A 461,373-nucleotide genomic window follows, 5' to 3' on the forward strand; every position below is an offset into this window, starting at 1 on the left:
GTCCCCGTCCGGCGATCCCGCCAGGCCGGTGCGGCCCCGAACGAGCATAACGGCGAAGGCCTCCGCCGGAACATGCGCCTCAGGGGCTTTTTCACCGTTCGTGGATGAATGTCAGGTATCGACATCCTCCCGTTCCCGCTCCGCTTCGGCCAGGGTCGGCGACTCCCGTCTCGAAGGACGTGGACCCGCCCCGAAGGCGTCCGCGCACAGTTGGAGCGTCCAGCGCACACCCGGAAGCGAGATGGTCCAGCCGACCATCGCCCACCCCAGGTGCAGATGCTCCATCGCCCTGGCCAAGGCCGCCAGACCGCTCCAACGGTCGCCGGCGGCGTTCTCGTACGTGAGCCGGTACAGCACCTCGGGATGTTCGGCGGCCGGGCGCAACCGCAACGCCGTGGGACGGCGCGAGGCCACCATGCTCCCCACTCCCCGGCACATACCGCAGTCCATCGCGACGTACAGAACGCCCTCGGCCCGCCCCTCCCACGGCCGTAGGCGCGGGATCCAGGAACGCACCCCGGACCGATAGACCTCCCAGTCGGAGCCGAAGCGCTCGCGCATACGTCCGCCCTCGTCCCAGGAGGCGAACCCCGCCCCATAGACCAGGGAGGCGGCCGTCCCCACGAACAGGACCGGATGCAGGAACACGCCCGCCACCAGGTAGAGCAGGGCCATGGAGAGCTGCATCGGGTTGCGCACGTAGGCGTAGGGGCCACTGGTGACCAGCCGCGCGGGCGGATCGTAGGGCAACGGGGTACCGCCGCCCACCACCGCGAACTCACGGGCCGCGACCACCCCGGGAAGACAGGCCAGGGCGAGGAGCTGGACGAGGACCGAGAGGGCGCCGGGGTACTCCGGCGAGGAGAGGCCGTCGGGCCCGGGAAGAAGCGCCATGATCCCCGGCGGCGCCGTGGCCAGCAGATACACCGGCAGAACCACCATGAGGACGAGGAACAACAGGGCCTGGACACCGCCCCTGACCCCGGTCAGGAGCCCTCGACGGGTCCAGAACGCCAGCGTCAGCGCGGGGATCAGGCACACCGCCACGCCCACGACCTCACCGAGCACCCACCACGCGCCCAGGACCACCACGGGTTCGGCGAGCGGCATCAGGACCATGTCCACCCAGACCAGGAGCACGGTGACGAGGGGGATCGGCAGCAGCCGGAGCGCCAGAGCGGGCAGCGCGCCCCACAACAGCGCCCAGGCCCCCAGCAGGTCCACGGGGATCCCCTGCCAGGAGGCGCCCTCGACGTGGAAGGACCACCAGCCCACGCGCACCGCGTACAGGTTCAACGGGACGAGTGTGCACAGTGCCCATCCGGAGGCCACGATCATCGACGCGATCTCACGCCGCCCCGGAGCCCGCCACAGGCACAGCGCCGCCACCGCGGCCACCGGCAGGAACAGCCCCAGACCCCGGACGATCAGGGCGGGGACCTCGGGTGACGGGACGGCGATCACGGCCGACCCACCCCCTCGGCGCCGGTGGATCGTTCCGCCTCGGTGGCGAAGGTCTCGGCGAGGTAGGCGGCGGCCAGGTCGGTCGTGTACCCCTGCACCGGGCCGAAGTACCAGGACGGGTCGTAGGTGCGGACGTAGTCGAACTCCCAGGCGAGCCGGGTCCGGTCGCCCTCGCGCGTCCAGGTCGCGGTGGCCCGGCGCAGGTCCATCCATCGGGCGAGGACGGTGTCGTCGACGACGTCGAAGACCACACGACCACCGTCGGTCGCCACCTCGCTCTCCACGATCTCCAGTTCCAGGGAGCGCGGGGTCGGTTCGGCCCCGATGGCCAGGGAGCGGCGCGGGGTGAAGTGGACGAGGCGGGTGTCCCCCACGGACAGTCCCTCTCCGACCGCCTCGACCGGCTCCGGGAAGGGGACGACCCGCAGGAACGCGGCCTCGGGCCGCTCGTACTCGGGCGGAGCGGCCAGCGCGGCGGCGACCCGCTCCGGCGCCGCCTCGACCAGGACCTCCCCCGCCCCGACGTTCTCCCGGGGCAGCAGGGAGAGACCTCCGACCCCTTCCAGGGTGAGCGCGAACAGGACCGGCACGGCGATGAAGGAGTGCGGGCCGTACGGGTCCCGACCGGACAGGGAGACGCACATCCAGGTCACCAGCGCGACCACCCCGTAGATCAGCGGCGCCGAGATGACCAGGCAGACCAGGCCTTCGCCGAGGAGCGGACCGGAGAGCAGGAGGAGGACGGTGGTGACGGCCACCGCCACCCCGACGGCGCTCTTGGGGCGGGCGAGCAGCACCACGGACAGCGCGATGACGACGGGCAGCCCGACGTAGAACAGCGCGGTCTGGTCCAGCCCTCCGTATCCGGCGATCCGCAGGAACAGCAGGGCGGGGAAGGCGACCAGGACCAACAGTCCGCACAGGGTCCAACGGGCCTTCGAGGCTCCACGGCCCGTCCCGGGATCGGGGGCGGGGTGCTCGGGAAGGGGGTCGGGAACGTGCGCCATGAGGGCTCCTCACACTTGACCGACTGATTGAATCAACCGATTTAATCACTTGATTAAACCGTATGATGAAGGTCTAGTGAAGGGGAGGGTCATGGCCAGAGGTGGCGGTGGCGGACGCAAGAACAGCGAGGAGACCAGGGAACGCCTGCTCACGGCGGCGGGCGAGGTCCTGAGAGAAGAGGGGTACGCCGGAGCCTCGGCACGGGCCATCGCCACCCGGGCGGAGGCCAACTCGGCGCTGGTCTTCTATCACTTCGGCGGGGTCGACCAGCTGCTCCTGGCCGCCCTGGACCGCTCCAGCGCCGAACGGATGACGATGTACCGGGAGAAGGCCTCCCGAGCGCGCACCCTCGAAGAACTCGTGGAGGTCGCCACCCGCATCTACCGGACCGACCTGGAACGCGGATACATCACCGAGTTCTCCGAGCTCGTGGCCGCCGCCGTCACCAAGCCCGAACTCCGCGAGGAGATCCGACGGCGATCGGAACCCTGGATCGACTTCATCGCCGCCGAGTGGGAGCGTGTGGTGGGCGGATCCCCCCTCGGCGGCCTCCTGCCGGCCCGAGAGGTCGCCTACGGCGCGCTCACCTTCTACCTGGGGGTCAACCTGTTCTCCGTCCTCGACGAGGACGCCTCCCGGACCGAGGCCGTCTTCGACCTGGCCGGAAGACTGGCGCCCCGAGCCCGCCTGTTGACGATGCGCCTGCCCCGACGCGGCGGCAGGACCAAGGAGAAGGAGACCGAATGAACGTGCACGTCGCCGAGGGGATCGAGTTCCCCTCCACCGACGACGGCGAACGCCGGGTGGTCGCCGCCGTGATCATCGACGGGCGAGGGCAGGCCTTCGCCCAACGCCGCTCGGGGACCCGCAAGATCTTCCCCCACTGCTGGGACATCGTCGGCGGCCACGTCGAAGAGGGGGAGAGCATGCTCGAAGCCCTCACCCGGGAGATCACCGAGGAGACCGGCTGGCACCTGACCGAGGTGCTCCAGGAGCTGTACCGGATCGACTGGGACCCGGGCGACGGCGTCACCCGACGCGAGGTCGACTACCTGGTCCGGGTCGAGGGGGACCTGGAACGACCGACCCTGGAGGCGGGCAAGCACACCGAGTTCATGTGGGTCGACGACTCCCGTGTCCCCCTCCTGCGCGAGGCCCGCGAGCCCGACGACTACTTCATCACCGACATCGTCCAACGCGGTCTGGACGCCGCCGCGAGGCTCGGGCTCTAGGGAGCGATCCGGACGACGGCGTTCACCCCCGTCGCGAACGCCGTCCGGCGGCACGCACCTCCCGGAGCGCGAGGGGGATCCCCTCCAACAGATCCGAAGCACTGATCGGCCCACCGTCGTGCGCCAGCGTCGCCGCGCGTCCGTGCACGTAGGCCGCGCACAGGGCCGCCTCGCGGGCCGACAGTCCGGAGGCCAGGAGCGCCCCCGCCGCACCCGAGAGCACGTCGCCCGAACCGGCCGTCGCCAACAACGGCGTCCCCGTCGGGGAGACGAACGACGGGGCGCCCGGGTGGGCGATCACCGTCGTCGACCCCTTCAGCAGCACGGTCGCCCGGTACAGGGAGGCCGCCTCGACCGCGTGCTCCAGACGGCGCGCCTCGATCGCGGAACGATCGACGTCCGACAACAGCCGGGACAGCTCTCCCGCGTGCGGGGTGAGCAGCGTATCCGCCTCGCGCTCCCGCACCAGTGCGGTGAGACGCCCGTCGTTCGCCAACAGGTTGAGCGCGTCCGCGTCGAGCAGCACCGGACGGTCGCTCTCCAAAAGGGCCCGGAGCTCGTCGGCGTCGGAGGGACGCGTCCCCCTCCCCGGCCCGACCACGACCGCCGCCACCCGCCCCGGCCCCAGATCCGTGTGGTCCAGCGGGTCCAGGGGCAGGCCGACCGTCTCGGGCCAACGGGCGATCACTCGGGCCAGCACGTTCTCCCCCGCCCCGAAGCGGACCATCCCCACCCCGGTGCGCAGGGCGCCGCCCACGCACAGGACCGCCGCACCCGGATAGCGGTCGGAGCCGGCACGGACGGCGAGCACGCCTCGGCGGTACTTATCGTCCTCGACCGATGGGGACGGCAGCATTCGGGCGATGTCCACAGCCTGTGGACGGAGCAGAGCCGCCTCGGGAAGCTCCGGAGCGAGCCCGATATCGACGAAGTGGACGCGTCCCGCCCGCTCGGCCCCCGGGTCGACGAACAGGCCGGGCTTGTACGTGCCGAAGGTGACGGTGGCGTCCGCCCGGACGGCGGCGCCCTCCACCTCTCCCGTATCGGCGTCCACCCCGCTGGGCAGGTCGACCGCGATCACGAACGCCGGCGAGGCCTCCGCCAGGTCCGCGAGAGAGGCATGGGGTTCACGCAGGCCACCGTGGCCTCCGATACCGACCAGCCCGTCGACGATCAGGTCGGCGCCCGAGAGGGCCGAACACACCTCCTCCGACGAGGCCGCGTTCTCCTTCAGAATCCGACCGCCCGCGGCCAGCAGGGCGTCACGACCACCCCCGTGGATCCGAGAACCCGCGGACACCACCCGCACACAGGCGCCCCTGGCCGCCAGGTCCGCCCCCGCGTACAGGGCGTCCCCGCCGTTGTCCCCGCTCCCCACCAGCAGAGTGATCCGAGAGCCGTACACACGGGGAAGCGCGCGAGAGCAGTGGAACGCGAGTCCCGTGGCGGCGCGGCGCATGAGCGCGCCTTCGGGCAGACGGGCCATGAGGGTCCGTTCGGCTTCCCGGACGACGTCGACGTGATGGGCTGAGAGCACGGTCTCCTCCGAGGGGCGGGGTCTGACGTTCCATCGTCGCCCATCCGATTCGCGACGCGCCCGCATCGCCACACCGATGGTGCCGCCGGAGCCGGGAGTCCGGTCGCACCGTTCATCCGAATAGGACCTTCGACCCATAACCAAGAAACGACCTTAAAGACATATCGCCCATTGTTATGGAATCACTACGTAGAGAAGGCGCGGTTGGGAACAATGGAGGTATGCCTCGACCGAAGAAATACGTGTCCAGGTCCGATCTGGGGTGGGGTTCCTCCCCGGCCTCCCGAGCCAACCCCCGCTCCGGTCTCGTCATCCACTACGACAGCACCGACCAGGGACTGGCCGGTAAGGACCACTCCGCCTGCCTGACCTACTGGCGCAACACCCGCAACTTCCACACCGGCCCCTCCCGCGGCTGGGCCGACATCGGCTACTGCGTCGATGAGAGCACCGAGATCCTCACCGAGGACGGGTGGAAGACCTTCCACGACATCCGCGAGGGAGACCTCGTCCTCACCCTCGACCATGAGACGGGCATGTCCCGATGGCAGCCGCTCCAGGCGGTGAACGTCTTCCCCGCCATGCCACGGGAACTGATCCGAATGGAGGGCAGGGATCACTCCTCCCTGACCACCGCCCAACACCGCTGGCCCGTCGAACGCCACGCGGAGGGGGCCGGGGCCGAGCGGGCCTGGGCCACCAGTGGCACCTTGAACGGGAGGGATCGTCTCCTCCTCGCCTCTCCCTGTTCCGCACTGCCCACCGAGCCCAAGTGGGACGACGACCTCGTCGAATCGGTCGCTCGTTCCTGCTCCGGGCTTCCCGAGGCCCCGGAACACCGAACGGAGGAGCGGTGGGAGTTCTCCGAACAGGCCCCAGGAGGGGTCCCCACCTTCGCCTTCGTCTCCTCCCTCACCGCATCACAACACGCCCTGTTTCTGCGGACCGCGTGTGACGTCTCCCCCGACGGCCCCGGCACGGCGACCCTGCCCTCCCTGGCGTCCGCGGAGGCCTTCCGGCTGTCAGCGGTACTGATCGGCCGTGCGAGCGTGGTGCGCCGGACCTCTTCCGGCTACCGTCTGACCCTGACCGATCCCGACCACACGGCCCTCGCACCCGACGCCCTCACCATCGGCAGGGAGACCTATGAGGGGCGGATCTGGTGTCCGACCACCCCGGACGGGACCTGGCTGGCCCGACGCGAGGGGACGGTCTACTTCACCGGGAACTCGTTCATGGCGTGTCCGCACGGGTACGTGATCGAGGGGCGCGGGCTGTACCGCACTCAGGCCGCCCAGCCCGGCGGGAACTCCAGTCACTACTCCTGCACGCTGGCCACCGGACCGAGCGACCCCATCACCCCCGAGCAGATCAACGCGGTCCGTGTGCTGCGCGAGTGGCTGATGGAGCCCGACACCTCCATCGCGGGCACCGTGCTGGGGCACCGCGACTTCATCTCCACCTCCTGCCCCGGCGACAAGGCCTACCGGATGGTCCAGGACGGCACCTTCGCCAAAGCCCCCGACGACTCCGAAGGAGACGACGACATGCCGCAGCACCGCCGCTTCGAGAAGAGCGGGTCCCAGACCCTGGAGCCGGGCAAGTGGGCGAGCCTGGCCTTCGACAGCCGGCACGACGGCGAGACCGGCGAGTTCTACGCCGTGGTGGGCGTCGAGGAGAAGGAGGGCGCCTACTACGACGTGTCCGTCGGGGTGGTCCTCGAAGGGGTCACCCCCGGGGCCGAGGTGCAGATCCGCGCGACCGAGTACGAGCCCGACGGTGACGGCGGCTGGAAGATCGCCCGCAACCGTCCGCAGAACAGCCCCGTCCACCAGGGCGGCATGGCCCACTTCACCTACTCCTGGAAGGGGAACCTGGCCAAGGGACGGCGCGTGCGCTTCCGGATCGCCCAGTTCGGCGAATCGGACGCCCAGGTCACCTCGGCCACCACCGACGTCTTCTACTGGCCCCGTTGAACCGAACGTCGAGGCCCCGGACGATCCACCCCTTCGCCCGGGGCCTTCCCCATGTCCGGGACCGGCCATAGCGGGCATGAAGCACACAAAACCCTCAGGTCACCGGATACGCTCTGTCATCGGTCGTGTGAGTCGGTTCCTCGGCCTCCCCCTCCCCCCGCTACCGAGAGACGGACAGCACCATGGCCCACCCCGGCGACCCCCAGGGCCCACACGGCCACGAACCCCCCTACGGTGGACAGCCGCCCCACGGTTCTCAGCCGCCCTATGGCCAGGGGCCCGACCCCTATGGTCAGGGGCCGTACGGCGCCCCTCCGCCCTACGGGCAGCAGCCTCCTCCCCCGAAGGCCGGCATGTCCACCGGGGCGAAGGTCGGCATCGGTTGCGCCGCCGCGGTCGTTCTGCTGGTCCTCTTGCTGATCGGAGGCCTCGTGGCCACTCTGGTGGCCGAGGACTCTTCCTCGCCACGGCCCGAGACGTCCTCGGCCGCCCCGGAGCCCGAAGAGCCCGAGGAGACCGACCCCGTGGCCGAGGAGACGGAGGCGGCCTCCGAGGAGGACGACATCGTCATGACCGCCTCGCTCGCGGGCAACGTCGAGAACTCCATCGACGACGCGGTGTTCACCGTCGTCGACGTCACCGTGGAGAACAACGGCGACGAGAGCATCGACATCAACCCGATCTACTTCCAGGCGATCCTCGCCGACGGCACCTCCGCGAACGATTGGGGCGAGGCCCTCTTCGCCGACATCGACCACTTCAGTGTCGGTTCCCTGCCTCCGGGCGGGAGCGTCGAGGGGCAGATCTCGGTGAGCGGCGCCGACGTCGACATCGTCGAGGTGGAGTTGGGCGGGTTCTTCGGGACCCGTGAGCCCGTCAGGGTCGAGGTCGATTGATCCTTCCCCCGGGCCCCGGCGAGCGCGTGCCGCCGGGGCCCTTTCGTGTCCAGGAGTGGCCATGAGGCCGGTAAACCGCCCTTCCGGCCCTCCGCCACGGGCTACGCTCTGCGCACAGCCGCTCGACCCGCTCATCAGTCGGCATCCCCCCGCGGCACCCGCTCCGCCGCCCCCTGAGAACGAGAGACGGAGCAACACCATGCAGAGACTCGCCCTTCCCAGCGCCGCCCTCCTGGCTCTCCTCGCCGCGTCCGCGTGCGGTACCGGTGGGACTCCGGCCGAGGACCGTACCGCGAACATCGCCGAGGCCGACACGGAGGCGGAGCCCGCCGACGAGGCGGAGGACTCGCCCTCCGAGGTGGAGGTGGACCTCGGCGGGACCTACGAATTCGACGACGGTCTGGTCATCGAGCTCTCCGGCGTCGAGCGGGGTGTCAGTGGCGAATGGGCCTACCCCGAGAACATGGAGCACGCGAGGTTCACCATCCAGATCCAGAACGGCACCGGCGGCGCCGTCGATCTGACGATGTTCTACCTCCAGTGCCAGTACGGCGAGGAGGGCCGGACCGGCGAGACGATCCACGACACCGATCAGGGGCTGGGCGACGGGTTCACCGGCACGGTCATGGCGGACCGGAGCGCGACCGCCGACTTCGGATGTGAGCTTCCGTCCGAGGAAAGCTACCTCCAGGTCGAGGTGAGCGTCGGCGACGAGACGGAGACCGACTGGATGCGTCCGACCGTCTACTTCGTCGGCGACGTGTAGGCCGGACCCCGGGTCGAGGGCTCCGGCGGCGCGAACGTGCCGCCGGGGCCTTCGACCGGGAGCGCTTCGCGCTCGATACCCCCTCCGGGTCTCCGCCCGTGTTCTCTACGTAACAGCAGGTCAGATCGGCCTTCCGAGGCGTTCCAGAGCACTGGTCGAGCTGTACTACAGTCTGTCGTAGTTTGTGCGGGCTCCGCCGACATGGGCGGACGCCACGAAGGACCCGAGCGGAGGCGGCGTGGTCGACTGGCTGACCATGACCATTCAGATGGTGTCGTTGGCGATGGCCGTGTGGTGCCTCGTCTCGACCTTCCGCGACCAGCCGATGCTGGTCCCCCATCTGGTCGGCATGGGGGTCCTGTGGCTCCTGGTCCTGACCCAGGTCGGCGTGCTGATCGCGGCCATGATCGGCGGGGACCGACCCGACGAGATGGTCATGGTCGTGTCCTATCTGGCGACCATCGCCCTCCTGCCTCCGGCCTGTGCCGTGTGGGGGTTCATGGAGCGCAGCAAGTGGGGGCCCGCGGTCATCGCCTTCACCTGCTTCATCCTTCCCGTCCTCCTGGTCCGGATCGAGCAGCTGTGGAGTCCCGTTGTCTGACGCAGACGTCACCGAACGCCCCGACCGCACCCTGCGCACCGGCCCGGGGCGGCTGTTGGTCGCCGTCTACGCGGTGTTCGCCCTGGCCGCGACGGCGCGTGGGAGCTACCAGCTGGCCACCCGTTTCGAAGAGGCCCCGCTGGCGTACGGGCTGTCCGTGTTCGCCGGGATCGTGTACCTGATCGCCGCGATCGGCCTGGCGCGCGCGGGCCGCACCTCGCGTCGGGTGGCACTGGTGTCGGTCTCCGTGGAGATGGCGGGTGTCCTCGTGGTGGGCGCCCTGAGCGAGCTCACCAGCGGCGTCTTCCCCGAGGACACGGTCTGGTCGCACTTCGGAAGCGGCTACATGTTCATCCCGTTGGTGCTGCCGGTCCTGGGGCTGTGGTGGATCCTCAAGGTGCATCGGGCCGACCGGGACCAGGGTTCGTTCTCGACCACGTAGCGCGCCCTCCTCACTAAGCTGTCGGCCATGTCCGATCAGACGCTGACCCTGCCCGTGGCCGTTTCGGCCGACCGGCTCCGCGAGCACCGTGACGAGGTCGTCCTCGTCGATTCCCGCTGGTACCTCGACGGCCGTTCGGGCCGGGAGGCCTATCTCGCGGGGCACATCCCCGGAGCCGTGCACATCGACGTGGACACCGATCTCGCCGCGCCCGCCTCTCCTGAGGAGGGACGGCACCCCCTGCCCGATCCGGCCGACTTCGCCCGAACCCTGGGGCGCCTGGGGATCGGCGACGACTCCTCCGTGGTGGTCTACGACGACGCCGGTGGCTCCGTGGCCGCCCGTCTGGTGTGGATGCTGCGCACCCTGGGCACGCCCGCCGCCTTCCTCGACGGCGGCCTCCAGACCTGGACCGGGGAATGGGAGGAGGGGGACGTCTCCGTGGATCCCGTCCACCGTTCCACCGTCCCCTGGCCCGCCGACCGTCTCGTCGACACCGAGACCCTGCGCGAGGACCTCGGCTCCTCGGAACGTCTGCTGTTGGACGCCCGGGTGTACGGTCGTTTCACCGGCGCCGAACCGGCCCCCGTGGACGCCCGGGCCGGACACATCCCCGGGGCCCGTAGCGCCGAGTGGCCCGCCAATCTCGACGCCGAGGGCCTGTTGGCCTCCCCCGAGACCCTGCGTGAACGTTTCGTCTCCCTGGGCGCCGACTCCGCACGCACCGTGGTCGCCTACTGCGGCTCCGGCGTCACGGCCTGTCACGACCTTCTGGCCTTGGAACACGCCGGGTTCACCGACGTCCGTCTCTATCCGGGATCGTGGAGTCGTTGGGGCGGGGACGAGGAGCTTCCTCTGGAGACCGGCGATCCTCAGGCCTGACCTGGGCTTATCCGCTCACGACGGCCCTTCGTCTCGGGGTCCGCGCTCGCCGCGCGGGCCCCGTCCGCGTTCCCGCCTCCCTCCTTTCAGGGGGGAACGGGGGGTCGGAGGTCCGACGAAACCGTCGATATTGACAGAATGAACCGATAAACAACCGATGGGCCACACGAAAAGTTCCCCCTCGGGTTCATCTCCTGGCCTGTTCCGGCCTCTTCTGGAACCAGAACCCCTGTCTTCGCGTCAAAGCGGGCAGTAGGGTCACCCGCCCCGGGAACAAAAGACGTGCTTCTCCGCGAAACGAGGAACTCTGGTGATCGAACTCCTACTCCTACTGATTCTCATCGTCGGAATCGTGATCGGAGTCCTGATCTACACGCAGCGCTCGCGCTCGCAGAAGCAGGACACCCCTCCCCCGCCGCCGCAGGACCCCTTCGCCGCCTCCTCCACCACCGACACCGCCGGTGACCCGAGGGCTCTCAAGGCGGGCGACATGATCGACTGGGGTACCGAACGCACCTGGGTCCGGGGCACCCTGCGTCTGTCCGAGGGCGGCTATGTCTGGTCCGAGCACTTCCTGGAGGTCGAGGGCGGCAAGCGCTGGATCTCGGTCGAGGAGGACCCCGACATCGAGCTGGCCCTGTGGACGGGACGCCCCGACCTGACCATGGTCCCCCAGGGCAAGAGCATCGAGCTCGAAGGTGTCACCTACAAGCTGGAGGAGAAGGGTTCCGGCTCCTACCGCTCCGAGGGCACCACCGGTCTCAAGGCCCAGGGCGGCATGGACTACGCGGACTACGAGTCCGACGACGGGAAGCTGCTCTCCTTCGAGCGCTTCGACCACGGCAACTGGGAGGTCAGCACCGGGACCAAGATCGCGGCCGGAACCTTCACGATCTTCCCCGGGAGCTGATCCCCCATGCGCGCGAGCATCAGCGCCCCCTTCATCGACACCAAGGCCGATGACCTGATCTGGTCCCTGGAGCATCCGTTGATCGTCCCCCTGGCCACCCGCGTCGTCGAGGTGGCGGGGTCCAGGGTCGAACTCCGGGTGCTCGGGGCCTCGCACCAGGTCCTCCTCGGGTCGGACGAGGGGACTCTGGTGGAGACCGTCGCCTGTCTGCCGGGGTTCCCCGGCCGGCTGCCCGACAACGCCGAGCACCCCCTGCCTGGGGTGGGCGACTATCGCTTCGCCTCGGTCGTCGAGTCTCTGTCTCGCGCGGAACTGGCCCATCGGGTGGAGGAGGTCCATGCCGGGACCGTCGACTCCCCCGGTGGGCTCCTCGTCGCCTTCCCCGGTGATCCCCTCGCGATCACCGCGCTGCACCTGACCACCGGCAGCGGGGCGTCCCTGCGCTGGCGTACCTGGCACGCCTATCCGCAGAGCGGCGAACTGGTGACGACGACCACGACCCTGACCCCCTGAAGGAGGCCGACATGGCCAAGACCCGGATCCACGGGGCCCGCACCCCGAGACAGAAGTTCGCCGCGGTCGGCGGGGCCGCGGCCCTGCTGATCATGCTCTCCGCCTGTTCCGGCGGGGGCGGCAACAGCGCCGACTGTCAGCCGAGCGAACGGCCCAGTGACAGGGCCACGACCAGCACGACCGGCACCACCGGAGCGAGCGGTCAGAACACCACGTCCGACCTGCGCAACAGTCCGAGCCCGAGCGCCTCGCCGACCGATGACTGCAACGGGCGCAGCGGTAGTGGAAGCAGTGGCGGCGGAGGAGGTTTCTTCTTCTTCGGCGGCGGAGGCGGGGGCGGCAACAACTCCAACAGCGGAGGAAGCGGCAGCGATACCCGCGGTGGCGGCTCCGGCTTCGGTAAATAACCCGAGATCAGGCCAGTAGTCTTCCGTGTCGGGGGGACCTGCGCGTCCCCCCGACGCCTGCACCCCCGACACGGACAAGGCCATGGACGAGATTCTCACCAGTTCCCTCTACGCCCTGGGTTACGGCGTGGTCGGCACGATCATCATGCTGCTCGGCTACCTGATCACCGACTTGCTGACGCCCGGCAAACTCCACACGTTGATCTGGGAGGACCGGAACAGGAACGCCATCCTGCTGGTCTCCGCCAACACCTTCGGATCGGCGATCGTGGTCGTCTCGGCGATCCTGTCCAGCTATTCCGAGCTCGGACTGGTGCCGGGGCTGATCTCGGCGGCCGTCTTCGGGCTCATCGGCCTGGTCGTGATGGCGCTGTCCTTCCTGCTGATCGACCTGCTCACGCCGGCCAAGGTGAGCCACATCATCTCCTCCGCCGAGTGGCACCCGGCGACGTGGGTCAACGCGACCGCGCACGTCTCCATCGCCCTGGTGGTGGCCGCCGCCATCTCCTGATCCGTGTTCGCTCCGATCCCGCGCTCCGCACACCCGTCACCCGTTCACGACGGGCGCCCACGGCACCGCGCCCTCCCGACGCCCACCACCGGTGCCCCTCGAAGAACGTCCACGGCAGGGCCCTGATCGACGCTCGGGGGTCGAGGTCATGACAGGAACCTCGGCCCCCGTACCCGTGTCCCTTCTCGAGAAAGCAGTACCGTGACCGAGACCCCGGCCCCAGCGAGAACGAGACTTCCGGTGCCGCCGCGCGCGGCCCGGTTCTTCGTACTGCTCGCGGTGTTCATCTGTGCCGCCTGCGGACTGGTGTACGAGTTGGCGCTCGTCGCCATCGGCAGTTACCTGCTCGGCGACACCATCACCCAGGCCTCCGTGGTGCTGTCGGTGATGGTGTTCGCCATGGGTGTGGGTTCGCTGTTGTCCAAGCGCTACCAGAGTCGCCCGGCATTGTCGTTCGCGGTGGTCGAGGGGCTGCTCTCGCTGGTCGGCGGCCTGTCGATCCTCCTGTTGTACGGGTCCTTCGCCTGGTTGTCCGCGTCGGCCTACCAGCCCACGCTGGTGTTGTTGGCGTTCATCATCGGCACGCTGATCGGTATCGAGATCCCGCTGCTGATGACCCTGATCCAGCGCATCCGCAAACAGGAGGCCTCCGAGGCGGTGGCGGACCTGTTCGCCGCCGACTACGTGGGCGGACTCATCGGTGGTCTGGCCTTCCCGTTCCTGTTGCTCCCGCTGTTGGGGCTGCCCAAGGGCGCCCTCATGGTGGGTGTGCTGAACGCGGTGGTCGGTGTGGCGATCGTGTTGTGGCTCTTCCGTTCCGAGCTCACCCGGGTCGCCTATGTGGGGCTGGCCCTGGGGCTCGTCGCCATCGTGACGGTCTTGAGCCTGGCGTACTACTACGCCGAACGCTTCGAGGTGGACGCCCGACAGGCCATGTACCGGGACCCGATCGTCTACGCGGATCGGAGCGAGTACCAGGAGATCGTGGTCACCCAGTCGTTGGACGGTGTGGACACGCGCATGTTCCTCAACGGCGACCTACAGTTCTCCACGCTGGACGAGTACCGGTACCACGAGTCGCTCATCCACCCGGCGATGGCGGGCGCGCACGAGAACGTGCTCGTGTTGGGCGGCGGTGACGGACTGGCCCTGCGCGAGATCCTGCGTTACGAGGACGTCGAGAAGGCGACCCTGGTCGACCTGGACCCGGCCGTGATCGAACTGGCGAGCACCGATCCGGTGATCCGTGAGCTGAACGACGACTCCTTCGAGGATCCGCGCGTGGAGGTGATCAACACCGACGCCTTCCAATGGCTGCGCGACAACACCGACCGTTACGACGTGGTCATCGCCGACCTGCCCGACGGCACCGACGTGGGCACCTCGAAGCTGTACACGGTGGAGTTCTACTCCCTCATCGCGCAGGCGATGGAGGGCGACAGCCGCTTGGTCGTCCAGGCCGGATCGCCGTTCTTCGCCCCCGACGCCTACTGGAGCGTGGGGCGCTCCCTGGAGGAGGCCGGGTTCGGGAGCACCCCCTACAACGTGGACGTCCCCACCTTCGGCAACTGGGGCTTCTATCTGAGCACCCTCGGGCAGGCCCCCGAACTTCGTCTGGCAGAGGACGTCCCCGACCTGCGTTTCCTGGACGAGCCGCTACTGGCGGCCTCTCAGGTGTTCCCGGCCGACCGCCGTGAGGGCGACGTGGAGGAGTCCACTCTGATGCATCCCCGGGTCATCGGCTACCACCAGGACCGGCAGGCCTGGCGGGGCTACTGACCTCGATCTCCCGAACGACGGATCGGCGCCCGTACCGAGGAGGTACGGGCGCCGATCGTGATGAGGCACCGCGCGACCTGACGATCTCGGGCCGGTGAGCGGCCACGCGGTGTTCCGGGGAGGGGTGACGGCCGCGGAAGGGGGCCGGGCCGTCTCGGGAGGGCTCCCTCTCGCTCCAGGACCATCCTGCGGTCCCCCGCCGAGGACGGCCCGACGCCACGCCGCCCTCCTCGTCCCGCTTGGCAACCCTTGACACAGTCTTGCCGATCCGCAATGGAAAGGGAGGCTTTCGAACCCCTCGCGCACGGACGTCCTGTTCCGCGCGTTCGAGCGCCCGCCGTCCCGTACGACCTCACCTCTCTCGACGTTCGGCGTGCTCCACCGCGGCCAGGGCGGTGACCGCGCCCAGTTCCCAACAGGCCTCCCGTGCCTCCGCTCCGGGGCGACCGACGACGGTCACCGGAGGCCGATGCCGTTCCCAGCCCATCCCCTCGGCGATGGTCTCCACCGAACGCACCGCGCCCGAGGTGTCGTTGTCACCGTGGACGTAGAGTGTGTAGGGCATCCCTCGATGGTCGACCTGGACCGTGTAGTACACCGTGTCGAAGAAGTGTTTGAGGGCTCCGGACATGTAGCCGATGTTCGCGGGCGTTCCGAGCACCACCGCGTCCGCCTCCAACAGATCGGTGGGGGTGGCGGCCAGAGCGGCCTTCACCTGCGTTCGCACCCCTTCGATATCGTCGTTTCGGGCACCGTCCAGGACCGCGTCCAGAAGTTCGGCGGTCGCGGGCGAGACCGTGTGGTGAACGATGAGAAGTCGTGCCATGCACCCACAGTAGGCAGTCGTTCCTCTCGGAACCGATCCGGCTCGGGTCGCGTCTCAACAGTGGCGTACGACCTCACGTTCTGGAGGTCCTCCGACACGAGTCCCCCTCCGTTCGACAGCAACCTTGGAAGAAAGCCAGGCACCTCCATGAGTCAGCCTCCCTACAACGGACCCCACCAGGGACCGCCTCCCGGCGGCATGACCCCGCACGGCGGTCAGCCCCCCATGGGTCCTCCGCCCGGTGGGCCTTACGGAGGCATGCCGCCCGGCGGTCCTCCGCCCGGGGGAATGCCGCCCGGTGGACCTCCCGGAGACCCCTATGGAGGGATGCCGCCCGGCGACCCCTACGGTGGCCCTCCGCCCGGAGGCCCCTACGGCCCTCCTCCTCCCGGCAAGAAGAAGACCTCGCCGTGGCTGTGGGTCGGCCTGGGCTGTGGCGGCCTCTTCGTGATCGGTGTGGTGCTGGTCGTCCTCCTCGTCTTCGTCTTCGGCAACACCGACAGGAACGAGGGCGACGGTGGCGGCGGCGATACCGGCGGCACCAGTGACGGCGGTGGGAACAGCGGGGGCGGCGGCAGCTCGGCCGCGGGCGACACCAGCACCGGCCTGGGCAACGCGGAGCGGTCCAACCCCGACCTCCCCGGTTTCAACGAGCCCGTCGAACACGAGGACATCCGTTACACCGTCACCGACATCGAGACGGGTGTCACCGACGTCGCCGGTATCACCCCGTCCGGCCAGTTCGTCGTCGTGACCCTCGAGGTGGAGTCGCTGGACTCCCTCGCCTTCTTCTTCTGGCGTGACGAGCAGCACCTGTACACCTACTCCGGTGAGGCCATCGAGGAGCACTACGAGGCCACCGGCTCCTACGACGGTGAGCCCATGAGCGTCGACCTGGAGGTGGGCGAGCCCGTCGAGGTCTCCATCGTGTTCGACGTGGACGACCCCTCGGAGATCTCCACCATGGGCCTGAGCGGCGAGACCTACGGCGGCAACGAGGTCGAGGTCGACATGACCGGCTGATCCGGTCCCGTCGTCGGGTCCGATGGGCACGGCACGGTCGAAGCGGCGGGCGCCCGGTGATCCGGACGCCCGCCGCCGTCGTATCCGGGTGAGGGACGTCCCTCTGTCTCTTCCCGAGCGGGATCCCGCACTGTGCGGTCGCACGAAATCCTCGGCCCCCGATCCCTCGAAACCTGTCCCTTCCCCCGAAGCCCGGCACCCCCTCAGGCACACGAGGCACCCTCGTGAACGCAGGCCCCATCGAGCGGCCCGTTCACTCCCCCGGGCGGGGAATGTCGAACGTTGACCCGCCCCACGGGCTTGTTTAGTGTGCGGTCCCTACCGTGCCGTCCCGATCGCACACCGACGCGATCAGGCCGTACGCGGGTGCGCGAGCGTCCCTCGCGGCCCCGCGACGTGGCGGCGCTCAACGAGGAGCGAGGGAACCATGCCGCACACCGTCCGGGCCGCACTCGTCCAGACCGAGTGGACCGGGGACACCGAATCCATGCTGGACGTCCACGAGAGATACGCGCGGGAGGCCGCCGCGCGAGGGGCCGGGATCATCGGCTTCCAAGAGGTCTTCAACGCCCCCTACTTCTGCCAGGTCCAGGACCCCGAACACCATCGTTGGGCCGAGGCGGTGCCCGACGGCCCCACCGTCACCCGCTTCCAGGCCCTGGCCCGGGAGCTGAACATGGTGATGGTGCTCCCCGTCTTCGAGATCGAACAGCCGGGCCTCCACTACAACACCGCCGCCGTCATCGACGCCGACGGCCGCTATCTCGGCAAGTACCGCAAGCACCACATCCCCCAGGTCGAGGGGTTCTGGGAGAAGTACTACTTCCGCCCCGGCAACCTCGGCTGGCCGGTGTTCGACACGGCGGTCGGCCGGATCGGCGTCTACATCTGCTACGACCGCCACTTCCCCGAGGGCTGGCGGGCGCTCGGTCTGGCCGGAGCGCAACTGGTCTACAACCCGTCGGCCACCCACCGGGGTCTGTCCTCCTACCTGTGGAGGCTCGAACAGCCCGCGGCCGCGGTCGCCAACGCCTACTACGTCGCGGCCATCAACCGGGTCGGTCGTGAGGAGTACGGCGACAACGACTTCTACGGCACCAGCTACTTCGTGGACCCGCGCGGACGCTTCGTCGGGGACGTCGCCTCCGACACCGAGGCCGAACTGGTCGTGCGTGACCTCGACCTGACCATGATCGACGAGGTCCGACGGCAGTGGGCGTTCTACCGCGACCGTCGACCCGACGCCTACGGGCCGCTGGTGGAGGGGTAGGAACATGGCACGCACCCTCATCACCGGCGGGCTGGTCGTCACCGCGGCCGAGGAACTGGAGGCCGACGTCCTCATCGAGGGCGAGAAGGTCGCCGCCCTGGCCCTCCGCGGCAGCGACACCGCGCGCACCTGGGCCGAGAGCGACGCCGAGATCATCGACGCCGCCGACCACTACGTCGTCCCGGGCGGGGTCGACGGCCACACCCACATGGAGATGCCCTTCGGCGGCACCCACTCCTCCGACACCTTCGAGACCGGGACCCGCGCCGCCGCCTGGGGCGGGACCACCACGATCGTCGACTTCGCCATCCAGCGCCAGGGCGAATCCGTACGGGCCGGAGTGGAGGCGTGGGCGGCCAAGGCCGAGGGGAAGTGCGCGATCGACTACGCCTTCCACGCGATCCTGTCCGACGTCGACGATTCCTCCCTCAAGGAGATGGACACCCTCGTAGAGGAGGGCATCACCTCGTTCAAGCTGTTCATGGCCTATCCGGGTGTGTTCTACAGCGACGACGGTCGGATCCTGCGCGCGATGCAGCGCGGCGCCGCCAACGGCGCCCTGACCATGGTGCACGCCGAGAACGGCATCGCGATCGACGTCCTGGTCGAGCAGGCCCTGGCCGAGGGGAGGACGGATCCGCGTCACCACGGCGAGGTCCGCAAGGCCCTGTTGGAGTCGGAGGCCACCCACCGCGCCATCCAGCTCGCCCGGGTGGCGGGCGCTCCGCTGTACGTGGTGCACGTGTCGGCGGGCGAGGCGGTGGAGGAGATCGCCAGGGCCAGGGACAAGGGCCTCAACGTGTTCGGGGAGACCTGCCCGCAGTACCTGTTCCTGTCCACGGACGACCTGGCCGGGCCGGGGTTCGAGGGTGCCAAGTACGTGTGCTCGACCCCGTTGCGTCCCCGGGAGCATCAGGAGCACCTGTGGAGGGCGCTGCGCACCGACGACCTCTCCGTGGTCTCCACCGACCACTGCCCGTTCTGTTTCACCGGGCAGAAGGATCTGGGGCTGGGCGACTTCTCCAGGATCCCGAACGGCATGCCGGGGGTGGAGCACCGGATGGACCTGCTGCACCAGGCGGTGGTCGAAGGGCGGATCGGCCGGCGCAGGTGGATCGAACTGGCCTGCGCCACGCCCGCCCGCATGTTCGGGATGTATCCGCGGAAGGGGACCGTGGCTCCGGGTGCCGACGCCGACCTGGTCGTCTACGATCCGCGGGCCGAACAGACCATCTCCGCCCGGACCCACCACATGAACGTGGACTACTCCGCCTACGAGGGCCGCGACGTCACCGGCCGGGCCCGGACCGTGCTCTCCCGGGGCCGCGTGATCGTGGACCGGGGTACCTACCTGGGCCGCCCGGGCCACGGTTCCTACGTGCGCAGGGACACCTGCGGCCATCTGATCTAGAGGAGGACACATGGACATCGGACTGGTCCTCCAGACCGACCCGCCCGCGGACCTGTTGGTGGAGAGGATGGTGCGCGCCGAGGGCCACGGGTTCACGCACGGCTGGACCTTCGACTCCGTGGTGCTGTGGCAGGAGCCCTTCGTCGTCTACGGCCGGATCCTGGAGCGGACCCGGAACCTGGTCGTGGGCCCCATGGTGACCAACCCGTCGACCCGGGCCTGGGAGGTGACGGCGTCGCTGTTCGCCACTCTCAACGACATGTACGGGAACCGGACGATCTGCGGGATCGGCCGGGGCGACTCGGCGATGCGGGTGGCCGGACGTTCGCCCGCCACCCTGGCCCGACTGTCCGAGGCGATGACGGCGATCAAGGATCTCGCCGAGGGGCGGGAGGCCGTCGTCGACGGTTCGCCGATGCGCATCCCCTGGGTGCGCGACGGCTCCCTGCCGGTGTGGACGGGGGCCTATGGGCCCAAGGCCCTGGCGTTGACCGGGCGTCGGGCGGACGGGTTCATCCTCCAGCTCGCCGACCCGTATCTGACCGAGTGGATGGTCGCGGCCGTACGGTCGGCCGCGATCGAGGCCGGGCGCGATCCGAACGAGGTGCGGATATGCGTGGCGGCGCCCGCCTACGTCACGGACGGTTCCGCCGAACAGCGCGCCCATGCCCGGGACCAGTGCCGCTGGTTCGGCGGCATGGTCGGCAACCACGTCGCCGACCTGGTCTCCCGCTATGGGGACCACTCGGGCGCCGTGCCTTCGGAGCTGACCGATTACATCAAGGCCCGAGAGGGCTACGACTACAGCCACCACGGCCGGGTCGACAACCCCGACACGGCCTTCGTCCCCGACGCCATCGTGGACCGGTTCTGCCTGATCGGGACCGTGGAGGAGCATCGGGAGAAACTGGCGCGGCTGCGCGAGGCGGGCGTGGACCAGTTCGCGATCTACGCGATGCACGACGACATCGACGGGGTGATCGACGCCTACGGTCGGGAGATCGTTCCGACCCTGTCCTGAGGGTCGCGATCCCATCGAGCGGGGCGTGTCCCGCCGCCCACCTGCTCGAACACCGCGGTCGACATGCCGCGTCGAGGGCCGGCCTCCGCCCGGATCGGGGGCCGGCCCTCGGCGTGCCGCCTCCCACCGTCGTCCGCACCCCGGTGACGTGCGAAGATATCCGATGGCCTGCACCTTTCGACGGATATGTCGAGCTTGTGAACAGGCCGTTCCGGCACGGGCCCGATAGCGCACCCGTGCCCTCTCCGACGTCACCACCGAAACACAGGTAACCCGTGTCCGAAGCACCACCCGCGCCCACGCCGACGGCGGCCCGGCAGATCATCCACCCCGACGGTCGGGTCTCGCTCCCCGAGGGCGCTCCGCTGCCCGCGGGTCCCTATGTCAACGACGACCTCCAGCCGGTCCCGATATCCAAGCGCACCTGGGGCGTGGGCAGCTTCACCGCCCTGTGGGTGAGCATGTCCGTCCAGATCCCCGCCTGGACCCTGGCCAGCGGCCTCATCGCGGTCGGCATGGACTGGCGCCAGGCGATCCTGACCATCGCCCTGGGCAACCTGATCGTGCTGGTGCCCATGGTCCTGACCGGCCACGCCGGAGCCAGGTACGGGATCCCCTTCCCCGTGTTCGCGCGCGCCTCCTTCGGTCTGCGCGGGGCCAACCTGCCCGCCCTCATCCGCGGGGCCGTCGCCTGCGGCTGGTACGGCATCCAGACCTGGGTCGGCGGACAGGGCGTCCACATCCTCGCCGGGCGCATGCTCGGCGAGCGGTGGAGCGACGCGACGGTGGTCGGCGGACAGCCGTGGACGATGTGGCTCTCCTTCGGTCTCTTCTGGGTGATCCAGCTGGCGATCATCCTGTGGGGCATGGAGGGCGTGCGCCGGGTCCAGGTGTGGGCCGCGCCCCTGATGCTGGTGGGCGGCGTCGCGCTCCTGGTGTGGATGGTCCGTGAGGCGGGTGGCCTCGGCCCGCTGCTGGCGGTCAACTCCGACCTCGGCTGGGGCGCGGACTTCTGGAAGCTCTTCTTCCCCTCGCTGATGGCGATCATCGGCTTCTGGTCGACGCTGAGCCTCAACATCAGCGACTTCACCCGCTTCTCCTCCTCCCAGAGGGCCCAGGTGGTGGGCCAGTCGTTGGGTCTGCCGACGACCATGGCGGCCTTCGCCCTGCTCGCGGTCATGGTCACCGCGGGGACCCAGGCCGTCTACGGGGCCCCGCTGTGGGATCCGGTGGAGATCGTCGCCCAGATGTCCAGCGGTCTCGCCCTGCTGTTCGCCATCTTCATCCTGCTGCTGGCCACGGTGTCGACCAACATCGCCGCCAACCTGGTGGGGCCGGCCTACGACCTGGCCAACCTGCGACCGAAGCTGATCGGCTTCCGGACCGGCGCGGTGATCACCTGCGTGATCAGCGTCGGGATCTTCCCCTGGCGGCTGATCGCCGACCCGAACATGTACATCTTCACCTGGCTGGGCACCGTCGGCGGCCTGCTCGGCACCGTGGGAGGCATCCTGATCGCGGACTACTGGCTGCTGCGCCGCGCCCGCATGGACCTGCCCTCGCTCTACAGCCGTGACGGCCGCTACTGGTACACCGGCGGCTGGAACTGGCGGGCGCTGGTCGCGTTCGTGGTCGGCACCGTCCTGGCCGTGGGAGGGTCGAACTCCCCCGAGGGCCAGGGCCCCTTCCCCACCGACGGCCTCATCCCGTTCCTGGCGCCCCTGGCCGACTACGGCTGGCTGGTGGGCCTGTTCAGCGCTCTCCTCCTGCACTGGGCCCTGGGCCGCTTCCTCCCCGACCCCCGTCAACGCGCGGCCGAGGAGGACTCACCGACCGCGGCCTGACCGGACACGAGAACGAGGGGGTGTGGGACGCCCGAACGGCGCCCCACACCCCCTTCACTTACCGCAGGTCGGCCGACGTACGCTCACTCCGATTCCGGTCCCCCGCTCTCCGGGGACGGGCCCACGAAGGACATCGCCGTCATCATGCGGTAGTCCTCGATCTCCTTCGAGTGCCGGCGCACGATCTCACAGATCCGCTCCCTCACCTCGGGTGAGGGACGGAGGGCGAACGGCTCCTCCTCGGGCTCCTCCGACATCGCGGCCCGGACGGCACCGATTCCCAGTCCGAGGCGGTCCAGGGCCTCTCTGCGCACGTCCTCCAACCGCCGCCGTCGGTCCTCGGAGACCAGGCCGACGGCCAGGACCGTCTGCGCCCCGGCCGTCTGTCGGTTCAGGTCCCCTCCGGCGTACAGGGCGTACGCCTCCATCCGCACCACCTCTCCGTACGCCTCGTGCAGACTCTCGTAGATCTCGTCGGCGGCCTCGGGTTCGCGCGCGAGCTCGGTGAGGACGTCCAGCGTCTCCTCCGGTTCCGTCAGTCCGAACAGCTCCATCCGGTCCGCCAACGCCTGGAGCGGGAGTTCGTGGATCCACCCCTCACCGTCCGGCCCGGGTTCGCTCCGGAGCGAGAAGCAGGGACCCGTGCCGGCCTGCTCCGTGAACTCCACCTCGGTGTACTCGGTCGGTTCCATGGCCACGCTCCTCACGCTCCGCTCACATCGCTATCGACCCATACCGCCAGATACTGCAATCGGTGTGCCCGTGCCGTCTCCTCCAGGAGCCGGGTCCTCACGTAGGAGGTGCCTCTCCCCTGAGAGACCACGGTCGCGTTGACGTCACGCCCCCAGGTGTTGGCCCCATGGCCGCTGACCATCATCAATCTGCCTCCGTTGGGAGCGGCCTGCGCGTAGGTCAGAGTCCAATGGGTCGACAGGTAATCGCTCTGACTGGTGCGCGCGTAACCGAACATGTCCCGGCTCTGGGTTCCTCCGGACAGACGCCCACGTAGCATCAGACTCCACTGCTCGAAGGTCACTCCTATGCCGGTGTAGGACCCGTGCACGTAGCTCAGTGCTCCCCCCGCGTTGGCGGAGCGGAGGACCAGGTCGCTACGGCCCGACTGGTTGGTGGTCACCTCCCTGCCGGTGATGATGAACGCGCCTGGTTCGTAACCCTGGGACGCCACCCCCAACGCCTGAATCGTCGGTTGGAGACCGAAGGCGGAGTTCCCGGTGTGGAAACGGAGCCCTGGACGACCGTTGTGCACCCCTCGCTCCATCAGAACGTGGTTCTCGTTGCTCCCACCGGCCTGGACCCGACCGTTGAAGTAGGCGTTACCGGAGGCGGACGACATGTCGACCACCGTGGTCCCGTCGGTCGCCAGCAGCCTGATCCCGTTCCGGTCGGCCACCCAGCGGCGGCCCGAGGCTGCGCTGCGGACCGTCGCCCCGGTGATGACCTGGCCGTCGATGGCGCCGGCCGCGACGGTGCCCGCCGTCACCGCTCCGGCGGCGATGTGGCCCGCCTCCACCGCGCCCACGTCGATCTTGTCGGCGGTGATGGAGTTGGCCGCGATGTGCCCCGCCTTGATGGTCTCGGGGTACAGGTCGGTGTCGACCAGGGGCGTGGTGGCGATCCGGGCCTCCTCGCCCGGCTCCGAGCGGTTGCCCGAGCGGTCGACCGTGGTCAGCCGGAAGTAGCGGGGCTCGTGGTAGGGCTGGCCGGGAACCACGAGCTCGGCCGGACCGGACTCCAGCGACCCGATCGGGCGCCAGTCGCCCCCTTCGGGGCCGTGGACCCGACCGATACGGATACCGTCCCCGTCGACACTGATCCCCATATGGGTGGCGATATGAGGGCCCGACGGATTGAGGTTCCCGTCCGCGGCGAGCACCCCGTCCACCCAGATCCGGCGCCGCCAGCCCTCGACCCGGATCCGGAGGATATGAGCACCGGAGCCGACCTCGGGAATGTATTCACTGCTGTAACCGCGGTTCAGTTCCCTGTTGAACCGCACCCATAGACGGACCGATCTCTCCGGCCCCTCCTCCGGGGCGATGACCTCCACCGTGTACTCCTGGTCCAGAACGCCCAGGTCCCGGAGGACCAGAGCGTAGGCGTCGGAGGGGGAACCCAGCGTCCCGTCCCGTACCCACATCTCGCCGTGGACGACCTCCCATGGGTCGGTCGGGGGGCCGTCCACCTCCCATTCCTCGCTCCAGGTGTGCCCGTCGCGCATCTCGACCTCGGTGTGCAGGAAGTCGGGCGGCATCACCTCACCGTCCGCCCCTCGTCCATCCCAGCCGACGTTGATCACGCCCAGTCGTGTGGACAGTTCCGGAGCCGGGGGCACGGGCGGCGGTTCGGCGTCGGAGGCGACGGTCAGCGACACGACACCGCCGAAGGCGCCGGCGAGGTTGTTGTGCTCGCCGACGGCGCGCACCTTGAAGGCGAGATCGGCACCGACCTCCAACCCGGACAGGTGCACCGTCGTGTCGGGATGGTCGATCGAGACGACCCGGCTCCACACCGCGCCGACCGTATTCGGCCGGCTGTAGACCTGGTAGAAGCCCACGTCCATCGCGGTACCGTTGCTCGCCGAATCCACCGGGGCCCATTGGAGGCTCACCTGGCCGCGTGCCGCGCCGTCGGAGTCGAGATAGGCGTTGGTCTGGGCGACGAGCCCCTGCGGGGCCGCCGGACGGCGACGATCGTTGCCCTCGGGGGCGGGGACGGAACCCGAACCGCCGTTGGCGACACTGCCGCCGGTCAGGGCGGCGGTGCGGCGGGCGCGGCGGATCTCCGCTTCGAGGAAGCGGTCGTTGAGGACGACGTTGCCCCCGAGCGTGCCCTCCTGGTCCCGGGACAGGGTGATCTGACGCAGCCGCAGCGGCTTCATCGTCCCGTCCCCACCGGGGGCGAGGACCAGGTCGCCGGGGGCGTAGTCCCGCCAGGGCAGCCATCGGGCGCCGAGGAACACCAGGCCCCGGGTGACCTGGACCCTCTCCCTCGCGCCTCGTTCCAGGGCGGCGCCGGCCAGGAGCCGCGCGGTGCCCTCGTCGGTCACGCCGCCCTGGGTGAGGTACTCCTCCCACCGGCCCCACGGGGTCTCGGCGTCGGGGTTGGCCAGCTCCAACCGGAACCCCTCGTCCCCCTCCAGAAGGAGGTGGGAGACGACGTCCTCCAGGCTCCCGTCCTCGGGAGCGTCGGTGATGTCCCGCCCCAGCCTCAGGTCGACGGGGGCCTCGCCGGAGGCCCGGTCGGTCGCCATGACCGTCTCCGGACCGAACAGGCGCAGGGTGCGCCCCTCGAACCTCCAGTCGCACACCCCTTGTTCGGCCAGACCGTTGAGGACGGCCAGCAGGTCGGTGCCCAGGTCGTACTCCAGGGTGAGCAGGGTCCCCCAAGGGCGGCCCGCCGAGTCCCTCGCCGTGTCGAAGTCGACCTCCAGACCGGGCAGGGCCCCGCGACCGGCGCCCTCGTTGGTCCAGGTGCGCACGATCGTGCCCACCGTCGCGGCGGCGAAGGTGCGCTTGCCGTCGGTGGCCGAGCCCCCGGCGGTCGGGTAGAGCCGGAGCTTGCGCAGCTGCCAGCCGTAGCCGGGCAGGTCGTAGGAGCGTTTCGCGGTCCGGTCGGTGAGGTTCCCGGAGCGTTTGATCCGCAGGAAGCGGGAGTCGGGTCCCTCCCGCCACTCCCCCGTGGCGGGGTCGTACATCTGGACGGCGATCTCGCAGGGGGATTCGAGGAACTCCGCGCCCGGGGCATGGGCCGTGTAGTCGATCCGCAACGAGGGCAGGTCGTTGTACGGCTGGCCGAGCTCGATGCCGAGCGGGTGTGGCAGCGGGCCCAGCCGGGGCCCGTTGGGTTCGTAGGCGATGAGCCTGATGTCGAACTCGTTCACAGGAAGGCCCTCCTCGCGTGGATGTCGATACGGGAGCCGTCACCGGAGTCGGCCGCCTCCAGACGCACGCGGGGTACACGTCGGTACGGGTCGTCGGCGACCCTCTCCGGGGTCAGGTGCAACCAGCGGGAGGCGGAACCGGGGCCGAAGGCGGTGACCGAGCCGGTGACGTCCCGCCCTTCGGGGAGCACGCGCGCGGTCATCCGTTCGCAGTCCACCTCCAGCGCCTGGTTCGCGGTCAAGGTGCCGTCCCAGCGGAACCCGCCGCCGGTGGCCACGTCCGTGACCTCCGGGCGGGCCAGCGGCCCGGACAGGACCAGACGGGCGTCGACGATCGGGGCGGTGGATCCGCTCAGGGCGTCGACCGCCACCCCCTCCGGAGGGGACTCGGTTCCCATGGGGGCCTCCCAGGAGGAGGCGTCCGGGTCACGCCAATAGACGCCGGGGACACGGAACAGAACGGTGAGCAGCGCGGTGGCCGAGGCGACGTTCACCTCGGGTTCCGCCGCGGTGACCACTTCGGCGTCGGCCTGACGCACGGTGTCGGCGTCGACGTGGAAGCGCAGGTCCAGCATCCGGTGACGGGCACCGAACAGCGAGGTGAGCGCGGCCAGGTTCTCCTCCAGGCCGGCGAAGCCACCGGGAGATCCGTCCGGGGTCCGGGGCCCCACCCACAGGGTCATGCCGAGGGTGGTGGCCTCCAGGTCCAGGCCGGTCACCGGCAGGTCGCCGGCCCTCCCGGGGACCTGGACCTCGGCGGTGCGGACCGCGGGCAGGGGGCGTAGGGCGGTTCCGGGTGCCAGACGCCATCCGGGGGCGTCGAGGTGCACGCCGTCCACCGTATAGGTGGGGTACGGCATCGTTGATCAGCTCCGTTCGTGTGGGTGTTCCGGGATGCTCGGGGCCGGCCGCCCGGTGGTCCCGGGCGGCCGGCGTCGCGTGGCCGAGGACGGCGGGTCAGACCAGCCCGACGGCCGCCGCGTACTGGAGGGAGCGGTTGACCGTCGCGCTGGTCGGTTCGGCCTGGGGATAGTGGTTGACCACCTGGATCCGGGGGCCGCCCTCTCGGGAGGCGACCTGGGAGGCGTGGCGCCTGACCTCCAGGGAGGGAGGGACGAGTCGGGTGGAGATCTCGCCGGTCACGTCCCCCAGTTGCCCTCGCAGGTCGGGGAGCCTGTCGTCGATACCGCCCATGAGGCCGTCCATGATCATGCGGCCGGCCGGGGTGAGCAGCCTGCGGTCGACCCGGCGCGGGCCCTTCCAGTCCGGGATCATGTTCGTGACGCTGGAGAACTGGTTCTTGAGCGAGCCGATCATGTTCTTCACGCCGTCGATCAGACCGGTGATGATGTTCCGGCCGGCCTGCAACAGGATGGTCTTGGCGTTGGAGAACGCCTCCCTGACCTTGGTCGGGATGCCCCTGATGGTGGTCATCAGCCCGTCGATCCGTTCCCGCACCCGGTCGCGCATGGTGGAGAAGGCCTCGACGGCCCGGTCCCGGGCCCCGGTGAAGGTGCTCACGACACGCTCGCGGATCGCCTCCACGATCTGCACGAGACGGTCGCGCAGGCCGGTGACGACCTCGGCCACCCGCTCGCGGATCGCGGTGAAGATCTCGACCGCCCGATCGCGCAGGCCGGTGACGATCTCCACGATCCGTTCCCGGATCGCCGTGAAGATCTCCTGGGCCCGGTCGCGGACCGCGGTGAAGATCTCCACCACCCGGTCCCGGAACCCCGTCACCCGTTCCACGACCCACTGGACCGCCGCTCCCACCAGGGCGAGTATGGTGTCCCACGCCGCGGAGATCAGGTCGGTGATCCAGGTCCAGGCGGCGGACACCGCCTCGGTGATCGAGGTCCAGATCCCGGACAGGAACTCGGCGATCGTCTGCGCCACCGAGGTGATCTTCTCGACGATGCCGTCCCAGACCTCGCCGGTCTTCTGCACCAGCCAGTCCCAGGCCTCGCCGATGAACGCCTTGATCTCGTCCCAGTAGGTGAAGAGGATGACGAACGGGTGATGGGCGATGATCGCCTTGATCCATTCCCAGGCGGTCTCGATCAGACCCACGAGACCGTCCCAGAACTCCTGGGCCTTCTCCTTCAGCGCCTCCCACATCCCGGGGAGGGTCTCGGTGAAGAACGACATGACGTCCTCGGCGATCTCCTTGACGAAGGAGAACACCGCGTCCACGATCTCCCGGAACGTCTCGGAGTTGTTGTAGGCGTAGATCAACCCGGCCGCCAGGGCCGCCAACGCCGTGACGATCAGCCCCAGCGGGTTGGCGCGCATCACCGTGTTCAACACCCGTTGAGCGGCGGCCAGGCCCTTCTTGCCCACCTCGGCGACCTTGCTCGCCGCACCGGCCAGGGTGAGGTTACGGGAGAAACCCGAAGCACTGGTTCCCGCGGACCGGAAGCCGGACGCCAGATCGCGCAGAGCGTCCGTCCCCGCCGAGAAACCCTTGGACACCACCGGACCGGCCGAGTCCACCAGTTTCCCCGCGAGGGCCCGACCGATCTGCTCACCCGCGTCGGGGAGTGTGGCCGAGAGAGTGTCGGCGACCTGGGAACCGAACCGCTGCACCGCGGGCGGCATGTTCGACAGGCCGGAGTCGATCATCTCCCCGGCGCGTGAGGCCAGGAGTTCACCGCCCTGTCGACCGGCGTCGGCGGCCCCTTCGGTGATCTTGTCGGTCAACATCCTCCCGGCCCGCGCGCCGAGGTCGTCGACGATGTCGGGCAGGGCGTCCAGTCCGTCACCGATCAGGCTCATGGCCGTGTCACCGAGCTTTCCGCCCAGCTCACGGCCGCTGCTCAGCCCGATCGAGGGCATCTTGCCCTGGAACAGATCACCGGCGGCCGAGGCCAGTCCGTCGACGATGTCGGGAACACGCCCCACCCCGTCCTCGATCAAAGAGACCGCCCCATCGGCCACCTTCGAACCGAGTCTGCGCCCGGCCTCCTCTCCGTAACCGGGCAGGGTCTCGCTCAAGAACGACCCCGCCCGCTGCCCGAGCTGTTGGACCGCCGGGGGCATCCCCGACAGCCCCTCCTCGATCAGTTGGTTGGCGCCATCGGCCAACCGGGTACCCAACTCACGTCCCGCGTCGGCACCCGCCCGCGGCAGCCTCTCCTTGATCTGCTCCCCGGCACGATCACCCAAAGCCCCGACCACACCGGGCAGATGCTCCAGACCGGTATCGATCAGATCCGACGCCGCACCGGTCAAACGCTCACCCACGTCACGCCCCGCGGCCGCGGCCGCGTTCGGAAGCGTGGTGGTGAGGAGGTTCCCCGCCTGGTCCGCCGCGGCCGAGACCGCGTTCGGAAGCGTGGACGTGAGGAACGCCCCCGCCTGATCGGCGGCGCTGTTCGCGAGGCCGGGCAGTTCGTCGAAGACGCTCCGCATCCGTGGGGAGACCCCGTTGACGAGGGTCGATCCGAGCTCCTGGCCGATGGCCTCACCGGCCCCCACGATCGAGGAACTCAGCCTCGATCCGACCTGGTCGCCGAACCGCTGTACAGCCGGTGGCGCTCCGGACAGGGCCGAGGAGATCTTCCCCGAGACGGCGTCCGCGAATTGGGTGCTCACCTCGTTCCCCGCCTGACGGCCGACGGCCGGCAGGGTCGCCAGGTCCTTCTCCACTTCCTTCCTGATCTGGTCCCCGATGCTCTGTAGCTCGGAACCCAGGTCGACACGCACGGTGATGGCACCGGACATGGTTCACCTCTTCTTCTCTGTAGACACGGGTGGGGCCCTGTGACCGGGAAGAAGACGGAAACGACGCGGGTCCTCGACACGCCGGCCCGAGGGCCGGGGCGGTCACCGGGCCCTGAGGCGTCCATGAGCGGACACGATGGCGTCGAACCGGGGGAACAGGGCCCCGGAAACACGAAGACCCGGCTCTCGGCCGGGTCGAACACACCTGTGGCGGTGTCGATGACCACGTCATCGGACGCGGTACCGCCGCAGGACCCTTCCTCTTCGGACCTCCTCGTACACCTCGTCCGGGGATCGTCCCGGGGGACGGAGGAAGGGGGTGCGGGGCGCTCCACGGCGCTCCGCACCCCCTTCACGTGACGTCAGTCGGCCAACTCCGCACGTCTGAGTTCGGCCCTGCGTACGGCCTCGGCGAGCCTGGTCCTCTTCTCCTCCTCGGCCCGTCGTACACGGGGGTCGGCCGGATGCGGCTGTCCCGTGGTCGCGTGCACCATGTCGGCCATCAGATAGTGGGAGAGCGTCCAGCCCTCCCCGCCCAGAGCCACCGCGACCGCCGAGTCGTCGGGCAGGTGGCGGATCAGGACCGCCAGACGCCGCAGGCTGAGCCGGCCCCGCCACAGGTCGGCCAACTCCAGCCGGTAGTAACGGGCGAGATCGGCCTCCACCGCACCGGAATGTTCCCGGAGAAGGCGGAGGAGGCGACCTATTCCCCCGGGGACTCGAACCCGTAGACGCCGGCGATCTGCTCGGCCAGGGTGTTCAGATCACCCAGGGTGGCGCCCTCCTCCTTCAAACGGGCCCACTGCTCAGGGCCCAGCAGGCTGCGCAGAGCGGCGACGATACGGCCCTCCTCGAAACCCTCCAGGGCACCGAGGGGCCAGGCGTCGGAGGAGGCGGGGACGGAGTAGTCGGCCCCCCGTAGGGAGAGGGTCTTGGCCTCCCCGGTGTCCGTGGCCTCGTCCCGTACGGCGGTCATGGCGTTGTTCTCGGTCATGTCGCGGTTCCTCGCTTCGTATGTCGGTCGTTCTTCGTGCGCGGTCCGTTCCTCGGGGTGGGAGGTCGGGCCGGAGGAACCGCGCGAACCCCGGCCCGACCTGTCATCGGGAACGTCGACGCCGAGGGGGCGTCGACGTTCGGTCACTCACCGTCGCCGGAACGGGCGCGTCCCTTGTAGGTGTAGAACAGGGTCGGCTCATCACCCTCGGTCGGATAGATCGCCACCGTGATCTCACGCTTGGCCAACTCCGTGGCGTTCTCCGTGGACTCACCACGCTCCGCCACCTGCGCATAGTTCGCGGACACCGTCCGCTTCACCAGATCACCCGTACGAGTCTCGAACGCGATCTTGAACCGCGCCTGAAGATCCGGAACCCGAATCTCACCCTCGTAACCACCATCACCAGAGAAATCAACACCATGACCCGGATACATCAGGTCATAAACCGTCTTGTTGTCCTCGAACGGCAGGAACTTACGCGTCACCTTGAAATTGTTATGAGTCGAAGCCACCAGCACACCACCCCAGGCGTACAGATCCTCCGACTCCACCTCCACCGTCTCGGTGAAACCCTCCTCACCATCCAGAAGCCCCACCTGCTCCCACTCAGGACCGAACGGACGACCCCCCTCGGGAATCACCGCGTCCACAGGAGCGATGAACACATCCGCGTACGCCCACACACTCGCATTACTCGCATTGCCCATGGGAAACTACCTTTCTCAGGTTTCCTTTTGGAGTCCCGGCACCCGAAGTACGGGTGTTCCGGGAGGGATGGCGACAGACCATGGATTCCGGAACGCGCTCTCGATCCCCGCCTCATCGGGATAGACCGGCTTCACCTGCGATGATGCAGGGAAGGACACCCCTTCCTCGCTATACCGCGGAGGGAGGCGAGGGTTCGTCGAACACCCTCTCTCGGTGATTCCGATGTCGTCCCCTCGATTCGAGGGCATGACCTTTCAGGGGCCGCCGCTTTTGGCGCACCCCTTGACGAGAGGTCGTTTCGATCGTTCGTAGGGAGATCGATCGGAAAAAAGAGAAGCACGACCCCCCGAAGGGATCGTGCTCGGAGTTCAGGGATTTCTCACGAAACCCCGAAGAGGTTCGGCGACTCGGCCTCATCACCCCGACAGGGGGCGCCGTGCCGCGAAGAGTTCCGGAAAGCAGAAAACCCGGCACTCGGGCCGGGTTCGGACATGGGTATGTCGCTGCGCTAAATCGTGCCACGCGATCCGGGCTCCACGCAAGCCCTCTCTGGAAAAAATATCGATTTCCTGTTCCATCCCAGGTCAGAACGGTTCATCGGGACGATGTTCATCCTTCGAGTTGGACGCGGGCCATCTCCACGACCTTGTGGAGCTCCTTCTCCACCTGGGCCCGGGAGCGTCCGTCCCTGACCACCAATCGGGCGGAGAAGGGGTTCCCCCCGATGGTGCGGGTGAGCTCGTAGCAGGTCGCGTCGCCCTCGATCCACCAGGTCAGACCTTCGTCGGTACCCCCACCCCGCGAATCGCGTTCCGCCTCCTCCGGTTCCTCCCCTCGAAGGACGCTCTGGATGGACCCATGGCCCCAGCCGAGGGCCTCCTCGAGATTCCGGGCGGTGAGGTCCCGAGGGACACTGCGTCCCCGTCGGATGTCCCGGAGGGCCTGACCCGAGAGGCCCGTGCGATCGGCCACGTCGCGCCATCGCATGCCCAGGGACAGACGCCGCTCGTCCATGGCGCGATCGAGGAGGTCATAACGAAGAGAGGGTGACGAGAGTTCCTTCGACATGCTCACAACCATAAGCGAGACCATGCCAAATTAAGGCTTACCTGCCCAAACTTGCCCCTTAGCGGACACCCGCAACTCCAGACTTCAGCACACACAACCCTTGGATACTGGTCGTTCTCCGATCCCGATCGAGCAACTTCCCCCCTTGAAACTTTGCCAAAGTTTGCATAAGTTGCTCTTGCTTGCCCCCAGCCGATCGGAGAACCGTGAACATCCCCTGCCTCGTACCCACCTGCGTCAACACGATCGTGGACGACGCCCAGGTCTGCGCCGGATGCGCGAGCCGCCTGACCTCGGCCCTGCGCTCGGTCCACGACGGACCCGAGGGGCCGGGCCTGGCCTCCGACCTGGAGGTGTCGCTCTCACGCCGTCATCGAACGGGACCGGGGAACATGGGGAGGAGATCCACTGAGGCGCCCCTCCCCTATGACGCGCGTTCGGCCGAGGCCCTCGCCGTGCTGCGCAACACCTTGACGACCTGGTGTCGCCTGCTCCACGAGGAGATCGGCGGGCGCCTGCCCGAGGACACACCGAGCGCCATGGCCGCCTGGCTGTCCCGATTCACCGATTGGCTCCGCCGCTCCGACTTCGGCGCCGAATGCGTCGACGAGATCATCGCCGCCGTCGAGCAGGCGGAGCGGGCGATCGACCTGCCCGAGAAACGCGTCCTCGCCGGCCTGTGCCCGGGATGCGGCCTTCCCTGCTACGCCCGACACGACGCCTCACGGGCCCGCTGCGGCTCCTGCGAGACCGAACTGTCCGTGCGGGAGGGACGTGAGCGCCTCTTCCGCACCGCGGAGGGGCACCTGCTCACCGCCGCCGAGGCCGCACGCGCCCTCGGCCTCCTCGGACACGAGGTCACCGCGGCGGCGATCCGGGGCCTGGCCCGACGCGGGCGACTCCACCCCGGTGGGACCGGATCCGCCGGCCGCCCCCTGTACACCCTGGGGGACGTCCTGGAGGCGTGCCTCGACTCGGAGGACGCCGCCTGAACGGAGACCTCACGAGAGACCACCCCTTCTCGCCGAGGCCCCACTCGACCGTCACCGGGGGAACGGCGTGACGGCCCCTCGCTCCGTCGCCAGCCACACGCGCAGACGCGTCAGGGTCCTCTCCCCGAGGAGCAGCTCCGCGTCCGCGAGGATCACCGCGTCGGGGACGTCGCGCCTGACCAGCACCATGGTCCCTCCGGGTCCGGTCACCGCGGCCAGAGAGCTGCGCAGTTGTGCAGAGGTACAGGCGCGAAAGACCACCCGTGTCTCTTCGAACACGCCACTACCCACTGCCATTGGTGTGAGTCCCCCGATCCATGCCGTCAACGAGCCGTCCAAAGATGATCACTGATCGCCGATCGCGCGCAAGAGCCGAACATGAGAATCAGGCCCATAATCAACACATTCGTGGGTGGACATGTTCGATTCAGCCATAATGACCTGCCATTTTATTCTCCTCTTACTTTACTGGCCACATGCGGACACGATCTCGTGCAAACCATGTTGACACTTGACATGATGTGACCTCTTGAACATAATTCGCCGACACACGAAAGGGTGCCCGGACCAGCCTTGACGGCCGATCCGGGCACCCTCTTCGGCGTTCCTCAACCGAGCAACGCGGAGAGCACCGCGCCGAGTCCCGCGAGAGCGGCACTGAACCCGGTCAACGGCAGCGCGTACCGCCAACGCTCCAAGGCGTCGAGTCGAGACCTGAACTCCTCGTGCTCACGCTCCAACACCGTGAGACGGGTGAGGGCGTGACGCACGTCGGCCTGGGTCTCCCGCGTGGCGTCGTAGACGTCACGGGCGGTCACCACCGCCGAGAACGGGTTCGTACCGCTCCCCTCGGGGCTGCCCGGCCTTCTACTCACCGTCACCCCCGTCCTCCTCCCCGGGGCCGTTCTCCCCGTCCTCCTCCCCGGGGTCCCCGGGGCCGTTCTCCTCTTCCTCTTCCTCCCCGCCGTCGTCGGGACGGACCTGCCCCTTGTAGGTGTAGAACAGGGTCGGCTCATCACCCTCGGTCGGATAGATCGCCACCGTGATCTCACGCTTGGCCAACTCCGTGGCGTTCTCCGTGGACTCACCACGCTCCGCCACCTGCGCATAGTTCGCGGACACCGTCCGCTTCACCAGATCACCCGTACGAGTCTCGAACGCGATCTTGAACCGCGCCTGAAGATCCGGAACCCGAATCTCACCCTCGTAACCACCATCACCAGAGAAATCAACACCATGACCCGGATACATCAGGTCATAAACCGTCTTGTTGTCCTCGAACGGCAGGAACTTACGCGTCACCTTGAAATTGTTATGAGTCGAAGCCACCAGCACACCACCCCAGGCGTACAGATCCTCCGACTCCACCTCCACCGTCTCGGTGAAACCCTCCTCACCATCCAGAAGCCCCACCTGCTCCCACTCAGGACCGAACGGACGACCCCCCTCGGGAATCACCGCGTCCACAGGAGCGATGAACACATCCGCGTACGCCCACACACTCGCATTACTCGCATTACCCATGAGTATCCACCTTTTTTGAATTCGTTCTTCTTCTCTTATGAGAAAACCCGGGGTTTTCACCCCGGGCGCATGGACGGCCCTTCAGGGCCTTTTCGGAAGGGACGCTCACACCACCCCGGTGGGACGCTGGGTCACCAGCACCGTGAAGGTGGCGTGGGGTTCGGGGACCTCCGGGTCGAACCCGGCGACGACCCCGTCGACCTGACGCACCGACACGATGGCGGCGTCGCCGGCGTGTTCGAGCAGGGCGGCGTGGGCCAGATGGGCCAGGGTCTTGGCGTCGTCACGGTCATCGGCCCAGGCCGAGACGCGCACCAGGGCCTGCTGGGTGATCGGATGGTTCCCGCCCGATTCCTCGCAGCGCACGGTCAGTTCGGGTTCCTCTCCCGGTTCCCTGGACGGAAAGGACTCGGTGACCACGGGGGTCCCCGCCCATTCCGAAGGGAAGTCGGGCAGCCGCTCGCGAAGATGGTCGGCGACCAGATCCTCGACGTCGCGGAAGGGTTGCACGATCAACGTCGGTTCTCCTCTCTTGTTCTCCCGTCCTCAGGTGACGGGTGCGTGGAAGGCCTCGTCCCAGGTCTCGCGGCCGATCAGACCATCGACGGTCAGCCCCTGGGAACGCTGGAAGGCCCGTGCCAGGGCCCGGTACTCGGGGCCGTAGACCCCGTCGTTGCCGTGCCGGGCCAGATGGGTACGGCCGCGGCCCACCGACCACCCCCGTCGTCCGAGCTGGGTGGCCCACTCCCGGAGCCACTCGCGGTCGGTCCGTCCGCGGAAGGTGCGCCGAAAGGCACCGGACACGCTCTGGTCCGGGCCGGAGGCGGGGCCGAAGTAGTGGCCCGCGGGCAGGGGAAAGTCGAACCGCGGACCGGGGAGCGTCCCCGCGCCGGGGCTCGGGGCCGGCGCGCCTCCGCCGCCCCCTCCATCGCCCACGGGCATTCCGGCACGGACCCACGCGCGAAGGTCCGATCCCGGGCACTCGGTCGAGTTGCCGGACAGACCCCCGTGCCAGGTTCTGGCCAGGGTTCGACCGGAACGCCGGCAGGCCTCGTCGTAGAGACTCCGGATGGAGGCCTTCGCGGCCGGTGTGGCGTCGCCGTCCCGGCCGATGAAACAGACCCCGATATGGCTGGTGTTGTGCGGGGCGGCGTGGGCCCCGGCCACCGTCCATCCGCGTCCCTCGTAAACGGTGCCGGAACGGTCGACGAGGAAGTTGTAGCCGATGTCGGCCCAACCGTTCCCGCCCATATGGAAGTCCTGGATCCGACGCGGGGTCTGGGAGGCCGGGCCGGCCGAATAGTGCACGGTGAAACCGGTACGTCTGCTCCAGGCGACCGTGGTCCTGCCGCGCGGGGACCGTGCTCCCCACGCCGATCTGGAAACGGGTGAAGACATTCTTCGAAGCACTCCTCTCACGCCGGGCACGCCGAAGGGGCGCCGCACGGCGTCGAACAGGTGGGAGGGAAAAGGGGGCGACCTCTCGGAGATGTCACGAGAGGGCCCGGGCAACAAAAAAACCCGGCGGAGGGCCGGGTTTCGGATACAGCTTTCGCGTTGGCGAGAATCGTGCCACAGGGTGGGGCGGCGGGGCAAGCCCCCTCGGTCGATCTTCTCCGGGCCGCCCGCCTCGGGGAGCGGCCGACCCGAGGTCGCTCGCCGGCGAGCGGCACGGCACCTCGGCGGGCACGGACCAGTGCCGAACACCACGGGCCCGCCCGGCGTTTCAGGTGGTCAGCGGCCGGTACCTTCAGAACCAAAGTCCCATATCACGCGTCTGACCTGGATGAACGGGGTTTCTCGGGTTCACGGCGCGGATGTCCTCGCGTGGGGGAAAACGACCGGACACACCGGACGTGTCAACCGGACGATGCCCGACACCGTCATGCCTATAGCGTGCGTTCCCTGAACATCACGCGAACAACCGAAGAATGTCAGGACACCATCTACGGAACGCCTCCCCCATCGAGGGAGGGCTCCGTGTCTCGACCTCACGTGCTCCACCCCGATCTCGAGCGCGCTGGTCCCCCAAGGTCGGGCACCGCATTCCCACCAGAGCCACGGGAGACGACCTTGCCTGATAACGCCCTTCCCTCCGCCACCAGAACCGTGGCCATCGTCCTGGCCGGCGGCAGCGGCCAACGCATCGGACTGGCCACACCCAAACAGCTGCTGAAGATCGCCGGGAAGACGATCCTCGAACACACCCTGCACATCTTCGAGCAGGCGCCGCGCGTCGACGAGGTCATCGTCATGATGAACCCCGGATTCGTCTCCGACGCCGAGGCCATCGTGCGCAAGGCGGGACTGGCCAAGGTCTCGCGTGTGCTGCCCGGCGGCACCTCTCGCAACGCCACCACCCAGCTGGCCCTGGACGCGCTGGCCCACCTGCCCTCCGAGAGCACCAACGTGCTGTTCCACGACGCCGTCCGCCCCATGCTCTCCCAGCGGATCATCGACGACTGCGTCACCGCGCTGGGCACCCACCGTGCCGTCGACGTGGCCATTCCGTCGTCGGACACCATCATCGAGGTGGACGATGACGTCATCACCGACGTCCCCACCCGTTCCCGCCTCCGGCGCGGCCAGACCCCTCAGGCCTTCCGCCTCGCCACGATCAAGGACGCCTACGTCAAGGCCTGGGACGACCCGGACTTCGAGGCCACCGACGACTGCTCCGTGGTCCTGCGCTACTCCCCCGACGTACCCATCCACGTCGTCGCCGGCGAAGAACAGAACATGAAGGTCACCCAGCCGGTCGACATCTTCATCGCCGACAAGCTCTTCCAGCTCGGCACCGCGGCCACCCCCGAGTACACCGAGCACGACTACACCGAGGGGCTCCAAGGCCGGACCATGGTGGTCTTCGGCGGCAGCTACGGGATCGGCGCCGGAATCGCCGACCTCGCCGAGAAGCACGGCGCCCGCGTCTTCCGTTACTCGCGCGGCGCGACCCGTACCAACGTCGCCAACCCCGAGGACGTGGCCGCCGCCCTGGAACAGGCCCACTCCGCCACCGGGCGGATCGACCACGTGGTCAACACGGCCGGCGTGCTGAAGATCAGTCGTCTGGACCGGACCGACCCGGCCGAGATCGAGGAGGCGGTCCGGGTCAACTACCTGGCGCCGGTGCACATCGCCCGCGCGGCCTTCCCCTACCTGGCGCAGACCGGCGGACAGCTCCTGCTGTACACCTCCAGCTCCTACACCCGGGGCAGGGCCGAGTACAGCCTGTACTCCTCGACCAAGGCCGCCACCGTCAACCTCACCCAGGCCCTGGCGGACGAGTGGTCCGAGGACGGGGTGCGGATCAACTGCATCAACCCCGAGCGCACCCAGACCCCCATGCGCACCAAGGCCTTCGGCGAGGAACCCTCCGGTTCCCTTCTCAGCGCCGACAAGGTCGCCCACACCTCCGTGGACGTCCTGCTGTCCGACCTGACCGGACACGTCATCGACGTCCGCCGTGAGGACCCGGCCGGCCCCGCCGCGGGGGTCCGGAGCCGGGAGCAGGAGAAGGAAGGGGCCCAGTGAGAGGCTACCTCGCCCGTATCGGCGTGGACCGCACCGCTCTGGTGGTCCTCGCCGTCATGGCGCTGACCTTCCTGCTCCAGACCATCGAGGTCGCCAAGGCCCAGGTCCTGCTCTTCGGCGCCCTGACCCTGGTGCTGTACGTCACCGAATGGCTCGTCTCCCAGCGTGTGACGGTCCTGACCAAGGTGCTCAGCCGGATCCGGGCGGGTCTGACCGTGCGCATGCTGGCACGGCAGGCCCTGGTCCTGGCCCTGTACGTGTCGATGGACGCGGTGGGGACCGCGGCCTACTGGTGGACCGCGGGGGGCATCACCGCCTTCTTCGTGTTCACCCTCGCCTACGACCTGGTCAGGCACCAGATCCTGCGCCGTTCCAAGCTGCCGTTCAGGGTCCGCAACATCGACCTCGCCGGCCTGGGCGCTCCCGAGGTCCCCGAACGTCTGCGTTCCCTGTCGATGAGTCGGTTGCTGCTCGCCGACCTTCCGCTGGTCCTGGGCGCCGTCGGCTTCCTCGCCGGAGGCCCCGCGGCGCTCGCGATCTCGGGCTCCGTCCTGTCCGCGGGGCTCGCCCTCATCGCGACGGCGGCGGCCCTGCCCGTCCTGCTGTCCCACCTGCGAGGCCCTTCCGACGAGGAGGCCATCGCCGAGGTGAACCGCCGGCTGGCGGAGATCGCCCCCGAGGTGGTCCTGTACTTCACCTTCGCGGTGGGCCGTCAGAACGCCGTCTACCAGGCGAACATGTGGCTGGAGGCACTGGAACGCTGCGACCGACGCGCTCTGGTGATCTTCCGTGAGCACGGCAACCTGCGGCACCTGGAGCCGACCTCGCTCCCGGCGGTGAGCGTGCCGCGCCCCGACGACCTGGCCGCCCTGGACCTGTCCACGGTGCGTGTGGCCCTCTACCCGGGTAACACCGGCAAGAACATCCACCTCATCCAGCGGGCCGAGATCAAGCACGTGTTCGTCGGACACGGCGACAGCGACAAGCTTCCCAGCAGCAACCGGGTGAGCCGGATCTTCGACGAGATCTGGGTGGCCGGGCGCGGAGGACGCGACCGCTACGAGCGGGTCCGGCACGCCATCGACGACCGTGACGTGGTCGAGGTGGGGCGTCCCCAGCTGGTCGCGGTCAAGGGTCATCGCCCCCCGGAACAGCGCGCGGTGCCCACCGTGATCTACGCGCCCACCTGGGAGGGCGTGGACGACAACAACTACCTCACCTCGGCGGACACCGCCGGGCTGGAACTGGTGGAACGGCTCCTCGGCGGCCCCGAGCCCGTCCGGGTCATCTACAAACCGCACCCGTTGTTGGGCAAGCGTTCCCCTCGCGCGGCCGCCGCGCACCGACGCGTCATCTCGCTCATCGAGGAGGCCGACGACCGGCTGGGGCCGGTGTCCCCGGAGGCCACGGCCCGGCTCGCCGAGCTGCGCGGTCGGATCGAGACCTTCCAGCGCGAGGCCGCCGAGCGGCACCTGACCGCGGAGGACCTGGTCGGCTATCGGGAACTGCTCGACCAGTGGCACGACCTGTACTGGAACTCGGCCGGCCCGTTGCGCCACCACGTGGTGACCGACTCCGTGCCCTCGTTGTTCTCCTGCTTCAACGAGTCCGACGTGATGGTCAGCGACATCTCCAGTGTGGTCGCCGACTTCATCGCCAGTGGCAAGCCGTACGCGATCGTGGACATGCAGGGCGAGGACGACGACGAGTTCCGCCGACTGTTCCCGTCCGCGGGCGCCGGTTACGTGCTGCGTCCGGGGCTGGCCGGTCTGGAGACCGTGCTGGCGGCGGCCCGCGAGCCGGAGGCCGACCGTATGGCCGAGCGACGGGCGGTGCTCAAGCGCTACCTGCTCGGGCCGGACGAGCCGGACTCCCAGACCAGGTTCAACGCGGCGGTGAACGACCTGTACGAGCGTGCGCTGCTGGACTTCCCGCTCGGAACGACCGCCGAGCCGATCCCCGCCGACCCGTTCCGGGACCCGGCGCCGCTGTAGGCGATCACGGGCACCGGCCGTCCACCGGTGTCCGAACGTCGAAGGGCCCGTGCGTGCGCACGGGCCCTTCGACGTTCAGTGGGCCCGATCGTACGGGCCGAGATCCCCGGGGTCCTCGACGGACGGTGTCCCTACTCCGAAGGTTCCATCGTCGTCGTAGAAGAGCTCCTCCCCCTCTTCGTAGGGGGTCTCCCAATCGTCTTCCATCGCCTACCCCGCCCTCACTTTACTTAGGGAAGGTTGGCGGAGAAGAGATCACGAACCGTCTCTTCGAGGCATACGATCCATCACTCCGAGTATCCGAAAGCTCGAGAATGAGCGTTCGAACATCACCACGAGGACACGATTCACTCAAGGCACGAAGACACAGAAAACCAGGTAAACCGCCCATGAAGAGTGGGCGCCTACTCCTCGACCTTGGCGATCGGTCTCGACCCCCGAGGCTCTTTCGCTTGCCCTGAGTGATGCCCCGTTCTGGGGAGGACCTCCCTTTCCGCACACCGCACCGGTGCTCATCCCCCTTCTCGACGCACCCCTCGAACAGGGGCCGGAGCACTCCACAGTCCCTGGGAGACGATCTTGCCCGTGACGCCCTCGACGAGCGCGAACCCCCGCACCGCCACTCGAACGGTGGCCGTGGTCCTGGCAGGAGGTAGTGGCCAGCGCATCGGACTGGCCACACCCAAACAGCTGCTGAAGATCGCCGGGAAGACGATCCTCGAACACACCCTGCACATCTTCGAGCAGGCGACCTCCGTGGACGAGGTCATCGTCATGATGAACCCCGGGTTCGTCTCCGACGCCGAGGCCATCGTGCGCAAGGCGGGACTGGACAAGGTCTCGCGTGTGCTGCCCGGCGGCACCTCTCGCAACGCCACCACCCAGCTGGCCTTGGACGCCCTCTCGCATTACTCCGCGGCCAACACCAACGTGCTGTTCCACGACGCCGTCCGCCCCATGCTCTCCCAACGGATCATCGACGACTGCGTCACCGCGCTGGAGAGGTACGAGGCGGTGGACGTGGCCATCCCGTCGTCGGACACCATCATCGAGGTGGACGATGACGTCATCACCGACGTCCCCACCCGCTCCCGCCTCCGGCGCGGCCAGACGCCCCAGGCCTTCCGGATGTCCACCATTCGCGATGCCTACGCCAAGGCCTGGAACGACCCGGACTTCGAGGCCACCGACGACTGCTCCGTGGTCCTGCGCTACTCCCCGCGGGTGCCCATCCACGTGGTCGCCGGCGAAGAACAGAACATGAAGGTCACCCAGCCGGTCGACATCTTCATCGCCGACAAGCTCTTCCAGTTGGCCACCGCGGCCACCCCCGAGTACACCGAGCACGACTACACCGAGGGACTCGAAGGCCGGACCATGGTGGTCTTCGGCGGCAGCTACGGCATCGGCGCGGGCGTCGCCGACCTCGCCGAGAAGCACGGCGCCCGCGTCTTCCGTTACTCGCGCGGCGCGACGCGCACCAACGTCGCCAACCCCGAGGACGTGGCCGCCGCCCTGGAACAGGCCCACTCCGCCACCGGGCGGATCGACCACGTCGTCAACACGGCCGGGATCCTCCGGATCAGCCGTCTGGACCAGACCGACCCGGCCGAGATCGAGGAGATCGTTCGGGTCAACTACCTGGCCCCCGTCAACATCGCCCGCGCGGCCTTCCCCTACCTGGCGCAGACCGGCGGACAGCTCCTGCTGTACACCTCCAGCTCCTACACCCGGGGGCGTGGGGAGTACAGCCTGTACTCCTCGACCAAGGCCGCCACCGTCAACCTCACCCAGGCCCTCGCCGACGAGTGGTCCGAGGACGGCGTACGGATCAACTGCATCAACCCCGAGCGCACCCAGACCCCCATGCGCACCAAGGCCTTCGGCGAGGAACCCTCCGGTTCCCTTCTCAGCGCCGACAAGGTCGCCCGCACCTCCGTGGACGTCCTACTCTCCGACCTGACCGGACACGTCATCGACGTCCGGAGGGAAGATCCTCCCGCGGGTCCGGTCGTGGCCCAGGGCGAGGAAGCGAAGGCCGCGAAGTGACCCCGACCACCGGTAACAAGCGCACCACCCTTTTCCGAACCGGCCTGCTCGGACTCACCTACGCGACGATGCTCGTGGGCGTCGTCACCGGATCCTGGTGGGTCTTCCTGATCGGCGCCGCGGGCAGCTACGTCATGGACGCCCTGCTGCTGCACCGTATGACCGGGTTCGCCAAGACCCTCCAGCAGGTACGACTGGGCATCACGCCCCGCACGCTCCTACGCCAGCTCTTGGCCCTGGGCCTGCTGATCACCACCCCCGAGGCCACCTCCACCGGTATCGGGCTGGTCCTCCTGGCCTTCCTCGTGCTCTTCGGGTTCCAACTCCTGTGCGGTGTCGTCGGACGACTTCTGCGCAACCGTCGGCGCCTGCCCATCGCCACCCGCAACATCCCGCTGGACGCCCTGCGTATCCCCGACAGCCCGCCCATGCCGTTCGTACGCGAACCCATGAGCCGTCTGCTGCCGCTCGATATCTTCCTCATCCTCGGTACCGTCGCCTACGTCGCCCTCGGCGCGGCCTGGCTCACGGTCACGGGCGCCGTCATCACGATCGGAGTGACCGTGATCGCGTTGGCCGTGTTCGTCCGCCACTACCGACGGGCCCTGACCATCCCCGGTGAACAAGAGGTCATGGCGTTCGCCCAGGAATGGCTGGACTCCTACCGCCCCGAGGTGGTCCTGTACTTCTCCGGGTCCTCCGACTCCGTCTACCAGGTCGACATGTGGTTGGAGACTCTGGACCGTCTGCCTCGACGTCCACTGATCGTGTTGCGCGAGCGCACCATCGCCGCTCAACTCGCACCCACACGTATCCCGGTCCTGTGCGTTCCCGCCGCCACCAACCTGATGGCCCTCGACTTCGGCCCGGCCAGAGTGGCCCTCTACCCGGCCAACACCGGCAAGAACATCCACATGCTGCGCAACCCTTCGATGAAGCACGTGTTCATCGGACACGGCGACAGCGACAAGATCGCCAGCATCAACCCCTTCAGCAAGGCGTACGACGAAGTGTGGACGGCCGGACGCGCCGGACGAGATCGGTACTCCCGGGCCCGGGTAGGGGTCCGCGAAGACGAGATCGTCGAGGTGGGACGTCCTCAGCTCGACGAGATCCGCGACGACACCGCGGCCAACTCCGTACGTACCGTCCTGTACGCCCCCACCTGGGAAGGCTGGACCGACGACCCCGGGAACACCTCCCTGATCGAAGCCGGCCCCACGCTCATCGCGAAGCTGCTCGACGCGGAGCCGAAGGTCCGGGTCCTCTACAAGCCCCACCCCTTCACCGGAATCCGTTCACCGGAGGCCCGCAGGGCGCACAAGCACATCGTCGATCTCATCGCTCGGGCGAACCGGGGCGGAGAGGGCTCCGAGGCGGGCCGAGGCCGACTGGTCGAACTCGAGAGACGACTCGCCGCCTTCGACATGGACACCGGGGCCCGGGACGAGGCGCACAACTCACGGCTGGAGGGTGGAGCGCCGCCGGAGGCGGTCTCGGAGTTGAAGGCGCTGACCACCGAGTGGCACCGCGTCTACTGGGACGGCCACGCCGATGAGGAACACCTCGTCGTCCAGGGTCCTCGGCCGAGTCTGTACTCGTGCTTCAACCAGGCCGACCTGTTGATCAGCGACATCTCCAGTGTGGTCGCCGACTTCGTCGCCACGGAGAAGCCCTACACGATCACCAACTGCGAAGGCCTCACCCACGGCGAGTTCCAGGACAAGCACCCCACGTCCTCCGCCGCGTACATGCTCTCTCCCGACGGAGCGGGACTCGAAGAGGCGCTGGAGGCGATCCACCTCCCCGAGAAGGATCGCCTGGCCTTGGAACGCGGCGAGCTCAGAACCTACCTGTTGGGCGGTCCCGACTCACAGACACGTTTCAACGCCGCCGTCGACGACCTGTACGAGCGGGGTTCGCTTCTGCGCCCATTGCCGTCGTCCCCCGAGGCGATGACGAACATCGACTCTCTGGCCCCCGAACCGTCCTGACCCTCCCTCACGGGCTCACCCCCGTGCCGGGCCCCGCGTCGCCCATCCTCCCCAGACCGAAAGCCCCGCCATGAAACGTGTACTCCTCCGCGCCAAGAAGGACCCCTTCGAGATCGTCGGCCCCGGGTCGGCCATCGAACGCAACATCTTCGGCAACAACGCAGGCAACCTGATCTTCAGTCAGGCCTCCTACAAACTGCTGAGCACCTCCGAGACGGAGGTCGTCGCCAACGGCTTTCGCGCCGAGGCCGCCGACGCGGAGCGCATCAACGAGGAGTACGACGCCTTCGTCATCCCCCTCGCCAACGCGTTCCGGGTCTCCTTCATCGGCCATCTCGACGCCCTGAGCTCTCTCATCGAGAAGTTGACCATCCCGGTGGTCGTCCTCGGCGTGGGCGCGCAGTCGAACCTGGACTACGACCTCGGCAGGATGGCGGCGCTCGACGCCCCCGTCACCCGATTCGTACGAGCAGTCCTCGACCGCTCGGCGACCATCGGCGTCCGCGGGGAGTTCACCGAGCGGTACCTCAACAGCCTGGGCTTCCACGACGTGGAGGTCATCGGCTGCCCGTCGATGTTCATGTACGGCGACCGACTCGACGTCTCCAAGGGGCCGGATCGGCTCGACGGGAACAGTCGTATCGCCGTCAACGCCTCTCGAAGCGCCCTGGGCGCGGGAGACGTCGGCGGTATCGTCACGTCGAACTTCGAGCGCTACCCGAACATGCGCTACTTCGCCCAGGAGACGAAGGACCTGGAGCTGCTCTACTGGGGCGACCGCTCCGGGGTGAACGACCAGCGCAACCGTATGCCGTTGCACCGCACCCACCCTCTGTTCCAGGAGAACAAGGTCCGGGTCCACCTCGACCCGGCCACCTGGATCGAGAGCCTGCGCGACCACGATTTCTCCTTCGGCACCCGGATCCACGGCAACATCGCCGCTCTGCTCGCGGGAACCCCCGCCGTGGTCCTGTGCCATGACTCGCGCACGCTGGAACTGTGCCGCTACTTCGATATCCCGCATCGTCGGATCAGGGACCTGTCCGCGGAAACGGACGCGGCGGAACTGTACGCGGAGGCCGACTTCACGGCCATGCTCGAAGGGCACTCCGAAAGGTTCTCCCGTTTCACCTCGTTCTTGGAGAAGAACGGCGTCGACCACGTTCACATGGACGGTGAGGACGCCGGGGCCTCTTTCGAGGAACGGGTGCGCACCACCGTCTACCCCCCTGGTGTGGACGCCTGGACCAGCGCGGAAGAAGGTGTATCGGCCAGGATCGGCTGGCTGCGACGTGACCACGCGGACCTCGTGACCAAGACCTCGGAGCTGAACAAGAAGGTCCGTGGTCTGGAGAAGAAGGTCCAGAGGATCGATCGTCTGGAGAAACGTCTCAAGAGGTTGGAGGCGTCCGCCGAGCGGACCCCCTACCGTCGAGCCCGCCGCCTGGCCGGACGCGTCCTGCGCAAGATCGGGCTACGCCGCTGACGGAAGGGTCTCTTCGCCTCACCCATAGAGCGCCCTGCCCGGGGCCGGTCCGCGCCTCCCGTTCGGACCGGCCCTGTCGCGTCGCTCGGGGCCTTCGTCCGCGGAGACGAGGCGGAGCTATGACCTAGCGCACATTCCCCCTGTTCAGGGCTACGCGTTCACACAGATTCCATCTCGACTCGACAACGGGGCGACCTTTGCCCGCCGACCCCCCTCACCGGTTACTGATACTGGTTCGGCGGGGCGCCTCTCTTCGGCCGCACCCTTCCCGCCGAACACACCCCCATGGCCGGCCCCTGCTTCACCTTCGTCGAACTCGAGGCTGTCCAGTGTCCGCTTCCGTCCGAGGCGGCGTCTCCGGGCCCGTCATCTCCCCCGTGACCCCGCCCGTGCGCCACCGCCATCGTCCCGACATCGAGGGGCTGCGCGCGGTCGCCGCCCTCCTGATCGCCGTCTACCACATCTGGTTCGGCACGGTCTCCGGTGGCGTCGACGTCTTCCTACTGCTCACCGGCTTCCTCATCACCGGTTCACTGGTCCGCGCGCTGGAACGCGACGGGCGCATCGCGTTCGGCGCCTTCTGGGCCAAACTGATCAAGCGCCTGTTCCCCGCCGGAGCCGTGGTGCTCGGCACCGTGCTGGCGATGACCTATCTGTTCTTCCCCCGTTCCCAGTGGATGTCCGTCATCGAGAGCGTGCGCGCCGCCGCCCTCTACTACGGGAACTGGCACCTGGCCCTGGACTCGGTCGACTACATGGCCGAGAACTCCGCGGCCGGCCCGGTCCAGCACTTCTGGTCGCTGGCGGTCCAAGGGCAGTTCTACCTCCTGTGGCCGCTGCTGATCACCGCCGCCGGCCTGGTCGCCGCGTGGGCCGGGCTACGGACGCGGAGCGCCGTCCTGGTGGCCCTGGGAGCGGTGTTCGCCGCCTCGTTCGGTTACTCGCTCTGGATCACCTCCACCGAACCCGTCTGGGCCTACTTCGACACCGGTGCCCGCCTGTGGGAATTGGCTCTGGGGGGTGTTCTCGCCCTGGTGATCCACCGGGTGAACCTGCCTTCCTTCGTACGCCGGCCGGCGGGCTGGCTCGGGTTGATCGCCCTGATCCTGTGCGGGTTCGTCATCGGAGACTCTCTGCCCTATCCGGGCTACGCCTCGCTCTGGCCGACCCTGGCCGCGCTGCTCGTCATCGTCGCCGGGGCCGGAGAGGAGGAGAACGACCGCTTCTCCGTAGGTCGCCTCCTGGGTACACGTCCGTTGACCTGGATGGGCGGCCACGCCTACACCCTGTTCCTATGGCACTGGCCGATCCTGATCGTCCACCTGGAACTCAACGAGACGGACCGGCCCACCCTGGCCGGCGGCCTCCTCGTCCTGGGGCTCTCGTTCGTCGCGGCCCTGGCCACCTCCTGGCTGATCGACGGGGGCGTCACCCGGGCGACGCGACGGCTTCGCGGTCCGGGCTGGTCACTGGCGGCCGGGGTGATCTTCATCGTCCCGGTCCTGGTGGCGGGGTCCCTCTGGAACCACTCGATCGAACGGGATCGCCTTCTACGCCTGGAGCTCAGCTCCAACCCGCTCGCCTATCCCGGCGCGGCCGTCCACCTCACCCCCGGCATGGCCGAGGGGTTGCCGGACCTGCCGATCCATCCGGACACGACGACCGTCGTGAAGGACACGATCGCCCAGACCCGTGACTGCAACGCGCTGGTCGCCGACACCGAGGTCATCACATGCGAGTTCGGTGACCCCGACTCGGACTACACCATCGTTCTGGCCGGCAGCTCGCACGCACGCCATTGGTTCCAGGCGCTGCGGGCCATCACCGAACGACACGACTGGCGGCTGGTCACCATGACCAAGAACGCCTGCCAGTTCGCTTCCGGGGAGCAGACCTACCGGGGCGACCCCTACACGCAGTGTTCGGAGTGGAACGAAGAGGCCATGAGGGAGCTCACGGCCCTCTCCCCCGACTCCGTGTTCACCCTGGCCTCCCTCACCGGCCGTTCCGCCGGGGAGCGCGTGCCCGAGGGTTTCGTGGAACGGTGGAGGGAGCTCGACCGGATGGGCATCGACGTCATCGCGGTCCGGGACACACCCCGTTTCGGTTTCCGGGTCCCCGAATGCGTCGACCGCGGCGATTCCTCGGACTGCACCGCTCCGCAGTCCGAGTCGATGGCCGAGACGCCCCCCTTCAAGGACCTGACCAACGTCCCGCACAACACACGTTTCCTGGACATGACCGACTACCTCTGCCAGGACGGGGTCTGCCAAGGGGTCATCGGCAACCAACTGGTCTTCTACGACAGCAACCACTTCTCGTACGCGTTCTCTCGCTCCCTCGCGGTGGTCCTGGAACCCCCGCTGCTGGACGCGGTGGGACGCGCGGTGCCCACGGGCGAGCCGACGTTGTTCGAGGCCGCGCTCGCCCTCCAAGAGGGAGAGCACTCCTAGGTCGGGGCGGGTCCGATCAGGAGATCCGACCGCGGCTGACGTTGAGGCAGAGTTCGTGCAGCCGCGCCACCCAGTCGTCCTCCGAGGCCGGGTGGAAGTGGTTGTACTCGCCCCAGGCCCGTCTGGGCTTGTGGAAGCGGGCCAGACGGAGGTCGCCGAGGTCGCCGAGCAGACCGCTGTCCTCGAAGAGGTCGCCCCGTTCCCGACCGAAATCGGTGAGGACCAGGCAGGGCACGCGGGCGGAGAGGGCGACCAGGACCGGTTCGGATCCGAGCGCGACCAGGCCTCGCGCGTGGTCGAGTTGTCGCCGTAGGTCACCGGAGGTGACGGTCAGCGCGGACGCGTCGACCCGCCCCGCTCGGGCGAGGGCGTGCCAGGTCTCCATCGGTTCGGGGTGATCCTCGTGCCCCAGGTGCAGGACCACCTCCAGGTCGGGGCGGTTCCTCGCCAGATCGGCCAGGGCCGAAAGGAGGGTCTCGCGTCCCAGGTTCCCGTCGGGCAGCCCGCCCTCGGCGGCGAACACCACCCGGTCACGGCGGCCGGAGACGGGGCCCTGTCCCGTCCTGGGGAAGACGCCCGCCAGGCCCACCTGGGTCCTGATCCCGAGTTTCTCGGCGAGGACGGTGTACTCGTCCACCTCTCGGTGGCTGTGGGCCACCAACAGGTCGGACCTGGATCGATGGAGCCATTCCCCCTCGGTGGCCTCGGGCGCCGGGACCGGCAGGGAGGAGACCACGACCGGACGGTAACGGCGGAGGAAGGAGCGGCCGAGCCCGGAGAGGGTCTCGGTGTGGGGGCCGGAGCAGTCGAGGAGCACCGCGTCGGGGCGTCGGCGTCGGATGAGCCGCCGTATCTGGCCGGTGGTCAGGAGCGGGATGCGTCGCCCCGCCTGTCGGGTGTCCTCGAGTTCGGCCCGGATCCGGGCGGGCGAGGGTGTGGCGGCCGACCGCAGAACGGCCAGACCATGGGCGTGGCCGGGGCCGGGCAGGGTGTCGAGCATGGTGGCCGCGAGGCGGGCACGGGGTGCGGAGTCGGCGATCGCCAGGACCACGAGTGAACGTCCCGGCACGGAGGCCCGGCTCCAGGTGGGTACAAGAGACACTGGTGTCGTTTCCTGGAAGGGACACGCTGAACCCCTTCAGGCTACACAGGCGCGATCACCGGACCGTCCGCCTCAGGCGATGGATTCCCCCTGGTCAACAGAGGGACAAAGCATCACATATCCACCATGTCAGGGCGTTCCGGACTGGCCGACGGCCGCCCCGCAGGACGGCCGTCGACAGGGTGTGCCCGAGGTCATTCGCCCTTCCACACGGGAGCGCGCTTCTCGGCGAAGGCGATCGCCCCCTCCATCGCGTCCTGGCTGACGAACACCGGGCCGGCCAGCTCGTTCTGGCGGTCCCACATCTCGTCACCGGACCAGTCGTCCGAGGCGCGGATGATCTCCTTGGAGACCTTCACCGCGAGGGGCCCGTTGGGGGTGATGCGGGCGGCCAGGGCCTTGGCGCCCTCCAACGCTCCACCGCTCTCGGTGACCTGGTTGACCAATCCCAGTTCCGCCAGGCGCCCGGCCTCGACGAAGTCGCCGGTGAGGGCGAACTCCATCGCGATGTTGCGCGGAATGCGGTGTTGGAGACGCAGCAGGCCTCCGGCTCCGGCGACCAGTCCCCGCTTGACCTCGGGGATGCCGAAGCGGGCGTCCTCGGCCGCCACCACCAGGTCGCAGGCGAGCACCGCCTCGAACCCGCCGGCCAGAGCGTAACCCTCGACCGCCGCGATGAGCGGCTTCTTCGGGCCCCGCTCGGCGAAGCCGCCGAACCCGCGCCCCTCCACCACCGGGACCTCGCCCTTCATGAAGGCCTTGAGGTCCATGCCGGCGCAGAAGGTGCCGCCGGCGCCGGTGATGATCCCGACGGAGACGTCGGAGCGGGAGTCGATGTCGTCGAGCGCCTCGGCGATCCGCGCCGCGACCGCCGCGTTCACCGCGTTCTTGGCCTTGGGCCGGTTGATGGTGATGACGGCGACGCCGTCCTCGGCCGTGTAGAGAACCTCGTCGGACACGGTGTCCTCCTACTTCGGGGGCATGCGGAGGGCGCCGTCGATCCGGACGACCTCACCGTTGATGTAGCTGACCTCGACCAGGGTCCGCGCGAGCTTGGCGAACTCGGAGGCGGTGCCCAGACGCTTGGGGAAGGGGACCGGGGCGGCCAACTTCCGCTTGAACTCCTCGGCGTGCTCGCCCTCACCGTAGATGGGGGTCTCGAGGATGCCGGGGGCGATGGTGTTCACGGTGACGCCGATCGCGGCGAGGTCGCGCGCGGCCGGGAGGGTCATGCCGATCACGCCGCCCTTGGAGGAGGAGTAGGCGATCTGACCGATCTGGCCCTCGATGCCAGCGAGGGAGGCGGTGTTGAGGATCGAGCCGCGCTCGCCGTCCTCGTTGATCGGCTCGGTCCGGGCGATGGCCGCCGCGGACAGGCGCAGCACGTTGAACGTACCGATCAGGTTGACCTGGATGACCTTCTGGTAGCTGTCCAGGTCGTGGGGGGTGCCGTGCCGGTCGACGGTACGGGTGGCCCAGCCGATGCCGGCGCAGGAGACCGCGACACGGAAGGGCTTACCGGTGTCGACGGCGGCCTGGACCGCGGCCTGGACCTGGTCCTCCTTGGAGACGTCGGTGGCGACGAAGACACCGCCGATCTCCTTGGCGACGGCTTCGCCGCGCTCGGCGTTCATGTCGGCGATGACGACGGTGGCACCGGCGGAGGCGAGTTCCTTGGCGGTGGCCTCACCGAGGCCACTCGCGCCGCCCGAGACGAGGGCGGAGATTCCGTTGAGATCCATGACCCGCACTCTACAGAGAATGTGACCCACGCACTAGAACCGGGTTCGGTTAATCGCCGACACCCTGCCGACCTGCGACGCCGGGACCCCCTTGACGACCGAGAACGGAAACGTGGTTCTGTCGTCACTCAGCGCTACGGTCCTGTCATGCGAAGAACGACGACACTAGAGTGGCCTCAGGAATCGACCCAGGAGGACTCGATGACCGAGCCGCTCCCCGACTGGTTCCTCACCCCTCCCGGGGGCTGGACCGCCGACGACATGGACGACCTTCCTCCGGAGGCTCCCCGGATGGAACTCATCGACGGAGCACTCGTCTTGCTTTCCCCTCGGGCCCGATTCCACTCACGCGTCATGCGTTACCTGGCGAACGCCTTGGAGGACGCGGCACCGAAGAACGTCGACGTTCTCGCCGAGATGACCATGAAACTGGGAAAGCACCAGCGGCCGGAGCCCGATCTCCTGGTCTACGAATTCGAAGAGGGCGCGGATCAGCACCTCGACTGGTATCGGGCCGCCCACGTTCCGCCCGAAGACGTGCTCATCGTCATCGAGATCGTCTCCCCCGAGTCCCGGGAACGGGACCGCACCACCAAGCCGATGAAGTACGCCGCGGCCGGGATCCCGCACTTCTGGCGGATCGAACCGGAGGACGAGGGACCCGCGATCCACGTGTACGAGCTCGACGGCACCACGGCCCCGCGCTACGTCCCGATCACCATCGCCCGGGAACGTCTGAAGCTGGACGTACCCTTCCCGATCGACATCGACGTGAGGGCGCTGACCACCCGACGCTGACCCTCACCGGCCGACGCGTCCCAGACGGCGCCGGTGACGCCGGCGCCGTCCCCGGGGCAGTGCCTCACGCGCGAGGTCGGCGGCTCCGATGAGTCCGGCCTCGTTGCCCAACGCCGCCGCCTCCACCCGGGCCTCGGGCCGGTAGCCGCGCCCGGTCAGGCCCTTCTCGAAGGCCCGTCGGGCCGGATCGAGCAGCAACCCTCCCGCTTCGGAGACGCCACCGCCGATCACGAACAGTTCGGGGTCGAAGGCCGCCGCCAGGTTGGCCAGACCCACGCCCAGCCAGGTGCCCGCCTCCTCCATCAGTTCCCGACAGGCCCGGTCGCCCTTGCGGGCCAGGTCACTGACCAACGGTCCGGTGATCAGGGTCGGGTCTCCCCCCACCTCCTGCCGGAGCGCCTCCGCCACGGGGGATTCCGCGGCCACCAGTTCACGGGCCTCACGGGTGAGGGCGTTGCCGCTCGCGTACTGCTCCCAGCACCCCCGGTTGCCGCATTCGCACCGATGGCCTCCGGGCACCACCGTCATGTGCCCGAACTCTCCGGCGAGACCGTACCGTCCACGCCGCAGAACCCCGTCGGAGACGATCGCGCCACCGATCCCGGTACCGAGGTTGACGACCACCACGTCGTCCACCCCGCGTCCGGCCCCCGCGCGCACCTCGGCCCAGGCCGAGGCGTTGGCGTCGTTCTCCACCACCACGGGCAGCCCCAGACGTACCGCCAGGGCGTCCCTCAGCGGCTCCTCGCGCCAGGACAGGTGCGGGGCGAACAGGACCCTGGAACGTCGCTCGTCGACGAACCCGGCCGCTCCCACGCCCACCGCCCGTACCGGATACCGCCGACGGAGTTCGGACACCACCGAGACGATCGTGTCCTCCACGACCTCCGGGCTCTTGCTGCGTTCGGGCGTCTGGGTGCGCACCCGCGCCAGGACCCTCCCACCCGGTGTCACCACGCCGGCGGCGACCTTCGTCCCTCCGACGTCCACACCGATCGTCAGGGAACGTCCGTAACCCGCGTTCATCACCATGACCGCACCACCTATCGTCCCTGGAGGGCCTCGCCTCCCATCGGCCCCGTCACGTCGACCACATGAACGAGAACGCGCGTCCGGGCCACTCTGTGCCCGAACGCGCGAGAACGACCCGGCCTCGACCCCACCGGAGGGCCGAGGCCGTCATGGTCCCTCAGGACAGTGCCGTCTTGACCACTCCGGCGAGACGCTCGGCGACGGCGGTGGCCTGGCCCTGATCGGGGGCCTCCACCATCACGCGGACCTTGGGCTCGGTCCCGCTGGGACGGATGAGGACCCGGCCGGTGTCACCGAGTTCGGCCTCGGCCTCACGGACGGCGGCGGCCAGCTCCTCGGACTCCGCGGCCCGGGACTTATCGACGTCGGGAACATTGATGAGGACCTGGGGCAGACGGGTCATCACCTTGGCCAGTTCGGCCAGCCCCTGCCCGTGGTCGGCCATGGCCGCCAGCAGGTGCAGGCCGGTGAGCAGACCGTCGCCGGTGGTGGCGTGGTCCAGCAGGATCACGTGGCCGGACTGCTCACCGCCCAGGGCGAAGCCGCCGCGCTTCATCTCCTCCAGCACGTAACGGTCGCCCACCGCGGTCTCGACGACGTTGATGCCCTCTCGCTCCATGGCGAGTTTGAGCCCCAGGTTGGACATGACCGTCACCACGAGGGTGTCCTCGGCCAGCCGACCCGCGTTCTTGGCCTCGGTGGCCAGGATGGCGAGGATCTGATCGCCGTCGACCGTGTTGCCCTCGGCGTCCACGGCCAGGCAGCGGTCGGCGTCGCCGTCGTTGGCGATACCGGCGTCGGCCCCGTGGAGCCGGACCGCCTCCTTGAGGGCGTCCAGGCTGGTGGAACCGTAGCCCTGGTTGATGTTGTGGCCGTCGGGGGCGTCACCGATGGAGATGACCTCGGCGCCCGCGCGTCGCAGGGCGTCGGGCGCGACGGAGCTGGAGGCCCCGTGGGCGCAGTCGATGACGACCTTGAGTCCCTTGAGGTCGTGCGGCAGGGAGTCGAGGATGTGCCGGGTGTAGAGTTCGGCGCCGTCACCGGACTCGGAGACCCGACCGACGGCCTCGCCCACGGCGGGGGTCGAGGGAACGCCGAGCATGCCCTCGATCTCCTCCTCCAGGGCGTCCTCGAGCTTCTGGCCGCCCCGGGCGAAGAACTTGATGCCGTTGTCCGGAGCCGGATTGTGGCTGGCGGAGAGCATCACGCCGAAGTCGGCGTCCAGGACACCGGTCAGATGGGCGACGGCGGGGGTGGGCAGCACGCCCACCTTGACGACGTCGACGCCCGTACTGGCCAGACCCGCCACCACGGCGGCCTCCAGGAACTCTCCGGAGGCGCGGGGGTCACGGCCCACGACGGCCAGCGGACGTCGGTCGCCGTCGGAGCGGGTGAGCACACGCGCCGCCGCGATGGACAGTTCCAGGGTGAGGGTGGCGGTCAGGTCGCGACCCGCGAGACCGCGTACACCATCTGTTCCGAACAGCCGAGCCACAGGCGACAGCCCCTTTCGAAAGCGACGCCCGTTCGGCGCCGATGAGGTTCAGCGTGGCGGAGAACGCCACCGGACAAACGAAAACACCCGTACGCCGTCCCTGTGCGGGACGACGTACGGGTGAGAGCTCAGCCGAGCGGGTGCCGGCGCATGAGCATCAACGCTTGGAGAACTGAGGAGCCTTGCGCGCCTTCTTGAGACCGGCCTTCTTCCGCTCGACCTCACGGTCGTCACGGGTGAGGAAACCGGCCTTCTTCAGAGTCGGGCGGTTGTTCTCGGGGTCCAGCGAGGCCAGGGCACGGGCGATGCCGTGACGCAGGGCGCCGGCCTGGCCGCTGGTGCCGCCGCCGTCCAGACGGGCGAAGACGTCGTAGGCGCCGTCGAACCCGAGGGAGACGAAGGGGTCCTTGATGGTCTGCTGGTGGACCTTGTCCGGGAAGTAGGTCTCCAGCGGCTTGCCGTTGACCTTCCACTCGCCGGTGCCGGGAGCGATGCGGACGCGGGCGACGGCCTGCTTACGACGACCGGTGCCGGCGCTGGGGCCGGAGGCGGTGGGGACGTAAGCGGCGGTCTGCTCGTCCGACTCGCTGGTGTACTCGGAGGGGAACTCCTCCGGGTTCTCGGCGTAGTCCTGGGCGACGTCTTCGATGCCGGTGGGCTCGACCACGGTTAACCTCGTGCTTCCTGTGAAAGTCTGCGAACGCCTACGCGGGCTGCGCGATCTTGGTGATTTCGAACGGGACCGGCTGCTGGGCCTGGTGCGGGTGCTCCGGGCCGGCGTAGACCTTGAGCTTCTTGGCCATCTGGCGGCCCAGGGTGCCCTTGGGCAGCATGCCCTTGATGGCCTTCTCGATGGCCCGCTCGGGGTTCTTCTCCAGCAGGTCGGCGTAGGCGACGGAGCGCAGACCACCCGGGTAGCCGGAGTGGCGGTAGGCGCGCTTCTGCTCGAGCTTGTTGCCGGTCAGCGCGACCTTCTCGGCGTTCACGATGATGACGAAGTCGCCGGTGTCGACGTGGGGCGCGTAGTAGGGCTTGTGCTTGCCCCGAAGCAGCGTGGCGACCTGGCTCGCCATACGCCCGAGCACGAGATCGGTAGCGTCGACAACGTGCCACTGACGCTGGACATCGCTTGGTTTGGGGCTGTATGTGCGCACGATCGTTCGCCTTCGCTCTTCAGTCGGCTGCCCCATCCCGAACGGGATGGTGGACTCGTATTACGGAACACCCCAATGGGTGCGGGGCCGGAAACGGATTCGACGGTTGCGGATCCGTTACATTGGCCGGATGTCCCATGTCCAATCAGGACGACCCGGTCGTGAGTGCGCAGACGATGGTGCGTGGATCGGCACCCAACTTCGGGAGTTTGGGGCCCACGGCAACTCAACGCACAACGACGAAATATCCTACCGACCAACCATAGCGCAGGTCAAAGCGAGCGTCTGGCCGGAAGGCGGGATCATCGTCAGGGCGGGAAAGCGCCGGGACGGGTTCACATCCGTGACCTCTCCGCCTTTTATTATGCCTGTCGTCGGGAGTGCTTCGTCCTGCTCTCGACCGCGGGTTGGCTACCCTTGCTCCGAAAGTCCGGTCTCCGCCCGGTACGACGGGCGATGACGTGACCCATGGAGACGCCCGTCACGGTCGCCCAACCCCACCGAATCGACACGAACGCGCCCGCGCGGGTCACGGCGCCGTGGTCCAGTCCCACCCTCAGAGCCTTCGGAGACTCCCATCAGTACTCATCCGAACCCGCCTCAGTACGGTCCCGACGGATATCCCCTTCCCCCGGAGGGAGATGGCCGGGATCTGCTCGGAGGGCCGGGCTCCCCTTCTGAGGGCCAGCCTTCCACATCCGCACCGCGTGGACCGCACGACGCGCCGACCCCGCCCCGCCCCCCGCAGGGCTATCCGGCCCCCGCCGGCCCGCGCGGCCCCCAGGCCCCACAGAGCGGCGGTCCACAGCTCCCACCCGGGGCGCCCAGCGGCCCCCAGGCCCCGCCCGTCCCGCCGAACGTTCCTCGGCCTCCGCAGAGCGGTCCGGGGATCCCGTCCGGACCCCAGACGCCGCACGGGCCGGGCGGCGGGCCGCCGCCCGGAGCCCCCAGACCGCCCCAGAACGCCCCCCGGCCGCCATCGATGCCTCCGCATGCGCCCGGGGCTCCCCAGGGCGCGCAGAGCGGCCCCCAGGCCCCGCAGGCACCTCGCCCGCCGGCACCCCAGGGCCCGCCGCCCGCAGGCCCTCGCCAGGGTCCTCCTCAGGGGCCGCCGAACGTACCCACCGGCGGCCACCCCGGCATGGGACATGTCACTCCGAGCGGGCCGAACGTTCCGCCGCACGCCCCTCAGGGCCCCGGCGCCGGCCACCCCTCCCCCCCGGGCGCCCCGACGCCGCCGAACGGCGGACCGCCCCGGCCCCCTCAGGGGCCCCCGAACATGCCCACCGGCGGCCACCCCGCCATGGGCCCGGGGCAGCCGGGCGCCCACCCGCAGGGGCCGCCCCCCGGGGCCCCCACTCCCCCTCCGGGCGCTCCCGCCGGTGTGCCGCGTCCGCCCCAGGGGCCGCCCGAGCCCGCGGCCGAGCAGCCGGTCTTCCCTCCCGACGCGATGGGGGCGACCCAGAACCTCAACGCCGTCCCCGCCGCGCCGACGGGCCCGAAGGCCTCGGCCCGTCCCCTGTACCGCGACGAGGTCCCCGAGGACGACGGCGCCGACACCGCGCAGTTCGACGTCCAGAGCATGCGGGACTACGACGACTATGACGATTACTACGACGACGACCGCGGCGCGCCCCGGGACAAGCGCAAGCGCAACATCCTCTTGGGCTCGGGCTTCGCCGTGCTGCTGCTCCTCGTCGGCGGTGGCGTCTTCCTGATCGCCAGCGGTGGTCTGGGCTCCGGAGGCTCCGGCGACGCGGTGAACGTCTCGGACGAGGCCGACGACCCGGGTGCCCTGGACGTCGAGGCGCTCTTCCCCGAAGAGGTGGAGGTCGACGGTCAGGGAACGTTCTCCCGTGTCGCCGTCGAGGACACCGACGACTGCGCGACCGGTACCCACGGCGACTACGGACAGGCGCTCACCGAGAACGACTGCCGTCAGCTGATCCGGGCCTCCTACCTGAGCGAGGACCAGAACCACGCGGTCACCGTGGGGATCGCGGCCATGCCCCGCGCCGACGAGGCGGAGGAGGCCATGAACGCCCAGGACCTCATCGCCGCCGAGTGGTTCGCGGGCCTGCCCGGCGAGGAGGGCAGCCCGGCCGAACGGCTGGGCTACTCCGGAGGCCACGGGAGCAGCGGCCAGTGGGGCCGCTACCTGGTCTTCTCCCTGGCCGCCAACAGCGACGGCAGCGGCGAGGAGGAGAGCGAGGCCACCGAGCTCCGCGACATCGGCGAGGGCTTCGTCGAGACGGCCTACGAGAGCCTGGCCGACGACCGCGCCTGATCGAAAGAACGCGAAACGGCTCCGTCGCCGCCCCACGTACTCGTGGGCGGCGACGGAGCCGTTCCTCTCCGCCCGGTGCCCCGGGAGGGTCGCCTGTCGGCGGCCCCGCCCTCAGGGACGGTCGCCGGGGCAGGGCAGCTCCCGCACCCGACGCGTGAGCGTGGCGCGCGCCGCCAACTCGGCGTCGTCGGGGTAGCGGACCTCTTCCAGGCTCAGCCCCTGGGGCCCGACCACGTGCACCGACGAATCGCGCACACCGGCCCCCAGGACGGTCGCCGGCCACTCCACCCCGTGCCGGCCGTCCCCGACCGCCAGAAGGGCTCCCACGAGCGCGCGGACCATGTTGTGGCAGAAGGCGTCCGCCTGGATCGTCCCGGCCAGGAGGTGTTCCTCCTCGCGCCTCCACTCCAACCGGAGCAGTTCACGGATGGTGGTCGCCCCCTCCCGCTTCTTACAGAAGGCCGCGAAGTCGTGTTCCCCCACCAGTCGGGCGGCGGCCTCGTTCATCCGGTCGACGTCCAAGGGGCGACGGTGCCAGAGCACGTCCCGACGCCTCAGGGGCTCCACCCCGTAAGGGGCGTCGCTCACCCGGTAGACGTAGCGGCGGAACAGCGGCGAGAAGCGGGCGTCGAAACCCGGCGGGGCGAGACGTACGCCGCTCACCCTCACGTCCTTGGGGAGCACCCCGGCCAGACGCCGCAGTACCCGCTCCCCCTCCTCGGCCCAGGTCCGCGCCGGTACGTCGAGCTGGGCGACCTGCCCGCGGGCGTGCACGCCCGCGTCCGTACGCCCGGCACAGGTGACCGAGGCCTCGGGCAGGCGCAGCACCTTCGCCAGCGCCGACTCCAGTTCCCCCTGGACGGTGCGCCGGGTCGGCTGGGTCGCCCACCCGGAGAAGTCGGTCCCGTCGTAGGAGATGTCCAGCCGCAGCCGGACGGTCTCCTCGCCCGTCCCCGGCCCGTCGGCGGTCGTCCCCGCCGTGGTCGTCTCGTTCTCTTCCATCCCCACCCCGTTCGTGTCCCGGCAGGATCGTGACATGCGAAAGTGCCCGACCCCCGCAAGGGTCGGGCACTCCAGAGCGTCGTGCGGATCCGTCGGGACCCTACGACCTACTTGCTCTCGGTGGCCTCGGCGGACTCGGCGGTCTCCGTGGCGGCGGCCTCCTCGGCCGGAGCCTCGGTGGCCTCCTCGGCGGGCTTCTCGGCCGGGGCGGCCGGGGCGCGCAGGGCCTCGACCAGCTCGATGACGGCCATCGGGGCGTTGTCGCCCTTACGCGGACCGATCTTGGTGATACGGGTGTAACCACCGGGACGGTTCTCGTAGCGCGGGCCGATCTCGGTGAAGAGCTCGTGCACGACGGACTTGTCCGTGATCTTGGTCAGCACCTGACGACGGGCGTGCAGGTCACCGCGCTTGCCGAGAGTGATGAGCTTCTCGGCGTACGGACGCAGGCGCTTGGCCTTGGCCTCCGTGGTGCGGATACGGCCGTGCTGGAACAGCGAGGTGGCGAGGTTCGCCAGGATGTGCCGCTCGTGCGCGGGCCCGGAACCCAGACGGGCGCCCTTGGTAGGCGTGGGCATGGTGTCGTTCTCCTAGTGATGCGATCCGCGGCCGCACTCGGCCGGGGACCATTGGGCGACGAAGGTCTAGTACTGCTCCGTCTCGACGAAGGACTCGCCCTCGTCGTCCTCGGAGCCGAAGGAGTCGGCGGCGGTGCCGGGGTCGAACCCGGGAGGGGAGTCCTTCAGGGACAGGCCCATGTCGATGAGCTTCTGCTTGACCTCATCGATGGACTTGGCACCGAAGTTCCGGATGTCCAGAAGGTCCTGCTCGGAGCGTGCGACCAGCTCACCAACGCTGTGGATGCCCTCACGCTTGAGGCAGTTGTACGAACGGACCGTGAGGTTGAGGTCCTCGATCGGCAGCGCCAGGTCGGCCGCCAGGGCGGCGTCCGTCGGCGACGGACCCATGTCGATGCCCTCGGCGTCGACGTTGAGCTCGCGCGCCAGACCGAACAGCTCGACCAGGGTCTTGCCCGCGCTGGCCACGGCGTCACGGGGACGGATGGCCGGCTTGGTCTCGATGTCGACGATCAGGCGGTCGAAGTCGGTGCGCTGCTCGACACGGGTCGCCTCGACCTTGTAGGTCACACGCAGCACGGGCGAGTAGATGGAGTCGATCGGGATACGACCGATCTCCTGGCCCTGCTGCTTGTTCTGCGTCGCGGAGACGTAACCGCGGCCGCGCTCGACCGTCAGCTCCATCTCCAGCTTGCCCTTGCCGTTGAGCGTGGCGATGTGCAGGTCGGGGTTGTGCACCTCGACACCGGCCGGCGGAGCGATGTCCGCGGCGGTCACCACACCGGGGCCCTGCTTGCGCAGGTACATCAGAACCGGCTCGTCGTGCTCGGAGCTGACGACCAGGCCCTTGAGGTTGAGGATCATCTCCGTGACGTCCTCCTTGACACCGGGCACGGTGGTGAACTCGTGCTCGACGCCCTCGATGCGGATGCTCGTGACAGCCGCGCCGGGGATGGAGGACAGCAGGGTACGACGAAGCGAGTTACCGATCGTGTAGCCGAAACCCGGCTCCAGCGGCTCGATGACGAACTTCGAGCGCCACTCGGAGATCGTCTCCTCGGTCAACGTGGGACGCTGTGCGATCAACATGGTCCGTGTCTTCCCTTCCACATGGCCGCCCGCTATTTGACGGCCACCGGATGGACGCCGCCCGAACGGCGACGCCCCCTACTCGGATTCCTACCCGGCTCGTCCGAGAACCCTCGGGTTCAAGGACGAGCCGCACCACGAGGCGCCCGTGCGGTAGGAGTCGCGGGCGCCGGTGCCGAATCAGACGCGGCGGCGCTTCGGCGGGCGGCAGCCGTTGTGCGGAACCGGGGTGACGTCCTGAATGGAGCCCACCTCGAGGCCGGTCGCCTGAAGCGAACGGATGGCGGTCTCGCGGCCCGAGCCCGGGCCCTTCACGAAGACGTCGACCTTGCGGACACCGTGCTCCTGGGCACGACGGGCAGCGGCCTCGGCGGCCATCTGAGCGGCGTAGGGGGTGGACTTACGCGACCCCTTGAAGCCGACCTGACCCGAGCTGGCCCACGAGATCACCGCACCGGTCGGGTCGGTGATGCTCACGATCGTGTTGTTGAACGTGCTCTTGATGTGAGCGTGCCCGTGGACAATGTTCTTCTTTTCCTTGCGGCGCACCTTGCGCGCGGCACCCTGACGGCCCTTAGGCGGCATGAGTGAAACTCCCAGAGATCATCGGTCCGTATGTGTCATCTCGGACGCGGTTGACAGGTCCGAGGCGGACTACTTCTTGCCGGCCTTCTTCTTGCCGGCCACGGTCTTCTTCTTGCCCTTGCGGGTACGGGCGTTGGTCTGCGTGCGCTGGCCACGCACCGGGAGACCACGGCGGTGCCGGATGCCCTGGTAGCTGCCGATCTCCATCTTGCGACGGATGTCGGCCTGGACCTCGCGTCGCAGGTCACCCTCGACCTGGTAGTTGGCGTCGATCCACTCGCGCAGCTTGACCAGGTCCTCTTCGGACAGCTGGTGGACGCGGGTGTTCCCGTCGACACCGGTGTTCTTCAGGGTTTCGACGGCGCGGGTGCGGCCGACCCCGAAGACGTACGTGAGAGCGATCTCCACTCGCTTGTCGCGAGGGAGGTCTACGCCGGCAATACGTGCCATGTGGGCGAGACTCCATCCATGCATTCGCGGAGGTCTGACCCGTTCCATCCTCTCGCCGCCCAATCGACGAGGCCCCGGCCTCCGACCGGGGGTTCTCCCCCACCACCTACGGGCGGGAGATCGGAACAGGTTTTCGTTGTTTCATACGCCCGGCCGGGGAACATCTCCCCGCTCCGGGTCTATCGCGACGCGGAAGTCGCGGCCTGCCGGCCGGGGCTGTCAGCCCTGGCGCTGCTTGTGCCGCGGGTCCGAGCAAATGACCATGATCCGACCGTTACGGCGGATCACGCGGCACTTCGCGCAGATCTTCTTCACGCTCGGCTTGACCTTCATGGTGACTCCGAACTCATCACATCACCAGTCTCGGGCCTGATGGCCCCGACAGGCTACTTGTAGCGGTAAACGATGCGCCCGCGCGTGAGGTCGTACGGGCTCAGCTCCACGACGACACGGTCGTCGGGAAGAATACGGATGTAGTTCATCCGCATCTTGCCGCTGATGTGGGCAAGAACCTGGTGCCCGTTGTCGAGCTCTACCTTGAACATAGCGTTGGGTAGGGACTCGACAACGGAGCCCTCGATCTCGATGGCGCCGTCTTTCTTTGCCATGTCCTCCACGCCTCGCTCATCGATTGGTTGATCAGGACAACCCGACGCGACCTGAGTGGCCCCTCGCATGACGCGACGGCCCCGGCGACCACGACAGGCGTGTCACCGACGCCAGGACACACTGGAAGTTCAGGCCATCTGCAGGCCTTACGTCGATGGGAAGACGTGGCACAAAGAAGGCAGACTGACCCAACAGCCCGCGTATGGGCAGTGTCAGTCTATCCCCTTCCGGCAAGTGCTCCCGACCACAGGTGGCAGAGAACCCTACACCGTCGACTCCCGCCGACGGAAACCCCGGCGGAGAGGGAGCGTCAGCGTCCCTCCCCCTGTTCCTCGGCGTGGGGATCGCGCTGGGCCGCCAGGACCCCGAAGGTCACCGCGACCATCAGCACGCCCCACGGACCCAGCACCCACAGGAACCACGGATAGGTGAAATCGGTGGTGAAGTAGAGGATGAGCCAGATGGAGAAGCAGAGGATGTTGACCCCGCCGTAGAGCCACCACGGCACCATCAGGGCGGGGTCGCGCAGACGCAGCGGATGGACCACCACGCCCGGTTCGGCCCGGGGCGCCCTGCCCACGTCGACCGGATCGCGTTCGGGCAGGTCCGAGGTGACCCTCGCCAGCTCCTCCGCGGTCTTGGACTTGTAGGCACGACCGAGGCGTTCGGTGAACTCCTCATGGTCCAGACGCCCCTGGGCGAAGTACTCCTGGAGCAGCCCCGCCACTCGGTCACGCTCGGAATCGGACGTTCCTATGGACGGCACCGGGTCGGACACTGCGCGCACCTCGCCTTACACCCGTGAGTGGTCGCCACCCCCACCGCCGCCGGTCGGACACCGGCGGTGCGGGGGGTGGGCCCGCCGTCACCAGGTCGGCTGGACGAAGCCCATCCGCGCGATTTTATCGCGGTCGGATTCGCGAGCGGTCAGTACCATCGGCCCGTCCGCGGTGATCGCGACGGTGTGCTCGAAGTGGGCGGCGCGGCGACCGTCACGGGTCACCACGGTCCAGCCGTCGTCGAGCTCCACCACGTCGTGCCGGCCGAGCGTGGTCATCGGCTCGATCGCCAGACACATGCCCTCGACCAGCTTCAGGCCCTTGCCCCGCTTGCCGTGGTTGAGCACGTGCGGATCCATGTGCATCTGGGTGCCGATGCCGTGGCCACCGTACTCGCGTACGTTGCCGTAGCCGCCGTTGGAGGTGATGTGGCCGTCGATCGCGTGACCGATGTCGCCCAGGCGTCCCCCGGGTCGCATCTGCGCGATCCCCCGCCACATGGACTCCTCGCACACCTCCATCATCGCGAGGTCCTCGGAGCGGGCCTCGCCCACCGCGATGGTGACCGCGGAGTCGCCGTGCCAACCGTTCAGGACGGCACCGCAATCGATGGAGATGATGTCGCCGTCGGCCAGGACACGATCGGCGGCGGGGATCCCGTGCACGACCTCTTCGTTGACCGAGGCGCAGATCGAGCCGGGAAAGCCGTGGTAGCCCTTGAAGGACGGCACGGCTCCGGCGTCCCGGATCACCTTCTCGGCGATCGAGTCCAGTTCCAGGGTGGACACTCCGGGCCGCACGGCGGCCCGCAGGGTGTCCAGGGCGCGGGCCACCACACGACCCGCCGCCCTCATCTCGGCGATCTGTTCCGGCGTCTTGATCTGCACGTCCGGATCCGCCTTACCGAACATCAGACGGCCGACCGCTTCTCGTCGATGGCGGCCTTGGCGCGGGCCGTCACCTCGGCCACGGGGCCCGTGGCGGAGATGGTGGCCAGCAGACCCTCGGCCTCATAGAACTCGACCAGCGGCGCGGTCTGCTCGCGGTAGACCTTCAGGCGGTGCCGAATGGTCTCCTCACGGTCGTCCTCACGCTGGTACAGCTCGGCGCCCTCGTTGTCGCACTCGCCCTCGACCTTCGGGGCGTCGTACTCGACGTGGTACACCCGACCGCACTCGGGGCAGGAACGACGACCCGAGAGGCGCTTGACGACCTCTTCCTCGTCGACCTTCAGTTCCAGGACCACGTCCAGGGACGTGCCGAGGTCGGCGAGCATCCCTTTGAGCGTCTCCGCCTGGGGGACGTTGCGGGGGAACCCGTCGAGCAGGAAGCCCCCCGCCGTGTCCTCCTGGGCCAAGCGGTCCTTGACCATGGCGTTCGTGACCTCGTCGGGCACGAGGTCACCGCGGTCCATGAACTCCTTGGCCTTCTTGCCGAGTTCGGTACCACCGCTGACGTTGGCCCGGAAGATGTCCCCCGTGGACACCTTCGGGATCGTCAGCTCTTCCGCGAGGATCTGGGCCTGGGTGCCTTTGCCGGCCCCAGGCGGCCCCACCAATACTGCGCGCATTTATCGAAGAAAACCTTCGTAGTTCCTCTGCTGGAGGTGACTCTCGATCTGCTTCACCGTGTCCAGCCCGACACCGACCATGATCAGGATGCTCGTCCCACCGAAGGGGAAGTTCATGTCGGCACCGGTGGCGCCGAGGGCGACCATCGGCAGGAGAGCGATCACACCCAGGTACAGAGAGCCGGGTGTCGTCAACCGAGTCAACACGTAGTCGAGGTACTCGGCGGTCGGACGCCCTGGTCGGATACCCGGGATGAATCCACCGTACTTCTTCATGTTGTCGGCGACCTCAGTGGGGTTGAAGGTAATCGCCACATAGAAGAACGCGAACCCGACGATCATGACGAAGAAGGCCGCCATGTAGACGGGGTGAGTGCCCGTGAGGAAGTAGGTCTGGAAGAACTGCGCCACCGGGTGGGTGGAGTCCTGTCCCAGGAGACCGACGATGAGCTGCGGAAGGTACAGCAGGGAGGAGGCGAAGATCACGGGGATGATGCCCGCCTGGTTGACCTTCAGCGGGATGTAGGTCGAGCTGCCGCCGTACATCCGACGACCGACCATCCGCTTGGCGTACTGCACCGGGATACGGCGCTGGGCCTGCTCCATGAAGACCACGGCCGTGATCAGGGCCAGACCGGCCATGCAGATGATGGTGAAGATCCAGACCGAACGCTCCTCGTACAGGCCCATGATCGCGGACGGGAAGACCGCGATGACCTGCGTGAAGATGAGCAGCGACATACCGTTGCCCACGCCGCGCTCGGTGATGAGCTCGCCCATCCACATGATGATCGCGGTACCGGCCGTCATCGTGAAGACGATGGTCACCAGGGTGAGGATGTCCTGGTTGGGCATGTAGGACGAGACCGGGATGGCGTTCTGGAACAGCGCGCCGGTGCGGGCCATGGCCACGATGCTCGTCGCCTGGAGCACCGCCAGCATCAGGGTGAGATAGCGGGTGTACTGGGTGATCTTGCTCTGCCCGGCCTGGCCCTCCTTCTTGAGGGACTCCAGCCGGGGAATGACCACCGTCAGCAGGTTGATGATGATGCTCGCGGTGATGTACGGCATGACCCCGAGCGCGAAGACCGCCAGTTGCAGAAGCGCGCCACCACTGAACAGGTTGACCAGGGCGTAGACCCCGGACTGGTCCGCGGCGGTGATCGTCTCCATCTGTTCCCTGATCGCCGCCGAGTCGATGCCCGGTGCCGGGATCACCGACCCCAGACGGAAGATCGTCAGGATGAACAGTGTGAACAGCAGCTTATTGCGCAGGTCGGGCGTGCGGAATGCACGAACGAACGCACCTAGCACGTCTCCTCCTGCGCGGCTTCGGCGGCGGAACGGGTTCCAGACATCGCGGCCGATCCTGAATCGTCGTAGAACGTCAGCAACGGGCATGTCGCCCGGTGCTCGGAAGTAATCACATTACGTCAAGCGGGGAGCTTAAACAGATGGCACTGTAACAGCCATCACCCAACAGCAGGTGCCGTGAGGCATAACGATCGACATTCGCAACGTGAGAAGGGCGCCCGACGGCCGATCCTGTCGGATCATGGCCGTCGAGCGCCCCAGAACGCATCGTAGGGAGTGACCCTACAGCTCGGTGACGGAGCCACCGGCGGCGGCGATCTTCTCCTTCGCCGAGGCGGAGAACGCGTTGGCGCTCACCTGCACGGCGACGGTGATCTCACCGGTGCCCAGCACCTTGACGAGCTGGTTCTTGCGAACCGCGCCCTTGGCGACCAGGTCCTCGACGGTGACCTCGCCACCCTCGGGGTAGAGCTCGCTCAGCCGGTCCAGGTTGACGACCTGGTAGGTCGTCTTGAACCGGGCGTTGCTGAAGCCCTTCAGCTTCGGAACCCGGCGGATGAGGGGCATCTGCCCACCCTCGAAACCGGGACGAACGGTGTTACGAGCCTTGGTGCCCTTGGTACCGCGACCGGCGGTCTTACCCTTGGACGCCTCGCCACGACCCTTGCGGATCTTGGCCTTGTTGGCACCCGGGGCGGGACGCAGGTGGTGGAGCTTGAGCGGCTCGTCGGGGCTGTAGTCGCTCATTCTGCGACCTCCTCGACGGTGACGAGGTGCGAGACGATCGTGATCTGCCCACGAACCTCGGGACGGTCCTCACGGACGGTGGACTTGCCGATGCGGCCAAGACCCAGCGACTGGAGGGCAGCGTGCTGCTTCTCCTTGCCGCCGATCTTGGAGCGGGTCTGCGTGATCTTGATCTTGGCCATGATCAGGCTCCTGCCTTCGCCTCAGCGCGAGCGCGCAGCATGGCGGCCGGGGCGACGTCCTCGATCGGCAGTCCACGGCGGGCGGCGATCTCCTCGGGCTGGTTGAGGCCCTTCAGAGCGGCCACCGTGGCGTGCACGATGTTCAGCGGGTTGGACGAACCGAGCGACTTGCTCAGGACGTCGTGGATACCGGCGCACTCCAGGACGGCGCGGACCGGACCGCCGGCGATCACACCGGTACCCGGGGCGGCCGGACGCAGCAGGACGACACCCGCGGCCTCCTCGCCCTGGACCTGGTGCGTGATCGTGCCCTGGATGCGGGGGACGCGGAAGAAGTTCTTCTTCGCCTCCTCGACACCCTTGGCGATCGCGGCCGGGACCTCCTTGGCCTTGCCGTAACCGACACCGACCATGCCGTTGCCGTCGCCGACGACGACCAGGGCGGTGAAGGAGAAGCGACGGCCGCCCTTGACGACCTTCGCGACCCGGTTGATGGTCACGACCTTCTCGATGTAGGAGACACCCTTGTCTGCGGCGCCGCCGCGGCGATCGTCACGGCGATCACGCCGCTCGCCACCGGCGCCGCGCCGCGGTGCTGCAGCCATCAGTGGTTCCTCTTCTCGTGATTGTTCTCGGCCAGTACAGCGGTCATTAGAACTCCAGCCCGCCTTCGCGCGCCGCGTCGGCGAGCTTGGCGATACGACCGGCGTAGCGGTTACCACCGCGGTCGAAGACGACCTGGGTGATACCGGCGTCCTTCGCGCGCTGCGCGACGAGCTCGCCGACCTTGAGGGACTTGTCCGACTTGGTGCCCTCGGCGCCACGCACGTCGGCCTCGACACTGGAGGCCGCCACCAGGGTGTGACCCTTGGTGTCGTCGATCACCTGAGCGACGATGTGCTTGGAGGAGCGGAAGACGGCCAGGCGGGGACGCTCGGCGGTGCCCACGACCTTCTTGCGCACGCGGAACTGACGGCGCTTGCGAGCGATGGTCGCCTTCGCGGCGCGCTTGCGGCTCACAGAGATGCCCATGCCTACTTACCAGCCTTTCCGGCCTTGCGGCGGATGTGCTCACCCTTGTACCGCACGCCCTTGGCCTTGTACGGGTCAGGCTTGCGCAGGCTGCGAATGTTCGCGGCGACCTGTCCCACCAGCTGCTTGTCGATGCCCTCGACGTGGAGGACCGTCGGCTTCTCGACCCGGAAGGTGATGCCCTGCGGGGGCTCGATCACGACCGGGTGGCTGTAGCCCAGCGAGAACTCCAGGTTGGAGCCGCGAGCCTGAACGCGGTAACCCACACCGTGGATCTCCAGCGTCTTGGAGTAGCCCTTGGAGACACCCTCGACGAGGTTGGAGATCAGCGCACGGGTGAGACCGTGCAGAGACCGGTTCTCCGGCTTGTCGTCGGGACGAGCGACCGTGACGACACCGTCCTCCATGGAGGCGGTGATCGGCTCGGCGATCGTGTGCTTCAGTTCGCCCTTCGGCCCCTTGACAGTGACGTCTTGCCCGTTAATCGTGACCTCGACGCCCTTGGGGACCGAGAGCGGCAGTCGACCGATGCGCGACATGCTTTTCGTCTCTCCCTATTACCAGACGTAAGCGAGGACTTCGCCGCCCACGCCACGCTTCTTGGCCTGCTTGTCAGTCATCAGGCCGCCGGACGTCGAAATGATGGCCACGCCAAGGCCACCCAGCACGCGAGGCAGGTTCTCCTTCTTCGCGTACACCCGCAGACCGGGCTTGGAAACCCGGCGAATGCCGGCGATGGAGCGCTCACGGGTGGGGCCGTACTTCAGCTCCAGGACGAGGCTCTGGCCCACCTGGGCCTCCTCGGTCCGCCACCCCTGAATGAAGCCCTCCTGCTGGAGAACCTCGGCGATGTGCGCCTTGATCTTGGAATACGGCATCGTCACGGTGTCGTGGTAAGCCGAATTCGCGTTGCGCAGACGTGTCAACATGTCTGCGATCGGGTCGGTCATCGTCATGGCCGACTGGCCCTTCCTCACCGCGGTTTCCGAGTGCGGGCCTTCCCAGAGCCTGCCTCTCGCGGGGTCTCCCCCACGGAGTGCACAAACGGACCTTCGGCGTGGTCGTGGGCACCGCGGTCCCTCTTCGGGACTGCCGTGCCCTGGTGAATGGATGTTGCCTCCCCGTCACCGCCTACGAGAGGCGGTGGCGGGTCGAACGTCGAGCCACCGGGAGGGTGGTCCGGCGGGGGGCCGACCACGCTGAAGCGTTCGATCGGCCCCGCCGGAAACTACCAGCTCGACTTGGTGATGCCGGGCAGCTCGCCCCGGTGCGCCATCTCGCGGAAGCAGATACGGCACAGGCCGAACTTCCGGAAGACCGCGCGCGGGCGTCCGCACCGCGAGCATCGAGTATACGCCCGGACGCCGAACTTCGGCTTCCGGTTCGCCTTCGCGATCAGGGACTTCTTAGCCATCGTTAACCCCTCAGGCTTCCTTGAACGGGAAACCGAGCCGCTTGAGCAGGCTGCGGCCCTGGTCGTCGGTCGTAGCGGTGGTGACGACGGTGATGTCCATCCCACGCTGGCGGTCGACCTTGTCCGGGTCCACCTCGTGGAACATGACCTGCTCGGTCAGACCGAAGGTGTAGTTCCCGTTCCCGTCGAACTGCTTCGGGGAAAGGCCTCGGAAGTCCCGGATCCGGGGCAGGGCCAGCGAGAGCAGCCGGTCGAGGAACTCCCACATCCGGTCGCCGCGCAGCGTGACGCTGGCGCCGATCGGCTGACCCTCGCGCAGCTTGAACTGCGCGATGGAGTTCTTGGCCCGGTTGATCTTCGGCTTCTGGCCGGTGATCGCCGAGAGGTCGGCGATCGCGCCCTGGATCAGCTTCGCGTCACGCGCGGCCTCACCAACGCCCATGTTGACCACGATCTTCGTCAGACCGGGGATCTGCATGACGTTGCCGATGCCGAACTCGTCCTTGAGGCCCGCAGCGATCTCGTTGCGGTACTTCTCCTTGAGCCGCGGCATCGGAGGGGCGGTGATGTCGTTGGTAACCGTCATCAGATGTCCTTACCGGTGCGGCGGGAGACGCGAACCTTGGTTCCGTCCTCCTCGAAGCGATAGCCGACCCGGGTGGGCTTGCCGTCCTCCGCGAGCGCAACGTTGCTCACGTGGATCGGGGCCTCCTTCGTGACGACCTCACCCTGCTGGCCGCCGGCCGGATTGGCCTTCCTGTGCTTCTTGACCAGGTTGACGCCCTCGACGATGACACGGTCTTCCTTCGGCAGGGCCTTGACGACCTTGCCGGTGGCACCCTTGTCCTTGCCGGCGAGAACGATGACCTCGTCGCCAGATTTGATCTTCATCGCTTAGAGCACCTCCGGCGCCAGCGAAATGATGCGCATGTACTTCTTGTCACGCAGCTCACGGCCGACCGGGCCGAAGATGCGAGTGCCTCGCGGGTCCCCACCGTCCTTGATGAGCACGGCAGCGTTCTCATCGAAGCGGATGTAGGAGCCGTCGGGCCGGCGGCGCTCCTTGACAGTGCGCACGATAACGGCCTTGACGACGTCGCCCTTCTTGACTCCAGCGCCAGGCAGGGCGTCCTTCACCGTGGCGACGATGGTGTCACCGATCCCGGCGTAGCGCCGACCCGAGCCACCGAGAACACGGATGGTAAGGATCTCCTTGGCACCCGTGTTGTCGGCGACCTTGAGTCGCGACTCCTGCTGAATCACGTCTGCTCCTGATGTGATGCGTGCGGTCCACTGCCGCACGGCTAGGTGGTCTCACCCCTCGCGTCGGCGGCCGACACCTGGTGTCGGCCGCCGACAGGCCGGGGTTACTTAGCCTTCTCCAGGATCTCCACGACGCGCCAACGCTTCGTCGCGGAGAGCGGCCGGGTCTCCATCATGCGGACCCGGTCACCGACGCCACAGGAGTTCGCCTCGTCGTGCGCCTTGTACTTGGTCGTCCGACGGATGACCTTGCCGTACAGGGCGTGCTTGACTCGGTCCTCGACCTCGACAACGACGGTCTTGTCCATCTTGTCGCTGACGACGTAGCCCTCGCGCACCTTGCGGTAGTTGCGGGTCGCGGTCTGGTTCTCACTCATTCGGCTGCTTCCTTCGTCTTCTCAGCCGACTCACCAGACAGCGGGACGATGCCCAGCTCGTGCTCGCGCATGACCGTGTAGATCCGCGCGATCTCGCGCTTGACCGTCCGAAGACGGCTGTGGTTGTCGAGCTGGCCGGTGGCGGCCTGGAAGCGGAGGTTGAAAAGCTCTTCCTTGGCTTCCTTGAGCTTCGTGACCAGGTCCTCGACGGACTGGTCGCGCAGCTCGTGGGCAGTCACGGACTTGGCCATCACTCCCCCTCCCGCTTAACAAACTTGCACTTCATCGGGAGCTTGTGCATCGCACGGCGCATGGCCTCCTTGGCCACGGCCTCGGGCACGCCCGACAGCTCGAACATCACGCGACCGGGCTTGACCGGCGCGACCCACCACTCGGGCGAACCCTTACCGGAACCCATACGGACCTCGGCGGGCTTCTTCGTCAGCGGACGGTCCGGGAAGATGTTGATCCACACCTTGCCGCCACGCTTGATGTGACGCGTCATGGCGATACGAGCGGACTCGATCTGCCGGTTCGTGACGTAAGCCGACTCCAGAGCCTGGATGCCGAACTCACCGAACGTCACCGACGTGCCGCCCTTGGCCTTGCCGCGCAGGTCCGGGTGGTGCTGCTTGCGGTACTTGACCTTACGAGGAATAAGCACGGGTCAGCTCCCCTCGGTCTTCGCGGCCTCGGCCGGAGCTCCGGCCTTGGCCTCGGTGTTCTGCTGACCGCCACCGGCGCCGCCACGACGACGACGCTGCGGGCGCTCGCGGCGCTGACCGCCACCGGCGGTGCGCTGCGCGGCCTGGGCGGCCTCACGCTCGGCGCGGGTCGCGGGGGCGTCGCCCTTGTAGATCCACACCTTGACGCCGATGCGACCGAACGTCGTACGGGCCTCGAAGAAGCCGTAGTCGATGTCGGCGCGCAGCGTGTGCAGCGGGACGCGACCCTCGCGGTAGAACTCCGAGCGGGACATCTCGGCCCCACCCAGACGACCACCGCACTGGATACGGATGCCCTTGGCACCGCTCTTCATCGCGCTCTGCATGGCCTTGCGCATCGCGCGGCGGAAGGCCACGCGGCTGCTCAGCTGCTCGGCGACGCCCTGGGCGACGAGCTGAGCGTCGACCTCGGGGTTCTTGACCTCGAAGACGTTCAGCTGCACCTGCTTGCCGGTCAGCTTCTCCAGGTCCGTACGGATCCGGTCGGCCTCCACGCCGCGGCGGCCGATGACGATGCCCGGCCGGGCGGTGTAGACGTCCACGCGGACACGGTCACGGGTGCGCTCGATCTCGACCTTGGAGATGCCCGCGCGCTCCATGCCACGGGTCAGCATCCGACGGATCGCGACGTCTTCCTTGACGTAGTCCTTGTAGGACTTGTCGGCGTACCAACGGCTCTTGAAGTCGGTGGTGATGCCGAGGCGGAACCCGTGCGGGTTAACCTTCTGCCCCACTATCGGGTCCTTTCCTTCGTCTTGGACGAGGCGACCGAGTCCGCGACGACCACGGTGATGTGGCTCGTGCGCTTGGTGACCCGGAAAGCCCGGCCGAAGCCTCGGGGGCGAATGCGCTTCAGGGTCGGACCCTCGTCCACCCACACGCGCTCGACCACCAGGGTCTCGCGGTCCAGCTTGTCGTTGTGCTCAGCGTTGGCGATGGCGCTAGCCAGCACCTTGCCAACAGGCTCACTCGCCGACTGGGGAGCGAACCGGAGCACCGCCTGTGCCTCGTCAGCGGGCAACCCGCGAATAAGGTCCGCCACCCGGCGAGCCTTGCGGGGCGTAACGCGGACGAACCGCGCCTGTGCCCTCGTTCCCATCGCTTTTCCCTCGCTCACGGAAAATTTCTTCCCCACTCACCGTGGAGAAAATTGTTCTTACAACTGCTGCAACCGCTAACGGCGGCTACGGCGGTCTTCCTTGACGTGGCTACGGAAAGTACGCGTGGGAGCGAACTCACCGAGCTTGTGGCCGACCATCGACTCCGACACGAACACCGGAACGTGCTTGCGGCCGTCGTGGACGGCGATCGTGTGACCGATCATCTCCGGGACGATCATGGACCGCCGGGACCACGTCTTGATGACGTTCTTGGTCCCCTTCTCGTTCTGCGACTCCACCTTCTTGATGAGGTGGTCGTCGACGAAGGGACCCTTCTTAAGGCTACGTGGCATCAGACGTGCTCCTTACCGCTTCTTCTTACCGCTACGCCGACGCCGCACGATCAGCTTGTCGCTGGCCTTGTTCTTGGCCCGGGTCCGGCCTTCCTTCTTGCCCCAGGGGCTGACCGGGTGACGACCACCGGAGGTCTTGCCCTCACCACCACCGTGCGGGTGGTCGACCGGGTTCATGACCACACCGCGGACGGTCGGGCGCTTGCCCTTCCAGCGGGAGCGGCCGGCCTTGCCCCAGTTGATGTTGGACTGCTCGGCGTTGCCGACCTGTCCGACCGTGGCGCGGCAGGAGATCTCGACCATGCGCATCTCGCCGGAGGGCATACGCAGCGTGGCGTAGCGGCCTTCCTTGGCCAGAAGCTGGATCTGGGATCCCGCGGAACGGCCCAGCTTGGCACCGCCGCCCGGCTTCAGCTCGACCGCGTGCACGAACGTACCCGTGGGGATGTTGCGCAGCGGGAGGCAGTTGCCCGGCTTGATGTCCGACTGGGGGCCGTTCTCGACCGTGTCGCCCTGCTTGAGGCCGGCGGGCGCCAGGATGTAGCGCTTCTCACCGTCCACGTAGTGGAGCAGAGCGATACGAGCGGTGCGGTTCGGGTCGTACTCGATGTGAGCGACCTTGGCCGGCACGCCGTCCTTGTCGTGACGACGGAAGTCGATCACGCGGTAGGCCCGCTTGTGACCGCCGCCCTGGTGGCGGGCGGTGATCCGGCCGTGGCCGTTACGACCGCCCTTGGAGTGGAGCGGACGAACGAGGGACTTCTCCGGCTCCGAGCGCGTGATCTCGACGAAGTCGCTCACGCTGGAGCCGCGACGACCCGGCGTCGTCGGCTTGTACTTACGAATGCCCATCTTCTTCGCGCATTCCTTTACGTGTTGCTTGGTGTGTAGCGGTCAGACCCGAGAAAGGTCACCGACCGAAGATGTCGATGCGGTCGCCCTCGGCGAGGCCGACGATCGCGCGCTTCGTGTCGGGACGCTTCCCGAAACCGAAACGGGTCCGCTTGCGCTTGCCCTTCCGGTTGATCGTGTTCACGCTCGTGACCTTCACGTCGAAGATCTTCTCGATCGCGATCTTGATCTGGGTCTTGTTGGCGTCCGGGCGAACGATGAACGTGTACTTGTTCTCGTCCATGAGCCCGTAGCTCTTCTCGGAGATCACCGGCTCGACGATGATGTCCCGGTGGTCGGCGATCCTCACTGGTCGTCCTCCTCGGACTCGGCGGCCTTCGAGGCACCGGCCGCGTGGGCCAGGAACTCGGCGTAACCCGCCTCGGTGAAGACCACGTCGTCCGAGTAGAGGACGTCGTAGGTGTTCACCTGGTCCGCGTCGAGGATGTGCACCTCTTCGAGGTTGCGCAGGGCGCGCCGGTTGTGCTCGTCCTCGCGGGCCAGGACGACGAGGACCTTGTCGGACTCGGTGACCTGACGCAGCGACTTCAGAGCGGTCTGCGTGAGCTTGCTGTCCGCGTCCTCGGCCACGAAGTGGCTGATGACGTGGATGCGACCGTGGGCGGCCCGGTCGGAGAGGGCGCCACGCAGGGCGGCGGCCTTCATCTTCTTCGGGGTCCGCTGGGAGTAGTCGCGGGGCTGGGGCCCGTGGACCGTGCCACCGCCGGTGTACTGCGGGGCGCGGATCGAACCCTGACGGGCGCGGCCGGTGCCCTTCTGGCGGTAGGGCTTCTTACCACCACCGCGGACCTCGCCGCGGGTCTTGGTGGCGTGGGTACCCTGCCGGGCGGCGGCCAGCTGGCCGTTCACGACCTGGTGGATCAGCGGGATGCTGACCTGCTGGGCGAAGACGCTCTCGGGGAGCTCGACGCTGCCCTTGGAGCCGCCCTCGGGGTTCTTGACCTCGATCTGGGCCATGACTACTTGTCCCCCTTCACAGCGGTGCGGACGAGCACCAGACCGCCGTTGGGACCGGGCACAGCACCCTTGACCAGGATGAGGCCCTTCTCCGCGTCCACGGAGTGAACGGTCAGGTTCTGGATGGTCTTGCGCACGTTGCCCATGCGACCGGCCATCCTCATGCCCTTGAAAACGCGGCCGGGCGTGGCGCAGCCGCCGATGGAACCGGGCGAGCGGTGGACACGGTGGGCACCGTGCGAGGCGGAGAGGCCACGGAAACCGTGACGCTTCATCACACCCGCGAAGCCCTTGCCCTTGCTCTTGCCCGTGACGTCGACCTTCTGGCCGATCTCGAACGAGGCGGCGTCGACCTCCTGGCCGAGCGTGTACTCGGAGGCGTCGGAGGTGCGGACCTCGACGTAGTGACGGCGCGGGGTCAGGTCGTTGGCGCGCAGGTAGTCGCCCAGGGGCTTGTTCACCTTGCGCGGGTTGATCTGCCCGTAGCCGAGCTGGATGGCGGAGTAGCCATCGGTGTCAGGGGTCCGGATGCGGCTCACGACGCACGGACCGGCCTTCAGGACGGTCACGGGCACGATCTTGCCCGTGTCGTCGAAGACCTGGGTCATGCCGAGCTTTTCGCCCAGAACTCCCTTGATCTGCTTGGTGGCCATGTCTGTGCGTCCTTAAAGCTTGATCTCGATGTCAACGCCGGCCGGGAGGTCGAGTCGCATGAGCGAGTCGACCGTCTTCGGCGTGGGGTCGATGATGTCGATCAGCCGCTTGTGGGTGCGCATCTCGAAGTGCTCGCGCGAGTCCTTGTACTTGTGCGGCGATCGGATGACGCAGTAAACGTTCTTCTCCGTCGGCAGCGGCACCGGGCCCGCGACCTGTGCGCCAGTTCGCGTCACGGTCTCGACGATCTTCTTCGCCGAGCTGTCGATGACCTCGTGGTCATAGGCCTTTAGCCGAATGCGGATCTTTTGTCCCGCCATGTGGCCTGTTCGTCCTTCGCTTCAGTGTCCGTAACGGTGAGCAGTCCCGGTCACAGAAACCCAGGCCCGGCGGAGTCCGCCGCTTCGGCCTTGAGCCTCTATTCCCTTGAGAAACCGCAACAGGGCTTGCCCCTGCGGTGCGTCACCGTCACAGAGCCCGATGACGTCTTGTCAGTGGGGCGGGTGGGCCGCAGAGGGCGACCCACCCACCACGTCGGGGCGGCTCCGACAGGGGCCGCCCCGACGTTCGTACTACTTGAGGATCTTGGTGACGCGACCCGCGCCCACGGTCCGGCCACCCTCACGGATGGCGAACTTGAGGCCCTCTTCCATGGCGACCGGCTGGATGAGCTGGACGGTCATCGCGGTGTTGTCACCGGGCATGACCATCTCGGTGCCCTCCGGCAGCGTCACGACGCCGGTGACGTCGGTGGTGCGGAAGTAGAACTGCGGGCGGTAGTTGTTGAAGAACGGCGTGTGGCGGCCACCCTCGTCCTTGGACAGGATGACGACCTGGCCCTCGAACTCGGTGTGCGGCGTGGTGGTGCCGGGCTTGATGACGACCTGGCCGCGCTCGACGTCCTCGCGCTTGATGCCGCGCAGGAGCAGACCGACGTTGTCACCGGCCTGGCCCTGGTCGAGAAGCTTGCGGAACATCTCAACACCGGTGACGGTGGTGGACTGCTTCTCTTCCTTGATGCCGACGATGTCGACGGTCTCGTTCACGTTGACGATACCGCGCTCGATACGACCGGTGACGACGGTGCCGCGACCGGTGATCGAGAAGACGTCCTCGATCGGCATCAGGAACGGCTTGTCGGTGTCACGCTCGGGCTCGGGAATGTACTGGTCCACGGTGCCCATGAGCTCCAGGACGGTCTTGCCCCACTCGGCGTCGCCCTCGAGGGCCTTGAGCGCGGAGACCTTGGTGACGGGGATGTCGTCACCGGGGAACTCGTACTCGCTGAGGAGCTCACGCACCTCGAGCTCGACGAGCTCGAAGATCTCCTCGTCGTCCACCATGTCGGCCTTGTTCAGGGCCACCACGATGTAGGGCACGCCGACCTGGCGGGCCAGGAGCACGTGCTCCTTGGTCTGCGGCATCGGGCCGTCGGTGGCGGCCACGACCAGGATGGCGCCGTCCATCTGCGCCGCACCCGTGATCATGTTCTTCACGTAGTCGGCGTGACCGGGGCAGTCGACGTGGGCGTAGTGACGCGCCTCGGTCTGGTACTCGATGTGCGAGACCGAGATCGTGACGCCGCGCTCGCGCTCCTCGGGAGCGTTGTCGATGTCCTCGAACGGGGTGAACGGGTTCAGGTCGGGGAACGCGTCGTGCAGCACCTTGCTGATCGCGGCGGTCAGCGTGGTCTTGCCGTGGTCAATGTGACCGATGGTGCCGATGTTGACGTGCGGCTTGGTCCGCTCGAACTTTTCCTTCGCCACTGGAAGTCTCCTAGACGTACAGATCTATCTGACTGTGGTCCAACCCCGCGGGTACGGGGAACAGCCGGGTTACGAATTCGCGACTACTCGCCGCGAACCTTCGCCACAATTTCTTGGGCGACAGCGGACGGAACCTCCGCGTAGGAGTCGAACACCATCGAGTAGTTGGCTCGACCCTGCGTACGGCTGCGCAGGTCACCCACGTAGCCGAACATTTCCGAGAGGGGCACCAGGGCTCTGACGATCCGGACGCCGGAACGCTCGTCCATGGACTGGATCTGTCCACGGCGGGAGTTCAGGTCGCCCACGACGTCGCCCATGTACTCCTCGGGCGTGGTGACCTCGACGGCCATGACCGGCTCGAGAAGAGTCGGCTTCGCCAGCCGGACGGCCTCCTTGAAGGCCATCGAACCGGCGGTCTTGAACGCCATCTCCGAGGAGTCGACCTCGTGGTACTGGCCGTCCTGGAGCGTCACCTTGATGCCGACCAGCGGGTAGTGCGCGAGCACACCCAGCTCGGCGGCGTCCTGGCAACCGGCATCGACCGACGGGATGTACTCACGCGGGATGCGGCCACCGGTGACGGCGTTGACGAACTCGTAACCCGAGGCGACGCCCTCTTCGGTCTCCAGCGGCTCAAGGTCGATCTTGACCTTGGCGAACTGACCCGAACCACCCGTCTGCTTCTTGTGGGTGTAGACGTGGCCTTCGACCTTCTTGCGAATGGTCTCGCGGTAGGCCACCTGGGGCTTACCGATGTTCGCCTCGACCTTGAACTCGTCGCGCATGCGGTTGACCAGCACCTCGAGGTGCAGCTCGCCCATGCCCGAGATCACGGTCTGACCGGTCTGCTCGTCCGAGGCCACCTGGAAGGAGGGGTCCTCGTCGGCCAGACGCTGGATCGCGATGCCCAGCTTCTCCTGGTCGCTCTTGGTCTTGGGCTCGATGGCCACCTCGATGACCGGAGCCGGGAAGGTCATGGACTCCAGGACGATCGGGGACGACTGGTCGCACAGCGTCTCACCGGTCGTGGTGTCCTTCAGACCCATGACGGCGACGATGTCACCGGCGCCGGCCTCGGCGATCTCCTCACGCTTGTTGGAGTGCATGCGGTAGATCTTGCCGATGCGCTCCTTGCGGCCCTTCAGGCTGTTGAGAACCTGGGTACCGCTGCTGATGACGCCGGAGTAGATGCGCACGTAGGTCAGCTTGCCCAGGTGCGGGTCGCTCATGATCTTGAAGACCAGGGCGGACATCGGCTCGTCGACGCTCGGCTTGCGCTCGAGCTTGGTCTCCTCGGTCTCGTCCTTGGGGTCGTGGCCTTCGACGGCCTCGACGTCCAGGGGCGAGGGGAGGTAGGCGGTGACCGCGTCGAGCAGGGGCTGGACGCCCTTGTTCTTGAAGGCGGTGCCGCAGACCACGGGGATCGCGGTGCCGGCGATCGTGGCGCGACGGATCGCGGTCACGAGCTGCTCCTCGGTGGGCTCCGTGCCCTCGAGGTAGAGCTCCATGATCTCGTCGTCACCGTCGGCCAGCGTCTCGATGAACGAGTCGCGGGCCTCGCGGGCGACGTCGGCGTGGCTCTCGGGGATCTCGACGGTGTCGTACATCTCGCCGAGGGCGGCCTCGTCGTTCCAGACGTAGGCCTTCATCTTCACGAGGTCGATGACGCCCTTGAAGTCGCTCTCCGCACCGATGTTCAGCTGGATCGGCATGGCGTTCGCGCCGAGGCGCTCACGGAACATGTCGACACAACGCTGGAAATCGGCCCCGATCTTGTCCATCTTGTTGACGAAGCAGATACGGGGAACGTTGTAGCGGTCGGCCTGACGCCAGACCTGCTCCGACTGCGGCTCGACGCCTTCCTTGGCGTCGAAGACGGCGACCGCGCCATCGAGAACACGCAGCGAACGCTCGACCTCGATGGTGAAGTCGACGTGGCCGGGCGTGTCGATGATGTTGATCGTGTGATCGTCCCAGTGCGTGGTGGTAGCAGCCGAGGTAATGGTGATACCCCGCTCCTGCTCCTCCTTCATCCAGTCCATCGTCGAGGCGCCATCGTGCGTCTCGCCGAGCTTGTGGTTCACACCGGTGTAGTAGAGGATCCGCTCGGTCGTCGTGGTCTTGCCCGCGTCGATGTGGGCCATGATGCCGATATTGCGGACTTTGGCCAGGTCAAGCAAAGTCTTAGCCATGAGGCTCGTCTTCCCTAGGTCGTCTCAAGGAATCGATTCGCCGCGGGGTTACCAGCGGTAGTGGGCGAAGGCCTTGTTCGACTCGGCCATCTTGTGCGTGTCCTCACGCTTCTTGACGGCCGCGCCCAGACCGTTGCTGGCGTCGACCAGCTCGTTCATCAGACGCTCGGTCATCGTCTTCTCACGACGCTGACGCGAGTAGGAGACGAGCCAGCGCAGGGCCAGCGTGGTGGACCGGGAGGCGCGAACCTCGACCGGCACCTGGTAGGTCGCGCCACCGACACGGCGGCTGCGGACCTCGAGCGCGGGCTTGACGTTGTCCAGGGCTCGCTTGAGAACGACGAGCGGGTCCTGTCCGGTCTTCTCGCGAGCACCCTCGAGAGCGCCGTACACGACGTTCTGAGCGATGGAACGCTTACCGTCGAGCAGCACCTTGTTGATCAGTGCGGTGACGAGCGGCGAGCCGTAGACCGGGTCGGTGATGAGCTGGCGCTTCGGCGCCGGGCCCTTGCGCGGCATGCTTACTTCTCCTTCTTGGCGCCGTAGTGGCTACGGGCCTGCTTGCGGCCCCGGACGCCCTGGGTGTCGAGCGAACCGCGGACAATTCGGTAGCGGACACCCGGCAGGTCCTTCACACGACCGCCACGAACCAGCACGATGCTGTGCTCCTGGAGGTTGTGGCCGATGCCGGGGATGTAGGCCGTGACCTCGATGCCGCTGCTCAGCTTGACGCGAGCGACCTTACGCAGAGCGGAGTTCGGCTTCTTGGGCGTGGTGGTGTAGACACGAGTGCACACACCACGACGCTGCGGACTCCCCTTCAGCGCCGGGGTCTTGTTCTTTGCGACCTTGTCCTGTCGGCCCTTACGGACCAGCTGCTGGATGGTGGGCACCGCGTCTCCGTCTTCCTCGTGACCTACGCCGGTTCTCGTAGCCGATATCGCTATTGACCTGCTGAATTTCCCGAACCTCCCCGACCCCCGGGGTCGGGCGTGTCGCCCTCGTTCTCACGCACGGAAAGAACGGAGAACACTCACCCGGCCGTCAGGCCGATTCACAGGAGGGGGTTCACATGCGTCGCGCGCCTTGTGTCCGTCCTGTAGAGGACTGGGGCGCTGCACACACACGCGTGACCCGTCGACTCACGGGCACAATCACACAGGCTACCGCTACCAGACCAGGCGGTCAAAACGGTGTGCGACATGGCGAGAACAAACGGAACCGGTCCTCACGTAGCCGTGGGTCTCCCTCAGTCTACGTGCTCTCCGACTCGTTTCGCCCCAGGTTTTCCCCAGAAGGTGAATGAAGGGCCGTCGCAGGCGAACGGCCGCTCCCAGAGCACCCATTGTGCCCATGGAAGCGGCCGTATGACTACAGGATCAGCCAGATCGCGACGGAGATCACCGTGACCAGGATCCCGATCACCGCGAACACGGTTCCAGTGGTGATCAGACCGAGACCATCGAGCTCGCCCCGCGACTCACGAATCGCCCTCTTGGACTTGGGGCCGGTGACGAACAACGCGACGATCGCGGTGATGACGCCCAGACCCGGAATGAGCGAGGCCACACCCAGCCACAGGGTCAGATTCGCCCCGGGCTCGGTGTCGGCGAGGAAATCGACGCTGTCGTAACCGGGGTAGGCGTCACCCGGCTCCCCACCGAGGGGACGGTCCTCGAAGCCCGGGAAGTCCTCGACGATCCGGTCCCGACGGCGCTTGGCCGGCCGAGGCCTCTCGGACATCCCGTAGTCGGCGGGGGTGAACCCGTCGTCGTACTCCGGATCGTCCCGACCCTCGTCATCGACCGGAACGTTCGGGTCGTCCTCGGCCGAGGCCGGTCGATCCGTCGGTCCGTTCCAGGCCTCGGCCGATCCGCCCTGATCGTAGGAGGGCTCGCCGCCCAGATCCGAGGGGATGCCGGCGGACACCGGAGCGGGGCCGCCACGGTCGTCGAAACCGCCCCGCTCGTCATAGAACCGATCGTCCTCGTCCGGACCGAAATCGTCCAGATCCCCGTACCCGCGGTCGTCATGGGACCGGTCCGGGTAGCCGCGGTCGTCGGCGAACGGAGAGTCGTCGCCCGGCCCGTAGGGGGCTCGATCCGACGGCCCGTCCTCGAAGGAGGGCGCGGTGAACATCTGAGTGGCGCCCGCCGCCCCTCGGTTCCAGGAGGCCTCCGGCTCGGCGGGACCGCGGTACTCGTCCGCGTAGCCGTCCTCGTCCTCGCCCCAGGGCTCCTTGTCCCTGGCACGCGACTGCATGTCGGCGATGGCCGCCAGCGGATCGTCCGAGGCCGGGACGGCCGCGGAGAGCTCACCGGTGTCGGGGGCGACGCTCCGCTCGTCCCGCAGAGGGTCCTCGCCCCACTCGCGGTAGGTGGGCCCGTCCGAGGCCGCCTCCCGACGGCGTCGTTCCGCGTCCCGCACCACGTCGGGCAGGCGCAGGTCGTCACGGTCGAAGGCCCAGGTGTTGCCGCTGCCCGCGCCCAGGCCCCCGTCGTCGGGGAAGGTCCCCGGGGCCGCGGGTTTCGCGGAGAGCTCGTCCTCGTAACGATCGTCGTAGGACGATCCCCCGCCGAGGGGGTCGTCCGCACGCTCCTCGTAGCGGTCGTGGGAGGGCCGCGACGACCTCGGAGAGAGCTCGTCGTCGTACCCGTCCCCTCCGTAGGAGGGGGTCGGGTCGTCCCAGCGGGAGGCGCCGGGATCGGAGAGCGGGTCGCCCTCTCCCCACGCCGGACGGTCCTCGTCGTCCGAAGCGAAGGGACGTCCCTCCTCCGAACGCTCATCGGTGTCCCGCCACTCGCGCGGGGGGTCCGACAGCGGATCCGCGTCGTCCCCCCAGGCCCGGGGATCGTTCCAGGCGTCGGTGTTCATGGGCGAGGAGTGCTCCGTCGCCGGGGACCGGTCCTCCCGAACGTCGCCGAGCGGATCCTCGTGCCCCGAGGGGGCGTCGGACCACGCGTCGGTGCTCGTGGAGGCCCAGGAGTCCGGCGCGGGCACGCGTTCGACGTCCTCCACCCCCTCCGGGGGCAGCGGGACCTCGGCACTGGCCGCGATGCCCGGGTAACCACCGGTCGGGAAGGGTTCGGGGGTCCCCTCGGAAGCGGAGGTCCGCGGCTCCCAGGAAGGTTCGGCCGGATCCGTGTCCCATCCCGACGCGGGCTCGTCGAACGTCCCCGCCTCGGGGCGACGATCCCACTGGTCCTCACCGAGGTCCCTGGAGGTTTCGGGGGCGTCCCAGGCGGACGGCTCGGCCGCCCCACCGGAGGGCGCGTCCCAGGTGGAGGGCTCCACCGGATCGGCCGCGAGGGGATCACGGGTCGCCGCCGGCGGGTCCCTGAACGGGTTCTCGGAGGACTCCGCTTCGGGTGCGTGCTCGTACGACGGTTCGACCGAACCGAACGACGCGGCCGTGGCCCCCCAGGCGGAGGGCTCCTCGGGCTCGGAACCGGGAAGGTCGCGCGAGGACTCCGGGCCGCCCCACGCGGGGGCCTCGGAACCGGTGCCCGGTGTCCACGAGGCCTCGGGCGGCCCGGGTCGGTCCGGGGTCTGGCCCCCGAAGGTCTCGAACGGGGCCTCGGAGGGGTCGCGTTCCGTGAGCCGTTCGGGCTCGGACGCTCCCCAGGCCGAGGGCTCGACACGGTCCTGTGAGGTCTCGGGGGCGTCCCAGGCGGACGGCTCGGCCGCCCCACCGGAGGGCGCGTCCCAGGCGGAGGGCTCCACCGGATCGGCCGCGAGAGAGCCGTGAGAGGTGTCCGAGGAACCCCACGACGGTGCCTCCCTGGGCTGTTCCGCCCTCGGCTCCCATGCCTCCGGAGCGCCGGAGGGCTCCGGTTCGAAGGGACGTTCGGTCCCCGGTTCGACCGAACCGAACGACGAGGGGACCGAACCCCACGCGGAGGGCTCATGGGCGTCGGAGCCCGGAAGGTCGTGCGAGGGCTCGGGAGCCCCCCACGCGGGGGCCTCCGTCGGGATCGGCGCGGTCTCGGGGCCGGAGAGGGCGGTGCCCCCGGTTCCGGGGTCGTTCGACCACGCGGGCTCCGTGGGACCCCAGGGCTCCTCCCCTCCCCCGGTGCCGAAGGAGGGCGTCCTCGGTTCGGACGGCCGCTCCGGCGCACCGGGTGCCTCCCAGGCCGGCCGGGGTTCGCCCGGCACCCGGGTCAGGGGCTGGTAGGCGCTCGTGCCCGCCCCCGGGTAGGAGAGGGCGCCCGGCGCCGCCGTCGGTTCCGAGGGCGCGGGCGAGGGGTCGACGCGGTGCGACGACGGCGGAACGCCCAGAGCGTCCGGATACGGGTCGGCCAGAGCGGGACGTGAGGCGCTCAGCCCCGCGTAACCACCGCTGTCCGGAAAGACCGCGGCACCATCGGCCGGGGCGTCGCCCTCGGGCGCGCCCTGCTCGTCCATCGGATCCTGGTATTCGGACTGCTTGCGGAAACGGTTCTCACTGGGCTTGAACCACGAGTCCGCGTCCCCTCCGGGCGACCGGTTCCCCGGCTCTCCGCCCCCGTTATCAGTCACTTTCCTGCTCTCCCGCCGGCGCCTTGGCGCCATCTCCCCGTCAACACAGCGGTGTGTCGACCGACAACAGAAAACGGCGGCGGAGCCACCCCCTGGTCATGGGGGTGACCGACCGCCGCCGTCAGCTCAGCCAACGTTCAGGCTGGTGCTTACCGGTTGTACGGCCCGAAGTCGTACTCCTCCAGCGGCACGGCCTCGCCCGAACCCTGACCGAAGGTGTACTCACTCGGCTCCTCGTACCCGGAGACCGAGTACATCGAGGCCTTGGCCTCCTCGGTCGGCTCGACCCGAACGTTGCGGTACTGAGGAATACCCGTACCGGCCGGGATGAGCTTACCGATGATGACGTTCTCCTTGAGGCCGAGCAGAGGATCGCTCTTGCCGTGGATCGCGTTCTCGGTGAGGACCCTGGTGGTCTCCTGGAAGGAGGCCGCCGACAGCCAGGACTCCGTGGCCAGCGAGGCCTTGGTGATACCCAGCAGGACCGGACGTCCGGCGGCGGGCTGGCCGCCCTCGGACACCACGCGTCGGTTGATCCGCTCGAACTTGGGCCGCTCGACCATCTCACCGGGCAGCAGCTCGGTGTCACCGGACTCCAGGATGTTCACTCGCTTGAGCATCTGGCGAACGATGATCTCGATGTGCTTGTCGTGGATGGACACACCCTGCGACTTGTACACCTCCTGGACCTCCGACACGAGGTGCTGCTGCACCGCGCGCGGGCCCTGGATGCGAAGAACCTCGTGCGGGTTGATCGCGCCCTGGATGAGCTGCTGACCGACCTTGACGTGGTCGCCGTCGCTCACCAGGAGCTGGGCACGCATCGGGACCGGGTAGGCGATCTCGTCGGTGCCGTCGTCCGGGATGACGACGATCTTGCGGCTCTTCTCGGTGTCGTCGATCCGGATCCGGCCCTCCATCTCGGAGATCGGGGCCACACCCTTGGGGATGCGGGCCTCGAAGAGCTCCTGGACACGGGGCAGACCGTGGGTGATGTCCTGACCGGCCGAACCACCCATGTGGAAGGTACGCATGGTCAGCTGGGTACCGGGCTCACCGATGGACTGGGCCGCGATGATACCGATCGCCTCACCGACGTCCACCGGCTTACCGGTCGCCATGGAGCGACCGTAGCAGGTGGTGCAGACACCGATCTTCGCCTCACAGGTCAGCGACGAACGGATGCGCACGCGGGTGATCCCGGCGGCGACCAGCTTGTCGATGTTCTGCTCGGAGGTGTCGGACAGGGCGGGCAGGACGACGTTGCCGTCGGCGTCCACCGCGTCCTCGGAGATCGTCCGGCCGAAACCGGTGTTCTCGACGTTGTGCTTGCGCACCACGACACCGGCGGCGTTCTTCTCACCGATCTCGTGCCAGAGGGAACGGTCGGTGCCACAGTCGATCTCGCGGACGATGACGTCCTGCGCGACGTCCACCAGACGACGGGTCAGGTAACCCGAGTCGGCGGTACGCAGGGCGGTGTCGGCCAGACCCTTGCGCTGACCGTGCGTGGAGATGAAGTACTCCAGCACGGACAGGCCCTCACGGTAGGAGGACTTGATCGGGCGCGGGATCGTCTCACCCTTGGTGTTGGAGACCAGACCGCGGATACCGGCGATCTGACGCACCTGCATCGGGTTACCACGGGCACCGGACTGGACCATCATCCACACCGGGTTGTCGGAGGGGAAGTTCTCCTCCATGTTCTTGGCGACCTCGGCGGTGGCCTGGGTCCACACCTCGGTGAGCTCCTGACGGCGCTCGTCGTCGGTGATCAGACCACGGTCGTACTCGCGCTGGATCTTGTCGGCCTTGCGCTCGTAGTTGCCGAGGATCTCCTCCTTCTGCGGAGGCGCGACGACGTCCTCGATGCCGATGGTCAGACCGGACCTGGTGGCCCAGCGGTAACCGGCGTCCTTGAGGGCGTCCAGGGTCGTGGCGACCTGGACCTTCGGGTAGTTCTCGGCCAGGTCGTTGACCAGGACCGAGACCTGCTTCTTGCCCACCTGGAAGTTGACGTACGGGTAGTCGACCGGGGTGGCCTCGTTGAAGAGGTACCGACCCAGGGTCGTCTCCAGGACGTAGGTGTCGCCCTGCTGCCAACCCTCCGGCGGGGTCCAGTCCTTGGGGGCCGGAGCGCCGTCGGAGATCCGCAGACGGATCTTCGCCTGCAGGTCCAGGTCTCCCAGGTCGTAGGCCATGATGGCCTCGGCCGGGGAGCGGAACGCGCGACCCTCGCCCGCGGCGCCGGCCCGCTCCGTCGTCAGGTAGTACAGACCGATGATCATGTCCTGGGTGGGCATGGTCACGGGCTTACCGTCGGACGGCTTGAGGATGTTGTTGGTGGCCAGCATCAGCAGCCGCGCCTCGGCCTGGGCCTCGGCGGACAGCGGCAGGTGCACGGCCATCTGGTCACCGTCGAAGTCCGCGTTGAACGCGGTGCACACGAGCGGGTGGATCTGGATGGCCTTGCCCTCGACCAGCTGCGGCTCGAAGGCCTGGATGCCCAGGCGGTGCAGCGTCGGGGCGCGGTTGAGCAGAACCGGGTGCTCGGTGATGACCTCTTCGAGGACGTCCCACACGACCGGGCGGGACCGCTCGACCATGCGCTTGGCGCTCTTGATGTTCTGCGCGTGGTTCAGGTCGACCAGACGCTTCATCACGAACGGCTTGAACAGCTCCAGGGCCATCTGCTTGGGCAGACCGCACTGGTGCAGCTTCAGCTGCGGGCCGACGACGATGACCGAACGGCCGGAGTAGTCGACTCGCTTACCGAGCAGGTTCTGACGGAAACGTCCCTGCTTGCCCTTGAGCATGTCGGACAGCGACTTGAGCGGACGGTTACCGGGACCGGTGACCGGGCGACCGCGGCGGCCGTTGTCGAACAGCGCGTCGACGGCCTCCTGGAGCATCCGCTTCTCGTTGTTGACGATGATCTCGGGCGCGCCCAGGTCCAGAAGCCGCTTGAGGCGGTTGTTCCGGTTGATGACGCGACGGTACAGGTCGTTGAGGTCAGAGGTCGCGAAGCGGCCACCGTCCAGCTGCACCATCGGACGCAGGTCCGGCGGGATGACCGGGATGCAGTCCAGCACCATGCCCATGGGGCTGTTGGTGGTGTTGAGGAACGCCGAGACGACCTTGAGACGCTTCAGGGCGCGGGCCTTCTTCTGGCCCTTGCCGGTGCGAATGGTCTCACGGAGCTTCTCGGCCTCCTCCTCCAGCTCGAAGTTGGAGAGGCGGTCCTGGATCGCCTGAGCGCCCATGCCACCGCGGAAGTACTTCCCGAAGCGGTCCCGCATCTCGCGGTAGAGCATCTCGTCGCCCTCGAGGTCCTGGACCTTGAGGTTCTTGAAACGGCTCCAGACCTCGTCGAGACGGTCGATCTCGCGCTGGGCACGGTCGCGGAGCTGACGCATCTCGCGCTCCGCGCCCTCGCGCACCTTACGGCGCGCGTCGCCCTTGGCACCCTGCTCCTCGAGCTCGGCCAGGTCGGCCTCGAGCTTGCGGTGGCGCTCCTCGATGGTGGAGTCGCGGCGCTGCTCCAGGTGCTGCTTCTCGACCGAGATCCGGGCCTCGAGCGACTGGAGGTCGCGCTCGCGGGCCTCGGTGTCCACCCACGTGACCATGTAGGCCGCGAAGTAGATGATCTTCTCGAGGTCCTTGGGCGCCAGGTCCAGCAGGTAGCCCAGGCGGGAGGGCACACCCTTGAAGTACCAGATGTGCGTGACGGGAGCGGCCAGCTCGATGTGGCCCATCCGCTCACGGCGCACCTTGGCACGGGTCACCTCGACGCCGCAGCGCTCACAGATGATGCCCTTGAAGCGGACACGCTTGTACTTACCGCAGTAGCACTCCCAGTCCCGGGTCGGGCCGAAGATCTTCTCGCAGAAGAGTCCGTCCTTCTCGGGCTTGAGGGTTCGGTAGTTGATGGTCTCGGGCTTCTTGACCTCGCCGTGCGACCACTGGCGGATGTCGTCGGCCGTGGCGAGACCGATACGCAGCTCGTCGAAGAAGTTGACGTCGAGCACTTAATTCGTCCCCTGCTCTCGAAGAATGCGGAAGTTAGACCTCTTCGACACTGCTCGGCTCACGCCGACCCAGGTCGATTCCCAGTTCTTCCGCGGCGCGGAAGACGTCCTCGTCGCTGTCCCGCATCTCGATGGACATACCGTCACTGGACAGCACCTCCACGTTCAGACAGAGCGACTGCATCTCCTTGATGAGCACCTTGAAGGACTCAGGGATGCCCGGCTCGGGGATGTTCTCGCCCTTGACGATGGCCTCGTAGACCTTGACGCGACCCACCACGTCGTCGGACTTGATGGTGAGCAGCTCCTGGAGCGCGTAGGCGGCACCGTAGGCCTCCAGCGCCCAGACCTCCATCTCACCGAAGCGCTGACCACCGAACTGCGCCTTACCACCCAGCGGCTGCTGCGTGATCATGGAGTACGGACCGGTGGAGCGGGCGTGGATCTTGTCGTCCACGAGGTGGTGGAGCTTCAGGATGTACTTGTAACCGACGGAGATCGGCTCGGCGAAGGGCTCACCGGTACGACCGTCGAACAGGCGGGCCTTGCCGTCGTCGTTGATGAGACGGTTGCCGTCCTTGTTCGGGCGGACCGACTTGATGAGGCCGCTCAGCTCGTCGCCGTGCAGGCCGTCGAAGACCGGCGTGGCCACACGGGAGTTCGGCTCGACGTCGGACGCGCCGATCGCGTGCAGCGACTTCTGCCACTCCTCCTCGGCCCCCTCGACCACCCAGCCGTTCTTGGCCAGCCAGCCCAGGTGGACCTCGAGTACCTGGCCGACGTTCATACGACCGGGAACACCGAGCGGGTTGAGGATGATGTCGACCGGGGTGCCGTCCTCCAGGAAGGGCATGTCCTCCTGGGGCAGGATCTTGGCGATGACGCCCTTGTTGCCGTGACGACCGGCGAGCTTGTCACCGTCGGTGATCTTGCGCTTCTGGGCGACGTAGACCCGGACCATCTCGTTGACGCCGGGGGCGAGCTCGTCGCCCTCCTCGCGGCTGAAGACGCGGACGCCGATGACCTTGCCGGTCTCGCCGTGCGGGACCTTCAGAGAGGTGTCGCGGACCTCGCGGGCCTTCTCACCGAAGATGGCGCGCAGAAGACGCTCCTCCGGGGTCAGCTCGGTCTCACCCTTGGGCGTGACCTTGCCGACGAGGATGTCGCCGTCGACGACCTCGGCGCCGATGCGGATGATGCCCCGGTCGTCGAGGTCGGCCAGGACCTCCTCGCTGACGTTGGGGATCTCGCGGGTGATCTCCTCCGGGCCCAGCTTGGTGTCACGGGCGTCGACCTCGTGCTCCTCGATGTGGATCGAGGAGAGGACGTCGTCCTGCACCAGACGCTGGGAGAGGATGATCGCGTCCTCGTAGTTGTGACCCTCCCAGGACATGTACGCCACGAGGAGGTTCTTGCCCAGCGACATCTCGCCCTGGTCCGTGGACGGACCGTCGGCCAGGACCTGCTTGACCTCGACCCGCTGGCCCTCGTGGACGATGGGGCGCTGGTTGAAGCAGGTGCCCTGGTTGGAGCGCTGGAACTTGCCCATCCGGTACGTCTTGCGCGTGCCGTCGTCGGCCATCACGGTGACGTAGTCGGCGGTGACGTCCTCGACCACACCGGCCTTCTCGGCGAGGATGACCTCACCGGCGTCGGTGGCGGCGCGGTACTCCATGCCGGTGCCGACGAAGGGCGCCTCGGCGCGCAGCAGCGGCACGGCCTGGCGCTGCATGTTGGAACCCATGAGCGCGCGGTTGGCGTCGTCGTGCTCCAGGAAGGGGATCATGGCGGTGGCGACCGACACCATCTGGCGCGGCGACACGTCCATGTAGTCGACCTCGGAGGTGTCGACCTGCTCGAACTCCCCGCCCTTACGGCGCACGAGCACACCCGACTCGGCGAAGCTCCCGTCGGCGTTCAGCGGCGTGTTCGCCTGCGCGATGACGTAGAGGTCCTCCTCGTCCGCGGTCAGGTAGTCGATCTGCTCGCTGATGCGACCGTCGATGACCTTGCGGTAGGGGGTCTCCACGAAACCGAAGGAGTTCACCCGGCCGTAGGCGGCGAGCGAACCGATCAGACCGATGTTCGGACCTTCAGGGGTCTCGATCGGGCACATGCGACCGTAGTGGGACGGGTGGACGTCTCGGACCTCGAAGCCCGCGCGCTCACGGGACAGACCGCCCGGACCCAGCGCCGAGAGGCGACGCTTGTGGGTCAGACCCGCGAGCGGGTTGGTCTGGTCCATGAACTGGGACAGCTGCGAGGTGCCGAAGAACTCCTTGATGGAGGCGACGACGGGACGGATGTTGATCAGGGTCTGCGGCGTGATCGCCTCGACGTCCTGAGTGGTCATCCGCTCCCGGACGACGCGCTCCATGCGGGCCAGACCCAGACGGACCTGGTTCTGGATGAGCTCGCCGACGGTGCGCAGACGGCGGTTGCCGAAGTGGTCGATGTCGTCGGTCTCGATCGGACGGAGGCCGAAGACGGTCTCCTTCTCGACCTCACCCGCGTGCAGGCGGACGAGGTAGTCGATCGTGGCGACGATGTCCTCTTCGGTGAGGGTGCCCTGGGTGTAGTCGGTGTCCAGACCCAACTTCTTGTTGATCTTGTACCGACCGACCTTGGCCAGGTCGTAGCGCTTGGGGTTGAAGTACAGGTTCTCCAGCAGCGCCTGGGCCGACTCCTTCGTGGGCGGCTCCCCCGGGCGCAGCTTGCGGTAGATGTCCAGCAGCGCGTCGTCGGTACCCGCGGTGGGGTCCTTCTCCAGGGTGTTGCGGATCGACTCGTACTGGCCGAAACGCTCCAGGATCTGGTCGGTGGTCCACCCCAGCGCCTTGAGCAGGACGGTGACGCCCTGCTTGCGCTTGCGGTCGATGCGGACGCCGACGAAGTCGCGCTTGTCGACCTCGAACTCCAGCCAGGCGCCGCGGGACGGGATGACCTTGCAGCCGAACAGGTCCTTGTCCGAGGTCTTGTCCACGGACTTGTCGAAGTACACGCCCGGAGAGCGGACCAGCTGGGAAACGACGACACGCTCGGTGCCGTTGATGATGAAGGTGCCCTTGGCGGTCATGAGCGGGAAGTCGCCCATGAACACCGTCTGGCTCTTGATCTCACCGGTGTCGTTGTTGATGAACTCCGCCGTGACGAACATCGGGGCGGAGAAGGTCATGTCCTTGTCCTTGCACTCCTCTTCGGAGTACTTGGGCGGCTCGAACCGATGGTCGCGGAAAGACAGCGACATCGTGCCCGAGAAGTCCTCGATCGGACTGATCTCCTCGAAGATCTCTTCGAGACCGGACTGCTCCGGAACGTCCTTGCGGCCGGCGTTGCGGGCCGTCTCCACCCGCGTCTTCCACGTGTCGTTGCCCAGCAGCCAGTCGAACGACTCGGTCTGCAAAGCCAGAAGGTTGGGAACCGCGAGGGGTTCCTGGATACGGGCGAAGGAAACGCGGTGCGGACCAAGGGCGTCAGCGGAGGCGTTGCGCGAGGCTGCCAACAGGGGTCCTTCCGAAGGCTTGTGGCGGTTGAAGCGCGCACGCCAGACGATCCGTCACGAGAAGGACCGCCGCAACACGGTTGAGACGGTCACATCGAGCGGGAACGGGCCTTCCGGATCCGGAGTATTGAACGGAATGACGGAAGCCGTACACCGGCACAGGGATCACCAAAGGGCAGCGCAAAAGAGCAGTGTAGCCGAACACTACACCGCTGTCCACTCACGGTCCACAACGTCTCTCACGACACCCGAAGGATCACCCGTCGAGGGCGATCCGTCAAGCCCGACAACGTGGAACGTCGTCACGCACACCCCGGGGGAGGACCCTGGACCGTCAGGGTGAAACAGCGCGCCCGCCCCTGGCCCCATGGGGGTGTGAGCCAACGGACACCGGAAAGGGTTCCCCCGCCCAAAGCGGGTAAACACTCTCCACCGGGGCCCGTCAGGATTCCCGGGACGGGAGATTATCGCGTCCCGGGGACAGTTCGCACACGCGAGCCCCACGACCACGGGCCCAAGGCTCCGGGACCGACCCAGCTTCGCACATCACACGCCTCGAACCGGAACGGACACGGCGTCGCGAACGACTTGGAAAGGCGTGTTCCGGCCACTCCCCCGCCCCGGAAAGCGGTCCGACCGATATGCGACCCGATGTCCGCGCACACGAAAGCGGCCGCCCCTCCCTGGGAGGAACGGCCGCTTCAGGCAGACCAGCGGGCTTCTGAGGCCCGCGGAGGACTACTTGAGGGTGACGGTGGCGCCGGCGCCCTCGAGGGCGGCTTTGGCCTTGTCAGCGGCCTCCTTGTTGACGCCCTCGAGGAGAGCCTTCGGAGCGTTGTCGACCAGGTCCTTGGCTTCCTTCAGGCCCAGGCTCGTGAGGCCGCGGACCTCCTTGATGACCTGGATCTTCTTGTCACCGGCGGACTCGAGGACGACGTCGAACTCGTCCTTCTCCTCGGCGGCACCGGCGTCGCCGCCGGCGGCACCCGGAGCGGCGACGGCCACGGCGGCCGGGGCGGCGGCGGTGACGTCGAACTTCTCCTCGAACAGCTTCACGAAGTCGGACAGCTCAAGGAGGGTCATGCCCTCGAACGCCTCGAGCAGTTCCTCGTTGCTGAGCTTCGCCATGATGCGATCTCTCTTTCTCTGATGACACGCGCGCCAACGGCACAGCGTGCGAGCCGGTGGCCGGGCGCCGTCGGCACCCGCCGTGGTTCAAAAGGTTTAAGCGGCTTCCTCGGAACGCTTGTCCGCCAGAGCCTGCGCGAGACGCACAGTCTTGGAGGGCAGCGCCTGGAAGACGGCGGCGGCCTGGCCCTGCTTGGCCTTGAGCGCACCGGCCAGCTTCGAGAGGAGAACCTCTCGGGACTCCAGATCGGCCAGCTTGGTGACCTGCTCGGCGGACATCGACTTGCCGTCGATGATCCCGCCCTTGATCACCAGAGGCGAGTTCGCCTTCGCGAAGTCACGCAGACCCTTGGCGGCCTCGACGACGTCCCCGTGGACGAAGGCGATGGCGGACGGGCCCTCGAGCAGATCGGTGATCTGCTCGTCGACGCCGGCCTCCTTGACCGCGATCTTGGTCAGCGTGTTCTTGACGATGCGAAAACGCGCGTTCTGACCGAGGCTGCGGCGCAGTTCAGTGACCTGCGCGACAGTGAGCCCCCGGTATTCGGTCAGCACGGCGCCGTTCGACTCACGGAGCTCGTCCGCGAGTTCGGCGACCGCGGCTGCCTTGTCCGGCCTCGCCATGGGACTCCTTCCAACAGTGAACGCTGGTGATTCCCAAGGACTTCCACGATCGGCGTCAGCACGAGAAAAAGCCCCGAGCGCGAGGCGCACGGGGCACGACCACGTTCTCTGAACCCGCGCGTGAGCGTGGGTCGGAACGGGAAAGCTCTGGTGACACCTGCGCGGGCGCCCATCCTGGAACGGGTCCTTAGGTCACCCGAGCGGGTGACGACCAGCGGTCTTCGGCAGAACCCAATACTAACGGACGTTCCGGGGTGCTCGTCCACGACGATGGAGAACGCCGGGTGATCCGGGACTCACCGGGGAGGAGCGTGCCCCTCCCCGGAACGCGGACGGCCCCCGTCCCGGGGAGGGACGGGGGCCGTCTCAGGCGTCGTACACGACCCGAGGGTCGGAAGAGGACTTAGGCCTCGAGCGGGATGCTCGGGCCCATCGTGGTGGTGACCACGGCCTTCTTGATGTAACGACCCTTGGCGGCGGACGGCTTGAGGCGGTTCACCTCGTCGATCGCGGCCTGGTAGTTCTCCAGCAGCTTGCTCTCGTCGAAGGAGACCTTGCCGACGATGAAGTGCAGGTTCCCGTGGCGGTCCACGCGGAACTCGATCTTGCCGCCCTTGATGTCGGTCACGGCCTTGGCCACGTCCGGGGTGACGGTGCCCGTCTTGGGGTTGGGCATGAGGCCACGCGGACCGAGCACGCGGCCCAGACGACCGACCTTGCCCATCAGGTCCGGGGTGGCCACGACGGCGTCGAAGTCGAGGAAGCCGTTCTGGACCTGGGTGACCAGGTCGTCGTCGCCCACGATGTCGGCGCCGGCCGCGCGAGCCTGCTCGGCACGCTCACCGGTCGCGAAGACCAGGACCCGAGCGGTCTTACCGGTGCCGTTCGGCAGGTTCACGGTGCCGCGGACCATCTGGTCGGCCTTGCGCGGGTCGACGCCCAGACGCAGGGCGACCTCGACGGTCGCGTCGAACTTGACACTGGTGGTCTCCTTGGCCAGCTTCAGAGCCTCGGCGGGGCTGTAGAGCCGGTCCCGGTCCACCAGGTTGTTGGCTTTGCGGTGGTTCTTGCTGCGCTTCACGCTGTTCTCCTACGGGAACGTGTGGTCTTTGGGCCAGCGCCTGGCCCTGCCACGGTGGTTCTTGCCGTCGAGCGATCCCTCGCGGGGGCTACTTGACCTCGATGCCCATGGAACGGGCGGTACCGGCGACGATCTTGGTGGCGGCCTCGATGTCGTCGGTGTTGAGGTCGGGCAGCTTGGTCTGCGCGATCTCACGGACCTGGTCGGCGCTGATCGAACCGCTGTTGCTGCGGCCGGGCTCGCCACTGGCCTTGTCCAGACCGGCGGCCTTCAGGATCAGCTTGGGCGCCGGCGGCGTCTTCGTGACGAAGCTGAAGGAACGGTCCTCGTAGATGGAGATCTCTACGGGGATGACGTTGCCGCGCTGGCCCTCTGTAGCAGCGTTGTACTGCTTGCAGAAGTCCATGATGTTGACGCCGTGCGGACCGAGAGCGGTACCGACGGGCGGCGCCGGGGTCGCCTGACCGGCGGGCAGCTGCACCTTGACGAGTGCGGCGAGTTTCTTCTTCGGAGGCATATCGGGTCCTTTGCCTGATCTGCATTGTGTGCCGGCCCCTGCCTCCCTGACGGCACGCCCGGGTCACGAGGACCGCGGTCGGGCCGCTGCCGAAGGAGGCTCCCACGTCCATGCGCGGGCGACGGCCCGTCGGGACCGGACGGGCCGGGCGCGTGCCCCACCCTGACGAGAGTCGGGTGCCGCACGCGACGGTGGGCCCACCCCCGATGAGGGTGGACCCACCAAGTCTACGTCGCCCGGACAGTGGTCCGGGCGGAGTGTGGGGAGAACCCCACCTCGTCAGATCTTGGCGACCTGGTTGAAGGAGAGCTCGACCGGGGTCTCACGACCGAAGATCGAGACGAGCACCTTGAGCTTCTGGGTGTCGCCGTTGATCTCGCTGACCGTGGCGGGCAGGGTCGCGAACGGACCCTCCATGACCGTGACGGACTCGCCGATCTCGTAGGCCACGTCGGAACGCGCCTCGCCACCGGCCGCGGCCTTGGCCTGCGGGGTCTGCTCCGGCTCCTCCTCGGGCTCGGGGGCCAGCAGCTTGGCGACCTCCATGAGGCTGAGCGGCGCGGGCTTGTTGGACAGGCCCACGAATCCGGTGACGCCCGGGGTGTTGCGGATCGCGGCCCAGGACTCGTCGGTCAGGTCCATGCGGACGAGCACGTAGCCCGGCAGCACCTTCTCGGTGACCTGCTGGCGCTTGCCGCTCTTGACCTCGGTGACCTCGTGTTCGGGCACCTCGACCTGGAAGATGTACTCCTCCATGTTGAGGGACTGGGTCCGGCTCTCGACGTTGGCCTTGACCCGCTTCTCGTAACCCGCGTAGGTGTGCACGACGTACCAGTCGCCGGGCAGAAGGATGAGCTCGTTCTTGAACTCCTCGACGGGGTCCAGACGGGGCGTCTCGGGCGCGGCCTCGGCCTCGTCGTCACTCCCGTCGGCCTCTCCGGCCTCCCCGGCGAGCTCCGGGTTCTCGGCGTCGACCGCCGCGTCCTCGGACGGCTCGCCCGCCAGGCCGGTCTCTTCCGCCGACGACTGAACCGGCTCCTCTTCGGGGAAGTCGTCAGAGGTCAGTGGGGACTCGGACACGGCTGCTCTTTCTCTCGTCGGATTCGCTAGGGCGTGCGACGCACGCCGAACAGGCCGTGCGTCGAACCCAGTTCTGCCAGCTTACGGTCTCTCCGGGCGACGCGGGACCAACGCGCGGACGAGGAAGGAAGGGGAGAGGCGGAATCGACACGCCTCCACCCCGTGGACGGGGTCTCCCCCGAGAGGTGCGATCAGACCCCGGCGGGACGGCCGAAGGTGCTGTAGAGCCAGGTGACGGCCTCACCGAAGGCGAAGTCGAGCAGAGAGACGTAGGCGAGGACGATCACGACGAAGACCAGGACGACGATCGTGTAGGTGACCAGTTCCTTGCGCGTGGGCCAGCGGACCTTGCGGAGTTCGCCGACGACCTGCTTGGTGAACGTCACCGGACCGGTACGACGCTTGGGCTCCTTGTCGGGCTTGGCGTCGGCGTCAGTCTGAGTCACCTGGGGTCCTTAGGGTCGCGGGTTGCTTCATTCCCCGTAAGTTCCGTCGCCCCTCACGGCGGGGTGGCGACGGATCGCCACCCCGTACCGCGCGGACTTGCAGGGCAGGAGGGACTCGAACCCCCAACCGCCGGTTTTGGAGACCGGTGCTCTGCCAATTGAGCCACTGCCCTTTGCGGAAACTTCGTTCCCCACCATAGCCGGTATCGAGAGCCGTCGCACAACCTTGAGTGATGTGACGGCTGTGTAACGAAGCCGACCGACGCGAGCAAGTGTACGCCCTCCCCTGTTCTCGGCCAAACCGGTCGATCGCCCCATCCGGTGTGTGACCTTCCACCCGACGCGAAGGAAGGGCACGTGACACCATGGAGCACATGACTGACCGACCTCGTGTGTCCGCGCGCATCAGCGCCATCTCCGAGTCCGCCACCCTCGCGGTGGACGCCAAGGCCAAGGCCATGAAGGCGGAGGGCCGTCCCGTCATCGGCTTCGGCGCCGGCGAGCCGGACTTCCCGACGCCCGACTACATCGTGGAGGCCGCGGTCGACGCGGCCCGGAACCCCCGCTTCCACCGCTACACCCCGGCCGGCGGGCTTCCCGAGCTGAAGAAGGCCATCGCGGAGAAGACGCTGCGCGACTCCGGCCTCGAGGTCGACCCCTCCCAGGTCCTGGTGACCAACGGCGGCAAGCAGGCCATCTACGAGGCCTTCGCCGCCATGCTCGACCCGGGCGACGAGGTCATCGTCATCGCCCCCTACTGGACCACCTACCCCGAGTCGATCAAGCTCGCGGGCGGTGTTCCCGTCTTCGTCGTCACCGACGAGAGCACCGGCTACCTCGCCGACGTCGAGCAGCTGGAGGCCGCGCGCACCGAGCGCACCAAGGTCCTGGTGTTCGTCTCGCCGTCCAACCCCACCGGCGCCGTCTACCCGCGCGAGCAGGTCCGCGCCATCGGCCGCTGGGCCGACGAGCACGGCCTGTGGGTGCTGACCGACGAGATCTACGAGCACCTCGTCTACGGCGACGCCGAGTTCAGCTCGCTGCCGGTCGAGGTCCCCGAGATCGCGGACCGCACGGTCATCGTCAACGGCGTCGCCAAGACGTACGCGATGACGGGCTGGCGCGTGGGGTGGATCATCGGCCCCAAGGACGTGGTGAAGGCCGCCTCCAACCTCCAGTCGCACGCCACGTCCAACGTCGCGAACGTGTCTCAGGCCGCCGCCCTGGCCGCCGTCTCGGGCGACCTGACCGCGGTCGACGAGATGCGGAAGGCCTTCGACCGCCGGCGTCGGACCATCGTGGGCATGCTCAACGAGATCGACGGTGTGGTCTGCCCCGAGCCCGAGGGCGCGTTCTACGTCTACCCGTCCGTCAAGGGCGTGCTCGGCCGGAAGATCCGCGGCCGTACCCCGGCGACCTCGGCCGAGCTGGCCGAGCTCATCCTGGAGGAGGCCGAGGTGGCGGTGGTCCCGGGCGAGGCCTTCGGCACCCCCGGCTACCTGCGTCTGTCGTACGCGCTCGGCGACGAGGACCTGGTCGAGGGCGTGACCCGGGTCCAGAACCTGCTGGCCGAGGCCGAGTAGTCTCCACGCTCCACCGGGCCCCGGGCGACGTTCCGCCCGGGGCCCTTCGTGTGCGGCGCCGGCCACGGTGTCGTCGATCTCGGTGCGAGCGGGGGTGTTCATGCGGCAGTCTTACTTCATGGAGACACCGACCAGCGCCCGCCGGTTGGACCGGCTGCCCAAAGCCCATCTGCACCTGCACTTCACCGGCTCGATGCGCCACGACACCCTCGTGGAGATGGCCGAGCTGCGGGGGGTCCACCTCCCCCAGGCCCTCGTCGAGGAATGGCCGCCCCGATTGCGCGCCACGGACGAACGCGGCTGGTTCCGCTTCCAGCGCCTGTACGACATCGCCCGCTCGGTGCTCAAGGAGCCCGAGGACATGTACCGCCTGCTGCTCGAGGCCGCCGAGGACGAAAAGGCCGCGGGCTCGGGCTGGCTGGAGATCCAGGTCGACCCGAGCGGATACGCCTCCAGGTTCGACGGACTGACCGCCACGTTGGAGTTGATCCTGGACGCCGCCCGGATCGCCGAACGCGAGACCGGCGTGGGTGTGGGGATCATGGTGGCCGCCAACCGGACCCGGCACCCTCTGGACGCTCGCGCCCTGGCCCGGCTCGCCCGCCAGTACGTGGGACGGGGCGTGGTCTCGTTCGGCCTCAACAACGACGAGCGCCGAGGCCGTGCGCGCGAGTTCGAGTCGGCCTTTCGCATCGCCAAGCGCGCCGGACTGTTGTCGGCGCCGCACGGCGGTGAGCTGAACGGGCCGCGCAGCGTGCGCGAGTGCCTGGACGAACTGGACGCCGACCGGATCGGCCACGGGGTGCGGGCCATCGAGGATCCGTACCTGGTGGAGCGGATCGCCACCCAGGGGGTCACCTTGGAGGTCTGCCCGACCTCGAACGTGGGTCTGGGCGTGGTGGAGCAGGTGGAGCACCTGCCGTTGCGCCGGCTCTTCGACTCGGGCGTGCCCATCGCCCTGGGCACCGACGACCCGCTGCTGTTCGGCCCCCGCCTGGTGGAGCAGTACCGGATCGCACGCGAGGTCTTCGGGTTCACCGACCCCGAACTGGCCGAGCTGGCCCGTATGTCCATTCGGGCCTCCGGGGCCCCCGACGCCCTCAAGAAGGAACTCTCGGCCGGTGTGGACGCCTGGCTGGCCGCGCCTCCGGAGCCTCTCGAGGGGTGAGCGGCCGGGGCCGCGGTCCCGGCCGGCTCAGGCCAGGAGCATCCAGGCGCCCTGGCCGAGCATCGCGACGCCCGCCACGAAGAACAGCACCGCCGCGCCGATCCGGATGGCGCGTTCGGGGAGCTTCTTGCCCAGGACCGCGCCGATGGCGATGGCGATGGCGTCCGCGGCGACCATCCCGACGGTGGAGCCGATCCACACCGGCAGCCAGTGGTGCTGTGTGCCGACGGTGATGGTCGCCAGCATGGTCTTGTCTCCGAGTTCGGCCACGAGGAAGACCACGAACACGGTCATGAAGCCGGAGCGGATACGGCGGGAGGCGGCCCGCTCCTCGTCCTTGTCGGTCATCTCGTCGCCCCTCAGGGTCCACGCCCCGAAGAAGAGGAAGGCGAGCCCGGCCGCGAGGGTGAGCCAATCGGTGGGCAGGGTCGCGCCGAGCACCTCGGCGATGAAGACGCTGCCGAGGTGGACCAGCGCGGTGGCGGCGGTGATGCCGAGAAGAACGGTGCGCACCCGATAACGGGTCGCCAGGGACATCGCGACGAGTTGGGTCTTGTCTCCCATTTCGGCGATGAAGATGGCGATGGCGCTCAGACCGAGGCCGAGGATAAAGGCCGACATCGTGCTCCCACTGTCCTTATTGGGCGGAAGGAAGCGGATAACGCCCCTTCAACCCGGTCGTTTCCTACCGGGTCAAAGGTCTCGTCCGCCCGTCGGAGTCGGGCTCATGCGGCCGGGATGTACATCCAGCATGTCGACCGCACGCATTGGGGACTACTCCCCTTCGACGGAAAGAACATTACCAGTGGACTTTTTGCACTGGCAATTCGTCGCATCGGCGAATTGATTTATCAGGAAGGGCGAAAAAGCGAGTTCGGTGCGCCCAACACATTTCTTGGGCGCACGGCCCGGGTGACGGTCAGAGGGAGACGCCGACCATCACCGGCTCGTTGACCAGGCGCACCCCGAAGGCCTTCTCCACCCCCGCGCGCACCTCGCGCGCCAGGTCGAGCAGATCGGCCGTGGTCGCCCCGCCCGGGTTCGTCAGGGCGAGCGTGTGCTTGCCCGAGATCCTCGCCGGGCCGTCCCCATAGCCCTTGGTGAAGCCGGCCCGGTCGATCAGCCAGGCGGCGGAGAGCTTCACGTTCCCCGCCTCGTCCGGGTGTCCCGGGATCTCGGTCTCGGCGCCCAGACGCTCGGCGGCGCGCTCACGGAAGGCCGAGTACTCCTCCGGCGACAGCACCGGGTTGGTGAAGAACGAACCGGCGCTCCGGGTGTCGGGGTCGGCCGGGTCCAGGACCATGCCCTTGCCCCGACGCAGCCCCAGGACGACCTCGCGCGCCTTCTCCAGGGGCACCCGGTCCCCCGCGTCCACACCCATGGTGCGGGCGACCTCGGCGTAACGGACCGGACGGCTCGACGGTCCACGACGCAGCTCGAAGACCACCTCGCACACCACGTGACGGTCGCTCCCCTTGAAGACGCTGTCCCGGTAGGTGAAACCACAGTCGGCGTTGGACATGGTGATCCGCTCGCCCGTGACACGGTCCAGGACCAGCACCTCACGGATGGTCTGGGAGACGTCCTGGCCGTAGGCCCCGACGTTCTGGATCGGCGTGGAGCCGACCCGACCGGGGATGCCGGAGAGGAACTCGACGCCGTTGAGCCCCTCGGCGACGGTCCGCTCCACCAGCGGATCCCATTCCACACCCGCGTCCGCCCGCAGCAGGACGACGTCCTCACCGGTCTCCGGGTCGGTCCCGTCCTCGGTGAGGGTCACACCCTGGGACGCGACCAGGATCACGGTCCCGGGGAAGCCGTCGTCGGCGACCACCAGGTTGCTGCCGCCACCGAGCACGAGCACACGCTCTCCGGCGCGGTCGGCCTCGGTGACCAGTCGGATCAGTTCGTCCGTGGAGGAGGCGGTGTGGAAGGCCTTGGCGGGGCCTCCCAGTCCGAGCGTGGTGTGGTCGGCGAGCATCGTGGACACGGTCTTACCTCGACTTGCGAAAGAAGCGGACACGGGCGTGGGGGGCGGGTCAGGCCAGCCGCACGACGGCGGAGGCCTTGGCCAGGACCTTGGCGCCCGCGGAACGGGCGGTCAGCATGACGGTGACGGTCCCGTCGTCGTTCTTGGACTTGACCTTGCCGCCGACGGTGATCTCGGCTCCCTGATCGTCGTCGGGGACCACCACGGGCGCCGAGAAGCGCACCGAGTAGTCGACGACACTGCCGGGGTCCCCGGTCCAGTCGGTGATGAGCCGTCCGGCCTCGGCCATCGTGAACATGCCGTGCGCGATCACGTCGGGCAGGCCGACGGACTTGGCGAAGCGCTCGTTCCAGTGGATGGGGTTGAAGTCGCCGGAGGCGCCCGCGTAGCGGACCAGGTCCAGACGGCGGACCGGGAAGGTCCGCTCGGGGATCGTGGCGCCGGTCTCGACGTCGTCGTACTTGAGCCTGCTCATCGTCTCTCCCCGTCTCCTAGGAACCCCGGACGACGAGCATCATGCTCGCCGTCACCACATGCTCGCCGTCGGCCGCCTCGGCGACCGTCTCCAGGGTGAGCAGCTCGTTGCCGCCCAGGGCCTTGATCCCGGTGATGCGGGTGACCGTGCTGAGGACGTCGCCCGCGTACAGCGGCCGGCTGTAGTGGAAGCCCTGGTCGCCGTGGACGACCCGGGAGAAGTCGACGCCCAGGTCGGGGTCGGCGATGGCCAGCGCGGAGCCGGCCATACCGAGGATGACCGGGAAGGTCGGCGGGGCGATGACGTCGGGGTGCCCCATGGCCTTGGCCGAGGCCCGGTCCAGGTAGACCGGGTTGAGATCGTCGATGGCCTCGGCGAACTCGCGGATCTTGCCGCGGGTCACCTCGTACACCTCGGGGGCGGGATACTCCCGGCCGAGGTAGTCAGGGTTGATCGCCACGCTCTGCCTCTCGGATGTGGAAACGACGGTGTCGGGTCCGCGGTGACGGCGGGGGCCGTACACAGCGAACAGCCCGGTGAGCGGTTGGCTCACCGGGCTGGAGTCTACGAGAAGCTGACCGCTCCCTGCCTGGGCTACGGGCGCCGAGGGACTAGCGCGTCTCGCGGTGCTCGTTGTGCTTGCGGCAGTTCGGGCAGAACTTCTTGATCGTCAGACGGTCGGGGGTGTTCCGACGGTTCTTGCGCGTGATGTAGTTCCGGTGATTGCACTCCTGGCAGGCCAGGGTGATCTTCGGCCTCACGTCTGTGGCAGCCACTTCGGAGTGCCTTTCTCGCTGGAGACATTACCTGGGCGCAGTACGAACACTGCTCGAGACCCACAACAACCCCTGAGTACTCGGCCTCAGGGGTCAGTGGGTTGGTAGCGGGGGCCGGACTTGAACCGACGACACAGCGATTATGAGCCGCTTGCTCTACCGACTGAGCTACCCCGCCCCGGTTGGAACGGACCGGAACCACGAAGGGATCCGCCCCGGTCTAGGCCGGTGCGGATCCACCGGCCACCCACCTGAGTGGACCGGAACCTCATCAAGTGGTGGAGCCCCTTTACGGAATCGAACCGTAGACCTTCTCCTTACCATGGAGACGCTCTGCCGACTGAGCTAAAGGGGCACGCTGTGGGGCTTTCTCTCGTCCGCCCCGGGGGCGTTGCCCCCTTGCGTTGATGATGACTATACAGGGGTTGAGGGGTGGTCTGCCAAATCGAACGCCCGCCACCCCCGGAGCCACCCCTCCCCCGGGAACGAGATCCCTTACGGGGCAGGGGTTTCAGGACCTCAAGGCCCCTCGAAGCACCCACCACAAGAACCCCGATGTGACCCGGCGCACGAGCCACACGCCCTCTCCCCCGACCGCTGGAGTAGAGGTGGGAGATCGCGTGACCGTCAAACCCTGCCGGGGCTGAGGCCCGAAAGTGCTTGCTTTGCGCCTCCGCTTCGCTTCGGCGCGTGTTCGGGCGCCAAGGGAGGGAGCGTTCTTCATCCTCGTCCACGCCTACGCTCGTACCTCGCGGGCGGCTCGACTCGTCTTGCAGAACACTCCCGGCGCCCGAACCACACCCCTCAGGCGGGGTCGGCGAGCCAGACGTTGGACATCGCGTCCCGGTTGATCGTACGGATGTCCGCGGGGAGCCCCAGGCGGCGTAGGGCGTCCGAGAGGCGGGTGTCGTGGGTGAACACGACCAGCTGGCGGTGGCGCCCCACGTCGGCCAGGACGGAGGCGAGCCCTTCGACGGTCTCGGTGTCCATGGCTTGGACCGGATCGTCCAGGAGGAGGAAGCCGAAGGGGTTGTCGTCCACCAGGGTGCGGGGCAGGCAGATGGACAGGGCCAGGGCCTGGAACTCGCCCTGGCTGAGGAGCCCGGGGGCGCTGGTCTGATCGTCCACCCCGTCCACGGCGACGTCCACTTCGACCCGACGGCGGGCGCCCCGGCCGATCAGACGCATGCCCTGGAGGTCGATGTGGCGTTCCTGGCGGAGGCGGAACCACACCTGTTCGGCCTGATGCGCCACCGGTCCCAGTCGTTCGGAGCGGACCGAGTGGGCGTATTCGGCGAGCCATTCGAGGGCGGCCTCGGTGTCGGCGAGGGTCTCACCCGCCTTGATCGCCTCTTGGGCGTCGTTGAGCCATTCGGTGAGCCGTTCGGCGAGTTCGCCCCATCCGTCGGTGGGGTCCTCCAGACGCTCGGTGGCGTCACGGCGTGCGCTGACGGCGGCGGCGCGGAGTTTGCGTCCCACGACTTCGATGTGGTCGGCGAGTTCGGCGAGGTCCTCTATGTCGTCGCCCGATTCCCAGAGGGCCCAGACCTGCCCGAGTTCGCTCTCGGGCGGCAGCCAGCCGGGCATGGGCGAGAGCAGGAAGCGGGCCTGGTCGCGGGCGTTGTCGGCGCGTTCGTAGGCGGCCGAGGCGGTGGCGGCCTGGGGACGAAGGGCGCGGAGTTGGGCGTTGGCCCGGCGCACCCAGTCGGGGCCGAGGGCTCCGGCCGAGTCACAGGTGGGGCAGGTGGTCTCGGTGGGGTGGCGCTTGTGGTGCTCGATGGCCTGTTCGAGGAGGCGGACCACACCGTGCGCGTGGTCGCCTTTGCTGCCGGCGGCCATGGCCAGTTCCATGGCGGCGCCGCGCAGTTCGTTGACGACGTCGGCGATGAGGGCCCGCTCGGGGACCGCGAGGCGACGCAGGCGGCGCAGCACCACGTGCAGGGCCGGGTCGCTGGGGCCGTCGTCGGCGGCGATCCGACGCAGGGCGTCGAGGTCCATCGAGGGCGAGGAGAGGATCTGCGCGGCCTGGGCGGCCCGGGGGTCGGAGGAGGCCGAGAGGGCCTCCATGAGCTGTTTCAGGGCACGAGAGGGGCGTTCACGGCGCCGGACGAGGCCGTCGCAGACCTTCGCGAGGCGACGTTCGGCCTCGGCGAGTCCGGTGAGCCCCAGCAGCGCTGTGAGGGTGTCGTAGAGCTCGGCGGCGCGTCCGGTGACGGTCCGGCCGAGTTCGTCGTAGGACAGGAAGGGCCGGTAGCGGACGAGGTTCTCGCCCCAGTCGAGGGTACGCAGCGGGGAGACCCGACCGTCGGGGTGGACGACCTCTCCTCTCGCGGAACGGACGCTCTCCCCGGTCCAGCGGCGGCTGATCCGGGTGGGTCCGTCGTCTCCGGCGATGTGGATATCGACGGTCGCCTCGGTGCGCTCGTCGTAGTGCAGGTTGCGCCAACCGTCGCGCCAGCCGGTGGGCATGGAGTCCCAGCGGGGGTTGCGGCCGGTCAGCGCCGCCTCGGCGGCCTCGGCGAAGCTGGACTTGCCGGAGCCGTTGCGGCCCACGATGACGGTGAGACCCGGCCCCGGGGAGAAGGTGAGTTCGGCGGGACGACCGATGCCGCGGAAGCCCTCGACCCGGATCCCGGTGAGGTAGGAGCGGCGCATGCGTCCGGGACGTGGGGACGGTTCGTCGAGGACGGGTTCGGGGATCCGCTCTCCTTGGAGGAGCGCCTCCAGGGCGTCCTCTCCCCAGAGGGCCGCGTTGATCCAGGCCCGGACCCTCGAGGGGGTCCCGGAGCGCGCGAGGGCCTCCAGGAGAGCCGTCGTGGTGGGATCGTCCCCTCCTCCGGAGGTCTCCCTGCCGCTCCGTCCTCCGTTCGTGTCGGCCTCGGGCATCCGAGTCACCTTCGCCACCCCGCTCCGTTATCGAACCTGCACCAGAAGACTAGGACAGGACGGGAGGAAGCGCCCTGGTGATACGCGTAACGTCCGGCCCCGCGACCGCACCTATACCCCGACCAGCCTCCTACGACTACCGTCCCAGGTGAAGTGCAACGTCGCGATGCCCGGGACGTTGGGATCGCGCAGGCACTCGTAGATGTTGAGGCTGGGCACGCTGGCGAAGCACCCCCAGACCCGCTCGGAGGTCAGGACGAAGTCGAGGTCGAGTTCGACCAGGAGACCGAGCAGACGTCCGTGTGTGGGTTCGTCGACCTTGGCGAAGGCGTCGTCGAGCAGGATCAGGCGGGGCGCCCAAGGGGCACGTGCCGCCAGGGCGTCGAACTGGGCGGCGGCCGCGGCGAACAGCACCAGATAGGCGACCACGCGCTGCTCGCCCTGGCTGAGGGCGGTGCGGTGGCCCAGGCGACGTTCGTCTCCGGCGGCGTCGGTGACGTAGACGGTGAACGTGAACCAGGATCGATAGTCGAGGGCGGCGCGCAGTTGGGCCCCACCGGTGGCGGTCGGGTCCAGGCGTCGGATGGCCTCGATGCAGCGGCGCAGGGCGTCGCGCAGCCTCGTGGTCTGGACGCGGGTGCGTTTCTCGGCCGGGGTGGCCAGGAGCGGCACGACCGCCTCGATGTCGGCCCCGGCGTCGGGGGCCAGGTCCCAGTCCAGGCGCACTCCGAGCCCGGCCGAGGTGGTGACGTCCTTGAGGACGTCGTTCATGGTGGCGATGAGGGCACGGGCCTCGTCGATCTGGTGGGAGAGGTGGCCGGCGAGTTCACCGAGCAGGTGGCGTTCGAAGGCCTCCTCCTCGGCGATGGCGACGCTCTCCTCGGCCCTGGTGACGGACTCGGCGACGCGTTCGGCGTAGACCGTGACGTCGTGGGAACCGTCCTCGTCGTGGACGGTGAGCCGCTTGATCCCCCGGGGTTCGGTGAGTTCGGTGCGGGTCTGGGACCAGCCGACGGAGGTCAGGAGCCTCTGGAGCTCCTCCCGGCTGGCGAGGACGGCGCTGTCGTCGATCTCGACGGCGTCCTCCTGGGCGGCCAGGCCCTTCTCCAGGTCGGCGACGAAGGCCGCCAGGAGGCCGAGGCGCTCCTCGGGCCCGGTGGGCTCGGCGCCGGGTTCGGTCTCCAGGCAGGCCAGGTAGCGACGCAGGGGGGACCCCTCGGAGGCGCGTTCCTCGAGCCCGGCGGCGCGCAACAGGACGACGTCGGCGAGGAAGCTCTCCGAGGCCTCCTCATCGGTCCCCGTGGGTTCGACGGTCATGGTGACCGAGTCGATCAGCCCCTCCCCCACCGTGAGGGCCCGACGGACCTGTTCGGCCCGTTCGTCGGTGGCCGCGTCGAGGCGGGCCTCGGCTCCGACGCGTTCGTCCCTGGCCCGCTGGGCGGAGCGTTCGAGTTCGGGGAGGCGTTCGGTCGCCTCTCGGGCGCGGGCCCGGACCTGCTCGCGGGCGGCCTCGATCCGCTCGTCCCCGACCCCGCGGGCCCGGTCGCCGAGTTCGAACTGGCGGCGCACCGTGATCATGTCGTCGATCGCGGCCGCGCGGGCGTCCTCCGCGAGCAGGCGGGCCGCGCGGGCTCGGGACCAGGCGGCCACGTGGTGTTCGTGGTCGGCGAGTTCCCAGGCCAGTACGTCGAGGTCGCGCAGGGAGGAGGCGATGAGGACCCGCAGGTGGTCCAGGGCCCGAAGCGCGCTGTCGAGTTCGACCCGGGTGGTGGGCAGGCCGTCGGGTCGGGCGGCGTCGGCCAGGCGGGCGCGCAGCTCGAGGAGCTCGGCGCGTGCCTCGTCGGCGGCGGCCCTGGCGGTGTCGTGGGCGCGGCGCGCGGTGGCGACGTCGTTCCTGGCGACGTCGAGGGTGGCCCAGGCCCGTACGAGCGGGGCCGGGTCCGGCAGGTCCCGGGAGACGTCGAGGAGTTCGGTGTAGGAGCGTTCGACCGCCCAGCGGCGCTCCCCCGCCTCGGCCAGGAGGGCCTCGGCCATGGCGATGCGGCGGTCGGTGTTGGCGGTCTGGCGGTCGCGGGCGCGTTTGCGCGCTGCCTCGCCGATGTACTCGGGTTCGCTCTTGTCGTGGGCTCCGGAGGCCACGCCCAGGCGCCAGCCGCCGGAGAGCGACATGGAGCTGACGGTGGCCAGGGAGTGGTCCCGGCGGTGCTTGGCCTCGGTGTCCTCGGCGGTGCCGGGGGCCTCCGAGCGCAGGGCGATCGAGGCGAGCAGGGCGCGCAGACCCTCGTCGTGGACGCCGCGGTCGGGGACGGCGACGGGAACGAGGACGTCGAGGAGGGTGCGGCCCTTGGCCGGGCGGGCCGGGGTGATGATGAGGTCGCGGGTGGTCGGGTCGTAGAGGGTCCCGTCCGCGTTGACCCAGCCGGCGAGCAGGCCGCTGGCCTCCAGCGCCGCCTCCAGACCGGCCTGTTCCCGGGTGCTCAGCCCGTCGACGAAGTCGATGGCGAGGTGGAAGGGGACGCCTTCGGAGTCGGGACGGGGGTAGGTGGCCCAGGAAGGACGTTCCGGGCCGCTGTCGGCGCTCTTGAGCTTGCGTTCGGCGAGTTCGGCGAGCTCGTCGGAGAGCTGTCCCTCCTCGTTGACGGCGACGTCCCTACGGGCGCGCAGCTCTTCCAGGAGCGGATCGACGGCGGTGTGGGCCAGTCGGGAGACGGTGGCCGGGACCTCGGCGTCCAGGACGCGCAGGGAGTCGGAGATGGGCAGTTCGACACTGCCCTCCAGCTCGTGGATGGAGTCGCCGAGGGCGTGGGCGTGACTGGAGTCGCGCAGGCGGGCGGCCCAGGAGCGCACGCCCTCCGCGTAGGTCGCGCTCCGTTCCCTCAGCGTCTCGATGGCCTCCCGCTCACGCTCGTGCGCGTGTTCGAGGGTGGCCTGGGCGCTCTCGGCCTCGCTGTCGAGGGCGATCAGACGCCGGTCGGCGGAGGCCTCGGCGGTGGTGAGGCCGGTGAGTCGGGTGACCAGGTCGGCTCGGGCGACCGCCGTGTCGGCCACGGAGGTGAGCGTGTCGTGCAGCCCGCCGAGGTTCGTCCGCAGGTCGTCGAGGTCGATGCCTTCGACGGGGGCGCGTTCCACGGCCTGTTCGAGCCCCTTGAGGTCCACCCGGGTGGTGCTCTCTCGAGGAGCGTGGACGGCGACGCGGGTCTCGGGGACCCGGCCCAGGTCCCGGGGGTCCATACCGGCGGCGGTGGCCGCCCGGGTGCCCTCCACGTGGTTCTGGCGCAGGACGTCGAGGGCGCGTTCGATGGAGGAGGAGTCCTCGCCGAGCCGCTCGATCGCGTGGTCCTCGGTGGTGGCGGCGTGTTCGGCCGCGACCCAGGCCGCCTCGGCCGCGCGGATGTAGGCGCCCACGGCGGCGTCGTAGGCGCGACGTTCGTTGGTGGTGGCGGTGGCGGCGCCGTTGCGGGCGGCCGCCAGGGTCCCGTCGTCGGCCTCGGCGGTGTCGCGGGTGCGGCGTGCCTGGTCGCGTTCCTCCGAGATCCGGCTCTCGGCGGCGATCAGCTCGTCGAGTTCGGCGCGGAGTCGGTCGGTCTCCTCGGTGCGTCGGGTGAAGGCGTCGAGTTGTTCGCGGACGGAGGCGGCGCGGAAGCGCAGGGCGTGCACGAGGTAGCCGTGGTAGTCGGTGAGGAAGGAGGCGACCCCCGCCCCCGCGTCGGTGAGGGCGTTCTTCTCCGCGCGGGCCTGTTCCAGGTCGGCGATGTTGCGGGCGACCTCGTCCAGGACGGACTCGTCCATGGGCGGCAGTGCCTCGGAGAGCACGCCGACGAGCTCCCCCGCCTCCAGCCGGTCGCCGATGGTGGGGCGGCGCAGCCGGTAGAGCAGGTGGATGAGGTTGCGGTAGCGGACGGAGTCGTCGATGCCGAACAGGCTGCGCATGACGCGCGCCCGGTAGGGAACGGCGCTGGTGAAGCAGTTCTCGGCGCCGATCTCCGAGCGCAGCCGGTCGACGGGTTTGGGCCGGCCGTCCGTGACCAGGTCGAGGTCGTGGCCGACCCTGCGTTCGGTGACGAAGTAGACGCAGCGCGGGTCGGAGTCGCCCACGGCCATGACGGCGGCGCCCAAGGTGAGGTAGCGGGGCTCGGGTCCCTCTCCGGCTCCTTCTCCTTCGCCGTCGGTCTCGGAGCCTTCACCGAGCAGGGCGGCGGCGGACCGGGGGCCGGTGTCGTTCCGGGCCGCCGCGTCCAGGCCCCGATCGCCGCGGGCGGTCGTGAACTCCACCCACAGGTAGCCCAGGCGGGTGGCGGGGCCGGCGGTCGTTCCGGACCCGTCGGTCGCGTCGTCCACCTCTGCCGGCTCGTCCTCGGGCTCGCCGAGCAGGTCGGGGCCGGCCTCCTCCACCGGGGCCCGTCCGGCGCGGGGGTCCTCGGCCATGAGCCAGCGCAGGCTGGTCCGGTTGGTCCCGGTGGTGTCCAGACGACGGACGTCCCCGTCCAGGAGGAAGGGGAGGAGCATCTCCAGGGCCTTGGACTTTCCGGCGCCGTTACGCCCGCGCAGCAGCAGCCGCCCCTCGGCGAAGTCCAGGACGTGGTCGTCGTACTGCCAGACGTTCCGGATGCCCGCGCGTTCGAGGCGATAACGGGGGGTGGGGTCAGCCGGAGCCGTCTCCCGGGCCTCGCTCGTCTCCTGTGTCACCACTGGTCGCGCTCACCTTCTCGTTCGCCACCGTTCGCAGCACGGACGCCACTCGGTCGAGGTCTTCACGGGGGTCGGTTCGAAGCCTCGACTCGTCGTGCTCGGACGCGTCGTGACCGGCTCCACGCGGTCGCGCGGGGTCCGTCCGGTCGTCTTCGTCATTGTCCTGGATCCGGGGGACGCGATCGTCCACTTCCGCGCCGAATCGGGCCGCGGCGGCGGTCAAGCGCCACTCGCCGGGGCCTCCGAGGAGCAGCCCCGAGTCGGCGAGGAGTTCCAGGACGAGGGTGCGGAGCCGGTCGGGGTCGGGGACCTCGGGCCCGGCGGTGCGCGCCCAGTCGGCACGTGCCGGGGCGTCGGCTCCACCGAGGGCCTCCAGCGCCACCTGGAGTTCTCGGTCGGGTACGGGGACCGAGGTGGCGGGACGGCCGGGGTTCAGACGACCGGCGAGATGACGGACGAGCGCGAGCGCGGTGTGGCCGACAGGGTCGTCGGAGGGGAGCCGGGGCGAGGTGGCCGCCTCGTCGGACATGATGAGCGCCACACCCTCCGCCCGGATCTCGATCTCCCCTCCGAGGAGGTTGCCCAGAGCCGCGGCGGCGCGCCACTGGTGGGCGGCGAGACGGTCCCGCTGACGGGCGGGGAGCTCCTCACGGTGGACCACGGCGGTCTCGGCGAGCAGCCGCCGCAAGGTGGTCTCTCCGGCCTGGTCGCTCTCGGGGTCGGGGTCGACGGCTCCGGCGAGGAAGGTGTCGGCGGTGTCCCCGGCCTTGGGCAGGTGGGCGGCGACCGCGCGCAGGGCGTCGACGTCGGGGGTCAGCACGGCGTCGACGGCGGCGTCGTCGCGATGGGCGCGGATCGTACCGGAGGTCTCGGTGAGCGCTCCGAGGCCGGTCAGGTGGAGCAGGGCCGCGCAGAAGGCGCGACGCTCCGCCAGCCCTCGGGTCGGATCGGCGTCCACCCCGGCCTCTCCGGCGGCGTCGCGCACCCCGCGCGCCAGCGCCCGGATCCCCACCGGTTCGGTGGTCTCGACGAGGACGGCCAGGCTCAGGGCCAGGTGGGCGAGGGCGCGGGGGGTGAAACGGGTTCCGTCGGCGCGGGTCAGGGGGCGGACCACCTCGTCGACGAGACCGCGTTTGATCAGGCGGGCATGGTCGTCGGCGACGGTGAGGCGGTAGCCGAGCACGCGTTGGAAACGCTGGACGAGCCACTCGGTGTGCGATCGCACCAGCGAGAACTCGGTCGGGTGGGCCCGGCGGGTGAGCAGCGGCCTGGCCATGAGGGCGCGGGCGGCGGCCTGACGCTCTCCGAGCAGGGCGGCGTCTTCGATGTGGACGTTCGGCACCGTCACCCTCACCTCCGGGTCCGGGGCGTGTGCGTGATGATCTCGATCGGACCGGTGGTCTCGGCGTCGGGGTCCGGTCCCGGGAGGCTATCGGTCCGCTCGGGTCCCTCGTCCCCGGCCTCCGGTGAGAGGGCCTCGTCGTCCTCGAGGGCCGTCTCGGGTTCGAGGGCCGCTTCGGTCTCCTCGGAGCCCTCCGTCGTCTCCGGGGCCTCGGGGCTCTCGGTGGTCTCCTCGGGCTCGGGCGTCTCGTCCGTCTCCGGGGATCCGGGCTCTTCGGGGACGTCGAGGGTCTCGGTCCGGTCGGGGACATCCGGCCCGTCGATCTCCCCTTCCGGCTCGGCGAGGGGCTCGACCGGCGTGGGGGGAACGGTCTGTCCGTGGTGTTGGTCGTAGGAGGTCACGTGCAGGCGCAGCCCCTCCAGAGTGAGGTCTCCGCCCTCTCCCCGGACGACGACCTCCGCCCCGGGCGCGGTGTGGACGTGCAGACGCAGCCCGAACTCCAGGTCGCCGGCGGATGCGGGACCGCGGGAGGCGTCACCGGACCCCAGGGCCGTGGTGAGGAGTTCCATGAGGACCTCCATCCCCGCACCGGACAGGTCCAGCCGGGCCCGGTCGGCCGTGGGCTCGGTGAGCAGGGAACGCACCTGTTCGGCGCCGGCCCGCCTCCAGTGGGCGGAGGACTCGGCGGCGTCGCGCAACCGGGCCTGTTGGGCGCGGTGGTCGCGGACGGGCTCGGGCGAGCGCGTCCCGGGATGTTCGGTGACGGTGCTGCGATCGGGTTCCGCCTGCCACCAGGAGGTGGTGGCCGCCACTCCGTCGGCGACCCGGCCTTGAAGGTCGCGCGAGGGGTGGAGCGCGAAGGCCGCCGTCGCCAGGGCGTCCGCCCGATCCGGCTCGGCCTCCTCGAACCACGCGGCCAGGCGCAGCAGAGCGGCGCGGCCGTGCCGTGGCACCGGCCGGTCGCCGGTGTCCTGTCGTTCGTCCGCGCGATCGTTCGCCCACTGGTTGAGTCCCACAACTCAGCAGACTAGAGACCTCCGGGGCCCGCCACGCCCGAATCGCTCTTCTCCATGCGCCGAAGGCATCCGCCCCCACCCGATGTGAACAGGCGTTTCGTGATTCCTGCGGCCTTTGTAAGGATTCGGCGAAGGACGGGTGGAGTCGAAGTTCACTCCACCCGTCACGTATTCGCTCAGTCCGTCTGGGAGGGGACGGCCAACCGACCGCCGTCCGCGTCGTCCAACGCCTGACGCTGTTCCTCGGGCATGTCCCCGTAATCGGTGATGGTGTAGGTGGAGAAGTACGGGGTGCCGTCGACGTCCACCGGGTCGGCGAGTTCGACATCGACGTCGTAGGGGTCGTCCTGGCACCCCTGGTCCATGCACCAGGTGCCCAGCACCTCCCCCTCACCGCGGGCGCCGTCCTCGTGCCACTCGTCCCACTCCATGTCGGAGAAGGTCGTGAACTCGGTGGCCACGTAGTCCTCGGGCCGCTGGTCGGGGAAACCGTTCTCGTCGCCGTGGAAGTTGAGGACCTGGACGTCGCCCTCGGCCGTCCTGTCGTCGTCGTCCCGCTCGTAGCGGTCGTCCTCTCCGTCGCCCTCCCCCGGAGCGTTCTCCTCGCCCCCCGTGTTCTGCTGTCCACAGGCGGAGAGGGCCAGGGCCAACGCCGCCCCCATCAACAGTGCACGCCTCATATATCGCCTCCTCGATCGAACTCATCATGTTCCGGCGAACACGACAAGGCCCCCCGGCGACACGCCGGGGGGCCTTGGTAACGCTCTGTTCCGTCACCGGGATCCGAAGGACCCCGTTCGCAAGGGGCGACTAGTGGTAGCCGTTGCCCTTGTCGTGGTCGTGCCCGTGCTCACCACGGTCGTGGTCCACGTTGGTGCCGACCGGGCCGTTGACGCAGTCGCCCGTGGTCTGCGGCGACAGGATCGGCACGTTGGCACCGACGAGGCCGACGGCCAGCTCGGTGTTGCACAGCTGAACCGGAACCAGCTGCAGGTTCTGGTTGAACTGCTGGTCCCCACCGTGCGAGGCGGACGCCGGAGCGGCCGCGAGCATCGCACCGAGCGCGACACCGGCGATCGCGGTGGCGGCGGTGAACTTCCGCAGCATCTACGACTCCTAGTCGATGTTGGTGCTGACCGGGCCGTTGACGCAGTCGCCCGTGGTCTGCGGCGACAGGATCGGCACGTTGGCACCGACGAGGCCGACGGCCAGCTCGGTGTTGCACAGCTGAACCGGAACCAGCTGCAGGTTCTGGTTGAACTGCTGGTCCCCACCGTGGGAACCGGCGGAGGCCGGGGAGGCCGCGAGCATGGCGCCCAGGGCGATGCCCGCGATGGCGGTGGCGGCGGTGAACTTACGCATCTACAGGGCTCCTAGTCGATGTTGGTGCTGACGGGACCGTTGGTGCAGTCACCGGCGGTCTGCGGCGACAGGACCGGGATGTTGACACCGGCGATGAGCCCGACGGCCAGCTCGGTGTTGCACAGCTGAACCGGCACGGCCTGGAGGTTCTGGTTGTACTGCTGGTCCCCACCGTGGGAACCGGCGGAGGCGGGGGCCGCGGCGAGCATGGCGCCCAGGGCGATGCCGGCGATGGCGGTGGCGGCGGTGAACTTACGCATGTCGGGGTTCTCCTAGTCGATGTTGGTGCTGACGGGACCGTTGGTGCAGTCGCCCGTGGTCTGCGGCGACAGGACCGGAACGTTCACGGCGACCAGGCCGACGGCGGCACTGGTGTTGCAGAGCTGAACCGGAATGGCCTGCAGGTTCTGGTTGTACTGCTGGTCCCCACCGTGCGAACCGTGGGAACCGGCGGAGGCCGGGCTGGCGGCCAGAACGGCGGAGATAGCGGCACCAGCGACGAGGCCGGCAACACCGAGCTTACGCAGCATTCAAATCACCCTTCGAAGAAATTCGAGATATCGTCTCGGTAGAAACGATTGCCGGAACTAGCTGATGTTGGTGCCGACGGGGCCGTTCACGCAGTCACCGGTCGTCTGCGGCGACAGGATCGGCACGGTGACCGCGACCAGACCGACGCTGCCGGTCAGGTTGCAGGACTGGATCGGAACCAGCTGAAGGTTCTGGTTGAACTGCTGGTCACCGCCGTGCGAGGCGTAAGCGGGAGCCCCCATGAGGAGCGCGCCCATCGCGGCACCAGCGACCAGGCCAGCAGCGGTCAGCTTCTTGATCATGTTTCCCCCGGGAAATCATGCGAGGTTTCGACAGAAAAAGACGCAGGCGCTTCTTGCACCTGTGTCGCGGTGGACTGAGGCAATCATCATCACGGCCCCCGTTTTTTGTCAACGCCGAAACCCCGAAAACACTTTGTCCGGATTGTCGACAGCATTCCGCATGCCCCGAAAACGAAATGGTCTTATTGGAGATCTTTTTAAACGACACGCATATAAGGCGACCGATCCCATGGAAAGCCGCCCTTCGGCCCAAACGGACACACCATCCTGGAACCACCCGCTCCACCCCAGAGGACCCGGTGACGAACGGGGCGAATCACCCCGAAGACCCCCGCACGAAGCCATGACCAAGCGAGTTCAAGCGAACACCGAGGGTAATATTTCCGTGGCTTGAGCGTGATGCTTCCGCAATGACCCGAATCCCCTCCGACGTGACCCGGACCACTCCGACGAAGGACCATCGGCGAGCTTCGAACGGGATCCGAGCCCGCTACGGTCGCCCCATGTCGTCCACTCCCCCACTCGGAGACCTCCCATGGCGGGAACGCCTTCGAGAACGCAAGGACCGCTCCCTCTCCTGGGCCCGGAACCGTAGACGCCCTCTCAATCGAAGCGGGGTCCTCATCGGAGGGCTCTGCCTCACGATCGCCGTGTGGCCCCTGGTCATCGCGGTGTGGGACCTTCTGGGTCTCTCCTCGTGGCGGACCTGGCGCTCGGCCCTCTTCGCGATCGGTGGCCTGTTATTGGCCGCCGGGGTGGTCGGTTCGAATTGGAGGCGCAGCTCACCGATCCGACTCATGCGGCTGATCCTGGTCGCCTGGCTGGTGGCCGCGATCGCGGTCGTGGCACTGACCGGGCTGGCCTGGCTTGTGCTGGACACTCCCGGCTGGAAACCCCCAGAGAACTTGGCAGCCCGCCACCTGGAGGCGATCACCACTCGCGCGTTCGCGATCGTCGCAGGGCTCGGAGGTGTGGCGCTGCTGGTGATCGCCTATCGACGTCAGCGCACCACCGAGACCGGAGAACAGCGTGAGATCGTCAAACTGTTCAACGAGCGATTCACCACCGCCTACACCGAGCTGGGAAGCGATCACGCGGCCGTCCGCCTGGGCGCGATCCACGCCTTGGCGCATTTGGCCGACGATGCCCCCTCCGAGGACGAGGTACAGATGGTGATCGATGTCCTATGCGCCTACCTGCGCATGCCCTACTTCCCCATGCCGGAGGCGCTCCCGAGGAATGCCTCCAAAAGCCGAAGAGAGGAGCACCGAGAGCGCGAACTGGAGTTCGCCTCCTTCCGCGAGGTGCGGCACACCATCATCCGGATCATCGGCGACCACCTCCGTGAACCCACCCGCTGGCGCGGCAAGGACTTCGACTTCACCGGTGTCGTCTTCGACGGCGGAGACCTACACGGAGCCCACTTCACCGGAGGCAGGGTGAGCTTCTCCGAGACCCGGTTCATCGGTGGAACCATGGATTTCTCCGGGGCCCGGTTCTCCGGAGGGGACGTGAACTTTGCCAGGGCGAGGTTCACCGGCGGAGATCTGGAGTTCTTCGATACCCACTTCTCCGGAGGGGACGTGAACTTCGTCTGGTCTCAGTTCGCCGACAGTGCGGTGTCCTTCATCCAGGCCCGATTCACCGGAGGGAGGGTCTCCTTCCTCGCGAACCGCTTCACCAACGGGAAAACGATCTTCGCCGAGGCCCTGTTCGGTGGAGGAGAGGTGATCTTCAGCTCGACCAGGTTCACCGGAGGGAGGGCGGACTTCGACGACACCGAGTTCAGCGGTAGCGAGGTGAGTTTCCTGAGGGCCGAGTTCATCGACTGTGAGGCGAGCTTCTCTCGCGTCGACTTCAGCGATGGAAGGGTCTTCTTCGACAAGGCTTCGGGAACGTGTCCGGCCAACCTGCTCGAAGCGGTCGAGCGTGGGAAAACGGGTGTGGTCACGCTGTCCGAGGAGTGGTGATCGATCGACGGCGAGGAATCGGATCACGCTTGAGGGCTCCGGGAACGCGAGAGGCCCCGGTGACCGATGGTCACCGGGGCCTCTCCCCAGGGTGGCGGGTGAAGGATTCGAACCTTCGAAGGCAAAGCCGACGGATTTACAGTCCGCTCCCATTGGCCGCTCGGGCAACCCGCCTGGGATGCGGCGACGAGTGGCTCGTCGCTGCGCATGAATGACAATAGCGGATGATCGGCCTCAACCTGAAATCGATGGGCCGGGCGTGCCTTCGTCCGGTGGCTTCGGCCGCTTCGACGGGGCGGGGCTAAGCTCTGAACCCGGCCCGTACCGGGCCGGACGAGACACGCACGGGTGCCCGCGGGGCCTCCGTGACCCATCAGAAGTAGCGGGGTGTGAGAGTACGTGGCCGCCGAATCCAGTTTCGACGTGGTGTCCAAGCTCGACCGGCAGGAGGTCGACAACGCCCTGAACCAGGCGGGCAAGGAGCTGTCCCAGCGGTTCGACTTCAAGGGCACCGGGACCACCATCGCCTGGCAGGGTGAGAACGGCGTCGAGATCAAGAGCGGATCCGAGGAGCGCGCCACCGCCGCTCTGGAGGTCTTCAAAGAGAAGCTGATCAAGCGCAAGATCTCCCTGAAGGTCCTGGACGCCGCCGAGGAGCCCAAGCCCTCGGGCAAGGAGTACCGGCTCCCGATCAGCCTCAAGGAGGGCATCTCCACCGAGGACGCCAAGAAGATCTCCAAGCTGATCCGCGACGAGGGCCCCAAGGGCGTCAAGGCCCAGATCCAGGGCGAGGAGCTGCGCGTCAGCTCGAAGAAGAAGGACGACCTCCAGAGCGTCATGACGCTCATCAAGGAGAAGGACTTCGACCTGGCGCTCCAGTTCGTGAACTACCGCTGAGGTCGCCCCTCGGGGTTCGGACACACGACGGCCGCCGTCCCTTCGGGGATCGGCGGCCGTCGCCGTACGCGGGGGCCTCTCTCAGCCCAGGTCCCATTCCCGGTGCAGTTCCTGAAGGCGTCGGATCCGCTCGGAGACCGGCGGGTGCGCCGCGAACAACCGTCCGAGCGTGCCGGGGAACGGGTTGGTGGTCATCAGGTGGGCCGAGGCCAACAGCACCCGTTCACGGGGCAGCGGGTAGGCCCGGTTGCCCGATTCCATCCTGCGCAGGGCCGAGGCCAGCCCCAGCGGGTCCCCGGTGAGTTCGGCGGCCTTCTCGTCCGCGCGGAACTCGCGGGCCCGTCCGACACCGAAGTAGACGACCGCCGCCGCGAGCGGCGCCAGCAGGGCCAGCAGCAGTCCGCCCAGGAGGTCGGGCATGTCCGTCTCCTCGGATTCCCCCAACGGCAGGAGGAAGGTGACGGCCGTCAGGGCGGTGATCAGGGCGGTGAGCGTCGCGGCCACCGAGCTGATCAGTGTGTCGTGCGCGCGGATGTGGGCCAGTTCGTGCGCGATGACCCCGCGCAGTTCCCGTTCCTCCAGGGTGCGCAGCAGCCCCGTGGTGCAGCACAGCGCGGCGCGCCTCGGGCTGCCTCCGGTGGCGAAGGCGTTGGGCGAACGCACCGGGGCCAGGTACAACTTGGGCATGGGCTGCCGAGCCGCCGTGGCGAGTTCACGGACGATCCGGTAGAGCTCGGGTCGTTCGATCTCGCTGACCGGCCGCGCGCGCATCGCCCGCAGGGCCAGGGACTCTCCGAAGAGGTAGACGAGGATCCCGGCGCAGAGCACCAGCGCGATCGAGAGCTGGGCGCCCTTCTGGGCCCCGCACAGCCATCCGGCCACGATGACGAGCGCCGATACTCCGGCGAACAGGCCGATCGCGCGAACCGCGTTGACGTGCACGCGCCCTCCTTCCGCTGTCCACCGCTGTCCGACTTTTGTTGCGTACATGGTGACAAACGTGCGGGTCGACGTCTGACGTTCCCCATGTGACCGACCGGTGTCCATCGCTCTCGGCCGGCCCGGCGGCACGGGGGGAACGGGTCGATGTGACAATCGCCACCCGCCTCGACCCCGTGAGCACTCGACGACCTATAGTGCGAACGTGGCCCTCGTCACCGAACGCACCGCGGAGGTGGGACCCTCCCTCCCCCCGGTGTGTCGTGGGCCGTGTCGTCATGGGCCGTCGCCCTCCCACGACCCGGCCGCGGTCCCGTACCGCACGACGCCATGTCGGGTTGGCGCATCCGGCGTGCGCGGGGTCACGGCAGCATGTCCCTTCCGTCCCCGACCACGACGATCGGCCCGCGGCCGGTGTGGCCGGGTCGGGACGCACACCGAGCGCCGCCGCCTTCACGACCGGCGGCTCACCGAGGAGGTCGTCGATCTCAGTGGCCAAACAGATCGAACAACTCGACCGCGTCATCATCCGCTTCGCCGGCGACTCCGGCGACGGCATGCAGTTGACCGGTGACCGGTTCACCCAGGAGACCGCTTCGTTCGGCAACGACCTGTCGACCCTGCCGAACTTCCCCGCGGAGATCCGCGCCCCGGCGGGCACCCTTCCGGGGGTCTCCAGTTTCCAGTTGCACTTCGCCGACCACGACATCGTGACCCCGGGGGACGCCCCCGACGTCCTGGTGGCGATGAACCCCGCCGCCCTCAAGGCCAATCTCGGCGACCTTCCCAAGGGCGCCACGATCATCGTCAACACCGACGAGTTCACCACCCGGAGTCTGGCCAAGGTCGGCTACGAGAGCGACCCGCTCACCGATGGGACCCTCGACGGTTTCAAGGTCAGCGCCGCCGGGCTGACGTCGATGACGGTGGCCGCCCTGACCGACATCGACATCTCGAAGAAGGACGCCCAGCGCGCGAAGAACATGTTCGCGTTGGGGCTGCTGTCCTGGATGTACAACCGGCCGACGGAGGGGACGGTCTCGTTCCTGAGGTCGAAGTTCGCGCGCAGACCGGAGATCCTCGCGGCCAACCTCGCCGCGTTCAAGGCCGGATGGAACTTCGGCGAGACCACCGAGGACTTCGCGGTCTCCTATGAGATCAAGCCGGCCCGTCTCCCCTCGGGCACCTACCGCAACATCACCGGGAACCTGGCCACCGCCTATGGGCTGATCGCGGGCTCTCGGCGTTCGGGGCTGCCCCTGTTCCTGGGCTCGTACCCGATCACTCCGGCCTCGGACATCCTGCACGAACTGTCCCGGCACAAGCGGTTCGGGGTCCGGACCTTCCAGGCCGAGGACGAGATCGCCGGGGTCGGCGCGGCCCTGGGCGCCTCGTTCGGCGGTTCGCTCGGTGTCACGACCACCTCGGGTCCGGGCATGGTGCTCAAGCAGGAGGCCGTCGGGTTGGCGGTGATGACCGAGCTTCCGCTGGTCGTCGTCGACGTGCAGCGGGCCGGACCGAGCACGGGGATGCCCACCAAGACCGAGCAGACGGATCTGTTGATGGCCCTGTACGGGCGCAACGGCGAGTCCCCGGTACCCGTGGTGGCGCCCTCCTCCCCCGCCGACTGTTTCGACACGGCGGTGGAGGCGGTCCGGTTGGCCGTCGAGTACCGGACCCCGGTGATCATGCTCTCCGACGGCTACCTGGCCAACGGCTCCGAGCCCTGGCGGCTGCCGAGGGTGTCGGAACTGCCGACGATCGATCCGGGGTTCGCCACCGAGGCCAACGGCCCGGACGGGACCTTCCTGCCCTACCTGCGGGACGAGGAGACCCTGGCCCGCCCTTGGGCGGTGCCGGGCACGCCGGGTCTGGAGCACCGGATCGGCGGGATCGAGAAGCACGCCGAGACCGGGGACATCTCCTACACCCCGTCCAACCACGACCTGATGGTCCGCACACGGCAGGCCAAGATCGACGCGATCGCCCGGAGCCTTCCACCGCTGGAGGTGTCCGACCCCACCGGCGACGCCCGTGTCCTCGTCCTCGGCTGGGGCGGGACCTACGGGTCGATCACCGCGGCCGTACGGCGCGTACGCCGATCGGGCGGCCGGGTGGCCCAGGCCCATCTGCGTCATCTCAACCCGTTCCCCGCCGACCTCGGCGAGGTCCTGCGCCGCTACGACCGGGTCGTGGTCCCCGAGATCAACCTGGGCCAGCTGGCGCTGCTGTTGCGCGGCCGCTTCATGGTCGACGTCATCGGTTACAACAAGGTCCGCGGCCTGCCCTTCAAGGCCGAAGAGCTCGCGTCCGTCGTGCAGGAGGTCATCGACCGTGACTGAGAATCCGAACGGGGCCCGGAACGGGCACTCGGGACACGTGGCGGCGTCGGCCGGACTGCGTCTGGTGCCCACGACGGACACCGTCTACAAGATGAAGGACTTCAAGTCGGATCAGGAGGTGCGCTGGTGTCCGGGCTGTGGCGACTACGCGATCCTGGCCGCCTTCCAGTCCTTCCTTCCTCGTCTCGGGATTCCACGCGAGAACATCGTGATGGTGTCCGGGATCGGCTGCTCCTCCCGGTTCCCGTACTACCTGAGCACCTACGGGATGCACTCGATCCACGGGCGCGCCCCGGCGATCGCGACGGGGTTGGCGGCGAGCCGGCCCGACCTGTCGGTATGGGTGATCACCGGTGACGGCGACGGTCTGTCCATCGGCGGCAACCACCTCATCCACGCGCTGCGCCGCAACGTCAACATCAACATCCTGCTGTTCAACAACCGGATCTACGGGTTGACCAAGGGCCAGTACTCCCCCACCTCCGAGACGGGCAAGGTCACCAAGTCCTCGCCGGCGGGGTCGCTCGACCACCCCTTCAACCCGGTGTCCCTGGCGCTGGGGGCCGAGGCCGGTTTCGTGGCGCGGACCGTGGACTCCGATCGCGCGCACCTGACGTCGGTGCTGCGCGCGGCGGCCGATCACCCCGGAGCGTCCTTCGTGGAGATCTACCAGAACTGCCCGATCTTCAACGACGACGCGTTCGAACCCTTGAAGGACCCCTCCTCCCGTGATCTGCGACTGCTGCGGATGGAGCACGGGGAGCCGCTGCGGCTGGGCCCGGACCGGGGCGTGGTGGCCGGGGACTTCGGCGGCCTGGAGGTGGCGGACGTGGCCGAGGTCGGCGAGGACCGGCTGATCGAACACGACGCGCACCGTGAGGACCCCGGGTACGCGTTCGCGCTGTCCCGACTGGACCGGCCGGCGTTCGAACACGTGCCGATCGGGGTGTTCCGGGACGTGCGTCGACCGGTCTACGACGAGCTGCTGAACGAGCAGATCGAGGAGGCGCGGGCCGAGCACGGCGACGGTGACCTGGAGGCTCTGTTGGCGGGCGGGGACACCTGGACCGTGGAGTAGGCGGTATTCCCCCGGGCGGCGTCGAGAAGTTCACAGGCCCGCCCGGGTCGCCGTCCGGGCTCCACCCGGGGTGAGGCAATACGCTTCCCCCATGCGTATCGTCATCGCCGGAGGGCACGGAAAGATCGCTCTGAGTCTGGCCAGGGCCCTGGCCGACCGCGGAGACACCCCCGTCGCCCTCATCCGTAACCCCGACCATTCCCAGGACGTCGTCGACGCCGGGGCCGAGCCGGTCGTGATCGACCTGGAGCGGGCCACCGTCACCGAGCTGACCGAGCGGATCATGGGCGCCGACGCCGTGGTGTTCGCGGCCGGCGCCGGCCCGGGCAGTGGCGCGGCCCGTAAGGAGACCGTCGACCACAAGGCGGCGGTCCTGACCGCCGACGCGGCAGCGCTGGCCGGTGTGCGCCGCCTGATCCAGATCTCGGCCATCGACGTGGACCGTCCGGTGGCCGAGGACGCCGACGAGGTCTGGAGGGCCTACGTCGCGGCGAAGAAGGCGGCCGACGACGACCTGCGCGGACGCGACCTCGACCTGGACTGGACGATCCTGCGTCCAGGGAGGTTGACCGATGAGGCCGGCACCGGTCTGGTCGATCTGGGCGAGGAGGTGGAGCGTTCCTCGGTCTCCCGTGCGGACGTGGCCGCCGTGATCGTCGCCCTTCTGGACGAACCAGGTACCGTCGGCCGGGTTCTCAATCTGGTGAACGGTGGAACACCCGTCGTCGAGGCCGTGCGCGCCATCGCCGAGTGAGTCGCTTCCGGGGGCTTCCCGAGCGGAGGGGTTCTGTCGGTCTCTGTGGCCAGATGCACCTATAGGGGGCATGATGGAGGCGGAGCCCGGCGGACCCCCGTCATGGTGGACGCGGACGACCGGGAACGAACCCGACGGGTGGACCAGCTCCGAAGAGCAGATGGGTACGGTTATTCATGAGCGTCACACAGGTCGTGAGGGACAGCACGGTCGTCGAACACGCGAAGGTCGCCGCGCAGCAGAAGCGCCGGATGTTCATCATCCAGTTGGAGGTCAACGCGTACGACGACGCCTCCAGCAAACTGCGTCCCGGACTGACCCGCATCCTCGAGGGGATCGAGGAGGCCGGCTGGCGCCTGGACCTGATCACTCCGAGCGAGGACGGCGAGTCCAAGGCGGCGCGTCTGTTCATCTTCCGCCCGGACGAGGACGCGAAGGACGCGAAGGCGGAACAGGCCGAGGCCCGAAAGCCCCAGCAGCCGCAGCCTCATGACCACTCCGGGCAACAGCAGGCCTACCCGCAGCATCCCACCGGCGCCCAGCAGCAGGACCCGTACGCGGGTTACGGCCAGGGTTACGGTCAGCCTCAGCAGCCGTACCCGGGTTACGACCAGCAGCAGTACCCCGGCTACGGACAGCAGCCCGGTTACGGCCAGCAGCAACAGCCCGGCTACGGGCAGCAGTACCCGGGGTACGGCCAGCAAGGCTGGTGACCCCTCGCCTCTCGGGGCCCGCACGGCATCGCCGTGCGGGCCCTTTCTCTTGTTCGGCCCCCGCCTTTCACAGATCCCTCATGTCGGACACTCGAGGGTTCCGATGCATTCGCCAGAAACCTGTTTCAGTCACGCTTTCGGTTGTGTAACGCCCGAGGGCAAGAAGCCGCGATATGTCCGTCATGCCACTCGGTAAGCCGAGAAAACTTTGGGGAAACTCTGGATTCTTGCGTGAAACTACTTCGAGCACCCTTCCGGCTACGCTAAGTTAATTCCGGCGGCTGCAGCCAACCCGTTTCTGCACTTCCGAAAGGTGACCTACATGTCCCGTATCGCCAAGGTTTCCGGCTTCGTTCTGGCCACCGGCCTCGCCCTCGGCGCCTTCACCGGCACCGCCGCCGCGGACAACAACGCCAAGGTCCAGAACATCACCATCCCGGTCTGCATCGACGTTCTGAAGGCCTCCGGCGTCAGCGCCAGCGGCTGCAACGTCGTCGACTGGGACGCGACCTCGGGCATCGCCGTTCACGACTAGGAAGAACGGGTCGTCCCGACGCAGCCGCCACCACCGACCGCACACAGCGAACCGAAAAGGAACATCACCATGAAGCGCATCGCCTCCGTCTCCGGCCTCATCCTCGCCACCGGTCTCGCCCTGGGCGCCATGTCCGGCACCGCCGCCGCCGACAACAACGCCAACATCCAGAACATCACCGTGCCGATCTGCGCCGACGTGATCGCCTTCACCGGCTTCAGCTCCGAGGGCTGCAACGTCATCTCCAACGACATCCACTCCGGCATCGCCGTCCTGGACCACTAGTCCACGCCCTCGCGCGTCGACACACGCGGGGCCCGGCCTTCCACGGCCGGGCCCCGCGTTCGTGTTCTCCGTTCGGAGGCGTCCTGGGACCCTCAGTACTTACAAGGCCCCTCCGGGGTCCACTCCTCCGGGTCGGTGACCAGACGAGCGTGGGAGGCCGTGTCGTAACGGGAGGTCCCGTAGAGCAGCTTGGCCCTCTCGATCCCCTCCGGCAGGAGACCCGCGCGCCCCAACGCCACGCACGACCCCGGGTTGTCGATCCGATGCCCCGCCTCCACCCGGAACAGTCCCAGCTCATCGAAGGCGAACCGCGAGGCCAGCCGGGCTCCGGCCGTGGCCACACCGCGCCCCTGTTCGGCGGGGTGGGTCCAGAAGGACAACCACCCCAACTCGTGTCTTCGACTGGTCACCGAGATCTGCACATGTCCCAGCACCTTGTCGAGCCCGTCCACCACCGCGAAACCGTGGATCTCCTCCTTCGTCAGCACGGCCCGACGATCGATCCACTCCATCGCCTCGTCCGGGGTCCGGGGGACCTCGGTCTCCTGCCAGGCCAGCTCCCTCCAGGCGAAGGCCTCCAGCAGCCGATCGGCGTCCCCTCGGTTCCACTCACGCAGTCGATACAACGGCGACCTCTCTCCTCGACCCTCCCGGTCGCGCCAACCTAGAACCCCGCCCCGGTGGAGGCAAGCCCGTGGCGTACACCGGCCGGAAGAGGACGGGAGGTGTGTCAGGGCGTGTCACGAACGCGCCCGAGTGGTACGTCTTCCTGATCATGACGACGACAGAGGTCTTCGAGGAGCACCGCTCCCTGTTGAACGGGGTCGCCTACCGGGTCCTGGGCAGTGCCGACGACGCCGAGGACGTGGTCCAGGAGGCCTGGATGCGCTGGTCCGGCGAATCTCGGGACGAGGTCGACGACCCCCGCGCCTACCTGGTCACCGTGGTGTCCCGGCTGGCCATCGACCGGCTGCGCAGGGCCGGCTCCCGGCGCGAGTCCTATGTGGGCGAATGGCTGCCCGAACCCGTCAGCGACCTGCCCGACGGCGCCGAACGAGCCGAACTCGCCGATTCGGTGGAGTTCGCGCTGATGGTGGTCCTGGAGACCCTCAGCCCCCTCGAACGCGCCGTCTTCGTCCTGCACGAGGCCTTCCAACTCCCCTACGCCCAGATCGCGCGGGTCATCGACCGGAGCGAGGGCGCCACCCGACAACTGGCCAAACGGGCCCGCAACCACGTCCGCGAACGTCGCCCCCGTTTCGAGGCCGACCGGGCCGAACGGCGTCGGATCACCGAACGCTTCCTCCGGGCCTGCATGGAGGGCGACCTGGACGGGCTCAAGGAACTGCTCGCCGACGACGCGACCCTGGTGAGCGACAGCGGCGGCAAGGCGCGGGCGCCCCTGCGGGTCCTGCACAGCGCGCACAAGGTGGGGCGTTTCCTCGCGGCCGTGTCCGAGGAGCGCAACGCGTCCCGCTTCCTCCGGTCCCTGGGCCTCTCCTCCATCGACGATCTGGTCTTCGGGGTCACCGAGGTCAACGGCGGCCCCGCCGCCGTCGTCTCGGTCGGCGACGCCCCGGTGCTCCTGTTGGTCCTGGACGTCTTCGAGGGGAGGGTCCGGCACGTGTACCTGTTGGTCAACCCGGAGAAGATGTCACGTCTACGGGCCCCCGATCCGTCCTAGGGGTATGGACATCACCGTTGTGGGCGGTGGCCTCGCAGGATTGACCGCGGCCATCGCCGGCGCCGAGAACGGCGCGAACGTCACCGTGTTGGAGTCGCACCGGACCCTGGGAGGCCGGGCCCGTTCCACCGAACCTCCCTATGTGGCCAACGACGGCCCGCACGCCCTGTACACCGACGGGGCCCCGTACCGCTGGCTGGCCGAGCGGGACCTGGTCCCGCCACTGGTCAGGCCCTCTCTGGGAGCTCTTCGCTCCTCGCGTTTCCGCTACCGGGAACGGCTGACCGGACGTCCGCCCCGCGCACTGCTGAAGGCGCTGGCCCGACGCGGGCTGTCGGCTCCGGTGGAGCAGGACTTCGCCTCGTGGGGGGCCGAACGTCTGGGCGAGGAGAGCACCCGGCTGGTCGCCTCGATGATGGGCGTGGCCCTGTTCGAGGCCGATCCGGGACGGCTGTCGGCCTCGTTCGTCTGGGAGAGGTTCCGTCGGCTCACCCGTCCCCAGGTGCCCGCGGTCCGCTATCCGGTCGGCGGTTGGGTCCGTCTCGTCGAACGCATGGCGGACCACGCGCTCGCCATGGGTGTGCGGATCGAGACCGGGCATCGGGTCGATTCCCTGCCGGAGGGGCCCGTGGTGGTCGCCACCTCGCTGGCCGCGGCCCGTTCCCTGCTCGACGATCCGTCCCTGGCCTGGGAGAGCGGGCACTCGCTCATGACCGACCTGGGGTTGCGTTCGGCCGACGACCCCTTCCTGGTGTCGGACCTGGACGAGGGCGGGTTCCTGGAGCGGTACTCGGCCCATGACCGGGTCCTGGCCCCCGAGGGCGAGGAACTGGTCCAGGCGCAGATCCCCGTCCGCGCGGGCGAGTCCCGGGCCGAGGCGACGGAACGGCTGGAACGCCTCCTGGACGCCGCGTTGGGCGACTGGCGCGAGCGGCTGACCTGGCGCCGCGACCAGATGGCGCGGGGCCGGACCGGCGCCTTGGACCTGCCGGGTTCGTCCTGGCGGGACCGGCCCGCCATCGACCGGGGCGGGGACGTCTACCTGGCCGGGGACGAGGTGGCCGCGCCCGGCCTGTTGGGCGAGGTGTCGTTCACCAGCGCCGTCCGGGCGGCGCACCTGGCCACGAGCCGCGCTCCGGCGCCTCTGGGCTGAGTTCGGTCGCGGGGGCGACGGACACGCGCCGTCGCCTCCGTGTCGTCGTCCCGCTCAGGCGGGGACGTGGCTGACGGCCTCCACGTTGTTCCCGTCGGGGTCTCGGACGAACGCGCCGTAGTAGTGCTCGTGGTATTCGGGCCACACCCTCGGCTCGTGCAGGACCTCGGCCCCGCTCTCGACCGCCGCCGCGAAGAAGGCGTCGACCGCCGCGCGATCGGCCGCGGTGAAGGCGATGTGCGACTCCCGAGCGGGCCCCTCGATCTCGGCGGGAGAGATCCAGAAGGCGGGCTCCTCGCTTCCGTAGCCGATCACCGGCCCGTACTGGAGCATGCGCCGGTGGCCCAGGGCCCCGAGGACGGCGTCGTAGAAGGAGGCCGCGGCCTCGGGGTCGGCGACCTGGATGCCAAGGTGATCGAGCATGCCCCGAGTGTGACACGCGCCACCGACGTTCTCGTGAAGGCCCGCGCCGTGGGGAGACGAACGCGCTCAGGCGACCCACCGGTAGAGGTGTTCGGGGCGCCCGGCGGAGCCGTAGCGCATGCGCAGTTCGGCCCGACCGTCGGCGCACAGGTGTTCCAGGTAGCGGCGGGCGGTCACCCGGGAGACCCCGGAACGGTCCGCGACCTCGGCGGCGGACAGCTCGTCCCTCGACGCGCGCAGCACCCCCGAGACCAGGTCGACGGTGGCGGCGGTGAGCCCCTTGGGGAGGGAGCGGGCCGCCGGTGGGCGCAGCAGCCCGAACAGTCGATCCACCTCCTGCTGGGTGGCCTCCCCCGGCCCGCCCTCCATCTGGCGGCGGGCCACCGCGTAGCGTTCGAGCTGGTCGCGCAGGGCCGCGAGCGGAAAGGGCTTGAGCAGGTAGTGGACGGCCCCGCCGTGCAGCGCCGAACGCACCTGGGCGATGTCGCGGACGGCGGTGATCATGAGGAAGTCGGGCTGCGGGGTGTCCGGGTCGGAGGTCGCGCGCAGGGTGCGCATCACGGAGATGCCCGAGGCGTCCGGCAGGTGCAGGTCGAGCAGGATCAGGTCCGGTCGATGACCGCGCACCTGGGCCAGGGCTGCGGCCGCCGTGTGCGCCGTGCCGACCACGGTGAACTCGGGGACCGACTCCACCAGCTCCTGATGGTTCCGGGCCACGCGCACGTCGTCGTCGACGATCAGGACGCGGATCATTCCCCGACCCCCACCGGCACGGCGACGGGCAGGCAGGCGGTGAAGACCGCCCCCTCCTCCTCGTCCGGTTCCTCCATCTCGATGCTTCCCCCTCTGCTCTCGCACACCTGTTTCACCAAGGCCAGGCCGAGGCCCCGAGTGCCTCCGTCCCGTGATGCCTTGGTGGTGAATCCGTATCGGAAGATCTCCTTCGCGACGTCGTCGGCCACCCCGTGCCCGGAGTCGGTCACCCGGATCTCCAGCAGGTCGTGCGGCAGGTCGGTGTCCACGTCCCGGTGCAGTCGCACCAGGAGCTCGACCCACCCCTCTCGGCCGACCGCGTCCAGGGCATTGTCCACCAGGTTGCCCAGAACGAGGAGGGCGTCGGCCCGCGGCTCGGCGTACAGGGGCCCCGGAACCCGGGTCAGCGGGGAGAGACGCAGGTCGACGCCGCGTTCGGAGGCCTGCGCGGACTTGGCGAGGGTGAGGGCGGCCAGGGCCGGGTCGTGGATGTGCTCGGCCACGCCGCTGGAGGTGCGCGTGTGGGTGGCGGTGAGTTCCGCGAGGTAGGCGCGGGCCTCCTCGTGGGCTCCCAGTTCGAGCAGCCCGGCGACGGTGTGCACTCGATTGGCGAACTCGTGGGCCTGGGCCCGCAGCCCCCGGGTGACGGTGCGGGCTCCGTCGAGCTCTCCGGTGAGCCGATCGACCTCGGTCCGGTCGCGGAGGGTCACCACGGCTCCGGCCTCGCGTCCCCGGATCCTTACCGGCATCCGGTTGGCGACGAGGACCCGGTCGCCGGCGAGGAGGATCAGGTCGCCGCCCCGGTCGGCCCCGGTGACGATGTCGCGGGCCCGCTCGGACAGGCCGAGGTCCTCCAGCCGGAGCCCCTCGATCTCCCCGCTCAGACCGAGCAGCTCGCGGGCGGGACGGTTGACCAGGACGACCCGGTCGTGGGCGTCGACCGCGAGGACGCCTTCACGCACGGCGTACAGCAGGGCCTCGCGGCTTTCGAGCAGGGTGGTGATGTCGGCCGGTTCCAGACCGTGGGTCTTGGCCCGGACCCGCCGGGACAGCATCCAGGAGCCGCCCACCCCCACGGCCAGGACAAGGGCCACGGCGGCGAGGATCGCGGGGACGGCCGCACGGGTGTCGCCGCCGGCGCTGGAGGTGAGGATGCCCAGGGACACGTAGCCGACGACCTCGCCCTTCGCGTCGCCTCCGTTGACCGATCCGCCTTCGGAGAACACGGGGATCTTCGCCCGGACCGTACGGCCCTGGGTACCGTCCTGGACCCCGCTCCACTCCGTCCCCTCGGCGGCGGGGCCGGGCGGGGTGGACACCGTACGCCCTATGAGCTCCTTGTTCGGGTGGGTGTACCGGGTGCCCTCGGGCGAGGCGATGACGAGGAAGTCGGTGTCCGTGGCCGCGACCAGACGGTCGGCGAGCGGGTCGAGGGTGGCGGCGGGGTCGGGCTCCTGAAGCCCGGCCACCACCTCGGGCATGACGGCGACCGAGCGGGCGACGGTGAGGACGCGCTCGGCGTACTGGCGGTCGGTCTCGCGATCGACGTGGAGCGTCCACAGGACGCCGACCCCGGTGAGCGCCACCGTCAACAGGCAGACGTAGCCGATGAACAGGGATCCGGTGAGGGTGAGGCGGCCTCGTGCGGGCGGTGAGGTCATGGGTACTCCAGTGGCCGGGTACGGGGCTCCCGGGCCGGTGAACGCACAGGTCGACGTCGTGCGATCGGGTTTCACGAACAATACGACCAATATGACTCCAGTTTTAACAAAGCCCTCACATGCGGGTGTCCGCCGTCACACTGTGGTGCGGATCTCCCCTGCGTCTGCGTGTTCGTCTGCGCCGGGGACGTGCACAGACGATCGAGACGATCGAGAGGAGAGGACGATGCGTGATCGTGGCGTGTTGTTCCGTGTGGTGGGAGGGCTCTGTGCCGTCCTACTGGTCGGGACGGCACTGTACGACGTGCGGCAGAGCGCCGCCTCCGGCGACGGTTCTCAGGAGAAGCTTCTGCTCATCGCGCCCGCGGCCCCCGGCGGAGGCTGGGACACGCTCGCCCGCGAGATGCAGAACGGCCTGCGTGAAGAGGAGCTGCGCTTCAACGTCGAGGTCCGCAACGCCGAGGGCGCGGGCGGCACCATCGGCCTGGCGCAGACCGCCGGCCGCGACGGTCAGGCCAACGTCCTGACCATGACCGGCCTGGGCATGGTGGGCGCCGTGGAGACCACCGGCTCCCCCTACTCGATGGAGGACTCCACCCCCATCGCCCAGCTCGCCTCGGAGTATCTGGTCGTGGCCGTACCGAAGGACTCGCCCTACGAGGACCTCGACGATCTCGCCGAGGACTGGACCGAACGCTCGGAGACCCTGCCGGTGTCGGGCGGTTCGATGGGCGGTGTCGACCAGATCTTCGCCGCCCGGGTGGCCCAGTCCATGGACGTGGCCCCCGGTGAGATCAACTACCTGCCCTACTCGGGCGGCGGCGAGGTCCTGACCTCACTGCTGTCGGGCACCTCCGAGGTCGGCTTCGGCACCCTGGGCGACTTCAGCGACCAGATGGAGGAGGACGGCCCGCTGCGCGCGCTGGCGATCTCCTCCCCCGACCGTCTGGAGGGGGTGGACCTCCCCACCATCCTGGAGCAGGGCTACGACGTGGAGATGTCGAACTGGCGCGGGGTCATCGCCCCTCCCGGGTTGAGCGACGAGGAGGCCGCGGCCCTGGAGGAGCTGGTGCGCGAGCTGCTCGCGACCCCCTCCTGGGAGGACACCCTGGAGCGCAACCGATGGACCGACACCTTCCAGGACCGTGAGGAGTTCTCGGAGTTCCTGGAGGAGGAGGTCGCCCTGACGCAGGAGACCGTAGAGGAGTTGGGTCTGTGAGGGACGACGTGACCGAACGGACCGGATCCGAGGTCCCCGAACCGGTGACGGAGACGGAGACGAACGGGCCGGACGAGAGTACGCAGGCCCCTTCCCCCGAGGAGACCGCCTGGAGCGGCCCCGGAGCGTGGGTCGTCCCCGCCCTGGTGGCGATCCTCGGCCTGGTGGCCGTGTGGGGCGCCCTCACCATCGAGGCCCCGCCCAACGCGACCCGGCCGGGTCCCGGCGCCTTCCCCGGCGTCGTGGGCGTACTGCTCCTGATCACCGCCGTGTGCATGACCGTGGTCAACCTTCGAGGGCGGGGCTCCGAGAGCGGTGTCTCCCCTCTGGCCTGGTTCGAGGGTCGTCCCGTGCTGATCGTGCTGGCCGGGCTGGTGGCGCACATCGCCCTGCTGGAGATCCTGGGCTGGCTGCTCGCCGGCGCTCTGTTGTTCTGGATCGTGGCCTACGCCTTCGGCGCCCGCGCCCATCTGCGTGACGCGATCGTGGCGCTGTCGATCTCGGCCGCCGTCCAGGTCGGCTTCTCGTTCGGGCTCGGACTCAACCTGCCCGGCGGCTTCCTGGAGGTGCTGCTCTGATGGACACCCTGCTCAACCTGGTGGACGGGCTCTCCGCCGCGATGAGCCCGCAGAACCTGATGTGGGCCTTCCTCGGCGTCCTGCTCGGCACCGCCGTGGGCGTCCTGCCCGGCATGGGTTCGGCGATGGCGGTCGCCCTGCTGTTGCCGGTCACCTTCCGCCTCGACCCCACCGGCGCGTTCATCCTGTTCGCCGGCGTGTACTACGGCGGCATGTTCGGTGGCGCCACCACCTCGATCCTGCTCAACACCCCGGGGCAGGCCTCCTCGATCGCCACCACCTACGAGGGCCACAAGATGGCGCTCAAGGGTCGCGCGGCCCAGGCCTTGGGCACCGCGGTGATCGGTTCGTTCGTGGCGAGCATCCTGGGCACGCTGATCGTGGCCCTGTTCGCCCCGGTGATGGTCGCGTTCGCGCTCAACTTCGGACCCGGCGAGTACTTCGCGCTGACCGTCTTCTCCTTCGTGGCGGTGGCCGCGGTGGTGTCCGGTTCGGTGCTGCGCGGTCTGGCGTCGTTGCTGATCGGTCTGGCCATCGGCATGGTGGGGATCGACGGACAGAGCGGCGCGGCCCGTTTCGACTTCGGCTCCTCCAGCCTGCTCGACGGCATCGACATCGTGATCGTGACCGTGGGTCTGTTGGCCCTCGGAGAGGTGCTGTACATCGCCGCGCGGGGCCGGTCCGCTCCGGACTTCGCTGCGATCCGTACCGGCCGCCCGTGGCTGGGCCGACGTGACCTGCGTCGTTCCTGGAAACCGTGGCTGCGCGGTACCGCCCTGGGTGGCGCCTTCGGCCCGATCCCGGGCAGCGGGGCGGAGATCCCGACGTTCCTCTCCTTGGGTCTGGAGCGCAAGCTCGCCGAGCGCCGCGCCCGCCGCAAGGGCGAGGAGAACGAGTTCGGCGAGGGCGCGATCGAGGGTGTGGCCGGTCCCGAGGCGGCCAACAACTCCAGCGCCGCCGGCACTATGGTCCCGCTGCTGGGCCTGGGTCTGCCCACCTCGGCGACGGCCGCGATCATGCTGGCCGCCTTCCAGCAGTACGGACTCCAGCCGGGCCCGGTCCTGTTCGAGCGCAACGCCGACCTGGTGTGGACCCTCCTGGCCTCGCTGCTGATCGGCAGCGTGCTGCTCCTGGTGATCAACCTGCCGTTCGCCCCGCTGTGGGCCAAGCTCCTCAAGCTGCCCAAGCCGTACCTGTACGCGGGTATCACGCTGTTCTCGGTGCTGGCCGTGTACGCGATCAACACCTCCGTGATCCACCTGGTGATGTTGACGGCGGTCGCGCTGCTGGGATTGGTCATGCGGACCTTCGGGGTCCCGGTGGCCCCCGCCCTGATCGGTGTGGTGCTGGGACCGATCGCCGAGACCGAGTTCCGGAGGGCGCTGGCCGCCTCCTCCGGGGATCCGACGATCCTGGTGGGCAGCGGCATCTCGATCACGCTGTACGCCCTGGTCCTGCTGGTGGCGGTGGTCCCGCTCATCGCCCGGGCCCTCCGCCGACGTACCGCTCGGGCGGTCGACGCTCAGGAACCCGCCGCACGGTCCTGAGCCCCGCCCCTCCCTGAACGGCCCCCGGGTTCCGTCTCCCGGGGGCCGTCGTCGTGCGCGCGTCCGTTCTTCGATCAGACGGTGGAGCGCAGCAACGGGATCCGCTGGACCACGGCCACCAGGAGCATGCTGATCGCCATGGTCGCCAGCGCGTATCCGGCCGCGGCGACCAGGGCCATGAGGCCTTCGGGCACCCCGCCGAGATCGCGCAACGTATAGAGCACCATGACGTGGACGAGGTAGACGCCGAAGCTCAGCCCGGACACGGAGGCGACCACCCGATCGACCGGTCCTCCGGCCCGCACCCGGGAACCGAGGGAGCGCAGGAGGAGGAAGGCCCCCACGGAGGCGAGGACGACCATCGGGGAGAGGAAGTCGTAGACGTAGGCGGCTCCGCTGCCCCACTCCCCCTCGAGGGTGGCCGCGCCCCAGGCCCCGACGGCGGTGGCGGCGGTGCCCAGGACGAAGGCGATGGCTCCGCGTCGCGTGTCACGAGGGTCGTCGTTCCGGGTGACCAGGAGCCACCCCAACAGGTAGTAGCCGAGGAAGGGCAGGAACCGGGTGGCCGCGGTGACCCCGCCGACCCCGTCGACCAGGCCCAGCAGTTGGTCGGTCGCGCCCAGGGCCAGGGTCGCCCCCGCGAACCACCAGAGTCCGGCGCGCGGAGTGTGGGCCACCACCGTGCGCAGGAACGGGGTGAAGAGGTAGAGGCCGGCGATGACGTAGAGGAAGTAGAGGTGGATGGAGGGGGAGCCCGAGGCGGTCTGGGAGACGGCGTCGAAGACCTCGATCCCGTCGCGCCACCGCTGCCACACCAGGTAGGCGAGGGTCCACAAGACCAGCGGAACGCCGATCTTGGCCCACCTCTTGCGGTAGAAGGTCCCGACGCTCTCCTCCTTGGGCCTGAGGAGAAGGGCACCACTGATCATCACGAACACCGGCACGCACCAACGCAACGCGGCGTCCACGACGTTCGCGGCCCACCACGTCGGACCACCGAGGTCGGCGTAGATGGTGCTCACCAACGGGGAGTAGGCGTGCACGAGGACGACCGCGATCATCGCGGCGACACGCGCGAACCCGATCCAGGTGGTGGACGGGATCGTCGCGGGGGACGCCGGGGTTACGGGGAGGGCTTTATCGACACGCACCCACTACCGATACCACTTCGTTACCATCGGGCTCAACCCCGATTCTCGTTCTCCCAGGTGGGAGCCTCGACCCCGGGCCACCCGATCACGACCTCACACGCCGTATCCCTCCCCGCGCTCTCCGAGAACACGAGAAGGTCCGGGGCTCCCACTCGAGTGGGAGCCCCGGACCGGGACGACGGCGCGGGGTCAGGCGGTGTTCGTCGCCGGCGGGGGCAGCAGCTCCTCCAGGGCCTTGGCGATGGAACGGATCGTGGGTTGGTGATCCGGTAGCGCCGTGGGACGTTGCGGGAGCGCCTGGAGAAGGGTGGCCCGCAGACTCAGCAGGTGGAGTGAGTTCACCCCCAGGTCCGCCAGGTCGGTGTCCAGATCATGGTCGGTGACCTCGACGGCGGCCAGGTCCGCCACCTCACGATGGACCTGGTCCAGCACCACGGCGTGACGCTCGACCCCTTCCAGATGGGCGATGCGGTCCGTCCATCGGTCGGAGACGCTCGGGGTCCACGGCGCCGGTTCCACCTCCAGGGGTGCGCAGGCGGCGGTGAAGGGCCAGGTGAGCGGGATGTGGTGGGTGTAGGCGTGCGCCGCGACACGTGCCGGCCCCAGGGGTTCGTGTTCGGGATCCCCGGCCGCGGTGATGTCCAGGGTCAGGTGGTGACGGGCCCGGGTGTGGGCCATGGCCGGCCCCAGGACGGGCCGGGGCGAGATCTCCACGGCCAGGGTGGCGCCCGATGCGCAGGAGATGGTGGCCTGCTCGAACTCGACCGGGGCACGGAGTTGGCGGACCCAGTAGTCGGCGGTCAGGTCGGTACCGACGATGGGACGACCGGTGACGGTGGAGACCATCTCCACCTCCCCCGGCTCGGGCCGCAGACCCTCCAGTTCCGCGGCCAGGAGGGACTGGAGCCCCTCCACGTGCCGGCTGTGGGCGGGAGGCGCCTGGGAGACACGGGTGTTGCGCACCCCCCGTTCGGTCAGGTCCGCGACCAGGGCGTCCAAGGAGTCCCGATCTCCGGAGAGCACGACGTCCCGTGGCGAGTTACGGCAGGCGATCTCCAGCCCGTACCGGTCGGTGAGCTCCTGTGCCTCGTGCGCGTCCAGTTGGGCGGCGACCAGACCGCCCTCATGAACGATCCGTTCCAGAAGGGTGGAGCGGGCCCGTGCCAGGCGCGCGGCCTGATCCAGCGGAAGGATGCCCGCCACATGGGCGGCGGCCACCTCTCCCATCGAGTGCCCCACCACCGCGTCCGGGACCAGGCCATAACGGTCGCGCAGCGTGTGGGCCAGGGCGACCTGGACCGCGAAGGTGGCCTGCTGGAGAAAGGCCAGACCGAGCTCACCGGTGTCACCGGGTCGCCAGGGCAGCTCCAGCTCCCGGAGGACGGCCTCCAGGTGCTCGGCGAACATCGGATCCTCGCGACGCAGTCTCAGGCCCATACGAGGATGGGCGCTGCCCTGTCCGCCGAACACCCACACCTGACGCCACGGCGAACGCCCCTCGGTGGGGCCGACGAGATCCGGGTGGGATCGACCCTGCGCCAGAGCCTCCCAGGCCTCGGCCGAACCGGCGGTGTTGGGCGCCGACAGCACCGCGGCCCGCACCCGGTGGTGGTCCCGGCGTCGGACGAGATGATCCCCGATCCGGCCCGCGCGAGCACGGCCGGGACCGGCGACGGCCGGAGCGAGGACCTCCGCCGCGGCGCGCACACCGGACTCGGTGGGAGACGAGACCGGAAGCGCCAAGGCACCGCCCACGGAAGCCGAGGTCAGACCGCCGCGGCGTCCACGTGCCGCGGCGGGGACCCGGCTCATGATGGTGTGACCGATGGCCCCGGAGAAGCCGAGCCCGGTCACCCCCACCACCTTCGGCGGGATCTCCACGGCTTCGGTGGCGACCGTCAGGCCTTCGCCCAGATCCGGGTTGGGCTCGGTGTGTCCGGTGGTGGGCGGGACGATCCCGTGGTGCAGGCTCAGCGCCGCCGCGACCACGCCGGTCAGGGCGGAGGCCGCCTCCGCGTGCCCCCACAACCCCTTCACCGATCCGACCAGGAGCGGACGGTCCCGCTCGGGTCGGTCGAACACCTGCCTCAGGGCGGCCAACTCGGCCCGGTCGCCGGCCCGGGTGGCGGTGCCGTGACCGATCAGGTAGTCGACCCGTTCCGGGCTCAGACCGGCCTGGTCGTAGACCCGGGTGAGCAGCTCGGCCTGGGCCGGCCGTGAGGGCATACCGGTGCCGGCCGAGCGGCCGTCCGCGCCCATCAGGGTGTGGTCGATCAACGCGTAGACGCGGTCCTGGTCGGCCCGGGCCCTGGAGTAGCGGCGCAGGACCACGGCGACCACGGCCTCACCGCGTACGTATCCCCGGGCTCCGACGTCGTAGGGGAGGCAGGCGCCGTCCTCCGCCAGGACACCGCCCTCGACGAACGCCCGGATCACCACGGGGTCGGCACAGGTGTTGGTGCCGATGACGATCGCGGTGTCCACCCTCCCCTGGGCCAGGTCGCGGTGGGCCGCGTCCAGAGCGGCCATGGACGCCGAGCAGGAGGTGTCGAAGGTGACCAGGGGGCCGCGGGTGTCGAGCCAACGCGAGACGGGCGTGGCCAACATGCCGGCACCGCCGGAGGCGAGGTCCACCAGACCGGGGCGGGATCGCCGCCCGAAGGTGGTGAGGGCCTCGTCCGGGGTGGCGTTGCCCAGGTAGACACCGGTGGAGGGCCCCGCCAGGGTGGAGGGCGCCAGCCCCGCGTCGGCGATGGCCTCGGCGACCACCTGCGTGACCAGGGTCTGGGTGGGCGACAGGTGGGCGCCCTCGGTGGCGCGCATCCCCAGCACGGTGGCGTCCAGGGATCCGGCTTCGGGCAGGGTCAGGTGGGCGACCGGCCACGGGGTGTCGGAGCGGTCCTCCGGGTGGAGGCGCTCGGCCATGGCCCGCCATCGCTCTTCGGGGTAGCGGCCGATCGCGCTCTCGGCCGCCAACAGTGCGTTCCAGGCGCGATCGGGGCCGCGCAGATCAGGGCCGGAACCACCCGGCAGGCGTAGACCGATACCGGTCAGGGCCGCCGATGTGGAGGGAACCGGGGTCCTCAACGGGCCACCCCTCGCCACAACGCCACTCGGCCCACGATGTCGATCTCCACATCGTCGAACCGCTCGCGCAGGGCGGCGCGCAGGTCGTCCAGGGAGTCGCCCCGGTTGTCGAAGACACCGCGGTCGTTGAGCAGCTTGAGACCGGCGCGGCTGAGCGCGGTCTGGCGCACCCCGTGGCTCAGGACGGTGGCGCCGGCGAACGTGCCCCCGGGCCGCAGAACGCCCGCGATGTGGTCGAACACCGACGACTTGGCCTTCAGGTCGCTCCCCCGCACGCAGTGCAGGACCATGGACAGCACCACGACGTCGACGCTGTTCTCCTCCATGGGGAACGGCTTGGTCGCGTCATTGTGGTGAAGGGTGGGGGCGTAGCGGGCCAGACGCGCGCCGGCCACCTTCAGCATGTCGGGGTTGGTGTCCATCAGGTGCAGGTCGAGCTTGTCGCGGTCGACCCGGTGCAGGTGCCCGCCGTCGGCGGGACCGATCTCCAGCACGGTGTCGCCCTCGTGGACGACCTCCCGGTGCAGGTCCAGGACATAGCGGTAGTTGCAGCCCCACAGGTAGGGGTAGGTGCCGTGCACCACCAGGGCCTGGTAGCCGCGGTCGACCAGGGTCGGGTTCCACCAGGCGGACGCGGTGGGGGTAGAGGCCACAGAGGGGGACATGGGGATCTCCAATGACTGGATAGGGGATGAAAGGGGTGGGGAAGGGATCGGGTGGGTTCGAAGGGTTCAGGAGACGGGGAGCGCCTGAGGCAGGACCGAGGCCAGGTAGGCGCGGGCCTGTTCGGGGTCCATCAACCACTCGGCGTAGGAGCGCGGGTCGGCCAGACCCTCGATGATCCGGTCGGCGACCGGCTGGTGGAAGGTGGCGGCGCCGAACACCTCGCCCACGTGGGCGGGCGCGTCGGGCTCCCACATTCCGTCCAACATCTCCGACAGCCCCGAGGCCGCCGCTCCCATACCGGTGTGCGCGCCGTCCTGCCCCGACCAGAAGCCGTCGAAGGTCTCCTGCATCCACTCCGGGGTGAACCCCTGGTCTCCGTGGCCGAGGATGCGCTTGTAGTAGTGCTGGGCGCTGTGCACCGACAGGTTCGACTCCTGAGCGGCCATGGGGTCGGTGGTCACCACCATGTCGCCCAGACCGAGGACGTGCCCGCCGGAGGGGAGCTGGGCGATGGCCCGTCGCGCGTGCGGGCTGATCCGATGCGTGCTGGTGCTGCGCTCGCCGATCAGCTGGGCGTGCACGATGCGCTCGTACATGTCGGGGAAGTAACGGCCGACGATCTCCTTGGCCCGACGCAGCTGCTCGTCGGGGCCGGGGCGGTCCGGCCATGAGTCCATCGGGCCGCCGGGGTTGGAGACCAGCTGGAGGATGTGGCACTCGCCCTGGGTGGTCAGCACCGGAGCGAGGATCCCGCGCACCTCGCGGGCCGACCCGACCAGGGCCAGGTCGCCACCGGACGAGGCGTACGGTCCGGGCGGCACGTCGTCGATGAGGACCTGGGCCACCGTCCGCTCCTTGGCGCGGGCGATGTCGGAGTTGTGGTCGAACAACTGCCCCAGTTCGCCGCCGCCGACGGCGACCACGATCAGGTGGAACATACGGGTGAAGTAGTCCAGGTCGGTCACGGTCACCCCGTGGATCACGACCTTGCCGCCGCGGTCCTCGAAGGACTCCAGCCAGTCGGCCATCTTGATCCGGTGGTCCACCGACACACCGGGGGCGGCGAACCGGCCGCGCACGGCGGCGGGGTCCCCCTGCGGCGGGTGCAGGAGCAGGTCCACGCCGGTGATGTGCGGGGCCATGCCCTCCCACATCGTCAGGTCCAGGACCCGTTCCCGCGCGACCGCCTCTCCCAGGGTGAACTGGAACAGGGGCAGGGGACCGGTACGGATCTCCCCCGACGCGGGCGAGTTGATGACGGTGACGTCATAACCGGCCCTCAGCAGCTGGTGGGCCAATATCAGCCCCGAGCTGCTGGCTCCGACGATCAGGATCTTCTTCATGAGGGCTTCTCCAGGGTGATACGCGGCAACCGGGTCAGAGTCGTGTGCGCGGCCGGGCGGGAACGGGTGTCCGCGAAGTGGATCTCGTCCACGTGCGAAGTTCGACCGATCCGGCCCGGGCGGGGCCGCGTCCGTTCGGGACGGGGGGTGTGCGCCACCCCGACCGCGGCCCGGTTCCGTTCTCGACCGGGACCAGAGCGTGGTCGACGGCCCGTGAGGCCGGGTGGCGCGGCAGCCCGCGCCGGAGCGGCGGACCTCCATGAGGGAAAGGAGTTGCGCATGTGACTACTGTGCCCTGAAATCACCTATAACACCTATTGGGTTGCCGGGATCTCTCCGAAGAGTGATAAAGAGGACACCTCCCGCGTGAGGCGTCGATAGCGCAATGTGAGTTTCTTCTGGAGAAATGCCTGCTTAGACAGGTCGAAGGTTTTCGGACCTCACCTAATGCTCTTTATGAACCCAGAGGCATGGACCGAAAAGCCCTGGTGGTGGCGCACCCGAGAGGTTCGAGTCGTCCACGGAGGCGACCCGCGGGCCCTTCGGTATCTCCAGAACGTGGCCGCCCGCCCAATCCGGAGTGAACGCGACCTCAAGAACCCCGGGACGCCGAAAACACCTGCTCCGACGTCCGACTACTTCATAAACGAGGATCGCGGAACGCCCCTATCCCCGTCCGCCGGCGAAACGGAGGAATCGGGGAGGTCCCATGGCGGAATCATCGGAGGACGTTCCTCGTCACGGCCCACTTCGCCTTTCACGACCTCCGGTCGAACGGGGGCCGACCACCTCGGTGGCGGTCCGGGAGACACGACATGGCTCCCCCGCCACTCCACGACACGAGCCCCGGGCCCACACCCCGGGTGGGGCGGGCCCGGGGCTCGCGTCGGTCGGGCTTCGCGGTCTACTCGTCGCCCGTGGAGGCCACGCCGATCGGGCAGCTCGCGCCGGTCCCGCCGATACCGCAGTAGCCGTTGGGGTTCTTGGCCTCGGACAGGTACTGCTGGTGGTAGTCCTCGGCGAAGTAGAAGTCCCGGAGCGGCGCGATCTCCGTGGTGATCTCCCCGTAGCCGGAACGCGTCAACACCGGCTGGAAGGCGTCGCGGGTGGCCTCGGCGGTCTCCCGCTGGGCCTCGGAGTGGTAGTAGATCGCGGACCGGTACTGGCTGCCCACATCGTTGCCCTGCCGCATGCCCTGCGTCGGGTCGTGCCCCTCCCAGAAGATCTTGAGGATCTCCGCGTAGGAGATGAGCTCAGGGTCGAAGACCACGCGCACGACCTCGGCGTGCCCGGTCAGTCCCGAACACACCTCTTCGTAGGTGGGGTTGGGCGTGAACCCGCCGGCGTAGCCCACGGCGGTGGTGATGACGCCCTTCTCGGCCCCCAGCCGCCAGAACACGCGCTCGGCTCCCCAGAAACAGCCCATGCCCAGATCCGCGATCTCGGACCCGTCCGGGTAGGGCGGGGTCAGGGCGGTGCCCAACACGGTGTGACCGAAGGGAGGCTCGATCGGGGTCTCCCGCCCCGGCAGGGCGCGGGCGGGGTCGACCATGGTCGTCTTTCTACCGAACATGTCTCCAGGCTATCCGCCTCGTCCAGGGGTTCCCAGAGCCGTGCGCGCCCCTGTGGACGATCCACCCGAAGTCCATCGCATACGCACGATAAAAACAGCGACAGATGCGGGGATTCGTCCTACGATTGCCTTTGTGCCGGAATCCAATCGCGGCGTCGCCCTCGGGGCCGGCGCCTTCCTCCTCTGGGGCTTCGCCGCCCTCTACTGGCCCTTCCTCTCGGCCTCCGCCCCGGCCGAGATCCTCGCCCACCGCATGGTGTGGGCCCTACTCGCGATGTGCGTCTTCCTCCTCCTGGCCCGTCGGGGCTGGTCGTGGCTGCCGGCCCTGCTCAGGGATCCGCGCAAGCTGCTGTTGGTCGCCGCGGCCGCCGTCCTCATCTCGCTGAACTGGTGGGGGTTCATCTACGCGGTCTCCATCACCCAGACCCTCCAGGCCTCGTTGGCCTACTTCATCAACCCCCTGATGACCGTCGGCATGGGTGTCGTGTTCTTCTCCGAACGCCTGCGCCGCACCCAGTGGATCGCGATCACCCTGGGCCTGGCCGCCGTACTGGTGATGACGGTGGCCTACGGGTCCACCCCCTGGCTCTCCCTTCTGATGGCGAGCTCCTTCGCCTCCTACGCCGCGGTGAAGAAGTACGTGAACCTGGACGGGATGCAGAGCCTGACCGTCGAGACCCTCATCATGTTCCTGCCGGCCCTGGGCTACGTGGTGTACCTGGAGGCGACCGGGGCGGGCACCGCCTTCTCGGTCTCCCCCGCGCACACGGCCCTGTTGGTGGGCGGCGGTTTCGTGACGGCCCTGCCGTTGCTGCTGTTCGGGGTGGCCGCCCGCCGGGTGCCGTTGAGCATCATCGGCATGCTCCAGTTCATCGCCCCGACGATGATGTTCCTGATCGGTTGGCTGCTCCAAGGGGAGGAGATGCCCCTGAGCCGGTGGATCGGTTTCGGGTTCGTGTGGCTGGCGGTGTGCGTCTTCGTCTACGACCAGGTCCGCAACGCCCGTCGCCGATCGGCCGCCCGGGCATCGGTCACAGAGGTCGTCGAGGAACCTCCGGTCTCCCGACAGGGCTGAACTCGGCGTTCTCGGTTCCGGCGAACCGAAACTACCCTCAGTGACTCTGTGCTAACGTCTGGTCGTGGGCGTCGGGTTCCCTTACCCCGCCCCTCCCCGGTCGTATGTCTCGGAGGGCCTCAGTGAAGCCTCGCATCAGCCGCCCCGGCACGCTCCGTGCCGCGTCGGCCGTGTGCGCGGCCCTGCCCTCCTTCATCGGCCTTCCCCTGTTGCTCGGCGCCTTCCTCACCGTGTTGTGGCTGTCGGCGGCGCCCGCGCAGGCCGAGGCCCTGAGCGCTTCGGAGCCCCTCCAGAGTCTGGGCCAGGGCCGGACGCTCGAACGGGTCGAGGAGGTCGCCGCGCCGGTGACCGACACCCTCGGCACCGTCCACCAGCGGCTGGAAGAGGGCACCGGCGAGGCGGCGGCCACCGCCACGATCCTCCCCGAGCCCTCCGTCTCCGAGTTCCGCGGCGAGGTACGCGGGGTCTTCACCGAGGTCGACCGCGTCCGTGAGGAGGCGACCGAACTCGGTCCGCTCCCCATGCCGTCCGTCCGCGAGACGACCACCGCGAGCCCCGACACGGTCGAGGCCCCGAAGGACGAGGCCGCCGACGAGGAGGGCCCTCGCCCCTCCCGAGAGATCCAGGAGACCGAGGCCCCTCTCGACTCCGTGCCGCCCACGGAGCGGATCACGTCCGCACCGGTCTCCGGCGGAGCGAACGAGGCCCCGGGCGAGAACGCCACCGTCGACGACGACACCGACGTCGAGCCGGTCGCCGAGCCGCACCGTGCCCAGGGCACCACCGGTTCCCCGGCACCCTCCACCGGAGGTCCCGCCCCGGCCGCCGCCGTCGCCGGCTACCTGGCCTCCGCCACCCTGCCCGGCCCGGACTCCACCGCCGTGCTCATCGGGTCCCGCGCGCCGCACGCCGGCCCGACCGACCCGGCCGACGACCCCACGGTCTCGCCCGACTAGCGAACGGACCGAGCGCGCCTTCACGCGCGCCCCGGACCCGTTCCCAGCACGTCCTTCTTCTTCCTGGGAGCTGACCTGAGTCCCGTGCCGTCGTTCACGTGATTCACGTCAGCCGGTGGTCCACCCGGCTCCGCAAGGCCGCCGTCCCCACGACGGCGCGGCCGTCCCGTCAACACATGGCTTCACGAGGGAAGGAACCCCATGACCAAGACCCGACGCCTCTCTGCCCGAACCATCCTCCTCGCCGCCGGAGCGGCCGGGTTCGTGGCCCTCGGTTCCGGTGTCGCCGGAGCCGAGGGGCTCCAGGCGCCGCTGAACGACGTGGTCTCCCCGCTCGCCGAGCAGGCGCTCGTCAAGGGCGTCGCGCCGACCGTGAACAAGATCGCCCCCGAGGGCGTCACCCCCATCGCCGGGGCCACCTTGGAGGAGCTCCAGGCCAGCGCCAACGACCCCGGCCGCGGCGCCCCCGACCTGGGCGCCGCCCTGCCGGACTCCCCTTTGGCGAACACGCTCTCCGAGACCCGTAGCGCCACCGGCATGGACGGGAACCCGCACGACACCATCGGTCACACGGCGGGGGCGGCCCTGGAGTCCACCGCGCAGGACGCGGGCGCGTCCCTGGAGTCCACCGCCAAGGGCGCCGGAGACCGGTTCGAGCAGTCCGCGAACGAGGTGCTGCCGCACACGGTGGTGGCCGTGGCCGAGCTGCGCGACGAGGTGCTCACCCTGCCCGAGGCGGGCGACCTCCGGCTCCCCTCGACCGACTCCGCCCGACTGCCCGAGCTGTCCGAGGCCCCCTCGCTCACCGAGGTGACCGACCTGGGCTCGGTGACCGATCTGACCGGCGGCAACAGCCTGGAGCTTCCGGTGGAGGGCTCCACCGAGCGGATGAGCCACACGGAGGGCTCGATCCCGACCGCGCCCAACGTGTGGGACCTGGCCGCCGGCTTCGGTGTGGAGACGCCCAAGCGGATCCAGGACGTCGTGGAGTCCACCGAGTTGACTCAGGACAACTACGTCAGCCTCGGCGAGGAGGAGGTCCTGGGCATGGTGGGCAACCGCGCCTGGGACGACGCCCCGGCCGTCGTGCCCCAGAGCTCTCCCGAGGCCCCGGCCCTGACCGACCTGACCGGCGCGGTGGTCGACGGGGTCTCCTCGAACGGCCTCTCCGACTCGGTGAGCCTCAACGGGCCCCTGGCCGACAACGAGCTGCCCCAGGTCGCCGAGGGCGTGGACACCACCACCGTCGAGGACCTGGTCGCCGGACTGAGCCGCGGCACCGACCTGCTCAACGACATCGACACCAGCGACCTGGTGTCGATCGAGGGCGGCACCGTCGAGCCCGAGACCCCCGAGGGCATGACCCAGCACCCCACCTTCATGGACCTGCCCGGTTCCGAGGCCCTCCCCGTGATCAGCTAGCCCACATACGCCTCATCGACGGCGCCGTCCCCTTCGGGGCGGCGCCGTCCCTCGTCCTCGGAGGGGATCACGCACCGGCCCCGGCGGGGAGATGCTCGTCCAAGGGGAGGTTGTAGGCCTTCCTCTGCTCCACCGACGGCCTCATCCTCTGTCCCAGCCGGGAGGCCCCGTCCAGGAGCCAGGACCGTACGTACGTTCCGATCGCCCCGGAACTCGGGACGAAGATCTCGCCGTTCGCTTGGGACGTGAGGATGTTGGCGTCGACCAGACCGCGCATCGCCCGTTCATAGGCGGGAAAGGCGACCCGGTGGTCGCCGCGTGCCTTGGCGAGCTCTCCGCCGAGGACGCACGCGCCCGTGAGGGCGAGGGAGCCTCCCTGAGTGGTCATCGGTTCGAGCGCGTGGCCCGCGTCCCCCAGGAGGACCGTTCGGCCCAGGCTCCAGGAGTCCATGCGGACCTGCGCCGAGGGGGTCGTGTACGTCGTGCGGGCGTGCTCCATGGCCTCCAGCAGACGCCTCGTCTCCTCGCCGTCCCTCTCGAAACGTTTCCGGAGCAGTGCCCGGTGGCCCTCCACGTCGGTCAGGGGTTCGGGGTCGCGGGTGAGGAGGAAGCACTCCAGCAGCTCGGTGTCGGGGGTGGGCTGGAGGAGTGTCCCGCGTCGGGCTCGTGCCCGTCCGATCATGTGGCGTACGGGTCCCAGGTGATTCTCGATGTCGAAGAGGGCGATATTGGTGCCCTTGTAGTGGAGGAAGCGCTCTTCGGGGCCGAAGACCAGGGAACGCACGCCGGAGTGGGCTCCGTCGGCTCCGACGACGAGGTCGAAGTCGCGTGAGGGCCGGTTCTCGAAATCGACGAGGATGCCTTCCTCCGTCTCCCGGAGCCCGGTGACCGTGTCGTCGAACAGGTACTCCACGTCGTCTCGCACGTGCCGGTACAGGAGTTCGGCCAGGTCTCCGCGTCGGATCATCAGCCCTGTCTCGTCGGAGAGCCGCGGAGCCCCGTTGGGCATCACCAGCCGGTGCCCTCCGTAGTCGAGGTGGATCTCGTCGGGTGTGGGGCCGCCCGCCCTCCTGGCCTCGTCGAGGACGCCGATCCGTCTCAGGGCGTCGATCCCGACCCCGTCGATCTGGATACCGTGGCCTCCGGCGCGAATCTCCGGAGCACGCTCCACGATGGTGGGTCGGAAGCCGTACGCGCGCAGCAGGTGCGCGAGCGCCGGGCCGGCGATCCCTCCCCCCGATATCAGGACACGCGGTCCGGACATATCGACCTCCCGAGAAATGAACGACGCTTTTTTCATATTGTACGTACGTTCGAATCACCGACGGCGAGGCCATCACGGCGAGAGGCACCGCGTTCCGGTCAGGAGCAGTCCTCGTAGACCGTGGAGAAGATGCCGTCCGCGAGGTCGTAACAGATCCCGACCGGCGGGTGGCCCCGAACGTCCTCCTCATGGTCGGGGGAGGTCAGGAGGAGGAGCCCTCGCTCCGGCGCCCCCTCGAAGACGAGACGTCCCCGCTCCCCGAAGGCGCCCTCCTCCGACGCGGGCACGACCTCCCCCTCCGGAGAGACCACCGTGAACCACGCGCCGTCGATGACCGGACCGTTCCCTCGGGCGGCCGCGAACGTCATGGCGACCCCCTCGTCCCGGGCCTCCATCCCCTCGACGGTCATGGACGAGCTCGCGGGCCCCGGGTCCAGGACGAACCTGCCGTGGGGACCGCGGTCCACGTCCTCGTCCCACCCCCGGGTCCCCAGGTCGACGATGGCCGCGGCCTCCACCACGTATCCGATGTTGGACCCCCGATCCCGCGCCGCCTCGGCGAACGGATCCGTGGTCGTCCCCCCGACCTCGGAGGTCCCCTCGGTGAGGGCCTCCGGTTCCGTCTCGGCCCCGGTGTCCACCCACGGCCGGGCCGCCACGAGCCCCGCGGTCGCCGCCAACACCACCGCCATCGCCCCCGCCGCGACGATCGGTCCGCGCCGCCACCGTCGGGGCCTCGGGCGCGCGGCGAGCCACCTTCGCGCCGCCGGATCGTGCTCCAGCAGTCGTTCCAACAGCCACGCCGCGTCCGGGCGCCGGTCGACCTCCTTGACGAGCGCCGCCTCGACCAACGGACGCAGAGACTCGGGGACACCGTCCAGATCGGGCTCGGCGCCCAGGACCCGGGCGGTCACGACCTGAGGGGCACCTCGCCCGAAGGGCGGCCGTCCCGTCGTCGCGTACGCCACGAGGGCGCCCCAGGCGAACACGTCGGCAGCCGGTGTGGAGAGGCCGTGGACATGGCGTTCCGGGGCGATCCACCCGGAGGAACCCACCACCCCTCCGGTCCTGGTCAGCGCGGTCCCGTCGAGGGCCCGGGCGATCCCGAAGTCCACCACTCGGGGCCCGTCGGGCCCCAGGAGCACGTTCCCCGGTTTCAGGTCGCGGTGCATCACCCCTTGGGCGTGCAGGTCCCGCAGCGCCGCCAGGACCCCGGTGGCCAGAACGGCCGCTCTCCCACCGGTCAGCGGCCCCGAGCCGATGATCCGGTCGAGGGACGCGCCCCGCACCAGCTCCGTGGCCAGCCACGGGACCGGCGCCTCGGTGTCGGCGCCGACGAAACGCGGTACGTGCGCGCTGCGCACCCGGCGGACCAGGTGGACCTCCTGGCGGAAGCGCTCACGGAACTCCCTCGATCCGGCGAACTCGGCGTGCACGGTCTTGACCGCGACGTCGCGACCGCCGCTCCGGGCCCGGTACACCGTGCCCATTCCACCGGAGCCCAACCGTTCCAGCACCCGGTAGGGGCCCACCCTCGTCGGCCCGCTCATCCGGTGAACCAGGCGGGGTCGCAGTCTCCGGCCTGGTGGAGCGGGCTGATCGTCTCCCCTTCGGGGGCGTCGGACGCCAGGCACTTCTCGGCGGCGATACCCACGACCTCCTGCCGCGTACTGTCCGCGAAGTAGGACTCCACCCCGTTCAGGTACTCCCCCGGGATCCCGATGTTGAGCGCGCTCCGATCGGGGAGCCCCTCGAAGGTCACCTCGAACTCGTCCCTGGTGTGGTCGGGACTCAACACGAGCAGGACCCCGTCCTCCTCGGGTGTGAACACCTGGATCTCATCCGTGTCCATGTCCCCGCCGAGGAAGCCGGGCGGGAGGACGTCGGCCCTGACGTCCCGGCTGTGCAGGACCATGTCGCCCGCGTCGCCTCCGTAGACGCCCTCGCCCCGCACCACGACGTCGTTCCCCTCGCGGCGGGCGCTCAGCGTGATGGCCCCGATGATCTCGCCCTCTTCGGTGATGGCCGTTCCGGGCGGGCCGGGCTCCATCCTGTAGAGCCGGACCGTGTCGGCCACCGTGGCGGAGAGGCCCACCACACCGGTGAGCTCCTCGTAGGAGCCCGACAGCACGTTGATGCCACTGTGGTCCGGTACCTCGGCGGGATCCTCGGCCTCGGCGACCGGGTCCTCCGCTCCCCCGACGTTCGGGTTCGATCTGCTTCCGGCCCACCACGCCCCACCGGCCACCAGGCCCAGGGCCGTCACGGCGGCGACGGCGACGAGGAACCCCCGCCCCCTCTTCCGGGGCGTCGGGCTCCGGCGGATCGGCCCTTCGCCCCAGACGGACAGGTCGGGACGTGGCCCGGCCTTCCAGGAGGCCTCGAGCAGCACCCGTGTGTTCCGGACCGTCGGATCCGCGCCCACCAGTTCGGCCATCGCCCGGTCGGCGGTGGGGCGCGAGGCCGGGTCCTTGGCCAGGGCCGCCGTGACCACGGGGAGCGCTTCGGCGGGGACACCGGTGGTGTCGGGCTCCTCGTGGGCCACCCGGTAGGCGAGGGTGTCGGCCTCCCCCTGGCCGAAGGGGTCGCGTCCGGTCGCGGCGAAGACGACCATCGCCCCCCAGGCGAAGAGGTCGGCGGCGGGGGTGGGGTCGGCCCCCGCGTACAGTTCGGGTGCGACCCATCCGGGGGTGCCGAACAGGCCACCGGTGCGGGTCACCACGGTCTCGCCCAGGGCCCGGGCGATCCCGAAGTCCAGCACCCTGGGCCCGTCGGGGGCCAGGATCACGTTGGCCGGTTTGAGGTCGCGGTGGACGATCCCCTGGGCGTGGACGGCCCGCAGCGCCTCGGCGGTCCCCACCGCGAAGGCCCTGAGGACCTCGAGCCTGGACCCGCTGTCTCAGGGTGGGGCCCGGCACGTACTCGGTGGCCATCCAGGGGATCTCGCCGGCCACGTCGGCGCCGAGGAAGCGCGGGGTACAGAGTCCGTCGACCCGGGAGACGAGGTCGACCTCTCGGGCGAAGCGGGCCCGGAAGCCCCGGTCGGCGGCCAGTCGGGCGTGCACGGTCTTGACCGCGACGGGGACGCCGTTCGGGTCCAGGGCCCCGTACACCACTCCCATGCCACCGGCGCCGAGCCGTCCGATCAGTCGGTGGGGGCCGACGTGTTCGGGGTCGTCGGGACGTAGGGGGGACAGGCCGGGAATCCGTCGGCTCTGCTGAGTGGGTGCGCTCACGGAAGGACTCTCGGTAGACGGTCGGGCTCCGTGCGGTGGGATGCGGTCCTCACTCGATCGGTTCCCCGGGAACCGTTGCCGTTTTGAGCCCATAAATCGTGTTCATCCTCTTCGGCCGGCACAAGAATCGGTACATGGTTCTCGGCAAGCTCCTCGCCCTCGGGGAAGAACGCCTCGCACGGAAGTACGGCGTCACCTGGGGCTCCACCTGGCACGACCCCGACCTCGTCGCGGCCCTCCCCCTCCTTCGCGCCGGTGACATCGCCACCGGCCTGTCCCTCCTCGACACCCCCGATCCCCAACTGCGCTCCCTGCGTCTGGACGTGCTCTCGAAAGAGGCCGTCCCGTTCCTGGCCGCGTTGGAGGCCGGGATGGACCACCCCGACCCCGAACCCGACCTGCTCCTGTGGGCGGGCACCGACGTGCCGCCGCCGTGCTCTCCCTGGCCGAAACCGTCGTGCCCGACGCCGGCGAAGAGCTCTGGAGCCACCTCGCGGTCCACGGTCCGTCCTACTACGCCGAGACGCGCTTCGAACTGCGGATCCCCCTGCCCAAGGTCTGAACACACGCGAAGGGCCCCACCCGCTCGGGTGGGGCCCTTCGAAGCACGGTGCGGTGAGGCTCAGCCGGAGCGTTCCACCACGTAGTCGCACAGGGCCAGGAAGGCGTCCCTCGCCGGGATGTCGGGGAGGGTGCGCAGCTCGGCCCTGGCCTTGTCGGCCCATCCCTGAAGGGTCTCGTCGGCCTCGGTCATGGCCGGGTGCGGACGCAGCAGCGTCAGCGCCTCCTCGGCCTCGGCGTCGTCCAGCGGACGGCCCAGCAGCGACCTCAGACGCTCGTCGGCCGGGTCCTGGGAGCGCAGAGCGTAGAACATCGGCAGAGTGAGAACACCCTCGCGCAGGTCCGTACCGGGCGTCTTGCCCGACTCGGCGCTCTCGCTGGCCACGTCCAGGATGTCGTCGGCGAGCTGGAAGGCCATGCCCAGCGCGTCGCAGGCGCGGGTCAGGGTGCTCACCGTCTCGGGGTCGACCTTGCCGAACATGCCGCCGAACTCCGCGGAGGAGGCGATCAGCGAGGCCGTCTTGTCGTCGATGACGTCGAGGTAGTGGTCGAGCGGGTCGACGCCCTCCCGGGGCCCGGAGGTCTCCAGGATCTGGCCCTGGACCAGGCGGGCGAAGGTCTCGGCCTGGAGCCGGACCGCCTCGGTGCCCAGGTCGGCCAACATCATGGAGGCCTTGGCGAACACGTAGTCACCGGTGAGGATGGCGACGCTGTTGCCCCAGCGCTGGTTGGCGCTGGGCTTGCCCCGGCGCAGCTCGGCCTCGTCCATGACGTCGTCGTGGTAGAGCGTGGCCACGTGGGTCAGTTCGACCACGGCCGCCGCCGGGATGAGGTCGGGCACCTTGGGGTCGCCGAAGCGGGCGGCGAGCAGGACCAGCATGGCTCGGAAGCGCTTGCCTCCGGCCTCCAGCAGGTGGGAGGCGGCCTCGGTCAGCAACGGATCGCTCGACCGCACCGACTCCCGCAGGAGCTCCTCGACCTTCTCCAGGTCGTCCTGGATCTCCCGGGCGAGGGTCGGGTCGACTCTCGGGAGAGCGAGAAACCCGCTCGGGACAGCACCGCTCACCGTAAAGCTCCACCTGTTGAACGGGCGCGCGGACGCCTCTCCGGAGGAGGGGACCGCACGCTCAGCACATGAACATGATCCGACTTGCCACGGTATCCGACCCGGAATGAAGGTCCAAAGCCACACCCGGGTCGGAGACCGTGGAAAAGTCAGTCGGTCGTCCCCCCGTCGGTGACCTGGTAGATCATCACCGCGGCGGGCTCTCCGCCGGTCTCCGAGGACGGCAGGAGGTTGTCCAGGACCGGCCCCGGGAAGATTCCGAGGGCCAGTGTGGCGGCGACACCCACGGTGATCACACCGCCGGTGAGAACGCCCGCGCGAGCCACCGTGGGCCCCTCACCCTCCGAATCCCGGAAGAACATCACAACGATGATCCGGACGTAGAAGAAGGCGGTGACCGCGCTGCTGAGCACACCGACGACCACCAGCGGGGTGGCCCCGGCGGCGACCGCGGCCTCGAACACCGCGAACTTGCCGATGAAGCCGCTGGTGAGCGGGATACCGGCGAAGGCCAGCAGGAACAGCGACAGGGCCAGGGCCAGACCGGGCGAACGGCGGCCCAGGCCGGCCCAGCCGTCCAGGTCGCCGAGCTCCTGTCCGCCGTCCCTGGTGCGTACCAGGGTGACGATGGCGAACGCGCCCAGCGTGGTGAACCCGTAGGCGGCCAGGTAGAACATGGCGCCGGCGAGGCCCTCGGTGCTGGAGGCGATCACGGCGGTGAGGATGAAACCGGCGTGCACCACCGAGGAGTAGGCCAGCAGTCGCTTGACGTCGCGTTGGGTGACCGCGATGAAGGCGGCGACCACCATCGTGAGGATGGCGACCGTCCACAGCATCGGCTCCCAGATCTCGACGGAGCCGCCGAAGGGCACGAAGAACACCCGCAGCAGCGCGCCGAAGGCGGCCACCAGGGTGCAGGAGGCCATCAGCGCGGTGATCGGGGTGGGGGCGCCCTGGTAGACGTCCGGCTTCCAGTTGTGGAAGGGCACGGCGCCGACCTTGAACAGCAGACCGATCGCGACCAGACCGATGCCCATGATGAGCAGCGGCTCGCCGTCGCCCTGGGCGAAGATCTCGGCCCCGCCCGACTCCACGGCGGCGCGGATGGCGGCGAAGTTCACCGAGCCCGCGTAGCCGTAGACCATGGCGATCCCGAACAGGAAGAACGCCGAGGAGAACGCGCCCAGCAGGAAGTACTTGACCGCGGCCTCCTGCGAGAACAGGCGGCGGCGTCGGGCCAGGGCGCACAGCAGGTACAGCGGCAGGCTCATCACCTCGAGGGCGATGAACATGGTGAGGAAGTCGTTGGCGGCCGGGAACATCAGCATGCCCAGGACCGCGAACAGCACCAGCGGGTAGACCTCGGTGTGCTGGGAGCCGGCGAGGATGTGCCTGCGCTCCTCCTCGCTGCCGGGGACCGTGGCGGCCTGCGCGGAGAACGCGTCGCGACCGTCACGGCGCTCGGCGATGAGCATCAGGGACACCAGGGCCAGGACGGCGATGGTGCCCTGGAGGAAGAGCACCGTGCCGTCCACGGCGAGCACGCCGCCCGCGATCATCGCTCCGCCGGCGCCGACCGTCTCCACCTGGAGGACGATCAGCGTGAACGCGGCGATCAGGGCCGCGGCGGCGACGGTGATCTGGACCGGCCGCAGGGACCTCTTGGGCACGAAGGCCTCGAACAGCACCGCCAGCACACCGGCGCCGAACACCACCAGGTAGGGGGCCAGCAGCCACCAGTCCAGGGTCGGTGCCGCCTCGGTGATGCCGGGGAGCGACGGGGGCGCCCCGTCGGCGACGTAGAGCGCGTTCACTCCTCGTCTCCTTCCTCGGTGTCGCCCTCGGCGTTCGCGGTGGTCGAGGCGGTGTCCGCCCCGATCTCCACGGTGCGTTCGACGGCGGGGTTGATGACGTTGAGCAGGGGCTGCGGGTAGACGCCGAACGCGATGATGAGCGCGATCAGCGGGGCCACGGCCCAGGTCTCACGAGCGGACAGGTCCGTCGTGCCGGAGAGGCTCTCCTTGGTGGGCCCGGTCATGGTGCGCTGGTACATCCACAGGATGTAGAGGGCCGCCAGGACCACGCCGACCACGGAGATGACGGCCGGGATCGGGTTGAAGGCGTACACGCCGACGAACACGAGGAACTCGCTGACGAACGGGGCCAGACCCGGGAGCGCCAGTCCGGCCAGACCGGTGATCAGGAAGACCCCGGCCAGCTTGGGCGCGACCTTCTGGACGCCGCCGAAGTCCTCGATCCGGGAACTGCCCCGGCGGGCGATGAGGAAGCCCACGATGAGGAAGAGCGCGCCGGTGGCGAAGCCGTGGTTGACCATGTACAGGGCCGCGCCGGCCTGGGCCTGGGGCGTCAGGGCGAAGATGCCCAGGGTGATGAACCCGAAGTGGGACACCGAGGTGTAGGCGACCAGCCGCATCATGTCGCTCTGGCCGATCGCGAGGATCGCACCGTAGATGATGCTCACCAGACTCAGTGCCACCACCGGCCACACGAACCAGGACACGGCGGCCGGGAACAGCTCCAGGCAGAACCGGAGCATCCCGTAGGTGCCGACCTTGTCCAGGACGCCGACCAGCAGGACCGCCGTGCCGGGGCTGGAGGACCCGGCGGCGCCGGGCAGCCAGGTGTGCACCGGCCACATCGGGGCCTTGATCGCGAAGGCGATGAAGAACCCGAGGAAGAGCCAGCGGGCGGTGGCCGGGTCGACGGCGGCGAGCGGGCTGCCCGGCGCGGTCAGTTCGCTCCACAGGAAGGTGCCGCCGATGACGTACACGCCGATCACCGCGACCAGCATGATGAGGCCGCCGGCGAGGCTGTACAGCAGGAACTTCATCGCGGCCTTGGCGCGGTCGGCGCCGCGCCCGTAGCGCCCGATCATGAAGTAGACCGGGATCAGCATGGCCTCGAAGAACACGTAGAACAGGAAGACGTCGGTGGCGGCGAAGACACCGATCATCATCGCTTCGAGGGCGAGGATGAGGGCGAAGTAGCCGCGGCCGCCGTCCTCACGGTCGGAGTGCTCGTTCCAGGCGGCCAGGACCACCAGCGGGACCAGGATCACCGACATGAGGATCAGCACCAGGGCGATGCCGTCCACACCCAGCGCGAAGTGGACCCCGAAGTAGGGGATCCACGGGTAGACCTCCTCGAACTGGAGGCCCCCCGCTCCGGCGGTGTCGAAGTTCCACGCCATGGCCGCGACCAGGGCGAGGGTGGCCACCGAGAAGAACAGGGCGATGCGCTTGGCGGTCTCCGCCGAGGCGGCGCCCGCCGTCCCCGTGCCGGTGGCCGGTCGGGTCTTGACGGCGGTGCCCCCGGAACCGGCGGCGCCGGAGGCCGAGGCCTCGGCGCGCGCCGCGGTGGTCGCCGTCTCGGACGTCTTGACGCGTGGCAGCGCCCAGATGACGATCGCGCCGATCGCGGGGAGCGCGATCGCGAGAGTGAGCCAGGGGATCATGTCAGAACCTCACAGCCAGCGTCGCGGCGACGATCACGGCGCCGATGAGCATGGTGAGCGCGTAGGTGCGGGCGAACCCGGTCTGTGTCCGGCCGAGCCCCTGGGAGGAGTCGCGGACGCCGGTGCCGATCCCGTTGACCGCGCCGTCGATGACCTTGTCCTCGACGACGAGCAGGACCTTGGTGAGCACCTGCCCGGGACGCATGAACAGGCCTTCGTTGATCTCGTTGCCGTACAGCTCGTTGGAGGCGGCGACGGTGACGAGGTTGCCCTTGGGCGCGGTGCTCGGTACGGGCTTGCGCAGGTACATCGCCCAGGCGAGCGCCACTCCGAGGACCAGCACGACCAGCGCCGCGATCCCGTAGGGCGAGGTGAAGGCGTGCCCGACCGTGAAGTGCGGGAGTTCGGCGCCGGTGACCGGCTGGAGGAAGGCGGCGAAGCGGTCGCCCGCCACCAGGAACCCGCCGAGCGCGATCGAACCGATGGACAGCGCCACCATGGGCGCGGTCATGCTCACCGGGGACTCGTGGGGGTGCACGCCCTCGTCCCAGCGCTTCTTTCCGAGGAAGGTCATGAAGACCATCCGCGACATGTAGAAGGCGGTGAGCGCGGCGCCCAGCACGACCAGGGAGCCGAACACCAGGCCGACGGTGCCGCCGTACCCGAAGGTGGCGGAGATGATGCTCTCCTTGGTCCACCAGCCGGACAGCAGCGGGACGCCGATGATGGCCAGATAGCCGAGGCCGAAGGTGGCGAAGGTGATCGGCATCTTCGATGCCAGACCGCCGTACCTGCGCATGTCCACGCCGTCGTTCATGCCGTGCATGACCGATCCGGCCCCGAGGAACAGCCCGGCCTTGAAGAAGCCGTGGGTGACCAGGTGGGCGATGGCGGCGGCGTAGCCGATCGGGCCGAGCCCGGCGGCCATCACCATCATGCCGATCTGGCTCATCGTGGAGCCGGCCAGGGACTTCTTGATGTCGTCCTTGGCCGAGGCGATGATCCCGCCGGCCAGCATCGTGGCGGCGCCGACGGTCATGACCACGAGTTGCGCGACGGGGGCGCCCTCGAAGATCGGGCCGGCGCGCACGATGAGGTACACACCGGCGGTGACCATGGTGGCGGCGTGGATGAGCGCCGACACCGGGGTCGGGCCCTCCATGGCGTCCAGGAGCCAGGCCTGGAGCGGGAGCTGGGCGGACTTACCGCAGGCGCCGAGCAGGAGCAGCAGCCCGATGGCCAGTAGGACGCCGTCGCTCGCGCCCGGAACGGCCGCGAAGACGTCGCTGAAGCTCACCGCGCCGAGCACGGTGAACATGATCATGATCGCGATGAGCAGGCCGATGTCGCCGACCCGGTTGATCAGGAACGCCTTCTTGGCGGCGGTGGCCGCGGAGGGCTTGTACTGCCAGAAGCCGATCAGCAGGTAGGACGCGAGCCCCACCGCCTCCCAGCCGAGGAATAGCAGGACGAAGTTGTCCGCGAGCACCAGCACCAGCATGGCGGCCACGAAGAGGTTGAGGTACGCGAAGAAGCGCCGCTTCTCCGGGTCCTCGGCCATGTAGCCGAGCGAGTACACGTGGATCAGCGAACCCACGAAGGTGATCAGCAGGACGAAGGTGATCGAGAGCGGGTCGATCAGGAGGTCGATCCGCGCCGAGAAGCTCTCGACCGCGAACCACTCGTAGACGGGAACGGAGACGGAACGCTCGGCGCCGGAGCGGCCGAGCAGGTCGAACAGGACCAGGACGGCCCAGACGAAGGAGGCCACCGGGAGGGCGGTGGCCAGCAGCGGCCCCCAACCGTTGGTACGCCGCCCGCCCAGGAGCAGGATCGCCGCGCCCACCAGAGGCAGGGCGATCAGCAGCCAGGCGTTCGACAGCACCGCGCTGTCGGCCGCGGTCGCCACCACGGGTTCGGCGGCGAGGTACGCGTGATGTTGTGTCACAGCCACGTCGCCTTCTAGTGCTTGAGCAGGTTGGCGTCATCCAGCGACGCCGACCTGCGGGTTCGGAAGATCTGCATGATGATCGCGAGGCCCACGACCACCTCGGCGGCGGCCACGACCATCACGAAGAAGGCGACGACCTGCCCTTCGATGTCCCCGTGCATCCGGGCGAACGCGACGAACGCCAGGTTGCAGGCGTTGAGCATGAGCTCCACGCACATGAAGACGATGATCGCGTTGCGTCGAATGAGGACGCCGACCGCGCCGATGGTGAACAGAAGCGCCGCGAGGACGATGTAGTTCATCGGGTCCACGTGGACTCGACCTCCTGCCCGTTGCCGTTGTTGCCGTCCGTGTCGGTGTCGGATCCGTTCTCACCGGAGGGGGCGGGGTCGGACGTGTCCCCGGTGTTCTCCTCGGCCTCCTTGGAGCGGGCCGAGTCCGACGCCGCGCCGGGCAGGGCCTCTCGTCCCGCCTGAACGTCCATCGGCACACCCGACCGGTGTTCGGGGTCGCGGGCGGCCAGGACCGGGTTGAGCGAGAGCTGCGAGATCGAGCCGTCGGGCAGCAGCGCGGGCATGTCGATCGCGTTGTGCCGCGCGTAGGTACCGGGGCCCGGCAGCGGGGTGGGGTGGTCGCCGCGGATGCGGTCCTCGGAGATCTCACGCTGGGTGCGGCGCTTGCCCGTACGGGCGGTGTGCGCGAGCACCATGGCGCCGAGCACCGAGGTGATGAGCAGCGCCGCCGTGGCCTCGAAGGCCACCACGTAGCGCAGGATCAGCTCTCCGGCCAGCCACGGGATGGTCCCGCCGACGGGGGCCGCGCCGGCGATGCCCGCCGGGTCGCCCACGACGATCCGGGTGATCCCGGTGGCGAGGGCGCCGATGAAGCAGATCGCGACGAGGGCCGCCATGATCCGCTGTCCGCGCAAGGTCTCCACCAGGGAGTCCGAGGAACTGACGCCGACGAGCATCAGCACGAACAGGAACAGCATCAGGACGGCGCCGGTGTAGACCACGATCTGGACGACCATGAGGAACGGGGCCTCGTTGACGCCGTAGAAGATCGCCAGGCCGACCATGGTCAGCGCCATCGACATGGCCGAGTGGACGGCCTTGCGGGAGAAGACCACGCCCAGGGCGCCGAGCACCACGATGGTGCCCAGGACCCAGAACAGGCCGGCCTCGCCCGAGCCGATCGGCGCCGCGGCCAGGTGTGTCGTGGAGGTGGTGTCGAACGGGGTCACCGTGCCGCCTCCGCGTTCTCCGGCCGATCCTGCGTGCCGTGCTGTCCGCGTCCGGTGGCGTAGTAGTCCTGCTCGTCGTCGCCGAGCCGCATCGGGTGCGGGGGCTGCTCCATGCCCTCGGTGAGGGGGGCCAGGAGCTGCTCCTTGGTCCAGATGAGGCTCTGCCGGCTGTCATCGGCGAGCTCGTACTCGTTGGTCATCGTGAGGGCCCGCGTCGGGCAGGCCTCCACGCACAGACCGCACAGGATGCACCGCAGGTAGTTGATCTGGTAGACGCGCCCGTAGCGTTCGCCGGGCGAGTACCGGTCGTCCTCGGTGTTGTCGCCCGCCTCCACGTAGATGGCGTCGGCAGGACAGGCCCAGGCGCACAGTTCGCACCCGATGCACTTCTCCAGGCCGTCGGCCCACCGGTTCAACTGGTGCCGTCCGTGGAAGCGCGGCGCTGTGGGGCGCTTGACCTCCGGGTACTCGACGGTGGGCACCTTCTTGAACATCGTGTGGAAGGTGACGCCGAAACCCTTGACGGGGTTGAGCCACTCAAGCACCGGTAACCTCCCCCTTCTTGTCGTTGCGTTCGGCGGTGCCGGCCGCGGCCGTCCGGGACGGTTCGGCGAGCACGCTGCTGCCGTAGTGGGCGGCGGTGCGCGGGGGCACCGGGAACCCGCCGAAGGAGGGTTCCTTGTGGGCGCGGCGCGCGTTCTCGGCGCGCTGTCGGGCCTCCTCGGCGCGCTCGCGCCGCACGAAGCGGAGCCAGGCGGCGAAGGCGGCGATGGTGGCCACGGTGAAGGCGGCGACGACCGCGCCGATGATGATCGGGGAGGCGCCGTCGAGGATGAGCATGCGCACGACGGCCACACCGGTGATCCACACGAGCTGGATCGGGATGAGGACCTTCCAGCCGAGCTTCATCAGCTGGTCGTAGCGCACACGCGGCAGGCTGCCCCGGGCCCAGATGAACAGGAACATCACGGCGACGAACTTGATCAGCCACCACAGGGCCGGCCACCAACCCTCGTTGGCGCCGGGCAGGATCGCGGTGACGCCGGGCGGGGCGTGCCAACCACCGAGGAAGAGCGTCACGGACACCGCGGCGACGGTGCACATGTTGACGTACTCGGCGAGGAAGAACATCGTGAACTTCATGGACCCGTACTCGGTCATGAAGCCGCCGACGATCTCGCCCTCGCCCTCGGCGAGGTCGAACGGGAGCCGGTTGGTCTCACCGATCATCGTGACGATGTAGATGAGGAACGACGGCAGCAGCAGCACCGCGAACCACAGCTTCTCCTGGGCCGCGACGATGCCGGAGGTGCTGAGCGTTCCGGCCATGATGAAGACCGCGACGAAGGACAGACCCATCGCGATCTCGTAGCTGATCACCTGGGCGGAGGCGCGCAGGCCGCCGAGCAGGGCGTAGGGCGACTGGGAGGCCCAGCCGCCGAGCACGAACCCGTAGACGCCCAGCGCGGCGGTGGCCAGCACCAGCAGCGCGGCGATCGGCAGGTCGGTGAGCTGCAACGGGGTGATGACCCCGAACATGTTCACCTCGGGACCGATCGGGATGACCGAGAAGGCGAGGAACGCCGGGATCGCGGCGATCATCGGCGCCGCGATGTAGACGAACCGGTCCACCCCGCGCGGGATCAGGTCCTCCTTGAGGGAGAGCTTGATGCCGTCGAACAGGGATTGGAGCAGGCCGAAGGGGCCCATCCGGTTGGGTCCGTGGCGCTGCTGCATCCGACCCATGACCTTGCGGTCGGCCATGATCATCATCAGCACGCAGATCATCAGGAAGACGAAGATCGCCAGCGCCTTGATGGTGATGATCCACCAGGGGTCGTTCCCGAAGACGCTCAGGCTGCTCTCCGCGGCCAGGTCCGCCGTGAGCGGATCGAAAGCGGCGGGGGTCACTGCTGCCTCCCGGCGTTGGTGGTGGGCGAGGTCAGCTCGACCGTCTGCCCGGCGCCGGCGCCCAGGTCACGACGGATGTCGCACCCGTGGGCGTTGGCCGGAAGCCAGACGACGCGGTCGGCGATGTCGGTGACGATCACGGGGACGGTCACCGAGCCGCGGGGGCCGGTGACACGCAGCGAACCGCCGTCGGGGACCCCGACCTCCTCGGCCGTGGTCTTGGACAGGTAGGCGCGCGGTCGGCGGGCGGTGCCGGCCAGGTAGGGCTCGCCGTCCTCCATCCGACCGGTGCCGAGCAGCTGCTTCCAGGTGGACAGCAGGGCACGGCCGGCGGTGGGTTCGGGCAGGGCCACCGGTCGGGCCGAGGGGGCGGCGGGGCGTTCGCCCAGCCATACGCCCAGCTCCAGCAGTTCTCCGTAGGCCCCGGCGGAGTCGGGAAGACCGAGGTGGACGTCCATCTCGTCGGCGATCGCCGCGAGGACCCGCAGGTCGGAGAGGGCGCCGGGCACCTTGAGCGCATCGCCGAAGGGACGGTGGCGCCCCTCCCAGTCGACGAAGGTGCCGGATTTCTCGGCGACGGCCGCGACCGGGAACACCACGTCGGCGCGGTCGGTGACGTCGCTCGCCCGGATCTCCAGGCTGACGATGAACGGCACCTTGGCCAGTGCGGCGCGGGCCGCCTCCGGGTCGGGCAGGTCGTCGAGTTCGACGCCGGCGATGACCAGGGCGTCCAGTTCGCCCGCGGCGGCGGCCGCGAGGATCCGGTCGGTGTCGCGTCCGGGCAGGTCGGGCAGGGAGCCGACGTTCCAGGCTCGGGCGACCTCGGCACGGGCCGAGGCGTCGGCGACCGGACGTCCGCCGGGCAGCAGGTTCGGCAGCGCCCCGGCGTCGATGGCCCCGCGTTCTCCGGCTCGACGCGGGATCCAGGCCAGGCGGGCGCCGGTGCGTTCGGCCAGGGAGACGGCGGCGCTCAGGGCCCCGGGGCTCGCGGCGAGCCGCTCGCCCACCAGGATGACCGCGCCCTCCTGCCCGATGGCCTCGACGACCTCGGGGTGTTCCACGTCCAGGGCGTTGAGGACGCGGCCCTCGTCGCCCGGGGCGGTCGGGACCAGCGTCCCCTTGACCTTGGTCAGCCCGAGGGTGACGTGGGAGGCCAGGGAGTAGGCCTTCAGCCCCCGCTTGCGCATGCCCTTGCGCAGACGCAGGAACACCAGCGGAGACTCGTCCTCCGGGTCGAAGCCGGCCATCAGGACCGCCGGCGCCTTCTCCAGGGCCGTGTAGTCCACGTCCACCGGGGTTCCGGCGACACGGGCGGCCAGGAAGGCGGCCTCCTCCTCGGAGTGCTCGCGGGCGCGGGCGTCCACGTCGTTGGTGTTCAGGGCGACGCGGGCGAACTTGGCGTAGGCGTAGGCGTCCTCGTAGGTGAGGCGGCCCCCCACCAGCACACCGACGTTGCCGCGCGCGGCGGCCAGCCCCTGCGCGGCCATGCCGATCGCCTCGGGCCAGGAGGCGAACTCCAGGGCCCGGGAGTCCTCGTCACGGACCAGCGGCCGGGTGAGCCGGTCGGCCTGCGTGGCGTAGGTGAACGCCCAGCGGCCCTTGTCGCAGTTCCACTCCTCGTTCACCTGCGGGTCGTCGCCGGCGAGCCGGCGGGTGACCTTGCCACGGCGGTGGTCGGTGCGCTGGGCGCAGCCGCCCGCGCAGTGTTCGCAGACGCTCGGCGTGGAGACCAGGTCGAAGGGGCGCGACCGGAACCTGTAGGCGGAACCGGTGAGCGCGCCGACCGGGCAGATCTGGACGGTGTTGCCGGAGAAGTAGGAGTCGAACGCCTCCCCCTCGGCGATACCGACCTGCTCCTGGGCGCCGCGCTCCATCAGTTCGATGAGCGGGTCGCCCGCGATCTGCGCGGCGAAACGGGTGCAGCGGGCGCACTGGATGCAGCGTTCGCGGTCCAGCAGCACCTGGCTGGAGAGCGCGATGGGCTTGGGGAAGGTGCGCTTGACGTCGATGAACCGGCTCTCGCCCTGACCGGTGGACATGGCCTGGTTCTGGAGGGGGCACTCGCCGCCCTTGTCGCAGACCGGGCAGTCCAGCGGGTGGTTGATGAGCAGGAACTCCATGATCCCGCGCTGGGCCTTCTCCGCCACCTCGGAGGTCAGGTGGGTGTTGACCACCATGCCCTCCATGACGGTGATCGTGCAGGAGGCCTGGGGCTTGGGCATGCCGCGCCCGTTGCCCATGTCGGGGATCTCGACCAGGCACTGACGGCAGGCGCCGACCGGGTCGAGCAGCGGGTGGTCGCAGAACCGGGGGATCTGGATACCGAGCAGTTCGGCGGCGCGGATCAGCAGGGTGCCCTTGGGCACCCGGATCTGGAAGCCGTCGATGGTGACGGTGATCAGGTCCTCCGGAGGCGGGGCGGGCGAGGACCCGCCGGAGGTGTTGGAGGTGACGGTCACCGGTTCCCTCCCTCTTCTTCCGTGATGGTCGGCCGGTCCGCCCAGACGGTGGACCTGGAGTGGTCGAAGGGGCAGCCGCCCTTCTCGTAGTGGTCGACGTACTCCTGGCGGAAGTACTTGATCGACGACATGACGGGGCTGGTGGCACCGTCGCCCAGAGCGCAGAACGAGCGGCCGAGCAGGTTGTCGCAGATGTCCAGGAGCTTGTCGATGTCGGCCTCGGTACCCTCGCCCCGCTCCAGACGGTCCAGGACCTGGACCATCCAGAAGTTGCCCTCGCGACAGGGGGTGCACTTGCCGCAGGACTCGTGGGCGTAGAAGGCGATCCACCGACCGACGGCGCGCACCACACAGGTGGTCTCGTCGAAGATCTGGAGGGCGCGGGTGCCGAGCATCGAACCGGCGGCGCCCACCGACTCGAAGTCGAGCGGGGTGTCCAGGTGCTCCTCGGTGAAGATCGGCGTCGACGAGCCGCCCGGGGTCCAGAACTTGAGCCGGTGCCCGGAGCGGATGCCGCCCGCCATGTCCAGGAGCTCGCGCAACGTGATGCCGAGCGGCGCCTCGTACTGGCCGGGGTTCGTGACGTGCCCGGACAGGGAGAAGAAGCCGAACCCGGCGGACTTCTCGGTGCCCATGGAGGTGAACCACTCGGCGCCGTTGGCGACGATGCCCGGGACGCTGGCGATGGACTCGACGTTGTTCACCACGGTGGGCGAGGCGTAGAGTCCGGCCACGGCGGGGAACGGCGGCTTGAGGCGGGGCTGGCCCCGGTAGCCCTCCAGGGAGTCCAGGAGGGCGGTCTCCTCACCGCAGATGTAGGCGCCGGCGCCGGCGTGCACGACCACGTCGAGGTCGAAGCCGGTGCCCAGGATGTTCTTGCCGAGCAGCCCGGCCTCGTAGGCCTCGGCCACCGCCTTGCGCAGACGGCGGATGACGTGGACGACCTCGCCCCGCACGTAGATGAAGGCCTGCTGCGACTTGATCGCGTAGGAGGCGATCGCGACGCCCTCCACCAACACGTGCGGGTTGGCGAGCATGAGCGGGATGTCCTTGCAGGTACCCGGCTCGGACTCGTCGGCGTTGACCACGAGGTAGCGCGGGTTGGGGTTGTCCTTGGGCAGGAACCCCCACTTCATCCCTGTCGGGAAGCCCGCGCCGCCGCGGCCGCGAAGGCCGGACGCCTTGACCAGGTCGACGATGGAGTCGGGCTCCATGGTCAGGGCCTTGCGCAGCGCCTCGTAGCCGCCGGTGGCCCGGTAGCCGTCGTAGGTGAAGGAGTCGGGACGATCCCAGTTCTCGGACAGGATCGGGGTCAGGGTGGTCACTTCGCGCCCTCCTCACCCTGGCTCGGGGAAGGGAGGTCGTTCGGGTCCGGCGCCGTCCAACCGTTGCGCCGGGCCAGTTCGAGACCGGCCAGCGACGGGGCCGCCGCCTGGACGCCCTCGCCGGCGCGTCCGTCGTCGAACCCGGCGAGCACGCGCGAGGCCTGCTTCCAGGTGCACAGGCTCGCGGGGCCGCGGGTGGGCGCGACGTCCGCGCCCAGACGCAGGTCGTCGACCAGACGCTTGGCGGTGGCGGGGGTCTGGTTGTCGAAGAACTCCCAGTTGACCATCACCACGGGGGCGAAGTCGCAGGCCGCGTTGCACTCCACGTGCTCCAGCGTGACCTTGCCGTCCTCGGTGGTCTCGCCGTTGGCCAGGTCCAGGTGCTCCTTGAGGGCGGAGAAGATCTCGTCTCCGCCCATCACCGCGCACAGGGTGTTGGTGCACACGCCCACCTGGTAGTCGCCGCCCGGACGGCGGCGGTACATGGTGTAGAAGGTCGCGACCGCGTTGACCTCGGCCTGCGTGATGCCCAACTGGTCGGCGCAGAACCGCATCCCGGCCTTGCTGACGTGCCCCTCCTCGGCCTGCACCAGGTGCAGGAGCGGGAGTAGCGCCGAGCGCGGCTTCGGGTAGCGGCTGATGATCTCCTTGGCGTCCTGTTCCAGTCTGGCCACCACCTCGTCGGTGAAGACCTCGACCGTCTCGTCCGGTCCGCCGTCGAGACCCCTGTTCTCGGGTCCGTTGTGCTCGCTCACCGGTCCACGCCTCCCATCACCGGGTCGATACTGGCCACGGCCGCGATGACGTCGGCCACCGTCCCGCCCTCGCACATGGCGGCGACGGCCTGGAGGTGGGTGAACGACGGGTCGCGGAAGTGGACGCGGTAGGGACGGGTGCCCCCGTCGCTGACGGCGTAGCAGCCGAGCTCGCCCTTGGCGCTCTCCACGGCCGCGTACGCCTGGCCGGCCGGGACCCGGAAGCCCTCGGTGACCAACTTGAAGTGGTGGATGAGCGCCTCCATGGAGCCGCTCATGATGTGCGCGATGTGGTCGGGCGAGTTGCCCAGACCGTCCGGCCCCAGCGCCAACTTGGCCGGCCAGCCGATCTTGGCGTCCTCGATCATCACCGGTCCGGGTTCGAGCCGGTCCAGGCACTGCTCGATGATCTTGAGGCTCTCCTCCATCTCGGCGATGCGCACCCGGTAACGCGCGTACACGTCGCCGCCGTCGGAGACCGGCACGTCGAACTCGTAGTTCTCGTAGCCGCAGTAGGGCTTGGCCTTGCGCAGGTCCCAGGCCAGACCGGAGGCGCGCACCAGGGGCCCGGTGATCCCGAGCGCCATGCAACCGGGCAGGTTGAGGTAGGCGACGTCCTTGGTACGGGCCAGGTAGAGCGGGTTCTCGTCCAGGAGCTTGCGCATGATCTTGATGCGCTCGGGCATCTCCTTCAGCAGCTCCCGGACCTTGCCGACCGCGCCGGGCGGCAGGTCCTGGGCCACGCCGCCGGGGCGCACGTAGGCGTGGTTCATCCTCAGGCCCGTGACGAGCTCGAAGATGTCCAGGATCATCTCGCGCTCACGGAAGCCGTTGGTCATCACCGTGGTGGCGCCCAGCTCCATGCCGAAGGTCGCCATGGCCACGAAGTGCGAGGCCATCCGGTTCAGCTCCATGAGCATGACGCGGATGACGCTGGCGCGTTCGGGGATCCGGTCGGTGATCCCGAGCAGCTTCTCGACCGCCAGGCAGTACGCCGTCTCGTTGAAGAGCGGCGTCAGGTAGTCCATGCGAGTGACGAACGTGGTGCCCTGCGTCCACGTCCGGTACTCCATGTTCTTCTCGATACCGGTGTGCAGGTAACCGATGCCGACACGGGCCTCGGTGCAGGTCTCGCCGTCCAGGGTGAGGATCAGCCGGAGCACCCCGTGCGTGGACGGGTGCTGCGGACCCATGTTGACGACGAGACGTTCGGCGCTGCTGCCCTGGGCCTTCTCGACGACGTCGTCCCAGTCCCCACCGGAGGCGTCGATGTAGTCCTCGGTGACGGTCATGCCGTGCCTCCCTTCTGGATGGCCCTTCGAATGGCTGGTGCGGTGTCCGTGCGGGTCACTTGTAGGACCGCCGCTCGTCCGGCGGGGGCACGGTGGCGCCCCGGTACTCGACGGGGATGCCGCCCAGCGGGTAGTCCTTGCGCTGCGGGTGGCCGTGCCAGTCGTCGGGCATCTGGATACGGGTCAGCGCGGGGTGGCCGTCGAAGACCATCCCGAAGAAGTCCCAGGCCTCGCGCTCGTGCCAGTCGTTGGTCGGGTAGACCGAGACGATCGACGGCAGGTGCGGGTCGGCGTCGGGACAGGTCGTCTCGACCCGGATCTCGCTGTTGTGGGTGATCGACCGGAAGTGGTAGACCGCGTGCAGTTCGCGCCCGGTCTGCTCGGGGAAGTGCACGCCGACGACGCCGGTGCACAGTTCGTAGCGCAGGGCCGGGTCGTCGCGCAGGACGCGGGCCAACTCCAGGAGCCCCTCGCGGCGCACGTGGAAGGTGATCTCCCCCCGGTCCACCTCGACACGTTCGACGTCGTCCGCCCGCTCCAGGGCGTTCAGCGCCGCCTCCAGGTCGTCCGCGACCCGGTCGAAGTCGGCCGTACGGGGGTCGTCGGGGTCGGTGAAGGGGCGCTGGCTCCGGACGGGAGCGCTCCCCCTGACCTGGAGACCGCCGAAGCCGGAGGTGTCGCCCGTGGTCCCGGCGCCGAACATGCCGGTACGCCTGATCGGCGCGGCCAGGCGTTCACGTCCGCGCTGGTCCGGCAGGTTCGCCGCCGCCTCGTCGCGCTCGCGCTCGTTCTCGTTGCTCATGTCAGTCCTTGGTCACCAGGGGCAGGGAACGGCGGAGCATGCGCTCCTCGGTCTCGGTGATCTCCTGCTCGCGGTGGGCACCGAGCTTGGTGTTCTGCACCTTGTCGTGGAGCTTGAGCACGGCGTCCAGGAACATCTCCGGCCTGGGCGGACAGCCCGGCAGGTAGATGTCGACAGGGACGATGTGGTCCACTCCCTGGACGATCGCGTAGTTGTTGAACATGCCGCCGCTGGAGGCGCAGACGCCCATCGCGATGACCCACTTGGGTTCGGGCATCTGGTCGTAGATCTGGCGCAGGACGGGGGCCATCTTCTGGCTCACGCGTCCGGCGACGACCATCAGGTCGGCCTGGCGCGGGGTGGCCCCGAACTTCTCCATGCCGAACCGGGCGAGGTCGTAGTGGGGGCCGCCGACCGCCATCATCTCGATGGCGCAGCAGGCCAGACCGAACGTGGCGGGCCACATGGAGGTCTTGCGCGCCAGGCCGACGACCTGTTCGACCGTGGTGAGCGCGACCCCTGCGGGTAGTTTCTCTTCGAGTCCCATCAGCTTCGGACCTCCTCCGGGCCGGACTGCCGTGTCTGTGTTGCCTGGGGGCGGGGCGTGCGGGTCAGTCCCATTCGAGGCCTCCTCGGCGCCATTCGTAGGCGTAGGCGATGGAGACGTTCACCAGGAAGAGGATGATCGCGATCAGGCCGAACCATCCGAGGGCGTCGAAGTGGATCGCCCACGGGATGAGGAAGATGATCTCGATGTCGAAGACGATGAACATCATGGCCGTCATGTAGTACTTGACGGTGAAACGCCCGCCGCCCGCGGGCTGCGGTGTGGGCTCGATACCGCACTCGTAGGCCTGCATCTTGGCGCGGTTGTAACGCTTGGGCCCGACCACGGCGCCGACGACCATCGACACGACGACGAAGGCGGCGCCGATTCCGCCGAGCACGAGTATCGGTGTGTACAACTCCACGGCTCACCCTCCTCCGCTGAACGACCCGTCGGGCTGCGCGACCGACAGTCTTGTGAACGGTTTCACGTGCTTGTCCCGAATTCCTTGTGGTTGCGGCGAAGACCCTTTCGGGACGCCGAAGGGATCTCCACCGCACGGTATTTTCGACTCGCCGTTCCGTTTGCCCGATTCGTCGCTTTTCAGCGCCGACAGCGAACACTTCGGCTCATGGCGGTTTCTTCTTCTTTTCGGGCGTCGATCAGGCCGCGGGCGCCATACGGCTCAACCCGTTGATGACCCGGTCCATGGCGTCGCCCTTGCTCGGTTCGGTGAGATTGGCGAGCATCTTCAGCACGAACTTCATGAGGGTGCGCCGGCGGAGCCCGTACTTGGTCGCGTACTTCATGAACTCGGGCTGGCCGATGACCTTCACGAAGTAGCGACCCAGGGTGTAGTAGCCGCCGTAGGTGTCGGCGAGGACGTCCGGGTAGCGCAGCAGCGCGCGCTCCCTGGTCTGCTGGGTGGTCCGGCCGTGCGCCTGCACGATCACGTCGGCCGCGATCTGACCGGCCTCCATCGCGTAGGCGATGCCCTCCCCGTTGAAGGGGTTGACCATGCCGCCCGCGTCGCCGACCAGCATCAGTCCGCGCGAGTAGTGCGGAACCCGGTTGAAGCCCATCGGGAGCGCCGCGCCGCGGATGCCGCCCTTCTGGTTCTCCTCGGTGAAGCCCCACTCCTCCGGCATCGAGTCGGTCCACCTGCGCAGAAGCTTGCGGTAGTCCACGTCCTGGAAGGAGGAGGTGGAGTTGAGGATGCCCAGGCCGACGTTGCTGGTGCCGTCGCCGACACCGAAGACCCAGCCGTAGCCGGGCAGGAGGACGTCCTTGTCACCGCTGCGATCCCACAGCTCCAGCCAGGACTCCAGGTAGTCGTCGTCGTGCCGGGGACTCTCGAAGTAGGTGCGCACGGCCACGCCCAAGGGGCGGTCGTCGCGCTTGCGGATCCCCATGGCGACGGACAGGCGGGAGGAGTTGCCGTCGGCCGCCACGACCAGCGGCGCCCGGAAGGTCACGGGTTCGCGGTCGGCGTTCTTGGCCTGGACCCCGACGATGCGGTTGCTGCGCTCGTCCATGAGGGGTCCGGTGACGTTGGTGCGCTCCAGGAGCTTGGCCCCGGCGCCCTTGGCCCGCTCGACCAGGATCTGGTCGAAGTCGTACCGGGTGCGCACGAGGCCGTAACCCGGGTAGGCGGCCAGTTCGGGCCAGGGGAGTTCGAGGCGGACCCCGGCTCCGACGATGCGCAGGCCGTGGTTCTTGATCCAGCCCTCGTCCTCGAAGGTGACGCCCATCGCGGTGAGCTGCTTCACCGCCCGAGGGGTCAATCCGTCTCCACAGACCTTCTCCCGAGGGAAGGAGGTCTTCTCCAGCAGGAGAACGTCCAGGCCCGCCTGGGCCAGGTAGTAGGCGGTGGTGGAACCGGAGGGTCCGGCGCCGACGACGATGACGTCGGCGTCGTACTCGACCCTCTCTCGGCCTCTGGGAGAGGAGGTGGCTGTCTCGCTCACGGGTGGGTCCTCGACTACTCGCGCGGTCCTACCGTGGCGGGCCAGTGCGGGGTCGACCCGCTCACGGGGGGTGTTGTGGGTCGGTTTGGGACTTCCGACATATCCGACATGGGCCTTGTGTCATGCGACTCGTGTGCTTGTGAAGCACTTCACAAACCACTTTCCCGAAGTCTAGACCCTTGGACGCGAAGAGGCGACCCCCGGGGGGCATTCTTCGGTAAATCGGATATAGCGCCCATAACCTCCGAAGCCACACCCGAAGTCACCATGAGTCACCGAAAGCGCAGCTCACGACAGCAGCACCCCCGAGAACAACACAAGAAGCCCCAAGGAACAAGGATTCCTTGGGGCTCCGAGAGCTTTAAGACTTTAAGGGAAGAATGAAACCGACTGCGTACTATTGCGCACTATGTCGGATTTTACTTCTCTCGGAAGCCACGGTGGAGAGCCACCGTGCCGAGCGTCAGGTTCCGCCACGCGACCCGCGACCAGCCCGCGCCCTGGAGGTGGGTCGACAGCTCGGCCTGGTTCGGCCAGGCCATGATCGACTCCGACAGGTAGTCGTAGGCCTCGCTCCGACCGGAGAAGGCGCCCGCGATCCTCGGCAGGGCCGCCATCAGGTACGTCGAGTAGAGCCTGTCGACGAACTCCACCGGGATGTGGCTGAACTCGCAGATCACCAGACGGCCGCCGACCTTGGTCACCCGGAACAGTTCCCGCAGTGCCTGGTCCACGTCGGCGACGTTGCGCAGGCCGAAGGAGATCGTCACCGCGTCGAAGGTCTCGTCCGCGAAGGGCAGGGAGAGGGCGTCCCCGGCCACGAAGGTCACCCCGCCGCGCGAGGCGCCGCCCCGACGGTCGGCGCCCTTGCCGAGCATGCCGAGCGAGAAGTCGCAGGCGATGACGCGGGCGCCCTTCTTGATGAAGGACTCCGAGGAGGTGCCGGTCCCCGCGGCCAGGTCCAGGACCAGCTCACCGCTGTGGGCGTCGACCGCGTCGACCACGGCGCGCCGCCAGACGCGGTCCTGGCCGAGCGAGATGACGTCGTTGACGAGGTCGTAGTTCTCTGCGATGCCATCGAACATCGCGGCGACGTCCTGAGGCTTCTTATCGAGCTTCGCGCGGGTCATGGCACCAGCCTAAGGGGGCCGGACCGGCACCCCGTCCCGCCCTCACCTCAGACCGGGAACTCACCGAACCAGAAGCCCTCCAGCAGAACCCGGGGCAGATGGTCCGAGCGCACGTCCATCCGATAGTCCGACTCGTGCCGCGCGCGGTCGAGGGCCAGGGACGCCAGAGCGAGCAGCCCGAGCGGGAACGTTCCGGGCCCGGCGCCCTCCCCCGCCCGTGCGTGGAAGTCGTCGAACGCCTCCAGGCCGCGGACCAGGGTCCTCTCGAAGTCGTCCGGGTCTCCTCCCAGGAACGCCCGGAACAGATCCAGCTCCGGAAAGGCCAGAAGGTCCAACTCGCGCGCGATCTCGGGCGAGGCGACCCGGCGGGAGTCCGACAGTTCCATGGCCTTGCGCAGGCACGGGACCATCCGGTCGTCCTCCTCGATGAGCGCCCGCAGAGCGTCGATCCAAGGAAGGAGGTAACCGGGATAGCGGGCCTCACCCGACAGTGGCATCCTCCCCACATCGATACCCGCCAGATGACGGACCCTCTTCTCGTCCCGGCAGACCAGCGCCATGAGGAAGGTCCTCAGCCAGACGTGTCGATCCGCGACGACCAGGGGGCCGGGAGAGACCAGGACACGCTCCTCGTGCTCCACGGTCCACCGGACCTCGGAACCTCGGGGCACCGTGACCGCGGCGATGACGGCGTGATGGTACTGCGCGGCGAACGTCCAGGTCTCCCAGGTCTCCACCAACGTGCACTCGGGATCGGCCGCCAACGCCTTCCGCGCCAGGTCGTACACGTCGGTGAGCCATCGGGCGGCCTCGGCCGGCGCCTCTTCGAGGAGCCGGGCGTAGCGGATCCTCACCTCCTCCAACGCCCTCACCTTCTCCTCGTCGACCACGACCGGGACCGACGATGTCCGAGGGACGAAGACCATGACCTCACTCCTTGCTTCGATCGTGGGTGTTCGGAACCCGGGTCAGACGGGGAAGGCGTCGAGCCATCGCCCATCGAGGATCCCCTCGGGAAAGTAATCGCTCTCGACCTCCAAGGAGACACCCTCGACCCGACCGTCCCGGACCAGACAGGCCATCCCCAACAACTCCAACGGCACGATCCCACTCAACCCACCCTTGGCCAGATCCGCCGCCGTGTACTCCCGATACGCCTCCAACGCCCGCACCAACGCCTCGTTGAAACCATCCCCATCTCTGGCGATCAACCGACCCAACACCTCCATCTGCGGAACCGCCATCAACCCCGCATAACCCGCCGCGAAAGAGGCCCGACCCGGATCAGCCAACTCACGAGCCTCCTCCAACAACACCCCCGCCCGCGGATCACCCTTCACAAAAGCCTGCAACACCTCCACCCACGCATACGCGTCCCGCATGAAACGCGTCCCCTGACTCTCCCCCGCACGCCGCAACACCTCCACCGGAACATCCGCCAAGAACCCCGCATAATCAAAATCACGACACGTCCACGCCTCGAACAACGCCCCCGCCCAAGAAGAAGCATTAAAAGCGGAGACCAACGCATGACTCTTCAATCTCCGAACCTTATGACCTACCAGACATTCCACATGAGAATCCGACTCCGCCATCGACACACGAAAGAACGCACGCTGATACTGCATCGCCAACACCCACGCCTCCCACGTCCGCCGCTCAACAACCCCCGGATCCACCACAAGAAAATCCAAGGCCTTAAGCTGAATACTACTGACGAAATGAAACATCCCCCCAGCGCCATCATCAAGCTTGGAAGCCTTTGACTTCATGTAATTCTCATTATAAGAAAGCTTGGACACAGAAGTCCTGCGAACAATCTCAGGCCTCTCAACACGCATACTCATCCTCCAACTCCACACAATGAAGACAAACAAACATCAAACCGAAAGCAAAATGCAGGATCAAATGGGGGAGGCGTCGAGCCAACGTCCATCGAGGATCCCCTCGGGAAAGTAATCGCTCTCGACCTCCAAGGAGACACCCTCGACCCGACCGTCCCGGACCAGACAGGCCATCCCCAACAACTCCAACGGCACGATCCCACTCAACCCACCCTTGGCCAGATCCGCCGCCGTGTACTCCCGATACGCCTCCAACGCCCGCACCAACGCCTCGTTGAAACCATCCCCATCTCTGGCGATCAACCGACCCAACACCTCCATCTGCGGAACCGCCATCAACCCCGCATAACCCGCCGCGAAAGAGGCCCGACCCGGATCAGCCAACTCACGAGCCTCCTCCAACAACACCCCCGCCCGCGGATCACCCTTCACAAAAGCCTGCAACACCTCCACCCACGCATACGCGTCCCGCATGAAACGCGTCCCCTGACTCTCCCCCGCACACCGCAACACCTCCACCGGAACATCCGCCAAAAACCGCGCATAATCAAAATCACGACACGTCCACGCCTCGAACAACGCCCCCGGCCAGTCACCAGCATTGAAAGCAGAGATCAAAGGACGACTCGAAAGATTCCACACCCGATGATCGACCAGACAATCCACACGGGACCCCGACTCCGCCATCGACACACGGAAGAACGCACGCTGATACTGCATCGCCAACACCCACGCCTCCCACGTCCGCCGCTCAACAACCCCCGGATCCACCACCAAAAACTCCGAGGCCTTGTCGAAAAACCCATCTATGAGCCAATGCATACCCCCGACACCATCACCAAGACCGGAGACACTTTCCTTCAACCAATCTTCATTGTATTTAATCTTCGACTCGGACACCCGACGAACAATCTCAGGCCTCTCAACATACATACTCACCTCCTCACATCAAAAAGCTGATAGTCGTAGCCGCCTGCCACGTCTCCACCAGAGCCCCGACCAGAAGGATTTCCCTTGAATACCGCATAGGAAACTTTACCTTGTTCCATTTTATCGCGAATATAGTCAGCAAGAACATCCTCACTCACGCGACTACCCACGCCCCCCTCGTTCTTTTCAACTCCTGGAATCTGAGAATTATCATTGACTCTAAGAACAGAATTATCACCGCGACCTTCCATAGCATCGAGGATCGAGCGAATATAGTCAGCCGTCCCCTGATAGGTATCCCTGGGGCGCCCCCGCGGCGGCGCATAGACCCTCGTTCCGAGCTTCGTGTTCGTACTGGCCTTCGCCTCGATGATGACGATCTCGCCATCCTTGGTCTCGTAGATCAGGTCGAATTGACCGTTACCGTTACCCGGGGCCCCCGAAGCCTGGCCGAGCAACGTCGCACCGTCGAGGTTCGGCTTCCGCACCTCTTCCCTGCGGACGTTCCCATGCTCATCACGGACAGGTTTTCCTTCGGAGTCCCGAACCTCCCGCATGACGACCTCGCCGTTCTTGTCCCGCAAGGGCTCCCCGTCGAACTCGTAACGAGCGCCGATGTCCGCGGATTTTTCTCCCAACAGCTCCGCAGCATCCGTCGCATCGCGCTGCGCATCGGCCTTTTCCCGGTAGGCCCTCTCCACATCGGGGTGGTTGTTTCCGTTCTCCACGTATTTTCCGTGCTTCTTCGCCTCCTGCTCGTAGATCTTTTCCAGTCTTCTCGCCTCGTCGAGCTTGTCCCTCCGGTCCTGGGCGAAGTGATCGATACCGGCGAAGTCGTCCTTGAGCTTCTGCCGCCTGGTGAGCTCGTCACCGGTCAGCGGCTTTCCATCCGGCCCCTTGAAGAAGTCGGAGGAACCGATTCTGACCCTGGTCTTATCCCCGAAGTAGGTGGGAGACTCCGGTTGCCGCAGCGGTGTTCGATGTCCACTCTCCGGATCCACGTGAACCTTGGGGAGCTGCCAGCCCTCCAGGCCGATCTTCATATCCTCTTTGACTCGATAGAGGATTTTGTTGTAGTACTTCTTTCTGAGGGCCTCGTCATTGTTGAGCAGGTACTCGACATCCCGGAAGAAGGCCTCCTCGGCTTTGGGGTCGTTCTTGTCGCCCCAGCGGTGCCGCTCGAACTCCTCCAGGTTCTTCGGCCCGGGCCCTCCGGGGCCGTCGTCCCCACCACTCGGGGAGGGTCCGTCGGGACGATCACCTCCCCCTCCACCGCCTCCACCGAGGTACGGCCCCGCCTCCGTACCGCCGTGGCCGAGGGTCCCCGTACCTTCGGAACGCGCATCGTCGCGGTCCAGGACGGTCGTGACGCCCCCGCTCCGTCCCTCTTGGGACTGGGCAGGGGTTCGGGTCTCACCCCTCTCGGTATCGGAGAAGGCTCGAGGACCGAAGTCATGTCCCCCTCCTCGACGGCCGAGCCCGTCCGGACCGGGGATCTCCATACCCCCGCCGCCGGAGAGGACCAACGCCCTTTCACGTTCGAGCAGGCGAGCACGTTCGTCGGCGTTCATCGCGCTATACCGATCGATCTCCTCGGAGAGCTCCCGGACCGACCTCTCCTCGAAGTCGTCATCGGCTCTCCGTGTCGGGGTGTTCCGATCCGGAGCGCGGTCGTCACGGAGGTCTCCGCCCGTCCCGGATCCGGTCGAACCCCCATTGGCGCCCGTCGTCCCGGTTCCGTCCGCCGACGGTGATACGGGCCCGTGCGGGCTCCCCGACGTGGGGGCGGACCACCTGGAGGTGAGTTCACCGAGACGCCCGGTGAGTTCGTTCAGGCGTCTCCCGACGCGCTCGACGGTTCCATCGACGTCGGTTCGAAGAGCGTCGAAGGTGTCCGCCAGGTTGAATCCCGGGCGCGCCGCCGCACCGGGAGAACCGTGCCCGCCGGGGCTCGACCCGTTCGCTCCGTTCGACCCCGCGTCGACGTCGGGCAGATGGGACCCCGTACTGAGCTTGGAACCCAACATCCCGGCCCGGGCCGGTAGCCCCACGACCGCGAGAGCCAGGTTCCCGCCCGCGGTGGTGACCGTGTACGCGGGCCGATCGTCCCACTCCCGCCACGGCACCAGGTCGTGGGCGACCTCCTTCCAGGATTCACCCATGTTGCTCTTCCAGGTGTCCATGGTGAAGTCGCCTTCACCGATGAGACTTCCGGAGGAGCCGTAGAGGCCGGCGAGGGCCGCGTAACCCTTGATGGTGTCCTTCAGGTGTGCCCCGGCGTTGTCCCTGACCTCGCTCGCGCTGCCGGCCCAGCCGCTGCCCTCCCGCCACAGGCCGGTGGAGGCGACCGCGTTGACCCCGAGGCCCCACACCATCCCGCCGCCGAAGTTGTCCCAGGTCGCCATGTAGGAGTCGGCCGCCCAGGCCACCTCGGCGGGCTTGTTCCCGTCCCTCAGGTAGTTCCAGCCGAACTCGTGTATCCGCTTCCAGTCACCGAGGCTGGTCATGTCGAAGTTCGGGTCGGGGACGTCCGCGGCGTCGATGCCGTAGACGATCTCGTTCTCGCCCGGAGGGGCCTCACCCGCCGCCACGTAGACGCTGTCGCCACCGTTGATCGACGAGAGGGAGCTCGCGCACTCGCGTTCGGCGTCCTGGTACTCGCCCCAGGCCTTGTTGGCCCGGAGCTTGATGATGTGGTTGCGCAGCGTGTTCGCCGGGTTCTCGTTCCAGGCCTCCTCGGCCTGCATCTCCTCCCGGAACTCCCAGGCCTCGTCCCGAATCGCGCCCAGTCTCTCCTTGGCGCTCTGCGCCGCTTCGGCGAAGGTCTCCAAGGCGGTGACGGCGGCGGAGACGTCGCTCTCGATGTCGTCTCCGCGCTCGGCGACCCGGTCCATCGAGGAGAAGAGGGTCTCGCTCTCGGGTGCCGTGTAGTGGGCCTGGAGACCTCCCCAGGTGCTCTTGATGCCCTGGCCGCCCTCGGAGACCGAGCCGGCCGAGGACCTCATCAGATCGATGGCCGCCTGGAGGTTCTCCACCAGGGTGGTCGGACGGGGGATCGCGGGTGGATAGACGAGGAGATCCGGGTCGGGGTCCACGCCGAACTGAGACTGACCGGCGGTCTCGTTGTGCGATGGCCTGATGGTGTCGATGGGGGGCATACGACTTTCCGTCTCGTGGGTGACTCTGGTGTCAGAGGTCCGGGTCCTCGAACGTCCCGGCGTTGCTCTGGGCCTCCGCGGCCATCTCCGCGTCCCCGACGAGGTAGGCGTCGACGGCCTGAGCGCATCCTTCGACGGCGGATCCGGTCCGTTCGACCATCTCCTCGGACAGGCCGCCGATGTGTTCGAGGAGTCCGTAGAGTTCGGCGCCGACGGGCCCGCTCATGGACGCCATGGCCGCGTTGGCGATCTCTTCGGTGAGGGTGGTGAGGTGGCCGTCGAGGGCGCTGCCCCCACCGTCGCCCATCTGGTCCATCACGCTGTGGAGGATGGCGCCCACACCGGCCGTGTCGATGCTCCAGCCACCGCTCATCGGTCGCCTCCACCGGAGAAGAGGTGGGCCCGGAAGTTGTCGGGTGGGGGAGCCTGCTCCACGGCACCGTTCTCGGTTCGCTCTCTCTCATGACGAGCGATGTTCTCGTCCAGGCGTCCGAGGGAGACTCTCAGGGAGTGGGAGAGAGAGGTGATCCTGTCGCCCAGGGCACCGGCCCGTTCGGCCATCAGTGCCGCTCTGGTCCTATCTCCAGGAACGAGGGAGCGGCCGTGCCGGGCCGCCTCTCGATAGGGGTCCTCTTCTCTCTCTTCCTGCCGGTCGGGGGATGAAACCAGCTCGAACCTCACGGTTCTCCTATCTGCTTTCCATGCTCATCGGGCCTCGCCCGCGCTTCTCATTACTTATACCGACGCTCGGTGACAGAGAGGATCCGAGAATTCCCTGTCCGGTTCGCATGCTTGTCTTGAGGAATCCGAGGAAGCGACCAAAGTGAAGGGCGAAGAATGAGCTATGACGTGGTGGCGTTGCACGCGGACAACCCCGACCTGCGAACTCTCACACGTGCGCTGGAGGACGCCGGACGGGATCTACGCGTGCGCGCGTTGGCCGGGGGTCATCTCCTCCGGCTCCGCGATGCCTCCGGGACCCTGCTCACCCTGGAGCCGGCCCAACTGATCGAGGCCCCGGGCGAGGTGGAGCGGCTCCTGGATCCGGACCTCGCCGCGGGGCTCCCCGAACGGTGTTGGTGGACCGAAATCCGAGCACGTCCGGACGAGGCCGGACGGGAGGCCGCCCACCGGGTCGCCGATCGTCTGGCGCTGAGTTCCGGGGGCGCGGTGTGGACCTCGGGGCCGGCCGACTTCGGCGTGTGGGAGGAGACGGAGCATCCCGCCGTGGAGTACACGGCCGGGAAGGCCGTCGTGGTGGCCCAGGATCGGCCGGTCGTTCCGTTCTCCTCCTGGATCTCCGACGTCCTCGCCGACCCCGCCGTTCAAGAGCACGGTTTCCAGTTGCTGACCCCGGCGCGCTCCCGGCTCACCTACGCTCTGCGCACCCTGATGGCTCTTCCTCTGGCCCGATGGGTGGTACGGACCGAGGAGGGCGATCATTTCGACGGCCTCACCGGCCTGCCCCTGCGTCCGCATCCCGAGCATGGTCATGTTCCGGCGTACTCCGAGGGCCCGGTGTCTCCCGCCGAAGGCTTTCTGGACGAGTCGCCCCCGGGCCGTCAGCTCGTGGTGGACTTCACCACGCGGGCGCCGAAGGAGGCGTTCGATCCGGGTCTGTCGGTCGAACGGGTGACGGAGCGACTGGCCGGAGCCGCGCCCATGGCGTGGGGCCCGTACGAGCCGGCCCTGGTCCCGTGGAACCGGGAGCGGATGGCACGGCTCGCACGGCATCGGGCACCGCGCCCTTCCCTGTTCCGCTTCCGCGGCACGGGCGCGGGGGGCTCTCGTTTCTCCGGTGATCTGAGACTGACCTGGGAGGAGGGGATCGTACGCGAGCAGGTCTCCCTGGTCCTGGGCCACCCGGACGCGGAGTCGGTGCCTCACCACGCCCTGCCCGCGGCCGTGGCCGCCGTGGCGGAGGGGCTGGAGATGATGCACGTACGTCTGGCCCGAGGCCGTGAGGACGCCACCTACGCGCCGCGCTGGCATGGGCTGGCCGAGCCTTTGGGCTTCGCCGTGGGGAGGGAGAGGGCCGAAGGGTCGCACGGGCGTGGAGGCCCGCTGGAGGGCACACGGCTGAGCGAGGGTTCCGGCGCCGTGTGGTATCCGGTCCCCCGCGACGTACCGCGCGAGCGGGCGACGAGTCTGGTGGCCTCCCAGATCGAGTACCTCACCGCGGGAAGAGGGCGTTCCGGAGGCGAAAGGCCTGGTCACCTCACGTAATCGGACAACTACTTCGTGCAATAATGAGCCGGCCTCATACCCTTCCCCGCACGCACGAGGAGAGTCCCTTGAAACCGGCCCGATCGTTCGTCGCCCTCACCATGAGCTCACTGCTCGCGCTGCCCCTCGCGATGGCCACCGCCGCCCCGGCGACCGCCGCACCCCACGTGGGCGTGGTCGACGAGCGGCCCGTCCAGTGGACCCCGCACGTGTTGGACGGCACCATCAAGGACATCCTGAGGATCGGTGACACCGTCGTGGTGGCCGGCACGTTCACCCGGGTCGCCGAGTCCGACGAGAGTCGCACCCACGATCGGACCCACCTGTTCGCCTTCCGTCATGGGAGTGGAGAGGTGCTCGCCGGCTTCAGGCCCTCCGTGGACGGGACGGTCACCTCGTTGGCCGAGGGCCCCGACGGCTCCGTGATCGTCGGCGGCGACTTCGAGCGGGTGAACGGGGAGACACGTCGAGGGGTGGCGCGGATCGACCTGGCCACCGGACGGACCGTCCGCGGGTTCGACGCCACGCTGGACGACGGGAACCTGTACCGGCTGGCCTCCGATGGCTCCGACCTCTACCTCGGCGGGAACTTCACCGCCGTGAGCGGGGAATCGCGCGCGGGGCTGGCCCGTGTCGACACCGCCACCGGGAGGGTCGACCCGGACTTCACGCCGACCATCTCCGACCAGCGGCGGGGCGGCCTGCGCGTCCAAGAGCTGGCCCTGAGTCCGGACGGTCGACGGCTGGTCATCAACGGCACCTTCACCAAGGTGGACGGCGAGGACCGCTACCAGATCGCCATGATCGACACCGAGGCCGGAAGGGTCTCCCCCTGGTCGACCTCGGCGTACGAGGAGCCCTGCGACTACCCGACCATGTACACCTATCTGCGCCAGATGGACTTCTCGCCCGACGGCTCCTACTTCGGCGTGGTGACGGTCGGAGGGCCCGAGATCAAGCCGGGGCTGTGCAAGTCCGCGGCCAGGTTCGAGAACGACGACGCTCCGAACGCGGAGCCCACGTGGGTCAACAAGACCGGCGGCGACTCGCTGTACTCGATCGAGATCACCTCGGACGCCGTCTACATCGGCGGGCACCAGCGCTGGATGGACAACGAGAAGGGCGCCTCCAACCCGGGTCCGGGCTCGGTGGAGCGCGAGGGGATCGGCGCGGTGAATCCGACGACCGGACGGGCCCTGGACTGGAACCCGGGCCGTTCCCGAGGCCACGGGGTCGAGGCCCTGCACGCGACCTCGGACGGGCTGTACGTGGGCAGCGACACCGATCGGCTGGCCGGCGAGTACCACGCGCGGCTGGGGATGTTCCCCCTCCCCTGAACGAGGGGGAGGAACGTGACGGGGTGGGTCCGCGGGGCGGGCACCACCCCGTTCGTCACTTCTTGGTGCCCTCGGCGGGCTCGCTCTTCTCGACGGCGTCGTCGCCCTGCTCCTGGGAGCGCAGGATCTCGTCCTGGACCTCGTCCTCGCGGGCGGCGCCGTCGACCAGACGGTTGCCCACGGCCTTGTCCTGTCGCTTGTTCGACCAGTCGACCACGGAGGCCGACATCTGGTCGCGCCACTTGGAGAGCAGCACGTAGGAGGCGAAGCCGCTGAGCACCCACGCCAGGATGAGGGCGATCCAGGACCTCGCGCCGAACAGGTAGACGACCCCGAAGGCGGCGGCGAAGAGCGCCAGACGGGCGGCGGTATAGGTCAGCCAGCTACGCATCAAAAAGCCTCACAACAGACGATTACCTGGACTACATTGGTCGACACGCCCGTCCACGCGCGTACTTCCACGTGGACGTCGGTTCGGGCGACCCCGTACGTGGAGGCGGCGCCTCACATCAGGCAGCTCTCGACCTCCAGGTTAAGGGCGGTCGTCGGGCACCCGACACCAGGGAGGGGTGTGTCCCCTCTCAGCGGGGCCGGGGCGTGAGGCACATCGGATTCGGATATTCATGGGATGTTTCCAATCCCGACAAGAGAACCCGAACATCACGTTCCGATCACATATCACTCCCTCATCCCCCGATCCTCGCTATTTCTCCGAAAACTAGGGAGGAAACGGACCAACTCGTGCACACTAGGGGATCAAACGCCCGCCGCCCCCACACTCAAGGCGGGCACGATTGGGGGAATGTGAAGGTGGAACGAGCAAGCGAACGCCTGTTGACCCCCGGGGAAGTGGCCTCACTCTTCCGGGTTGATCCCAAGACCGTCACCCGCTGGGCCGCCTCCGGACGGATCAGCAGCATTCGTACTCCCGGTGGGCACCGCCGCTTCCGGGAATCCGAGGTGCGCGCCCTTCTCCTCGGCGAGCCCAGCGAAAGCACTCCCTGAAGAACCGACCGAACGTCGGAGACCCTCGGCCCGATATCGCGCGTGGTCTTCCCGCGACCCCCGAGACGACACCCCGGCTGTGAGAAGTCGACAGCCAGAGTAGGCTGGAAGCATGGTGTGGCTCGGTGGCCTGATCACGCTCGTATCGATCGTTCTGTGGGTTTACGCGTTCTTCGACGCGTTGACCACCCCTGCCCAGGAGGCCAGGAATCTTCCCAAGGTCCTGTGGCTGGTCGTCATCGCGTTGTTCATGCCCGTCGGATCGATCCTCTGGCTCTTCCTGGGACGGCCGCGTCGGCCCGCCGCCGTCCAGAGCGACACGCCCTCCCCGGCACAGGCCGTGTCAGTGGACGATCTCGATCCGTCGGACTTCGCCAAGCCTTCGGACAGCCCGCATCCGCTCGGCCCCGACGACGACCCCGAGTTCCTCCGACGACTCGGACGCAGGATCGACCCGGACGAGTAGGCGTCTCGACCGATTCGACGCACGATGACACACGATGGGGCCGCTCCCGAACGGGGGCGGCCCCATCGACGTCTCCACGGTGACATGGGGAGGGGGCGGGTCCGACCCACCGGTCGGAACCGCCCCCTCCGTCGTCCTGCCGTTCCCCTCGCGGGTCAGGCGTAGGAGTGCAGGCCGCTGAACATGTAGTTCACGGCGAAGAAGTTGAACATGACCGTGAGGAAGCCGATCACGTTGATCCAGGTCGCCTTGGGTCCGCGCCAGCCGCCGGTGGCGCGGGCGTGCAGGTAGGCGGCGTAGATGACCCAGGAGATGAAGGACCAGACCTCCTTGGGGTCCCAGCCCCAGAAGCGGCCCCAGGCCTCGTCGGCCCAGATGGATCCGGCGATGATGCCGAAGGTCCACAGCGGGAAGGCGAAGAGGATGAAGCGGTGCGAGATGCGGTCGAGCAGCTCGGGGCTGGGCAGGCGTCCGGCGATGCCGGCGACCTTCTCCCCCAGGGCGCGCTTGGCCTCGGCCCGGTGCGAGACCAGGTAGGTGATGCCCGCGGCTCCGGAGACCATGAAGGCGCCGCCGGCGATGATGGTGGCGGTGACGTGGATCGGCACCCAGTAGGAGTGCAGGGCCGGGATCAGCGGACCGGGGTCGACGTACAGCCAGCGCACGCCGATACCGAGCAGGATCAACACCGGCACCAGCACGAAGGCGCCGAGGAAGCGGGCCTGGTAGCGCCAGGAGGCGTACAGCAGCGAGCCGACCGCCACCAGGCACAGGGCGACGATGAACTCGAACATGTTGCCCCAGGGCCAACGGCCGGCGGCCACGCCTCGGGCGATGATCTGCGCGACCCCCATGAGGAAGCCCAGGGTGGTGACGCCGAGGGCGATCGTGCCGAGGATGTTCTGGGAGGCCTTGGCCTCCTTCTCCTCGGTACGGACGTTGACCTCGATGTCGTCGTCACGGCCTTCCACCGTGCCCGCCCCGACCGGCATGAGCCGTCCGGCCTTCAGCCGGGTGCGGTTGCCGTAGGCGGCCTCGATCGCGAACAGGAAGAGCGCGGCGGCGTAGGTCACGATCATCGCGATGACCAGGGTGTCGCTCAGCGACGCCATGCTCTCGTTCACCGGTGCGGCGAGTGTGTACGTCACCGGTCACTCCCTTGTGTGGTCGTCTCTGTGGATGGGGTGTCGGGGCCGCCGTCGGACTCGCTCCGGAGTCGTGCGGCGAGCCTGGTGGTGATCTCGTGGAACTCGGCGTTGTCGCCGGCCACCTCGGTCTTGCCGAGTCCGGCCAGTTCGACGCGCGTGCGGCCGTCCTCGCCCGGGGTGGCGCGGACCCAGACCCGTCGGGGACGCACGAACAGCGTCACCAGGAGTCCGACCACGGCCAGGGAGGCGGCCAGCAGCGCCGGCACGCGCGCCCCGTCCCGGTTGCTCTGCAAGGTGGCGTACTCCTTGACGCCGGTGAAGGTGATCGACCCGGCCTCGTCCGGCAGCTCCCAGGTGTCGCCGACCGCCATGACGGGCGACTCGCCGATGTTCTCCATCCCCTCGGTCTGGAGTTGGTAGACCGACTGGGGGTCGATCATGCCCAGGTCGCCCTGGTAGGCGTTGAGGGTGACCATCGGGTTCTCCGCCCCGGGGAAGGAGGAGACGAGTTCGCCTTCGGAGTCCTCCATGGCGGTGGGCAGGAAGACCCCGACGAAGCCGAGCTCCTCGCCCCCGGTGTCGGGGACCTTGATGACACCGTCGGAGATGTAGCTCATGGTCTCCCGGTGCAGGAAGGGCACGGCCTGGTCGAAGACCAGGTCGCCGTCGGCGTTGCGCACCTCGAACTGCGGCGCGTAGCCGTGCCCCAGCAGGTAGACCTGCACCCCGTCGACGGTCAGCGGGTGGTTGACCTCCAGCTTGTGGGTGCCCTCCTCTCCGCCGGGTTCCTCCGTGTAGGTGAGGTCGGCGACGTAGGACTCCGCCTGGCCGCGCAGGTTCCCGTCCTCGATGAACGAGGCGTCGAACCGGTCGAGGTGGATGGTGAAGGGGGCGAGATCGTCGGTGTCGGTCCAGTGGCCGGGGTAGATCGCGTCGTAGGAGGGCAGCGTGTTGGCGAAACCGTCGCCCTCCACGATGAGCATGTTGCCCCGGTAGCCGAAGAACGCCCCGGCCGCCAAGGCCAGCAGCAGGCCCAACAGCGCGAAGTGGAACAGCACGTTGCCGGCCTCGCGCAGGTAACCGGTCTCTCCCGAGACCGAGTTCTCGTAGCGTTCGACCCGATAGCCCTTGAGCACCTTGCGGGCCTGTTCGAGGGCGGTGTCCGGCGAGGCGTCGGTGGAGAAGCGGGCCACGTAGGGCATCCGCGACAGGTTCCTCGGGGTGGCCACCGGCCGGGCCCGGACCGCCTTGGCGTGCACCAGGGCCCGCGGGATCACGCAGCCCGCCAACGACACGAACAGCAGCATGTAGATCGCCCCGTACCAGGGCGAGGAGAACACGTCGAACAGGTAGAACCGGTCCAGCCACGGGGCCAGGTCGGGGTGCTCCTGGTAGTAGGTGGCCACCTGGTCGACGCTGACCACGTTCTGCGGCAGGAACGAACCCGGGATGGCGCCCACCGCGAGCAGGAACAGCAGGATCAGCGCGGTACGCATCGAGGTGAGCGTGCGCCAGATCCAACGCGCCCATCCCAGGACGCCGATGCCCTTGGGGCCCGGTTCGGACCACTTCCCGGACGGGGCGTTCTCCGAGGTTTCGGATGTGGTCGTGGTCATGTCAGATCACCGTCTGGAAGTCGGCGGCCCAACGCTGCATCCCGATGGTCATCTCGGTCCACAGTCCGCTCACCATGGCCAGACCGACCAGGACGAGCATGACCCCGCCGACCACCGTGACCGTGCGGGTGTGGCGCTTGAGCCATCCGAAGGCGTTGAGCGCGCGCCGGTAGAGCAACGAGGCCAGCACGAAGGGCAGCCCCAGACCGACGCAGTAGATCAAGGACAGGAACATGCCCCGGCCGGCGCCGCCCTCGACGAAGGCCAGGGTCTGCACCGCGGCCAGGGTCGGGCCGATGCACGGGGTCCAGCCCAGCCCGAACAACACCCCCAGCAGAGGGGCTCCGGCCAGGCCGGCGCGGGGCAGGCGGTGGAAGCGGAACTCGCGGCCGAAGCCGGGCATGACACCCATGAACGCCAGCCCGAGCACGATCGTGAGCAGGCCCAGCACCCGCGTGATCGGGTCGGTGTAGGCCATGAGCAGATCGCCCAGCCAGCCGATGAAACCACCGACCGCCACGAAGACCAGCGTGAACCCCGCGATGAACAGCACGCTGCCGGTCACCATCGTCCACCGACGCCGCGCCAACTCCGCGTCGACGTCGGAGAGCGTGGCCGTCGCCGTGCCTCCGGCACCGGGGTTCTCCCGGTGCTCGCGTACGTGGGAGCCGCTCATCCCGGAGACGTAGGACAGATAACCCGGCACCAACGGCAGCACGCACGGGGACAGGAAGGACACCAACCCCGCCAACAAGGCCAACGGAGCCGCCAGCAACAGGGAACCGGTCAGAACGGTCGTACCGATCGTGTCCATCAGCCGTCGGCCTCGGTCCGGGGAGCGTCCGAGGCGTCGGCGTCATCCGCCTCCTCGCTGTCCTCCGGTTCGGCCGACTCCTGTTCGGAGACGCGGGGCCGCTCCTGCGGATCCCCGAACCCGTACTCCACCACCAACGGATCCAACAACCCCGTCAACTGCCCGTACGTCGTCGGCCCGATCACCCGAGCCGCGATCTCCCCCTCCGGAGAGATCACCAACGTGCTCGGAATCGCCCGCGGCGGCACCGTCTCCCGAAACGCCTGCGGAATCTCCCCCGGCTGGTCGTACAGACTCGGATACTCCACACCCTTGTTCTCGGTGTAGGCCAACGCCGCCGTCTCGTTGTCCTTGATGTTCACACCCAGGAAATCCACACCCAGGCCCCCGTACTCGGCGAACACCTCGTCCAATACCGGCTGCTCCGCACGACACGGACCACACCAACTCGCCCACACGTTCAACACCAGGATCCGACCCTCATAGTCGGCCAACGCCAACTCATCACCCTCGAAGGTCGTCCCACCCACCTCAGGAACCGGAACACGATCCCCCGCCTCGAAGACGGTCGCACTCCCATCCCCCGAAATGAAACGATCCTCCTCACCACCGGTCTGGATCTCGGTCCCCCCGGCACAGCCGGTCAGGGCGAGGACTGTGGCCAGGACGGCGGCCGACAGGAGCGGCACGGCACGGTGGCGCCGCGTACCTGCGTTGGTACTGGGCATCGAGGGGACCTCGCGAACAGGGTGTGAACAGGGCGGACTACAACAACGACAAAGTGTAGTAGACACCCTGGAGAACACTTCGGCGCCCCGGCGCAAGGGTCGTCCGACCCGGCCTGGAGGAACACCTCGCGAGAACGTGGTTCACCCACGGGGGCGGTGGTGGGGGTACACCGCGCCCGTGGGTTCTCGGTGGTCCGGGCGCCGGACATGTCGCCCGACGCCCGGACCCCGTGAGTCCGCGATCAACCGGCCTCGACGAAAGCCTCACGGAGGTAGTCGTGCACGGCCCGTTCGGGAACCCGGTAGGAACGCCCCACACGGATTGCGGGGAGAACTCCCGAGTGCACCATTCGGTAAACGGTCATCTTGGATACTCGCATGATCGTGGCGACCTCCGCCACGGTCAGGAACCTGACCTCTTCGAGAGGCGGCTTACTCCCGTTCATCTTCCGACGCCCTCATTCCCGGACGTGAGCAATTGTCTACCCTTCGGCTCTGGCGTGCCTTCCAGTCGATGGGAGGCCCCGGATTCCGTGCCCGTCCCACCGCCACGCCACCGTGTCCTGCTGTCACTACTGACACGTCCGTTTTCAGAGTAGAGCCGAGTTCCCGTCTAGGGAAGGTCGGTTTTCGCTGTCTTCGGGGATATACGTTGAGCACGGGTCGGATGAGGTTTAAAGGTGGGTATAAAGGTGCCCCCACCCTCAGAGGAGCCCCGCTCTCGCGAGTACATAATCACGCAGAGGAGCGTAGTCCTCGGTCAGGTAACCGTCATCGAGAGGCACCGTGACCAGTAGTTTCCCCTCATGTTCGGCGAGGAAGAGAGCCGGGTCGTTACAGTCGGCGAAACCCATCGTCGGTACGCCCATCTCCCCCGCGGCCCCCGCGAATCCGTGATCGGCGATGACCAACTGCGGCCATGCCTCCCCCCGGTCTCCGAGCTCGTTGAGAATGGCCCGCATCGCGAAGGGATGGTGACTGTGCCGCGGAAGATGGCCGTCCGTCACCATGGCGACATCGTCCTGCCAGACGACCACACGCCGGTTCGGCGGTCGCTCCGTGGTCACCTCATAGGAGTAACCGCCCGCCGCGGTGACGATCGGACAGCCGCGCTCGGCCAGGGCGTTCTTCCAGGCGCCGTACGTCTCCCGAAGATTGCGCGGGTGGCCGGTGGCGAACATGACGCGTTCCCCGCGCTCGGCGGCCAGGGCCATCCGGTCCGCGAGCGCCTCCAAGGCGTCGATGGTCAGGTCCGGATCGATCGTGTCGATCCCCCACACGTACTCCTCGTCGCCCACCACACCACAGCGCTTGTTCATCAGCGCGAGGACCTCCTCGAAGGTCCACTCATGGGAGAAGGTCAGACCGAACCGATGGTAGGGGTCCTTCTGGACGAGCCTCCGATAGTGGCGCAGGTTGTTCTGTCGAGGGGTGTCGACGTGCCCCGCGATCCCCGTGCGAACCAGATAGGTGATGAGTTCGGCGCGTGTCGGCGGCGTCACCTGCGTTCCCCTTCCTCTCCTGGGCGACGCCGACGGTGACGCGCCGTGCGGCCACCACGGCGCCGATTCCCGTTCGCCCGGTATTCATCACCTTCCTACCCGCTGGGCGCCTTCCACGCGGCGATCCCGGAGATTTCACCGTGGCGTGATCCGGGAGGTCGGAACACCTTCTCCACGGTGGGAGGAAGGCCTCTCAGAGGCTGGGGTCGATGCCGTGGTTGGGGAAGATCGCGGTGCGCGTGGCGTGGATGGCCCGGTCGATGGGATCGCCCGGATCGTATCCACGCTCGAAGGGGGCGAAGGAGACCTCGCGTCCGTCCGTCATGTACAACGGCGCGAGCTCCCCGGTGCGTTCGCGGACGAAGTCCCGCCACTCCTGCGGGGTCTCCCGATCGGGATCGATGGGGGCTCCGGCCGCCTCGCCCAACAGATGGGTCCAGGCACGCGGCACGACGTGGACCAGCCCGTAGCCGCCACCACCGAACAGCAGCCACCGGCCTCCCGCCGTCTTGCGGGCGAGCTTGTGCAGCTCCTCGTACGCCCGACGCTGACCGTCCACGCTGAGCGTGAGGTTGGCCAGCGGGTCGAGCGCGTGGGTGTCGCATCCCTGTTGGGTCACGAGGATCTCGGGCTGGAACTCGTGCAGCAGCGGCGGAACGACCGCCTCGAAGGCACGGTGCCAGCCGGTGTCCCCGGTACCGGCCGGGAGGGCGACGTTGACGGCGTACCCCTCCGCGTCCGGTCCACCGACCTCCGACGCCTGTCCGGTCCCCGGGAACAGCGTCACCGGGGACTCGTGGAGGCTGATGGTGAGCACCCTGGGGTCGTTGTAGAAGGCGTTCTGGACACCGTCGCCGTGGTGCACGTCGATGTCGACGTACGCGATGCGCTTGGCACCCTGCTCCAGCAACCACGCGATCGCCAGGGCCGGGTCGTTATAGACGCAGAACCCCCAGGCGTTGCCGCGCATGGCGTGGTGGAGGCCGCCGGCAATATTGGCCGCGTGGGCGCTCTGCCCGGTCCACACGGCCTTGGCCGCGGCCACGGAGGCTCCGGAGATCAGCGCGGCGGCGTCGTGCATGTCGGGGAAGACCGGGTTGTCGGCGGTGCCGAGCATGTGGGCGTCGTCGGGCTCCAGGGTCCTGCCCGCGCGCTTGACCGCCTTGATGTAGGCGGGGTCGTGCACCAGGGAGAGCAGTTCGTCCGAGGCCGGCTCGATGTCCAAGAGGTCCACGCCGGGCCCGTCGAAGACGCCGAGCGAACGGCTGAGCGCCATGGTCAGTTCGACCCGGATCGGCGCCATCGGATGCTGGGGACCGAAGTCGTAGGCGGTGAGTCCTTCGTCCCATGCCACCCGAAGCGAGCAGGACGTGCGCCCTCCCATGTGGTGACCCCCGTTCCAGGTGTGCGTGCTTCGAAGCACACAGTACGCAAACCCGCCCCTGTACAGAACCCCGGGGCCCGCGCGAACACTCGCGCGGGCCCCGGTCGGCGGGTCGGGAGGACGCTCCCGTCAGGGACTACTCCCGGTAGAAGCAGTCCGCGTACGTCTCCCCGGCCTTCATCTCGAAGGTGCCGTGCAGGGGACGGCTCAACAGGTTGTCGGTCTCACCGATCAGGATCCGGTACTCGCCCGGGTCGAGGCTCAGATCCATGGCGTTGTCGTCGTTCAGGCAGGAGGTGGAGGAGGGCGGCGAGGACGTGTCGCAATCCGCGCAGGGATCGATGGTGACCTCGCCGTGCACCGCGTCGGGACCCACGTAGAGGAAGGTCATCTCCTCGGCGGTGTGGTTCACGTACCGGATGGAGACCTTGTCTCCGCCCCCGGTCTCCAGCGGAGAGTCCGAGATGTCGCTCTCTCCGAGGAGGGTCGCGCGGTCCATCTTCTCCTCGACGCGACCGGCGCCGATGTTCCGCACCAGATCCTCGACCTCGTCGGCCTCGTGGTCGGGGTATTCGGCGGCGAGAAGGTCGGCGGTCTCCTCGGCCTCGTCGTAGGCGTCGGCGTCCACCTGGTCCCAACCGCACTTGAGGGCGGCGTCGGGACGCTCCTCCTCGATCCGTTCGGCGACCTCCGGGGCGGAATCCCAGGTCAGATCGTCGAACATCCCGATCTGCCCGAAGGCCCCGCACCAGTTCTCCTCCGCGTAGTCGCCGGTGGCGAGGTCGTAGAGGTCGACCAGCGCGGCGGGGACCTCCGCGGCGGCGGGGGTGTCGGAGAAGTCCTCGGCGACGAAGGTGTAGGTCTCCTGGGCCTGACGGAAGGTGGCCTCGACCTCCTCGGTCACCTCGCCGCTGTAGAGCTCGTCGGCCTCGGCCGCCAGCTGGGCGGCGTAGTCGAGGTGGACCTCGGCGACACTGCCGTCGGTGTCCTCCCAGCGGGAGGCGCGGTGCGCGAAGTAGTCGCCGTAGGACTCCAACGCGTAGTCGTAGTCCTCGTTGGCCACGTCGGACTGGGCGCGGCGCAGCAGCTCGCAGGCCTCCACCCCGGCGCGGGACCGCTCCATCAGGCTCGGGGACATGGAGAGCTGGAAGGCGGTCTCGACCGAGTTGTAGCCGGCGATCGCGGTGTCGCAGTCGCCGCTCGCGTGGGCGGCGTCGGCGACACGCAGCCGCCATTCGCCGGTCTGCCACACGCCGACGAGCGAGGCCGCCATCGCCAGGACGAGACAGGCCGCCAGGATCATCGGCCTGCGAGAGGCCGTCGGGCTCTCACCCCGCGCCATGAGGCGCCGGTCGTGCGCGCGCCCCGCGAACAGACCGTGCACGACGGTGACCAGTACCCAGCCGAGCAGGATCGGGACCCACATGAGCAGGTCGTCGGCGGCGCCCAGCAGCGCGGCGGTCACCAGCAGCCCGATGGTGACCGCCAGATTGATCCCGAAGAACAGGTGGTTGCGCAGGTGGAAGTAGCCCGCGCCGACGCCGGACAGATTGAGCAGGGCGGCCCGGCGGCCGGAGACGGACTTGAACAGACCGAGCGGGGGCAGGGGCGGCGGTCCTCCCGGGGGCATCATCCCGCCGGGGGGCATGCCTCCCGGCGGCGGGCCGCCCGGAGGCGGGCCGCCGGCGTTCATACCGCCGGAGGGCGCTCCCATCGGCGGCCGGCCGGCGGGAGGCGGGCCCATCGGCGGCTGTCCGCCGGAAGGCGGCCCCCCGGGACCTCCGGGGGGCGGACCGCCCTGCGGCGGGCCGCCCGGAGGCCGACCTCCGACGGGAGGTGTGCCCGGGGGCGGGCCCGCCGGAGGGTGCCCACCGGAGGGGGCTCCACTCGGAGGCGGACCGGCGGGGGGCCGAACTCCCTGTGGAGGGGGGCCGCTCATGGGAGACCCGGTGGGCGGTGTCCCGCCCTGAGCCGGTGGAGAGGGTGGACCACCCGGCGGCGGCCCCTGGTTCCGGGGGCCGCCCGGGCCACCCTGGGGGGTTTCGGGCCCGGGCGGACCGGGCGGTCGGGAAGGGTCCGATGGAGGGTGAGGGTTGCTCATGGGGTCCCGGAATCGTTGGAGGATGTTCTGGCACGTGTGGGAGGGGGCAGAGGATTCCGCCTACCCTGTCCGACTTTATGCACTCCGTGTGACGCCGGGACCGTGACCTGGAGACCACATCCGGCAGAAGACTTTATGTGATGTGGGTCACCTTTACCTGGGTTCAGTTGCCGGAGAGGGCCCGACTGCGATCCCTGGCCGCCTCGATGGCGTCGGTGAACGCGGTCCGCACCCCGTGCCTCTCCAACTCGCGCAGGGCCGCAGCGGTGGTACCACCCGGCGAGGTGACCGCCTCACGCAGGACCACGGGGTGCTCCCCGGTCCCATCGAGCATCGCGGCCGCCCCGGTGATGGTCCGGTCGACCAACCGTTGCGCCGTGGCGCGGGGCATGCCCATGGCGACCCCGGCCTCGATCATGGTCTCTGCGATGAAGTAGAAGTAGGCCGGCCCACTGCCGGAGATGGCGGTCACCGTGTCCATGTGCTGCTCGCCGACCCGGATCACCTCTCCGACCGTGCCCAGCAGTTCCTCGGCCCGGTCCAGGTGCGCGGACTCCGCGTGCGCCCCCCCGGCCACCGCGGTCATCCCCTGCCCCATCAGTGCGGGGGTGTTGGGCATCGCTCGCACCACGGGCACCCCCGCGGGCAGGTGGCTCTCCAACACGGCGGTGGTCAGCCCCGCCGCCACCGAGATCACCAGGTTCCGCCCGGACAGGAGCGGGGCGATCTCGTCCACCAGGGCGAGCATGTCCTGAGGCTTGAGCGCCAGCAGGAGGGTGTCGGCGCGTTCGACCGCGTCCGCGGCGGGGACCGTCTCGACCCCGTAGCGCTCGCGCAGTTCCGCCGCGTGCTCCTCGCGCGGCTCGGTGACCAGAACGTCCTTCGGGGCGTGGTCCCGGGTCAACAGCCCGGCGAGCAGCGCCTCGCCCATCTTTCCTGCGCCGATGATCGCGATCATGAAGAGGTCCTCTCTGCGGATCCCTCCACGCTAGCCGCCACCGACACCCGGCCCGGGCGGATCGTCCCGATCCGTGGACACCCCTCGCTCAGGGGCGACCCCCGTCGGCGTCCCCTTCGTCGTCGACCGACCCGCCCGGGTCCACGGAGAACCGTCGTGGCGGAGGCTGGGGGCGATCCCTCAGCAGGGCGATGCGTTCACGACGGCCCAGCGCCGGTTCGGGCTCCTTCGGGCCGGCGAAGTGCAGACGGGTGAAGGCCAGGGCCTCGGCCAGCTCCCGCATCCGGGTCTGCCGGTCGGGAGACTTGCGCGTGCTCACCTCGAGGACGAGCTGCCCCTCGTAGCCGTTCCCGGCCAGATGTTCGAGGAGCTCGGCCACGGGCTGGGTGCCCCGCCCGGGGATGAGGTGCTCGTCCAGGTTCTGGCCACCGAAACCGTCCGTGACGTGCACGTGGGAGAGACGGTCCCCCAGTCTCGCGGCCATGTCCATGGCGTCGGAGCCGGACATCGCGGTGTGCGAGAGGTCGAGTGTGACGTCCGGATAGTCCCGGTCGAGGGGGTTCCAGCTCGGCGCGTAGGGGACGACCTCGCGATCGCGGACCCGGACCGGGTACATGTTCTCGACCGCGAAGACCACGTCGGTCTCGTCCTGCATCCGGGCGATGCCGTTCTCGAACCCCTTGGCGTACTCGCGCTGCCAACGGAAGGCGGGATGGACCACGATCGCCTTGGCGCCCAAGGCCTCCGCCATCTCCTTGGACCGGACGAGCTTGCCCCAGGGGTCGCGTCCCCAGACCCGCTGGGTCAGGACGAGACAGGGCGAGTGGATCGCGGTGACGGGCATCTGGTGATAGTCCGAGAGACGCCGCAGGAGGTCGATGTCCTGGCTGGTCGGGTCGGAGGAGACGAGCACCTCCACCCCGTCGTACCCCAGTTTCGCGGCGATCTCGAAGGCCGCCGGGGTCTTCTCCGGGTAGACCGACGCCGTCGAGAGGACCACGGGCGCGTCTGGGACCTGGATAGGGCTCACGGAACCAGAGTATGTGCTTTCGCGCTCTCCGGCACGGTCGCCCGGACGAACGCGGCGTGGCGGGCGGAGGTGATCCCGCCGTCGGCGCGCCCCGGGAAAAGGGGCGACGGCCGTGGCCCGGGTGCACGGGGAACGGCCGTCGAAGAGTGCGAGAAGACGACTAGAGGCGTACGCCGCCGGCGAGGTTGTAGCGCATGACTTCGCGCTCGGAGATGGAGCCTCCGGTCCTGGGCGCGTCGATCATGCGGTCGTCTCCGAGGTAGATGGCGACGTGGTAGGCGTATCCGCTTCCGTCGGTCCAGTAGAGAAGGTCTCCACGTCGGGCTTCGGAGTAGGCGATCCGCTCGCCGGAGGAGACCTGGTCCTGGGCGACCCGGGGCAGGTCGACCCCGGCCTCCTTGAAGGCGTGCTGTACCAGTCCCGAGCAGTCGAAGGATCCCGGCCCGGTGCCGCCCCACGCGTAGGGCTTGCCCTTCTGGGCCTCGGCGGCGTCGATCGCCTTTTCGACGGTGGAGGAGGCGAGGGACTGGTGCACCCGTTCCGGGACGGGCGCCTCCGCGGTCCCGGAGGGTGCGAGGTTCTGGGCGAGTGCCGGTGCGGCCCCGGTGGCCAGGAGCGCCGTGGAGAGGGCGGCGACCGCGAGTGCGCGCGTCCCCCCTCGGAGGCTCCGGTCGTTCTCGGCCTGTCGCCCCGGGTCCGTGGTGGGACGGCAGGCCCGCGTTTGCTCGTGATGTCGGGGTGAGCGCATGTGTCTCTCCTGGATCCGCCGACGCGGACCACGCCCCTGTGACGTGGGTCTCCCGAACGCCGACACACCATTCGTCACACAGACATCGAGAAGAATCACTCTCCGTAGCCTAATCGGCTTCCAAAGACGGTAAAGAGTGCTTGACCCCGACGGACATAGCGGTCATAGAAGTATCAACCGCAGGGCGTCCATCGGGGTCGGTCACACTGAGCGACTACGGACTGGGCACCCCGAGGGTGCTCCGGATGAAGTCCGTCGTGGCCGCCATGCCCAGGTTGTTCGGGTGCACCGGAGCGCCGTCCTCGGGGATCAGCCCCTCGACCCAGCGGGTGTCCGAACCCTGACAGACGTCGTGGCCGCGCTCGAAGGTGTCCACGAAGGTCGCGCCGTTGGCCTCGGAGACCTCGGCGATCATCGCGTTGAGCCTGATCTGCGCCTGGTCCACGAAGGGCACGTCACCGCGGGAGATCGGCGTGCTCGGCCAGCAACCACCGCTCTCCGGCATGATCTGGAGGTAGCCGATGCTCAGCACCGTGGCGTTCGGGCTGCGCTCGGCGATGTCGGCGTAGACCTGGTTCAGGTCGTCGCGCAGACCGTCGATCCGGTCGTCCAGGTCACCGCCGTAGTAGTCCGAGCACGGGCTGCCCAGCGGGTTGGTCAGGCTCCTCTTCGCGCACTCGACGAGCACCTCGGAGAACCCGAAGTCGTTGCCGGAGATGCCCACCGTGACCAGGTCGGTCTCGGGGCCGAGCGCGTCCAGCTGAGGCTCGGTGTCGTCGAACTGCTTCTCGTAGAGGTCGTTCATCACCGCGCCCGAGCAGCTGACGTCGGTGATGTCGTCGATCCCCAGCTCCTCGGCCAGCCGCTTGGGGTAGTTGACGGAGGACTGCATGCAGCCCAGGAGGGGCATCTGCGCCTGAGCCTGGACCATGGGGCCGGCGGTGAAGGAGTCACCGATGGCGACGTAACTGGTGAATTCGGCCGCCTCGACCTCTTCGGCGGCGACCGGGGCCGAGGCCAGGGTCACGCCGAGGGCCGCGATCGCGACCGAGGCCATCAGACGCGACAGTCCGCGCCGGCGCGGAAGGGGGGAACGGTGGGGGACGGGGGATTCGTGTGAGTGGGGGACGGGGGATTCGTGTGAGCGGGACACGAGGGTCTTCCTCTCTCAAGGAGCGGGGGCATGGGAGTCGTCAGAACCGCCTGGGGAGTGACTCCCCACACATTCTCTAACACGAGCTACGAAACCTACGGGCTAACTCGTAGGTAACTTTCTTATGTCCTTCGGCGCCCTTCACCTCCAGCCGAGGCTGTCCCCGACACCCGTTAGCGTTGCGACCATGGCAAAAGCAGCGAAGACCTCGTTCCGGTGTGTCGAGTGCGGATGGAGCACTCTCAAGTGGGTGGGCCGCTGCGGTGAATGTCAGTCCTGGGGCACCGTCGAGGAGGCCGGAGCCCCCGCGCCGACCGCCGTCGCTCCGGCCCCCGTCACCGCCCGGGCCCGCCCCATCACCGAGATCAGTGTGGAGAGCGCGGCCGCGGTCCCCACCGGGGTCGACGAGCTCGACCGGGTCCTGGGCGGAGGCGCCGTTCCCGGCGGCGTGGTGCTGCTGGCCGGAGAGCCCGGAGTCGGCAAGTCGACCCTCCTCCTGGAGGTCGCCGCCATGCGCGCGGCCAACGCCTCCGTCCTCTACATCACCGGCGAGGAGTCCGCCGGACAGGTGCGTCTGCGGGCCGAACGTCTCGGGGCGCTCTCCGATCGCCTGTATCTGGCCGCGGAGACCTCCGTCGCCACCCTGGCCTCCCACGTGGACGCGGTCTCCCCCGACCTGCTCATCGTGGACTCGGTCCAGACCATGGTCTCCCCCGAGGCCACCGGGGTCCCCGGCGGCGTGACCCAGATCCGCCAGGTCACCGGCGCCCTCATCCAGATCGCCAAGGAGCGCGGCATCGCGACCGTGCTGGTCGGCCACGTCACCAAGGACGGTTCCATCGCGGGCCCCCGGCTCCTGGAACACCTGGTGGACGTGGTGCTGCACTTCGAGGGCGAGCGCCACTCCCAGCTGCGTCTGCTGCGCGCGGTCAAGAACCGGTACGGTCCCACCGACGAGATCGGCGTCTTCGAGCTCACCGACAAGGGCATCGAGGGCCTTCCCGATCCCAGTGGACTGTTCCTCACCGAACGCACCGACCCGGTCCCGGGCACCTGCGTCACCGTCACCCTGGAGGGACGGCGTCCCCTCATCACCGAGGTCCAGGCACTGGTCGCCCCTACCCCGTTGCCCGCCCCTCGACGGGCCACCTCCGGACTGGACACCTCACGGGTGAACATGATCCTGGCCGTCCTGGAGAAGCGCACCGGCATGAAACTGGCCAACATGGACGTGTACGCGTCCACCGTGGGCGGCGTCCGTTTGGGCGAACCCGCGGTCGATCTGGCCCTGGCCATCGCGGCGGGCAGCTCCAACAACGACGTCGCGCTCCCGAGCGGCTTCATCGCCGTCGGCGAGGTGGGGCTCGCCGGGGACGTACGCGCGGTCAACGGGGTCCGCCGCCGGGTCGCCGAGGCCCAGCGGCTGGGCTTCACCGACGCGGTCGTGCCCAAGAACTTCGGCGATCCGATCCCCGGCATCCGCACCCATGAGGTGGAGGAGCTGATCGAGGCCCTGACCTGGGTGGCCAAACGCCGTCGGCGCTCATGACGCGTGGGGCCGAAGAGGATCTCCTCTTCGGCCCCACGACCGTCTAGAAGTCGAAGATGGCGCCCTTGGCCATCGAGAGGAGGCAGTCGTTGCCGAAGGTCTCCTCGTAGCGCTCCCCGTCACCGTCGACCGCGATCGCGGTGACCGGCCGGTGGATCATCGTGCAGGCGCCGTCCCGGACGGCCTGGACGTCGGCGATCGACCCGCCGGCCGCCTCGATCAGCTCACAGGCCTCGTCGGCCCGGGGGTGCCCGCCGCCGGCCGGACCGCACTCCAGCTCCATGGACCGGGCCCAGCCGATGGCTCCGTCCCCCTGCTGTTCCGGGGCGCCCTGCACGGTGAGCGAGTACCGGGTGGTCTCCGCCTGCGCGGGAGCGGTCAGGGAGAGGGCCAGGGCGGCGGCCGCAGCAAGGGTGAGGGCAGTCCTCATGGGTTCACTCCAACATCGACGACACCAGATTCACCACTAATAGTAGTGAAGTGATGACGAAGAGTCGTGGCATTTCCCTGATTCGACGCTTTTTCCTCACTGAAGCTGGAAGACCAGCTGGTCGACGTTGCCGACGTGGTCGCCCTTCAGGTTCGCCTTGTACCAACCCGGTTGGGCCTTGGCCGACGAGTCGCGGCAGTCGGTGAAGGAGCGGTTCCGCTCCCAGTCCAGGGTGTACTCGTACGGACGCCCCTGGGTGAGCTGCTGCTTCTCCCGCTTGCCCTCGGCGCAGTCGGCCGTCGAGAAGATCCTGTCGTTCCCGGAGTGGATGATCAGCTCGACCGCCTCCGGGCCCACGTCCACGGTGCAGGTCTGCTCGGCGATGTTGACCACGGTCACCTTGAAGCCGGGGCCGGCGCCGCCCCCGTAGGTGTCCCGGTCCTTCTCGGCGAAGTCGAAGGTGACCACCACGTCCTGCGGTCGGCAGGCGTCCTCGGGGCTCTTCGGGGCCGCGGCCTCTCCGGACTCTTCGGACTCCTCGTCCTCCGCCTTCTCCTCGTCATCGTCCTTCCCGGCGCCCTCCGAGGGCTCCTCGGACGGGGAGGCGGAAGCGGAGGGCTCCTCCTCCGGTTCCTCGGACGGGTCCTCCGAGGGTTCTTCCTCGGGCACACTGGGAGAGGCCGAGGGGTCTTCGATGGCGGCCTGGTTGGAACTCGTCTCGCTCGCCCCGTCCGAAGGCCTACAGGCGTACGCGATCAACGCGAGCACCAGCAGCACCCCGATCATGACGAAGGCCCGTCGCCTCCAGTAGATGTCCTTGCTGACAGGTGCGGGGTGTCCGGTACTTGACGCCATGGGCCGTAGTATTGCGGTTTTGCGCGCCACCTACCTACTCAACCCGCCGGATTCCCGTTAAAGATGAGCGATAACCCTTACAGCACCGCGGTTCTGGCGTGGTACGAGACCAACGCCCGAGACCTTCCCTGGCGTCACCCGGACGCCTCGCCCTGGTCCATCCTGGTCAGCGAGATCATGCTCCAGCAGACCCCCGTCGTACGGGTGCTGCCCGCGTGGCAGGCCTGGATGGAACGCTGGCCCACCCCCGCCCACCTGGCCGAAGAGCCCTCCGGCGAGGCGGTCCGCATGTGGAACCGGCTGGGCTACCCCCGCAGGGCCCTCCGTCTGCACGCCTGCGCCGTCGCCATCACCGAGGAACACGGCGGCGAGGTTCCGGACGATCACGCGACCCTTCTGTCACTCCCCGGAATCGGCGCCTACACGGCGGCGGCGGTGGCGAGTTTCGCCTTCGGACAACGGCACGCCATTTTGGACACGAACGTGCGTCGTGTTCTAGCCCGTGCCGAAACCGGAATCGAGTACCCACCGAAAACCCAGACGAAGGCGGAGACCGCGCTGGCCGAGTCCCTGCTGCCCTCGGAGCCGTCCGTGGCGGCCCGTTGGGGCGTGGCCGTGATGGAACTGGGCGCCCTGGTGTGCACCGCCCGGTCCCCGCGCTGCGTGGACTGTCCGATCGCCGGACAGTGCGCCTGGCGGATCGCGGGCAAGCCGCCGCACGACGGCCCGCCGCGTCGAGGACAGATCTACGCGGGCACCGACCGTCAGGTCCGGGGAAAGCTGCTGGCGGTCCTGCGCGATTCACGCGAGCCGGTGGTCAAGTCCGCGCTGGACGCCGTCTGGGACGACCACATCCAGCGTGAGCGGGCCCTGGACGCCCTGGTCTCCGACGGCCTGGTCGACCCCCTGGACGACGGCCGCTACGCCCTCCCCGCCTGACCCCTTCTCATTCCATGGCCTCCATGTCGAAGCCGTGCTCGTCGAACTCGGCCTGGGTGCCGTCGTAGGCCCCGCTGCACGGCGCCCCGGGTTCGGGGGCGTTCGGGCTCTGTTCGTACTGGCGGAGGAAGGTGCCGATACGGGGGTCCGAGGCGTCGTCGAGCATGAGTTGAGCCTCCCAGGCCGAGGCGACGACCGGTGCGGGCAGGTCCTCCATCGGGCTGACGATCACGTAGGAGCCGGGGCTGTGGTGGGCGGTCAACCGTTCGATGTCGGCCGGGTCCAGGTCCGGGTCGTGGGTGATCCAGACGGCTCCGTGTTCGAGTGAGTGCACGGCGGCCTCGACGGTGATGGGCTCGTCGTACACGCCGCAGTTCTGCCAGAAGGGGTAGTGCTCTCCACCGACCGGTGGATGCTGCCCGTAGTCGACCTTCTCGCCGATGTCGACGTGTTCCTTGGACAGGTCCTCGAAGGTCAGGACCCCTGCGGAGCCCCCTTCGGAGAGCCCTCCCCGGGTGAAGGCCCAGAGTCCGAACCCGGCGGCGCCCACGAGGAACAGGGCCAGGGCTCCACCACCGATCACCCAGGGCAGCGCGCTCCCTCGCCGGGGCGGCGGCCCCTGAGGCGGATATCCGGGCGGCGTCCCTCGCGGCGGGTACCCGGGTGGCGGCCCCTGCCATGCGGGCGGGCCGTGGACGTGCTCGGGCGCGGGAGGGGGCCCCGCAGGGGGGCGTTCGCCGCCCTGGCCGGGGTCGTCGGGGTAAGCCACAGGGGAACCCTATCCCCGGGCCACCGTCCTTAGCAGGGAAATCGTTCGAAGAACGACGACGGGGACGCCCCTTGAAGGGACGTCCCCGACTCGTTCGGCGGGACCCGCGGTCACACCGTCATGTTCACTCGCCCTGGGCGGCGGACTCCACCTCGGGGGTGTCCGGCACCTCGGCGGGCTTCGGAACACCCTTGAAGGTGAACTTGGCGTCCGTGCCCTCGCCCTCGGCGTCGATCACGACGATCTGGCCGGCCTTGAGGTCTCCGAACAGGATCTTCTCGGACAGCTGGTCCTCGATCTCCCGCTGGATCGTGCGACGCAGCGGCCGCGCGCCCAGAACCGGGTCGAAGCCGCGCTCGGAGAGGACCTTCTTGGCGTTCGGCCGAAGCTCGATGCCCATGTCCTTCTCCTTGAGCCTGCTGTCCAGGTTCGCGATCATCAGGTCGACGATCTGGAAGATCTCCTTCTCCGTCAGCTGGTGGAAGACGATGACGTCGTCCACACGGTTGAGGAACTCGGGCCGGAAGTTGGTCTTGAGCTCCTCGCTGACCTTGGCCTTCATCCGCTCGTAGTTGGTGTTGGCGTCGTCCTCCTTGGCGAAGCCCATGGCCACGCCCTTGGAGATGTCCCGCGTACCCAGGTTGGTCGTCATGATGATGACCGTGTTCTTGAAGTCGACGTTGCGACCCTGGGCGTCGGTGAGACGACCCTCCTCCAGCACCTGCAGGAGCGAGTTGAAGATGTCGTTGTGGGCCTTCTCGATCTCGTCGAAGAGGACCACGGAGAACGGCTTGCGGCGCACCTTCTCGGTGAGCTGGCCGCCCTCTTCGTAGCCGACGTAGCCGGGAGGCGAACCGAACAGACGCGAGACGGTGTGCTTCTCCATGAACTCGGACATGTCGAGCTGGATCAGCGCGTCCTCGTCCCCGAAGAGGAACTCCGCGAGGGTCTTGGACAGCTCGGTCTTACCCACACCGGACGGACCGGCGAAGATGAACGAGCCACCGGGACGCTTGGGGTCCTTCAGACCGGCGCGGGTACGGCGGATGGCCTGCGAGAGCGCCTTGATGGCGTCCTCCTGGCCGATGACCCGACGGTGGAGCTCGTCCTCCATGCGCAGCAGGCGGGAGCTCTCCTCCTCGGTCAGCTTGAAGACCGGGATACCGGTGGAGGCGGCCAGGACCTCGGCGATGAGCTCCTCGTCGACCTCGGCGACGACGTCCATGTCGCCGGCCTTCCACTCCTTCTCCCGCTGCGCCTTCTTGTTGAGCAGCTGCTTCTCGTCGTCGCGCAGGGACGCGGCCTTCTCGAAGTCCTGCTCGTCGATGGCCGATTCCTTGTCCCGGCGCACCTTGGCGATCTTGTCGTCGAACTCGCGCAGGTCCGGCGGCGCGGTCATCCGACGGATGCGCATCCGCGAACCGGCCTCGTCGATGAGGTCGATGGCCTTGTCGGGCAGGAAGCGGTCGCTGATGTAGCGGTCCGCGAGCTGCGCGGCGGCGACGAGGGCGCTGTCGGTGATCGAGACGCGGTGGTGGGCCTCGTAACGGTCGCGCAGACCCTTGAGGATCTCGATGGCGTGCGTGATCGTCGGCTCGTCCACCTGGATCGGCTGGAAGCGGCGCTCCAGCGCGGCGTCCTTCTCCAGGTACTTGCGGTACTCGTCGAGCGTGGTGGCGCCGATGGTCTGGAGCTCACCCCGGGCCAGCATGGGCTTCAGGATGGAGGCGGCGTCTATGGCACCTTCCGCCGCGCCCGCTCCGACCAGCGTGTGCAGCTCGTCGATGAAGAGGATGATGTCGCCGCGGGTGCGGATCTCCTTGAGGACCTTCTTGAGGCGCTCCTCGAAGTCACCGCGGTAGCGGCTGCCCGCGACCAGGGCACCGAGGTCCAGCGTGTAGAGCTGCTTGTCCTTGAGGGTCTCGGGGATCTCACCCTTGACGATCTTCTGCGCGAGGCCCTCGACGACGGCGGTCTTACCGACGCCGGGCTCACCGATAAGGACCGGGTTGTTCTTGGTCCTGCGGGACAGGACCTGCATGACCCGCTCGATCTCCTTGTCACGACCGATGACAGGGTCGAGCTTGGACTCACGCGCGGCCTGCGTCAGGTTGCGGCCGAACTGGTCCAGCACCAGCGAAGTGGAAGGGGTGGACTCGGAGGAGGCGCCGGTGGCCTGCGGCTCCTTGCCCTGGTAGCCGTGCAGCAGCTGGATGACCTGCTGGCGGACCCGGTTGAGGTCGGCGCCCAGCTTGACGAGGACCTGGGCGGCGACGCCCTCGCCCTCGCGGATCAGGCCCAGCAGGATGTGCTCGGTACCGATGTAGTTGTGGCCGAGCTGCAACGCCTCGCGCAGCGACAGCTCAAGGACCTTCTTGGCCCGCGGGGTGAAGGGAATGTGCCCCGACGGAGCCTGCTGGCCCTGGCCGATGATCTCCTCGACCTGCTGCCGAACCGCTTCGAGGCTGATACCAAGACTCTCCAGGGCCTTGGCGGCGACACCCTCACCCTCGTGGATGAGGCCGAGCAGGATGTGCTCCGTACCGATGCAGTTGTGGTTGAGCATCCTGGCCTCTTCCTGGGCCAGAACCACCACTCGCCGCGCGCGGTCGGTAAACCTCTCGAACATGTCTCGTCGCTCCTCTACAGAGCGGTCAGGCAGGGACGGTTCATTCCGACCCAACTCTTCCGCATATAGGCCCCACAGGGATAACCGCCCCGGGGAGCACTGTCGCACCCGCCCGTCCTCACCGACCGGGGCCGGTGGGGACGAACATCTCCGTACGGCCGACCGCAGCCGTCCGTGCCAGAGACTTTCCCCGACGATAGGGCGTTCACCCAACATCCAACTACCAATTGGCGCGTCAGATTTCCCTGTACGCCGAAGGCGAACGGCCCGGGCCTCCCATCCATCACGAGAGTGCCCGGGCCGCACGTGCGTAAGCCCCATTATCGGCTCTTAGCGAACAAGCCGAAGGCGTGTTGTTGTTCGAGCGAAAAAGCCACATCGACCGAAGGGTCATCGTCGACCACCGGAGTTCGGATGCGACGACCCGCGACGGAGGGTCGGATCACACCGATGTCGACATCTCGAGGGCCCGGTCGGTTCGGGTTCGGGCCAAACAGGAGCGGGAACCGCGTGCCCGTCTCGCGGGTGTCCTCCAACGAACGGTCTCCGCACCGGCTTGGCGCTCCCCGACCGGACTCCTCGCCCGATTCTCCGGAACCCCGCATCCCCCGTTAACCCCTACATCCGGTGTGTCGAGGCCTCCTCCGCTCGGGAGGGCCTTCGGGATGTTCGGGTACGAACGTCGGCGTGGTCGGAACGAAATCGGTTCGAGTGCCGGCGTTATTCCGGCGACCGAGGGCGGTGACGAACCTAACCCTTGATGGCCTCGTATTCAGCGACGATGGCGGCGGGGATACGCCCGCGCTCATTGACGGGCTTGCCCGCGGCCTTCGCCCAGGCGCGAATCTCCGCGCTGCGCTCACGGCTGGGGGCATTCCGGCTTCCGCGCCGGGCGCCACCACGACCCTGCTTCGACGGGGCCTTGCGAGAAGCCTCGACGAACGGAGTAAGGGCCTCACGGAGCTTGGCGGCATTATCCGCGCTGAGGTCGATTTCGTACGTCGATCCATCGAGACCGAACGTCACCGTCTCCTCGGCCTCGCCACCGTCGAGGTCGTCTACCAGGAAAACCTGGACCTTCTGTGCCATGGAATCAAACCTTTCAGAAGAGCGGTGTCTCCACACCTGAATATAAAGCTATCTCGCGAGAACGCGGAAGACAATTCCCGGCGCGTCAGAAATCGCGAGAGGCCGGCCCGATGGGATTCCGGGTCACCGAAGACGCGCGGGGCATCGAGTCCGCCCGCACACGCGTGCATCCCCTGTATCAGGGGTCTCGGTACCGGTTCGGGCCGGCACCGTATCTAACGGCCGTCGGAATCGGCTCGTTCTTCGCCTTGGACCATCGACGTCTTGTTCGTCACCACGGTCTCGTCGACCCCGGTCTCGCCCTTGTCCACCACGAAACCGCCACCGGCCGCGCCCTCGCTGACCAGGCTGCCGTCCATACGTCTCGGAGCCATCTCCTTACGGAGCAGCTTGATGACGAAGGTACAGAACACGGTCGCGACAACCACCGGTGGGATGAGCGCGGACAATACGTCGATCAGCCCAGGAGGAAGCACCGATGACAAAAAGTCGCCCATCGAAGCGGCCCACCCTTCCTGGTTGTTACTTATTGCAGCAAATACCCGACTCAGTGTCGGGTCACTCCTGGGGGATGGCGCGCACCGGGCATCCGGACAAACGCATACCAGACATCATAGACATCGTTTGCCCCCGGTTTGACACCGGACGTACCGAAGACCCCCGGCAAAGCCCGGGAGAGAGCAATGTCCGATCGTCCGTTCCACCCCCGTACCGGATCGCCGACTCGGGCTGAGGACGGCCACTCGGCAGATCCGGAAAACGCGGGCACCGTACCGCCTCATCGACTCTCGGCGAACCGGCCGCCCCCGTTGGACGCAGGTACACATTACCCGTCCTCTTCCGCCCCCATACCACGCGGTGCACTTAAGCGTCCTTCCTCTCGGGAGAGCCTCCCGGAAGCGTTGGGACGTATGGGAAGGAGGACCTATCCGTACCCTAAAAGCTTTACTTCGAGACACCTCGGGACTCGACGTCGAGGTGTAGGAGCATCCGGGTGTTCCCGAGCGTGTTGGGTTTGACCCGTTCCAGGTCGAGGAATTCCGCCACACCCTCGTCATAAGAACGGAGGAGTTCCTCGTAGACACGGAAGGAGACCGGTGTTCCCTGGATCGGGGCAAAGCCGTGCCGTGCGAAGAATCCCGTCTCGAACGTCAGACAGAACACTCGACGAACACCCAACTCCCGCGCCGTGTCGAGCAGGGCGGTGACGATACGGTGACCGACCCCGAAACCGCGGAGCGAGGGATCCACCGCCACGGTCCGCACCTCGGCCAGGTCCTCCCAGAGAACGTGCAGAGCGCCGCAGCCGACCACGGAGCGCACGGCCTCCCCCACCGGTGCCCCTTCGGGGGTCTCGGGCACGATCTCCGCCTCGGCCACCCAGAACTCCTGGATGTCCTCATAGAGGTTGACCGTGCTCTTGGAGAGCACGCGTCGGTCCACGGAGTAGGTGTCGACGAGACGGCGGATGTGGGTGACGTCGGGCGTGCGCGCCCGACGTACCCGAACATGACGAACGGGCATAGCCGGACCAGACTACGCCCACTCGAACCCTGACCGGAACGCTCTTCCTCCGGTATGCGGGACTCGTGACGTGTCGGCCCGGTATGCCCGTGGTCTCGCCCGTCCCCTCGGACGGGCCCGGCTCAGATGAGCTGGCGGCGGGCGGCCCAGACGACCGCCTCGATCGGTGTGTTCACCCCGAGCACATCGCAGATGTTGCGAATGCGACGGCGCAGGGTCCGGGCACTGAGTTCGAGGTGCCGAGCGGCCACTTCGGTGGTGACACCGGTGGCGATCTCGGCGAGCAGTTCCAGCTCCTCGTGGCTCAGCTCGACCGGGGTGTAGGAACCCCCGAGGGCGCTCTCCCGCCTGGCCAGGGGAACCACGTTCTCCCTGGTCTCCCGCGTGAGACCCTGCTCCTCAACGGTACGTCGTACGAGTGTGGCCTGTTCCACTCCGTCCTCCCTCATCCATGTGAGTGCGGAACATCGACTCGTCACCGAAGCGCGCGACCGACCGGCTGTCGGCGCGTGGTGAGCCCCGGCCATTCCGAGCGACCCTCGCGAACCCCTCTGGCACAGGGGTGGAGGTCGGTTCGGAGAGCACGGGTCGCACGGCCTCGGCTCTGTGATCTGGGACGGACAGATCACGCCGTCGGCTCGTGCGCGGGGGCCGGAGGACCGTTCTCGACCCGACCCCTTGCTCACCGTTGTTCTCGATCCACTTCGGCGAACTCGCGGACCAAAGCCCGCTCTCAGCACGCTAGGCGGCTCGGATGATACCGTCAAGGCCCAATAAATCACCATGGGTGATCACCCGGAGACACTGGGCCATAAAGTCGTGGAAGGCGTTGCGGCCTTTCCCTCCTGACCTGCGTGAACGATATCCCCCGAGAGACCTCTTCCTCACCCGAACGGGAAGAACGGAAAAAGTCCTCTCTGTCCGAGAGGCCATCACGTTCTGGCCCGGAGTTCGCTCCACATGGCCGAAAGGTGAGCCATATCGCGTGCCCCACACCATGGGGCGGGAGGGGATCGGTATATGGAAGGGGCCACCGCGTCTATGACGCGACGGCCCCTTCCGGGTCTTTCGGTCCTCCCCTATGGGGATCCGCTTCGCATCCGTTCGCCCGAAAGCGGACGGACGTTCTCGGTCACTCCCCGGAGGGCTTCACGATCGGGAAGAGAACGGTCTCCCGAATGTTCTTTCCGGTGAAGGCCATGAGCAGACGGTCGATACCGACGCCCACACCACCGGTCGGCGGCATTCCGTACTCCAGGGCCCGCAGGAAGTCCTCGTCGAGCTGCATCGCCTCGGGGTCGCCCTCGGCCGCCATCAGCGACTGTTCGGTGAGGCGACGGCGCTGCTCGACCGGGTCGACCAGCTCCGAGTAGCCCGTGCCCAGCTCCATCCCGAAGCCGATGAGGTCCCACTTCTCGGTGAGCAGCGGGTCCTCGCGGTGCTGACGGGTGAGGGGGCTCGTCTCCAGCGGGTAGTCGCACACGAAGGTGGGCTGGATCAGCGTGTGCTCCACCAGCTCCTCGAAGATGTGCTCGACCAGCTTGCCCTGACCCCAGGCCGGGTCGAACTCCACATCGCGGGCCTCGGCCAGCCGCCGGACCTCCTCGATCGGCGTACGCGGGGTGACCTCGGCGCCGACCGCTTCGGACACAGCTCCGTAGAGGGTGATCCGCGGCCATTCGCCGCCCAGGTCATAGGTCCGACCGTCGCGCTCGACCATGGTGGTGCCGAAGGCGGCGAGCGCCGCGTTCTGGATGAGTTCGCGGGTCACGTCCGCCATGACGTTGTAGTCGGCGTAGGCCTGGTAGAACTCCAGCATCGTGAACTCGGGGTTGTGCGTGGAGTCCGCGCCCTCGTTCCGGAAGTTCCGGTTGATCTCGAAGACCTTCTCCAGCCCACCCACGACCAGCCGCTTGAGCGACAGCTCCGGCGCGATGCGCAGGTACAGGTCCATGTCGTAGGCGTTGATGTGGGTGGTGAACGGACGCGCCGTGGCGCCACCGTGCACCCGCATCAGCATCGGGGTCTCCACCTCGATGAAGTCGCGGTCGCTCAGCCCCTCGCGGATCGCCCGGATGGCGGCCGAACGACGGCGCACCATCTGCTGCGACTCGGGGTTGACGATCAGGTCGACGTAGCGCTGCCGGACCCGGGCCTCGGGGTCGGTGAGACCCTTGTGCTTCTCCGGGAGCGGACGCAGGCACTTGGCCGTGAGCGTCCAGGAGCTCACCAGGATGGACAGCTCTCCGCGGCGCGAGGTGATGACCTCGCCCTCCACACCCACGTGGTCGCCGAGGTCGACGTCGGCCTTCCAGGCGTCGAGACGCTCCTTGCCGATCTGGTCCAGGGACAGCATGATCTGCACGTCCCCGGTCTCGTCGCGCAGGGTGGCGAAGCACAGCTTGCCACCGGTGCGGTAGAGCATCACACGGCCGGCGATGGCGACCTTGTCCCCGGTGTGGGTATCGGGCTCCAGGCCCTCGTGTTCGTCGCGCACGGGACCGATCGACGCGGTCCGCGGGAAGTTCACGGGAAAGGGGTCGATGCCCTCCTCCCGGAGACGGTCCAGTTTCTGTCGCCGGACCCGCATCTGTTCGGGCAGGTCGTCGTAGGTGTCGTCGTGCGCGTCATTCACGGCCACGATCCTACCGGCGTCGGGCACCCCGGCCGAACGGAGACGGCGGGGCCCGGTCCGACCCCGCGGTGTCCGAGGACGTGCGGGGCCGGACCATCGGGCGGGTCAGCCGACGTTGCGTTCGAAGACCAGGCGCAGCCCCGTGAGCGTGAGCCAGGGTTCGTGGACGTCGACGGTCTCGCATTCGCCGATCACCGTGCCCGCGAGACCGCCGGTCGCGACGACCGTGACCTCGTCGGGGTTGTCGGTGAGCTCGGAGACCATCCGGTCCACGATGCCGTCGACCTGTCCGGCGAAACCGAAGACGATCCCGGACCGGAGGGCCTCCGTCGTGTTCTTGGCGATCGCCGCGCGCGGCCTGACGATCTCCACCATGTGCAGCTGGGCGCCCCTCCGGGACAGGGCGTCCACGGAGATGTCGATGCCCGGGGCGATGGCCCCGCCCACGTACTCGCCCTTGGCGCTGACCGCGTCGAAGGTGGTCGCGGTCCCGAAGTCCACCACCACGCTGGGGCCGCCATAGAGGTGATCGGCGGCCAACGCGTTGATGATCCGGTCGCTGCCCACCTCCTTGGGGTTGTCCATACGGATCGGCACCCCGGTCTTCACCCCCGGTTCGACGATCACAGCGGGCAGGTCTCCGAAGTGCCTGCGGAACATCTCCCGCATCTCGTGCTGGACGGAGGGGACCGAGCAGCACATGGCGATGCCGTCGACCTCCCCCAGGTCGCTCAGGGCACTACCGCCGATGAGCCCGCGCAACACCACGGCCCACTCGTCCGCGGTACGCCTGGTGTCGGTCCCCACCCTCCAGTGTTCGAGAAGATCGTCGGAGTCGAAAAGCCCGAGCACCGTCTCGGAGTTGCCGACATCGATCGCGAGCAGCATTCTGGGGGCCTCATCCTTGGTCGTCGTGGTGCCTACCCAAGGAATCTTCCACCACGTAGGGCCTTCAGAACAGATCGAGCGCGATATCCAGCGCGGGGCTGGAGTGGGTCAGGGCCCCGACCGCCAGATAGTCGACACCGGTGGCGGCCACCTCCGCGGCCACGTCGAGGGTGAGTCCACCGCTGGACTCCAGTCGTGCCCGGCCGTCGACCAGGGCGACCGCCTCCTTCAGCCGGTCCGCTGGGAGGTTGTCCAACAGGATCTCCTCGGCCCCCTCCGCCAACGCCTCCTCGATCTGGTCGATCCGGTCCACCTCGACCTCCAGCGGAAGCCCGGGGAAGCGCTCGCGGATGGCACGGACGGCCGCGCCCACCCCTCCGGCGGCGACCACGTGGTTGTCCTTGATCAGACCCGCGTCGGAGAGGCAGTAGCGGTGGTTGACCCCGCCTCCGCAGCGCACGGCGTACTTGTCCAGGGCGCGCAGGCCCGGCGTGGTCTTGCGGCTGTCGCGGATCCGGGCACCGGTGCCGGCGACCGCGTCGACCCAGGCGCGGGTGGCGGTGGCGATGCCGGACATGTGGGTGAGCAGGTTGAGGGCGGTGCGCTCCGCCGTGAGCAGGTCGCGGCTGCGGGCGGTGACGCTCATGAGGACGTCGCCGCGCGCGACCGTGTCACCGTCGGCCACCTCCCGGGTGACCTCCAGGGCCCCCTCGGCGACCAGCCAGAACACCAGCTCGGCCAGAGGAAGCCCGCTGATCGTGCCGTCGGCGCGCGCCACCACCTTCGCGGTGCGGACCTGGTCGGCGGGGATGGTGGCCACGGTCGTGACGTCGATGCGCGGGCCGGCGGTGAGATCCTCGCCCAAGGCGCGCAGGACGGTGTCCACGTGGGACTCGTGCGGGGCCGTCCAGGGCAGTGTGAACTCGGATCGGGCCCCCGGGTCGGGGGCCGGTCCGGCGAGCGGAAGGGAGATGGAGTCGAGTTCGGCCACGAGGGAGGCCGGGAGCGAGGGTCGCCGCTCCTCGTCGGTGGTCACGGTGATGTCCCCTTCTTCCAGTCGGACGATCACGGGTCGCGTACGCGACCCTGGTCGGGGTTCGGGCGCGTCGGAGCGCTGGTGGGATCCCCGGCTCTCCTCACGCCCCAGGGCGGCCGCGGCCACGAGGCGGGCCACGGTGAGCAGGTTGGTGGTCTCCCAGGCGGCCGTGTCGGGGACGGCCGGCCCCGGCTCCACCGCGAGGGCCTCCAGTTCGTCGACCAGGGTCCGCAGCCCTCCCCCATCGCGCAGGACCCCGGCGTGCCGGGACATCAGGGTTCTGACACGGGGTGCCAGCGAGGGCGAGGCCAGTGTGACGGTGGACCCGGTCGTGACGGCCGAGGTCGGAACGGCGCCGGGCTCGGTGGCGAGGCGGGCCGCGATCCGGTCGGCGTACACCAGCCCCTCCAGGAGGGAGTTGGAGGCCAGGCGGTTGGCCCCGTGCACACCGGTCCGGGCGACCTCGCCCACGGCGGACAGGCCGGGAACGCCGGTGCGTCCGTCGACGTCCACCTCCACGCCTCCGGAGGCGTAGTGGGCCGCGGGGGCGACCGGGATCGCCTCGGTCAGGGGGTCGATGTCGTGGGCCCGGCAGGAGGCGAGGATCGTGGGGAAGCGCCGTTCCCAAGTGACCCGACCGAAGTGACGGGTCTCCAGGTAGACGTGGTCGGTGTTCTGCTCCGCCATCACCCGGGCGATGGTGCGGGCCACCACGTCACGAGGGGCGAGGTCGGCGAGTTCGTGCACGCCCCGCATGATCCGACGACCCTCACCGTCGACCAGGTAGGCACCCTCACCGCGCAGCGCCTCGGAGATGAGGGGCTGACGACCGCGCGCCTCCGCTCCGAGCCACAGCACGGTGGGGTGGAACTGGATGAACTCGAGGTCGCGCAGGCGGGCTCCGGCGCGGGCCGCCAGGGCCGGACCGTCTCCGGTGGACACGGGAGGGTTGGTGGTGGCGGCGAAGATCTGGCCCATGCCACCGGTGGCCAGGACCACCTCGGAGGCCAGGACCGAACCCACACCGTCGCGTTCGCCCTCGCCCATGACGTGCAGGGTGACCCCTTGGACCCGGCCGGTATCGGGGTCCCTGAGCGTGTCCAGGGCCAGGGCGCGCTCGACGATCTCGATCCGCTGCTCCTCACGGACCGCGTGGACGAGGGCACGCTGGATCTCGGCCCCGGTGGCGTCGCCGCCCGCGTGAGCGACCCGATCGGCGCGGTGGCCGCCCTCACGGGTCAGGGAGAGGTCCCCGTCGTCGTCACGGTCGAACTCGGCGCCCACGCCGATGAGCCAGCGCAGGGCGTCCGGGCCCTCGGTGGCCAGGAGGTTGACCGCGAGCGGGTCGCACATCCCCGCCCCGGCCATGTGCGTGTCTACCATGTGGGCGACCGGACCGTCCTCGGGCGCCATGGCGGCGGCGATCCCGCCTTGGGCGTAGGCGGTGGAGCCGGTGGACAGCCGATCCTTGGTGACCAGGACGACGCGGCCCGTGTCGGTGCGTTGGACGTAGCGCAGCGCGGTGCTCAGGCCCGCGATGCCCGAACCGACCACCACCACGTCGGTGTGGAGGGCCCATCCGGGTTCGGGGGCGGGGAGGCGGGTCTGTCTGTCAGAACTCATCCGGGGTCTCTTTCGCGCGTCACCGCCGAAGGTCCGGGAGGGGTGACCACCGGGAACCTCGATCGGAGGGTTCGTCCGGGCGTCCCGTCGACGTCCGGGTCCGGGGACGGGCCCCGGGAACCGCACTGCTACAGGGTCACCGACACGTTGTCGATGAGTCGGGTCGCCCCCACACGGGCGGCGACGGCCAAGACGGCGGCCCCCCTGTGGTCGGCGGGCGCCTCGGCGAAGGTGGCGGGGTCCACCAGGGCGAGGTAGTCGGGTTCCACCGAGGGTGTGGCGCGGGACGCCTCGTCGAGGACGGCCCGGGCGGCGGCGCGTACCGCGTCGGCCCCCGCGTCGGCCGCGTCCGCCCCGGCGCGCAGGGCCCGGGAGAGCGACAGGGCGCTCGCGCGCTCGGCGTCGTCGAGGTAGACGTTGCGGCTGGAGGAGGCCAGGCCGTCGGGGTCGCGCAGGGTGGGCGCGCCCACGATCTCCACCGGCAGGTTCAGATCGACGACCATGCGGCGGACCAGGGCGATCTGTTGGGCGTCCTTCTCGCCGAAGACCGCCAGGTCGGGGCGGACCAGCTGGAAGAGTTTGGTGACCACCGTGAGCACGCCGGTGAAGTGCCCGGGACGCGAGGCGCCTTCCAGACGTTCCCCCATGGGGCCGGCGTCGACGGTGACCATCTGCTCGGCGGGGTACATGGTCTCGACCTCGGGGGCGAAGACCACGTCGACCCCCTCCTCGCCACAGACGGCGAGGTCGGCCGGCAGGTCGCGCGGGTAACGGTCCAGGTCCTCGCCCGGACCGAACTGGAGCGGGTTGACGAAGACACTGACCACCACGGTGTCGGCCTTCTCCCGGGCCAGACGCATGAGGGTCCGGTGCCCTCCGTGCAGGGCTCCCATGGTGGGGACCAGGGCCGTCCGACCCCGGCCGTCGAGCGCCCGGCGCAGCTCCGCCGGGGTACGCGCGACGAGGGGGCCCTCGGTGGTGGGCCGCTGCGGCGTGGCGTCGGTCATCGGTCTCTCCGTGATGGTGTTCTGCGATCGCGCGTGTTCGGCGCGCGTGGGTCGGATGCCCCGGTTCAGCGCCGCAGGACGTCGAGCAGACGCGCGGCGTCCTCGGGCTTGAGCAGCCCCGCGTTGATGGCGAGGTCCGCGGTGAGCCGGGCGAGTTCGACGTAGCTCGCCACGCTCTCGGGCGCGTTCTCCCGTAGCTGCTCGATGTGGCCGGCGACGGTTCCGGCGTCGCCGCGCAGCACCGGGCCGCTGAGTCCGTGGATGCCCAGGCGCAGGGCGTTGTCCAGGGCCGCGCTCAGCATCGGGGCGAGCACTCTTCCGGGTTCGGGGACCCCGGCGGCGGAGAGCAGGGAGGCGCTGTCGGCGACGAGGGTGACCAGATGGTTGGCGCCTCCGGCGAGGGCCGCGTGGTAGAGGGTGCGCTTGTCCTCGGCGATCCACACGGGTTCGGCGCCCATCTCGACCACGAGGGCCTCGGCGATGGGGCGCAGCTGGTCGGGCGAGGTGACCCCGAAGGCGCAGTTCGCCAGTCTTTCGACGTCCTCTTCGCGTCCGGTGAAGGTCATCGCCGGGTGCAGGGCCAGGGGGAGCGCCCCCGCGATGGTGGCGGGCGCCAGGATCCCGTAGCCGTGCGCTCCACTGGCGTGGACGAGGATCTTGCCGCGCAGGTCGACACCGGTCCCGGCGAGCCCCTCCACGAGATCGGGGAGGGCGTCGTCGGGGACGGTCAGCAGGACGAGATCGGCGGCCTCCACGACCCGAGCGGGTTCGAGGATCCGCGCGGTGGGGAGACGACGCTCGACCCGGGCCACCGACTCCTCGGAGACGGCACTGGCCGCGACGACCTCGTGTCCGGCCCGGCTCAGGGCGACGCCGAGGACGGAACCGACACGACCGGCCCCGATGACGCCGATCCGCAGCCGCGCCGGGCGCTCCTGTGTCGTCTCCATGTGCTCCGTGTCCTCCCCTGATCCGGCACGGCCGTGACTCCCGCGCCGTGGTCTGAGCACACGATAGCCCTCCCGGCCCGGTGACCTGCCGGCCCGCCCCCGGACACACGAGAACGGGGGCGGGCTCGAAGCCCGCCCCCGTTCCGTCCCTCGGTCCGCCCGTCCGCCTCGCGGTGGCGTTCGGGAGGCACCGGTCCCGGGCCGCCGTTCAGGGGTAAGGGGAGGCGACCCGGTCTCCGGTTCCGGTCCGAGGTCAGTGCTGGATGATCACCCCTGCGTTGTAGCAGGAGGCCAGGGACTTACCGAGCACGGCGTTGGCGTTGCCGCAGCCCTCGTTCTCGGCTTCGAAGTCCTTGATGTAGGTGTTGTTCCCACTGGCGTTGGAGCCCCAGGCTCCAGGGTGCGCCGCGGCCGGCGTGGCGGAGAGGATGACCCCGGCGGAAGCGAGGGTCAGGGCACCGACTGCGAGCGTCTTCTTCAGCACTACGTGTCTCCTTAGCCGTCCGGTCGGGGGGACCGCCGGACTCGCGGTGTTCCTCCTCGACGTCATGGTGACGCCGAGGAAGAAATTACCGACGAACGGCGCCGGAGAACATGCCTTGAGCTGCATCGATCACAAGAAATCCACACATGTTCACACTGAGTGTCCGATTCCTCGGGCTCCGATGCGGACAAAGGGAGAGACGTCATCTCATGTCCCTGTGCGCAGCGTCACCGCTTTTCGAGGTTCCAGACCCGCGACAATCCCGATTGTGGACGGCCGGTCCGTTTCCGCTCGAACACGGGAAAGGCGCCATCCCGTTCGCACGGAATGGCGCCTCACACGGAAAGCTCTCGGACCCCTATCGGAGGGACCGGTCGGGACGTCTCCGACCGGCGTTCGTTCGATCGGGCCGAGCCGCCGCGGCTACTACCAGTTCTTCACGGTGGCGCCGGAGTCGATGCAGTTGGCGCCGGAGACGCCCAGGATGGCGATGGAGTTGCCGCAGACGTTGATCGGCACGTCCAGGTCGGCGACGAGCTGGTTGCCGCCCAGGATCGAGCCGTTGCCGGAGGTGAACACGTCACTGTTGGCCATGGCCGGGGAACCGGCGAAGAGAACACCGGCGGCGGCAGCGGTGATGGCGGTGGCGGCGAAGGCCTTCTTCAGCATGAGAATCTCCCGTCAGGACCGTTCGGCGGGGGTGCCAAACGGTCGAAACCGTTGACGATGTGTATGACAGTGAACACTCGCCGTGTTCAGTCACCATTTAGCCATACTCAGCCGCCTCGCGTGGCCGGAATTCCGAAGAGATCGCCACCCCTGACCAGGAGAAACCACCCATAGTGAACAGACATGTCGGACATGCAACCCACAACCGGAACCACATCATCCCCTAGATGTGACACACGTCACAATGCCTCTCCGGGGGTGTCACCAGGGGTTTCCTCCGTTTTCTCGTCTTCGGAAGGGGCCGGCCCCCGCTCCGCGCGCATCGTCGCCCGTGTCGCCCACCGTTCCGTTCCCGCCGAAGGCACCCTGGCACGCCTTCCGTACTCGGCCAGGGCGTTCAGGAAGCGTCGCCCCTCCTCGGCGTCCCGGTCCGCGGCCCGCGCGGCCACCGGGCCGGGCGGGGTGTCCACGTCCACCGTGGCCCTCCCCCGCCATCTGGCCAACGGCCCCGCCGACAGCCGCAACGTCTGCATACGCTCCACCGGGACGATCTCCGTCACCCGGCAGAACAGCCCGCGGACGCTCACGAACAGGTGCTCGTCCACCCCCGCCGCGCTCGGCAACCTCTCCCGGTTGACCACCAACGGCACCACGGCCGCCTCGCTCCCCGGGAACATCTCGTTCACCAACGTGAACGCCCGGCTCCTCGGCGCCACCGGCAGCAGGTCGGACGAATCCCCCTGACGGGCCCCCGCGTAACCCGCCATCGTCGCCTCGACCCTGGCCACGCCCAGGGCCCGCCACAGCAGCGGTTCCACGATGCGCACCGCCTGGACCCGGCCCGGCGGGATCGTCTGCATACGACGCTGGAACATGCCGTACCGCAGCCGCAGGCCGTCCGGGGACAACGACGCGTAGAAGTCCGTGTACCGGGCCAACGGGCCCCAGTAGTAACGCAGCAGCCCCAGGGCCAACGGGACCACCGCTCCCAGCACCCCCGCCTCCAGGAACACCACGAACGCCGTGCCCAGCATCAACAACAGGATGAAGGCCAGCAGGATCGGCACCCGGAAGGTGAGCGCGCCCAGCAACAGGGGGAAGGGCAACCGGTAGAAGGGGCGTTCCGGAGCGTCCGGGGAGCGCCCCGGCAGGCCGGCCGCGTGGGCGAGCACCGCCGTCCGCATCCGTTCGGCGAGCTCCCGCGGCAGGTAGTGGAGACGGATCGCGCTCCCGTCCCCGCCCGCCAATTCGATGCGCAGCTCCGCCACCCCGAACACCTGCGTCAACAGGGGGCGGACCACGTCCACCGCCTGGAGCCGGCTGAGCGGGATCTCGCGCGAACTGCGCAGGAACAGCCCCCCGTGCACCACCAGGTGGTCCTCACGGAGCCCGAAGGTGCCGTACCACCAGGAGGGCAGGGCGTAGGCGAGGGCGCCGAACACCACCGCCACCGCCATCAGCAGCACCCAGGCATGGCCGAAGGTGCTCAGAATCGGCCCCACCAGGGCCACGAACACCAGGGTGACCGCGATGACCCGCACCGGAACGATCATCCAGTGCGAACGGAACACACCCGTGGTGACGTCGTCGCCCGGCCTCGGCGGCGGAGGAGGAGGCGTCCCCTGCCCCGGTCGGGGCGGAAGCATCGTCGGGTTCCGAAACGACGGCGGATACGGGAACCCCGCCGGAGGAGGCGGAGGAGGGGTACCGCCTCCGGGCGGCACCCACCCCGGCTCGTGCTGAGGTGGTCCGTGCACTTACAACCCCGTGGAGAAACTCTCGCTGCGCGCCGCGAGCCGGTCGCGCAACTGGACGGCCTCGGACAACGGGAGCCCCACCACACGCGTGTCCGCGGCGCTCGCCGCCGTTCGCACACGCACCGTCGCGATCCCCAACGCCTGCTCCAGCAGGTTCGTGGTGACGTCCACGACCTGCATACGCCCGTAGGGGACCACGACCAGCCGGCGGACCAGAACCCCGTAGGACAGGTACAACTCCGCGGACGCCTCCGCGTACCCCCACGAGCGTTGGGAACTCCCGGCCAGGAACCACAGGGCGACCCCGGCCACCAGCCACAGTCCGAGCCACACGCCGAGCGCCCACACGGGCAGCCCCCACAGGAGCGCGAGCACGCCTCCACCCGCGCCGGCGGCAAGACAGACGGCCACCGACTCCAGACGCAGGTACCAGGCCAACCCTGTCGGGATCCTCCTCCAGGGAACGCCCTCCGGGGCGGCGAAGGCCACGTCCACGGAACGCCGCGGATTCGACGGCCCCGCCTCGGTCTTGGGTGTCGGTTCACTGGTCTCCACGGGCTCAGTCAACCATCAGCGGACGATCCCCGACCAGAACCCGGGGCTCCGGGGGTTTCGGGTCGCGCTCGGGCGAGGAAGGAGACCGGGCGGGTCGGACCTCGATGCCTGGGAGTCGGACCTCGGCGCCTAGGAACGGTCCTCGTCGTCTCCGCGGTCCTCGGGGACACGGCAGGCGTGCTCCAGGTAGAGGGCCGCGGCCAGCAGCAGCCCCGCGGTGAGGGCGGTGCCCAGGCAGGTCAGGAACACGGCCCGATGGGTGGGCAGGGCGAGGTGGTCGGTGACCGCCAACGCCATGCCCGCGAAGAAGCCCAGGGCGAGCGCGGCGAAGAGCGTACTGGCCTTGGCCAGGGCCAACAGACGCGCGGCGCTCAGCGGCTCCATGGGTTCGGTACCGGGCTCCCGGCGGATCCGTCGGGACGTGCGCCTGGCCGTGAACGCCTCCGCGAAGGCCAACAGCAGCAGGGTCGGGATGGCCGACCACGGCAGCACCGGAAGCCCGCTCACCGAGTTCGCGACGAACAGCCCGGCGAGGGCCCCGAGCGCCGCCAAGGCGGCCGGGACACGCCACCCCGTAGGGGCGAGCGTGCCCCTGCCGTCGTCGGGCATCAGCGTTCCGCCTCTCCCGGGGTTCGAAGCCTCAGGTCGTCCCTACGGGTCAGCTCCTGTTCGCCGGCCGTGTCCTCCTCCTCCACGGTGGCGAGCAGAGCCGCGACCGGGCCCCGGCCGGGCACGATGGCCGCGGGGTCGGTGTCCAGCCAGGGACGGAGGACGAAGGCGCGCAGGTGGGCTCGCGGGTGCGGAAGGGTCAGGACCGGGTCCTCGTCGACGGTGTCCCCGAAGGCGATCACGTCGACGTCCAGGGTGCGGGGACCCCAGCGGACCTCCCGAACCCTCTCGAAGGCCCGTTCGGCGTCCTGGGCCCGTTCCAGAAGCCCTCGCGCGGTGCCCGGGGTGTCCACGACCAGGACGACGTTGAGGAAGGCCCCCTGTTCGGGACCGCCCACGGGCGCGGTCTCGTAGACGGGTGAGAGCGCCACCGCCGTCGGGGCGTCCGGTCCGGCCAGGAGGTGGTCCACGGCGCCCTGGAGTGTCGCCCTCCGGTCCCCGAGGTTGGAGCCCAGGGAAAGCACGGCACGTGTCACCATGAGCCCCTCCTTCCCCGTGTGACGGTGACCGACACGTCGGCGAACTCGTGCTCGATGGGGGCCGACGGCTTGTGCACGGTCAATTCCACCCCCTCCACGATCGACTCGCTCATGCACTCTGCGGCGAGCCGTTCGGCGAGCGTCTCGATCAGGTCGACCGGGTCGCCGGTGACGATCGCGACCAACCGGTCGGCGAGCAGACCGTAGTGCACGGTGTCCTCGACGTCATCGGAGGCGGCCGCGGGGGCGGTGTCCAGGTACAGCACGGCGTCGACCACGAAGTCCTGGCCCTCACGGCGCTCGAAGTCGAACACGCCGTGGTATCCCCGGGCCCGCAGCCCGCGGAGCGTGATGCGATCCCGCATCAGTCCTCGACCTCCGCCTCGTCGTCGTCCTCCATCAGGACGGGGGAGGCGTGGTGGGACCACAGGCGCCAGCCCTGGTCGGTGTCGACGAACAGATTGGTGGTGACCACCTGGCCGCCCGCGACGAACCCGGGGCTGCCGTCCTCGGCGGTCAGCACGTTCTCCTCACAGGTCACCATGGCGATGTCGCCGCCGACCCCGATGTGGGTCTCGGTGAGGACGTACTGGATGTAGGTGACGTTGGCCATGATCAGGGACCAGGCGCGCATGATCTCGGTGCGACCCCGCAGCAGCGGCCACCCGGGGTTGACGCACACCAGATCGGGGGCCTCGTGCTCCTCGGCCCACACGGTGCGCATCAGGTCGATGTCGCCGTTCTCGATGGCGCTGTAGAACTGGGCGTTGGCCTCGGCGACGCTCTCCATGACCTCCTGACGGGACTTCACAGGCCGCCCCGGTCCATGATCTCGGCGCGTCCTCCGTGGAGGGCCGCCCCGCCGTCGGACCAGGCCGCGGCGACCCGGACGGCGTCGGCGTTGGGGCGGACGTCGTGCACCCGCACCGCCCAGGCCCCCCTGTCCGCGGACAGGGTCGTCAGAGCCGTCGTGGCGGCGTCGCATTCCACGAAGGGGCGTTCCTCCCCTTTGCCGTCGCTCAACAGACGGCTGAGGAAGCGCTTGCGGGAACCGGCGACCAGAACCGGCCGGCCCAGTTCGTGGAAACGTTCGAGTCGGTGGAGCAGCGCCCAGTTGTGCGCCCGTTCGGGACGTTTGGAGAATCCCAGCCCCGGATCCAGAACGATCTGCCCGGGGTCGACACCTGCACTGATCATGGCCTCCATACGGTCGCGGAGCTCATCGAGGACCTCCTGGACGACATCCGTGTACACGGCACGGCTCTCCATGTCATGACTATGCCCACGCCAGTGCATCAACACGTAGGCCACACCGGAAGAAGCGACCAATCGTGCCATCTCGGGGTCGGCCAGACCACCACTGACATCGTTGACCAATACCGCTCCGGCGTCGACCGCGCGTGCCGCGACCTCGGCCCTCATCGTGTCGACGCTGACGGCGACCCCCCGCGCGGCGAGAGCCCGGACGACCGGTTCGACCCTGCGCAGTTCCTCGGACGCCTCCACCCGTTGGGCGCCGGGGCGGGTGGACTCGCCGCCCACGTCGATGATGTCGGCCCCCTCCTCGACCAGGCGGAGTCCGTGTTCGATCGCGCGCCCGGGATCGAACCACGAACCGCCGTCGGAGAAGGAGTCGGGGGTGACGTTGACGACCCCCATGACCAGGCACCGCCCTCGGTCGGGCAGCCCCGGAAGTGTGTATTTCGGCGCCATGCGCCTCACCCTACGCGTACGACGAGGGGCCGGAAGCACGCGGCTCCCGGCCCCTTCGAAGGTGTTACACGGGTCTCTCCCCGAGAGGCGCTCAGCGCCGGTCGAGGATGAGGCTCATGGCCTCGGCCCGGGTGCGGTCGCTGCTCCGGAAGATCCCCCGGACGGCCGAGGTCACCGTCTGGGCACCGGGCTTGCGCACACCGCGCATGGTCATGCACAGGTGCTCGGCCTCGACCACCACGATCACGCCGCGCGGTTCGAGGTGCTCCATGATCGCGTCGGCGACCTCGCCGGTCAGACGCTCCTGCACCTGGGGACGGCGGGCGTAGACGTCCACGAGACGGGCGAGCTTGCTGAGCCCGGTGATGCGGCCGTCCTCCCCCGGGATGTAGCCCACGTGCGCCACTCCGTAGAACGGGACGAGGTGGTGTTCGCAGGTCGAGTACAGCTCGATGTCCTTGACCAGGACCATCTCCTCGTGCCCGGCCTCGAAGACCGTGGTGAGCACGTCACCCGGCTTCTGGCCGAGACCGGCGAACTGTTCCTCGTAGGCCCGGGCGACCCGGTCGGGGGTCTCCAGGAGACCGTCCCGATCCGGGTCCTCGCCGATCGCGATGAGGATCTCGCGGACGGCGCGGGCGACACGCTCGCGGTCCACCGTTCTAGGGGGTAGTTCACTCACGTCTGTTCTCCCTCGTCACCCGTCGAACCCTGGGCCCGTTCCTCGTGCTCGGATCCCCTGACGTCGGATCCGTTGAGCATCGCCAGTTCCTTCTTGGAACGCACCGGAGGCCGGTCGGAGGGCTGACGCTTCCCGTAGCCGGTGTAGGAGCCTCGCGCGGGACGCTTGCCGACCGGCGCGAAGACCTCCAGGACCTCGTCCTTGGTGAGCGTCTCCTTCTCCAAGAGCTGCACGACCAGCTCGTCGAGCACGTCGCGGTACTCGACGAGGACCTCGTAGGCCTCGTCGTGCGCGGACTCGATGAGGCGGCGCACCTCCTCGTCGATGACGGAGGCGATCTCCTCGGAGTACTCGCGGGCGTGCGACATCTCGCGACCCAGGAACGGCTCGCTGTTGGCGGTGCCGAACTTGCGCGCGCCCAGACGCTCGCTCATGCCGTACTCGGTGACCATGTTGCGGGCCAGGTTGGTGGCCTTGTCGATGTCGTTGCCGGCACCGGTGGTGGGCTCGTGGAAGACGAGCTCCTCCGCCGCGCGACCACCGAGCATCATCGCCAGCTGGTCCATCATCTGCGAGCGCGAGGTGAGGAACTTGTCCTCGGTCGGCACCGACATGGTGTAACCGAGGGCGCGACCGCGCGGCAGGATCGTGATCTTGTGGACGGGGTCGGCGTTGGGCAGCGCGTGGCCGACGAGGGCGTGACCGCCCTCGTGGTAGGCGATGACCTTCTTCTCACGGTCCGACATGACCCGGGACTTGCGTTCGGGTCCGGCCATCACGCGTTCGATGGCCTCTTCCAGGACGGCGTGCGTGATGACCTTGTTGTCGGCTCGCGCGGACAGCAGGGCGCCCTCGTTGATCACGTTGGCCAGATCGGCACCGGTCATACCGGCGGTCTGGCGGGCGATGACCGCGAAATCGACGTCGTCGGCCATCGGCTTGCCCTTGGAGTGGACCTCCAGGATGTCGCGACGACCGTCCAGGTCCGGGCGGTCCACGACGACCTGACGGTCGAAGCGGCCCGGGCGCAGCAGGGCCGGGTCGAGGATGTCGGGACGGTTGGTGGCGGCGATGAGGATGACCCCGCCCTTGACGTCGAAGCCGTCCATCTCGACCAGCATCTGGTTGAGGGTCTGCTCGCGCTCGTCGTGCCCGCCGCCCATGCCGGCGCCACGGTGGCGGCCGACGGCGTCGATCTCGTCGATGAAGATGATCGCGGGGGCGTTGGCCTTGGCCTGCTCGAACAGGTCGCGCACACGGGAGGCGCCGACACCGACGAACATCTCGACGAAGTCCGAACCGGAGATGGAGTAGAACGGGACCCCGGCCTCACCCGCGACGGCGCGCGCCAGCAGGGTCTTACCGGTTCCGGGCGGCCCCATGAGCAGAACGCCCTTGGGGATCTTGGCGCCCATCGACTGGAACTTCTCCGGGTTCTGGAGGAACTCCTTGATCTCGTGGAGCTCCTCGATGGCCTCGTCGGCCCCGGCCACGTCCGCGAAGGTGTTCTTGGGCGTGTCCTTGGTGATGAGTTTGGCCTTGGACTTGCCGAAGTTCATCACGCGGGAGCCGCCGCCCTGCATCTGGCTGAAGATGAACCAGAAGATGACGATGATGATGATCAGCGGCAACAGGCTGAAGAGCGCCGTCGTCCAGATGGGCGTCGTGGCGACCGAGACCTGGTAGCCCTTGAGCTCGCTGTCCGGGTCGGACTTGGACTCCTGGAGCTTGTCGGCGAGCTCCAGACCCTGGCCCTCGACCCAGTAGGCCTCGTAGATGTCACCATCGGTCGTGGTCAGCTCGATGCGCTGGTCCCGGTCGATGATCTCGGCCTCGACCACCTTGTTCTGGTCGATGTACTCGACCACGGTGGAGGTGTCGATCTCCTCCGGCTGCGGACCGCCACCGACATCGAACACGCGAAAGCCGATGATGAGCATGAGGGCGACGGCCAGGATCCATATCCACGGGCCGCGGAAAAAACGCTTCAGATTCATGTGAGAGGAACCCTGCCGGCTCCGTCCCTCCTGACCAGGCCGCCCCGCCCCAGAGGAGTTTTCCGAAGCAGGACCTATCGGACACGTGCTCCCTGCGATGACGCCGGGATATTCGACGGTACACCTCGCCGTACCGGGCGGGCGCACCGCTCAGGCCGGACACGGGGCCGTCATGAACGCAACGACGGCATCCGTTCCGTTGTTCCCGAGCCGGCCCGCGGGACCTCGGCGGACACGCGGGCCGGCACGAGACTACTTCTCGTAGACGTGCGGAGCGAGGGTGCCGATGAACGGCAGGTTGCGGTACTTCTCCGCGTAATCCAGCCCATATCCGATGATGAACTCGTTGGGCAGGTCGAAGCCGATGTACTTGACGTCGAGGTCGACCTCGAAGGCCAGCGGCTTGCGGACCATGGTGCAGACCTCGACCGACCGGGGGCCGCGCGAACGCAGGTTGCCCACCAGCCAGGAGAGGGTCAGACCGGAGTCGATGACGTCCTCGACGATCAGGACGTCGCGGTCCTTGATGTCGGTCTCCAGGTCCTTGAGGATCCGCACCACGCCGGAGGACGTGGTGCCGGCCCCGTAGGAGGAGACCGCCATCCAGTCCATCGAGACGGGGGTGTGCAGCACCCGGGCGAGGTCGGCCATGACCATGACCGCGCCCTTGAGCACACCGACGATCAGCAGGTCGCGGCCCGCGTAGTCGGCGTCGATCCGCTCGCCCAGCTCGGCCAGGCGCGCCTTGATCTCTTCCTCGGTGACCAGGACCTTCTCCAGGTCCTCGCCCATGTCCTTCGCGTCCACGCTCACGTCCTCGCTGATGGATTCCCCGTTTGCGGCAACCAGGATAAACGTGCCGAACACGGCGATGGTGCGGGACCGGTGGCCTTCGGTGTCCCGGCTCAGCGCTCGAAGAGGATCCGCCCGGCCGCCCTACGGCCGCGTACCCCGCCGGGCAGGTCGATGTGGGACTGGCCACGCCACTCGGTGACCAGCCGGTCGAGTTCGCGCACGTGCCGGGCGGCCAGGTCGGTGGCGGGGCAGCCGGCGTCGAGGGCGGCCGCCCTCAGCACACGGGTGCGCAGAGCGGCCTCGGCCCGCTCCAGCGATGCCACGTCCAGGCCCCCTCCCTCCGATCGGGCCCGCTCGCGCAGTTCGACGGCGAGGGCGTCGAGGGCGTCGGCGTCGTCCCGGAGCATGCCCGCGGTCCTCGCCAGGGCGGCGGTGATCCCCGGCCCCAGCGCCTTCTCCAGGGCGGGCAGCGCCTCGTATCGGACCCGGGAACGGGCGAAGCGGGGGTCGTGGTTGTGCGGGTCCTCCCAGGGGTCCAACCCCATCAGCAGACATGCCCGACGGACCGTGGCCCGGTCCAGCTCCAGCAGCGGCCGGTGATGGACGTCCCCGCGCGCCGCCATCCCGGAGAGGGAACGGGCCCCCGACCCGCGGGCCAGTCCCAGCAGGACCGTCTCCGCCTGGTCGTCGAGGGTGTGTCCGAGCAGGACCGCGGCGGGGGCGTGCGCGCGGGCCGCCGCGTTCAGGGCCCGGTAGCGGGCGCGTCGGGCCGCGGCCTCGGGGCCGCCCGCCCCGGTCACCCGCACGGTCTCGACCATGACGGGCGCCAGCCCCAGTCCGCGCAGGGTCCCGGCCACGGACTCGGCGCGCTCGGCCGAACCCTCCTGGAGCCCGTGGTCCACGGTGACGGCGCCGGCGGTACGCCCGACCCGGGGCGCCTCGAAGGCGAGCGCCCCGGCCAGGGCCAACGAATCGGCCCCGCCGCTGCACGCCACCAGCACGGTGGTGTCCTCGGGCAGGGCACGCAGAACCCGCCGCACCGCCGAACGTACGGCGGCCACGGCGGGGGGAGGCCCGCTCACTCGGTGATGACGGCGGGCCGCACGACCCGCTCGATCCACCGCGAGGGCTGACGGATCTCCTCGATCGTCGGCAGCGTCTCGGGAGAGGTCCACACCTTGTTGAACTCGGCCATACCGACCTGCGCGACCACCTGGCGGACGAAGGAGGCGCCCTCCTCGTACTGCTTCATCTTCAGGTCCATGCCCAGAAGCTGTCGCATGATCCGGTCGAGCGGGTTGGCGGTCTCGCGCCGCTTCTGGAAACGGGAGCGGATCCTCTCGACCGAGGGCACGACGTCGGGGCCGACCGCGTCCATCACGTAGTCGCCGTGCCCCTCGGCCAGGCTCATGACCGCGGTGACCCGATCCATGAGGGCGCTCTGCTCGGGCGTCTGGAAGGCGGTGAGCAGGTTGCCGTCGCCGCCGCGCACCGCGTCGGCGACCGCCTCGCCGGCCTGCCTCAGGCGGTCGATGAGGTCGGAGGCGTCCATCTCCGTGGACAGCAGCAACTCCTGCATGAGCTGCTGGACGTGACCCCGCAGCCACGGCGTGGCCGTGAACTGCATGCGGTGGGTCTCCTCGTGCAGGCAGACCCACAGGCGGAAGTCGCGGGGATCGACGTCGAGTTCGCGCTCGGTGTTGACGATGTTGGGCGCCACCAGGGTCAGTCGCCCGGTCGGCGAGTGTCCGTCGGGGTCCGGCGGCAGGAACAGCTCGTACTGGCCGAGGACCTTTCCGGCCAGGTAGGCCAGGACCGCGCCGAGCTGCACCCCGGTGATCCGGGAACCGACCGCGCCGGCCAGGTTCCCGGCCGGACCGCTGTTCAGCCGGTCGGCGCCCATCTGTTGGAGTACGGGTTCGAGTACCACTCGGAACCCGTCGACGTTGGCTCGAATCCATCCGGGACGGTCCACGATGACCGCGGGGCCCGAGGGTTCGAGGGGGTTCATTCCGGTGAAGTCGCGCACGTGCCCGGCCGCCACGCCGGAGAGCTCGCGCAACTGCGCCACGGCCTGCCGCGCGTCGGACAGGTCCACCTGCGGCCCAGGGCGCACGAGGCGGACACCGGTATTGACGGCTACGTCCCAGTCGATCACAGTCACACCGTCAGCCTACCCACGGAGAACGCGGGGGCACGGGGATCAGGGCTCTATTTCAGGGCAGACCCCGGGTTCTCCCCGAGCCGACCCGAAAACCCGTCGGGGCCCGTGCCCCTCGCGCGTGCGCCCGTCACGAACAGCCGCAGCGGCTCAGCGCGGCGGCGAGCGTGTCGAGTTGAGGGCCGGTCGCCCCTTCGCTGTTGGCCATGAGGGCGAACAGGAACACGTTGCCCTCCTGGTCGTGCACGGTGCCGGCCAGAGTGCTCACCCCGTCGAGAGTGCCGGTCTTGCCCCGGACCATCCCCGCGGCGTCGCTCGAGGTGGAGTACTCGGAGTAGCGTCCGGCCAGGGTCCCGGTCGAGTGCGCGGTGGGCAGTCCGGTCAGGGTGGCGTTGAGCGCGGGGTCCTCCGAGGCCGTCCGGACCAACCGGACCAGGGCCCGAGGGGTGATGCGGTTCTTGGTGCTCAATCCGCTGTTGTCCGACAACCTCACCCCCTCGATGCCCAGGTCCTCCATGACACGGTGGGTGGCGGCCGCCGCGCCCGGGAAGTCCGGTTCCTCGCCCATCTCCAGGGCGGCGATCCGTCCGAGGGCCTCGGCCATGTTGTTGTCGCTGGCCAACAACATGAACTCGACCAGGGAGCTCACCGGAGCGGACTCCGCGGAGGCGATGGGCTCTCCCACGGAGTCGGCCTCGTCGGGTTCCCCCTCGACGGTCAGCCCGGCCAGCTCGAGCTGGTCGGCGAAGGCCTCGGCCGCGGCCTTGGGCGGGTCGGGAACGCGGGTGGACACGTCCGGGTCGACCCGGCCCTGGTCGACGAGCAGGGCGTGGATGGTGGCGGTGCTGCCCTCGGTGACGTAGTTGGGCTTCCAGCCCGGACCGGTGTCGGGACCGGTGAAGAGGGAGTCGTCGTATCCCACGGTGACCGTGTCGAGCCCCAGACCCGCGAGGGCGGCCGCGGTGTCCTCGGCGAGCTCCTCCAATGTGGCTACCTGCGGGTAGGCTGCTGAATCGGCCGTGACGGTCAAGGTCGCGTCGCCCGCGCCTCGGAGCACCACTCGGTTCTCCGCCGGATCGAGATAGACCTCGGTGTGGAGCACGTGGTCGGGGCCGACCGCGTTCAGAACGGTGACGGCCGTGGCGATCTTGGTCGTCGACGCCGGGGTCACCGGGGCGTCCGCGTCCCGTTCGAAGAGGGTGTCTCCGGTGAGGCCGTCGACCACATAACCGGAGAGGCCGTCCTCGAGCCCGGAGGATGACATGGGATCATCGAGGATGTCCGCGATCCGTTCCGGATCCGCCGGAGTCGGGGCCGTGGTCTCCACCGCCGCCGCGCCATCGGCACGTGTGACGGGATTGGGCACCGCCGGAAGCGGTCGTGCCTCGATCACGTCCAGGGCGACGAACCCGGTGATCAGCACGAATATGTTGAGCAGGGCCAGCGCGAGGAACGCCTCGCCTCGTACCCGTCGCACCCGGGGCACCTGCCCTTCCTTCGGTGTCGCGGCCTGACGTTGTAGTTATACGGCGACATTAGTCGCATTGGGAGCCGAGATCAGCATGGAATTCGACGTTACGATCGAAATCCCCAAGGGGGAACGCAACAAGTACGAGGTGGACCACAAGACCGGTCGTATCCGTCTCGACCGCATGCTGTTCACCTCCACCACCTACCCCGCCGACTACGGTTTCGTCGACGGGACTCTCGGAGAGGACGGGGATCCTTTGGACGCCCTCGTCCTGCTGAAGGCTCCGACCTTCCCGGGCTGCCTCATCCGCGCGCGCGCCATCGGCATGTTCCGTATGCGCGACGAGGCCGGTGGTGACGACAAGCTGCTGTGCGTTCCGGCGACGGACCCGCGCATGGAGCACCTGCGTGACATTCACCACGTGAACGAGTTCGAGCGTCTCGAGATCGAGCACTTCTTCACCGTGTACAAGGACCTGGAGCCCGGCAAGTCCGTCGAGGGCGCCAGCTGGGTCGGTCGTCACGAGGCCGAGCAGGAGATCATCGCCTCGGTGAAGCGTGCCGAGGAGGCCGGCGTGCACGGCGACTCCTCGCACATCACCTCGTGACCGGTCGCCGCGCCTGTCTCGGCACCCGGTGAGTTCCGGCGGGTCGGAGTGTTCCCGGGGGCGAACGCCCTCGCACGAGCCCTCCGACCCACCGGATCCGACCTCCTAGTCGGCTCCGGTCAGGAAGAGCACCAGCAGCGCACCGGAGAGCATGAGGACCAAGGGGACGAACACCGAGACCGACGTGCGGGCCAACACGTCGCACGGCCCCGGCCCCAGAGGGAAGCCCTGATCGTCGAACCGGCCCGCCCGGACCGCCACGTGCGCCCGATACCCGTCCAGCTCCGGCCCGTTCATCCCGTTGAGCACCAGGACGCGGACCAGGTCGTCCCCTCTCGAAGAGACCGTGTGCTCCGGAGGACGATCCCCCCAGACACAGTCGCGATGACGCTCGCACTCCGTCTCGGCCAACGCGTGCAGCCACTCCCCCAGCCGACCGTCGTCCACCAGTCGCACACTGTGCGCCCGAGCGACGATCAGAGTGTCCCGAAGCACGACGTGCGCGGCGTCGCGATCCCCCAGGTTCCGGAGACAGTGCCGGTAGAGCTCCTCCCCGTACGCGTCGAGAAGCCACGCGTAGACCTCACCCGTCGGGGTGGGTCCGGAACGCAGGGCGTGGAGGAGGTCCCGGTCCGTCATGAGTTCAGAATCTACGCCGCGCGCCCCGTGAAGCCGCCCGGTTCTCCGAAAGACGCGTCCCCCTCCCCCTCGGCCGTACGCGTCGTCCGTCGAAGAGGGCCCTTCACCGCCGGGGACCTCAGTCGTCATCGGGAGGCCGCCGGGGTTCCGGTCCTCGCGGCGGGTCGTGCGGCCCCTCCCTGTGGACGGATCCGTCCCGGGAACGTTCGTCCGTGAAGAGCAGCCCCGCGTACCTGGTTCGCAGCCACAGCAGCACGTAGGTGAGCACGGTCAGGAAGGAGACCAACAGAGCGGCCTCCGGCCCCAGGAACCCCAGGGCCATCACGCCGGCGGCGACCACCACCAGGGCACGCACCAGCACACGCGCCCACCGGCCCTGTACCTCGGGGGTCAAGGCTGCCCTCTGGGAACGGACGGCTGCACTGCCACTCCTGTCGCTACGGCTGTACTGGGAAGTGGATCCCGGGGCGACGAGAAGGCCGCTCTCTCGGGTTCCACATGTCACCACCACGGGGCCCGCGCCGCAACACGCCCGGGATGTCTCCGCGGTGAGCGGTTCGACACGCGTGATTCCCGGCGTTCGCTTGACGCACCACCGGCTTTGCTGGTCTGCTTACCTCCATGTATCCGCGCACCCGCACCAACGCCATGGCTCGTACGGCCCCCTTCGGGGCCTCCTGCCTGCCGGCCTGTGCGGCGTGTCCGTGTTGTCGTCGCTGAGCCGCGCCACCGGGGTCCACATCGTTCGACCCCGCACGACCGACCTGTGAACGGCCCCCGCCTTTCGGTGTGAGACGGCCGTGAACGGAGTCCACTCGGGTGACGCCCCTCTCCGGACGCGCGTTCGGAGAGACCACCCTCACCGCCTCGGAGCCCTCGTGGCCCCATGACGACATCTCCACGGCCCTTCCTCACGCGAAGCGCCGTGTACACGTGAAGGATCCTCTCACGATGCCCCAGCAGTCCTCCGCGCCGACCGCCGATCGTCCCACCGCCGTCGGGCACGCTCCCCGGCCTCGCACCGCGCCCGTCTCCCTGGACGGGATCGGCGACGTCGTCGACGCCGGACGTTCCTCCGGCTACGCCCACCTGGACGCGCGCGGGCTTCCGACGCTCGGACAGGTGGTCACCGCCGCACGCGCCGCGGCGGCCTCGCTCCACCGACCCACCCTGTGGCCGAGCCGTCGTGGGAGCTGGCAGCCCGCACCGCGCTCCACCCGCCGTCGGGTCGGGGGACGATTCCGGGTGACCACCGTAGCCCTCGAACCGAACGGGTTCGTCCCCGGCCCCGTCCCGCGCTCCGAAGGGCCGCACGCGCTGGAGGTGCTGTGCCTGGTCAGGGGGCGCGCCCACCTGATCGCCGCCGAAACCGACGGACGGATGCTCTCGGCCACCGAACTGGCCATCGACCGGGCCCGTGTGGTGGGCGGTGGTGGCGGGGAACGTCGGCACCTGGTGAACACGGGGGACGAGATCGCGGTGCTGGTCCGGGTCACGGCCTGAGGCTCCCGCCTCCGGCTCACTCATCGTGGGACTGTTCCGTGCCGGCCCGGCGCAGCGCGCGGTCCACGACCTCGATGGAGCGGAGGAGCGCCGCGGTCCGGCGCCCTTCGGCGAGGTAGGCCTCCATGACCTGGTCCAACGCGTGAGGAGGCAACCGGTCGCGCAGGTCGACACGGGCCGTACGGTAGCCCTCCCGCGTGGCGTCCAAGGTGGCCGACACGTAGTGCCGGGCCAGGCGGGAGAGGGCCACGGGGTGGCGTCGCAGCACTCCGTGCAGCCGGTAATCGGCCGGCACCTGGTCGAAGAGCCATTCCAGGGCCGTCTGCTCGAAGGAGTCCGACCCGGGTGGGTGCACACTCGCGGGCCAGTCCGACGTCAGGGACTGATCGGGCATACCGGACAGCATACCCATTGTTCGAACATGTGTTCGAGAGTTCGAAGGGTCGGATCAGTCCGATTCCGCCGTCTCCGACGAATCCTCCTCGCCCGCCTCACGCCTCTCCAGTTCCACCCGGAGCGCGTACTCGGCGGCGTCCACGGCCGCCCGCGCGGTGATGGCATTGGTATGCGCCCGGTCCACCTCGTCCAACAGGATGCAATCGAAGGCCACACGAGCGTCGTGGACCGCGGCTTCCAACTGACGTGACGCTTCTTCCAGACTCATGTTCCCTTCCCTCCCCAGAACTCGCCCTTCGCACACACCCGCATCGAACACCACGAGTGAGAACATCGTTCCCAAGGGTCACCTCGGCCTCTTCCGAGGAGGCTTCGGACACCACCACGCCGGGTAGGCCACCGGCACCGCACGACACCGTCCCCAGGAGCGAACATGGTGTATCTCATCCTCGTCCTGCTCGCCGTCTGGCTGATCCTCGCCATCCTCGGCACCCTGATCAAGGGGCTGTTCTGGTTGGCGGTCATCGGCGCGATCCTCTTCGTCGCCACCGCGATCTGGGGCTGGCTCCAGAACCGTTCCAGGACCTGAGCCGCCCGCTCAGGACTCCAGGGCGGGGCGACCGCCCTCGTCCAGACGCCGAAGGGCCCGCCGGGCGCGCTCCTCGTCTCCGTCCAGGTGCGGCCGGAGCAACCTGACCGCCTCGTCGGCGCGGTCCAGGGCGACCAGATTGCGCGCACGCTCACGAAGCCCGGAGGGGAGTTCGTCGACCCCTCGGTCGGCGGGCACGTAACCGCCCACGTGCGGGCGCGGGACCTCCGCCGGCGGCGGCTCGGGTTCGGCGACCTCGCTCCGCGGCTCCATCCGGGCGAGCACCTCGCGCAGGACGTAGGATCCGCCGGCCAGAACGACCACCGCGCCCATCAGGGCGAACAGCATGAACATCAGGCTCATAACGCCCACCTACCCATACTTCGGACACAGCAGGCACAACACCTGTTCACGCGGGGTCATCATTCCGCCAAGGCGCTCCCCGCCCCGTCCTCCCCGGGGACATCCTCCGGGAGCAGCGTCTGCAACTCCTCCAGGTCCAGGACCCTCCCCGAACGGACCCACCCCTCGATCCGACGTGCCTGACGGGCCGCGCACGCCTGGAACAGCGCGCGCACCTCATGCCCGTTGCCCGCGGCGAACCGCTCGGAGCACGCCTCGATCGCCTCCGCCACCACCGCACGGGTCCTCTCCGGAACCGCGAGATCGACCTCCTCCGCGACGCCCACGAAGATCCTGAGCAGCTCCTCGTCCGTGTACGAGGAGAACCCCACCACCGCGCCGAACCTCGCCTCCAGATCGGGATGGTCGGACAGGAACGCGCGAGCCCCCTCCTCGGCACCGCACAGGACCACCACCACATCGTCGTGGTGTTCGCCCATGAGCTCGACGAGCGCGCCGGCCGCCTCCTCCTCCCCGACCACGTCGTGCGCGTCCGTGATCAGGAGCACCCCGCCGTGCGCCAGGTCGAAGGCCTCCCGGGCCCGCCGTGAGACCTCGCCCCGCTCCACCAGCTCCCCGGCGCGAAGACGCACCGGCCGCCCACGCGACGTCAGGCCCAGAGCCGCCAACAGCTCCGCGTAGATGCCGGCCACCGTGGTCCGCCCGGTCCCCCGCTCCCCCAGGAAGACCAGGTGACGTGAGGGCCCACCACCCGCACGGCCCGCCGTCAACAATCCGGCCAACCTCCCCGACAGGGCGTCCTTGACGTCGGACATCCCCACCATGGCGTCCAACCCCGCCATCAACGAGGCCACCCGACCCCCGCCCCGACCGGAGGCGCCGCCCGCGGCGGCGGTGGCGCTCTCCAGGTCCTCGGCCCGGAAGCGGCTCAGATCGTCCACGGTCGTGTAGCCGCCCTCGGCGATCCGCTCCGAGTGGGCTCGGATCGCCCCGTCCAGAACCCTGCGCACCTCGCGGCCGTTGTCGAAGGCCTCGTCCTTCATCCGCCGCCGGAAATGCTCGACCAACAGCTCGCGCACCCCCTCGCCCAGGGTGCGGCCCCGCTCCCCGGCCTCCCCCGCGAAGATCCCCATGAGCTGCTCGGGAGAGTAGTCCTCGAACTCGATCGTGCGCGCCACCCGCTCCCGCAGCCCCGGCGAGGCCTCCAGGAGTTCTCCGAGTCGATCGGAGTGCCCGGCCAGGACCAGGACGAACCCCTTTCCCGGCTCCGACATCGCCCCGACCAGGGTGTCGACGACCTCCCGGCCGTGCGGATCGGACTCCTCCGGCTCCTCCTCGACCAACGCGTGCGCCCCGTCCACGAACAGCACACCGCCGCGCGCCCGCTCCACCGCCTCCAGGACCCTGGTCCGGGTCCCGCCCTGATACTCGGCCACCAGGTCGGGACGGGCCACCTCCACGAACGGGCCCCGCTCCAGACCGCCCAGGGAGCACAGGATCTCCCCGTACAGCCGGGCCACGGTGGTCTTGCCGATCCCCGGCGGGCCCGCGAGCACCAGGTGACGGCCGACGTTCAACGCGGGCAGACCGGCGGCCACACGCTTGGCGCTCACCCGTTGCAGGTCGACCAGGGCCCGCACCTCCCGCTTGACCCGCTCCTGCCCCACCAGCGCGTCCAACTCGGTGAGCAGGGACTCCAGCGAGCGTTCCCGGTCCCGTACCGCACCCTCCCCGACACCGCCGAGTATCCGCCCCGGACCCGTGGCCGCGCCCCTCGTCCCCCGGACCACGACCCGATCGCCGTCGCCGCCCCGGTTCCCGCCGAAGGTGGTGTCCTCCAGATAGACCGAGGCGTCGTCGGCGGCCCACAGACCCGAGTCGTCGTTCCCGGAGACCGTGCACCGCACCAGCCGGACCCGACCACCGTCCTCGACCATGAGCCCGTCCCCGCGTCCATCACGGATCGCGGTGTCCTCCAGCGCCGCGACACCGCCCGCGCCCACCCGTACACCGCGCTCACCACTGCCGGACAGGGTGGAGGAGCGGACCGTGACGTACCCTCCCTGGACGTAGACCGCGTCCTCTCCGCACTCGGACAGGTCGGCGTCCACCAGACGTACCTCGGTGCCGTCGAGGATGTTCAGCCCGTCCTCCCGGGCCTCGCGCAGCACCATGCCGCGCACGGTGATCGTGGCGTCCTCACGGCTGTGGATCCCCGAACCCACCTCATGGCCGACGATGTCCTCGAAGACGCCGCCACCGCCCACGACGATGGCCATCGGGCCGTGCCAGCGGCTGACACGCAGATCGCTCACCTCGAACCGCGAACGGACCGACGCGATCGCGCCCCGCCCCTCCTGCGTGCTCTCGGAGACCGACATGCCCGAGACCGACACCCTGGCACCGTCCGCCACCAACAACGCCGCCTTGCCCACTCCCGAGCATCGGACGTCGGTGAGGGCCGCCTCACCGCCGTCGACGAGGACCGCGTCGGCCGCCGCCCCGGTCACCGTGAGGCCGTGCACGGTGAGCCTTCCGCCCTCGATCGCCAATCCGGTACGGGTGGAACCGGTGATCTCGCAGTCGTGCAGCACGCTCTCGGAGTCTCCGTGGACGAAGAACGCGTCCGTGCCCTCCTTCCGCGGCGCCTCCACCACCAGCCGGGTGAAGCTCGCGCGGGAACGCTCGTACACCCGGACCGGCCAGTCGCGGGCCCCGGTGACGCGCACGTCGGTGAACTCCGGGGTGGCGCGGTCGCGCACATAGATCCCGCCTCCGTCGACCAGCGCGCAATCGGACACCTCGGGCGAGGCCCCCGAGACGTAGAGGGTGTGCCAGTCGTCGTGGGCCCCGGTGAAGATCGTCCCGCTGATCCTCGGAGAGCACTCCCCTTGGACCGCGATCACCGCCTTGGCGAAGTAGCAGTCGCGCACCGACCCCTCTCCGGAGTCCCACAGCAGTCCGCTGTCCTCGAAACGGCAACCGACGAGCTCCGCCCGCGCGCCCACGACGTTGACCCGTCGCGGCGCGGTGAAGACACAGTCCACCGCCCGGAGCCTGGCTCCCTCCTGCGCGTACAGGGGCGGATAGTCGTCCGAGGAACTGCGGACACCGATGCCGTGGATCTCCAGATGGCCGCCTTCGTGCACGTTGAAGACGTTGGTCTCATCGGCAGCGCTGACGGTGACCGTGCCCGCCCCTTCGGCGGGCACCACCACCACATGCCGCAGCACCCCGATGACCTGGGGCTCCACATAGTCGCCCGGGTCCACCCGCAGGTACAGGTCCGAACCCGCGTAACGAGGGTCCCGGATCACCTGCCCCAGGGAGGAGACCGAGGCGGGGTCTGACTTCGAGACGCGGACCGTGATCATCTCCATCGACTCCCAAGGGGGTAGCGGCCGCCACGCCGCGCCAGAGGGTCTGCGATATGTACCGTATCCACCTCAGAGACGGGGAATCCGAGACGACGCACCCCCTTGTGGCCAGGGTCGGTCAGAATCCGTCGCGCCCGTGGCCCCGGCTTTCGGAGAACACCCCGTCCTCGCTCTTCGTCTCGGTTCCCGCCGGGCCGATGGCGCCGTGGTCCCGTCATCGGCGATGGCGCGGCGGAGCGTGGCGTCGTAGAGCTCCCGGGAGGTGACGCCGATGCGCCATGCACCGTGGCGTCCGCCGGTGTCCCGGGGGCCGTCGCCGTGCGACCGCCCCCGGAAACGCCTCAGGCCCGTCCGGGTGTCCCGGACGGGCCTGAGAGGGCCGAGCCGCCTATCGGAATCGAACCGATGACCTATTCATTACGAGTGAATCGCTCTGCCGACTGAGCTAAGGCGGCACGTCGCCACGTGTCGCACGTGGCGAAGCAGGAACCAGTCTAGCGCCTTCGGAGAGTGGGGCGTACACCCCGGCCGAACGGAGACGGTCCCCCGATGCCGCCTCGTCAGCCCGCGAGGGCCGCGGCGCAGACCCCGCCGTCCTCCGGCACGGACAGCTCCAGCAGGTAGCCGTCGACGATCTCGTCCACGCAGTCGTCGCCCATCCGGTAGCCGGTGTGGCCATCGCCGTCCCGGGTGACGAGGAAACCCGACTCCAACTGGTCGGCGAGCGCCTCCGACCAGGCGTAGGGGGTGGCCGAATCGCGCGTGGTCCCCAGCACCATGATCGGATCGGCGCCGGCCGCGTTCAGCTCGGCCTGCGGGGCCACCGCCTCCTCCGGCCAGAAGGCGCAGGGCAGAGCGCCCCAGGCCAACGTCGGGCCGAAGACCGGGGACTCCTCGCCCGCCAGGGCCGCCGCCTCCGCGTAGGCCTCCAACTCGCGCGGTGCCGGAGAGTCCGAACAGTTCACCGCCATGAGGGCCGCCGTGGAGTTCTCGTACTCGGCACGGTCCCCGCGCCCGTAAAGGTCGTCGCCGAGCAACAGCAGGCCGGTACCGTCCCCGCCCTCCATCGCGTCGGTGAGCGCCTCCCGTACCCGCGGCCACCAGCTCTCCGTGTACAGGGCCGCGAGCACGCCGAGCTCGGCGCGAGCCTTGTTGAGCTCACGCCCGTCGTCCGTGGCGGTGTCCAACGGTTCGACGGCGACCTCGTCCAGGAAGGCCTCCAGGTTCGCGATGCCCTCCTCGACCGTGTCGCCCCGCTCACCGATCGGGCATTCCGTCGTTCCCAGGCAGTCCTCGACGAAGGCCCTGAGCGCGGTCTCGAAACCGGTGGCCTGTTGAACGCTGACGCTCAGCTGGTCCTGGCTCGGGTCGACCGCTCCGTCGAGGACCAGCGCGCGTACCCGATCGGGGAACTGTTCGGCGTACTGCGCGCCGATGTGGGTGCCGTAGGAGGCCCCCAGGTAGGTCAGCCGGTCGTCGCCGAGCAGCGCGCGCAGCAGGTCCATGTCCCGGGCGACGTCGGCGGTCCCCATGTTGCGCATGAGGTCGGGCGCGTTCTCCTCGCAGGCCTCGACGAACGACCGGCTCGTGTCCTCGATCTGCTCCAGGCCCTCGGGGCTGAGGTCGGCGAGGTCGTCGGCGCCCCGCCCGGTGCCGTAGTCGGTACCGAGAAGGTCGTCGATCTCCTCGGTGTCCAGACAGGTCAGAGGGGTACTGCGGCCCACACCCCGAGGGTCGAAGCCCACCACGTCGAAGTTCGCGCGCACGGCCTCGCTCACGGTGTACGGAGAGTGATCGACGAAGTCGTATCCGGATCCCCCCGGACCACCGGGGTTGACCACCAGGGACCCCAGGGCCTCGTCCCCGGTCGCGGGGACGCGCTTGACCGCGATCTCGATCCGTTCCCCATCGGGGGCGTCGTAGTCCATCGGCACTTCGAAGACCGCGCATTCACTGCCGGGAAGGCCGCTCTCGCACTCCTCCCAGGCGAGTTCCTGCTCGGTGAACTCCACGGGCGCCCCGCCGTCCTCACCTGCCGTGTCCCCACCACCGAGACCACATCCGGAGAGCAGCACCGCTCCGGCGAGCAGTGTCGCCCCCACACGCACCCTGGCACCCACCCGTATCCGCCTCCACTCGTCGTCGTGCCCCGATTCTCGCGGATCGGGCCGATGCCCGGCCCCGGGGGCCGCGGTGTTCAACCCGCCAACAGGGCGGAGGTCATCGCCTCCATGGCGATCTGCGGATGCACGTTGGCGGCGATCCGCTCACGACAGGCCATGATCGCGTCGATACGGCGGAGCGTGGACTCCGGGGTACCCGCGCGGGCGATCCGCTCCAGGTCCCCGGAACGTTCCCCGGTGGACAGCTCCACGGTGGCCCCGAGTTGGAGGGCGAGCACGTCCCGGTAGAAGGCGGCCAGGTCGAGCAGGGCCCGATCGTAGGAATCGCGTTTGATCCGGGTGGCCCGACGTTTCTGTCGCTCGTCCAGGTCCTTGAGGGCACCCGCCGCGCCCCGGACCGCCTTGGCCACCCCCTTACCGGTGGAGCCCTCGCCGAAGGCCGCCTTGAGCTCGTCCTTCTCCTTCTCGTTGAGGGCCGTGGTGAGCGCCTTGGACTCCTCCTCGGCGATCTCGTACAACCGGGCGGCCGCGGTGACGCAGGCACCGAGCCCGTCGAGCCGCGCCGGGATGGCCAGCACCTCCTCACGGCGGCGACGCGCCTCCGGGTCGGTGGCGAGCTGCCGCGCCCGGTCCATACGGCCGGCCGAGGCCCGGGCCGCCGATTCGGCGGTGACGGTGTCCACGCCCTCGCGCATGACCAGGGCGTCGACGATCTGGCGGGTGCCCGGGGTGGCGAGGGTGACCAGCCGGCACCGGGAACGGATGGTGATCAGCAGGTCGTCGGGGGTGGGCGTGCACAGCAGCCACACCGTTCGGGGAGAGGGTTCCTCCACCGCCTTGAGCAGGGCGTTGGAGGCCGCCTCCGTGGCACGGTCGGCGTCCTCGAAGAGCACGATCCGGAAGTTGCCGCCGGACGGCTTGGAACCCGCGCGCAGGACCAGGTCACGGGTGGCGGCCACACCGAAGCTCAGCCCGCTGGGGTGTACGTAGAGCACGTCCGGGTGGGTGCCGGCGAGGACCTGATGGCAGGAATCGCAGTGGCCACAGCCGCCGTCGGGACATTGAAGGGCCGCGGCGAAGGCCCGCGCGGCCTCCTCCCTTCCGGACCCCGGCGGGCCGGTGAACAGCCAGGCGTGTGTCATCCCGGCGCCCTTCCCGCCCGCGATGAGGTCGGCGGCGCCGGCGACCGCCCGACTCAGCTGTGCGCTCGCCGCCTCCTGGCCGACGAGGTCGTCGAAGACCGTCAAGCTTGCCCCCCGGGCCACGTGGAATGTCCGTCCCCAGGATAGAAGTCCCCGACGACACCCGGACCGTTTTCCACAGCCCCTCTTCCCTGTGGGCCTTCGGCCGTCGCACCTCCCAGGGGGCGAGGCCGGCAGCGCCCAGAACCCAACCCTTCGGGCATTTCGACTAGATTGGTGCTCGACCACACGCGCCCGCTCCGCATCCGTGGCATCCCCCTGTCCCCCGAAACGGTCGGAGCGACCATGTCCCAGCCACCTCCCCCACCGCACCCGCCCCACGGCCCGGGCTCCCCGTACCCCCAGGGCCCTTACGGCCCCGGGCCGCACGGACCGGCCCAGAACCCCCCGGCGCCCTCCCCGAAGCGGGGTATGTCGACCGGCGCGAAAGCCGCTCTCGGCTGCGGAGGGGCCGTCGTCATCCTTCTCGTCCTCCTCTTGATGGGGGCGTGTATGTCGGTGCTCTCGGACGACCCCCCTCGTGAGCCCCGTGCCACGTCCGCACCGGAGGCCGTCACCGAGGCGGAGAACGAACAGGCCGTCACCGAGGCGGAGAACGAACAGGCCGTGGAGGAGGAAGAGGAGGAGGAGCCGGCGTTCCCCGAGCCCGAGACGTTGGAGTACAGCGGTGTCGGCGACTCCGTCGTCGAGATCGACCTCCATGACGACGCCCGCATCGCCACCTTGAGCCACGGCGGAGCCTCGAACTTCACAGTGCGGACCCTGACCTCCGGCGGCGACAACAGCGACATGCTCGCCAACGTCATCGGCGCCTACGAGGGCCGGGTCCTCTACAACGCCGGCGAGCGCGAGGAGGCCGCCGCCTTGGAGATCAGCGCGGACGGATCCTGGGAGATCACCCTGGAGCCCCTGTCCACCGCCGTCTCGTGGGGAGAGGACGAGGACGAATTCGTCGGTGCCGGAGACGAGGTCGTCCAACTGGCCTGGACCCCCGAGGGCATCACCGCTCTGAGCATGACGCACGACGGAGCGAGCAACTTCGCCATCTGGAGTTACACCAGCACCGACCGGGACCTGCTCGTCAACGAGATCGGCGCCTACGAAGGACAGGTCTCCCTGGCCGCGGGCACGCTGCTGCTCGCGGTGACGGCGGACGGGAACTGGACCTTCACCCGCTGACCCGATGAGCCGGGCCGGGGGCGACCGCCTCCGGCCCGGGCCACGACGGGGATCCTTCGAGCGGTCACAATGGGAGCCTCGTCGTCCCCCGAGAGCACGGAGTCCTCGTGACCGCACCCCCTCCCTCCGGACCCGCCTCCCACCGTCTGTCCACCGGAACCCTCGTCGCGCTGGGCGGCGCCGGTCTGGCGACCGTCTTCCTCGTCCTGGTCACCATCGCCGCCCTCCTTCGATCGGGCCCCGACGGCGCCTCGGAACCCCCTACGGCCGACGCCTCGCCCACGACCCCCGAGACGACCATTGAGGCCGGTGGGGTGGACGACGAGCCCACCGAACGGAGGGGGACACCGGAGGCGATCGATCCACCGCCCTTCCCCGAACCCGAGACCCTGTCGGGCTCCGGCACCGGTGACACCCTCCTCGATCTGGGAGACCCCTTCGAGGACACCCGGATCCTCTCCTTCCGCCATGAAGGGGAAGGAGAGTTCATGGTGTGGGCCATGGAATCCGACCGCGAGACCATGAACCGGGTGGAATGGGCCGAAGGCCCCTACGAAGGACGTCGCCTGCTCGGCCCGTCGTTCCAGCACGAGGAGATCGCCTACCTGAGCGTCGAGGCCGAAGGCGCCTGGGAGCTCGTCGTGGAACCTCTGACGGCCGCGGTCCCCTGGGAACCGGAGGACGATGTCTTCTCCGGCTCCGGTGACGAGGTCGTCCAGCTCTGGTGGGCGCCCAACGACATGGACGACCTGAGGATGACCTACGAGGAGGAGGGGCCGTTCAGCGTCAGGAGCCGGACCCTGGAGGACCTCGGCGACTCGATGGTCCTGTCGGACGGGCCCCTCGACGAGAGCGCGCCCCTGCGGGAGGGGACGGTCGTCCTGGAGATCGGAGCCCGCCGCGGCGGCGACTGGACCCTCACCCGCTGACACGACGAGGGCCCCTCACCGAAGATCGGCGAGGGGCCCTCGATCACGCTCCTATTCGGGCTTGATCACCGGGATCATGCCGGTGACCGCCTCCGAGTCCGCGTCGATCGGGTCCGGCAGCAGCGGACGCACCCGTCGCTGGATCTCCCGGGCGATCTTCTCCTGCGGTTCACGGGCGTCCAACACCAGGTACCGCTCCGGGTGCTCCTCGGCCAGCGCCCGGAAGCCCTTGCGGACCCGGTCGTGGAACTCGACCGACTCCGACTCGATCCGGTCGGCCGGGCCGCCCAGACGGGACAGGCCGTCCTCGGGCCGTACGTCCAGCAACACCGTCAGGTCCGGGACCAGCCCCTGCGTCGCCCAGGAGCTGATCTCCTGGACCTCCTCCGTGTCCAGGGAGCGCCCGGCGCCCTGGTAGGCGAGCATGGAGTCGATGTAGCGATCGCTGATCACCACCGCGCCCCGGCGCAGGGCCGGAAGGATCTCCTGCTCCACGTGGTCGGCCTTGTCGGCCGCGTAGAGCAGGACCTCGGCCCGGTCGGTGATGTGGGAGTTCTCCCGGTCGAGCAGGATGCCGCGGAGCCGCATCCCCAGCTTGGTGGCGCCCGGCTGCCGGGTGCCCACGACGTCGAAGCCCTGTTCGCGCAGCCACACCGTCAGGTCGCGGACCTGGGTGGACTTGCCCGCGCCCTCGCCGCCCTCCAGGACGATGAAGGTGCCGGTGATCTCGGGGCGTTCCCCCTCGTCGACCTCGGGGTCGATCCCGCGCAGGGCCGCGAACAGTTCCGGCAACAGGCCGGGGCCGGCCTCGGGGTCGTCGCCCTGGGCCTGTCGATAGCTCACCACGGCCAGGATCAGGGCGAGGAGACCGCCGACCAGCAGCACCACTCCGCTGCCGTTCAGGTCGTAGCTGAGCGGGCCTCCCAGCGGGATCTCGTGGTCGCCGGCCAGACCGGCCGCCAGCGGGGCCAGGATCGCCGCCGCGAGCAGGGCGATCCGGCCGGTGGCGTGCAGGAGGGCGAACGCGGGCTCGCGCTGTTCGTCCTCCACGTCGATCTCGATCAGCCGGGACCCGGTCGCCCAGGTCAGGCCGGCGCCCATACCGAGGACCAGGGCCAGGACGGCGGACAGGACCATGTCGCCGATCGCCCCGGTGATGATCAGGGCCAGCGCGACCGGCACCACGGACAGGCCGAGGAAACGGCGGCGGCTGAACTTCTTCAGAACGCGCGGGGCGGCCACCAGGCCGAGGCCCAGACCGAGGAAGAGCGCGGCGACCAGGACACCGAAACCGGCGTTGCCCGCGCCGAAGTGCTCCACGTGCGGACGACCCACGCCGATCACCAGACCACCGGCGGCCGCGGTGACCGCCAGGGCGATGACGACGCCGCGCGCGAGCGCGCCCGAGCCGACGGCCTCACGGCCGCGGCCGATGGAGCGCAGCAGTTCGGCGTCGCGGTTGGGGCTCAGCAGGGTCTTGGAGACCGCGTGCTTGGGCAGCGGCAGGGTCGCGACGACGATCGCGGCGACGAAGAAGGTGAGGGCGTTCAGGTAGAGGGCGACGTCCGCCTCGGGGGCGGCCATCGAGGGCATCAGGACGCCCAGCAGGTTGCTGATCGAGGCCAGGGCCGCGAAGAGCAGGGCCGCGATCGGGGCGGCGCCGTAGGTGGCCAGGAGGGTGAGCCGGTTGGCCTGCCCCAGCATCCTCTTGGGGACCAGACCGGGGATGGTCGCGTCCCTGGCCGGGGTCCAGAAGAGGGCGACGATCTCCGCCAGGAGACCGGCGATCAGCAGCCACTGGAGGGCGAAGCCCGGGAACAGCAGACCGACGACGGGGATGGAGACGTAGAGGAGGCCTCGCAGGACGTCGCCGCCGACCATCGTCCACCGCCGGTCCAGCCGGTCGGCGACGATCCCGGCCAGGGGGCTCAGGAGGATCGCGGGGGCGAGCTTGATGGCGACGACCGCCGCCACCGCGAGGTAGTGGACGAGGGGGGAGCCGTCGGCGGTGAAGATGGCCGCGAGGGACACCATCGCCAGCAGGCTCAGCCAGTCACCCAGGCTGGAGAGGGAAAGCGAGACCCACAGCCTTCGGAAGGGTGTGATCGCGAGGACGTTCTGCGCCTCGGCCGGCGCTCCCAGGGGTGCAGATCTGCTCATAGCGCTCAAGATTATCGACGAGGGGGATAGGACATGACGGGCATCGGACACCTGTCCAAGAAAACGGGGGGCGCCTCTGGGGTGCGCACTCGTTTCAGCGCCCCCACCGGTCACACTCAGCGTAGTACGGAAGCCCCACCCCCGACAGGCCGTCAGGTTCCGTATACGTCACGAAACCCCCACGGCACACCCTCGGCCCGACCACCCGACCACCGTCTCACCCCTGGGGGTCGATGTAGGAGATCGCGTACCGGTCACCCCCAGGGGGTGAAGGTGGGAGTCCGCACCCTCCGGCACCCCAGGGGGTCGCTGCACACGATCTCCTACAGCAACCCCAGGGGGTTGCCCGTTCGGGCGCCGGGAGTGTTCTGCAAGACGAGTCGAGCCGCCCGCGAGGAACGAGCGTAGGCGTGGACGAGGATGAAGAACGCTCCCTCCCTTGGCGCCCGAACACGCGCCGAAGCGAAGCGGAGGCGCAAAGCAAACACTTTCGGACCCCAGCCCCAGCAAGGGGTAACCGGCACTCGATCTCCCACCTCAACCCCCGGAGACCCCGAAACGAAGCGGAGGGCCGAAGCGAACACTCCCGGCGCCCGAACCTCTTTACTCGCCGGTCTTGGGTTCTCCGGTCTTCTTGGCGGCCGTCTTGCGCGTGGTCGCCTTCTTGGTGGTGGTCGTGGTCGTCTTCTTCGTCGTGGTCTTCTTGGCGGTGGTCTTCTTCGCCGTCGTCTTCTTGGCCGGGGCCTTCTTCTTGGCGGGCGCCTTGGCCCGGCGTTCGGCGAGGAGTTCGGCGGCGCGCGCGTCGGTGATCGACTCGACCTCGTCGCCCTTGCGCAGGGAGGCGTTGATCTCGCCGTCGGTGACGTAGGGGCCGAAGCGACCGTCCTTGACGACCATCTTGGCGCCGGAGGCCGGGTCCTCGCCGAGTTCGCGCAGCGGCGGGGCCGCGGCGCGGCGGCCACGCTGCTTGGGTTGGGCGAAGATGGCACGGGCCTCGTCGAGGGTCACCGTGAACATCTGCTCCTCGTTCTCCAGGGAGCGGCTGTCGGTGCCCTTCTTGAGGTAGGGGCCGAAACGACCGTTCTGCGCGGTGACGTCCTCACCGTCGAGCTGCCCGACCACACGGGGCAGGGACAGCAGGCGCAGCGCGTCCTCCAGGGTGACCGTGTCCAGGTCCATGCTCTTGAGCAGGGAGCCGGTACGCGGCTTGACCTTGGCCTTCGCCTTGCTCTTCGGCTTGGTCTCGCCCTCGGACTCCTCCGGTTCGGGGATGATCTCGGTGACGTAGGGGCCGAAGCGGCCGGACTTGGCCACGATCGTGCGCCCGGTCTCGGGATCGGTCCCCAGTTCCCGGTCTCCGCTGGGCTGGGCGAAGAGCTCTTCGGCCTTCTCCTTGGTGAGCTCGTCGGGGGCCAGGTCCTCGGGCACGTTCACCCGGACGCCCTCACGGTCCAGGTAGGGGCCGTAGCGTCCCACGCGGAGCACGATGTCGGTGCCGGGCAGCGGCAGGGAGCTGACCTCCTTGGGGTCGATCTCGGACAGGTGGTCGCCCACCAGGTCCTTGAGACCCGTCTCCTCCTCGCCGCCGGGGGCCTGGCCCCCGAAGTAGAACCGGCGCAGCCAGGGCAGGCTCTCGGTCTCGCCTCGGGCGATGCCGTCGAGGACGTCCTCCAGGCGCGCGGTGAACTCGTAGTCCACCAGGTTCCCGAAGTGCCGCTCCAGGAGCTGCACCACGGCGAAGGCGAGGAAGGAGGGCACCAGGGCGGTGCCCTTCTTGAACACGTAGCCGCGGTCGAGGATGGTGCCGATGATGGAGGCGTAGGTGGAGGGGCGGCCGATCTCCCGCTCCTCCAGCTCCTTGACCAGCGTGGCCTCGGTGTAGCGCGCGGGCGGGCGAGTGCTGTGGCCCTCGGCCTCCAGGCTCTCCGCCTTGACCGGGTCGTCCTCGGACACGGCCGGGAGGCGACGCTCGCGGTCGTCGAGGTCGGCGGCCGGGTCGTCGGAGCCCTCGACGTAGGCCTTGAGGAAGCCGTGGAAGGTGATGATCTTGCCGCCGGCGCTGAACTCGACGACCTCTCCGCCACTGGAGGTGCCCTCGATGCGGACGGTGACGGATTCTCCGATGGCGTCCTTCATCTGGGAGGCGACGGTGCGCTTCCAGATGAGTTCGTAGAGCCGCAGCTCGGGGCCGCTGAGACCGGTCTCGGCGGGGGTGCGGAAGCTGTCGCCCGCCGGACGGATGGCCTCGTGCGCCTCCTGGGCGTTCTTGACCTTCTTGGCGTACACGCGCGGCCGGTCCGGCAGGTAGTCGCCGCCGTACAGGCGTCGCACCTGGTCGCGCGAGGCCTTGATCGCGTTGTCCGACAGCGTGGTGCTGTCGGTTCGCATGTAGGTGATGTACCCGTTCTCGTACAGCCGCTGGGCGACCTGCATGGTCTGCTTCGCGGACAGGTTGAGCTTGCGGGAGGCCTCCTGCTGGAGGGTGGTGGTGCGGAAGGGCGCGTAGGGCGAACGGCGGTAGGGCTTGCGTTCGACCGAGGAGACCGCGAATCCGGCGCCGGACAGACGTTCGGCGAGCCCGCGCGCGGCGGCCTCGTCGAGGTGGCGCACGTCGCGGTCGGAGCGGATGGTGCCCTGGGCGGTGAAGTCTCGGCCCGCGGCCACGCGCTTGCCGTCGACGGAGGCCAGGGTGGCGGGGAAGGTGCTGGGACCGTCGACGGTTCCGGAACCGGTGGCGTCGAAGACCGCCTTGAGGTCCCAGTACTCGGCGGAGGTGAAGGCCATCCGCTCGCGTTCGCGCTCGACCACCAGGCGGGTGGCCACGGACTGGACGCGCCCCGCGGAGAGCTTGGGCATGACCTTCTTCCACAGCACGGGTGAGACCTCGTAGCCGTAGAGACGGTCCAGGATGCGTCGGGTCTCCTGGGCGTTGACCAGACGGGCGTTGAGGTCGCGCGTGTTGTTCGCGGCGTGCCTGATGGCGTCCTTGGTGATCTCGTTGAAGACCATCCGTCGGACGGGGATCTTGGGCTTGAGCTCTTCCAGCAGGTGCCAGGCGATGGCCTCGCCCTCGCGGTCCTCATCTGTGGCGAGCAGGAGTTCGTCGGCCTCGGCCATGAGCTCCTTGAGCTTCTTGACGTGGGCCTTCTTGTCGGTGTTGACGACGTAGAGGGGTTCGAAGTCGCCGTCGACGTCGACGCCCAGCCGTGCCCAGGGCTTGCCCTTGTACTTGGCGGGGATCTCCGCGGCCTTCGTCGGCAGGTCACGGATGTGACCGATGCTGGACTCCACGACGTAGCCGCGCCCCAGGTAACCGGCGATGGTCTTGGCCTTGGCCGGTGACTCGACGATGACGAGAGCGGTGCCCGCTCCCTGGCGTCCGTTGTCCTTCGAGCCGTTCTTGCCGGCGCTGCCCTTCGTGGGTGGCACGCTGTTTCCCCTACGTCTAGCCTTACGTGTTTCTGTCGGCCGCGGTCCTTCGGCTCCCGTGGGAACCGACAGTAACCGAACTACAGGTATTCCCCCGTCGGTGAGCGGATCGGGGCGGCCTCGTGAGGGATCGTCCCTCGATGGTCCGTCACCCTCGCACCCACCGGCATCCGCAGAATAAGCGCTCAGGGAACCGGTACCGGCCCGTAATGAGCGAGAGCGACCATGGCGTCCCTCTCGTCGCCGCCGCCATCGACTCGGACGAGCACTTCGAACACACCATCTTTATGACTTGCGTCACACTTGTCGACGGTAGGCGTGTCTTGACCCTGGGAATGCGGCGAGTCCTCCCGGTTATTCCCGGGAGGACTCGACTCACGTCACGGGCCTCCGATCGTCACCTTCCCCTCTCCGCAGTCCACCGCGTTCCTCACGGAACGGAGAGAGCGAAGGCGACCCCTCGACCCGACGCGTACGGCATCCGCGTGCCGCTCGCGGGACCGGTGCTTCGAACGGCGATCCCCACCTTTTCCGGAGAAGCCCGACCCACCGCAGTCCACCGCTTTCCTCACGGAACGGCGGGTCGTTCCTCCCCGGTCCGGCGGGCGACCGTGTCCGGCGCACCCCCCGCGTGGGCCCTCAACGGCCCACGTCGGTCCTACAGACCGACGCCCACGGCGCCCAGCAGGTCACCGACCGGGTCGACGGACGGGATCTCGGAGGCGTCGGGCAGCTCGGAGGCGCGCTCGGGCGCGTGCGTCTCGACGGCCTGGGCGGTGGTCTCGCTCAGGTCGTAGCCGACGGGCAGCATGTCGGAGACGGGCACCTCGGGCAGCTGGTCGACCAGCGGCACGCCGTCCAGAGCCGAGGACTGGGCCTCGGTCTCGGCGCTCTGGTGCACGACCTTGGCCTCGTCACCGGTGGAGCTCGCGCCCGCGACGCCCGCCACCGCGGCGACGGCGTTGCCGGCCACGTTCACGGGGATGTCGGCGTCGGCGACGAGCTGGTTGCCGCCGGCCAGGGAGGCGTTGCCGGAGCTGCGGACGTCGTTCTCGACCTCCTTGATCGTGGCCCCGCTGTCGGTGGAGGCCGCGCCGGCCACGCCGCCGACGGCGCCGATCGCGTTACCGGCCACGTTCACGGGAACGTCCAGGTCGGCGACGAGCTGGTTGCCGCCCAGCGCCGAGCCGTTGCCGGAGGTGGCCACCGACTGGTGCTCGCGGACGGGCGCCGACTGACGCAGCACGCCGGCGTCCACACCGGAGGTGTCGGGCAGGATGCTGGCGTTCGAGACGGCCTCGCCGAGCAGGTCGGCGGCGGTGATCGCCTCGCTCTGGTGCTCGACCGGCGCGCTCTGGTGCTCGACGGGGGCGCTCTGGTGGTTGCGCACGATCGCGTCGGCGTCGGTCGCGGCCGCGCCGGCCACGCCGCCGACGGCGCCGATGGCGTTACCGGAGATGTTCACGGGAACGTCCAGGTCGCCGACGAGCTGGTTGCCGCCGATCAGGGACCCGTTGCCCGAGGTGGCGACGTCCGGGTCGTCGTGCTTGTGGTGGTGCCCGTCGTGCACGACCTTGGAGTCGCTGCCGGTGGAGGAGGCCCCCGCCACACCTCCGACGGCGCCGATGGCGTTACCGGTGACGTTCACCGGCACGTCGCCGTCGATCACGAGCTGGTTGCCGCCCAGAACCGAGCCGTTGCCCGAGGTGTGCACCTCGTTGTGCTGGTGGTCGATCACCTTGGCGTCGGAGCCGGCGCTGGAGGCGCCGGCCATACCGGCGACGGCGCCGATGGCGTTGCCGGTCACGTTGACGGGAACGTCGGCGTTGACGACGGCCTGGTTGCCGCCCAGGACCGAGCCGTTGCCCGAGGTGGCCGCGTCGGAGTCGGCGAAGGCCACGCCGGTGCCCAGAGCGACGAAACCGGCCGCCAGGAGCATGGACTTCGCGGAGGTGCCAGCCCACTTACGCATGTGGGAAGTCCTTTCGAGGAAACGAGTAGATGAGAAGGTGTCGTGCGTGGGCCACAGGCCGTTCCACGTCCCTGGATGGAACGCGGGCCTTCGACCGAGGCCGGGGATCATCCGGTCGGCTCCGCACCTGGTCGGTGCGTGGTCTGCCGGTCTGTCGGGTGCGGTCGCGTCGCGTTCTCGCTGGCTGCGTTCACGGACGCCCTCACCCCGTCGATCAGCTCCGCTCTGGTTGAGCGGCGGCTGACGTGAACCCCGAGCACGTGGCCTCGGCCGGTGCTACGGGACTCGCGTCAACCCCCGGGCCCGAAGGCCCGGGAGGCCGATCAGGCGCGGGCCCTGCGGCGCTTGCCGAAGAGCAGCAGACCCACGCCGGCGGCGACGGCCAGGGCGGCGGCGGCCGCCATGCCGGTCAGCGAGCTCTGGTCGGCGCCGGTGACCGCGAGGCGGCTGTCGTCGCCCTCCGGAGCGGCGGGGCCGTCGGCCATCGCGGGGGCCGTCGGAGCGTCCGTGGCGGGGGTTTCGGACACCGGAGTCTTCTCCTCTTCGGTGACCGTTTCCTCTTCCTCGGTCTGGCCGTCGCGGTCGTCCTCGGGGGTCTCGGACGGATCCGCGGGAGGCGTCTCCCCGACCGGGCCCTCGGGGGTCTCCGGAACGCCCGGGGTCTCCTCGTCCTCGGGGACGTGGCCCTCGTAGCCGCCGTCGTCCTTGTCCTTCTCCTTCTCCGGGGTCTTCTCCGGGGCGGGGTCGTCCTTCTCGACGACCTTGGCCTCACCACCGGCGCAGGAGGCGCCGGCGATGCCCAGCACCGCGATGGCGTTACCGCAGAGGTTGACCGGCACGTCGCCGTCGACCACGAGCTGGTTGCCGCCGCCGAGCGAACCGTTGCCGCTGGTGACGGTGTCGGCGTAGGCGGTGCCGCAAACGGTGGTGGCCAGGAGTCCGGCGGCGATCAGGGCGGTGACTCGGGCGTGGATCGTCTGGTTCATCGGGTGTCGTGTCCTTTGGTCGACGAGGAAGAGAGAAGAACTGTTCGTCACTCGTGGACCGCGGACGGTTCCCGACTCCAAGAGCCCGGGAGAGAAGCACGCCCACCTCGAAGCGGTGGAGCGGCTGTGCGTGAGACGCACCGACCGGCCGCGATCCCTGCGGGGGAGCGACTAGTCGGGCGAGTAGGAGGGGTCGTCCGCGGCGTCGCGGACGACCAGGGTGGGGTCACCGGGAAGGGCGACCCGCTGGATCCGGAACACCAGGTGCCCGGAGCGGTTCATCAGGAACCCGGCGGCGCCGGGAGCGGGGAAGGACGGGGCCGACGCACCGGTGGCGTCGGGTCCGGCCTGGTGCTGGGAACCGCCGCCGATCAGGCGGACGCGCTCGGCGGAGGCGTCCTCTTCGGCGGTCTGTCGAGCGACGGACTGCGCGGCCTCGGCGGCCACACGCCATCCGGCCTCGACCACGTGGACCGGGACTCCGGCCTCGATCGGGGAACGGTGCCGTTCCCCCTCCTCGTCCTCACGCTGGGCGCCGGGGCGCTCTTCGGGGACGGAGGACGGTTCGGTCTCGTCGGAGGCTCCGAGGATCGGCAGCCCCAAGGGCGCGCCGGCCTCGGCGACGGAGTCGGACAGACCGTGGCCGACGGACTCGGAGAGCCCCTCGGTGACGCTGTCGACCAGGGCGGCCTCGCGCAGGGACTCATCGGTGGCCTCCACGACGCCCTGGCCGGTACGGGCGACCCCGCCGACGAGGCCGGAGGCCCCGCGCGCGGTCCCGTCGACGACCTTGGCGGTGTCGGTGACGACGTCGTCGGCGACCGAGCCGATCGCCGATCCCTCGATGGCCGAGGAGACGCCGCCGTTCCGGAGCTCTCCCACCGGCAGACCGGAGGTGTGCGGAGAGACGCCGTCGGCGAGGGCCTCGGTCGAGTCGGTGACCCGGGCCGTGGTCTCGGAGAGACGTCCCTGCCGGACCTCGTCCGCGGCCGTCTGTCCCGTACGCTCGGCGACCTCGCCGACCCCCAGGACACTGTCGACGAGACCGCCGGAGTCGGCGGTGGTCTCGCTGTGCGCGACACCCATGCCCCCGGCCAGCCACGCGACGGCGACGATCCCGGACAGGAGCAGCAGACGGGCGTAGGCACCACGGGCGTTGCGAGCAGCGAGGCCGTTGAACGGCCACCCCCGACTCGCGAGCACCATGGATGCCCCTTTCCTCGTCACTGCCACCGGACGGTCCCGTACGGGCGCTCGGCCCGCGGTCGCGCGTCGATACCCCGGGAGATCCCGAAGCACCCTCGCACTGAAAGCAACCGTAGCATCACGTTGAGTTATCTCAGGTGGAAAAACGAACCGTGCTGAGAATTTCTCAGCACGGTTCGTCCCAGTTCAGGGGCCTAAGCCCGAAAAATTTCGGTCAGCTCATGTCAATAAAACGGTCCAGGACGCGGACACCGAACCGGAGGCCGTCCACGGGGACCCTCTCGTCCACTCCGTGGAACATGCCGGCGAAGTCCAGCTCCGGCGGCAGCCGCAACGGAGAGAACCCGTAGTTGCGCACCCCCAGCCTGGAGAAGCTCTTCGCGTCCGTGCCCCCCGAGAGGCAGTACGGGACCGCCTTGGCCCCGGGGTCCTCCGCCAGCAGCGCCTCGGACATGGCGTTGACCAGGCCGCCGTCGAAGGACGTCTCCACCGCGGGCAGGTGATGGATGAACTCGCGACTCACCTTCGGGCCGAGCAGCTCGTCGATCTTGGCGAAGTACTCGTCCTCGGTGCCCGGCAGGAAACGACCGTCCACCTGCGCGGTGGCCTCACCCGGGATGACGTTGGCCTTGTAACCGCCGCCGAGCACCGTCGGGTTGAGGGTGTTGCGCAGCGTGGCGCCGATCATCTTGGCGATCGGGCCCAGGCGCGCCACCGTGGCGTCGACGTCCTTCTCGTCGAAGGGGATCCCGAACTCCTCGCAGATCTCCTCCATGAAGGTCCGCACGGTCGGGGTCAGCTGGAGCGGGAACTCGTGCTCCCCCAGCCTGGCCACCGCGGCCGCCAGCTCGGTGACGGCGTTGTCCTTGTTGGTCATCGACCCGTGTCCCGCGGTGCCGCGCGCGGTGAGTTTCATCCACGCGATGCCCTTCTCCGCGGTCTCCACCAGGTACAGGCGCCGATTCTCGTTGACGGTGAACGAGAAACCGCCGACCTCGCTGATGGCCGAGTCGCAGTCGGCGAACAGCTCGGGGTGCTCGTTCACCAGGTACTGGGCACCCCAGGTGCCGCCCGCCTCCTCGTCCGCGAGGAAGGCCAGCACGATGTCGCGCGGAGGACGGCGCCCGTCGCGCAGCCGCTGCCGCAGCATCGCCAGGACCATCGCGTTCATGTTCTTCATGTCGACCGCGCCGCGGCCCCACACGCACCCGTCGGCGACCTCGCCCGCGAAGGGATGGTGCGTCCAGTCCTCGGGGGCGGCCGGCACCACGTCGAGGTGACCGTGGATGAGCAGTGGCGGACGACCGGAGTCCTCGCCCGTGATCCGCGCCACGACGTTGCTGCGCCCGGGGTGCTTCTCGTAGATCCTCGACTCCACCCCGACCTCGTCGAGACGGCCGGCCACGTACTCCGCGGCCTTCCTCTCTCCGGGCCCGGAATGGTCACCGTAGTTGGAGGTATCGAACTCGATGAGCTCTCGGCACAGGTCGACGACCTCGTCCTCCGCCGCGCTCAGATCCCTGGTCGGTTCCACCATCTGGTTCTCCCGTCTCCGGCCGCACCTTTCGTCCTAGACACTGCCACGCCCACCCCTCGGCGGAAAACCGGTTCAGGCGCCCTCAGACCTTTGCTATGGTTGAACCTGTTCGGCGCGGGAAGCGCCAGACACCCACGTCCGGGTGGCGGAATAGGTAGACGCGCTAGCTTGAGGTGCTAGTGGCCGTTAAGGCTGTGGGGGTTCAAGTCCCCCCTCGGACACCAAGAGAAGGCCCTGTTCGCAGGGCCTTTTTTCATGCCTCCGTTCGATCGGAGGCGGTACCCGCGCGCACGTCGCGGGCACCACCCCCTCAAGAGACACCGTTCGATCCGTCCGGTCAGTCCTCCACGGGCTCCGTGACGAACCGCACCGACTCCTCCAGGGCCCGAACGAGGTCCCGGGCCTCCTCCGGGGTGTCCGCGCCGACCAGGATGTGCGCCACCCGGTTACCGACCGAACGGTGCGGTTCGATGACGGCGCCCGGAGCGATCGCCAGCTCCGCGTGGATCACGTTCGGATGGGCCAGCACCTCGTCCCAACCCTCGACCGCCACCAGACGGCCCGAGGGTGGGGTGAGGAACCGGATCGCGGCCCCCCGGCGAGGCCGGAGCGCCTCCAGGTCGACGGGGGTGCCCAGCGCGTCGTCGTAGACCAGGCCGAACCATTCCAGACCGGGGATGACGTGCGGCAGCATGCGATGGATCCAGCCGCCCGCGTTACGGACGTGGATCTCGCCCAGGACGACGCCGCGCTCGGTCCACCACAGCTCCACGTGGAACTGCCCGTAACCCAGCTCCAGCGCCGTGAGGGCCGCCACGACCTGTGTCTCGATCTCCCGCGCGGTCTCATCCGGGAGGATCGCGGGGATGACGTACTCGGTCTCGAAGAAGTTCGGCGGCGGCAGCAGCTCCTTCGAGGTGAGGGCGAGGACGTGGGGGGCTCCCCCGAGGAAGACGCCCTCCGCGCTGTACTCGGGCCCCTCCACGAACTCCTCGACGATGAAGGCGCCCCGGCTCCCCTCCGGGAGGAACTCCAGTGCGCCGGCGAGGTCGTCCGGGCCGGCGATCCGGGTCACCCCCTCACTGCCCATGGCGTCGCGCGGCTTGACCACCCAGGGCCCGGTGGACGCCTCCAGGAAGTCGTACGCCTCGGCCACGTCGGAGCAGACCAGGAAGCGCGGCTGGGGGAACCCGGCGGCGGCCAGCTCCGCCCGTGCCTCGTCCTTGGTCCGGACCCGGTGGACCGCCTTCGGGGAGTTCCCGGGGCGCCCCAGCGCGGCCGCGACCTCGGCCACCGCCTCCTGGGCCATCTCCCGCACCCCGAAGACGACATCGAAGCGGTTCCCCGCCGCGACCTGTTCGCGCGCCCACGCCGCGCTCGCGCCGCGGACCTCGAAGTCGACGGCGGAGGCCTCGTCGGCCAGCTCGGTGATGGACGGCGTCGCCGCCAGGGTGGCCTCCTGGTTCGTGACGTGGACCTCCAGGCCACGCTCGCGTGCCTCACGGATCGCCGTTCCGACGACGTCGACGGCGAGGGTGGCGTTTCCGGCCCCTCCGACGAAGAGAAGTCGGGGACGAGGCTGATCTGTCATGTGGATTCCTCTGTGCATCAGGTGTGGCGGTACTGCTCTACGACCTCGGGGTCGGGCCGGGGCGGTGCCCCGGCGCCCTCCCCGAAGATGTTCAGGAAGTGGTTGATGTCGGAGGTCAGGCCCTTGACCATGGCCCCCATGTCGGAGGGGTCGCCCCGGTCGGCGAGGCTCTCCCTATTGCGACGGAGCGTGCGTTCTGAGAAGGGCAGCGCCCCCGATTCCAGGTAACGGATGGCGCCGTCGGGCGCTCGGCGCGGGATGATCGCCGAGCGCGCGTACCGGCTGGCGCTGAAGGGGATGTCGAGTCGGCCCCGTTCGAAGGCGGACTCGATCCCTTCGTAGAGGTCGGGGGCCTCGAGGACCGGCTCCACGATCTCCGCCACCTCTTCCAGGACCCACTCCAGTTCGGCGCCCACGCGGTCCTCGTCGAAGGAGATGAAGTCCAGGAGCGGGGAGTTGGCCCGGGAGGCGAGCAGGAGACCGTCGATGTTGGCGCGTGTATCGGGGATCCCGTAGGCCTCCAGGTAGGTCTTGGTGATCAGCTTGGTGGCACCGCCCAGTCGGGCGAGCAGCGCTCCGTAGAGGATGAGGTCCTCGGCGTGCGACCTCTCCTTGGGGAAGAGCCCCATGAACTCGTGCAGTACCGCGTGGACCTCCACCTCCTCGGGGAGGTAGCGGGCCGCCAGGACGGGGATGGCCCGCAGGGCGGCCACGTCCTGCTCGAAGTGACCGCCCTGCGGGTAGGCCACGGAGACGCAGCGCACGCCCTCCCGGGTGGACGCCACGGCCTCCAGAACGCTGATGGCCAGGGATATCGACGGGGGCACGAGCACGGCGGTGAGCGTGCCGAACAGTTCGCGGTCGATGGTCAGACCTCGCTCGGCCAGTTCTCCGCAGAGCGCGTCCACGTCCCGCCACGCCGCCAGCGACTCGCTCAGGGGCACCGCCTTCGAGTAGGGGAGGTTGTACGAGATCCCTCCCCCTTCGAAGGAGGTGATGCCCGAGGCCACCGAGGTCTCGAACAGTCGGCGCGCGTCGGGGGAACCGTGCCGCACCTCCAGGGGTACGGACACGGCCTCGTTCAACTCCCGCCCCCTGGGCCATCCATGCGTGACCAGGGGGTATCCGTTGAGTTCGGCGGGGTTGCGCAGGAGCACGGCGCGGGCGTTGTCGAAACGTCGTAGGCGGGTGTGGGAATCGATGGTGAGCGTCAGGATGTCCGGCCGGGCATGCCGTTCCAGGTCCCGCAGCAACGTGGTCATCTGGCTGTGCGACCCCACACCGCAGCGCGGTTGCAGGGCCACGCGTCCCGCGTCGCGCGCCGCGCGCAGGACCTCCGCGGCGGTCGGTTTCCCCAACCCTCGGACGTAGGCGATGGTCTCCGCGAGCGGCGGAGGTTCCGGGGGGATCGGCGGAGGCGAGACGCCGTTCACCGGACCTCGGCCGGCCGCGCGCTGGGGGAACGGAATCCGTCCAGGGTGGCCGGGAGCAGCTCCGGATCGGACAGGATCATCTCGACTCCGAGCGCGTGGAACCGCTCATCGTCGACCGCTTCCTTGTTGCTTCCCACCGAGAGGTTGCCGCCGAGGATCACCGGGCAGCCCAGCAGGCCGTCGGCCCGGGCCGCGGGCAGGTCCTGGAGGTCCTCGTAGGCGTGTCCGTTGAGGCTGCCGATGATGACGGCCTCGGCGTCGGGGTGTTCGTCGTACGCGGTGGCGAACTCGGCGATCGAGGTGCAGGCGCCGAGGTTGACCACGTGGAAACCCTGGGAGCGCAGGGAGTGGGCGATGAGTTGGTTGGCCACGACGTGGGCGTCGCTGGCCGCCATGCCGAGAATGACTGTTCGGGTCACGGGTTCGTTCCTCATGTCATGTGCGACTCTCGGAGGTCTGGTGGGCCTGTCCGTGCGACGGTCTCGGCGGAGGAGAACCGGGCCGCGGGCACGTGGGATCAGTCGTCGAACGCGGCGAACAGTTCGCGTTTGCTGACCTCGCGCAACCGTTCGACGTCGTACTTCTCCGGGTCGGCGACGGACAGCGAGTCGAAGACCAGGTTGACGGCGGGGACCAGTCCCCAGGCCTGGTGGTAGGGCGGCCAGCCGGGGCTGCCCCGGTCGGCGTCCAGTTGGCGTTCGAAGATGTAGTTCGCCCACTTGGGGGTGGCCGGGTAGCGGTGGTGGTAGTCGTGTACGACCGTGTCCCCCGTCAGGACGAGGTAGCGCGCGGGCGCGTGCACGAACAGCATGCGCGTGGTCCATCGGGCCCAGGCCGCGAGGCGGCGGGCGGTCGGCAGATCGGGTGAGGGGGCGGGCTCACCGATGAAGATGGCGTTGGTCAGGCTGCCGAAGTACTCCTTGCCCCGGTGCACGGTCACGTCCTGGGAGGGGAAGGTGTGCTTGACGCAGAGACGCAGGGTGTTGCTCACCTGGAACAACGGGAAGAGCGGGACGATCCAGGCGACGAGCAGGATGTGCCAGGTACCGGTGACGATGGTGATGGTCGCGGCCCCGCCGTAGAGGGTGACCGCGATCGCCTTCTCCCTGATGTCCGACCCGTGCCAGAAGGACCGGATACGGGCCACCATGAAGTTCAGGTGGAACCAGGGCGAGAAGATCTTGCCCAGGACACGGCGCCACATCCGACGGCGGGTCATCCCCGGGTGCAGGTCCAGGCTCACCAGGAACGCCTGGACCGTGGGATCGCGCAGCGTCATGTGGTGTGCCGCGTGATGGTCGCTGACGTGCTCTTTGCTGTACCGACCGAAGTGCTGGATGATCAGCAGACCCGAGGTGGCCCGGCCGATCGCGGCGTCCAGACGACGCCGACGGTACATATTGCGGTGGGCGCACTGGTGATAGACCATCATCCGCAGGTTGCGCATGCCGTGCAGAGTGACGGCCCAGCCCGGGAGCAGGAGCAGGAGCCAGAAACCGGAGAGGACCAGACCGACGGTGCTGATCACGGTACCGATCAGCATGGAGGAACAGGCTCCGGCCAGGTGGAATCCGGGTGTCCACCAGCTCAAAGGACCCTGTCCGGAGATCGGCTTTCCAGTGAATATCGTGAGCGGATACTGGAGGAATCCGGGAAGGACGCGCATGGTTTCACGCGGATCCGACCTGTCAGCGTGATCTTTTGCCTCTAAACCATTTCCAACGGTTGTCATAACATTCTCCTCGTGGGAGGTGTCGATTCGTTCGAAGGATCATGATTCTGCGTTCTGCGGCTGTTCTTCGGGAAGTTCACGGAGCTTGACGACCGGCGACAGGAAAACCGGGATAAAGGCCGTCGCCATGAATACGCCACCCACCCACAGGGTGGCCTGCACTCCGATCAGTTCACCCAGTACACCGGAGAGCGCCGCGCCGATCGCGAGCGCACCGGTCAGGAGAAATCGGAAGGTGGCGTTCATGCGGCCGAGCAAACGGTCGGCGGTCATGCGCTGGCGCAGACTGACGCCGAGCACATTATCCATACCGATCTTGAACATGGCCAGGAACCAGCCGGTTCCGGCCAGATAGAGCCAGACGCCCTGGCCGACCAGGGGCACGAGCAGGCCCGCGGGCGCCAGGCACAGACCGACGATGCCGAGGGTGCGCCCGTAACCGAGTCGGGCCGCGACCGGTCGGGCGCATCGGGCCCCCCACAACAGGCCCACGCCACCGGCGGCCCAGAAGAGCCCCAATGTGGCCGACGACAGGCCGAGCTCACGGACGAACCAGATCGGGAGCATGGTGTTGACGACCGACGAGCCCAGGTTGGCGAGGGCCGCGGTGATCGCGAGGGCCCGGAGTTCCCTCTTGCCGAACACGTGCCGCAGCCCCTCCCCGATCTGGGCCCGCAACGGGGGTCCCTTCTCGGGGGCGGGCGCCGGGGGCGTGTGCCGTAGAGAGGTGAGTCGTAGGGCCGAGGCCAGGTAGGAGCAGGCACTGACCGCGAGGGCCACGGGTGCGGTGAGCAGTGCGACCAGAGCGCCGCCCGCGCTGCGACCGGCCACGTTGCCGGCGGCGATCAACGTGTTGATGTCGGCGTTGGCCTGGACCAGGCTTCGGCGGTCGACCAGAGAGGGCAGGACACTCTGCGATCCCACGTCGAAGAACACCGTGGCGCAGCCGTTCAACAACACGATCGCGTAGAGGTGGATCAGGGTCAGGGAGTCCGCCCACCAGGCGAGCGGCACGGTGAGGAACAACAACGCCCGACACAGGTCGGCGGTGATCAGTACCCGTCGATGGCTGATCCGGTCCACCCAGGCGCCGGCGGGTAACCCGATGAGGAGGAACGCGACGGTGCTCAGGGTCGCGAGCGCGCCGACCTGTCCGGGGCCGGCGTCCAGGGCCGCCACCGCGACGAGCGGCACGGCGACGTAGCTGACGTTGGTGGCGAGTTGGCTGAGCGTGGAGGCGGTGAACAGCACACGGAAGTCACGTACGCGCCAAGGGGAGTCGGGTCGCATGGTCCGCCCATCCGATAGTGGGTGCTCGATCGCTGCTCAGGTACCTCGCCCACCGACGGTGCGGACGGACACCCATTCCCGTTTCTCGTGATCAATGGCCGATACCGGCCACGTATGTGAAGAACAATGGCCGAATCCGGCCACAAGAGGGCCTACGAACGACCCGAACCGGACATCAGTGCAGTGGAAAGGAAATTCCTCCGCAGTCGACTTTCGCGGAGTCGGACTCCCCAGATCGTGATCATGGTGCCTGAACTGCAAAGATTCAAAAAACACAAGTCGCATTTCCCATATGCGCGGCCATCAAGGTACCCACTTCCCTAGAGAAGTAGCAATGTGATTCAGGTCACATTGACGGCGACTTTAGGCTGTTGCACGATCGATTGCGTATCCCACGGCCACCAAGAGCCCTTTTCTCCGGCGCATTAATAAGCCCTCGAAAAGACCGGGAAAATTCAGCACCGGATTGCATCACCGACGATTCCGAGGTGAATCCGGCACCACCTTCTCCGCCCACGGCCGATCGAGCCGTCATCTCTGGTGCGAGCCCCCGATCCACCGGTACGGGCGATCCGGCAGAACGACTTTCCAGCACGCCATATCCCACACAGGCCAGGTGAAAGTAAGTGACCGCACGTACCGCCCTCATGATCGGCGCCGCAGGTGGAATCCTCTCCGAGGTCGCCCGGGAGCTCGCCGCCGGTGGACACCCCCTCGTCCTCTTCGACAAGGACGAGGAGGCCGTCACCCGTCTGGCCGAGGAGCTGTCGCCGAGGACGAAGGTCGAAGCGATCGTCGGCGACGTCACCGATGTCCCCGCCGCGGAGCGACTGCTGACGGAGATCACCGAACGCCACGCCCCCTCGATCCTCGTCAACGGGGTCGGCGGCGACACCCGGATCATCGGCTACGCCGACCTGGAACACCACCACTTCGAGCAGACGCACCTGGAGAACGTGGTCGGTACGTGGATCGCGATCAAGGTGGTCGCGCCACGCATGGTGCGGGACGGTTACGGCCGCATCGTCAACTTCGCGTCGACGGGCGGCCGTACGTTCAGCCGTTTCAACAACGCCGCCTACGTCGCCTCGAAGGCCGCCGTCATCGGCATGACCAAGCAGATGGGGCATGAACTCGCCGGCACCGGTGTGGTCGTGAACGTGGTGGCCCACGGGCCGATCGCCACCGAGCGGGTGGCGGGCGCCCTCGAGCGTCGCGACGAGGCGGAGCGGAAGGCCGTCCTGGCCCGACTCCCCATGGGCCGGTACGGCACGGTCGCCGAGGCCGCCGGGAGCGTACTGCACCTGTGCTCCGAGAGCGCCGGCTACTCGACCGGATCCGTCATCGACATCAACGGCGGACTTTACATGTGAGGGCCTTCCCCGCCCTCGGTAGGAAACATCGCACAAGGAGCCGGTATGGCGAAGTTCGTCGTCGAATTCGAGTACAACGTGGACCGGGAGGGCCGCCAAGGCCTGCATCCGGCCCACGCGGAGAACCTCTATCGCCTCGCCGAGAGCGGCGTCCTGCTGCTCGGCGGCCCGGTCATCGGTGACAACGCCGGGCTTCTGCTCTACGAGGTGGCGGACCGCGAGGAACTTCAGAAGGTGCTGGACGAGGAGCCCTACGTCCGAGGCGGGGTCGTCGCCGGAACCCGGATCAGGGAATGGGCACCGGGCAAGGGCGCCTGGATCTCCGTACCCGACCGCGCCGAAGAGGCCCTCTCCTCGGAAGGTGGTCGCTGACATGCTCTCGTTCGATCATGATTCCCTGCACGCCGGGGTCGTCGACCCCGAGATGGGGTCCATGCGCGTCCTCAGCGAGACCGCGCTGCGTTTCCCCGATTCCCTGTCGTTCTCGTCGGGAGCCCCCTACGACGGGAACCACGACCTCACCGATCTCTCCCGCCACGTCGAGCGGTACATCGAGCACCTACGCGCCAAGGGCCTTCCCGAGGAACGCGTCACCCGGCTCCTCTTCCAGTACGGGCCGGTCAACGGCCTCATCCGGGACGAGGTCGCCCTGATGCTGAAGCAGGACGAGGACATCGACGTTCCGCCCGAGGCCGTCATGATCACGCACGGGTTCCAGGAGGCGGCCCTGGTCGCCCTGCGCGGCCTGATCACCTCGGCCGACGACGTCCTGCTGTCGGTCTCGCCCGCCTACGTGGGCATCCGAGGCGCGGCGCGCATGCTCGACGTCCCCGTGCACGGGATCCTCGAGGGCCCGGACGGGCTCGACCCCGAGGCGGTGGCCCAGGCCGCCCGCCGGGTGCGGTCCGAGGGCCGGAGGGCCGTGGCCCTCTACCTGGTGCCCGACTTCTCCAACCCGTCCGGCACGGTGGTCCCCCTCGCGGCCCGCCGCCGGCTGCTGGAGGTGGCCGCCGAAGAGGACCTCGTGATCCTGGAGGACAACCCGTACGGGCTCTTCGCCGCCGAGGGCGCCGCGCTCCCCACACTGAAGTCCCTGGACACCGATCGTCGGGTCGTCTACCTGGGCTCCTTCGCCAAGTCGACCTTCCCCGGGGCCCGCCTCGGCTACCTGGTCGCCGACCAGGAGGTCATCGATTCCGAGGGGAACACCCGTACCCTCGCCGAGTCCCTCTCCCCGGCCAAGGCCATGTTCACGGTCGGCTCCTCCACCCTCTCCCAGGCCGTGGTCGGCGGGATCCTCGTGGAGAACGGCTACGACCTGCGCTCCGCCACCCGTGAACTCGCCGCGATCTACCAGGAGCGACTGAGAGCGGCCCTGGACGCCCTGTCCGAGCACTTCCCCGACGGCGGTGACCACGGGGTCACCTGGAACACCCCGAGCGGCGGGTTCTTCCTGGTCCTGAAGGTCCCCTTCGTCGCCGACCTCGCGGCCATGGAACGTTCGGCCCGTGACCACGGGGTGAGCTGGGCCCCCATGAGCATGTTCCACCTCGACGACGACGACGGGCGTCGTGAGATCCGCATCGGCTTCAGCAACCTCGCCCCCGACGCGATCCGCGAAGGGATCGCGCGGTTGGCCGGCTTCATCGAGAAAACCCCGCACGACACACCTGAGGAACGGTCTTGAACCCCGAAGCGCCCACCGCCGTCGTCGTCGACGGCTACTCGGCAGGAAACTTCTACCCGGGGGCCTTCGCCTCCGTCGGCGCCCGGGTGGTCCATGTACAGAGCACCCCGGAACTCATCCCGACCATGCGCGCCCCCGAGCTCTCCGCCTACGCGGAGAACATCGTCTGCTCCGACGAGGAACGACTGGTCGAACTCCTGCGGCCCTACGATCCGATCGCCGTGGTCCCGGGTCAGGAGTCCTCGGTACGGGTGGCCGACCGGCTCAGCGCAGCCCTCGACGTGAAGTCCAACGGTACGGCGCTCTCCCCCGCCCGTCGCGACAAGTACGAGATGATCGAGACGCTGCGCCGGGCCGGGGTGCGCTGCGCCGACCAGATCAAGAGCGACGATCCCGAGCTGCTCGTCAAGTGGGCGCGGGACCGCGGCGCCTGGCCCGTGGTGGTCAAGCCGGTCGGTTCGGCCGCCTCCGACGGCGTGTTCGTCTGCGATGACGCCGAGGAGGTCCGGACCGCCGTCGAACGGAACCTGGGTTCCCGGGACATCTTCGGCTCCACCAACACCGAGGTACTGGTCCAGTCCTACCTGGAGGGGACGGAGTACATCGTCGACACCGTCGGAGCCGACGGCCACCGCCACGTCGCCGGGGTCTGGCGGTACGAGAAGAGGCCGTTGCCCTCCGGGCAGAGGGTCTACGACCGGGAGATCCTGCTGGCCCCGGACGAGGCGCCGGTCCCGGAACTCATCGCCTACGTGGACGAGGTCCTCGCGGCGTTGAACATACGGTGGGGCCCCGCCCACGCCGAGGTCATCGTCACCGACCAGGGGCCGGTCCTGGTCGAGATCGCCGCCCGTCTCAACGGTCTGGTGCACCCCGGCTTCCAAGAGCTGTGCCTGGGCGTCGACCAGGCCGGTCTCTCCGCGTTGGCCTACGCCCACCCCGAGAGGTTCGTCCGGGAGTACGGCGGCCGGACCTACCGCAAGCTCCGGTCCGCCTACAGCTACAACCCGGCCACCACGCTCGACGGTGTCTTGGAGAGCGTGGACCAGGACGTCCTCGCGCGGATCAACGAACTGCCCAGCGTGTTCCTGACCAGTCCGAAGTACGGGCCGGGCGATCGGATCCGCCCCACCACGGACCTGCTCTCGGCCGCCATGCGCATCTATCTGACCTCGGACGACGAAGATCGGCTCGCCGCCGATCATGAGGCGGCCCGCGCCCTCCAGGGGTCGCTCTACCGCCTGGCCTGACCTTCGGGCCCCACCATCGCCCCGCCCCTCTCCTCTACCGGAGGCACATCCGTGCACAGTCGTATAGGTATCTTCCTGTCCCCCGTCCACGAGACGGGACAGGACCCGCATCTGGCGATCCAACGCGACCTCGACCTCGTGGAGCTCGCCGACCGCCTGAACTTCGACGAGGCCTGGTTCGGCGAACACCACACCCTGGGCTGGGGTCTCGTCGGCGCCCCCGAGACCCTGATCGCCGCCGCGAGTCAACGCACCCGGCAGATCAGGCTCGCGCACGGCGTGGTCCCGCTCTCCGGCCACCACCCCTTCCACGTCGCCAGTCGTGCCGTACACCTGCACCACCTCTCCCAGGGCCGCTACATCCTGGGCGTGGGCCCGGGCGTCCCCTTCGACGCGCCCATGTTCGGCCTCGACGGGGCGACCCAGCGCAGGCGTCTGGACGAGGCGCTGCCGAGCCTTCTCGAGCTGGTCAACGGCGAGAGTGTCGTCGACCAGAAGACCGACTGGTACGAACTGCGGAACGCCAGACTTCAGCTGCCCCGGTTCGGGCCCGACCCGATCGAGGTCGCGCTGGCCACCTCCGGCACCTCGGTGACCAGCCCCCGCCTCATCGGCCGGTACGGACTGAGCATGACCTCCTTCGCCCTCCCGTTCGCGCTGATGACCCCGGGCGCCCCGGACCACATCGGCCTGGCCCAACAGTGGAAGTACGCGGAGGAGGCCGCCGAGGAGTTCGGCCGGACCCTGGACCGCGATCGATGGCGCATCGCCCTTCCGGTGCACGTCGCCGAGACCCGGAAACAGGCGTTCGACGAGGTCCGCGAGGGCTACGACCGCTGGCTGTTCGAGTACTTCGGCAAGGCTGCGGGACGCGACGTCCAGCCCCCCGGTGTCCCTCGGGAGCAGCTCCTGGAGGCCCGGGTCGAGGCCGGCGGAGCCCTCGTCGGCTCCGTGGACGACGTGGTCGCCGGCATCCGGAAGATGCAGGAGGCCACCGGCGGCTTCGGCACCCTCCTGGTCTACGCCGCGGACTGGACCACCTACGAGAACACCGACCGCAGCCTCGAGCTCCTGGCGCGCCACGTCGCCCCTCGGATCAACGGTGCCGCGGACCGGCCGCGGGAGGCCGTGGACCGGGCGATCGCCGCCCGTTCCTCCCGGTAAGACCTCGATGACCCGTCACGGCCGGGCGTCCGGGAACGAACGGTGGAACAAGGGGAGAGCATCCGCATGACGCAACAGAGCACGTCGGCGCACCGTCCCCTGGACCGGCGTCTGTTCCGGGAGGTCCTCGGCCGTTTCGCCACCGGGGTCGTCCTCATCACCACGCGTACGGAGGACGGCCCCGCGGGCATGGTCGTCAACTCCTTCACCTCCGTCTCACTCGACCCTCCGCTCGTCGCCTTCTGCGCGGCCCGCACCTCGACCACCTGGCCGAGGATCCGGGCGACCGGAGACTTCGCCGTCAGCATCCTCGGAGAGGGGCACGTCGACCTCTGTCGACGTTTCGGCGTCCGCGCCGCCGACCGGTTCGCCGGACGCGGCTGGACGTCCACCCCGGCCGGCCACCCCGTCCCGGCGGACGGGCTGGGCTGGCTGGACTGCGCGATCACCGTGGTCCACCCGGCGGGCGACCACGAACTGATCATCGCCTCCACCATCGACGGCGCACCGACCGGACCGGCCGAACCCCTGGTGTTCCACGGGAGCCGGTTCCGTGTCCTGGCACCCGAGAAACCCACATCGACCGAGCCCATGACCCACCGGCGTACAGGAAGACCGAGCTGAGAAGGAAGCTGACATCGTGGGCAGTACGCAGTGGCAGAAGCACTGGCGCACGCGCCGTGTCCCTTTCGCGGAGGAATGCCGGCGGGCCGGGGAGGCCTTCCTGGTGGACCTGAAGGACCCGGCCACGGCACAGAGGCGGGTCCTCGACGACGTCATCGCCCTGTGCGCGGACTCGCTCCATTGGAAGGAGCGCGGTCACGACGTCCTCACGACGGCCCCGGACGCCTTCCGGGACACCCTCCCCGTGATGCGCTACGACGACTTCACCGAAGAGATCGACCGTGAGATCCGGACCAAGGGCGGAACCCTCTCCTGTAGCCCCGTTCTGCGCTGGTTGAAGACGAGCGGGACGACGGGCGTCCCCAAACGCGTCCCCTACACCCTGCACTGGCTGCTCAAGTACCGTATCCCCGCGATGCGGGCCATGTGGGGCGTCTACCTGGAACACCATCCCGAGATCCTCGCCCACCCGTACGCGGCGCTCGACACCCAGACCGTCTACGAGGACGTCGACGACTTCCTGGCCGGCGTCCCCTATCAGGCCATCAGCAACCGCCATCCGAAGATCAACGCCCGGGACTGGAACCCGCCGTGGTCCGCCGCGCCGTGGTTCGGCACCGCCGCCCCCTCCTCGCACTCCGGGCGGATGTACCACCGGATCCGCCACTTCCTCGGCGAGGACCTGCGCTTCGTCTCGGCCATCAACCCGAGCACCCTGATCTCGTTGCGCGACCTCATCGTCGAACACGGAGAGGACCTGGTCCGCGACCTCGCCGAAGGCACACTCGAAGGTCGGCCCCACACCGACCCCGACCCCGAGCGGGCCCGCCGCTTCCAGGCGGTCCTGGACCGGGGCGAGTTCACGCTCAAGGACGTCTGGCCGTCGCTGAACACCTACAGTTCCTGGTTGTCGTCCTCGGCCAAGCTCTACCTGCCCCGGTTGGAGGCCGTCCTCCCCGGGGTGTCCGCCATGCCGTTCATGAGCTGCGGAACCGAGGGGGTGACCACCATCCCCGTGGACGACTCCCTCGACAGCCAGCCTCTGGCGGTCGGCCAGGCCTTCTTCGAGTTCGTACCGGCGGAGACGGACCTGGGCGCCCTGCTCGACGCGGGCGAGCGGGTCGAGACCCTGCTGTTCGACGAGGTGGAGGAGGGTCGCGACTATCACCTGATCATGACCCAGGCCAACGGCCTGTACCGACTGTGGACCGGCGACGTCTACCACGTCGACCGGTTCGTGGACGGAACCCCGTGGGTGCACTTCGTCCACCGGGACGGGATCTTCCACTCCTTCACCGGGGAGAAGATCACCGAGACCCAGGTCACCAGGGCCATCGAACGGGCCATGACGGCGGCCGGACGTTCGGTCGGGCTCTACCTGTGCGGTCCGCGCTGGAGCGAGCCGCCGTACTACGTGATGGTCGGCGAGATCTCCGACCCCGGCGAGGAACAGGACCGTCTCCTGTCGGAGGGGGTGGACCGCGCGCTCCAGGACATCAACATCGAGTACGCCTCCAAGCGCACCAGCGGCAGACTCGCCCCGCTCACCTTCACCACCGTCCCGCACGGCGGTATCGCCGCCTACGTCGAGTCCCGCCGGCAGCGGGGCAACACCACCCAGTACAAGTACAAGCCCTTCCAGCAGGACACCGACTTCGCCGCCGACATCCTCGGCGACACGGCATCGACGGGAGCGCACCGGTGATCGAGACCAAGAGGCCGCCTCAGAACGTACGTCGAGAGATCATCACGCTGTCGGCCGACGACGGTGCCCGGCTGGCCCTCCACCTGTGGCGGCCCCGACGCCGCCCCAAGGGGGCGGTCTTCTACTTCCACGGGTTACAGAGTCACGCCGGGTGGCTGTGGGAGGTGGGGCCCCGGTTCGCGGACAACGACATCGCCTTCTTCGTCCTGGACCGACGCGGCAGCGGGGTCAGCGACGGCCCTCGCAACGAGATCCCGGACGTGGCCACCGTCATCTCCGACTACACCGTCGCCCTGACCCACGTTCGCGAAACGATCGGCGACGACGTCCCCCTGTCCCTCTTCGGGCACTGTCTGGGAGGGTCCTTCCTGGCCGCCCTGGTGCACCACGCCGACTTCACCGTCCGCTATGAGGCCGCCGTCTACTGCTCGACGTGGCTGGGACGGCTGCACTCGCTGCTCGGCGAGAGCGAACGGGCGGCCCTGGCCGCCGACACCGGAACCCAACTGTGGGACGCCGGTCTGCGGTCGGAGGACTTCACCGCGGTACCCCGTTACCAGCGGTTCATCGACGACGACGATCTCGCGATCCGGTCGATCACCCGCCGCTCCCGCGGCACCCTCCTGGAGCTGGAACGCCTCTACGTCGACCCGGACCACCCGGACCGGAGTGAACCTCCCCGTGTACCGACCGTGTTCGTGTCCGGGCTGACCGACCCCTTCCTCGACCTCGACGACAGCCGCCGCGTGTTCGACCGGATGGTCACCGAACGGGGCACGATCATCCATTTCCCGACCGATCGGCACTACCTCTTCTACACCGACGTCCGGGACGACCTCGTCGACTGGGCGTCCACCCACACCCTGCTCCAAGGCCTGGACCGGGATGTCTGAGTCCGGGGCCCGGCTGTACCGGGCGGCGCCGCCGATGCTGGTCCGGTTCGACCACCCGGCGGCCCGCCGTTCCACCGCCGACGGCCTCGTCCTGAGTCTGACCGTCGACGGCACGACCGGGGTCGGAGAATGCGCGCCGCGTTCCTACGTCACCGGTGAGACGACCGCGAGCGTGGGCGAGGCCCTGCTCCGGGTCCCGATGGACCGGTTGTTCGCCCGGTTGAGGTCCGTTCCTCCGGAGGATCTCCTGGAACGGCTACGGGAGGCGCCCTTCGAGGAGGTGTTCGCGGAGGTCCTGAGTCCCGCCGTCGCAGACGGTGCCCCCGGACGGAACAACAACCTGATCTGTCTGATCGAGACGGCCGTGCTGGACCTGATCGCCCGCCGCCTCGACCTCCCCGCCACCGACCTCGTGCCCGATCCGATCCGAACGTCCTCCGAACCGTCGATGCTTCCGATCTCCCAGGTCCTCGATCTGGGAACCGACGTCGACACCTTTCTGAACGAGCGCGGGCCCTTCCACTTCGTCAAGGTCAAGGCCTCCACCGACCTCGAACGGGACGTCCGTACGATCACGGCGATCCGGGAGCGGCTGGGCCCGGAGATCCCCGTCATGGTCGACGCGAACATGAGCTGGACCTCCGAGACCGCCGTGCCGAACGCCCTCCGGCTGCGCGACGTCGGAGTGGAACTCCTGGAGGAGCCACTGCCCCCTCGTTCCTGGAAGGACCTTCGCGTCCTACGTCGGGAGACCGGCGTCCGCGTCATGTTGGACGAGTCGATCCTCACTCTCGCGGACGCCCGGACGGCCGTGGACACCGAGGCGTGCGACGCCGTGAACGTGCGCGTCGCCAAGAACGGCGGCCTGTCCGCCTCGTCCCGTCTGATCTCGTACGCCCGGGGCACGGGCCTGGCCTTCCAGATCGGTGTGCAGGTCGCGGAGGTCGGGCCCCTGATCAACGCCGGACGGGCCCTGGCCTTCCGCGCCCCGGACGCACTCACCGTCGAGGCCGGTCAGTCCGACCGCTTCTTCGCCGACTCCGACGTGATCGTCTCACCGCGCCCCCTGGTGGACCGCCGGACCAACACCCTGGCACCGCCTCCCGGCCCCGGCTTCGGTATGCGCCTGAACGCGTCCGCCGAACGCTGGGCCTCCCGGTCCTGGGCCCACGACCGCTGGATCCCCGCTTCCTCCGAGGTGACCTCCTGATGCCCACCCTGTACGAATGCGTCCACCGGGGCGAGCGCCACTTCGGCCTCGACTCCCCCGGGTCCACCACCCTCCACCTGTACCCGCTCGGCGATCTCGATCTCCAGGCCACCCTGCTCGCGGCGGACGGCGACGTCCCCGCCCTCACCGAGGCCCTGACCCGGGGGCGTGAGGCGACACCCGTCCCCGCCTCCGACGTACGGCTCCGTCCGCCACTGCTGCCGGACTCCGTCGGCGACGCGCTGGTCGGTGGTTTCATGGCGACCCATCACGCCAAGGTCGACGCCGCCGAGAACACCATGCCCAACTGGTTCTTCAAGGGCCTCGGCGACGTCCTGAAGGTTCCCGGAGAGACGCTGCGCGTACCGTCCGGAGCCGTCGCTTTGACGGAGGAGGCGGAGGTCGTCCTCGTCTACCTCACCGACCCCTCCGGAACCCCGCGCTACGTCGGCCACACCTTCGGCAACGACCTGACCGACATCGGTCGTTTCAAGCGGAACAACGGGCACCTCTCCTACGCCAAGCTCTGCGACGCGGGGATCTCCCCCTGGCTCTTCCTGGACGCCCCGCCCCGTCACGTCACGGGCCACGTCACCATCGAGCGGGACGGCGGACCCGTGTGGCAGGGCGCCTTCACCACGGGGACCAAGGCCATCCTGTACGACGTGCCCGAGATGATCTCCGGTCTCTTCGCGTACGAGGCGCTGCTCGCTCCGGGGCGCGTGCACTACGTCTACCTCGGCGCCGACCGCAGCAGCTTCCACAGTGGGTTCTCGATGGAGGGCGGTGACCGGATCGAGATGAGGTTCGGCACCCACGACGTCCTCCTGACGAACACGGTGGCGGCCCACTGAGCCCGAGACCCCTCTGCCCGACACCGGAGAAGGCCCTGTTCGCAGGGCCTTTCTCATGTCCCGATCCCTGCGCGGGAACGACGGACCCGGGCGAACGCTCGAAAAAAATCCTCATTCGGGAGAACCTCGGCGCCCCGGCCGCCATCAGAACGCCCGAAAAGGAACAATGAGAGCACGCGGGGCGACCCGCGAAACGGAGGAGAGAAAGCGGAACACGTGACCCGGGGTTCGATATGGAGAACCCCCGGTACAGCGGTCCGATCAGCGTCCGAGAACGGTGTTCTCACCGCGGCCGGAACCGTGGAACGTCGACTGCGACGTCCATCCGATGAGACGAAGACCGAGGTCGAAGCGGATCTCGTCAAGGAACGCCGGCAGGAGCGCGCCCTCGTGAAGCGCGCCGGATCCGAATTTTTCGAAACACCGCGACCCACCCTTCGCGCGTTTCCACATCCCCCGAAAATTCCGATGCCTTCCTGGTCATGCCCGAATACCCGCAATTCAGCATCTCCTTCCGGGGGAAAGAAAGGAAGCGCATGAAGCGCGATATCCGCAACACCGTCCTGGCCCTCGCGACCTCCGGTCTGGTGGCCGTGGGCTCCGCGGCCTGCTCCTCTCAAGAGGTGATCGACGCGGTGGCGTCGTCCGACTCCGGACGGTCGGAGGCCTCCGATCGGACGGGAGAGGACGCGCTCATGGGACAACTGGAGTACCTCGCCCCGGGCGAGTTCGTCATCGACGGCCAGGCGTTCTTCGTCAGCGAGGAGACCCGCTATCTGGGCGGCCTCGACGTCTGCCCCGCCGAGGACGGGGTCGACGACGTCGGCTTCGGCGTCGTGGAATGCGACCTGGAGTCCTTCGAGGCCGCGGCCCAGGGGGAGGCCCCCGTCCACGTCAAGGCCGAGGCGGAGTCGGGTGAGAACGACGAGATCATCGCCGTGACGATCACCGAGTACGACAGCGAGACCCCGAACGACTCCGGCGCGACGGACACCCCCGAGTCGGCTCCGGTCCCCGAGGACGGCGCCGCGGACGGGGTCTCCGAACTCGTGAGCGGCGACCTGGAGTACATCTCCCCCGGTGAGTACATGGTCGACGGCACGGCGTTCTACGTGGCCGAGGACACCGTGATCCACGCGGGCCTCTACGCCTGCGCCGGGGGTGTCCAGGACCCCGACACCGGCGACGTGATCTGTGACTTCGACCGGTTCGACGCCGCCCTCGCGAACGGGACCGCCATCACGGCCGAGGTCGAGATCGTCGACGGTGTCGCCCTGTCGATCACCGAGTACTAGGAACGTCCCTCCTCGTCGACGGGGCTCCCACCAGAAGCCCGGCGGCCCATCGGTCTCGCGAAGCGTGAGGCCGATGGGGTGCCGCGGGGTTCGGGAGGCGCACTCGATCGGACTCGACGGGGGACCGATCGATCCCCGCCCCGAACACCGGAGAAGGCCCCGCCCCGCGGGGCCTTCTCTCGTGTCCGGGCTTCGGCCGCGGGCGGGCCCGACGTGTACGGCGGCACTCGTGGAAGGTGCGATAGTACGCATGACCCCCGCTCCCTTCATGACTCAGGAGTCCCCCCATGCGTCGCCCCACCGGTCCCGGACCGTTTCTCCTCGTCGGAACCGCTCTCTCACTGGCCCTGACCGCCTGCGGCGGGATCGGAGGCACGGACACCGAGGCCGCCACGGAGGTCGACACCACCGGTTTCACCTACGGTGACGTCCCCACCGAGAACCAGAGGGGCCCCTCCATCGACGAGTCGCAGATGCCGCCCGAGCCCGAACGCGGCGCTCCCCGACACGAGATCAACGCCCACAACGCCCTGGTCAAGGTCTCGGAGATGAACTGGACCGCCGACCCCGACGCCACCTCCGAGTGCCCGCCGGACGTCGACCTTCATGTGGAGAAGAGCTACAGCTGCGTCGTCACCTACATGGGCGAGGAGTTCGAGTACCTGGTCGAGCTGGACGAGGAACTGAGCTCGGAGAACCACGCGGCGGAGAGGGCCCGCCTGGTCACCGGACCGATCATCGTCGAGCAGCTGGAGCACACCATTCGGGTGTACAGCCTTCTGCCCTACGTCGATTGCGGGTTCGAGGGCGAGGTGGCGATCGCGGTCCTCGACGAGCATGTGAGCACCTGCACGGCCTTGGACGGCGCGACCGGTGAGACCAAGGAGTACGAGATCACCTACGGCCTGTCCGGTACGGCCGTCACCCCGCTCTGACCGCCGGGACGTCGTCCCATCGTCCTCGAAGAGGAGAAGGGGTCCGCCGACGGCGGACCCCTGACGATCGTTCGAGCACGGTCAACGGCCCGCCGCGACGGCGGCCTTCTCCCTGCGGTCGCGCAGCAGGGTGAGGCCCCCGAGGGTCACGGTGGCGATCAGCCCCAGAAGGGGAAGACCGACCCAGGTGAGCCCCCACAGCATCTGTCGGGTGGAGGCGGTCTCGACCACGTGCATGGAGGCGACACCGAACTCGGTCTCGTCGTTGGAACAGACGAGCTTGTGGGTGCCCGGCTCGACGACCGTCAGGATGTGGACCAGGTTCCACTCCTCCGCCCCGTAGGAGACGGACGCGGCCCCTCTCATCTGCGTCTCGCCCGGGGTACCGGACGGACGGTGGAACGAGCACGCCCCACTGAACGAGCGGCCGTAGATCCCGAGTTCTCCCAGGTGTTCCTCACCGAGCTCCAGCTCGACCTCGAGGTTCCGTTCGGTCTCGGTGATGAAGTCCGGCGTGGGGTGGCGTACCCAGGGGCCCAGGGCGAGGAGGACACCGAAGACCACGACCGTGGCCACCAGGGAGATCAGACTCGCGATGTATCCACCCCGTAGACCGCGCCCTGTAGGGACCCCCGAGGCGGGTGGTGCTGCGGATGGCTGTGGGGGCTGGGGGGAAATAGACATGCCCGACATCATGTCAGTGAAGCGTGACAGGGCGCGACGAAACCTCCGCCCCCTTCCGTCTCCGTCACGGGCGGCGGGGAGCGAACGGTGTGGAGGCCCACCGAAAGCCGAGGAAGGCCCCGCCCCGCGGGGCCTTCTCTCGTGTCCGGGCTCTTCTCCCACCCGCTCCCCCGCCTTGGGGGATCCTCGACCCGCTCTTTTCCCTCGTCACCGCCCCGGCGGGCCTCCTTCCTCCGCGAGGCCCCGCCTGAGCGCAACCTCACAGAACCGATCCCTCTTCGGCCCGCGCACCGGAACATAGCCTTCTCATTGGATGAGAATTTGCCCTTTTCATCCCTTTTGTCCGATCCATAGAGTGGGCCGGCCCCGAGTCCGCACCGCAGCTCGGAGCTCGCTCGGTCCGGGAAAGGGGGGGCGCCATGTCCGCCGAAGCGACACCCGCGGATCCGGCCTCCGGCAACTCGGGGCGGACCACCGATCGCCTGCTCGGCGTACTGATGGTCTTCGCCGAGGCGGAGAGGGCCACCGCCGCGCAGGTCGCCGAGATCACCGGCATCCCGGTCAGCACCGTCTACCGAATGCTGGACCGGCTCTCCTCGGCCGGGTTCGTGCAGCGTGTCGGCACCGGCCCCGACTACGGGGCGGGCCCCGTGGCGGTCCGGTTCGCCGAGAGGTACCGCAACGGCGCGCTGGAGCGCACCTCCATCGGTCCCCGACTGGAGCGGCTCTCGCACGAGTCCGGCGAACTGGCGGCCTTCATGGTGCCGGTCGGCACCGAAGCGCTGTGCGTGGACGCGGTCGAAGGGGCACGGGTGCTGCGCTGCTGCTACACCCGCGGAGCCGTGCGGCCCCTGCTGCGCGGAGCCACGGCCGAGGCACTGCTGGCCCACCTCCCCGACTCCCGACGCGAGGAGGTGTACGCCGCCTACCGCCTCCCCTCCGAACGGGTGCGGGCCCTGGAGGCCGCCCACCCCCTGGTGCGGGAACGGGGCGTGGCGATCAGCGAGAGCGCCCTCGACGAGGGCGTATGGGGCGCCAGCGCCCCTGTTCTCGACGGTTCCGGCTCCCTGAACGGGGTCGTCACCGTGATGGCCCCGGCGGCGCTGACCGAGCGCCGACGCCCCTACTACGTCCGTCTCGTCAAGGAGGCGGCGCGTGACCTGAGTGGAGGAACGATTTGAACAGGGTGGATCCCCCCGTCTGGACCGGACGCGACGACGGCCCGGGCGCCGAGCACCGGCGCTGGCACAACACGGTGCGACCGCTCGACCGCGCCGATCGGACCGGGACCGCGATCGTCGGCTTCGCCTCCGACGAGGGTGTGCGCAGGAACAAGGGCCGCACCGGTGCCGCCGAAGGCCCCGCCGCCCTGCGCCGTGCGCTCGCACCGCTCGCCCTCCACCGGGACGAGGCTCTGTACGACGCCGGAGACGTCCGCGTGGACGACGGCGATCTGGAGACCGGCCAGCGCGCGCTGGGCTCCGTGGTGGCCGAGGCCATGAGGGCCGGGCACTTCCCCATCGTGTTCGGGGGAGGCCACGAGGTCGCCTACGCGAGCTATCTGGGCCTGGACGAGGGCCTCGGGACGGACCGGACCCGCACCCTGGGCGTACTCAACATCGACGCCCACTTCGACCTGCGCGAGGAGTCCGAGCCCACCTCCGGAACACCGTTCCTCCAGATCTCCGAGGCGGAGAAGGCCCGGGGACGGGACTTCCGCTACGCCGTCGTCGGCATCAACGAGGCCGGGAACACCCCCGTGCTGTTCGACCGCGCCGACCGGCTCGGCGTCGAGTACCTCACCGACGACCGGTGCACCGCCGCCCACCTGGAGCGGGTACTCGACTTCGTCCGTTCCTTCCTCGACACGGTGGACGACGTCTACCTCACGCTCGACCTGGACGCCCTGCCCGCGTGGGTCGCGCCCGGGGTGAGCGCCCCCGCCCCGCTCGGCGTTCCGCCCGAGGTGGTGCAGGCCGTGGTCGAGGAGGTGGCCGCCTCTGGACGGCTGGCCCTCTTCGACGTGGCCGAACTCAACCCGTCCCTGGATGTGGACGGCCGGACCGCGCGCGTCGCCGCGCGCATGGTGGACCGCGTACGCGCGGGCAGAAGGCGGAGCGTATGAACATCTCCCTGGACCTGATCCAGACCACGACGCTGGCAGTCGCCCTGCTGCTCCTGGGCGAGTTCGCCCGGCGCCGTATCGGTTTCCTTCAGCGGTTCAGCATCCCCGGTCCGGTCATCGGTGGTTTCGCCTTCGCACTGGCCGTTCTGGCCCTGCGGGAGACCGGCGTGGCACAGCTGGAGCTGGACACCACGTTGCAGGACCCCGCGATGATCGCGTTCTTCACCACCATCGGTCTGGGGGCCAGTGTCAGCCTGCTCCGCAAGGGCGGCAAGCTGCTGATCGTCTATCTGCTGGCGTGCTGGACCCTGGCGATCCTCCAGAACGTCGTGGGCATCGGTATGGCCACGGCGCTGGGCCTCGACCCGGTGCTGGGCGTGATGGCCGGTGCCGTCGCCCTGGAGGGCGGCCACGGCGCCGCCGCCGCGTTCGGTCCCACCGCCGAGGCCCTGGGGACCGACGGCGCCACCGCGGTCGCGATCGCCGCGGCCACATTCGGCCTGGTCGCCGGTGGTCTGCTGGGCGGGCCGATGGCCTCCTGGCTGATGAAGAGCCACGGAGTGAAGGTGCCGTCGGGCGATGAGGCCGCCGAGACCGGAGCGGTCGAGGTGGAGGAGAAGGAGGAGCCGGTCGGCTACGGCCCCCTGGTGAACACCGCCGTCCTGATCGGTGCGGTGATGGTCGCCGGGGTCGCGCTGGGCACGTGGTTCAGCGAGACGACCGGGTTCGTGCTGCCCTCGTACGTGGGCGCCATGGTGGTGGCCGCCGTCGTGCGCAACGTGGGCGACCGGTTCGGCCTTCGCATGCACCAGGGCGCCCTGTCGCTGGTGTCGTCGCTGTCGCTGGGTCTGTTCCTGACCATGGCCATGATGAGTCTGAGGATCTGGGACCTGTACGCGCTGGCCCTGCCGCTGGTACTGCTCCTCGCGGTCCAGGTGATCGTCCTGCTGCTGTTCGTCGCTCTGGTGGTCTTCCGCCTGCTGGGCAAGAACTACGACGCCACGACGATGGCGGCGGGCATGGTCGGTCACGGTCTGGGCGGCACCCCCAACGCGATGGCGAACATGGACGCCTTCAACCGCCGTTTCGGGGTCCGTTCGGAGAAGGCCTTCCTGATCGTTCCGCTGGCCGGCGCGGTGTTGATCGACATCGTGGCGCTGCCGTGGATCGTGTGGTGCATCAACGCGGTGGCCTGACCGGAGACCGCCTCATGAGCGGCCCCGCGCCCTTTCCGGTGCGGGGCCGCTCCGCGTTCCCGGCCTCCCATGGTCCACCCAGATACCAGCAGGGGGTATATTCATCTCGGCCCCTCATACCTGGTAGGGGTATATGAGACCGAAGGAGACCCTTCCATGTGCACCACCTGCTCCTGCTCCACCGACTCCGCCGGTTCCACCGCCGCCACCGAGGACGCCCGGACCTATGAGGTCGAGGGGATGACCTGCGGCCACTGCGTGAACTCGGTGAGCACCGAGATCGGCAAGGTCTCCGGGGTCACCGACGTGACCGTCGACCTGGCCGAGGGTCGGGTCCGCGTCGAGGGCGCCGACTTCGGCGACGCCGAGATCCGCGCCGCCGTCGAAGAGGCCGGCTACAAGGTCGTCGGCGCCTGAGCCGCGCCGCGCTCCCGCCGTTCGCCACGTGAGCGGGAGCGCGCCCCGTCCCCGACCACCGGAGGAACGAGGTCCCGACCGGCTGAGGGGGGTCAGGGGAGGCGTTCGACCAACGCGCGCAGGGTGTCGGGGCCCAGGGGTTCGCGTTCGCTCAACGCCAGTTCGACGGTGCCCTGGACGGCGAAGCGTTCACGGACGGCGGCCAGGACCTCGGGGTCGGCGTCCCCGGGCACCTGGTTGATCATCACGGTGCCCAGACGGAACCCGGTCTCCGCCAGTTCCCGGGCCGCGCGGTCGGTCTCGGCCAGGACCATGCGGCGGGGCACCAGCACCAGACGGACCTCGGCGTCCTCACGGAGGCGTTCGGCGGCGCGTTCCAGCTTGCGGCGACGCGCGTGCAGTCGCTCCAGGAGGGGGTCGTCCTCGTTCTCCCCGGAGCCGCCGACCACCCCGACGGCGAAGCGGTCCGCGTCGATGGCGCGTTCGCGTTGGCGGGCCAGCCCCTGGACCCAGGGGGTCAGCAGTTCGGGCAGGTGGAGCAGGCGTAGAAGGTGGCCGGTGGGCGCGCTGTCCACCACGAGCCGGTCCCACCGTTCGGGGACCTCCTCCATGGTGTCCATGAGCAGATCGGCCAAGGCGGACTCGGCCATGCCGGGCCCCGCCGCGGCGTGTTCCAGGTGGCGGGTGACCGCCGGCAGGATCTCGCGGGGCAGGGCGGCGGCCGCGTCGTCGCCGATCCCCCGTACGCGTCGACGCAGAGCCGCGTCGGCGTCGGGTTCACGGGCCCACAGGTTCTCCGTGACCGGAACGGGGTCGTCCCCGAGGGAGAGGGCGAGGGCGTCGCCGAGGGAGTGCGCCGGGTCGGTGGAGACGAGCAGGGTGCGCAGCCCCCGGTCGGCGAGGCGGAGCGCGTGGGCGGCGGCCATGGTGGTCTTGCCGACCCCGCCCTTGCCTCCGAAGAAGACGATGCGGGGCGCGGTGGGCTCGACCTTCTCGGCCGTTCTCGGTCCGCGTCGACCGAACATCAACAGCACACCCCCGGTCCACCCAGATCGTCGCGCCCCATGCGCTGGTGCCATTCGTGCAGATCGGCCACCATGTACGGGATCAGGTCGAGGGTCTCATAGGACACGGGCCCCTCCACCCCCAGGGTCTCCAGGAGCAGCAGGGCCCGCAGGGTGTCCTGCTGGGTGCGCGCCTCTCGGCGGATCTCCTGACGCCAACGAGAGGCGAAGACCGCGTCGTGGAAGGCCTCCACCCGTCTCCAGGCGTCGCGTACGCGAGAGAGCGCACCCAGCGGGGTCACGTTCCTACTTCTCCTTCGTCTCGGAGGTCTCGGTCTCTTCGGCGACCTCGTCCAAGGTCTCCTCCTCGCCTCCCGGAAGGTCGCGCTGGATCCACGCCTTGCGCAGGGCGATCCCGGCCTCGACGACCAGCCAGATGGCCAGACCGAAGATGACGAAGTCGAGCGGCGCCATCAGGAACAGGTCGACCGCCGAGTCCGAGCGCAGGAACTCGATCAGGTTGACGATCAGCGCCCACGAGGTCATGAACAGCAGGAAGACCAGCGGGATCAGGATCGCGAGCGGGTTGCGCCTGCGCTTGGTCACCCACACCGCGATCACGGCGAGCGCCAGGCCCGCGGTGAGCTGGTTGGTGGTGCCGAAGAGCTGCCACAGCGTACCGAAGGCGAAGTCGCCGGGGATGAGCGCCAGGCCCAGCGGAACGACGGTGGCGACCAGGGTGGCCAGGGTGAGGTTGCGGGCCAGCGGACGGAAGCGGACGATCTCGGCGATCTCCTGGACGATGTAGCGCTGAAGGCGCACGCCGGTGTCCATGGTGGTGGCGGCGAAGCTGACCACCACGACCACGGCGAAGATGACGCCGACCTGGAGGGGGATCCCGAGGTTGGCGGCGAACTGCCCGACACCCTCGACGAAGTTCCCGGTGGCCCCGGCCGAGGCCGTGCCGAAGTCGCTGTAGATGAGGTTCCAGTCGGCCAGCGGCGACGCCGAGGCGGCGACCACGCCGGCGGTGCAGGCGAGGATGGAGCAGACCGCGAGGGTTCCCTCGCCGGCGGCGCCCAGGTATCCGACCATCCGGGTGTCGGAGGGCTTGTCGATCTGCTTGGCGGTGGTCCCGGAGGCGACGAGGCTGTGGAAGCCGGAGATCGCACCGCAGGCCACGGTGATGAACAGCAGCGGGAACCAGGACGGGGAGTCCGAGGGGACGTCGGTGTTGATCGCGGGGGCCACGACCTTGTCCCAACCGATCAGGACTCCGAGGAAGATGACCACGAGGGCCAGCAGCATCTGGTGCAGGTTGATGTAGTCGCGCGGCTGGAGCAGCATCCACACCGGCAGTCGGGACGCCAGGAAGGCGTAGACGAACAGCAGGAGGACCCACAGCGTGTTGGGGGTCGTGCCGATCGCCTCGGCGATGCCGTCGAGCTGGATCGGGACCCGGACGCCGAGCGGGATGCACACGTACACCAGGATCAGGGCGACCAGGGAGGGCAGCAGGGCGGCCGTGCGTTTCCGGTAGACGACCTGGCCCACGCCGATGGCCAGCGGGATCGCGACCAGGATCGACAGGACCGACTCCGGGTAGGCCACGAAGAGGTTCGAGATGACCACGGCGAAGACGGCGTTGACCATGGTCAGCAGGAAGAAGATGATCACCAGGAAGAGCGTCCTGGCGCGCTTGCCGATGACCTCTCCGGTGAGGGTCCCGATGCTGCGGGCCTTGTGACGGACCGACAGCACGAGGGAACCGTAGTCGTGCACGCCGGCGGCGAACACGGTGCCGAGCAGGACCCACGCGAGCGCGGGGCCCCAGCCCCAGAACACGGCGACCGCCGGGCCGACGATGGGGGCGGCGCCGGCCACCGAGATGAAGTGGTGGCTGAAGACGACGTGACGATTGGTGGGGACGAAGTCCACACCGTCCTTGTAGGTGTGCGCGGGGGTAACGAACCCTGGCTCCAGGGCGTACACACGGTCCGCGAGGTATCGCGAATAGTAACGGTAGCCGAGGGCGAAGACCGCTACGGACGCGAGGAGGACGAGGGCAGCGGGCATGGCCGTTGCCTACCTTTCGCATTCCGGGCCCGAATCGACGTTCTTTACCCTGGCCCTTCGCCCGGTATCACGCCGACTCGGACGATGGGTTAAAGTCACCAGAAATTAGCATGTGACTTCTCCGACTATGAAGGTCCGACCTTGAAAGACCTGATCACGGTTTGGCAGCGGTCCACCGTCGCGGAACTCTGTTGGATCTCCTCCTCCGGCCCCACAGGCGTTCCGGTGGTTCCGCTGATGTGGCGCGAGCGCCCCTGCGTCGCGCTCCCCTACTCGCTCGCGACCGCCGCCCTCACGCTCGGAGATCGTCGCGTCGCCTTCAGTGTGACCGAGGAGGGGGCGGGGGGGACCGGAGGGGTGGTCGGCGTCGGCCCGGTCGAGGTCGTCGAGGACCTGGAGGGGCGCGTCTTCGTCGACGCCCTGGTCGATCAGGAGACGCTCAAGCACCCGCCGACGCGGCTGCGGGCGAACAGCCTCATGGCCCGCCGGGAGAACTGGTGGTGGGTACCGCGCGTGATCGTGTCGCTCGCCTCGGTGGAGGTCGAGCGGGAGACCCGTCCGCGTACACGCTCCTCCGACGCCCTCCTGGTCCGCGACCGCTCCGGAGTCCCCGAGGTCGAGGTGGTCACGGCCGACGATTGGTCGGACCAATCGGGGTCGAAGACGGCATTGTGGGCCCGAAATGGAAAGTCGTTGGAAGGGTCCGACGAACCGGCGTTCGCCTTTTCCCATCAGTACAGTCCCGATTTCGAACGTTGGGAACGTTGGTCCCGTTCGGGACGGCTCGAAGGCGAATATCTGCTGGTCGAGGAGGCGGAAGGGGCACCGGTCGGCACCGCCCCCTCCGGCCCGTTGCCGCCCTTCCGTCTCTGGGAACGCTTCGGCAACCACCGATCGCTGGCGCGCGCCTGTCGACGGGGCATCGCCGAGGCCGAGGCCCGCCGTTCGGCCTGATCCCGGCCGCCCTTCGAGAAGCGTCGGGCCCGCCCGCCCCCACGGGCGGGGCCGTGCCGTCACGCCCAGGCGGCGGGGTCGGTGCCCCACCGGCCGGCGGGGTGCCGCCAGTCCCCGGGGCCGCCTTCGTAGTGGATCGGCGGGAGGGCGTACCGCAGCCGCCCATAGGGGGACGAGGTCTCGGTCAGCCACGCCTCGGCGTCGTGGTCACCCTCCGGCACCGGTTCCGGGACGACGTCGTGCAGCAACCAGGAGGCGGTACCGGCGAGGGAGAAACGCAGTTCGCGCCCCAGACCGTCCCCCTGCCGTTCGGTGAGCGCCCTCAGCACGCCCGCGGCCACCAGGTAGCCGGTGCCGTGGTCCAAGGCCTGGGCGGGGAGGACGCCCGGTCGGCCGTCGGCGGGCGACTCGATCGCCGCGATCCCGGTGGCGGCCTGCACGAGGCTGTCGAAGCCCCGCCGATCGGACCAGGGGCCCTCCCACCCCCAGGCACACAGTCGGGCGACGATCAGTCCGGGGCGGCGGGAGATCAGTTCCCCCGTGGAGAGTCCGTACCGGTCGAGGGCGCCCGGACGGTAGCCGGCCACCACCACGTCGGCGGTCTCCAGCAGCCCCTCGAGGACACCGCGGCCCTCGGCCGTGCCCAGGTCCACCAGGGTCGAGCGTTTGCCCTGGCCCGTGTCGATGTGACTGTCGGGGTCCTCCGGGGTGGCGGGCGGGTCGACCCGCAGCACGTCCGCGCCGAGGAGGGCGAGCGTCCGTGTGGCGACGGGGCCGGCGATGACCCTCGTCAGGTCCAGCACGCGCACACCGGACAGGGGGAGCGGTCCCGGCCCCAGGTGTCGTCCTCCGCTCTCTCCGAGCGTTCCGATCTCGACCAGGGGCGGGCGGTCCTCGGGAGGGGATCCGCGTTCGGGGGCGGGCGCCACGGCCACGGCCAGGCCGCCCGCCGCGTACACCCGTTCCTGGACCTCGACGGCGGACGTCTCGGCCAGCGTCGCCGCGAGTGTCTCGGGGTCGTCGTGGTCGCCGAGTTCGAGCGCCTCCATCAGGCGCCGGCGATGGTGGGGGTAGTTGGCGTGGGTGCGCACCCAGCCGTCGGCCGTCCTCCAGAACCCGGAGAGCGGGGCGAAGGGCGTCGGCGCGCGGCCGTCGATCCGCAGATGCCGTTCGCTGATGAAGGCGGTGGCCACCGCGCCCGCGTCCACTCGGACACGCGGCGCCGGCCCGCCGTTCCGGGCCGCCGCGAGTTCCGCGGCGGCGAGGGAGCACGCTCCGACCGTCGCCCCGGCCGCCTCACGGACCGGCAGCGTCGCGGGCAGCACCGCTCCGGCGGAGACGCGGGAGATCGGGACAGGGGGGTCGTCCGATCCGCCGAGTGCCCTCCAGACCCGGGCGGTCGTCTCGTCCGTCTCATGGTTCATGGGGTCATGCTCGCAGAGGGGCCGCGCGAAGGCGGAGCTCGGGGCGGATCGTCGGCGGGCACAGAGCCACCGCCTCGACCGGTGTCGAGGCGGAGGGCTCCCCCGTTCGTCCACGCTCATCGATCCGACCGGCCCTTCCGAGACGGAGGGGTCCGGATATGGAGGGTCAACCGGTGGTCGACGCCCCCGACAGGTTCCCCTCGATCCCCGAGATCCGGTTGTGCTCGTCGAAGGACACCTCGAAGGTGAAGTCGGCCCCTCCGAGGGTGATGCCGCTCCGCTCCGCGTCGACGAAACGGGGAGAGAGTCCGCGCAGGCGGGCGTAGGTGTACACGGCGCGCTTGTGGTCGAACAGCCGCAGACCGGAGATCCCCTCCTGGAGGATCCGCATGACCCGGGTGGAGACGGGGGCGGGCAACCTCAGGTCGGGGTGTTCGATGATGAAGGCCACCCGGGTGCCTCCGCCCGCGTCGCCGTTGTAGGAGAACCAGCGGCCGGTGAGGAGCTTGGCCGCCTCCGTGAGGGGGTGCAGCGCCAGGTGGGCCTCCTCCGGGGATCCGGGCAGGGTGGCGAAGGGGACCTCGGGGTCGGCCAGTTCGGGTATCTCGTTGTCGCGACCGAAGTCGCGCACGGCCGCGCCGAGGGCGGTCAGTTCCTCGGGGAAGCCGGAGGGGTTGGCCCAGCCCCACATCCAGGATCGGGGGCCCGGGGCGGCGCTGCCCAGGAGGTGGAACCGTTCGCAGATCAGGGGTCGCTCGCCGGTGAACTCGAAGCGGGCCGCTTGGAGGTCCACGTGCCAGTTGTGCTCGCCGAGGAACTCCTCCAGGTGGATCTGGTGTTCCAGGGAGAGCAGGGCCGCGTCGTCGAGCATGTCGGGAAGGGTGTGTTTCTTGCTCATGCGGTGATGCTATTTCCCGTCGCGGACACCGATCTCCTCCGGGCTCCGGGGAGGGTCCTCGTAGTCCAGGCCGATGCCTCGGGCCCACAGCCGGGTGGCGGTCTCCACGACCACCTCGGGGTCGTGTTCCTCCCCGTACAGGTAGAGCATCCGGGCCGTGTGCTCCACCATCCCGCCGAGCATGCTCGCCGTGGCCGCCACGTCGATGTCCGAGGAGGCGACCCCTTCCTCCTGGAGTCTGCGGGTGCCGGCGACGATGCGTTCGACGAACAGGCCCCGGATCTCCAGGAAGAGGGACCGGAAGAGGGGGTGCCTGGGCGAGATCTGTTCGATGACCTGCATGATCCGGGCGTTGTCCCGGTAGGCGTCCAGGAACCGACCGGTGGCGTGTCTGATGCGGTCGATCGGCTCGGTGCCCGGGGGCGCCGCCGAGCGGGCCGCGTCGAACATCTCTCCGGCCACCCCCTTGGCGACCTCGTGGAAGATCGCCTCCTTGGAGTCGAAGTAGGTGTAGAAGCTTCCGTAGGCGACACCGGCCCGACCGGTGATGCCGGCGATCCGGGTGTCCTCGAACCCTCGCTCCTCGAAGACCTCCCGCGCCGCCTGGACGAGCGCGCCCCGTTTACGGCGGCCTCGCTCGGTCGGCGGTCGCCCGGTCGTCGCCCGTCCGTTCACCGGTCGCCCCCTCTCCTCCCGGTTCGAAGGGTCAACGCAGAGGGAGGAACTTCGCGATGACCTCGTTCATGATCTCGTAGGTGCCGCCTCCGATGGAGAACACCCGGGCGTCCCGGTAGTGGCGTTCCACCTCGGTCCCGCGCATGAAACCCATCCCTCCGTACAGTTGGACGGCGTCGTCGACCACGCGGTCCATCGCCTCGGTCGCGGTGTTCTTGGCCATCGCCACCTCCGCGATGAGCGGTTCCCCGTCCTGGAGCCGTTCGGCGATCCCCCGAACGTAGGCGGTGGCGACCTCGGTACGACGGTGCATCTCCACCAGCCGGTGCCGCAGGACCTGCCGTCGGGCCAGAGGGCCGCCGAAGGCCTCCCGTTCGCGCACCCACTCCAGGGAGAGGTCGACGCAGCGCCGCGCGACCGCGCAGGCCTGTACGGACAGGCCGATCCGCTCGCTCGCGAACTGATCCATGATCTGGTAGAAACCGCGGTCCACCTCCCCCACCAGCCGATCGGCGGGAACCCGGACGTCGACGAGGGACAGCTCGGCGGTGTCGGAGGAGTGCCAGCCCATCTTGTCCAGGGCACGGGTGACGGTGAAGCCGGGTGTGCCGCGTTCCACGACGAAGAGCGAGATGCCCTCGTGGCCGGTGTCGGAGGTGCGCGCGGCCACGGTCACGAAGTCGGCGCGACAGCCGGAGGTGATGAAGGTCTTGCTCCCGTCGAGCACCCACTCGTCCCCGTCGCGGACCGCTCGGGTGCGCAGTCCGGCCACGTCCGACCCGGCACCGGGTTCGGTGATGCCGAGCGAGCAGATCGACTCCCCTCCCAGAGCCGGTCGGACGTAGTCGCGCACCAGGTGTTCGCGTCCGTCGGCGACCAGGGCCGGAAGGGCGATGGTGTGGGTGAACAGCGAGGCCAGGACCCCGGTGGGCACCCCGGCCAGGACGGCCTCCTCGGAGACGACGAGCTGGTCGAGCATCTCGCCCGCCCCTCCGACGGACTCGGGCTGACCGAGGCCGAGCAGTCCCAGGCGTCCCGCGGCCCGATGCAGGTCTCGGGGGAGACGCCCCTCCTCCTCCCATCGGTCCACATGGGGCAGGATCTCCCGGGCGGCGAAGGCACGGACCGTCTCACGGAGCGCGGCCCGCTCGGGGGTGTTCCAACGGTCGGTTCTCGGGGTGTCGGTCGCGTTCATCGGCGCACACTCGCATCCGTGTTCTGGGGGCGGACCTGGGTCGGGGCCTCTCGGTCGCCCGGAGGTGCGCGCCCACCCCTGGGAGACCCGGATCACCTTTTGTTATGGTGCGCGCAACATGACATGTCGGTCAACTCCGTTGTCCGGCCGCCACCGTGAGGAGACACCGTGGTCGACGTACACGCCCTCATCGAGGATCTGCGCGCGGAACAGGAGGAGTTGGCCGGTCTGTTGGCCGGGCTCTCCCCCGACGACTGGGCCACGCGCACCCCCGCGCCCGGTTGGGACGTCACCGACCAGGTCGCGCACCTGGCCTTCTTCGATCGGGCGGCGACGACGGCCCTGACCGACGAGGAGGCGTTCGCGCGAACACTGGCCGAGGCGGCGGCCGACCCGGAGGGGTTCGTGGACTCGGCCGCCGCTCCCCTGGCGGCCCTGCCCCCCGAGGAGCTGCTCCACCTCTGGGTCCGGTCCTCGGCGGACCTGCGCGAGGCGCTGTCCCGGGCTCCGGCCGGGACACGGGTGCCCTGGTTCGGCCCGCCGATGAGCGTGGCGTCGAAGGCCACGGCCCGCCTGATGGAGACGTGGGCTCACGGTCAGGACGTCGTGGACGCCCTGGGGGCGTCCCGTGAGCCCACCTCCCGGCTCGCGCACATCGTCCACCTGGCGCTGCGGGTCCGTCCGTACAGTCACATGGTCCGGGGGCTCCCCGAGCCGGCGGCCCCGGTGCGGGTGGAACTGACCGCCCCGGACGGCGGCCTCTGGAGGATGGGGCCCGAGGAGGCCGTGGACGTGGTGACCGGGGACGCGCAGGAGTTCTGCCTGGTCCTCACCCGCCGTCGCCACGTGGCCGACACCGACCTGCGATCTCGGGGGGAGGCCGCCGAGGAGTGGCTGGCGATCGGACAGACCTACGCGGGCGGCCCCGGCGAGGGACGTCGTCCCGGACAGTTCGCCGAGACCGCGCGGACCGACGGGCCGAGTTGACCGCCCCGTCGACTTCGTTCGAAGGTCTCCGCTACATCAGGCTCTGGAGGAGGGGACCGAACTCCTGATCGGCGGTGTGCAGGGAGACCGACCTGGTCTCGTGGTCGACCTCGACGCGCACCTCGGACAGACGGGGAAGACCGTTCTCGGTGGTCCCCGGACGCCACCAGAACAGCTTGTCGGTGACGGGCTTGTCGGTGTCCGCGACGAAGCGCTCGGTGATCCCCTGGAGGGTCTCCATGGCCTGGATCGGGTGCGCTGTGCCCAGGACGTGGGCCATCACCACGGGCGGGGACGGGAACACCACGAGCGCGCCGTGCTCGGTCTCGCCCAGGTGACGGGCCAGCTCGTGCAGTCGGGCGTTGACGTAGAAGCCGCCCTCGGAGCCGATGTGCACGATCGGCACGTCTCCCGCGTTCATGCGGGAGACCTCGACCGGTTCGCTCAGGGAGCCCTCGACCGCCTGCGCGAAGGCCTGCTCCTCGGTGAGGCCGAGGTCGGAGAGCTCGCCGCGGTTCAGCGGTCGCATGCTCTCGGGCGAGTCCGCGACCACGGTCTCCACCACCCCGGCGGCGAACGGGCGGGTCAGGAGCCGCTCCATCACCCCTTCGGGGAAGGCCGTCTCCGGGTAGAGGCGCGAGCGCAGGCTCTCGCGGGGCGGGGCCTGCCGAGAGGTCACCTGGCGCGCCCGCTCCTCGAAGGAGGCGACGAAGTCGGCCGCGGCCTTGGACGCGGTGCCCTCATCGGCCCCTTCGAGCGAGGCGAGGAGATCCTGGACGTTCTGCCGGATCCCCGTGCCGTCGGACATCGTGACGACCAGGGAGTCCGGGAAGTCGAAGTGGGCCCTGATCCCGCGCTCGGAGAAGGCGGACAGCAGGGCGTTGCGCCCCAGGTCCGTGGAGAGCGGAGGGTAGTGGGTGCCCACGGGGACCCCTCGTGAGCGGAGCTGCCGCAGCATGCCGAAGACGATCTGCTCGGCGAACTCCGAGTGCAGCTCGGGCGGGTGTCCGAGCACCTCGGAGACGGTGTCGGCGTAGTCGATGGCCAGGGGGTCGTGGCCCGGGATCGGGATCCGCATCCCGGTGGGCGGGAGCGCTTCGATCTCCACTCCGTACCGGGCGTAGGTCGAGGCCAGCAGGTTCAGGAAGGCCGCTTGGGCGTTCTGTGGGGGCATGTTCATGATGATGCTCCGGTGACGTCCGTCGTTGTCGTTCTCTGACGATTTCTCGTGTGGAACCGGGGGGCCGGCGTTCCGTTCCTTCTTCGCACAGGGTTCAGCGTGCCCGGGCCAGGACCTTCTTCTGGAGGGCCTCCAGGGGGCCGTGCTCGAAGCGGCGCAGCCACAGTGACGCGCCGACCAGGAGCGACAGGGACAGAACCGCCCACAGCCCCATGACCCAGCCGGGGCCGGTGTCCGCCATCCGCTCGGTCAGGCCCAGGCCGAAGCCGTAGCAGAGGAACATCAGGACCACGTTCTGTGTGACGTATCCGGTCATCGCCATCCGGCCGAGCGCGCCGAGCCCGGAGGCCAGGGGGCCCCGGCCGGTGACCCGGTCCAGTACCCATCCCACCAGACCGATCAGACCCAGGGCCACCAGCGGTGCCGCCACGTAGCGGTCCAACAGGAACCAGTTCGGGCCGGCCAGGGAGGTGATCAGCGTCAACGGGACGCCCAGGCCGACCCCCCATCTCGACAGTCGGGTCCGGATCCGCCGTCCGGTCTCGTCCGCCCCGAAGGCCCCGGCACGGAAGAGGCGCACACCCAGCAGGAACATGAACACCATCAACCCGAAGGTGATGATCGGTTCGATCCTCAGGGCCAGGGCGTTGTCCAGCCGGAAGGCGACCAGATCGGTGTAGGAACCGTGGGCGTAGAGGTCGATCGCCTCGGCGGGCACCCCCGTGTCCTCTTCGGGGAAGGCCGTCAGCGCGGCGGTCAGGAGCCCCATCGCGGCCAGGTGCAGGGAGAGCGACAGCCACATGACCGTGTTCCGCACCCGTTCCGAGCGGGTGAGCAGCCAGGCCACCAGCAGGGAGACCACGGCGTACCCCATGAGCACGTCGGCGGCGAAGACGAGGGTGAAGTGCACCGCCCCCTCGACGAAGAGGAAGAGCGCCCGCCACTTGTAGGGACCCGGCCACCGCCCCGCCCGGCGGGAGGCGGACCGGTACTGGATCGCCAGACCCACCCCGAACATGAGGGTGAGCAGGGCGAGGAACTTGCCGTTGGCGACGGTCCGCAGAAGCCCCTCCGCGAGCGTGCCCACCGAAGGGGAGTCGAGGAAGGCGGCCATGGGGGTGATCCCGTCATTGCCGTAGAGCATCACCGATTCGCCGCCGGGAGCGGTGAACAGCCAGACGTTGGTGGCCAGCGTGCCCAGGATCGCCACCCCGCGCAGCACGTCGAGCAGGGGGAGTCGCCCGCTCGTGTTCCCCGGCTCCGCCGGTCTCGTGGCTCCGACCGTTCCGGTCATCCCCGGTCCCCTTCCGTGTTCCGTTCGTCGGTGTCCTCGCCGGCCGTGAAGAGCCGGTCGAGGTGGCGCCGGAGCATGGCGCGGGAGTCGGCGTCCCCGTACAGATCGGGGTTGGTCAGTTGGTGCATGGTCAGTCCGTCGATCAGGGCGTCGAGGGCGCGCGCCTCCTCGGCCGGGTCCAGCCCCTCGGCCAGTTCGCCCCGTTCCCGCGCGGCGGCGAGGACCCGGGTGAACATGTCGATCACCGCGCGGGTGGCCTCTCCGTGCATGCGCGCCATCTCGGGGTCGGTGACGGTGGCGGGAAGGAACTCCAGCCAGACGGTGAGTTCCAGACGCCGTTCCTCGTCCTGTGGGAGGAGGGTGAGGGCCAGGCGGTAGGCGAGGTCGTGGATCGGTGGAACGGGGTCCACCGCCAGGAGCCGCTCCTCGCCCCGCCGGTAGAGGTGTTCGACACCGAAGCGCAGGAGCGCGGTCTTACTTCGGAAGTAGCGCTGGACCAGGCCGACGGAGACCCCCATCTCGTCGGCGATGTCGGCCAGTGTGGTCCGGGCCAGGCCTTTGCGCGCGACGGTGCGCAGCAGGGCCTCGGCGACCTGGATTCGTCTCTCGTCATGGTCCGCGGTGCGTGGCATATAAAAATATTATGGGCATATTTTTATGACCGCAACCTCTCCCCGGCCCGAGGGCCTCCCTGTGCCGCCCCGGTCCCCGACCGCCCCGATAATGCGGAGGCGGCGTCTCGACGGGTGAGGTGCCCACGAAGGTCTCGGGAGGCGGCGTTGACCACGGATGTCCACGGGTCGAAGGGAGGCCCTTCACCTCCGCTGAGTCGAAGATCCCTGCTGTTGGGCGGAGCCGTGCTCCTGGGAGGGGCGGTGGCGGTGGGCGCCTCGTTCCGGACTCTGGGAGAGCGGTGGGACGTCGTCGTGATCGGCGCCGGGGTGGCCGGTCTCTCGGCCGCGCGCAACCTGAGCGACCACGGCCTGTCGGTCGTGGTGGTGGAGGCCAGGGACCGGATCGGCGGCCAGTTGTACACCGACCGCGGTTTCACGTCGGTCCCGGTGGAACTGGGCGCGGGCCTGATCCACGGCCGTGACGCCTACACCTGGGAGCTCGTGGCCGAGGCGGAGGCGGAGACCGTCCTGGTCGGCCCCTCGGACCAGAGCACCGACCCTCTGCCGACCCCCGAACCTCCCCACGACACCGAGGACGCCGCCACCTATCTGACCCGCCTCGGAATCCCCGAGGACGGCTGGCCCCCGGTGTCCATCGACAACGAGCCGATGCACCGGTGGAGCGCCCGGTGGATGCACGACTCCGGGCTCTTCGACTGGTGGTCGACGCCCCGGGAGAACTTCCGGGTGGTGGACGGCTACGACCGGATCCTCTCCCCGCTCGCCCATGGCCTGGACATCCGTCTCTCGCACGCGGTACGCCGGGTCCACTGGTCGGACCGGGGTGTGGTGCTGTCGGTGGACGCCCTGGAGGGGCCGACCGAGATCCGGGCCGACCGTTGTGTGATCACCCTGCCGATCGGGGTGCTCAAGTCCGGTGACGTCGCCTTCTCCCCCGAACTCCCGGACGACCACCGCGAGGCGATCCGGGCCTTGGACCGCACCGACGCCCTGAAGCTCGTCTACGAGTTCGACCGACCGGTCTTCCCCGCCGAGGAGGACGTGCTGGGGTGGGACGAGGACACGGGGTTCGTGTTCTGGTGCCTCTCCAGAGAGGATCCGGAGGTGGTGGTGGCCTGGGCCGCCGGGGAGAACGCCCGCCGGTTGACCGCCATGACGGTCGAGGACCGCTTCGCCGCCGGGCTGGCGGCCCTGGCGGAGGCGTTGGACGAGACGGTCCCGGAGCCGAGGGCCCGGACCACGCACGACTGGGCGACGGACGAGTTCAGCGCGGGCGCCTACCTGTTCGTCCCTCCGGGCGCGCACGACGCCCCCGCCGCCCTGGCCGCCCCGGTCCGCGGGGTCCTGTACTTCATGGGAGAACCCACCACCGGCGAGAACACCGTCGAAGGCGCCTACGTGAGCGGCTACGACGGCACCGATCTCCTCTTGGCCGACCTGTGAGCGAACACCCCCGCCCGAGTCCCGAGGAGGACGCGTGACCCGAAGGACCGACACCGATCTCGGTTCCCTCGGAGCCGGAGAGACCGCCGACCTGGTGCGTTCGGGACGCGTGACGGCGGTGGAGACGGTCCGCGCCGCCCTGGAACGGATCGACCGGGACGATCCCCGGCTGCGCGCCTTCACCGAGGTGTGGCCGGGATCCGCCCTGTCCCGCGCCGCCGCGATCGACCGGGCCGTGCGACGTGGCGAGGTCCTTCCCCTGGCCGGGGTGCCGTTGGCGGTCAAGGCCTCCGAAGGGATCTCCTCGGTCCAGGCCGAGCGCCTGATCGCGGCGGGGGCCGTCCCCGTGGGGGCGGCCTCGATCCCCGGCCCGGGGACGGACTGGCGGACCTGGGGGGACACCCCTCGGGGGCGCACGGTGAACCCGTGGTGCTCCGACCTCTCCCCCGGCGGCTCCTCGGCAGGGTCGGCGGTGGCGGTCGCCGCCGGGCTCGTCCCGATGGCCACCGCGAGCGACGGGGCCGGATCGACCCGGATCCCCGCCGCGTGGTGCGGGGTCGTCGGCTACAAGCCGACCAACGGGCTGTTGCCGGCCCGCGACCGGGCCCGGCTGAACTCGGGCGGTCCGATCACACGCTCCCCCGCCGACGCCGACCTGTATCGCAGGGTCGTCCTCGGCGGTCCCGCGGTGAAGGCCCCCGTCACCACGCTCCGGGCGGGCTGGTCCGCCGACCTCGGGTTCGCCGACACCGACCCGGAGATCGCGCGCGTGGCCCGTGACCGACTACGGGCCTGGGAGGAGCGCGTGCCCGGCATGGAGGTGGTGGACGTGACGCTCGTGCTTCCCGACCCGGCCTCCTCCTGGTCGGCCCGGCGGAGCGGAGACGCCCCGACGCGCCACGGCGGCCGATACGCCCCTTCGGCCCTCGACGCCCTCCTCTCCGAGGTGGACCTCCTGGCCACCCCCACGACCCCGAACCCGCCGCATGGGCACGAGGGCCCGGGTGACACCATGAGTGTGGCTCTGACCTGGGCGTTCAACCTGACCGGACATCCGGCTCTCAGCCTTCCGGCGGGCTTCGACCGGAACGGTGCGCCCGTAGGTGTTCAGCTGGTCGCCGACCACCATCGCGACGGTGATCTGCTCGCCGCCGCCCGTACCTTCGAGGACGTCGGCGCGCTGTTCTCGGCGCCCCCGTCGGACGACTGATATGCCTGAAATGACCAGTTGTGATGCAATGTCCAGTGGGTTCGTGACCCGTCAGGGCCCCGACACCGCGCAACAACACAACGAACAGAGGGAGGTTGGTGTTCGATGACCAACCGCGCGTACGTGATCGCAGGGTCGGAGGCCACCGGCGGAGCCGGGATCCAGGCCGACCTCAAGGCCTTCCAGGAACTGGGCGTCTACGGTGTCGGAACGATCACCTGCATCGTCTCCTTCGATCCCGCGAACTCCTGGGGACACCGCTTCGTCCCGGTCGACCCGGGCGTCATCGCCGACCAGATCGAGGCCGCGACGTCCTGCCACGACCTGGACGTCGTCAAGATCGGTATGCTCGGCACCCCCGACACGATCGACGTCGTGTCCAAGGCCCTGCGCGAGCAGGAGTGGCGTCACGTGGTCCTCGACCCGGTCCTGATCTGCAAGGGCCAGGAGCCCGGAGCCGCGCTCGACACCGACAAGGCCCTGACCGCGCAGATCCTGCCGCTGGCCACCGTCATCACGCCGAACCACTTCGAGGCCCGCACGCTCGCCGGGATGGAGAGCCTGGAGACCGTGGACGACCTCATCGAGGCCGCCCGTCGGATCCACGAGCTCGGCCCGCGGCACGTGATCGTCAAGGGCGGGACCGAACTGCCCGGCCCCGACGCCGTCGACGTCCACTTCGACGGCGAGGAGGTCACCGTGCTGAGCGCCCCCAAGATCGGCGAGGAGCGGGTGAGCGGCGCCGGCTGCACCTTCGCGGCCGCGATCACCGCCGAACTGGCCAAGGGCGCCGAGGTGGGCGACGCGGTCCGCACCGCCAAGACGATGGTCCGCGCCGGGATCACCGAGCGGCTGACCACCCACGCCCCCTTCGCCTCGGTGGTGCCGATCGCCCCCACCGAGGCCTGACGGCCCGGGTCGGGGCGGACGTTCCGCCCCGACCCGGAGTCGTGGTGTCACGGGAGGGGACCCGTCAGCGGGTCCTCTCCCTCTCTCGTGCCGCTCCGCCTCGGGACGGGCGTGACCACGCCATGGCCACCGCCGTCCCCAGGATCAGGAGCAGGACGACCAGACCGCCCCAGACCATGCCCTGGTCGACCAACATCTCCCCGGCAGGCACGTCCGGTGAGCGACCTCCATCGTTGCCGGTCGCGACCACCCCCACCAGGAGCACGAGGGTGCCCGCGAGCGCCAGACGCGCGCCGGCCACGCCCAGCGCCCGGGCCCGTCCGAGGAGGTCCTCACCGCTCCACCGGAACCGTTCCTCCCGACGCAGCGGGGCCAGGAGACGGGCGAGCAGGAGCGCCGCCACCGGGATCTGGAGGAGCCACACCACCGTCCGGAACCAGCCGTCGAACCACACGTTGGTCCCGTACAGCAGGGTGTGCCAGACGCTCAGCACGTACACGACGATGACGAAGCGGTGCAGTACCCGCCATACGCGGGGGCCGGTCCAGGAACGGACGTAGTAGGCCAGGCCGAGCGGGATGGCGAGGTAGAAGGCGATCAGACCGATCAGGATCGCCACCTGGCCGGTCCCGGTCGAGTATCCACCGGGTACGAACACGTCCACGAAGGCGGAGAGGAGTCGGCCGCCCGGGCCGAGACCCTCCTCGTCGGCGCGGACCAGTTCGATGAAGAACGCGAGCATGTGCGCGAACATCAGCCCGATGGTGGTCAGGGAGGTGACGCGGTGCCAACGTTCCCACCGCGCGTGCGTGATCGGGGACCCCGATACCGGGGCCGAGGAGCGGATCAGGCCGAACATGATGGTGATCCACGCCCAGAGCAGCGCCGACCATCCGAAGGCCTGACAGACGATGTAGAGCCAGTACTCGCGCAGGTCGGCGAGGAACGGCATGACCATGATGGTCTGCGACGTGCCGGCCTCGATCCGGACGCAGAGGATCGCGAAGATGAGCGCCGTCACCACCAGCGCGGCGCCGGTGTCCGGTATCAGACGGCGGAGGTCGGCTCGGAGCGTGGCGCGATCCACCCGGGATCGTCGGCGCGCCGCCGACGCGGGTTCGGTTGTTTCGGACATGGGGGACCTTCCGTAGCGGGAACCACCATGACAGCGGATCCGGCCACGCGAGGCCACCCCCGTAACGGAGCGGGACTATTCGGGCGCGCCATCTCCCAGGGAGAGCAGGAGTTTGCGCAACAACCCGACCAGCCTCTCCTGTTCGTCGGGGTCGAGCCCCTCCAGGAGAACAGCTTCGCCGGCGACGTGTCCCTCCACGACGCGGTCGACCGTGGCCAACCCCTCGTCGGTGAGCCCGACCAGGACGCGACGCCGGTTGTCCGGATCGACCTCTCGGTGGACCAGGTCGCGTTTGACCAGCCGGTCCACGCGGTTGGTCATCGCGGAGGAGCCCACCATCGTCATCCGCACCAGGTCCCTGCCGGTGAGCCGGTAGGGGGCGCCGGCCCGGCGCAGGGTCGCCAGAACGTCGAACTCCCAGCGTTCGAGACCCTCCTCCGCCAGGAGGTCGCCGATGCGCCGCCCGAGGATCTGTTGCAGGCGGCCGGTCCGGCCGATGATCGCCATGGGCGAGACGTCGAGGTCGGGACGTTCCCGGGCCCACTGCGCGAGGAAGAGGTCGACGGCGTCGTTCATCCGGCGATCATAGCGACGCGCGCTTGACGGTCTCGTGAGCACGAACATAATCTTTCGACATCGAAATATTCGATATCGAAAGGTAAGCCATGACACCCCCCGCCCGAAGACGGGAGGTCCTCCGGTGAACGGCCGGGGACGGATCGCCGTCGACTCCCTGCTCACCGCGCTGGCCCCCGTCGTCTGGGGCAGCACCTACCTGGTCACCACGGAGTTCCTGCCGCCCGACCGCCCGCTCCTGGCCTCCCTCGCCCGCGCGCTGCCCGCGGGCCTGATCCTCCTCGCCCTCTCCCGTACCCTGCCCACCGGTGTCTGGTGGTGGCGCTCCCTGGTCCTGGGCACCCTCAACATCGGTGCCTTCTTCTACCTGCTCTTCGTCGCCGCCTACCTGCTCCCCGGCGGGGTGGCCGCCCTCGTGCTCACGATCCAACCCGTCATCGTCCTGGCCCTGTCCTCCCTGCTCTTGAGCGAACGGATCCGACCCGCCCACCTCCTGGCCTGCCTCCTGGGCGCCGTCGGCGTGGGGCTGCTCGTCGTGGGTCCCGAGGCCGCCCTCGACCCGATCGGCGTCCTGGCCGGAGTGGCGGCGGCGATCTCGATGGGGACCGGTCTGGTCCTGACCAAACGCTGGGGACGCCCCGAAGGGGTGGGCCTGCCGGGGGTCACCGGCTGGCAGCTCACCGCGGGAGGGATGGTCCTGCTGCCCGTCACCCTGCTGGTGGAAGGGGTGCCGAGCACGATCTCGGCGGTCGAGCTGGCCGGGTTCGCCTACATGAGCCTGATCTGCGCGCTGCTGTCCTACGTCCTGTGGTTCCGCGGCCTGGAACGGCTGCCCACACTGGCGGTCTCCTTCCTCTCCTTCGCCAGCCCGGTCACCGCCACCCTGCTCGGCTACCTGGTCCTCCACGAGACGCTCACCCCGATCCAGGGGGCCGGGGCCGCGGCCGCGATCGGGGCGGTCCTGCTGGTCCAACTGACCGCCCACCGACCACCACCGCGACGCGCCCCGAAACGGCGCGCCTCATCGGTCGTCGGGGCACGGTCCGGTGGTTTCAGGGACGAATCCCCCCACGACCTTTGACAGGGTCACGGTGGCCCTTCAGACTCTCCTCCGACAGGACCGGACCACCCGCGGAAGGGCGCGGTCCGGCCGCACGACGTCGGGAGCCCGGATGAGGAAGACCAGCGCCCGTCTGGCCGATGGCCGGGAGATCGTCTACTACGACGAGTCCGACCACGGCGACCGCGCGCACGTCGACCCCCGGGCCCTCCCCGCACGCCCCGCCGGCTCCGAGATCCGCCTGGACCCCTTGACCCGGGAACCCGTGGTGGTCGCCGCGCACCGGCAGGACCGCACCCACCTACCGCCCGACGACCGCTGCCCCCTGTGCCCCTCCACCCCGGAACGGCACACCGAGATCCCCGCGCCCTCCTACGACGTGGTCGCCTTCGAGAACCTCTTCCCCGCGCTCGCCGGAGACCGGGGTCGCTGCGAGGTGCTCTGCTTCTCCGACGAGCACGACACCTCCCTGGCCCGTCTGGGCCCCCGGCGGATCCGCACCGTCGTCGACGCCTGGGCCGACCGCAGCGCCGTGCTCTCGGCACTCCCCGGCATCGAGCAGGTGTACTGCTTCGAGAACCGCGGACCGGAGATCGGGGTGAGCCTGCACCACCCGCACGGCCAGGTCTACGCGCTTCCGTTCGTCACCCCGCGCACCCGCGACGTCCTCGCCTCCGCCCGCGCCCACCGCGAGGAGACCGGCGGCGACCTGTTCGAGGACGTCCTCGCGGCCGAACGGGCGGGCCCCCGGGTGGTGCTGGAGAACGGCCACTGGACCGCCTTCGTCCCCGAGGCGGCCCGCTGGCCCGTCGAGGTGCACCTGTACCCGCGCCGCCCCGTCGCGGACCTCCCCGACCTCGGCGACGCCGAACGCGACGCCTTCGCCGAGCTGTACGCCGACCTCCTCGCCCGGCTGGACCGACTGTTCGACCTGCCGCTGCCCTACATCGCCGCCTGGCACCAGGCCCCGCTCCACGACGCCGAGGCCCGCTCCCTGTCCCGGCTGCGGCTGGAGGTGTTCTCCGTTCGCCGTGCCCCCGACCGCCTCAAGTACCTGGCGGGCACCGAATCCGGCATGGGCGTCTTCGTCAACGACGTCGCCCCCGAGACCACGGCGCGACTGCTCCGGAAGACCGGCCGGTGAACGCCGACGACGGGCAGCCGGGACCGACCGTCCGGGCCGAACGGGCCGCGGAGGGGTTCCGGAGGGCGTTCGGGCGTTCCCCCGAGGGCGTGTGGGAGGCGCCCGGAAGGATCAACCTGATCGGTGAGCACACCGACTACAACGACGGCTTCGCCCTGCCCCTCGCCCTCCCCTGTACCCTGACCGTCGCCGCCGCCCGCCGCGCGGACGGTGTGTGGCGGTCACGGTCGCCGCGCTTCTCCGAGACCGTCGAGACGGACGGGGAGGCGGCCCCCGGTTCGGTCGACGGCTGGGGCGCCTACCCCACCGGCTGTCGGTGGGTCCTGCTCGACGAGGGACACGACGTCGGCGGGATGGACCTGTTCGTGGACGGCTCGGTCCCCATGGGCGGCGGACTGTCGACGTCGGCCGCGTTGTGCTGTGCCGCGCTGCTGGCCGCCACCGACCTGTACGGGATCGACGCCGATCCCGGGGAGGTGGCGCGGTGGGCCCGTCGGGCGGAGAACGACTTCGTCGGCGTCCCCTGTGGCGCCATGGACCAGCTCGCGGTGATGGCCTCCCGCGAGGGACGGGCCCTGTTCCTGGACTGTCGTTCCCTGACCACCGAGCCGATCCCCTTCGCACCGGACGAGCACGACCTGTCCCTGCTGGTGGTGGACACCCGCGCTCCGCACCGGCTGGTGGAGGGCGCCTACGCCGAGCGTCGGCGCTCCTGTGAGAGGGCCGCGCGCGCCCTCGGGGTACCGGCGCTTCGGGACGTCGACCTCGCCGGGCTGCCCCGGGCCCTGGACCGGCTTCCCGACGACCGGGCGCGCGCCCGGGTCCGGCACGTGGTGACCGAGAACGCCCGTGTGTTGGAGACGGTGGCGCTCCTACGTGAGGGGCGGGTCCGCGAGATCGGCCCCTCGCTCACCGCCTCGCACGTCTCGCTGCGTGACGACTACGAGGTGAGCGTGCCCGAGGTGGACACCGCCGTCGAGGCCGCCCTGTCCGCCGGCGCGTTGGGCGCCCGGATCACCGGGGGCGGGTTCGGCGGCTGCGTCATCGCCCTCGTGGACACCGACCGGGTGGCCTCCTGCGTACGGGAGGTGCGCTCCGCCTTCGCCGAGCGCGGTTTCGGGGAGCCGTCGTCCTTCGCAGCGCCCCCATCGGACGGGGCCCGGAGACTGCGCTGACCTCCCTCTCCCGGTCCGGAGACGAACGTCCGAGGCCGCCGGAGCGACTCCGGCGGCCTCGGATCGGGTCTTGGGCGCGACTGTGCGGTGGCGAGGTGGATCAGGCGGTACGTCCGGTGTTCTTGGAGTACATCCCGTCCACGAGGTAGACGATCCCCGCCGCCACCAGGACCTGGACGATCAACACGAACCAGAAGGCGTCCCAGATCATGGTGCCGATCCATCCGCCGATGAACGCGGCCACGATGCCCAGGACCAGGGTCAACCAGATCGGCAGATGCTGTTTACCCGGAATGACGAGTCGTCCCAGAGCGCCGATGATCAATCCGACGATGAGCGCGCTGATGATGCCGGTGATCTCCACGGGACCTCCCCCAGTAGACGCCCTCCCCTCGTTCCCCGTCACATGGGCCGGAACACCGGTTTCCTTCCCGACCTACGAACCTTTTGCCATGATTTGAGTGCCATGAGCACTCCGACGTCTCCCGTCCGGATGTCCCGGCGTCACGGGGTTCTGCCGTGCGCAGAAGGGCGGACCGACCCCTCCCTCGGGACGGGGCGTCGGGCGTAGGGTCGAAGGGACGGAACGATCCGACCGCCCTGGAGGCACCCATGAGCGAGAGCGTCCTGCGCTCCTTGGACGATGCCCGCAGGGGCGAGCGTCCCGCCGAGCCCGCGGAGGAACCGCTCATGCGCGACCTCGTCGGCGAGCTGCTGCGCCGTACCCGCCTGGAACGAGGGCTCACCCTCCGCGAGGTGGCCGAGGACTCCCAGGTGTCCCTGCCCTACCTCTCGGAGATCGAACGCGGACGCAAGGAGGCCTCCTCCGAGGTCCTCGCCGCGGTCTACCGTTCCCTGGGACTGAGCATCGCCGACGTGCTCGGAGAGCTCTATCGGCGTACCGCGCTCGCCCGTTTCGAGCGTGTGGGCGACCGGTCGACGGTCCTGACCCCGACCTCCGCCCCGTCGACCTCCGCCCACAGGACCGTGGTCCTGTCCCTGGCGGCCTGAGGCGCTCCCCTTCCGCATCGGGGTGGAGCGACCTCCGTCGCCCCACCCCGTCGACCGTCTCGGCTCAGCCGGCCGGAGCGACCTCGCCCCGACCGGAGATCACGTTGTCCACCAGCCCGTACTCCCGGGCCTGGTCGGCGGTGAAGATCTTGTCCCGGTCGGTGTCGGCCCGCAGGCGTTCCCGGGGCTGACCGGTGTGCCGCGCGAGGATCTCCTCCACCTGGGAACGGACCCGCAGGATCTCCGCCGCCTGGATCTCCAGGTCGGCGGCCTGCCCCCGCCCCTCCCCGGAGGGCTGGTGCAGGAGCACGCGGGAGTGCGCCAGGGCGGCCCTCTTGCCGGGAGCGCCCGAGGCGAGCAGCACCGCGGCGGCCGAGGCCGCCTGACCCATGCACACCGTGGCCACGTCGGCCCGGACGAAGCCCATGGTGTCGTAGATGGCGGTCAGCGCGGTGTTGGATCCCCCCGGAGAGTTGATGTAGAGCTGGATGTCCGTCTCGTGGCTCTCGTGGTCCAGGTGCAGCATCTGCGCCATGACCACGTTGGCGACGTCGTCGTCGATCGAGGTCCCGAGGAAGATGATCCGTTCGGACAACAGTCGACTGAACACGTCGAAGGAGCGCTCCCCGTTCGGGGTCCGCTCGATCACGGTCGGGATCGTGTAACGGCCGCTCATCGGGCGCCCCCTCCTCGGACGAAGCCGGGTGCGGTCCCGCCGAGACGCAGGCCGCCGCCCATCTGTTCGGCACTCTCGATCACGTGGTCGATGAAGCCGTAGTCCCGGGCCTCCTCGGCGGTGAACCAGGCGTCCCTGTGCTGGTTGGCCGCGATGGTCTCCTCGCTCTGCCCGCTGTGTCGGGCGATGAGCTCGATCATGGTGCGCTTGGTGTGCGCGAGGTTCTCCGCCTGGATCGCGATGTCCGCGGCGGTCCCGCCCAGCCCGCCCGAGGGCTGGTGCATCATGATCCGCGCGTGGGGCATGCTGTAGCGCTTGCCCGGTGCGCCCGTGCAGGCCAGGAACTGTCCCATGCTGGCCGCGAAGCCCATGACCAGCGTGGAGACGTCGTTGGGCACGAAGTTCATGGTGTCGTAGATGGCGAGTCCGGCGGAGACGACCCCGCCGGGGCTGTTGATCGCCAGGGTGATGTCCTTGTGCGGGTCCTCGTCCGCCAGGAGCAGGATCTGCGTACAGACCCTGTTGGCGCTCTCCTCGTCCACCTGGGTGCCCAGCAGGACGACGCGGCTGCGCAGCAGGCGCGCGGAGAGCTGGTCGTCGAAACTCCCGCTCGGTGGGGTCTCCGCGGCGTATGTGGTCGGCATCGGCACTCCTCGGTCCGGCTCTCTTCCCGGGGGCGGACCGTGTGTCCGTCCGGGCCGGTGCCTTCAGCCTGCGCCGGGATACGCCGCGGTCTCCACCTTTTCGGCCGGGGGCAGATCTGCCCAGGGCAGAGGGGCGGACGAGCCGAGGGACGATGCTCGAAGGGCGTCGGTGGGGAGCCGGGCCCGTGATCGTTCCGTGTGTTCCTCGACACCCTCGTTCCGTCCGAGGGAGGGGCGGGCCCGGGTTCTGGGGGCCCGTGTCGTCGAGGCGCTGGATCAGCTCTCGTCTATGGCGGACCTCAGGTCGCGCAGGACGTCGAGGACGATCGGCCGTAGTGCCGGCCTGATCGCGTCGAAGACCTGTCGCTGTTTGTGCTCCATGGATTTGCGGCGCTCGGCCAGGACGCGCTCACCCTCGCAGGTGAGGGCGACGACGGTGCTGCGTTCGTCACGTTCGGACCGGCGCCGGACCATCATCCCCTTGCGCTCCAACTGCTGGATCATCCGGGTCGCGGACGGCGACGATACGCCGACGATGTGAGCGACGGCACCGACACTCGGTCCGTCCATGCCGCGTACCGCCTCCATGAGCAGCGACTGTGTCAGTGTGATCTCCTCGGCACCGCGATGCCCATGTCCGCCCCGGGAGCGGGCGTGGAGCGCCGCGTTGATGAGTTCTGTCCACACACGCTGGAACTCCTCGAGTTCCACCTCGTTCGAATCGGTGGATACCCGCTGCTCAGAGCGGGTCTCAGGGGTCTCGTCGAGCACGAAACGGTCCTCGCAGGATGGGCTCTGCGCGCGGGTCCCCGACCCGCGCGGTGGTTTGACGCATGTGTAGTCTAGCTATTAAATAGCTTGCGCACGCAAGTTCAAGTAGATCCATGCCCTCTCAAAACGGTAGCGACACCCCCGTCCACTGATCCGGTTGTGGGCGGCTGTCTGCTGCGAGGGCAGTGGACGTCCGTCCGAACACCCGGGCGGGCCCGGACCGGTCCGGGAGGGGCGCATTGACAACAGTGCTGGTCGCGCATTTCATCACCGCTGCGGTCGCACCGTTACTGGTGCGTCTGTGGGGGCGTAACGGCTTCTATGCCCTGGCGGTGGTCCCTGGACTGTCCACCGTGTGGGCCCTCTTCCAACTCCCGACCATCCTCGCCGGAGGCACCCTCTCCGAGTCCGTGGCGTGGGCCCCGCAGTTCTCGCTGCGGCTGGGCCTGTACATGGACGCGCTCGGCCTGGTCATGACCCTCATCGCCGCCGGCGTGGGCACGTTGATCCTGGTCTACTGCGCGCGCTACTTCGGCGACTCCGAATCCGGGCTGCCGCGCTTCGCGGGCGTGTTCGTCGCCTTCGCCGGCGCCATGCTCGGGCTCGTGCTGGCCGACGACCTCATCCAGCTCTTCATCTACTGGGAGCTGACCACGGTCTTCTCCTACCTCCTGGTCGGGCACAAGGCCGAGTCCCAGGAGAGCCGCCGCGCGGCGATGACGGCCCTGACCGTCACCACCTTCGGCGGTCTGGCGATGCTGGTGGGCATGATCATGCTCGGCGAGACCGCCGGGACCTACGTGATCTCCGAGATCGTCGCCGACCCGCCCGAGAGCGGGGCGGTGGTCACCTCGGCCCTCGTGCTGATCATGATCGGCGCGATGTCCAAGTCGGCCCTGTTCCCCTTCAGCCTCTGGCTTCCCGCCGCCATGCAGGCTCCCACGCCGGTCTCCGGCTACCTGCACGCCGCGGCGATGGTCAAGGCCGGTGTCTACCTGGTCGCCCGCCTCACGCCCGCTTTCGGGGACGTCCCCGTCTGGCAGGTCATGGCGGTGACCTTCGGTGTGGTCACCATGATCTTCGGCGGCTGGAAGGCGCTCCGCCAGTTCGACCTCAAGCTCGTCCTGGCCTACGGCACCATCAGCCAGCTCGGTTTCCTCATCGCCCTCCTCGGCACCGGAACCCGCGCCGCCGCCCTCGCCGGTCTCGCGATGGTCGTCGCGCACTCCCTCTTCAAGGCCCCGCTGTTCCTCGTGGTCGGCATCATCGACCACAGCACCGGAACCCGGGACCTGCGAGAACTCTCCGGTCTGCGCAAGTCCATGCCCGGCGCCTTCTGGGTCTCGATCGTCGCCCTGGCCTCCATGGCCGGGCTGCCCCCCACCGCGGGCTTCGTCGCCAAGGAACTGGCCTTCGGCGCCTACACCCACGGTGGTCGGTTCGACGCCCTGATCCTGACCGGCATGGTCCTGGGCTCCATCTTCACCGTCGGCTACAGCCTTCGGTACCTGTGGGGCGCCTTCTTCGACAAGGAGGGCGTCTCCCCCACCCCGGTCCACGCCCCCGGAGCGCTCTTCCTCGCGCCCGCCGTGGTCCTGGCCGGGCTGAGCCTGCTCGGCGGCCTGTTCTCCAACCCGGCCGACCCGCTCTTCGCCACCTACGCGGACACCGTTCCGCAGGGTCCCGGCGAGGAGTACCCCACGTACCTGACGCTGTGGCACGGCTGGGAACTCCCGCTGCTGCTGTCGGCGATCTGCGTCGTGGGCGGTCTGGTGCTGTTCTACTTCCGCCACGGGGTGGCCTGGCTCGGCAATCGCACGGCCCTGTTCAACCCCGAACGCAACTACCGACGCATGATGGCCGGGCTGGAGACGTTGGCGCTCCAGGTCACCGGTAGCACCCAGCGTGGTTCGCTGCCGGTCTACCTCGGCACCATCCTGGTCGTCATGGTGGTCTCCGCGACCATCCCGGTGTTCACCGGACGCCTGTGGGAGCTTCCCGCCCCGCAGATCCGTCTGTGGGACACCCCGGTGCAGATCATCCCCGCCGCGATCATCATCGTGACGTCGCTGCTGATCCTGTTCGTCCGTCGCCGCCTCTACTCGGTCATCCTGGTGGGCATCGGCGGATACGGCGTGGCCTGCATCTACTACCTGTTCGGCGCCCCCGACATCGCGCTCACCCAGTTCCTGGTCGAGACCGTCAGCCTGGTCGTCTTCGTCCTGGTGCTCAGGCGTTTCCCGACCTACTTCTCCGCCCCCGCCCTGCGCGGGCGTCGGACCTGGAACATGGTCATCGGAGCGGCCAGCGGTGTGCTGGCGGCCGCGATGACGTGGTTCGCCCTGGCGGGACGTCAAGAGCCGTCCATCTCCGAGCTCTACCCGGAGGCGGCCGAACGGGCCGGTGGGGAGAACATCATCTCCGTGCTGCTGGTCGACCTTCGTGCGTGGGACACCATGGGCGAGATCTCGGTGCTGGCCGCGGCCGCGGCCGGCGTCGCCAGCCTGATGTTCGTGCGCCGCCGGGCCCAGCCCCGCAAGGCCCCCGGTGGGGTGATGGCGCTGTCGGTCACCAAGCCTCCGGCGCCCTCCACCGAGCAGGGCCGGGTGGACCTGGGCGAACTCCGATTCGCGCCCAAGGACATCCGGGTCAAGCCCGTATGGAACCGCACCTGGCTCCCCGGGGCCGCCGCCCTGCCCACCGAACGCCGATCGGTCATCTTCGAGGTGGTCTCGCGCTTCCTCTTCCCGGTGATCATGATCCTCTCGGTGTACCTGCTGCTCACCGGCCACACCGACGTCGGCGGCGGTTTCGCCGGCGGCATCGTGGCGGGTGTCGCCTTCATCGTCCGCTACCTCGCGGGCGGCAGGTTCGAGCTCTACAACACCGCGTGGGTCCAGCCGGGAGCCCTCATCGGCGCCGGTCTGGCCCTGGCCACGGGCACGGCGATCGGAAGCGCGATCTTCCTCGGCGACGTCCTCGCCGGTGCCCACGGATACGTCGACTTCGGCATCTTCGGAACGGCTCACCTGACCGTCTCGATGATCTTCGACATCGGTGTGTACCTGCTGGTGATCGGCCTGATCCTGGACATCCTGCGCAGTCTGGGCGCCCGCATCGACGAACAGATCGAACGGGACGCCGCCCTCGCCGGGGAGACCGAGGGTCCCGAGGCCCGCGAACGAGCCGAGGAGGTCACCTCGTGAACGAGTCACCCAGCCTGACCCTCGTCGTCGTCATCGGGGTCCTCGTCGCGGTCGGCGTCGTCCTCCTGCTGGAGCGCAGCCTCACCCGTGTGCTGTTGGGCTTCATCGTGATGAGCAACGGCGTCAACCTGATGATCCTCGCCATGTCCGGGACCCCGGGCAAGCCGCCGATCCTGTGGTTCAGCGGCGGCGAGGAGATGAGCGATCCACTGCCACAGGCGATGATCCTGACGGCGATCGTCATCACCCTGGGCCTCACGGCCTTCCTGCTGGCGCTCGCGTACCGGAGCTGGCAGTTGGAGGGCAACGACGAGGTCCAGGACGACGCCGAGGACCTCAGGATCGTTCAGGGCGAAGGGCGTCGCGCCGTTCGCCAGCGCTTCCTCAAGGAGCGACGCAAGCTGCGGGCGGACATCCGTCGTCAGCGCGCCGAACTCCAGGCCACCATCGCCGCGGCCGACGCCCAGGAGCTGGCCGAGCAGGCCCGCATCAAGGCCGAGATCGCGGCGGCCCAGGCCGAACTCGCCAGGTTCGAGGTCGAGGCCGAGGACGGCGAGGCCGATGAACGGTCGCAGGAGACCGTGCGTCGTCTCACCTACCGCCAACAGAGCATGGTCAACCAGGTGACGGAGCTGCGCGGCCGGATTCGTCTGGGCCGCAAGCGGCTTCGCGAACACCGGCGCGCCGACCGTGCCGCCGAGCGAGAACTGTGGCGCGAGCTGCGCCGCCGGATCCGCTCTCAGCGGCGGCAGGCACGGCAGACCATGCGGGCAGAGCGCGAACGCCTGGCCCGCGCTGAGGACAGCGACCTGCAAGGGAACGACTGACCATGGGATGGGACTACTTCGCCGGAATCATGCACTACCTCATCCCGCTGCCGGTGGTGCTGCCGCTCTTCGCGGCCGGGGTGAAACTCGCGCTGGGCATCCGCTGGCCCCGGGTCCAGCAGTGGCTGAGCGTCATCTCCCTGGCCCTGGTGCTGTTGATCGGTGCCGCCCTGATGGTGGGCGCCCACATGTTCGGTCCGCAGGTCGTGGCGGTCGGCGGCTGGGAGGCCCCGGTCGGCATCACCCTGGTGGCCGACCGGTTGTCCGCGCTGATGGTGACGGTCTCGGCCGCGGTCACCCTGGCCGTGCTGGTCTACTCGATCGGTCAGGGCATGGCGGGCAAGGCCGAGGTCGCGCCGCTCTCGGTGTACCAGCCGACCTACCTGATCCTGGTGGCCGGTGTCTCCAACGCCTTCCTCGCCGGTGACCTGTTCAACCTGTACGTCGGGTTCGAGATCCTGCTGACCGCGAGCTACGTGCTGCTGACCCTGGGCGGGACGCAGTCGCGGATGCGGGCGGGCGCCATCTACGTGGTGGTCTCGCTACTGTCCTCGGTCCTGTTCCTGATGGCGATCGCGCTGATCTTCGGCGCGACCGGCACGGTGAACATGGCCCAGCTCGGCGAGCGGCTTCCGGAGATCCACACGGAGCTACGGCTGGTCCTCGAGGTGATGCTCGTACTCGCCTTCGGCATCAAGGCGGCGGTGTTCCCGCTGGCCGCCTGGCTGCCGGACTCCTACCCGACGGCGCCGGCACCGGTGACGGCGGTGTTCGCCGGCCTGCTCACCAAGGTGGGCGTGTACGCGATCATCCGTGCCGAGACCCTCATGTTCCCCGGGACCCAGCTCAACACCATGCTGATGTGGGTCGCGCTGGCCACGATGATCATGGGCATCCTGGGCGCGGTGGCGCAGACCGACATCAAGCGTCTGCTGTCGTTCACCCTGATCAGCCACATCGGCTACATGGTGTTCGGCGTGGCCCTGGGAACGGAGCTCGGCCTGGCGGGCGCGGTGTTCTACATCGCCCACCACATCACCGTGCAGACCACGCTCTTCCTCATCACGGGACTGATCGAACGCAGGGGCGGATCCACGTCACTGGACCATCTGGGCGGTCTGGCCAAGATCGCGCCGCTGCTGGCCATCCTGTTCTTCATCCCGGCGATGAACCTGGGCGGCATCCCACCGTTGTCGGGCTTCCTCGGCAAGATCGGTCTGCTCCAGGCCGGTGTGGACGTCGGCACCCCGCTGGCCTACACCCTGGTCGGCGCCTCGGTGCTCACCAGCCTGCTGACCCTGTACGTCATCGCCCGGGTGTGGAACTACGCCTTCTGGCGGACCCCCTCCGAGGGCACGGTGGCCGAGCCGGGCACCGTCCTGGAGGACAGTGAGGACGACGACACCTCGACCGCGGCCCTGGGCCCGGGCGAGGCCGTCGGCCCGTCCTCCCGTCTGGGCGCCACCTCGACGGTGGACACCCCGGTGGTGACCTCCGTCGTCCTGCCCAAGAGCATGGTCGGCGCCACGGTGGCCCTGGTCGCCTTCGGTCTGGCCATGACGGTCTTCGCGGGGCCGCTCATCGCCTACTCCTCGGACTCCGCGGTCGAACTGTTGCAGCGCACGCCCTACATCGAGGCGGTTCTCGGAGGTTCCCAGTGAACGACCTGAAGACCCGGAAGAAGGCGGGGGTGAACGCTCTACGTCGACGTCTGGGCAAAGTACAGATCCCGGTCGCGCTCGGGATGACGCTGGTGTGGATGATGCTCTTCAAGGGCTTCCAGCTGCGTCCCGAGGCACTCGGTACAGCGGCCGTGGGGTTCCTGGTGTCCGTGGGCATCATGATGCTCTTCCCGCTGCCGCCCATCTCTCCCGGTTTCCGTTTCTGGCCCCTCCAGTGCGTCCGCCTGTTCTTCTACGTCCTCGGCAAGATGGTGGTCTCCAGCTTCCAGGTCACGGTCCAGGTGTTCCGCCCCGGCCCTCCGGTCAAGAGCTCCGTCGTGGCGGTGCGGCTGCGCACCGACGCCGACCTGATGCTGGTGTGCACCGCGATCACGGTGACGGTGATCCCCGGCAGTGTGATCATCGAGGTCGCCCAGCCGGAGAAGATCCTCTACGTCCACGTCCTGGGCGCCGAGGACGAGGAAGAGGCGGAGAAGGCCAAGGAGAACATCCACATGCTGGAGGAGCGCATCGTCCGGGCCCTGGGCACACGCGAGAACATCGCCGATCTGGAGGCCGCCCTGGCCGCCGGGAAGGGGAGCGCATGAACATCCTCTGGACCATCGTGGCGGTCCTCCTCGGTGCCGCCGCCCTGCTGGGCACGGCCCGTCTGCTGATCGGCCCCAGCATCCTGGACCGGGCCCTGTCCGTCGACGTGCTGCTGGCCTCGGCCCTGACGGGGCTGGGCGCCTACGCGGCCTTCAACCGTGACCCCACGGTGCTGCCCACCCTGCTCGTCCTGTCGATCCTGGGTTTCGTCGGTTCCATCAGCGTCTCCAAGTTCGTCGCCCGACGTCCCGAGGAGCACGCCGACAACCCCGTGGAACCCACTGAGGACTCCGGAGAGAGGAGGACGTCGTGAGCGATCAGCTCGTCACCGTCCTGGACTGGGCCGCGATCCTGTGTCTGCTGGCCGGTTCCCTGCTCTCCTTCGTCGCCGCGGTCGGCCTGATGCGCTTCCCCGACCTCTTGTCGCGCATGCACACCGCGGCCAAGCCGCAGATCCTGGGCATGCTGCTGGTGTTGGTGGGGATCGGGCTGCGGATGCTGCCCGTGGAGGAGACCGGCGTGTTCGACTTCGGCACGCTGATCCTGGTGGGCCTGTTCCAGGTGGTCACCGTCCCCGTCGCCGGTCACATCGCCGCGCGGGTGGGCTACCGCACCGGCCGGATCCGGCGTGATCTCGTGGTCACCGACGAACTGGCCGAACGTCTGGACTCCAAGCGCCGGGCGAACGAGGGCTCCGAGGCGGGCCCCGCCCAGGGCTGAGCCCCGAAGCCACGGAGGACACGGGCGGGCCCGTCGGGAGTACTCCCGACGGGCCCGCCCTTTCCCCTCTGGCATGGGACCTCGTCCATCACCCCCCGTCGTCCATCAACCGGGACCTGACCAGGAACCGTCTCCCGGTCGGAGACTCCAGCGAGAACCCCGAACCGCGCCCGGGGACCACGTCTATGGTCAGGTGGGTATGACGCCACAGCTCGAACTGGGAACGCGACATCCACACCGGCACCGGCTCGGGCAGACCGACCTCCAGGTGCCCGAGGAGCACGTCGGCGGAGCCGACGCGGAACTCCCCCGCCGGATAGCACATCGGCGCGCTGCCGTCGCAACAGCCACCGGACTGGTGGAACATCAGCGGACCGTGCTCGGCGTGGAGCTCCCGGATCAGGTCCGCGGCCTCGTCGGTGACCGCCACCCGCTCCACCGCCCCGTCCCCTTCCGGGGGCCGCATCAGAACAGCCCCATCGCCTGGTCCGAGTAGCTGACCAGAAGGTTCTTGGTCTGCTGGTAGTGGTCGAGCATCATCTTGTGGTTCTCCCGGCCGATCCCCGACTGCTTATAACCGCCGAAGGCCGCGTGCGCGGGGTAGGCGTGGTAGTTGTTCACCCACACCCGACCGGCCTGGATGTCGCGTCCGGCCCGGTAGGCGGTGTTGCCGTCCCGGGACCACACCCCCGCGCCGAGCCCGTACAGGGTGTCGTTGGCGATACCGATGGCGTCCGCGTAGTCGGCGAAACGGGACACCGACACCACCGGGCCGAAGATCTCCTCCTGGAAGATCCGCATCGTGTTCCGACCCTCGAAGACGGTCGGTGTGACGTAGTAGCCGCCGGCCAGGTCGCCCTCCATCTCGGCCCGCTCCCCGCCGGAGAGCACCTTCGCCCCCTCCTTGCGGCCGATGTCGATGTAGGACAGCACCTTCTCCAGCTGGTCGTTGCTCGCCTGCGCGCCGATCATGGTCTCGGTGTCCAACGGGTCCCCCTGCCGGATCCGACCGACCCGGGCCAGGGCGTCGGCCATGAAGCCGTCGTAGAGGGAGTCCTGGATCAACGCGCGCGAGGGACAGGTGCACACCTCGCCCTGGTTGAGGGCGAAGAGGGTGAAGCCCTCCAACGCCTTGTCGTAGAACGCGTCGCGTTCGGCCGCCACGTCGGCGAAGAAGAGGTTGGGGCTCTTGCCGCCCAACTCCAGGGTGACCGGGATGAGGTTCTCGGAGGCGTACTGCATGATCAGCCGCCCCGTGGTCGTCTCACCGGTGAAGGCGACCTTGCGCACGCGCGGGTTGGCCGCCAGCGGCTTGCCGGCCTCGACCCCGAACCCGTTGACGACGTTGACCACGCCGGGCGGCAGCAGGTCGGCGATGAGGTCGATCAGCACCATGATCGAGGTGGGCGTCTGCTCGGCGGGCTTGAGGACCACGGCGTTGCCCGCCGCCAGCGCGGGGGCGAGTTTCCAGACCGCCATGAGAATCGGGAAGTTCCACGGGATGATCTGGGCGACCACGCCCAAGGGCTCCTGGAAGTGGTACGCGACGGTGTCCCCGTCGATCTGGGAGGTGTGACCCTCCTGGGCCCGGATCGCGCCGGCGAAGTAGCGGAAATGGTCGATGGCCAGCGGGATGTCGGCGGCCAGCGCCTCGCGGACCGGCTTGCCGTTCTCCCAGGACTCGGCGACCGCGAGCCGCTCCAGGTTCTCCTCCATCCGATCGGCGATCCGGTTGAGGATCAGCGCCCGCTCCGCCGGCGAGGTGCGTCCCCAGGCCGGAGCGGCCGCGTGGGCGGCGTCGAGGGCGAGTTCGACGTCCTCGGCCCCGCTGCGGGCGGCCTCGGTGAAGACCCGTCCGGTGACGGGGGTGGGGTTCTCGAAGTAGCGTCCCCCCACCGGCGCGACCCACGCGCCGCCGATCCAGTTCTCGTAGCGCGACGCGTACTCGACGACGCTTCCGGGCGTGCCGGGCGGAGCGTAGATCGTCATGCGGTTGCCTCCTTCGATCCGGGCGCCGATGCTCGCGCACCGGCTCCGCGTGCCCACGGAACAAGAGGTCGTGACGCTAGTCACCCGGAGGTTGCGACCACGTTGCGCGCTCTCAGAGGCCGAGCCTGCGCAGCCGCCCCCGCAGGACCGCGTGACGTGGCGCGTCGGGTTCGACCGCACCGAGCGCCGCCTCGATCGCCCGGGGATCGTCCCGCCACTCGGGTCGCTCCACCCACTCCGCCAAGGCCCGGGGGTCGGCCCGCGCCGTGAGGACCTCGCACATCTCGGCGCGGAGTTCCTCACGCGCCTCGATCACCCCGGGCGCCTCGGAGCCGGGCAGGACGTGCCCCTCGTAGAGCTCGACGGCGCCCCGATCGTCGCCGTCGAGGAGGCACCGCCGTACCCGGTCGACGTCGGTGTCCAAGGGGTGGAGCAGGCGATAGGGCCGGGAGGCCAGCAGACCGGGTCCCAGCAGGCGACGGAGACGGGACATCTCCGCCCGGACCGTCACCGGGGCGACGCCCCGCTCGTGCAGCAGGGCGCCCAGAGCCTCACCGGTCAGCCCGCGCGGATGCCGGGTCAGCAGCAGGAGGATCTCCGAGTGACGCGCGCCGAGCTCGATCGGTCGCCCCTCCGTTTCGAGTCGCCCCCGGTCCCGACCGAGAACGCACAACCGGGTCGGGGGCGGGGCTGCGTTCGCTCCCGCGGGTCCCGCCTCGTCCCCGTACGGGGAGAGCCCGCTCCGGGCCGGCGAGGTCGAGCGTCGGACACGGATCTCCATCTCGGCGGCGGTCGCCGCCGCCCGGACCAGGGCCAACGCCTGCGGAGAGGCCAGATGATCGTCGCCGGTCAGGTCCAGGACCCCTAGAAGCTCCCCCGTGTCAGGATCGCGCAGAGGCGCCGCCGAACAGCTCCAATGCTGAACGCCCCGACTGAAGTGCTCACTGGCGAAGACCCTCACCTCGTGGCCGAGGGCGAGGGCGACCCCCGGGGCGTTGGTCCCGGCCGAGCGCTCGTGCCAGTTGGCGCCCTCCACGAAGTGCAGTTCCTCGCCTTTGGAGCGCAGGCCGTGGTCGCCCTCCACCCACAGCAGACGCCCCGACGCGTCCCCCACCGCGAGGAGCTGCGGCCCCGGAGCGTTCTCCAGGAGAAGACGCCTCAGCAGCGGCAGGGTCACGGCCAGAGGGTGGCGCTCACGATGACGGAGCAGGTGGGAGCCGGTGAGTTCGAGCGGCGGGAGGGTCCGGTCGGGGTCCACCCCGTGCAGGACGCTGCGCCGCCAGGACTCGCCCACCATGGGGCGCACGGCGTCTCCGAGGCGTCCGGAGCCGGTGAAGCGCTCGTGCGCGACGGCCACGTCCCGGCGCACGGTGTCGGGATCGGTCCCCCAGGACCACGCCTTCCATGAGCCCGCCATCGGCGTCCCTCCGTCACGGTCTCCCCGGACCCGATTGAAACCGCGCGGAGGGCATCTGACAAGGGGGTTCGGCCGGTTCTACCGGCGAGTCGCCCCGTTCTCTCCCCCTCTGTCCGAACCGCGTCTCATGGACGCGAAGGCCCGCGCCGGAGCGGCCGCGCGAAGCGTCGGGCTTCACCCGATTCACGCCCTGTCAGCGGATTCTGCGACACTGCGCACATGGCACATCCCCCTCCGCGACCACCCATGCCCCGAGGTCCCTCCCGGCGGGTGCCCGGACCCGAAGGATCCGGTACGTGGGCGCCTCCCCGTGCGCGGAGAGGCCTCGTCCCACTGCTTCCGCTCACGGCCGTCGTGGTCGGGGTCGTCACCGCGCCGCGGCGCAGGGCACCTCACGCGTAACGGCCCCCGAAACCCCGAACGACACGGAACGGCACCCGATGAACCACCCCCCTGAGTACCCGGCCATGTCCGAGACGCCGCCCGCTCCGCACGCCCCGTCCCCGGAACCGGATCCGAAGACCGTCCGGCCGAGCCGGCGCTGGTACTGGATCGGCGGCTCTCTCCTGCCTGCGGCCCTCCTCTTCACCGTCGTGGTGCTGACCCTCACCGAGTGGTACGACGTGCCGTTCTGGGTCGGTCTCATCTGCATCGTGCTCCTGGTCCTGGCGGTCCCCGCGAGCCTCGGCGTCGTCATCACGACGTACGCGGTCCGCGCCAATAGGATCTCGAGGGCACGGGCCGAGCGCGCACGCGTGATCAACGCGCCCCACGGGTACCCCTCCCCGATGGCTCCGCCCGTCGGCCCGCCCGTCCCCCGTACCCCGGCCATCCCCTCCGCCGACGTCCGGCCTCGGCGCCGTTGGTTCCTGTTGGCCCCGTTCTTCCCCCCGGTCCTCGTCGGTGTGGCGCTGCTCCTGCTCTCCCTGTTCGGGATGAACGCCTTCACCTCCACCGAGACGCCCGGTCCCCGGTCCGACGAGGTCGAGGGGTACGGCTCGACCACGTTCGTCGTCGACTCCGAGGACCTGGACTCACTGGGCCTCTACGTCTCCCCGCGCGACGCGGAGGAGGTCACCTGCTCGTTCGAGGAGTCCTACACCCTGATCCGCTTCGCCGAGCGGCCCGTCGGCCACAGCTGGGACGACCGACGGCTGATGTACTCGTTGGAGGTCTCCTCCCCCGGCGAGTACACGATGACCTGCCAGGGCCCCTCGGAGGCCTCGTACGTCGTCGCCGAGACGCGCACCGCCCACGAGGACGATCGCCGCGGCGCGACGACCTTCCTCGCCCTCATGGCCGGAGCCGGCCTGGGCGTGCTGGCGATGATCGCGACCGTCATCACCATCGGGGTCCGTCGAGGCACCTACAGGGAGCGGATGGCCCGCGGGGCCTGAGCCCCCGCCCGGCCCGGTGGAGACGCCCACGCGCAACGAAACCGGGCCGGCGGGCATCCCAAGGGGTATCGGTCGTCCAGCGAGGAGGAGCCCCGTGAGCGTTCCGTACCCCCCTGCGCAGGGGCCCTACGGCCCCGCGCCGATCCACATCGATCCGAAGGAACTACGTCCCGGACGCGTCTGGTACATCGTGGGCGCCCTGGTCCTGGTCTGCGCTTTCGTCACCGCCCTCGTCGGCTTCGTGTTCTCGATGTTCTCCACCGTGGCCCTGCCCGACTTCGAGGCCCGGGCGAACGCGGGCGAGGAGGTCGTCTTCACCGTCGACGAGACCGACTTCCAGCTCGGCCTCTACGCCTCTCCCACCGGCGACCAGGGCATGTGCTCGCTCATCCTGCCCGACGGCACCGAGGAGAGGTTCGGGTGGCCGGGCTACAGCCACTACGTGGAGGTCGGCGGCGAACGTTGGGAGCTGGTGGGCTCTCGAGGGATCGGTGAGGCCGGCGAGTACACCCTGACCTGCGAAGCGGAGCCCGGTGTCGACACGTTCGCGGTGGCCGACATCGGTGACGGCGGGGCCGGGTTCGCTCGAGGCCTGCTGTCCTCGTTCCTATGGGCGCTCGGCGCGCCGCTTCTGGGGATGGCGATCGGACTCCCGATCCTGATCGTCACGGGCACCCGCCGCAGCCGGCACAAGCGTCGTCTGATGACCGAACGCCGCCAGTGGCCCCACGGCGGTCCCCACCCCGCCTGAACCCGGTTCTTCTTCCGATCGGCCCCCGGAGCCGTGCGGATCGACGGCGGACCGCTCAGAGGAGCTTGCGGAGCTCGTCCGCCGTCAATCCGGCCTGCTTGAGGATCGAGACCGTGGTCCCCCTCTTGAGTTCCTTGTGCAGTGGCACGATCACCACACGAGAGTCTCTTCGAAGCTTCGCATGGTCACCCTTGGTCCGAACATGCTCGAAGCCGACCTTCCGAAGCGCGGCGACCACTTTGGCACCGGAGGAGATCGGTATGTGGGAAGGGCTCACGCAGGCAAGCGTATGTCGATCTCCGTCGCTTTACTGGCCGTTCGCTCCAAGTGGCGCACGGCTTCCTCATCGTCCTCGAAGTACAGTTCCAACGCTTCGGTGAGCGCGGCCAGCGCTTCCTGTTCCGTCTCCCCCTGGGAGGCGATCTCGACGTCCACCGCGCGAGCCACGTAGCCACCGGCATCGTGGTCGGGCGTCACCGTGACGGCCAGGTGCAGTGTGCGGTGCATGATGCCAGCGTAACCCCGACCACGTCGAAACGTGTTGGCATTCGTCGGCAACGGTCGCCGACCGCCGGTAGACGTTGCCGACATGGGAACCGACCACATGCCCTGGGCCCGCGGGCCGTCTCCGACCTCGACGCTCCGGGGGCCACGTCCGCGATAGGCCGGGGCCCCTTGTACTCGGAGGGCGGATTCCTGGGTAGGGCGTCATCGGAAACGACCGTGGACGAACCCGCACAGGGGGCCCGATGGACGGAACGAACGCGCGCGCCCGGACCGGTGAGGTCGACCCGAGAGAGGCGGCCGACCGTCTCTGGGCACTGGCCAGCCCGGTCACGCCGATGGCGATCCGCGCGATCGCGACGCTGCGGGTCGCCGACCATCTGAAGGACGGGCCGCGTACCGCCGCCGAACTCGGCGCCTCGGTGGGGGTCGACCCCGAGGGGCTGGCCCGGGTGCTGGGGTACCTGGTCCGTGAGGGCCTGTTCACGCGGGACGGCGACCGGTTCTCCCTCACCGAGGTGGGCGCGGCGCTCCGGTCCGACCACCCGCACTCCCGGCTCGGTTGGTTCACCGCCGACGGCGCGCACGGGCGGGCCGACCTGTGCCTGGCCGACCTGGCCGAGGCCCTGCGCAGCGGAGAGAGCGCCTACTCGCTGCGGTTCGACGGTTCGACGTTCTGGGCCGATCTGTCCGACGACCCCGCGCTGTCCCGTTCCTTCGACGAGCTGATGGCCTCCCGGATGGCCGACCTGGCCCGGACCCTGGTCGGACTGTACGACTGGGACGCCTTGGAGCACCTGGTGGACGTGGGCGGTGGCGACGGCACTCTGATGCGGGCGCTGTTGCGGCGCGCGCCGCGGTTGCGCGGGACCGTGGTGGATCTGGCCGGCCCGGTGGCTCTGGCGGGCGAGGCCTTTCGGGCCGCGGGCGTGGCCGACCGGGCCGACGCCGTCGAGGGCGACTTCTTCGAACCGCTGCCCGTCCACGGAGACGCCTACCTGTTGTGCTGGGTGCTGCACGACTGGGACGACGACGCGGCCGTCGAGATCCTGCGACGCTGCGCGGAGGCGGCCGGGGTCGGAGGTCGGGTACTGGTCGCCGAGTACGGCGACGAGGGCCGGAAGGGTCGTGGGAACCGGGTGAGCGAGCTGGACCTGCGCATGCTGGCCTATTTCAACGGGCGGGAGAGGGACACGCGCGCCCTGTCCGATCTGGCCTCGAAGGCGGGGCTCCGCCTCGTGTGGAGCGAAGAGGAGAACGGGGCCGCGCTGCTGGAGTTCACCCCCGAAGGGAGAGTGATCCGCGCCACACTTACACCTGTCACCACGGGTGACTCCACCGCCACACGAATCATCCCCCTTACCCCCATTGACGTGCGCTCGTGTTCCTGGCTCCATGGGGCCCACCTCTTCGAACCCGCTACTAGAGGAGAGAACGAACATGATCGACCGCAGGCTCTTCCTGGGTGGAGCGTCGCTCGCCGCCGCCACCCCCCTGCTGGGCGCCATCGCCGCCCCGGAGGGTTCCCGCCTCCTCCGACCCGCCTCCGCCACGACCAATCTGGGAGCGCTCCCGGTCAGCGTGACCAACGACAGCGGCCGCTACGGAGACGACGAGGTGCTGGTGTACATCGTCGGTACCGACCTGACCACGGGCCGGCACTGCCGGGTCGACGCGGACGGGACCCCGCACCCCGTGAGCCTCGACGACAACACCGACGACGGATACACGGACTACTCCATCCCCTTGGGCGCGCTGCCCGACGACATGACGCTCCCCTACATGTCCGGGCGGATCTACCTGGCGCTGGGCGGAAAGCTCGGGATCCGGATCGTCGAGGACGGCGACGGGAACCCCGCCCTGCAACTGCCCGCCGGTTGGGTGGAGGACGACGACGCCTTCGACGTCCTGCACGACACGGTGGAGTTCACGCACAACGAGGACGGGATGTTCTGCAACACCTCGATGGTGGACCAGTTCAGTGTCCCGATCGGTATCCGGCTGACCGGCGACGCCGACCAGAGCACCGGCTTCCTCCTGCCCGGCGGACGGGACGCGATCTTCGAGACCCTCTCCGCCGACCCCGTCTTCTCCCCGCTGGTCTTCGACGACCACCGTGTCATCGCCCCCGGTCACGCGCTCGACGTCGGACTCTTCCCGAACGACTACTTCGACCCCTACGTGGACCGCGTGTGGTCGCGCTACACGGACACCGACCTGAGGGTCACCACCAACGCGGGCACCTTCACCGGACGGGTCCAGGGCGACGAGCTGCTGTTCGACGGAGGCGTGGCCCCCATCCCCAGGCCGACCACGCGGGACGTGTTCTTCTGCGACGGGGCCCTGGCCGCCCCCAACGACGGGATCACCGGACCGGTCGCCGCCATCGTGGGCGCCGCGCTCAACCGTTCCACCCTGGCGGACATCGCCGAGCAGCCCACCGACGACCCGGCCGGGTTCTACCTGGACGAGATCGCCAACCACTACGCCGCCGTCTTCCACGAGCACACCGAGGACGGTAAGGCCTACGGGTTCGCCTTCGACGACGTGGCCGACTTCGCCTCCTACGTGCAGGACCACGCCCCCGCCGGCCTGGAGATCACCCTGACCCCGTTCTGATCGGATACCGCCCCGTCGTCCGCCCACGAGCGGGCGACGGGGTTCCGGTGTGACGTGGAGAGGCCCGGAACGATGACGCCACGTCACTGGTCGGCGCCCATCGGCGAGAGAATACTGAGGGTCGATCCCCGCAGTTCGACCGAGAAGAGCCGCACGTGACCACCGAGCCGGTCGAGACGACGCGGAGCCGTCTGCACGACCTGAACCTCCACATCGTCTCCGCCTCCCTCTCCTCGATGGGCGCCCTGCTGGCGGCCGTCGACGCCAAGACCTGGTGGCAGGCCCTTCTCCTGGCGATCGGGCTGACCGCGGCGCTGACGGCGGTCTCACGACGGACCGCGGGACGTCTCTCCGTCCTCCTGCCCTGCCTGATCGTCACCACGGCCCTCTGGTTCCTCGGGACGACGGTGGCGGACTCCCCGACGGCGGCCTACGGTTTCGCGATCGTGAGCGCGGTCGTCGCCTACCGGCTGCCGGCCCACCGGAGGGCGGTGACCCTGGGCGCGTTCCTCGTCCTCCTCCTGGGGATCGCGGTCCGACCGCTGTTCTCCGACGAGAGCCTCGTCGACCAGATGCTCGGTTATGTCGCCGTCCCCCTGAGCGTGGCCCTGACCGGGGTCATCATGGTCCACCTCAACCAGGTGATCTCCGAGCTCGTCACGGAACTGGACCGGGCCCGCGAGCATGAGGCGGAGCTGGCCGTGGCCCGGGAGAGGGTGCGGTTCGCCGGCGACCTGCACGACATTCAGGGCCACACACTGCACGTGGTGAAGTTGAAGACCACGCTGGCCCGCAGGCTGGTGCACGTCGACGCCGAGCGGGCGGAACGGGAACTGGAGGAGATCCACTCCCTGGTCGGCGACACCATCCTCCGTACCAGGGAGCTGGCCTACGCCCAACGTCGGCTCAACCTGTCCGTGGAGCTGGAGAACGCCAAGAACCTCTTCGAGGCGGCCGGGATCCGGGTGGAGGTCGACCGTGAGGGCGAGGTGGACGTACGGGCGGGCGAATCGCTCGGTCAGGTCCTCAGGGAGGCCACCACCAACATCCTCCGCCACTCCGAGGCCGAGCGGGTATGGATCTCACTGTCGGAGTCGGGGATCCGTGTGGTCAACGACGGTGCCGGTCCGGGCCCCCCTCCTGAGCTCGGCGGGCTCGCCGTCCTCAGGGAAAGGCTCATCGACCAAGGGGGCGAATTGACCGTGGAGCGCGAGGCCGGACGGTTCACGACGGCGGCCTCTCTCCCCCGACCGCTCTCCGACATCTCCGCGACGACCGAGAAGGACCGTTGATGACCACCGTCGTACTCGTCGACGACGAGGCCCTACTGCGCAAGGCGTTGGCCGCGCTGCTCCCCCTCGAAGGCGAGATCACCGTTCTCGCCGAGGCCGAGGACGGCGCGCGGGCCGTGGAGGCCACGCTCTCCCACCGGCCCGACGTGCTCGTCATCGACCTGGAGATGCCCGGGATCGATGGGCTGGGGGCGGTCGAGAGGATCCGTCGGGAGCTTCCGGACCAGGTGGTCCTCATGCTGACCCGGCATGCCAGGCCCGGTGTGCTCCGCAAGGCGTTGCGGCTGGGTGTCCGGGGGTTCGTCGGCAAATCCGCCGAACCGTCGCATATCGCCACCGTGATCGCGACCCTGCACGAAGGTCGCCGATGGATCGACCCGGAGGTGTCCGCGCTCGCCGTCATCGACGACTGCCCGTTGACCGAGCGCGAGATCGACGTGCTGCGGGAGACGGGCGAGGGGTACTCGGTGGCCGAGATCGCCGCCCGTCTCCATCTGGCCGAGGGCACGGTGCGCAACTACCTGTCGAACGCGATGAGCAAGACCCGGACGCGGACCCGGCACAAGGCGGCCCGGTACGCGCGCGAACACGACTGGCTCTGACCCCTCGGGAACCGGGAGGGTCAGACGGTGCCGCGGCGCGGGGTCGGGTACTCGGTCTCCCGGTACCAGTCCTCGGCCGAGGCGCTCTCGTTGAGCACCAGCACCACGATCATGAGGATGAGAAGAGGTGCGAAGTCCCCTCCGGAGAACAGGGCCAGAGCGGCGCCGACACAGCCGAAGACCGCCGTGATCCGTACGAGCAGGCGGGTTCGACGGCCGCCACGCCCCAGGGTCGAGGCCACGTAGAACTCGAAGGCGATCAGCTCCACGACGGCCATGAGGGAGGAGACGAAGGCACCCGTGTAGAGACCGGGATACCCCTCCGCCTGAAGCTCGGGGACGACGTCGAACACGGCCGTGTCCCACGTGACCCTCCAGACCTCCGAGCCGCTCGTCGGCCCCCACCCGGTCAGGACGGCGAGGAGACTCAGGACGCCCAAGGTCGATCGAATGTAGAGGATCACCTGGATCGCGGTGATGGTTCCGGGCCTGGGGGACATGGGGAGGTCCTCCTCCGCGCTGCTCTGGGCCGAGGCCCTTCGCCCCGGGAACGTACTCCCCTGTGACGGGCCCGAGGGGCGGCCGGTTCGGTACGGGGTCCGGGCGATCCTCCACCCGGACCCTCTCACGTCAGACCAGGCCCAGCGGTCCACTCGGCGCGGGCGCGAAGGCGCGCTCGACGTCGGCGTCGTCGACCTCGGCCAGCGTCGACGGCGTCCAGGCGGGGTTCCGGTCCTTGTCGACCACCTGGGCCCGGATGCCCTCGGCCATGTCCGGCCCGTTCAGGGCGGCGCAGGAGACCCGGTACTCCTGTTCCAGGACCTCCTCCAGGGACCCGGCCCGCCGGGCCCGTCGGAGCGCGGCCAGAGTGGTCTTCACCGAGGTCGGCGACCTGCTCTCGATGGTCGCGGCCGCCTCGGCGGCCTCCGGGGCGCCGTGGGCGCGCAACCGTGCGACGATCTCCTCGGCGTCGTCGGAGGCGTAGCAGGCGTCGATCCACTCCCGGTCGCGTTCCAGCGTGCCCGCCGCGGGCTCCTCGACGAAGCGGGCCACCACCTCGGCGATGGCGCTCTCGGAGTCGATGGCGGTGAGGGCGACCGCCAGTTCGGGCAGCCGCTCGGACGGCACGTGGTGATCGGCCAGGCCCACGTGGACGGCGTCGGCCGGGCCGACGGCGGTAGAGGTCAGGGCGAGGTGGGTGCCCAGTTCTCCGGGGGCGCGGGACAGCAGGTAGGTGCCGCCCACGTCCGGAACGAACCCGATGGTGGTCTCGGGCATGCCCACCTTGGAGCGCTCGGTGACCACACGAACGCCTCCGTGCGCGGAGACGCCGACACCGCCGCCCATGACCACACCGTCCATGAAGGCGATGTAGGGCTTGCCGTAGCGGGCGATCCGCGCGTTGAGCAGGTACTCGTCCCGCCAGAACCGCGCGGCGCGGTCGTCCCCGGCCAGAGCGCTGTCCCGCATGGCGCGGACGTCGCCGCCCGCGCACAGGCCGCGTTCACCGGCGCCGTCGATGAGCACCGCGACGACCGACCCGTCCTTCTCCCAGCCGTCGAGGGCGTCGGAGAGCATGAGGACCATCTCGTGGTCGAGGGCGTTGATGGCGCGGGGGCGGTTGAGCGTGGCGCGGGCCAGAGCGCCCTCGACCCGCAACAGCACCTTGGAGTCGTCGGTCATCGGGCGGCCCCGTCTCGTCCACGGACGATGGTCGGGTTCATACTCATGATCTCGTCGGTCCCTTCCGGATCTCGAACACACCCTCGGGTCGCGCACGATCCTCTCAGGGGCCGTCCCGTCGGGGCGGTCCGCCCCCGGAAGGTCGCCGCGGCTCCCCCGCCCGGCGCGTGAGCACGACGTACGACCCGCGACCACGGCCTCGTCCCCGGGGTCGCGGGTCCTCGTCGATCATCCTCCGAGAGAGCGCAGCAGCCCGTGGGCCTCCTCCACGTGTGCGGGGTGGGCCTCGGGGCTCTCGGCGAGTCTCATGGCGGTGAGTTCGCAGGCCATCGCCGTGTGGGCCGCCAGGACCGCGACCTTCTCGACCGCTCCGGCCTCGACCAGGGCTCCGGCCAGCCGTAGCGCCCGCTGTTGGCGGGTGAGCAGGTAACGGGATCTGAGGTCGACGCTCTCCCGGAGCAGCCGGGCCAGGACGGCCGAGTGCGCCGGAGAGAGCACGGCGTAGGGCTTGGTGACGGTGTCGGCCTCGCGGAGCAGGGCCAGTGCGGCCCCGAGGTCGGAGCCCAGGGGGCGACCCGCCTTGTCGCGCACGTAGGCGCACATGCGGTCCACCTCGTCGCACTCGTCGGCGAAGAGCACCTGTTGTTTGTCGCCGAAGTACCGGAAGAAGGTGGTCCGGCCGACCTCGGCCCGCTCGGCGATGGCCGCGACGGTCACGTTGTCGAATCCGTGTTCGGAGAAGAGTTGGAAGGCTGATGACACGATCATGGCCCGCGCCTTACGGCGTTTGCGCGCGTGGAGCGTGTCGGAGGGGTGTTGCATGAGGCGACCCTATCGATGGAACTCGGTACTTCTCGGTACGCGGGACCGACCATTGGGACGGTGGTCCCTAAACGGACGCGGAAGATCGAGGTGGCGGGAAATCGTCCGGGCTGTTCTAGGGATGGGATGCGTGCGGCACCCGAAGGCCTGGAGGATCTTCGGGGCACCGCTTGTTGGCCCGGGATTTTATTGCAAAGCGTTGGGAGACCGACAACCGCCTTCCGCTGAACGACGAAACCTCTGATCGGAAAGGGTTCCCCCCTGAGGGAAGTTATCCCTCCGGAGGGGTCTCTTTTCCGAGCGGCGCGAATAAACCACCTCGAGTAAATCGTTCGGGTTCCTAACTATTGACTTTTCCATGCGTCCGGAACCCGCCAACCAAGGACATATCTACACCTTCCGGACAGGCTCCCCCGGGGAACCACGGGTGAACGACCGGCGAATGTCACACCCCTGTGTCACAGTGGAGATCTAGGTCACATCATGGGGGGCGTGATGACGTATCTGCTGATCATCGGAACGCGCAAGGGCCTGTTCACCGCGCGCAGCGAGGATCGACGTTCGTGGGAGGTGCTCGGACCGCACCGGCTCGACGAGAACGACGACGCCGGAATGAGCCCGGTCTACACGGTCGGGATCGACCCGCACACGCACCGTCTGCTCGTGGGGACCGAGAGCTGGCACTTCGGCCCGAGCGTCTGGCACAGCGACGACCTCGGCCGCACCTGGACCGAGCCCGGCACCGCGCCGATCGCGTTCCCCGAGGACACCGACGCCTCCCTCGTCCGTGCCTGGCAGTTCGCCTGCGGCCCCGAGCCCGGAACCGTCTACGCGGGCGTGGAACCGCACGCCCTCTTCCGCTCCACCGACGGCGGCGACCACTTCACCCTGGTCCGCTCGCTCTGGGACCACCCGCACCGGGCCGAATGGTTCCCCGGCGCCGGAGGGGCAGCCATCCACACCGTCCTGCCCGGCGTCCTCGGCTCGGGCGAGCGCTTCCCCGAGGCCATCACCGTGGCCATGTCCACCGGAGGCGTCTACCAGAGCTCGGACGACGGGGAGAGCTGGGCGCCCACCAACCGGGGCATCTCCGCCGGGTTCCTCCCGGACCCCGAGCCCGAGTTCGGCCAGTGCGTGCACAAGGTGACCGTCGCGCCGGACGGTTCCTTCTACGCGCAGAACCACCACGGGGTCTATCGCAGCGCCTCCCCCGCCACCGAAGGGTGGCGGCCGATCGAGACGGGGCTGCCCACCGACTTCGGCTTCGCGATCGTCGCCCACCCGCATCGGGCGGAGTCGGCCTTCAACTTCCCCGTGGTCAGCCAGGAGGTGCACCTGCCACCGGAGAACCGGCTGCGCGCCTACCGCACCGACGACTCCGGGGAGAGCTGGCGGGCGATCGACGCCGGACTGCCCGAGGAGCCCTACTTCGGGATCGTGCTGCGCGACGCGGCCTGCACCGACGGGGCCGAGGTGCCCGGGTTCTACTTCGGGACCCGCAACGGCGACGTCTACGCCCTCACCGACGACGAGGAGCGCTGGCACCGTGTGGTCGCCCATCTGCCCGACGTGCTGTGCGTCCGGGCCGCGGAGGTGTGAGATGCGGGTGATCGTGCACCTGCCCGGTCTGTTGCGCTCCGACGCCGACGGGGCCGCCCACGTCCCGGTGGAGGTCGACGGCCCCGTGGCGTTGCGCGGGGTCCTGGACGCCCTGGTCGCGCGTCATCCGGGACTGGATCGCAGGATCCGGGACGAGCGTGGGCTGTTGCGCAGGTACGTGAACGTGTTCGTGGACGAGGACGAGTGCCGGACCATCGGTGGTCTGGACGCCCCCGTCCACGACGGTGCCGACGTACGCCTGCTGCCCTCCGTCGCCGGCGGCTAGGGAGTGTTCTAGGCCGCGGCTCCGGTGCCGCCCGCGCTCGGAGCGGACGCCACGGCCTCCGTCTCGGCCACGCCCGTCTCGCGCCGCCGCATCGGCATGGGACGCAGATGGACGAGGCTCCTCCAGACCCACTCCAGGGGGCCCAGCCGGAACCGGCCCAGCCACCAGCGCGCGACCAGGGCCATCACCACGAAGTAGGTCACGCCCAAGGCGTAGTGGGCGAGCGTCGGGAGCTGCCCCTCGAAGGGCTTCAACACCAGGAACACCGCCGTGCTCGCCAGGTAGACCGTGAGCGTCATCCGCCCCAGCGGGGTCAGCGCCCCCAGGGCCCGGGCGACCCGGCCGTCCCGGCGGACCAGCCACCACACCAGTCCCAGGTAGAACAGCGCCCCGCCCATACCGGTGAAGGTTCCGGAGAGGGAGGTCATCATCTGGGCGCCCGGCTCGATCACGGGCATGCCCTCGGGGGTCATGATCGGCACCCCGTCGGCGTCCATCCTCATCGGGAAGAGCAGGTCGGAGCCGAAGAGGACCACCAGACCCATGACCTGCATGAGAAGGCCCGACCAGATCATCCGGCCGATCAGCCGGGTCCGCCCGGCGAAGTCGGGGTCGAGTTCGGGACGGCGGGCCAGCCACACGCCCACGCAGAAGAAGCCGAGCGTCTGCGGCACCAGGACGATCAGGACGCCCAGGTCGGCGCCCCCGAGGTCCAGCCCGTACTCGAACAGGGGGGCGACGGCGAACAGGCCGACCGCGGTCCAGAGCGGGCGCGCGACCGACCCCCGCAGCAACAGCGGCATCAACGGAGCCAGGAACAACGCGGTGATCGAGTAGTGGGTGAGGATGTCACCGGAGAAGACCAACAGGTGCGGGACGCCGAAGAGCACCCCGAGGACCGCGTAGCGGCGCAGCATGAGCACCAGGGGACGGCCGCCCCGACGGGTGGCGGAACGCCAGGCCAGGACGGCGCCGATCCCGAGCAGCACCATGAGCATGGCCCGGGCCTTGCCGGACATGATCAGGGTCAGGACACCGTCCACGATCGAGGTGAGGGTCCCCGTCTCCCGTTCGCCGACCATCTCCGCCGTGAAGGCGACGGCGGTCACGTTCATCATGACCACGCCGATCATCGCCAGCGCTCGGGCGACGTCCAGGAACGCCACTCGTTCCGTCCGGGCCGGAGGGCGCGCGACCGCGCCCTCGTGTGTCGTCGTGTCCCCGTCCTGGGGGGAGCGGACCGCTTCGTTCATGGGACTCCTCCTCGTCTGCCCGACGAGCTTCGCTCGGCGAAGGTCCCGCGCACATCGACCGAACAGCGGAAAGGTCCGACACCCGCTAGTCCTTTCGGCGGATGTCGGCCCCGGCCCGGCGACCTAGTCTGGCCACCATGGCATTGAGCAGGTACCTTCCGTTCGACGCCCGGCCCGTCCTCGGAGCGCGCACGGGGGCGTTCCTGGTGTTCCTGGCCATGGCCGCGTTGTGGTCCCTGGATCTGAGGACGGTCCTGTCCTCGCGGCGGATCACCGACTGGATGGGGCCGCCGCACTCGGCCATGGACTTCGCCCCGGTGATCTCCGGCGCGGTGTGCGTCGTCCTCGTCCTCCTCGTGCTGTGGCCGCCTCGGGGGCACTGGACCACCTTCGTCGTCGGGGCCGCCGTCCCGCTGGTCGTCATCACGACCTCGGTTCTGCTGTGGCCGCTGCCCAAGGGCACCTTCGGCTATCCGATCGTCGCGTCCGAGGGCGTCGGCATGGTCGTGGCCGCGTCGCTGGTGGCCCTGCGCGGTCGGGTCTGGCAGATGCCGGTGGTGGCGACGCTGGTCTTCCTCGCGGTCTGCTCCGACTACCTGCGCGAGCCCTACGTCCTCGACGCGGAGAACGCCCTGCTCGTGGCCGTGCTCGGCCTGGCCCCCGGGCTGTACCTGCGCTGGCGCGCGGTCGACCGTGACGCCCGGGTCCGGCGGATCCGTGCCGAGGAACGGCTGGCCATCGCCCGTGATCTGCACGACGTGGTGGCGCACGAGGTGACCGGGATCGTGGTGCGGGTCCAGGCCCTGCGCCATGTGGCCGACCGCAGACCGGAGATGGTGCGGGAGGCCCTGCCGGAGATCGAGGAGGCGGGCGGCCGGGCGCTGGAGTCCATGCGCGGGATGGTCTCGCGGCTGCGCGGCCCCGAGGAGGCCCCGCTCGCCCCCGACCCGGCCGAGGGTCTGGCGGCCTTGGCCGCGCCGGCCTCGCCCGGCCGTCCTGAGGTATCGGTGCACGCGGACGCCGACGTCGCCGATCTGCCGGTGGAGGTGGGCACGGCGATCCTGCGTATCGCCCAGGAGTCGGTGACCAACGCCCTGCGCTACGCGCGCGGAGCGGATCGGGTCACCGTGGTGGTGGAGTCCGACGACGACACGGTCCTGCTCCGGATCACCGACGACGGTCGGGGAGGAGCACGGACCGGTGGGCCCTCCGGAGGCGGGCACGGTCTGGTCGGCATGGCCGAGCGCGCCCGCATCCTGGGCGGTACGTTGTCGGCCGGGCCCGACGGATTCGGGCAGGGCTGGACGGTGCGGGCGGAGATCCCCGTATCCGGAGAGAGGGAACGAACACGGTGACGATTCGGGTACTGCTCGCCGACGACCAGCAGATGGTCCGTACGGGGTTCCGTTACATGTTGGACGCCGAGGACGACATCGAGGTGGTGGGCGAGGCCGGGGACGGTGTCGAGGCCGTCCGGCTCGCCCGGGAGCTGCGTCCCGACGTGGTCCTCATGGACATCAGGATGCCGGGGATCGACGGGCTCTCGGCCACCCGTCGGCTGGCCGGGCCCGGTGTGGTCGACCCGTTGAAGGTGGTCGTGGTCACCACCTTCGACATGGACGAGTACGTGCACGCGGCGTTGACCGGGGGAGCCGTCGGCTTCCTCCTCAAGGACGCCGGACCCGCGCTGCTGATCGAGGCGGTGCGGGCCGCGGCCCGTGGGGACGCGCTGGTCTCTCCTCGAATCACGGTCCGGCTGCTCCGGCACTTCGCCGAGGCGGGGGCGCCGGCCCCGGCCCCGGACACGGGCGGGTTGACCCCGCGCGAGCTGGACATCGTGCGTTCGGTGGCTCAGGGTCGCACCAACACCGAGGTCGCCTCGGAGCTGTACGTCACCGTGAGCACGGTCAAGACGCATCTGGCCCGGGTCCAGGAGAAGCTGGGCGCGCGCAACCGTGTGGAGGTGGCCGCCTGGGCCTACCGCAACGGCCTCATGGCGTGAGCGGAGAGTCGTCCCGATCGGCCCGCTTGACGAAAAAGTAGGCGGGTTCTGACCCTTATCGCCCGTGTCGTCCACGTACCACCGAATACACGAAGCGTGATGATCGTGGTGGAGATCGTGCCGCCGATACGACTGTGAGGGAATGACCTATGGCCACCATGCGCGCGGCCCGGTTGAACATCACCGATCGGACCCTGAGCGTCACCGACGTCCCCCGTCCGACGCCGGGCCCCGGTCAGGTGCTCGTTCGTGTGAAGGCCGCCGGGGTGTGCCTGTCCGATGTCCACCTCATCGACGGCGGCCTGTCCCCGCTCTACCTGAAGGGCGACACGGTCACGCTCGGTCACGAGGTGGCCGGGGTCGTCGAGGAGACCGGACCGGACGTCACCGACGTCTCCGTCGGCGACCGGGTCGCGCTCCAGGCCGGCGAGCACGATCGCCGCGGCCGGGTGCTCACCCGAGGGGTGGACTACGACGGCGGGTGGGCCGAGTACGCGTTGGCGCGCGAGGACACGCTCGTGCCGATCCCCGACGATCTCCCCTTCGAGCAGGCGGCGATCATCCCGGACGCGGTCTCCACCCCTTGGGCGGCGGTCACCACCACCGGCGACGTGCGTCCCGCCGAGGCGGTGTGCGTGTGGGGCGTGGGCGGGCTGGGCGCCCACGCCGTCCAGTTGCTCCGTCTGGCCGGGGCCGCGCCGATCATCGCCGCCGACCCCGATGAACAGGCGCGTGAACGGGCGCTCGCCTTCGGCGCCGACGTGGCCCTGGACTCCACCTCGGCCGACTTCCTCACCAGGATCGGTCAGCTCACCCACGGTCGGGGGCTGGACGTCGCCTTCGACTTCGCCGGGGTGCCGATCGTCCGTGAACAGGCCGTCCAGGTGTTGGGGGAACACGGCCGTCTGGTGCTGGTGGGGCTGACCAACAAGCCGTTGGAGGTCCAGGACGGCACCCGCTTCAGCTATCTGAGGCAACAGGTCCTCGGCCACTACGGCTCCGAGGGCCGGGACGTCGTCCAGTTGGTCGACCTCGTACGCGCGGGCCGGCTGGACTTCTCCCGTTCCATCAGCGGGGTCTTCAGCCTGGAGCAGGCGCCCGAGGCCGTCGAACGCCTTCAGAACCGGGTCGGTTCCCCGGTCCGGCTGGTCCTTCGCCCCTGACCCGGATCGCACGACGCCGGCCGCCGCCGGAACCCTCCGGCGGCGGCCGCACCCGTGTGAGGGCCGGTCTCCCTACCAGTCGGCCGGGCGGTAGTCCTTGAGGAAGCAACCGTGCAGGTCCTCGCCCAGCTCGCCTCGGACGATGGGGTCGTAGACACGGGCCGCGCCGTCCTCCAGGTCCAGCGGGGCGTGGAAACCGGCCTCGGCCAGCCGCTTACGCTCCGGGTGCGGCCGCTCGTCGGTGATCCACCCGGTGTCGACGCTGGTCATGAGGATGCCGTCGCTCTCCAGCATCTCCTCGGAGCTGGTCCGGGTGAGCTGGTTCAGAGCGGACTTGGCCATGTTCGTGTGGGGGTGGCCCGGCCCCTTGTAGCCGCGGTTGAAGACGCCCTCCATCGCCGACACGTTGACGATGTAGGTACGACGGGCCGAGGAGGCCGCCAACGCCGGGCGCAACCGGTTGACCAGGAGGAAGGGCGCGCTCACGTTGCAGAGCTGCACCTCCAGCATCTCCACCGGGTCGATCTCTCCGGCCCTTCGGGTCCAGCTGTTGACCGGGGCCAGGTCGGGCACCAGGCCGCCCGCGTCGATCGCTCCTCCCGCGTGGGCCCGGTCCGGGTGGGCGGCGCCGGTGGTCAACGCCAGCGAGGTCAGCATCTCCGGGGTCAACGTGTGCGGGGCGACCCGGGCGATCTCCGTCTCGTCCGCGCTCTCCAGCGCCTGGGGGCGCACCCCACCGAGCACGAGGGGTTCGGGGAGCCCGGTCCCGGTCAGCGGCTCCGCCTCGGCCGCGATGAGCGGCGCGTAGGAGTCGGGAGAGCGCCGCACGGTCTGCGCGGCGTTGTTGATGAGGATGTCCAGTGGCCCCCGCTCCGCCACCGAGTCGGCCAGCCTCAGCACCTGGCCGGGGTCGCGCAGGTCCACGCCGATCACCCGCAGCCGGTGCAGCCACCGGTCGCTGTCGGGCATGGCGGCGAACCGGCGCACCGCGTCGTTGGGGAAGCGCGTGGTGATCGTGGTGTGGGCGCCGTCGCGCAGCAGCCTCAGGGCGATGTACATGCCGATCTTGGCCCGGCCACCGGTCAACAGGGCGTTGCGCCCGGTCAGGTCGGTCCTGGCGGCGCGACGTTCCCGGTTGAAGGCCGCGCACTCCGGACAGAGCTGATGGTAGAAGGCGTCGACCTCCTGATACTTCTGCTTGCAGATGTAACAGGGGCGGGCCTTGCGCAGGACCCCGGCCAGGGCCCCGGCGCTGCCGCTGGTCAGGGCACGACCGTTGGTCTCGTCGTCGATCCGGTCGGGTGCCGCCGTGGCCGTGGCCGCGAACACCGCCGCGTCGTGGACCTTTCGAGACTCCCTGCGTTCCCTGCGCCGCCGCTCCTTGAGGCTCTTGAACAGTCGGGCCGTGGCCCGCTGCAAGGTGATCGAGTCGGGGTGGTCGTCGGGCAGTTCCTCGGAGCTCGCCAACACCTCCAGGCACACCCGGAGTCTCTCCGGGTCGATACCCTCGACCGTCGTCCGCCCCACCGTCTCCGTCATCTCCGCACCCGTCGCCGTTCCCGAGCTCGTTCTCAGATCATCAGGAACCCTATGCGCAGGAACCGGCCACCGAGGACACACGGAGACCGTGCGCTCGCCGACCGGAGGCCGACGACGTCTTCTCCGAGGTCACACCATATGATCACGACATGTCGACCTCATCCCCCTTCGATCACTCTCGTCCCTCGGACACCCCGCGGAAGGACCCGGTGGCGGAGAAGGGGGATACAAGGCCCGTCGGCTGTGTTCCGACGCTCCTCACCTTCCTCACCTGCGGCGCTCTGGCACCCTTCACCTTCGCCTACATCGGTCTGCGCCACCGGCACAAGGGGGCCCTGGTCGGAGCGGTCTGTGCCTTCCCGGTCTTCCTGTACATCGGCCTCGGCGACGAGACCACCGTGCTCTGGAAGAGCGTCGCCGGCTGCTACATCGTGATCACCCTCATCGCCTCGTTCCTCCTGTACGGCGCGCTCGCGAACGAGGGCGCCCCGAAGGCCCCCGCCTCGGAGGACGACCCCGGGAACGAGCGGTGGCGCGGTGGGATCGACCACGAGAGCCCCGTGGACGCCTCCGTGCGGGAACGCAACGAGCGGGCGATGAGACGCGTCGCCGCCGGGGTCCGGCTGCGCGCCGAGGCGCGAAGACTCCTGGAGGAGGATCCGAGGGCCGCTCGCGAGCTGGGCGTGGGGCGTCCGGACCTGGACACCGGCTACGACGACGGCGGGCTGGTGGACCTCAACCGGGCCCCGGTCGAGGCGATCGCCGATCTTCCCGGGCTGACCCACGAGCAGGCCCTCGCCCTGGACCGGGCCCGTGCGGCGGCCCCGTTCCTCTCCCTGCACGACGCGCTGATCCGGGCCGACCTCCCACCTCACCTGGAGGACGAGATCCACGACCACGTCGTCTTCTGAGACCGCGGGTGGGTAGGTAGAGGGGACCCGGCCCCCACCCCCTTGGAGCCACGATGACCGGACGTCCCGAAGCCCTGGTGTTCGACGTACTCGACACGCTCTTCCCGCTCGGCCCCCTGGAATGGCGGTTCCGCGAGGCCGGCATCCCCCGCGTCCTGATCGCCCGCTGGTGCGACCACCTGATGAGGGACGCGTTCGCCCTGGCCCTTCTGGGCGAGGAGCACGGCTTCGAGGACGTGGCCAGGGGGTCGCTGCGGGCCATCACCGGCCATCAGATCGCCCCGGCCGCCGAGGACGCCATCGTCGCCGGTCTCACCCGGCTCGAACCGCGCCGTGAGGCCGCCGAGGCGCTCTCCCTGGCTCGGAACGCGGGTGTACGGACGGTGGTGGCGAGCCCTCTCGACGAGGCCGGGACCCGGTCGCTCCTGGAGCACGCGGGTCTGGATGTGGAGGTGCCGCCGACGACCGGTACGAGGGTGTGGAGGCCTTCTCCGTCCGCCTATCGCTCCGTCGCCGACGCCTTGGGGGCGGGGCCGGGCCGGTCGGGTCTGGTCACCGCCCACGGTTGGGACGTGGCGGGCGGGCGGGCCGCCGGTCTGGTGACGGGCTGGTCGTCCCATCTGGAGGGGCGTTTCCCCGAACTCTTCGGCGAGCCTCACGTCCGGGGGCACGACCTCGTCACGACGGTCGAGGCCCTCCTGGTCTACTTCTCCCAGGAGGGGTCGTAGTGGGGGTGGCCCCGGTAGACGGCGGCCAGGTGTTTGATGGCCAGCCGCCAGGCCAGGAGTTCCGACCAGGGGTCGCCCTCGACCTGAGCCCCGGAGCCGTCGATGATGCGCATGCTCGCGCCGTGCGCCTCGGTGTAACCCTGGAGGATCCCGCGTTTGGCCGTCACCTCGGCCAGCGCTCGTTCGCGACCGCGTGATCCCACGGGCACGGCCTTGGACGCACGTTCGTCCTCGTCCAGACGTGCCTTCAGGAACTCGACGATGGTCAACGGACAACTCCTCCTCTGTGCCTCCAAAGTCCTACATTCGGTTCAGTATCTTGCATACGACTCTTTCGAGCCACCCCGGCCGCCCGCTCTCACGGCCGGTCCCGGCTATTCGCAGCCCTCGAACTGCGGCACGTTGTAGGTCCGCTCCTCACCGTTCTCGTCGAACTCCTCGATACCGGTCCCTTCGAACCACTTCTCGAACAGTTCCTCGGCGGTCCCGTCCCGGTACATCGTGCTGATCGCCTCGTTGACCCTCTCGCAGGCGGCCACGTCCCCGTAGGGGAGCCCCACCCCGTACTTCTCGTCGGTGAAGGGGTTGTTCACCAGACGGAACTCGCCCGGGTACTCGGTCATGAAGCCGGCCAGGATGAGGTTGTCGGTGGAGACCGCGTCCACCTCGCCCTCGGCCAGGAGCTCGATGCACCGGCTGTAGCTCTCGATCTTCGATTCCTCGCGCACATCGATGCCGAGGCCGGCGGTGATACGCGAGGTCGAGTAGGAGCCCTCTCCCTGACAGATGGTGCGACCCTCCAGATCACGGGCCTCGAAGACCTCATCGTCGTCGGCGCGCACGAGGATGTCCTGTTTGGCCACGTAGTACGGACCGGCGAAGGTCACCCGGGTCTTGCGTTCGGGGGTGATGGAGTAGGTCGCCACCACCATGTCGGCCCGCTCGGGCGTCCCCGTGGGGTCGGTCTCGGGCGTGGGGGACCCGCCCGGTCCGGGTCGGGCCAGGAGACCGTCACGCCGGGCCGAGGTGGTGCCGATGAACTCCACGTCCTCGATCCCCATGTAGTCGGCGATGTAGCGGGCCACGTCCACGTCGTAACCCTCCAACTCTCCGTCCTCGCCCCGGTCCCCCAGCCTGGGCTGATCCTCCTTGACCGCGATGACCAGGGAGTCCGCGTGGATCAGGGACTCCTCTTCACGGTCGGCGGAGCAGGCCGAGGTCACCGACAGGACGGCGACGGCCAGGGCCGAGACGGACCTCGCCCGGCGATGTCTGAACCACATACGGCTGTTCCCCGTCTCTCGTCAGCGATATTCGGCGAGCCGCGGCCGGACCCCGGCCACCACCAGGGCCAGTAGGACCACGGAGCCGACCGGAAGGCCCCATACCCACGGGGCCACCCTCGCCTCTCCACGTGCGATCGCGGCGTCGAACCGTTTCTCCCGGTGCTCGGCGATCAGCCCGTCCAAGGCGACCGTGTAGCTCTGGAAGGCCCCTTCCTCGGGATCGGTCTCACCCGGCCGTTCCTTCGGACCGATCACGCCCAACCGGATCTCGATCGCCTTCTCCAGGTCCCCGTCCCTCATGGCCTCGCGCATCTCCCGATCCTCGGCCTGGAGATCGTCGTAGGCGTCCAGCACCCGGGCCAGTCTGGCCTCCTGTGCCGCCGAGGACCGCTCCTCGTCCCCCCGGCCCAGGTAGCCGAGGGCCCCCGGGTCGTTCTGGAGTCCTTCGAGTTCCTCGGGGGGCTCGGGGAAGGCCTCGGCCACCTCTCCGACCCTCTCGTAGTAGTCCTCCAGGGTGTCCGCCGGGCGGAACAGCACCTGTTGGGAACGTTCCAGGTAGACCTGTTGGTGGTTGTCGGCGCGTTCCACGTCGATGAGGTAGCGGCTCTGGTCCGCCTGCATGTCCATGCTGACGGCCCCGGCCCGGGCCAACGCCATGACCTCCTCCAGCCCCTCCTCCTTGGCGATCCTCTGCTGTTCGGAGCCGCTGCCGAGCGTCCAGACGACCCCGACGGCGAGCAGGATCGTTCCGGCGCTCGCGATGAGCAGGGGGATGTTGAGGAGGCGGCGGAAACGTGCTCTCAGATAGACCTGGAGCCCGACCAGGAGCACGAGCGCGGCGATCCCCCCGGCCCCCACCCACACCTGGCCGAGGAGCATCGAGGTCCGACCCTCCTCGTGGTCGACGCGCACGATCGCCGAGGATTCCAGGCCCAGGTTGAAGGCCTTGGGCAGGAGTTCCTCGTGCATCACCCGGGTCGCCTGCCGATAGGCGGCGAGGGCCTCGGGGTCCACCTCCCCGGGTGCGGCTCCGGCCATCTCGTTGAGCCGGAGCGCCTCCCCGACCAGCCGCTCGTAGGCGCCCATCCGATCCAGGACGGCCCGGATGTTGTGATCCTGGGTGGTCCCGCCCTCGTTCTCCGACCCGACGTTCTCGTCATCGTCGTTCGTGCCCTCGTCCGCCCCGGCCTCGGCGCGCGTCACGTCGCCCCCGGCCTCCCCGGTCCCTTCGGTCTCGTGGGTGGCGCTCGCGCTCGCCTCCGCTTCGGGGGCGGCCTCGTCGGAGGTCTTGCTCTCGGCGAGCAGCGCCGCCTCGAGAATGGCGTCACCCGCCTCCTCCCGGTTGGCCTCGTACTGTTTCAGGGCCCCCTCCCTCTGGGGCTGGAGGGCCTCGTCGGTACCCATGAGCAGCAGGTCGGCGACGCAGGCGTCCATTCCGGCCAGCGACAGATAGAGCTCGGTGGTGGCCATCGCCTGGGGGCCCGCCTCCTCTCCGAGAAGGGAGAGACTGCCCCGGGCCCGATCGAGCGTGACGGCCGAGGCCGCGAACAGCCCCACGATGGCGACGACACAGAGGAAGGAGAGCGTCCACACCCGCACAGGGGTGGTGCGCAGGGCGGCGAGCGCCCAGGCCCGGCCGCCGCGCAGTCTCCGGACCGAGAGGTCCGTGATCGGGCGCGGGGAGACGCCCTGTTCGGGACGTCCCGCTCCCGACTCTGGTTCGGGGGACTTCAACGGCTCCACCCTTTCTGGAGGATGATGACGGTCCATGCGCCGAGGTAGATCCGGTCGCCGTCGTTGAGGGGGACCGCGACGTCACGACCGATGGGGTCGGCGGTCCCGTTGATCGTGGTCCCGTTGGTCGAGCCGGGGTCGATCAGGGCCCAGGTCCCTCCGGGGCGGGCCAACAGGACCGCGTGGATCTGGGAGACGGCGGGGTCCCCTCCGGTACCGCCCAGATCGATCTCCGGCACGAGACCTCGGGCGCGGTTCCCCCGACCGACGCGCACCCGCTCTCCTTCGAGGGGCACCCCGCGTCGACGGAGTCCGACCGGGAAGACGATCCGTTCGGGGTCGAGCATCCCCTGGTCCACCATGTACTGGTAGTAGGCCGGGTCTGCGCCGACGATCGCACGCCAACGCGCTCCCCCTCGGCCGCCCTCGTTCACGGGGGGTTCGGCGGCGCGGGCGGAGAAGTCGTACCCGCACTCCTCGCAGAAGCGGCCGATCCGGGGCGTGCGGCACTCAGGGCAGGGGCCTCCTCGCTGCGCGGATCCGGGGGGCGGGGGGCGGGGCGGGCCGGCGGGACCGTGCCACGCCGGGGTGGGGGGTGTGTCGGACGGGGCCCGAAGGCGTCGCCCACAGATGTCACAGAAGTCGATGGCCGTGGAGTGATGCCCGGACGGGCAACTCGGCATGGGTCCCTCCTACACGGGTCCGGGGGTACCGTCGCCGACCCGTCCGTTCATCCGGGGTCGTGTGCGTACGGTCCGAGTCGAGTCGATGTCGAGGGTCATCTCGTCGACCTTGTCGACGCCGGATTTGAGACGGACGGTCCCGGTGGACGGATCGAGCACGTCGACGACCCGTCCGAGCAGCCTCTGCGTCTCCTCGTCCCCCGCCCCGTGCGCGAGCTCCACGGCGCGTCCGAGCCGAGTGGTGGCGGTCGCCTCGTCTCCTCCGCGCCGGGCCGCGAGCCCGTCCTGGATCGCCCGGGCCATCTCGACCCGGCCGGTGTAGTGGGCCACCCGGGTGTGGATCCCGGTGGTGCGGTCCTCGTCGGCGGTCCATTCGGCGAGGATGTTCCCCGAGGCCGGGATCCGGTCCTGCTCCGGTGTGGGGCCGGGCAGGACCACGCGCACCCATCCGGCGCGCAGGCGTCGACCCGGGGCTCCCGGTTCCACCTCGACGCAGATGTGATAGTCGCGGTTCTCGGTACCCCACGATCCGGTGGGGTGGTCGCGGGCCATCGGGACCCGTTCGACACCGCGTTCGGTGAGGTCCTGGACGGTGGGCGCGACCTGCTTGACGTAGCGCACGATGGAGTTCTTCGGGGTCCACAGCCGTAGCGCCACATCGGCCACCGTCTTGCTCATGGAGGTCCGGGTCATCGCCCGGAAGTCGGCCGCCATGTCGGCGGGATCGGCGATGATGTCGGGGCCGGAGCCGAGGAACGCGGAGTCGATCCGGCGCAGCTCCTCCACGTCCCAGTCGGTGCCCACACCGCGACAGTCGCAGACGAACGCGCCCTCGAACCGCCGGAGCACCTCCTCGAAGGAGTCGAACATCTCGTTGTTGCGACCATCGGTGAGAAGGATGGCGTGTTTGATGCCGTCGACACCCTCGAACAGGCGCGCGGCCCTGGTCAGCCAGACCCCCATCCGGGTGCCGCCGTCCGCCTCCAACCCTCTCAACGCCTCCAGGGCCTCGGCCCGGGTCGAGGCGTCGAGCTCCACCGTCCGTTCGTCACGCGGGTAGATCATCCGCGCCTCGTGGGAGCCGCCGATCACCGCGAACCGGACCCCGTCGCGCAGCGTCTCGACAGCCGCGCGCGCCGCCCGTCCGGCCGCCTCGATCTTCTCGCCGTACATGGAGCCGGAGGTGTCGACGATGATCACCTCGCAGGCACGCACGGAGGGATCGACGGACTCCGGCCCCCGCGAGGACACGTTCACGATGGCGTGCACCTGCCCTCCGCCCGGCGGCAGGCAGGGGTTCTGGAGGACCTCGACCCGGAACTCCGGTTCGGTGCCGAGGTCAGGCGTGCGCGACACGGGCACCTCCCGGGGATACGGGGATGACGACGACCGTGATGTTGTCCTTGCCTCCCGCCCGTAGGGCGAGTTCGACGTAGGTACGCGCGGCCTCCCGAGGCCGTTCGCTGGCGTGGGGCACGGCCTCGGCCAGCTCACGCGCCTCCGGGTGGTAGTTCCAGAGACCGTCGCTGCACAGCACGACGGCACCCGGCCCGGTCGGGGCCACGGTGGACACGTGCGCGTCGATCTCGCCCGAGTCCGCCCCCATCCATGCGATGAGCGCGTGGGCGTTGCCCGAACGCATGGCCTCCTCGCGGGAGAGGGCTCCCATCTGCACCATCGCCTCGCTCCAGGAGTCGTCCCTGGTGAGCAGGGTCGAGGGGCTGGAGCCGGGGCCGTCGGCGAGCCAGTAGGCGCGACTGTCCCCGACCCACCCCACGGTGACCGTGCCCGCTCCGGGGTCAACGACCGCCGACACGAACGTGCAGGCCGGGGCCGAGGAGGGGGAGTCCGCGATGGCGGAGACGGCCCGTGCCGCGCGGGTCATGGCCTCACCGGTGGCCTCGCGGGGCTCGACGCCTCGACGCATCCCTTCGGCGAGCACCGCCACGCCCGCCTCCGCGGTGACCCTGGAGGCCTCGTCCGAGCGGGGCGAACTGGACACCCCGTCGCACACGACGGCGACGATGGTGCCCGGAGCGTGGGGGGCGTCGTCCGCGACCGCGCGGATCGCCATGGCGTCCTCGTTGCGCCTGTGTCGCAGCCCCCGATCGCTCACCCCGTGGGCCACGCCCGCCCGCGTCTCGACGTGGTCGCGCCCCGAGGGTTGCAGGAGGGCGCACTTCTCGCAGTAGCCGGTGACGACCCGTCCGGGACACCAGGCGCAGCGACCGGGGTCGTCCGTCGAGGACGCTCCACCGGTCGAGAGGCGAGGCCGTTCCGCCTCGGTCGGGGCGGGGCCGCTCCCCCGCTCCGGTCCCGGAACGACGGTGTCGCGCCGGATGTTCAGGGTGACCTGCGCGTCGGGTTCCTCGCGAAGGTCGTCCGGGGTCGCCCCGGCCAGACTCTCCTGGGGGACGGTGGGCATATCGTCCAAGGACAGCACCTTGGTCTCCTGCGCGTCCCCGTTCGAACGCCCGTCCCGCCCGGCCTCCGCGGAGGCACGCGCGCGCACCTCCTCCGGAAGACCGCGGCCGCAGCCCTCGCAGAAGACATCGCCCGCCGACACACGGTCGGAGCATGCGGGACACCGCACCATCGTCATCGCCGTTCCTTCGCTTCTCACCACAGCGTCACAGGGCGCCGGGAGTTCGCCCTGTCGACGAGTCGGTAGCGTTCCGCGAGCCTCCCGGACCGATGCGCCAGAGAACGGTAGCGCCGTTCCAGGTCGGTCCGGACACCCCGCGAGGTGAACGGGCCGCCCAGGAGCAGGCCATCGGGCGGAGGGACTCCCCCCTCCTCCAGCCAGGCCAGGGCCGACTCCAGGACCCGGACCGCCAGCCGGTCGGTGGACTCCCCGTCCAGGCCGAGCCGCTCCAACCGTTCCCCCGCCCTGATGAGGTCGGTGCCGTCACCGTCCTCGGTGGCGAGCAGGGAGATCAGGGCGGTCTGGGCACGAACGTACAGGCTGGACAGTTCGGGCACCGTGTCCAGGACCCGCAGGGCCGAGGCCCGATCGCCCTGGGCGATACGGATCCGGGCCAGGCCGAAGGCGGCGCTCACATAGGAGTGGTCGGTGGACCACACCGTCGCGTACTGCCGGGCCGCGATCTCGTGCTCCCCCGTGCGTTCACAGGCGATGGCCAGTCCGAGCTTGGGCGCGCTCTCCCCGGGCAGATGGGCGTAGAGCTCGTCGAAGTGGTCCCGTGCCTCGTGGAAGCGCCCCATGCTCAACTCGGCCACGGCCAGGTACCACATGGTGCGCCAGTCGCCGGGGATCGTGGTGCTGAACCTCTGGAGGACGTCGAGGGCGGCGCCGTGGTCGCCGACGGCCAGCAGCGCCCGGGTGAGGGCCAGCAGCGTCTCCGGGGTGAGCTCCGTGGCCGATCGGAGGGTCGGGATCAGCTCGGTGGCGGGCATGCCGGCGAATCCGCGCAGGAGCTGCGCCGCGGGGTCGGACTGGTCGATCAGGGGCGCGGGCAGCAGGGCGGAGGCCTCGGTGGGCGAGGGCGGGGCGAGCACGCGGTCGACGTCGCGCGTCCCGGTCTCGGCCCCGCCGGTGTAGTTCTCCGGGCCGAAGAGCACCGAGGCCGCGGCGTGGGGCGTGCCCTCGATGTCGGAGAGGACCTCGCGCAGCACCCCGGTGAGCTGATCGGCCATGTCCCCCGCGTCGTGGAAGCGGACGTCGGGCGACAGGTGGGTGGCCCGGCGAAGGAAACGGTCGAAGGACTCGTGGCGCCTGAGCAGGGGGGCCTCGTGCGCGGACGGGAGGCTGTGGAGGTGCTCGCGGGAGAAGGGGAAGTGGAGGGAGAGCACGGCCAGGGTCCGGCCCACGGAGTACAGGTCCGCGCTCACGCTGGGGCCGGGCCCCCGGAGCTCGGCCTCGGGGACCCGATAGCCGGGGGTGGTGTAGACCGGGCTGACGGTGTCGTCCATCCGTCGGACCCCGCCCAGGTCGATGAGCTTGATGAACTCCTCGCTCTGGATGACGTTGTCCGGCTTGAAGTCGCAGTAGAGCAGGCCCCTGGTGTGCAGATGGCCCAGCGCCCTCAGACACTCCAGCCCATAGGCGATGACCTGTTCGACCGGTAGGACCTCGGTCCCGGTGCCCTGCTCCCTGCGCTCCTCCAGAAGTTGCCGCAGGGATTTGCCCCCCACGTACTCCATGACGATGTGCCCGCCGGGGATGCCGGTGCGCGGGTCCGGATGTTGGGAGAAGTTGATGATCTTGACGATGTTGGGGTGCTCGACCTCGGAGAGGAAGGCGCGCTCGGCCGCGGCCGCCTTGTGCGCCTCCGCGTCTCCCGCGTTGAGCAGCCCTTTGAGCACGACCCACCGGTCGTTGACGTTGCGGTCCCGGGCCAGATAGATCCAACCGAGCCCGCCGTGGGCCAGGCAGCCGAGCACCTCGTACTGCCCTCCGACCACGTCTCCCCTGACCAGTTTGGGGACGAAGGAGAACTGGGCGCCGCACTGGCGGCAGAAGCCCTCGGTGCGCCCCGGCCGGTCTCCGAGGGCCCGACCGACCTGATCGCCGCAGCCGCCGCAGAAGCGGTTCTTCTCCGACACGACCGGCGCGACCATGATCGCCTCGGAGGGATCCTTCGTCGGGACCGGCGGGATCTGGACCAGACCCATGCCGAGCATGCCGCGCCGGGCGCCGCGCCCGAGGGAACGTACCCCGCGCCCGCCGTCCAAGGTGTCGGAGACGCTTCCGGGGTCGGATCGGCCCGAGATCCGGATGTCATCGGAACCGATCGGATGTGAGAACGCGAAGGGTTCGCCGGGGCTCGGCACCGGCGCGGGGCGCCGCGGCCCCTGCTCCCGGTCCGTCCCGACGGGCTCCAGCCCGCACACGTCGCAGAAGCCGTCCTCGATCCGCCCCCGACACCCGGGGGACGCGCACTCGCTCATCCGCTCGCACCGTCCCGGTCCCCGGCCTCGCCGTCCGGGTCCCGGCCGTTCGCGAGTTCTCGGAGCGTCCTGTCGTACACGGTCAGGGCCGTGGTGGCCGCCCTCAGATCGCTGGGCGCGCTCCACAGTTCCCAGTGCGCGCGTACGTACGGGGCGACGAGACGACGGTGACCGTCCAGCCCCAGACGCGCCGCTCGGGCCCGGCAGGAGTCCAACCGCCCGCGCAGTTCCGCCCGGCGCTGAAGGAGTTCGGTGAGGACCCGACCCTGCTCGCGGAGGGCGTCCTCGACGTCGTGGACGGCCTGCTGGATCCGGCCCAGCCGGCTTCCCAGCTCCCGCCAGTCCCCCCGGTCGCGCAGCTCGTCCATCTCGGCGACCGCGGCCCGAAGGCCGGGGACCGGGTCGAGGCGTTCGCTCGCCTCCGGAGAGGAGATCTTCTCGACCACGCGGGCGCGAAGCCTCTCGGTGCGCAGGGCGGCCTGTTCGACGTCGTCGATGGCCCAGGTGAGCCGCCGGACGCTCTCCTCATAGGAGTCGCGCATGCGCAGGGCGTCGCGGAGCTCGCCGCGTGTCCGGTCCAGGGCGTCCCGGAGCAGGAGCAGCGCGGAGGTGTCCACACCGTCGTCGACGACCAGGGCGAGCGGGTCGCCGTGCACGGTCTCCCCGATCCGTTCCAGGTTCTCCCGAAGCCCTTCATGGGCGTCCGCGGGCAGTTCGACCATGTCCGAGAGGGTGCAGACCTCCTTCCACATGGCCTCCAGCTCGCCGAGCCTGGGTTGGAGGACGTCCCACGCCGTCTCGATCGCGGAGACGGTCTCCGTGACGGCCTCGTAGTCGCCGGTCATCCGGGCGATCGCTTCGGCCGGGGCGACGTTCTCGCCCGTGGGAAGGGCGACGGACGCACCGGTGAGGAGGAGATCGAGTTCGGCCCGTGGATCCTCACCGCCGGCACCGCGTACGTGAGCGGCGCGCTCGACCACGGCGGAGAAGGCCTCGTGGCTCTTCCACAGGCGTTGGACCCGGGCGATCTCCGGTTCCCAGCGGCGTCTGGTCTCACCGGTCAGATCGGCGCCCTGGATCAGGCGATAGGCCCCGTGCCGGTCCAGTTCGGCGAGATCGAGGGCGACGCGCGCCGCCTCACCGCGAACGCGGTTGAGCGCGTGATCGATCCCCTCCCAGCTCATGGCCGGTCTGTCGAATTCGGACGCGCTCGCCACCTGCCGGATCACCCCCACCGAGCCGCCGTACTCCGACTCTCCACTCTTCGTGCTTAGAACGAGTGTGGCGTCGCACCCCCCGAACCACAAGGGATTCCCGCGTTACGGCCACGTACGGCCACACGTGTGTCGAGGGCTCCCCCGAGGTGTTCCGCCGATCCGGTCATCCCCGGGCGAGGGTGTCCAGAACGAAGCGGGCCCGCTCGACTACGGGGACCCTGGGCAGGAGGACGACCTCGTAGCCGCAGGAGGGGTAGGCCTCGCGCATCGCCTCGAAGGTGCGTTCGGCCTCCTCCGGGGACTGGTGCCGTTCTCCGTCTCCGGAGAAGATCTCCGGCCAGGGCGGGGCGAGGAGGACGCGACGGTGATAGCGGAACAGCCGGGCGGCCTCCCGTACGTGCTCGGGGACGGGACGCCCTCGCAGGAGGTGGTAGCCGATCAGATCGGGCACGCCCCGATCACAGAAGACCGGCCCGTCGAGGAGGGAGGCCTCGCGGTGCGAACGGATCTCCCAGGAGAGCATCAGTTCCGCGAAGAGGGCGTCGTCCCGCCAGGCCAGACCCGGGCCGTCGATGTCCCGCTGGTCGCGGATGATCGCCCGCCCGGCCTCCACCGTACGCGCGTACCCGAGCCCGGCCAGGTGATCGATGAGCGTCGTCTTGCCCGAACCCGGGCCTCCGGTGACGACGACGAGATGGTCCATGAGGGGTCCTTACGTTCTCTGGGGGTGGCGCCCGGACGGGCCGGGACACGGAGGAGGGCCGAGCCGATCGCCCCGATCCTCCGGGACGGCCGACTCGGCCCTCGATCGATCTCGGTGGGACGTACCCCCTGGAATCCTCTCAGAGGGCGCCGGGGTCGTCGGGGCGCTTCTTCGGCGCGCGGTGACGCCCCGCCCTCGGGTCGACCGTCTCGTTCTCCTCGGTGTTCTCACGCGGGGCGTTCCGGTCGCCTTCGTAGCCGGCGCGGTAACCGTCGGCGTACCCCTCGTCGAAGGGGCTCACCTCCCGCTCCTCCTCGGAGGTCCCCTCCGTCTCGGCGGTCGTCCGATCGTCGGCGTCCGCGGTCATCGCGCCGCCCTCGTCCTCGGCGAGGGTGTCGGCCGACCCCTTCAGACGGAAGCCGGCCACGGCCATGACCACACCGAAGACGATCGCGTAGACCGCGACCACGAGGACGACGGCCTGGGCGCCGGCCAACGGCCAGAACCACAGCATCAGACCGAAGATCACCGACAGGGCTCCGACGAAGATCAGCATCCATTCGGAGTCGATGCGGGAGCGCAACCGTACGGCCGTGACCATCTCGGCGATACCGGTGACGATCGCCCAGGCACCGATCAGGAAGACCAGGGCGAGGATCGCGACGACCGGCCAGAAGAGCGCCCCCAGACCGAGCAGGACGCCGATCACCGACTGGACGATCAGAGGCGTCCTCGTGCCCGGCTCCGCCCGGTAGGCGAAGACTCCCAGGGCGATGCCGTCCACGAGCGCGTAGACACCGAAGACGATGGCCAGGGCCAGCAGGGTCATCCCGGGCCAGATCAGGGCCAGAAGGCCGAAGATCACGGCCGCGCCACCGCGTACGACCAAGACCCACCAGTGCCGGCTCAGCTCACCGAGCATGTCACCGGCCAACGCGTTCCGGACCATGAGCAGATCCCCCCTCGTGCGGCCCCGCATCTGTACGGGGTTGCTCTTTGCCACTTCCCTCAACGTCGCACACTGATGACAGAAAGTACGCAAAGGACAAGGAAAGGGAGGTTCTACACCCGTCTCACGTGACCCACGCGACCCCCGGACACACGATCGCCCGCCCACGTCGTCGACGTGGGCGGGCGGTCACGCGTGTGCCCGCGAGGGGCGTTCGGGCGCGGCTAGCCCTGACCGGGGTAACGACGCTCGCCGGAGCCGATGTAGTGCTGGCGCGGGCGCGCGATCCGGAAGGCCGGGTCGTGGAGCTGCTCGCGGTAGTGGGCGACCCAGCCGGGCAGACGGCCGATGGCGAACAACACGGTGAACATGTTGGTCGGGAAGCCCATGGTGCGGTAGATGACGCCGGTGTAGAAGTCGACGTTCGGGTAGAGCTTGCGCTCGGTGAAGTACGAGTCCTCGAGGGCGGCGGCCTCGAGCTTGAGGGCCAGCTCGAAGAGCTCGTCCGGGTTCTCGTCCCGGTCCAGGATCTGGCTGGCCAGAACCTTGATCTCCTTGCTGCGCGGGTCGAAGTTCTTGTAGACCCGGTGACCGAAGCCCATGAGGCGGACCTCGCGGGCCTTGACGCGCTCGAGGAAGTCGTCGATGGAGATACCGGAGTCGCGGATCTCCTCCAGCATCTCCAGGACGGCCTGGTTGGCGCCACCGTGGGAGGGGCCGGAGAGGGCGTTGATACCGGAGGCGACGCTGGCGAAGATGTCCGCCTGCGAGGAGCCGACGACGCGCACGGTGGCGGTCGAACAGTTCAGCTCGTGGTCGGCGTGCAGGATGAGCAGCATGTCGACGGCCTTGCTGAACAGGTCGCCCAGCTCGCCGCTCGCGGCGTTGTCGCCGAAGGTCATCCGGATGAAGTTGTCGACGTAGCCGAGCGAGTCGTCCGGACCGATCGGGGCCTCACCGATCGAGTTGCGGTAGATACGGGCCGCGATCGTCGGCAGCTTGGCCATCAGCCGGATCGTGGCGAGTTCCACCTGGGCGTCGTCCGAAGGGTCGACGCTGTCGTCGTAGTAGGCGGCGAGGGTGTTGACGGCACTGGCCATCAGCGACATCGGGTGACCGTTGCGCGGCATCGCGTCGATGAACGCGCTCATCTCGGCCGGGATGTCGGCGTTGTCACGCAGCTTGTCGGAGAATTCCTTGAGCTGGGCGGGCTCGGGGAGCTCACCGTAGATCACGAGGTAGGCCACCTCGAGGAAGTTGCTGTTGACGGCGAGGTCCTCGATCGAATACCCGCGGTAACGCAGGATCCCGGCCGCCCCATCGATGTAGGTGATCTTCGAGCTGCACGAGGCGGTGTTGCCGAACCCCGGGTCCAGGGTCGTCATACCGGTCGACCCCAGCAGGGTCTTCAGCTCGATGGTGCTCTCACCCTCGGTACCGGTGAAAACCGGCAGCTTCAGCACGCCGCCCTCGTAGTGGAGCTCCACCGTGCGCTCTTTGTCATCGCTCATGCCCGAGGTCAACCTTTCCAGGCGGGGGATACGTGAGGTGCGTCGAACGCGGGGCGATCCGCCGCCACGTTCTTGATTCACTCGTTATTGTTCTGTTTTGTTAAACGACAGTTAAGCAAAATCATATAAGTTTCACCGATTCACGAACAGGTGACATGCAACACATACCCAGACGTGAGGATAATTACCACAGAGTGAAGATTTACAAACTTTGCCGACCATCGATAACACCGCGATCGCCCTGAGACACGACGGACGGTGACGGGGTTCTCCCGCCCACCTCCCGCCGGTCTCCTGGACCGGTCCCCTGGGCCGCTCGAGCCCCACCCGCACCCCCCGGCGGGAACGTCCTTCACAGATCCGGACATACCCTGATGGGGCCTGGTGCGACCAGGTGTTCGAACACGCCCTAGTGGCCTGGAATCAGGGTACCTTCGCCCTGATCAAGAGGGTCGACGCGGGGTGCCCCGGACTCGGTGATCTTGGCCTCTGATCCGCACCCCTGGAGCCCCCGAGGCCACAGGAAGCACCTTTTCCTACCCATCCCGTGAAGCGGATATGTGTGCCGCGAACGAGATTTCACACTCGTTCGGAGAAGAGGGCACATCGACCCCGTCGGTGTTCCGTCGGGAACACCGACCTTGGTCCCGAACCGGCTCGGCAATTGCCCTGGAAGAAGGCACCGGGAGATACAACCGGTGACGCCCGCGAACGCGTGGTGAACAACGGGAACGACCTTTGCCGAAAAAGGCGGGCGGGTCGCCGGAGGCCGACTACGACTCGTCGACACCGCCGGCGAGCAACGCCTCCATCCACAACGACGGATGGTCGCGCTCGATCACCTTGAGACGCCACTTGTTGTGCACCAGCACCAACAACTCGTCGTCGGAACGACGACGCAGCACCTCGGCGCCGGACAGCCCGTGCAGCACCGGAGCGGACTCGGCGTCGGTGCGACGCGCCACCGAGTAGTCCAGCGGCGAGACGTCGATCGGGCTGCGGAACTCCTGCTCCATCCGGTGCTTGACCACATCGAACTGGAGGGGGCCCACCGCGGCCAGGACCGGGGCCTGCTCACCGCGCACGTCCGAGGTCAGCACCTGGACGACGCCCTCGGCGTCCAGCTGGGCGATCCCCCGCTGGAACTGCTTGTACTTGCCCGCGTCCTTGGCCCGGGCCACCACGAAGTGCTCCGGGGCGAAGCTCGGGATCGGCGGGTAGATCACCTTGGGGCCGTCGTAGAGGGTGTCCCCCACCGCCAGTGCCTGGGCGTTGACCAGGGCGATGACGTCACCCGGGAAGGCCGTGTCGATCGTGGAACGGTCCGCGCCGAACACCGCCTGGGTGTACTTGGTCGCGAACGGACGCCCCGTCACCGCGTGGGTGAGCACCATCCCGCGTTCGAAGCGCCCCGAGCTGACCCGGACGAAGGCCATCCGGTCGCGGTGGTTCTTGTCCATGTTGGCCTGCATCTTGAACACCTGGCCGGAGAACGGGGTCTCCACCGCCCGGGGCGCGTCCTTCTCGTCGACCTTGGCCGAGGGCGCCGGGGCCAGCCCCACGATCGCCTCCAGCAGCTGACCGACACCGAAGTTGGACAGCGCCGCGCCGAACAGCACCGGGGAGGACTCCCCCGCCATGAAGGACTCGGGGTCGAAGTCGGCGCCCAGCGCCTCCAACAGCTCGATCTCCTCCTGGGCCTGGGTCCAGGCGTCCAGCTCGACCTCGGCGGCGCGGTCGGGGTCCAGGACCTCCTCGATGGCCTTGCGCGCGCCACCGGGGGTCCGGGTCATCTTGGTGTAGGTGCCCGAGCGACGGTCGACCAGCCCCCGGAAGTCGCCGGCGATGCCCACCGGCCAGTTGAGCGGGGTGGGACGCAGACCGATGCGCTGCTCGATCTCGTCCAGGAGCTCCAGCGGCTCCCGGCCCGGACGGTCCCACTTGTTGACGAACGTGATGACCGGCATCTTCCGGGCCCGGCACACGTCGAACAGCTTCAGGGTCTGCGGCTCCAGGCCCTTGGCCGAGTCCAGCAGCATGATCGCGCAGTCGACGGCGGAGAGCACCCGATAGGTGTCCTCGGAGAAGTCGGCGTGACCGGGGGTGTCCAACAGGTTGAGGACGCGGTCGTCATAGTCGATGCGCAACGCGGCCGAGGTGATGGAGATCCCTCGGTCCTGCTCCATCTCCATCCAGTCGGAGGTGACCCCGCGACGGTCGCCCTTGCCGTGCACGGCGCCGGCGGAGGAGATGGCCGCCGAGTGCAGCGCCAGGGCCTCGGTGAGCGTCGACTTACCGGCGTCCGGGTGGGAGATGACGGCGAACGTCCTCCGTCGGGCGGCCTCGTGGGCGACCTCGGTCTCCTGCTTGGTCGCGCCCGTCGTGTCCACGCTCATCCCCGCCGTTCGCCTCGCTTCGTCTCGTCTCCCGTTTTCCGGCCCCGTCCAGACTACGCTCGCGCGGGCGCGCGAACGACCGGAACCGATGGGAGAACGCACACGTGGAGGTCACGCCGTGAAGCCGCCGGAGGGCTCACCCTCGTTCGTCGACCGCCGAGGCCACCCTCCGCAGGAGTTCCGCGCGTTCCACGCCGCTCGGATAGACCGCCACCAGGACCCGGTCCTCACGTCCCTCGCCCCCTCGCGGCCCCTCGAACAGCGGCCCGGCCATGGCGCGGACCCGTCCCATGGCCCGGTCGAAGCGTTCCCAGATCCCCTCCGCCTCCGGGTCGCGCAGCCAACCGCGCAGCACGTGGTTGTGCGCGGCGATCAGGGCCGCGGCGACCACCTCCGCCTCCAGGGAGGGGCGTCCGCCTCCGGTGCGCTCGGCCAGATGGTGGCTGAAGGCCGCCTGGTAGCGCGCGGTCATCGCCACCTCCCGGTCGCGCAGCCGATCATGGGCGCGCACCAGCCGGTAGCGGGGCACCGTGATCTCGGGGTCGCGCACGTATCCCTGGAAGACCAACCGCGCGGCGGAGACCACCGTGTCCAGAGGAGGTTCCGGAGAGGCCTCCATGTAGCGCACGACCGTCTCGAACAACTCGTCGTGCTCGGCGAAGAGGACGTCCTCCTTGGAGCCGAAACGTCGGAAGAGGCTCCTGCGGCTGACCCCCGTGGTCTCGGCGATGCCCGCCATCGTGGTGGCCTCGTAGCCCTCCTCGGTGAACAGCCGCACCGCGGCCAGGACCACCTCGCGGGTCTCGGCGCGCTGCTGTCCGCCGCGCGCGGCGCGTTCGCCGTTCGAACCCATGACCGTCTCCTCCCCACCGGAGTGCCGGCGCGCCTCGTTCACGACCGCCGCCCCGGGCGGTGTACTTCACCACCCCCACCCTCTATTCTGGCACTGAATGCCATACAGCGGCACTTAGTGCCAGACACCGGGGAAGAACATGAGCGACTTCGACCTGTTCAAGACCAGCGAGGAGCACGAGGAGCTGCGCGCGGCGGTGCGCTCCGTGGCCGAGGACAAGATCGCGCCGCACGCCGCCGAGGTGGACGAGAAATCGGCCTTCCCTCAGGACGCCCTCGACGCCCTGACCGCGACGGACTTCCACGCCGCGCACATCTCCGAGGACTACGAGGGTGTGGGCGCCGACGCCCTCGCGACCTGCATCATCATCGAGGAGGTCGCTCGCGTGTGCGCCTCCTCCTCCCTTATCCCCGCGGTGAACAAGCTCGGCACGATGCCGCTGATCCTGGGCGCCTCCGAGGACGTCAAGCGGCGTTACCTGACCCCCGTGGCCCGCGGCGAGGCGATGTTCTCCTACGGCCTGTCCGAGCGCGAGGCCGGTTCCGACACCGCCTCCATGCGCACCCAGGCCACCCCGAAGGGCGACGACTGGGTGCTCAACGGCCAGAAGTCGTGGATCACCAACGCCGGTGTCAGCGAGTACTACACGGTGCTCGCCGTCACCGACCCCGAGGGCCGCCGCGGCCGCAACGTCTCGGCGTTCGTCCTGCACGCCGACGACGCGGGCTTCACCCTGGGCGAGCCCGAGCGCAAGCTGGGCATCAAGGGCTCCCCCACCCGTGAGCTGTTCTTCGACGACGTGCTCGTCCCGGGCGACCGCATCGTCGGTGCCCCCGGCGAGGGGCTGAAGATCGCCCTGCGCACCCTGGACCACACCCGCGTCACCATCGGCGCCCAGGCCGTCGGTATCGCCCAAGGCGCCTTGGACCACGCCGTGGCCTACGTCAAGGAGCGCAAGCAGTTCGGCAAGGCCATCGCCGAGTTCCAGGGCGTCCAGTTCATGCTGGCCGACATGGCGATGAAGCTGGAGACCGCCCGCCAGATGGTCTACGTGGCCGCCGCCAAGTCCGAGCGCGACGACGACGACCTGGCCTTCTACGGCGCGGCCGCCAAGTGCTACGCCTCCGACGTCGCCATGGAGATCACCACCGACGCCGTGCAGCTCCTGGGCGGCGCCGGCTACGTGAAGGACTTCCCGCTGGAGCGCATGATGCGCGACGCCAAGATCACCCAGATCTATGAGGGCACCAACCAGATCCAGCGCATGGTGATGGCCCGCCAGCTCCTCAAGTAGGCCGCGTTCCCCGGCCCCGGTCGTGTCCGTCGACACGGCCGGGGCCGGGGTCGTTCAGAGCACGGACTCCCGGATGAACTTGGCCATCGGCACCGGATCCCGGCCCAGGGCCCGGCGCACGTCGTCGGTGACCCGGGCCGCCTTGCCGTCGGCGATGGCCCGGAAGCGCTCGTTGAGCGTGTCCACGTACCGGTCGGACCAGCCCATGTTCGTGGCCCGGAAGTAGAACCCGGCCTCGTCCACCTTCTTGTACCGCCACACGGGGCTCTCGGTCCCCTTGGTCATCCGGACCACGTCGCGGAAGGAGACCGGGTTCGGGCCGGTGAGCGTGTACTCGTGCTCGTGGTGTCTCTTGTCGGTGAGGGCCGCGACGACGGTGTCGGTCACGTCCTTGGCGTCCACGAAGCTGACCTCGGCGCGCTTGGACAGCGGCAACTCCAGACGCCCTCGGCGCGAACGGGCGATCCGGGCGAAGAGCCCCTCGGTGAAGTCCTGGTCCAGCCAGTTGGGCCGCACCACGGTCCACTGATCGAACAGTTCCCGGATCCTGCGTTCCAGAACGCGCTGTTCGGAGTCGGGCGGGCCGCTCTCGGCGCCCATGGCGGTGACCAGTACCGCGGTTCCGACCCCTTTCTCGACGGCCCGTTCCATGAAGGCCCCGGCCCTCTCTGCCAGCCCACTGGCCATGGGGACCGTCACGAACAGGCTCTCCACCCCCTCCAAGGCGTGGTTCCAGCTGCCGGTGTCGGTCCAGTCGAGCCGTACCTCACCGTCCCTGGAGGCCCCCGCGGCGGGCAGGCCGCGTCTGCGCAGTTCGGTCAGGACACGTCGACCCACCTGTCCGGTGGCGCCGGTGACCAATGTGCTCATCGGGTGATCCCCCAGGTTCACGCACGGCTGCTCCGCCTGTCGACGCTACCTAGTGCCACGTGTGAAACGGGCGTGAAACGACACGACCGGAGGAATCAGGTGAGTCCTCTGCGGCGTGGGGAGAGCGATTCCATCGCCACGACGAGCACGATCCCACAGACGGCGAGTCCGAGACCGGCCAGGATCGCGTTCTCTTCCAGTCGGGGGATCGCGGACACGACGTGACGATCGAAGGCGTTGAGCACGACGCCCATGATCGGCTGGGCCCAGATCCGGTCGATGGCCCCGCTGACGCCCATGAGGAAGAGGAGGACCCCCAGGCCCTGGAGTACCTTGCGCATGACAGGAGCCTAGGAAGACGCCCCCGTCCGCCGGATCGGTCGACGGTGTCCTCTTTCCCCCGCCGAGGTCGTTTCCTTCGGCACGGGGACACGACCAAAGTAGGATCCCGCGTGGCCTTCGGTATCGAGTCGCCGCGCCCTTCTCCCCCTCGACGCGTACGCTGCCTAGACTCCGAGGCGATGAACGACACGACCTCCTCCCGGCAGCGGTACCGACGCGGAGCGCGGGACTGGGTCGTGGACTCCCTGATGTTCCTGACCGCGCTGGGTTTCGGGTTCCTGGGGGCGATGACCCTGCCCGGCGAACCCGCCCCGCCGTCCCCACCGGATCCGTTCCGGGTCGCCGAGCAGCTCACCGCCCTGGCCGCTTGCACCGCCCTGTGGTGGCGACGCCGGTGGCCGGTACAGATCGCGGTGGCCCTGGTCGCGGTCTCCGCCTTCTTCCCGCTCGCCGGTGGAGCGATGCTGGTCGCCCTGTTCTCTCTGTGCGTCCACCGCCCGCCCAAGGTGGGGCTGGCGGTGTTGGCGCTGAGCTTCCTCTCGTCCTACATCGGCGCCCTGGTCCATCCCGACCCGTACGACACACCGTTGGTGACGGCGTTCCTGTTGAGCGCGGTCTTCCAGGGCGCGGCGGCCGGTTGGGGGCTTTCGGTACAGCACCGTCGTCAACTGTTCGACTCCCTACGGGAGCGGGCCGTGCACGCCGAGGCCGAGGCACGGTTGCGGGCCGAACGGGCACAGCATCGTGTCCGGGAGTCGATCGCCCGCGAGATCCACGACGTGCTGGGGCATCGCCTGTCGTTGCTCAGCGTGCACGCGGGTGCTCTGGAGTACCGGCCGGACGCTCCCCCGGAGGAGATCGCCCGCTCCGCCGGGGTGATCCGGGAGAGCGCGCACCAGGCCCTCCAGGACCTGCGCGAGGTGATCGGGGTACTGCGCGCGCCGGTGGGCGAGCTCCCCCAGCCCACCATGGCGGATCTGGACCAGCTGGTATCCGAGGCCGGGAACACGGGGGCGGGCGTGGAGTTCGTGGAGGAGTACTCCGGCGAGGTCCCCGAGCGGACCGGGCGCACGGCCTATCGGATCGTCCAGGAGGGACTGACGAACGCGCGCAAACACGCGCCCGGATCCGATACCCGGGTACGGATCTCCGGCGGCGCGGGAGAGGGCCTGACCGTGGAGGTGGTCAACGGCGCCCCCGCACCGCCCACGGGGAGCGGTCCGGCCCGTTCCGAGAGGACGGGGGCCGGGCAGGGGCTGGTCGGTCTCGCCGAACGGGTCTCGTTGGCCTCGGGAAGATTGGAGCACGGGCGGACGGACGATGGTGGATGGCGCCTCTCCGCCTGGCTACCGTGGTCGGCATGAGCGAATCGGACGACGAGCGGCGGATCGGCGTGGTGATCGTCGACGACGACGCCCTGGTCCGGGTGGGCCTGGTGATGATGATGGGCGGCGCGCCCGACATCCGGGTGCTGGCCGAGGCCGAGGACGGAGGCCGGGTCGTCGACCTGGTCGAGCGCCACTCCCCCGACGTGGTGTTGATGGACATCCGTATGCCCTCGGTGGACGGGCTGACCGCCACCGAGTCGTTGCGGGCCCTCCCGGACCCGCCGGAGGTCCTGGTGCTCACCACCTTCGACGCCGACGAGCACGTGCTGCGCGCCCTGCGCGCCGGCGCCGCCGGGTTCCTGCTCAAGGACACACCGCCGAAGGAGATCGTGGAGTCGGTCCGTCGGGTGGCCCGGGGGTTCCCGGTGCTCTCCCCCTCCGTGACGCGGAGGCTGATGGACCGGGTGGCCGACGCCGATCACAGCGAGCGCTCGGGGCGGGCCCGGAGCCGGTTGGCGGTGCTCAACGCGCGGGAGACCGATGTGGCCGTGGCGGTGGGGCAGGGGCGGTCGAACGCCGACATCGCCTCTCGGCTGTTCCTGAGCGTGCCCACGGTGAAGACGCACGTGTCGAACATCCTCACCAAGTTGGGGCTGAACAACCGTGTGCAGATCGCGCTGCTCGTGCACGACGCCGAGTTGCTCGACGACGAACAGGACTGAACCCGACACTCCGGGCAAGACTGCACTCTCTCCCCATCCGCCCCTCAGGTCACATACTGGTGGTGTTCATCACATCACCGCCAGCGTGAGAGGTGCGCCATGAAAGGTCCCGCTCCCGACGAGGACGTCTACGCGGAACGACTGATGCGTCGAGGAGCGCCCAAGGGGGACTTCCCCGAACGGGGCACCGAGGCCCGCGTCGCCTACCAACTGGTGCACGACGAGCTCATGCTCGACGGGATCTCCCGGATGAACCTCGCCACCTTCTGCACCACCTGGGTGGAGCCCGAGGTCCGCATGCTGATGGACGAGTCGATCGACAAGAACATGATCGACAAGGACGAGTATCCGCAGACGGCCGAGCTGGAACGCCGCTGCGTGCGCATGCTCGCCGACCTGTGGCACGTGCCGGAGCCCTCCGACCCCGTGGGCATCTCCACGACCGGCTCCAGCGAGGCCGCCATGCTCGCGGGCCTGGCCGCCAAGTTCTCCTGGCGGGCCCGGCGCGAGGCCGAGGGGCGCCCCACCGAACGGCCCAACCTGGTCTGCGGCCCCGTCCAGGTGTGCTGGGAGAAGTTCGCCCTCTACTTCGACGTGGAACTGCGGCGGATCCCCCTGAGCGGCGACACCTACGTCATGACGCCCGACGACGTCGACCGGTACTGCGACGAGAACACCATCATGGTGGTCTGCAACTTCGCCCAGACCTTCACCGGCCTGTTCGAGGACGTGAGCGGTGTCGCGGCGGCCCTGGACCGCTTCGAGGAGCGCACCGGGCACGACATCCCCCTGCACGTGGACGGGGCGAGCGGCGCCTTCACCGCCCCGTTCGTCTCCCCCGACCTGGTCTGGGACTTCCGGCTGCCCCGGGTCCGTTCGATCAACGCCTCCGGGCACAAGACCGGTCTGGCACCGTTGGGGTCGGGTTGGGCGATGTGGCGGAGGAAGGCCGATCTACCCGAGGAGCTGGTCTTCCAGGTCGACTACCTGGGCGGGAACCAGGCCACCTTCAACCTGAACTTCTCCCGCCCCGGCGGTCAGGTCGTCACCCAGTACTACGACTTCGTACGACTCGGTCGCGAGGGCTACCGGATGATCCACTCCGCCACACACGAGACCGCCCGCCACCTGGCCGAGGGGGTTCGGGCGATGGGGCCGTTCGACCTCGTCCACGACGGACACCCGGACCGGGGGATCGGCGCCGTGTCCTGGAGGCTGGTCGGCGACGAGCCCTTCACCCCGTACGACCTCGCCGACCGACTCCGGACCCGGGGTTGGCTGGTCCCCGCCTACCCGTTGCCCGCCGACCGGGACTCCGAGGCCGTCCAACGGGTACTGGTCCGCCACGGCTTCAGCCGCGACATGTCCGACCTGCTGTTGGAGGACATCGAGAGCGCGATCGAGCACCTGCGCACCCACCCGCCCTCGGTCCCGCTCGGCAGGGACGAGGCCGGCGGGTTCAACCACGGCGCCCGTTCCATCATCGATCGCGCTGACGTCCCGAGCCCTCGGCCCGCCCGGGAGTCACGACGGTGAACCGCGTCGGAGAGGGGCCGACATGAGCGAGTACTACGACGGGGTCCTCGACGAGGTGATGGAGCGGGTCCGGCCCTACATCGGAGCGGGGACGGTCGCCGACTACATCCCCCAACTGGCGAAGGTCGACCCGGAGCAGTTCGGGTTCACCATGGCCACCGTCGGCGGCGATCTGCACTCGATCGGCTCCGCCACCACCCGGTTCTCCATGCAGAGCATCACCAAGGTGTTCACCCTCGCCCTGGTGATGGGGCGCTCCGACCACAACGTGTGGGCCCGGGTGCACCGCGAACCGTCCGGGAACGCGTTCAACTCGCTCTACCAGTTGGAGTTCGAGAACGGGATCGCCCGCAACCCGTTCATCAACCCGGGCGCCATCGTCGTCACCGACCAACTGTTGAACGACACCGGTGACGCGTTCACGGCCCTGCGGGACCTGCTCCGTGAGGAGACCGGCTCACCCGACCTGGACACCGACCACAGGACCGCCGCGTCGGAGCTGGCCACCGGGGACCGCAACCGCGCCCTGGCCTACCTGATGTCCGGCTTCGACAACATGCTCGAGCCGGTACCGGAGGTGCTCGACCACTACGTGCGCCAATGCGCGATCACCATCAGTTGCGAGGAGCTGGCCCTGGCCGGACTCCTCCTCGCCCGTCACGGACGACGGGCCGATGGCACCTCGCTGCTCGACCAGGGGCAGGCCCGCCGCATCATGGCGCTGATGCTGACCTGCGGCACCTACGACGCGGCGGGCGAGTTCGCCTACCGGATCGGCCTGCCCTGCAAGAGCGGGGTGGGCGGCGGGATCCTCGCCATCGTCCCCGGCCGCTACTCGCTGGCGGCCTGGGGCCCGGGGCTGGGCGAGAAGGGCAACTCGGTCTCCGCCGCCCTGGCGTTGGAGGCCTTCACCGACATCACCGGTTTCTCGGTGTTCTGAGCACCGGTGACGTCGGCTCCGATCAGTCCGCGGGGACGAAGGACTCCGAGATCCGGTCGAGCAGGGCGTGGTTGACCGACTGCGACTCGGGGCTCACCAGGAACAGCGCGTAACCGATGTCCTCGGTGTGGAAGCCGCGGTTGATCGCGTGCATCTCGCCGTTACGGCCGCTGAAGGTGAACTCCCAGTCGGCCGCGCTGACGTAGTCCCCGGCCCATTCGGCGTCCACGTCCTCGATGCCGATGAGCGAGTAGCCGGAGAAGTTCTGCCGGCCGATCGGCTCGAAGTCGCGCCAGTCGTCGCCGGCGTCGTCGTTGGGGTTCGACGTCTGATCGACGAGGAGGTAACCGCCGTCCGGGTTGCGGAAGTAGACCATGTGCTGCTGACGGTCGATCTCCCAGCCCTCGGGAACGTCCACGGAGAAACCGCTGGAGTCCTCGTGGCGGACGAGGAAGTCCCAGGGGTCCTCCTCTTCCTCCTCGGGCTCCTCTTCGGGTTCCTCCTCGTCCCGGGCGGACTCGTCGTCGGCCGGTTCCTCGGACGCCCCCGCGTCGGCTCGGTCGACGGGGTCGGGTTCCTCCTCGGCCCCGACCGCCGAGGCGACGTCCCCGGGGCTGCTCGCGCTGAGGTAGACGGTCGTGGCCACCCCGCCGAGCAGGAGGAGGAACACGAGCGTCAGGGCGGCGACGACGAGGGGGCGGGACCGCCGTCCGCCCGTCTTCCGGGAGGCCTTGGGCGGCGGGGGCGGGATCGCGGGTCCGGCCCCGACCGCCTGGTCCACCGGGCCTTCGGGGGTTCCGGCGGCGTGCTCCGTCCCGCTCACGACCCCGGCCGGTTCCGGTTCGGGCTCCACGATGGCGGGCGCGGCGGCGACGGTGGTGGCGGTGACCGAGGGCGCGGCGTCCGCGGAGTCCCGGATCCCGCGCAGGAGGGAGCGGACCTCGCCGATGGAGGGCCGGTCCTCGGGACGCTTCTCGCACAGGGCCTCCAGGACGGGACGGAGCTCTCCCGCGTTGGGGCTCTCCGGCAGGTCCTGGGTGACGATGGCGGTCAGAGTGGCCATGGGCGTGGGTCGTTCGAAGGGCAGGGTGCCCTCGACCGCCTGGTAGAGGGTGATGCCCAACGCCCACATGTCCGAGGCGGGCGTGGCCGAACGACCGTGGGCGATCTCCGGCGCCAGGTAGCTCGGCGAACCGATGAGCAGGCCGGTGCTGGTCAGATGGGTGGCCCCGTCCAGATGGGCGATGCCGAAGTCGGTGAGGACCGCACGGTCGTTCCCCGCGATGAGCACGTTGCCCGGCTTGATGTCGCGGTGCACGATGCCGCGGTTGTGCGCCTCGGCCAGACCGGCGGCCATCTGTTCACCGATGTCGGCGGCCCGCTTCACGGTGAGGGCGCCGTCCGAACGGATGAGGTCGCCGAGGGAGGGCCCTTGGACGAGTTCCATCACGATCCACGGGCGTCCGTCCTCCTCGGCCACGTCGAACACCGTGATGATGGACGGGTGGCTGAGCTGGGCGGCGCTGCGCGCCTCGCGGATCATCCGGGTCCGCAGGACCTCGACCTCGTGCGCGGGGAGGCCGGGCGGTGTGGTCAGCTCCTTGACCGCGACCGGGCGGTCCAGAAGGGTGTCCGTGCCGCGCCAGACGCGGCCCATACCGCCCTCGCCGATGATCTCGTCCAGACGATAGCGGTCGACCAGGACACGTCCGGGGTCTGCTTCCGAACTGTTCATATGTGCGCAATCCTCGGGAGGGCCCGTTCACGTCGAAGGCGGGTACGTGACACGGGGCGGGGCAGGGGTACAGGGGACGGCTCGGGGGATCATGTCGAGTGTAGAAGCCGCTCCCCCTCCTCGGTGCTCTCTTCCAGGTGTGTGTGATGTTCCCGGGCGAGGTTCGAGGTACTCCGTACCGCCTCTGAGATGCGAGGACCCCGCCGAAAGCCACCACTATGACCTCGGCGGGGGCGATATGTCGGGCGTGTCCCGCGCCGACGTCAGGGTCTCGGGCGGACCGGCAGGGTCTCCAGGCCGTCGATGATGAAGGAGGTCATGGGAGCGGGCGCCCCGGCGGACGTCGCCACCCGGAGCCCGGGGAAACGCTCGAACAGCCTGGGCAGCGCCTCACGGGCCTCCAACCGCGCCAGACCGGCCCCGAGACAGAAGTGGCGCCCTCGGGAGAAGGACAGGTGCGAGGTGTCCTCACGGGTGACGTCGAACTCACCGGCGGTCGGCCCGTACCGTTCGGGATCCTTCCCGGCGGAGGTGTAGCCGAGCAGCAGCGGCTCCCCCTTGGGCAGATGGATCCCGGCCACCTCCATGTCCTCGGCGGTGTAGCGCATCGGAAGGTACGCGGCGGGGCCGGCGAAACGCAGCGTCTCCTCGATCGCCCGGTCCCAGGAGATCCCTCCTTCCCTGACCAGGGCGAGCTGGTCACGGTGGGAGTCGAGCATCGACACCGCGTTGACGATGAGGTTCATCGTGGTCTCGTGGCCGGCGCTGATGAACAGCACCAGGTTCCAGATGAGCTCGTTCTCGGTGAGCGCGTCGTCCTCGTCCCGGGCGGTGATGAGGGCGGTGGTCAGATCGTCTCCGGGGACGGCCCGTTTGGTCTCCACCAGGGCGGTGAGCAGTTCCCACAGTTCACCGAAGATCGCGAAGGCCTCCTCGGGGACGACGCCTTGGTCGAAGAAGGCGTTGACCAGACGATGCATCCGGGGACGGTCCTCCTCGGAGAGGCCGAACAGGTCGCCGATCACGGTGAGCGGCAACGGTTCGGCGAACGATCTCTTGAGGTCGACGACACCGTCCTCGCTCGCGGCGGCCTCCCGCTCCACGTCGTCCAGGAGCCTCTCCACGATGTCGACCACCGCCGGGCGCAACCGTTCGACCCGGCGCGGGGTGAACGCCTTGGAGACCAGCCTGCGCAGACGGGTGTGGTCCTCGCCGTCCTTGGCCAACATGTTGTCGTTGACGATCCAGGAGATCAGCGGCCAGTCAGGCGGGATCTCACCGGCCGCGAAGGCCCTCCAGTGCCTCTTGTCCTTCTGGACCCTCGGGTCGGCCAGGGCCTCGACGACCGCGTCGTGCGTGGTCACGACCCATGCGTCCACCTCGCCAGGAAGGCGGACAGGTACGACAGGGGCGATCTTCCTGAGGTGCTCGGATTGGGAGCGGATGTTTCCGGGCGCGAGTGCGACTCGTTCCACGGTTCTCCTTCCTCGGGGGGTCTGGGCTCGGGTGGTCTGGGGGCGAAGTGGACGGGGAACCCGACCGGGATCCAGGACAGAGAGGAGAGGTGCCACCGGAGTTCCTCGCCGGGGAGCGCCGGGCTCAAACCCGGCAGCCGGTCGAAGAGGACGCGGAGGGCGATGACGGTCATCGCGGTGGCCTCGTCGCTTCCGGGGCAGCGGTGGTGCCCCACTCCCCAGGCCACGTGGGCACGGTTCCTGGACGTGGCCATCCGTTCGGCGTTCTCCTCCACGAAGAACCGGTTGGAGGCGGCGAAGCCGAGCAGGATCGGCGAACCGGCCTCGATGACCCGACCGTCGTCCAGGGTCACGTCGGCCCGCGGGTAGATCACCGGATAGTTGGTGATCGGCGGGTCCTCCCACAGCACGCGGTCCACGATGTCGGTCAGGGCGGTCGGCGAGGGGGCCCGGTCCCCGGGCAGGTCGGTGTCGGCCAGGGCGGCCCTGATCCCGGAGCCGATGAGGTTGGCGGTGGGTTCGTTGGCCGCGGCCACCACCAGGAGGAGCTGCATGATGACCTCCTCGTCGGAGAGTCCCGCCGGGTGCCGGATGAGTCGTGTGGTGACGTCGTCGCCGGGTTCGCGGTGTTTGGCCGCGACGACCTCGGCCAACGCCTTCTCCGCCTCGGTATTGGACCTCTCGGGGTCGATACCGAGCCAGAGGTTGCGCATGGCCTCGACGAAGCGCCGCCCCTGGTCGTGGTCGAACCCGAACAGGTCGTTGATGACCATGAGCGGGAGCATCCGCGCGTACTCGTTGAGGACGTCCGCCGTGCCGCGTTCGCAGAAACCGTCGATGAGCTCCCCGGCGCGGAGTTCGGTGGCCCGCTTCAGTCGATCGACGCCGACCTCCTTGAGGCCGTCGGTGATCGCCCTGCGATAGCGGCGGTGTTCGACACCGTCCACGAAGAGCGCGTTGGCCCGGGGCGCCATCATCGGCAGGAGTCCCGAATCGGGGGCGATACGCCCTTCGGCGAGGTCACGCCAGAGTCGAGGGTCGCGGCTGAACCTCGTGTCGTCCCTGGACCAGGAGATGAGGGTCGCGTAGTCGGTGACCAGCCAACCGTGCACCCCGGGCTCCAGTTCCACCGGGACGATGGGGCCGTGTTCGGCCCTCATCTCGGCGTACACGGCGTAGGGGTCCGGATGGGGCTCGCTCCGGTACAGCCGGGCTCGGGGGCATGTGGATCTCACGGGGACCTCGTTCGGACACTCATCGGAGAATGACCACGCCGTCACTCTCCGGAACGACACGGAACACACGAAAGCCGCTGAGGTTCGTGCGAACCCCCCTACGGGCGGGGGTCAAGCGCAAACCTTAGCGGCTCCACGTGCGGGTGACGAGAGTGCGAAACCCTGTCACACCGGGCTTTTCAGCCCTTATCGTGCGCGATTTCGTTCCCTTATGCCCCGGTCTCCTCGGTCAGTGGACGGAAGCGACGCAGGCGCTGGCTATTGGTCACCACGAAGACACTGGACAGTGCCATCGCGGCGCCCGCGAGCATCGGGTTGAGCAGCCCCGCGGCGGCCAACGGAAGGGCGGCGGTGTTGTAGGCGAAGGCCCAGAACAGGTTGCCCTTGATGGTTCCGAGGGTGCGGCGGGACAGACGGACCGCGTCGGCCGCGGCCCTCAGGTCGCCCCGGACCAGCGTCAGGTCGCTGGCCTCGATCGCCACGTCCGTGCCCGTGCCCATGGACAGTCCCAGGTCGGCCTGGGCCAGGGCGGCGGCGTCGTTGACCCCGTCACCGACCATCGCGACCGTACGCCCCTCGGACTGGAGCCGCTCGACCACCGCGACCTTGTCCTCCGGCATGACCTCCGCGATGACCTCCTCGATCCCGACCTCCTCGGCGACGGTGCGCGCCACGGCGGCGTTGTCACCGGTGAGCAGGATCGGCTTCAATCCCAGGTCACGGAACTGACGGATCGCCTCGGCGCTGGTGGGCTTGACCGTGTCGGCCACGACCAGCACGCCTCGCGCCCGGCCGTCCCAGCCCACCGCGACCGCGGTGCGCCCCTCGGACTCGGCCCGGGAGAAGGCCCGCTTCAGTTCCTCGGGAAGCTCCTGGGACCACTCCTCCAGCAGCGCGACCCGGCCCACCAGGACGGCGTGACCGTCCACGACGCCCTGGACGCCCCGCCCCTCGATGTTGGCGAAGTCCTCGGGGGTGGGCAGGTCGCCGACGCGCACGGTGGCGCCGGTGGCGATGGCACGGGCGATCGGGTGCTCGGAGGCCTTCTCCAACGCGCCCGCCAGACGCAGGACCTCGCCCTCGTCCTCGCCCTCGGCGGCGGTGACCGAGGTCAGCGCCATCTTGCCGGTGGTCACGGTGCCGGTCTTGTCCAGCACGACGGTGTCGACGCGCCGGGTGCTCTCCAGCACCTCGGGGCCCTTGATCAGGATGCCGAGCTGGGCGCCGCGGCCGGTCCCCACCATGAGGGCCATCGGCGTGGCCAGGCCCAGGGCGCAGGGGCAGGCGATGATGAGCACCGCGACCGCGGCGGTGAAGGCGGCCCCGGCGGGGTCACCGGTACCGAGCCAGAAGCCCAGGGCTCCGACGGCGATCATGATGGCGATCGGGACGAAGACCCCGGAGACCCGGTCGGCGAGCCGCTGCACGGCGGCCTTGCCGTTCTGCGCGTCCTCGACCAGACGCGCCATCTGGGCGAGCTGGGTGTCGGAGCCGACCCGGGAGGCCCGGACGACGAGACGGCCGCCGGAGTTGACGGTGGCGCCCACGACGGCGGATCCGGGCTCGACCTCCACCGGCACGGACTCGCCGGTGAGCATGCTCATGTCGACGGCGGAGCTCCCCTCCTCCACCTGTCCGTCGGTGGCGATCTTCTCGCCGGGACGGACCACGAAGCGGTCGCCGACCTGGAGCCGGTCGACCGGCACGAGTTCCTCACGCGCCGAGGGACCCTCGCCCCGCAGCACGGTGACCTCCTTGGCGCCCAACTCCAGAAGGGCGCGCAGGGCGGCTCCGGCGCGACGCTTGGAACGCGCCTCGAAGAACTTGCCGAGCAGGATGAAGGAGGTGACGCCCGCCGCGACCTCCAGGTAGACGTTGGCCGAGCCGTCGGTGCGGGCGATCGTGAACTCGAACGGGTGCGTCATCCCCGGGACCCCCGCGTTGCCCAGGAAGAGGGCGTACAGGGACCACAGGAAGGCCGCGGTGACACCCAGGGAGACGAGGGTGTCCATGGTGGCGGTGCCCAGCTTGAGGTTCTTCCATGCCGCGATGTGGAAGGGCAGCGCGCCCCACACCACCACGGGCGCGGCCAGGGCCAGGGAGGCCCACTGCCAATAGGTGAACTGGAGCGCCGGGATCATCGCCATGAGGATGACCGGGGCGGACAGCAGCATGGAGACCAGAGCGCGGTTCCACAGGGCCCGCGTGGGGTCGGCCGGGTCGGCGTCGGCCTCGGCGGAGCCCTCGCTCCGCTCCGGGGTCGGCACCGTGGCCGTGTAGCCGGCCTTCTCGACCTGGGCGACCAGGTCTTCGACCGAGGCCGGTTCTCCCTCGAAGGTGATCTTCGCCTTCTCGGTGGCGAAGTTGACGCTGGCGGTGACGCCCTCCATCTTGTTGAGACGTTTCTCCACCCTGTTGGCGCAGGCGGCGCAGGTCATCCCACCGATCGCCAGTTCCACCGGCCCCGCCCCGGCGGGAGCCGTCTTGATGTCGCTCATCTGCCCCTCCAGGCATCGTCAGTGTTCGGTGAGGTCCTCTGGGCCCTGGTCCTGTCCGCCCGGCGGGGTCCCCTCCACGCTCTCGGCGTGGGTGTCTCCCCTGTCCGGCAGGACGGGGCCGGCCAACGTGCCGGCCCCGAACGCCGCGGCGAACACGACCACGAGACCCACGACGTAGAGTGCGAGTTTCGCGGTCACGCCCATGTCAGCCCGCCACCTCGTAGCCGGCCTCGTCGATGGCGGCGCGCACGGCGGCGTCGTCGATCGGACCCGCGGCGGTGACGGTGACCTTTTTGCTCTCCAGGTCGACCTTGACGTCGGTGACGCCGGAGACACCGGTGACCTCCTCGGTGACCGAGTTGACGCAGTGCCCGCAGCTCATGCCCTCGACGGTGTAGACGGCGGTGTCGGCCATGGATTCCTCCCGGTGTGCTCGCCCGCTCTTTCGCGGGCCCGTTCCAACACGGCCCAATATACCCCTAGGGGGTATGTGTATGTCAAATGTCGACGACGCCTCGTCGACGCCCGATCCCCAGATTACCCCCAGGGGGTAACAAGAGAGGGCAAAACCCCAGGTGGAACAGGAGAAGCCCCCGAGAGAACGGATGACCCGTCATCCGACCCTCGGAGGCCCTGGACACTCCCCGGCGCCCTCATGGCGCCACATACCCTACCCCCGTATCACCGGGGCGCACCTCAACCCGGCTTCAACTCCAGACGGGCCACCACCCGTTCGCTCAAGTGGTGCTGGGCCAGGGTGAACCCGACACGACGGAACATCTCCACCGTCCCGGTGTAGACCTCGGCGCTCGGGGCGCGCCCACCCGCCGTATCGACGGGATAGGCCTCCAGGACCCGGGCGCCGTTGGCCCGCGCGTACTCGATGGCACCCTCCAAGAGACGGCTTCCCTGACCACGCCGGCGCCGCTTGGGCGGCAACCAAAAGCAGACGAGGGACCATACGCCCGGCTCCTCGGGGTCCGCCGGGCGCAGGGTCCGAGACCGGGACAGACGGATGAAGTCCTCCCGAGGGGCCACGGACACCCAGCCGCAGGGCCCGTCCTCGTCATAGGCGATCAGGCCGGGCACCCGACCGTCCAGGGTGAGCCTGCGCAGCTCCTCCTTGTTGTCCACGCCGCGCCGGGAACGGTCGCAGGACACGCTGGCCGTGTGGTCCTTGGCCCTCCTCCGGAAGAACGTGCACCAACAGTGCCCGTATGCTCCGGTCGGCCCGAACAGGTTCTCCAGGTCGTTCCACCGCTCGGCGGTGGCCGGCTCGATTGAGACGATGGACATCGGACTCCCTTGCGAGGCACAACTTTAACCGCCACAACTGTGATCCAGCACACTAGCGGTGATCCGTGGTGACCGAAAGAACACGGATGCCCGAGAACGCCCACTGTTAGGGGTTTGTGCGTATTTTCGGGTGAATCAAGTGCCCCTGAATCACCGAAGGGGCGCGCCCGGAACCCGGACGCGCCCTCTCGACGACGATCGGTCAGGAATCCCGACCCGCGGGCTCACGGCCCTCGGTCGCCGGCTCCTCCCGAGGCTCCCAGCACTCCACACCGCGGATGTCGGGCATCCGGTCACGGGTGAACACCGGGTCCTTGCCCTGCTGACGCTGCACGGTGTAGTCCTTCAGCAGACGGCAGGCGATCACCGTCAGCGGGGCGATCGCGATCAGGTTGACCAGCGCCATCAGGCCCATCGTGGTGTCGGCGAGCGTCCAGACCAGGTCGATCGAGCCCAGGGAGCCCAGGAAGGTGGCGACGAGGAAGACCACCTTGTACCCGAAGAGGACGTTGCCGTTGCCGCTCAGGTACTCCACGTTGGACTCGCCGTAGTAGTAGTTGCCGAGCACCGAGGTGAACGCCACCAGGAAGATGATGAGCGTCATCAGGTGCAGCGCCCACGGACCCAGCATCGACATCAGGGCCATCTGGGTCATGTCGCCCTCGAAGGTCCCGTCCAGGTTGCCCTGGTAGCCGAGCAGGATGATGAAGGCCGTCACCGAACAGACCACCATGGTGTCCAGGTAGACGCCGAGGGTCTGCACCAGCCCCTGCTTGACGGGGTGGGTCACCGAGGCGCTGGCCGCCGCGTTCGGCGCCGAGCCCAGACCGGCCTCGTTGCTGAACATGCCTCGACGCACACCCTGGATGATGACCACGCCCAGGGCCGCGGCGGCGAACTCGCCCAGTCCGAAGGCGTTCGCGACGATCGACGTGATCATGCCGGGCACCAGCTGCCAGTGCATGACCATGATGATCAGACCGATCACGACGTAGAGGGCCGCGAAGAAGGGCACGAGCGCCTGGGCGGTGTGGGCGATACGGCGGACGCCGCCGAAGATCACCAGTCCGGTGAGCAGCACGAGCAGGGCGCCGATGACCACCGAGAAGATCGTGCCGGTCCCGGCACCGAGCTCACCGACGGAGTTGGCGACCGTGTTGGTGATGGTGTTGCTCTGTACCGCGTTGAAGACGAGCGGGAAGGTCATGATGAGGATGACCGCGAAGACCACGGCGAGCCAACGGCTGCCCAGTCCCCGTTCGATGTAGTAGGCGGGCCCGCCCCGGTATCCGGCCGGGTGCCGCACCTTGTAGAGCTGCGCGAGCGTCGACTCCACGAAGCTGGCGGCGCACACCACCAGCGCCATCACCCACATCCAGAAGACGGCGCCGGGGCCGCCCAGGGAGATGGCGACGGAGACGCCGATGATGTTCCCCGTGCCCAGACGCGCCGCGGCGGAGATGAAGAAGGCCTGCAACGAGGAGACGGCCTTCTTGCCGTCGGGAGCGATCTCCGGCTTGTTGCCCAGCACCCGGAACATCTCGGGGAAGAGCCGGAACTGCACGAAGCCGGTCCGGAAGGTGATGTAGAGGCTCACTCCGACCAGGAGCGGGATGAGGATCCACGCCCAGAGGACGTCGTCGTTGAACGTACCGATCATCTCGGTGAGACGAGCGTCGATCGTCGGTGCTGCGTCGGCGAGTATCACGAGGTGGGGGCTCCTTACAGGAAAAAGGGAACCGCCACCCCATGCCCACACGAAAGGACAGAACACCGACGAAGGCACTAAAGCGGCCCGATGTTCACACTTTCGTTACCGCTTCGGAGGCATAACGGCCTGTCGAACGGGCCGTTCACCCCTCGTGGACGAGATCCGCGTACTCCGGGTTGCGCTCGATGAAGGACTGGGCGAAGGGGCAGATCGGAACGATCCTCAGCTTCCGCTCACGGATCATGTCCAGGGACTCGCGCATCAACGTGCCGGCCACTCCGCGCCCCTCGAAGGCGGGTTCCACCTCCACGTGCGGAAGCGCCAGGACCCCCTCGGCGATCAGGTGGTAGGCGGAGAAGCCGATCACTCGGCCGTCCGTGCTCACCTCGAACCGCGACCGTTCCGGTGCGTCGACGACGGTCAGTTCCATGCCTGTGCCCCAACTCCGTGCGTCCGACACGCACGGAGTGTGCGCGTCGAGGTCCTGCAAAGGAAACGTTCCCATATCCCCCGCTCGCGCACACATCGGGCCCCGGCCCGCTCCCGCCGGGACCGTCCGTCCGGGTCAGTGACCGGCCAGATAGGGGTCGGTCACCCCGCCCGGGCAGGCGAGGGCGTCGACGTCCCAGCCGAGTCTGCGGGCGCCCGCCAGGTAGGCGCTCTGGAGGAACTCCAGGACGGTGGCCCGCGGATCCTCGGTCTCGCGCGCGTCCGCGTAGCGCAGCAGCGCCAGGTGCCCGTGCCCGCTGGGCCTCCACTCCGCGAACGAGGGGCTCAACGGTTCCTCGGTGAGCCCCTCGGGCTCGGGCGCCGCGTAGGCGTAGAAGCAGGGTTCGGGGACGTTGTCGTCACCGAACCAGAAGCCGAAGCTCACCACCTCGCGCGAGTAGGCCTCGCGCACCAGCTCCCCCGCCTCCTCCGGCTGCACGATGGTGTGCGCCGAGAAGCGGGTGACGGCGATGTCGAAGGTGTGCCAGAAGTGGTGCACGGGGCTGGTCTTACCGGAGAAACCGGACGCGAACTCCTCCAGGATCAGATTGACCCGGCTCAGGATCCGCCAGTACCGCGTGGCGTGTTCGGGCACGTAGACGGCGTGCTCGTGGTCCTCAGCGAAGGGACGGTCGGCGTCGGGCAGGTCGAACGGGAACGCGACCGGGATCCCGCCGTCCACCCCCAACGAGTCCAGCGCCGATTGCAGACGCAGGTAGAACGAGGCGACGCTGTTCCCTTGGAGGGGGAACGAGGCGGTGTCACCTTCCAGGTTGCTCGCGATCAACAGGTGGCGGACGAAATCGAAGTCGATGGTGAAGATCGGGTTGCCGTCCACCATCCCCATCGGTCGGGTGGTGATCCCGCTTCCGGTCAGGTGGAAGGGCACGTTCCACCAGTGGTTGCGTCGCGGGCTGTGCTGTAGGCGGACCTTGCCCACGATCTGCTCGAAGCGGTGGACGGTCTGCTTGGTCTCGTTCCACTCTTCGAGCGGGAACGCCGGGAAGAGCTCCATGGATACTCCATAGGTGATGTGCGTTCGGCCGGCCGAGGCGCCCTCGTGCCGGTTCACCAGCCCCGTCGGGCCGGCCGTCGGGCCTGGCCCGCGGCGGCCGGTTGCGGGTCGCGGGTGCGGTAGACGACGTAGGGGCGGAACAGGTAGCCGACCGGCGCGCTGAAGGCGTGGACGAGCCGGGTGAAGGGCAGCAGGGCGAACAGCCCCAGTCCCATCAGGGCGTGCAGCTTGTACGGGGCGTCGGAGGCGGCCATGGCGGCCACGTCGGGACGCAGGATCCAGATCGAACGGAACCACGGCGACACCGTCTCCCGGTAGTCGCCGGTGCGTCCGCCCGCGAGTTCCACCCCCGCGAAGTACACGGTCATGCCCAGACCGGTCACGATCGCCAGGACCAGGACCACGTACATGAGCTTGTCGTTGCGGGTGGTGACGCTGAAGACCGGACCCGTGGTCCGCCTTCGCCAGACGAGCAGGGCGATCCCGGCGAGCGTGCAGAACCCCGCGATCAGCCCCAGGGAGAGCGCGCTCACGTGGTAGAGCGTGTCGGAGACGCCCAGAGCGCGCGTCCAGGTGTCCGGGATCAGCAGACCCACGACGTGGCCCACGATGACCACCAACAGACCGAAGTGGAAGAGCGGGCTGCCGATCCGCAGCAGCCGTGACTCGTACAGCTCCGAGGAGCGCGTGGTCCAGCCGAACCGGTCGTAGCGGTAGCGCCAGATCAGACCGCCCACCACGAGCACCAGCACCACGTAGGGCAGAACGCCCCACAGCAGCAGGTCGACCGGACCGTACCCGCTCATGCGTTCCTCCAGGTCACGTCCGTCAGCGGCAACGGCTCCCGGGGGCGCACCACCCTGTAGGGCTCCATCCCCACGTCCTCGGCGGGCGGCCCCTCGGAGGCCAGACGGCGGGCGCGTTCCTCGTCGGCGGGGCGCGGCGAGGGGAGCGTGCTCCGGACCGCCTCGATCACCCCCGCGTAGGGGGTGCCGTGCTCGCGCAGGGCCTCGGACAGCAGGTCGAGACCGGCCCGGTGCAGGACCAGCAGTTCCTGACCGGCGTCGGCGTCCCCCCGCGCGGCGAACTCCAGCATCACGGCCAGGTGGTCGGGCAGCTCACGGGCGTGGACCCGCCAGCCCGCCTCCGAGTAGACCCGCTTGATCTCCGCCAACGCGTGACCTCGGCGACGGGTGTCCCCGTCGGTGTAGTAGGTCATGTGCAGCGCCCTGCGACGACGCAGGTCGAACACGTCCACGTAGTGCGCGGACAGTTCGAGCTCCGGCGTGATGGAGGCGTGCTCGCAGAACCCCAGCAATTCGGAACGGGCCGGCCCCCGGGGCAGCTCCGCGACGGCGCGCGCCACGAGCGGCAGCTGTTCGAAGAAGGTCTGGTCCGGGTAGCCGAGCAGGACCGAGGCGGCCTGGTGGGTGACGGCGCGGGCGTGCGCGCGGCGTTCGGCCCTCGCGGCTCCGAGCCAGCCGGATCCGGTACGCGTCCCGTCGTCGTTCGTGCCGTCGGTGGTGGTTCTCATGTCCGACCCTCCTCACGCGGGCCGGGATCCCCGCCCCGTTCGTCGTCGGTGTCGCCACCCTCGCGGGGTGGGAAGAGTCCGTCGGGACGGCCGTTACCGTCCCAGTTCAGCAGGTTGACGCGGCCACCGGTACCCGATCGCCCCTCGGCGGTCTGCCGTTCGCGAAGCGCGTGGAAGGTCTCCACCGACGCCTCGTCGGGACGTCCGGAGGCCTCCCCGAAGGGGACCTCGCCGCCCATCCCTCCCATGCCGGGGCCGCCGTCGAAGTCCAGGGAGCACCCGACCTCCTCGATGACCCCCCGGTCGGCCTCGTCCACCCCGTAGGCGGTCGGTACGACGTACCGCTCGTCGTACTTGGCCAGGGCCAACAACCGGTACATGTCCTCGATCTCCCCGCCGGTCATGCCGACGTCGGAGGCGATCGACTCGTCGCGTTCCTGTCCCAGGTTGATCCGGCGCATGTAGGAGCGCATGGCGGCGAGCCTGCGCAGCACCAGGTCGACCGGGCCGGTGTCCCCCGCCGTGAACAGTTCGGCCAGGTACTCGACGGGGATGCGCAACGTGTCGATGGCCCCGAAGAGGTTGTCCTTGTCCTCACCGTCGTGACCGGTACGGGTGAGCGTGTCCACCACCGGGGACAGCGGCGGGATGTACCAGACCATCGGCATGGTGCGGTACTCCGGGTGCAGCGGCAGCGCCACCCGGAAGCGTTCGGCCAGCGCGTAGACCGGTGAGCGGGCGGCGGAGTCCACCCAGCGATCCGGGATGCCGTCGCGGCGGGCGGCGGCGCGGACCGCCGGGTCGTCCGGATCGAGGAAGACCCCCAGTTGGGCCTCATAGAGGTCCTTCTCGTCCTCCACGGAGGCGGCCTCACCGACCCGGTCGGCGTCGTAGAGGACCACCCCCAGGTAGCGCAGGCGTCCCACACAGGTCTCGGAGCAGATGGTCGGCATGCCCACCTCCACCCGCGGATAGCAGAAGGTGCACTTCTCGGCCTTGCCCGTCTTGTGGTTGAAGTAGATCTTCTTGTACGGGCAGCCGGTCACGCACATACGCCAGCCCCGGCAACGGTCCTGGTCGACCAGGACGATCCCGTCCTCCACCCGCTTGTAGAGGGCCCCGCTCGGACAGGTGGCCACACACGACGGGTTCAGGCAGTGCTCGCAGATGCGCGGCAGGTAGAACATGAAGGTGTCCTCGAAGGACAACCGCACCTTGTCGCCGAGCCTGCGCACGATCGGGTCCTGAGAGGCCAGTTCGGGGCCGCCGCCCAGATCGTCGTCCCAGTTGGCGCTCCACTCGACCTTCATCGGTCTTCCGGTGAGCGCCGAGCGGGGCTCGGCCACCGGGAAGTCGTCGCCCGCCGGAGCGTTGATCAACGTGTCGTAGTCGTAGGTCCAGGGCTCGTAGTAGTCCTGGATGGAGGGCATCACCGGGTTGGCGAAGATCGTGGCCAACCGTTTGAGCCGTCCCCCCGAACGCGGCACCAGTGTCCCGTCCGGCCGACGGACCCAGCCGCCCTTCCAGCGTTCCTGGTCCTGGTAGGTCCGGGGATAGCCCTGGCCCGGGCGGGTCTCCACGTTGTTGAACCAGGCGTACTCGACGCCGCTCCGGTTGGTCCACGCCTGCTTGCAGGTGACCGAGCAGGTGTGGCAGCCGATGCACTTGTCGAGGTTCATCACCATGGCGACCTGCGCCATCACCCGGCCGATCGGTCTGGTGTCCCTCTCCCCCGTCGAACGGGACGTTCCGGCGTCCTTCATCGGTACCGCACCTCCGTCACGCGCTTGCGCACGACCGTGACCTCGTCGCGCTGGTTCCCCGTCGGCCCGAGGTAGTTGAAGGCGTAGGTGAGCTGCGCGTAACCGCCGATGAGGTGGGTGGGTTTGACGAGCAGTCGGGTGAGCGAGTTGTGGATGCCGCCGCGACGTCCCGTGGTCTCGGTCTTGGGCACGTCGATGGTGCGCTCCTGGGCGTGGTGCATGTAGACCGTCCCGGTCGGCATCCGGTGGGAGACCACCAGGCGGGCCGCCACCACACCGTTGCGGTTGACCGCCTCGACCCAGTCGTTGTCGGAGGCCTCGATGGCCTCGGCGTCGGCCACGCTCATCCAGATGGTGGGGCCGCCCCGGGACAGGGTCTGCATGAGCAGGTTGTCCTGGTATTCGGAGTGGATGCTCCACTTGGAGTGCGGGGTGAGGTAGCGCACCACCACCTCCAGTTGCCCGGTCGGCCCGAGCCGGGGCTCGCCGAAGAGCGACGACACGTCCAGGGGCGGCCGGTACACCGGCAACGCCTCGCCGAACTCGTGCATCCAGTCGTGGTCCAGATAGAAGTGCTGGCGCCCCGTGAGCGTGTGCCAGGGCTTGTCGTGCTCGAGGTTGATGGTGAAGGGCGAGTAGCGGCGGTCCGAGGACTCCTTGCCCGACCATTCCGGGCTGGTTCCCACCGGCGTGGGGCCTCGCGCGGCGTCGGCGAAGACCACCCTGCGTTCGGCGGCGTGGGCGATCAACTCGTCCATGTCGGTCCCGGTGCGCGCGGCCAGACGTTCGAACCCCTGGGCGGCCAGACGTCCGTTGCTGGTCCCCGACAGAGCGAGGATCATCTCGCAGACCTTGACGTCGGTGTCCAGGGAAGGGCGCCCGTCGGCGACCCCGCCGCGCACGGCCCCGTTGCTCTCGCGGAGCCAGTCGATCTCCCGGTCCGGTGTGAAGGAGACCCCCTTGACCGGCAGCCCCTTGCCCTCCGCGAGCGGCCCCAGCGCGGCCAGTTTCTGGGCGACGGCCGCGTAGTTGCGACGGACCGGGACGACCCCCGGCATCGTCCGGCCCGGGACGGGGCGCTCCCCCGCCTCCTTCCAGTCCGGCGGCACACCGTGCGGCTGGGCCAGCTCCCCCTCCGTGTCGTGCTGGTGGGGGACGGCCACCAGGTCGGTGACCTCGCCGAGGTGGTCGACCGCCAGCTCGCTGAACACCCTCGCCAGGGAGTGGAAGATGTCGAAGTCGGTGCGGGTCTCCCAGGGCGGATCGATCGCCGGGTTGAAGGCGTGCACGTAGGGGTGCATGTCCGTGGTGGACAGGTCGTGCTTCTCGTACCAGGTGGCGGCGGGCAGCACGATGTCCGACAGCAGGGTGGAGCTGGTCATCCGGAAGTCGAGAGTGACCAGCAGGTCGAGCTTGCCCTCCGGTGTCTCCTCCCGCCAGGTGACGTCCCTGGGCCGGTGGTCGGGCCCGGCCGGTTCGCTCTGAAGGTTGGAGTGGGTGCCCAACAGGTGTTTGAGGAAGTACTCGTCTCCTTTGGCCGAGGAACCGAACAGGTTGGACCGCCAGAGCGTGAGCGTCCGGGGCCAGTTGGCCGGGTCGTCGGGATCCTCGGCGGCGAAGCGCAGCGTGCCGTCGGCGAGCTGGTCGGCCACGTACTCGGCCGGATCCCGCTCCCGTTCCAGGGCCTCCTTGCCGAGCTGGATCGGGTTGCGGTTGAAGGTCGGATAGGAGGGCATCCACCCCATCCGGGCCGAGGCGGCGACCAGATCGGCGGTGTGCCTGCCCCTGACCCGGCCCGGCCCCAGCGGGGACATGAGCGCGTCGGCCTTGTAGGTGTCGTAGCGCCACTGGTCGGTGTGCAGGTACCAGTAGGCGGTCCCGGCCATGAAGCGCGGCGGACGCGACCAGTCCATCGCCGAGGCGTAGGCCGCCCAGCCCGTGGCGGTACGGCACTTCTCCTGACCGACGTAGTGCGCCCACCCTCCGCCGTTGACGCCCTGACAGCCGGTGAGCAACAGCAGGGTCAGGAACGAACGGTAGGCGTTCTCCCCGTGGAACCACTGGTTGGTGCCGGCCCCGAGCACGATCATCGCCCGTCCCCCGCTGGCCTCGGCGGTGTCGGCGAACTCCCGGGCGATGCGCACCGCCCGGTCGGCCGGAACCGAGGTCAGGGTCTCCTGCCAGGCCGGGGTGCAGGCGCCGTCCGGGTCGTCGTAACCGGCGGGCCAGACGCCCGGAAGGCCCGGTCGGGAGACCCCGTACCGGGCCAGGAGCAGGTCGAAGACGGTCGTGACCAGACGACCGGCGACCCTGCGGACCGGAACGCCCCGGATCTCGACCTCGGCCGAGCCGTCGGGGGTGTCGAAGCGGGGCAGGGCGACCTCGGCCGCCTCGGCGCCCGCCGCGTAGAAGGTGAGTTCGGGGACCCGGCCCTCCAGGTCCAGGTTCCACCGGCCCTCGCCGTCCTCTCCCCAACGGTGACCGATCGTGCCGTTGGGGGCGACCGGGGCCTCGTCGCCCTCGGCCCAGAACAGCGGCTTCCAGTCGGCGTTGGCCGTCTCCTCCTCCCCCTCCAGGTCGGCGGCGGTGAGGAACTTGCCCGGCACCAGACGTCCGTCGCGTTTCTCCAGGGCCACGAGGAAGGGCAGATCGGTGTAGGCACGGGCGTACTCCAGGAACCGCGGGGTGGGCTTCTCGACGAAACGTTCCCGCAGGATCACGTGCCCCATCGCCATGGCCAGCGCCCCGTCGGTGCCCGGATGCGGGGCCACCCACTCGTCGGCGAACTTCGCGGCGTCGTTGTAGTCCGGGGAGACCACGACCACCTTCTGGCCCCGGTAACGGGCCTCGGCCATCCAGTGAGCGTCGGGCGTACGGGTGACGGGGACGTTGGAGCCCCACAGGACGAGGTAGGCGGCGTCCCACCAGTCACCGGACTCCGGGACGTCGGTCTGGTCGCCGAACACCTGTGGTGAGGCCACCGGCAGGTCGGCGTACCAGTCGTAGAAGGACAGCATGGAGCCGCCCAGCAGGTTCACGAAGCGCGCGCCCACGCCGTGGGAGACCATGGACATCGCCGGGATCGGCGAGAAGCCGGCGATCCGGTCCGGGCCGTACCTCTTGATGGTGAACACGTGGGAGGCGGCCGCGATCTCCAGGGCCTCCTCCCAGGTGGTGCGGACGAGCCCGCCCTTGCCGCGCGCGCTCTGGTAGCGGCGGCGCTTGGCGGGGTCGGTGGTGATCTCCTCCCAGGCCGCCACCGGATCGCCCAGACGTTCCCGGGCCTCCCGGTACATCTCGAGGAGGACACCGCGCGCGTAGGGATAGCGGACCCGGGTCGGCGAATACGTGTACCAGGAGAAGGCGGCGCCCCGGGGACAGCCCCGAGGTTCGTACTCGGGACGGTCCGGACCGACCGACGGATAATCCGTGGCCTGCGTTTCCCAGGTGATGATTCCGTCTTTTACATAGACATCCCAGGAACAGGAACCGGTGCAGTTGACACCGTGCGTCGAACGCACCACACGGTCGTGGCTCCAGCGGTCGCGATAGAAGACATCGCCCTCACGCCCACCATGCCTGACCTGGGCCCGGTCATGATCGAGCGACTCCGATCCGGTCAGGTAATTCCCCAATCGGAGAAGGGCATCGCCCGCCCCACCGCTTTTACCCTGTTCCGCCATGAAGACGACACTCCATTTGCCCACCCGTTGCCAAGACGAAGAGAAGAACCCGGGAAAGCGCTTCCGGCCCCGACCACATTCCGTTAATAAATATGCCTCGTACGGCACGGATGTCACGTTTCCCACACCGCTCGGAGCGACAATCTCGATAGCCGACATATGAAGGAGCCGTAATGCGAGCGGAAGTCGGGGAGCGGACCACCCGCTCCGGGGCGGCGGGTGGCAACCTCGCCCTGGCGACGGCGGCGTTCGCGCTGACCTTCTGGGCCTGGAACCTGATCGGCCCTCTGTCACGCACCTACAGCCAGGAGTTGAACCTGACCCCGGCCCAGACGTCGATCCTGGTCGCCTTCCCCGTCCTGGTGGGGTCGCTCGGCCGCATCCCGGTGGGCACCCTCACCGACCGCTACGGCGGCCGGGTGATGTTCACGGCCCTGTGCCTGCTGAGCATCGTGCCGACCTTCCTCGTCGGCCTCTCCTCCGCCTCGTACGGAATGCTGCTGTTCTGGGGCTTCTTCCTCGGCGTCGCGGGCACCTCCTTCGCGGCGGGCATACCGTTCGTCAACGCCTGGTACCGCCCCGAGAGGCGCGGGTTCGCCACCGGCGTGTTCGGCGCGGGCATGGGCGGTACCGCGCTGTCGGCCTTTCTGACGCCCCGCCTGGTGGAGGGCCTGGGGCTGTTCACCACCCACCTGCTGATGTGCGTCGCCCTGGCCGTGATGGGCGTGGTCATGTGGATGTTCGCCCGTGACGCCCCCGAATGGCGGCCCCGGACCGAGCCCGCGCTCCCCCGCATCCGCGAGGCCCTCAAGCTGAAGGCCACCTGGCAGGCGTCGGCCCTGTACGCGCTGGTCTTCGGCGGTTTCGTGGCCTTCTCGACCTATCTGCCGACCCTGCTCACCACCGCCTACGACTTCGCTCAGACCGACGCGGGCGTGCGTACCGCCGGGTTCGCGGTGGCGGCGGTCGTCGCCCGACCGGTCGGAGGCATCCTGTCGGACCGGATCGGGCCCGTGAAGGTGTGCCTGATCTCCTTCTTCGGCACCTGTGCCTTCGCCCTGGTGCTGGCGCTGCACCCGCCCGCGGAGTTCCCGGCCGGACTCTCCTTCACCCTGATCGCCGTGACGCTGGGGCTCGGCACCGGGGCGGTGTTCGCCCTGGTGGCCAAGTTGGTCGAACCCTCCCGTGTGGGCACGGTCACCGGTCTGGTCGGCGCGGCGGGCGGCCTGGGCGGCTACTTCCCGCCACTGTTGATGGGCGTGGTCTACCAGGCCACCGGGGCCTACACGCTCGGCTTCGTCCTCCTGGCCCTGGTCGCGCTCCTGGTGGCCCTGTACACGACGCGGGCCTTTCGCCGGGTGGGGTGAGGCCGCCGCGCCCGATGGGGGCGGTGCGGGACGGACGTCCGTTCCGCGCCGCCCTCGGTTCGTCCACAGGCTGTGGACGGACCCCTACAGGGCGGCCAGGTCCCGGGCCCGGAGCAGGACCGCCGAGCGGTTGCCGACCTTCACCCGCTCCAGCGCCCGCACCCCTTCGGGGAGGCGGACCCGGCGAGTACGGGCCGTCACCACCACCACGGAGTTGCGGGGCAGCACCCGACCCATCGAGGCGAGCAGCCCACGGACGGGGTCCTCGGGGGCCTCTCCGTCCCAGTGCGTCATCTCGCCATAGGGCACATCGGTGATCACCAGATCGGCGTCGACCGGATCGGTGAGGGAGAAGACGTCGGCCACGGCGGACTCGTGCGGCAGGTCGCCGCCCATCGCCGCCAACCCCGCGGCCAGGTCCCGCGCCGCCTCGGCCCGCTCCACGAAGGCGACCCTGCCGAAATCGCGCGCCGAACGTCGCAGTTCGCGCTCGCGTTCGGCCAGTCCCTCTGCGGTGAGGAGTTCGAGGTTGCGCGCGGCGATGCCGACGGCGTCCGAGGACACGTCGCTCGCGCGCACGTGGGTGAGCAGGTCGCGGTGGAGCAGGCCCAGGACGGTCACCAGATAGCCGCTGCCGCAGCAGGGGTCCCACAGGCGGACCCGGTCGCCCTCGACGTGCACCATCGCCCGCTGGAGGAGTTCGTCGGCCAGTCTGACGGGGAAGCCCGGGTATCCCGGTGCGGATCGCAGTACCTGTCCGCTCGCCAACGCCGAGTGGTCCGCACGCTCCGTGGCGTACCGGTAGCTCACAACCGTCCCCCGTCTCGCCTACAACGTCCCCGACAACGCCGAAGGCCCGGTGTCGGCGGACACCGGGCCTTCGATGCTGCGGTCCTGACGGGATTTGAACCCGCGGCCTCCACCTTGACAGGGTGGCGAGCACTCCTAACTGCTCCACAGGACCTCGTTGCGTGTACAACTCTAGCGCGACTTCGGAGCGCTTCGTACCGCCGGCGCCCTAGAGTGACTCGAAAGCCGTTCGTACGACGAGAGGATCCCGGCGTGACCGACCCGTCCACCCCTCTGCCCTCCGGCCCCGACACCACCCGGGTGGACCGGTGGCTGTGGGCGGTACGCCTCACCAAGACCCGCTCCGACGCCGCTCAAGCCTGCCGTGGCGGGCATGTGCGCGTCAACGACCGCCCCGCGAAGGCGGCCACCACGGTCAAGGTCGGGGACCGGGTGAGGCTGCGTCTGCACGGGATCACCCGGATCGTGGATGTGACCCACATCATCGTGAAGAGGGTCGGGGCGCCTCTCGCGGTCCGCTGTTACGACGACCTCACCCCCACCCCGCCGCCGGAGGCGACCGGGCCGGTGATCCGCCGCGACCGCGGGGCCGGGCGCCCCACCAAGAAGGACCGCCGCATGCTGGAGCGCCTGCGCTCCGACGTCCCCCCGCCCGCCTGACCCGAGCGCCCCCTGTCCCGGCTCCATCGGGCTGATCCGCTCCCTCTAGGACAAGGGGTGGTCGGCGAGGAAGTCGACGACCGCCTCGGTGGCCTTGGGCGCGGCCTCGTGCGGGTAGCCGTGCCGGGCGCCGGGCAGGATCAACGTCCGGGCGTCCGGGATCCGCTCGGCGAGCAGTTCGGCGTTGGCGACCGGGGTCAGCTCGTCGTCCTCGCCGTGCACCACCAGGGTCGGCGCCTGGATCAGCGGGAGGCGGTCCCACCCGTCGTGCTTGAGGCTGGCCTCGTAGTGACGACGCTGGGCCCGCAGCGGGTTGCGCGGAAGGATCCGGGCGACCGTCTCCGGGTGGGAGTCGGCCCACTCGGGCGTGTAGAAGAGGTGGGCGATGAGGTCGCGCCCCTCCTCGGTGTTGGCCTTGCGAAGGGCGACCGACGCGTGGTGGGGGCGCTCGACCTCGTTGTCCCCGCCGGGCGCGGTCGACCCCAGCACCAACGCCCCGACCCGTTCCGGCGCCGACGCGGCGAGGGTCTGGGCGACCTTGCCGCCCATGGAGAAGCCGTACACGTGGGCCCGGTCGATCCCCAGGTCGTCCAGGACCGCCTGGGCGTCCCCGGCCAGCAGTTCCATGCTGTAGGGCCCGTCGACGGGAGCGTCGCTGCCGCCGGTTCCGCGCAGGTCCATCCGCACCACACGGTGGTGTTCCGCGAGGTCGGTGTACACCCCCTCCCACATCTCGTGGTCGAGGGATTGTCCGTGGATGAGCAGCAACGGCTCACCCGCCCCGTGGACGTCGTACCAGAGGCGGGTTCCGTCGGCGGCGATCGCGTGGTTCACGTCAACGGACACTACCGGACATAAACGTCGAACGACCTGGGCGATCCCCCTCGACGGAGGGCACGGTAGGGTCTCCCACTGGTCGTGGTGGAGCACGGAAGGGGCCTCGTGGGGCACAGGCGCGTGACCGGGCTCGCACCCGGCCGTGAGGCTCCCCGCATCGGGGCACGTTCCACCCGTTCGGTTCGAACCGAACCCCCCTCGACGAGCATCTTCCCAGTACCCACCACCGGTTGAGGAGCGCGTATGAGAACCCCTGTCATCGCCGCCGACTCCGACCAGGGTCCGCGAGCCGACCAGGAGGACGCCCACTCCCATCGGATCCTCACCCCTTCCGAAGGGTGGTGCGCCTCCCTGGCCGACGGCTTCGGCGACCATCCACGGACGGGTGAGGCCGCCGAGCTCGCCGCCCGCACCGCCACGGAGGCCGAGGGGAGCGCCCTGGACGCGCTCCGGGCCGCGTCCGAGGCGATCGCCCGCGTCCATCCGGGAGCGGACTGCGCGATGGTCCACGCCCGCCAGGGCGACGCCGACGACCTCGTCGACATCGCCTGGGTCGGGGACTGCCGCGTCTGGACCTGGAGCCCCTGCGAGGGGCTGCTGCGGCATACCAGGGACCATACGCAGGGCCAGAGGATGCGCGACCGGGGCATCTCGGACCATCTCGCCCGGATCCGCGACCACGCGCTGACCCGCTCCGTGGCCACCGTGCTCCCGGACGACATCGGCACCACCACCGCGCCCGCGGCGGAGCTGGTCCTGTTGACCTCCGACGGCGTGCACGACCACGTCGACGAACTCCTCCTCGCCGAGTTGGTCGACGAGCACGCGGACACCCCCGAGGCCCTCGCGCGCGTCCTGATCGAGGCCGCGCGGGAAGGCGGAAGTCACGACAACGCCACCGCGCTGGTCGTCCGGTCGCCGATGCGCGTCTCGGAGCATCCGTCCCGTCAGGAACTGATCCTGGGCGGGCTGGACCTGGTCGGCGGCTTCGACGAGGAGGAGCCCGCACTGCGCAGGCTCGCCGAGGATCGTGCCGTGGGGATCGCCTGCGACGGATTCCTGTCGCGCGACGGCGTCACCTACTGGTGCACGAAGGACTCCGACCACACGGACCACCACGTGAGCTGGCACGGGGTCACCTGGGCCGAATCGGAGTCGTACCACGTCTCCTGAGCACCCGCCTCAAGAATGGTGATCCACGTCACTCACGAAAGCCTCTTGGTATATTGATTTTCGATAGGAAACGATCGATAGTCGATATATGGATCGCTACTTCATCATCCTGCTGCGCGCCGCCGCCCTCGCGGCGATCCTGGTCGGACTCTTCGGCCAGTTCGTGGTCATCCCCGGCATGGCCGCCGACGAGGTCGCCCTCGTCCCCCAGTACGCCCCCTTCGCCACTCCCTACGTGACGATCGCCGTCCTCATCGTGGCCTGCGTCCAGGTCGCCCTCGGCGCCGTGTGGGCCCTGCTCGGCATCCTTGACCGCGACGCCCTCTTCACCCCCAGGGCCTTCCGGTGGGTGGACGTCATCATCGGCTCGACGGTCGTGGCGACCCTGCTCACCGCCGGGATCGCGGTACACCTGACCGTGGCGGACATCCCCGCCCCCAACGGCAACATGGACGTGATCGGCGCGATGGGCGCGGCGATGGTGACCACCGTCGTGGGCGCCGCCCTCGCGATGCTGCTGGTCCTGATGCGCGGGCTGCTGCGCAAGGCGACGAACCTCCAGACCGAGATGGCCGAAGTGATCTGATGGCGATCATCGTCGATCTGGACGTCCAGCTCGCCCGCCGCGGCATGTCGGTCGGAGAGTTCGCCAAGGCCGTGGGGATCACCCCCGCCAACGTCGCCGTGTTGAAGAACGGCCGGGCCAAGGCGGTGCGGTTCAGCACCCTGGACGCCATCTGCCGTGTCCTGGACTGTCAGCCCGGGGACATCCTCCGCCGGGTCCCGGACGCACCGGAGTGAACGGATCGGACATGACGAACGCCCGGGGGCCGTGGCCTCCCGGGCGTTCTTCGATGTGGCTAGGGGCGGGGTCGAACCGCCGACCTTCCGCTTTTCAGGCGGACGCTCGTACCGACTGAGCTACCTAGCCGCGATCACCGACGATGTCGGCGATACCTGCGGTCCTGACGGGATTTGAACCCGCGGCCTCCACCTTGACAGGGTGGCGAGCACTCCTAACTGCTCCACAGGACCTTGTGGCGCTTCCACACCCGGCCGGTCCGACCCGGTGTGTCTCGCTGCGGTTCCCATTCTGCCAGATGTCCGGCAGTGGTCTGACCGCTTCGTACCCCCAACGGGATTCGAACCCGCGCTACCGCCTTGAAAGGGCGGCGTCCTAGGCCGCTAGACGATGGGGGCCTGTGTGACCCCCTCAGCATAGGGGAGATTCGCACCAACTCCAAAGTGATAACCGAATCCCGACGAATCCCCTGAAGAGCCGGGTCCCGGGTCAGGACGAGGGCTCCTCGCTCGGAGAACCCTCGTCCTCGTCTTCGGGCACCTCACCGACGACACGGTCCGGGTCGGCCTCGATATGCCGTTCGACCTGCGCGGACGTGAGGCCGATCCCTCCGAGATCGATGTCGTCGCGCGCCTGGAGTCTTCCGGTCTCGGCGTCGAAGTACAGCACGGAGGCCTGATAGGGCGTGGGCCGTCCCCTGCCCTGTTCCAGACCGCTCAGACCCGCGCCTCCGGTGGATCCCTGTACGAGGAACCGGGTGCCCAGGTCGGTGAGCTCGGTGGATCTGCTGTGCTCGTTCCCGGCCAGGGCCAAGGGGACCACCCCGTCGAACGGGCGGGCCTGGGTCCTGGTGTGCAGGATCGCCACGTCCACGTCGTCGTCTCCTCCGGCGATCGACGCGGCCTGCTCCTCACCCAGCGCCGCCACTCCGGCGGCGTCGGGGTTGAGTCGGGTGGCGTCCGGGGTGAACCGGGGATCGCCCGCCCCGTAGAAGGTGAGTCCTCCGACCTCGGCCACGTCGTCGTCGAGGACCACCGCGTTGGGCTGGGCCGCGACCGCCCGCTGCGTGCCCATCGAGTCGTGCTGTCCGCGCACCCAGACGTAGGGCACGTCCAGCTTGCCGATCTCCTCGGCGAAGGCGTCCTCGGCGGCGCTGCCCCGGTCGGTCAGGTCGCCGGAGTCCACGATCACGTCCACCGCGTACTGCTCCCGCAGGGTGCCGATGATGCTCCAGGACGCCGGGTTGAGCTGGATGTCGGACACGTGCAGGACGCGGATGACCGACTCGTCCTCGTCGTAGACCGGCAGGGTCGAGGTGGCCTCGTAGATCATCGCCACGTTGCCGACGAGGCCGGCGAGCTGCTCCTGGTACTCGCTGAACCGACTGACCACGTCGTCGGCGCTGCCCACCACCTGGGGAGCGCCCGCGATGAGACCCGTGTAGCGCGGCTCGGCGATGGCGCTGGGGTTGAAGGTCAGGGCGGCCGCGCCCCCGGAGGCCACCAGGACGACCAGGGTGGTGAGGGCGCTCGCCAGGGCGCGCTGGGCGTTCCGGAACAGCAGGAACCCCATCAGGGCCGCCCCGAGGACCGCCACGATCAGAGAGCGCAGGACGAGGGCGATCACGCCGTCGGTGAGGTCGGCTCCGATGCCCGCCGCCATACGGTCGATGGCCTCGGGGTCGGTGAACATCTCCTCCGCGGCGGACAGACGGATGTCGGTGATGGCCGCCTCGATCCGCAGCGGCGCCGCGTGGGTGTCGAAGGCCAGCTGCCCCAGTGGGGCGACGTTGACGACCGTCTCCCCGTGCCACTGCGGGCTCAGCGAGAAGGTGACGTCGGCCGGGCCGATGGGGGTGACCACCTGGCCGCCCAGGGCCAGGCCGAGCCAACCGCCGAGCAGACCGGCCACGACGACACAGCTCCAGCGCCACGGGCGTCCGGAGCGCCATCGGCCCAGGGTCGCGCGCACACGGCCGAGCAGCTCGCGCGTGCGGTCGAGGGCACCACGAAGGTCGTAAGCGCGGATCTGTGACAACACATCCCCCATCATGCCGTTGCCGGGGGCCGTTCCCAATGCTTCCTCCCGTGCAGAGTGTTATGTCTCTTCCACCCCGCGCCGTGGAGGCCCCACAATGACAGGTGTGGTGGAACTGACACGTAGGGACTTCGAGGAACTGGTCGCCGACGCCCTGGACCGTATCCCTCCCGAACTGGCCCGGCTCATGGACAACGTGGTGATCACGGTCGAGGAGGAGTCCGAGGAGGGGCTCCTGGGCCTGTACGAGGGGATCCCGCTCACCGAGCGGGGCGACGCGTACTTCGGGGTGCTCCCCGACCGGATCTTCATCTACCGGAACAACATCTGCGGGATCTGCGATACCCCGGAGCAGGTGGTGGAGGAGGTCCGCGTGACCGTGATTCACGAGATCGCGCACCACTTCGGGATCGACGACGACCGTCTCACCGAGCTCGGCTGGGGCTGAGGCGCCCCTGGCCGGGAGTCCTCCGCTCCACCGCCCTCACCTGCGAGAACGATCCGTGCATCGCGTGGGTTCCCCGCGCAGAACAGCATTCACGGGTGTTACCGGGAGCAACGAATCAGATACGAATACTCCTGACCCGCTTGCAGGCCGGCCCGCGTTCCGGAACCGTTGGTCATGGGGATACGACTCAGCGTGATCACAACCCGGTAACAGTAGGGAGTGCCCGGTGGGCGATCCGAACATCGACAGGGACCCCGGTGACGAGGAGCGCGCGCCCTCCACCGAACGGGACGACACATGGCGGAGCAGTTACCGCGACGTCATGGCGATCGGCGAGTTCCGTTCCATCTGGCTGGCCCACGCCCTGTCGGTGATCGGTACCAACCTGCTGAACATCGCGACCGCGCTGCTGGTCTACAAGGTCACCGAGTCGGCCTTCGCGACCGGTGTGACGCTCGCGCTGAACTTCCTGCCGCCGTTGATCGGCGGCCCCTTGCTCCCCGGGCTCGCCGATCTCCTGCCCAGGCGTCGGGTGATGGTGGCCTGCGACGTCCTGCGGGCCTGCGTCATCGTCCTCATCGGCGTACCGGGCATGCCGATCTGGGCGATCTGGTGCCTGATGTTCTTCTCGGTCCTGCCGGGCATCCCCTTCGCCGCGGCCCGCGCGGCGCTGCTCACCCAGATCATCCAGGGCGAGCGCTACGTGGCCAGCACCACGATCATCCAGTTGACCGCCCAGTTGGGCATGCTCATCGGTCTGATCGCGGGGGGCATGACGGTGGCCGTCGTGGGCCCCAACGTGACGGTGATGGGGACGGGGCTGCTCTTCGCCCTGTCCGCGCTGATCCTGCTGGTGGGTGTCAAGGCGCGTCCGCTGCCCCCGCGCGAGGAGGCTCCGTCCGACGGCCCGGCTACGACGGGACGCCGCCCCCACCTGCTGTCGATGTTCCGGGACGGCGCGAAGCTCGTCTTCTCCGACCCCAAGCTGCGGGTACTGATCCTGATGGCCTGGCTCGCCGGTCTGTACGGCATCCCCTACGGGTTGGCCACGCCCATGGCCGCCGAGGCCGGCGGCGGCCCCACCGCGGCGGGGTTCATCATGGCCGGAGCGGCGATCGGGGCGTTGTTCGGCGGCCTGATCCTCACCCGTCTGGTCCCTCCGACGACCAGGATCGGATTGCTGGGGCCGCTCGCCGCGTTGACGTCGGTCCCGCTCCTGCTCTGGGTCTTCCAGATGCCGCTGTGGGCGATGGTGCTCGCCCTGGCGGTGTGCGGCGCGGCCGGCTCCTACCAGTTCGTGGCCAACGCGGCCTTCGTCCTGTGCGTGCCCCGGGAGGGGCGGGCCCAGGCGTTCGGCCTGGCGGCCTCGGGCATCCAGGTGGCCCAAGGGGTCGGCATCCTGGTGTCCAGCTACTACGTGGAGTCCTTCGGCACCGGTCCGGTGATCGTCACGGCCGGCGCGGCCTCCCTGGTCCTCGGCGTCCTCTTGGCGGTCCTGTGGTCCCGCCGGTCCGCTGAGGTCATCGCCCGTATGGAGGAGACCGAGTCGGAGAAGGCGGCCTAGACCGCCCGGCCGGCCCTCTCCGACCTCACGGTCTCACGGGTCGGGGTCAGCACTCCGTACCCCCGTGGTCACCGCGGGGCTCGCAGGCCTCCTCGGCCTCGTGCTCCTCGCACTGGACGCGCGCGTCCCGACGTCGCCAGTCGGGGTGTGCCCTCAAGCTCCACATCATCGATCACTCGGCTTTCCCTGGAAGTTACGGATGATCTGCTCCAGCAGAGAACGGCGCTCGCTCTCGGCCGGCATCAGCAGCCAGGCCACGATGTAGACGAACACACCACTGAAGCCCAGCAGGGTGAAGACCGCGAAGAGGACACGGATCAGGGTGGAGTCGATGCCGGTGTAGGCGGCGATACCGCCGCAGACACCGGTCAGGAAACGGTCGGAATCACTGCGCTGGAGTCGTTTGCTCCCGAAGTTCTCGCTCATGGTTCCAGCCTGCCCGTTCGGTGCGACGTTTCCCATCGGGGACAGCCCTGGGCCGCCCCTGACTTCCACCCCCCGGCCCTTCCGGGGGAGGGTCCTCGGCAGGGCCGAACCCCGCGTGAGGTGTGACGGATGGGGCTGGTGTGACGTTCCGGAGATCTGGACCACACATGTCGGCGAAGGCCTCGATCAGGGGCGCTCGTCGCGCCCGAAGGCCTCTCCCAGGGAGCGGAAGGCGTGCCGCAGAAGGGTACGGGCCGCCTCGATATCCGGATCGTCCCCGTAGGGGACACGCTTCATGGTGTGCCGGATGACGGACATCGCGGAGGCGGCGATCAGCGAGGAGCGGATGTCGTCGGCGGGGGTGCCGGAACGTTCCGCGATGGCGGCGGCCAGTTCCTGTTCGGCCCGATGCAGTCGGGCGAGGAAACCGGGCAGAAGCTGGGGTTCGCGGTCCAGGAGCTCCTTGCGTCGGGCGGCCTCGGCCCGGTGCGTGGCGAGGTCTCCGGAGCCCAGGAGGGAGTCGATGAGCAGGTCGATGAGGTCTTCGACGAAGTCGCCGGTGGGCCCGCCCTCGACGAACACCTCGCGTTCGTGTTCACCGGGTGTGAAGGGTCCGTCCCCGAGGAGGGCCTCCTCCTTGGTGGCGAAGTAGTTGAAGAAGGTGCGCGCGGAGACCTCGGCCGCGGCGGCGATCTCCTCCACGGTCACGTTCTCGAGTCCGCGCTCCAGGGTGAGCCGAACCGCGGCGCCCTGGAGTGCACGCCTCGTGGCCTGCTTCTTTCTCTCTCGCAGCCCCATCGGTCCTCCCCAGTACACGACCAATAATTTCAGACCGTGCAAACATTCTCAATGTGTATTTTTTCACCCAACGCACGCGGGTCCGGCCCTTACGGACCGGACCCGCGTGCGGAGCGTGCCCTTGGGGGCACGCGTTGCTAGAAAGTACACGACGGCGGTGACACGGGGTAAGTGTCGAAGGCCCCGCGTGAACGCCCGTCGGCACCGGACCCATGGGGGATCCGGGCTACGCTCCCCCGTTCCGGGCTCCTCGGACGATGCCCTCGACGAGCTCCAGCGCCCGGTCCACCCTCTGCGGGGTGACGAAGTAGTGCGGCGAGGCCCGGACGATCTCCGTCAGGCCGCGCCGTTCCATATCGATCCGTGTCGACGCCTCTCGGCTCACCGTCACGGTCACGTCGGCGCGCGCCAGGGCGGCCACGACCTCGGGCGCCGGCACGCCCTCCACGTCGAACGTGACGATCCCCGAGTGTCGGGCCCCCAGGTCGTGCACTCTCACACCCTCGATCCGGGCGAGCCCCTCGCGCAGCCGGCCGCTGATGCCCCGGACCGCCTCACGGATCTCCGGGACGCCGAGTTCCAGGGCGTACCGCGCCGCCTCGATGAGCCCGAGCCGGTCCGCGATGCTCGATTCCCAGAGCTCGAACACCTTGGCGTCGTCGCGGGCCCGTGTACGGTCCGGAGCGGTCCACTCCCCACCGTGGTGGTCGATCTCGTCCAGGATCAGATCGTCCAGGATGGAGCGGCGCGCGTACAGGAAGCCCGTCCCGCGCGGGCCGCGCAGCCATTTGCGTCCCGTTCCGGCGATGAAGTCGACCCCGGTCTCGTCGGCGCGACACGAGATCTGGCCCACGGACTGGCATCCGTCCAGGAGGACGAGGGCCCCCGCGTCGTGTGCGGCGTCCACCACCTCGCGTACCGGATTCAGCAGACCGCCGTTGGTGGGGGCGTGCACGAGGGAGACGAACCTGACCCGTTCGTCCAGGAGTTCGCGCAGCGCGGTCGGGGAGACCTCTCCGGAGGGGTCGGAGGGGACGACCTCGACGCTCGCCCCGACCGCCTCGGCCCGACGCAGCATGGCGACGGCGTTGCCTCCGTATTCGACCTCGGTGATCAGGATCCGGTCGTTCTCCTTCAGGGGGATCGACCGGAAGGCCGCGAACCACGACCGCGTGGCGCTGTCGGTGAAGGCGATCTCCTCGGGGGCGCATCCGAGCAGTTCGGCGAAGACGGAGTAGCCCGCCTCCAGGTCCTCCTCCCGTTCCGCCGCCGCGCGGTAGCCGCCGATCTCCGTCTCCCTGCGCAGATGGTCGACGACGGTGTCGGCCACGCGCGCGGGCGCCAGGGAGGAGCCCGCGCTGTCCAGGAAGACCTGGCCGTTCCGGCAGCCGGGGGTGTCGAGTGCGGTCGTCTCCGGGTCGATCGTCATGTGCTCCACCGTTCCTCGTTCACCGGGGGGTCGCGCGCCCTCCCAGAGGGGGTGGAACGAGAGGGGCGCCGGGATCCTTGTTCCCTCGCACACCCCTCCCACACTCGGCCTCGGCCCGGCTCAGCCTCGGAAGGCCCGCTCCCCACGGGCCTCGCGCACCCGCACCAGTTGGGCCAGGAGGGCCAGCACCGGCAGTTCCAGGAGCGGCCCCACGACCAGGGCGACCGCGATCAGCGGCCGGTCGGGGAAGGCCGCCACCGCGATGGCTAGCGCGATCGGCGAGTTGCGCGCGGTGACCGTCATGGTCAGTGTCACCCGCTGTGCCGCGGGCAGTTTCAGGAGGCGGGAGAGCCCGGTCGCGATCAGGGGCAGCAGGACGAAGAAGATCAGCAGGGGCGGCACCAGGACCAGGAGGTCCGCGGCGTGGTCGAGCACGACCCGGGCCTGCCAGGCGAACATCGCGAACACGGCCGCGTACAGCAGGGGGAGCACGAGGGTTCCGGCCGGGGAGAGGATCCGGCGCTCCCGCCAGTCGGCCCCCTTCCAGCGCTGTGACGCCCAGCGCAGCAGCATCGCCAGAGCCAGCGGCACCACGAGTACCAGGAGCACCGACTCGGCCAGCGTGCCCACGTCGACCATCGCGGCCCGTCCGCCCAGCAGCAGCACGTACACCGGCAGCAGGAGGAGTTGAAGGACGAGGTTGACCGGTAGCAGGGCGGCCGCGATACCGGTGTGACCGCGCGCCATGGCGGTGAAGACCAGATACCAGTCCGTACAGGGGGTCACCAACAGCAGCAGGAGTCCGATGCGCAGGTCGGGTTCGCCGCCCAGCAGTCCGGCGCCCAGCGCCCAGGCCAGGGCCGGGGTGAGGACGAAGTTCAACACCAGACTGACGACCACCAGGGTCCTGGCGTTACGGACCTCGCCCACGTGGGCGGCGTCCATCTGCACGAAGACACAGGCGAGCATGGCCAGCAGGGCGGGCAGCACCACGTGTTCGGCGGCCGGGCCGATGGGCAGGAGCAGGCCCGCCCCCAGACCGGCGAGGGCCGCCAGGGCCACGAAGAGGCTCTGGAGGCGTTCGGCCAACGACATGGGTTCAGTTCTCCTTGAGGGGGACCGGCCCTGTCCACGGTAGACCTTCGAGTCGACTCGAAGGGTCGCCCCGGTCCCCGGGCCCGGGTCAGAGACCGCCGGCGCCGCTCGGGGCCGTTCGAAGAGGACAGCCCTCCCAGAGAAGGCGGCACATGAGGGCGGCGCCCGCCATCACCGCCGCGACCACGGCCAGGGCGAGGCCGATCACGCCCGGAAGTTCCTGGACGAGGACGAACAGGCCCATCACCAGGACGAAGACGCCGAACCCCTTCCTCAGGGCGGCCTCGGGCACGCGGGAGGTCAGCCGTGCGCCCAGGAGCGCGCCGACGACGGCCGCGGCGGTGATCGCCAGCATCGGCCCCCAGTCCGGGGTCACCGTCGTGAGGTAGCCGGCCAGTCCGGCGAAGGACTTCATGGAGATCACGAGCAGGGAGGTCCCGACCGCCACCGGCATGGACAGTCCGCCGAGGAGTGCCAGGGCGGGCACCACGAGGAACCCTCCTCCGGCTCCGACCAGACCGGTGACCACCCCGACGACCACGCCGTCGAGAACGATCCTCCGCAGCGGGAGTCTCCGCTCGGCACCGTCACCGGTGGACGTGGAGGCGCCTCTTCTGCCTCGGAGCATCGCGGCCGCGGTCGCCACCATCATGAGAGCGAAGGCGACCATCAGCAGGGTTCCGGGAAGGTGCCCGCCGACCAGCCCGCCGAGGAAGGCGCCGACCATGCCCGCGGCGCCGAAGACCGCTCCGGTGCGCCACTGGACGTTCCCGCGGCGCGCGTGGGCGACCATGCTGGTCAGCGAGGTGACCCCGACGACGAACAGCGAGGCGGCGATGGCCTCCTGTGGGGCCATGCCCGCGACGTAGGTCAGCAGGGGGACCATCAGGATGGAGCCGCCTCCCCCGAGCAGCCCGAGGGCCAGGCCGACCACCACGGCGAGGCCGATCACGATGATCATGTACATCCGTCTCTCACTCTCTCTGTGACGTGGAACCGTGCGGACGGCCGGAGGACGACGGTCGTCGGGGCGGCGGGGCGGGGCCCGTCCTCGTGGCGGTCATGCCGACGGGGGCGGGCCCCACCGTTCGCGAACGGTCAGCGGTTCAGGAGCCAGGCCGGGTAGCCGCCTTCGAGTTCGACCACGTCGTGGCCGGCGCGGCGCAGGGCCGCGGCCGCCACCGAGCTGCGCAGACCGGACTGGCAGTAGCTCACGATCGGCCCTTCGGGCAGGGTGTCGCGGTGCCACAGGACTCGGCCCGCGCTGAGCTGTCGCGATCCGGGGATGTGGCCGGACGCGTGCTCGCCCTTGTTGCGCACGTCCAGGACGAGGGCCGACTCGAAGCCCTCCAGCTCCTCGGCGGTGATGACGCTCGGCACGGTCTCGGGCAGCCCGGTCAGACCGGTGGTGTAGCCGGCGACCTCGTCGATACCGACCCTCATCAGGTGGTCGCGGAACCGGTGGGCGGTCTCCTGGTCGGACGCCAGCAGGACGAGGGGACGCGATTCGGTCTCCGGGTCGTAGGCCCAGGCCCCGAAGGTGGCCGCCTTGTCCGGGCCGGGGATGTGCAGCGCGCCGGCCACGGTGCCCCGGTGCACCTCGGTGTGCGGACGGGTGTCGACGAAGACGATCTCCTCGGCGTCCAGTGAGGCGCCGACCTCCTCGGTGGAGAGTTCGGGGAGCGGCGTCGACCGGCCCAGGATCCGCGGCCCCTCCTTGTTCTGCCGCTTCATCCGGGCGAAGTAGGCGTGGGCGTCCGGCTGTCCGCCGAGCAACTCCTCGACGAACCCCCGCTCGTCGTTCTCTCGCAGGTAGGGGGCCCACCAGGCGTTGAGGCGTTCGTATCCGACCGTGGTGGAGGGGAGGGCGCCGAGCGCCTTCCCACACGCGCTTCCGGCGCCGTGCCCGGGGTGGATCTGGACGTGGTCGGGCAAGGCCAGGAGGACGTCGCGCAGCCCCGCGAACAGCAGGCGCGCGCCCTCGAAGCGGGTGTCCACCTCCCCGGCCGCCTCGTCGAGCAGGTCGGGGCGGCCCACGTCACCGGCGAACACGAAGTCGCCGGAGAGCAGGTAGCCGGGGTCGTCGCTGAACGCCCCGTCGGTGATGAGGAACGACAGGTGTTCGGGGGTGTGCCCCGGGGTGTGCACCGCGCGCACCGTGACGTTGCCGATCTCGATGGTGTCCCCGTCGTACAGGCGCTCGGCGGCGAAGCCGTACTGCCAGTCCTTTCCGCCCTCGCCGGAGACGTGGATCCGGGCTCCGGTGGCCTCGGCGAGCTCTCGGGTGCCCGAGAGGTAGTCGGCGTGGATGTGGGTCTCGGTCACGTGGGTGATGCGCATGCCGTGTCGTTCCGCGAGGGCGAGGTACTCGTCGACGTCGCGGCGGGCGTCGACCACGATGGCCTCCCCTCGTGCCTGGCAGCCGATGAGGTAACCGGCCTGGGCGAGGTCCTCGTCATAGACGCGTTCCAACAACATGGCGTCTCCTTCCGGGTGGGGTGTTCTCTTCGATCCGATGGATACTCCGGGGAGTATCCGAACGTCGTGGTGCGGTGTCGGTCGCGAGCCCGGTGGGGCCCGCTAACCCACGGTCAGCGTCGGCCGCCGATGCGGGCGAGGGAGTCCTCGATGTCGACGTGGTTCTTCGGCTGGTTGTAGGGCAGGCGCGTCAGGGCCATGCCCATGGCGCAGGTGTCGGTCACCGCCGCGAAGGTCAGCCCGGCTCCGACGAACCCGGCGATGGCGACGGCCGGGGTCCACCACAGGGAGGCCACCGCCGAGACGAGGACGATGCTTCCGGCCACGAGCCGGACCTGCCGCTCCAGGGCCCATCTGCTGCGCCCCTTGACGACGGCGCCGCCCTGGGACTCCCAGGCGTTCATGCCGCCGTCCAGGACCACCGTGTCGCTCAGGCCGGCGGCGGCCAGGCTGTCCTGGCAACCGCGCGCCCTCTGCCCGGACTGGCAGACGAGGACGAGTCGGCCGCCGGCGTCGGCCACGATCCGCTCCAGGTGCCGGTCGACCCGCTGGGACGGCAGGTTGATCGCCCCGGGGATGTGCGAGCTCTCGTACTCGGCCGGGGTGCGCACGTCCACCACGAGGGTGTTCGGGTCGGACTCGAACAGGGTGCGGACGGCGTGGACGCCGATGGTGCGATCGGACATGGGTTCTCCTTCGTCAGGGTGGTCGGATACACCGGGGAGTATCCGTGGGTCGGGGTTCGGCGCCTCGCGCAAGGAAGAAAGGCCCGGACCCGCTTTTTCTTGGGTGGACCCCCTCGGCCCGTGTCACGGGATCGGGTCGTCGGCGACATTCTCGCGCCGCAGATCCTCCCATACACCGGGGGGTATCCTGGTCTCACACGTGACCGACGATGATCGGCTCACGCTCGCCCCTCGACCGGATCAGGCCAGGGACAGGAACAGCTTCTCCAGCTCGGCCTCGGTCAGCTCCGGCTCCTCGCCCCGCTCGCGCGCGGCGTTGCAGTGGCGCATACCGCCGGCGACGATCTTGAAACCGGCCCGGTCCAGGGCCCGGGAGACGGCGGCGAGCTGCTGGAGCACCTCGGCGCAGTCCTCGCCCTCCTCGATCATCGAGATCACACCGGAAAGCTGCCCTTGGGCCCGCTTCAATCGGGTCAGGGCGTCGCCCACCATCTCAGGCTTCATCTGGGTCCCTCCTCGCTCACGGAACACAACATACCCCCGGGTGTATATCTTCGCCAGTGATCGACCGCACACCGACGACGTCGCGCACCCCTCCCCCATCACACGAGACCCGTAGGGAACGGGGTTCCGCGCGGTTCCGAGGAGGATGGGAGGCCCGGGGTTCGTGACCACCCTCATATCGAGGGCGATCGTACCGGCCCGCGGGTCCGGCTCAACCGGAACGGCGTGAGAAGACCTCCCCCGCCAGGATGCGACGCAGTGCCGCCGCGCAGTAGTCGACCATGTCCACCGGGGGCTCGTCCGGCGACCACCAGCGGATCTCATCGTGCTTGTGCGGCTCCCGGTTACGGGGGACACCGGTCCATTCATGGCACAGGAAGAAGAAGTGGACCCACCCCCGCGGCCCTCGCCCGTCGTGGACGACGTGGACGAACCGCAGGTCGTCGGCGCTCACCCCGATGCCGAGCTCCTCCGCGCTCTCGCGCAGGGCGGCGGTCACGACGTCCTCCCCCGGATCCACCTTCCCCGCCACCCCGGCGTGCCACAGCCCCGGGGCGTACGGCAGGTCGGGGCCGCGCCGGGTCAGCAGGATCCGCCCCTCGCGGACCGGGAACACCTGCACGCTCAGCGCCGCCTCCCCGGAGAGGCGGGCCTCGCCTCCGCTTTCGTTCATGGGGCCATCATGAACGCCCCCGACGACGGAACGGTCGATGGGACCCACGCCCCTCCCCTTCGGGGACGGCCCGAGACGCGACCGCCCCCGATCAGGTCGCCAATCCGTGCCGGTAGGCGTAGACCACGGCCTGTACCCGGTCGCGCAGCCCCAGTTTGGTCAGGATGCGCGAGACGAACGTCTTCACGGTCTCCTGGCTGATGAACAGGCTCCGGGCGATCTCCCCGTTGGACTGCCCGTCGGAGATCAGGCGCAGGACCTCCAGTTCACGGGGGGTCAGCGGAAGGTCGTCGGGGATGGTGTCCCGGGTGGGCCGGATCCGGGCGGCGTACTTGCCGACCAACTGCCGAGTGACCTCGGGGTCCAGCAGGGCCGACCCCGTGAACACCGTACGGATGCCGTGCAGAAGCCGATCCGGGGGCGCGTCCTTGAGCAGGAACCCGCCGGCACCCGCGCGCAACGCCTCATAGACGTACTCGTCGAGGTTGAACGTGGTCACCACGAGGACCTTGATCGGATGGTCGACCTCGGAACCGGCCAGGCGCCGGGTGGCCTCGATACCGTCGAGGACCGGCATACGCACGTCCATCACGACGACGTCGGGGCGCAGACGTTCGGCGAGCTCGACCGCGCTCTCGCCGTCGCCGCACTCGCCCACGACCTCCATGTCGGGTTGGGCGCCGATGATGGTGACCAGGCCGGTGCGGATCAGTACCTGGTCGTCGCAGACCAGGACGCGGATCGGAGCGCTCACTCTCCCTCACCCGCCGAGACCCCGGCCGGGATACGGGCGCTCACGGTGAAGCCGCCGTCCTCGCGCGGGCCCGCGGTGAGGTCGCCGCCCAGGACCTCGACGCGTTCGCGTAGACCGATCAGGCCCCGCCCGCTCCCTGCGGGCACGACGCCGGAACGGCCCACTCCATCGGTGCCGACGTTCACGGTGATCTCCTCCGGGCGGTGATGGACACGGACCGTCGTGCGGCTTCCGTGCGCGTGTTTGAGGGCGTTGGTCAGGGATTCCTGCACGACACGGTGGGCGACGAGGTCGGCGCTGCCGCGCGAGGCGGCCGGGGTGCCCTCCTCGGTGAACTCCACCGGCTGGCCGGCCTTGCGGGCCTGTTCCACCACGGCGAGCAGACCCTCGTCGTCCTCGGGAGCGGGGGTGGTGTGGTCGGGGTTGAGCACGTCGAGGAGGTGGCGCAGATCGGAGATGGCCCGCCGTCCGGTGTCGGTGACGGAGGCGAGGGTCTCGTCGAGTCTGTCGGGGGCCGCGGTCAGATAGCGCGCCGATTCGGCCTGGACCACCATCGCGGTCACGTGGTGGGTCACCACGTCGTGGAGTTCGCGGGCGATACGGGTGCGTTCGGCGGTACGGGTGGCCTCGGCGAGCAGGCGTCGACGTTCGGCCTCGGCGATGCGGGTGGAGCGCAGCCACGAGCCGATCCCCCAGGCGAGCGTCAACGCCAGGAAGAACACGACGTACTCGGGCAGGGTCTCGCCCTCGCCGACCCGGTGCAACGCGATCGACAGCAGGACGTAGAAGACCGAGGCCGCCACCACGGCGGTACGTCGGTACACGTGGAGGTGGGCTCCGGCACTCACCAGCGCGATGGGCAGCGCGGTGCCCGCGAACAGGTGGTAGCCGGACAGCTGGTCGAGGGCGAAACCGATCGACACCAGCGCCAGGCACACCGCCGGCCATTTCCTACGCACCGCCAAGGGCAGGCACTGGAGGGCGGCGGCGAGGAGGCCCAGGGAATCGAAGGGGCGCTCGGCCACTCCCCCGAACTGGGTGCCGTGGCCGTGGAGCGAGGGGATGAGGGAGAAGGCGAGGAGCAGCAGACCCAGGGGGAGGTCGCGCACGGTGACGTCGAGTCGCCGCCAGAGTCTTTGGAGCCGCCGGAGTTTGGTCACCGGGGCAGTGTAGTGGCGCTGTCCGCGCCACCGGAGCGCCTGTGAGCGAGGATCTCCGGCCGCCGAGGCACCGGATTCCGCGCCCGGAGGGAGGCCCTTCGATCGGAGGGGGACGTCGACGCAGGTGGGACCGTCGCCGGAGGGGTCGGTCCGGGCTTGTCCCCCATGAGAGCCACACGCGGGTGTCCACTCTGTGGTGATGACCCCGGATCGCCGAATCCGTAACGTTCTTCTCGGTCGCGGCGCACCGGTCACGGAGCGGAACACCCCACCGCACCGCCCGGAGCGCACCCCCGCTCGCCACCCCCGATTCCCTTACCGGAGGCCCTCATGTCCCGCACCACTCGGACCACCGCTCTGACCGCCCTGCTCTCCGCCGTGACCGTCACGAGCCTCACCGGATGCTCGATCGCGTCCGAGGTCCGGGACGGGCTCGGCGAGGTCCGGACCGACCTGGAGTCCGCCGCCGAGGAGGTCATGACCGAGGGACAGCTGTTCACCGGTACCAAGATGCTGGAGGTCGAGGGCGGTTCCGTGAACGTCTCCTGCTCCGGCGCCCCGGTCCAGGACCGGCCGGTGATCGTCCTGATGGCCGGCATGGGCGACGGGCTGGACACCCTCGCCGACATCCAGGAGACCCTGAGCGAGCAGGACCGGGTCTGCTCCTACGACCGCTTCGGCGAGGGTGAGAGCGATCAGCCGACCGGTCCGCAAACCATCGACGACGGCAAGGCGACGCTGCGCGCGGTCCTCGACGACATCGCCGGCGACCAGGAGGTCGTGCTCGCGGGTCACTCGCTGGGCGGGCTGATCGCCGCCCGCTACACCCCCGACGACCAGGACCGGGTGAAGGGGCTGGTGCTGTTGGACGCCACCTCCCCGACGATGATCGACGACATCACCGGGGTCATCCCCGAGTCCGCCACCGGTGAGGGCGCCGAGGTACGGGCGCAGAACCTCGCGATCTTCCAGGGCGAGAACCCGGAGAACATCACCATCGAGAGCGACCCGGAGGTGCGTTCGGCCGGGGACATCCCGGTGGAGATCGTCCGGCACGGTGTCCGGTACCTGGGCGAGATCGCCGAGTACGGCGACGACCTGGAGCGCGTGTGGACCGAGGGCCAGGAGAAATGGCTGGAGGTCTCCACCGCCGGCCGGCTCTCCGTCGCCGAGGAGAGCGGCCACTACATCCACGTCGACCAGCCCGAGGTCGCCCTCGACGCCATCCGCACCGTCACCGACCAGGCCGCCGGCTAGACCGGACCGCCGGCTAAGGGACCGGCGGGTCTGTGAACGGCGTCGCCCGCGAACACGGGCGGCGCCGTTCGTCATGTCCGGGATCGGAACCGTGACTCCTACGAGCGCCTCGCGCACCCTGAGCGACGAAAAGGACGGAATACATATCGTTTCGACGCGAGGTGGAACCAGAACGCCCCGGTCGGAGTCCATGACCTCGGTATAGCGACGAACATCGGGAGTTCACGATGCGGCAGGTCCACCGTCAGGGAATCATCACCGGAGCGATCCTCGGAGCTCTGCCTCTGCTCCTGACCACCGGTTGCTCGTTCGAGTTCAGCCTGGGCGGCCCCTCCGCGGTGGACGCCGCGGAGGTCGCCGAACGGTCCAGCGAGATGCTGGAAGAGCAGATCGGTCAGGCCCCGGACGACCTCACCTGTAGCGAGGACCTGCCGGCGGAGGTGGGCGCGGAGATCCGCTGCGAGCTCACCCACGGTGGGGAGAGCCTCGGCGTGACCGTTACGACGACCGAGGTCGACGGGAACGACGTGCGGTGGGACGTCGTGGTCGACGACCTCCCGGCCGAGGAGGAGACGGCGGCCGAGGAGCCGGCCGCCTCGGACGACACGGCGGCCGCCGGGAGCGATGGCCGGGTCCCCGCGAGCGAGGTGGCGCGCGTGTCGGCCGAACAGTTGGCGGCCGTGGTCGGGCAGGAGCCCGAGGAGCTCACCTGTTCCGAGGGGCTTCCGGCCGAGGTGGGCGCGGAGATCCGCTGCAACCTCGTGGACGGCGGTATGAACTACGGCGTCACCGTCACGACGACCGCGGTGAACGGGACCGATGTCGAGTGGGACGTCAAGGTCGACGACGCCCCGCTGTAACCCCCGGCGAGACCCCCGTACACGTCGGGTGCCGTGGGCGACGTCGCCCACGGCACCCGAGGATGTTAGGGAGTGTTTTTGTGGATGCTTTCGCAGGCACCGGCGGAGCCGGTCCTCAGCGAGCGGCCGCCGGGCGATCTCTCGCCGGACGACGAGCGAAGCCGCCCCTACTGTGCCCCGCTACGCGGGCTCCGCAGGATCGCACAGCGGGGGCCCGCCCGGGTTCGGCTGTCCTCGTCCGTGCTTGCTTTGAACGGGCGGCGCCGCGAGAGGAAGCCCGGCACCGCGTGAAACACCACGCGCGTCAGCGCGACCGGTGAAGGGTGGTGGCGGGTGACGTGGAGTTCGGGCTGCGCCGTAGGCGTCCGTTGAGGGTGGTGGCGGGTGACGGGTGGGCGGAATGATCCACAAAAGCACGACCTATTCGGGGGTTCCGGTCTGGCCTCGGTAGACGAGGTTGCGCAGACCCGTCACCGCGTAACGGGCGCCTGCCCCGTCGGGGGAGCGGATGACGAGGACGTCCGTGCTCGGGTTCACTCGGTCGAGGGGGATGCGGGCCCCGTCCCAGGGGCCGCCGATCACCTCGAACGTGCCCTGGAACCGGTCCTTCGCGCAGAGCAGCACGACGACCAGGAGTTGGACCGCGCCGGCGACGACGAACAGCACGTTCCCGGTCCAGGTCCAGAGCATCGTCAGACCCGCCATCGACAGGAGCAGGGCGAAGACCACGACGGCGTGGCCTCTCTGGGAAGCCCCTCCGCCCCCTCGGGCCTCGACGTTCACAACAGGTTCTCCTCTCCGTTCACCATGGGATGTTCGTGCCTCAGTCCAAGCGGCCGCGTTCCGGATCGGTCCGGGCGGGCGAGCCCACGTACGGATGGTGCAGGTCGAAGGCGGGACGCTCGGACCGGATCCTGGGCAGCGTCGTGAAGTTGTGTCGCGGCGGCGGGCATGAGGTGGCCCATTCCAGCGAGCAGCCGTAGCCCCACGGGTCGTCGACCTCCACCTTGGGGGCGTTGCGCACGGTCAGGACGATGTTCCAGATGAAGATGAGCGTCGAGGCGGCGAGCACGAAGGACGAGATCGATGAGATCCGGTTGAGCTCGGTGAAGCCGTCGGTGGGCAGGTAGTCGGCGTAGCGACGCGGGAAACCGGCGACCCCGAGCCAGTGCTGCACCAGGAAGGTGCCGTGGAAGCCCAGGAAGAGCAGCCAGAAGTGGAACTTCCCGAGCTTCTCGTTGAGCATCCTTCCGGTGAACTTGGGCCACCAGAAGTAGAAGCCTGCGAACATCGCGAACACCACGGTGCCGAACACGACGTAGTGGAAGTGCGCCACCACGAAGTAGGTGTCGGTGACGTGGAAGTCCAGCGGGGGCGAGGCGAGGATGACCCCGGTCAGACCGCCGAAGAGGAAGGTCGCGAGGAACCCGAGACTGAAGAGCATCGGCGTCTCGAAGGTGAGCTGGCCGCGCCACATCGTGCCGACCCAGTTGAAGAACTTCACACCGGTCGGGACCGCGATGAGGAAGGACATGAAGGAGAAGAACGGCAGCAGCACGGCACCGGTCGCGAACATGTGGTGCGCCCACACCGTGATCGACAGTCCGGTGATCGCGATGGTGGCGGCCACGAGGCTCTTGTAACCGAAGATCGGCTTGCGGCTGAACACCGGCAGGATCTCGGTGACGATGCCGAAGAACGGCAGGGCGATGATGTACACCTCGGGGTGGCCGAAGAACCAGAACAGGTGCTGCCACAGGATGGCGCCGCCGTGCGCCGGGTCGAAGACGTGGGTGCCGACGATGCGGTCGGCGCCCATGACGATCAGGGCCGCGGTCAGGACCGGGAAGGCCAGCAGTACCAGGACACCCGTGAGCATGGTGTTCCAGGTGAAGATCGGCATGCGGAACATCGTCATCCCGGGGGCGCGCATGCACAGGCCGGTGGTGATGAAGTTGACCGAACCGAGGATCGTGCCCAGACCGGAGACGATGAGGCCCATGATCCACAGGTCGCCGCCCAGACCCGGGGAGCGGACCGCGTCGGCCAGAGGATGGTAGGCGAACCAGCCGAAGCTGGCGGCGCCGCCCGGGGTGAGGAAGCCTCCAATGGTGATGAGTCCACCGAACAGGAACAGGTAGTAGCTGAACAGGTTCATGCGAGGGAAGGCCACGTCGGGCGCCCCGATCTGCAAGGGCATGATCACGTTCGAGAACCCGATGAAGAGCGGGGTCGCGAACAACAGCAGCATGATCGTGCCGTGCATCGTGAACATCTGGTTGAACAGCTCGTTGGAAACGACCTGATGCCCCGGAGAGAACAACTCCATGCGCATCACCAGCGCCATAAGGCCACCGATGAGAAAGAACGAGAACGAGGTGATCAGGTACATGTACCCGATGACCTTGTGGTCGGTCGATGTCAGCCATGCGACGATGATCGAACCCTTTTTCCCCACCCCCTCGGGGGCGGAGGTCCGGGTTTCCGTCTCAACCGTCATGAGGATCCTCCTCAGTTCGTACGAAGAGGAGTCCGACCGGGGAGCCGTGAAGAACGGAGCGAGAACCGCGGGGACGAAGACGGACATTCTCCCGCCCCTACCCGGGATCGCTCGTCGAGTTGCACGGCCGGACGGCGACTCGACCTCGATATCCGATACCGGCTCGATGGACATTTCGTTCTCGCCGGCGACTCATGAGCATTCCAGCCACTCGTCGCCTCAACCTAACAAACGAAGCCGCCCGACCTCGGGAAATGAGAGAAACCCGGCGCGCCCTTTTTTCAGAACACGGAGTTTCCCCCCTATGCGATAGAGGAACGTCCGATCCCCGTCGACTTGGAATCGGATAATCGAATACCCTATTTCTCGCCATGAAGGCCGTAGTTCCCCATAAGAGCGGACGTCGCTCCGTGTTCTCCCGCCCTTGCACGGGCATGCTGGGACAGGAGGGGCGTTCGAGCCCGCGCGACCTCCGACCGACAGGGCGTCGGAAGGTGCGGGAGACCTCGGGGAGGGGACATGCCCGACGGCGACACGCGAACGGGGGGCCACTGGGGAAGGCCCAGGGTGTGGCTCGTGGTCGTGCTGATGATCGCCGCGTTCCTCGCGGGCGGGGTGGCGTTGACGCTGGGCCCGGCGTGGGAGTGGGTGCTGGCCGCGGCGGTGGTGTTCCTGCTGGGAGGCCTGGTCGCCGTGCCGATGGGTGTCTTCAGGGCCTCGGTCCGCGATGAGGGCGGACGGTCGAACGATCCTCGCGATCTCTGACCCGTCCGCCCTCCTCGTTCCGTCCGGCCTCGGCCCGGCGCATGCCGGGGCCTACCGAGCCTGGTGGCGCCGGGGCAGCGCCCGGCCGCGGGCCTGGCGCCCCCCGGGAACGGGGAAGCGGTGGCGCGGGGCCCGACCTCGGCGCGGATCCCGAGGGGCACCATTCCCCTGGTCACGGGCACGAAGGGCCTCCAGCGGGGCTCCCGTCATGGGGGTGACCTCGAGATCGATACCGGTGAGCGGGGACACCCGTCCGATGTGGTGACCTCGCTTCGCGGCGTCGGCGTGTTCGTGGGGCATGTTCGCTCCTTGGGTGTCGTGAGGGCGGTCCTGACCGTCGATCGAGGTGACGACGGGGTGGGCGGGGTTTCGCATGCGTCTCCTTGAAGGGGTATTCCCGTGGCCGGTCGACCACTATGTTTGAAGTACTACGATCAAAGTACTTCAAACGTAGTGGTTTGTCGAGCCGTCGATCGGATCCTCTCGAAAAGAGGAGAGAGGCCCAGGCCGAAGCCGCAGGAGAGACGAAGAGGACTAGCCCTCGCTCGCGGGACTCCAGGCGAGGACGAGGTCGATCAGCCCGGGGAAGCGGTGCCCGAGGTCGTCGAGGCGGACACGGCTGCGCCGCTCGAGGCCGTATTGGCGCTGGGTGATCACCCCGGCCTCTCGAAGGGCCTTGAAGTGGTGGGTGAGGGTGGACTTCGGGCGATCGAAGCCGAACCAGCCGCACGTCTGGTCGAAGTCCTCGGATTCCCGCAGGAGCCGCTGCACGATCGTCAACCTCAGGGGGTCGGCGAGCACGCCCATAACCCGTTCCAGCCGAATGTCCTCGACCGCGGGTTCGGGCAACCGCTCCGGCAGGTCGTCGGACTCTCGGTCGAGACGGTACGTCGCTGCGAGGTTCGGCATGCCCCCACGGTACCTCCAGTACGAGTTGGTTCGTACTTGCTCTATAGTTCGAGTTTATTCGTACTAGTACGAGAAATATCGAACTGGGGGAGTTCATGCGGAGGACCGAGACCGAAGGGCGGGGGATCACCTGGTCGATGGCGGCGGCGATGACGGTGACGACCGTGTTCGTACTGTCGAACGCGCCCACCCCGCTGTACGTGTCCTGGCAACGCGAGTGGGGGTTCTCCTCCGGCACGCTGACGATGGTCTTCGCCTGCTACATGGTCGGACTGGTCGGATCCCTGCTCGTCGCGGGTCGACTCGCCGACCGGTACGGACGGCGGGTGGTGCTGATCCCGGCGCTGATCGCCGCCGTGCTCTCCGGACTCCTGTTCCTCCTCGCCCAAGGGGTGGCCTGGCTCCTGGCCGCGCGTCTGCTCGCCGGGATCTCGGTCGGCGGCGCCGTCACCGCCGGGATGGCCGCCGTGGTCGATCTGGCGCCCGAGGGTCGACGTCGGATCGGCGGGCTGATCGCCTCGGCGTCGATGGTGCTCGGCGCCGGCCTCGGCCCGCTCCTGGCCGGGATCACGGCACGGAACTCCGACTCCCCACAGATCTGGGTGTTCACCCTGGTCACCGCCCTCGCCGTCATCGCTCTAGGGGTCGGTCTACTCCTGCCCCTCCCCCACCCCGATCGCTCTCTCCCCTCGGGCGAGGGAGGACCGTGGCGGTGGCCGAGCCCGCCGCGGAACCGACGGCGCGAGCTGGTGTGGGGCGCGGCGACCTTCGCCCCCGGGATCACCGCGACCTCGTTCGTGCTCTCCCTGGGCCCCTCGGTGCTCGCCGGCCCGCTCGGGGTGGGAGATCCGCTGGTGGCCGGGCTGATCGCCTGCGTCATGTTCCTCGTGGCGACGGGCGTCCAGTTCGCGGTCGGACGCCTGTCGACACGCACCCACCTGGCCGTGAGTTCGGTGGCGGCGATCGCCTCGATGGCCCTGCTGGCCGGCGCGGTGACCGTCACCCCGGTGTGGCCCCTCTTCCTGACCTCCGCGCTCCTCGCGGGCGCCGCCCAAGGACTCGGCCAACTGGCCGGTCTGACCTTGATCGCCACCCGCGTCCCCCACGAGCGGCGGGCGGAGTCCAACGCGGCCCTCAACATCGCCGGATACGTGCCCGCGGGGGCGCTGCCCGTGGCGACCGGCCACCTCGCGGACGCCACCGGCCTGGGCGCCGCGGTGGTCGTGTTCGCCGTCGTCCTGGGCGTCTTCGCCGCCCTCGCCCTACCGATCGTGCGGCTGAGCACCGCACGTCACCCGAACCGATCCGAGAAGAGACGACAGAAGGAGCACGAGATGGAGAAGAACGGCGTGGAGCCACCGGAGCCGGGATCGACGCTGGTGATCGTCGCCCACCCCGACCTGGGATCCTCCCGTGTGAACTCGGCGTGGGTCCGCGCGTTGACGGAGGAGGGCGGCACCACCGTCCGTGTTCTCGCCGAGGAACGCGGGGTCGACGGTTTCGACGTTCGGGCCGAGCAGCGGGCGCTCGCCGCCCACGAGCGGATCGTCCTCCAGTTCCCCTTCCGCTGGTACGGCGCGCCTCCGATCCTCGCCGAGTGGCTGGAGGTCGCCCTGGAGCGCGGATGGGCGTACGGCCCCGGCGGTCACGCGCTGGAGGGCAAGGAGTTGAGCATCGCGGTGTCCACGTGGTCGCGCGCGAACGACTACACCGTCGACGGCCGCTACCACCGGGTGATGAGCGAGTTGACCTCGCCGTTCGAGACCATCGCGGCCCGGGTGGGCATGCGCTACCGTCCGGGGCACTTCCTCCACGGGGTCGGGGATCTCACCGATGAGCGGTTGGCGGACGCGGCGCGCGACTACGCCCGCTGGTCCGCCGGTCGAGAGGACGGGGCGCTCCGGAAGGTGTGACCCCCGCGGTGTTCGGGAGGGCGGCCCGCCCTCCCGAACCGGCCGTCACCAGGTCATCCGGGCTTCTCCTCCAAGCGCAGGGCGACGCCCAGGGCGAAGAAGGTGGGCGCCCACTGCCCGACGAAGATGCCCCATCGGTCGGCGCGGTCGGTGCCGGCGTCCTCCTTCTTCTTCGACAGGGCCCAGGTCAGGAACGACAGGCCGATACTGGCGGTCCCGGCGGCGTAGGCCATCTCGGAGGTGACGCCCATCTCGGACAGCTTGGCGATCATGGTCTCTCCCTTTGGTCGGGTCTCGGTCCATGCTCACCTGCCCGAGAGCCCGTCAATATAGGCGCGCCTCGGGGCAAAACCTGCCGTGCCCTTCTTCGGGCGGCACCGACGCTCCGGAACCGCGGCCCTCGGGTATGCCCCTCTCGGTCCGACCCTCGGGGCCCGTCAGGGTACGCGCGCCAGGCGTCGCGCCGCCTCCACCACCGAGGCGCGGCGCCTGGCGTGCTCCTCTTCCGTGGGTTCCCCGGTGATCATCCGCGCCACCTGGGGGACCGCCGTCCACCAGCCGGCCAGCGACAGGATCAGGAAGGTGAGGTGGTCGGCGTCGATCGACCTCGTGATCGTTCCGTTCTCCTGGCCCTCGGCGACGGCGACGGCCCTGTGGCCGTAATGCTCGCGGCGTGACTCCTCGTCCGGCACCTCTCCCTCGAAGACCAGGCCCTCCCAGCGGAGGAGTCGGTTCAGTTCGGGGCGTTCGCGGTGGTAGTCGTACACGCGTCCCGCGTAGTCGCCGATCTCCTCCTCGGCGAACGACTCGACCGGAACCGCTCGGGCGACCTCGGCGAGCTCGTCGCGCAGCACGGTGGCGAAGAGGCTTCTCTTGCCGCCGAAGTAGTTGTACACCCGTTCCTTGTTCACGCCGGCGGACTTGGCGATGCGCTCGATGGTCGTGCCATCGGGCCCGAAGCGTGCGAACTCATCGACGGCCGCCTCCTTGATCTTTCGCTTCGTGCCCTCGGTGTCCCAGGCCATGCGGCGGCTCCAGTGTGCGACGAACTTCCAACGCGAGAGTTGTTATCGGTGGATCACGCTACTACGCTCAACTACAACGTTGTAGTTGGAGATTGGAATCGCGATGCCCCCTCAACGGCCTTCCGCTCTCTGCGTCACCATGTTCGACCGTTCGACCAGGAAAGAGGGTGTCAAGACATGACCCGGGTAACGATCCTCGGAGCCACCGGACGATCCGGTTCGGCGGTCCTCGAACTGCTGCCCCCTCACACCCGGATCACCGCGGCTCTTCGAAGGCCGGGTGACCGACCCCGACTTCCGACGACGGAACGGGAGGTCACCGAGGTCGTCGTGGACGTCGAGGACCCGGCGAGTCTGCGACGGGCCGTCGCCGACGCGGACGTCGTGGTCAACGCCGTCCGTATGCGCGGGGACATCGACCCCGCCGCTCTGGTCGAACTGCACGAACGCGTCATCGAGGCCGCGGACCCGCCCTCCAGCCCCGCCCCGTTCATCGTCACCGTCGGCGGCGCGGGATCGCTGCGGCTGCCCGATGGGACACGCTTCTGGCAGAGCCCCGCCTTCCCGGAACGCACCCTGCCGCGAGGGAGGGCGCACGCGAGGCTCCGCGACCACCTGGAGGAGGGGCGCGGTGGTGAGAACTGGGCGTACCTGATCCCACCGCCCGCCTTCGACCCCGACGGGCCTCGCACGAACAACCACCGCGCCTGGCCGGGGACGGCCGACGGGAGCTCCTTCCTCGAACGGTCCATCGGCTACGTGGACTTCGCCGAGGCCGTGTGCACGGCGGTGGAGGAGCGCTGGGCCGGTACCCGGCTGGTGGCCGGACCCGAGACCCGCCGGGTCTGACCCCTGGGCGGAACACGTGTCGAACGTCCGCGCGGAACGATCGAACGGCCGTCTCACGCGAAAAGCGTGTCGTTCCCTCGTTCAGAGGGCGGGTTCGGTCTAGCTTCGTGACGTTGTCGCCACAACACGGCCGTGGGGGAAGGGGGTCCCCGTCTCCGGCGGCCGCCCCCTCTTCCCCACGAACACGAAGCCCGCACGCGGACCTCTCGGTCCCCACGTGCGGGCTTCGGTACCTCCTCGTCACCGAGAGAGCTGTTCGTTCTCCTCATGGAACATGACCAGGACGTCGTTGGCCTCTCCGGGCAGCCGCTCCGAAGGCTGCAAGGGGGTGGGCACCTGGAGCGGGATGAGCTGCGAGGGCATCGGACGTGTGGAGGGAGCCGAGTGCAGCATGTGCTCGATGTTGTCGGCGTATCCGGCGAAACCCTCGGACTCGTGCCACGGGAAGCCCACGCCCTGCGTACTGAGCGGGTCGAACCCCCACCGTGCGATCCTCGCTCGGGACTCCTGCTCCAGGGTCGGGTCGTTCTGGGCGGTCCGCTGCCTGACCTTACGGGCGATGACGAGCCCGACGCACGTGCCGGCGGCCAGCACCAGGGGCACGATCGACGGCGGGGTGTTCTCGACCGGCCTGATGGCCTCGCAGTCGGACTCGTTCATGATGATGTTGTCCGGATCGGCGAGGATGTCCAGGCACTCCTCGTAGGTGATGCTGCCGTGGGCCCTCTCGGAAGAACCGCCACCTGTCGCCTGTACGAGCCCATAGAAGAAGAACTGGAGACCGAAGGAGATCGCGCACAGGACGGCCACGGCGAAGGCGACGAACGAGGCGATCCTGAGACCGTTCTGCTTCAGACGGGCCGGGTGGTTCCTGATGCGCTGCTTCTCACCTTCGGGAACCTCGGCCCGCGTCCGCTCGATCGCGTTCGCCCACGCGGTGTTCCAGGTCCGTTCACGACTCCGCAGGAACGGGAGGAGGGAGACGGCGCGTTCCTGCCATTCGACGAACGCGACGCCTTCCGGCGTCTGCCGCCACATGGAGAACTCGTGCCGGGCGGTCTGCGCGGACACCGCCTGTTGAAGGGCGTGCTGTTCCTGCTGAAGCCGGTGCTGCTCGTTCTGGAGGGCGAGCTGCTGCTTCTGTGTCCTCAGCTGCCGCGCGCTGTTCATCGCGGTGATGCCGTTGAAGACCATGTTCACGCGGTTGGTGTACGCGATGCCCTTGAGGAGCTGGGTGTTCTGCGCCGCCGACCGTGCGGTGGCCGCGGAGGAGTCCTCGATGTTGCTCAGGTGCTCACGCGACCGCTGGGTCTCGTCACCGATACGCCGCAGATGGTCTCTGTTGCTCCGCATGCCGTCATCGGGCCTTTCTACGTGGGGGGTTCAGGTGGCGTCGCCGATGACACAGTGCGGCGAAGGGAAGGGGGTCGGTCGATGAGGATCGTGGCCGAGGGCCGAGGATCAGCGTAGCGAAACGCCCGTTTCCGAGCCATCGCGAAAGGACCGCGAACCCCGGGAACGCGAAAACCCCAGGGCGAGAACGCGCTACCGCACTCTGACCTGGGGTTTCTCTGGTAGGCCCCCGGGGGATCGAACCCCGAACCCACGGATTAAAAGTCCGTTGCTCTGCCGATTGAGCTAGAGGCCCATAGCGCATCTGATGTGAACAGGGAAGATGCCACCAGCGCCATATCCTACCGGATGCCGATGCGGCATAGGAGCACAGGACTCCCCCTCTATGAGCGGATATGAGACGAGGGCTCCGATTTTCTCCCCACCGACCTCTTCAGGCCGGGGAAGCGCCCTCGGTCGGTTCGTGTACGCACAAGGCGAGGAGGACACCCCTCTCCCTCAGGGCCCGCGCTGATAGCATCGCGGTCGCTCGTGGCACGCTCGAAAGCCCTACCGGGCCGAGAGTTCGAGGCCTGCGCTCACCCCTCTACGCGAAGGCGGCACTCCATGATCAGGGTGGTCCTGGTCGACGACCAGTTCGTCGTCCGGGCGGGTTTCCGGGTGATGCTGGAGATCGCCGAGGACATCGAGGTGGTCGGCGAGTGCGCCGACGGCCCTTCCGCCGTCGAGCTGGTCGAACGGCTCCGCCCCGACGTCGTCTGCATGGACGTACGCATGCCCGGAGGCGACGGCCTGACCGCGACCCGCGAGATCCTCGCCCGCTCCTCCGGAAAGCCCCCGGCGATCCTCGTGGTCACCACCTTCGACCTCGACGAGTACGTCTTCAAGGCCTTGGAGGTCGGCGCGAGCGGGTTCATCCTGAAGGACACCCCGCCCGACGACCTGGTGGAGGCGGTGCGCCGGCTCGCCGACGGTCACGGCCTGGTCGACCACACCGTCACCCGTCGCGTGATCGCCGAGTTCGCCAAGCGCAGGTCCATGAACCGCGAGGTGTCCGAGGCCCACGACCTGCTCACCGAACGCGAGCTCGACATCGTCCGTCTGCTCTCCCGCGGCATGTCCAACGTGGAGATCGCGGAGAGCCTCACCATCGAGCCGAGTACCGTCAAGTCGCACCTGGGGCGGGTGATGACCAAGATCGGTGTCCGCGACCGCTTGCAGACCGTCGTCTGGGCGTACCGCAACGGTGTCGCGACGCCGTGACCCTGTCCCCCGTGCCTCGGGTGGCCGTCATCTGAGGGGCAGGACGAGCCGGACGCTCCACCCGCCCGTCTCGGTCGGCCCCGTCTCCAGGGTCGCCCCGACCAGGTCGGCCCGTTCCCGCATCCCGATCAGACCCAGTCCGCGGGAGGCCTTCGCCCTCCCCTCCCGCTCCACGCCGGGATCGTTGTCGACCCGGAGTACGACCTCCCGCTCCCCTCGGGCCAGCCCCACCCGCACCGGCGCGCCCCAGGCGTGGTCGCGCGCGTTGGCCAACGCCTCCTGCGCCACCCGGTAGAACATGACGTCGGCGACCGGCGGCAGCTCCAGGTCGGGTCCGCTCCGCTCAAGGGAGACCTCGACGCCCAGCTCGCGTTCCGTCTCGACCAGACGGTCGAGCACGGCCACCCCGGGGACGGGCGCGTCGCTCTCACCGGCGACCTCTCCCCGACCCCCGCCCGGGTACTCCCCGGGATCCCTCAGGGCCCCGACCACCATCCGCAGGTTCTCCAGGGTCTCCTTGCCCTGACGCCGGATCCATCCGATGGTCGGCGCGAGCTCCGGGGCGTCCCGGTCCGCCAACTTCTCGGCCGCACCCGCCTGCACCACCATCCCCGAGAGGTGGTGCGCGGCGATGTCGTGCAGTTCCCGCGCCATACGCGTGCGTTCGGCCCGGAGGGCGCCGTTCACCCGCTCCCGTTCCCGTTCGACCAGCCGGATCCGCTCCTGATGAACGTAACGCCTCCTCATGGAAACGTCGTTACCGACCAGCCCCGCCACCCCGAAGACGAGGACGGCGGACACCACCTGGGAGAGGCCCGCTATCACCGGGTCCGTCACGAGCGCGGGCGGTGCGAGGGAGGCGAACGGAGGCAGAGCGAACACGGCACCACAGACCCCGAAGACGAGCGCGATCGTCACGAGTACCCGGATGAACCGCTTCAAGGAGAGGGCGGTACCGCAGGTGTAGGCGGCGATGAACGGCGCCGGCCCCTGAAAGGTGGCGTCGGCCGGCAGGAGGAGCGTCATGCCGAGCTGGGCCGCCGCCACGATGGACAGACACAGGAGCGGGACACGCCGACGCAGACACAGGGTCAGGGACTGCACGACGGTCAGGGTGACGAGCACGGCCACGGCGGCCGGAGCGAACGGGGTCTCCTCCGCCCGGGCGAGCACCACCACCGAGTAGAGGAGGGCGATCGAGACCAGCGTGACGAACACGCCCAGAAGCAGGTCACGGCCGAACGCTCCGCTGAAGCCCGCGCGGGTGAGGGCGGCGTCGAACCGCGCCGTCATCCGGGAGGTGGGCGCCAGGGGCGGGCTCTGTGTCTCGGGGAGGGCGGGGGCGTCACGCCTCATCGTTTCCGTCCGGATGGTGAGTGGGGGTGGGGCCGCGACAGCGAGGGCGGGGCACCCGATCCGAAACCGGTGATGCCCCGCCCAGGCTACTCAGAAGGTCACGCTGCCGGTCACCATCCCGTGCATGGTGGCGATCCAGCCGAGGCCCATCAAAGCCGCCAGGACGAGCACGCTACCGACGCAGCGCTCCAGTCCCTGCTTCCGTCGGATGTCGTCGAAGACCACCATCGCCGCGGAGAGGACCCCGAGCAGTCCCAGACCCTGCACGACCTGGAAGATTCGCAGCGTCCCGAAGGAGATCGGCTGGAAGCTCAGGGCCATCGATAGGGTGACCCCCCAGCCGGCCAGGGCGAGCAGGGAGAGGACCACGGCGACCCGGGTCAGGACACGTGCCCACCGACCGGTCTTATCGCGCTTGGGCCTGGACAGTCGCAGGCGGACGAGGGTGCCGATGGGCCAGGAGAGGACCGTGATCAGCAGGATCAGCACCGAACCGGCCAGGACCGACAGGACCACCGTGCCCGGGGTGTCCTCGTCCGCCGGCAGGAAGGTGAAGGCCGTGGTCCCGATCGCCCTGACCTCGCCGTCGACGACGTCCGCCGCCAACGTCCGGTGCCCGTCGACCTCACGCCACACCCAGGGTTCGACCTCCATGTACTCCGTCGGCCGCCCGGTCTCGGGGCTGGTCAGGACGATCGTCCCGTCCTCCGTGGCGACGATCCGAGCCTCGTCCAGGGCGTAGAGCAGCGAGACGAAGTTGCTGTGGATGGAACGTGAGGGCCGGTAGTTCCCCTCCAGCATCGCGGCGTGCTCCACCGCCGTGGACTCGACCTGACCACCGTCGGCCTGCTCGCCCGGGAAGTAGCGGTCGGCGAACCCCTCGGCCACGGCCAGGCGCAGGCTGTGGCTGGCGAGCCCGGTGTTCCCGCTGCTGTTCAAGGTGATGAAGATACCCGCGTTCTGCTCGGGGTAGATCTGCATCTCGGAGTGGAAGACGTCGGTGTCCCCTCCATGGCTGATGATCCGGTTGCCATTGCGCTCCTCCAGGAAGAAACCGAGCCCCATCTGGCCGCCGCCGGCGACACCGCCGAGACTCTCCTCGTCCAGGGCCGGTTCCCCCATGAGGGCGATCGTCTCGGGTTCCAGCAGGTCGGCGCCCTCGGCGTCCTCCATGTAGACGCGCATGAACTCGGCCATGTCGGTCGCGGACGACGTCAAAGACCCCGCCGGGGCGTCGGAGACGGTCTCGAACCGCTCGACCGGCGGCCCGTCGGCGGTGTCGTAGGCCTGCGAGAGCCGGGAGGCGAGGTCCTCCGGCAGGGGCTGGCGGGCGGTGGAGGAGTCCATCCCGGCCGGGGCCAGTACGTTCTCCTCGACGTACTCCTCGAAGGGGACCCCGGCGACGTTCTCGACGATGTATCCGGCGAGGGCGATGCCGTAGTTGGAGTAGGCGGGCGTGGTCCCCGGCTCGTAGACCTGCTCGGGCGGATCGTTCATGACGACCTCGCGCAGATCCACCTCCTCGCCTTCGGAGAGCATCGCGTTGGCGATCCGCTCCTCGAAACCACCCGTGTGCGAGAGCAGGTGGCGCAGGGTGAGGTCCTGGTCGAAGGAGCGCTCCACCTCGAAGTCGAGGTACTCGTCGACGTCGGTGTCCAGGTCGAGTTCACCCTCCTCGACCAGCCGCATGACGGCGGTCGCGGTGAAGACCTTGGAGATCGAGGCGATCCGGAAGAGCGTCTCCTCCGGGTCGACGGGCGTACCGGCCTCGAGGTCGGAGTACCCATAGCCGCGGGCGGTGAGCAACTCGCCGTCCGCGACGACGCTCACGGACGCCCCCGCGATCCGTGTCTCGTTCAGTTGGGCGGGCAGGAGCCCGTCGAGCCAGGCGTCGACGTCCTCCTTGGTGAGGGTCGCGTCGGCGCTCTCGGGATAGGCGACCCTCGGCGCGGGGGCGGGGCCGGTCTCCGAGGCCCCGGCGCAACCGGTCATGACGATCGCGGTGATCCCGGCGGCGACGAGCGCCATGAGGCGGTGGGGAAGCCTCCGGGACGCTCGTCCATCGGGGGGCGGACTGGTCGCGAACACGTACTGCTCCTGGGGATCGAGGTCTCGGGGCGAGGGGGTGGCCCTCGCCCGCGGTGGGTGATCCCAGCATCGTGAAGACCGGTACGTCGGGTCTTCTGCCGTGAGTCGGCACTTGGTCTACGACCTTTGGGGGACCCCGATCCCCCACGTGTCGGTGTTCTCGGGCTTCTCGGGCCTTCGACCAGCGGTTCTGCCGCGCTTACCGGAAGCATCTCCGAACACCGCCTACCCTCGGTCTTCGGGGGAGGGGTGGTGATCCGTCCCGTGATGCCGATTACAATACCGGTATAGTTATTGGAGCACGAGAGGGCGCCGCATGATCGAGATCCTGAAACCCGAAGACGTGGAACGCGCGCGGAAGACCGGCGCCCTGGTCGCCGAGATCCTCCAGACCATGAGGACCCGCGCCACCGTCGGCACCAACCTCCTTGACATCGACCGCTGGACCAAGGAGATGATCGAGGAGGCCGGGGCCGAGTCCTGCTACGTCGACTACGCGCCCTCCTTCGGTGAGGGCCCCTTCGGTCACTACATCTGCACCGGCGTCAACGACGCCGTTCTCCACGGGCGCCCCCACGACTACACGCTCGCCGACGGCGACCTGCTCTCCCTCGACCTGGCCGTCCTGCTCGACGGGATCGCCGCCGACTCCGCCATCAGCTTCATCGTCGGCGAGACGCACTCCCCCGAAGACGTCGCGCTGATCGAGGTCACCCAGCGCGCCCTGGAGGCCGGGATCGCCGCCGCCCGCCCCGGGGCCCGCACCGGCGACATCTCCCACGCCATCGGCACCGTCCTGCGCAAAGCCGGCTACCCGATCAACTCCGAGTTCGGCGGCCACGGCATCGGCTCGACCATGCACCAGGACCCGCACGTGGCCAACACCGGCAAGCGCGGCCGCGGCTACAAGCTGCGCCCCGGACTGCTGCTCGCCCTGGAGCCCTGGGTCATGCGGGACACCGCCCGGCTCGTCACCGACTCCGACGGCTGGACGCTGCGCAGCGCCACCGGCTGCCGCACCGCGCACAGCGAGCACACGGTCGCCATCACCGAGGACGGCGCCGAGATCCTCACCCTGCCGAAGAAGGCCTGAGCCCACGGCTCGACCCCGCGCGCACGCGCGACGCCCCCGCTCACCGATGAGCGGGGGCGTCGTGCGTTCTCCCCGGCCCTCGAAGGGCGAGGACCAGGGGTCATGCGGGATACGCATCAGGCCTTGACGGCCTTCTTTCCGGCGGTCCGCGTGATGGCGTAGTGCAGGGCACCGCCGAGCAGCGCCCCGAAAATCCACACGAAACCCGACCACTCCGCCAGCGCGGGCAGCCACACCGCCGTGACGGAGAAGACCGAGGCCAGACAGAACGCGAACAACGCTCGCAGGTTCCAGCCCTTGGTGTAGTGGTACTCGCCGTCGGGCGACGCCGAGTAGAGGTCGTTCAGGTTCAACCGTCCCCGCCGCAGCAGGTAGTGGTCGGCGACGATGATCCCGTACAGCGGCGCCAGTACCGCCCCGAGGGTGTCGACGAAGGCGGCGATGCCGATCCCGTCGATGAAGGCCACCCACAGGCCGCCGATGGCGAAGCCGACCGCGCCGGTGATGAGCCCGCCGGTCCTGGCGCTGATCTTGGCCGGCCACAGGTTGGCCAGCCCATAGGCGGGCGGGATGAAGTTGGCGACCAGGTTGATGCCGACGGTGGCGATGAGGAAGGTCAGCGCCGCGACGACCGTCAGCCAGATGTTGTCGACGCGTTCGACGATGTCGGCCGGGTTGGTCAGCGCCTCCCCGTAGAGCACCGAGGAGCCGGCGGTGATGATCAGGGTGAGGAAGGAGAACACGGCCAGGCTGACCGGCAGCCCCCACAGGTTGCCGCGCCGCATCGCCTTCTCGGACCTCACGAACCGGGAGAAGTCCCCGTAGTTGACGACCACGGCGGCGAAGTAGGCGACCATCGTGCCGACCACGGCCGAGAACGCGGCGAGCGTTCCGCCCGGGTAGTCCCCGTCACCGGCGAACACGGTGCCCAGCGCGGAGAACAGCTCTCCGCCGGCCATGTACCAGATGACCCCGGCCAGGGCGATCATGACGACGTACACCGCGGGCCCGGCCCAGTTCAGGAAGGTGCCGATCCAGGCCATCCCCTTGGTGAACAGCGCCACCTGGAGCACGGCGACGATCACGTAGGAGATCCACCCGACCGCCGACAGACCGAGGAAGGTCCCCTCCGGTCCGGGGCCGAAGAGCGCCGTGATCAGCAGCGCCACCGCCGTGGAGGCGAAGTAGGTCTGCGCGCCGTACCAGAAGGTGGCGGTGATCCCTCGGATCAGCGTCGGGAACTGGGTGCCGTGCACGCCCATACTGGCGCGGGCCATGACCGCGTACGGGATCCCGTATCGGACGCTGGGCCGCCCGACGAGGTCGCACAGGAACATGACGATCACACCGGCGAGGATGATCCCGCCGAAGACCGCCCAGCCGTTCAGCCCGTAGGCGATGAACAGGGTCGCGGCGAGGGTGTAGCCGAACAGGCTCTGGATGTCGTTCGTCCACACGTTGAAGATCTCGAACGTGCCCCAGGACCTCTTCTTCCGGGGCAGCGGCGCGAGGTCGTCGTTGTACAGGCCCGGATCCGGGTCGTGGACGGTCAGGTCCGGTCCGGCGGCGGAGCCCGTGGGCTCTCCGCGCGCCGCGTCGATGGGTTCGCTCATGGTCGACCTCGAACTGTCGTGGTGGTCTGGGGATGGGTCACAGGTCGGTGCGGGTGTCGTCGCGGGCCAGGTCCTCGGTGTCGACGCGGCGGAAGCCGCCGCGCCCGGCGTCGTGGACCCAGCTCTTGCCGACGCTGGTGGCGAGGTAGGTGTCGGGGTGTCCCTCGGTGATCTCCGCCTGCGGGAACCGGGGCAGGATCCAGGTCCGCATCAGCACCAGGTAGGCGACGAAGGCGATGGGGAAGGCGATCACGTAGGCGTAGTCGGGTTGGAGGAGGGAGATCCCGGAGGCGAGGAACCAGGCGATGACGGCCGCCGGGTTGAAGCCTCGCGTGTAGCGGTACTGGCCGTGGGAGTCGAACAGGTCGGGCACGTTCAACCGGCGACGGCGCAGGACGTGGTAGTCGGCGATCATGATCCCGGCGATGGCCGCGATGAACCCGCCGTAGTAGGACAGGAACGAGAACAGGTTGTCCAGGAGCAGCCACGGCATCACGGCGGTGCCGACCACCCCGGCCAGGACCACGGCCATCCGGTAGGACAGGTAGGGCGCGGCGGCGTTGACGAAGTTGAGCGCCGCGGGGATCACGTTGGCGGCCGTGTTGGTGGACCACTGGGCGAGGACCACCATCAGCAGCAGGAGGCCGAGCACGAACCCGGTGCTCTGGCCCTGGATGACCTCGATCGGGTTCCACAGGCCGGTGGTGATGACGGAGACGGCGCCGATGAAGGAGATCCACGCCTGCATCACCGGCAGGACGATGAACTGCGCGAGGAGGATACTGCGGTTGCGGCGCAGGAAGCGGCGTTCCTTGGGCTCGACGGCGACGAAGCGGGTGATGCTGGGGATGTCGACGGCCAGCGGCGCCCACACGACCATGTTGATGATGAAGAACGCGACCAGCGTCATGTCGTCGCTCTGGGAGGCGAAGGTCCAGATGTTGGTGCCTTCGAGGTCGGCGATGCCGTCGAGCGTGTAGTACATCCACAGGGAGATCGCCAGGATGCAGGGGGCGGCGATCGACGCGAGCCGTTCGATGGCCTTGATGCCGAGGGCGACGTTGACGATCTGCACGGCGAGGAACAGCGCGTACCAGAGCGGCCAGGAGCTGAACCCGGTCCAGTACTCGACCAGACCGTTGATGGCCAGCGCGCCCAGGTAGGTCTGGATGCCGAACCAGCAGGCGGCGACCAGACCTCGGGAGACCGAGGGCAGATGGGTGCCCAGGGTGCCGAAGGGCGCTCGGAGGTAGACCGAGAAGGACAGTCCGTGTTCGGTGCCGATGTCGGCGGTGAGGGTCATGATCACCGACAGGGTCAGGGTCGCGGCGAACACGACCAGCATCACCATCGGCAGGGAGAGCCCGCCGGTGATGCCGTTGGCCCCGTACTGGAAGGTCGCGATGACGACGGCGAGGCCGATCCAGATCCAGACGAAGCCCCAGAGGGAGATGGGTCGCTGGGTGATCCAGGTGGGCAGGATGGATTCTTCGAGAAGGTTGTCGGCCGGGGTGTCACCGGTTCTGGAGGAGGGGACGGGGGCGTTCATAGGGGGCTCCGCTGTTCTTCAGGGGACGGGAGGTGCAGCGGTGGCGGTGGTGGGTCCGCCTCAGAGGCCGAGCGCGGTGCTGAGCGGCCAGTGGGTCACGGTCTTGGGCCGGGGTGCCGCGAAGGTGCTGATCTTGCTGGTGGTCAGGCCGAGACCGACGAGGGATTCGGCGAGGGCCACGGCGGAGGCGACGCCGTCGACGACCGGGACCCCGCAGGCCTCGCGGACGGCCTCGTCGAGTCCGGCCATGCCGCCGCAGCCGAGGACGACGGTCTCGGCGCCGTCCTCCTCGACCGCGGCCCTGGCCTGGGCCGCGACGGTCCGGACGGCGGCGTCGCGGTCGGCCTCCAGTTCGAGGACCCCGAGCCCGCTGGCGCGGATCGACGCGCATCGGGAGTCGAGTCCGGCCTGCGCGAGCCGTGCCTCGATCTGGGGCACCGTGCGGCGCAGGCTGGTGACCACGGAGTAGCGGTCGCCGATCATGACGGCCACGTGGGCCGCGGCCTCGGTGATGTCGACGACGGGCACGGAGCAGAGTTCCTGAAGCCCCTCCTTGCCGTGTTCGCCGAAGCCGGCCTGGACGACCGCGTCGTAGGGGTGTTCGTAGGTGGCGACGCGGTCCATGACGGCGACCGCGGACAGGTGGCTCTCGAAGTTGCCCTCGACGGACTCGGGGCCGAAACGCGGGGTGAGCGCCTCGATCTCGGTGCCCGGACGGGCGACGGCGCGGGCCTGGGATCCCAGAGCCTCGGTGACCGCCTCGGAGGTGTTGACGTTGACGAGCAGGATGCGCATGGGGGGTCCTTCCGGTTCGTCAGGGGACCAGGGGGTGACGTCCCACACATTTGAAGCTATTACTTCACACCTCCTGAAGCAATAGCTTCAAGCCGAAGAACGGGAATCTATACTGGGCGACACGATGGACGACGCCACGAGACCCCCTGACTCCCCGCCCTTCGACGGGAAGCGCTTCGGCCGGCGCATCCGGGAACTCCGCACGGAACGCGGCCTCTCCCTGAGCCGGCTCGCCGAACGCCTCGGCATCAGCGCCAGCGCCCTCTCCCAGATCGAACGTGGCAAGATGCGCCCCTCGGTGACCCGGCTGTACCAGATCATGACCGAGCTGGACGTACCGATGGCCTCGGTGTTCGGAGGGGAGGTCGGCGCTCCGCCCGATCCCGACGCCTACAGCACCCCGTTCGGCGAGTCACCCGGACCGCACTGGGACCCGCCGTCCTCCGGCACCGCCACCACCGGCGGCGTCGCGTTGAGCCGCCGGGACGACGCCGCGACCCTGGAACTCGACCACGGGGTGCGCTATCGACGGCTCACCCCGGCCTCGGTCCCGGGCATGAACTACTTCGAGTCGGTCTATCCGCCCGGCTCCTACTCCAGCCAGAACGCCGAGTTCGTCCGCCACGGCGGCCACGAGATCGGCAACGTGGTGAGCGGCGTCCTCACCGTGGACGTGGGGTTCGAGAGCTACCAGGTCCGCGCCGGCGACTCGATCATGTACCCCTCCACCACCCCGCACCGCATCTCCAACCAGGGCGACGAGGACGCCGTCGCCATCTGGCTCAACCTCGGCTGACCGACCGCGCCCGGCGTATGTGCACAACGCCGTCCCGTCCACCCCGGACGGGACGGCCCGACCCCGTGTCGGTGATCACCCTGTTCCTCCCGGATACGGGACCCATGAGACGCCCCTCCCGGCCTTTGTCCCCGTATCCTTGGGTTATGCCCGAAGACCGGCGGCGGGCGCCCTTGAGCAGCGAACTCGCCCAGCGGGTGGTCGACCTCATCGCACCCACGATCAGTTACAACATCAACGTGATGGACGAGCACGGGACGATCATCGCCTGTCTCGACCCCTCCCGGGTGGGCAGTCTGCACAGGGGGGCGCAGCGGGCCATCGCCGAACGCCGCAGCGTTCTGGTGACCGTCCCCGAACCCGGCACCTCCGACCGCCCCGGCGCCAACGAACCCCTCTTCATCGACGGTGAGCTGCGCGGGGTCGTCGGCGTCACCGGCAGCCCCCGCGAGGTCGCGCCGTTGGCGAGGGTGGTCGCCCTCACCGTCCAGCTGCTCATCGCCCAAGAGCACGCACAGGACGCGGTGAGCAGACGGCACACCGAGGCCCGCGACCTGATCGCGGCTCTGAGCTCGGGCACCACCCGCCCGGAGGACGCCCGGGGCCGACTCACCTCCGCCGGCCTGAACCCGCCCTGGTCACTGGCCCTGTGGGCGGCGGGCACCTCGCGCCCCGACGGCGGGGCCACCCCTCCCCCGCTGGCCGAGAGCGCCGCCGCGCGGGTGAACGGCAAGGGCAACCGCAGGGCCGCCGTGCTGCACGGCGCGTTGTGGCTGATCGGCAGTGGTCGGGCACCCTCCCCGGACGCACTGCGGCTGCCTGCGGAGAGTCGGCACACCCAGGCCCCCATGACCGACGATGTCGAGGCCCTGATGTCCTACGCGGAGGAATCGCGGGCGCTCTGCCGCCGGGTGGGCCTGTTGCCCACCGTGCGATGCCCCGAACCCTGGTCACGGGAGATCGCGGTGGCCGTGGCGCACCTGCCACGCCGCACGCTCCATCGGATCGCCGCGCGGGTCTCGACGCTCACCGACGCCCAACGGCGGACCGTCGTCGCGATGGCCTCGACCCACTCGATGCGCGAGGCCGCCGACGCCGTGTTCGTGCACCGCAACACGCTGCTCCAGCGGGTCGAGCGGATTCGTGAGGCCACCGATCTGGACGTCCGGGAGTCGGCACACCTGACCACATTGCAGATGTGTCTCTACGCCGAGGCCGCTTTGGGCACTTCGCACATATTCACCGTGTGAACCTTTGGGAAGTCTGGGCGCACCGCCGTCGAAATGTCCCGAATCGGATTCTATGCTCTGCGTCATGTCCAAGGAGATGCGCGAACAAGACGAGACGACGGACGCCGTGCGCGTCGTGGCGATCCCCGACTCGTTCAAGGGCAGTGCGTCCGCGATCGAGGTCGCGGAGGCCATGGCCGACGGAGCCCGGGAGGCCTACGCCGACCGGGGCGTCGCCGTGTCCGTCCACACCCTGCCGTTCGCCGACGGAGGCGAAGGGACCCTCGACGCCCTACTGGGCGCCTGGGGCACCAAGGCCCTCACCGTCGACACCACCGACGCCCTCGGCCGACCCACCCGGGCCCGGTACGGGGTCTCGGCCGACGGTCGCACCGGCGTGGTCGAGGCCGCCGAGGCCAACGGCCTGCCCGGTGTCGCCGACGTCCCGCTCCAGGCACGCACGGCGAGCAGCCGAGGGGTGGGCCCCCTCGTCTCGGCCCTCCTCGACCAGGGCGTCGAGGAGATCCTGCTGTGCATCGGAGGCTCGGCCTCCACCGACGGCGGAACCGGCATGCTGAGCGCGCTCGGCGTGCGTTTCCTGAACTCCGAGGGCTCCGAACTCCCCGACGGGGGCGGAGAGCTCATGAACCTGGCCTCGCTGGACCTGTCCGGGCTCGACCAGAGGGCCCGCTCGGTCCGCTGGCGCATCGCCTGCGACGTCACCAACCCGCTGGTCGGGGAGCGCGGCGCCGCGGCGGTCTTCGGTCCGCAGAAGGGCGCCTCTCCGGAGGACGTCCGGGTGCTCGACGCCGGGCTGGCCCGTCTCGCCGACGTCCTGGCCGAAGCCACGGGACAGGACCTGCGCGAGGTCGAGGGCATGGGTGCGGCCGGAGGAATCCCCGTGACCATGTCCGCTCTCCTGGGCGCCGAACTCGTTCCGGGTTCGCGTATGGTCGCCGAGGTCCTCGACGCCGACCGGCTGCTGGGCGAGGCCGACCTCGTCCTCACCGGTGAGGGACGGTTCGACAGCCAGTCCCTCGGTGGCAAGGTGGTCGACGCGGTGCGTCGTCTCACCCCCGAGCACGTGCCCGTCGTGGTGATCGCGGGCAGTGTGTCGGTCACGGCGGAGGAACTCCGCCGCTCCGGGGTCACCGCGGCCTTCTCCATCGCCCGAGGTCCCCGGACTTTGGAGGAGATGCGGGAGGAGACCCTTCCCGAGATCACCTCGACGGCCTACCAGTGCTGTCGGCTTCTCACACACCCAGCGCTCCCGAGCACCGTGCAACCTGTGCCGGGCACCCACTAAGGAACCACGCCCGTGATCGACCTCCTCATCCTCCTCCTCTTGGTGGCGGGCATCGTGCTCGTCACCGCGCGGTGGAAGATCAGCCCCTTCCTCGCGCTGATGGGCGCCGCCATCATCGGCGCCTTCGCCTTCCGTCTCCCGGCGGACGAGATCGTCACCACCGTGACGACGTCCTTCGGGAACACCCTCGGCAACATCGGTCTGGTCATCCTCTTCGGAACCATGATCGGTGTGATCCTGGAGCGCTCCGGCGCCGCGATCGCGATGGCCGAGGCGTTGATCCGGGTGATCGGCACCCGCTTCCCGAACCTGACGATGACCATCATCGGTTACATCGTCTCCATCCCGGTGTTCTGTGACTCCGGGTACGTCATCCTCAACTCGCTGCGCAAGGCCATCACCGTGCGCACCGGCGTCTCCGCGCTGGCCACCTCGGTCGCCCTGATGACCGGTCTGTACGCCACGCACACGATGGTGCCGCCGACCCCGGGCCCGCTGGCCGCCGCCGAGAACCTCGGCATCACCGACAACCTCGGCCTCATCATCGCCGTGGGTCTGCCGGTCTCGGCCGTCGCCGCGCTCGCCGGTCTGGTCTACGCGACCTTCCTCTCGAAGAAGGAGTTCACGCCGCTCCCCGCCGAGAGCGAGAAGGACATCACCACGCAGTCCTACGAGGAGCTGCGCGAGAGCTACGGCAAGCTGCCCAACGCCTTCCTGGCGTTCTTCCCGATCCTGCTGCCGCTGGCCCTGATCTGCGCCGGTTCGATCGCGAAGCTGCCCTCCCACCCGATGGGCGAAGGCACCGTCTTCGACGTCGTGGCCTTCCTGGGCACCCCGGTGATCGCCCTGATCATCGGCCTGTTCTCCGCGATTCTGCTGCTGCGCGGCAACGGCAAGATGGCCCGCTTCAACGAGCAGATCCACGAGTCGATCCGCGTCTCCGCCCCGATCCTGCTGATCACCGGTGCCGGCGCGGCCTTCGGTGGCGTGCTCGCCGCCTCCTCGATCACCGACTTCCTGTCGGAGAACCTCACCGGTCTGGGCCTCGGCCTGGCCGTGCCGTTCCTGATCGCGGCGGCCCTCAAGAGCGCGCAGGGTTCGTCCACCGTGGCGATCGTCAGCACCTCGGCCATGCTCTCCCCGATCCTCGGTTCGCTCGGTCTGGACTCGCCCGAGGGCATGGTCCTGAGCGTCCTCGCGATCGGTGCGGGCGCGATGGTCGTCTCCCACGCGAACGACTCCTACTTCTGGGTCGTCTCCCAGCTCAGCCGCATCCCGGTGGCCACCGCGTACCGCACGCTCACGGTGGCGACCGCCATCGAGGGTCTGGCGGCGTTCGGCGCGATCATGGTCGCGAGCGTCTTCCTGTTGTAGGACGCACGACCGTGTGAGCGGGCCCGTCCGGTGAGGGCGGACGGATCGGAGCCCGGGTGGAGGAATCCACCCGGGCTCTTTCGCGTGCGCGGTCAGTCTCGGAGCTCGACGGCGTAGAGTCCGGCGATCTCCTCGACGGAGTCCCACACCGTGTCGGTGGGCTCTCCGTCGGCGGCCAGGGCCAGAGCGTCCAACATGACGTGCCAGCCGATCGCGAAGTCGACGGCGGGTTCGGGCACGAGCTCACGGTGCACGAGGGTGAGGCGGGTGCCGCCGGGGGCCTCCTCCAGCTGCCAGCGGACCACGGAGTCGGGCACGCCCTCCCAACTCCAGCCGTGGACCAGCAATCCGCTCCGTCCCGGTGGCACGACCTCGGTGACCGTTCCGGTGGCCGTACCCTCGTCGCCGAAGTCGAATCGGGCCTCGCCGCCCACGCGCGCGTCGATGGCGCAGCCGGGGAGCCAGCGGTCCAACCGCTCCGGTTCGGTGATCCAGGCCCACACCCGCTCCGGAGGATGGCCGAGCAACCGCTCGAAGCGGATCCCGAACGCTCCGTCGTCGCCGATGCCGAGTGTGCCGCGAAGGTCGCGCGCGTCGCTCATGTCTCTCCCTCGTCCATCGCCCTCTCCAGGGCGTCCAGGGCCCGATTCCAGCGCACTCGCTGTTCGTCGAGCCAGTCGCCCACCTCGTCCAGGGCGGGCCCGTTGATCGAATAGAGCCGTCGTCGTCCGAGGTCGCGTACGACCAGCACCCCGGCGTCCACCAGTACCGCGAGGTGCTGCGAGACCGCCGGACGACTGATGGCGAAGTGCGCCGCGATCTCCCCGGCGGAGCGTTCTCCTTCGGACAGGATCTCGACCACGCGTCGGCGGTTCGGCTCTCCGATCGCCTCCAGAACATCCACGTTTTTATGTAAGCAGTGACTTACGCTTTTGGTCAACCCCCGCCACGAAGGCCGCACCGGGGGGCCATCCGCGGGAACACGACCTAGCCTGGGGGTGTGGACGCAACCTCGAACGACGCGGGACAGAGCACCGACGACGGCATCCCCGGACTGCTGGTCCGCCTTCTCAACATCAGCCAACGCCTGGGGCGGTACGCCGCCCAGGAGACCGGCGAGCGCACCTCCCCCGCCACCTGGCGGGCGTTGAGCGTGCTCCAGGAGAAGGGACCCCTTCGACTGGGGGTCCTGGCCGAGCACTGTCGGGTGCGCCAGCCCACGATGACCACGATCGTCGAGGCGCTCATCCGCGACGGCCACGTCCTGCGACGCCCGGACCCGGACGACGGCCGGGCCCATCTCCACGAGCTGACGGGGACGGGCGAGGCCGCTCTGGAGGACTGGCGCGACCGGGCCGGGCGAGCACTGGAGCCGCTGTTCCACGACCTCACCGGGTCCGAGCGGGCCCTGTTGGCCGAGACCGTCGAGCTGTTGGACTCCCGACTGCGCGAGCGTACGGAGCGCTGACCCGGACCGTCGCCTCCCCTTGGTGCGCGGGATCACCCTCTCTCCCCCTGTCCGAACCCTCCCACGAGTCTTAACATAGGAAACCTATATAGATTTCCTATGTAAGAACGGGGACCTCCGACCGGACGGCCGATCTCCCCCTCGGACAGGAGGCAGCGATGGTGGCGGGCACGACCCGAGAGCACACGGAGGCGAAGGAGGCCGCCTCCACCTGGGTGAAGGAGGAGTCCTCGATCCTCCACCAGCCGCGGGCGGTGTGGGCCGTCGCCTTCGCCTGCGTGATCGCCTTCATGGGCATCGGACTGGTGGACCCGATCCTGCCCGCGATCTCAGCGAGCCTGGACGCCACCCAGACCGAGACCTCCCTGCTGTTCACCAGCTACCTCGTGGTCACCGGCCTCACCATGCTGTTCACCAGCTGGGTCTCCAGCCGCATCGGCGCCAAGCGCACCCTGCTCCTGGGGCTCGGACTCATCGTGGTGTTCGCCGCCCTGGCCGGGCTGTCCGCCAACGTCGAGCAGGTGATCGGCTTCCGCGCGGGCTGGGGCCTGGGCAACGCCCTGTTCATCTCCACCGCCTTGGCCACCATCGTCGGCGCCGCCTCCGGAGGCGCCTCCTCCGCGATCGTCCTCTACGAGGCCGCGCTCGGCCTGGGCATCGCCACCGGCCCCCTGCTGGGCGGGCTGCTCGGCGGCATCAGCTGGCGGGGTCCCTTCTTCAGCACCGCCGCGCTCATGGCGATCGGGTTCATCGCCGTCTCCGTCCTGCTGCGTTCAGGCGACGAACGCCCCACCCCGATGCCGATCTCCGCGCCCTTCAAGGCCCTGCGCGAACCCGGACTCCTCGTCCTGGCCTGCGCCGCGCTGTTCTACAACATCGGCTTCTTCGTCCTGCTCGCCTACACACCCTTCCCCCTGGGACTGGACGAGATGGGGCTGGGCCTGACCTTCTTCGGCTGGGGCCTGGGCCTGGCCGTCACCTCGGTCTTCCTCGCCCCGGCGCTGACCTCGCGGTGGCCGCGCACCCACATCCTGTGGACGACGCTGCTCCTGCTCGCCGTCGACCTCGTCGCCGCCGGACTGTTCATCTCCTCCACCCCGGGCCTGATCACCTGCATCGTGGTGGGCGGACTCCTGCTGGGCGTACTCAACACCGTGCTCACCGAGAGCGTCATGGAGGCCACCGACCTGCCCAGGGCGGTCGCCTCGTCCTCCTACTCGGCCGTGCGCTTCCTCGGTGGAGCGGCCGCGCCGCCCGCCGCCTCGGCGATCGCCCAGGCGCTCTCCCCCGGGGCCCCGATGTACGCGGCCGCCGTTTCGGTGACCATCGCCGCGCTGATCGTCCTCGGCGGCCGGAGGATCCTGAACCGCTCCCACTGACGGCTCGCGGGCCCCGGAAAAGGAGTACCGTTCCCGGGGCCCGCCTGGCAGGATCCGATGAATGTCCGATCCTCGCCGTGACCTCCTGCTCGACCAGTACGAACTGACCCGGGCCCTGTTCGAATACCACCTGGAGCGGCTGCTCCCCGACGATCACCTCTGGGAGCCCGCTCCCCTCTGCTGGACCGTCCACCTCGACGATCGAGGCCGCTGGGTGCCGGACTGGGCCGACGAGGAACCCGACCCCGTTCCGGTCCCGACCATCGCCTGGCTCACCTGGCACATCGGCTGGTGGTGGTCGACCACCCTCGACCACACCCTGAGGCGCCCCGTCCGCGAACGCACCGACGTCCACTGGCCCGGCGGGGAAGAGGCCGTGACCTGGATGCGCGAGCTCTGTGAGGAGTGGGCCGAGGCCCTGCGGGAGATCGACCTCGACGCACCGGCCGCCTTCCCCTGGCAGGGGGCGCCCGGTCGGACCAACGCGCACACCGCGGCCTGGGTCAACGCGGAGCTGATGAAGAACGCCGCCGAGATCGGCCAGCTCCGCATGGCGCGGGCCGCCTCCGCCTGAGACGCGTCGGGGCCGGAGCCGTCCGGTCGGCTCCGGCCCCGACCGCTCCCGCTCCGAGCGGGAGCGGAGGGTTCACCGGTTCAGGTGCGCGAGGTCGTGCTCCTCGTCCTCCGCCGCGCCGCTCTCCGAGGCGCGGTCCCCATCGGTCTCCTCCGTGGCGTCGAGACGGGTGTGGCGCAGCAGCCACAGGACCCCGAGGCCGGCCGGGACCAGGACGACCGCACCGAACACGTAACCCGTCTGGACCGCCGTGGTGAAGGACGCGAAGGCCGTGTCCAACAGCCCCGAGGCCTCCTCCGCCGGGAGCCCCGCGGCCACGCCGACGGCACCCCCCACGCTCTCCCCGGCCGCTTCGAGGTCCTGGGGCGAGAGGTCCTCGACCCCCGGGCCGGTCAGCCCGCTCCGGTAGACCAGCGTCGACAGACTGCCCAGTACGGCCAGGCTCAGCGCGTACCCGAGACCGCTTCCGACGTCGGACATGGCCGCCGCCGACCCCGCCCTGCGCACCGGGGCGCTCACCACGATGAGGTTGGCGCCGAGGGTGAACAGCGGGCCCAGGGCCAGCGCCAGCACCGAGGCGGCCACGATCAGGGGGATCACCCCGGCCCGCCCCACCATCAGACCCAGCGCGAGCGCCGACCCCGCTCCCAGGAGCAGTCCGCCGCCCATCGCGTAGGAGGGACGGATCCAGCGGACGAGCAGCGGCGCGACCATCCCACCGACGATCGAGGCGACCGCGGGGGCGATCATCAGCAGACCGGCGTGCCCGGGAGAGATCCCGAGCGTGGTCTGGAGGTACTGCACGAGCAGCATGTCGGCGGCCCCGATCCCCAGGAGCATGAGCAGCATGACGCCGAGGCTCGTCGAGAAGGCGGGGGTGGCGAACAGGCGCATGTCCATGAGCGGCTCGGGAAGGCGCAACTGTCTTCGGACGAACACCACCGCCAGGACCAGACCGACCGCCACCGAGGTCGTGTAGGGCCAGAGCGGACCGCCGCCGGAGGAGACGCTCTCGGCGATCTCCTGGAGTCCGTAGACGAGGGCGATGATCGCGGCCATGGACAGCAGGACGCTGGGGATGTCCACACCGCCCTCGATCTCCTCCTTCCGCGACGGCAGCAACGGGGCGAAGAGCAGGAGGAGCGCCGCCACCGGAACGTTCAACAGGAAGACCGCACCCCACCAGAAGTGCTCCAGGACGAGCCCGCCGAGCGGAGGGCCGAGGGCCATACCGGTGGAGAAGGAGCTCATGACGACCGCGACGGCCAGGGAGAACTGCCGCGCCTCGGCGAACATGACCCGGAGCAGGGCCATGACGCTGGGCATGATCGTCGCCGCGGCCACCCCCATGAGCGCCCGGGAGGCGATCAGCGCCTCGGGGGTCGGGGAGAAGGCCGCCGCCAGAGAGGCCAGACCGTAGAGGGCGATCCCCGTCATCAGCAGACGACGGCGCCCCACCTTGGAGCCGAGCCAGCCCATCGTGAGGGCCAGGCTCACGGCGAGGAACTCGCCCGCGTGCAGGAACCAGAGCATCTGAGTGCCGCTCGGGGAGAGGTCCGCGGTGATCGAGGGCAACGCCAGGAACAGGACCGTCATGTCGGTGGCGACCATGAGCAGCGGCAGCGTCATCACCGCCAGTGCCAGCCACTCCCGCCATGTGGCGCGTCGGGGGATCTCGGTACTCACGGGGGCCTCTTTCTCTCGGGGCGGAGCGTGAGACCGACCGTAGAACCTCGACCTCGCTTGAGTTCAAGCGGTCCCCTCCGCGCTGTGCCCCATCCCACACCCCCTCCGAGACGCTGGGAACACCCCTTCTCCGGCCGGACCAGCGGTAACGGGATCGACCCGGCCCCGACGGGGTACGAGTCCCTCCGGGAACACCCCCTCTGAACAGGGTGAACAAGCGCACAGCAGCGAGCAGGAAGAGACTTTCGTGCACTATCGTCACTTTGGTGGGGACCCGCAGGCGGGTGTCACGGGCCGGATCGACGGCCCCGGCCCGCCCGAGGACGAACACCTGGAGAGTGCACAGTGCGACACCACACCCGGGCCCGGCACGCCCGGCCGAGCCTCACGGACCCGCGGTGACCGCCGGGATCGAGGTGCGCGGCCTCACCAAACGCCATCCGGGCGCACGGCCCGACCGGCCCGCGCTCCAGGACATCGATCTGGAGATCCCCCACCGTCGCTTCGTGAGCCTCATCGGCCCCAGCGGTTGCGGCAAGTCCACGCTGCTGCGGATCCTCGCCGGTCTGGAGGGGCACGACACCGGGAGCGTCTCCCTGCTCGGTGAGAGTCCACGGCGGGCCAGTCGCCGCAAGGCCATCGGCCTGGTGTCGCAGACCCCCGCCCTGCTCCCCTGGCTCACCGTCCGCGCCAACGTCGCCCTTCCCGGCAAGGTCAACCGGCGTTCCGGCAAGGAGGTCGACCCGCCCGACGAACTGCTGCGCGCGGTCGGGCTCGAGGACGCCGCCGACCAGTACCCGCACCAGCTCTCCGGCGGCATGCTCCAGAGGGTCGCGGTCGCCCGGGCCTTCGCCCTGCGCCCGGACGTGCTCCTGATGGACGAGCCCTTCTCCGCCCTCGACGAGTTCACCCGCGAGGCGCTCCAGTACCAGCTCCTGGGCCTGTGGCAGCGCCGCGCGACCACGGTCGTGTTCGTGACGCACTCCGTGCGCGAGGCGGTCGTGCTCTCCGACGAGATCGTCGTGATGTCGGCCCGCCCCGGCCGTGTGCACGAGGTCCTCGACGTCGACCTGCCCCGGCCACGGGACAAGGACATCGTGAAGGGACCGCACATGCACGACCTGGAGGACCGGGTCCGCGCCTCGCTCCAGCGCGCATGGAAGGCCGGCGCGGCCCCCGACGACCTCGTCCCGCTGTGAGAGAGGAGGCGGGCATCGTCACCCGCACCACCGGACCGGACGAGGGCCGCGCCGTCGGCGTCACCACCTCCGGCCCGGCCGAGAACCGTCCGACGCCGGAGACGTCCCCTCCGGCCGTGTCCCGTGCCCGGCGCCGCTCGGTGTTCCACCCCTTCGTGTGGTCGCCGGCCGTCGTGGTCCTGCTCGTACTGGCCGTCGCCTGGTCGGCGGTGGCCGACGCGCACCCCTACCTGTTGCCCCGGCTCGGGGAGGTCGGGGCGGCCCTGACCGGCGACCCGACGCTCTTTCTGACCAACGCCTGGGCCACCCTGGGCATCGCCCTGGTCGGGGTGGGCGTGGGCGCCGGCTCGGCCTTCCTCCTGGCTCTGCTGATGTCGGAGATCCCGGTGGTGCGACGCGCGGTGATGCCGTTCGCGGTGGTCCTGAACGTCACACCCGTCGTCGCCATCACCCCGGCCCTGGTCGTGGCCTTCGGTTTCGGCATGACCCCGAAGGTGGTGGTCACCGCGATCATCACGTTCTTCCCCGTGCTGATCAACGTCGCCACGGGTCTGCGTTCGGTGCCCGTGCCGGTTCTGCACGTCTTCAGGACCCTGCACGCCTCGCGCTGGGAGGTGCTGCTGCGCCTGCGCATCCCCAACAGCCTCCCCTACACCCTGGCCGCGCTCCGGGTCGTGCTCCCGTTGTCCCTGGTCGGAGCGGTGGTCGCCGAGTTCGTGGCGGCGGGCTCCTCCGGCGGGTTGGGCACGATGATCCGCAACTCCGCCTCCACCGCCCGACTGGACCACGTCTACGCCGGGGTCGCCTGTCTGGCCGCGATGGGCGTGCTGTTGCTCGCCCTGGTGACCCTGGCCGAACGGCGTCTGCTGTTCTGGCACGAGTCCCGCCGTTCCACCCGCGCCTGAACCAGGCCCTCCAGCGCTCCGCACCGAAGAGAGAGATCCTCCGCATGTCCGCTCACGACCGCCGCCGGTCCCGCCTTCTCGGCCCGGCCGCCGCGCTGGCCGCCACCGCCCTCCTCGCCACGGCCTGCGGCGGCGGGGACGACGACGCCCGGGACGTCGCCGTGATCATCGACCAGGAGCGGTGCGACACCAACCGCGAGGCGGGCCCGATCACCTTCGTGACCGGCTACCACTACCAGGCCTCGGTCACCCAGCTGGAGGTCGTGGCGGCGGAGGCCATGGGGCTCTTCGACTCCCTCTGCCTGGACGTGACGATCCAGCCGGGCAACGGCGACCTGATGGGCAACGCGCAACTCGTGTCCGCCGGCACCGCCCACTTCACCGCCATGAGCAACGAGGCCGAGGTCCTCCAAGCCGACGCGCGCGACCACCGCATCGTCGGGCTGGCCACCTACGGGCACGTGCCCATCGCGACCCTCCTGACCGGAACCGACGTGAAGGACCTCACCGACCTGGAGGGCGGGACCCTGGGCCACCAGAGCCTGCTGCCCGCGCCCTTGGAGGCGATGCTGGTCGCCGCCGACGTCGACCTCGACTCGATCGAGCAGGTCGAGGCCGGCTACGACCCCGGGGTCCTGCCCCGAGGTCAGGTCCAGGCGCTCACCGGTTTCCGCTCCAACGAGCCCCACCGCCTCGACGCCATGGGCGAGGAGTACACCCAGTGGCTGCCCGAGGACTTCGGTGTCGTGGGCTCCTTCGGGGTGATGGTCGCCTCACCCGAATGGACCGAGGAGCACCCCACCGCCACCGAGGACTTCCTTCGTGCCGTCGCCCGGGCCTTCGACCACTGCTCGGAGGAGGCCGAGGAGTGCGTCGGATACGCGGCCGACCTCGACCTGGCCGGTTACGACACCGAGCACAACCTCCAGGTGTGGGACACCGAACGCGATCTTGTGGCCTCCTCGACGCCCGAGGGCGAGCCGCGCGGCTTCGTCGAACTCGAACTGACCGAGCGGGAGGGGGAGACCCTTCTGGACAACGGAGAGCTCGACGAGATCCCCGACCTGGGGCCGCTCTTCGACACCCGCTACCTGGAGGCCGTCCACGATGGCGGCGACCCGATCTGGCCCGACGAAGGCTGATCCGATGCCGTGACCTGCGGGGTTGAGGCCTTTCACGTCCGGGTAGTCCCCTCTGTGTCCGTGCGGGGCCGGCCGTGCTCCGCCCCGGCGGGTCACGGCCGGCCCCTTTCACGATCGAGGGGGCGACATGGGCGTCGAACGCGGTATCGAGGGGCTCCGACGGATCCTGGAGGGGGTGCGCTTCCCCGTGACCCGGGACACGCTGATCGACACGGCGTTGGAGGCCGGAGCCGACGAGGAGATCGTGAGCGCCCTGCGCGCGGCCCCCGCGGCCGAGTACAACGAGCCGAACGAGGTCCTGCGCGCGGTCCCGTTGCCGGACACCGAGCCGGGGGCGCACACCGAGTCGGCGCGGGCACGGGAGCGGGATCGTCGCACCTGATCCGACGGGTCCGTCGGGGTGCCCCCGGGGCGGTCGCGTGTTCGGTATGTTGGCCCCGTCATGCCCCGCCCCGGGGCGGCCCCCGTCCCCGAGTCTCGAAGGTTCCCGGTGACACCCCCCTTGGAAGCCCTACAGCCCCACGATCCCGAGCGCCTCGGCGATCGTCGCCTCCTCGGGCGCCTCGGCTCCGGTGGGCAGGGCACCGTGTACCTGGCGGTCGAACCCTCGGGACGGAGGGTCGCTGTGAAGACCCTCTCTCCGGAGGGGATGACCGATCCCGGGACGCGAAGACGATTCGAGCGGGAGGCCGAGGCCGCCGCCCGGGTGGCCTCCTTCTGTACCGCGGCGGTGATCGACGCCGACTTCACCTCCCCACCGGCCCACATCGTCAGTGAGTACGTGGAGGGCCCCACTCTGCGCCGGACGGTCCTCGACGAGGGTCCTCTGCGCGGTGGGGACCTGACCCGTCTGGCGGTGTCGGTGGCGACCGCGTTGGTGGCCGTGCACGAGGCCGGCATCGTGCACCGCGACCTCAAACCCGGCAACATCCTGATGGCCCGGGGCGGACCTCGGGTGATCGACTTCGGGATCGCGCAGATCATCGAGGGTTCGGGCACCCTCACCCAGTCCACGATCGGCACCCCGGGGTACATGTCGCCGGAACAGATCGCCGACGGCCGGGTCACGGCCGCCACGGACGTATTCGCCTGGGGTTCGGTGATGGTGTTCGCCGCGACCGGGAAGGCGCCCTTCGAGGCGGCCACGGTGCCGGGGGTCCTGCACAAGGTGCTCAAGGTGGACCCGGACCTGGGCGGGCTGGCCGAGCCGCTGCGCTCACTGGTCGCCGCGGCCCTGGCCAAGGATCCCGAGCGGCGGCCGTCCTCCCTGGACGTCCTGCACAGTCTGTTGGGGCGAGGGCCCGTGTCCACGCCCGCCCCGGTCGAGGAGCCGGCCCCCGACCTCGACACGCCCGCCCACGCCGTTCGGCCGACCGCCTCCGCCGAGTCGCCCGAGACCGCCGCGCTCCCCCCGCCCTCGGGCCCACCGGTCGTGGAGGCGGCACCCCCTATCACCGAGACCGCGCCCGCCGTGCCGGCATCGGCCGAAGCACGACCCACCGCCGTTCCTTCCGAGGGCCCCGCGCCACGGGTATCCGGTCCATCGCCCGGGGTCTCCCTCTCCCCTGATTCCCCTCCCTCCCAGGAGACGCACAAGCCCCGTAGCGACGCTTCGGGCGTACCGCTCCCCCCGGACGACGAAGGCTCGCCCCCCGAATCCGACGGTGGCGACGGGGCACCGCCGAGAGAGCGCCCCTCGGTCTCCGTACCCGCCGGACCGCGGCGTCCGGGCCGCAAGGGTCCGCTCATCGGGGGTACCGCTCTGGCCTTGGCCCTGGTCGCGGCCCCGGTGGTCCTGAGCCTGCGCGCCCTCGGGGGCGAGGACGTCTTCGCCCCCTCCCCCACCTCTCTGGAGTTCGGCTCCGAGGTCGACGGGACCTGGGCGGGGGTGAACGGCTCGGGGCAGCGCGTCGTCGTCGAGATCGCCGAGGGCGCTGCTTCGGCGACGCTCTCGGTGCCGGAGCGCGAACAACAGGGCTGTTCCGGCACCGTCTCCCTGGAGAACTACACCGACCGCGGCTACGAGTCGGGCCTGGACGGCATCGAACCCGGGGCGTGCTTCGACGACGCGCGGTGGTCCATGGCCTCGCTCAACGCTGCGGAGGTCTACTCGACCGGCGAGGGCACCGTACGGATCGACCTGTACACGCTCTCCGACATCTCCGGTTCCGAGCCGACCGAAACGCTCACCCTGCACCCGGACGAGTGACGCCACCGCCCGATCGGAACTTCACAGCGACCTTCCCGACCCGCTCACCTCGGCCTTCGCCATTGAGAAGAACCTCTCAAAGGGGACCCCCGTCTCCTTTTCGTGACAATGGTTAGGTTAGGCTCTCCTTCGTTCACACACGTGGAGGAGAAATCGCCATGAAGTCCCCCGGGCATCCCATTACCGCGCTCTCACTGACCCTGGCGTCCGCCCTCCTGCTCGCCGGCTGCTCCGCCGGCGCTCAGGACTCCGAGGACTCCGTGGCCGCCGAAGGCGAGACCATCGAGGTCGAGGACAACAACGGCGCCCAGTAGGTGGCCACGCCGCCCACCTCGGTCGTCGCCCTCGACAACCGCACCTTCGAGACCCTCTCGGACTGGGGTGTCGAGCTGTCCGCCGCCGTGTCGCTCATGCCCGACACCATCGACTACATCGAGGACGACTCGATCCTCGACGTCGGCACGCACAACGAGCCCGACCTGGAGACGATCGTCGCCGCCGAGCCGGACCTCGTCGTCAACGGCCAGCGCTTCGCCCAGTACCACGACGACATCGCCTCCCTCGTGCCCGACGCGACGATCCTGGAGCTCGACCCGCGCGAGGACGAGCCCTTCGACGCCGAGCTCAAGCGCCAGATCACCGTGCTGGGCGAGGTCTTCGACAAGCAGGACGAGGCCGAACAGGTCATCGCCGACTTCGACGCCGCCGTCGAGCGGGTCGAGGCCGCCTACGACGAGGACCAGACCGTCATGGCCGTCACCACCTCCGGTGGCGAGATCGGCTACCTGGCCCCCGGCGTCGGTCGTACCCTCGGCCCGGCGTTCGACATCTTCGACCTCACCCCGGCTCTCGAGGTCGACGGCGCCAGCGACGACCACCAGGGCGACGACATCTCCGTCGAGGCGATCGCCGACTCCGACCCCGACTGGATCCTCGTGATGGACCGCGACGCCGCCGTCGCCGCCGACGAGGACGGCTACGAGACCGCCGAGAACATCCTCTCGGCCTCCGAGGCGCTCTCCGGCGTGTCCGCGGTGAAGGACGAGCAGATCGTCTACATGCCCGTCGACACCTACACCAACGAGGGCATCCAGACCTACACCGAGTTCTTCAACGCGTTCGCCGACGCGCTGGAGGCCCGGGGTTGATCCGGTCCGACCGAAGGGAACGCGCCGGCGGTGCCACCGTCACCGCCGGCGCGTACCGATGTGAGAGGTGCCCCCGGCGATGACGACCGTGACCTCGCCCCCGTCGCGTCCACGGAACAAGGGCCGCCTGTTCGACTGGAAGCTGCTGGTCGGCATCGCGGTCGTGGGCGCGCTGCTCGTACTGTCGCTGTTCACCGGCGTGTACGACGTCTTCGGCGCCGAGGACGGCGGCGAGATGTTCGCCATCACCCGTATCCCCCGCACGATCGCGCTCGTCCTGGCCGGCGCCGCCATGGCCATGTCCGGCCTGGTCATGCAGTTGCTGACGCAGAACCGCTTCGTCGAACCGACGACCACCGGCACCACCGAGTGGGCCGGGCTCGGACTGCTCACGGTCATGATCCTGGTGCCGGGCGCGAGCATCACCACGCGCATGTTCGGCGCGGTCCTGGCCGCGTTCATCGGCACGATGGTGTTCTTCCTCTTCCTGCGCCGCGTCACCCTGCGCTCCTCGCTGATCGTCCCGATCGTGGGCATCATGCTGGGCGCGGTGGTCAGCGCGGTGTCGACCTTCATCGCGCTCCAGACCGACATGTTGCAGAACCTGGGCGTGTGGTTCGCCGGCAGCTTCACCTCGGTCCTGCGCGGCCAGTACGAACTGCTGTGGATCGTGGCCCTCGTGGCGGTCGCCGTGTTCGTCATCGCCGACCGGTTCACGGTCGCCGGCCTGGGCCAGGAGATCTCGACCAACGTCGGCCTGAACTACAACCGGATCATCCTGCTGGGCACCACGCTCATCGCGATCGCCACCGGCGTGGTCACCGTGGTCGTGGGCAATCTGCCCTTCCTCGGGCTCATCGTCCCCAACGTCGTGTCGATGCTGCGCGGCGACGACCTGCGCAGCAACCTCCCCTGGGTGTGCCTGCTGGGGATCGGGATCGTCACCGTGTGCGACCTGATCGGCCGGACCATCATCATGCCCTTCGAGGTCCCCGTCTCCCTCATCCTCGGGGTCGTCGGGGCCGCCGTCTTCGTCCTTCTCCTGTTGAGGCAGCGTCGCCGTGGCTGAGATGACCGCTTCCCGCTCTCGCGTGACCGAACCGCCCACCGCGGCGCCCCCCGCGCGAACCTCCCGAACCCTGTCCACCGGGCGTGCCCGCCGCCGCTACTGGACCATCGTCACGGTCCTCTCGATCCTCGCGGTCGGCTTCGCCTTCGGACTGCTCGCCTGGAACAACCCGATGCCCGTCGGCTCGGACGGCTTCTGGCGCATCGCCGAGATGCGCTCCACCAACCTGGTGGTCATGATCGTGGTCGCGATCTGCCAGGCCGTGGCCACGGTGAGCTTCCAGACCGTCACCAACAACCGCATCATCACCCCCTCGATCATGGGGTTCGAGGCCCTCTACATCGCGATCCAGACCGCCGCCGTGTACTTCCTCGGCGTCGCCGGGATCATCGCGATCCAGGGGGTCTCGCAGTTCCTGCTCCAGATCGCGCTCATGGTCGGCCTCTCGATGCTGCTGTACGGCTGGCTGCTGTCCGGCAGATACGGAAACCTCCAGGTCATGCTGCTGATCGGCATCGTCATCGGTGGCGGCCTGGCCTCGGTCTCCACCTTCATGCAGCGCCTGCTCACCCCGAGCGAGTTCGACGTGCTCGCCGCCCGCCTGTTCGGCAACATCGCCAACGCCGACGCCTCCTACCTGCCGATCGCCGTCCCGCTGTGTCTGGGCGCGGCCGCCGTGCTGCTGTGGAGTTCGCGACGGCTGAACATCGTCGCGCTCGGTCGTGACGCCAGTGTGGGTCTGGGGCTGAACCACCGCCGCGAGACCATGCGCGTGCTGTTCCTGGTGTCGATCCTGATGGCGGTCTCGACCGCCCTCATCGGCCCGATGACCTTCCTCGGCTTCCTCGTGGCCACCCTCGCCTACCAGTTCGCCGACACCCACGACCACCGGTACGTGTTCCCGGTGGCGGTGCTGACCTGCTTCGTCGTGCTCAGCGGCGCGTACTTCGTCATGCGGAACATCTTCTACGCGAACGGCGTGGTCTCGATCATCATCGAGCTCGTCGGCGGCCTGGTGTTCCTGTTCGTCATTCTCAGAAAGGGCCGGCTGTGATCACGCTGAAGGGTGTGCGCAAGGACTACGGCGGCGAGGTCACGATCGGCCCCGTGGACCTGGAACTCCCCAAGGGCGGTCTGACCGCGCTCGTGGGTCCCAACGGTGCCGGCAAGTCGACCCTGCTGACCATGATGGGCCGACTGCTCGGTCTCGACGAGGGCACCATCGAGATCGCCGGGTACGACGTGGTCGAGACCGCGTCCAAGGATCTGGCCAAGATCGTGTCGATCCTGCGGCAGGAGAACCACTTCGTCACCCGTCTGACCGTACGCCAGCTGGTCGCCTTCGGCCGCTTCCCCTACTCCAAGGGTCGGCTGACCGTGGCCGACGAGGAGATCGTCAGCCGGGCGATCGACTTCCTGGACCTCACCGACCTGGAGCACCGCTACCTCGACCAGCTCTCGGGCGGCCAGCGCCAACGCGCCTACGTGGCGATGGTGCTCTCCCAGGACACCGAGTACGTCCTGCTCGACGAACCGCTCAACAACCTCGACATGCGCCACTCGGTGCAGATGATGAAGCACCTGCGCCGGGCGGCCGAGGAGCTGGACCGTACGATCGTGATCGTGCTGCACGACATCAACTTCGCGGGGCACTACGCCGACCGGATCTGCGCGGTCAAGGACGGTTCCGTCGTCGAGTACGGGACCCCGGAGCGGATCATGACCGACGAGGTGCTGACCCGGGTGTTCGAGACCCCGGTGACCGTCGTGGACGGCCCCAACGGTCCCCTCGCGGTCTACTACTGAGCCCGGTGACACCGGAACCATGCGCACCCCCGAAGCGGAGGTCGACGTCACCCCCGCACTCGTCCGTTCCCTCCTACGCGACCAGCACCCCGACCTGGCCGACCTGCCGATCGAGGAGGTCGCCCACGGTTGGGACAACGTCCTGCTGAGGCTGGGCGAACGGTTGTGCGTGCGCATGCCCCGACGTGAGGCCGGGGCCCGGCTCATCGTGAACGAGCAGCGCCGGCTTCCCGAGATCGCCGCGCGGGTGGGCGTTCCCGTTCCGGTCCCGCTGCGCACGGGCTCGCCCGGTCGGGGCTACCCCTGGCCCTGGTCGGTCGCCCCGTGGTTCGAGGGGCGTACGGCGGCGGAGGTCCCGGTCGGCGAACGCGGCGTCCTCGTCGAACCCCTCGCGCTCTTCCTGGAGCGGTTGCACGTGCCCGCGCCCGAGGACGCGCCGAGGAACCCGGTGCGAGGCGTCCCCCTGCGCGATCGCCACGCACGGATCGTCGAACGTCTCACCGAGTCGTCCCACCCTCGCGCGGCCGAACTCCTCGACCTGTGGAACTCGCTGGACGACACCCCGGCCCGGAAGGGGCCCGCCCTGTGGCTGCACGGCGACCTCCACCCGGCCAACGTCCTGGTCGACGACGCGGGACTCGCGGCCGTGCTGGACTTCGGCGACCTCACCTCGGGGGACCCCGCCACCGACCTGGCGACCGCGTGGACGACCTTCGGCCCCGAGGACCACGGGCGATTGCGCGACCGGATCACCGGCGTGGACGACCACACCTGGTCCCGTGCCCGTGCCTGGGCGGTCGTCTACGCCTCGGTGCTCATCACCACCACCGACGACCACCCCCTCCTGGCCGCCATCGGCGAGCACACCGTCGTCCGTCTCCTGGACGGGTGAGGCGCCGAGCTACCCCTGGGAGATCCCGTCCCCTCGGCCGTCGGCGTGGGTGACCAGCTCCCGGACCTCCTCCGGGAACTCGTAGGGGGCCAGGTGACCCGCGCCCGGCAGGACGCACAGCTCGGTGTCGAGGAACCTGCGGGCCGGCGCGTGCAGCCGGGACGGCGGGAAGAAAGTGTCGTCCTCACCGGTGACCACGGCGACGTTGTGACCCTGCCAGGCCAGCAGTGTCTCGGTGGACAGCGGACCCGGCGCCAGGCTGGTCCGACAGTAGCGGCCCACCATCGTCATCCATTCGGCGAACGGGTGGAGGGGCCGGCGGAAGTCCGGTCCGCTCATGAGGTTCAGCAGCCTGCTGCTCTTGTCGTCGCGGGGACCGACCATCCACGGAAGGGTGACGCGCATCAGCTCGGGCGAGGTCGCCGCGTGCGTCAGCCCCGCCGGACCGACCAGGACCAGCCCCTTGACCAGTGCGGACGGGGTCCCGGCCAGAGCCACGGCCGCTCCGAGGGAATGACCGAGCACGATCGCGGGACGGTCCACCAGCGTGGGCAGCACCTCGTCGAACCAGGCGCCGTAGGCCCGACCCCGGTGTCCCTTGGGACGGACACCGCAGCTCAGCCCCGGTTGGCCGGGGAGGTCGACCAGGACGACGTCGCGTTCCTCGGTCATGTCCGAGGCCGGTGAGGCGTTGAGCGCGCTGTTGAAGTTGGTGCCGCCGAGCACCACCACCGGCGCGCCCCGACCTCCGTCGAAACGGAAGGCGCGTGTGGGGCCGAGCGAGGTGGGGATCTCGGGGAGGGAGCGCAGATCGGGGTATTCCGAGAGCCGGTCCTCGCACCAGTCTCGGATCTTTCTCTCCGCCGACTCCGAGCGGTAGACGCGCGCGCCGTGAACGGTGGTCTCCGACATGGGCACCTTGGTTTCGGGTAGGGGACAACGCCTTCGCCGACCAGTCTTCCCGGCACACCTGCACAGGACCATATGCCCTCGAAGCTCCGGTGTACCCAGGTTGAGGCCATCCGATACCGAGTCGTGGGCGAAGGGTTATTTTACCTGTTCAGGGGTTATATTGAAGGGAACGCCCACGCGTCGACGAGGGATTCTCGCCCAAGAGAAACCGTCCGGAACTGGACATACTCCCTCGTATCGACGAACATGGGCGCGGCGTCACTCGCCGCTCAAGGTGTGCCGGGAAGACTGGTCGGCGTCCTGACCGACCCATGTCACCGGAGTGACCAACGCATGACGCCCGACCTCTCCGCGCCCGACCGCGCCCTGCGGCGAAGCCGCTTCTCAGAGCCGTCCGTCCTCCCGGACCAACACGGCCTTCCCCTCGGCACCAACGGATACGTGACGTCCTGGGGCACCAACGCCCACGGCGAGCTCAGTGCCTGCCCGCCGGGGCCCGTCTGACGTCCAGACCCCCCCGAGAACCACCTTCCGCTCCGTCACACCGCGTCCGTCGGCCGGGCCCTCATCGGCTCCCCCGGCCCGCCTCGTGGTGCTCAGCCGTGAAAGGACAGTGGCGTGGTGCTGCTGCTTCTCCTCATCGTGCTCGCCGTGACCGTCGCGAGCACCCCTTTACTGAACAGGTATCTGGGGCGTGACTCCGGATGGCCCATAGCCGCCGTGTTCCTCGCCCTGACCGTGCTGGTCGCCCTACAGGCGCCCCAGGTCCTCGGCGCGGGCACCCCGCTGGAGTTCTCCCGCCCCTGGATCCCACAGATCGGGGTCGAGCTCAGCCTGCGGATGGACGGCATCGGCTGGCTGTTCACCATGCTCGTGACCGGTATCGGCACGCTGATCATGGCGTACTCCACCCGGTACTTCCCCTCGGGCCCCAGACTCGGCTTCTACTTCCTGATGTCCCTCTTCGCGTTCGCGATGACGGGACTGGTGCTGGCCGACGACATCGTGCTGCTCTTCGTGTTCTGGGAGCTCACCACGATCGCGTCGTTCTACCTGATCGGGCTGTCCGGCCCCTCCGCGAGCCGACCGGCGATCCGCACCTTCCTGCTCACCGCCATGGGCGGGCTGGCCCTGCTGGGCGCGGTCGTCCTCCTGGTCGTGCGCACCGGCACCACCAGCCTGAGCGAGATCCTCGCCGACACCTCGTGGACCGGTGACACCGCCTTCGTCTCGGTGGTGGCCCTGCTGGTGATCGTGGCGGTCTTCACCAAGTCCGCCCAGTTCCCCTTCCACTACTGGCTTCCGGACGCCATGGCGGCCAGCACCCCCGTCAGCGCCTACCTGCACGCGGCCGCGATGGTCAAGGCCGGTATCTACCTGGCGATGCGGTTCACCCCGGCCTTCGGCGACGTCCTGCTCTGGAACGTCGTGCTCATCACCGCGGGTCTGATCACCGCCCTGATGGGCGCGATCTTCGCCCTCCAACAGACCGACCTCAAACGGCTGGCGGCCTTCTCCACCGTGAGCCAGCTCGGTCTGCTGGTGGCGGTCATCGGTGTGGGTACTCCGGCCGCCCTCGTGGCCGCCGCCGTGCACACCGTGGCACACGCGCTCTTCAAGTCGGCCCTGTTCATGGTCGTCGGTCTGGTGGACATCCGGACCGGCACCCGTGACCTGCGCAGGCTCGGCGGTCTGCGGCACCGTATGCCGATCACCGCGACCGTGGCGACGCTGTCGGCCCTGTCGATGGCGGGCATCCCGCCGCTGCTCGGCTTCATCAGCAAGGAGAACCTGTTCGAGTCGTTCCTGCACGCCCCCGGGCCGGGCTGGTTCGGCCCGCTCGCCGGTGTCGTCGCGGTCGGCGCCTCGGTGTTCACCTTCGCCTACTCCTTCCGCTTCGTGTACCGGACCTTCTTCGGTGTCTCCCGTAGCGAGGAGGGGAGCAGGGAGGCCGCCGCCACGGAGGCCGGTTCCGGTTTCTGGCTCCCGGCCGTCACCGCGTCCTTCGGCGGTCTGCTGCTCGGCCTGACCGTCCCGGCGCTGGACCCGATGGTCGACGAGGTGGCGTTCAACGCCACCCACCAGGCGGCCGACGCCCACCTGCTGCTGTGGCACGGTTTCAACGCCGCGCTGTTCATGTCGATGGCCGCCATCGGCATCGGTGCCCTGGTCTCCTGGCGCCTCCGCGTCGGCGACACCGTGGCGGGCCGGGACCTCGTCCCCTTCTCCGGGGTGAACGTCTTCGAGGCGATCCACGGCGGGATCATCCGTCTGGGCCGCCGCACCGGCGACCTCACCCGCAGCGACTCGCCCGCCTTCCACCTGGGTGTCCCCACCGTGCTGATCGTCGCCCTGGCCGCGGTCGTGGCGGTGTTCGGCCTGGACCTGCCGTCGCCCGCCGGACAGACCACCGTGGGCCTGGACTGGGTCCTCGTGGGCCTGATGGCCGTCGCCGTCCTGGCCGCGACCATCACCCGCTCCCGGATGGCGGGTCTGACCCTGGTCGGCGTCGCCGGCTTCACCGTGGCGCTGTGGCTGTTCTTCCTCGGCGCCTTCGACGTGGCCCTCACCCAGTTCCTCGTGGAGATCCTGACGGTGGTCGTCGCCGTCCTGGTCCTGCGTCGACTGCCCCGCCGGTTCCACCCGGTCAAGGCCGGCCGCAAGGCCCTGACCGCGGTCATCGCCATCGCGGCCGGGCTGAGCGCCGGTGTGGCGGCCTACGCGATGACCGGACGTCGAGAACTGTCCGCCGTCGCGGAGTACATGCTGGATCACGCCCCGGCCGACACCGGCGGCACCAACGTCGTCAACACCATCCTGGTCGACTACCGTGCGCTGGACACCTTCGGCGAACTGGTCGTCCTGGGCGTGGCCGGGCTCATCATCATCGCGGTGCTGCGCTCCAGCGACCTGCTGCCGGTGCACGCCTCCCGCCAGGTCGTGGTGAGCACCGACAACGCCGCCTACCCGGCCGCCGACAACACCGTCCTGATGCGGACGGTCGGCCGCTACCTGATGCCGCTGCTGGTCGTGTGGTCGCTGTACCTGCTGTTCCGTGGACACAACGAGCCCGGTGGCGGTTTCATCGCCGGTCTCGTGGGGGGTTCGGCCTTCGCGCTCCTCTACCTCGCGGCGCCCAGCGACGCCAGGGCCCGTATCCGACTCGCCTACCCGGCGATCATCGGTGCCGGTGTCGTGGTCGCGGCCTTCTCCGGGTTCCTCGGTTTCGTGGACGGTTCCTTCCTCAAGCCGCTGCACGCGGAGATCCCGCTGGCCTGGGGCGACTACTTCCACTTCACGACCGCCTTCGTGTTCGACGTCGGCGTCTACCTGGCGGTCATCGGTGTGCTGCTCACCGCGCTCAACGAACTCGGTCTCGAACGCGGCACCCCACCGGGCCGCTCCGGGACCACGACGGCGCCGTCGAAGGACGAAGGCGACGACGAGGAGTCCGCTCCCGCGGTCGAGAGCGACGCCACCGTCCTGAACGGCTCCACCTCCGGAGGTAAGCGATGACCCTCGCCATCACCATCGGGATCATGGTCGCGGGGGGCGTCTACCTGATGCTCCAGCGCGGCATGGTCCGCATCGTCCTCGGCCTCCTCCTGGTGGGGCACGCGGTGAACCTGCTGATCATGTCGGCGGGCGGCGTGTTCCGCCGGGACCAGCCCCTGGTCGGGTCCGGGACGACCCCGTTCATGGCCGACCCGTTGCCCCAGGCCTTCGTGTTGACCGCGATCGTGATCGCCTTCTCCATCGCGATCTACATGCTCACCCTCGCCGCCTCCGGTAGCGACGACGACACCGAGGACGCCTCATGAATTCCGCGTTGCTCCCTCTCTTCGTCGCGGTCCCCCTGGCTTCGGCGGGGCTGCTGACCTTCCTACCGGGGCCGCTGTGGTTGCGCAGGACCCTGTTCCTCGCCCCCAGCGCGTCCGTCATGCTCGCGGCCTCGTGGCTGATCTGGCTGACCCGTGACGGCGCCGTCTACGCCCACAACGTGGGGCTGTGGCCGAACGGGATCGCGATCCCGTTCGTCGCGGACGTCTTCAGCGCGCTGATGCTGTGGACCACCTCGCTGTTGGCCCTGGTCTGTTCGATGTTCGCGGTGGCCACCGGGGACGACAGGAAGACGTTCTTCGCGCCACTGGTGCTGGTGCTCACCGCCGGTGTCTCCGGCGCCCTGCTCACCGGCGACATCTTCAACATGTTCGTGTTCATCGAGGTCATGCTGTTGCCCTCGTACGGACTGTTGGCGATGCTCGGCGCGTTGGGCCGCCTGCGCGCGGGCCGCATCTACGTCACCGTCAACCTGCTCACCTCGACGATCTTCCTGGCCGGCGTGGCCCTGGTCTACGCCGCCGCCGGCACCGTCCACCTGGGCGAGCTCGCCGGAGCCGCCAAGGAGTCGCCCATGGTCGCGGTCGGCATGGGCGTGGTCATCCTCGCCCTGTCGATCAAGGCCGCGGTCGTCCCGGTGCACGGCTGGCTGGCCCGCACCTACCCCTTCGCCTCCCCGGCCATCACCGCCCTGTTCTCCGGGCTGCACACCAAGGTCGCGATCTACGCGATCTACCGCCTGTACGCCCTGGTCTTCGACGGCGACTCCACGTTCCTGTGGATCGGCGTCGTCGCCTTCACCCTCACCATGCTCATCGGTGTGCTGGGGGCCGTCGGCGAGAACACCACCCGCTCCATCCTGGTGTTCCACATGATCAGCCAGATCGGCTACATCCTGCTGGGCGTGGCCCTGTTCACCGAGATCGGCCTCATGGCCGGTGTGTTCTACCTGATCCACCACATGATCGTGAAGGCGTCCCTGTTCCTGTCGACGGGGGCGATCGAGCACACCCACGGCACCGGGGCCCTGGATCGATTGGGCGGGATCGCCAAACGCGAACCCCTCCTGGCACTGGTGTTCATGGGTGCCGCCTTCTCCCTGGCCGGGCTGCCGCCCTTCTCCGGCTTCGTCGCCAAGCTGACGTTGGTCATCGCCGCCGTGGACGACGCCCAATGGACCGTGGCGGTCGTGATGATCGGGGTCAGCCTCATCACCCTGATGTCGATGCTGAAGATCTGGGGCGGTGTCTTCTGGGGCAAGGATCCCCAGGAGGAGAACGGTGACGGGACCCCCGTCGCCGTCGGCTCGAACGGCTCCACGGTCACCGAGACGATCGCCCGACCGAAGATCAAGACCTCCCTGATCATCCCGGGCCTGATCCTGACCGCGACCACCCTGTGCATCGGCCTCGGCGCCCAGGTCCTGCTGGACCTGAGCGCGCAGGCCGCGGCCGGACTGATGGACACCTCCGGATACGTCGAGGCGGTGCTGGGACGATGACCTACCTGACATGGGCGCTACGGCTGCTCTGGTTCCCCTTCTACGCCGGAGGGGAGATCGTGAAGACCACCTTCCAGGTCATGTGGGACATCGTGACCCCGGGCAGTTCGGCCACCCCGGCCTTCGTCGAGGTACCGATCCGCGCGACCGGCGATCTGGAGGTCACGATGCTGGCCAACCTCATCTCCCTGACCCCCGGGACGGTGACGGTGGCCGTACGACGCGACCCCTCCACCCTGTGGGTGCACGGCCTCTACGTGGAGGACCGGGAGTCCTTCCAGAAGGAGATCCACGCCATGGAGGACCGCATCCTGGCGGTCACCCGCCCCAAGGGCGCCCCCGAGGGCGCGAAGAGCAAGGGGGGACGTAGCTGATGGAGATCATCGACATCGGTATCGGCGCGATCGTGCTGGCCATGGCCGTCGCCACCTACCGCATCCTGATCGGCCCCTCGGCCGCCGACCGGGGAGCCGCCTCCGACGTGGTCTTCTTCGGGTTCGTCGGTCTGGTCGCCATGATGGGCTTTCGGCTCGACACCGAACTGGTCGTGGACATCGTGGTGGTGTGCTCGTTGATCGGGTTCCTCGCCGCCCTCTCCCTCGCCCGCCTGATCACCGGAGGGAAGCGATGAGCGTACTGAACACCATCGGGATCGTCTGCATGATCGCCGGGGCCCTCGTGTTCCTGATCGGCGCGATCGGCCTGCTCCGACTGCCCGACTTCTACGCGCGACTGAGCGGGGTCACCGTCGCCGGCGCTCTGGGCACCGCGCTCCTGCTGCTCGGGCTGCTGCTGCACTACCCGTCGGTGGAGAACACGATCAAGATCGGCCTGGCCCTGCTGATCCAGTTGGCCACGGCGGCGGTGGGCGGCAACGCCATCGCCCGCGCGGGCTACCTGACCAAGGTGAAGCCGACCGAGATCACGAAGTTCGACGATCTGGCCGAGTCCTCCGCCGGAACCCCGGCCGAGGGCGACGGCAAGGCCTGAGACGACCGCCACGAGGGCCCCACCCCGTTCCCGGGGGGTGGGGCCCTCGTCCCGTTCTCCACGGTCGGGGCTAGCCTTCCGGGGAACCCTCTCCGCCCCTCCCCGACGAGGTCGTATGCGCAACCCCTCCACCGATCGCTCCGGGCCGCAGGCCGTCCTGGCGCTCGTCGCCCTGTTCATGGTCGCCGCCTCCCTCCGTCCCGCGTTGACCGGCGTGGGCGCGGTCCTGGAACAGATCGGGGACACCACCGGTCTGTCCTCCTCGGCCCTGGGCCTGCTCGGAGCACTGCCACTGCTCGGTTTCGCGATCGTCTCCCCCCTGGTCCACGGTCCGGCGAACCGGTGGGGCGTGGACCGGCTGGTGCTGGTCGCGTTGGTGGTGTTGTGCGCGGGGATCGCCGTCCGTTCGCTGCCGCCGATGCCGGCCCTGTGGATCGGCACCGCGATGATCGGTGTCTCCGTGGCCGTGGGCAACGTGCTCGTTCCGGTCATCATCCGACGCGACCGGCCCACCCACATCCCCCTGCTCACCGGGGTCAGCACGGCGGTGATGAACTCCTCCGCGGCACTGGCCGCGGGGCTGGCCTTCCCGCTGTCCCTGGTCCTGGGCGGGTGGCGCCCGGCCCTGGCGCTGTGGGCGGGTCTGGTCGCGGTGGCGGCCCTGGTCTGGGCGACACGGATGTACCGCTTCCCCACCCCGGCGATGCCCGTCCCCACCCCCGTGTCGGGGCGGCCGGCGCCCGCTCCCGAACCCGAGGCGTCGGTATGGCGTTCGGCGAAGGCCTGGCAGGTCACGCTGTTCATGGGGTTGCAGTCGACGAGCTTCTTCACCCTCATCAACTGGCTGCCCACCGTGGAGGCCTCGCGTGGGGTCGCCCCCGCCACCGCCGGCTGGCACCTGTTCGGTTTCCAGATCGCGGGGATCCTCGCCGGTCTGGCCGTCACGGCGGTGATGGGGCGTCGGGCCGAACAGACCCCCGCCTGCCTGGCCGTGAGCGTGCCCATGGTCGTCGCCATGGCCGGCCTGCTGTGGCTGCCCCAGTGGAGCCTGGTGTGGATCCTGATGGCCGGTGGGAGCACGGGCGGCGCCATCGTGGTGTCCCTCGCCCTGATCGCTCTACGCGGAGGCACCCACCTGCGCACCGTCCGACTCTCCGGGATGGCGCAGTCCATCGGCTACCTGCTGGCCGCCGGCGGCCCGGTGGCGGCCGGCGCCCTCGGACAGGCCACCGACCGGTGGGAGACCGTACTGCTGCTGGTGGGAGCGGTGGGTCTGGCCCAGACGACGGTCTCCCTGGCCGCCGGGCGCCCCAAGTGAACCGAGCGTCCCGGACATGAGGAGGGGCGCCCCGCCCGCGTCCGCCGGACGGAGGCGGAGACGGGCGGAGCGCCCCTGGGGTCCCGGGCGGTGTCGGTGTGGAGGGGGACACCGCCCGGGGCGGGCCGCCCGTCTCTCTCTTCCGGGCGGCCCTGGCTCGTGGAGGCTAGAGGGAGACCCCCAGCGCCCAGCTCATCAGGCCGTACATCGCGAACATGATCATGATCAGCGCGGTCAGGTTGAACCACAGACCCGCGCGGAGCATCTCGGTGATCTTGACGTAGCCCGAGCCGAAGGCGATGGCGTTCGGCGGAGTGGCGACCGGGAGCATGAAGGACATCGAGGCGGCCAGGACCGCCGGGATGACCAGGGCCAGGACGTCGACGTCCATACCGACCGCGACACCGCCCATGATCGGCAGGAAGGTGGCGGCGGTGGCCGTGTTGCTGGTGAGCTCGGTCAGGCAGAGCACCAGAACGGTGACGGCCAGGATGAGCACCCACATCGGAACGCCTTCGAGGACGGCGACGCGGGTACCGATCCAGGTGCTCAGACCGCTGGAGGTGAACTGGCCGGAGATCGCGATACCGCCGCCGAACAGCAGCAGGATGCCCCAGGGCAGCTTCAGCGCGGAGTCCCAGTCGAGCAGACGGTTCTTCCGGTCCACCGGGATGATGAACAACAGGGCCGCGACGATCATGGCGACCATGGCGTCGGAGACACTGCCGATCCACGGGAAGACCGAGGCGAAGGCGTCGTTCTTGGCCAGCATCGGGGCCGCGATCCAGGAGAAGGCGGCGAAGCCGAAGACCAGCAGCACGAGCTTCTCGGCGCGCTTCATCGGGCCCATCTTCGAGAGCTCCTCGGCGATGAGCTCCTGGGCGCCCTCGATGCGCTTGACCTTGGGCGGGTAGATGAGCTTGGCCAACAGGACCCAGGCGATGACCAGGAAGATGATCGCCAGCGGCACGCCCGCGAGCATCCACTCGCCGAAGCCGATGTGGATGTCGTGGTTCTCGGCCAGGTAGCCCACCATCAGGACGTTGGGCGGGGTACTGATCAGGGTGGAGACCGAGCCGATGGACGCGGAGTAGGCGATCGCCAGCATCAGGGCGGTCGCGAAGTTCGCGTCGGTCCTGCCGTCGCGCAGCTGGGTGACCAGACCGATGACGGAGAGGCCGACCGGCAGCATCATCACGGCGACGGCGGTGTTGGACACCCACATACCGATGACGAAGGTGGCGGCCATGAAGCCACCGATGAGACCGACCGTGTTCGAACCGACCTTGGAGACGATCAGCAGCGCGATACGACGGTGCAGGTCCCACTTCTGCATCGCCAGGGCCAGCATGAAGCCGCCCATGAACAGGAAGATGACGTCGGAACCGTAGGACGCGGAGACGTCCGGGACCGCCACACCGTCGATGAGCAGCGGGAAGAGCACCAGCGGCAACAGGGAGGTCGCCGGGATCGGGATGGGCTCGGTGGCCCACCAGATCGCGATCCACGCGGTGACCGCCGCGACGATCGACCCGTTGACGGACATGACCGTCTCGGTCTCGCCGTCACCGAGCGGCAGCGGCATCTCCGGCATGACCAGGTAGATCAGCAGACCGATGAGCGGTCCAGCGACGAAACCGATCACCCGTGAACGATTGGTCCGTTCCCCGGGCGTGCCCTTCTCCTTCTCGGGCTCTGTGCCCGCTTCCCTCGTTTCGGTGTTCGTCGCCATGGCGGGTCCTCCTGATCGTCGTCTGATCTCGATCGGTGTGGGTCGAAAAGGGCCGCCCGTCTCTCTCTTCCGGGCGGCCCTGGCTCGTGTCGGCTACAGGGAGATCCCCAGAGCCCAGGTCATCAGGCCGTACATCGTGCCGAGGACCAGGAAGAGCGCGACCAGGTTCAGCCACAGGCCGCCCTTGATCATCTCGCCGATCTTGACGTAGCCCGAGCCGAAGGCGATCGCGTTGGGCGGCGTCGCCACCGGGAGCATGAAGGCCATCGTGGCGGCGAGCGCGACCGGCACCACCAGGGCGAGGACGTCCATGTCCATGCCCATCGCGACGCCGCCCATGATCGGCAGGAAGGTCGCGGCGGTGGCCGTGTTGCTGGTGAGCTCCGTGAGGAAGAGGACCAGCGCGGTGACGGCGAGGATCAGGACCCAGGTGGGCACCCCGGACAGGAAGGCGACCTGGCCGCCGACCCAGGCGCTCAGCCCGGACTGGGTGAACTGGGCGGAGATCGCCAGACCGCCGCCGAAGAGCAGCAGGATGCCCCAGGGCAGCTTGACCGCGGTGTCCCAGTCCATGAGCTGGGTCTTACGGTCCACCGGAATGAGGAACAGCAGGACCGCGACGGTCATGGCGATGCCGGCGTCGCTGACACCGCCCAGCCACGGGGCGACCGAGGCGACGGCCTCGATGTCGGCGATCATCGGGACGAAGATCCAGGACAGGGCGGCGAAGGCGAAGACGCCCAGGACCAGCTTCTCGCCACGGGACATGGCGCCCATCTTGTCCAGCTCTTCGCGGATGAGCGTCTGCGCGCCCTCGACCTTCTTCACCGACGGCGGGAAGAGACGGGTCAGCACGAACCACGCGATGAGCATGAAGACGGCGGCCAGCGGCACACCGGCCATCATCCACTGGCCGAAGCCGATGCTGATGTCGTGGTTGTCGGCCAGGTAACCGACCATCAGGACGTTGGGCGGGGTACCGATCAGGGTCGCGACCGAGCCGATCGACGAGGAGTAGGCGATACCCAGCATGAGCGCGGTCGCGAAGTTCGCGTCCGTACGGCCGCCCCGGAACTGGGCGATCAGCGCGATGACGGAGAGGCCGACCGGCAGCATCATCACGGCGGTGGCGGTGTTGGACACCCACATGGTGATGAACCCGGTGGCGATCATGAAGCCACCGATGAGACCGACCGTGTTCGAGCCGACCTTGGAGACGATCGTCAGGGCGATGCGCTTGTGGAGGTTCCACTTCTGCATGGCCAGGGCCAGCATGAAGCCGCCCATGAACAGGAAGATCGTGTCCGATCCGTAGGAGGAGGCCACGTCGCCGATGGCCGCGCCCTCCACCATGAGCGGGAACAGCACCAGCGGCATCAGCGAGGTCACCGGGATCGGGATCGCCTCGGTGGCCCACCAGATCGCGATCCACGCGGTGATCGCCGCGACGACGCTGCCGTTCGCCGACAGGACCGGGTCCCCGCCGTCATCGCCGATCGGCAGCAGGATGTCCGGCATCGCGAAGTAGATCGCGAGACCGAGCAGCGGGCCGAGAACGAGTCCGACCAGGCGGGTCCTGTTCATGCCCGTGGAGGACTGCTCCTCCTGTGTGTTCGACGATGCTGCCGGAGCATCGGCACCCTGCTGGGTGGCCATGGATCTTCCTCCTGGTGGGCCGGGGGTCGCGCCCTTAGCCGGAGCCGTCATGGGGCAAGCGGGTTGCCGCGTGGTTTCCTCCGGGTGACTTCCATTGATCGACCACATGGTGTTCATCCCACGGCAATGTGCGCAACGCCACTGGGGGAGAGTTGGGATTCCTCTGACATAGGGCGACCGTCGGTGTAGAGGAGGGGACGCAGGGTGAGGCATGGGCCACAACATCCACTCGTCCGGCTGTCTAAGCTGCGAGTATGCGATCGACCGGACCGAGTAGACGGGCCGCCCTCCTGGGCGCGGCCGGAGCCTTCGTCGTCGGCTCCCTGAGCGGTTGCGCGCGCGACCCCGCCCCCGGGGTGGACCGACTCGTGATCGCCACCGGCCCGCCGGGGGCCGTCTACCGAGAGATCGGCGGGGTGCTCGCGAGTCTTCTCGACGAGCGCCTGCCCGACCAAGAGGTGGTCACCGTGGAGACCGGCGCCTCCCACGACAACCTGATCCTCTTGGACCGCGGGGACGCCGACCTCGGTCTGGCCAACCTCGACTCGATCCTGGACACCGACATCGCCGTCGAGGGATCACGGGTCAGCGCCGTCGGACGGCTCTACGACAGCTTCGTGCACCTGGTCGTCACCGCCGACTCGCCCATACGCTCGCTCGGGGACATCGAGGGGGCGCGCGTGTCCATGGGGACGGTCAACTCCGGAACCGAGTTCACCGCCGGCCAGATCCTCGACGTCCTCGACGTGCGCCCCGAGGAGCTCCGACTCGACCAGGCCGACTCCGCCGCCGCCCTGGCCTCGGGGGAGATCGACGCGATGTTCTCCCTGACCGGGCTGCCCACACCCGCCATCGCCGACCTGGCCGAGGAACGGCCCCTGCGGTTGGTCGACCTGTCCGACGCCGCCCACAGCATGGCCAGCACCTACCCCGAGGCCTACTTCCCCGCGACCATCCCGGCCACCACCTACACCGGGATCCCCGCCTGCCCCACCATGTCCATCCCCAACCTGTTGCTCTGCCGCGAGGAACTGCCCGACGAACTCGTTCGACGGATCACCGCCGCGATGTACACGGGGGCGGGCCGCCTCGCCGAACAGCGCCCCGAGGCCGCCCAGATCAACGTCCGCACCGGTATCTCCACCGGCATCGTGCCGCTGCACCCGGGCGCCGAACAGTGGTACCGGGAGAACAAGCCGGCCTGAACGCGCCCGATCACGAGAGCGAGGGCGGATCGGCCGGGGGCAGGGTGATGACCACCCCGAAGCCGCGTCTGCCCTCGTCGGCCAGACCGTCCCCGAGGGTGAGACGACCGCCCGCCTCACGGACCAGATCGGCGACGATCGCCAGGCCGAGGCCCGTCCCCTCGGTGTTCTGGTGCCGGGACGAACGCCAGAAACGGTCCAGGGCGGCCTCCCTCTCCTCCTCCGTCAGCCCCGTCCCGTTGTCGAGCACACCGATCCGCACCTCCTCACCGTCCTCGGCGCGGACCTCGATGCGGGTCCCGCCGGACAGCCGCAGGGCGTTGCTGAACAACTCGTCCAGGATGCTGCCCAGCCCGCCCGCCGGGGCCAGCGCCCACACCAGGTCCGGCAGGTCCGTGGTCACCTCGATCCCCCGGGCCTCCCCCAGCGCCCGCCATCGGGCCTCCCGGGTCTCCACCACCCCGGTGACCTCGACCGCCTCGGTCCCGGTGACGCTCTCCAGCCGGGTGGCGGCCAGCAGCGAGTTCAGCATCCGGTGCATCATCGTGGTCTCGTCGATCGCCACCTCGTGCGCCTCTCGCGCCTCCGCCCCCTTGAGGTAGGGGCCCAGGTTCTCCACGGCCAGACGCAGGCTCGCCAGCGGGTTGCGCAGCTGGTGGGAGGCCTCCGAGACGAACGAGCGCTGCCGATCGAGGGCTCGCCGCACCACGTCCACCATCGTGTTGAAGGACTCCGTGAGCCGACGCAGCTCCGGAGGCCCTCGCTCGGCGTCCACCCGCACGTCGAGATCGCCCGAGGCGACCGCCGTGGTCGCCTCGTCCAGCCGCCGGATCGGCTGGAGCACCCACCGCGACAGCGGCATCGACGCCGAGACCAGCAACGTCAACGGCACCAGACTGATCAGAGCCATCCACCCCCAGGAGGTGAGGATCCGCGCGCCCAGCCGATCGGTGGGGGCCACCAGCACCACCGCCCCGGCCACCTCGCTGTCCCGGCCGATCGGCTCGGTGATGATCAGCGGATCGGTGTTCCACGGCCACACGGTGGTCGGCGGCTCGGGACGCTCACCGGCCAGGGCCGCGGTGACCCCACCGGTCGCGGTGGCGATCTCCAGCACCGTCTCCATTCGTGCCCGGTCGCCCGACCCCGTCACGACGGTGCCGTCGGGCGCCACAACCACGGCGGGGATCCCGTACAGCTCCTCGTACCGGGACATCTCCTGGACCAGGGCGTTGCGCCGTTCGCTCTCCAGCGCGGTCCGGGCCAACGCCGCGAACCGGCCCGCGTCCGCGAGCCGATCGACGTAGACCTCCTGGGTCTGCTGCTGGGCGATGACCGCCCCCAGGGGGGCCAGCACCGCGCCGACCATCACGAACGCCACCGGCAGCAGGATCGCCAACAGACGCCGGAGCACGTCAGACCCCGTCGAGCATGTAGCCGACCCCGCGCACCGTACGGATGCGCACGGCGTCGCCGACCTTGCCGCGCAGGGAGGCGATGTGGGTGTCCAGGGTCCGGGAGGAGGCCTCCCAGGCCGCACCCCACACCTGGTCGAGGATCTGGTCCCGGGCCACCACCCCGGGGGAACGCGAGACCAGGAGCCGGAGCAGGTCGAACTCCTTACGGGTCAGCTGCAGGACGCGATCCCCCACCCGGGCCTCACGCGAGGCGACGTCGACGACGAGGTCGCCCACGCCGAGCGGCGGATCCTTCGGCTCGGGTTCGGCACGCGCGTTCCTGGTCCTGCGCAGCACCGCCTCGATCCGCGCCAACAGCTCGGCCACCCCGAAGGGTTTGACCACGTAGTCGTCGGCTCCGGCGCGCAATCCGCGCACCCGGTCCCGTTCCTCGCTCCGAGCGGTCACGGCGATGATCGCCGTCTGCGGACGCTCCCGCAGCCGGCGCAGCAGGTCGATCCCGTCGGCGTCGGGCAACCCGAGATCCAACAGGACCACGTCGGCGGCGGGCGCCGAGAGAGCCCGCTCCGCGGTCGCCACCCGCTGGACTTCGAAGGAGGCCGACCGCAGCGCGGTCACCAGACCACGGGCCACACGATCGTCGTCCTCCACCACGAGAATGCGCATGGCTAGACATAGTAGGCACAGTTCAGAGCCCCCGCCCCGCCCACACCCCCGTCGTCCCGAGTCCCCGCCCGAACCGCCCTCGCCCGGACCGCTCTCTCGGGGGACCGCCGGGCGTGTGTTCCGATGGAAACGAGGGCGGCCGCCCACCCGGTCCGTGGACGGCCGCCGTTCGACGAGAAGGTCAGGAGACGGGCACCGTCTCCCGCGTACGCCTGCGGTTCCAGGGCAGAACGGTGTCGAGGGCGTAGCGACCCCCGGAGAAGCCCAACGCCAGGGAGACGACGCCCAGCACCAGGAGCAGCTCATAGCCGCCGAGCAGGGGGTCGCCGACGTGGGCGAAGTAGTAGGCGTTGCCCATCATGGCGGCGAGGAGCACACCCGCGAAGGGGAGGAGGAGACCGATCATGAGCGCGGCACCCGCGCCCACCTCGATGGCCACGGCCAGCGCGGCCGAGAAGCCGGGGAAGGGAACGCCCATGGCGTCGAAGCCCGCGGTGGTCCCCGCGAAGTCCGTGGTCTTGGCCATTCCGTGGGCGATGAAGACGGCTCCGACGCAGACCCTGGCCAGCAGGGCGGTCAGGTCACCGATCCTGTTCCTGAGTGTCGGTTCGTTCATGATGGGTTCCTGTTCTGTAGCGGGATGGCCCCGGCATCGTGGCCGGTGTCGAACAGCAACACTTGAGCTCACAACCTTTTGCCGGGAAGTCAGATGCTAATACGCATCCGCCCGAACACCTAGAGTGCGTGCGGATAAGTTGAGAACGCCACACGAACGCCCAGGTCGGAACGGTCGACGGAATCGGGTTCAGTCGGTGGCCCGAGGATCTTCCGGGTCCGGGTACCGGGGCTCCTCCCCCTGAGGGTCGAGCGCGCCCAGCATCGACTCCGAGATCTCACGGAGCTGGTCCACCTGCTCATGGGTGAGCGTGTCGAAGACCAGCCGCCGCACCTCCCGCACGTGACCGAAGGCCGCCTCCTCCAAGGCCTTCATGCCGGAGTCCGTGATCTCGACGATCGTCGTACGCCGGTCTCCCGGACGCTTGAAGCGACGGATCATCCCGTCCGTCTCCAAACGCGCCGCGGCGTGGGACAGACGGCTCGGCGAGGAGCGCAGCAGGCGCGCCAGCCGGGTCATCGTCAGCTCCCGCTCCGGGGCCTCGGAGAGCATCGCCAGGATCTGGTAATAGGCGTGCGGCATCCCGGCGTCATGTCTGAGCTGCCGATCCAGAGCACCGTCCAGTAGATGGACGGCCATGAGGAAGGTCCGCCAGGTCCGCTGCTCGTCACCGTCGAGCCACCGTGTCTCGATCATCGGACCCACGCCCTCCCACAGAATACTTGAGCGTTCAATTGTTTTCGCGCTTCCGATCGCCGACTCCTCAAGCCCGGGCGACCACCCAGAAGGCACACCCGTGGCAGGACTCGAACCCACCACGAACCGAGACACGAACCCGGTCGACCGCCCACTCGGTCGTCACCGGCCCACCTCGGCGCGGACGATCCTCGCCCTCTCCGCGCACACGAGGACGCTCCTCCCGCCCTCGACCACGCCGCGGCTCCCACCCCGCCGCCCCACGCTCACCGGGGGTCTCCGCAACGCTACTACGACGTAATGTCCCCTATCCCGGGCGTTCCGGAACCCTCCGACACACCCGAAGATCCCGGCACCATGCCAGGTGGGAGGCTCCGACCGGGACACCCGGTCGGCTGAAACGAGCCCCGTAAGACCGTTTCGTCCGTTACCGATCCAGTGTTCTCTCTGATTTCACCGCCGATCCGCGCCGTTCACCCCTTACAGCGCGCCTCGCCGCCATAGAGTTCCGGCACGCGGAGAGACACGGAGCTCCGACGCCACGGCCGCGTCCTCACTCGCGGCACGGAGCCGCACCCTCGTGTCCTCCAGGACCACGAGGAGGCTCCCATGGCCTATTACCGCATCCGACTCAACGACGGCACCTCCCACACCCTCCAGGCGGCACGTATGCGCACGGACGCGCGCAGCCTCTACCTGGAGGAACCCGTCGCGGGAGACTGGCGCGAGGTGTTCAGCAACCCGATCATCGACATCGACGCGATCCAGCGCCGCTTCACCGAGAACGACGGGAGCCAGACCTGGCTCCCCGAGTACCTGCCCGCCCCCGTCGGCGGAGTCCGCGCCTGGTGAACCCACCACCCGCGGTCGGTCCCCCGCGGAGGCGGTGAACACTCCGGGCGTCGTCTCGGAAAGCGCGAACGCCCGTTGAGAGGTGCTCCGCTCAGAGCAGGGCGCGGGCGAGGGAGCGGGCGCGAGGGGCCAGTCGGGCGTGGGTCGCGTCGTCGCGCTCGGCACGGACGACCCGCGCGCAGGCGATCAGGTGCGCGATCCTCCCCTGATCGCCTTCGAGAAGGTCGCGGAAGACCGTGCGGACCCGGGCCGCCGTCCGAGGCTGGGTGAGCGCGTAGACGTGCAGGGTGGCGGCGTCCAGCCCCCGAGGGGCCACGCCCCAGTCGTTCCAATCGACCAGACCCAGCGGATCGGTCACGTTGGCCCAGTGCAGCCCTCCGTGGGCGCTCTCCCAGACCTGGACCGTCAGATCGACCCCGCGCGCCTCCGGCAGCGCCTCGGGGATCGCGAGGATCTCCTCCCGGGTGACGCTGCGATGACCGGAGGGACTGGGAACCCGGCTCAGCCGGTCCAGACAACCGCGCAACCCCCGCCACCACCGGGCCCCGAGTTCGACCGGCCGTTCCAGGGTCCGGGTCGGTGAGACGGGACGGCCGCCGAGACGTTCGGTGAGCAGGGCGTGGAAGGGGCTTCCCGCGACCGACGTGTAGTCGACCAACAGCCTCGGATGCGGGATCTCGTCGCCGATCAGATCGTCCAGGACCCAGGCGCTCATCCAGCGTTCGAAGTCCGGTTCCGGGGCGGTGACCACTCGCAACCAGGCCGGCTCCCCCTCCGCGGTGACCACGGGCCCGCTGAGCGTGTGTCCGGAGAGCCCTCGGTGCAGTCGCGCGCCGCGTGCGGGGGTGACGTCCAACTCGCCCAGGGCCTCGTACCAGGCACCGGTGAGCCGGGTGATCGCGGTGGTGTCCACTCCCCTATCCTGCCCCGGAGTCCGTGTGGGAAGGGCCGTTTTCGGTCAACTCGTCGCGGAGGCCACGAACCGGGTCGCCGGGCCCGCACACGCGAAGGGGCGCCGCGATGCCGTGGCACCGCGACGCCCCTCACGTCGTTCCGATCCGGGCCCGTGGGCCGGGGATCCGGTCGTTACAGGTCCTCACCGTGGACGGAGCCCGGGGTGCCGTAGGTGGTGGTCTGCGGCGTCTCGGTCACGCTGCCCTCCATCCACTCGTCCCAGGACTTCTGCCAGTAACCCCAGCCGTTGTCCCACTCGAACTCGCGGTCGGTGCCGGTGGTGTCGAGGATGTCGCCCATCAGGGTGTTGTCGAAGAACCAGCGGGCGTCGTCCATGCGCAGGTTGGTGCACCCGTTGGAGGTGTTGGCCGAACCGATGTTGCCGTTGTAGGAGGCCTCGTGGACGAACTCACCGCTGTTGGAGGTACGGACCGCGTACTGCACGTCCACCAGATAGGAGCCCGGGGCGTCGGAGGGGATGCCCACGGTGCTGGAGTCCATGGTCAGCTGCTCATAGCGCTCCATGAGGACGTGCGTGCCGGTCGTGGTGGTGTCGAATCGACGGTTGGCCGCGCCGTTGCTCACCTCGATGGTGCGCTCGTGCTCACCGTCGATCTCGACGACCATCTCGTGGTCGGGCACGTGCATGGTCGCGATGAGCTCACGGCCGATCTCGAAGTTGATCTGGTAGTTGCGCACGCCGTAGACGCCGTCGGAGGCCTCGACGCCCGCCAGGTTCAGGTCGACGGAGACCTGCTGGTAGGGGTCCCAGTACTCCTCGGGGCGGAAGACCGCCATCTGGTCGGTGACCCAGTTCCAGGCGCCGGAGATCTCCTGCTCGGCGACCACGTTCATGGAGTTCTCGACCTGGGCCTTGTTGGCGACCGGCAGGTCGAAGTTGATGACGATGGGCATCCCGACGCCGACGGTGTCACCGGAGCTCGGGAAGTTGGAGACCAGTTCGAGGCTCTGGCCGGGGGTCGCGGCCAGGGTGGTGAACTCGGCGGCGAACTCGTCCTCCTCGCCGGCCTCGTTCTCGCCGGTGGCGGTGACCACGATCTCGGCGCCGGGCCGCAGGTTCCAGTCACTGACCCACTCGGTGCCGTCCTCGTTGAGGGTGCCGGTCATCTCGTACAGATCGGCGTCCTCGGAGTCCTCACCCTCCTCGTCCGGCACGACCTGGTCGATCTTGACGTCGGTGATGGTGCCGTTCTCGGCGTTGACCCGAACGGGGGTGTTGGGCGCGATCTCCTCGCCGCCTTCGCCGGGGGTGATGCTCAGCTCGACCGGATCGGCCGTGCTGTCGGTGGTCCCCTGCGTCTCAGCGTCATTGGACGTACAGGCGGTCGCGGCGAGCGCGAGCGCTACAAGTCCGATACCGAACCGGCGCGTCATCGCCGACTGGGTCATGCCCGTCACGTCTGAACCTCCATAGCTGAGAACTCGAACCCGGCCCACGCCCTGCTTAGATGCACGAGTTCGGAAAAGGTTCTGGAAACTCGCGTATCGGTCTGGTGCGGTTATCGGATGGTGTCCGCCCACCTTGCCCGGAACCGCCGAGAATACAGCCAGGGGGTACATGGCCGGTCCGTCGGGGGGTGAGGTTCCGGCCACCCGAAAGCCGCTCTTCTTGCCCTTCCATGATGCCCCGCATAGAATCTTGTTCGTTCGCTCAGGTTTCTGGGGGCGAAAAGTTGTTCACTTGACCAGGTTTCTCTGAGGCAACCGAACGAGAAGGAGCACGGATATGCCGTGGATGTGGCTGGCAGGGGCGATCGTCCTTGAGGTGCTCGCCACCACCTCGCTGAAGCTCTCCGAGGGGTTCACCCGTCTGGTGCCGTCGATCATCGTGGCCCTCGGATACATCGGCGCCTTCTACGCCCTGGCCCAGGCCCTCGATAGAGGTATGCCGCTCGGGGTCGCGTACGGGACGTGGGCCGCGATCGGCATCGCCCTCGTCGCCATCATCGGAACCGTCGCCTTCGGTGAATCGCTCACCTGGGTCCAGATCGGCGGCATCGCCCTCGTCCTCGCCGGGGTCATGGCCCTGGAGTTGGGAGGACAGCACTGAGACCCACGACCTTCCGGCAGGATGGGATGCCGTGAACACCGCATATACCTCCGATGATCCGGAGAACATCAGCGACGGCCGGCTGCGCAAGGGAGAACAGCGACGTCGGCTCCTGGTGAACGCCACCATGGACGTCATCACGAACGAGGGCGTCACGGCGGTCAGCCAGCGTCGGGTGGCCGCCGAGGCCGGGGTGCCGCCGAGCACCGTCACCTACTACTACGCGACCATCGACGACCTCCTCGTCGACGCCCTCACCCGGGTCAACAACGCCTACGTGGCGGTGGTGGAGGGTCTGCCCGAGGACCCCGACGAGGCCCTGCGCGGCTTCGCGACGCTCATCGCCGAGGGCGTCGGCCCCGACCGGGCCCACGCGCTCGCCGAGATGGAGCTCTTCCTCCTCGCCGCCAGACGGCCCGCCCTCGGCGAGCAGGTCGACTGCTGGTACGACGCCGTCGACGCCTTCTTCGCGCTCTACCTGCCCGATCCGGCCGCCCGTGCCGGGGTGATCGCGGCCTCCGACGGTTATCTCCTCCGTTGCTGTGTCATGGAGCCCCCGCCCTCCGCCGATGAGGTGTACCGGGCGCTGCGTCGCCTGATCGACCGGGAACGCGACGCCGGGACGACCCCGGCCTCACCCTCCGCGCCGGTCTGATCGGCGCCGGGCCCCCTCCGCGCCGTCCTGGACCATGTCCACCAGCAGACGCAGCACGAACATCGCCGTGGTCGCCAACAGGACCCAGGCCAGCAGGTTGAGCGCCTGAGTGTGCGTGGCCAGCTCCTCCCAACGCACCCCCGGACGCTCCGTCACGTTGAACAGCCCCACCGACATGAACCCGGTGACCACGGCCAACACGGTCATGACCGCCCGCCGCACCACCGAGCGCAGCAGTCTCCGGTCCTCCGGATGGGCGAACATCCTCGCCTGCACGGTGAACCGGCCCTTGTGCAGTTGATCGGTGATCCGGTCCAAGCGGCGCGGCAGTCGGCGCAGCGTCGGCATCAGCGCCAGCAGTTCGCCGACGGCGGCCTCTCTCAGGTTGTCGGTGCCCAACCGCTCCGACATGTGCGCTCCGGCGTACCGTTTGGCCTCGGAGACGGTGTCGAAGCCCGGCGCCAGGAACACCAGGGTCCCCTCCAGGGTGGCCAGGGCGCGGAACACCCCCGCCAGTTCGGACGGCAGGACCAGACCGAACCGGGCGACCAACAGCAGCAGCTCGGTGAACATGCGCATGCTGGTCGTGGTCCCGCTGTGCAGGTACCGCGCCATGAACTGCCCGAGCGACCGGCGCAACCGCTCGGCGTCGATCTCCCCCGGGTCGTCCACCACGTCCAGAAGGGTGTCGGTGAGCAGTACGGCGTCGCCCCGGTCGATGGCCAGGAGCATCATCTGGAGCGCCTCGCGGGTCTGGGCGTCCAGCCGCCCGACCGAGCCGTGGTCGAGCAGCCCCACCCCGCCGTCGTCGAGCAGCAGGATGTTGCCCGGGTGCGGGTCGGCGTGGAAGATCCCGCTGGCGAGGATCTGCTCCAAGAGGCAGTCCAGGAGCGCCCGGGCCACCTCCTCGCCCTGTTCCTCCGGCAGTTCGACCCCGTCGATCTGGCGTCCGTGCAGCCGTTCCATCACCAGGACCCGTCGGCTGGTGTAGGCCTCGTACACCTGGGGGATCCGCACCGGGGAGTCGGCCGCCGCTTCGGCGACCGCGGCGATGTTGGCGGCCTCCACCTCGAAGTCGAGTTCCTCCAGAAGCGCCTCACCGAACCCCTCGGCGAGGTCGCGCACCCCGATCGCCGGTCCCCAGTCGGTGTGCTCGTCGACGCGTTTGGCGAGTCTGCGGATGATGTCGAGGTCGCGTCGGACCACCGGGCCGATCCCCGGCCGCTGGACCTTGACCACCACCTCCTCTCCCGTGCGCAATCGTGCGGCGTGGGCCTGGGCGATGGAGGCCGCGGCGAGGGGTTCGGGGTCGAACTCGGCGAACACCTCGTCGATGTCCCGGCCCAGTTCCAGTTCCACGCAGTCGCGGATCCGCTCGTAGGGGACCCGGGCGGCCTCGCTGTGCAGCCGCCCCAGCTCCTCGATGAACACGGCGGGCAGCAGCTCTCTGCGGGTGGCCAGCACCTGCCCGAGCTTGACGAACACCACCCCGGCCTCCTCCATGGACCGGGCCAGGGAGCGGGCCGACCTGCGCTGGGCCGAGGTGTCCTCCATCCCTTCCCTGCGGCCGATGACGTAGCCGCCGAGGCCGTGCCGGACCAGGATCCACACGATCCTCCGGTAGCGGCCCAGGCGACCGAACAGGTCGGTGGCCTCCCGGACCATGGCGACCGGCCGGACCCGGGTCCCCCGCGGCAGCAGCAGTTCCAGGGCGACGAAGGCCAGCATCGAACCGACGGCCATGCCGAAGAGCATGAGCGCCAGAGAGCCCGGCTGTTCCATGTCCATCGGGTGGTCGCCGGTGAGCACGTCCAGGGACCCGTAGTAGGCCAGGATCGCCCCAACGGCCCCGACCGGGGCCCCGAACAGCGCTCCCAACGCCAGCCGGGGCAGGTTGAACGGCACGTTCATGAGCCTGCTGGCGATCTTGCCCAGCCCGAACAGGACGAGGACCAGCACGGCCAGGGAGACGACCTGTTCGATGATCATGCCGAAGACCGAGGCGACGGTCAGTGGTTCCATGACGCCTTTCCTACTGACGAGGATCGAGAAGGGGGAGGCGGGACGACGGGAGGGGTCGCGTCGGGGTCCCAACAGTGCCGGCTTCTCCGGCGGGACGGTACCCCGCGTTCTCAGCCTGTGGACAAGTGGCACACGAAGGGCCCGCCGGTTCGACCGACGGGCCCTCACCTCGATGTTCGTCCGTTAACAGGCGGCTTCCCAGGAGCATTCCAGGTCTCCGCCGACCGTCGCGGGGACGTCCTGCCGGAGGGTGGCCGCCCGTGCCCCGTCATGGCCCAGGTACTCGGCCAGGCGCACGACGATCGCGTCCTGGACGTGGAGGGGCGCCGACCCGGCGTGACCGTTGTTGACCACGCTGAAGTACAGCTCGCCGCCGTCCGGCCCTTGGACGTAGCCGGACAGGGCGCTCACCCCGCTCATGGTGCCGGTCTTGCCCTGGGCGACCCCTTCGGCCGGCGTGCCGCGCATCCGCGAGGCCAGGGTCCCGCCCACGAACGGGTCCTCGTCCCCGGCCACCGGCAGGGAGTGGTGCCAGACCTCGTACCACGGAGCGTCCTGGACGCGGTCGAGCAGGTCGACCACGGTCCCCGCGGTGACGCGGTCGGTCCTGGACAGCCCCGAACCGTCGTTGAGCACGAGGCCGGAGGTGTCGACGCCGATCCCGCGCAGCGCCTCGTCCATCCCGGCCAGCCCGGCCGCCCACGTGCCCTCGTCGGCGGTGTGGCGACCGATGCTCTTGATCAGCATCTCCGTGTGGCCGTTGTTGCTGAACTTCATCAGGGGGACGAGCACCTCTTCCAGCGGCATGGAGGTGTGCTCGGCGACCACGCCGGGGTCGTCCCACTCGGCGGGGACCTCGCCTTGGGCGATCTCCCCTTCGACCGTGACGCCGTTCTCCTCCAGCGCGCGGGCGAACACGTGGCCGGCCATGCCCGCCGGTTCGTCCACGGTGCGCAGCGCCACCGAGGGGGCGGCGTCGGCCGGCAGGGTCCCGGTCACCGTGATGGTGTTGGTGCCCACCGGGCGGTCGATCGAGAGGGTGTTCCCACCGCCGGCCGGTCCCGTGACCGCCCGGTTGTCGACCTCCACGTACCCTTCGGCGGCGCCGGGGGCCACCTCGACGGGCTCTCCCTCACCTCCGGCGGTGACGGTCACCTCGGTCACCCCGGTGTCGTAGCGGTCGCCGTGGGCCACGGTGAGCGCGGAGATCTGGGCCGAGTACGCGTACGGCTCGTCCTCGGGCCACCAGTCGTCCACGAGCCGCTCGTCGTCGAACCAGGTGTCGTCCGCGTACAGGTCGCCCACGGAGGTGACCCCGGAGGCCGCGACCTCGGCGGCCATGGAGTCGAGGTCGTCGGCGCTCAGCGTCGGGTCGCCGCCGCCGACCAGGTACAGCTCGGGGACGTTCGGGCCCTGTTCCTCCGCCACGACCTCGGTCTCGAAGGTGTGGTCGGGGCCGAGCACGTCCAGGGCCGCGGCGGTGGCGAAGAGCTTCATGTTGGAGGCGGGCAGCAGGGAGGCGTCGGTGTCACGCGAGTACAGCACCTCGCCGCTGTCCGCGTCGGTGACGACGACGCCGGAGGTCGCCCCCTCCAGTGCGGGGTCCTCCAGGATCGCGTCGATGTCGGAGCGCAGTTCGTCCACGAGCTCGTTCGTGGCGTGCTCCGTCGCCATCGCCGGGGCGGCGGAGGCGATCACGGAGAGGGGGATCAAAGGGACGGTCACCAGTGAGGCGGTCAGCCATCCGACGTCGCGTCGTCTGGCCCGCCGATGGGGGTTGGCCGGTGCCACGGGGTTCTCCTTCACAGGAAACCGATCAAAGAACAGGAGCCGGGTCGAAACTAGCCGAACCGGACCCCTCATACCAGAGCATTCCCATTACCCAGCGTGTCGCAACATGTACTATTTGTTGTTATTTCTGTGGAACGTAAAGCTCAACGGGCCGGTGCCCGGAGAAGGATCTCTCCGGGCACCGGCCCGTTCTCATGGACGGTTCGCCACCGGACGAACCGGTGGCGAGGCGGGTCAGATCAACTCCACCGCCTGGGAGTAGTGGCAGGCGTCCTGGTGCCCGGTCCCCCGATCCCGCAGCTCCGGAGGCTCCTCCACGCACTTGGTGCGCTCCGCCTCGGACAACTCTCCGGCGAACTTCGGACAGCGCGTCCGGAAGCGACAGCCCGAGGGGGGATCGGCGGGGCTGGGGATGTCACCGGTGACGATGATCCGCTCCCGGGTCCGCTCCTTGACCGGGTCGGGCAGCGGGATCGCCGAGATCAGCGCCTGGGTGTACGGGTGCGCCGGAGCGCTGAACAGCTGCTCCGTCGTGGCCGTCTCCACGATCCCGCCGAGATACATCACGGCGACCCGGTCGGCGATGTGCTTGACCACCGACAGGTCGTGCGAGACGAACAGGTAGGACAGCCCCAGTTCGTCCTGAAGGTCCTCCAGCAGGTTGATCACACCCGCCTGAATGGACACGTCCAAGGCCGAGACCGGCTCGTCCAGGACCAGGACCTTCGGGTTGAGCGACAGGGCGCGGGCCACGCCGATGCGCTGCCGCTGACCGCCGGAGAACTCGTGCGGATAGCGGGAGCCGTGCTCGGGGTTGAGCCCCACCAGCTCGAGCAGCTCCTTGACCCGCCTCCCGGCGTCCTGACGCCCGCTCCCGTGGATGCGCATCGGCTCGGCGATGATGTCCGTGACCGTCATACGCGGGTCCAGCGAGGCGAACGGGTCCTGGAAGACCAATTGGAGGTCCTTGCGCAGCGGACGCATCCGCCGATCGGACAACCCCTGGATGGGCCTCCCCCGGTAGCTCACCTCACCCGAGGTGAGCCGGATGAGGTTGAGGAGCAGCCGGGCCGTCGTGGACTTGCCGCACCCCGACTCGCCGACCAGCGCGAGGGTCTCCCGCTCGCGCAGATCCAGGGAGACGCCCGAGACGGCCTGCACCGCTCCGACCTTGCGTCGCAACAACCCCTTGGAACGGATCGGGAAGTGCTTGACCAGGTGGTCCGCGCGGAGCAGGATCTCGGGTTCGGCGGAGGTGTCGGCGGTCTCCGCCGCCCCGTCCTCGTCGAGGTAACCGTCACGGGCCTCCGAGACCAGGGCCTCGGCCCGTTCCACCTCGGCCACGGACTCGGCCCCCTCGGTGTCCACCGAGGTGACCTTGAACAGGTCGGTGGCGTCGACCTCGATCAGTTCCTCGCTGAAGTGGCAGGCCGCCGAGTGGAGATCGACCTCCCCTTCTCCGGCGGGACGCCTCTCCTCCCCCTCCTCGACGAGGAGCAACCGCGGCTCCTCCTCGTGGCACCGGTCCCTCGCCATCGGGCAGCGCGGGGCGAACCCGCACCCCGAGGGCAGATCCCGCAGCGAGGGCGGGGCGCCGAGGATGGGGGTGAGCCGGTCGCCCCGATCTCCGTCCAGACGCGGCAGCGAGCCGAGCAGGCCCAGGGCGTAGGGCATGCGCGGCCGGTAGAAGACCTCCTCCACCGACCCCATCTCCATGATGCGACCCGCGTACATCACGCCCACCCGGTCGACCTGGCCGGCCACCACGCCGAGGTCGTGGGTGATGAGCACCAGGGCGGCCCCGGTCTCCCGACGGGCCCGCTGGAGGGCGTCCAGGACCTGTGCCTGGACGGTCACGTCGAGCGCCGTCGTGGGTTCGTCCGCGATGATCACGTCCGGGTCGTTGGCCATCGCGATCGCGATCACCACGCGCTGGCGCATACCGCCGGACAGCTCGTGCGGGTACTGCTTGAGCCGCTGCTCCGGCGAGGGGATGCCCACGATCTCCAGAAGCTCCAGCGCTCGTGCCAGAGCCTCCTTCCTACTCACCTTGCGGTGTGCGTGCACCGCCTCGGCGATCTGGTATCCGACCGTGTAGACGGGGTTGAGCGAGGTCAGCGGGTCCTGGAAGATCATCGCGATCCTCTGCCCCCGGACCTCGCTGATCCGCTTGTCGTCGAGCCCGATGATCTCTCGGCCCAAGAGCCGGGCGGACCCCTCCACCTTGGCGTTCCTGGGCAGCAGACCCATGATCGCCATGGATGTCACGGACTTGCCCGACCCCGACTCCCCCACGATGCCCAGGGCCTCGCCCCGGCGCACCTTGTAGGAGACCTGTCGGACCGCGGGCAGCGGGCCGTCGTCGGAGGGGAAGGTGACGCTGAGGTCGCTGACCTCCAGCACCACGTCGTCGGTGTCCGCCACGGCGGTGTGTCCCTTGTTCTCGTACTCAGTCGTCATCGCCGCACCCTGGTCTGTCGGGGGTCGAGGGCGTCCCGGAGGCCGTCACCGATGAAGTTGATCGTCAGACAGATCAGCACCAGCAGCACGCCCGGCGGATAGAACAGCCATGGACGCGTGGACACCGCCGTGCGCGCGCTGCCGATCATCTGGCCGAGGGAGATGTCCGGCAGCTGGATGCCCAGCCCGAGGAAGGACATGCCCGCCTCCGCGAGGATGGCCACCGCCACCAGAAGGGTGGCCGCGACGATGATCGGTCCGGCCGCGTTGGGCAGCAGGTGGCGGAGGATGATCCACGGCGCCGAGGCCCCCGACGCGCGGGCCGCCTCCACGAACTCCTGTTCCCTCAGCGACAGGACCACGCCGCGCACCACTCGGGCGATGGTGGCCCATGAGAAGATCGAGATGATCAGCGCGATCGCGGACCAGGAGGTCCCGGCCCCGCTGTTGCCCGCGATCGCCGCGGCGGCCACGAGCAGCGGGACGATCAGGAAGATGTCCACGACGCGCATCATGAACGCGTCCACCCGGCCGCCGTAGTATCCGGCGGTGGCGCCCCACACGGAGCCGAAGGCCGTGGACAGCAGCGAGACGGTGAAGGCGACCTTCAACGTCTGCTGGGCACCACGCATCAGCTGGCCGAGGACGTCGTGTCCGGCGGCCGAGGTGCCCAACGGGTGGGTCCCGGAGGGCGGCTGGTTACTCGGGATCTCCTTGTAGACCGTGTGGTCCCAGGTCCAGAGGAAGGGCCCGAGGAACGCGAACAGGGCGATGATCCCCAGGAGCACCAGGCTGATCATCGCGGGCCGGTGTCGGCTGAACCGGATCAGGATGGTCTGGAGCTGGGTCTGGTCGGCGCTGCTCTTCTTCCGCTTCTTCGCCGGGTCACGGCGCGCGCTCTTCGACATGCCGTTCTCACTCATAGCGAATCCTCGGGTCCAGCACGGCGTACAACAGGTCGGCCACCAGGTTGGCCAGGATGACGATGGTGCCGCTGAGCAGCAACCACCCCATCAGCGCGAAGGAGTCGTTGTTGTCCACCGCGGTGATGAAGAAGTCACCCAGACCGCGCCACTGGAAGACCACCTCGGTGAGGATGGCGCCGTCGATGACGCCCGCGACACCGATGGCCACCACGGTGGTCAGCGGGATGAGCGCCGTGCGCAGCGCGTGACGCCGGATGACCGTGTGGTTGCGCAGCCCCTTGGCCCGGGCCAGACGCACGTAGTCGCTGTTCATCACCTCCAGCATCGAGGTGCGCTGGTAGCGACTCCACGAGGCGAAGCTGATCAGCATGAGCACGATGGTGGGCAGCGCCATGTGCGCGAAGGCGTTCAGGAACTGGTCCCACAGCGGCGCGCCCTCGGCTCTGAACCGCCCGTCACCGATGGTGGCGAAGATCTGGTCGCCCACCAGCTGGTTGAACTTGACGCCGGCCGCCTGCATGATGCCCGCGAACCAGAAGGTCGGCAGGGCCAGGGCGAGGAAGCCGACGAAGGTGAGGGTGTAGTCGAGTTTCGAGTACTGGCGCAGCGCGCTGATCACACCGGTGATGATCGCGAGGCCGAGCGCGAAGACCATGGCCGCGCCCACCAGGCGCAGGGTGGTCCACAGGCGTTCCGCGATGGCGGCGCCGATGTCGTAGTGGGGGCCCTGGGTGGAGGGGCCGAACTCCCCCTGGAGCAGGCCGATGTCGCCGTTTCCACCGATTCCGGTCACCCACAGCCAGTACCGCTCCGGCATGGAGCGGTCGAGGTAGAGCCGCTCCTCCGCCTGTTGCAGTACTTCCTCTGTGGGCGGTGGCTGGGCCATCCGGATGTCGGCGAGCGGGTCACCGGAGACGTCGATCATCACGAAGGTGAGGATGGATGCGAGGACCAGGACGGGAAGAGCGCCCAGGACGCGCCGCATCGTGTAAACGAGCATGGGAGTGATCCTTCAGGGGTGGACGAGGACCGGCCCGGCCCCGGGAGGGTGTCCCGGGACCGGACCTGGGTGGTTCGCCGAACTAGCCGGCGACGTCCCACTCACCGATGTTGTACGTGGCTCGGTAGCTGGACTGAAGGTTGTCGTGGACGTTCACGAGGCGGTCGGAGTTGGCGAAGAAGTAGTTCGGCTCCGCCATGATCGGGAGGACGTAGGCCTCCGGGACCAGGATCTCCATGGCCGCGTTGGCGTGCTCGGCCGCAGTGTCCAGGTCGGGGGCGTTGGCCACCTGGTCGGCCAGGTCGTCGACCTCGTCGTTGGAGTAGCCGCCGAAGTTGCTGCCGCTCTCGGAGTGCCAGAACTGGTCCGGGTTGCCGGTGAAGTACGGGGAACCCGACCAGCCGTACTGGACGATGTCGTACTCCGCCGCGGCGAGCATGCCGCCCAGGTCGTCGGTCATCTCGATGTTGGTCGTGATGCCGATCTCGGAGAGCTGGGCCTGGATGAGCTGGACCGAGGTGTTGCGCACGGTGGAGTCGGTGCTGCGCAGACGGAACGGACCGATCTCCTCGCCGTCGAGGGTGAGGGTCCCGCCGTCGAGCTCGTAGCCGGCCTCCTCAAGGATGCTCTTGGCCTCGTCGATGTCGCCGGTGCCCTGCGTCTCGCCCTCGAAGTGGTCGACGTAGTAGGGGCTGTCGCTGCCGAAGACGTGGTTGTTCTTCAGCTCGTAGTCCGGGTAGCCGGCACCGAAGTTGCGGTTGGCGATGTCGTCTCGGTCGATCGCGGTGAAGATCGCGCGGCGCAGCTCGACGTCCTGGAGCGTCTCGTTCTTCAGGTTGAGGTCGACGTGCTCCCAGGTGGCGCCCTCGGCGATGGTCACCTCGGCGTTGGCGACGTCCTGGAGCTGGAGGATCACGTCCTCGCTGTAGTCCGCCGGGTTGCCCCCGTCGATCTCACCGTTGATGAAGGCGTTCACGAAGGTGCCCTCGTCGGTGTTGTACGGCATGGTGATCTTGTCGAGCAGGGGCTCCTCACCGAAGTAGTTCGGGTTCGGCTCCTTGACGACCTCGTTCTCCAGGTCACCGGCGGTGATCATGTACGGGCCGCCGGACCACTCGGGGCGCTCGGCGTGCAGCCAGTCGTAGTACTCGCCCAGCTGGTCGGCGTCGTCGACGTCCCAGCCGTTCTCCTCCGCGAGGTGGGCGGGCAGGAAGCCGCCGGACTGGCTGTGGGCGTCGAACAGGCTCATCCACTCCGGGTCGGCGAGCCCCTCCTTCAGTCGGAAGGTGGCGGTCTTGCCGTCGGCCTCGACGGACTCGACCTTGTCGAAGCTCGCGGCGGCGCGGGGGTCGCAACCGCCGCAGTAGCCCTCGTCGGGCGAGGTGCCGAGCATCCAGGAGACGCGCAGGTCCTCACCGGTCATCGGCTCGCCATCACTCCACACGGCGTCCTCGGCGAGGGTGATGGACCACTCGAACGGACCCTCGTCGGGGTCGTCGTTGATGAGCTCGGGCTCCTCCGCGAGGACGTTCATGTCGTACTCGTAGGTCCCGTCCGGCTGCCACTGGCCGGTGTAGGGGAGCACACCGGAGAGCATCTGGACGACGTAGACACTGCCACCCGCGAGGCTGGTGGCCTGCCAGGCGCCGGGGAGGCTGTTGATGACCCAGGTGACCTCCTTGGGCCCACCGTCTCCACCTTCTCCGTCACCACTACCGCAGCCACCGACCACCAAGACCGTCGACGTCGCCGCGGCGGCGAGTGCCAACGTCTTTCGACGTTCGAACATGGTCACACCCTTGATCACTCATGCGAACAGGACACGGGGTGACACCTCACCGGCACACCCCACAAAAATAGGCGATTGGTCGATAAGAAGACCATTGAGTGAAATATATGTACAGCCCTACTGCCTATTTCGTGACACATCCGCAACCGGTCCGCCTCCACCACTCCCGCCCATGATTCACACATCCTTGACATCCCGGCAACACTCGATATCGATCGACGTCCCCGCAGGCCAGGAGTGACCAAGACGACCGGCAAAACGCCGGGGATTCGGACAGCGGAGAAAGGATTTGCGGCCGAATCTCGACATCGAACTGCCACGACTTAAAAGTCAACAATGTTTAACTACAGGCCAGACAGAACCGATCACAAAGAGAGAAACAGACAGAACGCACCTTTTGCGACAGAAGACAGCAGACAAGGATCTTTCACCACGTCATGTCGGCCCGATGAAACATGGGATGAGCCGATCATTAACCCTCCCAGCACCTGGAACCCGCGGCCCGAGCCCCCGGCCTGTCCTGAACCCCGGTGACGGGATGACCGAAACCGAGGCCCCCATACCCGCGAAGCGGATAGGGTTCCGTGTGACGACCTCCGTCATCCTCAACGCCCCGCCCAAGCGAGAGAGGCATCCGCCGTGTCCGAATCAGTCCGCCTGGTCTGCCCCGCGGGCCGCAAGTACGTGGAGACGTGGGCTGGTTACGCTCTGGTGATCCTGGGCCTGGTGACGGTGATCGTCGACCCCGGCCACTGGGCCAACATCACCCTCGGCGTCCTGCTCGCGCTCGGAGGCATCGCCTCTGCCGTGCACGGCCACATGATCAAGAACCCGGTCCTGGAGTTCGACGGCGAGGAGCTGCGCTACGA

Annotated in this window: 430 protein-coding genes, 11 tRNA genes and 1 pseudogene (1 of these 442 cut by a window edge); 152 read left to right on the forward strand and 290 right to left on the reverse strand. The window is 69.2% G+C overall.

Annotation, left to right across the window (positions count from 1 at the left end):
• Nucleotides 1–111 precede the first annotated feature (111 nt).
• Nucleotides 112–1,464: a phospholipid methyltransferase gene (locus TR33_RS05925; protein ID WP_042282058.1), complete on the reverse strand. Its 1,353-nt coding sequence runs from the start codon at nt 1,462–1,464 to the stop codon at nt 112–114.
• Nucleotides 1,461–2,471, reverse strand: coding sequence for a hypothetical protein (locus TR33_RS05930; RefSeq protein WP_042282059.1), 1,011 nt, complete (start codon nt 2,469–2,471; stop codon nt 1,461–1,463). Before TR33_RS05930 ends, TR33_RS05925 begins: the two co-directional genes overlap by 4 nt.
• Before the next feature lie 91 nt (nt 2,472–2,562).
• Between TR33_RS05930 and TR33_RS05935 the strand changes: the two genes are divergently transcribed.
• A complete protein-coding gene (locus TR33_RS05935; RefSeq protein WP_042282063.1) occupies nt 2,563–3,219 on the forward strand; it encodes a TetR/AcrR family transcriptional regulator in 657 nt (218 codons plus the stop codon).
• The gene (locus TR33_RS05940; RefSeq protein ID WP_042282064.1) at nt 3,216–3,704 is read left to right on the forward strand and encodes an NUDIX hydrolase; all 489 of its coding nucleotides are present in this window, start codon (nt 3,216–3,218) and stop codon (nt 3,702–3,704) included. The genes TR33_RS05935 and TR33_RS05940 overlap by 4 nt, the downstream gene beginning before the upstream one ends.
• Nucleotides 3,705–3,726: 22 nt before the next feature.
• Here the strand turns inward: TR33_RS05940 and TR33_RS05945 are convergent, their stop codons facing one another.
• Nucleotides 3,727–5,241 carry an NAD(P)H-hydrate dehydratase gene (locus tag TR33_RS05945; protein ID WP_199806108.1) on the reverse strand — a complete coding sequence of 505 codons (1,515 nt, stop codon included), beginning with the start codon at nt 5,239–5,241 and terminating at the stop codon, nt 3,727–3,729.
• 242 nt (nt 5,242–5,483) lie between these two features.
• On the opposite strand from TR33_RS05945, the gene TR33_RS05950 reads away from it, so the two are divergent.
• From TR33_RS05950 to TR33_RS06000, 11 genes are all read left to right on the forward strand, one after another.
• Nucleotides 5,484–7,217: an N-acetylmuramoyl-L-alanine amidase gene (locus tag TR33_RS05950; protein ID WP_042282069.1), complete on the forward strand. Its 1,734-nt coding sequence runs from the start codon at nt 5,484–5,486 to the stop codon at nt 7,215–7,217.
• A 182-nt stretch (nt 7,218–7,399) separates the two neighbouring features.
• A complete protein-coding gene (locus TR33_RS05955; RefSeq protein WP_042282071.1) occupies nt 7,400–8,113 on the forward strand; it encodes a DUF4352 domain-containing protein in 714 nt (237 codons plus the stop codon).
• A gap of 199 nt (nt 8,114–8,312) precedes the next feature.
• Complete coding sequence (locus TR33_RS05960) at nt 8,313–8,879, forward strand: hypothetical protein (RefSeq protein WP_042282073.1); 567 nt, start codon at nt 8,313–8,315, stop codon at nt 8,877–8,879.
• 238 nt (nt 8,880–9,117) lie between these two features.
• A complete protein-coding gene (locus TR33_RS05965) occupies nt 9,118–9,480 on the forward strand; it encodes a hypothetical protein (protein WP_014913268.1) in 363 nt (120 codons plus the stop codon).
• Nucleotides 9,473–9,922 (forward strand): hypothetical protein, encoded by a 450-nt coding sequence (locus tag TR33_RS05970; RefSeq protein WP_017536229.1) that lies wholly within the window; start codon nt 9,473–9,475, stop codon nt 9,920–9,922. Before TR33_RS05965 ends, TR33_RS05970 begins: the two co-directional genes overlap by 8 nt.
• A gap of 27 nt (nt 9,923–9,949) precedes the next feature.
• Nucleotides 9,950–10,804, forward strand: coding sequence for a sulfurtransferase (locus TR33_RS05975; protein ID WP_042282075.1), 855 nt, complete (start codon nt 9,950–9,952; stop codon nt 10,802–10,804).
• Between the two features lie 310 nt (nt 10,805–11,114).
• The gene (locus TR33_RS05980; protein ID WP_014913547.1) at nt 11,115–11,714 is read left to right on the forward strand and encodes a DUF4178 domain-containing protein; all 600 of its coding nucleotides are present in this window, start codon (nt 11,115–11,117) and stop codon (nt 11,712–11,714) included.
• A gap of 6 nt (nt 11,715–11,720) precedes the next feature.
• The gene (locus tag TR33_RS05985; RefSeq protein ID WP_042282078.1) at nt 11,721–12,227 is read left to right on the forward strand and encodes a DUF2617 family protein; all 507 of its coding nucleotides are present in this window, start codon (nt 11,721–11,723) and stop codon (nt 12,225–12,227) included.
• 11 nt (nt 12,228–12,238) lie between these two features.
• Nucleotides 12,239–12,634: a hypothetical protein gene (locus TR33_RS05990; RefSeq protein ID WP_042282081.1), complete on the forward strand. Its 396-nt coding sequence runs from the start codon at nt 12,239–12,241 to the stop codon at nt 12,632–12,634.
• 82 nt (nt 12,635–12,716) lie between these two features.
• Nucleotides 12,717–13,145 (forward strand): DUF350 domain-containing protein, encoded by a 429-nt coding sequence (locus TR33_RS05995; RefSeq protein WP_014908387.1) that lies wholly within the window; start codon nt 12,717–12,719, stop codon nt 13,143–13,145.
• Between the two features lie 201 nt (nt 13,146–13,346).
• Nucleotides 13,347–14,924 (forward strand): polyamine aminopropyltransferase, encoded by a 1,578-nt coding sequence (locus TR33_RS06000; protein WP_014909503.1) that lies wholly within the window; start codon nt 13,347–13,349, stop codon nt 14,922–14,924.
• A gap of 352 nt (nt 14,925–15,276) precedes the next feature.
• Here TR33_RS06000 and TR33_RS06005 read toward each other — a convergent pair whose 3' ends face one another.
• Nucleotides 15,277–15,750, reverse strand: coding sequence for a flavodoxin family protein (locus tag TR33_RS06005; protein ID WP_014912391.1), 474 nt, complete (start codon nt 15,748–15,750; stop codon nt 15,277–15,279).
• A 327-nt stretch (nt 15,751–16,077) separates the two neighbouring features.
• Between TR33_RS06005 and TR33_RS06010 the strand changes: the two genes are divergently transcribed.
• The 5 genes from TR33_RS06010 to TR33_RS06030 all read left to right on the forward strand — a co-directional run bounded on the left by TR33_RS06010 (nt 16,078) and on the right by TR33_RS06030 (nt 22,319).
• Nucleotides 16,078–16,773, forward strand: coding sequence for a DUF4352 domain-containing protein (locus tag TR33_RS06010; protein WP_017536233.1), 696 nt, complete (start codon nt 16,078–16,080; stop codon nt 16,771–16,773).
• Between the two features lie 427 nt (nt 16,774–17,200).
• Nucleotides 17,201–18,043, forward strand: coding sequence for a nitrilase-related carbon-nitrogen hydrolase (locus tag TR33_RS06015; RefSeq protein ID WP_017536234.1), 843 nt, complete (start codon nt 17,201–17,203; stop codon nt 18,041–18,043).
• Nucleotides 18,044–18,047: 4 nt separating this feature from the next.
• Nucleotides 18,048–19,454 carry a dihydropyrimidinase gene (gene hydA / locus TR33_RS06020; protein ID WP_042282083.1) on the forward strand — a complete coding sequence of 469 codons (1,407 nt, stop codon included), beginning with the start codon at nt 18,048–18,050 and terminating at the stop codon, nt 19,452–19,454.
• 10 nt (nt 19,455–19,464) lie between these two features.
• On the forward strand, nt 19,465–20,475 hold the full coding sequence (locus TR33_RS06025) for a TIGR03842 family LLM class F420-dependent oxidoreductase (RefSeq protein ID WP_042282086.1): 1,011 nt from the start codon (nt 19,465–19,467) through the stop codon (nt 20,473–20,475).
• A gap of 275 nt (nt 20,476–20,750) precedes the next feature.
• A complete protein-coding gene (locus TR33_RS06030; RefSeq protein ID WP_014912730.1) occupies nt 20,751–22,319 on the forward strand; it encodes an NCS1 family nucleobase:cation symporter-1 in 1,569 nt (522 codons plus the stop codon).
• A gap of 83 nt (nt 22,320–22,402) precedes the next feature.
• Here the strand turns inward: TR33_RS06030 and TR33_RS06035 are convergent, their stop codons facing one another.
• The 8 genes from TR33_RS06035 to TR33_RS06070 all read right to left on the reverse strand — a co-directional run bounded on the left by TR33_RS06035 (nt 22,403) and on the right by TR33_RS06070 (nt 32,719).
• Entirely contained in the window at nt 22,403–23,011 is a 609-nt protein-coding gene (locus tag TR33_RS06035) for a hypothetical protein (protein ID WP_042282088.1), read from the reverse strand.
• Nucleotides 23,012–23,022: 11 nt separating this feature from the next.
• Complete coding sequence (locus tag TR33_RS06040) at nt 23,023–26,220, reverse strand: hypothetical protein (protein ID WP_042282091.1); 3,198 nt, start codon at nt 26,218–26,220, stop codon at nt 23,023–23,025.
• Nucleotides 26,217–27,080: a hypothetical protein gene (locus TR33_RS06045; protein ID WP_042282093.1), complete on the reverse strand. Its 864-nt coding sequence runs from the start codon at nt 27,078–27,080 to the stop codon at nt 26,217–26,219. Before TR33_RS06045 ends, TR33_RS06040 begins: the two co-directional genes overlap by 4 nt.
• A gap of 97 nt (nt 27,081–27,177) precedes the next feature.
• The gene (locus TR33_RS06050) at nt 27,178–29,946 is read right to left on the reverse strand and encodes a phage tail protein (RefSeq protein ID WP_042282095.1); all 2,769 of its coding nucleotides are present in this window, start codon (nt 29,944–29,946) and stop codon (nt 27,178–27,180) included.
• A 362-nt stretch (nt 29,947–30,308) separates the two neighbouring features.
• Nucleotides 30,309–30,611 (reverse strand): hypothetical protein, encoded by a 303-nt coding sequence (locus TR33_RS06055; RefSeq protein ID WP_042282097.1) that lies wholly within the window; start codon nt 30,609–30,611, stop codon nt 30,309–30,311.
• Nucleotides 30,612–30,649: 38 nt separating this feature from the next.
• Complete coding sequence (locus tag TR33_RS06060; protein ID WP_017536243.1) at nt 30,650–30,940, reverse strand: Rossmann-fold NAD(P)-binding domain-containing protein; 291 nt, start codon at nt 30,938–30,940, stop codon at nt 30,650–30,652.
• A gap of 143 nt (nt 30,941–31,083) precedes the next feature.
• On the reverse strand, nt 31,084–31,650 hold the full coding sequence (locus tag TR33_RS06065) for a hypothetical protein (protein WP_041561846.1): 567 nt from the start codon (nt 31,648–31,650) through the stop codon (nt 31,084–31,086).
• Between the two features lie 610 nt (nt 31,651–32,260).
• Nucleotides 32,261–32,719 (reverse strand): helix-turn-helix domain-containing protein, encoded by a 459-nt coding sequence (locus TR33_RS06070; RefSeq protein ID WP_042282100.1) that lies wholly within the window; start codon nt 32,717–32,719, stop codon nt 32,261–32,263.
• A gap of 206 nt (nt 32,720–32,925) precedes the next feature.
• Between TR33_RS06070 and TR33_RS06075 the strand changes: the two genes are divergently transcribed.
• Nucleotides 32,926–33,711: a hypothetical protein gene (locus tag TR33_RS06075; RefSeq protein WP_042282102.1), complete on the forward strand. Its 786-nt coding sequence runs from the start codon at nt 32,926–32,928 to the stop codon at nt 33,709–33,711.
• A gap of 51 nt (nt 33,712–33,762) precedes the next feature.
• Here TR33_RS06075 and TR33_RS26560 read toward each other — a convergent pair whose 3' ends face one another.
• From TR33_RS26560 to TR33_RS06095, 5 genes are all read right to left on the reverse strand, one after another.
• Complete coding sequence (locus TR33_RS26560; protein ID WP_152473020.1) at nt 33,763–33,990, reverse strand: hypothetical protein; 228 nt, start codon at nt 33,988–33,990, stop codon at nt 33,763–33,765.
• 329 nt (nt 33,991–34,319) lie between these two features.
• Nucleotides 34,320–34,592, reverse strand: a complete 273-nt coding sequence (locus tag TR33_RS06080) for a hypothetical protein (protein WP_234305765.1) — start codon at nt 34,590–34,592, stop codon at nt 34,320–34,322.
• A complete protein-coding gene (locus tag TR33_RS06085) occupies nt 34,579–35,235 on the reverse strand; it encodes a hypothetical protein (RefSeq protein ID WP_042282105.1) in 657 nt (218 codons plus the stop codon). Before TR33_RS06085 ends, TR33_RS06080 begins: the two co-directional genes overlap by 14 nt.
• Nucleotides 35,236–35,340: 105 nt before the next feature.
• A complete protein-coding gene (locus TR33_RS06090) occupies nt 35,341–35,745 on the reverse strand; it encodes a hypothetical protein (RefSeq protein WP_234305794.1) in 405 nt (134 codons plus the stop codon).
• A gap of 36 nt (nt 35,746–35,781) precedes the next feature.
• Nucleotides 35,782–36,633 (reverse strand): peptidoglycan recognition protein family protein, encoded by an 852-nt coding sequence (locus TR33_RS06095; protein WP_042282107.1) that lies wholly within the window; start codon nt 36,631–36,633, stop codon nt 35,782–35,784.
• A 675-nt stretch (nt 36,634–37,308) separates the two neighbouring features.
• Between TR33_RS06095 and TR33_RS06100 the strand changes: the two genes are divergently transcribed.
• The 6 genes from TR33_RS06100 to TR33_RS06125 all read left to right on the forward strand — a co-directional run bounded on the left by TR33_RS06100 (nt 37,309) and on the right by TR33_RS06125 (nt 48,745).
• Nucleotides 37,309–38,769 (forward strand): bifunctional cytidylyltransferase/SDR family oxidoreductase, encoded by a 1,461-nt coding sequence (locus TR33_RS06100; RefSeq protein ID WP_042282108.1) that lies wholly within the window; start codon nt 37,309–37,311, stop codon nt 38,767–38,769.
• Nucleotides 38,766–40,763: a hypothetical protein gene (locus tag TR33_RS06105; protein WP_042282110.1), complete on the forward strand. Its 1,998-nt coding sequence runs from the start codon at nt 38,766–38,768 to the stop codon at nt 40,761–40,763. The genes TR33_RS06100 and TR33_RS06105 overlap by 4 nt, the downstream gene beginning before the upstream one ends.
• Before the next feature lie 585 nt (nt 40,764–41,348).
• Nucleotides 41,349–42,812, forward strand: coding sequence for an SDR family NAD(P)-dependent oxidoreductase (locus TR33_RS06110; protein WP_042282111.1), 1,464 nt, complete (start codon nt 41,349–41,351; stop codon nt 42,810–42,812).
• Nucleotides 42,809–44,806, forward strand: coding sequence for a CDP-glycerol glycerophosphotransferase family protein (locus tag TR33_RS06115; RefSeq protein ID WP_042282112.1), 1,998 nt, complete (start codon nt 42,809–42,811; stop codon nt 44,804–44,806). The genes TR33_RS06110 and TR33_RS06115 overlap by 4 nt, the downstream gene beginning before the upstream one ends.
• A gap of 70 nt (nt 44,807–44,876) precedes the next feature.
• Nucleotides 44,877–46,292 (forward strand): polysaccharide pyruvyl transferase family protein, encoded by a 1,416-nt coding sequence (locus TR33_RS06120; RefSeq protein ID WP_014910949.1) that lies wholly within the window; start codon nt 44,877–44,879, stop codon nt 46,290–46,292.
• 329 nt (nt 46,293–46,621) lie between these two features.
• Nucleotides 46,622–48,745 (forward strand): acyltransferase family protein, encoded by a 2,124-nt coding sequence (locus TR33_RS06125; RefSeq protein ID WP_042282113.1) that lies wholly within the window; start codon nt 46,622–46,624, stop codon nt 48,743–48,745.
• A gap of 16 nt (nt 48,746–48,761) precedes the next feature.
• Here the strand turns inward: TR33_RS06125 and TR33_RS06130 are convergent, their stop codons facing one another.
• From TR33_RS06130 to TR33_RS06140, 3 genes are all read right to left on the reverse strand, one after another.
• Entirely contained in the window at nt 48,762–49,847 is a 1,086-nt protein-coding gene (locus TR33_RS06130; protein ID WP_051018298.1) for a DUF6716 putative glycosyltransferase, read from the reverse strand.
• 194 nt (nt 49,848–50,041) lie between these two features.
• Nucleotides 50,042–50,806 carry a crotonase/enoyl-CoA hydratase family protein gene (locus TR33_RS06135; protein ID WP_014908497.1) on the reverse strand — a complete coding sequence of 255 codons (765 nt, stop codon included), beginning with the start codon at nt 50,804–50,806 and terminating at the stop codon, nt 50,042–50,044.
• 9 nt (nt 50,807–50,815) lie between these two features.
• Nucleotides 50,816–51,589, reverse strand: a complete 774-nt coding sequence (locus tag TR33_RS06140; protein ID WP_014910760.1) for an SDR family NAD(P)-dependent oxidoreductase — start codon at nt 51,587–51,589, stop codon at nt 50,816–50,818.
• A 201-nt stretch (nt 51,590–51,790) separates the two neighbouring features.
• On the opposite strand from TR33_RS06140, the gene TR33_RS06145 reads away from it, so the two are divergent.
• Nucleotides 51,791–52,387 (forward strand): Uma2 family endonuclease, encoded by a 597-nt coding sequence (locus TR33_RS06145; RefSeq protein ID WP_042282114.1) that lies wholly within the window; start codon nt 51,791–51,793, stop codon nt 52,385–52,387.
• A gap of 3 nt (nt 52,388–52,390) precedes the next feature.
• Here the strand turns inward: TR33_RS06145 and TR33_RS06150 are convergent, their stop codons facing one another.
• From TR33_RS06150 to rplM, 4 genes are all read right to left on the reverse strand, one after another.
• A complete protein-coding gene (locus TR33_RS06150) occupies nt 52,391–53,419 on the reverse strand; it encodes an ROK family glucokinase (RefSeq protein WP_199806110.1) in 1,029 nt (342 codons plus the stop codon).
• Between the two features lie 157 nt (nt 53,420–53,576).
• Nucleotides 53,577–54,914, reverse strand: a complete 1,338-nt coding sequence (gene glmM, locus TR33_RS06155) for a phosphoglucosamine mutase (protein ID WP_042282115.1) — start codon at nt 54,912–54,914, stop codon at nt 53,577–53,579.
• Nucleotides 54,915–55,071: 157 nt separating this feature from the next.
• Nucleotides 55,072–55,581, reverse strand: coding sequence for a 30S ribosomal protein S9 (rpsI, locus tag TR33_RS06160; RefSeq protein WP_014910127.1), 510 nt, complete (start codon nt 55,579–55,581; stop codon nt 55,072–55,074).
• 37 nt (nt 55,582–55,618) lie between these two features.
• Nucleotides 55,619–56,068 carry a 50S ribosomal protein L13 gene (rplM, locus tag TR33_RS06165; protein WP_026125246.1) on the reverse strand — a complete coding sequence of 150 codons (450 nt, stop codon included), beginning with the start codon at nt 56,066–56,068 and terminating at the stop codon, nt 55,619–55,621.
• Nucleotides 56,069–57,347: 1,279 nt separating this feature from the next.
• On the opposite strand from rplM, the gene TR33_RS06170 reads away from it, so the two are divergent.
• A complete protein-coding gene (locus TR33_RS06170; RefSeq protein ID WP_085994760.1) occupies nt 57,348–58,355 on the forward strand; it encodes a hypothetical protein in 1,008 nt (335 codons plus the stop codon).
• 111 nt (nt 58,356–58,466) lie between these two features.
• Here the strand turns inward: TR33_RS06170 and truA are convergent, their stop codons facing one another.
• The 46 genes from truA to TR33_RS06395 all read right to left on the reverse strand — a co-directional run bounded on the left by truA (nt 58,467) and on the right by TR33_RS06395 (nt 97,105).
• Entirely contained in the window at nt 58,467–59,357 is an 891-nt protein-coding gene (truA, locus tag TR33_RS06175; RefSeq protein WP_234305766.1) for a tRNA pseudouridine(38-40) synthase TruA, read from the reverse strand.
• A 107-nt stretch (nt 59,358–59,464) separates the two neighbouring features.
• On the reverse strand, nt 59,465–59,935 hold the full coding sequence (gene rplQ / locus TR33_RS06180) for a 50S ribosomal protein L17 (RefSeq protein ID WP_014909900.1): 471 nt from the start codon (nt 59,933–59,935) through the stop codon (nt 59,465–59,467).
• A 66-nt stretch (nt 59,936–60,001) separates the two neighbouring features.
• Nucleotides 60,002–61,024: a DNA-directed RNA polymerase subunit alpha gene (locus TR33_RS06185; RefSeq protein ID WP_014908435.1), complete on the reverse strand. Its 1,023-nt coding sequence runs from the start codon at nt 61,022–61,024 to the stop codon at nt 60,002–60,004.
• A 180-nt stretch (nt 61,025–61,204) separates the two neighbouring features.
• Nucleotides 61,205–61,609 carry a 30S ribosomal protein S11 gene (rpsK, locus tag TR33_RS06190; protein ID WP_013156138.1) on the reverse strand — a complete coding sequence of 135 codons (405 nt, stop codon included), beginning with the start codon at nt 61,607–61,609 and terminating at the stop codon, nt 61,205–61,207.
• A gap of 69 nt (nt 61,610–61,678) precedes the next feature.
• Entirely contained in the window at nt 61,679–62,059 is a 381-nt protein-coding gene (gene rpsM, locus TR33_RS06195; protein WP_026125248.1) for a 30S ribosomal protein S13, read from the reverse strand.
• A 219-nt stretch (nt 62,060–62,278) separates the two neighbouring features.
• Nucleotides 62,279–62,392 (reverse strand): 50S ribosomal protein L36, encoded by a 114-nt coding sequence (gene rpmJ, locus TR33_RS25900; RefSeq protein WP_013156136.1) that lies wholly within the window; start codon nt 62,390–62,392, stop codon nt 62,279–62,281.
• A gap of 53 nt (nt 62,393–62,445) precedes the next feature.
• On the reverse strand, nt 62,446–62,667 hold the full coding sequence (gene infA, locus TR33_RS06200) for a translation initiation factor IF-1 (RefSeq protein ID WP_013156135.1): 222 nt from the start codon (nt 62,665–62,667) through the stop codon (nt 62,446–62,448).
• A gap of 311 nt (nt 62,668–62,978) precedes the next feature.
• Nucleotides 62,979–63,446 carry a DUF1707 SHOCT-like domain-containing protein gene (locus TR33_RS06205; protein WP_014912703.1) on the reverse strand — a complete coding sequence of 156 codons (468 nt, stop codon included), beginning with the start codon at nt 63,444–63,446 and terminating at the stop codon, nt 62,979–62,981.
• Nucleotides 63,447–63,533: 87 nt separating this feature from the next.
• Nucleotides 63,534–64,358, reverse strand: a complete 825-nt coding sequence (map, locus tag TR33_RS06210) for a type I methionyl aminopeptidase (RefSeq protein ID WP_017535883.1) — start codon at nt 64,356–64,358, stop codon at nt 63,534–63,536.
• Nucleotides 64,358–65,017, reverse strand: a complete 660-nt coding sequence (locus TR33_RS06215; protein WP_014911080.1) for an adenylate kinase — start codon at nt 65,015–65,017, stop codon at nt 64,358–64,360. Before TR33_RS06215 ends, map (TR33_RS06210) begins: the two co-directional genes overlap by 1 nt.
• The gene (gene secY / locus TR33_RS06220; RefSeq protein WP_014910267.1) at nt 65,018–66,331 is read right to left on the reverse strand and encodes a preprotein translocase subunit SecY; all 1,314 of its coding nucleotides are present in this window, start codon (nt 66,329–66,331) and stop codon (nt 65,018–65,020) included.
• A gap of 282 nt (nt 66,332–66,613) precedes the next feature.
• Nucleotides 66,614–67,078 carry a 50S ribosomal protein L15 gene (gene rplO / locus TR33_RS06225; RefSeq protein ID WP_014908878.1) on the reverse strand — a complete coding sequence of 155 codons (465 nt, stop codon included), beginning with the start codon at nt 67,076–67,078 and terminating at the stop codon, nt 66,614–66,616.
• Nucleotides 67,075–67,260: a 50S ribosomal protein L30 gene (gene rpmD, locus TR33_RS06230; protein WP_014912857.1), complete on the reverse strand. Its 186-nt coding sequence runs from the start codon at nt 67,258–67,260 to the stop codon at nt 67,075–67,077. Before rpmD ends, rplO begins: the two co-directional genes overlap by 4 nt.
• A 2-nt stretch (nt 67,261–67,262) precedes the next feature.
• On the reverse strand, nt 67,263–67,865 hold the full coding sequence (gene rpsE / locus TR33_RS06235) for a 30S ribosomal protein S5 (protein WP_014911996.1): 603 nt from the start codon (nt 67,863–67,865) through the stop codon (nt 67,263–67,265).
• A gap of 46 nt (nt 67,866–67,911) precedes the next feature.
• Nucleotides 67,912–68,292, reverse strand: a complete 381-nt coding sequence (gene rplR / locus TR33_RS06240) for a 50S ribosomal protein L18 (protein WP_017535885.1) — start codon at nt 68,290–68,292, stop codon at nt 67,912–67,914.
• 2 nt (nt 68,293–68,294) lie between these two features.
• On the reverse strand, nt 68,295–68,831 hold the full coding sequence (rplF, locus tag TR33_RS06245) for a 50S ribosomal protein L6 (RefSeq protein ID WP_014910545.1): 537 nt from the start codon (nt 68,829–68,831) through the stop codon (nt 68,295–68,297).
• Between the two features lie 18 nt (nt 68,832–68,849).
• Nucleotides 68,850–69,248 carry a 30S ribosomal protein S8 gene (rpsH, locus tag TR33_RS06250; RefSeq protein ID WP_014911657.1) on the reverse strand — a complete coding sequence of 133 codons (399 nt, stop codon included), beginning with the start codon at nt 69,246–69,248 and terminating at the stop codon, nt 68,850–68,852.
• Between the two features lie 272 nt (nt 69,249–69,520).
• Nucleotides 69,521–69,706: a type Z 30S ribosomal protein S14 gene (locus tag TR33_RS06255; protein ID WP_014912578.1), complete on the reverse strand. Its 186-nt coding sequence runs from the start codon at nt 69,704–69,706 to the stop codon at nt 69,521–69,523.
• Between the two features lie 10 nt (nt 69,707–69,716).
• Nucleotides 69,717–70,292, reverse strand: coding sequence for a 50S ribosomal protein L5 (rplE, locus tag TR33_RS06260; RefSeq protein ID WP_041561844.1), 576 nt, complete (start codon nt 70,290–70,292; stop codon nt 69,717–69,719).
• Nucleotides 70,292–70,597, reverse strand: a complete 306-nt coding sequence (gene rplX, locus TR33_RS06265) for a 50S ribosomal protein L24 (protein ID WP_014910645.1) — start codon at nt 70,595–70,597, stop codon at nt 70,292–70,294. Before rplX ends, rplE begins: the two co-directional genes overlap by 1 nt.
• A gap of 3 nt (nt 70,598–70,600) precedes the next feature.
• Entirely contained in the window at nt 70,601–70,969 is a 369-nt protein-coding gene (rplN, locus tag TR33_RS06270; protein ID WP_014911091.1) for a 50S ribosomal protein L14, read from the reverse strand.
• A gap of 104 nt (nt 70,970–71,073) precedes the next feature.
• Nucleotides 71,074–71,346, reverse strand: a complete 273-nt coding sequence (gene rpsQ, locus TR33_RS06275; RefSeq protein WP_014909496.1) for a 30S ribosomal protein S17 — start codon at nt 71,344–71,346, stop codon at nt 71,074–71,076.
• Nucleotides 71,343–71,597, reverse strand: coding sequence for a 50S ribosomal protein L29 (gene rpmC / locus TR33_RS06280; protein WP_014911102.1), 255 nt, complete (start codon nt 71,595–71,597; stop codon nt 71,343–71,345). The genes rpsQ and rpmC overlap by 4 nt, the downstream gene beginning before the upstream one ends.
• Nucleotides 71,597–72,010 (reverse strand): 50S ribosomal protein L16, encoded by a 414-nt coding sequence (gene rplP / locus TR33_RS06285; protein WP_014912571.1) that lies wholly within the window; start codon nt 72,008–72,010, stop codon nt 71,597–71,599. The genes rpmC and rplP overlap by 1 nt, the downstream gene beginning before the upstream one ends.
• Before the next feature lie 3 nt (nt 72,011–72,013).
• Entirely contained in the window at nt 72,014–72,805 is a 792-nt protein-coding gene (rpsC, locus tag TR33_RS06290; RefSeq protein ID WP_014911893.1) for a 30S ribosomal protein S3, read from the reverse strand.
• Nucleotides 72,805–73,170, reverse strand: a complete 366-nt coding sequence (rplV, locus tag TR33_RS06295; RefSeq protein ID WP_017535889.1) for a 50S ribosomal protein L22 — start codon at nt 73,168–73,170, stop codon at nt 72,805–72,807. The genes rpsC and rplV overlap by 1 nt, the downstream gene beginning before the upstream one ends.
• 75 nt (nt 73,171–73,245) lie before the next feature.
• Complete coding sequence (gene rpsS / locus TR33_RS06300; RefSeq protein ID WP_013156115.1) at nt 73,246–73,524, reverse strand: 30S ribosomal protein S19; 279 nt, start codon at nt 73,522–73,524, stop codon at nt 73,246–73,248.
• A gap of 12 nt (nt 73,525–73,536) precedes the next feature.
• Nucleotides 73,537–74,376: a 50S ribosomal protein L2 gene (rplB, locus tag TR33_RS06305; RefSeq protein WP_014913424.1), complete on the reverse strand. Its 840-nt coding sequence runs from the start codon at nt 74,374–74,376 to the stop codon at nt 73,537–73,539.
• Nucleotides 74,377–74,434: 58 nt separating this feature from the next.
• Nucleotides 74,435–74,725 carry a 50S ribosomal protein L23 gene (gene rplW, locus TR33_RS06310; RefSeq protein WP_014908213.1) on the reverse strand — a complete coding sequence of 97 codons (291 nt, stop codon included), beginning with the start codon at nt 74,723–74,725 and terminating at the stop codon, nt 74,435–74,437.
• Nucleotides 74,722–75,393 carry a 50S ribosomal protein L4 gene (gene rplD / locus TR33_RS06315; protein ID WP_014909317.1) on the reverse strand — a complete coding sequence of 224 codons (672 nt, stop codon included), beginning with the start codon at nt 75,391–75,393 and terminating at the stop codon, nt 74,722–74,724. The genes rplW and rplD overlap by 4 nt, the downstream gene beginning before the upstream one ends.
• Nucleotides 75,394–75,395: 2 nt before the next feature.
• Complete coding sequence (rplC, locus tag TR33_RS06320; protein ID WP_014913067.1) at nt 75,396–76,046, reverse strand: 50S ribosomal protein L3; 651 nt, start codon at nt 76,044–76,046, stop codon at nt 75,396–75,398.
• A gap of 12 nt (nt 76,047–76,058) precedes the next feature.
• Nucleotides 76,059–76,367 carry a 30S ribosomal protein S10 gene (gene rpsJ / locus TR33_RS06325; RefSeq protein ID WP_014908366.1) on the reverse strand — a complete coding sequence of 103 codons (309 nt, stop codon included), beginning with the start codon at nt 76,365–76,367 and terminating at the stop codon, nt 76,059–76,061.
• Between the two features lie 252 nt (nt 76,368–76,619).
• Nucleotides 76,620–77,813 (reverse strand): elongation factor Tu, encoded by a 1,194-nt coding sequence (gene tuf, locus TR33_RS06330; RefSeq protein ID WP_014908151.1) that lies wholly within the window; start codon nt 77,811–77,813, stop codon nt 76,620–76,622.
• Between the two features lie 83 nt (nt 77,814–77,896).
• Entirely contained in the window at nt 77,897–80,008 is a 2,112-nt protein-coding gene (fusA, locus tag TR33_RS06335; protein ID WP_042282152.1) for an elongation factor G, read from the reverse strand.
• A gap of 48 nt (nt 80,009–80,056) precedes the next feature.
• Nucleotides 80,057–80,527 carry a 30S ribosomal protein S7 gene (rpsG, locus tag TR33_RS06340; protein ID WP_014911405.1) on the reverse strand — a complete coding sequence of 157 codons (471 nt, stop codon included), beginning with the start codon at nt 80,525–80,527 and terminating at the stop codon, nt 80,057–80,059.
• A gap of 2 nt (nt 80,528–80,529) precedes the next feature.
• Nucleotides 80,530–80,901: a 30S ribosomal protein S12 gene (rpsL, locus tag TR33_RS06345; RefSeq protein ID WP_014912437.1), complete on the reverse strand. Its 372-nt coding sequence runs from the start codon at nt 80,899–80,901 to the stop codon at nt 80,530–80,532.
• A 478-nt stretch (nt 80,902–81,379) separates the two neighbouring features.
• Nucleotides 81,380–84,526, reverse strand: a complete 3,147-nt coding sequence (locus TR33_RS06350; RefSeq protein ID WP_159068775.1) for a hypothetical protein — start codon at nt 84,524–84,526, stop codon at nt 81,380–81,382.
• Between the two features lie 149 nt (nt 84,527–84,675).
• Nucleotides 84,676–88,554: a DNA-directed RNA polymerase subunit beta' gene (locus tag TR33_RS06355; protein ID WP_014908532.1), complete on the reverse strand. Its 3,879-nt coding sequence runs from the start codon at nt 88,552–88,554 to the stop codon at nt 84,676–84,678.
• Between the two features lie 34 nt (nt 88,555–88,588).
• Nucleotides 88,589–92,056 carry a DNA-directed RNA polymerase subunit beta gene (gene rpoB / locus TR33_RS06360; RefSeq protein WP_017535903.1) on the reverse strand — a complete coding sequence of 1,156 codons (3,468 nt, stop codon included), beginning with the start codon at nt 92,054–92,056 and terminating at the stop codon, nt 88,589–88,591.
• A 738-nt stretch (nt 92,057–92,794) separates the two neighbouring features.
• Nucleotides 92,795–93,184, reverse strand: coding sequence for a 50S ribosomal protein L7/L12 (rplL, locus tag TR33_RS06365; protein ID WP_014912576.1), 390 nt, complete (start codon nt 93,182–93,184; stop codon nt 92,795–92,797).
• Between the two features lie 96 nt (nt 93,185–93,280).
• Entirely contained in the window at nt 93,281–93,808 is a 528-nt protein-coding gene (gene rplJ / locus TR33_RS06370) for a 50S ribosomal protein L10 (protein ID WP_014910739.1), read from the reverse strand.
• Between the two features lie 403 nt (nt 93,809–94,211).
• Nucleotides 94,212–94,889 carry a 50S ribosomal protein L1 gene (rplA, locus tag TR33_RS06375; RefSeq protein ID WP_014910862.1) on the reverse strand — a complete coding sequence of 226 codons (678 nt, stop codon included), beginning with the start codon at nt 94,887–94,889 and terminating at the stop codon, nt 94,212–94,214.
• 88 nt (nt 94,890–94,977) lie between these two features.
• Nucleotides 94,978–95,406: a 50S ribosomal protein L11 gene (rplK, locus tag TR33_RS06380; protein ID WP_014910186.1), complete on the reverse strand. Its 429-nt coding sequence runs from the start codon at nt 95,404–95,406 to the stop codon at nt 94,978–94,980.
• 279 nt (nt 95,407–95,685) lie between these two features.
• Entirely contained in the window at nt 95,686–96,486 is an 801-nt protein-coding gene (gene nusG / locus TR33_RS06385; RefSeq protein ID WP_014911994.1) for a transcription termination/antitermination protein NusG, read from the reverse strand.
• 191 nt (nt 96,487–96,677) lie between these two features.
• Nucleotides 96,678–96,932, reverse strand: coding sequence for a preprotein translocase subunit SecE (gene secE / locus TR33_RS06390; RefSeq protein ID WP_014912925.1), 255 nt, complete (start codon nt 96,930–96,932; stop codon nt 96,678–96,680).
• A gap of 100 nt (nt 96,933–97,032) precedes the next feature.
• Nucleotides 97,033–97,105: transfer RNA gene (locus TR33_RS06395), tRNA-Trp, on the reverse strand.
• Nucleotides 97,106–97,306: 201 nt separating this feature from the next.
• Here TR33_RS06395 and TR33_RS06400 point away from each other — a divergent pair.
• Entirely contained in the window at nt 97,307–98,515 is a 1,209-nt protein-coding gene (locus TR33_RS06400) for a pyridoxal phosphate-dependent aminotransferase (protein WP_042282604.1), read from the forward strand.
• Nucleotides 98,516–98,633: 118 nt separating this feature from the next.
• The gene (locus tag TR33_RS06405; protein ID WP_026125253.1) at nt 98,634–99,683 is read left to right on the forward strand and encodes an adenosine deaminase; all 1,050 of its coding nucleotides are present in this window, start codon (nt 98,634–98,636) and stop codon (nt 99,681–99,683) included.
• Between the two features lie 27 nt (nt 99,684–99,710).
• On the opposite strand, the gene TR33_RS06410 is transcribed toward TR33_RS06405, so the two are convergent.
• From TR33_RS06410 to TR33_RS06490, 17 genes are all read right to left on the reverse strand, one after another.
• A complete protein-coding gene (locus TR33_RS06410; RefSeq protein WP_014913226.1) occupies nt 99,711–100,304 on the reverse strand; it encodes a TMEM165/GDT1 family protein in 594 nt (197 codons plus the stop codon).
• Between the two features lie 298 nt (nt 100,305–100,602).
• Nucleotides 100,603–101,664 carry a UDP-N-acetylmuramate dehydrogenase gene (locus TR33_RS06415; protein ID WP_199806119.1) on the reverse strand — a complete coding sequence of 354 codons (1,062 nt, stop codon included), beginning with the start codon at nt 101,662–101,664 and terminating at the stop codon, nt 100,603–100,605.
• Between the two features lie 58 nt (nt 101,665–101,722).
• Nucleotides 101,723–102,148: a MaoC family dehydratase gene (locus TR33_RS06420; protein WP_014912200.1), complete on the reverse strand. Its 426-nt coding sequence runs from the start codon at nt 102,146–102,148 to the stop codon at nt 101,723–101,725.
• Between the two features lie 16 nt (nt 102,149–102,164).
• Complete coding sequence (locus TR33_RS06425) at nt 102,165–102,608, reverse strand: MaoC family dehydratase N-terminal domain-containing protein (RefSeq protein ID WP_017535906.1); 444 nt, start codon at nt 102,606–102,608, stop codon at nt 102,165–102,167.
• A 151-nt stretch (nt 102,609–102,759) separates the two neighbouring features.
• Nucleotides 102,760–102,924 (reverse strand): 50S ribosomal protein L33, encoded by a 165-nt coding sequence (gene rpmG / locus TR33_RS06430; RefSeq protein ID WP_026125254.1) that lies wholly within the window; start codon nt 102,922–102,924, stop codon nt 102,760–102,762.
• A 102-nt stretch (nt 102,925–103,026) separates the two neighbouring features.
• Nucleotides 103,027–103,102: transfer RNA gene (locus tag TR33_RS06435), tRNA-Met, on the reverse strand.
• A gap of 101 nt (nt 103,103–103,203) precedes the next feature.
• Nucleotides 103,204–103,279, reverse strand: a tRNA-Thr gene (locus TR33_RS06440).
• A gap of 449 nt (nt 103,280–103,728) precedes the next feature.
• Complete coding sequence (locus TR33_RS06445; RefSeq protein ID WP_014911090.1) at nt 103,729–105,810, reverse strand: ATP-binding protein; 2,082 nt, start codon at nt 105,808–105,810, stop codon at nt 103,729–103,731.
• A 111-nt stretch (nt 105,811–105,921) separates the two neighbouring features.
• Nucleotides 105,922–110,499, reverse strand: coding sequence for an SbcC/MukB-like Walker B domain-containing protein (locus TR33_RS06450; protein WP_042282162.1), 4,578 nt, complete (start codon nt 110,497–110,499; stop codon nt 105,922–105,924).
• Nucleotides 110,453–111,847 carry a TIGR02678 family protein gene (locus TR33_RS06455; protein WP_042282165.1) on the reverse strand — a complete coding sequence of 465 codons (1,395 nt, stop codon included), beginning with the start codon at nt 111,845–111,847 and terminating at the stop codon, nt 110,453–110,455. Before TR33_RS06455 ends, TR33_RS06450 begins: the two co-directional genes overlap by 47 nt.
• 2 nt (nt 111,848–111,849) lie before the next feature.
• Nucleotides 111,850–112,857: a DUF2397 family protein gene (locus tag TR33_RS06460; RefSeq protein WP_042282166.1), complete on the reverse strand. Its 1,008-nt coding sequence runs from the start codon at nt 112,855–112,857 to the stop codon at nt 111,850–111,852.
• 176 nt (nt 112,858–113,033) lie between these two features.
• Complete coding sequence (locus TR33_RS06465) at nt 113,034–113,537, reverse strand: hypothetical protein (protein WP_234305767.1); 504 nt, start codon at nt 113,535–113,537, stop codon at nt 113,034–113,036.
• A 130-nt stretch (nt 113,538–113,667) separates the two neighbouring features.
• Nucleotides 113,668–113,964, reverse strand: a complete 297-nt coding sequence (locus TR33_RS06470) for a hypothetical protein (protein ID WP_017535911.1) — start codon at nt 113,962–113,964, stop codon at nt 113,668–113,670.
• Between the two features lie 9 nt (nt 113,965–113,973).
• Nucleotides 113,974–114,219 (reverse strand): hypothetical protein, encoded by a 246-nt coding sequence (locus TR33_RS06475; protein ID WP_017535912.1) that lies wholly within the window; start codon nt 114,217–114,219, stop codon nt 113,974–113,976.
• 11 nt (nt 114,220–114,230) lie between these two features.
• Nucleotides 114,231–114,479 (reverse strand): hypothetical protein, encoded by a 249-nt coding sequence (locus tag TR33_RS06480; protein WP_014912622.1) that lies wholly within the window; start codon nt 114,477–114,479, stop codon nt 114,231–114,233.
• Nucleotides 114,480–114,491: 12 nt separating this feature from the next.
• Nucleotides 114,492–114,749, reverse strand: a complete 258-nt coding sequence (locus TR33_RS06485; RefSeq protein ID WP_014911899.1) for a hypothetical protein — start codon at nt 114,747–114,749, stop codon at nt 114,492–114,494.
• Between the two features lie 57 nt (nt 114,750–114,806).
• Complete coding sequence (locus TR33_RS06490; protein WP_014910044.1) at nt 114,807–115,052, reverse strand: hypothetical protein; 246 nt, start codon at nt 115,050–115,052, stop codon at nt 114,807–114,809.
• A gap of 503 nt (nt 115,053–115,555) precedes the next feature.
• Here TR33_RS06490 and TR33_RS06495 point away from each other — a divergent pair.
• Complete coding sequence (locus TR33_RS06495; protein ID WP_084570219.1) at nt 115,556–117,022, forward strand: pentapeptide repeat-containing protein; 1,467 nt, start codon at nt 115,556–115,558, stop codon at nt 117,020–117,022.
• 92 nt (nt 117,023–117,114) lie between these two features.
• On the opposite strand, the gene TR33_RS06500 is transcribed toward TR33_RS06495, so the two are convergent.
• A tRNA-Tyr gene (locus TR33_RS06500) sits at nt 117,115–117,196 on the reverse strand.
• Nucleotides 117,197–117,421: 225 nt separating this feature from the next.
• Between TR33_RS06500 and TR33_RS06505 the strand changes: the two genes are divergently transcribed.
• Nucleotides 117,422–117,919: a YajQ family cyclic di-GMP-binding protein gene (locus tag TR33_RS06505; RefSeq protein ID WP_014910676.1), complete on the forward strand. Its 498-nt coding sequence runs from the start codon at nt 117,422–117,424 to the stop codon at nt 117,917–117,919.
• Nucleotides 117,920–118,000: 81 nt separating this feature from the next.
• Here TR33_RS06505 and TR33_RS06510 read toward each other — a convergent pair whose 3' ends face one another.
• Nucleotides 118,001–118,861, reverse strand: a complete 861-nt coding sequence (locus TR33_RS06510; protein ID WP_014909341.1) for a M48 family metalloprotease — start codon at nt 118,859–118,861, stop codon at nt 118,001–118,003.
• 488 nt (nt 118,862–119,349) lie between these two features.
• On the opposite strand from TR33_RS06510, the gene TR33_RS06515 reads away from it, so the two are divergent.
• The 6 genes from TR33_RS06515 (at nt 119,350) to TR33_RS06540 (ending at nt 124,565) form a co-directional block, all read left to right on the forward strand.
• Nucleotides 119,350–121,200, forward strand: a complete 1,851-nt coding sequence (locus tag TR33_RS06515; RefSeq protein ID WP_017535914.1) for a 2-oxoacid:acceptor oxidoreductase subunit alpha — start codon at nt 119,350–119,352, stop codon at nt 121,198–121,200.
• Nucleotides 121,201–121,291: 91 nt separating this feature from the next.
• Complete coding sequence (locus TR33_RS06520; protein ID WP_234305795.1) at nt 121,292–122,278, forward strand: 2-oxoacid:ferredoxin oxidoreductase subunit beta; 987 nt, start codon at nt 121,292–121,294, stop codon at nt 122,276–122,278.
• Between the two features lie 91 nt (nt 122,279–122,369).
• Nucleotides 122,370–123,032: an NAD(P)H-binding protein gene (locus TR33_RS06525; protein WP_014910807.1), complete on the forward strand. Its 663-nt coding sequence runs from the start codon at nt 122,370–122,372 to the stop codon at nt 123,030–123,032.
• Between the two features lie 176 nt (nt 123,033–123,208).
• On the forward strand, nt 123,209–123,745 hold the full coding sequence (locus tag TR33_RS06530; protein ID WP_017535916.1) for a hypothetical protein: 537 nt from the start codon (nt 123,209–123,211) through the stop codon (nt 123,743–123,745).
• Nucleotides 123,746–124,067: 322 nt separating this feature from the next.
• Complete coding sequence (locus TR33_RS06535; protein WP_014908342.1) at nt 124,068–124,280, forward strand: hypothetical protein; 213 nt, start codon at nt 124,068–124,070, stop codon at nt 124,278–124,280.
• 69 nt (nt 124,281–124,349) lie between these two features.
• Nucleotides 124,350–124,565, forward strand: a complete 216-nt coding sequence (locus tag TR33_RS06540; RefSeq protein ID WP_014911244.1) for a hypothetical protein — start codon at nt 124,350–124,352, stop codon at nt 124,563–124,565.
• Between the two features lie 92 nt (nt 124,566–124,657).
• On the opposite strand, the gene TR33_RS06545 is transcribed toward TR33_RS06540, so the two are convergent.
• The gene (locus tag TR33_RS06545; RefSeq protein WP_017535917.1) at nt 124,658–125,191 is read right to left on the reverse strand and encodes a GNAT family N-acetyltransferase; all 534 of its coding nucleotides are present in this window, start codon (nt 125,189–125,191) and stop codon (nt 124,658–124,660) included.
• 149 nt (nt 125,192–125,340) lie between these two features.
• Between TR33_RS06545 and sigJ the strand changes: the two genes are divergently transcribed.
• Complete coding sequence (gene sigJ, locus TR33_RS06550; protein ID WP_042282607.1) at nt 125,341–126,249, forward strand: RNA polymerase sigma factor SigJ; 909 nt, start codon at nt 125,341–125,343, stop codon at nt 126,247–126,249.
• A gap of 4 nt (nt 126,250–126,253) precedes the next feature.
• A complete protein-coding gene (locus TR33_RS06555; protein WP_042282173.1) occupies nt 126,254–127,402 on the forward strand; it encodes a phytoene desaturase family protein in 1,149 nt (382 codons plus the stop codon).
• Nucleotides 127,403–127,456: 54 nt separating this feature from the next.
• Here the strand turns inward: TR33_RS06555 and TR33_RS06560 are convergent, their stop codons facing one another.
• The 3 genes from TR33_RS06560 to TR33_RS06570 all read right to left on the reverse strand — a co-directional run bounded on the left by TR33_RS06560 (nt 127,457) and on the right by TR33_RS06570 (nt 130,239).
• A complete protein-coding gene (locus tag TR33_RS06560; RefSeq protein ID WP_042282175.1) occupies nt 127,457–127,825 on the reverse strand; it encodes a VOC family protein in 369 nt (122 codons plus the stop codon).
• Between the two features lie 66 nt (nt 127,826–127,891).
• Nucleotides 127,892–128,578: a response regulator gene (locus tag TR33_RS06565; RefSeq protein WP_042282177.1), complete on the reverse strand. Its 687-nt coding sequence runs from the start codon at nt 128,576–128,578 to the stop codon at nt 127,892–127,894.
• On the reverse strand, nt 128,575–130,239 hold the full coding sequence (locus TR33_RS06570) for a sensor histidine kinase (RefSeq protein WP_017535920.1): 1,665 nt from the start codon (nt 130,237–130,239) through the stop codon (nt 128,575–128,577). Before TR33_RS06570 ends, TR33_RS06565 begins: the two co-directional genes overlap by 4 nt.
• Nucleotides 130,240–130,465: 226 nt before the next feature.
• On the opposite strand from TR33_RS06570, the gene TR33_RS06575 reads away from it, so the two are divergent.
• Genes TR33_RS06575 through TR33_RS06585 form a run of 3 tightly spaced genes read left to right on the forward strand, consistent with a single transcriptional unit; the run spans nt 130,466 to nt 133,583 of the window.
• Nucleotides 130,466–131,458: a tripartite tricarboxylate transporter substrate binding protein gene (locus TR33_RS06575; RefSeq protein ID WP_017535921.1), complete on the forward strand. Its 993-nt coding sequence runs from the start codon at nt 130,466–130,468 to the stop codon at nt 131,456–131,458.
• Nucleotides 131,455–132,036, forward strand: coding sequence for a tripartite tricarboxylate transporter TctB family protein (locus TR33_RS06580; protein ID WP_017535922.1), 582 nt, complete (start codon nt 131,455–131,457; stop codon nt 132,034–132,036). The genes TR33_RS06575 and TR33_RS06580 overlap by 4 nt, the downstream gene beginning before the upstream one ends.
• The gene (locus tag TR33_RS06585) at nt 132,036–133,583 is read left to right on the forward strand and encodes a tripartite tricarboxylate transporter permease (RefSeq protein ID WP_014910077.1); all 1,548 of its coding nucleotides are present in this window, start codon (nt 132,036–132,038) and stop codon (nt 133,581–133,583) included. Before TR33_RS06580 ends, TR33_RS06585 begins: the two co-directional genes overlap by 1 nt.
• Nucleotides 133,584–133,657: 74 nt before the next feature.
• On the opposite strand, the gene TR33_RS06590 is transcribed toward TR33_RS06585, so the two are convergent.
• The 5 genes from TR33_RS06590 to msrA all read right to left on the reverse strand — a co-directional run bounded on the left by TR33_RS06590 (nt 133,658) and on the right by msrA (nt 141,403).
• Nucleotides 133,658–134,734, reverse strand: a complete 1,077-nt coding sequence (locus TR33_RS06590) for an acyltransferase (RefSeq protein WP_042282181.1) — start codon at nt 134,732–134,734, stop codon at nt 133,658–133,660.
• 189 nt (nt 134,735–134,923) lie between these two features.
• Nucleotides 134,924–137,821 (reverse strand): type I polyketide synthase, encoded by a 2,898-nt coding sequence (locus tag TR33_RS06595; protein ID WP_036568491.1) that lies wholly within the window; start codon nt 137,819–137,821, stop codon nt 134,924–134,926.
• Complete coding sequence (locus TR33_RS06600) at nt 137,818–138,486, reverse strand: class I SAM-dependent methyltransferase (RefSeq protein ID WP_020379971.1); 669 nt, start codon at nt 138,484–138,486, stop codon at nt 137,818–137,820. Before TR33_RS06600 ends, TR33_RS06595 begins: the two co-directional genes overlap by 4 nt.
• A gap of 66 nt (nt 138,487–138,552) precedes the next feature.
• Nucleotides 138,553–139,830 carry a styrene monooxygenase/indole monooxygenase family protein gene (locus TR33_RS06605; protein ID WP_017535925.1) on the reverse strand — a complete coding sequence of 426 codons (1,278 nt, stop codon included), beginning with the start codon at nt 139,828–139,830 and terminating at the stop codon, nt 138,553–138,555.
• A gap of 904 nt (nt 139,831–140,734) precedes the next feature.
• Nucleotides 140,735–141,403: a peptide-methionine (S)-S-oxide reductase MsrA gene (gene msrA, locus TR33_RS06610; RefSeq protein WP_152472959.1), complete on the reverse strand. Its 669-nt coding sequence runs from the start codon at nt 141,401–141,403 to the stop codon at nt 140,735–140,737.
• A gap of 133 nt (nt 141,404–141,536) precedes the next feature.
• Between msrA and rarD the strand changes: the two genes are divergently transcribed.
• The 3 genes from rarD (at nt 141,537) to TR33_RS06625 (ending at nt 144,856) form a co-directional block, all read left to right on the forward strand.
• Nucleotides 141,537–142,478: an EamA family transporter RarD gene (gene rarD, locus TR33_RS06615; protein WP_017535928.1), complete on the forward strand. Its 942-nt coding sequence runs from the start codon at nt 141,537–141,539 to the stop codon at nt 142,476–142,478.
• A gap of 122 nt (nt 142,479–142,600) precedes the next feature.
• A complete protein-coding gene (locus TR33_RS06620; protein WP_017535929.1) occupies nt 142,601–143,434 on the forward strand; it encodes a hypothetical protein in 834 nt (277 codons plus the stop codon).
• A gap of 201 nt (nt 143,435–143,635) precedes the next feature.
• On the forward strand, nt 143,636–144,856 hold the full coding sequence (locus TR33_RS06625; protein WP_017535930.1) for a hypothetical protein: 1,221 nt from the start codon (nt 143,636–143,638) through the stop codon (nt 144,854–144,856).
• Between the two features lie 67 nt (nt 144,857–144,923).
• On the opposite strand, the gene TR33_RS06630 is transcribed toward TR33_RS06625, so the two are convergent.
• The 3 genes from TR33_RS06630 to TR33_RS27485 form a co-directional block, all read right to left on the reverse strand.
• On the reverse strand, nt 144,924–146,120 hold the full coding sequence (locus tag TR33_RS06630; protein WP_042282183.1) for an FAD-dependent monooxygenase: 1,197 nt from the start codon (nt 146,118–146,120) through the stop codon (nt 144,924–144,926).
• Nucleotides 146,121–146,218: 98 nt separating this feature from the next.
• Complete coding sequence (locus TR33_RS27190) at nt 146,219–147,670, reverse strand: serine/threonine-protein kinase (RefSeq protein WP_042282185.1); 1,452 nt, start codon at nt 147,668–147,670, stop codon at nt 146,219–146,221.
• Nucleotides 147,667–148,980 carry a protein kinase domain-containing protein gene (locus TR33_RS27485; RefSeq protein WP_052358115.1) on the reverse strand — a complete coding sequence of 438 codons (1,314 nt, stop codon included), beginning with the start codon at nt 148,978–148,980 and terminating at the stop codon, nt 147,667–147,669. The genes TR33_RS27190 and TR33_RS27485 overlap by 4 nt, the downstream gene beginning before the upstream one ends.
• 782 nt (nt 148,981–149,762) lie before the next feature.
• Between TR33_RS27485 and TR33_RS26565 the strand changes: the two genes are divergently transcribed.
• Complete coding sequence (locus TR33_RS26565; RefSeq protein WP_017535932.1) at nt 149,763–149,918, forward strand: hypothetical protein; 156 nt, start codon at nt 149,763–149,765, stop codon at nt 149,916–149,918.
• 60 nt (nt 149,919–149,978) lie between these two features.
• On the opposite strand, the gene TR33_RS06645 is transcribed toward TR33_RS26565, so the two are convergent.
• From TR33_RS06645 to TR33_RS06755, 23 genes are all read right to left on the reverse strand, one after another.
• On the reverse strand, nt 149,979–150,983 hold the full coding sequence (locus tag TR33_RS06645; RefSeq protein WP_014908875.1) for a polyprenyl synthetase family protein: 1,005 nt from the start codon (nt 150,981–150,983) through the stop codon (nt 149,979–149,981).
• Nucleotides 150,984–151,132: 149 nt separating this feature from the next.
• Complete coding sequence (gene nuoN / locus TR33_RS06650) at nt 151,133–152,797, reverse strand: NADH-quinone oxidoreductase subunit NuoN (RefSeq protein WP_042282187.1); 1,665 nt, start codon at nt 152,795–152,797, stop codon at nt 151,133–151,135.
• Nucleotides 152,794–154,458, reverse strand: coding sequence for an NADH-quinone oxidoreductase subunit M (locus tag TR33_RS06655; protein ID WP_017535933.1), 1,665 nt, complete (start codon nt 154,456–154,458; stop codon nt 152,794–152,796). The genes nuoN and TR33_RS06655 overlap by 4 nt, the downstream gene beginning before the upstream one ends.
• A 1-nt stretch (nt 154,459) precedes the next feature.
• Nucleotides 154,460–156,406: an NADH-quinone oxidoreductase subunit L gene (gene nuoL / locus TR33_RS06660; RefSeq protein WP_014909731.1), complete on the reverse strand. Its 1,947-nt coding sequence runs from the start codon at nt 156,404–156,406 to the stop codon at nt 154,460–154,462.
• Nucleotides 156,407–156,420: 14 nt separating this feature from the next.
• A complete protein-coding gene (gene nuoK, locus TR33_RS06665; RefSeq protein WP_014912309.1) occupies nt 156,421–156,720 on the reverse strand; it encodes an NADH-quinone oxidoreductase subunit NuoK in 300 nt (99 codons plus the stop codon).
• Complete coding sequence (locus TR33_RS06670; RefSeq protein WP_014912944.1) at nt 156,708–157,652, reverse strand: NADH-quinone oxidoreductase subunit J; 945 nt, start codon at nt 157,650–157,652, stop codon at nt 156,708–156,710. Before TR33_RS06670 ends, nuoK begins: the two co-directional genes overlap by 13 nt.
• Complete coding sequence (gene nuoI, locus TR33_RS06675) at nt 157,649–158,197, reverse strand: NADH-quinone oxidoreductase subunit NuoI (RefSeq protein ID WP_014910317.1); 549 nt, start codon at nt 158,195–158,197, stop codon at nt 157,649–157,651. The genes TR33_RS06670 and nuoI overlap by 4 nt, the downstream gene beginning before the upstream one ends.
• Nucleotides 158,190–159,563: an NADH-quinone oxidoreductase subunit NuoH gene (nuoH, locus tag TR33_RS06680; RefSeq protein WP_017535934.1), complete on the reverse strand. Its 1,374-nt coding sequence runs from the start codon at nt 159,561–159,563 to the stop codon at nt 158,190–158,192. Before nuoH ends, nuoI begins: the two co-directional genes overlap by 8 nt.
• On the reverse strand, nt 159,560–162,022 hold the full coding sequence (locus TR33_RS06685; RefSeq protein WP_042282189.1) for an NADH-quinone oxidoreductase subunit G: 2,463 nt from the start codon (nt 162,020–162,022) through the stop codon (nt 159,560–159,562). The genes nuoH and TR33_RS06685 overlap by 4 nt, the downstream gene beginning before the upstream one ends.
• The gene (nuoF, locus tag TR33_RS06690; protein WP_017535936.1) at nt 162,019–163,347 is read right to left on the reverse strand and encodes an NADH-quinone oxidoreductase subunit NuoF; all 1,329 of its coding nucleotides are present in this window, start codon (nt 163,345–163,347) and stop codon (nt 162,019–162,021) included. Before nuoF ends, TR33_RS06685 begins: the two co-directional genes overlap by 4 nt.
• Complete coding sequence (nuoE, locus tag TR33_RS06695; RefSeq protein ID WP_014913307.1) at nt 163,344–164,102, reverse strand: NADH-quinone oxidoreductase subunit NuoE; 759 nt, start codon at nt 164,100–164,102, stop codon at nt 163,344–163,346. The genes nuoF and nuoE overlap by 4 nt, the downstream gene beginning before the upstream one ends.
• Complete coding sequence (locus TR33_RS06700; protein ID WP_014911069.1) at nt 164,099–165,394, reverse strand: NADH-quinone oxidoreductase subunit D; 1,296 nt, start codon at nt 165,392–165,394, stop codon at nt 164,099–164,101. The genes nuoE and TR33_RS06700 overlap by 4 nt, the downstream gene beginning before the upstream one ends.
• A 55-nt stretch (nt 165,395–165,449) precedes the next feature.
• Nucleotides 165,450–166,196 (reverse strand): NADH-quinone oxidoreductase subunit C, encoded by a 747-nt coding sequence (locus TR33_RS06705; RefSeq protein ID WP_017535937.1) that lies wholly within the window; start codon nt 166,194–166,196, stop codon nt 165,450–165,452.
• Between the two features lies 1 nt (nt 166,197).
• Nucleotides 166,198–166,743 carry a NuoB/complex I 20 kDa subunit family protein gene (locus tag TR33_RS06710; protein WP_014912745.1) on the reverse strand — a complete coding sequence of 182 codons (546 nt, stop codon included), beginning with the start codon at nt 166,741–166,743 and terminating at the stop codon, nt 166,198–166,200.
• A gap of 64 nt (nt 166,744–166,807) precedes the next feature.
• Nucleotides 166,808–167,167 (reverse strand): NADH-quinone oxidoreductase subunit A, encoded by a 360-nt coding sequence (locus tag TR33_RS06715; protein ID WP_014912518.1) that lies wholly within the window; start codon nt 167,165–167,167, stop codon nt 166,808–166,810.
• Nucleotides 167,168–167,405: 238 nt separating this feature from the next.
• Nucleotides 167,406–168,710, reverse strand: a complete 1,305-nt coding sequence (locus tag TR33_RS06720; RefSeq protein ID WP_017535938.1) for a geranylgeranyl reductase family protein — start codon at nt 168,708–168,710, stop codon at nt 167,406–167,408.
• A 419-nt stretch (nt 168,711–169,129) separates the two neighbouring features.
• The gene (locus tag TR33_RS06725; protein WP_014910179.1) at nt 169,130–169,840 is read right to left on the reverse strand and encodes a demethylmenaquinone methyltransferase; all 711 of its coding nucleotides are present in this window, start codon (nt 169,838–169,840) and stop codon (nt 169,130–169,132) included.
• 47 nt (nt 169,841–169,887) lie between these two features.
• A complete protein-coding gene (locus tag TR33_RS06730; RefSeq protein WP_042282191.1) occupies nt 169,888–170,766 on the reverse strand; it encodes an immunity 49 family protein in 879 nt (292 codons plus the stop codon).
• Nucleotides 170,767–170,808: 42 nt separating this feature from the next.
• Nucleotides 170,809–171,642, reverse strand: coding sequence for an immunity 49 family protein (locus TR33_RS25680; RefSeq protein ID WP_159068776.1), 834 nt, complete (start codon nt 171,640–171,642; stop codon nt 170,809–170,811).
• 102 nt (nt 171,643–171,744) lie between these two features.
• Nucleotides 171,745–172,584, reverse strand: coding sequence for an immunity 49 family protein (locus tag TR33_RS06740; protein WP_159068777.1), 840 nt, complete (start codon nt 172,582–172,584; stop codon nt 171,745–171,747).
• Between the two features lie 35 nt (nt 172,585–172,619).
• On the reverse strand, nt 172,620–175,709 hold the full coding sequence (locus TR33_RS06745; protein ID WP_234305768.1) for a hypothetical protein: 3,090 nt from the start codon (nt 175,707–175,709) through the stop codon (nt 172,620–172,622).
• Nucleotides 175,710–175,803: 94 nt separating this feature from the next.
• On the reverse strand, nt 175,804–176,145 hold the full coding sequence (locus TR33_RS06750; RefSeq protein ID WP_042282195.1) for a DUF6507 family protein: 342 nt from the start codon (nt 176,143–176,145) through the stop codon (nt 175,804–175,806).
• The gene (locus TR33_RS06755) at nt 176,142–176,333 is read right to left on the reverse strand and encodes a hypothetical protein (RefSeq protein ID WP_042282196.1); all 192 of its coding nucleotides are present in this window, start codon (nt 176,331–176,333) and stop codon (nt 176,142–176,144) included. Before TR33_RS06755 ends, TR33_RS06750 begins: the two co-directional genes overlap by 4 nt.
• Before the next feature lie 276 nt (nt 176,334–176,609).
• Here TR33_RS06755 and TR33_RS06760 point away from each other — a divergent pair, with 276 nt between their 5' ends.
• Both TR33_RS06760 and TR33_RS06765 read left to right on the forward strand, forming a co-directional pair.
• On the forward strand, nt 176,610–177,998 hold the full coding sequence (locus TR33_RS06760) for a DUF6177 family protein (RefSeq protein ID WP_042282197.1): 1,389 nt from the start codon (nt 176,610–176,612) through the stop codon (nt 177,996–177,998).
• 68 nt (nt 177,999–178,066) lie between these two features.
• Nucleotides 178,067–179,335 (forward strand): delta-60 repeat domain-containing protein, encoded by a 1,269-nt coding sequence (locus tag TR33_RS06765; protein WP_042282198.1) that lies wholly within the window; start codon nt 178,067–178,069, stop codon nt 179,333–179,335.
• Nucleotides 179,336–179,390: 55 nt separating this feature from the next.
• Here TR33_RS06765 and TR33_RS06770 read toward each other — a convergent pair whose 3' ends face one another.
• Nucleotides 179,391–179,726 (reverse strand): DUF4229 domain-containing protein, encoded by a 336-nt coding sequence (locus tag TR33_RS06770; protein WP_017535949.1) that lies wholly within the window; start codon nt 179,724–179,726, stop codon nt 179,391–179,393.
• A gap of 413 nt (nt 179,727–180,139) precedes the next feature.
• On the opposite strand from TR33_RS06770, the gene TR33_RS25920 reads away from it, so the two are divergent.
• Both TR33_RS25920 and TR33_RS06780 read left to right on the forward strand, forming a co-directional pair.
• Complete coding sequence (locus TR33_RS25920; protein ID WP_017535950.1) at nt 180,140–180,340, forward strand: BldC family transcriptional regulator; 201 nt, start codon at nt 180,140–180,142, stop codon at nt 180,338–180,340.
• A 112-nt stretch (nt 180,341–180,452) separates the two neighbouring features.
• Nucleotides 180,453–180,806 (forward strand): PLD nuclease N-terminal domain-containing protein, encoded by a 354-nt coding sequence (locus tag TR33_RS06780; RefSeq protein ID WP_017535951.1) that lies wholly within the window; start codon nt 180,453–180,455, stop codon nt 180,804–180,806.
• A 155-nt stretch (nt 180,807–180,961) separates the two neighbouring features.
• Here the strand turns inward: TR33_RS06780 and ccsB are convergent, their stop codons facing one another.
• The 12 genes from ccsB to TR33_RS06840 form a co-directional block, all read right to left on the reverse strand.
• Nucleotides 180,962–181,954, reverse strand: coding sequence for a c-type cytochrome biogenesis protein CcsB (gene ccsB, locus TR33_RS06785; RefSeq protein ID WP_042282199.1), 993 nt, complete (start codon nt 181,952–181,954; stop codon nt 180,962–180,964).
• Nucleotides 181,951–183,570 (reverse strand): cytochrome c biogenesis protein ResB, encoded by a 1,620-nt coding sequence (gene resB / locus TR33_RS06790; protein WP_042282201.1) that lies wholly within the window; start codon nt 183,568–183,570, stop codon nt 181,951–181,953. Before resB ends, ccsB begins: the two co-directional genes overlap by 4 nt.
• 1 nt (nt 183,571) lies before the next feature.
• Nucleotides 183,572–184,384: a cytochrome c biogenesis CcdA family protein gene (locus TR33_RS06795; RefSeq protein ID WP_042282202.1), complete on the reverse strand. Its 813-nt coding sequence runs from the start codon at nt 184,382–184,384 to the stop codon at nt 183,572–183,574.
• Complete coding sequence (locus TR33_RS06800; RefSeq protein WP_394296996.1) at nt 184,384–185,112, reverse strand: TlpA family protein disulfide reductase; 729 nt, start codon at nt 185,110–185,112, stop codon at nt 184,384–184,386. The genes TR33_RS06795 and TR33_RS06800 overlap by 1 nt, the downstream gene beginning before the upstream one ends.
• Before the next feature lie 242 nt (nt 185,113–185,354).
• Entirely contained in the window at nt 185,355–185,558 is a 204-nt protein-coding gene (locus tag TR33_RS06805) for a helix-turn-helix domain-containing protein (protein WP_013155995.1), read from the reverse strand.
• Between the two features lie 258 nt (nt 185,559–185,816).
• On the reverse strand, nt 185,817–186,614 hold the full coding sequence (locus TR33_RS06810; RefSeq protein ID WP_014911628.1) for a phosphatase: 798 nt from the start codon (nt 186,612–186,614) through the stop codon (nt 185,817–185,819).
• Between the two features lie 193 nt (nt 186,615–186,807).
• The gene (locus TR33_RS06815) at nt 186,808–187,968 is read right to left on the reverse strand and encodes an acetoin utilization protein AcuC (RefSeq protein ID WP_017534643.1); all 1,161 of its coding nucleotides are present in this window, start codon (nt 187,966–187,968) and stop codon (nt 186,808–186,810) included.
• A 166-nt stretch (nt 187,969–188,134) separates the two neighbouring features.
• The gene (locus TR33_RS06820) at nt 188,135–189,631 is read right to left on the reverse strand and encodes a hypothetical protein (protein ID WP_017534642.1); all 1,497 of its coding nucleotides are present in this window, start codon (nt 189,629–189,631) and stop codon (nt 188,135–188,137) included.
• Nucleotides 189,632–190,262: 631 nt separating this feature from the next.
• Nucleotides 190,263–191,057 carry a pyrroline-5-carboxylate reductase gene (gene proC, locus TR33_RS06825; RefSeq protein ID WP_014912131.1) on the reverse strand — a complete coding sequence of 265 codons (795 nt, stop codon included), beginning with the start codon at nt 191,055–191,057 and terminating at the stop codon, nt 190,263–190,265.
• A gap of 88 nt (nt 191,058–191,145) precedes the next feature.
• On the reverse strand, nt 191,146–192,087 hold the full coding sequence (locus tag TR33_RS06830; protein ID WP_026125016.1) for a sugar phosphate isomerase/epimerase family protein: 942 nt from the start codon (nt 192,085–192,087) through the stop codon (nt 191,146–191,148).
• A 160-nt stretch (nt 192,088–192,247) separates the two neighbouring features.
• Nucleotides 192,248–192,835 (reverse strand): C40 family peptidase, encoded by a 588-nt coding sequence (locus TR33_RS06835; RefSeq protein WP_014910691.1) that lies wholly within the window; start codon nt 192,833–192,835, stop codon nt 192,248–192,250.
• A gap of 214 nt (nt 192,836–193,049) precedes the next feature.
• Nucleotides 193,050–193,892: an SGNH/GDSL hydrolase family protein gene (locus TR33_RS06840; RefSeq protein WP_042282616.1), complete on the reverse strand. Its 843-nt coding sequence runs from the start codon at nt 193,890–193,892 to the stop codon at nt 193,050–193,052.
• A 283-nt stretch (nt 193,893–194,175) separates the two neighbouring features.
• Here TR33_RS06840 and radA point away from each other — a divergent pair, with 283 nt between their 5' ends.
• A complete protein-coding gene (gene radA / locus TR33_RS06845) occupies nt 194,176–195,537 on the forward strand; it encodes a DNA repair protein RadA (RefSeq protein ID WP_081536501.1) in 1,362 nt (453 codons plus the stop codon).
• Between the two features lie 43 nt (nt 195,538–195,580).
• Here the strand turns inward: radA and TR33_RS06850 are convergent, their stop codons facing one another.
• Together TR33_RS06850 and TR33_RS06855 are read right to left on the reverse strand one after the other, a co-directional pair.
• Nucleotides 195,581–195,967: an SSI family serine proteinase inhibitor gene (locus TR33_RS06850; protein ID WP_014911141.1), complete on the reverse strand. Its 387-nt coding sequence runs from the start codon at nt 195,965–195,967 to the stop codon at nt 195,581–195,583.
• Between the two features lie 96 nt (nt 195,968–196,063).
• A complete protein-coding gene (locus TR33_RS06855; RefSeq protein ID WP_017534639.1) occupies nt 196,064–196,822 on the reverse strand; it encodes a hypothetical protein in 759 nt (252 codons plus the stop codon).
• A gap of 63 nt (nt 196,823–196,885) precedes the next feature.
• Between TR33_RS06855 and TR33_RS06860 the strand changes: the two genes are divergently transcribed.
• Entirely contained in the window at nt 196,886–197,761 is an 876-nt protein-coding gene (locus TR33_RS06860; protein WP_042282203.1) for an iron-sulfur binding domain-containing protein, read from the forward strand.
• Between the two features lie 7 nt (nt 197,762–197,768).
• Here the strand turns inward: TR33_RS06860 and TR33_RS06865 are convergent, their stop codons facing one another.
• From TR33_RS06865 to dacB (TR33_RS06990), 26 genes are all read right to left on the reverse strand, one after another.
• Nucleotides 197,769–198,344: a thioredoxin-like domain-containing protein gene (locus TR33_RS06865; RefSeq protein WP_017534637.1), complete on the reverse strand. Its 576-nt coding sequence runs from the start codon at nt 198,342–198,344 to the stop codon at nt 197,769–197,771.
• Between the two features lie 310 nt (nt 198,345–198,654).
• The gene (locus tag TR33_RS06870) at nt 198,655–201,159 is read right to left on the reverse strand and encodes an ATP-dependent Clp protease ATP-binding subunit (RefSeq protein ID WP_084570222.1); all 2,505 of its coding nucleotides are present in this window, start codon (nt 201,157–201,159) and stop codon (nt 198,655–198,657) included.
• 750 nt (nt 201,160–201,909) lie between these two features.
• Complete coding sequence (locus tag TR33_RS06875) at nt 201,910–202,248, reverse strand: histone-like nucleoid-structuring protein Lsr2 (RefSeq protein WP_014908917.1); 339 nt, start codon at nt 202,246–202,248, stop codon at nt 201,910–201,912.
• A gap of 215 nt (nt 202,249–202,463) precedes the next feature.
• A complete protein-coding gene (locus TR33_RS06880; RefSeq protein ID WP_026125014.1) occupies nt 202,464–202,745 on the reverse strand; it encodes a hypothetical protein in 282 nt (93 codons plus the stop codon).
• A gap of 448 nt (nt 202,746–203,193) precedes the next feature.
• Nucleotides 203,194–203,772: an amino-acid N-acetyltransferase gene (locus TR33_RS06885; protein ID WP_017534634.1), complete on the reverse strand. Its 579-nt coding sequence runs from the start codon at nt 203,770–203,772 to the stop codon at nt 203,194–203,196.
• 122 nt (nt 203,773–203,894) lie between these two features.
• Nucleotides 203,895–204,206, reverse strand: a complete 312-nt coding sequence (locus TR33_RS06890) for a LuxR C-terminal-related transcriptional regulator (protein WP_014908395.1) — start codon at nt 204,204–204,206, stop codon at nt 203,895–203,897.
• Between the two features lie 698 nt (nt 204,207–204,904).
• Nucleotides 204,905–206,407: a bifunctional lysylphosphatidylglycerol synthetase/lysine--tRNA ligase LysX gene (gene lysX, locus TR33_RS06895; protein ID WP_014909234.1), complete on the reverse strand. Its 1,503-nt coding sequence runs from the start codon at nt 206,405–206,407 to the stop codon at nt 204,905–204,907.
• Between the two features lie 105 nt (nt 206,408–206,512).
• The gene (locus TR33_RS06900) at nt 206,513–207,295 is read right to left on the reverse strand and encodes a type III pantothenate kinase (RefSeq protein ID WP_014912894.1); all 783 of its coding nucleotides are present in this window, start codon (nt 207,293–207,295) and stop codon (nt 206,513–206,515) included.
• Nucleotides 207,296–207,359: 64 nt separating this feature from the next.
• Entirely contained in the window at nt 207,360–209,954 is a 2,595-nt protein-coding gene (locus TR33_RS06905) for an L-aspartate oxidase (RefSeq protein ID WP_017534632.1), read from the reverse strand.
• 128 nt (nt 209,955–210,082) lie between these two features.
• Nucleotides 210,083–210,961, reverse strand: a complete 879-nt coding sequence (panC, locus tag TR33_RS06910) for a pantoate--beta-alanine ligase (protein ID WP_042282206.1) — start codon at nt 210,959–210,961, stop codon at nt 210,083–210,085.
• A 65-nt stretch (nt 210,962–211,026) separates the two neighbouring features.
• Nucleotides 211,027–211,911 (reverse strand): Rossmann-like and DUF2520 domain-containing protein, encoded by an 885-nt coding sequence (locus tag TR33_RS06915; RefSeq protein ID WP_014909730.1) that lies wholly within the window; start codon nt 211,909–211,911, stop codon nt 211,027–211,029.
• A gap of 253 nt (nt 211,912–212,164) precedes the next feature.
• On the reverse strand, nt 212,165–212,395 hold the full coding sequence (locus TR33_RS06920) for a hypothetical protein (protein ID WP_014910087.1): 231 nt from the start codon (nt 212,393–212,395) through the stop codon (nt 212,165–212,167).
• A 426-nt stretch (nt 212,396–212,821) separates the two neighbouring features.
• On the reverse strand, nt 212,822–213,064 hold the full coding sequence (locus tag TR33_RS06925) for a chaplin family protein (protein ID WP_014911011.1): 243 nt from the start codon (nt 213,062–213,064) through the stop codon (nt 212,822–212,824).
• 239 nt (nt 213,065–213,303) lie between these two features.
• On the reverse strand, nt 213,304–214,710 hold the full coding sequence (locus tag TR33_RS06930) for a PH domain-containing protein (protein ID WP_042282208.1): 1,407 nt from the start codon (nt 214,708–214,710) through the stop codon (nt 213,304–213,306).
• A gap of 111 nt (nt 214,711–214,821) precedes the next feature.
• Entirely contained in the window at nt 214,822–215,316 is a 495-nt protein-coding gene (locus tag TR33_RS06935; RefSeq protein WP_042282618.1) for a PH domain-containing protein, read from the reverse strand.
• Between the two features lie 189 nt (nt 215,317–215,505).
• Nucleotides 215,506–215,985 carry a DUF3180 domain-containing protein gene (locus TR33_RS06940; RefSeq protein WP_014909887.1) on the reverse strand — a complete coding sequence of 160 codons (480 nt, stop codon included), beginning with the start codon at nt 215,983–215,985 and terminating at the stop codon, nt 215,506–215,508.
• A complete protein-coding gene (gene folK / locus TR33_RS06945) occupies nt 215,985–216,524 on the reverse strand; it encodes a 2-amino-4-hydroxy-6-hydroxymethyldihydropteridine diphosphokinase (RefSeq protein WP_041561834.1) in 540 nt (179 codons plus the stop codon). The genes TR33_RS06940 and folK overlap by 1 nt, the downstream gene beginning before the upstream one ends.
• Entirely contained in the window at nt 216,518–216,889 is a 372-nt protein-coding gene (gene folB, locus TR33_RS06950; RefSeq protein WP_017534628.1) for a dihydroneopterin aldolase, read from the reverse strand. Before folB ends, folK begins: the two co-directional genes overlap by 7 nt.
• Nucleotides 216,889–217,335, reverse strand: coding sequence for a nuclear transport factor 2 family protein (locus tag TR33_RS06955; RefSeq protein ID WP_014909990.1), 447 nt, complete (start codon nt 217,333–217,335; stop codon nt 216,889–216,891). Before TR33_RS06955 ends, folB begins: the two co-directional genes overlap by 1 nt.
• The gene (gene folP, locus TR33_RS06960; RefSeq protein WP_387605995.1) at nt 217,332–218,237 is read right to left on the reverse strand and encodes a dihydropteroate synthase; all 906 of its coding nucleotides are present in this window, start codon (nt 218,235–218,237) and stop codon (nt 217,332–217,334) included. The genes TR33_RS06955 and folP overlap by 4 nt, the downstream gene beginning before the upstream one ends.
• Before the next feature lie 91 nt (nt 218,238–218,328).
• Nucleotides 218,329–218,919, reverse strand: a complete 591-nt coding sequence (gene folE, locus TR33_RS06965; RefSeq protein WP_234305769.1) for a GTP cyclohydrolase I FolE — start codon at nt 218,917–218,919, stop codon at nt 218,329–218,331.
• A complete protein-coding gene (ftsH, locus tag TR33_RS06970; RefSeq protein ID WP_014911682.1) occupies nt 218,916–220,916 on the reverse strand; it encodes an ATP-dependent zinc metalloprotease FtsH in 2,001 nt (666 codons plus the stop codon). Before ftsH ends, folE begins: the two co-directional genes overlap by 4 nt.
• A gap of 252 nt (nt 220,917–221,168) precedes the next feature.
• Nucleotides 221,169–221,723, reverse strand: coding sequence for a hypoxanthine phosphoribosyltransferase (gene hpt, locus TR33_RS06975; protein ID WP_014911073.1), 555 nt, complete (start codon nt 221,721–221,723; stop codon nt 221,169–221,171).
• A 98-nt stretch (nt 221,724–221,821) separates the two neighbouring features.
• Entirely contained in the window at nt 221,822–222,793 is a 972-nt protein-coding gene (gene tilS / locus TR33_RS06980) for a tRNA lysidine(34) synthetase TilS (protein WP_042282212.1), read from the reverse strand.
• Nucleotides 222,790–223,869 (reverse strand): zinc-dependent metalloprotease, encoded by a 1,080-nt coding sequence (locus TR33_RS06985; RefSeq protein ID WP_014910268.1) that lies wholly within the window; start codon nt 223,867–223,869, stop codon nt 222,790–222,792. The genes tilS and TR33_RS06985 overlap by 4 nt, the downstream gene beginning before the upstream one ends.
• Nucleotides 223,870–224,002: 133 nt before the next feature.
• The gene (gene dacB, locus TR33_RS06990) at nt 224,003–225,358 is read right to left on the reverse strand and encodes a D-alanyl-D-alanine carboxypeptidase/D-alanyl-D-alanine endopeptidase (RefSeq protein ID WP_014909307.1); all 1,356 of its coding nucleotides are present in this window, start codon (nt 225,356–225,358) and stop codon (nt 224,003–224,005) included.
• 76 nt (nt 225,359–225,434) lie between these two features.
• Between dacB (TR33_RS06990) and TR33_RS06995 the strand changes: the two genes are divergently transcribed.
• On the forward strand, nt 225,435–225,950 hold the full coding sequence (locus TR33_RS06995; protein WP_014910277.1) for an inorganic diphosphatase: 516 nt from the start codon (nt 225,435–225,437) through the stop codon (nt 225,948–225,950).
• A gap of 105 nt (nt 225,951–226,055) precedes the next feature.
• Here TR33_RS06995 and TR33_RS07000 read toward each other — a convergent pair whose 3' ends face one another.
• Complete coding sequence (locus TR33_RS07000) at nt 226,056–226,589, reverse strand: RNA polymerase sigma factor (RefSeq protein ID WP_014910770.1); 534 nt, start codon at nt 226,587–226,589, stop codon at nt 226,056–226,058.
• A gap of 118 nt (nt 226,590–226,707) precedes the next feature.
• Nucleotides 226,708–226,950: a hypothetical protein gene (locus TR33_RS07005; protein WP_014913478.1), complete on the reverse strand. Its 243-nt coding sequence runs from the start codon at nt 226,948–226,950 to the stop codon at nt 226,708–226,710.
• 458 nt (nt 226,951–227,408) lie between these two features.
• Between TR33_RS07005 and TR33_RS07010 the strand changes: the two genes are divergently transcribed.
• Complete coding sequence (locus TR33_RS07010; RefSeq protein WP_017534621.1) at nt 227,409–228,092, forward strand: hypothetical protein; 684 nt, start codon at nt 227,409–227,411, stop codon at nt 228,090–228,092.
• 16 nt (nt 228,093–228,108) lie between these two features.
• Here TR33_RS07010 and TR33_RS07015 read toward each other — a convergent pair whose 3' ends face one another.
• Nucleotides 228,109–228,498: a hypothetical protein gene (locus TR33_RS07015; protein WP_199806121.1), complete on the reverse strand. Its 390-nt coding sequence runs from the start codon at nt 228,496–228,498 to the stop codon at nt 228,109–228,111.
• A 42-nt stretch (nt 228,499–228,540) separates the two neighbouring features.
• A complete protein-coding gene (locus TR33_RS07020; RefSeq protein WP_014910027.1) occupies nt 228,541–228,756 on the reverse strand; it encodes a hypothetical protein in 216 nt (71 codons plus the stop codon).
• 165 nt (nt 228,757–228,921) lie between these two features.
• On the opposite strand from TR33_RS07020, the gene TR33_RS26855 reads away from it, so the two are divergent.
• Nucleotides 228,922–229,077 (forward strand): hypothetical protein, encoded by a 156-nt coding sequence (locus tag TR33_RS26855; protein ID WP_017534618.1) that lies wholly within the window; start codon nt 228,922–228,924, stop codon nt 229,075–229,077.
• A 9-nt stretch (nt 229,078–229,086) separates the two neighbouring features.
• Here TR33_RS26855 and TR33_RS07030 read toward each other — a convergent pair whose 3' ends face one another.
• The 5 genes from TR33_RS07030 to TR33_RS07050 form a co-directional block, all read right to left on the reverse strand.
• Nucleotides 229,087–229,440, reverse strand: coding sequence for a hypothetical protein (locus TR33_RS07030; protein WP_017534617.1), 354 nt, complete (start codon nt 229,438–229,440; stop codon nt 229,087–229,089).
• 59 nt (nt 229,441–229,499) lie between these two features.
• Nucleotides 229,500–232,814: a right-handed parallel beta-helix repeat-containing protein gene (locus tag TR33_RS07035; RefSeq protein ID WP_042282214.1), complete on the reverse strand. Its 3,315-nt coding sequence runs from the start codon at nt 232,812–232,814 to the stop codon at nt 229,500–229,502.
• A gap of 385 nt (nt 232,815–233,199) precedes the next feature.
• Nucleotides 233,200–233,272, reverse strand: a tRNA-Thr gene (locus TR33_RS07040).
• A 105-nt stretch (nt 233,273–233,377) separates the two neighbouring features.
• Entirely contained in the window at nt 233,378–234,937 is a 1,560-nt protein-coding gene (locus tag TR33_RS07045) for an alpha/beta hydrolase (RefSeq protein WP_042282215.1), read from the reverse strand.
• Between the two features lie 77 nt (nt 234,938–235,014).
• Nucleotides 235,015–236,187 (reverse strand): DNA polymerase III subunit delta', encoded by a 1,173-nt coding sequence (locus TR33_RS07050; RefSeq protein WP_042282217.1) that lies wholly within the window; start codon nt 236,185–236,187, stop codon nt 235,015–235,017.
• 447 nt (nt 236,188–236,634) lie between these two features.
• Between TR33_RS07050 and TR33_RS07060 the strand changes: the two genes are divergently transcribed.
• Nucleotides 236,635–237,321, forward strand: a complete 687-nt coding sequence (locus TR33_RS07060; protein WP_234305770.1) for a hypothetical protein — start codon at nt 236,635–236,637, stop codon at nt 237,319–237,321.
• A 107-nt stretch (nt 237,322–237,428) separates the two neighbouring features.
• Complete coding sequence (locus TR33_RS07065; protein WP_042282223.1) at nt 237,429–238,250, forward strand: hypothetical protein; 822 nt, start codon at nt 237,429–237,431, stop codon at nt 238,248–238,250.
• Nucleotides 238,251–238,301: 51 nt separating this feature from the next.
• Here the strand turns inward: TR33_RS07065 and tmk are convergent, their stop codons facing one another.
• From tmk to TR33_RS07095, 6 genes are all read right to left on the reverse strand, one after another.
• Nucleotides 238,302–240,410 (reverse strand): dTMP kinase, encoded by a 2,109-nt coding sequence (tmk, locus tag TR33_RS07070; protein WP_042282225.1) that lies wholly within the window; start codon nt 240,408–240,410, stop codon nt 238,302–238,304.
• A gap of 603 nt (nt 240,411–241,013) precedes the next feature.
• Nucleotides 241,014–243,839 carry a type I DNA topoisomerase gene (gene topA, locus TR33_RS07075; RefSeq protein WP_042282227.1) on the reverse strand — a complete coding sequence of 942 codons (2,826 nt, stop codon included), beginning with the start codon at nt 243,837–243,839 and terminating at the stop codon, nt 241,014–241,016.
• Between the two features lie 658 nt (nt 243,840–244,497).
• On the reverse strand, nt 244,498–245,811 hold the full coding sequence (locus tag TR33_RS07080) for a hypothetical protein (protein WP_026125008.1): 1,314 nt from the start codon (nt 245,809–245,811) through the stop codon (nt 244,498–244,500).
• 323 nt (nt 245,812–246,134) lie between these two features.
• Nucleotides 246,135–246,797: a membrane protein gene (locus TR33_RS07085; RefSeq protein ID WP_017534609.1), complete on the reverse strand. Its 663-nt coding sequence runs from the start codon at nt 246,795–246,797 to the stop codon at nt 246,135–246,137.
• Nucleotides 246,798–246,968: 171 nt separating this feature from the next.
• Nucleotides 246,969–248,003, reverse strand: coding sequence for a hypothetical protein (locus TR33_RS07090; protein ID WP_042282230.1), 1,035 nt, complete (start codon nt 248,001–248,003; stop codon nt 246,969–246,971).
• 214 nt (nt 248,004–248,217) lie between these two features.
• Nucleotides 248,218–249,540, reverse strand: a complete 1,323-nt coding sequence (locus TR33_RS07095) for a M20/M25/M40 family metallo-hydrolase (protein WP_042282232.1) — start codon at nt 249,538–249,540, stop codon at nt 248,218–248,220.
• 136 nt (nt 249,541–249,676) lie between these two features.
• Here TR33_RS07095 and TR33_RS07100 point away from each other — a divergent pair.
• A tRNA-Leu gene (locus tag TR33_RS07100) sits at nt 249,677–249,764 on the forward strand.
• Between the two features lie 113 nt (nt 249,765–249,877).
• Here the strand turns inward: TR33_RS07100 and TR33_RS07105 are convergent.
• The 5 genes from TR33_RS07105 to TR33_RS07125 form a co-directional block, all read right to left on the reverse strand.
• Nucleotides 249,878–251,131: an ATP-grasp domain-containing protein gene (locus TR33_RS07105; RefSeq protein ID WP_014910963.1), complete on the reverse strand. Its 1,254-nt coding sequence runs from the start codon at nt 251,129–251,131 to the stop codon at nt 249,878–249,880.
• A gap of 17 nt (nt 251,132–251,148) precedes the next feature.
• The gene (locus tag TR33_RS07110) at nt 251,149–252,564 is read right to left on the reverse strand and encodes a methylaspartate mutase (protein ID WP_042282234.1); all 1,416 of its coding nucleotides are present in this window, start codon (nt 252,562–252,564) and stop codon (nt 251,149–251,151) included.
• Complete coding sequence (locus tag TR33_RS07115) at nt 252,561–252,983, reverse strand: cobalamin-dependent protein (RefSeq protein ID WP_108914127.1); 423 nt, start codon at nt 252,981–252,983, stop codon at nt 252,561–252,563. Before TR33_RS07115 ends, TR33_RS07110 begins: the two co-directional genes overlap by 4 nt.
• Nucleotides 252,984–253,081: 98 nt before the next feature.
• Complete coding sequence (locus tag TR33_RS07120; RefSeq protein WP_199806111.1) at nt 253,082–254,107, reverse strand: stearoyl-CoA 9-desaturase; 1,026 nt, start codon at nt 254,105–254,107, stop codon at nt 253,082–253,084.
• Nucleotides 254,108–254,335: 228 nt separating this feature from the next.
• Entirely contained in the window at nt 254,336–255,586 is a 1,251-nt protein-coding gene (locus TR33_RS07125; protein WP_042282236.1) for an MFS transporter, read from the reverse strand.
• Between the two features lie 626 nt (nt 255,587–256,212).
• Here TR33_RS07125 and TR33_RS07130 point away from each other — a divergent pair.
• The 12 genes from TR33_RS07130 to TR33_RS07190 all read left to right on the forward strand — a co-directional run bounded on the left by TR33_RS07130 (nt 256,213) and on the right by TR33_RS07190 (nt 268,576).
• Nucleotides 256,213–256,959 (forward strand): SDR family NAD(P)-dependent oxidoreductase, encoded by a 747-nt coding sequence (locus TR33_RS07130; protein ID WP_014913549.1) that lies wholly within the window; start codon nt 256,213–256,215, stop codon nt 256,957–256,959.
• 45 nt (nt 256,960–257,004) lie between these two features.
• Nucleotides 257,005–257,331 (forward strand): YciI family protein, encoded by a 327-nt coding sequence (locus tag TR33_RS07135; protein ID WP_042282238.1) that lies wholly within the window; start codon nt 257,005–257,007, stop codon nt 257,329–257,331.
• A 1-nt stretch (nt 257,332) separates the two neighbouring features.
• Nucleotides 257,333–258,646 carry an aminotransferase-like domain-containing protein gene (locus TR33_RS07140; protein ID WP_042282240.1) on the forward strand — a complete coding sequence of 438 codons (1,314 nt, stop codon included), beginning with the start codon at nt 257,333–257,335 and terminating at the stop codon, nt 258,644–258,646.
• Nucleotides 258,643–259,896, forward strand: coding sequence for an ATP-grasp domain-containing protein (locus TR33_RS07145; RefSeq protein ID WP_017534602.1), 1,254 nt, complete (start codon nt 258,643–258,645; stop codon nt 259,894–259,896). Before TR33_RS07140 ends, TR33_RS07145 begins: the two co-directional genes overlap by 4 nt.
• A gap of 51 nt (nt 259,897–259,947) precedes the next feature.
• Nucleotides 259,948–261,060, forward strand: coding sequence for an LLM class flavin-dependent oxidoreductase (locus TR33_RS07150; protein ID WP_042282242.1), 1,113 nt, complete (start codon nt 259,948–259,950; stop codon nt 261,058–261,060).
• A gap of 66 nt (nt 261,061–261,126) precedes the next feature.
• Nucleotides 261,127–261,684 (forward strand): flavin reductase family protein, encoded by a 558-nt coding sequence (locus TR33_RS07155; RefSeq protein WP_042282245.1) that lies wholly within the window; start codon nt 261,127–261,129, stop codon nt 261,682–261,684.
• 16 nt (nt 261,685–261,700) lie between these two features.
• A complete protein-coding gene (locus tag TR33_RS07160) occupies nt 261,701–263,389 on the forward strand; it encodes a GH3 family acyl-acid amido synthetase (protein WP_017534600.1) in 1,689 nt (562 codons plus the stop codon).
• Complete coding sequence (locus TR33_RS07165; RefSeq protein ID WP_014911520.1) at nt 263,386–264,282, forward strand: alpha/beta hydrolase; 897 nt, start codon at nt 263,386–263,388, stop codon at nt 264,280–264,282. Before TR33_RS07160 ends, TR33_RS07165 begins: the two co-directional genes overlap by 4 nt.
• On the forward strand, nt 264,275–265,492 hold the full coding sequence (locus TR33_RS07170; protein ID WP_042282247.1) for a mandelate racemase/muconate lactonizing enzyme family protein: 1,218 nt from the start codon (nt 264,275–264,277) through the stop codon (nt 265,490–265,492). The genes TR33_RS07165 and TR33_RS07170 overlap by 8 nt, the downstream gene beginning before the upstream one ends.
• Nucleotides 265,492–266,346 carry a fumarylacetoacetate hydrolase family protein gene (locus TR33_RS07175; protein ID WP_042282248.1) on the forward strand — a complete coding sequence of 285 codons (855 nt, stop codon included), beginning with the start codon at nt 265,492–265,494 and terminating at the stop codon, nt 266,344–266,346. The genes TR33_RS07170 and TR33_RS07175 overlap by 1 nt, the downstream gene beginning before the upstream one ends.
• A 536-nt stretch (nt 266,347–266,882) precedes the next feature.
• Nucleotides 266,883–267,641, forward strand: a complete 759-nt coding sequence (locus TR33_RS07185; protein ID WP_042282251.1) for a hypothetical protein — start codon at nt 266,883–266,885, stop codon at nt 267,639–267,641.
• A gap of 287 nt (nt 267,642–267,928) precedes the next feature.
• Nucleotides 267,929–268,576, forward strand: coding sequence for a hypothetical protein (locus TR33_RS07190; RefSeq protein ID WP_014910622.1), 648 nt, complete (start codon nt 267,929–267,931; stop codon nt 268,574–268,576).
• An 81-nt stretch (nt 268,577–268,657) separates the two neighbouring features.
• Here the strand turns inward: TR33_RS07190 and TR33_RS07195 are convergent, their stop codons facing one another.
• Nucleotides 268,658–269,152, reverse strand: a complete 495-nt coding sequence (locus TR33_RS07195; RefSeq protein WP_042282253.1) for a hypothetical protein — start codon at nt 269,150–269,152, stop codon at nt 268,658–268,660.
• A 527-nt stretch (nt 269,153–269,679) separates the two neighbouring features.
• On the opposite strand from TR33_RS07195, the gene TR33_RS07200 reads away from it, so the two are divergent.
• From TR33_RS07200 to TR33_RS07215, 4 genes are all read left to right on the forward strand, one after another.
• On the forward strand, nt 269,680–270,441 hold the full coding sequence (locus TR33_RS07200; RefSeq protein ID WP_042282255.1) for an IclR family transcriptional regulator: 762 nt from the start codon (nt 269,680–269,682) through the stop codon (nt 270,439–270,441).
• Between the two features lie 5 nt (nt 270,442–270,446).
• A complete protein-coding gene (hutG, locus tag TR33_RS07205) occupies nt 270,447–271,385 on the forward strand; it encodes a formimidoylglutamase (RefSeq protein WP_234305771.1) in 939 nt (312 codons plus the stop codon).
• Entirely contained in the window at nt 271,382–272,581 is a 1,200-nt protein-coding gene (gltS, locus tag TR33_RS07210) for a sodium/glutamate symporter (RefSeq protein ID WP_042282257.1), read from the forward strand. Before hutG ends, gltS begins: the two co-directional genes overlap by 4 nt.
• Before the next feature lie 156 nt (nt 272,582–272,737).
• Entirely contained in the window at nt 272,738–272,998 is a 261-nt protein-coding gene (locus tag TR33_RS07215; RefSeq protein ID WP_042282259.1) for a heavy-metal-associated domain-containing protein, read from the forward strand.
• A gap of 92 nt (nt 272,999–273,090) precedes the next feature.
• Here TR33_RS07215 and TR33_RS07220 read toward each other — a convergent pair whose 3' ends face one another.
• The 3 genes from TR33_RS07220 to TR33_RS07230 are packed head-to-tail and all read right to left on the reverse strand — an operon-like array spanning nt 273,091 to nt 276,078.
• Complete coding sequence (locus TR33_RS07220) at nt 273,091–274,032, reverse strand: ArsA family ATPase (RefSeq protein ID WP_042282260.1); 942 nt, start codon at nt 274,030–274,032, stop codon at nt 273,091–273,093.
• Nucleotides 274,023–274,304 (reverse strand): cory-CC-star protein, encoded by a 282-nt coding sequence (locus TR33_RS07225; RefSeq protein WP_014911971.1) that lies wholly within the window; start codon nt 274,302–274,304, stop codon nt 274,023–274,025. Before TR33_RS07225 ends, TR33_RS07220 begins: the two co-directional genes overlap by 10 nt.
• 4 nt (nt 274,305–274,308) lie before the next feature.
• A complete protein-coding gene (locus TR33_RS07230; protein WP_042282262.1) occupies nt 274,309–276,078 on the reverse strand; it encodes a carbon starvation CstA family protein in 1,770 nt (589 codons plus the stop codon).
• A gap of 141 nt (nt 276,079–276,219) precedes the next feature.
• Here TR33_RS07230 and TR33_RS07235 point away from each other — a divergent pair, with 141 nt between their 5' ends.
• Nucleotides 276,220–277,032, forward strand: coding sequence for a hypothetical protein (locus tag TR33_RS07235; protein WP_042282265.1), 813 nt, complete (start codon nt 276,220–276,222; stop codon nt 277,030–277,032).
• Nucleotides 277,033–277,091: 59 nt separating this feature from the next.
• Here the strand turns inward: TR33_RS07235 and TR33_RS07240 are convergent, their stop codons facing one another.
• The 4 genes from TR33_RS07240 to TR33_RS07255 all read right to left on the reverse strand — a co-directional run bounded on the left by TR33_RS07240 (nt 277,092) and on the right by TR33_RS07255 (nt 281,224).
• Complete coding sequence (locus tag TR33_RS07240) at nt 277,092–278,456, reverse strand: CoA transferase (RefSeq protein ID WP_042282268.1); 1,365 nt, start codon at nt 278,454–278,456, stop codon at nt 277,092–277,094.
• 166 nt (nt 278,457–278,622) lie between these two features.
• Nucleotides 278,623–279,354 carry a DUF6882 domain-containing protein gene (locus tag TR33_RS07245; RefSeq protein ID WP_042282271.1) on the reverse strand — a complete coding sequence of 244 codons (732 nt, stop codon included), beginning with the start codon at nt 279,352–279,354 and terminating at the stop codon, nt 278,623–278,625.
• Nucleotides 279,355–279,363: 9 nt separating this feature from the next.
• Complete coding sequence (locus TR33_RS07250) at nt 279,364–280,029, reverse strand: TetR/AcrR family transcriptional regulator (protein WP_042282273.1); 666 nt, start codon at nt 280,027–280,029, stop codon at nt 279,364–279,366.
• Between the two features lie 31 nt (nt 280,030–280,060).
• The gene (locus TR33_RS07255) at nt 280,061–281,224 is read right to left on the reverse strand and encodes an acyl-CoA dehydrogenase family protein (RefSeq protein WP_042282276.1); all 1,164 of its coding nucleotides are present in this window, start codon (nt 281,222–281,224) and stop codon (nt 280,061–280,063) included.
• A gap of 168 nt (nt 281,225–281,392) precedes the next feature.
• Here TR33_RS07255 and TR33_RS07260 point away from each other — a divergent pair, with 168 nt between their 5' ends.
• Nucleotides 281,393–282,211, forward strand: a complete 819-nt coding sequence (locus TR33_RS07260; protein ID WP_017534584.1) for a TIGR03084 family metal-binding protein — start codon at nt 281,393–281,395, stop codon at nt 282,209–282,211.
• Nucleotides 282,212–282,242: 31 nt separating this feature from the next.
• Here TR33_RS07260 and TR33_RS07265 read toward each other — a convergent pair whose 3' ends face one another.
• The 3 genes from TR33_RS07265 to TR33_RS07275 form a co-directional block, all read right to left on the reverse strand.
• A complete protein-coding gene (locus tag TR33_RS07265; protein WP_234305772.1) occupies nt 282,243–283,385 on the reverse strand; it encodes a hypothetical protein in 1,143 nt (380 codons plus the stop codon).
• A gap of 100 nt (nt 283,386–283,485) precedes the next feature.
• Nucleotides 283,486–284,685, reverse strand: coding sequence for a DUF418 domain-containing protein (locus TR33_RS07270; protein ID WP_042282282.1), 1,200 nt, complete (start codon nt 284,683–284,685; stop codon nt 283,486–283,488).
• Nucleotides 284,682–285,317: a TetR/AcrR family transcriptional regulator gene (locus TR33_RS07275; protein WP_042282283.1), complete on the reverse strand. Its 636-nt coding sequence runs from the start codon at nt 285,315–285,317 to the stop codon at nt 284,682–284,684. Before TR33_RS07275 ends, TR33_RS07270 begins: the two co-directional genes overlap by 4 nt.
• A 213-nt stretch (nt 285,318–285,530) precedes the next feature.
• Here TR33_RS07275 and TR33_RS07280 point away from each other — a divergent pair, with 213 nt between their 5' ends.
• The 3 genes from TR33_RS07280 (at nt 285,531) to thiD (ending at nt 288,882) form a co-directional block, all read left to right on the forward strand.
• Nucleotides 285,531–286,763, forward strand: a complete 1,233-nt coding sequence (locus TR33_RS07280) for a flavin monoamine oxidase family protein (RefSeq protein WP_084570224.1) — start codon at nt 285,531–285,533, stop codon at nt 286,761–286,763.
• A gap of 34 nt (nt 286,764–286,797) precedes the next feature.
• Nucleotides 286,798–287,973: an amidase gene (locus TR33_RS07285; RefSeq protein ID WP_042282285.1), complete on the forward strand. Its 1,176-nt coding sequence runs from the start codon at nt 286,798–286,800 to the stop codon at nt 287,971–287,973.
• A 105-nt stretch (nt 287,974–288,078) separates the two neighbouring features.
• Nucleotides 288,079–288,882, forward strand: a complete 804-nt coding sequence (gene thiD / locus TR33_RS07290) for a bifunctional hydroxymethylpyrimidine kinase/phosphomethylpyrimidine kinase (RefSeq protein WP_042282286.1) — start codon at nt 288,079–288,081, stop codon at nt 288,880–288,882.
• Between the two features lie 64 nt (nt 288,883–288,946).
• On the opposite strand, the gene TR33_RS07295 is transcribed toward thiD, so the two are convergent.
• Together TR33_RS07295 and TR33_RS07300 are read right to left on the reverse strand one after the other, a co-directional pair.
• Nucleotides 288,947–290,017: a ferric reductase-like transmembrane domain-containing protein gene (locus TR33_RS07295; protein WP_042282289.1), complete on the reverse strand. Its 1,071-nt coding sequence runs from the start codon at nt 290,015–290,017 to the stop codon at nt 288,947–288,949.
• Between the two features lie 75 nt (nt 290,018–290,092).
• Nucleotides 290,093–290,593 (reverse strand): MarR family winged helix-turn-helix transcriptional regulator, encoded by a 501-nt coding sequence (locus TR33_RS07300; RefSeq protein WP_017534577.1) that lies wholly within the window; start codon nt 290,591–290,593, stop codon nt 290,093–290,095.
• Nucleotides 290,594–290,717: 124 nt separating this feature from the next.
• Here TR33_RS07300 and TR33_RS07305 point away from each other — a divergent pair, with 124 nt between their 5' ends.
• The 3 genes from TR33_RS07305 (at nt 290,718) to galK (ending at nt 293,972) form a co-directional block, all read left to right on the forward strand.
• The gene (locus TR33_RS07305) at nt 290,718–291,674 is read left to right on the forward strand and encodes an EamA family transporter (RefSeq protein WP_042282290.1); all 957 of its coding nucleotides are present in this window, start codon (nt 290,718–290,720) and stop codon (nt 291,672–291,674) included.
• Between the two features lie 91 nt (nt 291,675–291,765).
• Nucleotides 291,766–292,797 (forward strand): galactose-1-phosphate uridylyltransferase, encoded by a 1,032-nt coding sequence (gene galT / locus TR33_RS07310; RefSeq protein WP_042282292.1) that lies wholly within the window; start codon nt 291,766–291,768, stop codon nt 292,795–292,797.
• On the forward strand, nt 292,794–293,972 hold the full coding sequence (gene galK, locus TR33_RS07315; RefSeq protein WP_042282296.1) for a galactokinase: 1,179 nt from the start codon (nt 292,794–292,796) through the stop codon (nt 293,970–293,972). The genes galT and galK overlap by 4 nt, the downstream gene beginning before the upstream one ends.
• Before the next feature lie 100 nt (nt 293,973–294,072).
• Here the strand turns inward: galK and TR33_RS07320 are convergent, their stop codons facing one another.
• Nucleotides 294,073–294,336 carry a GlsB/YeaQ/YmgE family stress response membrane protein gene (locus TR33_RS07320; protein ID WP_014912612.1) on the reverse strand — a complete coding sequence of 88 codons (264 nt, stop codon included), beginning with the start codon at nt 294,334–294,336 and terminating at the stop codon, nt 294,073–294,075.
• A 248-nt stretch (nt 294,337–294,584) separates the two neighbouring features.
• On the opposite strand from TR33_RS07320, the gene TR33_RS07325 reads away from it, so the two are divergent.
• Nucleotides 294,585–294,983: a helix-turn-helix domain-containing protein gene (locus TR33_RS07325; RefSeq protein WP_042282298.1), complete on the forward strand. Its 399-nt coding sequence runs from the start codon at nt 294,585–294,587 to the stop codon at nt 294,981–294,983.
• 64 nt (nt 294,984–295,047) lie between these two features.
• Here TR33_RS07325 and TR33_RS07330 read toward each other — a convergent pair whose 3' ends face one another.
• The 3 genes from TR33_RS07330 to TR33_RS07340 form a co-directional block, all read right to left on the reverse strand.
• Nucleotides 295,048–295,659, reverse strand: coding sequence for an ATP-dependent Clp protease proteolytic subunit (locus TR33_RS07330; protein WP_017534572.1), 612 nt, complete (start codon nt 295,657–295,659; stop codon nt 295,048–295,050).
• Nucleotides 295,656–296,303: a ClpP family protease gene (locus TR33_RS07335; RefSeq protein ID WP_042282300.1), complete on the reverse strand. Its 648-nt coding sequence runs from the start codon at nt 296,301–296,303 to the stop codon at nt 295,656–295,658. The genes TR33_RS07330 and TR33_RS07335 overlap by 4 nt, the downstream gene beginning before the upstream one ends.
• 276 nt (nt 296,304–296,579) lie before the next feature.
• Nucleotides 296,580–297,074, reverse strand: a complete 495-nt coding sequence (locus TR33_RS07340) for a MarR family winged helix-turn-helix transcriptional regulator (protein ID WP_014911389.1) — start codon at nt 297,072–297,074, stop codon at nt 296,580–296,582.
• A gap of 248 nt (nt 297,075–297,322) precedes the next feature.
• Here TR33_RS07340 and TR33_RS07345 point away from each other — a divergent pair, with 248 nt between their 5' ends.
• From TR33_RS07345 to mnhG (TR33_RS07370), 6 genes are read left to right on the forward strand one after another with little or no spacing between them, the layout of a single operon-like run.
• Nucleotides 297,323–300,280: a Na+/H+ antiporter subunit A gene (locus TR33_RS07345; protein ID WP_017534571.1), complete on the forward strand. Its 2,958-nt coding sequence runs from the start codon at nt 297,323–297,325 to the stop codon at nt 300,278–300,280.
• Complete coding sequence (locus TR33_RS07350; RefSeq protein WP_017534570.1) at nt 300,277–301,107, forward strand: Na(+)/H(+) antiporter subunit C; 831 nt, start codon at nt 300,277–300,279, stop codon at nt 301,105–301,107. Before TR33_RS07345 ends, TR33_RS07350 begins: the two co-directional genes overlap by 4 nt.
• A 2-nt stretch (nt 301,108–301,109) precedes the next feature.
• Entirely contained in the window at nt 301,110–302,768 is a 1,659-nt protein-coding gene (locus TR33_RS07355; RefSeq protein WP_187294558.1) for a Na+/H+ antiporter subunit D, read from the forward strand.
• Nucleotides 302,765–303,376, forward strand: coding sequence for a Na+/H+ antiporter subunit E (locus TR33_RS07360; RefSeq protein ID WP_014909047.1), 612 nt, complete (start codon nt 302,765–302,767; stop codon nt 303,374–303,376). Before TR33_RS07355 ends, TR33_RS07360 begins: the two co-directional genes overlap by 4 nt.
• Nucleotides 303,373–303,690, forward strand: a complete 318-nt coding sequence (locus TR33_RS07365; RefSeq protein ID WP_014911308.1) for a monovalent cation/H+ antiporter complex subunit F — start codon at nt 303,373–303,375, stop codon at nt 303,688–303,690. The genes TR33_RS07360 and TR33_RS07365 overlap by 4 nt, the downstream gene beginning before the upstream one ends.
• Nucleotides 303,687–304,097 (forward strand): monovalent cation/H(+) antiporter subunit G, encoded by a 411-nt coding sequence (gene mnhG / locus TR33_RS07370; protein WP_042282322.1) that lies wholly within the window; start codon nt 303,687–303,689, stop codon nt 304,095–304,097. The genes TR33_RS07365 and mnhG (TR33_RS07370) overlap by 4 nt, the downstream gene beginning before the upstream one ends.
• Nucleotides 304,098–304,185: 88 nt before the next feature.
• Here mnhG (TR33_RS07370) and TR33_RS07375 read toward each other — a convergent pair whose 3' ends face one another.
• The 3 genes from TR33_RS07375 to TR33_RS07385 all read right to left on the reverse strand — a co-directional run bounded on the left by TR33_RS07375 (nt 304,186) and on the right by TR33_RS07385 (nt 307,503).
• A complete protein-coding gene (locus TR33_RS07375; protein ID WP_026125005.1) occupies nt 304,186–304,563 on the reverse strand; it encodes a DUF779 domain-containing protein in 378 nt (125 codons plus the stop codon).
• Nucleotides 304,563–306,086: an acetaldehyde dehydrogenase ExaC gene (gene exaC / locus TR33_RS07380; protein WP_042282323.1), complete on the reverse strand. Its 1,524-nt coding sequence runs from the start codon at nt 306,084–306,086 to the stop codon at nt 304,563–304,565. Before exaC ends, TR33_RS07375 begins: the two co-directional genes overlap by 1 nt.
• 112 nt (nt 306,087–306,198) lie before the next feature.
• Nucleotides 306,199–307,503, reverse strand: a complete 1,305-nt coding sequence (locus TR33_RS07385; RefSeq protein ID WP_042282325.1) for a GAF domain-containing protein — start codon at nt 307,501–307,503, stop codon at nt 306,199–306,201.
• Between the two features lie 440 nt (nt 307,504–307,943).
• On the opposite strand from TR33_RS07385, the gene TR33_RS27390 reads away from it, so the two are divergent.
• On the forward strand, nt 307,944–308,900 hold the full coding sequence (locus TR33_RS27390) for a hypothetical protein (RefSeq protein WP_042282327.1): 957 nt from the start codon (nt 307,944–307,946) through the stop codon (nt 308,898–308,900).
• Nucleotides 308,901–308,994: 94 nt separating this feature from the next.
• Nucleotides 308,995–309,651 (forward strand): hypothetical protein, encoded by a 657-nt coding sequence (locus tag TR33_RS07395; RefSeq protein WP_042282329.1) that lies wholly within the window; start codon nt 308,995–308,997, stop codon nt 309,649–309,651.
• A 55-nt stretch (nt 309,652–309,706) separates the two neighbouring features.
• Here the strand turns inward: TR33_RS07395 and TR33_RS07400 are convergent, their stop codons facing one another.
• Together TR33_RS07400 and TR33_RS07405 are read right to left on the reverse strand one after the other, a co-directional pair.
• Nucleotides 309,707–309,928 (reverse strand): type II toxin-antitoxin system HicA family toxin, encoded by a 222-nt coding sequence (locus TR33_RS07400; protein ID WP_026125004.1) that lies wholly within the window; start codon nt 309,926–309,928, stop codon nt 309,707–309,709.
• Nucleotides 309,925–310,158 (reverse strand): type II toxin-antitoxin system HicB family antitoxin, encoded by a 234-nt coding sequence (locus TR33_RS07405; protein WP_014908519.1) that lies wholly within the window; start codon nt 310,156–310,158, stop codon nt 309,925–309,927. Before TR33_RS07405 ends, TR33_RS07400 begins: the two co-directional genes overlap by 4 nt.
• Nucleotides 310,159–310,400: 242 nt before the next feature.
• On the opposite strand from TR33_RS07405, the pseudogene TR33_RS25925 reads away from it, so the two are divergent.
• From TR33_RS25925 to TR33_RS07420, 4 genes and pseudogenes are all read left to right on the forward strand, one after another.
• Nucleotides 310,401–311,375 (forward strand): annotated as a pseudogene (locus tag TR33_RS25925) (methyltransferase); the annotation flags it as partial.
• A gap of 220 nt (nt 311,376–311,595) precedes the next feature.
• Nucleotides 311,596–312,774 (forward strand): beta-1,3-glucanase family protein, encoded by a 1,179-nt coding sequence (locus tag TR33_RS07410; RefSeq protein WP_017534563.1) that lies wholly within the window; start codon nt 311,596–311,598, stop codon nt 312,772–312,774.
• Nucleotides 312,775–312,929: 155 nt separating this feature from the next.
• A complete protein-coding gene (locus TR33_RS07415) occupies nt 312,930–314,066 on the forward strand; it encodes a sensor histidine kinase (RefSeq protein WP_042282330.1) in 1,137 nt (378 codons plus the stop codon).
• Entirely contained in the window at nt 314,066–314,668 is a 603-nt protein-coding gene (locus TR33_RS07420) for a response regulator (RefSeq protein WP_042282333.1), read from the forward strand. Before TR33_RS07415 ends, TR33_RS07420 begins: the two co-directional genes overlap by 1 nt.
• Nucleotides 314,669–314,688: 20 nt before the next feature.
• Here TR33_RS07420 and TR33_RS07425 read toward each other — a convergent pair whose 3' ends face one another.
• The 3 genes from TR33_RS07425 to TR33_RS07435 all read right to left on the reverse strand — a co-directional run bounded on the left by TR33_RS07425 (nt 314,689) and on the right by TR33_RS07435 (nt 317,173).
• On the reverse strand, nt 314,689–315,168 hold the full coding sequence (locus TR33_RS07425) for a hypothetical protein (protein ID WP_042282335.1): 480 nt from the start codon (nt 315,166–315,168) through the stop codon (nt 314,689–314,691).
• Nucleotides 315,169–315,298: 130 nt separating this feature from the next.
• A complete protein-coding gene (locus TR33_RS07430; RefSeq protein WP_017534559.1) occupies nt 315,299–316,351 on the reverse strand; it encodes an enoyl-CoA hydratase/isomerase family protein in 1,053 nt (350 codons plus the stop codon).
• A 228-nt stretch (nt 316,352–316,579) separates the two neighbouring features.
• Complete coding sequence (locus TR33_RS07435; protein ID WP_017534558.1) at nt 316,580–317,173, reverse strand: TetR/AcrR family transcriptional regulator; 594 nt, start codon at nt 317,171–317,173, stop codon at nt 316,580–316,582.
• Between the two features lie 495 nt (nt 317,174–317,668).
• On the opposite strand from TR33_RS07435, the gene TR33_RS07440 reads away from it, so the two are divergent.
• Nucleotides 317,669–318,772: a WD40/YVTN/BNR-like repeat-containing protein gene (locus TR33_RS07440; RefSeq protein WP_042282625.1), complete on the forward strand. Its 1,104-nt coding sequence runs from the start codon at nt 317,669–317,671 to the stop codon at nt 318,770–318,772.
• Nucleotide 318,773: 1 nt separating this feature from the next.
• Complete coding sequence (locus TR33_RS07445) at nt 318,774–319,058, forward strand: MoaD/ThiS family protein (protein WP_017534556.1); 285 nt, start codon at nt 318,774–318,776, stop codon at nt 319,056–319,058.
• Nucleotides 319,059–319,066: 8 nt separating this feature from the next.
• Here the strand turns inward: TR33_RS07445 and TR33_RS07450 are convergent, their stop codons facing one another.
• The gene (locus TR33_RS07450) at nt 319,067–320,311 is read right to left on the reverse strand and encodes a DUF418 domain-containing protein (protein ID WP_042282339.1); all 1,245 of its coding nucleotides are present in this window, start codon (nt 320,309–320,311) and stop codon (nt 319,067–319,069) included.
• A 137-nt stretch (nt 320,312–320,448) separates the two neighbouring features.
• On the opposite strand from TR33_RS07450, the gene TR33_RS07455 reads away from it, so the two are divergent.
• The 3 genes from TR33_RS07455 to TR33_RS07465 all read left to right on the forward strand — a co-directional run bounded on the left by TR33_RS07455 (nt 320,449) and on the right by TR33_RS07465 (nt 323,476).
• Complete coding sequence (locus TR33_RS07455; RefSeq protein ID WP_042282626.1) at nt 320,449–321,666, forward strand: sensor histidine kinase; 1,218 nt, start codon at nt 320,449–320,451, stop codon at nt 321,664–321,666.
• Complete coding sequence (locus TR33_RS07460; protein WP_042282340.1) at nt 321,663–322,313, forward strand: response regulator; 651 nt, start codon at nt 321,663–321,665, stop codon at nt 322,311–322,313. The genes TR33_RS07455 and TR33_RS07460 overlap by 4 nt, the downstream gene beginning before the upstream one ends.
• A 149-nt stretch (nt 322,314–322,462) precedes the next feature.
• On the forward strand, nt 322,463–323,476 hold the full coding sequence (locus tag TR33_RS07465) for a zinc-binding dehydrogenase (protein WP_017534552.1): 1,014 nt from the start codon (nt 322,463–322,465) through the stop codon (nt 323,474–323,476).
• Between the two features lie 72 nt (nt 323,477–323,548).
• Here TR33_RS07465 and TR33_RS07470 read toward each other — a convergent pair whose 3' ends face one another.
• Nucleotides 323,549–325,015 (reverse strand): SDR family NAD(P)-dependent oxidoreductase, encoded by a 1,467-nt coding sequence (locus TR33_RS07470; protein WP_026125002.1) that lies wholly within the window; start codon nt 325,013–325,015, stop codon nt 323,549–323,551.
• A 149-nt stretch (nt 325,016–325,164) separates the two neighbouring features.
• Here TR33_RS07470 and TR33_RS07475 point away from each other — a divergent pair, with 149 nt between their 5' ends.
• Together TR33_RS07475 and TR33_RS07480 are read left to right on the forward strand one after the other, a co-directional pair.
• Nucleotides 325,165–325,926 (forward strand): hypothetical protein, encoded by a 762-nt coding sequence (locus TR33_RS07475; RefSeq protein WP_017534550.1) that lies wholly within the window; start codon nt 325,165–325,167, stop codon nt 325,924–325,926.
• Nucleotides 325,927–325,979: 53 nt separating this feature from the next.
• Nucleotides 325,980–326,654, forward strand: a complete 675-nt coding sequence (locus TR33_RS07480; RefSeq protein ID WP_042282341.1) for an HAD family hydrolase — start codon at nt 325,980–325,982, stop codon at nt 326,652–326,654.
• Here the strand turns inward: TR33_RS07480 and TR33_RS07485 are convergent.
• The 13 genes from TR33_RS07485 to TR33_RS07545 all read right to left on the reverse strand — a co-directional run bounded on the left by TR33_RS07485 (nt 326,630) and on the right by TR33_RS07545 (nt 342,897).
• Nucleotides 326,630–326,923 carry a DUF6221 family protein gene (locus tag TR33_RS07485; protein WP_014910635.1) on the reverse strand — a complete coding sequence of 98 codons (294 nt, stop codon included), beginning with the start codon at nt 326,921–326,923 and terminating at the stop codon, nt 326,630–326,632. The two genes, TR33_RS07480 and TR33_RS07485, sit on opposite strands and share 25 nt — an antisense overlap.
• Before the next feature lie 105 nt (nt 326,924–327,028).
• A complete protein-coding gene (locus TR33_RS07490) occupies nt 327,029–327,937 on the reverse strand; it encodes a transporter substrate-binding domain-containing protein (RefSeq protein WP_042282343.1) in 909 nt (302 codons plus the stop codon).
• A 21-nt stretch (nt 327,938–327,958) separates the two neighbouring features.
• Entirely contained in the window at nt 327,959–329,710 is a 1,752-nt protein-coding gene (locus TR33_RS07495; protein WP_036568006.1) for a GlnX family signal transduction membrane protein, read from the reverse strand.
• Nucleotides 329,671–330,357 carry an FHA domain-containing protein gene (locus TR33_RS26860; RefSeq protein WP_026125000.1) on the reverse strand — a complete coding sequence of 229 codons (687 nt, stop codon included), beginning with the start codon at nt 330,355–330,357 and terminating at the stop codon, nt 329,671–329,673. Before TR33_RS26860 ends, TR33_RS07495 begins: the two co-directional genes overlap by 40 nt.
• Before the next feature lie 9 nt (nt 330,358–330,366).
• The gene (locus TR33_RS07505) at nt 330,367–331,713 is read right to left on the reverse strand and encodes a vWA domain-containing protein (RefSeq protein ID WP_042282346.1); all 1,347 of its coding nucleotides are present in this window, start codon (nt 331,711–331,713) and stop codon (nt 330,367–330,369) included.
• Nucleotides 331,697–332,959 (reverse strand): PP2C family protein-serine/threonine phosphatase, encoded by a 1,263-nt coding sequence (locus TR33_RS07510; protein ID WP_042282349.1) that lies wholly within the window; start codon nt 332,957–332,959, stop codon nt 331,697–331,699. Before TR33_RS07510 ends, TR33_RS07505 begins: the two co-directional genes overlap by 17 nt.
• Nucleotides 332,960–332,976: 17 nt before the next feature.
• A complete protein-coding gene (locus TR33_RS07515; protein WP_042282352.1) occupies nt 332,977–335,268 on the reverse strand; it encodes a serine/threonine-protein kinase in 2,292 nt (763 codons plus the stop codon).
• Nucleotides 335,265–336,452 carry a hypothetical protein gene (locus TR33_RS07520; protein ID WP_042282627.1) on the reverse strand — a complete coding sequence of 396 codons (1,188 nt, stop codon included), beginning with the start codon at nt 336,450–336,452 and terminating at the stop codon, nt 335,265–335,267. The genes TR33_RS07515 and TR33_RS07520 overlap by 4 nt, the downstream gene beginning before the upstream one ends.
• A 196-nt stretch (nt 336,453–336,648) precedes the next feature.
• The gene (locus TR33_RS07525; protein ID WP_042282353.1) at nt 336,649–337,188 is read right to left on the reverse strand and encodes an AAA family ATPase; all 540 of its coding nucleotides are present in this window, start codon (nt 337,186–337,188) and stop codon (nt 336,649–336,651) included.
• A gap of 139 nt (nt 337,189–337,327) precedes the next feature.
• A complete protein-coding gene (locus TR33_RS07530) occupies nt 337,328–338,137 on the reverse strand; it encodes an HdeD family acid-resistance protein (RefSeq protein ID WP_014913048.1) in 810 nt (269 codons plus the stop codon).
• Between the two features lie 224 nt (nt 338,138–338,361).
• Nucleotides 338,362–339,648: a citrate synthase gene (locus tag TR33_RS07535; RefSeq protein ID WP_026124999.1), complete on the reverse strand. Its 1,287-nt coding sequence runs from the start codon at nt 339,646–339,648 to the stop codon at nt 338,362–338,364.
• A gap of 773 nt (nt 339,649–340,421) precedes the next feature.
• Complete coding sequence (locus TR33_RS07540; RefSeq protein ID WP_042282356.1) at nt 340,422–342,044, reverse strand: peptide chain release factor 3; 1,623 nt, start codon at nt 342,042–342,044, stop codon at nt 340,422–340,424.
• A gap of 136 nt (nt 342,045–342,180) precedes the next feature.
• Complete coding sequence (locus TR33_RS07545; RefSeq protein ID WP_042282628.1) at nt 342,181–342,897, reverse strand: TetR/AcrR family transcriptional regulator; 717 nt, start codon at nt 342,895–342,897, stop codon at nt 342,181–342,183.
• Nucleotides 342,898–343,036: 139 nt separating this feature from the next.
• On the opposite strand from TR33_RS07545, the gene TR33_RS07550 reads away from it, so the two are divergent.
• Entirely contained in the window at nt 343,037–344,191 is a 1,155-nt protein-coding gene (locus TR33_RS07550) for an acyl-CoA dehydrogenase family protein (RefSeq protein WP_014909567.1), read from the forward strand.
• Between the two features lie 54 nt (nt 344,192–344,245).
• On the opposite strand, the gene TR33_RS07555 is transcribed toward TR33_RS07550, so the two are convergent.
• Together TR33_RS07555 and TR33_RS07560 are read right to left on the reverse strand one after the other, a co-directional pair.
• Nucleotides 344,246–345,061: an NAD(P)H-binding protein gene (locus TR33_RS07555; protein WP_026124997.1), complete on the reverse strand. Its 816-nt coding sequence runs from the start codon at nt 345,059–345,061 to the stop codon at nt 344,246–344,248.
• Between the two features lie 95 nt (nt 345,062–345,156).
• A complete protein-coding gene (locus tag TR33_RS07560) occupies nt 345,157–345,402 on the reverse strand; it encodes a hypothetical protein (RefSeq protein WP_042282358.1) in 246 nt (81 codons plus the stop codon).
• 180 nt (nt 345,403–345,582) lie between these two features.
• On the opposite strand from TR33_RS07560, the gene TR33_RS07565 reads away from it, so the two are divergent.
• The 4 genes from TR33_RS07565 (at nt 345,583) to TR33_RS07580 (ending at nt 349,929) form a co-directional block, all read left to right on the forward strand.
• Entirely contained in the window at nt 345,583–346,767 is a 1,185-nt protein-coding gene (locus TR33_RS07565) for a sensor histidine kinase (RefSeq protein ID WP_017534535.1), read from the forward strand.
• Nucleotides 346,764–347,453: a response regulator transcription factor gene (locus TR33_RS07570; protein WP_199806113.1), complete on the forward strand. Its 690-nt coding sequence runs from the start codon at nt 346,764–346,766 to the stop codon at nt 347,451–347,453. The genes TR33_RS07565 and TR33_RS07570 overlap by 4 nt, the downstream gene beginning before the upstream one ends.
• A 99-nt stretch (nt 347,454–347,552) precedes the next feature.
• Nucleotides 347,553–348,989: a glutamate decarboxylase gene (locus TR33_RS07575; protein WP_042282359.1), complete on the forward strand. Its 1,437-nt coding sequence runs from the start codon at nt 347,553–347,555 to the stop codon at nt 348,987–348,989.
• Nucleotides 348,990–349,011: 22 nt separating this feature from the next.
• A complete protein-coding gene (locus TR33_RS07580) occupies nt 349,012–349,929 on the forward strand; it encodes a glutaminase (RefSeq protein ID WP_042282361.1) in 918 nt (305 codons plus the stop codon).
• A 22-nt stretch (nt 349,930–349,951) separates the two neighbouring features.
• On the opposite strand, the gene TR33_RS07585 is transcribed toward TR33_RS07580, so the two are convergent.
• From TR33_RS07585 to TR33_RS07650, 14 genes are all read right to left on the reverse strand, one after another.
• Nucleotides 349,952–351,664: a serine/threonine-protein kinase gene (locus TR33_RS07585; RefSeq protein WP_042282363.1), complete on the reverse strand. Its 1,713-nt coding sequence runs from the start codon at nt 351,662–351,664 to the stop codon at nt 349,952–349,954.
• Nucleotides 351,665–351,927: 263 nt separating this feature from the next.
• Complete coding sequence (locus TR33_RS07590; protein WP_042282364.1) at nt 351,928–353,028, reverse strand: cytochrome P450 family protein; 1,101 nt, start codon at nt 353,026–353,028, stop codon at nt 351,928–351,930.
• Nucleotides 353,025–354,311 carry a cytochrome P450 family protein gene (locus tag TR33_RS07595; RefSeq protein ID WP_042282632.1) on the reverse strand — a complete coding sequence of 429 codons (1,287 nt, stop codon included), beginning with the start codon at nt 354,309–354,311 and terminating at the stop codon, nt 353,025–353,027. The genes TR33_RS07590 and TR33_RS07595 overlap by 4 nt, the downstream gene beginning before the upstream one ends.
• A gap of 272 nt (nt 354,312–354,583) precedes the next feature.
• The gene (locus TR33_RS07600) at nt 354,584–356,872 is read right to left on the reverse strand and encodes a heavy metal translocating P-type ATPase (RefSeq protein WP_017534528.1); all 2,289 of its coding nucleotides are present in this window, start codon (nt 356,870–356,872) and stop codon (nt 354,584–354,586) included.
• Between the two features lie 18 nt (nt 356,873–356,890).
• Nucleotides 356,891–357,076, reverse strand: coding sequence for a hypothetical protein (locus TR33_RS07605; protein ID WP_042282366.1), 186 nt, complete (start codon nt 357,074–357,076; stop codon nt 356,891–356,893).
• 1 nt (nt 357,077) lies between these two features.
• A complete protein-coding gene (locus TR33_RS07610; protein WP_017534526.1) occupies nt 357,078–357,287 on the reverse strand; it encodes a heavy-metal-associated domain-containing protein in 210 nt (69 codons plus the stop codon).
• Between the two features lie 281 nt (nt 357,288–357,568).
• Nucleotides 357,569–358,168, reverse strand: coding sequence for a GNAT family N-acetyltransferase (locus TR33_RS07615; protein ID WP_014911005.1), 600 nt, complete (start codon nt 358,166–358,168; stop codon nt 357,569–357,571).
• 202 nt (nt 358,169–358,370) lie between these two features.
• Nucleotides 358,371–359,876, reverse strand: a complete 1,506-nt coding sequence (locus TR33_RS07620) for an alanine/glycine:cation symporter family protein (protein WP_017534525.1) — start codon at nt 359,874–359,876, stop codon at nt 358,371–358,373.
• 145 nt (nt 359,877–360,021) lie between these two features.
• Nucleotides 360,022–360,309 carry a GNAT family N-acetyltransferase gene (locus tag TR33_RS07625; RefSeq protein WP_014911052.1) on the reverse strand — a complete coding sequence of 96 codons (288 nt, stop codon included), beginning with the start codon at nt 360,307–360,309 and terminating at the stop codon, nt 360,022–360,024.
• A gap of 135 nt (nt 360,310–360,444) precedes the next feature.
• Entirely contained in the window at nt 360,445–361,383 is a 939-nt protein-coding gene (locus tag TR33_RS07630; protein ID WP_014908784.1) for a DUF5996 family protein, read from the reverse strand.
• Nucleotides 361,384–361,436: 53 nt separating this feature from the next.
• Nucleotides 361,437–362,189: a respiratory nitrate reductase subunit gamma gene (narI, locus tag TR33_RS07635; protein ID WP_017534524.1), complete on the reverse strand. Its 753-nt coding sequence runs from the start codon at nt 362,187–362,189 to the stop codon at nt 361,437–361,439.
• Nucleotides 362,186–362,917 (reverse strand): nitrate reductase molybdenum cofactor assembly chaperone, encoded by a 732-nt coding sequence (narJ, locus tag TR33_RS07640; protein ID WP_042282367.1) that lies wholly within the window; start codon nt 362,915–362,917, stop codon nt 362,186–362,188. The genes narI and narJ overlap by 4 nt, the downstream gene beginning before the upstream one ends.
• A complete protein-coding gene (narH, locus tag TR33_RS07645) occupies nt 362,914–364,680 on the reverse strand; it encodes a nitrate reductase subunit beta (RefSeq protein WP_017534522.1) in 1,767 nt (588 codons plus the stop codon). Before narH ends, narJ begins: the two co-directional genes overlap by 4 nt.
• Nucleotides 364,677–368,363, reverse strand: coding sequence for a nitrate reductase subunit alpha (locus TR33_RS07650; protein WP_042282369.1), 3,687 nt, complete (start codon nt 368,361–368,363; stop codon nt 364,677–364,679). Before TR33_RS07650 ends, narH begins: the two co-directional genes overlap by 4 nt.
• Nucleotides 368,364–368,536: 173 nt before the next feature.
• On the opposite strand from TR33_RS07650, the gene TR33_RS07655 reads away from it, so the two are divergent.
• Nucleotides 368,537–369,730: an MFS transporter gene (locus tag TR33_RS07655; RefSeq protein ID WP_042282371.1), complete on the forward strand. Its 1,194-nt coding sequence runs from the start codon at nt 368,537–368,539 to the stop codon at nt 369,728–369,730.
• A gap of 84 nt (nt 369,731–369,814) precedes the next feature.
• Here TR33_RS07655 and TR33_RS07660 read toward each other — a convergent pair whose 3' ends face one another.
• Nucleotides 369,815–370,540 (reverse strand): rRNA methyltransferase, encoded by a 726-nt coding sequence (locus TR33_RS07660; RefSeq protein ID WP_042282373.1) that lies wholly within the window; start codon nt 370,538–370,540, stop codon nt 369,815–369,817.
• Nucleotides 370,541–370,619: 79 nt separating this feature from the next.
• Nucleotides 370,620–370,694, reverse strand: a tRNA-Asp gene (locus tag TR33_RS07665).
• A gap of 98 nt (nt 370,695–370,792) precedes the next feature.
• Here TR33_RS07665 and TR33_RS07670 point away from each other — a divergent pair.
• Nucleotides 370,793–371,200, forward strand: coding sequence for an RNA-binding S4 domain-containing protein (locus TR33_RS07670; protein ID WP_014908956.1), 408 nt, complete (start codon nt 370,793–370,795; stop codon nt 371,198–371,200).
• 45 nt (nt 371,201–371,245) lie between these two features.
• On the opposite strand, the gene TR33_RS07675 is transcribed toward TR33_RS07670, so the two are convergent.
• Nucleotides 371,246–372,034, reverse strand: coding sequence for an alpha/beta fold hydrolase (locus tag TR33_RS07675; protein WP_042282374.1), 789 nt, complete (start codon nt 372,032–372,034; stop codon nt 371,246–371,248).
• 246 nt (nt 372,035–372,280) lie between these two features.
• Here TR33_RS07675 and TR33_RS07680 point away from each other — a divergent pair, with 246 nt between their 5' ends.
• From TR33_RS07680 to TR33_RS07690, 3 genes are all read left to right on the forward strand, one after another.
• Nucleotides 372,281–373,210: a PP2C family protein-serine/threonine phosphatase gene (locus TR33_RS07680; protein WP_017534517.1), complete on the forward strand. Its 930-nt coding sequence runs from the start codon at nt 372,281–372,283 to the stop codon at nt 373,208–373,210.
• 88 nt (nt 373,211–373,298) lie between these two features.
• Nucleotides 373,299–373,796, forward strand: a complete 498-nt coding sequence (locus TR33_RS07685; RefSeq protein WP_042282377.1) for a DUF2975 domain-containing protein — start codon at nt 373,299–373,301, stop codon at nt 373,794–373,796.
• Entirely contained in the window at nt 373,796–374,011 is a 216-nt protein-coding gene (locus tag TR33_RS07690) for a helix-turn-helix domain-containing protein (RefSeq protein WP_017534515.1), read from the forward strand. Before TR33_RS07685 ends, TR33_RS07690 begins: the two co-directional genes overlap by 1 nt.
• Nucleotides 374,012–374,067: 56 nt before the next feature.
• Here TR33_RS07690 and TR33_RS07695 read toward each other — a convergent pair.
• From TR33_RS07695 to TR33_RS07710, 4 genes are all read right to left on the reverse strand, one after another.
• Nucleotides 374,068–374,141: transfer RNA gene (locus tag TR33_RS07695), tRNA-Phe, on the reverse strand.
• Nucleotides 374,142–374,170: 29 nt separating this feature from the next.
• Nucleotides 374,171–374,245: transfer RNA gene (locus tag TR33_RS07700), tRNA-Asp, on the reverse strand.
• A 92-nt stretch (nt 374,246–374,337) separates the two neighbouring features.
• Nucleotides 374,338–374,410, reverse strand: a tRNA-Glu gene (locus tag TR33_RS07705).
• A gap of 91 nt (nt 374,411–374,501) precedes the next feature.
• A complete protein-coding gene (locus TR33_RS07710) occupies nt 374,502–376,061 on the reverse strand; it encodes a metallophosphoesterase family protein (protein ID WP_108914128.1) in 1,560 nt (519 codons plus the stop codon).
• A gap of 85 nt (nt 376,062–376,146) precedes the next feature.
• Here TR33_RS07710 and TR33_RS07715 point away from each other — a divergent pair, with 85 nt between their 5' ends.
• Both TR33_RS07715 and TR33_RS07720 read left to right on the forward strand, forming a co-directional pair.
• Nucleotides 376,147–376,497: a metallopeptidase family protein gene (locus TR33_RS07715; protein WP_014911118.1), complete on the forward strand. Its 351-nt coding sequence runs from the start codon at nt 376,147–376,149 to the stop codon at nt 376,495–376,497.
• A gap of 226 nt (nt 376,498–376,723) precedes the next feature.
• Nucleotides 376,724–378,061 (forward strand): MFS transporter, encoded by a 1,338-nt coding sequence (locus TR33_RS07720; RefSeq protein ID WP_042282378.1) that lies wholly within the window; start codon nt 376,724–376,726, stop codon nt 378,059–378,061.
• 165 nt (nt 378,062–378,226) lie between these two features.
• Here the strand turns inward: TR33_RS07720 and TR33_RS07725 are convergent, their stop codons facing one another.
• The 11 genes from TR33_RS07725 to TR33_RS07775 form a co-directional block, all read right to left on the reverse strand.
• Nucleotides 378,227–378,487: a PspC domain-containing protein gene (locus tag TR33_RS07725; protein WP_014908525.1), complete on the reverse strand. Its 261-nt coding sequence runs from the start codon at nt 378,485–378,487 to the stop codon at nt 378,227–378,229.
• 186 nt (nt 378,488–378,673) lie between these two features.
• Nucleotides 378,674–379,285 carry a TetR/AcrR family transcriptional regulator gene (locus tag TR33_RS07730; RefSeq protein ID WP_042282380.1) on the reverse strand — a complete coding sequence of 204 codons (612 nt, stop codon included), beginning with the start codon at nt 379,283–379,285 and terminating at the stop codon, nt 378,674–378,676.
• A 226-nt stretch (nt 379,286–379,511) separates the two neighbouring features.
• Entirely contained in the window at nt 379,512–380,714 is a 1,203-nt protein-coding gene (locus tag TR33_RS07735) for an aminotransferase class V-fold PLP-dependent enzyme (RefSeq protein WP_042282635.1), read from the reverse strand.
• Nucleotides 380,715–380,834: 120 nt separating this feature from the next.
• A complete protein-coding gene (locus TR33_RS07740; protein WP_042282381.1) occupies nt 380,835–381,809 on the reverse strand; it encodes an arsenic resistance protein in 975 nt (324 codons plus the stop codon).
• 88 nt (nt 381,810–381,897) lie between these two features.
• Nucleotides 381,898–382,776 carry a sulfite exporter TauE/SafE family protein gene (locus TR33_RS07745; protein ID WP_042282383.1) on the reverse strand — a complete coding sequence of 293 codons (879 nt, stop codon included), beginning with the start codon at nt 382,774–382,776 and terminating at the stop codon, nt 381,898–381,900.
• Nucleotides 382,777–382,907: 131 nt separating this feature from the next.
• Nucleotides 382,908–384,287, reverse strand: coding sequence for an MBL fold metallo-hydrolase (locus TR33_RS07750; RefSeq protein WP_017534509.1), 1,380 nt, complete (start codon nt 384,285–384,287; stop codon nt 382,908–382,910).
• A 113-nt stretch (nt 384,288–384,400) separates the two neighbouring features.
• Nucleotides 384,401–384,973 carry a rhodanese-like domain-containing protein gene (locus TR33_RS07755; protein WP_017534508.1) on the reverse strand — a complete coding sequence of 191 codons (573 nt, stop codon included), beginning with the start codon at nt 384,971–384,973 and terminating at the stop codon, nt 384,401–384,403.
• A gap of 240 nt (nt 384,974–385,213) precedes the next feature.
• Nucleotides 385,214–385,465 carry a metal-sensitive transcriptional regulator gene (locus tag TR33_RS07760; protein WP_014912014.1) on the reverse strand — a complete coding sequence of 84 codons (252 nt, stop codon included), beginning with the start codon at nt 385,463–385,465 and terminating at the stop codon, nt 385,214–385,216.
• Between the two features lie 223 nt (nt 385,466–385,688).
• Nucleotides 385,689–386,150, reverse strand: coding sequence for an NUDIX hydrolase (locus tag TR33_RS07765; protein ID WP_051067464.1), 462 nt, complete (start codon nt 386,148–386,150; stop codon nt 385,689–385,691).
• A gap of 91 nt (nt 386,151–386,241) precedes the next feature.
• Nucleotides 386,242–386,904, reverse strand: coding sequence for a response regulator (locus tag TR33_RS07770; protein WP_014911812.1), 663 nt, complete (start codon nt 386,902–386,904; stop codon nt 386,242–386,244).
• On the reverse strand, nt 386,901–388,064 hold the full coding sequence (locus TR33_RS07775) for a sensor histidine kinase (RefSeq protein WP_042282386.1): 1,164 nt from the start codon (nt 388,062–388,064) through the stop codon (nt 386,901–386,903). The genes TR33_RS07770 and TR33_RS07775 overlap by 4 nt, the downstream gene beginning before the upstream one ends.
• 330 nt (nt 388,065–388,394) lie before the next feature.
• Here TR33_RS07775 and TR33_RS07780 point away from each other — a divergent pair, with 330 nt between their 5' ends.
• Nucleotides 388,395–389,321: an alpha/beta fold hydrolase gene (locus TR33_RS07780; RefSeq protein ID WP_042282389.1), complete on the forward strand. Its 927-nt coding sequence runs from the start codon at nt 388,395–388,397 to the stop codon at nt 389,319–389,321.
• Between the two features lie 227 nt (nt 389,322–389,548).
• A complete protein-coding gene (locus TR33_RS07785) occupies nt 389,549–390,181 on the forward strand; it encodes a DUF4333 domain-containing protein (RefSeq protein WP_014912201.1) in 633 nt (210 codons plus the stop codon).
• Nucleotides 390,182–390,601: 420 nt separating this feature from the next.
• Here TR33_RS07785 and TR33_RS07790 read toward each other — a convergent pair whose 3' ends face one another.
• Both TR33_RS07790 and ctaD read right to left on the reverse strand, forming a co-directional pair.
• Nucleotides 390,602–390,964, reverse strand: coding sequence for a hypothetical protein (locus tag TR33_RS07790; protein ID WP_042282391.1), 363 nt, complete (start codon nt 390,962–390,964; stop codon nt 390,602–390,604).
• A 40-nt stretch (nt 390,965–391,004) separates the two neighbouring features.
• A complete protein-coding gene (gene ctaD / locus TR33_RS07795) occupies nt 391,005–392,681 on the reverse strand; it encodes an aa3-type cytochrome oxidase subunit I (RefSeq protein WP_042282639.1) in 1,677 nt (558 codons plus the stop codon).
• 519 nt (nt 392,682–393,200) lie between these two features.
• Here ctaD and TR33_RS07800 point away from each other — a divergent pair.
• Nucleotides 393,201–393,446 carry a hypothetical protein gene (locus tag TR33_RS07800; protein WP_202421509.1) on the forward strand — a complete coding sequence of 82 codons (246 nt, stop codon included), beginning with the start codon at nt 393,201–393,203 and terminating at the stop codon, nt 393,444–393,446.
• Between the two features lie 51 nt (nt 393,447–393,497).
• Here TR33_RS07800 and TR33_RS07805 read toward each other — a convergent pair whose 3' ends face one another.
• Entirely contained in the window at nt 393,498–393,746 is a 249-nt protein-coding gene (locus tag TR33_RS07805) for a hypothetical protein (protein ID WP_234305775.1), read from the reverse strand.
• Nucleotides 393,747–393,980: 234 nt separating this feature from the next.
• Nucleotides 393,981–394,355 carry an ArsR/SmtB family transcription factor gene (locus TR33_RS07810; RefSeq protein ID WP_042282394.1) on the reverse strand — a complete coding sequence of 125 codons (375 nt, stop codon included), beginning with the start codon at nt 394,353–394,355 and terminating at the stop codon, nt 393,981–393,983.
• A gap of 95 nt (nt 394,356–394,450) precedes the next feature.
• Between TR33_RS07810 and TR33_RS07815 the strand changes: the two genes are divergently transcribed.
• A complete protein-coding gene (locus TR33_RS07815) occupies nt 394,451–396,268 on the forward strand; it encodes an MFS transporter (protein WP_042282396.1) in 1,818 nt (605 codons plus the stop codon).
• A gap of 53 nt (nt 396,269–396,321) precedes the next feature.
• On the opposite strand, the gene TR33_RS07820 is transcribed toward TR33_RS07815, so the two are convergent.
• Nucleotides 396,322–396,540: a hypothetical protein gene (locus TR33_RS07820; protein WP_014911533.1), complete on the reverse strand. Its 219-nt coding sequence runs from the start codon at nt 396,538–396,540 to the stop codon at nt 396,322–396,324.
• 165 nt (nt 396,541–396,705) lie between these two features.
• Entirely contained in the window at nt 396,706–397,293 is a 588-nt protein-coding gene (locus TR33_RS07825; protein ID WP_017534497.1) for a TetR/AcrR family transcriptional regulator, read from the reverse strand.
• A gap of 177 nt (nt 397,294–397,470) precedes the next feature.
• On the opposite strand from TR33_RS07825, the gene TR33_RS07830 reads away from it, so the two are divergent.
• Nucleotides 397,471–398,142 (forward strand): NAD(P)-dependent oxidoreductase, encoded by a 672-nt coding sequence (locus TR33_RS07830; RefSeq protein ID WP_042282398.1) that lies wholly within the window; start codon nt 397,471–397,473, stop codon nt 398,140–398,142.
• 240 nt (nt 398,143–398,382) lie between these two features.
• Here TR33_RS07830 and TR33_RS07835 read toward each other — a convergent pair whose 3' ends face one another.
• Together TR33_RS07835 and TR33_RS07840 are read right to left on the reverse strand one after the other, a co-directional pair.
• Complete coding sequence (locus TR33_RS07835) at nt 398,383–399,495, reverse strand: hypothetical protein (protein ID WP_042282400.1); 1,113 nt, start codon at nt 399,493–399,495, stop codon at nt 398,383–398,385.
• A 219-nt stretch (nt 399,496–399,714) separates the two neighbouring features.
• Nucleotides 399,715–399,790 (reverse strand) — tRNA-Lys (locus TR33_RS07840).
• A 311-nt stretch (nt 399,791–400,101) separates the two neighbouring features.
• On the opposite strand from TR33_RS07840, the gene TR33_RS07845 reads away from it, so the two are divergent.
• Entirely contained in the window at nt 400,102–400,758 is a 657-nt protein-coding gene (locus TR33_RS07845) for a response regulator transcription factor (protein ID WP_042282401.1), read from the forward strand.
• A gap of 27 nt (nt 400,759–400,785) precedes the next feature.
• Here the strand turns inward: TR33_RS07845 and TR33_RS07850 are convergent, their stop codons facing one another.
• Both TR33_RS07850 and TR33_RS07855 read right to left on the reverse strand, forming a co-directional pair.
• Nucleotides 400,786–402,114, reverse strand: a complete 1,329-nt coding sequence (locus TR33_RS07850) for a sensor histidine kinase (RefSeq protein WP_042282404.1) — start codon at nt 402,112–402,114, stop codon at nt 400,786–400,788.
• A 90-nt stretch (nt 402,115–402,204) separates the two neighbouring features.
• Nucleotides 402,205–404,142, reverse strand: a complete 1,938-nt coding sequence (locus tag TR33_RS07855; RefSeq protein ID WP_042282407.1) for a serine hydrolase domain-containing protein — start codon at nt 404,140–404,142, stop codon at nt 402,205–402,207.
• Nucleotides 404,143–404,518: 376 nt separating this feature from the next.
• Here TR33_RS07855 and map (TR33_RS07860) point away from each other — a divergent pair, with 376 nt between their 5' ends.
• Nucleotides 404,519–405,295: a type I methionyl aminopeptidase gene (map, locus tag TR33_RS07860; protein WP_014912567.1), complete on the forward strand. Its 777-nt coding sequence runs from the start codon at nt 404,519–404,521 to the stop codon at nt 405,293–405,295.
• Nucleotides 405,296–405,411: 116 nt separating this feature from the next.
• Here the strand turns inward: map (TR33_RS07860) and TR33_RS07865 are convergent, their stop codons facing one another.
• From TR33_RS07865 to TR33_RS07875, 3 genes are read right to left on the reverse strand one after another with little or no spacing between them, the layout of a single operon-like run.
• A complete protein-coding gene (locus tag TR33_RS07865; RefSeq protein ID WP_042282409.1) occupies nt 405,412–406,908 on the reverse strand; it encodes an NCS1 family nucleobase:cation symporter-1 in 1,497 nt (498 codons plus the stop codon).
• A 37-nt stretch (nt 406,909–406,945) separates the two neighbouring features.
• Nucleotides 406,946–408,457, reverse strand: coding sequence for an NCS1 family transporter (locus TR33_RS07870; RefSeq protein ID WP_042282411.1), 1,512 nt, complete (start codon nt 408,455–408,457; stop codon nt 406,946–406,948).
• Between the two features lie 60 nt (nt 408,458–408,517).
• Entirely contained in the window at nt 408,518–409,252 is a 735-nt protein-coding gene (locus tag TR33_RS07875; protein WP_042282413.1) for an aspartate/glutamate racemase family protein, read from the reverse strand.
• 124 nt (nt 409,253–409,376) lie between these two features.
• Between TR33_RS07875 and TR33_RS07880 the strand changes: the two genes are divergently transcribed.
• From TR33_RS07880 to TR33_RS07895, 4 genes are all read left to right on the forward strand, one after another.
• Nucleotides 409,377–410,048 (forward strand): helix-turn-helix domain-containing protein, encoded by a 672-nt coding sequence (locus tag TR33_RS07880; RefSeq protein WP_014908950.1) that lies wholly within the window; start codon nt 409,377–409,379, stop codon nt 410,046–410,048.
• Nucleotides 410,049–410,194: 146 nt separating this feature from the next.
• Nucleotides 410,195–411,298, forward strand: coding sequence for a CdaR family transcriptional regulator (locus tag TR33_RS07885; RefSeq protein WP_042282415.1), 1,104 nt, complete (start codon nt 410,195–410,197; stop codon nt 411,296–411,298).
• 52 nt (nt 411,299–411,350) lie between these two features.
• The gene (locus tag TR33_RS07890) at nt 411,351–412,583 is read left to right on the forward strand and encodes a glycerate kinase (RefSeq protein WP_042282416.1); all 1,233 of its coding nucleotides are present in this window, start codon (nt 411,351–411,353) and stop codon (nt 412,581–412,583) included.
• Between the two features lie 12 nt (nt 412,584–412,595).
• Complete coding sequence (locus TR33_RS07895; protein ID WP_042282418.1) at nt 412,596–413,957, forward strand: GntP family permease; 1,362 nt, start codon at nt 412,596–412,598, stop codon at nt 413,955–413,957.
• Between the two features lie 92 nt (nt 413,958–414,049).
• Here TR33_RS07895 and TR33_RS07900 read toward each other — a convergent pair whose 3' ends face one another.
• The gene (locus TR33_RS07900; protein WP_042282421.1) at nt 414,050–414,559 is read right to left on the reverse strand and encodes an SRPBCC family protein; all 510 of its coding nucleotides are present in this window, start codon (nt 414,557–414,559) and stop codon (nt 414,050–414,052) included.
• Complete coding sequence (locus tag TR33_RS07905) at nt 414,556–414,861, reverse strand: ArsR/SmtB family transcription factor (RefSeq protein WP_042282423.1); 306 nt, start codon at nt 414,859–414,861, stop codon at nt 414,556–414,558. The genes TR33_RS07900 and TR33_RS07905 overlap by 4 nt, the downstream gene beginning before the upstream one ends.
• A 96-nt stretch (nt 414,862–414,957) precedes the next feature.
• Between TR33_RS07905 and TR33_RS07910 the strand changes: the two genes are divergently transcribed.
• From TR33_RS07910 to TR33_RS07920, 3 genes are all read left to right on the forward strand, one after another.
• Entirely contained in the window at nt 414,958–415,425 is a 468-nt protein-coding gene (locus TR33_RS07910; RefSeq protein WP_042282424.1) for a MarR family winged helix-turn-helix transcriptional regulator, read from the forward strand.
• A gap of 158 nt (nt 415,426–415,583) precedes the next feature.
• Nucleotides 415,584–416,804 carry an MFS transporter gene (locus TR33_RS07915; protein WP_042282426.1) on the forward strand — a complete coding sequence of 407 codons (1,221 nt, stop codon included), beginning with the start codon at nt 415,584–415,586 and terminating at the stop codon, nt 416,802–416,804.
• A gap of 61 nt (nt 416,805–416,865) precedes the next feature.
• Nucleotides 416,866–417,378, forward strand: coding sequence for a DinB family protein (locus TR33_RS07920; RefSeq protein WP_042282428.1), 513 nt, complete (start codon nt 416,866–416,868; stop codon nt 417,376–417,378).
• Between the two features lie 72 nt (nt 417,379–417,450).
• Here the strand turns inward: TR33_RS07920 and TR33_RS07925 are convergent, their stop codons facing one another.
• Nucleotides 417,451–419,064 (reverse strand): MFS transporter, encoded by a 1,614-nt coding sequence (locus TR33_RS07925; protein ID WP_017534479.1) that lies wholly within the window; start codon nt 419,062–419,064, stop codon nt 417,451–417,453.
• 398 nt (nt 419,065–419,462) lie between these two features.
• Here TR33_RS07925 and TR33_RS07930 point away from each other — a divergent pair, with 398 nt between their 5' ends.
• From TR33_RS07930 to TR33_RS07975, 11 genes are all read left to right on the forward strand, one after another.
• A complete protein-coding gene (locus tag TR33_RS07930; protein WP_017534478.1) occupies nt 419,463–420,263 on the forward strand; it encodes an ABC transporter ATP-binding protein in 801 nt (266 codons plus the stop codon).
• Entirely contained in the window at nt 420,260–421,168 is a 909-nt protein-coding gene (locus tag TR33_RS07935) for an ABC transporter permease (RefSeq protein WP_042282430.1), read from the forward strand. The genes TR33_RS07930 and TR33_RS07935 overlap by 4 nt, the downstream gene beginning before the upstream one ends.
• Nucleotides 421,169–421,212: 44 nt before the next feature.
• On the forward strand, nt 421,213–422,310 hold the full coding sequence (locus TR33_RS07940) for an ABC transporter substrate-binding protein (RefSeq protein ID WP_017534476.1): 1,098 nt from the start codon (nt 421,213–421,215) through the stop codon (nt 422,308–422,310).
• A gap of 127 nt (nt 422,311–422,437) precedes the next feature.
• On the forward strand, nt 422,438–422,692 hold the full coding sequence (locus TR33_RS07945) for a DUF2795 domain-containing protein (protein ID WP_014910634.1): 255 nt from the start codon (nt 422,438–422,440) through the stop codon (nt 422,690–422,692).
• Nucleotides 422,693–422,752: 60 nt separating this feature from the next.
• Nucleotides 422,753–424,519, forward strand: a complete 1,767-nt coding sequence (locus tag TR33_RS07950; protein ID WP_234305777.1) for a serine/threonine protein kinase — start codon at nt 422,753–422,755, stop codon at nt 424,517–424,519.
• A gap of 158 nt (nt 424,520–424,677) precedes the next feature.
• Complete coding sequence (locus tag TR33_RS27210) at nt 424,678–424,833, forward strand: hypothetical protein (RefSeq protein ID WP_017534474.1); 156 nt, start codon at nt 424,678–424,680, stop codon at nt 424,831–424,833.
• Nucleotides 424,834–425,667, forward strand: coding sequence for a siderophore ABC transporter substrate-binding protein (locus TR33_RS07955; protein ID WP_234305778.1), 834 nt, complete (start codon nt 424,834–424,836; stop codon nt 425,665–425,667).
• Between the two features lie 79 nt (nt 425,668–425,746).
• On the forward strand, nt 425,747–426,736 hold the full coding sequence (locus TR33_RS07960; protein ID WP_042282432.1) for an ABC transporter permease: 990 nt from the start codon (nt 425,747–425,749) through the stop codon (nt 426,734–426,736).
• 22 nt (nt 426,737–426,758) lie between these two features.
• Nucleotides 426,759–427,790 (forward strand): iron chelate uptake ABC transporter family permease subunit, encoded by a 1,032-nt coding sequence (locus TR33_RS07965; RefSeq protein ID WP_042282433.1) that lies wholly within the window; start codon nt 426,759–426,761, stop codon nt 427,788–427,790.
• A complete protein-coding gene (locus tag TR33_RS07970) occupies nt 427,787–428,542 on the forward strand; it encodes an iron ABC transporter ATP-binding protein (RefSeq protein WP_042282435.1) in 756 nt (251 codons plus the stop codon). Before TR33_RS07965 ends, TR33_RS07970 begins: the two co-directional genes overlap by 4 nt.
• Nucleotides 428,543–428,561: 19 nt before the next feature.
• Nucleotides 428,562–429,434 carry an aminoglycoside phosphotransferase family protein gene (locus tag TR33_RS07975; protein WP_042282436.1) on the forward strand — a complete coding sequence of 291 codons (873 nt, stop codon included), beginning with the start codon at nt 428,562–428,564 and terminating at the stop codon, nt 429,432–429,434.
• Between the two features lie 9 nt (nt 429,435–429,443).
• On the opposite strand, the gene TR33_RS07980 is transcribed toward TR33_RS07975, so the two are convergent.
• Nucleotides 429,444–430,346, reverse strand: a complete 903-nt coding sequence (locus TR33_RS07980; RefSeq protein WP_042282437.1) for an alpha/beta fold hydrolase — start codon at nt 430,344–430,346, stop codon at nt 429,444–429,446.
• 333 nt (nt 430,347–430,679) lie between these two features.
• Between TR33_RS07980 and TR33_RS26865 the strand changes: the two genes are divergently transcribed.
• The 8 genes from TR33_RS26865 to TR33_RS08015 all read left to right on the forward strand — a co-directional run bounded on the left by TR33_RS26865 (nt 430,680) and on the right by TR33_RS08015 (nt 437,995).
• A complete protein-coding gene (locus TR33_RS26865; RefSeq protein WP_199806114.1) occupies nt 430,680–430,850 on the forward strand; it encodes a hypothetical protein in 171 nt (56 codons plus the stop codon).
• A 114-nt stretch (nt 430,851–430,964) separates the two neighbouring features.
• Nucleotides 430,965–433,862, forward strand: a complete 2,898-nt coding sequence (locus tag TR33_RS07985) for a DUF4040 family protein (RefSeq protein WP_042282438.1) — start codon at nt 430,965–430,967, stop codon at nt 433,860–433,862.
• The gene (locus tag TR33_RS07990) at nt 433,859–434,167 is read left to right on the forward strand and encodes a sodium:proton antiporter (protein ID WP_014912702.1); all 309 of its coding nucleotides are present in this window, start codon (nt 433,859–433,861) and stop codon (nt 434,165–434,167) included. Before TR33_RS07985 ends, TR33_RS07990 begins: the two co-directional genes overlap by 4 nt.
• Nucleotides 434,164–435,687, forward strand: a complete 1,524-nt coding sequence (locus TR33_RS07995; protein WP_042282440.1) for a monovalent cation/H+ antiporter subunit D family protein — start codon at nt 434,164–434,166, stop codon at nt 435,685–435,687. The genes TR33_RS07990 and TR33_RS07995 overlap by 4 nt, the downstream gene beginning before the upstream one ends.
• Nucleotides 435,684–436,061, forward strand: coding sequence for a Na+/H+ antiporter subunit E (locus TR33_RS08000; RefSeq protein WP_014909985.1), 378 nt, complete (start codon nt 435,684–435,686; stop codon nt 436,059–436,061). The genes TR33_RS07995 and TR33_RS08000 overlap by 4 nt, the downstream gene beginning before the upstream one ends.
• Nucleotides 436,061–436,318, forward strand: a complete 258-nt coding sequence (locus TR33_RS08005) for an MrpF/PhaF family protein (protein ID WP_042282442.1) — start codon at nt 436,061–436,063, stop codon at nt 436,316–436,318. The genes TR33_RS08000 and TR33_RS08005 overlap by 1 nt, the downstream gene beginning before the upstream one ends.
• Entirely contained in the window at nt 436,315–436,677 is a 363-nt protein-coding gene (gene mnhG, locus TR33_RS08010; protein ID WP_042282444.1) for a monovalent cation/H(+) antiporter subunit G, read from the forward strand. The genes TR33_RS08005 and mnhG (TR33_RS08010) overlap by 4 nt, the downstream gene beginning before the upstream one ends.
• A gap of 115 nt (nt 436,678–436,792) precedes the next feature.
• Nucleotides 436,793–437,995 carry an MFS transporter gene (locus TR33_RS08015; protein WP_042282445.1) on the forward strand — a complete coding sequence of 401 codons (1,203 nt, stop codon included), beginning with the start codon at nt 436,793–436,795 and terminating at the stop codon, nt 437,993–437,995.
• 166 nt (nt 437,996–438,161) lie between these two features.
• Here TR33_RS08015 and TR33_RS08020 read toward each other — a convergent pair whose 3' ends face one another.
• Nucleotides 438,162–439,727, reverse strand: coding sequence for an SLC13 family permease (locus TR33_RS08020; RefSeq protein WP_042282447.1), 1,566 nt, complete (start codon nt 439,725–439,727; stop codon nt 438,162–438,164).
• A gap of 93 nt (nt 439,728–439,820) precedes the next feature.
• A complete protein-coding gene (locus TR33_RS08025; protein WP_042282449.1) occupies nt 439,821–441,383 on the reverse strand; it encodes an SLC13 family permease in 1,563 nt (520 codons plus the stop codon).
• 254 nt (nt 441,384–441,637) lie between these two features.
• Between TR33_RS08025 and TR33_RS08030 the strand changes: the two genes are divergently transcribed.
• Nucleotides 441,638–442,588 (forward strand): TAXI family TRAP transporter solute-binding subunit, encoded by a 951-nt coding sequence (locus TR33_RS08030; protein WP_042282451.1) that lies wholly within the window; start codon nt 441,638–441,640, stop codon nt 442,586–442,588.
• A gap of 10 nt (nt 442,589–442,598) precedes the next feature.
• Here the strand turns inward: TR33_RS08030 and TR33_RS08035 are convergent, their stop codons facing one another.
• The 4 genes from TR33_RS08035 to TR33_RS08050 form a co-directional block, all read right to left on the reverse strand.
• Nucleotides 442,599–444,002 (reverse strand): sensor histidine kinase, encoded by a 1,404-nt coding sequence (locus tag TR33_RS08035; RefSeq protein WP_042282452.1) that lies wholly within the window; start codon nt 444,000–444,002, stop codon nt 442,599–442,601.
• A gap of 1 nt (nt 444,003) precedes the next feature.
• Complete coding sequence (locus TR33_RS08040) at nt 444,004–444,672, reverse strand: response regulator transcription factor (RefSeq protein ID WP_042282455.1); 669 nt, start codon at nt 444,670–444,672, stop codon at nt 444,004–444,006.
• Nucleotides 444,673–444,853: 181 nt separating this feature from the next.
• Nucleotides 444,854–445,288: a DoxX family protein gene (locus TR33_RS08045; protein ID WP_042282456.1), complete on the reverse strand. Its 435-nt coding sequence runs from the start codon at nt 445,286–445,288 to the stop codon at nt 444,854–444,856.
• A gap of 189 nt (nt 445,289–445,477) precedes the next feature.
• Nucleotides 445,478–445,984: a MarR family winged helix-turn-helix transcriptional regulator gene (locus tag TR33_RS08050; RefSeq protein WP_042282457.1), complete on the reverse strand. Its 507-nt coding sequence runs from the start codon at nt 445,982–445,984 to the stop codon at nt 445,478–445,480.
• Between the two features lie 609 nt (nt 445,985–446,593).
• On the opposite strand from TR33_RS08050, the gene TR33_RS08055 reads away from it, so the two are divergent.
• A complete protein-coding gene (locus tag TR33_RS08055; RefSeq protein ID WP_014913016.1) occupies nt 446,594–446,836 on the forward strand; it encodes a hypothetical protein in 243 nt (80 codons plus the stop codon).
• Nucleotides 446,837–446,927: 91 nt separating this feature from the next.
• Here the strand turns inward: TR33_RS08055 and TR33_RS08060 are convergent, their stop codons facing one another.
• Nucleotides 446,928–447,749, reverse strand: coding sequence for a hypothetical protein (locus tag TR33_RS08060; RefSeq protein ID WP_042282458.1), 822 nt, complete (start codon nt 447,747–447,749; stop codon nt 446,928–446,930).
• Between the two features lie 173 nt (nt 447,750–447,922).
• Nucleotides 447,923–449,209 (reverse strand): L,D-transpeptidase, encoded by a 1,287-nt coding sequence (locus tag TR33_RS08065; protein WP_014911396.1) that lies wholly within the window; start codon nt 449,207–449,209, stop codon nt 447,923–447,925.
• A 328-nt stretch (nt 449,210–449,537) separates the two neighbouring features.
• Between TR33_RS08065 and TR33_RS08070 the strand changes: the two genes are divergently transcribed.
• Both TR33_RS08070 and TR33_RS08075 read left to right on the forward strand, forming a co-directional pair.
• A complete protein-coding gene (locus TR33_RS08070) occupies nt 449,538–449,861 on the forward strand; it encodes a DMT family transporter (RefSeq protein WP_017534454.1) in 324 nt (107 codons plus the stop codon).
• A gap of 31 nt (nt 449,862–449,892) precedes the next feature.
• Nucleotides 449,893–450,516, forward strand: a complete 624-nt coding sequence (locus tag TR33_RS08075; protein ID WP_014912109.1) for a TetR/AcrR family transcriptional regulator — start codon at nt 449,893–449,895, stop codon at nt 450,514–450,516.
• Here the strand turns inward: TR33_RS08075 and TR33_RS08080 are convergent.
• The 6 genes from TR33_RS08080 to TR33_RS08105 form a co-directional block, all read right to left on the reverse strand.
• Nucleotides 450,496–452,538, reverse strand: coding sequence for an ABC1 kinase family protein (locus TR33_RS08080; protein ID WP_108914129.1), 2,043 nt, complete (start codon nt 452,536–452,538; stop codon nt 450,496–450,498). The genes TR33_RS08075 and TR33_RS08080 overlap by 21 nt on opposite strands.
• A 183-nt stretch (nt 452,539–452,721) precedes the next feature.
• Nucleotides 452,722–454,329: a D-alanyl-D-alanine carboxypeptidase/D-alanyl-D-alanine endopeptidase gene (dacB, locus tag TR33_RS08085; protein ID WP_042282461.1), complete on the reverse strand. Its 1,608-nt coding sequence runs from the start codon at nt 454,327–454,329 to the stop codon at nt 452,722–452,724.
• Nucleotides 454,330–454,563: 234 nt separating this feature from the next.
• On the reverse strand, nt 454,564–456,789 hold the full coding sequence (locus TR33_RS08090) for an ABC transporter ATP-binding protein (RefSeq protein ID WP_017534451.1): 2,226 nt from the start codon (nt 456,787–456,789) through the stop codon (nt 454,564–454,566).
• On the reverse strand, nt 456,786–457,712 hold the full coding sequence (locus TR33_RS08095; RefSeq protein WP_014911617.1) for an ABC transporter permease: 927 nt from the start codon (nt 457,710–457,712) through the stop codon (nt 456,786–456,788). Before TR33_RS08095 ends, TR33_RS08090 begins: the two co-directional genes overlap by 4 nt.
• Entirely contained in the window at nt 457,705–458,715 is a 1,011-nt protein-coding gene (locus TR33_RS08100) for an ABC transporter permease (protein WP_014911460.1), read from the reverse strand. The genes TR33_RS08095 and TR33_RS08100 overlap by 8 nt, the downstream gene beginning before the upstream one ends.
• Nucleotides 458,716–458,797: 82 nt before the next feature.
• Nucleotides 458,798–460,504, reverse strand: a complete 1,707-nt coding sequence (locus TR33_RS08105; protein ID WP_026124991.1) for an ABC transporter family substrate-binding protein — start codon at nt 460,502–460,504, stop codon at nt 458,798–458,800.
• Nucleotides 460,505–461,143: 639 nt separating this feature from the next.
• Here TR33_RS08105 and TR33_RS08110 point away from each other — a divergent pair.
• On the forward strand, nt 461,144–461,373 hold the 5' end (the start) of the coding sequence (locus tag TR33_RS08110) for a hypothetical protein (protein ID WP_014910595.1). 244 nt of this gene lie beyond the right edge of the window; the window shows 230 of its 474 coding nt (coding positions 1–230); the start codon lies at nt 461,144–461,146; the stop codon falls past the right edge of the window.

Origin of the sequence: Nocardiopsis alba (genome assembly GCF_000710955.1) — a bacterium.
GTDB classification, from domain to species: domain Bacteria; phylum Actinomycetota; class Actinomycetes; order Streptosporangiales; family Streptosporangiaceae; genus Nocardiopsis; species Nocardiopsis alba.

Coding starts and splice junctions, on each gene's coding strand:
- TR33_RS05930 (WP_042282059.1), bottom strand. CDS start 2,471: ATGGCGCACGTTCCCGACCCCCTTCCCGAGCACCCCGCCCCCGATCCC.
- TR33_RS05935 (WP_042282063.1), top strand. CDS start 2,563: ATGGCCAGAGGTGGCGGTGGCGGACGCAAGAACAGCGAGGAGACCAGG.
- TR33_RS05940 (WP_042282064.1), top strand. CDS start 3,216: ATGAACGTGCACGTCGCCGAGGGGATCGAGTTCCCCTCCACCGACGAC.
- TR33_RS05955 (WP_042282071.1), top strand. CDS start 7,400: ATGGCCCACCCCGGCGACCCCCAGGGCCCACACGGCCACGAACCCCCC.
- TR33_RS05960 (WP_042282073.1), top strand. CDS start 8,313: ATGCAGAGACTCGCCCTTCCCAGCGCCGCCCTCCTGGCTCTCCTCGCC.
- TR33_RS05975 (WP_042282075.1), top strand. CDS start 9,950: ATGTCCGATCAGACGCTGACCCTGCCCGTGGCCGTTTCGGCCGACCGG.
- TR33_RS05985 (WP_042282078.1), top strand. CDS start 11,721: ATGCGCGCGAGCATCAGCGCCCCCTTCATCGACACCAAGGCCGATGAC.
- TR33_RS05990 (WP_042282081.1), top strand. CDS start 12,239: ATGGCCAAGACCCGGATCCACGGGGCCCGCACCCCGAGACAGAAGTTC.
- TR33_RS05995 (WP_014908387.1), top strand. CDS start 12,717: ATGGACGAGATTCTCACCAGTTCCCTCTACGCCCTGGGTTACGGCGTG.
- TR33_RS06005 (WP_014912391.1), bottom strand. CDS start 15,750: ATGGCACGACTTCTCATCGTTCACCACACGGTCTCGCCCGCGACCGCC.
- TR33_RS06010 (WP_017536233.1), top strand. CDS start 16,078: ATGCCGCCCGGCGACCCCTACGGTGGCCCTCCGCCCGGAGGCCCCTAC.
- TR33_RS06015 (WP_017536234.1), top strand. CDS start 17,201: ATGCCGCACACCGTCCGGGCCGCACTCGTCCAGACCGAGTGGACCGGG.
- hydA (WP_042282083.1), top strand. CDS start 18,048: ATGGCACGCACCCTCATCACCGGCGGGCTGGTCGTCACCGCGGCCGAG.
- TR33_RS06025 (WP_042282086.1), top strand. CDS start 19,465: ATGGACATCGGACTGGTCCTCCAGACCGACCCGCCCGCGGACCTGTTG.
- TR33_RS06035 (WP_042282088.1), bottom strand. CDS start 23,011: ATGGAACCGACCGAGTACACCGAGGTGGAGTTCACGGAGCAGGCCGGC.
- TR33_RS06045 (WP_042282093.1), bottom strand. CDS start 27,080: ATGCCGTACCCCACCTATACGGTGGACGGCGTGCACCTCGACGCCCCC.
- TR33_RS06050 (WP_042282095.1), bottom strand. CDS start 29,946: ATGTCCGGTGCCATCACCGTGCGTGTCGACCTGGGTTCCGAGCTACAG.
- TR33_RS06060 (WP_017536243.1), bottom strand. CDS start 30,940: ATGACCGAGAACAACGCCATGACCGCCGTACGGGACGAGGCCACGGAC.
- TR33_RS06065 (WP_041561846.1), bottom strand. CDS start 31,650: ATGGGCAATGCGAGTAATGCGAGTGTGTGGGCGTACGCGGATGTGTTC.
- TR33_RS06070 (WP_042282100.1), bottom strand. CDS start 32,719: ATGTCGAAGGAACTCTCGTCACCCTCTCTTCGTTATGACCTCCTCGAT.
- TR33_RS06085 (WP_042282105.1), bottom strand. CDS start 35,235: ATGGGTAATGCGAGTAATGCGAGTGTGTGGGCGTACGCGGATGTGTTC.
- TR33_RS06095 (WP_042282107.1), bottom strand. CDS start 36,633: ATGTCTTCACCCGTTTCCAGATCGGCGTGGGGAGCACGGTCCCCGCGC.
- TR33_RS06120 (WP_014910949.1), top strand. CDS start 44,877: ATGAAACGTGTACTCCTCCGCGCCAAGAAGGACCCCTTCGAGATCGTC.
- TR33_RS06140 (WP_014910760.1), bottom strand. CDS start 51,589: ATGGATCTCAACGGAATCTCCGCCCTCGTCTCGGGCGGCGCGAGTGGC.
- TR33_RS06145 (WP_042282114.1), top strand. CDS start 51,791: ATGACCGAGCCGCTCCCCGACTGGTTCCTCACCCCTCCCGGGGGCTGG.
- TR33_RS06150 (WP_199806110.1), bottom strand. CDS start 53,419: ATGGTGATGAACGCGGGTTACGGACGTTCCCTGACGATCGGTGTGGAC.
- TR33_RS06170 (WP_085994760.1), top strand. CDS start 57,348: ATGCCCACCGGCGGCCACCCCGCCATGGGCCCGGGGCAGCCGGGCGCC.
- truA (WP_234305766.1), bottom strand. CDS start 59,357: ATGGAAGAGAACGAGACGACCACGGCGGGGACGACCGCCGACGGGCCG.
- rplQ (WP_014909900.1), bottom strand. CDS start 59,935: ATGCCCACGCCTACCAAGGGCGCCCGTCTGGGTTCCGGGCCCGCGCAC.
- TR33_RS06185 (WP_014908435.1), bottom strand. CDS start 61,024: ATGTTGATCGCACAGCGTCCCACGTTGACCGAGGAGACGATCTCCGAG.
- rpsK (WP_013156138.1), bottom strand. CDS start 61,609: ATGCCGCCTAAGGGCCGTCAGGGTGCCGCGCGCAAGGTGCGCCGCAAG.
- rpsM (WP_026125248.1), bottom strand. CDS start 62,059: ATGGCACGTATTGCCGGCGTAGACCTCCCTCGCGACAAGCGAGTGGAG.
- rpmJ (WP_013156136.1), bottom strand. CDS start 62,392: ATGAAGGTCAAGCCGAGCGTGAAGAAGATCTGCGCGAAGTGCCGCGTG.
- infA (WP_013156135.1), bottom strand. CDS start 62,667: ATGGCAAAGAAAGACGGCGCCATCGAGATCGAGGGCTCCGTTGTCGAG.
- map (WP_017535883.1), bottom strand. CDS start 64,358: ATGTTCGGTAAGGCGGATCCGGACGTGCAGATCAAGACGCCGGAACAG.
- TR33_RS06215 (WP_014911080.1), bottom strand. CDS start 65,017: ATGCGCGCAGTATTGGTGGGGCCGCCTGGGGCCGGCAAAGGCACCCAG.
- rplO (WP_014908878.1), bottom strand. CDS start 67,078: ATGAGCGACTACAGCCCCGACGAGCCGCTCAAGCTCCACCACCTGCGT.
- rpmD (WP_014912857.1), bottom strand. CDS start 67,260: ATGGCCAAGATCAAGATCACGCAGACCCGCTCCAAGATCGGCGGCAAG.
- rpsE (WP_014911996.1), bottom strand. CDS start 67,865: ATGGCTGCAGCACCGCGGCGCGGCGCCGGTGGCGAGCGGCGTGATCGC.
- rplR (WP_017535885.1), bottom strand. CDS start 68,292: ATGGGCATCTCTGTGAGCCGCAAGCGCGCCGCGAAGGCGACCATCGCT.
- rplF (WP_014910545.1), bottom strand. CDS start 68,831: ATGTCGCGCATCGGTCGACTGCCGCTCTCGGTCCCCAAGGGCGTCGAG.
- rpsH (WP_014911657.1), bottom strand. CDS start 69,248: ATGACGATGACCGACCCGATCGCAGACATGTTGACACGTCTGCGCAAC.
- TR33_RS06255 (WP_014912578.1), bottom strand. CDS start 69,706: ATGGCTAAGAAGTCCCTGATCGCGAAGGCGAACCGGAAGCCGAAGTTC.
- rplE (WP_041561844.1), bottom strand. CDS start 70,292: ATGACGGTTACCAACGACATCACCGCCCCTCCGATGCCGCGGCTCAAG.
- rplX (WP_014910645.1), bottom strand. CDS start 70,597: ATGAAGATCAAATCTGGCGACGAGGTCATCGTTCTCGCCGGCAAGGAC.
- rpsQ (WP_014909496.1), bottom strand. CDS start 71,346: ATGAGTGAGAACCAGACCGCGACCCGCAACTACCGCAAGGTGCGCGAG.
- rpmC (WP_014911102.1), bottom strand. CDS start 71,597: ATGGCCAAGTCCGTGACTGCCCACGAGCTGCGCGACCAGTCCGTCGAG.
- rplV (WP_017535889.1), bottom strand. CDS start 73,170: ATGGGAACGAGGGCACAGGCGCGGTTCGTCCGCGTTACGCCCCGCAAG.
- rpsS (WP_013156115.1), bottom strand. CDS start 73,524: ATGCCACGTAGCCTTAAGAAGGGTCCCTTCGTCGACGACCACCTCATC.
- rplB (WP_014913424.1), bottom strand. CDS start 74,376: ATGGGCATTCGTAAGTACAAGCCGACGACGCCGGGTCGTCGCGGCTCC.
- rplD (WP_014909317.1), bottom strand. CDS start 75,393: ATGGCCCAGATCGAGGTCAAGAACCCCGAGGGCGGCTCCAAGGGCAGC.
- rplC (WP_014913067.1), bottom strand. CDS start 76,046: ATGGCCACCAAGCAGATCAAGGGAGTTCTGGGCGAAAAGCTCGGCATG.
- rpsJ (WP_014908366.1), bottom strand. CDS start 76,367: ATGGCGGGACAAAAGATCCGCATTCGGCTAAAGGCCTATGACCACGAG.
- fusA (WP_042282152.1), bottom strand. CDS start 80,008: ATGGCTAAGACTTTGCTTGACCTGGCCAAAGTCCGCAATATCGGCATC.
- rpsG (WP_014911405.1), bottom strand. CDS start 80,527: ATGCCGCGCAAGGGCCCGGCGCCGAAGCGCCAGCTCATCACCGACCCG.
- rplL (WP_014912576.1), bottom strand. CDS start 93,184: ATGGCGAAGCTCAGCAACGAGGAACTGCTCGAGGCGTTCGAGGGCATG.
- rplJ (WP_014910739.1), bottom strand. CDS start 93,808: ATGGCGAGGCCGGACAAGGCAGCCGCGGTCGCCGAACTCGCGGACGAG.
- rplK (WP_014910186.1), bottom strand. CDS start 95,406: ATGCCTCCGAAGAAGAAACTCGCCGCACTCGTCAAGGTGCAGCTGCCC.
- TR33_RS06400 (WP_042282604.1), top strand. CDS start 97,307: ATGACTGACCGACCTCGTGTGTCCGCGCGCATCAGCGCCATCTCCGAG.
- TR33_RS06405 (WP_026125253.1), top strand. CDS start 98,634: ATGGAGACACCGACCAGCGCCCGCCGGTTGGACCGGCTGCCCAAAGCC.
- TR33_RS06410 (WP_014913226.1), bottom strand. CDS start 100,304: ATGTCGGCCTTTATCCTCGGCCTCGGTCTGAGCGCCATCGCCATCTTC.
- TR33_RS06415 (WP_199806119.1), bottom strand. CDS start 101,664: ATGCTCGCCGACCACACCACGCTCGGACTGGGAGGCCCCGCCAAGGCC.
- TR33_RS06420 (WP_014912200.1), bottom strand. CDS start 102,148: ATGAGCAGGCTCAAGTACGACGACGTCGAGACCGGCGCCACGATCCCC.
- TR33_RS06445 (WP_014911090.1), bottom strand. CDS start 105,810: ATGCCCGAGGCCGACACGAACGGAGGACGGAGCGGCAGGGAGACCTCC.
- TR33_RS06465 (WP_234305767.1), bottom strand. CDS start 113,537: ATGAGGCGTGCACTGTTGATGGGGGCGGCGTTGGCCCTGGCCCTCTCC.
- TR33_RS06470 (WP_017535911.1), bottom strand. CDS start 113,964: ATGCTGCGGAAGTTCACCGCCGCCACCGCGATCGCCGGTGTCGCGCTC.
- TR33_RS06475 (WP_017535912.1), bottom strand. CDS start 114,219: ATGCGTAAGTTCACCGCCGCCACCGCCATCGCGGGCATCGCCCTGGGC.
- TR33_RS06480 (WP_014912622.1), bottom strand. CDS start 114,479: ATGCGTAAGTTCACCGCCGCCACCGCCATCGCCGGCATCGCCCTGGGC.
- TR33_RS06485 (WP_014911899.1), bottom strand. CDS start 114,749: ATGCTGCGTAAGCTCGGTGTTGCCGGCCTCGTCGCTGGTGCCGCTATC.
- TR33_RS06490 (WP_014910044.1), bottom strand. CDS start 115,052: ATGATCAAGAAGCTGACCGCTGCTGGCCTGGTCGCTGGTGCCGCGATG.
- TR33_RS06495 (WP_084570219.1), top strand. CDS start 115,556: ATGTCGTCCACTCCCCCACTCGGAGACCTCCCATGGCGGGAACGCCTT.
- TR33_RS06520 (WP_234305795.1), top strand. CDS start 121,292: ATGAAGGACTTCAAGTCGGATCAGGAGGTGCGCTGGTGTCCGGGCTGT.
- TR33_RS06525 (WP_014910807.1), top strand. CDS start 122,370: ATGCGTATCGTCATCGCCGGAGGGCACGGAAAGATCGCTCTGAGTCTG.
- TR33_RS06530 (WP_017535916.1), top strand. CDS start 123,209: ATGAGCGTCACACAGGTCGTGAGGGACAGCACGGTCGTCGAACACGCG.
- TR33_RS06535 (WP_014908342.1), top strand. CDS start 124,068: ATGTCCCGTATCGCCAAGGTTTCCGGCTTCGTTCTGGCCACCGGCCTC.
- TR33_RS06540 (WP_014911244.1), top strand. CDS start 124,350: ATGAAGCGCATCGCCTCCGTCTCCGGCCTCATCCTCGCCACCGGTCTC.
- sigJ (WP_042282607.1), top strand. CDS start 125,341: ATGACGACGACAGAGGTCTTCGAGGAGCACCGCTCCCTGTTGAACGGG.
- TR33_RS06555 (WP_042282173.1), top strand. CDS start 126,254: ATGGACATCACCGTTGTGGGCGGTGGCCTCGCAGGATTGACCGCGGCC.
- TR33_RS06560 (WP_042282175.1), bottom strand. CDS start 127,825: ATGCTCGATCACCTTGGCATCCAGGTCGCCGACCCCGAGGCCGCGGCC.
- TR33_RS06565 (WP_042282177.1), bottom strand. CDS start 128,578: ATGATCCGCGTCCTGATCGTCGACGACGACGTGCGCGTGGCCCGGAAC.
- TR33_RS06570 (WP_017535920.1), bottom strand. CDS start 130,239: ATGACCTCACCGCCCGCACGAGGCCGCCTCACCCTCACCGGATCCCTG.
- TR33_RS06575 (WP_017535921.1), top strand. CDS start 130,466: ATGCGTGATCGTGGCGTGTTGTTCCGTGTGGTGGGAGGGCTCTGTGCC.
- TR33_RS06585 (WP_014910077.1), top strand. CDS start 132,036: ATGGACACCCTGCTCAACCTGGTGGACGGGCTCTCCGCCGCGATGAGC.
- TR33_RS06600 (WP_020379971.1), bottom strand. CDS start 138,486: ATGTCCCCCTCTGTGGCCTCTACCCCCACCGCGTCCGCCTGGTGGAAC.
- TR33_RS06605 (WP_017535925.1), bottom strand. CDS start 139,830: ATGAAGAAGATCCTGATCGTCGGAGCCAGCAGCTCGGGGCTGATATTG.
- msrA (WP_152472959.1), bottom strand. CDS start 141,403: ATGTTCGGTAGAAAGACGACCATGGTCGACCCCGCCCGCGCCCTGCCG.
- TR33_RS06625 (WP_017535930.1), top strand. CDS start 143,636: ATGACCAAGACCCGACGCCTCTCTGCCCGAACCATCCTCCTCGCCGCC.
- TR33_RS06630 (WP_042282183.1), bottom strand. CDS start 146,120: ATGTCCGGACCGCGTGTCCTGATATCGGGGGGAGGGATCGCCGGCCCG.
- TR33_RS27190 (WP_042282185.1), bottom strand. CDS start 147,670: ATGAGCGGGCCGACGAGGGTGGGCCCCTACCGGGTGCTGGAACGGTTG.
- TR33_RS06655 (WP_017535933.1), bottom strand. CDS start 154,458: ATGATCCCCTGGCTCACTCTCGCGATCGCGCTCCCCGCGATCGGCGCG.
- TR33_RS06700 (WP_014911069.1), bottom strand. CDS start 165,394: ATGACCGTCACCGAGGACTACATCGACGCCTCCGGTGGGGACTGGGAC.
- TR33_RS06705 (WP_017535937.1), bottom strand. CDS start 166,196: ATGAGCAACGAGAACGAGCGCGAGCGCGACGAGGCGGCGGCGAACCTG.
- TR33_RS06710 (WP_014912745.1), bottom strand. CDS start 166,743: ATGGGACTCGAAGAGAAACTACCCGCAGGGGTCGCGCTCACCACGGTC.
- TR33_RS06725 (WP_014910179.1), bottom strand. CDS start 169,840: ATGACCCGCGCGAAGCTCGATAAGAAGCCTCAGGACGTCGCCGCGATG.
- TR33_RS06730 (WP_042282191.1), bottom strand. CDS start 170,766: ATGGTCTTCGTCCCTCGGACATCGTCGGTCCCGGTCGTGGTCGACGAG.
- TR33_RS06750 (WP_042282195.1), bottom strand. CDS start 176,145: ATGAGCGGTGGCTGGAGCATCGACACGGCCGGTGTGGGCGCCATCCTC.
- TR33_RS06755 (WP_042282196.1), bottom strand. CDS start 176,333: ATGGCCGAACGGGCCGGTGCCCTGGGCGACAGGATCACCTCTCTCTCC.
- TR33_RS06760 (WP_042282197.1), top strand. CDS start 176,610: ATGAGCTATGACGTGGTGGCGTTGCACGCGGACAACCCCGACCTGCGA.
- TR33_RS06770 (WP_017535949.1), bottom strand. CDS start 179,726: ATGCGTAGCTGGCTGACCTATACCGCCGCCCGTCTGGCGCTCTTCGCC.
- TR33_RS06780 (WP_017535951.1), top strand. CDS start 180,453: ATGGTGTGGCTCGGTGGCCTGATCACGCTCGTATCGATCGTTCTGTGG.
- resB (WP_042282201.1), bottom strand. CDS start 183,570: ATGACCACGACCACATCCGAAACCTCGGAGAACGCCCCGTCCGGGAAG.
- TR33_RS06795 (WP_042282202.1), bottom strand. CDS start 184,384: ATGGACACGATCGGTACGACCGTTCTGACCGGTTCCCTGTTGCTGGCG.
- TR33_RS06800 (WP_394296996.1), bottom strand. CDS start 185,112: ATGCCCAGTACCAACGCAGGTACGCGGCGCCACCGTGCCGTGCCGCTC.
- TR33_RS06805 (WP_013155995.1), bottom strand. CDS start 185,558: ATGAACGGGAGTAAGCCGCCTCTCGAAGAGGTCAGGTTCCTGACCGTG.
- TR33_RS06820 (WP_017534642.1), bottom strand. CDS start 189,631: ATGATGCCCCCGGGAGGACCGCCGCCCCTGCCCCCGCTCGGTCTGTTC.
- proC (WP_014912131.1), bottom strand. CDS start 191,057: ATGATCGCGATCATCGGCGCAGGAAAGATGGGCGAGGCGCTGCTCGCC.
- TR33_RS06835 (WP_014910691.1), bottom strand. CDS start 192,835: ATGCGCTCACCCCGACATCACGAGCAAACGCGGGCCTGCCGTCCCACC.
- TR33_RS06840 (WP_042282616.1), bottom strand. CDS start 193,892: ATGGCCTCGGTCGCGATCGCGGCCCTCGGCGTGACCCTGGCCTCGGCC.
- radA (WP_081536501.1), top strand. CDS start 194,176: ATGGCAAAAGCAGCGAAGACCTCGTTCCGGTGTGTCGAGTGCGGATGG.
- TR33_RS06850 (WP_014911141.1), bottom strand. CDS start 195,967: ATGAGGACTGCCCTCACCCTTGCTGCGGCCGCCGCCCTGGCCCTCTCC.
- TR33_RS06855 (WP_017534639.1), bottom strand. CDS start 196,822: ATGGCGTCAAGTACCGGACACCCCGCACCTGTCAGCAAGGACATCTAC.
- TR33_RS06860 (WP_042282203.1), top strand. CDS start 196,886: ATGAGCGATAACCCTTACAGCACCGCGGTTCTGGCGTGGTACGAGACC.
- TR33_RS06870 (WP_084570222.1), bottom strand. CDS start 201,159: ATGTTCGAGAGGTTTACCGACCGCGCGCGGCGAGTGGTGGTTCTGGCC.
- TR33_RS06875 (WP_014908917.1), bottom strand. CDS start 202,248: ATGGCACAGAAGGTCCAGGTTTTCCTGGTAGACGACCTCGACGGTGGC.
- TR33_RS06880 (WP_026125014.1), bottom strand. CDS start 202,745: ATGGGCGACTTTTTGTCATCGGTGCTTCCTCCTGGGCTGATCGACGTA.
- TR33_RS06885 (WP_017534634.1), bottom strand. CDS start 203,772: ATGCCCGTTCGTCATGTTCGGGTACGTCGGGCGCGCACGCCCGACGTC.
- TR33_RS06900 (WP_014912894.1), bottom strand. CDS start 207,295: ATGCTGCTCGCGATCGATGTCGGCAACTCCGAGACGGTGCTCGGGCTT.
- TR33_RS06905 (WP_017534632.1), bottom strand. CDS start 209,954: ATGAGTTCTGACAGACAGACCCGCCTCCCCGCCCCCGAACCCGGATGG.
- panC (WP_042282206.1), bottom strand. CDS start 210,961: ATGACCGACGCCACGCCGCAGCGGCCCACCACCGAGGGCCCCCTCGTC.
- TR33_RS06915 (WP_014909730.1), bottom strand. CDS start 211,911: ATGGAGACGACACAGGAGCGCCCGGCGCGGCTGCGGATCGGCGTCATC.
- TR33_RS06925 (WP_014911011.1), bottom strand. CDS start 213,064: ATGCTGAAGAAGGCCTTCGCCGCCACCGCCATCACCGCTGCCGCCGCC.
- TR33_RS06930 (WP_042282208.1), bottom strand. CDS start 214,710: ATGCTTCCGCCCCGACCGGGGCAGGGGACGCCTCCTCCTCCGCCGCCG.
- TR33_RS06940 (WP_014909887.1), bottom strand. CDS start 215,985: ATGCCCGACGACGGCAGGGGCACGCTCGCCCCTACGGGGTGGCGTGTC.
- folK (WP_041561834.1), bottom strand. CDS start 216,524: ATGGTGACACGTGCCGTGCTTTCCCTGGGCTCCAACCTCGGGGACCGG.
- folB (WP_017534628.1), bottom strand. CDS start 216,889: ATGCGGGATCGCATCACGCTCCGCGGGCTGCGGGCCCGGGGATACCAC.
- folP (WP_387605995.1), bottom strand. CDS start 218,237: ATGGCGCCGAAATACACACTTCCGGGGCTGCCCGACCGAGGGCGGTGC.
- ftsH (WP_014911682.1), bottom strand. CDS start 220,916: ATGAATCTGAAGCGTTTTTTCCGCGGCCCGTGGATATGGATCCTGGCC.
- TR33_RS06995 (WP_014910277.1), top strand. CDS start 225,435: ATGGAATTCGACGTTACGATCGAAATCCCCAAGGGGGAACGCAACAAG.
- TR33_RS07000 (WP_014910770.1), bottom strand. CDS start 226,589: ATGACGGACCGGGACCTCCTCCACGCCCTGCGTTCCGGACCCACCCCG.
- TR33_RS07015 (WP_199806121.1), bottom strand. CDS start 228,498: ATGCTGTCCGGTATGCCCGATCAGTCCCTGACGTCGGACTGGCCCGCG.
- TR33_RS07020 (WP_014910027.1), bottom strand. CDS start 228,756: ATGAGTCTGGAAGAAGCGTCACGTCAGTTGGAAGCCGCGGTCCACGAC.
- TR33_RS26855 (WP_017534618.1), top strand. CDS start 228,922: ATGGTGTATCTCATCCTCGTCCTGCTCGCCGTCTGGCTGATCCTCGCC.
- TR33_RS07030 (WP_017534617.1), bottom strand. CDS start 229,440: ATGAGCCTGATGTTCATGCTGTTCGCCCTGATGGGCGCGGTGGTCGTT.
- TR33_RS07035 (WP_042282214.1), bottom strand. CDS start 232,814: ATGATCACGGTCCGCGTCTCGAAGTCAGACCCCGCCTCGGTCTCCTCC.
- TR33_RS07060 (WP_234305770.1), top strand. CDS start 236,635: ATGTCGGTGCTCTCGGACGACCCCCCTCGTGAGCCCCGTGCCACGTCC.
- tmk (WP_042282225.1), bottom strand. CDS start 240,410: ATGAGCAGATCTGCACCCCTGGGAGCGCCGGCCGAGGCGCAGAACGTC.
- TR33_RS07080 (WP_026125008.1), bottom strand. CDS start 245,811: ATGCGTAAGTGGGCTGGCACCTCCGCGAAGTCCATGCTCCTGGCGGCC.
- TR33_RS07085 (WP_017534609.1), bottom strand. CDS start 246,797: ATGAACCAGACGATCCACGCCCGAGTCACCGCCCTGATCGCCGCCGGA.
- TR33_RS07090 (WP_042282230.1), bottom strand. CDS start 248,003: ATGGTGCTCGCGAGTCGGGGGTGGCCGTTCAACGGCCTCGCTGCTCGC.
- TR33_RS07095 (WP_042282232.1), bottom strand. CDS start 249,540: ATGGTGGAACCGACCAGGGATCTGAGCGCGGCGGAGGACGAGGTCGTC.
- TR33_RS07105 (WP_014910963.1), bottom strand. CDS start 251,131: ATGACAGATCAGCCTCGTCCCCGACTTCTCTTCGTCGGAGGGGCCGGA.
- TR33_RS07120 (WP_199806111.1), bottom strand. CDS start 254,107: ATGCTGATCGGTACCGTGATCAGCACCGTCGGTCTGGTCCTCTCCGGT.
- TR33_RS07125 (WP_042282236.1), bottom strand. CDS start 255,586: ATGCGACCCGACTCCCCTTGGCGCGTACGTGACTTCCGTGTGCTGTTC.
- TR33_RS07135 (WP_042282238.1), top strand. CDS start 257,005: ATGGCGAAGTTCGTCGTCGAATTCGAGTACAACGTGGACCGGGAGGGC.
- TR33_RS07140 (WP_042282240.1), top strand. CDS start 257,333: ATGCTCTCGTTCGATCATGATTCCCTGCACGCCGGGGTCGTCGACCCC.
- TR33_RS07155 (WP_042282245.1), top strand. CDS start 261,127: ATGACGCAACAGAGCACGTCGGCGCACCGTCCCCTGGACCGGCGTCTG.
- TR33_RS07170 (WP_042282247.1), top strand. CDS start 264,275: ATGTCTGAGTCCGGGGCCCGGCTGTACCGGGCGGCGCCGCCGATGCTG.
- TR33_RS07175 (WP_042282248.1), top strand. CDS start 265,492: ATGCCCACCCTGTACGAATGCGTCCACCGGGGCGAGCGCCACTTCGGC.
- TR33_RS07185 (WP_042282251.1), top strand. CDS start 266,883: ATGAAGCGCGATATCCGCAACACCGTCCTGGCCCTCGCGACCTCCGGT.
- TR33_RS07190 (WP_014910622.1), top strand. CDS start 267,929: ATGCGTCGCCCCACCGGTCCCGGACCGTTTCTCCTCGTCGGAACCGCT.
- TR33_RS07200 (WP_042282255.1), top strand. CDS start 269,680: ATGTCCGCCGAAGCGACACCCGCGGATCCGGCCTCCGGCAACTCGGGG.
- gltS (WP_042282257.1), top strand. CDS start 271,382: ATGAACATCTCCCTGGACCTGATCCAGACCACGACGCTGGCAGTCGCC.
- TR33_RS07215 (WP_042282259.1), top strand. CDS start 272,738: ATGTGCACCACCTGCTCCTGCTCCACCGACTCCGCCGGTTCCACCGCC.
- TR33_RS07230 (WP_042282262.1), bottom strand. CDS start 276,078: ATGCCCGCTGCCCTCGTCCTCCTCGCGTCCGTAGCGGTCTTCGCCCTC.
- TR33_RS07240 (WP_042282268.1), bottom strand. CDS start 278,456: ATGAACCATGAGACGGACGAGACGACCGCCCGGGTCTGGAGGGCACTC.
- TR33_RS07245 (WP_042282271.1), bottom strand. CDS start 279,354: ATGAGCAAGAAACACACCCTTCCCGACATGCTCGACGACGCGGCCCTG.
- TR33_RS07255 (WP_042282276.1), bottom strand. CDS start 281,224: ATGAACGCGACCGACACCCCGAGAACCGACCGTTGGAACACCCCCGAG.
- TR33_RS07265 (WP_234305772.1), bottom strand. CDS start 283,385: ATGCCCCCACAGAACGCCCAAGCGGCCTTCCTGAACCTGCTGGCCTCG.
- TR33_RS07270 (WP_042282282.1), bottom strand. CDS start 284,685: ATGACCGGAACGGTCGGAGCCACGAGACCGGCGGAGCCGGGGAACACG.
- TR33_RS07275 (WP_042282283.1), bottom strand. CDS start 285,317: ATGCCACGCACCGCGGACCATGACGAGAGACGAATCCAGGTCGCCGAG.
- thiD (WP_042282286.1), top strand. CDS start 288,079: ATGACCAACCGCGCGTACGTGATCGCAGGGTCGGAGGCCACCGGCGGA.
- TR33_RS07295 (WP_042282289.1), bottom strand. CDS start 290,017: ATGTCCGAAACAACCGAACCCGCGTCGGCGGCGCGCCGACGATCCCGG.
- TR33_RS07300 (WP_017534577.1), bottom strand. CDS start 290,593: ATGAACGACGCCGTCGACCTCTTCCTCGCGCAGTGGGCCCGGGAACGT.
- galT (WP_042282292.1), top strand. CDS start 291,766: ATGAGGAAGACCAGCGCCCGTCTGGCCGATGGCCGGGAGATCGTCTAC.
- TR33_RS07325 (WP_042282298.1), top strand. CDS start 294,585: ATGAGCGAGAGCGTCCTGCGCTCCTTGGACGATGCCCGCAGGGGCGAG.
- TR33_RS07330 (WP_017534572.1), bottom strand. CDS start 295,659: ATGAGCGGCCGTTACACGATCCCGACCGTGATCGAGCGGACCCCGAAC.
- TR33_RS07335 (WP_042282300.1), bottom strand. CDS start 296,303: ATGCCGACCACATACGCCGCGGAGACCCCACCGAGCGGGAGTTTCGAC.
- TR33_RS07355 (WP_187294558.1), top strand. CDS start 301,110: ATGGGATGGGACTACTTCGCCGGAATCATGCACTACCTCATCCCGCTG.
- TR33_RS07365 (WP_014911308.1), top strand. CDS start 303,373: ATGAACATCCTCTGGACCATCGTGGCGGTCCTCCTCGGTGCCGCCGCC.
- TR33_RS07375 (WP_026125005.1), bottom strand. CDS start 304,563: ATGCGGCCCCCGGAAGGGGACGGGGCGGTGGAGCGGGTGGCGGTCACC.
- exaC (WP_042282323.1), bottom strand. CDS start 306,086: ATGACGATCTACGCTCCGCCCGGCACGCCCGGAAGCGTCGTCGAGTAC.
- TR33_RS07385 (WP_042282325.1), bottom strand. CDS start 307,503: ATGGCGGGCTCATGGAAGGCGTGGTCCTGGGGGACCGATCCCGACACC.
- TR33_RS27390 (WP_042282327.1), top strand. CDS start 307,944: ATGAACCACCCCCCTGAGTACCCGGCCATGTCCGAGACGCCGCCCGCT.
- TR33_RS07405 (WP_014908519.1), bottom strand. CDS start 310,158: ATGCACCGCACACTGCACCTGGCCGTCACGGTGACGCCCGACCACGAT.
- TR33_RS07410 (WP_017534563.1), top strand. CDS start 311,596: ATGATCGACCGCAGGCTCTTCCTGGGTGGAGCGTCGCTCGCCGCCGCC.
- TR33_RS07420 (WP_042282333.1), top strand. CDS start 314,066: ATGACCACCGTCGTACTCGTCGACGACGAGGCCCTACTGCGCAAGGCG.
- TR33_RS07425 (WP_042282335.1), bottom strand. CDS start 315,168: ATGTCCCCCAGGCCCGGAACCATCACCGCGATCCAGGTGATCCTCTAC.
- TR33_RS07430 (WP_017534559.1), bottom strand. CDS start 316,351: ATGACCGACGACTCCAAGGTGCTGTTGCGGGTCGAGGGCGCTCTGGCC.
- TR33_RS07435 (WP_017534558.1), bottom strand. CDS start 317,173: ATGCAACACCCCTCCGACACGCTCCACGCGCGCAAACGCCGTAAGGCG.
- TR33_RS07440 (WP_042282625.1), top strand. CDS start 317,669: ATGACGTATCTGCTGATCATCGGAACGCGCAAGGGCCTGTTCACCGCG.
- TR33_RS07445 (WP_017534556.1), top strand. CDS start 318,774: ATGCGGGTGATCGTGCACCTGCCCGGTCTGTTGCGCTCCGACGCCGAC.
- TR33_RS07450 (WP_042282339.1), bottom strand. CDS start 320,311: ATGAACGAAGCGGTCCGCTCCCCCCAGGACGGGGACACGACGACACAC.
- TR33_RS07455 (WP_042282626.1), top strand. CDS start 320,449: ATGGCATTGAGCAGGTACCTTCCGTTCGACGCCCGGCCCGTCCTCGGA.
- TR33_RS07465 (WP_017534552.1), top strand. CDS start 322,463: ATGGCCACCATGCGCGCGGCCCGGTTGAACATCACCGATCGGACCCTG.
- TR33_RS07470 (WP_026125002.1), bottom strand. CDS start 325,015: ATGACGGAGACGGTGGGGCGGACGACGGTCGAGGGTATCGACCCGGAG.
- TR33_RS07475 (WP_017534550.1), top strand. CDS start 325,165: ATGTCGACCTCATCCCCCTTCGATCACTCTCGTCCCTCGGACACCCCG.
- TR33_RS07480 (WP_042282341.1), top strand. CDS start 325,980: ATGACCGGACGTCCCGAAGCCCTGGTGTTCGACGTACTCGACACGCTC.
- TR33_RS07490 (WP_042282343.1), bottom strand. CDS start 327,937: ATGTGGTTCAGACATCGCCGGGCGAGGTCCGTCTCGGCCCTGGCCGTC.
- TR33_RS07495 (WP_036568006.1), bottom strand. CDS start 329,710: ATGGACCGTCATCATCCTCCAGAAAGGGTGGAGCCGTTGAAGTCCCCC.
- TR33_RS26860 (WP_026125000.1), bottom strand. CDS start 330,357: ATGCCGAGTTGCCCGTCCGGGCATCACTCCACGGCCATCGACTTCTGT.
- TR33_RS07510 (WP_042282349.1), bottom strand. CDS start 332,959: ATGACGATGGTGCGGTGTCCCGCATGCTCCGACCGTGTGTCGGCGGGC.
- TR33_RS07515 (WP_042282352.1), bottom strand. CDS start 335,268: ATGAGCGAGTGCGCGTCCCCCGGGTGTCGGGGGCGGATCGAGGACGGC.
- TR33_RS07520 (WP_042282627.1), bottom strand. CDS start 336,452: ATGAGCTGGGAGGGGATCGATCACGCGCTCAACCGCGTTCGCGGTGAG.
- TR33_RS07525 (WP_042282353.1), bottom strand. CDS start 337,188: ATGGACCATCTCGTCGTCGTCACCGGAGGCCCGGGTTCGGGCAAGACG.
- TR33_RS07530 (WP_014913048.1), bottom strand. CDS start 338,137: ATGGTCCGGAACGCGTTGGCCGGTGACATGCTCGGTGAGCTGAGCCGG.
- TR33_RS07535 (WP_026124999.1), bottom strand. CDS start 339,648: ATGAGCGATGACAAAGAGCGCACGGTGGAGCTCCACTACGAGGGCGGC.
- TR33_RS07540 (WP_042282356.1), bottom strand. CDS start 342,044: ATGAGCGTGGACACGACGGGCGCGACCAAGCAGGAGACCGAGGTCGCC.
- TR33_RS07545 (WP_042282628.1), bottom strand. CDS start 342,897: ATGGGTTCGAACGGCGAACGCGCCGCGCGCGGCGGACAGCAGCGCGCC.
- TR33_RS07550 (WP_014909567.1), top strand. CDS start 343,037: ATGAGCGACTTCGACCTGTTCAAGACCAGCGAGGAGCACGAGGAGCTG.
- TR33_RS07555 (WP_026124997.1), bottom strand. CDS start 345,061: ATGAGCACATTGGTCACCGGCGCCACCGGACAGGTGGGTCGACGTGTC.
- TR33_RS07560 (WP_042282358.1), bottom strand. CDS start 345,402: ATGCGCAAGGTACTCCAGGGCCTGGGGGTCCTCCTCTTCCTCATGGGC.
- TR33_RS07565 (WP_017534535.1), top strand. CDS start 345,583: ATGAACGACACGACCTCCTCCCGGCAGCGGTACCGACGCGGAGCGCGG.
- TR33_RS07570 (WP_199806113.1), top strand. CDS start 346,764: ATGAGCGAATCGGACGACGAGCGGCGGATCGGCGTGGTGATCGTCGAC.
- TR33_RS07575 (WP_042282359.1), top strand. CDS start 347,553: ATGAAAGGTCCCGCTCCCGACGAGGACGTCTACGCGGAACGACTGATG.
- TR33_RS07580 (WP_042282361.1), top strand. CDS start 349,012: ATGAGCGAGTACTACGACGGGGTCCTCGACGAGGTGATGGAGCGGGTC.
- TR33_RS07585 (WP_042282363.1), bottom strand. CDS start 351,664: ATGAACAGTTCGGAAGCAGACCCCGGACGTGTCCTGGTCGACCGCTAT.
- TR33_RS07600 (WP_017534528.1), bottom strand. CDS start 356,872: ATGAGCGACATCAAGACGGCTCCCGCCGGGGCGGGGCCGGTGGAACTG.
- TR33_RS07605 (WP_042282366.1), bottom strand. CDS start 357,076: ATGGGCGTGACCGCGAAACTCGCACTCTACGTCGTGGGTCTCGTGGTC.
- TR33_RS07610 (WP_017534526.1), bottom strand. CDS start 357,287: ATGGCCGACACCGCCGTCTACACCGTCGAGGGCATGAGCTGCGGGCAC.
- TR33_RS07615 (WP_014911005.1), bottom strand. CDS start 358,168: ATGTCCATCGTCTCAATCGAGCCGGCCACCGCCGAGCGGTGGAACGAC.
- TR33_RS07625 (WP_014911052.1), bottom strand. CDS start 360,309: ATGGAACTGACCGTCGTCGACGCACCGGAACGGTCGCGGTTCGAGGTG.
- TR33_RS07630 (WP_014908784.1), bottom strand. CDS start 361,383: ATGGAGCTCTTCCCGGCGTTCCCGCTCGAAGAGTGGAACGAGACCAAG.
- narI (WP_017534524.1), bottom strand. CDS start 362,189: ATGAGCGGGTACGGTCCGGTCGACCTGCTGCTGTGGGGCGTTCTGCCC.
- narJ (WP_042282367.1), bottom strand. CDS start 362,917: ATGAGAACCACCACCGACGGCACGAACGACGACGGGACGCGTACCGGA.
- narH (WP_017534522.1), bottom strand. CDS start 364,680: ATGAAGGACGCCGGAACGTCCCGTTCGACGGGGGAGAGGGACACCAGA.
- TR33_RS07650 (WP_042282369.1), bottom strand. CDS start 368,363: ATGGCGGAACAGGGTAAAAGCGGTGGGGCGGGCGATGCCCTTCTCCGA.
- TR33_RS07655 (WP_042282371.1), top strand. CDS start 368,537: ATGCGAGCGGAAGTCGGGGAGCGGACCACCCGCTCCGGGGCGGCGGGT.
- TR33_RS07680 (WP_017534517.1), top strand. CDS start 372,281: ATGAGAACCCCTGTCATCGCCGCCGACTCCGACCAGGGTCCGCGAGCC.
- TR33_RS07685 (WP_042282377.1), top strand. CDS start 373,299: ATGGATCGCTACTTCATCATCCTGCTGCGCGCCGCCGCCCTCGCGGCG.
- TR33_RS07690 (WP_017534515.1), top strand. CDS start 373,796: ATGGCGATCATCGTCGATCTGGACGTCCAGCTCGCCCGCCGCGGCATG.
- TR33_RS07710 (WP_108914128.1), bottom strand. CDS start 376,061: ATGGGGGATGTGTTGTCACAGATCCGCGCTTACGACCTTCGTGGTGCC.
- TR33_RS07715 (WP_014911118.1), top strand. CDS start 376,147: ATGACAGGTGTGGTGGAACTGACACGTAGGGACTTCGAGGAACTGGTC.
- TR33_RS07725 (WP_014908525.1), bottom strand. CDS start 378,487: ATGAGCGAGAACTTCGGGAGCAAACGACTCCAGCGCAGTGATTCCGAC.
- TR33_RS07730 (WP_042282380.1), bottom strand. CDS start 379,285: ATGGGGCTGCGAGAGAGAAAGAAGCAGGCCACGAGGCGTGCACTCCAG.
- TR33_RS07735 (WP_042282635.1), bottom strand. CDS start 380,714: ATGACGATCGACCCGGAGACGACCGCACTCGACACCCCCGGCTGCCGG.
- TR33_RS07740 (WP_042282381.1), bottom strand. CDS start 381,809: ATGTCGTTGGCCGAACGCCTCCAGAGCCTCTTCGTGGCCCTGGCGGCC.
- TR33_RS07745 (WP_042282383.1), bottom strand. CDS start 382,776: ATGTACATGATCATCGTGATCGGCCTCGCCGTGGTGGTCGGCCTGGCC.
- TR33_RS07750 (WP_017534509.1), bottom strand. CDS start 384,287: ATGTTGTTGGAACGCGTCTATGACGAGGACCTCGCCCAGGCCGGTTAC.
- TR33_RS07755 (WP_017534508.1), bottom strand. CDS start 384,973: ATGTCCGATCGCACCATCGGCGTCCACGCCGTCCGCACCCTGTTCGAG.
- TR33_RS07760 (WP_014912014.1), bottom strand. CDS start 385,465: ATGGTGGGCGACGCCCTGACCCGATTGAAGCGGGCCCAAGGGCAGCTT.
- TR33_RS07765 (WP_051067464.1), bottom strand. CDS start 386,150: ATGAACGAAAGCGGAGGCGAGGCCCGCCTCTCCGGGGAGGCGGCGCTG.
- TR33_RS07780 (WP_042282389.1), top strand. CDS start 388,395: ATGTCCCGCACCACTCGGACCACCGCTCTGACCGCCCTGCTCTCCGCC.
- TR33_RS07785 (WP_014912201.1), top strand. CDS start 389,549: ATGCGGCAGGTCCACCGTCAGGGAATCATCACCGGAGCGATCCTCGGA.
- ctaD (WP_042282639.1), bottom strand. CDS start 392,681: ATGACGGTTGAGACGGAAACCCGGACCTCCGCCCCCGAGGGGGTGGGG.
- TR33_RS07800 (WP_202421509.1), top strand. CDS start 393,201: ATGCCCGACGGCGACACGCGAACGGGGGGCCACTGGGGAAGGCCCAGG.
- TR33_RS07805 (WP_234305775.1), bottom strand. CDS start 393,746: ATGCCCCACGAACACGCCGACGCCGCGAAGCGAGGTCACCACATCGGA.
- TR33_RS07810 (WP_042282394.1), bottom strand. CDS start 394,355: ATGCCGAACCTCGCAGCGACGTACCGTCTCGACCGAGAGTCCGACGAC.
- TR33_RS07815 (WP_042282396.1), top strand. CDS start 394,451: ATGCGGAGGACCGAGACCGAAGGGCGGGGGATCACCTGGTCGATGGCG.
- TR33_RS07820 (WP_014911533.1), bottom strand. CDS start 396,540: ATGATCGCCAAGCTGTCCGAGATGGGCGTCACCTCCGAGATGGCCTAC.
- TR33_RS07825 (WP_017534497.1), bottom strand. CDS start 397,293: ATGGCCTGGGACACCGAGGGCACGAAGCGAAAGATCAAGGAGGCGGCC.
- TR33_RS07830 (WP_042282398.1), top strand. CDS start 397,471: ATGACCCGGGTAACGATCCTCGGAGCCACCGGACGATCCGGTTCGGCG.
- TR33_RS07835 (WP_042282400.1), bottom strand. CDS start 399,495: ATGCGGAGCAACAGAGACCATCTGCGGCGTATCGGTGACGAGACCCAG.
- TR33_RS07845 (WP_042282401.1), top strand. CDS start 400,102: ATGATCAGGGTGGTCCTGGTCGACGACCAGTTCGTCGTCCGGGCGGGT.
- TR33_RS07850 (WP_042282404.1), bottom strand. CDS start 402,114: ATGAGGCGTGACGCCCCCGCCCTCCCCGAGACACAGAGCCCGCCCCTG.
- TR33_RS07855 (WP_042282407.1), bottom strand. CDS start 404,142: ATGGCGCTCGTCGCCGCCGGGATCACCGCGATCGTCATGACCGGTTGC.
- map (WP_014912567.1), top strand. CDS start 404,519: ATGATCGAGATCCTGAAACCCGAAGACGTGGAACGCGCGCGGAAGACC.
- TR33_RS07865 (WP_042282409.1), bottom strand. CDS start 406,908: ATGAGCGAACCCATCGACGCGGCGCGCGGAGAGCCCACGGGCTCCGCC.
- TR33_RS07870 (WP_042282411.1), bottom strand. CDS start 408,457: ATGAACGCCCCCGTCCCCTCCTCCAGAACCGGTGACACCCCGGCCGAC.
- TR33_RS07875 (WP_042282413.1), bottom strand. CDS start 409,252: ATGCGCATCCTGCTCGTCAACGTCAACACCTCCGAGGCGGTCACCGAG.
- TR33_RS07880 (WP_014908950.1), top strand. CDS start 409,377: ATGGACGACGCCACGAGACCCCCTGACTCCCCGCCCTTCGACGGGAAG.
- TR33_RS07885 (WP_042282415.1), top strand. CDS start 410,195: ATGCCCGAAGACCGGCGGCGGGCGCCCTTGAGCAGCGAACTCGCCCAG.
- TR33_RS07890 (WP_042282416.1), top strand. CDS start 411,351: ATGCTCTGCGTCATGTCCAAGGAGATGCGCGAACAAGACGAGACGACG.
- TR33_RS07900 (WP_042282421.1), bottom strand. CDS start 414,559: ATGAGCGACGCGCGCGACCTTCGCGGCACACTCGGCATCGGCGACGAC.
- TR33_RS07915 (WP_042282426.1), top strand. CDS start 415,584: ATGGTGGCGGGCACGACCCGAGAGCACACGGAGGCGAAGGAGGCCGCC.
- TR33_RS07920 (WP_042282428.1), top strand. CDS start 416,866: ATGTCCGATCCTCGCCGTGACCTCCTGCTCGACCAGTACGAACTGACC.
- TR33_RS07940 (WP_017534476.1), top strand. CDS start 421,213: ATGTCCGCTCACGACCGCCGCCGGTCCCGCCTTCTCGGCCCGGCCGCC.
- TR33_RS07945 (WP_014910634.1), top strand. CDS start 422,438: ATGGGCGTCGAACGCGGTATCGAGGGGCTCCGACGGATCCTGGAGGGG.
- TR33_RS07950 (WP_234305777.1), top strand. CDS start 422,753: ATGCCCCGCCCCGGGGCGGCCCCCGTCCCCGAGTCTCGAAGGTTCCCG.
- TR33_RS27210 (WP_017534474.1), top strand. CDS start 424,678: ATGAAGTCCCCCGGGCATCCCATTACCGCGCTCTCACTGACCCTGGCG.
- TR33_RS07960 (WP_042282432.1), top strand. CDS start 425,747: ATGACGACCGTGACCTCGCCCCCGTCGCGTCCACGGAACAAGGGCCGC.
- TR33_RS07975 (WP_042282436.1), top strand. CDS start 428,562: ATGCGCACCCCCGAAGCGGAGGTCGACGTCACCCCCGCACTCGTCCGT.
- TR33_RS07980 (WP_042282437.1), bottom strand. CDS start 430,346: ATGTCGGAGACCACCGTTCACGGCGCGCGCGTCTACCGCTCGGAGTCG.
- TR33_RS26865 (WP_199806114.1), top strand. CDS start 430,680: ATGACGCCCGACCTCTCCGCGCCCGACCGCGCCCTGCGGCGAAGCCGC.
- TR33_RS07990 (WP_014912702.1), top strand. CDS start 433,859: ATGACCCTCGCCATCACCATCGGGATCATGGTCGCGGGGGGCGTCTAC.
- TR33_RS07995 (WP_042282440.1), top strand. CDS start 434,164: ATGAATTCCGCGTTGCTCCCTCTCTTCGTCGCGGTCCCCCTGGCTTCG.
- TR33_RS08000 (WP_014909985.1), top strand. CDS start 435,684: ATGACCTACCTGACATGGGCGCTACGGCTGCTCTGGTTCCCCTTCTAC.
- TR33_RS08005 (WP_042282442.1), top strand. CDS start 436,061: ATGGAGATCATCGACATCGGTATCGGCGCGATCGTGCTGGCCATGGCC.
- mnhG (WP_042282444.1), top strand. CDS start 436,315: ATGAGCGTACTGAACACCATCGGGATCGTCTGCATGATCGCCGGGGCC.
- TR33_RS08015 (WP_042282445.1), top strand. CDS start 436,793: ATGCGCAACCCCTCCACCGATCGCTCCGGGCCGCAGGCCGTCCTGGCG.
- TR33_RS08020 (WP_042282447.1), bottom strand. CDS start 439,727: ATGGCGACGAACACCGAAACGAGGGAAGCGGGCACAGAGCCCGAGAAG.
- TR33_RS08025 (WP_042282449.1), bottom strand. CDS start 441,383: ATGGCCACCCAGCAGGGTGCCGATGCTCCGGCAGCATCGTCGAACACA.
- TR33_RS08030 (WP_042282451.1), top strand. CDS start 441,638: ATGCGATCGACCGGACCGAGTAGACGGGCCGCCCTCCTGGGCGCGGCC.
- TR33_RS08040 (WP_042282455.1), bottom strand. CDS start 444,672: ATGCGCATTCTCGTGGTGGAGGACGACGATCGTGTGGCCCGTGGTCTG.
- TR33_RS08045 (WP_042282456.1), bottom strand. CDS start 445,288: ATGAACGAACCGACACTCAGGAACAGGATCGGTGACCTGACCGCCCTG.
- TR33_RS08050 (WP_042282457.1), bottom strand. CDS start 445,984: ATGATCGAGACACGGTGGCTCGACGGTGACGAGCAGCGGACCTGGCGG.
- TR33_RS08055 (WP_014913016.1), top strand. CDS start 446,594: ATGGCCTATTACCGCATCCGACTCAACGACGGCACCTCCCACACCCTC.
- TR33_RS08070 (WP_017534454.1), top strand. CDS start 449,538: ATGCCGTGGATGTGGCTGGCAGGGGCGATCGTCCTTGAGGTGCTCGCC.
- TR33_RS08080 (WP_108914129.1), bottom strand. CDS start 452,538: ATGGAACCACTGACCGTCGCCTCGGTCTTCGGCATGATCATCGAACAG.
- TR33_RS08090 (WP_017534451.1), bottom strand. CDS start 456,789: ATGACGACTGAGTACGAGAACAAGGGACACACCGCCGTGGCGGACACC.
- TR33_RS08095 (WP_014911617.1), bottom strand. CDS start 457,712: ATGAGTGAGAACGGCATGTCGAAGAGCGCGCGCCGTGACCCGGCGAAG.
- TR33_RS08100 (WP_014911460.1), bottom strand. CDS start 458,715: ATGCTCGTTTACACGATGCGGCGCGTCCTGGGCGCTCTTCCCGTCCTG.
- TR33_RS08105 (WP_026124991.1), bottom strand. CDS start 460,504: ATGTTCGAACGTCGAAAGACGTTGGCACTCGCCGCCGCGGCGACGTCG.